Source organism: Streptomyces sp. NPDC092369, from assembly GCF_044755245.1.
GTDB lineage: Bacteria > Actinomycetota > Actinomycetes > Streptomycetales > Streptomycetaceae > Streptomyces.
This window is the reverse complement of the sequence record NZ_JBIVQP010000005.1, coordinates 57672-514643: the sequence shown is the minus strand read 5'-3', so window position 1 is coordinate 514643 and position 456972 is coordinate 57672. Positions and strand designations below refer to the sequence as shown.

411 protein-coding genes, 12 tRNA genes, 1 other RNA gene, 8 pseudogenes and 1 riboswitch (3 of these 433 only partly in view) are annotated in these 456972 nt (G+C 70.4%); of the genes and pseudogenes, 211 read left to right on the top strand and 221 right to left on the bottom strand.

Annotated features, from left to right (window positions below; all coding sequences use genetic code 11):
- Window positions 1–9: the 3' portion of a LuxR C-terminal-related transcriptional regulator gene (locus ACIQI8_RS30650; protein WP_402357225.1), read on the top strand. The gene continues 978 nt to the left of window position 1, outside the view; 9 of the gene's 987 nt are visible here — the last part of the coding sequence; its start codon lies off the left edge, out of view; the stop codon is at window positions 7–9.
- Here the strand turns inward: ACIQI8_RS30650 and ACIQI8_RS30645 are convergent.
- Window positions 1–1009, bottom strand: the 5' portion of a protein-coding gene (locus ACIQI8_RS30645) for a LuxR C-terminal-related transcriptional regulator (RefSeq protein ID WP_402357222.1). The gene continues 29 nt to the left of window position 1, outside the view; the window shows 1009 of its 1038 coding nt (coding positions 1–1009); it begins with the start codon at window positions 1007–1009; the stop codon falls past the left edge of the window. The genes ACIQI8_RS30650 and ACIQI8_RS30645 overlap by 38 nt on opposite strands.
- 300 nt (window positions 1010–1309) lie before the next feature.
- Here ACIQI8_RS30645 and ACIQI8_RS30640 point away from each other — a divergent pair, with 300 nt between their 5' ends.
- From ACIQI8_RS30640 to ACIQI8_RS30630, 3 genes are read left to right on the top strand one after another with little or no spacing between them, the layout of a single operon-like run.
- A complete protein-coding gene (locus ACIQI8_RS30640; RefSeq protein WP_402357219.1) occupies window positions 1310–2854 on the top strand; it encodes a circularly permuted type 2 ATP-grasp protein in 1545 nt (514 codons plus the stop codon).
- On the top strand, window positions 2851–3783 hold the full coding sequence (locus tag ACIQI8_RS30635) for an alpha-E domain-containing protein (RefSeq protein WP_402357216.1): 933 nt from the start codon (window positions 2851–2853) through the stop codon (window positions 3781–3783). The genes ACIQI8_RS30640 and ACIQI8_RS30635 overlap by 4 nt, the downstream gene beginning before the upstream one ends.
- Window position 3784: 1 nt before the next feature.
- A complete protein-coding gene (locus tag ACIQI8_RS30630; RefSeq protein ID WP_402357213.1) occupies window positions 3785–4627 on the top strand; it encodes a transglutaminase N-terminal domain-containing protein in 843 nt (280 codons plus the stop codon).
- Between the two features lie 35 nt (window positions 4628–4662).
- Here the strand turns inward: ACIQI8_RS30630 and ACIQI8_RS30625 are convergent, their stop codons facing one another.
- Window positions 4663–5778, bottom strand: coding sequence for a sugar ABC transporter substrate-binding protein (locus ACIQI8_RS30625; protein ID WP_402357210.1), 1116 nt, complete (start codon window positions 5776–5778; stop codon window positions 4663–4665).
- 295 nt (window positions 5779–6073) lie between these two features.
- On the opposite strand from ACIQI8_RS30625, the gene ACIQI8_RS30620 reads away from it, so the two are divergent.
- Both ACIQI8_RS30620 and ACIQI8_RS30615 read left to right on the top strand, forming a co-directional pair.
- Entirely contained in the window at window positions 6074–8107 is a 2034-nt protein-coding gene (locus tag ACIQI8_RS30620) for a PA14 domain-containing protein (RefSeq protein ID WP_402357207.1), read from the top strand.
- A 5-nt stretch (window positions 8108–8112) separates the two neighbouring features.
- Entirely contained in the window at window positions 8113–10080 is a 1968-nt protein-coding gene (locus tag ACIQI8_RS30615; protein ID WP_402357204.1) for a PA14 domain-containing protein, read from the top strand.
- 86 nt (window positions 10081–10166) lie between these two features.
- Here the strand turns inward: ACIQI8_RS30615 and ACIQI8_RS30610 are convergent, their stop codons facing one another.
- From ACIQI8_RS30610 to ACIQI8_RS30590, 5 genes are all read right to left on the bottom strand, one after another.
- Window positions 10167–10619: a heat shock protein transcriptional repressor HspR gene (locus tag ACIQI8_RS30610; protein WP_402357201.1), complete on the bottom strand. Its 453-nt coding sequence runs from the start codon at window positions 10617–10619 to the stop codon at window positions 10167–10169.
- Window positions 10620–10624: 5 nt separating this feature from the next.
- Window positions 10625–11815: a molecular chaperone DnaJ gene (gene dnaJ, locus ACIQI8_RS30605; RefSeq protein WP_402357198.1), complete on the bottom strand. Its 1191-nt coding sequence runs from the start codon at window positions 11813–11815 to the stop codon at window positions 10625–10627.
- A gap of 33 nt (window positions 11816–11848) precedes the next feature.
- Window positions 11849–12499 (bottom strand): nucleotide exchange factor GrpE, encoded by a 651-nt coding sequence (grpE, locus tag ACIQI8_RS30600; RefSeq protein WP_402357195.1) that lies wholly within the window; start codon window positions 12497–12499, stop codon window positions 11849–11851.
- Window positions 12496–14343 (bottom strand): molecular chaperone DnaK, encoded by a 1848-nt coding sequence (dnaK, locus tag ACIQI8_RS30595; RefSeq protein ID WP_123998773.1) that lies wholly within the window; start codon window positions 14341–14343, stop codon window positions 12496–12498. The genes grpE and dnaK overlap by 4 nt, the downstream gene beginning before the upstream one ends.
- Before the next feature lie 94 nt (window positions 14344–14437).
- Entirely contained in the window at window positions 14438–15457 is a 1020-nt protein-coding gene (locus ACIQI8_RS30590; protein ID WP_402357191.1) for an MraY family glycosyltransferase, read from the bottom strand.
- Between the two features lie 238 nt (window positions 15458–15695).
- Between ACIQI8_RS30590 and ACIQI8_RS30585 the strand changes: the two genes are divergently transcribed.
- A complete protein-coding gene (locus ACIQI8_RS30585; RefSeq protein ID WP_402357188.1) occupies window positions 15696–17978 on the top strand; it encodes a (Fe-S)-binding protein in 2283 nt (760 codons plus the stop codon).
- 131 nt (window positions 17979–18109) lie between these two features.
- Here ACIQI8_RS30585 and ACIQI8_RS30580 read toward each other — a convergent pair whose 3' ends face one another.
- Both ACIQI8_RS30580 and ACIQI8_RS30575 read right to left on the bottom strand, forming a co-directional pair.
- The gene (locus ACIQI8_RS30580; protein WP_402357185.1) at window positions 18110–18436 is read right to left on the bottom strand and encodes an antibiotic biosynthesis monooxygenase family protein; all 327 of its coding nucleotides are present in this window, start codon (window positions 18434–18436) and stop codon (window positions 18110–18112) included.
- 53 nt (window positions 18437–18489) lie between these two features.
- Window positions 18490–18927: a VOC family protein gene (locus ACIQI8_RS30575; RefSeq protein WP_402357182.1), complete on the bottom strand. Its 438-nt coding sequence runs from the start codon at window positions 18925–18927 to the stop codon at window positions 18490–18492.
- 116 nt (window positions 18928–19043) lie between these two features.
- Between ACIQI8_RS30575 and ACIQI8_RS30570 the strand changes: the two genes are divergently transcribed.
- The 4 genes from ACIQI8_RS30570 to ACIQI8_RS30555 all read left to right on the top strand — a co-directional run bounded on the left by ACIQI8_RS30570 (window position 19044) and on the right by ACIQI8_RS30555 (window position 24532).
- Window positions 19044–20345, top strand: a complete 1302-nt coding sequence (locus tag ACIQI8_RS30570) for an FG-GAP repeat domain-containing protein (protein WP_402357179.1) — start codon at window positions 19044–19046, stop codon at window positions 20343–20345.
- A gap of 182 nt (window positions 20346–20527) precedes the next feature.
- Window positions 20528–21961 (top strand): FG-GAP-like repeat-containing protein, encoded by a 1434-nt coding sequence (locus ACIQI8_RS30565; protein WP_402357176.1) that lies wholly within the window; start codon window positions 20528–20530, stop codon window positions 21959–21961.
- Between the two features lie 26 nt (window positions 21962–21987).
- On the top strand, window positions 21988–23421 hold the full coding sequence (locus tag ACIQI8_RS30560; RefSeq protein ID WP_402357173.1) for an FG-GAP repeat protein: 1434 nt from the start codon (window positions 21988–21990) through the stop codon (window positions 23419–23421).
- Between the two features lie 61 nt (window positions 23422–23482).
- Window positions 23483–24532, top strand: a complete 1050-nt coding sequence (locus ACIQI8_RS30555; RefSeq protein ID WP_402357170.1) for a Yip1 family protein — start codon at window positions 23483–23485, stop codon at window positions 24530–24532.
- Window positions 24533–24594: 62 nt separating this feature from the next.
- On the opposite strand, the gene ACIQI8_RS30550 is transcribed toward ACIQI8_RS30555, so the two are convergent.
- The 4 genes from ACIQI8_RS30550 to dcd all read right to left on the bottom strand — a co-directional run bounded on the left by ACIQI8_RS30550 (window position 24595) and on the right by dcd (window position 26645).
- Window positions 24595–24819: a hypothetical protein gene (locus ACIQI8_RS30550; RefSeq protein ID WP_123998781.1), complete on the bottom strand. Its 225-nt coding sequence runs from the start codon at window positions 24817–24819 to the stop codon at window positions 24595–24597.
- A gap of 117 nt (window positions 24820–24936) precedes the next feature.
- Window positions 24937–25398, bottom strand: a complete 462-nt coding sequence (locus ACIQI8_RS30545; RefSeq protein ID WP_402357167.1) for a PH domain-containing protein — start codon at window positions 25396–25398, stop codon at window positions 24937–24939.
- Between the two features lie 159 nt (window positions 25399–25557).
- Window positions 25558–26067, bottom strand: coding sequence for a phosphoribosyltransferase (locus tag ACIQI8_RS30540; protein WP_402357164.1), 510 nt, complete (start codon window positions 26065–26067; stop codon window positions 25558–25560).
- 2 nt (window positions 26068–26069) lie between these two features.
- On the bottom strand, window positions 26070–26645 hold the full coding sequence (dcd, locus tag ACIQI8_RS30535; RefSeq protein WP_123998783.1) for a dCTP deaminase: 576 nt from the start codon (window positions 26643–26645) through the stop codon (window positions 26070–26072).
- A gap of 537 nt (window positions 26646–27182) precedes the next feature.
- Between dcd and ACIQI8_RS30530 the strand changes: the two genes are divergently transcribed.
- Window positions 27183–27253, top strand: a tRNA-Gly gene (locus tag ACIQI8_RS30530).
- Between the two features lie 115 nt (window positions 27254–27368).
- Here the strand turns inward: ACIQI8_RS30530 and ACIQI8_RS30525 are convergent.
- A complete protein-coding gene (locus ACIQI8_RS30525; RefSeq protein WP_402357161.1) occupies window positions 27369–28364 on the bottom strand; it encodes a helix-turn-helix domain-containing protein in 996 nt (331 codons plus the stop codon).
- Window positions 28365–28522: 158 nt separating this feature from the next.
- On the opposite strand from ACIQI8_RS30525, the gene ACIQI8_RS30520 reads away from it, so the two are divergent.
- The 3 genes from ACIQI8_RS30520 (at window position 28523) to ACIQI8_RS30510 (ending at window position 30519) form a co-directional block, all read left to right on the top strand.
- On the top strand, window positions 28523–28831 hold the full coding sequence (locus tag ACIQI8_RS30520; protein ID WP_402357158.1) for a hypothetical protein: 309 nt from the start codon (window positions 28523–28525) through the stop codon (window positions 28829–28831).
- A 168-nt stretch (window positions 28832–28999) separates the two neighbouring features.
- Window positions 29000–29200, top strand: a complete 201-nt coding sequence (locus ACIQI8_RS30515; protein WP_402357155.1) for a hypothetical protein — start codon at window positions 29000–29002, stop codon at window positions 29198–29200.
- Between the two features lie 131 nt (window positions 29201–29331).
- Complete coding sequence (locus ACIQI8_RS30510; RefSeq protein ID WP_402357152.1) at window positions 29332–30519, top strand: tachylectin-related carbohydrate-binding protein; 1188 nt, start codon at window positions 29332–29334, stop codon at window positions 30517–30519.
- 412 nt (window positions 30520–30931) lie between these two features.
- Here ACIQI8_RS30510 and ACIQI8_RS30505 read toward each other — a convergent pair whose 3' ends face one another.
- Window positions 30932–32221, bottom strand: a complete 1290-nt coding sequence (locus ACIQI8_RS30505; protein WP_402357149.1) for a tachylectin-related carbohydrate-binding protein — start codon at window positions 32219–32221, stop codon at window positions 30932–30934.
- Window positions 32222–32640: 419 nt separating this feature from the next.
- Between ACIQI8_RS30505 and ACIQI8_RS30500 the strand changes: the two genes are divergently transcribed.
- On the top strand, window positions 32641–33435 hold the full coding sequence (locus tag ACIQI8_RS30500; RefSeq protein ID WP_402357146.1) for an FkbM family methyltransferase: 795 nt from the start codon (window positions 32641–32643) through the stop codon (window positions 33433–33435).
- A 38-nt stretch (window positions 33436–33473) separates the two neighbouring features.
- On the opposite strand, the gene ACIQI8_RS30495 is transcribed toward ACIQI8_RS30500, so the two are convergent.
- The 3 genes from ACIQI8_RS30495 to ACIQI8_RS30485 all read right to left on the bottom strand — a co-directional run bounded on the left by ACIQI8_RS30495 (window position 33474) and on the right by ACIQI8_RS30485 (window position 35616).
- The gene (locus ACIQI8_RS30495; protein ID WP_402357143.1) at window positions 33474–33914 is read right to left on the bottom strand and encodes a hypothetical protein; all 441 of its coding nucleotides are present in this window, start codon (window positions 33912–33914) and stop codon (window positions 33474–33476) included.
- Window positions 33915–34059: 145 nt separating this feature from the next.
- Complete coding sequence (locus ACIQI8_RS30490) at window positions 34060–34602, bottom strand: hypothetical protein (protein WP_402357140.1); 543 nt, start codon at window positions 34600–34602, stop codon at window positions 34060–34062.
- A gap of 105 nt (window positions 34603–34707) precedes the next feature.
- Complete coding sequence (locus ACIQI8_RS30485; protein ID WP_402357137.1) at window positions 34708–35616, bottom strand: serine/threonine-protein kinase; 909 nt, start codon at window positions 35614–35616, stop codon at window positions 34708–34710.
- A gap of 88 nt (window positions 35617–35704) precedes the next feature.
- Between ACIQI8_RS30485 and ACIQI8_RS30480 the strand changes: the two genes are divergently transcribed.
- The 10 genes from ACIQI8_RS30480 (at window position 35705) to ACIQI8_RS30435 (ending at window position 46774) form a co-directional block, all read left to right on the top strand.
- Complete coding sequence (locus ACIQI8_RS30480) at window positions 35705–36250, top strand: RNA polymerase sigma factor (RefSeq protein WP_402357134.1); 546 nt, start codon at window positions 35705–35707, stop codon at window positions 36248–36250.
- Window positions 36251–36310: 60 nt separating this feature from the next.
- On the top strand, window positions 36311–37057 hold the full coding sequence (locus ACIQI8_RS30475; RefSeq protein ID WP_402357131.1) for a hypothetical protein: 747 nt from the start codon (window positions 36311–36313) through the stop codon (window positions 37055–37057).
- Between the two features lie 30 nt (window positions 37058–37087).
- Complete coding sequence (locus ACIQI8_RS30470) at window positions 37088–37894, top strand: hypothetical protein (protein WP_402357128.1); 807 nt, start codon at window positions 37088–37090, stop codon at window positions 37892–37894.
- Window positions 37895–38122: 228 nt separating this feature from the next.
- Window positions 38123–41350 (top strand): alpha-L-rhamnosidase, encoded by a 3228-nt coding sequence (locus ACIQI8_RS30465; RefSeq protein WP_402357125.1) that lies wholly within the window; start codon window positions 38123–38125, stop codon window positions 41348–41350.
- A gap of 210 nt (window positions 41351–41560) precedes the next feature.
- Entirely contained in the window at window positions 41561–42334 is a 774-nt protein-coding gene (locus ACIQI8_RS30460) for a polysaccharide deacetylase family protein (protein WP_402357122.1), read from the top strand.
- A gap of 106 nt (window positions 42335–42440) precedes the next feature.
- The gene (locus tag ACIQI8_RS30455) at window positions 42441–43001 is read left to right on the top strand and encodes an RNA polymerase sigma factor (protein WP_402357119.1); all 561 of its coding nucleotides are present in this window, start codon (window positions 42441–42443) and stop codon (window positions 42999–43001) included.
- 17 nt (window positions 43002–43018) lie between these two features.
- Window positions 43019–43861 carry a zf-HC2 domain-containing protein gene (locus ACIQI8_RS30450; protein WP_402357116.1) on the top strand — a complete coding sequence of 281 codons (843 nt, stop codon included), beginning with the start codon at window positions 43019–43021 and terminating at the stop codon, window positions 43859–43861.
- Between the two features lie 44 nt (window positions 43862–43905).
- On the top strand, window positions 43906–44715 hold the full coding sequence (locus ACIQI8_RS30445; protein WP_402357113.1) for an ABC transporter ATP-binding protein: 810 nt from the start codon (window positions 43906–43908) through the stop codon (window positions 44713–44715).
- Complete coding sequence (locus tag ACIQI8_RS30440) at window positions 44712–46112, top strand: hypothetical protein (protein ID WP_402357110.1); 1401 nt, start codon at window positions 44712–44714, stop codon at window positions 46110–46112. The genes ACIQI8_RS30445 and ACIQI8_RS30440 overlap by 4 nt, the downstream gene beginning before the upstream one ends.
- An 86-nt stretch (window positions 46113–46198) precedes the next feature.
- Window positions 46199–46774, top strand: a complete 576-nt coding sequence (locus ACIQI8_RS30435) for a hypothetical protein (protein ID WP_402357955.1) — start codon at window positions 46199–46201, stop codon at window positions 46772–46774.
- 13 nt (window positions 46775–46787) lie between these two features.
- Here ACIQI8_RS30435 and ACIQI8_RS30430 read toward each other — a convergent pair whose 3' ends face one another.
- Window positions 46788–48011 (bottom strand): serine hydrolase domain-containing protein, encoded by a 1224-nt coding sequence (locus ACIQI8_RS30430; protein ID WP_402357107.1) that lies wholly within the window; start codon window positions 48009–48011, stop codon window positions 46788–46790.
- Between the two features lie 303 nt (window positions 48012–48314).
- On the opposite strand from ACIQI8_RS30430, the gene ACIQI8_RS30425 reads away from it, so the two are divergent.
- Window positions 48315–49472: a serine hydrolase domain-containing protein gene (locus ACIQI8_RS30425; protein WP_402357104.1), complete on the top strand. Its 1158-nt coding sequence runs from the start codon at window positions 48315–48317 to the stop codon at window positions 49470–49472.
- Between the two features lie 5 nt (window positions 49473–49477).
- On the opposite strand, the gene ACIQI8_RS30420 is transcribed toward ACIQI8_RS30425, so the two are convergent.
- The 7 genes from ACIQI8_RS30420 to ACIQI8_RS30390 form a co-directional block, all read right to left on the bottom strand.
- Window positions 49478–49972: a DUF4440 domain-containing protein gene (locus ACIQI8_RS30420; protein ID WP_402357101.1), complete on the bottom strand. Its 495-nt coding sequence runs from the start codon at window positions 49970–49972 to the stop codon at window positions 49478–49480.
- A gap of 56 nt (window positions 49973–50028) precedes the next feature.
- Window positions 50029–51156 (bottom strand): M24 family metallopeptidase, encoded by a 1128-nt coding sequence (locus ACIQI8_RS30415; RefSeq protein ID WP_402357099.1) that lies wholly within the window; start codon window positions 51154–51156, stop codon window positions 50029–50031.
- A 62-nt stretch (window positions 51157–51218) separates the two neighbouring features.
- The gene (locus tag ACIQI8_RS30410; protein WP_402357097.1) at window positions 51219–52196 is read right to left on the bottom strand and encodes an oligopeptide/dipeptide ABC transporter ATP-binding protein; all 978 of its coding nucleotides are present in this window, start codon (window positions 52194–52196) and stop codon (window positions 51219–51221) included.
- Window positions 52193–52978, bottom strand: coding sequence for an ABC transporter ATP-binding protein (locus tag ACIQI8_RS30405; protein ID WP_402357094.1), 786 nt, complete (start codon window positions 52976–52978; stop codon window positions 52193–52195). Before ACIQI8_RS30405 ends, ACIQI8_RS30410 begins: the two co-directional genes overlap by 4 nt.
- Window positions 52975–53841: an ABC transporter permease gene (locus ACIQI8_RS30400; RefSeq protein ID WP_402357092.1), complete on the bottom strand. Its 867-nt coding sequence runs from the start codon at window positions 53839–53841 to the stop codon at window positions 52975–52977. The genes ACIQI8_RS30405 and ACIQI8_RS30400 overlap by 4 nt, the downstream gene beginning before the upstream one ends.
- Window positions 53838–54950 (bottom strand): ABC transporter permease, encoded by a 1113-nt coding sequence (locus ACIQI8_RS30395; protein ID WP_402357089.1) that lies wholly within the window; start codon window positions 54948–54950, stop codon window positions 53838–53840. Before ACIQI8_RS30395 ends, ACIQI8_RS30400 begins: the two co-directional genes overlap by 4 nt.
- 19 nt (window positions 54951–54969) lie before the next feature.
- Complete coding sequence (locus ACIQI8_RS30390; RefSeq protein WP_402357086.1) at window positions 54970–56556, bottom strand: ABC transporter substrate-binding protein; 1587 nt, start codon at window positions 56554–56556, stop codon at window positions 54970–54972.
- A gap of 206 nt (window positions 56557–56762) precedes the next feature.
- Here ACIQI8_RS30390 and ACIQI8_RS30385 point away from each other — a divergent pair, with 206 nt between their 5' ends.
- Window positions 56763–57410, top strand: coding sequence for an Lrp/AsnC family transcriptional regulator (locus tag ACIQI8_RS30385; protein WP_402357083.1), 648 nt, complete (start codon window positions 56763–56765; stop codon window positions 57408–57410).
- 71 nt (window positions 57411–57481) lie between these two features.
- Here the strand turns inward: ACIQI8_RS30385 and ACIQI8_RS30380 are convergent, their stop codons facing one another.
- The 5 genes from ACIQI8_RS30380 to ACIQI8_RS30360 form a co-directional block, all read right to left on the bottom strand.
- On the bottom strand, window positions 57482–60541 hold the full coding sequence (locus tag ACIQI8_RS30380; protein ID WP_402357080.1) for an FG-GAP-like repeat-containing protein: 3060 nt from the start codon (window positions 60539–60541) through the stop codon (window positions 57482–57484).
- Window positions 60542–60700: 159 nt separating this feature from the next.
- Window positions 60701–61531 (bottom strand): alpha/beta fold hydrolase, encoded by an 831-nt coding sequence (locus tag ACIQI8_RS30375; protein WP_402357077.1) that lies wholly within the window; start codon window positions 61529–61531, stop codon window positions 60701–60703.
- 163 nt (window positions 61532–61694) lie between these two features.
- Window positions 61695–62354 (bottom strand): hypothetical protein, encoded by a 660-nt coding sequence (locus ACIQI8_RS30370; protein ID WP_402357074.1) that lies wholly within the window; start codon window positions 62352–62354, stop codon window positions 61695–61697.
- Entirely contained in the window at window positions 62351–62929 is a 579-nt protein-coding gene (locus tag ACIQI8_RS30365) for an RNA polymerase sigma factor (protein ID WP_402357071.1), read from the bottom strand. The genes ACIQI8_RS30370 and ACIQI8_RS30365 overlap by 4 nt, the downstream gene beginning before the upstream one ends.
- 43 nt (window positions 62930–62972) lie before the next feature.
- Window positions 62973–63656 (bottom strand): TetR/AcrR family transcriptional regulator, encoded by a 684-nt coding sequence (locus tag ACIQI8_RS30360; protein ID WP_402357068.1) that lies wholly within the window; start codon window positions 63654–63656, stop codon window positions 62973–62975.
- A 128-nt stretch (window positions 63657–63784) separates the two neighbouring features.
- Between ACIQI8_RS30360 and ACIQI8_RS30355 the strand changes: the two genes are divergently transcribed.
- Window positions 63785–66040: an MMPL family transporter gene (locus ACIQI8_RS30355; RefSeq protein ID WP_402357065.1), complete on the top strand. Its 2256-nt coding sequence runs from the start codon at window positions 63785–63787 to the stop codon at window positions 66038–66040.
- A 120-nt stretch (window positions 66041–66160) separates the two neighbouring features.
- Here the strand turns inward: ACIQI8_RS30355 and ACIQI8_RS30350 are convergent, their stop codons facing one another.
- Window positions 66161–66913: a DUF4232 domain-containing protein gene (locus ACIQI8_RS30350; RefSeq protein ID WP_402357062.1), complete on the bottom strand. Its 753-nt coding sequence runs from the start codon at window positions 66911–66913 to the stop codon at window positions 66161–66163.
- Between the two features lie 213 nt (window positions 66914–67126).
- Between ACIQI8_RS30350 and ACIQI8_RS30345 the strand changes: the two genes are divergently transcribed.
- Window positions 67127–68452, top strand: coding sequence for a helix-turn-helix domain-containing protein (locus tag ACIQI8_RS30345; RefSeq protein ID WP_402357060.1), 1326 nt, complete (start codon window positions 67127–67129; stop codon window positions 68450–68452).
- Between the two features lie 62 nt (window positions 68453–68514).
- Here the strand turns inward: ACIQI8_RS30345 and ACIQI8_RS30340 are convergent, their stop codons facing one another.
- Entirely contained in the window at window positions 68515–69309 is a 795-nt protein-coding gene (locus tag ACIQI8_RS30340) for an FHA domain-containing protein (RefSeq protein ID WP_402357057.1), read from the bottom strand.
- Window positions 69309–71240: a protein kinase gene (locus tag ACIQI8_RS30335; protein WP_402357054.1), complete on the bottom strand. Its 1932-nt coding sequence runs from the start codon at window positions 71238–71240 to the stop codon at window positions 69309–69311. The genes ACIQI8_RS30340 and ACIQI8_RS30335 overlap by 1 nt, the downstream gene beginning before the upstream one ends.
- A 302-nt stretch (window positions 71241–71542) precedes the next feature.
- On the opposite strand from ACIQI8_RS30335, the gene ACIQI8_RS30330 reads away from it, so the two are divergent.
- Window positions 71543–71764 carry a hypothetical protein gene (locus ACIQI8_RS30330; protein WP_402357051.1) on the top strand — a complete coding sequence of 74 codons (222 nt, stop codon included), beginning with the start codon at window positions 71543–71545 and terminating at the stop codon, window positions 71762–71764.
- Between the two features lie 134 nt (window positions 71765–71898).
- Window positions 71899–72081 carry a hypothetical protein gene (locus ACIQI8_RS30325; RefSeq protein WP_402357048.1) on the top strand — a complete coding sequence of 61 codons (183 nt, stop codon included), beginning with the start codon at window positions 71899–71901 and terminating at the stop codon, window positions 72079–72081.
- Between the two features lie 42 nt (window positions 72082–72123).
- On the opposite strand, the gene ACIQI8_RS30320 is transcribed toward ACIQI8_RS30325, so the two are convergent.
- The 5 genes from ACIQI8_RS30320 to ACIQI8_RS30300 form a co-directional block, all read right to left on the bottom strand.
- Window positions 72124–73332, bottom strand: a complete 1209-nt coding sequence (locus ACIQI8_RS30320; protein WP_402357045.1) for a CU044_5270 family protein — start codon at window positions 73330–73332, stop codon at window positions 72124–72126.
- A complete protein-coding gene (locus ACIQI8_RS30315; protein ID WP_402357042.1) occupies window positions 73329–73877 on the bottom strand; it encodes an RNA polymerase sigma factor in 549 nt (182 codons plus the stop codon). Before ACIQI8_RS30315 ends, ACIQI8_RS30320 begins: the two co-directional genes overlap by 4 nt.
- Window positions 73878–73966: 89 nt before the next feature.
- Window positions 73967–74275, bottom strand: a complete 309-nt coding sequence (locus ACIQI8_RS30310; protein ID WP_402357039.1) for an SCO4225 family membrane protein — start codon at window positions 74273–74275, stop codon at window positions 73967–73969.
- Between the two features lie 25 nt (window positions 74276–74300).
- Window positions 74301–74984, bottom strand: coding sequence for a response regulator (locus ACIQI8_RS30305; protein ID WP_402357036.1), 684 nt, complete (start codon window positions 74982–74984; stop codon window positions 74301–74303).
- On the bottom strand, window positions 74981–77311 hold the full coding sequence (locus ACIQI8_RS30300; protein ID WP_402357033.1) for a histidine kinase: 2331 nt from the start codon (window positions 77309–77311) through the stop codon (window positions 74981–74983). The genes ACIQI8_RS30305 and ACIQI8_RS30300 overlap by 4 nt, the downstream gene beginning before the upstream one ends.
- Before the next feature lie 269 nt (window positions 77312–77580).
- Between ACIQI8_RS30300 and ACIQI8_RS30295 the strand changes: the two genes are divergently transcribed.
- Both ACIQI8_RS30295 and ACIQI8_RS30290 read left to right on the top strand, forming a co-directional pair.
- Complete coding sequence (locus ACIQI8_RS30295; protein WP_402357030.1) at window positions 77581–78030, top strand: DUF5707 domain-containing protein; 450 nt, start codon at window positions 77581–77583, stop codon at window positions 78028–78030.
- Between the two features lie 89 nt (window positions 78031–78119).
- Window positions 78120–81377: an ATP-binding protein gene (locus ACIQI8_RS30290; protein WP_402357027.1), complete on the top strand. Its 3258-nt coding sequence runs from the start codon at window positions 78120–78122 to the stop codon at window positions 81375–81377.
- Here the strand turns inward: ACIQI8_RS30290 and ACIQI8_RS30285 are convergent.
- From ACIQI8_RS30285 to kdpF, 7 genes are all read right to left on the bottom strand, one after another.
- Window positions 81355–82149 (bottom strand): ABC transporter permease, encoded by a 795-nt coding sequence (locus tag ACIQI8_RS30285; RefSeq protein ID WP_402357024.1) that lies wholly within the window; start codon window positions 82147–82149, stop codon window positions 81355–81357. The genes ACIQI8_RS30290 and ACIQI8_RS30285 overlap by 23 nt on opposite strands.
- On the bottom strand, window positions 82146–83183 hold the full coding sequence (locus ACIQI8_RS30280) for an ATP-binding cassette domain-containing protein (protein WP_402357021.1): 1038 nt from the start codon (window positions 83181–83183) through the stop codon (window positions 82146–82148). The genes ACIQI8_RS30285 and ACIQI8_RS30280 overlap by 4 nt, the downstream gene beginning before the upstream one ends.
- Before the next feature lie 83 nt (window positions 83184–83266).
- On the bottom strand, window positions 83267–83950 hold the full coding sequence (locus ACIQI8_RS30275) for a response regulator (protein ID WP_402357019.1): 684 nt from the start codon (window positions 83948–83950) through the stop codon (window positions 83267–83269).
- Window positions 83950–84585 (bottom strand): potassium-transporting ATPase subunit C, encoded by a 636-nt coding sequence (locus ACIQI8_RS30270; protein WP_402357952.1) that lies wholly within the window; start codon window positions 84583–84585, stop codon window positions 83950–83952. The genes ACIQI8_RS30275 and ACIQI8_RS30270 overlap by 1 nt, the downstream gene beginning before the upstream one ends.
- Before the next feature lie 24 nt (window positions 84586–84609).
- Window positions 84610–86706 (bottom strand): potassium-transporting ATPase subunit KdpB, encoded by a 2097-nt coding sequence (gene kdpB / locus ACIQI8_RS30265; protein ID WP_402357016.1) that lies wholly within the window; start codon window positions 86704–86706, stop codon window positions 84610–84612.
- Window positions 86707–86759: 53 nt separating this feature from the next.
- Entirely contained in the window at window positions 86760–88424 is a 1665-nt protein-coding gene (kdpA, locus tag ACIQI8_RS30260; protein ID WP_402357013.1) for a potassium-transporting ATPase subunit KdpA, read from the bottom strand.
- Window positions 88425–88430: 6 nt separating this feature from the next.
- Window positions 88431–88520, bottom strand: coding sequence for a K(+)-transporting ATPase subunit F (gene kdpF / locus ACIQI8_RS30255; RefSeq protein ID WP_016434100.1), 90 nt, complete (start codon window positions 88518–88520; stop codon window positions 88431–88433).
- 337 nt (window positions 88521–88857) lie between these two features.
- Between kdpF and ACIQI8_RS30250 the strand changes: the two genes are divergently transcribed.
- The gene (locus ACIQI8_RS30250) at window positions 88858–89889 is read left to right on the top strand and encodes a glycoside hydrolase family 26 protein (protein ID WP_402357010.1); all 1032 of its coding nucleotides are present in this window, start codon (window positions 88858–88860) and stop codon (window positions 89887–89889) included.
- 24 nt (window positions 89890–89913) lie between these two features.
- Here ACIQI8_RS30250 and ACIQI8_RS30245 read toward each other — a convergent pair whose 3' ends face one another.
- Both ACIQI8_RS30245 and ACIQI8_RS30240 read right to left on the bottom strand, forming a co-directional pair.
- On the bottom strand, window positions 89914–90573 hold the full coding sequence (locus ACIQI8_RS30245) for a response regulator (RefSeq protein WP_402357007.1): 660 nt from the start codon (window positions 90571–90573) through the stop codon (window positions 89914–89916).
- A gap of 62 nt (window positions 90574–90635) precedes the next feature.
- Entirely contained in the window at window positions 90636–91898 is a 1263-nt protein-coding gene (locus ACIQI8_RS30240) for a sensor histidine kinase (protein ID WP_402357004.1), read from the bottom strand.
- Window positions 91899–92081: 183 nt separating this feature from the next.
- Here ACIQI8_RS30240 and ACIQI8_RS30235 point away from each other — a divergent pair, with 183 nt between their 5' ends.
- The 4 genes and pseudogenes from ACIQI8_RS30235 to ACIQI8_RS30220 all read left to right on the top strand — a co-directional run.
- On the top strand, window positions 92082–92327 hold the full coding sequence (locus ACIQI8_RS30235; RefSeq protein WP_402357001.1) for a hypothetical protein: 246 nt from the start codon (window positions 92082–92084) through the stop codon (window positions 92325–92327).
- Entirely contained in the window at window positions 92324–93082 is a 759-nt protein-coding gene (locus tag ACIQI8_RS30230; RefSeq protein WP_402356998.1) for an ABC transporter ATP-binding protein, read from the top strand. Before ACIQI8_RS30235 ends, ACIQI8_RS30230 begins: the two co-directional genes overlap by 4 nt.
- Window positions 93083–93101: 19 nt before the next feature.
- Window positions 93102–95645 carry an FtsX-like permease family protein gene (locus ACIQI8_RS30225; RefSeq protein WP_402356996.1) on the top strand — a complete coding sequence of 848 codons (2544 nt, stop codon included), beginning with the start codon at window positions 93102–93104 and terminating at the stop codon, window positions 95643–95645.
- Between the two features lie 144 nt (window positions 95646–95789).
- Window positions 95790–96881: pseudogene (locus ACIQI8_RS30220) on the top strand (chitinase); the annotation flags it as partial.
- Here the strand turns inward: ACIQI8_RS30220 and ACIQI8_RS30215 are convergent.
- The 3 genes from ACIQI8_RS30215 to ACIQI8_RS30205 all read right to left on the bottom strand — a co-directional run bounded on the left by ACIQI8_RS30215 (window position 96877) and on the right by ACIQI8_RS30205 (window position 100313).
- Window positions 96877–97494: a DUF4328 domain-containing protein gene (locus tag ACIQI8_RS30215; protein ID WP_402356993.1), complete on the bottom strand. Its 618-nt coding sequence runs from the start codon at window positions 97492–97494 to the stop codon at window positions 96877–96879. The pseudogene ACIQI8_RS30220 and the gene ACIQI8_RS30215 sit on opposite strands and share 5 nt — an antisense overlap.
- 203 nt (window positions 97495–97697) lie before the next feature.
- A complete protein-coding gene (locus ACIQI8_RS30210; RefSeq protein WP_402356990.1) occupies window positions 97698–99668 on the bottom strand; it encodes a YncE family protein in 1971 nt (656 codons plus the stop codon).
- A 249-nt stretch (window positions 99669–99917) separates the two neighbouring features.
- Complete coding sequence (locus ACIQI8_RS30205) at window positions 99918–100313, bottom strand: luciferase family protein (RefSeq protein WP_402356987.1); 396 nt, start codon at window positions 100311–100313, stop codon at window positions 99918–99920.
- Between the two features lie 142 nt (window positions 100314–100455).
- On the opposite strand from ACIQI8_RS30205, the gene ACIQI8_RS30200 reads away from it, so the two are divergent.
- Window positions 100456–100824, top strand: coding sequence for a DUF6479 family protein (locus tag ACIQI8_RS30200; RefSeq protein ID WP_402356984.1), 369 nt, complete (start codon window positions 100456–100458; stop codon window positions 100822–100824).
- Window positions 100825–100852: 28 nt separating this feature from the next.
- Here the strand turns inward: ACIQI8_RS30200 and ACIQI8_RS30195 are convergent, their stop codons facing one another.
- On the bottom strand, window positions 100853–101602 hold the full coding sequence (locus ACIQI8_RS30195) for a DUF6445 family protein (protein WP_402356981.1): 750 nt from the start codon (window positions 101600–101602) through the stop codon (window positions 100853–100855).
- A 265-nt stretch (window positions 101603–101867) separates the two neighbouring features.
- On the opposite strand from ACIQI8_RS30195, the gene ACIQI8_RS30190 reads away from it, so the two are divergent.
- A complete protein-coding gene (locus ACIQI8_RS30190) occupies window positions 101868–102605 on the top strand; it encodes a DUF4142 domain-containing protein (protein WP_402356978.1) in 738 nt (245 codons plus the stop codon).
- 16 nt (window positions 102606–102621) lie between these two features.
- Here ACIQI8_RS30190 and ACIQI8_RS30185 read toward each other — a convergent pair whose 3' ends face one another.
- The gene (locus ACIQI8_RS30185) at window positions 102622–104265 is read right to left on the bottom strand and encodes a glycoside hydrolase family 13 protein (RefSeq protein WP_402356975.1); all 1644 of its coding nucleotides are present in this window, start codon (window positions 104263–104265) and stop codon (window positions 102622–102624) included.
- Between the two features lie 240 nt (window positions 104266–104505).
- Between ACIQI8_RS30185 and ACIQI8_RS30180 the strand changes: the two genes are divergently transcribed.
- A complete protein-coding gene (locus ACIQI8_RS30180) occupies window positions 104506–105438 on the top strand; it encodes an LAETG motif-containing sortase-dependent surface protein (protein ID WP_402356972.1) in 933 nt (310 codons plus the stop codon).
- A gap of 84 nt (window positions 105439–105522) precedes the next feature.
- Here the strand turns inward: ACIQI8_RS30180 and ACIQI8_RS30175 are convergent, their stop codons facing one another.
- Window positions 105523–106512 carry a nucleoside hydrolase gene (locus tag ACIQI8_RS30175; RefSeq protein ID WP_402356969.1) on the bottom strand — a complete coding sequence of 330 codons (990 nt, stop codon included), beginning with the start codon at window positions 106510–106512 and terminating at the stop codon, window positions 105523–105525.
- Window positions 106513–106599: 87 nt separating this feature from the next.
- On the bottom strand, window positions 106600–107856 hold the full coding sequence (gene thrS / locus ACIQI8_RS30170; protein WP_402356966.1) for a threonine--tRNA ligase: 1257 nt from the start codon (window positions 107854–107856) through the stop codon (window positions 106600–106602).
- Window positions 107857–108209: 353 nt separating this feature from the next.
- Between thrS and ACIQI8_RS30165 the strand changes: the two genes are divergently transcribed.
- Window positions 108210–108986 (top strand): hypothetical protein, encoded by a 777-nt coding sequence (locus ACIQI8_RS30165; RefSeq protein WP_402356963.1) that lies wholly within the window; start codon window positions 108210–108212, stop codon window positions 108984–108986.
- 63 nt (window positions 108987–109049) lie between these two features.
- On the opposite strand, the gene ACIQI8_RS30160 is transcribed toward ACIQI8_RS30165, so the two are convergent.
- The 3 genes from ACIQI8_RS30160 to ACIQI8_RS30150 all read right to left on the bottom strand — a co-directional run bounded on the left by ACIQI8_RS30160 (window position 109050) and on the right by ACIQI8_RS30150 (window position 112249).
- Complete coding sequence (locus tag ACIQI8_RS30160; protein WP_402356960.1) at window positions 109050–109799, bottom strand: TIGR03943 family putative permease subunit; 750 nt, start codon at window positions 109797–109799, stop codon at window positions 109050–109052.
- Window positions 109787–110800, bottom strand: coding sequence for a permease (locus tag ACIQI8_RS30155; protein ID WP_402356957.1), 1014 nt, complete (start codon window positions 110798–110800; stop codon window positions 109787–109789). Before ACIQI8_RS30155 ends, ACIQI8_RS30160 begins: the two co-directional genes overlap by 13 nt.
- A gap of 105 nt (window positions 110801–110905) precedes the next feature.
- A complete protein-coding gene (locus ACIQI8_RS30150; RefSeq protein WP_123998862.1) occupies window positions 110906–112249 on the bottom strand; it encodes a tetratricopeptide repeat protein in 1344 nt (447 codons plus the stop codon).
- A 116-nt stretch (window positions 112250–112365) separates the two neighbouring features.
- Here ACIQI8_RS30150 and ACIQI8_RS30145 point away from each other — a divergent pair, with 116 nt between their 5' ends.
- The 3 genes from ACIQI8_RS30145 to ACIQI8_RS30135 all read left to right on the top strand — a co-directional run bounded on the left by ACIQI8_RS30145 (window position 112366) and on the right by ACIQI8_RS30135 (window position 114432).
- Window positions 112366–112524 carry a hypothetical protein gene (locus ACIQI8_RS30145; RefSeq protein ID WP_402356953.1) on the top strand — a complete coding sequence of 53 codons (159 nt, stop codon included), beginning with the start codon at window positions 112366–112368 and terminating at the stop codon, window positions 112522–112524.
- Between the two features lie 156 nt (window positions 112525–112680).
- Entirely contained in the window at window positions 112681–113919 is a 1239-nt protein-coding gene (locus ACIQI8_RS30140; RefSeq protein WP_402356950.1) for an amidohydrolase, read from the top strand.
- 111 nt (window positions 113920–114030) lie between these two features.
- The gene (locus tag ACIQI8_RS30135) at window positions 114031–114432 is read left to right on the top strand and encodes a hypothetical protein (protein ID WP_402356947.1); all 402 of its coding nucleotides are present in this window, start codon (window positions 114031–114033) and stop codon (window positions 114430–114432) included.
- 9 nt (window positions 114433–114441) lie between these two features.
- Here ACIQI8_RS30135 and ACIQI8_RS30130 read toward each other — a convergent pair whose 3' ends face one another.
- Both ACIQI8_RS30130 and ACIQI8_RS30125 read right to left on the bottom strand, forming a co-directional pair.
- The gene (locus ACIQI8_RS30130) at window positions 114442–115581 is read right to left on the bottom strand and encodes a hypothetical protein (RefSeq protein WP_402356944.1); all 1140 of its coding nucleotides are present in this window, start codon (window positions 115579–115581) and stop codon (window positions 114442–114444) included.
- Between the two features lie 127 nt (window positions 115582–115708).
- On the bottom strand, window positions 115709–116893 hold the full coding sequence (locus ACIQI8_RS30125; RefSeq protein ID WP_402356941.1) for a PP2C family protein-serine/threonine phosphatase: 1185 nt from the start codon (window positions 116891–116893) through the stop codon (window positions 115709–115711).
- 114 nt (window positions 116894–117007) lie between these two features.
- Between ACIQI8_RS30125 and ACIQI8_RS30120 the strand changes: the two genes are divergently transcribed.
- Window positions 117008–117484, top strand: a complete 477-nt coding sequence (locus ACIQI8_RS30120; protein WP_402356938.1) for a hypothetical protein — start codon at window positions 117008–117010, stop codon at window positions 117482–117484.
- A 109-nt stretch (window positions 117485–117593) separates the two neighbouring features.
- Here the strand turns inward: ACIQI8_RS30120 and ACIQI8_RS30115 are convergent, their stop codons facing one another.
- Window positions 117594–118145 carry an SH3 domain-containing protein gene (locus tag ACIQI8_RS30115; RefSeq protein ID WP_402356935.1) on the bottom strand — a complete coding sequence of 184 codons (552 nt, stop codon included), beginning with the start codon at window positions 118143–118145 and terminating at the stop codon, window positions 117594–117596.
- A 178-nt stretch (window positions 118146–118323) separates the two neighbouring features.
- On the opposite strand from ACIQI8_RS30115, the gene ACIQI8_RS30110 reads away from it, so the two are divergent.
- Window positions 118324–119256, top strand: coding sequence for a hypothetical protein (locus ACIQI8_RS30110; protein WP_402356932.1), 933 nt, complete (start codon window positions 118324–118326; stop codon window positions 119254–119256).
- Here ACIQI8_RS30110 and ACIQI8_RS30105 read toward each other — a convergent pair.
- A complete protein-coding gene (locus ACIQI8_RS30105; RefSeq protein ID WP_402356929.1) occupies window positions 119150–120610 on the bottom strand; it encodes a PLP-dependent aminotransferase family protein in 1461 nt (486 codons plus the stop codon). The two genes, ACIQI8_RS30110 and ACIQI8_RS30105, sit on opposite strands and share 107 nt — an antisense overlap.
- Window positions 120611–120694: 84 nt before the next feature.
- Between ACIQI8_RS30105 and ACIQI8_RS30100 the strand changes: the two genes are divergently transcribed.
- The 3 genes from ACIQI8_RS30100 (at window position 120695) to ACIQI8_RS30090 (ending at window position 124451) form a co-directional block, all read left to right on the top strand.
- Entirely contained in the window at window positions 120695–121438 is a 744-nt protein-coding gene (locus ACIQI8_RS30100) for an alpha/beta fold hydrolase (protein ID WP_402356926.1), read from the top strand.
- A gap of 109 nt (window positions 121439–121547) precedes the next feature.
- Window positions 121548–122489, top strand: coding sequence for an endonuclease/exonuclease/phosphatase family protein (locus tag ACIQI8_RS30095; RefSeq protein WP_402357949.1), 942 nt, complete (start codon window positions 121548–121550; stop codon window positions 122487–122489).
- A 27-nt stretch (window positions 122490–122516) separates the two neighbouring features.
- Window positions 122517–124451: an FUSC family protein gene (locus ACIQI8_RS30090; RefSeq protein ID WP_402356922.1), complete on the top strand. Its 1935-nt coding sequence runs from the start codon at window positions 122517–122519 to the stop codon at window positions 124449–124451.
- A gap of 114 nt (window positions 124452–124565) precedes the next feature.
- On the opposite strand, the gene snpA is transcribed toward ACIQI8_RS30090, so the two are convergent.
- Complete coding sequence (gene snpA, locus ACIQI8_RS30085) at window positions 124566–125276, bottom strand: snapalysin (RefSeq protein ID WP_402356919.1); 711 nt, start codon at window positions 125274–125276, stop codon at window positions 124566–124568.
- Window positions 125277–125450: 174 nt separating this feature from the next.
- On the opposite strand from snpA, the gene ACIQI8_RS30080 reads away from it, so the two are divergent.
- From ACIQI8_RS30080 to metG, 3 genes are all read left to right on the top strand, one after another.
- On the top strand, window positions 125451–126449 hold the full coding sequence (locus tag ACIQI8_RS30080) for a LysR substrate-binding domain-containing protein (RefSeq protein ID WP_402356916.1): 999 nt from the start codon (window positions 125451–125453) through the stop codon (window positions 126447–126449).
- Window positions 126450–126747: 298 nt separating this feature from the next.
- The gene (locus tag ACIQI8_RS30075; protein WP_402356913.1) at window positions 126748–128250 is read left to right on the top strand and encodes a VWA domain-containing protein; all 1503 of its coding nucleotides are present in this window, start codon (window positions 126748–126750) and stop codon (window positions 128248–128250) included.
- Window positions 128251–128390: 140 nt separating this feature from the next.
- The gene (gene metG / locus ACIQI8_RS30070) at window positions 128391–130115 is read left to right on the top strand and encodes a methionine--tRNA ligase (protein WP_402356911.1); all 1725 of its coding nucleotides are present in this window, start codon (window positions 128391–128393) and stop codon (window positions 130113–130115) included.
- 98 nt (window positions 130116–130213) lie between these two features.
- Here the strand turns inward: metG and ACIQI8_RS30065 are convergent, their stop codons facing one another.
- A complete protein-coding gene (locus tag ACIQI8_RS30065) occupies window positions 130214–131113 on the bottom strand; it encodes an intradiol ring-cleavage dioxygenase (protein ID WP_402356908.1) in 900 nt (299 codons plus the stop codon).
- A 153-nt stretch (window positions 131114–131266) separates the two neighbouring features.
- Window positions 131267–133030, bottom strand: a complete 1764-nt coding sequence (aspS, locus tag ACIQI8_RS30060) for an aspartate--tRNA ligase (RefSeq protein ID WP_402356905.1) — start codon at window positions 133028–133030, stop codon at window positions 131267–131269.
- A gap of 187 nt (window positions 133031–133217) precedes the next feature.
- On the opposite strand from aspS, the gene ACIQI8_RS30055 reads away from it, so the two are divergent.
- Window positions 133218–135443 (top strand): SpoIIE family protein phosphatase, encoded by a 2226-nt coding sequence (locus ACIQI8_RS30055; RefSeq protein WP_402356902.1) that lies wholly within the window; start codon window positions 133218–133220, stop codon window positions 135441–135443.
- Window positions 135444–135761: 318 nt separating this feature from the next.
- Here the strand turns inward: ACIQI8_RS30055 and ACIQI8_RS30050 are convergent, their stop codons facing one another.
- On the bottom strand, window positions 135762–136739 hold the full coding sequence (locus ACIQI8_RS30050) for a pirin family protein (RefSeq protein WP_402356899.1): 978 nt from the start codon (window positions 136737–136739) through the stop codon (window positions 135762–135764).
- 111 nt (window positions 136740–136850) lie between these two features.
- The gene (locus tag ACIQI8_RS30045) at window positions 136851–137318 is read right to left on the bottom strand and encodes an SseB family protein (RefSeq protein ID WP_123998889.1); all 468 of its coding nucleotides are present in this window, start codon (window positions 137316–137318) and stop codon (window positions 136851–136853) included.
- A 161-nt stretch (window positions 137319–137479) separates the two neighbouring features.
- Here ACIQI8_RS30045 and ACIQI8_RS30040 point away from each other — a divergent pair, with 161 nt between their 5' ends.
- The 3 genes from ACIQI8_RS30040 to ACIQI8_RS30030 all read left to right on the top strand — a co-directional run bounded on the left by ACIQI8_RS30040 (window position 137480) and on the right by ACIQI8_RS30030 (window position 141145).
- A complete protein-coding gene (locus ACIQI8_RS30040) occupies window positions 137480–139321 on the top strand; it encodes an acyl-CoA dehydrogenase (RefSeq protein WP_402356896.1) in 1842 nt (613 codons plus the stop codon).
- 171 nt (window positions 139322–139492) lie between these two features.
- The gene (locus ACIQI8_RS30035) at window positions 139493–140785 is read left to right on the top strand and encodes a M18 family aminopeptidase (protein WP_402356893.1); all 1293 of its coding nucleotides are present in this window, start codon (window positions 139493–139495) and stop codon (window positions 140783–140785) included.
- Window positions 140786–140896: 111 nt separating this feature from the next.
- Window positions 140897–141145: a DUF6458 family protein gene (locus ACIQI8_RS30030; RefSeq protein ID WP_402356890.1), complete on the top strand. Its 249-nt coding sequence runs from the start codon at window positions 140897–140899 to the stop codon at window positions 141143–141145.
- Between the two features lie 109 nt (window positions 141146–141254).
- Here ACIQI8_RS30030 and ACIQI8_RS30025 read toward each other — a convergent pair whose 3' ends face one another.
- Window positions 141255–143081, bottom strand: a complete 1827-nt coding sequence (locus tag ACIQI8_RS30025) for an NHL domain-containing thioredoxin family protein (protein ID WP_402356887.1) — start codon at window positions 143079–143081, stop codon at window positions 141255–141257.
- 101 nt (window positions 143082–143182) lie between these two features.
- Between ACIQI8_RS30025 and ACIQI8_RS30020 the strand changes: the two genes are divergently transcribed.
- Entirely contained in the window at window positions 143183–143674 is a 492-nt protein-coding gene (locus ACIQI8_RS30020; protein ID WP_402356884.1) for an LURP-one-related/scramblase family protein, read from the top strand.
- Between the two features lie 4 nt (window positions 143675–143678).
- Here the strand turns inward: ACIQI8_RS30020 and ACIQI8_RS30015 are convergent, their stop codons facing one another.
- Window positions 143679–145472, bottom strand: coding sequence for a sigma-70 family RNA polymerase sigma factor (locus tag ACIQI8_RS30015; RefSeq protein ID WP_402356881.1), 1794 nt, complete (start codon window positions 145470–145472; stop codon window positions 143679–143681).
- A gap of 232 nt (window positions 145473–145704) precedes the next feature.
- Here ACIQI8_RS30015 and ACIQI8_RS30010 point away from each other — a divergent pair, with 232 nt between their 5' ends.
- A complete protein-coding gene (locus ACIQI8_RS30010; protein WP_402356878.1) occupies window positions 145705–146115 on the top strand; it encodes an SsgA family sporulation/cell division regulator in 411 nt (136 codons plus the stop codon).
- Between the two features lie 46 nt (window positions 146116–146161).
- Here ACIQI8_RS30010 and ACIQI8_RS30005 read toward each other — a convergent pair whose 3' ends face one another.
- Window positions 146162–147052: a carbon-nitrogen family hydrolase gene (locus ACIQI8_RS30005; protein ID WP_402356876.1), complete on the bottom strand. Its 891-nt coding sequence runs from the start codon at window positions 147050–147052 to the stop codon at window positions 146162–146164.
- A gap of 181 nt (window positions 147053–147233) precedes the next feature.
- Between ACIQI8_RS30005 and ACIQI8_RS30000 the strand changes: the two genes are divergently transcribed.
- Complete coding sequence (locus tag ACIQI8_RS30000; RefSeq protein ID WP_402356873.1) at window positions 147234–148058, top strand: maleylpyruvate isomerase family mycothiol-dependent enzyme; 825 nt, start codon at window positions 147234–147236, stop codon at window positions 148056–148058.
- A gap of 69 nt (window positions 148059–148127) precedes the next feature.
- Here the strand turns inward: ACIQI8_RS30000 and ACIQI8_RS29995 are convergent, their stop codons facing one another.
- Together ACIQI8_RS29995 and ACIQI8_RS29990 are read right to left on the bottom strand one after the other, a co-directional pair.
- Window positions 148128–149441, bottom strand: a complete 1314-nt coding sequence (locus tag ACIQI8_RS29995) for a nitrate/nitrite transporter (protein ID WP_402356870.1) — start codon at window positions 149439–149441, stop codon at window positions 148128–148130.
- Complete coding sequence (locus ACIQI8_RS29990) at window positions 149438–150109, bottom strand: GntR family transcriptional regulator (RefSeq protein WP_402356867.1); 672 nt, start codon at window positions 150107–150109, stop codon at window positions 149438–149440. The genes ACIQI8_RS29995 and ACIQI8_RS29990 overlap by 4 nt, the downstream gene beginning before the upstream one ends.
- A 263-nt stretch (window positions 150110–150372) precedes the next feature.
- Between ACIQI8_RS29990 and ACIQI8_RS29985 the strand changes: the two genes are divergently transcribed.
- On the top strand, window positions 150373–151275 hold the full coding sequence (locus ACIQI8_RS29985; protein ID WP_402356864.1) for a D-alanyl-D-alanine carboxypeptidase family protein: 903 nt from the start codon (window positions 150373–150375) through the stop codon (window positions 151273–151275).
- Window positions 151276–151360: 85 nt separating this feature from the next.
- Here the strand turns inward: ACIQI8_RS29985 and ACIQI8_RS29980 are convergent, their stop codons facing one another.
- From ACIQI8_RS29980 to pdhA (ACIQI8_RS29970), 3 genes are read right to left on the bottom strand one after another with little or no spacing between them, the layout of a single operon-like run.
- A complete protein-coding gene (locus ACIQI8_RS29980; protein WP_402356861.1) occupies window positions 151361–152764 on the bottom strand; it encodes a dihydrolipoamide acetyltransferase family protein in 1404 nt (467 codons plus the stop codon).
- Between the two features lie 10 nt (window positions 152765–152774).
- Window positions 152775–153770, bottom strand: a complete 996-nt coding sequence (locus tag ACIQI8_RS29975) for an alpha-ketoacid dehydrogenase subunit beta (RefSeq protein ID WP_402356858.1) — start codon at window positions 153768–153770, stop codon at window positions 152775–152777.
- 1 nt (window position 153771) lies between these two features.
- Entirely contained in the window at window positions 153772–154953 is a 1182-nt protein-coding gene (gene pdhA, locus ACIQI8_RS29970) for a pyruvate dehydrogenase (acetyl-transferring) E1 component subunit alpha (protein WP_402356855.1), read from the bottom strand.
- A gap of 343 nt (window positions 154954–155296) precedes the next feature.
- Between pdhA (ACIQI8_RS29970) and ACIQI8_RS29965 the strand changes: the two genes are divergently transcribed.
- The 3 genes from ACIQI8_RS29965 (at window position 155297) to ACIQI8_RS29955 (ending at window position 157575) form a co-directional block, all read left to right on the top strand.
- Entirely contained in the window at window positions 155297–155956 is a 660-nt protein-coding gene (locus ACIQI8_RS29965) for a response regulator (protein WP_402356851.1), read from the top strand.
- Window positions 155957–156043: 87 nt separating this feature from the next.
- The gene (locus tag ACIQI8_RS29960) at window positions 156044–156478 is read left to right on the top strand and encodes a pyridoxamine 5'-phosphate oxidase family protein (RefSeq protein WP_402357946.1); all 435 of its coding nucleotides are present in this window, start codon (window positions 156044–156046) and stop codon (window positions 156476–156478) included.
- A gap of 92 nt (window positions 156479–156570) precedes the next feature.
- Window positions 156571–157575 (top strand): phosphotransferase, encoded by a 1005-nt coding sequence (locus tag ACIQI8_RS29955; RefSeq protein ID WP_402356848.1) that lies wholly within the window; start codon window positions 156571–156573, stop codon window positions 157573–157575.
- Between the two features lie 108 nt (window positions 157576–157683).
- Here the strand turns inward: ACIQI8_RS29955 and ACIQI8_RS29950 are convergent, their stop codons facing one another.
- Window positions 157684–159252 (bottom strand): protein kinase, encoded by a 1569-nt coding sequence (locus ACIQI8_RS29950; protein WP_402357943.1) that lies wholly within the window; start codon window positions 159250–159252, stop codon window positions 157684–157686.
- Window positions 159253–159584: 332 nt separating this feature from the next.
- On the opposite strand from ACIQI8_RS29950, the gene ACIQI8_RS29945 reads away from it, so the two are divergent.
- Entirely contained in the window at window positions 159585–161210 is a 1626-nt protein-coding gene (locus ACIQI8_RS29945) for a protein kinase (protein ID WP_402356845.1), read from the top strand.
- An 86-nt stretch (window positions 161211–161296) separates the two neighbouring features.
- On the opposite strand, the gene ACIQI8_RS29940 is transcribed toward ACIQI8_RS29945, so the two are convergent.
- Both ACIQI8_RS29940 and ACIQI8_RS29935 read right to left on the bottom strand, forming a co-directional pair.
- Complete coding sequence (locus tag ACIQI8_RS29940; protein WP_123998912.1) at window positions 161297–161839, bottom strand: bacterial proteasome activator family protein; 543 nt, start codon at window positions 161837–161839, stop codon at window positions 161297–161299.
- 159 nt (window positions 161840–161998) lie between these two features.
- Window positions 161999–162586 carry a PadR family transcriptional regulator gene (locus ACIQI8_RS29935; protein ID WP_402356842.1) on the bottom strand — a complete coding sequence of 196 codons (588 nt, stop codon included), beginning with the start codon at window positions 162584–162586 and terminating at the stop codon, window positions 161999–162001.
- An 88-nt stretch (window positions 162587–162674) separates the two neighbouring features.
- Here ACIQI8_RS29935 and ACIQI8_RS29930 point away from each other — a divergent pair, with 88 nt between their 5' ends.
- Entirely contained in the window at window positions 162675–163346 is a 672-nt protein-coding gene (locus ACIQI8_RS29930; protein WP_402356839.1) for a hypothetical protein, read from the top strand.
- Window positions 163347–163367: 21 nt separating this feature from the next.
- Here ACIQI8_RS29930 and ACIQI8_RS29925 read toward each other — a convergent pair whose 3' ends face one another.
- The gene (locus ACIQI8_RS29925; RefSeq protein ID WP_402356836.1) at window positions 163368–164348 is read right to left on the bottom strand and encodes an NAD(P)H-quinone oxidoreductase; all 981 of its coding nucleotides are present in this window, start codon (window positions 164346–164348) and stop codon (window positions 163368–163370) included.
- A gap of 140 nt (window positions 164349–164488) precedes the next feature.
- Here ACIQI8_RS29925 and ACIQI8_RS29920 point away from each other — a divergent pair, with 140 nt between their 5' ends.
- Window positions 164489–165502, top strand: a complete 1014-nt coding sequence (locus ACIQI8_RS29920; RefSeq protein ID WP_402356833.1) for an ATP-binding cassette domain-containing protein — start codon at window positions 164489–164491, stop codon at window positions 165500–165502.
- Window positions 165499–166347 (top strand): ABC transporter permease, encoded by an 849-nt coding sequence (locus ACIQI8_RS29915; RefSeq protein WP_402356830.1) that lies wholly within the window; start codon window positions 165499–165501, stop codon window positions 166345–166347. The genes ACIQI8_RS29920 and ACIQI8_RS29915 overlap by 4 nt, the downstream gene beginning before the upstream one ends.
- A 24-nt stretch (window positions 166348–166371) precedes the next feature.
- Here the strand turns inward: ACIQI8_RS29915 and ACIQI8_RS29910 are convergent, their stop codons facing one another.
- From ACIQI8_RS29910 to pdhA (ACIQI8_RS29880), 7 genes and pseudogenes are all read right to left on the bottom strand, one after another.
- A complete protein-coding gene (locus tag ACIQI8_RS29910; protein WP_402356827.1) occupies window positions 166372–167469 on the bottom strand; it encodes a potassium channel family protein in 1098 nt (365 codons plus the stop codon).
- The gene (locus ACIQI8_RS29905) at window positions 167466–168851 is read right to left on the bottom strand and encodes a molybdopterin molybdotransferase MoeA (protein ID WP_402356824.1); all 1386 of its coding nucleotides are present in this window, start codon (window positions 168849–168851) and stop codon (window positions 167466–167468) included. Before ACIQI8_RS29905 ends, ACIQI8_RS29910 begins: the two co-directional genes overlap by 4 nt.
- A complete protein-coding gene (locus tag ACIQI8_RS29900; protein WP_402357940.1) occupies window positions 168848–169699 on the bottom strand; it encodes a DUF6457 domain-containing protein in 852 nt (283 codons plus the stop codon). The genes ACIQI8_RS29905 and ACIQI8_RS29900 overlap by 4 nt, the downstream gene beginning before the upstream one ends.
- Window positions 169700–169804: 105 nt before the next feature.
- Window positions 169805–170215 (bottom strand): annotated as a pseudogene (locus ACIQI8_RS29895) (molybdenum cofactor guanylyltransferase); the annotation flags it as partial.
- Window positions 170216–170922: 707 nt separating this feature from the next.
- Window positions 170923–172416: a dihydrolipoamide acetyltransferase family protein gene (locus tag ACIQI8_RS29890; protein ID WP_402356821.1), complete on the bottom strand. Its 1494-nt coding sequence runs from the start codon at window positions 172414–172416 to the stop codon at window positions 170923–170925.
- On the bottom strand, window positions 172416–173420 hold the full coding sequence (locus ACIQI8_RS29885) for an alpha-ketoacid dehydrogenase subunit beta (RefSeq protein WP_402356818.1): 1005 nt from the start codon (window positions 173418–173420) through the stop codon (window positions 172416–172418). Before ACIQI8_RS29885 ends, ACIQI8_RS29890 begins: the two co-directional genes overlap by 1 nt.
- Window positions 173420–174553 (bottom strand): pyruvate dehydrogenase (acetyl-transferring) E1 component subunit alpha, encoded by a 1134-nt coding sequence (pdhA, locus tag ACIQI8_RS29880; RefSeq protein ID WP_402356815.1) that lies wholly within the window; start codon window positions 174551–174553, stop codon window positions 173420–173422. The genes ACIQI8_RS29885 and pdhA (ACIQI8_RS29880) overlap by 1 nt, the downstream gene beginning before the upstream one ends.
- Before the next feature lie 174 nt (window positions 174554–174727).
- On the opposite strand from pdhA (ACIQI8_RS29880), the gene ACIQI8_RS29875 reads away from it, so the two are divergent.
- Entirely contained in the window at window positions 174728–175246 is a 519-nt protein-coding gene (locus ACIQI8_RS29875; protein WP_402356812.1) for an Lrp/AsnC family transcriptional regulator, read from the top strand.
- A gap of 13 nt (window positions 175247–175259) precedes the next feature.
- Here ACIQI8_RS29875 and ACIQI8_RS29870 read toward each other — a convergent pair whose 3' ends face one another.
- Together ACIQI8_RS29870 and ACIQI8_RS29865 are read right to left on the bottom strand one after the other, a co-directional pair.
- Entirely contained in the window at window positions 175260–175850 is a 591-nt protein-coding gene (locus tag ACIQI8_RS29870; protein ID WP_402356809.1) for a TetR/AcrR family transcriptional regulator, read from the bottom strand.
- The gene (locus tag ACIQI8_RS29865; protein ID WP_402356806.1) at window positions 175847–177364 is read right to left on the bottom strand and encodes a 3-hydroxyacyl-CoA dehydrogenase; all 1518 of its coding nucleotides are present in this window, start codon (window positions 177362–177364) and stop codon (window positions 175847–175849) included. The genes ACIQI8_RS29870 and ACIQI8_RS29865 overlap by 4 nt, the downstream gene beginning before the upstream one ends.
- A gap of 223 nt (window positions 177365–177587) precedes the next feature.
- Between ACIQI8_RS29865 and paaN the strand changes: the two genes are divergently transcribed.
- A complete protein-coding gene (gene paaN, locus ACIQI8_RS29860) occupies window positions 177588–179279 on the top strand; it encodes a phenylacetic acid degradation protein PaaN (RefSeq protein ID WP_402356803.1) in 1692 nt (563 codons plus the stop codon).
- A 69-nt stretch (window positions 179280–179348) separates the two neighbouring features.
- Here the strand turns inward: paaN and ACIQI8_RS29855 are convergent, their stop codons facing one another.
- From ACIQI8_RS29855 to ACIQI8_RS29845, 3 genes are read right to left on the bottom strand one after another with little or no spacing between them, the layout of a single operon-like run.
- Entirely contained in the window at window positions 179349–180116 is a 768-nt protein-coding gene (locus tag ACIQI8_RS29855) for a TrmH family RNA methyltransferase (protein ID WP_402356800.1), read from the bottom strand.
- Window positions 180113–181357 carry an HTTM domain-containing protein gene (locus tag ACIQI8_RS29850; protein WP_402356797.1) on the bottom strand — a complete coding sequence of 415 codons (1245 nt, stop codon included), beginning with the start codon at window positions 181355–181357 and terminating at the stop codon, window positions 180113–180115. The genes ACIQI8_RS29855 and ACIQI8_RS29850 overlap by 4 nt, the downstream gene beginning before the upstream one ends.
- On the bottom strand, window positions 181354–182178 hold the full coding sequence (locus ACIQI8_RS29845; protein ID WP_402356794.1) for a DUF5819 family protein: 825 nt from the start codon (window positions 182176–182178) through the stop codon (window positions 181354–181356). The genes ACIQI8_RS29850 and ACIQI8_RS29845 overlap by 4 nt, the downstream gene beginning before the upstream one ends.
- 279 nt (window positions 182179–182457) lie before the next feature.
- On the opposite strand from ACIQI8_RS29845, the gene ACIQI8_RS29840 reads away from it, so the two are divergent.
- Window positions 182458–183591: an acyl-CoA dehydrogenase family protein gene (locus ACIQI8_RS29840; RefSeq protein WP_402356791.1), complete on the top strand. Its 1134-nt coding sequence runs from the start codon at window positions 182458–182460 to the stop codon at window positions 183589–183591.
- Window positions 183592–183615: 24 nt separating this feature from the next.
- Here the strand turns inward: ACIQI8_RS29840 and ACIQI8_RS29835 are convergent, their stop codons facing one another.
- From ACIQI8_RS29835 to ACIQI8_RS29815, 5 genes are all read right to left on the bottom strand, one after another.
- A complete protein-coding gene (locus tag ACIQI8_RS29835) occupies window positions 183616–183945 on the bottom strand; it encodes a rhodanese-like domain-containing protein (RefSeq protein WP_402357937.1) in 330 nt (109 codons plus the stop codon).
- A gap of 92 nt (window positions 183946–184037) precedes the next feature.
- Window positions 184038–184883 (bottom strand): hypothetical protein, encoded by an 846-nt coding sequence (locus ACIQI8_RS29830; protein ID WP_402356788.1) that lies wholly within the window; start codon window positions 184881–184883, stop codon window positions 184038–184040.
- 92 nt (window positions 184884–184975) lie between these two features.
- Window positions 184976–185476, bottom strand: coding sequence for a hypothetical protein (locus ACIQI8_RS29825; protein ID WP_402356785.1), 501 nt, complete (start codon window positions 185474–185476; stop codon window positions 184976–184978).
- Window positions 185477–185534: 58 nt separating this feature from the next.
- Window positions 185535–186977 carry a DUF2252 domain-containing protein gene (locus tag ACIQI8_RS29820; RefSeq protein ID WP_402357934.1) on the bottom strand — a complete coding sequence of 481 codons (1443 nt, stop codon included), beginning with the start codon at window positions 186975–186977 and terminating at the stop codon, window positions 185535–185537.
- 214 nt (window positions 186978–187191) lie between these two features.
- Complete coding sequence (locus tag ACIQI8_RS29815; protein ID WP_402356782.1) at window positions 187192–187554, bottom strand: winged helix-turn-helix transcriptional regulator; 363 nt, start codon at window positions 187552–187554, stop codon at window positions 187192–187194.
- 100 nt (window positions 187555–187654) lie between these two features.
- Here ACIQI8_RS29815 and ACIQI8_RS29810 point away from each other — a divergent pair, with 100 nt between their 5' ends.
- Window positions 187655–188308, top strand: a complete 654-nt coding sequence (locus tag ACIQI8_RS29810) for an FMN-dependent NADH-azoreductase (protein ID WP_402356779.1) — start codon at window positions 187655–187657, stop codon at window positions 188306–188308.
- A gap of 111 nt (window positions 188309–188419) precedes the next feature.
- Here ACIQI8_RS29810 and ACIQI8_RS29805 read toward each other — a convergent pair.
- Window positions 188420–188506: transfer RNA gene (locus ACIQI8_RS29805), tRNA-Leu, on the bottom strand.
- A gap of 525 nt (window positions 188507–189031) precedes the next feature.
- On the opposite strand from ACIQI8_RS29805, the gene ACIQI8_RS29800 reads away from it, so the two are divergent.
- From ACIQI8_RS29800 to pknB, 6 genes are all read left to right on the top strand, one after another.
- The gene (locus ACIQI8_RS29800; RefSeq protein WP_123998935.1) at window positions 189032–189907 is read left to right on the top strand and encodes a DUF3662 and FHA domain-containing protein; all 876 of its coding nucleotides are present in this window, start codon (window positions 189032–189034) and stop codon (window positions 189905–189907) included.
- Window positions 189908–189917: 10 nt separating this feature from the next.
- Window positions 189918–190430 carry an FHA domain-containing protein gene (locus ACIQI8_RS29795; protein WP_123998936.1) on the top strand — a complete coding sequence of 171 codons (513 nt, stop codon included), beginning with the start codon at window positions 189918–189920 and terminating at the stop codon, window positions 190428–190430.
- Between the two features lie 91 nt (window positions 190431–190521).
- A complete protein-coding gene (locus ACIQI8_RS29790) occupies window positions 190522–192084 on the top strand; it encodes a Stp1/IreP family PP2C-type Ser/Thr phosphatase (protein WP_402357931.1) in 1563 nt (520 codons plus the stop codon).
- 28 nt (window positions 192085–192112) lie between these two features.
- Window positions 192113–193555, top strand: a complete 1443-nt coding sequence (locus ACIQI8_RS29785; protein WP_402356775.1) for an FtsW/RodA/SpoVE family cell cycle protein — start codon at window positions 192113–192115, stop codon at window positions 193553–193555.
- Window positions 193552–195042 (top strand): peptidoglycan D,D-transpeptidase FtsI family protein, encoded by a 1491-nt coding sequence (locus tag ACIQI8_RS29780; RefSeq protein WP_402356773.1) that lies wholly within the window; start codon window positions 193552–193554, stop codon window positions 195040–195042. Before ACIQI8_RS29785 ends, ACIQI8_RS29780 begins: the two co-directional genes overlap by 4 nt.
- A gap of 169 nt (window positions 195043–195211) precedes the next feature.
- Window positions 195212–197221 (top strand): Stk1 family PASTA domain-containing Ser/Thr kinase, encoded by a 2010-nt coding sequence (gene pknB, locus ACIQI8_RS29775; RefSeq protein ID WP_402356770.1) that lies wholly within the window; start codon window positions 195212–195214, stop codon window positions 197219–197221.
- Between the two features lie 108 nt (window positions 197222–197329).
- On the opposite strand, the gene ACIQI8_RS29770 is transcribed toward pknB, so the two are convergent.
- The 6 genes from ACIQI8_RS29770 to ACIQI8_RS29745 are packed head-to-tail and all read right to left on the bottom strand — an operon-like array spanning window position 197330 to window position 201560.
- Entirely contained in the window at window positions 197330–198085 is a 756-nt protein-coding gene (locus ACIQI8_RS29770; RefSeq protein ID WP_402356767.1) for a class E sortase, read from the bottom strand.
- Between the two features lie 6 nt (window positions 198086–198091).
- Window positions 198092–199201, bottom strand: coding sequence for a class E sortase (locus tag ACIQI8_RS29765; protein WP_402356764.1), 1110 nt, complete (start codon window positions 199199–199201; stop codon window positions 198092–198094).
- Window positions 199198–199836 carry an aminodeoxychorismate/anthranilate synthase component II gene (locus ACIQI8_RS29760; protein ID WP_402356761.1) on the bottom strand — a complete coding sequence of 213 codons (639 nt, stop codon included), beginning with the start codon at window positions 199834–199836 and terminating at the stop codon, window positions 199198–199200. The genes ACIQI8_RS29765 and ACIQI8_RS29760 overlap by 4 nt, the downstream gene beginning before the upstream one ends.
- Window positions 199833–200030 (bottom strand): hypothetical protein, encoded by a 198-nt coding sequence (locus ACIQI8_RS29755; RefSeq protein ID WP_185146162.1) that lies wholly within the window; start codon window positions 200028–200030, stop codon window positions 199833–199835. The genes ACIQI8_RS29760 and ACIQI8_RS29755 overlap by 4 nt, the downstream gene beginning before the upstream one ends.
- 16 nt (window positions 200031–200046) lie before the next feature.
- On the bottom strand, window positions 200047–200745 hold the full coding sequence (locus ACIQI8_RS29750; RefSeq protein WP_402356758.1) for a class E sortase: 699 nt from the start codon (window positions 200743–200745) through the stop codon (window positions 200047–200049).
- A 23-nt stretch (window positions 200746–200768) separates the two neighbouring features.
- Entirely contained in the window at window positions 200769–201560 is a 792-nt protein-coding gene (locus ACIQI8_RS29745; protein WP_123998945.1) for a DUF881 domain-containing protein, read from the bottom strand.
- 142 nt (window positions 201561–201702) lie between these two features.
- On the opposite strand from ACIQI8_RS29745, the gene crgA reads away from it, so the two are divergent.
- On the top strand, window positions 201703–201957 hold the full coding sequence (gene crgA, locus ACIQI8_RS29740; protein WP_123998946.1) for a cell division protein CrgA: 255 nt from the start codon (window positions 201703–201705) through the stop codon (window positions 201955–201957).
- A 257-nt stretch (window positions 201958–202214) separates the two neighbouring features.
- On the opposite strand, the gene ACIQI8_RS29735 is transcribed toward crgA, so the two are convergent.
- A complete protein-coding gene (locus ACIQI8_RS29735; RefSeq protein WP_402356755.1) occupies window positions 202215–203105 on the bottom strand; it encodes a rhomboid family intramembrane serine protease in 891 nt (296 codons plus the stop codon).
- Window positions 203106–203254: 149 nt separating this feature from the next.
- Entirely contained in the window at window positions 203255–203788 is a 534-nt protein-coding gene (locus ACIQI8_RS29730; RefSeq protein WP_402356752.1) for a peptidylprolyl isomerase, read from the bottom strand.
- Between the two features lie 253 nt (window positions 203789–204041).
- Between ACIQI8_RS29730 and ACIQI8_RS29725 the strand changes: the two genes are divergently transcribed.
- Both ACIQI8_RS29725 and ACIQI8_RS29720 read left to right on the top strand, forming a co-directional pair.
- Window positions 204042–204746 (top strand): DUF5324 family protein, encoded by a 705-nt coding sequence (locus tag ACIQI8_RS29725; RefSeq protein ID WP_402356749.1) that lies wholly within the window; start codon window positions 204042–204044, stop codon window positions 204744–204746.
- A gap of 315 nt (window positions 204747–205061) precedes the next feature.
- Window positions 205062–205697: pseudogene (locus ACIQI8_RS29720) on the top strand (ScbR family autoregulator-binding transcription factor); the annotation flags it as partial.
- Window positions 205698–205819: 122 nt separating this feature from the next.
- Here ACIQI8_RS29720 and ACIQI8_RS29715 read toward each other — a convergent pair.
- Window positions 205820–205892: transfer RNA gene (locus tag ACIQI8_RS29715), tRNA-Ala, on the bottom strand.
- Window positions 205893–206073: 181 nt separating this feature from the next.
- Here ACIQI8_RS29715 and ACIQI8_RS29710 point away from each other — a divergent pair.
- Both ACIQI8_RS29710 and ACIQI8_RS29705 read left to right on the top strand, forming a co-directional pair.
- Complete coding sequence (locus ACIQI8_RS29710) at window positions 206074–206622, top strand: DNA-binding protein (protein ID WP_123998951.1); 549 nt, start codon at window positions 206074–206076, stop codon at window positions 206620–206622.
- 487 nt (window positions 206623–207109) lie between these two features.
- On the top strand, window positions 207110–208786 hold the full coding sequence (locus ACIQI8_RS29705; RefSeq protein ID WP_402356746.1) for a serine/threonine-protein kinase: 1677 nt from the start codon (window positions 207110–207112) through the stop codon (window positions 208784–208786).
- A 30-nt stretch (window positions 208787–208816) separates the two neighbouring features.
- Here ACIQI8_RS29705 and ACIQI8_RS29700 read toward each other — a convergent pair whose 3' ends face one another.
- Window positions 208817–210253 carry a hypothetical protein gene (locus ACIQI8_RS29700; protein ID WP_402356743.1) on the bottom strand — a complete coding sequence of 479 codons (1437 nt, stop codon included), beginning with the start codon at window positions 210251–210253 and terminating at the stop codon, window positions 208817–208819.
- 231 nt (window positions 210254–210484) lie between these two features.
- Entirely contained in the window at window positions 210485–210613 is a 129-nt protein-coding gene (locus ACIQI8_RS29695; RefSeq protein ID WP_003999697.1) for a DLW-39 family protein, read from the bottom strand.
- A 329-nt stretch (window positions 210614–210942) separates the two neighbouring features.
- On the opposite strand from ACIQI8_RS29695, the gene ACIQI8_RS29690 reads away from it, so the two are divergent.
- Window positions 210943–211308 (top strand): DUF6344 domain-containing protein, encoded by a 366-nt coding sequence (locus ACIQI8_RS29690; RefSeq protein WP_402356740.1) that lies wholly within the window; start codon window positions 210943–210945, stop codon window positions 211306–211308.
- Window positions 211309–211656: 348 nt separating this feature from the next.
- Here the strand turns inward: ACIQI8_RS29690 and ACIQI8_RS29685 are convergent.
- The 9 genes from ACIQI8_RS29685 to dnaA all read right to left on the bottom strand — a co-directional run bounded on the left by ACIQI8_RS29685 (window position 211657) and on the right by dnaA (window position 224427).
- Window positions 211657–211733 (bottom strand) — tRNA-Ile (locus tag ACIQI8_RS29685).
- Window positions 211734–211868: 135 nt separating this feature from the next.
- Window positions 211869–212693, bottom strand: coding sequence for a DUF3566 domain-containing protein (locus ACIQI8_RS29680; RefSeq protein ID WP_402356737.1), 825 nt, complete (start codon window positions 212691–212693; stop codon window positions 211869–211871).
- An 18-nt stretch (window positions 212694–212711) separates the two neighbouring features.
- Complete coding sequence (gyrA, locus tag ACIQI8_RS29675) at window positions 212712–215303, bottom strand: DNA gyrase subunit A (protein ID WP_402356734.1); 2592 nt, start codon at window positions 215301–215303, stop codon at window positions 212712–212714.
- Window positions 215304–215345: 42 nt separating this feature from the next.
- Entirely contained in the window at window positions 215346–217406 is a 2061-nt protein-coding gene (gene gyrB / locus ACIQI8_RS29670; RefSeq protein WP_402356731.1) for a DNA topoisomerase (ATP-hydrolyzing) subunit B, read from the bottom strand.
- A 375-nt stretch (window positions 217407–217781) separates the two neighbouring features.
- Entirely contained in the window at window positions 217782–218318 is a 537-nt protein-coding gene (locus ACIQI8_RS29665; RefSeq protein ID WP_402356728.1) for a DUF721 domain-containing protein, read from the bottom strand.
- Window positions 218315–219436, bottom strand: a complete 1122-nt coding sequence (gene recF / locus ACIQI8_RS29660) for a DNA replication/repair protein RecF (RefSeq protein ID WP_402356725.1) — start codon at window positions 219434–219436, stop codon at window positions 218315–218317. Before recF ends, ACIQI8_RS29665 begins: the two co-directional genes overlap by 4 nt.
- A gap of 51 nt (window positions 219437–219487) precedes the next feature.
- Window positions 219488–220363 (bottom strand): phosphogluconate dehydrogenase (NAD(+)-dependent, decarboxylating), encoded by an 876-nt coding sequence (gnd, locus tag ACIQI8_RS29655; RefSeq protein ID WP_402356722.1) that lies wholly within the window; start codon window positions 220361–220363, stop codon window positions 219488–219490.
- Window positions 220364–220504: 141 nt separating this feature from the next.
- Window positions 220505–221635 (bottom strand): DNA polymerase III subunit beta, encoded by a 1131-nt coding sequence (gene dnaN / locus ACIQI8_RS29650; RefSeq protein WP_123998963.1) that lies wholly within the window; start codon window positions 221633–221635, stop codon window positions 220505–220507.
- A gap of 857 nt (window positions 221636–222492) precedes the next feature.
- The gene (gene dnaA / locus ACIQI8_RS29645; RefSeq protein WP_402356718.1) at window positions 222493–224427 is read right to left on the bottom strand and encodes a chromosomal replication initiator protein DnaA; all 1935 of its coding nucleotides are present in this window, start codon (window positions 224425–224427) and stop codon (window positions 222493–222495) included.
- 375 nt (window positions 224428–224802) lie between these two features.
- Here dnaA and rpmH point away from each other — a divergent pair, with 375 nt between their 5' ends.
- The 9 genes from rpmH to ACIQI8_RS29600 all read left to right on the top strand — a co-directional run bounded on the left by rpmH (window position 224803) and on the right by ACIQI8_RS29600 (window position 231739).
- On the top strand, window positions 224803–224940 hold the full coding sequence (gene rpmH / locus ACIQI8_RS29640) for a 50S ribosomal protein L34 (RefSeq protein WP_006381191.1): 138 nt from the start codon (window positions 224803–224805) through the stop codon (window positions 224938–224940).
- Between the two features lie 21 nt (window positions 224941–224961).
- Window positions 224962–225333, top strand: coding sequence for a ribonuclease P protein component (gene rnpA / locus ACIQI8_RS29635; RefSeq protein WP_079078065.1), 372 nt, complete (start codon window positions 224962–224964; stop codon window positions 225331–225333).
- Window positions 225330–225683 carry a membrane protein insertion efficiency factor YidD gene (gene yidD, locus ACIQI8_RS29630; RefSeq protein ID WP_402356714.1) on the top strand — a complete coding sequence of 118 codons (354 nt, stop codon included), beginning with the start codon at window positions 225330–225332 and terminating at the stop codon, window positions 225681–225683. Before rnpA ends, yidD begins: the two co-directional genes overlap by 4 nt.
- Window positions 225684–225686: 3 nt before the next feature.
- Window positions 225687–226970 carry a membrane protein insertase YidC gene (gene yidC, locus ACIQI8_RS29625; protein ID WP_402356711.1) on the top strand — a complete coding sequence of 428 codons (1284 nt, stop codon included), beginning with the start codon at window positions 225687–225689 and terminating at the stop codon, window positions 226968–226970.
- A gap of 15 nt (window positions 226971–226985) precedes the next feature.
- Complete coding sequence (locus tag ACIQI8_RS29620; protein ID WP_402356708.1) at window positions 226986–227498, top strand: protein jag; 513 nt, start codon at window positions 226986–226988, stop codon at window positions 227496–227498.
- A 116-nt stretch (window positions 227499–227614) separates the two neighbouring features.
- Window positions 227615–228331 (top strand): 16S rRNA (guanine(527)-N(7))-methyltransferase RsmG, encoded by a 717-nt coding sequence (gene rsmG / locus ACIQI8_RS29615; RefSeq protein ID WP_123998969.1) that lies wholly within the window; start codon window positions 227615–227617, stop codon window positions 228329–228331.
- Window positions 228332–228627: 296 nt separating this feature from the next.
- Window positions 228628–229701 (top strand): ParA family protein, encoded by a 1074-nt coding sequence (locus ACIQI8_RS29610; RefSeq protein WP_402357928.1) that lies wholly within the window; start codon window positions 228628–228630, stop codon window positions 229699–229701.
- Window positions 229698–230795: a ParB/RepB/Spo0J family partition protein gene (locus tag ACIQI8_RS29605; protein WP_402356704.1), complete on the top strand. Its 1098-nt coding sequence runs from the start codon at window positions 229698–229700 to the stop codon at window positions 230793–230795. The genes ACIQI8_RS29610 and ACIQI8_RS29605 overlap by 4 nt, the downstream gene beginning before the upstream one ends.
- Before the next feature lie 326 nt (window positions 230796–231121).
- Entirely contained in the window at window positions 231122–231739 is a 618-nt protein-coding gene (locus ACIQI8_RS29600; protein ID WP_402356701.1) for a GNAT family N-acetyltransferase, read from the top strand.
- A 96-nt stretch (window positions 231740–231835) separates the two neighbouring features.
- On the opposite strand, the gene trxA is transcribed toward ACIQI8_RS29600, so the two are convergent.
- The 7 genes from trxA to ACIQI8_RS29565 form a co-directional block, all read right to left on the bottom strand.
- Window positions 231836–232168, bottom strand: coding sequence for a thioredoxin (trxA, locus tag ACIQI8_RS29595; protein WP_123998972.1), 333 nt, complete (start codon window positions 232166–232168; stop codon window positions 231836–231838).
- A 43-nt stretch (window positions 232169–232211) separates the two neighbouring features.
- The gene (trxB, locus tag ACIQI8_RS29590; RefSeq protein ID WP_402356697.1) at window positions 232212–233180 is read right to left on the bottom strand and encodes a thioredoxin-disulfide reductase; all 969 of its coding nucleotides are present in this window, start codon (window positions 233178–233180) and stop codon (window positions 232212–232214) included.
- A 183-nt stretch (window positions 233181–233363) separates the two neighbouring features.
- Window positions 233364–234299, bottom strand: coding sequence for an anti-sigma factor family protein (locus ACIQI8_RS29585; protein WP_402356694.1), 936 nt, complete (start codon window positions 234297–234299; stop codon window positions 233364–233366).
- Entirely contained in the window at window positions 234296–235021 is a 726-nt protein-coding gene (gene sigM, locus ACIQI8_RS29580; RefSeq protein WP_402356691.1) for an RNA polymerase sigma factor SigM, read from the bottom strand. The genes ACIQI8_RS29585 and sigM overlap by 4 nt, the downstream gene beginning before the upstream one ends.
- A gap of 27 nt (window positions 235022–235048) precedes the next feature.
- On the bottom strand, window positions 235049–236767 hold the full coding sequence (locus tag ACIQI8_RS29575) for a serine/threonine protein kinase (RefSeq protein ID WP_402356688.1): 1719 nt from the start codon (window positions 236765–236767) through the stop codon (window positions 235049–235051).
- 138 nt (window positions 236768–236905) lie between these two features.
- Window positions 236906–239167, bottom strand: coding sequence for a murein biosynthesis integral membrane protein MurJ (murJ, locus tag ACIQI8_RS29570; protein ID WP_402356685.1), 2262 nt, complete (start codon window positions 239165–239167; stop codon window positions 236906–236908).
- Window positions 239168–239212: 45 nt separating this feature from the next.
- Window positions 239213–241579, bottom strand: a complete 2367-nt coding sequence (locus ACIQI8_RS29565) for a DUF6049 family protein (RefSeq protein ID WP_402356682.1) — start codon at window positions 241577–241579, stop codon at window positions 239213–239215.
- Between the two features lie 232 nt (window positions 241580–241811).
- Between ACIQI8_RS29565 and ACIQI8_RS29560 the strand changes: the two genes are divergently transcribed.
- Window positions 241812–243254 (top strand): CCA tRNA nucleotidyltransferase, encoded by a 1443-nt coding sequence (locus ACIQI8_RS29560; RefSeq protein ID WP_402356679.1) that lies wholly within the window; start codon window positions 241812–241814, stop codon window positions 243252–243254.
- A gap of 161 nt (window positions 243255–243415) precedes the next feature.
- On the opposite strand, the gene ACIQI8_RS29555 is transcribed toward ACIQI8_RS29560, so the two are convergent.
- From ACIQI8_RS29555 to ACIQI8_RS29540, 4 genes are all read right to left on the bottom strand, one after another.
- A complete protein-coding gene (locus tag ACIQI8_RS29555; RefSeq protein WP_402356676.1) occupies window positions 243416–243928 on the bottom strand; it encodes a hypothetical protein in 513 nt (170 codons plus the stop codon).
- 123 nt (window positions 243929–244051) lie between these two features.
- On the bottom strand, window positions 244052–245314 hold the full coding sequence (locus tag ACIQI8_RS29550) for an MFS transporter (protein ID WP_402356673.1): 1263 nt from the start codon (window positions 245312–245314) through the stop codon (window positions 244052–244054).
- Window positions 245315–245413: 99 nt separating this feature from the next.
- The gene (locus ACIQI8_RS29545) at window positions 245414–246496 is read right to left on the bottom strand and encodes an inositol-3-phosphate synthase (RefSeq protein WP_402356670.1); all 1083 of its coding nucleotides are present in this window, start codon (window positions 246494–246496) and stop codon (window positions 245414–245416) included.
- A gap of 44 nt (window positions 246497–246540) precedes the next feature.
- Window positions 246541–247221 carry a PadR family transcriptional regulator gene (locus ACIQI8_RS29540; protein WP_402356667.1) on the bottom strand — a complete coding sequence of 227 codons (681 nt, stop codon included), beginning with the start codon at window positions 247219–247221 and terminating at the stop codon, window positions 246541–246543.
- Window positions 247222–247573: 352 nt separating this feature from the next.
- Here ACIQI8_RS29540 and ACIQI8_RS29535 point away from each other — a divergent pair, with 352 nt between their 5' ends.
- The gene (locus tag ACIQI8_RS29535) at window positions 247574–250237 is read left to right on the top strand and encodes a transglycosylase domain-containing protein (protein ID WP_402356664.1); all 2664 of its coding nucleotides are present in this window, start codon (window positions 247574–247576) and stop codon (window positions 250235–250237) included.
- A gap of 130 nt (window positions 250238–250367) precedes the next feature.
- Window positions 250368–251876, top strand: a complete 1509-nt coding sequence (locus ACIQI8_RS29530; RefSeq protein ID WP_402356661.1) for a glycosyltransferase family 87 protein — start codon at window positions 250368–250370, stop codon at window positions 251874–251876.
- Between the two features lie 109 nt (window positions 251877–251985).
- Here the strand turns inward: ACIQI8_RS29530 and ACIQI8_RS29525 are convergent, their stop codons facing one another.
- The 3 genes from ACIQI8_RS29525 to ACIQI8_RS29515 all read right to left on the bottom strand — a co-directional run bounded on the left by ACIQI8_RS29525 (window position 251986) and on the right by ACIQI8_RS29515 (window position 254701).
- A complete protein-coding gene (locus ACIQI8_RS29525; protein ID WP_402356658.1) occupies window positions 251986–253017 on the bottom strand; it encodes an alanine racemase in 1032 nt (343 codons plus the stop codon).
- 65 nt (window positions 253018–253082) lie between these two features.
- Window positions 253083–254204, bottom strand: a complete 1122-nt coding sequence (femX, locus tag ACIQI8_RS29520) for a peptidoglycan bridge formation glycyltransferase FemX (RefSeq protein ID WP_402356655.1) — start codon at window positions 254202–254204, stop codon at window positions 253083–253085.
- 179 nt (window positions 254205–254383) lie between these two features.
- Entirely contained in the window at window positions 254384–254701 is a 318-nt protein-coding gene (locus tag ACIQI8_RS29515) for a hypothetical protein (protein ID WP_402356652.1), read from the bottom strand.
- Between the two features lie 263 nt (window positions 254702–254964).
- Between ACIQI8_RS29515 and rpsF the strand changes: the two genes are divergently transcribed.
- The 4 genes from rpsF (at window position 254965) to rplI (ending at window position 256704) form a co-directional block, all read left to right on the top strand.
- Entirely contained in the window at window positions 254965–255255 is a 291-nt protein-coding gene (rpsF, locus tag ACIQI8_RS29510) for a 30S ribosomal protein S6 (RefSeq protein WP_005482942.1), read from the top strand.
- 77 nt (window positions 255256–255332) lie between these two features.
- Window positions 255333–255944, top strand: coding sequence for a single-stranded DNA-binding protein (locus ACIQI8_RS29505; protein WP_402356649.1), 612 nt, complete (start codon window positions 255333–255335; stop codon window positions 255942–255944).
- A gap of 58 nt (window positions 255945–256002) precedes the next feature.
- On the top strand, window positions 256003–256239 hold the full coding sequence (rpsR, locus tag ACIQI8_RS29500; RefSeq protein WP_003949403.1) for a 30S ribosomal protein S18: 237 nt from the start codon (window positions 256003–256005) through the stop codon (window positions 256237–256239).
- A gap of 18 nt (window positions 256240–256257) precedes the next feature.
- On the top strand, window positions 256258–256704 hold the full coding sequence (gene rplI, locus ACIQI8_RS29495; RefSeq protein ID WP_402356646.1) for a 50S ribosomal protein L9: 447 nt from the start codon (window positions 256258–256260) through the stop codon (window positions 256702–256704).
- Between the two features lie 200 nt (window positions 256705–256904).
- On the opposite strand, the gene ACIQI8_RS29490 is transcribed toward rplI, so the two are convergent.
- Complete coding sequence (locus tag ACIQI8_RS29490) at window positions 256905–258242, bottom strand: MATE family efflux transporter (RefSeq protein ID WP_402356643.1); 1338 nt, start codon at window positions 258240–258242, stop codon at window positions 256905–256907.
- A 461-nt stretch (window positions 258243–258703) separates the two neighbouring features.
- On the opposite strand from ACIQI8_RS29490, the gene dnaB reads away from it, so the two are divergent.
- A complete protein-coding gene (gene dnaB, locus ACIQI8_RS29485) occupies window positions 258704–260179 on the top strand; it encodes a replicative DNA helicase (RefSeq protein ID WP_402356640.1) in 1476 nt (491 codons plus the stop codon).
- 149 nt (window positions 260180–260328) lie between these two features.
- Entirely contained in the window at window positions 260329–261195 is an 867-nt protein-coding gene (locus ACIQI8_RS29480) for an NAD-dependent epimerase/dehydratase family protein (RefSeq protein WP_402356637.1), read from the top strand.
- 84 nt (window positions 261196–261279) lie between these two features.
- Here ACIQI8_RS29480 and ACIQI8_RS29475 read toward each other — a convergent pair whose 3' ends face one another.
- Window positions 261280–262041, bottom strand: coding sequence for a DeoR/GlpR family DNA-binding transcription regulator (locus ACIQI8_RS29475; protein ID WP_402356634.1), 762 nt, complete (start codon window positions 262039–262041; stop codon window positions 261280–261282).
- Between the two features lie 89 nt (window positions 262042–262130).
- On the opposite strand from ACIQI8_RS29475, the gene ACIQI8_RS29470 reads away from it, so the two are divergent.
- The 3 genes from ACIQI8_RS29470 (at window position 262131) to ACIQI8_RS29460 (ending at window position 265479) form a co-directional block, all read left to right on the top strand.
- A complete protein-coding gene (locus ACIQI8_RS29470) occupies window positions 262131–263333 on the top strand; it encodes an MFS transporter (RefSeq protein ID WP_402356631.1) in 1203 nt (400 codons plus the stop codon).
- 83 nt (window positions 263334–263416) lie between these two features.
- Window positions 263417–264097, top strand: a complete 681-nt coding sequence (locus tag ACIQI8_RS29465) for an HAD family hydrolase (RefSeq protein WP_402356628.1) — start codon at window positions 263417–263419, stop codon at window positions 264095–264097.
- Window positions 264094–265479, top strand: coding sequence for a serine hydrolase domain-containing protein (locus ACIQI8_RS29460; protein WP_402356625.1), 1386 nt, complete (start codon window positions 264094–264096; stop codon window positions 265477–265479). The genes ACIQI8_RS29465 and ACIQI8_RS29460 overlap by 4 nt, the downstream gene beginning before the upstream one ends.
- 57 nt (window positions 265480–265536) lie before the next feature.
- Here the strand turns inward: ACIQI8_RS29460 and ACIQI8_RS29455 are convergent, their stop codons facing one another.
- Window positions 265537–265989, bottom strand: a complete 453-nt coding sequence (locus ACIQI8_RS29455) for a GNAT family N-acetyltransferase (protein WP_402356622.1) — start codon at window positions 265987–265989, stop codon at window positions 265537–265539.
- A gap of 35 nt (window positions 265990–266024) precedes the next feature.
- Window positions 266025–266891 carry a GNAT family N-acetyltransferase gene (locus ACIQI8_RS29450; protein ID WP_402356619.1) on the bottom strand — a complete coding sequence of 289 codons (867 nt, stop codon included), beginning with the start codon at window positions 266889–266891 and terminating at the stop codon, window positions 266025–266027.
- A gap of 180 nt (window positions 266892–267071) precedes the next feature.
- Between ACIQI8_RS29450 and ACIQI8_RS29445 the strand changes: the two genes are divergently transcribed.
- Together ACIQI8_RS29445 and ACIQI8_RS29440 are read left to right on the top strand one after the other, a co-directional pair.
- A complete protein-coding gene (locus ACIQI8_RS29445; RefSeq protein WP_402356616.1) occupies window positions 267072–267704 on the top strand; it encodes an HAD family hydrolase in 633 nt (210 codons plus the stop codon).
- A 295-nt stretch (window positions 267705–267999) separates the two neighbouring features.
- Complete coding sequence (locus ACIQI8_RS29440; protein WP_402356613.1) at window positions 268000–269433, top strand: globin domain-containing protein; 1434 nt, start codon at window positions 268000–268002, stop codon at window positions 269431–269433.
- Between the two features lie 31 nt (window positions 269434–269464).
- Here ACIQI8_RS29440 and ACIQI8_RS29435 read toward each other — a convergent pair whose 3' ends face one another.
- The 5 genes from ACIQI8_RS29435 to ACIQI8_RS29415 form a co-directional block, all read right to left on the bottom strand.
- A complete protein-coding gene (locus ACIQI8_RS29435; RefSeq protein WP_123999004.1) occupies window positions 269465–269947 on the bottom strand; it encodes an NUDIX hydrolase in 483 nt (160 codons plus the stop codon).
- Window positions 269948–270035: 88 nt separating this feature from the next.
- On the bottom strand, window positions 270036–270938 hold the full coding sequence (locus ACIQI8_RS29430) for a LysR family transcriptional regulator (RefSeq protein WP_402356610.1): 903 nt from the start codon (window positions 270936–270938) through the stop codon (window positions 270036–270038).
- 228 nt (window positions 270939–271166) lie between these two features.
- Window positions 271167–272321: a cystathionine gamma-lyase gene (locus ACIQI8_RS29425; protein ID WP_402356607.1), complete on the bottom strand. Its 1155-nt coding sequence runs from the start codon at window positions 272319–272321 to the stop codon at window positions 271167–271169.
- Window positions 272318–272809: a low molecular weight protein-tyrosine-phosphatase gene (locus ACIQI8_RS29420; protein ID WP_402356604.1), complete on the bottom strand. Its 492-nt coding sequence runs from the start codon at window positions 272807–272809 to the stop codon at window positions 272318–272320. The genes ACIQI8_RS29425 and ACIQI8_RS29420 overlap by 4 nt, the downstream gene beginning before the upstream one ends.
- A 7-nt stretch (window positions 272810–272816) precedes the next feature.
- The gene (locus ACIQI8_RS29415) at window positions 272817–273194 is read right to left on the bottom strand and encodes a phage holin family protein (protein WP_402356601.1); all 378 of its coding nucleotides are present in this window, start codon (window positions 273192–273194) and stop codon (window positions 272817–272819) included.
- A 59-nt stretch (window positions 273195–273253) separates the two neighbouring features.
- On the opposite strand from ACIQI8_RS29415, the gene ACIQI8_RS29410 reads away from it, so the two are divergent.
- The 4 genes from ACIQI8_RS29410 to ACIQI8_RS29395 all read left to right on the top strand — a co-directional run bounded on the left by ACIQI8_RS29410 (window position 273254) and on the right by ACIQI8_RS29395 (window position 276256).
- On the top strand, window positions 273254–273571 hold the full coding sequence (locus ACIQI8_RS29410; protein ID WP_123999009.1) for a cupin domain-containing protein: 318 nt from the start codon (window positions 273254–273256) through the stop codon (window positions 273569–273571).
- Window positions 273572–273763: 192 nt separating this feature from the next.
- Window positions 273764–273976 (top strand): DUF5326 family protein, encoded by a 213-nt coding sequence (locus ACIQI8_RS29405; RefSeq protein WP_123999010.1) that lies wholly within the window; start codon window positions 273764–273766, stop codon window positions 273974–273976.
- A gap of 1018 nt (window positions 273977–274994) precedes the next feature.
- Window positions 274995–275708 carry an IclR family transcriptional regulator gene (locus tag ACIQI8_RS29400; protein WP_402356597.1) on the top strand — a complete coding sequence of 238 codons (714 nt, stop codon included), beginning with the start codon at window positions 274995–274997 and terminating at the stop codon, window positions 275706–275708.
- 110 nt (window positions 275709–275818) lie between these two features.
- On the top strand, window positions 275819–276256 hold the full coding sequence (locus tag ACIQI8_RS29395) for an SsgA family sporulation/cell division regulator (protein ID WP_123999012.1): 438 nt from the start codon (window positions 275819–275821) through the stop codon (window positions 276254–276256).
- A gap of 225 nt (window positions 276257–276481) precedes the next feature.
- Here ACIQI8_RS29395 and ACIQI8_RS29390 read toward each other — a convergent pair whose 3' ends face one another.
- A complete protein-coding gene (locus ACIQI8_RS29390; RefSeq protein WP_402356593.1) occupies window positions 276482–278338 on the bottom strand; it encodes a YibE/F family protein in 1857 nt (618 codons plus the stop codon).
- Window positions 278339–278409: 71 nt separating this feature from the next.
- A riboswitch (TPP riboswitch) is annotated at window positions 278410–278609 on the top strand.
- On the opposite strand from ACIQI8_RS29390, the gene thiC reads away from it, so the two are divergent.
- From thiC to ACIQI8_RS29370, 4 genes are all read left to right on the top strand, one after another.
- The gene (gene thiC, locus ACIQI8_RS29385) at window positions 278602–280422 is read left to right on the top strand and encodes a phosphomethylpyrimidine synthase ThiC (RefSeq protein ID WP_402356590.1); all 1821 of its coding nucleotides are present in this window, start codon (window positions 278602–278604) and stop codon (window positions 280420–280422) included. (Overlaps the previous riboswitch by 8 nt.)
- Before the next feature lie 85 nt (window positions 280423–280507).
- Window positions 280508–280978 (top strand): hypothetical protein, encoded by a 471-nt coding sequence (locus ACIQI8_RS29380; protein ID WP_402356587.1) that lies wholly within the window; start codon window positions 280508–280510, stop codon window positions 280976–280978.
- Window positions 280979–281026: 48 nt separating this feature from the next.
- On the top strand, window positions 281027–281518 hold the full coding sequence (locus ACIQI8_RS29375; protein ID WP_402356584.1) for a hypothetical protein: 492 nt from the start codon (window positions 281027–281029) through the stop codon (window positions 281516–281518).
- 125 nt (window positions 281519–281643) lie between these two features.
- Complete coding sequence (locus tag ACIQI8_RS29370) at window positions 281644–282864, top strand: sensor histidine kinase (RefSeq protein ID WP_402356580.1); 1221 nt, start codon at window positions 281644–281646, stop codon at window positions 282862–282864.
- An 11-nt stretch (window positions 282865–282875) separates the two neighbouring features.
- Here ACIQI8_RS29370 and ACIQI8_RS29365 read toward each other — a convergent pair whose 3' ends face one another.
- The 4 genes from ACIQI8_RS29365 to ACIQI8_RS29350 form a co-directional block, all read right to left on the bottom strand.
- Complete coding sequence (locus tag ACIQI8_RS29365; protein WP_402356577.1) at window positions 282876–283550, bottom strand: response regulator; 675 nt, start codon at window positions 283548–283550, stop codon at window positions 282876–282878.
- A gap of 149 nt (window positions 283551–283699) precedes the next feature.
- A complete protein-coding gene (locus tag ACIQI8_RS29360) occupies window positions 283700–284563 on the bottom strand; it encodes a hypothetical protein (protein WP_402356574.1) in 864 nt (287 codons plus the stop codon).
- A gap of 193 nt (window positions 284564–284756) precedes the next feature.
- Entirely contained in the window at window positions 284757–285842 is a 1086-nt protein-coding gene (locus tag ACIQI8_RS29355) for a metallophosphoesterase (protein ID WP_402356571.1), read from the bottom strand.
- A 200-nt stretch (window positions 285843–286042) separates the two neighbouring features.
- Window positions 286043–287155: a LacI family DNA-binding transcriptional regulator gene (locus ACIQI8_RS29350; protein WP_402356568.1), complete on the bottom strand. Its 1113-nt coding sequence runs from the start codon at window positions 287153–287155 to the stop codon at window positions 286043–286045.
- A 428-nt stretch (window positions 287156–287583) separates the two neighbouring features.
- Here ACIQI8_RS29350 and hisC point away from each other — a divergent pair, with 428 nt between their 5' ends.
- The 6 genes from hisC to ACIQI8_RS29320 all read left to right on the top strand — a co-directional run bounded on the left by hisC (window position 287584) and on the right by ACIQI8_RS29320 (window position 298014).
- Window positions 287584–288663 (top strand): histidinol-phosphate transaminase, encoded by a 1080-nt coding sequence (gene hisC / locus ACIQI8_RS29345; RefSeq protein WP_402356565.1) that lies wholly within the window; start codon window positions 287584–287586, stop codon window positions 288661–288663.
- 252 nt (window positions 288664–288915) lie between these two features.
- Window positions 288916–290424 carry a cytochrome ubiquinol oxidase subunit I gene (locus ACIQI8_RS29340; RefSeq protein WP_402356562.1) on the top strand — a complete coding sequence of 503 codons (1509 nt, stop codon included), beginning with the start codon at window positions 288916–288918 and terminating at the stop codon, window positions 290422–290424.
- Between the two features lie 18 nt (window positions 290425–290442).
- A complete protein-coding gene (gene cydB, locus ACIQI8_RS29335; RefSeq protein WP_402356559.1) occupies window positions 290443–291447 on the top strand; it encodes a cytochrome d ubiquinol oxidase subunit II in 1005 nt (334 codons plus the stop codon).
- Window positions 291448–291506: 59 nt separating this feature from the next.
- Window positions 291507–295043, top strand: coding sequence for a thiol reductant ABC exporter subunit CydD (gene cydD, locus ACIQI8_RS29330; protein WP_402356556.1), 3537 nt, complete (start codon window positions 291507–291509; stop codon window positions 295041–295043).
- Window positions 295044–295104: 61 nt separating this feature from the next.
- Window positions 295105–296775 carry a GAF domain-containing sensor histidine kinase gene (locus ACIQI8_RS29325; protein ID WP_402356554.1) on the top strand — a complete coding sequence of 557 codons (1671 nt, stop codon included), beginning with the start codon at window positions 295105–295107 and terminating at the stop codon, window positions 296773–296775.
- Window positions 296776–296937: 162 nt separating this feature from the next.
- Window positions 296938–298014, top strand: coding sequence for a peptidoglycan DD-metalloendopeptidase family protein (locus ACIQI8_RS29320; protein WP_402356551.1), 1077 nt, complete (start codon window positions 296938–296940; stop codon window positions 298012–298014).
- Between the two features lie 88 nt (window positions 298015–298102).
- On the opposite strand, the gene ACIQI8_RS29315 is transcribed toward ACIQI8_RS29320, so the two are convergent.
- From ACIQI8_RS29315 to ACIQI8_RS29280, 8 genes are all read right to left on the bottom strand, one after another.
- Window positions 298103–298990, bottom strand: coding sequence for a Cof-type HAD-IIB family hydrolase (locus ACIQI8_RS29315; protein WP_402356548.1), 888 nt, complete (start codon window positions 298988–298990; stop codon window positions 298103–298105).
- A gap of 84 nt (window positions 298991–299074) precedes the next feature.
- Window positions 299075–299977 carry an LLM class flavin-dependent oxidoreductase gene (locus tag ACIQI8_RS29310; protein WP_402356545.1) on the bottom strand — a complete coding sequence of 301 codons (903 nt, stop codon included), beginning with the start codon at window positions 299975–299977 and terminating at the stop codon, window positions 299075–299077.
- A gap of 42 nt (window positions 299978–300019) precedes the next feature.
- Complete coding sequence (locus ACIQI8_RS29305; protein WP_402356542.1) at window positions 300020–300478, bottom strand: hypothetical protein; 459 nt, start codon at window positions 300476–300478, stop codon at window positions 300020–300022.
- A 213-nt stretch (window positions 300479–300691) separates the two neighbouring features.
- The gene (locus tag ACIQI8_RS29300) at window positions 300692–301267 is read right to left on the bottom strand and encodes an RNA 2'-phosphotransferase (protein ID WP_402356539.1); all 576 of its coding nucleotides are present in this window, start codon (window positions 301265–301267) and stop codon (window positions 300692–300694) included.
- 122 nt (window positions 301268–301389) lie between these two features.
- A complete protein-coding gene (locus ACIQI8_RS29295; protein WP_402356536.1) occupies window positions 301390–302340 on the bottom strand; it encodes a MerR family transcriptional regulator in 951 nt (316 codons plus the stop codon).
- A complete protein-coding gene (locus ACIQI8_RS29290; protein WP_402356533.1) occupies window positions 302337–303221 on the bottom strand; it encodes a metal-dependent hydrolase in 885 nt (294 codons plus the stop codon). Before ACIQI8_RS29290 ends, ACIQI8_RS29295 begins: the two co-directional genes overlap by 4 nt.
- Window positions 303218–304978 carry an SDR family oxidoreductase gene (locus ACIQI8_RS29285; protein WP_402357925.1) on the bottom strand — a complete coding sequence of 587 codons (1761 nt, stop codon included), beginning with the start codon at window positions 304976–304978 and terminating at the stop codon, window positions 303218–303220. The genes ACIQI8_RS29290 and ACIQI8_RS29285 overlap by 4 nt, the downstream gene beginning before the upstream one ends.
- A gap of 92 nt (window positions 304979–305070) precedes the next feature.
- Window positions 305071–305913 (bottom strand): M24 family metallopeptidase, encoded by an 843-nt coding sequence (locus ACIQI8_RS29280; RefSeq protein WP_402356530.1) that lies wholly within the window; start codon window positions 305911–305913, stop codon window positions 305071–305073.
- 253 nt (window positions 305914–306166) lie between these two features.
- Between ACIQI8_RS29280 and ACIQI8_RS29275 the strand changes: the two genes are divergently transcribed.
- From ACIQI8_RS29275 to ACIQI8_RS29255, 5 genes are all read left to right on the top strand, one after another.
- Complete coding sequence (locus ACIQI8_RS29275) at window positions 306167–307141, top strand: ABC transporter ATP-binding protein (protein ID WP_402357922.1); 975 nt, start codon at window positions 306167–306169, stop codon at window positions 307139–307141.
- Window positions 307131–308048 (top strand): ABC transporter permease, encoded by a 918-nt coding sequence (locus ACIQI8_RS29270; RefSeq protein WP_402356527.1) that lies wholly within the window; start codon window positions 307131–307133, stop codon window positions 308046–308048. The genes ACIQI8_RS29275 and ACIQI8_RS29270 overlap by 11 nt, the downstream gene beginning before the upstream one ends.
- The gene (locus ACIQI8_RS29265; protein WP_402356524.1) at window positions 308045–308956 is read left to right on the top strand and encodes an ABC transporter ATP-binding protein; all 912 of its coding nucleotides are present in this window, start codon (window positions 308045–308047) and stop codon (window positions 308954–308956) included. The genes ACIQI8_RS29270 and ACIQI8_RS29265 overlap by 4 nt, the downstream gene beginning before the upstream one ends.
- 11 nt (window positions 308957–308967) lie before the next feature.
- The gene (locus ACIQI8_RS29260; RefSeq protein WP_402356521.1) at window positions 308968–309687 is read left to right on the top strand and encodes an ABC transporter permease subunit; all 720 of its coding nucleotides are present in this window, start codon (window positions 308968–308970) and stop codon (window positions 309685–309687) included.
- Window positions 309688–309793: 106 nt separating this feature from the next.
- Window positions 309794–310018: a hypothetical protein gene (locus ACIQI8_RS29255; protein ID WP_402356519.1), complete on the top strand. Its 225-nt coding sequence runs from the start codon at window positions 309794–309796 to the stop codon at window positions 310016–310018.
- A 405-nt stretch (window positions 310019–310423) separates the two neighbouring features.
- Here ACIQI8_RS29255 and ACIQI8_RS29250 read toward each other — a convergent pair whose 3' ends face one another.
- From ACIQI8_RS29250 to ACIQI8_RS29210, 9 genes are all read right to left on the bottom strand, one after another.
- Window positions 310424–311227, bottom strand: coding sequence for an HAD family hydrolase (locus tag ACIQI8_RS29250; RefSeq protein WP_402356516.1), 804 nt, complete (start codon window positions 311225–311227; stop codon window positions 310424–310426).
- The gene (gene serS / locus ACIQI8_RS29245) at window positions 311224–312513 is read right to left on the bottom strand and encodes a serine--tRNA ligase (protein WP_402356513.1); all 1290 of its coding nucleotides are present in this window, start codon (window positions 312511–312513) and stop codon (window positions 311224–311226) included. The genes ACIQI8_RS29250 and serS overlap by 4 nt, the downstream gene beginning before the upstream one ends.
- Before the next feature lie 589 nt (window positions 312514–313102).
- Entirely contained in the window at window positions 313103–314035 is a 933-nt protein-coding gene (gene pheA / locus ACIQI8_RS29240) for a prephenate dehydratase (protein ID WP_402356510.1), read from the bottom strand.
- 69 nt (window positions 314036–314104) lie between these two features.
- A complete protein-coding gene (gene efeB / locus ACIQI8_RS29235; RefSeq protein ID WP_402356507.1) occupies window positions 314105–315433 on the bottom strand; it encodes an iron uptake transporter deferrochelatase/peroxidase subunit in 1329 nt (442 codons plus the stop codon).
- An 8-nt stretch (window positions 315434–315441) separates the two neighbouring features.
- On the bottom strand, window positions 315442–317430 hold the full coding sequence (locus ACIQI8_RS29230; RefSeq protein ID WP_402356504.1) for a copper resistance CopC/CopD family protein: 1989 nt from the start codon (window positions 317428–317430) through the stop codon (window positions 315442–315444).
- Between the two features lie 13 nt (window positions 317431–317443).
- Window positions 317444–317914 (bottom strand): copper chaperone PCu(A)C, encoded by a 471-nt coding sequence (locus ACIQI8_RS29225; RefSeq protein WP_402356501.1) that lies wholly within the window; start codon window positions 317912–317914, stop codon window positions 317444–317446.
- Window positions 317911–318564 carry an SCO family protein gene (locus tag ACIQI8_RS29220; protein ID WP_402356498.1) on the bottom strand — a complete coding sequence of 218 codons (654 nt, stop codon included), beginning with the start codon at window positions 318562–318564 and terminating at the stop codon, window positions 317911–317913. The genes ACIQI8_RS29225 and ACIQI8_RS29220 overlap by 4 nt, the downstream gene beginning before the upstream one ends.
- Before the next feature lie 78 nt (window positions 318565–318642).
- The gene (locus ACIQI8_RS29215; RefSeq protein WP_402356496.1) at window positions 318643–319380 is read right to left on the bottom strand and encodes a YcnI family protein; all 738 of its coding nucleotides are present in this window, start codon (window positions 319378–319380) and stop codon (window positions 318643–318645) included.
- 184 nt (window positions 319381–319564) lie between these two features.
- Window positions 319565–320434 carry a hypothetical protein gene (locus ACIQI8_RS29210; protein WP_402356493.1) on the bottom strand — a complete coding sequence of 290 codons (870 nt, stop codon included), beginning with the start codon at window positions 320432–320434 and terminating at the stop codon, window positions 319565–319567.
- A 224-nt stretch (window positions 320435–320658) separates the two neighbouring features.
- On the opposite strand from ACIQI8_RS29210, the gene ACIQI8_RS29205 reads away from it, so the two are divergent.
- The 5 genes from ACIQI8_RS29205 to ACIQI8_RS29185 all read left to right on the top strand — a co-directional run bounded on the left by ACIQI8_RS29205 (window position 320659) and on the right by ACIQI8_RS29185 (window position 324272).
- Complete coding sequence (locus ACIQI8_RS29205; RefSeq protein WP_402356490.1) at window positions 320659–321108, top strand: ATP-binding protein; 450 nt, start codon at window positions 320659–320661, stop codon at window positions 321106–321108.
- A 52-nt stretch (window positions 321109–321160) separates the two neighbouring features.
- Window positions 321161–321586, top strand: coding sequence for a hypothetical protein (locus tag ACIQI8_RS29200; RefSeq protein ID WP_402356487.1), 426 nt, complete (start codon window positions 321161–321163; stop codon window positions 321584–321586).
- Entirely contained in the window at window positions 321583–322377 is a 795-nt protein-coding gene (locus ACIQI8_RS29195; protein ID WP_402356484.1) for an SDR family oxidoreductase, read from the top strand. The genes ACIQI8_RS29200 and ACIQI8_RS29195 overlap by 4 nt, the downstream gene beginning before the upstream one ends.
- A 7-nt stretch (window positions 322378–322384) precedes the next feature.
- Entirely contained in the window at window positions 322385–323308 is a 924-nt protein-coding gene (gene sigJ, locus ACIQI8_RS29190) for an RNA polymerase sigma factor SigJ (protein ID WP_402356481.1), read from the top strand.
- A 130-nt stretch (window positions 323309–323438) separates the two neighbouring features.
- Window positions 323439–324272 carry a triphosphoribosyl-dephospho-CoA synthase gene (locus ACIQI8_RS29185; protein WP_402356478.1) on the top strand — a complete coding sequence of 278 codons (834 nt, stop codon included), beginning with the start codon at window positions 323439–323441 and terminating at the stop codon, window positions 324270–324272.
- Here ACIQI8_RS29185 and ACIQI8_RS29180 read toward each other — a convergent pair.
- The 4 genes from ACIQI8_RS29180 to ACIQI8_RS29165 all read right to left on the bottom strand — a co-directional run bounded on the left by ACIQI8_RS29180 (window position 324247) and on the right by ACIQI8_RS29165 (window position 330560).
- Window positions 324247–325485, bottom strand: a complete 1239-nt coding sequence (locus tag ACIQI8_RS29180; RefSeq protein ID WP_402356475.1) for an MFS transporter — start codon at window positions 325483–325485, stop codon at window positions 324247–324249. The genes ACIQI8_RS29185 and ACIQI8_RS29180 overlap by 26 nt on opposite strands.
- 68 nt (window positions 325486–325553) lie before the next feature.
- Window positions 325554–326921 (bottom strand): PLP-dependent aminotransferase family protein, encoded by a 1368-nt coding sequence (locus ACIQI8_RS29175; RefSeq protein WP_402356472.1) that lies wholly within the window; start codon window positions 326919–326921, stop codon window positions 325554–325556.
- A 122-nt stretch (window positions 326922–327043) separates the two neighbouring features.
- On the bottom strand, window positions 327044–328501 hold the full coding sequence (locus ACIQI8_RS29170) for an aminopeptidase P family protein (protein WP_402356469.1): 1458 nt from the start codon (window positions 328499–328501) through the stop codon (window positions 327044–327046).
- Window positions 328502–329060: 559 nt separating this feature from the next.
- Complete coding sequence (locus tag ACIQI8_RS29165) at window positions 329061–330560, bottom strand: PP2C family protein-serine/threonine phosphatase (RefSeq protein WP_402356466.1); 1500 nt, start codon at window positions 330558–330560, stop codon at window positions 329061–329063.
- Between the two features lie 501 nt (window positions 330561–331061).
- Between ACIQI8_RS29165 and ACIQI8_RS29160 the strand changes: the two genes are divergently transcribed.
- Together ACIQI8_RS29160 and ACIQI8_RS29155 are read left to right on the top strand one after the other, a co-directional pair.
- The gene (locus ACIQI8_RS29160) at window positions 331062–331721 is read left to right on the top strand and encodes a bifunctional DNA primase/polymerase (RefSeq protein ID WP_402356463.1); all 660 of its coding nucleotides are present in this window, start codon (window positions 331062–331064) and stop codon (window positions 331719–331721) included.
- Window positions 331722–331776: 55 nt separating this feature from the next.
- Entirely contained in the window at window positions 331777–332463 is a 687-nt protein-coding gene (locus tag ACIQI8_RS29155) for a hypothetical protein (protein ID WP_402356460.1), read from the top strand.
- A 255-nt stretch (window positions 332464–332718) separates the two neighbouring features.
- On the opposite strand, the gene ACIQI8_RS29150 is transcribed toward ACIQI8_RS29155, so the two are convergent.
- The 3 genes from ACIQI8_RS29150 to ACIQI8_RS29140 form a co-directional block, all read right to left on the bottom strand.
- A complete protein-coding gene (locus ACIQI8_RS29150) occupies window positions 332719–333684 on the bottom strand; it encodes a DUF5926 family protein (RefSeq protein ID WP_402356457.1) in 966 nt (321 codons plus the stop codon).
- 269 nt (window positions 333685–333953) lie between these two features.
- Window positions 333954–334463 carry an ATP-binding protein gene (locus ACIQI8_RS29145; RefSeq protein WP_402357919.1) on the bottom strand — a complete coding sequence of 170 codons (510 nt, stop codon included), beginning with the start codon at window positions 334461–334463 and terminating at the stop codon, window positions 333954–333956.
- A 366-nt stretch (window positions 334464–334829) separates the two neighbouring features.
- Window positions 334830–335657: a glycerophosphodiester phosphodiesterase gene (locus ACIQI8_RS29140; RefSeq protein ID WP_402356454.1), complete on the bottom strand. Its 828-nt coding sequence runs from the start codon at window positions 335655–335657 to the stop codon at window positions 334830–334832.
- 257 nt (window positions 335658–335914) lie between these two features.
- On the opposite strand from ACIQI8_RS29140, the gene ACIQI8_RS29135 reads away from it, so the two are divergent.
- Window positions 335915–337441 (top strand): S1C family serine protease, encoded by a 1527-nt coding sequence (locus ACIQI8_RS29135; RefSeq protein ID WP_402356451.1) that lies wholly within the window; start codon window positions 335915–335917, stop codon window positions 337439–337441.
- Window positions 337442–337593: 152 nt separating this feature from the next.
- On the opposite strand, the gene ACIQI8_RS29130 is transcribed toward ACIQI8_RS29135, so the two are convergent.
- Window positions 337594–338442: an isocitrate lyase/phosphoenolpyruvate mutase family protein gene (locus tag ACIQI8_RS29130; RefSeq protein ID WP_402356448.1), complete on the bottom strand. Its 849-nt coding sequence runs from the start codon at window positions 338440–338442 to the stop codon at window positions 337594–337596.
- Between the two features lie 127 nt (window positions 338443–338569).
- On the opposite strand from ACIQI8_RS29130, the gene ACIQI8_RS29125 reads away from it, so the two are divergent.
- Both ACIQI8_RS29125 and ACIQI8_RS29120 read left to right on the top strand, forming a co-directional pair.
- Window positions 338570–338656: transfer RNA gene (locus ACIQI8_RS29125), tRNA-Ser, on the top strand.
- A 281-nt stretch (window positions 338657–338937) separates the two neighbouring features.
- Entirely contained in the window at window positions 338938–339426 is a 489-nt protein-coding gene (locus tag ACIQI8_RS29120; protein WP_402356445.1) for a hypothetical protein, read from the top strand.
- A gap of 42 nt (window positions 339427–339468) precedes the next feature.
- Here ACIQI8_RS29120 and ACIQI8_RS29115 read toward each other — a convergent pair whose 3' ends face one another.
- Together ACIQI8_RS29115 and ACIQI8_RS29110 are read right to left on the bottom strand one after the other, a co-directional pair.
- Window positions 339469–339945: a hypothetical protein gene (locus ACIQI8_RS29115; protein WP_402356442.1), complete on the bottom strand. Its 477-nt coding sequence runs from the start codon at window positions 339943–339945 to the stop codon at window positions 339469–339471.
- Window positions 339946–340034: 89 nt separating this feature from the next.
- A complete protein-coding gene (locus tag ACIQI8_RS29110) occupies window positions 340035–340901 on the bottom strand; it encodes a bifunctional DNA primase/polymerase (protein ID WP_402356439.1) in 867 nt (288 codons plus the stop codon).
- A gap of 351 nt (window positions 340902–341252) precedes the next feature.
- Between ACIQI8_RS29110 and ACIQI8_RS29105 the strand changes: the two genes are divergently transcribed.
- The 6 genes and pseudogenes from ACIQI8_RS29105 (at window position 341253) to ACIQI8_RS29080 (ending at window position 347173) form a co-directional block, all read left to right on the top strand.
- A complete protein-coding gene (locus tag ACIQI8_RS29105; protein ID WP_123999061.1) occupies window positions 341253–341564 on the top strand; it encodes a hypothetical protein in 312 nt (103 codons plus the stop codon).
- Between the two features lie 262 nt (window positions 341565–341826).
- Window positions 341827–342735 carry a bifunctional MaoC family dehydratase N-terminal/OB-fold nucleic acid binding domain-containing protein gene (locus ACIQI8_RS29100; RefSeq protein ID WP_402356436.1) on the top strand — a complete coding sequence of 303 codons (909 nt, stop codon included), beginning with the start codon at window positions 341827–341829 and terminating at the stop codon, window positions 342733–342735.
- An 11-nt stretch (window positions 342736–342746) separates the two neighbouring features.
- Window positions 342747–343133, top strand: a pseudogene (locus tag ACIQI8_RS29095) (MaoC family dehydratase); the annotation flags it as partial.
- Window positions 343134–343456: 323 nt separating this feature from the next.
- Window positions 343457–344623 carry a lipid-transfer protein gene (locus tag ACIQI8_RS29090; protein WP_402356433.1) on the top strand — a complete coding sequence of 389 codons (1167 nt, stop codon included), beginning with the start codon at window positions 343457–343459 and terminating at the stop codon, window positions 344621–344623.
- 216 nt (window positions 344624–344839) lie between these two features.
- A complete protein-coding gene (locus ACIQI8_RS29085) occupies window positions 344840–345397 on the top strand; it encodes a SigE family RNA polymerase sigma factor (protein ID WP_402356430.1) in 558 nt (185 codons plus the stop codon).
- Window positions 345398–345517: 120 nt separating this feature from the next.
- Window positions 345518–347173, top strand: coding sequence for a long-chain fatty acid--CoA ligase (locus ACIQI8_RS29080; RefSeq protein WP_402356427.1), 1656 nt, complete (start codon window positions 345518–345520; stop codon window positions 347171–347173).
- Between the two features lie 84 nt (window positions 347174–347257).
- Here the strand turns inward: ACIQI8_RS29080 and ACIQI8_RS29075 are convergent, their stop codons facing one another.
- The 3 genes from ACIQI8_RS29075 to ACIQI8_RS29065 form a co-directional block, all read right to left on the bottom strand.
- Window positions 347258–348214, bottom strand: a complete 957-nt coding sequence (locus ACIQI8_RS29075; protein WP_402356424.1) for a zinc-binding dehydrogenase — start codon at window positions 348212–348214, stop codon at window positions 347258–347260.
- 26 nt (window positions 348215–348240) lie between these two features.
- A complete protein-coding gene (locus tag ACIQI8_RS29070) occupies window positions 348241–352641 on the bottom strand; it encodes a PAS domain-containing protein (RefSeq protein WP_402356421.1) in 4401 nt (1466 codons plus the stop codon).
- A 401-nt stretch (window positions 352642–353042) separates the two neighbouring features.
- Entirely contained in the window at window positions 353043–353624 is a 582-nt protein-coding gene (locus tag ACIQI8_RS29065; RefSeq protein ID WP_402356418.1) for an SSI family serine proteinase inhibitor, read from the bottom strand.
- A gap of 210 nt (window positions 353625–353834) precedes the next feature.
- On the opposite strand from ACIQI8_RS29065, the gene ACIQI8_RS29060 reads away from it, so the two are divergent.
- Together ACIQI8_RS29060 and ACIQI8_RS29055 are read left to right on the top strand one after the other, a co-directional pair.
- Window positions 353835–353925: transfer RNA gene (locus ACIQI8_RS29060), tRNA-Ser, on the top strand.
- Window positions 353926–354085: 160 nt separating this feature from the next.
- A tRNA-Arg gene (locus ACIQI8_RS29055) sits at window positions 354086–354158 on the top strand.
- Window positions 354159–354362: 204 nt separating this feature from the next.
- On the opposite strand, the gene ACIQI8_RS29050 is transcribed toward ACIQI8_RS29055, so the two are convergent.
- Window positions 354363–357563 carry an FG-GAP repeat domain-containing protein gene (locus tag ACIQI8_RS29050; protein WP_402356415.1) on the bottom strand — a complete coding sequence of 1067 codons (3201 nt, stop codon included), beginning with the start codon at window positions 357561–357563 and terminating at the stop codon, window positions 354363–354365.
- A 333-nt stretch (window positions 357564–357896) separates the two neighbouring features.
- Complete coding sequence (locus ACIQI8_RS29045) at window positions 357897–358229, bottom strand: DUF6959 family protein (protein ID WP_402357916.1); 333 nt, start codon at window positions 358227–358229, stop codon at window positions 357897–357899.
- 665 nt (window positions 358230–358894) lie between these two features.
- On the opposite strand from ACIQI8_RS29045, the gene ACIQI8_RS29040 reads away from it, so the two are divergent.
- Together ACIQI8_RS29040 and ACIQI8_RS29035 are read left to right on the top strand one after the other, a co-directional pair.
- On the top strand, window positions 358895–359476 hold the full coding sequence (locus ACIQI8_RS29040) for a hypothetical protein (RefSeq protein ID WP_402356412.1): 582 nt from the start codon (window positions 358895–358897) through the stop codon (window positions 359474–359476).
- A gap of 55 nt (window positions 359477–359531) precedes the next feature.
- Entirely contained in the window at window positions 359532–359894 is a 363-nt protein-coding gene (locus tag ACIQI8_RS29035; protein WP_402356409.1) for a hypothetical protein, read from the top strand.
- A gap of 32 nt (window positions 359895–359926) precedes the next feature.
- Here ACIQI8_RS29035 and ACIQI8_RS29030 read toward each other — a convergent pair whose 3' ends face one another.
- Both ACIQI8_RS29030 and ACIQI8_RS29025 read right to left on the bottom strand, forming a co-directional pair.
- Window positions 359927–360451: a GtrA family protein gene (locus ACIQI8_RS29030; RefSeq protein ID WP_402356406.1), complete on the bottom strand. Its 525-nt coding sequence runs from the start codon at window positions 360449–360451 to the stop codon at window positions 359927–359929.
- A gap of 236 nt (window positions 360452–360687) precedes the next feature.
- Window positions 360688–361164: a MarR family winged helix-turn-helix transcriptional regulator gene (locus ACIQI8_RS29025; RefSeq protein ID WP_402356403.1), complete on the bottom strand. Its 477-nt coding sequence runs from the start codon at window positions 361162–361164 to the stop codon at window positions 360688–360690.
- Window positions 361165–361277: 113 nt separating this feature from the next.
- On the opposite strand from ACIQI8_RS29025, the gene ACIQI8_RS29020 reads away from it, so the two are divergent.
- The 4 genes from ACIQI8_RS29020 to ACIQI8_RS29005 all read left to right on the top strand — a co-directional run bounded on the left by ACIQI8_RS29020 (window position 361278) and on the right by ACIQI8_RS29005 (window position 364817).
- A complete protein-coding gene (locus ACIQI8_RS29020; protein ID WP_402356400.1) occupies window positions 361278–361682 on the top strand; it encodes an HGxxPAAW family protein in 405 nt (134 codons plus the stop codon).
- 66 nt (window positions 361683–361748) lie between these two features.
- Window positions 361749–362849: a Bro-N domain-containing protein gene (locus ACIQI8_RS29015; protein WP_402356397.1), complete on the top strand. Its 1101-nt coding sequence runs from the start codon at window positions 361749–361751 to the stop codon at window positions 362847–362849.
- 137 nt (window positions 362850–362986) lie between these two features.
- Window positions 362987–363895 (top strand): DUF2797 domain-containing protein, encoded by a 909-nt coding sequence (locus ACIQI8_RS29010; protein WP_402356394.1) that lies wholly within the window; start codon window positions 362987–362989, stop codon window positions 363893–363895.
- A gap of 22 nt (window positions 363896–363917) precedes the next feature.
- Window positions 363918–364817, top strand: a complete 900-nt coding sequence (locus ACIQI8_RS29005) for an amidohydrolase family protein (RefSeq protein WP_402356391.1) — start codon at window positions 363918–363920, stop codon at window positions 364815–364817.
- 72 nt (window positions 364818–364889) lie between these two features.
- Here ACIQI8_RS29005 and ACIQI8_RS29000 read toward each other — a convergent pair whose 3' ends face one another.
- Window positions 364890–366239, bottom strand: a complete 1350-nt coding sequence (locus ACIQI8_RS29000) for a PQQ-binding-like beta-propeller repeat protein (protein WP_402356388.1) — start codon at window positions 366237–366239, stop codon at window positions 364890–364892.
- A 425-nt stretch (window positions 366240–366664) separates the two neighbouring features.
- Between ACIQI8_RS29000 and ACIQI8_RS28995 the strand changes: the two genes are divergently transcribed.
- From ACIQI8_RS28995 to ACIQI8_RS28970, 6 genes are all read left to right on the top strand, one after another.
- A complete protein-coding gene (locus ACIQI8_RS28995; RefSeq protein WP_185146104.1) occupies window positions 366665–367405 on the top strand; it encodes a response regulator transcription factor in 741 nt (246 codons plus the stop codon).
- Window positions 367402–369084 carry a sensor histidine kinase gene (locus ACIQI8_RS28990; protein WP_402356385.1) on the top strand — a complete coding sequence of 561 codons (1683 nt, stop codon included), beginning with the start codon at window positions 367402–367404 and terminating at the stop codon, window positions 369082–369084. Before ACIQI8_RS28995 ends, ACIQI8_RS28990 begins: the two co-directional genes overlap by 4 nt.
- 14 nt (window positions 369085–369098) lie before the next feature.
- Window positions 369099–370544, top strand: coding sequence for a glycosyltransferase (locus tag ACIQI8_RS28985; protein WP_402356382.1), 1446 nt, complete (start codon window positions 369099–369101; stop codon window positions 370542–370544).
- Complete coding sequence (locus ACIQI8_RS28980; protein ID WP_402356379.1) at window positions 370541–372718, top strand: ArnT family glycosyltransferase; 2178 nt, start codon at window positions 370541–370543, stop codon at window positions 372716–372718. Before ACIQI8_RS28985 ends, ACIQI8_RS28980 begins: the two co-directional genes overlap by 4 nt.
- A gap of 93 nt (window positions 372719–372811) precedes the next feature.
- The gene (locus ACIQI8_RS28975) at window positions 372812–374197 is read left to right on the top strand and encodes an MFS transporter (RefSeq protein WP_402356376.1); all 1386 of its coding nucleotides are present in this window, start codon (window positions 372812–372814) and stop codon (window positions 374195–374197) included.
- Between the two features lie 147 nt (window positions 374198–374344).
- Window positions 374345–375103, top strand: coding sequence for a TetR/AcrR family transcriptional regulator (locus tag ACIQI8_RS28970; RefSeq protein WP_402356373.1), 759 nt, complete (start codon window positions 374345–374347; stop codon window positions 375101–375103).
- Window positions 375104–375211: 108 nt separating this feature from the next.
- Here the strand turns inward: ACIQI8_RS28970 and ACIQI8_RS28965 are convergent, their stop codons facing one another.
- From ACIQI8_RS28965 to ACIQI8_RS28950, 4 genes are all read right to left on the bottom strand, one after another.
- Window positions 375212–375685 (bottom strand): PPOX class F420-dependent oxidoreductase, encoded by a 474-nt coding sequence (locus tag ACIQI8_RS28965; RefSeq protein ID WP_402356370.1) that lies wholly within the window; start codon window positions 375683–375685, stop codon window positions 375212–375214.
- 15 nt (window positions 375686–375700) lie between these two features.
- Window positions 375701–376525, bottom strand: coding sequence for a YceI family protein (locus ACIQI8_RS28960; protein ID WP_402356367.1), 825 nt, complete (start codon window positions 376523–376525; stop codon window positions 375701–375703).
- Window positions 376526–376620: 95 nt separating this feature from the next.
- Window positions 376621–379164: an MFS transporter gene (locus tag ACIQI8_RS28955; RefSeq protein ID WP_402356364.1), complete on the bottom strand. Its 2544-nt coding sequence runs from the start codon at window positions 379162–379164 to the stop codon at window positions 376621–376623.
- 13 nt (window positions 379165–379177) lie between these two features.
- Window positions 379178–379675 carry a MarR family winged helix-turn-helix transcriptional regulator gene (locus tag ACIQI8_RS28950; protein ID WP_402356361.1) on the bottom strand — a complete coding sequence of 166 codons (498 nt, stop codon included), beginning with the start codon at window positions 379673–379675 and terminating at the stop codon, window positions 379178–379180.
- A 205-nt stretch (window positions 379676–379880) separates the two neighbouring features.
- On the opposite strand from ACIQI8_RS28950, the gene ACIQI8_RS28945 reads away from it, so the two are divergent.
- On the top strand, window positions 379881–380078 hold the full coding sequence (locus tag ACIQI8_RS28945; RefSeq protein ID WP_401719837.1) for a hypothetical protein: 198 nt from the start codon (window positions 379881–379883) through the stop codon (window positions 380076–380078).
- Between the two features lie 25 nt (window positions 380079–380103).
- On the opposite strand, the gene ACIQI8_RS28940 is transcribed toward ACIQI8_RS28945, so the two are convergent.
- The 9 genes from ACIQI8_RS28940 to ACIQI8_RS28900 all read right to left on the bottom strand — a co-directional run bounded on the left by ACIQI8_RS28940 (window position 380104) and on the right by ACIQI8_RS28900 (window position 385529).
- On the bottom strand, window positions 380104–380835 hold the full coding sequence (locus ACIQI8_RS28940) for a hypothetical protein (protein ID WP_402356358.1): 732 nt from the start codon (window positions 380833–380835) through the stop codon (window positions 380104–380106).
- Between the two features lie 81 nt (window positions 380836–380916).
- Window positions 380917–381810, bottom strand: coding sequence for an RNA polymerase sigma factor SigF (locus tag ACIQI8_RS28935; protein WP_123999089.1), 894 nt, complete (start codon window positions 381808–381810; stop codon window positions 380917–380919).
- Between the two features lie 304 nt (window positions 381811–382114).
- Entirely contained in the window at window positions 382115–382951 is an 837-nt protein-coding gene (locus ACIQI8_RS28930; RefSeq protein WP_402356355.1) for an RNA polymerase sigma factor SigF, read from the bottom strand.
- A 194-nt stretch (window positions 382952–383145) separates the two neighbouring features.
- The gene (locus tag ACIQI8_RS28925) at window positions 383146–383439 is read right to left on the bottom strand and encodes a Dabb family protein (RefSeq protein ID WP_402356352.1); all 294 of its coding nucleotides are present in this window, start codon (window positions 383437–383439) and stop codon (window positions 383146–383148) included.
- Window positions 383440–383463: 24 nt separating this feature from the next.
- The gene (locus ACIQI8_RS28920) at window positions 383464–383640 is read right to left on the bottom strand and encodes a hypothetical protein (RefSeq protein ID WP_185146105.1); all 177 of its coding nucleotides are present in this window, start codon (window positions 383638–383640) and stop codon (window positions 383464–383466) included.
- A 203-nt stretch (window positions 383641–383843) separates the two neighbouring features.
- Window positions 383844–383928, bottom strand: a tRNA-Ser gene (locus ACIQI8_RS28915).
- A 64-nt stretch (window positions 383929–383992) separates the two neighbouring features.
- Window positions 383993–384418, bottom strand: a complete 426-nt coding sequence (gene tadA / locus ACIQI8_RS28910) for a nucleoside deaminase (RefSeq protein ID WP_402356349.1) — start codon at window positions 384416–384418, stop codon at window positions 383993–383995.
- 56 nt (window positions 384419–384474) lie between these two features.
- Window positions 384475–385008 (bottom strand): hypothetical protein, encoded by a 534-nt coding sequence (locus tag ACIQI8_RS28905; protein WP_402357913.1) that lies wholly within the window; start codon window positions 385006–385008, stop codon window positions 384475–384477.
- Window positions 385009–385310: 302 nt separating this feature from the next.
- Window positions 385311–385529 (bottom strand): hypothetical protein, encoded by a 219-nt coding sequence (locus ACIQI8_RS28900; RefSeq protein ID WP_402356346.1) that lies wholly within the window; start codon window positions 385527–385529, stop codon window positions 385311–385313.
- Window positions 385530–385625: 96 nt separating this feature from the next.
- Between ACIQI8_RS28900 and upp the strand changes: the two genes are divergently transcribed.
- On the top strand, window positions 385626–386261 hold the full coding sequence (gene upp, locus ACIQI8_RS28895) for a uracil phosphoribosyltransferase (protein ID WP_401719809.1): 636 nt from the start codon (window positions 385626–385628) through the stop codon (window positions 386259–386261).
- A 176-nt stretch (window positions 386262–386437) separates the two neighbouring features.
- On the opposite strand, the gene ACIQI8_RS28890 is transcribed toward upp, so the two are convergent.
- Window positions 386438–387085 carry a LytR C-terminal domain-containing protein gene (locus tag ACIQI8_RS28890; protein WP_402356342.1) on the bottom strand — a complete coding sequence of 216 codons (648 nt, stop codon included), beginning with the start codon at window positions 387083–387085 and terminating at the stop codon, window positions 386438–386440.
- Between the two features lie 124 nt (window positions 387086–387209).
- The gene (locus tag ACIQI8_RS28885; protein ID WP_003999914.1) at window positions 387210–387506 is read right to left on the bottom strand and encodes a type II toxin-antitoxin system VapB family antitoxin; all 297 of its coding nucleotides are present in this window, start codon (window positions 387504–387506) and stop codon (window positions 387210–387212) included.
- A gap of 105 nt (window positions 387507–387611) precedes the next feature.
- Here ACIQI8_RS28885 and ACIQI8_RS28880 point away from each other — a divergent pair, with 105 nt between their 5' ends.
- Window positions 387612–389234 (top strand): helicase HerA-like domain-containing protein, encoded by a 1623-nt coding sequence (locus ACIQI8_RS28880; RefSeq protein ID WP_402356338.1) that lies wholly within the window; start codon window positions 387612–387614, stop codon window positions 389232–389234.
- Window positions 389235–389255: 21 nt separating this feature from the next.
- Here ACIQI8_RS28880 and ACIQI8_RS28875 read toward each other — a convergent pair whose 3' ends face one another.
- The 5 genes from ACIQI8_RS28875 to ACIQI8_RS28855 form a co-directional block, all read right to left on the bottom strand.
- Window positions 389256–389399 (bottom strand): hypothetical protein, encoded by a 144-nt coding sequence (locus ACIQI8_RS28875; RefSeq protein ID WP_402356335.1) that lies wholly within the window; start codon window positions 389397–389399, stop codon window positions 389256–389258.
- Window positions 389400–389458: 59 nt separating this feature from the next.
- Window positions 389459–389764: a hypothetical protein gene (locus ACIQI8_RS28870; protein WP_402356332.1), complete on the bottom strand. Its 306-nt coding sequence runs from the start codon at window positions 389762–389764 to the stop codon at window positions 389459–389461.
- A gap of 74 nt (window positions 389765–389838) precedes the next feature.
- Entirely contained in the window at window positions 389839–390504 is a 666-nt protein-coding gene (locus ACIQI8_RS28865; protein ID WP_402356329.1) for an HdeD family acid-resistance protein, read from the bottom strand.
- A 274-nt stretch (window positions 390505–390778) separates the two neighbouring features.
- Entirely contained in the window at window positions 390779–391372 is a 594-nt protein-coding gene (locus ACIQI8_RS28860; protein WP_402356326.1) for an HhH-GPD-type base excision DNA repair protein, read from the bottom strand.
- Window positions 391373–391396: 24 nt separating this feature from the next.
- On the bottom strand, window positions 391397–392107 hold the full coding sequence (locus ACIQI8_RS28855; RefSeq protein WP_402356323.1) for a siderophore-interacting protein: 711 nt from the start codon (window positions 392105–392107) through the stop codon (window positions 391397–391399).
- Between the two features lie 78 nt (window positions 392108–392185).
- Here ACIQI8_RS28855 and ACIQI8_RS28850 point away from each other — a divergent pair, with 78 nt between their 5' ends.
- The 8 genes from ACIQI8_RS28850 (at window position 392186) to ACIQI8_RS28815 (ending at window position 402687) form a co-directional block, all read left to right on the top strand.
- Window positions 392186–395356, top strand: coding sequence for a penicillin acylase family protein (locus tag ACIQI8_RS28850; protein ID WP_402356320.1), 3171 nt, complete (start codon window positions 392186–392188; stop codon window positions 395354–395356).
- Window positions 395349–395957 (top strand): GNAT family N-acetyltransferase, encoded by a 609-nt coding sequence (locus ACIQI8_RS28845; protein ID WP_402356317.1) that lies wholly within the window; start codon window positions 395349–395351, stop codon window positions 395955–395957. Before ACIQI8_RS28850 ends, ACIQI8_RS28845 begins: the two co-directional genes overlap by 8 nt.
- Window positions 395954–396427: a cupin domain-containing protein gene (locus ACIQI8_RS28840; protein ID WP_402356314.1), complete on the top strand. Its 474-nt coding sequence runs from the start codon at window positions 395954–395956 to the stop codon at window positions 396425–396427. Before ACIQI8_RS28845 ends, ACIQI8_RS28840 begins: the two co-directional genes overlap by 4 nt.
- On the top strand, window positions 396424–397188 hold the full coding sequence (locus ACIQI8_RS28835) for an SDR family NAD(P)-dependent oxidoreductase (protein ID WP_402356311.1): 765 nt from the start codon (window positions 396424–396426) through the stop codon (window positions 397186–397188). Before ACIQI8_RS28840 ends, ACIQI8_RS28835 begins: the two co-directional genes overlap by 4 nt.
- Window positions 397189–397486: 298 nt before the next feature.
- Window positions 397487–399268 carry a copper resistance CopC/CopD family protein gene (locus ACIQI8_RS28830; RefSeq protein WP_402356308.1) on the top strand — a complete coding sequence of 594 codons (1782 nt, stop codon included), beginning with the start codon at window positions 397487–397489 and terminating at the stop codon, window positions 399266–399268.
- A 229-nt stretch (window positions 399269–399497) separates the two neighbouring features.
- Window positions 399498–400814 carry an ABC transporter substrate-binding protein gene (locus ACIQI8_RS28825; RefSeq protein WP_402356305.1) on the top strand — a complete coding sequence of 439 codons (1317 nt, stop codon included), beginning with the start codon at window positions 399498–399500 and terminating at the stop codon, window positions 400812–400814.
- An 8-nt stretch (window positions 400815–400822) separates the two neighbouring features.
- A complete protein-coding gene (locus ACIQI8_RS28820) occupies window positions 400823–401803 on the top strand; it encodes a carbohydrate ABC transporter permease (protein WP_402356302.1) in 981 nt (326 codons plus the stop codon).
- Window positions 401800–402687: a carbohydrate ABC transporter permease gene (locus tag ACIQI8_RS28815; RefSeq protein ID WP_402356299.1), complete on the top strand. Its 888-nt coding sequence runs from the start codon at window positions 401800–401802 to the stop codon at window positions 402685–402687. The genes ACIQI8_RS28820 and ACIQI8_RS28815 overlap by 4 nt, the downstream gene beginning before the upstream one ends.
- Before the next feature lie 92 nt (window positions 402688–402779).
- Here ACIQI8_RS28815 and ACIQI8_RS28810 read toward each other — a convergent pair whose 3' ends face one another.
- On the bottom strand, window positions 402780–403124 hold the full coding sequence (locus tag ACIQI8_RS28810) for a hypothetical protein (RefSeq protein WP_402356296.1): 345 nt from the start codon (window positions 403122–403124) through the stop codon (window positions 402780–402782).
- Between the two features lie 283 nt (window positions 403125–403407).
- Here ACIQI8_RS28810 and ACIQI8_RS28805 point away from each other — a divergent pair, with 283 nt between their 5' ends.
- Together ACIQI8_RS28805 and ACIQI8_RS28800 are read left to right on the top strand one after the other, a co-directional pair.
- The gene (locus tag ACIQI8_RS28805; RefSeq protein WP_402356294.1) at window positions 403408–404409 is read left to right on the top strand and encodes an acyl-CoA desaturase; all 1002 of its coding nucleotides are present in this window, start codon (window positions 403408–403410) and stop codon (window positions 404407–404409) included.
- A 114-nt stretch (window positions 404410–404523) separates the two neighbouring features.
- Window positions 404524–404922, top strand: coding sequence for a DUF5994 family protein (locus ACIQI8_RS28800; RefSeq protein ID WP_402356291.1), 399 nt, complete (start codon window positions 404524–404526; stop codon window positions 404920–404922).
- Between the two features lie 217 nt (window positions 404923–405139).
- On the opposite strand, the gene ACIQI8_RS28795 is transcribed toward ACIQI8_RS28800, so the two are convergent.
- Entirely contained in the window at window positions 405140–405772 is a 633-nt protein-coding gene (locus tag ACIQI8_RS28795) for a DUF5994 family protein (protein ID WP_402356288.1), read from the bottom strand.
- A gap of 369 nt (window positions 405773–406141) precedes the next feature.
- On the opposite strand from ACIQI8_RS28795, the pseudogene ACIQI8_RS28790 reads away from it, so the two are divergent.
- Window positions 406142–406600: pseudogene (locus ACIQI8_RS28790) on the top strand (DUF5994 family protein); the annotation flags it as partial.
- 91 nt (window positions 406601–406691) lie between these two features.
- Here ACIQI8_RS28790 and ACIQI8_RS28785 read toward each other — a convergent pair.
- The gene (locus ACIQI8_RS28785; protein ID WP_402356284.1) at window positions 406692–409064 is read right to left on the bottom strand and encodes a hypothetical protein; all 2373 of its coding nucleotides are present in this window, start codon (window positions 409062–409064) and stop codon (window positions 406692–406694) included.
- 159 nt (window positions 409065–409223) lie between these two features.
- Here ACIQI8_RS28785 and ACIQI8_RS28780 point away from each other — a divergent pair, with 159 nt between their 5' ends.
- The gene (locus tag ACIQI8_RS28780) at window positions 409224–409709 is read left to right on the top strand and encodes a hypothetical protein (RefSeq protein WP_402356281.1); all 486 of its coding nucleotides are present in this window, start codon (window positions 409224–409226) and stop codon (window positions 409707–409709) included.
- Between the two features lie 29 nt (window positions 409710–409738).
- Here ACIQI8_RS28780 and ACIQI8_RS28775 read toward each other — a convergent pair whose 3' ends face one another.
- From ACIQI8_RS28775 to ACIQI8_RS28750, 6 genes are all read right to left on the bottom strand, one after another.
- Window positions 409739–410266 carry a DUF402 domain-containing protein gene (locus tag ACIQI8_RS28775; protein WP_402356278.1) on the bottom strand — a complete coding sequence of 176 codons (528 nt, stop codon included), beginning with the start codon at window positions 410264–410266 and terminating at the stop codon, window positions 409739–409741.
- Between the two features lie 691 nt (window positions 410267–410957).
- A complete protein-coding gene (locus tag ACIQI8_RS28770; protein WP_402356275.1) occupies window positions 410958–411512 on the bottom strand; it encodes a hypothetical protein in 555 nt (184 codons plus the stop codon).
- 1005 nt (window positions 411513–412517) lie between these two features.
- A complete protein-coding gene (locus ACIQI8_RS28765) occupies window positions 412518–413954 on the bottom strand; it encodes an RNA-binding domain-containing protein (protein WP_402356272.1) in 1437 nt (478 codons plus the stop codon).
- A gap of 138 nt (window positions 413955–414092) precedes the next feature.
- Window positions 414093–414470, bottom strand: coding sequence for a hypothetical protein (locus tag ACIQI8_RS28760; protein WP_402357910.1), 378 nt, complete (start codon window positions 414468–414470; stop codon window positions 414093–414095).
- The gene (locus ACIQI8_RS28755) at window positions 414470–414904 is read right to left on the bottom strand and encodes an ATP-binding protein (protein ID WP_402356269.1); all 435 of its coding nucleotides are present in this window, start codon (window positions 414902–414904) and stop codon (window positions 414470–414472) included. Before ACIQI8_RS28755 ends, ACIQI8_RS28760 begins: the two co-directional genes overlap by 1 nt.
- 46 nt (window positions 414905–414950) lie before the next feature.
- On the bottom strand, window positions 414951–415367 hold the full coding sequence (locus ACIQI8_RS28750) for an NUDIX hydrolase (protein ID WP_402357907.1): 417 nt from the start codon (window positions 415365–415367) through the stop codon (window positions 414951–414953).
- 107 nt (window positions 415368–415474) lie between these two features.
- Between ACIQI8_RS28750 and ACIQI8_RS28745 the strand changes: the two genes are divergently transcribed.
- From ACIQI8_RS28745 to ACIQI8_RS28685, 13 genes and pseudogenes are all read left to right on the top strand, one after another.
- Window positions 415475–416263 (top strand): GntR family transcriptional regulator, encoded by a 789-nt coding sequence (locus ACIQI8_RS28745; protein WP_402356266.1) that lies wholly within the window; start codon window positions 415475–415477, stop codon window positions 416261–416263.
- On the top strand, window positions 416260–416559 hold the full coding sequence (locus ACIQI8_RS28740) for a DUF3027 domain-containing protein (RefSeq protein ID WP_402356263.1): 300 nt from the start codon (window positions 416260–416262) through the stop codon (window positions 416557–416559). Before ACIQI8_RS28745 ends, ACIQI8_RS28740 begins: the two co-directional genes overlap by 4 nt.
- A 137-nt stretch (window positions 416560–416696) precedes the next feature.
- A complete protein-coding gene (locus ACIQI8_RS28735) occupies window positions 416697–418088 on the top strand; it encodes an FtsK/SpoIIIE domain-containing protein (RefSeq protein WP_402356260.1) in 1392 nt (463 codons plus the stop codon).
- An 85-nt stretch (window positions 418089–418173) separates the two neighbouring features.
- Window positions 418174–418843: pseudogene (locus ACIQI8_RS28730) on the top strand (DUF2637 domain-containing protein).
- 12 nt (window positions 418844–418855) lie between these two features.
- On the top strand, window positions 418856–419041 hold the full coding sequence (locus ACIQI8_RS28725) for a hypothetical protein (RefSeq protein WP_402356257.1): 186 nt from the start codon (window positions 418856–418858) through the stop codon (window positions 419039–419041).
- A gap of 2 nt (window positions 419042–419043) precedes the next feature.
- The gene (locus ACIQI8_RS28720; protein WP_402356254.1) at window positions 419044–419235 is read left to right on the top strand and encodes a mobile element transfer protein; all 192 of its coding nucleotides are present in this window, start codon (window positions 419044–419046) and stop codon (window positions 419233–419235) included.
- A 15-nt stretch (window positions 419236–419250) separates the two neighbouring features.
- Window positions 419251–419445, top strand: a complete 195-nt coding sequence (locus tag ACIQI8_RS28715; protein ID WP_402356251.1) for a hypothetical protein — start codon at window positions 419251–419253, stop codon at window positions 419443–419445.
- A gap of 25 nt (window positions 419446–419470) precedes the next feature.
- Entirely contained in the window at window positions 419471–419716 is a 246-nt protein-coding gene (locus tag ACIQI8_RS28710; RefSeq protein ID WP_402356248.1) for a SpdD protein, read from the top strand.
- A gap of 145 nt (window positions 419717–419861) precedes the next feature.
- Window positions 419862–421166, top strand: a complete 1305-nt coding sequence (locus ACIQI8_RS28705) for a replication initiator (protein WP_402357904.1) — start codon at window positions 419862–419864, stop codon at window positions 421164–421166.
- Window positions 421159–421395: pseudogene (locus ACIQI8_RS28700) on the top strand (excisionase family DNA-binding protein). Before ACIQI8_RS28705 ends, ACIQI8_RS28700 begins: the two are co-directional and overlap by 8 nt.
- Before the next feature lie 13 nt (window positions 421396–421408).
- Window positions 421409–422660: pseudogene (locus ACIQI8_RS28695) on the top strand (tyrosine-type recombinase/integrase).
- A 317-nt stretch (window positions 422661–422977) separates the two neighbouring features.
- The gene (locus ACIQI8_RS28690) at window positions 422978–423463 is read left to right on the top strand and encodes a GntR family transcriptional regulator (protein WP_402356245.1); all 486 of its coding nucleotides are present in this window, start codon (window positions 422978–422980) and stop codon (window positions 423461–423463) included.
- 1 nt (window position 423464) lies between these two features.
- Complete coding sequence (locus ACIQI8_RS28685) at window positions 423465–424031, top strand: HD domain-containing protein (protein WP_402356242.1); 567 nt, start codon at window positions 423465–423467, stop codon at window positions 424029–424031.
- On the opposite strand, the gene ACIQI8_RS28680 is transcribed toward ACIQI8_RS28685, so the two are convergent.
- Both ACIQI8_RS28680 and ACIQI8_RS28675 read right to left on the bottom strand, forming a co-directional pair.
- Window positions 424019–424492: an NUDIX domain-containing protein gene (locus ACIQI8_RS28680; protein WP_402356239.1), complete on the bottom strand. Its 474-nt coding sequence runs from the start codon at window positions 424490–424492 to the stop codon at window positions 424019–424021. The genes ACIQI8_RS28685 and ACIQI8_RS28680 overlap by 13 nt on opposite strands.
- A 2-nt stretch (window positions 424493–424494) precedes the next feature.
- Window positions 424495–425253, bottom strand: a complete 759-nt coding sequence (locus ACIQI8_RS28675) for an XRE family transcriptional regulator (protein ID WP_402356236.1) — start codon at window positions 425251–425253, stop codon at window positions 424495–424497.
- Between the two features lie 494 nt (window positions 425254–425747).
- Between ACIQI8_RS28675 and ACIQI8_RS28670 the strand changes: the two genes are divergently transcribed.
- The 16 genes from ACIQI8_RS28670 to ACIQI8_RS28595 all read left to right on the top strand — a co-directional run bounded on the left by ACIQI8_RS28670 (window position 425748) and on the right by ACIQI8_RS28595 (window position 436737).
- Complete coding sequence (locus tag ACIQI8_RS28670) at window positions 425748–426044, top strand: hypothetical protein (RefSeq protein WP_402357901.1); 297 nt, start codon at window positions 425748–425750, stop codon at window positions 426042–426044.
- A gap of 113 nt (window positions 426045–426157) precedes the next feature.
- A complete protein-coding gene (locus ACIQI8_RS28665; protein ID WP_402356233.1) occupies window positions 426158–426331 on the top strand; it encodes a hypothetical protein in 174 nt (57 codons plus the stop codon).
- A 56-nt stretch (window positions 426332–426387) separates the two neighbouring features.
- The gene (locus ACIQI8_RS28660; RefSeq protein ID WP_402357898.1) at window positions 426388–427452 is read left to right on the top strand and encodes a conjugal transfer protein; all 1065 of its coding nucleotides are present in this window, start codon (window positions 426388–426390) and stop codon (window positions 427450–427452) included.
- 52 nt (window positions 427453–427504) lie between these two features.
- A complete protein-coding gene (locus tag ACIQI8_RS28655) occupies window positions 427505–427846 on the top strand; it encodes an RRQRL motif-containing zinc-binding protein (RefSeq protein ID WP_402356230.1) in 342 nt (113 codons plus the stop codon).
- 83 nt (window positions 427847–427929) lie between these two features.
- On the top strand, window positions 427930–430155 hold the full coding sequence (locus ACIQI8_RS28650) for a cell division protein FtsK (protein WP_402356227.1): 2226 nt from the start codon (window positions 427930–427932) through the stop codon (window positions 430153–430155).
- A 141-nt stretch (window positions 430156–430296) separates the two neighbouring features.
- Window positions 430297–430548 carry a hypothetical protein gene (locus ACIQI8_RS28645; RefSeq protein ID WP_402356224.1) on the top strand — a complete coding sequence of 84 codons (252 nt, stop codon included), beginning with the start codon at window positions 430297–430299 and terminating at the stop codon, window positions 430546–430548.
- A gap of 23 nt (window positions 430549–430571) precedes the next feature.
- Window positions 430572–430826: a hypothetical protein gene (locus tag ACIQI8_RS28640; RefSeq protein WP_402356221.1), complete on the top strand. Its 255-nt coding sequence runs from the start codon at window positions 430572–430574 to the stop codon at window positions 430824–430826.
- A 14-nt stretch (window positions 430827–430840) separates the two neighbouring features.
- Window positions 430841–431029: a hypothetical protein gene (locus ACIQI8_RS28635; RefSeq protein WP_402356218.1), complete on the top strand. Its 189-nt coding sequence runs from the start codon at window positions 430841–430843 to the stop codon at window positions 431027–431029.
- Window positions 431030–431048: 19 nt separating this feature from the next.
- Window positions 431049–431519, top strand: coding sequence for a hypothetical protein (locus tag ACIQI8_RS28630; RefSeq protein ID WP_402356215.1), 471 nt, complete (start codon window positions 431049–431051; stop codon window positions 431517–431519).
- 40 nt (window positions 431520–431559) lie between these two features.
- Window positions 431560–431790: a hypothetical protein gene (locus tag ACIQI8_RS28625; protein ID WP_402356213.1), complete on the top strand. Its 231-nt coding sequence runs from the start codon at window positions 431560–431562 to the stop codon at window positions 431788–431790.
- An 88-nt stretch (window positions 431791–431878) separates the two neighbouring features.
- Entirely contained in the window at window positions 431879–432049 is a 171-nt protein-coding gene (locus ACIQI8_RS28620) for a hypothetical protein (RefSeq protein WP_402356210.1), read from the top strand.
- Window positions 432046–432921 carry a DNA primase gene (locus tag ACIQI8_RS28615; RefSeq protein ID WP_402356207.1) on the top strand — a complete coding sequence of 292 codons (876 nt, stop codon included), beginning with the start codon at window positions 432046–432048 and terminating at the stop codon, window positions 432919–432921. Before ACIQI8_RS28620 ends, ACIQI8_RS28615 begins: the two co-directional genes overlap by 4 nt.
- Window positions 432922–433025: 104 nt before the next feature.
- On the top strand, window positions 433026–433241 hold the full coding sequence (locus tag ACIQI8_RS28610) for a hypothetical protein (protein WP_402356204.1): 216 nt from the start codon (window positions 433026–433028) through the stop codon (window positions 433239–433241).
- Between the two features lie 11 nt (window positions 433242–433252).
- On the top strand, window positions 433253–434800 hold the full coding sequence (locus ACIQI8_RS28605; RefSeq protein WP_402357895.1) for a YfjI family protein: 1548 nt from the start codon (window positions 433253–433255) through the stop codon (window positions 434798–434800).
- A 339-nt stretch (window positions 434801–435139) separates the two neighbouring features.
- Complete coding sequence (locus tag ACIQI8_RS28600; protein WP_402356199.1) at window positions 435140–435370, top strand: helix-turn-helix domain-containing protein; 231 nt, start codon at window positions 435140–435142, stop codon at window positions 435368–435370.
- 83 nt (window positions 435371–435453) lie between these two features.
- A complete protein-coding gene (locus tag ACIQI8_RS28595; protein WP_402356196.1) occupies window positions 435454–436737 on the top strand; it encodes a tyrosine-type recombinase/integrase in 1284 nt (427 codons plus the stop codon).
- 62 nt (window positions 436738–436799) lie between these two features.
- On the opposite strand, the gene ACIQI8_RS28590 is transcribed toward ACIQI8_RS28595, so the two are convergent.
- Window positions 436800–436887 (bottom strand) — tRNA-Ser (locus ACIQI8_RS28590).
- Window positions 436888–436959: 72 nt separating this feature from the next.
- Here ACIQI8_RS28590 and ffs point away from each other — a divergent pair.
- The 6 genes from ffs to ACIQI8_RS28560 all read left to right on the top strand — a co-directional run bounded on the left by ffs (window position 436960) and on the right by ACIQI8_RS28560 (window position 446753).
- Window positions 436960–437058, top strand: an RNA gene (gene ffs / locus ACIQI8_RS28585) — signal recognition particle sRNA small type.
- A gap of 86 nt (window positions 437059–437144) precedes the next feature.
- Complete coding sequence (locus ACIQI8_RS28580; RefSeq protein ID WP_402356193.1) at window positions 437145–439568, top strand: DNA polymerase III subunit gamma and tau; 2424 nt, start codon at window positions 437145–437147, stop codon at window positions 439566–439568.
- A gap of 224 nt (window positions 439569–439792) precedes the next feature.
- Window positions 439793–441049, top strand: coding sequence for a phosphoribosylamine--glycine ligase (purD, locus tag ACIQI8_RS28575; RefSeq protein ID WP_402356190.1), 1257 nt, complete (start codon window positions 439793–439795; stop codon window positions 441047–441049).
- 439 nt (window positions 441050–441488) lie between these two features.
- A complete protein-coding gene (locus ACIQI8_RS28570) occupies window positions 441489–443801 on the top strand; it encodes a hypothetical protein (protein WP_402357892.1) in 2313 nt (770 codons plus the stop codon).
- Between the two features lie 341 nt (window positions 443802–444142).
- Window positions 444143–445717 (top strand): N,N-dimethylformamidase beta subunit family domain-containing protein, encoded by a 1575-nt coding sequence (locus ACIQI8_RS28565; protein WP_402356187.1) that lies wholly within the window; start codon window positions 444143–444145, stop codon window positions 445715–445717.
- 136 nt (window positions 445718–445853) lie between these two features.
- Window positions 445854–446753, top strand: a complete 900-nt coding sequence (locus ACIQI8_RS28560) for a phosphoribosylaminoimidazolesuccinocarboxamide synthase (protein ID WP_402356184.1) — start codon at window positions 445854–445856, stop codon at window positions 446751–446753.
- Window positions 446754–446794: 41 nt separating this feature from the next.
- On the opposite strand, the gene ACIQI8_RS28555 is transcribed toward ACIQI8_RS28560, so the two are convergent.
- From ACIQI8_RS28555 to ACIQI8_RS28520, 8 genes are all read right to left on the bottom strand, one after another.
- Window positions 446795–446870 (bottom strand) — tRNA-Gly (locus tag ACIQI8_RS28555).
- Window positions 446871–446907: 37 nt separating this feature from the next.
- Entirely contained in the window at window positions 446908–447519 is a 612-nt protein-coding gene (locus ACIQI8_RS28550; RefSeq protein WP_402357889.1) for a response regulator, read from the bottom strand.
- An 11-nt stretch (window positions 447520–447530) separates the two neighbouring features.
- The gene (locus ACIQI8_RS28545) at window positions 447531–449033 is read right to left on the bottom strand and encodes a sensor histidine kinase (protein WP_402357886.1); all 1503 of its coding nucleotides are present in this window, start codon (window positions 449031–449033) and stop codon (window positions 447531–447533) included.
- A 19-nt stretch (window positions 449034–449052) separates the two neighbouring features.
- Window positions 449053–449835 carry an ABC transporter permease gene (locus tag ACIQI8_RS28540; RefSeq protein ID WP_402356181.1) on the bottom strand — a complete coding sequence of 261 codons (783 nt, stop codon included), beginning with the start codon at window positions 449833–449835 and terminating at the stop codon, window positions 449053–449055.
- Window positions 449832–450779 (bottom strand): ABC transporter ATP-binding protein, encoded by a 948-nt coding sequence (locus ACIQI8_RS28535; RefSeq protein WP_402356178.1) that lies wholly within the window; start codon window positions 450777–450779, stop codon window positions 449832–449834. Before ACIQI8_RS28535 ends, ACIQI8_RS28540 begins: the two co-directional genes overlap by 4 nt.
- A 144-nt stretch (window positions 450780–450923) precedes the next feature.
- Window positions 450924–450996, bottom strand: a tRNA-Gly gene (locus ACIQI8_RS28530).
- A gap of 80 nt (window positions 450997–451076) precedes the next feature.
- Window positions 451077–451148 (bottom strand) — tRNA-Gly (locus tag ACIQI8_RS28525).
- Window positions 451149–451289: 141 nt separating this feature from the next.
- A complete protein-coding gene (locus tag ACIQI8_RS28520) occupies window positions 451290–451607 on the bottom strand; it encodes an Lsr2 family protein (protein WP_402356175.1) in 318 nt (105 codons plus the stop codon).
- A 291-nt stretch (window positions 451608–451898) separates the two neighbouring features.
- Here ACIQI8_RS28520 and purS point away from each other — a divergent pair, with 291 nt between their 5' ends.
- From purS to purL, 3 genes are read left to right on the top strand one after another with little or no spacing between them, the layout of a single operon-like run.
- A complete protein-coding gene (gene purS, locus ACIQI8_RS28515) occupies window positions 451899–452162 on the top strand; it encodes a phosphoribosylformylglycinamidine synthase subunit PurS (protein WP_123999135.1) in 264 nt (87 codons plus the stop codon).
- Window positions 452159–452839 carry a phosphoribosylformylglycinamidine synthase subunit PurQ gene (purQ, locus tag ACIQI8_RS28510; protein WP_280876191.1) on the top strand — a complete coding sequence of 227 codons (681 nt, stop codon included), beginning with the start codon at window positions 452159–452161 and terminating at the stop codon, window positions 452837–452839. Before purS ends, purQ begins: the two co-directional genes overlap by 4 nt.
- Window positions 452836–455094 carry a phosphoribosylformylglycinamidine synthase subunit PurL gene (gene purL, locus ACIQI8_RS28505; RefSeq protein ID WP_402356171.1) on the top strand — a complete coding sequence of 753 codons (2259 nt, stop codon included), beginning with the start codon at window positions 452836–452838 and terminating at the stop codon, window positions 455092–455094. The genes purQ and purL overlap by 4 nt, the downstream gene beginning before the upstream one ends.
- A gap of 61 nt (window positions 455095–455155) precedes the next feature.
- Here the strand turns inward: purL and ACIQI8_RS28500 are convergent, their stop codons facing one another.
- A complete protein-coding gene (locus tag ACIQI8_RS28500; protein WP_402356168.1) occupies window positions 455156–456289 on the bottom strand; it encodes an FAD-dependent oxidoreductase in 1134 nt (377 codons plus the stop codon).
- A gap of 201 nt (window positions 456290–456490) precedes the next feature.
- On the opposite strand from ACIQI8_RS28500, the gene ACIQI8_RS28495 reads away from it, so the two are divergent.
- On the top strand, window positions 456491–456972 hold the 5' portion of the coding sequence (locus ACIQI8_RS28495) for an O-methyltransferase (protein ID WP_402356165.1). Its footprint extends 115 nt past the window's final position; 482 of the gene's 597 nt are visible here — the first part of the coding sequence; its start codon is at window positions 456491–456493; its stop codon lies off the right edge, out of view.

Sequence of the window (456972 nt, the reverse complement as noted above, 5' to 3'; positions counted from 1 at the left end):
GAAGGGTGAGCGGGCCGACGTCGGCCGGCTGACGCGGGTTGTCGAGCCCCACCTGTGCTATCCGGACGCCGAGTTGGGCCCGGCTGGCCGCGCCCAGGGTCTCCGAGAGGCGCGCGATGTGGGCCCGGCAGGTGCGGACGCTTATGCCCAGCCGCTCGGCGATCACCGCGTCCTGGTGGCCCTCCGCCAGCAGCGCCGCGATGGACTGCTCACGGTGGGAGATGCCCTCGATGCCGGTGTCGGGGAGGGCCGCGGTGAGCGGGATCGCGAGGCGCCAGAGGCGGTCGAAGACCGTGCCCAGGTAGCCGACGAGAGCCGGGTGCCGCAGCTCAAGAGCGAGGGTGCGGTCGGCGTTGGCCGGGATGAAGGCGACCGTGCGGTCGAAGAGGATGAGGCGGTCGATCACCTCGTCCAGGGTCCGCGCCTCCACCGTGTCGCCCATCAGCTCCAGGTAGTTGAGCAGGCCCTGGCCGTGCCGGGCGACGTGCGTGTACAGGTCGCGCATGCGCACGCCCCGGCCGCGCAGGGCGAGTGCGCGGTGCAGTCCCTCGGTGAGTTCGTGCTCGGGCCTGATGCCGCCGGGCTGGACCGTCAGGACCTCGGTGGTGCACGCCTCGGTCGCCTCGTCCATCGCGGCCTGGATGCGGGAGAGACCGTCCAGGACCCGGATCGCGGCCCCCTCGCCGGCGCCCGTCGGCACCGGCGGCCCGAGACCGGCGTACCACTCGAAGGCGGCCACCGCCGAGCCCACCCGGCGCTGGCTGCCGCTGACCTCGTCGTAGACCCCGCGCAGCAGCCGGGTCATGACCTCCTGCGGGGAGGTCGGCACCAGCCAGTCCATGTCGTCGGGGTCGGGGTGCAGCAGGGCGAGTTCCAGCAGGCACGGCACCGACTCCGCGTCCGGGCGCGGCACACGACCCCGTCGTACGGCCCGGGAGTACACACGGTCCCCGGCCTCGCACAAGCGGTCGGCACCGTGCGGATGCTCCGCCGTCCCGTGCCCGGCCATCGCCCAACCCCCGAGTTCCGCCGTCCATCGCAGCGCAACTATGCGCGGCCCGCACGGGCTCCGCAACACGGCTCAATCGGTCGCGGCACAGGAAAAACACCGGTATGCCCGGGTATTTACGGGCCTCCTTCCGTCGAGTTGCAACAAGCTGATGGTCCCGTGCAGGAACCTGGGGGTGTGCGGAACGTCCGCTTCCGCCGGGGGACGGGCGCCGCGCGCGCCCCCGAGACCGCGCCGGGCGTGCGCTCCCGGAAATGCCGGAGTGATCGTTGTGTTACGTACCGCCCTTAACGTCCCCTCATGGCGGACATATTTGACGCGTACGCGTTGGCCGACGCGTGGGACGAGATGTTCGAGCGGCCTGGCGAGGTCAGGACCGCCTACGAGCCGGTGCTGGCGGCACTTCAACCGATCGAGCCGAGCGAACTGCGCTTCCGGGCCGACCAGATGGCCCGGGCGTTCACCGACCGGGGCGTGACCTACGCCTTCGCGGGCGAGGAGCGGCCCTGGCCGCTGGATCTGGTGCCGCGGATCCTCGACGCCCTCGAATGGGATCTCATACAACGCGGGGTGAGCCAACGGGTCAGAGCCCTGGAGGCCTACCTCGCCGACGCCTACGGGCCCTGCCGGGCCTTCGAGGACGGCGTGGTGCCCTGGCGCCTGCTGCTGCACTCCCCGCACTTCCACCGCGCCGCGCACGGCGTCGAGCCACCCGGCGGGGTGCGCATCCATGTCGCCGGCATCGACCTCGTCCGGGACGAGGAGGGCGACTTCCGGGTCCTGGAGGACAACGTCCGGGTGCCGAGCGGCGTTTCGTACGTCATCGAGAACCGCCGGGCGATGACCCGGGTCTTCCCGTCCCTGTTCGCCGAACAGCACGTCGTGCCCGTCGACGGGTACGCCCAGCGGCTGCTGGCCGCCCTGCGCGCCGCCGCACCCGAAGGAGTGGTGGACCCGCGGGTCGTGGTGCTGACACCGGGGCCCAGCAACGCCGCCTACTTCGAACACGCCCTGCTCGCCCGGCTGATGGGCGTGCAGCTGGTCGAAGGGCACGACCTGGTCTGCCGCGGCAACCGCGTGTGGATGCGCACCACCCGCGGCGAGGTGCCCGTGCACGTCGTATACCGGCGCCTCGACGACGACTTCCTCGACCCGCTGCACTTCCGCCCCGACTCGGTGATCGGCTGCCCCGGCATCATGGGCGCGGCCATGGCGGGCAACGTCACACTCGCGAACGCGGTGGGCAACGGGATCGCCGACGACAAGCTGCTCTACACCTACGTCCCCGACCTGATCCGCTACTACCTCTCCGAGGAACCGATTCTGCCCAACGTCGAGTCCTACCGGCCCGACGAACCGGGCCAGTTGGACGCGGTGCTCGACCAGATCGACCGGCTCGTGATCAAGCCGGTCGACGGCGCCGGCGGACAGGGCATCGTCATCGGGCCGAAGGCCGACGCGGACACCCTCGAACGCACCCGCAAAGCAGTGGCCGCCGACCCGCGCGGCTTCATCGCCCAGCGGCCCGTCGCCCTGTCCACCTCCCCCACCCTCGCCGGTGAGCGGATGGCGCCGCGCCACATCGACCTGCGGCCGTTCGCCGTGAACGACGGCAGCGACGTGTGGGTGCTGCCCGGCGGCCTGACCCGGGTCGCGCTCCAGGAGGGCAACCTGATCGTCAACTCCAGCCAGGGCGGCGGCTCCAAGGACACCTGGGTGCTCGCGGAGGGCCCGGCCGAGCCGCCGACGCCCGCCGCCGAGGGCACGCTCCCGGCCATAGCGCCACGTCAGCACGGACCCGACGGCAACCCCACCGTCGTACCGGAAGGGGCGCAGCAGCAGTGAACGACGTGATCCTGTCCCGGATAGCCGAGGCCCTGACCTGGACCGGCCGGTACGTGGAGCGGGCGGACGCCACCGGCCGCATCCTCGACGCGTATCTGCACCGCATGCTGGAGGACCCCTGGCGCGACGAGGACGTGGCCTGCCGGTCGCTGTACGCGATCCTCGGCGTGGACGCGGGCGGTCAACGCGTCGACATGCAGCAGGTGTTGGACCAGCTCGCCTTCGACGCCCGGTCGACCTGCTCCATCGAGGGCGCCCTCGGCGCCGCCCGGCTCAACGCGCGCAGCGCCCGGGAAGCCGTCTCCTCGGAGATGTGGGAGTGCCTCAACTCCACCTGGCACGCCCTGGCCGACCAGCGCCTCGCGGCCCGCCGTACGGGCCCCTACGCCTATCTGGAACTGGTGCGCAGACGCGCGGCGTTGTTCTTCGGCCTCGCCGACTCCACCATGAGCCGGGACGACAGCTGGCGGTTCGTGGTGCTCGGCCGGAGCCTGGAACGGGTCGACATGACCGTACGGCTGCTGGCGGTACGGGTGCTGGACGCGGCGCACGCGCCGGACTGGCCGACGCTGCTGAGCGCCTCGGGCGCGGACGAGGCGTACGCGCGCGTGTACGGCGGTTTCGGCGACACCCCGCGCGTGGCCGAATTCCTGCTCCTGGACCGGGACTTCCCGCGCTCGGCGCTGCACGCGCTGACCACGGCGGAGGAGTGCCTCAGCGCGCTCGGCCGCCCCCGCCAGGACCCCGCGCGCCGCCCGATCGGACGCCTGCGCACCCGCCTCGAATACCTCGACACGAACGCGCTGGAGGACCAACTCCCGCTCCTGTTGCGTGACTTGCAGCAGTCCTGCATGGCGTCCGCCGACGCGGTGGCGGAGCGCTTCTTCCCGTACCAGGGGCCCGTCGAGTGGGCCCAGGAAGGAGCCTGACATGGCTCGCCGCCTCCGCATCCGGCACGTCACGCGCGTGGCCTACACCCAGCCGGCCGCGTCCTCGCACAACGAGGTCCGCATGACCCCGCTGACGCTGCCGGGGCAGACCACCCTGGACGCCCGGGTCACCGTCAGCCCTGCCACGGCCACCTGGTCGTACTGGGACTACTGGGGCACCCAGGTCACCGGCTTCGACCTGATGGACCCGCACGCGGACCTCACGATCACCGCGTCCAGCCTGGTGGAGACCTCACCGCAGGGCCCGCTCCCCGACGCACCCACCTGGCCGGAACTGACCGAACACACCTTCGGCTCCCGCCTGTTGGAGTACGCGGGCCCCACCGGCCGTACGACGATCCCGGCGCCGCTCCTCGACAGGGCGAAGGAGGCGGCAGCGGGCCTCGACCCGCACGCGACGGCCCTCGCGGTCTCGTCCCTGGTCGCCGACCAGGTCTCCTACCTCCCCGGCGCGACGAGCGTGAACACCTCCCCCGCCGAGGCCTGGGAGCAGGGCGCCGGCGTCTGCCAGGACATCACCCACCTCACCCTCGCCATGCTCCGGGGCGTCGGCCTCCCGGCCCGCTACGTCTCGGGCTACCTCCACCCGGAACCGGAAGCCGAACTGCACCGCCCCGTCGCGGGCCAGAGCCACGCCTGGATCGAGTACTGGGCCGGCGACTGGTGCGGCTACGACCCCACCAACCGCACCCGCCCCGACGAGTCCCACGTGGTCGTGGCCCGAGGCCGCGACTACGACGACGTCACCCCGCACAAGGGCATCTACCGAGGCGTGGCGGGCGGACCGCCGGACGTACTGGTGGAGTTCACGCGGGTGGCGTGAGAGGGGGCGGCACACCGCGTGCCGCCCCACCACGCCTACTTGAGGCCGATCGCCTCGCAGTCCGCGCTGTACTTCGACGTGCAGATGTCGGAGGTCTTGTAGATGCCGTCCGCGATGACCGTCGACTTGATGTTCTTCTTCGTCAGGGCGGTCACCGTGACGAGCTGGGCCGGGATGTCCTTGTTCGTGGGGCTGTCGACGCTGTCCTGGGTGAGGGCGTCGAACTGGATGTCGTGGCCCTGCACCTTGGCCACGGCCATCTGGGCGGCGGCCTCGGCCTCCTGCGGGTAGGACTTGTAGACGCTCATGTACTGCTCCCCGGCCACGATCCGCTGCACGGCGGCGAGTTCGGCGTCCTGGCCGGTGATCGGGGGCGGGTTGGTCACGCCTGCCGCGTCGAGGGCCTTGACGATGCCGCCCGCCATGCCGTCGTTGGCGGAGTAGATCGCGGCGATGTTGCCCTTGCCGATCTCCTGGATCGCGGCGGCCATGTTGGCCTGCGCGTTCTCCGGCTTCCAGTCCTTGGTGTCGTAGGACTTGGCGATCGTCACCTTGCCGTTGAGCTCGGACAGCGCGCCCGCCTTGAACTGCTTGGCGTTCGGGTCGGTGGGCGAGCCGTTCATCATGACGATCTTGTCGGCGGTGCCGGCGTCCGGCCCCAACGCGTCCAGCAGGGAACGGCCCTGCACCTCGCCGACCAGTTCGTTGTCGAAGGAGATGTACGCGTCGATGGGGCCCTCGGCGAGCCGGTCGTAGGCGATGACCGGGATGCCGGCGTCCTTGGCCTTCGTCACCTCGCCGGCGATCGCGTGCGAGTCGACCGCGTCCAGCAGGATGATGTCGACCTTGTTGTCGATCATCTGCTGCATCTGCGTGGCCTGCTTGTTCGCGTCCTGGTCGGCGTTGGCGTAGTCGACCTTGCCCTGCTTGTTCGTGAGGCTGGCGACCTTCTCCTTGATGATCGGGTAGTCGAAGTCCTCGTAACGGGTGTTGGCCGTCTCCGGCAGGAGCAGGCCGATCGTCACGTCGTTGCCCTTGGTCGGGCTGGCCGAGCTGCCGTCCGACGACGCGTTCAGCACACCGCAGGCGGCCAGCGAGAAGGTCATGGTGGACGCTGCGACGGCGATGGCTATTCGACGCGTGGGACGCATTGGGGAGCTCACTTCTGGTGCCTTCCGAACACGGCCGCAGCTGTGCGACCCAGGTGACTGAAAAGCCAACGCGTGCGCGACCCCGGACGTCAAGCGGAACCACTTAACGAGTGCGCAACACCACTCTCTGTCGTGCATGTGAAGCACTCGTGCAACCACCTCCCGACGTACTCCGCAAGCCCTCCATGCGGAACTCCACAAACAGGTGGCAAAGATCCGTACAACCAAGCCGATTCCTCGCGTGTCGTGATCACCAAGGCCCAAACCTCCGTTCCGCTTTCGCTCTGAGGACCGAATGAACCCAGCCAGACGCACGACCGCCGCGACCGCGGCCGCCGTCGCGCTGACCACGGCGACCACGCTGCTCACCGTGTCCGCCGCACCCGCCTCCGCCGCCACGACCTGCACCTCGCCGCTCTACAAGCGGCAGTTGTTCGCCAACACGACGTTCAAGGGCACCCCGAAGAAGACCGCCTGCGACAGCGCGATCGACGAGACCTGGACCGGCGCCCCCTCCACCGGCCTCCCGAAGGACAACTTCGGCGTGCGCTGGAGCGTGACCCGCGACTTCGGCTCCGGCGGGCCTTTCGCGCTCACCGCCACCGCGACCGACGGCATCCGCGTCTACCTGGACGACAGCCGCAAGATCAACCTCTGGTCCGACACGACCGGTTCGCGCACCAAGACCGTCAACGTGACGATCCCCAAGGGCACGCACACCCTGCGGATCGACTACGTGAACTGGAAGGGCGCCGCGAAGGTCAAGGTCGGCTACACGCCCAGGACTTCGGCGACGGTCGACAAGGTCAAGCCGCTCGTCCCGACGAGCGCCGAGGTCGAGTACCTCGACGAGGAGTTCGTCTCGTCCGGCAAGGTCACGTGGTCGGCGAACAAGGAGATGGACCTCGCCGGCTACCGCCTCTATCGGCGGGTGAAGGGGTCCGGCACCTGGACCAAGGTGGCCACGACCACCGCCCGCAGCCACACCGATGCCCCGCCGGCCACGGGTGAGTCCTACTACTACGAGGTCCGCGCCTACGACAAGGCCGGCAACGAATCGGCCGGCACCGCGGACCTGGGGCCGATCTCCACGTGGGACACGACCTCGCCCGCCAAGCCCGTCCTCGCAGCGGAAGGCGTCGAGGCCTCCAACAACCTCTCCTGGACCGGCCCTTCGGACGCGGCCAAGTACCGGATCCTGCGCAAGCCGAGCACCGAGACCTCCTACACCCAGATCGACGAGACCACCGCCGCCACCCTCACGTACGCCGACACCGAGGCGTCGTACGGCAAGGCCTACGACTACGTGGTCACCGCCGTCGACAGGGCCGGGAACACCGCGCGCTCCGCCGCCGTCCGCTCCACCCGCTCCATCCTCCCGCCGCAGAACGTGACGGCGACCGTGCCCAGTTACGGCGTTGTCTTCACCTGGACCGAGGCGCCGGGCGGCGACAGCACCGACTACGACGTGTACCGCTCGACGACCTCCCCGGTCGAGACGACATACGACAACCTCGTCAACTGCCGTGACCGTGAGATCCGTACCGACGCGGCCGGCGCCAGGATCCGCAGTTGCGTGGACGAAGAGGGCGACCAGGGCACCACGTACCACTACGTGATGACCCGGCAGAACACCGCAGGGCGCTGGTCCACCGGCTCCGCCGAGATGACCGTGACGCGCCCCGGCGACGAGATCCCGCCGCCGCCCGTAACCCACCTGACGGCCGAACCCCTGGAGTACGGCGTCAAGTTGGACTGGGACGACAGTCCTGCGGCGGACCTGGACAGGTACCAGATCTACGAGTACGCCCCCCACTCCGGGCTCGAGTACCTCGACACGGTCTCCGGGAGCACGTCCGAGTACGTCGCCGGACCGTCGGTCGCCGACGGTGAGACCAGGAAGTACGCCGTCGTTCCCGTCGACGTCTACGGCAACAGCGCCGACCAGAGGGGCAACGACTGGGACAGCCCCGTCTCCACGGTCACCGTCACCGAGCAGGACCTGCGGCCGACGACCGTCCCCGAGGACACCGCGCCCTGCTTCGTGGCCGCGTACACGACTCTCGGCGACGCGGGCGGCATGTACGTCGAGTGCGCCGACTCGGTCGCGACGGAGGCGGCCGGCATCAACGTCTACCGCTGGGACCGTACGAGCGGCACCTACGTCCGCCTGACCGACGTGCCGCTGGCGCCCACCGCCACCAGCTACGTCGACAGGACCCTGCCCCCCGGCACAACCGTCTACTACCTGCTCTCGGTCGTCGCCCGCGACGGCTCGGAGACCTTCAGCAACGTGGACTCCGCCGTGTCCCTGCCGAGCGGAGAGTGACCCCGATGAAGACGGCCCTTCAGGCCACGGCCGTGGTGCTGGCCGGCACGTGCGGTGTCCTCACCGCCGTGGCCACTCCCTCGGCCTCGGCGGCCACCGGCTGCAACTCCCCTGTGCTCAAGCGGCAGTTCTTCGCCAACACCACCTTCAAGGGCACCCCGAAGAAGACGGACTGCGACAGCGCGATCGACGAGAGCTGGAGCGGCGCCCCCTCCACCGGCCTCCCGAAGGACAACTTCGGCGTGCGCTGGAGCGTGACCCGCGACTTCGGCTCCGGCGGGCCCTTCGCGCTCACCGCCTCCGGGCTGGACGGGATACGGGTGTACGTCGACGGCGTCCGCAAGGTCGACCTGTGGAAGAACACCTCCAAGGCCGTGGGCAAGACCGTCAACGTGACCGTGCCGAAGGGCAGGCACACCCTCCGCGTCGACTACGTCAACTGGACCGGCGCAGCCAAGGTCAAGTTCGCGTACACGCCCCGCACTTCGGCGAGCGTCGACAAGGTCAAGCCCCTCCCGCCGAGGGACCCGCTGGTGTCGTACGACACGGCGGGCAACAAGGCGAAGCTGAGCTGGGGCAGGAACGTCGAGATGGATCTCGCGGGGTACCGGGTCTACCGGCGGCTGCGGGACAGCACGAGTTGGACGCGGCTGGCCGGCACGACCGCGACCTCGTACACGGACACCCCGCCCGCGACCGGCGCGGTCTACTACTACGAGGTGCGCGCCTACGACAAGGCGGGCAACGAATCGGCCGGTACCGCCGACCAGTTGGTCACCAGCATCACGCTGACCGCGCCGGGCGGCCTCGCCTCCTCGGTCACGGACACCGCCGCCGAACTGTCCTGGCGGGCGGTACCCGGGGCCGTCAAGTACCGCGTGGTGCGCACGAATCCGGGCGGCGCCGACAAGGTCACCGACGTCGGCTCCAACCACCTCAGCGACGACACGCTCGACCGGGTCTCCACGTACGCCTACAAGGTCGCCGCGGTGGACGGCTCCGGCCATCTCTCCCCGTACAGCGACGCCGTGAGCGCGCACCGGTCACCCGCCGCGCCGCGCGACCTCACGGCGACGGCGGACATCGGGGCCGCGCTGCTGTCCTGGACGGTGAGGCCGGAGGACGCGCACGTCCTCACCTTCCACGTGTACCGCTCGACGACCCTGCCGGTGAACACGTCCACCACGCCGGTGTCGTGCACCACGACGTACAAGGAACTCGCCGACGGGGCACGGCGCTACAGCTGCGGCGACCACTCGGCGGCGGAGGACACCACGTACCACTACGCGGTGACGACGGAGGACCAGGCGCGCGCCGTCTCCCTCCCCTCCGCGACGGTCACCGTGACCACGCTCGCCTCGGACAAGGCGCCGGCCCCGGTGACCGGGCTGACCGCGACGGCCACGGAGTACGGCATCGAGCTGGACTGGGACGACAACACCGAGCCCGACCTGGCCCGGTACGCGGTCTACCGGGGCACCGTCCTCGGCGAGGAGGGCGAGGAACAGGTCTGCTCCATGTCGGAGTGGGCGTGGCTGTCCCCGTCCACCTCGCGCCACACGGACGTGACCCTGCCCGACGGCGACCACCGCTGCTACTTCGTGGCCGCGGTCGACACCGCGGGCAACTCCACCAGGTGGTCGTCGGGTCCCGTGTACGCCGTCACGGTCGACGAGCTGGACCTGACCCCGTCGGTGGCGACCCCGGAGGACTCGCCGATCGCCCTGACGGCGACCGCGACCGCCTCGGGCGTCGGCCTGGCGTGGAACACGGCCGACTCGGCGACGGGCTACCGGGTCTACCGCTGGAACCCGGCCACGGAGGCGTACGAGAAGCTGGCGACCACCACGGAGCTCTCCTACGACGACACGACCGCCGCCCGCGGCACCACCCACCACTACTGGGTGAGCGCGCTGTACGCCGACGGCACGGAGTCGGCGCCCGGGGCGGACTGGGCGATCCTGGAGCCGTAGACGCGATCTGAGCACGTGTCCGAGCACGCCGGCACGCGAGAGGGGCCCGGAGAGAACTCCGGGCCCCTCTCACGCAGGTGCGGGCGTCAGTCCGAGGACTGCTGGCGCTTGGGCCGCCACACCACCAACGCGCTGGTCTGCTGCACCTCCTGGTACGGCACCAGGTCGCGCCGGTAGGACGCGTGCACCGCGGCCTCGCGCTGCTGCATCGCCGCCGCCGCGCCGTCGACCGCCGACTGGAGTTCGGCGACGCGCTGCTGGAGCGCCATGACCTGGTTCTCCAGCTCGATGATGCGCTTGATGCCGGCCAGGTTGATGCCCTCGTTCTGCGACAACTGCTGGACGGTGCGCAGCAGTTCGATGTCGCGGGCCGAGTAGCGGCGACCGCGCCCGGCCGTGCGGTCCGGGGAGACCAGGCCGAGGCGGTCGTACTGGCGCAGCGTCTGCGGGTGCAGGCCGGAGAGCTGGGCCGCCACCGAAATGACGTAGACCGGAGTCTCCTCGGTCAACTCGTATGGGTTACGTCGACGGCCGTCCATCTCTCTCATGCTCCCTTCGCGGCCTGGAACAGCTCCGCCCGCGGGTCCTCGCCCGCGGTCGCTTCTCGGTACGCCTCCAGTGCGTCACGAGCCTTCCCCGTCACGTCCTTCGGGACACTCACCTCGACGGTGACCAGCAGGTCCCCGCGGGTGCCGTCCTTGCGGACCGCGCCCTTGCCGCGGGCGCGCATGGTGCGGCCGTTGGGCGTGCCCGGCGGCAGCTTCAGGGTGACCGGCGGTCCGCCCAGGGTCGGGACCCTGACCTCGCCGCCGAGCGCCGCCTCGGAGAACGTCACCGGCACGGTCACCGTGAGGTTGTCGTCCCTGCGGCCGAAGACCGGGTGGGCGTCGACGTGCACGGTGACGTACAGGTCGCCGGCCGGACCGCCGCGCTCGCCCGGTGCGCCCTTGCCGCGCAGCCGGATCCGCTGGCTGTCCGCCACGCCGGCGGGGATGCGGACCTGCATGGTCCTGGAGGACTTGGCCCGGCCGCTGCCCTTGCAGACCTCGCAGGGCGTCTCGGCGATCAGGCCGCGGCCCTTGCAGTCGGGGCAGGGGTCGGTGAGCGAGAAGCCGCCGCCCGAACCCCGGGCCACCTGGCCGGTGCCGACGCAGGTCGGGCACACCCGAGGGTTGCCGTTCGCGTCGCCGGTGCCCGAACAGGCCTTGCAGGGGGCCTGCGAGGACATGCGCAGCGGGACCGTCGCCCCCTCGATCGCCTCGGTGAAGCTGAGGCTGACCTCGGTGTCGATGTCCTGGCCGCGCCGCGGCTGGGTACGGGTCGTGCCCGCGCCACCGCGGTTGAACAGGCCCCCGAAGACGTCTCCGAGGCCGCCGCCGAAGCCGCCGGCACCCTGGCCTCCGGCGCCGCCCTGGGCGCCGCCTCCGAAGAGGTCGCCCAGGTCGAAGTTGAAGTTGCCGCCGCCCGCGCCGCCCGGCCCCGGGCGGTAGCCGCCGTTGCCGAAGAGGGCGCGGGCCTCGTCGTACTCCTTGCGCTTCTTGGGGTCGCCGAGGACGTCGTTCGCCTCGGAGATCTCCTTGAAGCGCTCCTCCGCCTTGGCGTTGCCCTTGTTGGCGTCCGGGTGGAACTCGCGGGCGAGCTTCCGGTAGGCCTTCTTGATCTCGGCCTCAGTGGCGTCCTTGGGAACGCCGAGGACCTTGTAGTAGTCCTTCTCGATGAAGTCCTTGGTGCTCATCCTCGACGTCCCTCCTTCCGTACGGTGTCTACGTCAGCCCTCCTCAGGGCCGTTGTCCTTCTCGTCATCGGCCTCGTCCTCGGCCTTGACGGGCTGCGCCCCGGGCTGGGGTTCGGCGACGGCCACCCGCGCGGGGCGGATGGTGCGCTCGCCGAAGCGGTACCCGGGCTGCAGGATCGCCACGCAGGTCGTCTCGGTGACGTCCGGCGCGTACGAGTGCATCAGGGCCTCGTGGATGGTCGGGTCGAAGGGCTCGCCCTCCTTGCCGAACTGCTGCAGTCCCATCTTCGCCGCGACGGTCTCCAGCGACTCCCCGACGGACTTGAAGCCGCCGACGAACTCGCCGTGTTCCCGCGCGCGGCCGATGTCGTCGAGCACGGGCAGGAGTTCGGTCAGGAGGTTCGCGACGGCGATCTCCTTGACCGTGACCCGGTCCCGCTCCACACGGCGGCGGTAGTTCTGGAATTCGGCCTGCAGCCGCTGGAGGTCTCCGGTGCGCTCCTCAAGGGCCTTGCGCACCTGGTCCAGCTGGGCCGTCAGACCGGCGATCTGCAGACTCGCGTCCCCGGCCGGGGCCGCCCCCTCCTCCGTGGAGGGGGAGGCGGCCTTCGGCTCGGCGTCTTCGGGGGTGGCGCCGGAGGGGACGTCGGGCTTCTCGTCGAAGCCCGGGGTCTCCTCCGTCACGCGGCACCGTCCTTGCGCTCGTCGTCCACGATCTCCGCGTCCACGACGTCGTCGTCGGCCTTGGGGGCGTCACCGGCGTCGGCGGACGCGCCACCGGCGGCCTGGGCACCCTGGGCGTCGGCGTACATGGCCTGGCCCAGCTTCTGCGAGACGGCCGCGACCTTCTCGGTGGCGGTGCGGATCTCGGCGGTGTCCTCGCCCTTGAGCGCGGCCTTCAGCTCCTCGACGGAGGCCTCGACCTCGGTCTTGATGTCGCCCGGGACCTTGTCCTCGTTGTCCTTGAGGAACTTCTCGGTCTGGTAGACGAGCTGCTCGCCCTGGTTGCGGGTCTCGGCGGACTCGCGGCGGGCGTGGTCCTCCTCCGCGTACTTCTCGGCCTCCTGGCGCATCCGGTCGACCTCGTCCTTCGGCAGCGAGGAGCCGCCGGTGACGGTCATCTTCTGCTCCTTGCCCGTGCCGAGGTCCTTCGCGGTCACGTGCATGATGCCGTTGGCGTCGATGTCGAAGGCGACCTCGATCTGCGGGACGCCACGCGGGGCCGGCGGCAGACCGGTCAGCTCGAACATCCCGAGCTTCTTGTTGTACGCCGCGATCTCGCGCTCGCCCTGGTAGACCTGGATCTGCACCGACGGCTGGTTGTCCTCGGCCGTCGTGAAGATCTCGGAACGCTTGGTCGGGATCGTGGTGTTGCGCTCGATGAGCTTGGTCATGATCCCTCCCTTGGTCTCGATGCCGAGGGACAGCGGGGTCACGTCGAGGAGCAGGACGTCCTTGACCTCACCCTTGAGGACACCGGCCTGCAGGGCGGCGCCGATGGCGACGACCTCGTCCGGGTTGACGCCCTTGTTGGCGTCCTTGCCGCCGGTGAGCTCGCGGACGATCTCGGCGACGGCGGGCATACGGGTGGAGCCACCGACGAGGACGACGTGGTCGATCTCGTTGATGGAGATGCCGGCGTCCTTGATGACGTTGTGGAACGGCGTCTTGCAGCGCTCCAGCAGGTCGGCCGTCAGCTGCTGGAACTGGGCGCGGGTGAGCTTCTCGTCCAGGTGCAGCGGGCCCTCGGCGGACGCCGTGATGTAGGGCAGGTTGATCGAGGTCTCGGTGGAGCTGGACAGCTCGATCTTGGCCTTCTCGGCGGCCTCGCGCAGACGCTGCAGGGCCATCTTGTCCTTGCCCAGGTCCACACCGTGGCCGGACGCGAACTGCTTCACCAGGTAGTCGACGACGCGCTGGTCCCAGTCGTCACCACCGAGGTGGTTGTCGCCGTTGGTGGCCTTCACCTCGACGACGCCGTCGCCGATCTCCAGCAGGGACACGTCGAAGGTGCCGCCACCGAGGTCGAAGACGAGGATCGTCTGGTCGTCCTTGTCGAGGCCGTACGCCAGCGCCGCCGCGGTGGGCTCGTTGACGATGCGCAGGACGTTCAGGCCCGCGATCTCGCCGGCCTCCTTGGTCGCCTGGCGCTCGGAGTCGTTGAAGTACGCCGGGACGGTGATGACCGCGTCGGTCACCTTCTCGCCCAGGTAGGACTCGGCGTCACGCTTGAGCTTCTGCAGGATGAAGGCGCTCATCTGCTGCGGGTTGAACTGCTTCCCGTCGAGCTCGATCTTCCAGTCCGTGCCCATGTGGCGCTTCACGGAGCGGATGGTCCTGTCGACGTTCGTGACCGCCTGACGCTTGGCGACCTCGCCGACCAGCACCTCGCCGTTCTTCGCGAAGGCGACGACGGACGGCGTGGTCCTGGCACCCTCGGCGTTGGTGATGACGGTGGGCTCGCCGCCCTCCAGAACGCTGACGACGGAGTTAGTCGTGCCCAGGTCGATGCCGACCGCACGTGCCATGGTGGTTTCCTCCAGCTGACTTGAGTGGAACAGGCTCAAGTGTGCATGAAGGCGGCCGCCCGGTCAACAGACCTGAGTCACCGGGGCTCAACTCTTATCCGTTCCTTACACGCAACCGGGCCCCGACCTGCGCGGACGCGGGCCGCCTGGCACCGTACACAGAGACCCGCAGCAGTGCGAACACGACCACGAGGGCCACCGCCACCACCCAGAACACCCCGGACCCCGCGACCCATCCCAGGTGCACGAGGACCCCGACGAGCACCGAGGAGAACGCCCCGAGCCCGAGCAGCACGGTGGCCCCCTGCGCGGTCAGCCCGAGCCGCCGCAGCCGGTGCCCGAGATGGTCGGGCCCGCCGCGCAGCAACGGCCGTCCGGCAAATCTGCGCGACATCAGTACGAGGACGACGTCGGCGCTCGCCACGGCCGTGAGCGCGAACAGCACCCCCGCGCTGGAGGCGAGCCCGTGCCCGGTCCGGGCGATCACGGCCGCGGTGGCGAGGACGAACCCGGTGAACAGCGACCCGCTCGCACCGAGCGCCACGCGCGCGGGATGCCAGTTGTGCATCAGGAACCCCGTCAGCGCGGCGGCCAGCACGCTCAGCAGCACCGCGAGCCCGTCCATCACCTCGGCGGCGGCGCAGGCTCCGACCCCGAAGGCCGTGACGACCCCGACCGTGCCCGCGAGCGCGTCGGCGTGGTCCAGCGCCCGGAACCCGAGGGCGACGAACACGATCCAGCCCACCGCCAGCACCCCGCCGGCCACCCCGGTCTCCGCGTACGGCACCACGCAGGCCGCCGCCACCGCCGTACCGGCGACCAGCACGCGCGCCTTGACCCGCCGTACGTCGGCGACGAGCCCGAGCGCGGCGACGGCGGCGCCCGCGACGAGCAGTTCGCCGACGCCGGCGCCGAGGGGCGCGGCGCCCGTCCAGTCCCCGGCGGCGGCCACCAGGCAGGTGGTGATCGCGAGGGCCGCCCCGCCGGACAACGGCACCGGGCGCTGTCGTCGCCGGTCGAGGATCCCCAGACGCAGGGCGGGCACCCGCAGCAGCGCGGCGAGGACGGCGGCGAGGAGCAGGGCGGCGGTGGCGGCGAGGATCCCGTAGAGCACGGATCCAAAGTAGGCGCGAATGTACCAATTTGGTACGAATAACACGGTCAGATTGTTTCGGATTGTCACCGGCCCTTGAGGTGCCCTTTAGGCAACCCTCAGCGACACAGATCACCGCACGCCCGGCTACAGTGCGACCGATGATGGGGGTAGTCTCAGACGGACTCCATAAGTTACCGCTTAGTAATGTGCTCCGATCCCGCTCGGAGACCCCCTCGCAGGCCCGAGGAGCCCTGAAATGCAACTCGCCGCGATCATCGTGTCGCTGGTTCTGATCGTGGTCGGTGTGGCGCTGTTCGCCCGCGCCGTCCTGCAGATCTACACCTTCATGCGGCTCGGCCAGAACGTGCCCGCGGGCACCCGCACCGACGAGCCGGTGCAACGCACCGTCACCGTGGCCAAGGAGTTCCTCGGCCACACCCGGATGAACCGCTGGGGCGTCGTCGGTGTCGCGCACTGGTTCGTGGCGATCGGCTTCTTCTCGCTGCTGCTGACGATCGTCAACGCCATCGGCCAGCTCTTCCAGGCCGACTGGCTGCTGCCGGTCATCGGCGAGTGGGCGCCGTACAACGTCTTCGTCGAGTTCATCGGCACGATGACCGTGCTCGGCATCCTCGCGCTGATCGTGATCCGCCAGCTCAGCAAGCCGAACCGGCCGGGCCGCAAGTCCCGCTTCGCCGGCTCGAACTTCGGCCAGGCGTACTTCGTCGAAGCCGTCATCCTCATCGTCGGCGTCTGCATCTTCATGCTGCACGCCCTTGAGGGCGCCCAGCACCACGTCGACGCCTACGAGGCGTCCTTCTTCATCTCGTACCCGGTGGTCTCGGCGCTCGAGCACCTGGACATCTCCACGCTGCAGAACCTCACGTACCTCTTCGCCGGCGTGAAGATCGCGACCTCCTTCATCTGGATGATCACGGTCGCCCTGAAGACCGACATGGGCGTGGCCTGGCACCGCTTCCTGGCGTTCCCGAACATCTGGTTCAAGCGCAACGCCACCGGTGAGACCTCGCTCGGCGCCCTGCTCCCGATGACGTCCGGCGGCAAGCCGATCGACTTCACCGACCCGGGCGACGACGACGTGTTCGGCGTATCGCAGGTCGAGCAGTTCTCCTGGAAGGGCCTGCTGGACTTCTCCACGTGCACCGAGTGCGGTCGCTGCCAGTCGCAGTGCCCGGCCTGGAACACGGGCAAGCCGCTCTCCCCGAAGCTCCTGATCATGTCCCTGCGCGACCACGCGCACGCCAAGGCGCCCTACCTGCTCGCGGGTGGCGGCAAGTCCATGGAGGGCGAGGAGAAGGCGTCCGAGGAGCAGCTGGCCGGCGTCCCGGCGGCGGCTCTGGCGGAAGCCGAGCGCCCCTTGATCGGCACTCTCGAGGACAACGGCGTCATCGACCCGGACGTCCTGTGGTCCTGCACCACCTGCGGCGCCTGCGTCGAGCAGTGCCCGGTGGACATCGAGCACGTCGACCACATCGTCGACATGCGGCGCTACCAGGTGATGATCGAGAGCGCGTTCCCCTCCGAGGCCGGGACGATGCTCAAGAACCTGGAGAAGAAGGGCAACCCCTGGGGGCTCGCCAAGAAGCAGCGCCTGGAGTGGACCAAGGAGGTCGACTTCGAGGTGCCGGTCGTCGGCCAGGACATCGAGGACCTCACCGAGATCGAGTACCTGTACTGGGTCGGCTGCGCGGGCGCGCTGGAGGACCGCGCCAAGAAGACGACGAAGGCCTTCGCGGAGCTCCTGCACATCGCGGGCGTGAAGTTCGCGATCATGGGCGGCGACGAGAAGTGCACCGGTGACTCCGCCCGCCGCCTCGGCAACGAGCCCCTGTTCCAGGAGCTCGGCATGGAGAACGTCATGGCGCTGAACATGGCGTTCGGCGAGGAGCTGGACGACGACGGCAAGGTGGTCGCCGAGTCGGCGAAGCCCAGGTCCGCCAAGAAGATCGTCGCCACCTGCCCGCACTGCCTCAACACGATCGGCAACGAGTACCCGCAGCTCGGCGGCGACTACGAGGTCATCCACCACACCCAGCTGCTGCAACACCTGGTCGACGAGGGCAAGTTGATCCCGGTGACCCCGGTCGAGGGCATCATCACCTACCACGACCCGTGCTACCTGGGCCGCCACAACAAGATCTACACGCCTCCGCGCGAGATCATCGCCAGCGTCCCGGGCCTGCGCAACGAGGAGATGCACCGCCACAAGGAGCGCGGCTTCTGCTGCGGCGCCGGTGGCGCGCGGATGTGGATGGAGGAGCGGATCGGCAAGCGCATCAACAACGAGCGCGTCGACGAAGCCCTCTCCCTCAACCCGGACATCGTCTCGACGGCCTGCCCGTTCTGCCTGGTCATGCTGACCGACTCGGTCAACGGCAAGAAGAACGACGGCTCGGCGAAGGAGTCCGTCCAGGTCGTCGACGTGGCCCAGCTCCTCCTGGACTCGGTCCGCACACCGCTCGACCCGGCGGGCGACGAGGAGACGGCGGACGCCCCGGAACCGGAGCCGGTGAAGTAACGCCCGAAGCAGCACTCTTACCGCGCGCTTCTACGGTCATCACGGCGCCCCATGCCTTCGCCGGGCATGGGGCGTCGCCGTGTCCGTCACGTCGTATCCGTCACGGCGCGTCCGTCACACGTCGGTCCGCGTCACGCGTCCTTCGGCGCCGCCTGCTGCGCCACCTCGAAGGACCACAGCTCCGAGCCGGTGGCCGCGGGCTTGGGCCGCTCGCCGCCCTCGCCGCCGCCCTGGTGGGCGGTCCTCGCGGAGCCGTCCCGCCACGCCTGGAACGACTCCTCGTCCCGCCACCGCGAGTAGACGAGGTAGGTGTCCGTGCCCTCGACCGGTCGCAGCAGCTCGAACCACTCGAAGCCATCGGACTCCGCCACGGAACCGCCCCGCGCGGCGAACCGCTGCTCCAGCAGCTCGCGCTGCTCGGCGGGCACGGTCAGTACGTTGATCTTGACTACGCTCATGGACCCATCCTGACGCACGGACCTCCGCGCCCCGCCGAGGACCCCGCCCCGCGTCAGAACACCAGCTCCCCGACGCCCAGCAGGTTCCCCTCACTGTCCCGGAACCAGGCACCGCGTTCGCCCCGCGCCCCCTTGCTCGGATAGTTGCCCTCGACCTCCGCGATCCCGCCCTCGGTCCGGAACCCGGGCAGGTCGACCTCCTCGAACACCACTCCCCGGCCCCGGAGTTCGGCCACCACCGCCTCGATGTCGTCGACCTCGAACGCCATCTGCGTGAAGGCGCCCGAGGAGGCACCCACCGACCGGAACAGCACGAAGTCCACGCCCTGGCACCGGTACAGCAGCCCACCGGGCCGCTCGTCGACGGGATCGAGGCCGAGCACCTCGGAGTAGAAGCGCCGGGCCCGCTCCAGGTCCTGGGCCGGCAGCCTGGTCGCCACCCGGGCACCCGCCAGAGTGTTCTCGCGGTGTGCGTTCATACGTCCGCTCATGCCTCCACTGTGGCGCGAGCCGGGCCCGAAAGTGCCGCCGCGCCCCGGGGTGTCCCCGCGTGTCGAACGCATGCATCATTACTCGGGCGTTGTCGACGGGGCTGACGAGGTGAACGGTGCGCGGGCGAAGAGGCTGGGCGAGCACGGCGTCGGCGGTCGGCGGCCTCCTGCTGGTACTCACCGCGTGCGGCCCGGGCACGGACACGGGCACCGGATCCGCCTCCCGCACCCCCGTGTCCCTCGCCAACGCCCCCGCCAAGCTCCCGATCCCGCGCGGCAAGGGCAGCAAAACCCCCGACGACTTCAACGGCGACGGCCACCGCGACCTCGTACTCAACGACCTGGTGAAGGACCAGGCGCACGCCGACGACCCCGGTATCGGCGTCGTCTACGGGAGTGCGCGTGGACTGACGCCCGGCGCACGCCAGTTGATTACTCCGAAGAAGCAGGCGGCGCCGACCAAGGGCCGACTCCCCGCCGTCTTCGACGCGGAGGAGAGCTGCGACCTGGACGGCGACGGCTTCACCGACCTCGTCGTCTCCACCGACCCGCCCTACGACGGCCAGGGGCAGCCGCCGGTACCGCTCCAACTCCTCTTCGGCTCCCCCGGCGGCCTGACCACCCGTGCCGTCCACCTCGTCGTCCCGCCCGCCGCCCGCTTCGGCAACGACTGGGCCGACCAGCCGGTGTGCGGCGACTTCGACGGGGACGGCGGCAAGGACCTGGTCCTGCACGCGTCCGGCGGCCGACTCACCTATCTGCGGGGGCCGTTCACGCACAAGGGCACGGCGAAGGAGGCCGGCGCGCCCCTCCCCTCGCCGGGCGAGGTACCCACCGGTCCCGCCGCCGACGTGAACCGCGACGGATACGACGACCTGGTGGTCCGTACTGCTCAGGGCACCGGCACGTCCGCGATCGTCCTCGGCGGACCGGACGGCCCGGCCGAGACCGGCGTCGTCCTGCCGGAGGGCATCGACGTGGCACTCGGCCGCTTCGGCAAGGGGAAGGCGCTGGACGCGGCGGTGGGCGGGATGGGGGAGACGGCCCTGCGCTACGACCTGCCGAACCCCACCCGCGCCACCCTCGCCTCCGCCGGTTCCGTGCTCGACGCCGCCGACTTCGACGGGGACGGCCTCAGCGAACTCGTCTCCAGCGGCTCGCGGTTGCGGGTCTTCAAGGGCCGTACGACGGGCCTGTCCACGGCCGGCACGGTCATCGTCCAGCCGCCCGCCCACGGCACCACGCGCCTCGTCACGGCGGCCGACTTCGACGGCGACGGACGGGCCGACCTGGTGGTGCGGACGTATCGGAGCGAGACGAAGGACACCGTGGCGGTCTATGCCGGGGTGAAGGGGGCCGGGTCGGTCACGGAGCGGCCGACGGTCACCTTCTCCACGTCGGAGTTCCTCGTCCCCTGACGCGGCGGGCGGCCCGGGAGGCACCCAGACCACGCGCCGCGCTCGCGTGGCCAAAATTAACCGAACTCACGTACAACCCTTACTCTCCCGCGCAGGTCTCCTGATCGTCGGCCTCCCGCGCGCACGCGCGCAGGCCCGGCACCTCCCCGGAGTCCCTTACCTTTCCTCCCTGGAGCGCCTCCTTGCGCAAGCGCACCCTCCTGCTGGCCGTCGGGCTCACCACCGGCCTGCTCACCGCCCTGCCCGGCACCGCGACCGCGGCGCCCTCCAGGTTGGCCGGTGACTTCAACGGCGACGGCTACCGCGATGTCGCCATCGGCGCGGACAGCGCCGACGTCGGCTCCGTCCCGTTCGCGGGCGCGGTCGTCGTCCTGTACGGCTCCGCCTCCGGCGTGTCGAAGGCGAAGAAGACGGTCATCACCCAGAACTCCGCCGGCGTCCCCGGCGCCGCCGAGCAGGGCGACCGCTTCGGCAACAGCCTCGCCGCCGGCGACCTGAACGCCGACGGGTACGCGGACCTCGTCGTCGGCGCCCAGTACGAGAGCATCGGCTCCCGCGACGGCGTCGGCACCGCCACCGTCATCTGGGGCGGCAAGTCCGGCCTGAGCGGTGGCTCGGTGCTGCCCTCGCCGGGCGGTCTGACCGAGTGGGGCGGCTACTCCTCCGGCATCGCGACCGGCGACTTCAACCGCGACGGCAGGACGGACGTCACCATCACCGGCCAGAGCCGCACCGGCCTCTACCTGGGCCCCTTCACCCGCGCCGGAAAGCCCGCCGGCCTGACCTCCGTGGGCGAGGTCGGCTCGACGTACGACGTGATCGCGGGCGACCTGGACGCCGACGGCGCGGCCGAGCGCGTGTACCCGTACGCCACCGACGACGACCTCGGCGGGGTCATCAGCTATTTCGGTTACGACCCCGAGGGCTACGACTCCCACCCGGACTCGAACTACGCCGAGACCGACCTGCCGCTGGCCGACGGCGACCAGGGCGCCGTCGGCGACATCAACGGCGACGGCTACGGCGACCTCGTCCTCGGCGACCACGAGGACCCGCGCAGCGACAAGAGGTCCGGCCACAAGGGCGGCCAGATCAGCGTCTGGTACGGCGGTCCGGACGGCCCCGACCCGGCGCAGAAGCCGACGCTGATCCACCAGGACTCGGCGGGCGTGCCCGGCACCGGCGAGACCGCGGACCTCTTCGGCTCGGCGCTGAGCGTGGGTGACGTCAACGGCGACAAGTACGCCGACGTCGCGGTGGGCGCCTTCGGCGAGGACAACGGCAAGGCGCAGGAGTCGGGTTCGGTGACGATCCTGTTCGGCTCGGCCACCGGTCTCAAGGGCTCGGGCGCCAAGGTGTACACGCAGAACACCGCGGGCGTGCCCGGTGCCGACGAGGACTACGACGCCTTCGGGCAGTCCGTCCGCCTGGTCGACCTCGACAAGAACGGCAAGGCCGACCTGGTCGTCGGCGCCGGTGACGAGAACGGCTACGGCGCGATCACCGTCCTGCGCGGCACCGCCTCCGGCCTGACCACCAGCGGCGCCAAGTTCCTCGGCGCCCGTGACGTCTCCCTCAAGGGCGACGCGTCCTTCGGCTGGGTGATCGACCAGTGACGAACCGCCGACAGACACATCGCCGGGTGACCGGCCGCCGCCTGGCCGTCCTGCTCGCGGCCTCCCTCACCCCGCTCGCCCTCACCGCCCCCGCCGCCCAGGCCGCGACACCCGCGAAGCCGTACGACTTCAACGGCGACGGCAAGGCCGACCTCGCGATCGGCGCGCCGGCCGCGACCGTCGGCGGCAAGAAGGGCGCGGGCGCGGTCTCCGTCGTCTACGGCAGTGCGAGCGGGCTCAAGCCGGCCTCGTACAAGCTGCTCACCCAGAACACGGCCGGTGTCCCCGGCGCCGCCGAGACCGGCGACGCCTTCGGGTCCTCCCTCGCCTCCGCCGACCTGAACCGCGACGGTTACGCGGACCTGCTGGTCGGCGCGCCCGGCGAGGACGTCGACGGCGACACCGGCGACGGCTCGGTGGTGATCGTCTGGGGCGCCAAGTCCGGCCTGAGCGGCGCCCGTACGCTCGTCAACCACAACCAGCGCGAGAACGACGGCTACGGCAAGGCGCTGGTCGCCGGCGACTTCACCGGCGACGGCATGCCCGAGATCGCAATCGGCTCGACCGGCCTGTTCGGCCTGAACTTCGTCTCCGGCCCGTTCACCAAGACGGGCGCGTTCGGCGGCGGCAACGGCGGCTCCTTCTCGTATCTCACCCGCCCGTACTCGGAGTCGTACGGCATCGAGTACCTCTCCACCGGTGACGTCACAGGGCGCGGCTTCGACGGCCTGGTCGTGCACGGGCGCGAGGAGGGCACCGACGACGCGGTCACCACCCTGGTGGACGGCCAGATCGGCAACTTCACCGACTGGCTGGTCACCCTGCCCAGCGGATACGTCTCCGCGGTGGGCGACATCGACAACGACGGCTACGACGACATCGCGGTCGGCAACCAGCGCGAGATCTCGGCCGACCCGGCGGGCGCGAAGGGCGGCAAGGTCACCGTCCGCTACGGCGGCCCCGACGGCGTGAACACGAGCCGCGCCCCCCTCACCCTCACCCAGGACACCGCGGGCGTCCCCGACACCTCCGAGACCGGCGACGCCTTCGGCTCCGGCGTCTGTCTCGGCGACATCAACGGCGACGGGTACGCCGACCTCGCGATCGGCGCGTCCGGCGAGAACTCCGGGGGCGGCTCGGTGACGGTCCTGTACGGCTCGGCGACGGGCCTGAGGACCTCGGGCGCCAAGCGGTACACCCAGAACACGGCGGGCGTCCCGAACACCGACGAGAAGTCCGACCGCTTCGGCGCCCGCACGTCCCTCCGCGACCACAGCGGCGACAAGCGCGCCGAGCTGACCGTCTCGGCGCCGGGCGAGAACGCGGGCGACGGCTCGGTGTGGTCCCTGCGCGGCACCACCACCGGCCCGACGACCTCGGGCGCGGTGAACTTCGGCCCGTCGGCGACGGGGGTGGGGACGACGGGCAGCCCGGGGTACGGGAGGACGCTGGGCGGCTGACCGGGGACCTGCTCGTTCTTCTCGACGTCCCTTAGGGCGCCCCTCGCGGGCCCCCTAAGGGATGTCACAGCTCCGCAGCAAAGGCGGTTCCGGGGCGCCGGGCCCGACACGCGTTCCGGCGGAACCAGGTACGTTCGACAACGTGGCTGGATTCAGGATCGGACGCGGCGGCAGAAACAACGGCGCTCCGCACACGCGACCGCAAAACCCCCCGTACGGACAGCAGGCGCCGCAGAGACCGGCGTACGGCTACCCGCCCGCGCCGCAGCCCCACCCCGGGCAGCAGCAGTACGGCAACGGGGCGGGTGGCCAGTGGCCGCAGCCGAACCCCGGACAGGGCGGTCCCGGCGGGCACGGCGGTTACGGCAACCAGGGCGAGCCGGAGTACTTCGGCGACGGCGGGGCGTACGCACCGCAGGGCGACCCGGACCCGTACGCGGCCAACAACCCCGGCCACACCCAGGCGTTCTCGGTCGGCGAGGCCCCGTACAACCAGGGCGGTCCGGGCGACGCGTACAACCAGGGCGGGACGTACCACGCGGGCTCGACGGCCCCGTCGGGCCCGACCGGCCCGCGCCTGCACTGGAAGGACCTGCTGAGGGGCATCTTCCTGGCCCCCCAGCAGACGTTCCTGCGCATGCGGGACTACGCGATGTGGGGCCCGGCCCTGATCGTGACGTTCCTGTACGGCCTGCTGGCGGTCTTCGGCTTCGACGGCGCGCGGAAGGACGCGATAAACGCCACCCTGTCGAACGCCATCCCGATCGTCCTGACCACGGCCGTGGCGATGGTGCTGTCGTCCTTCGTCCTGGGCGTGGTCACCCACACCCTGGCCCGCCAGCTCGGCGGCGACGGCGCCTGGCAGCCCACGGTCGGCCTCTCCATGCTGATCATGTCCCTCACGGACGCGCCCCGCCTGGTCGTCGCCATGTTCCTCGGCGGCGACGCCACCTTCGTCCAACTCCTGGGCTGGGCCACGTGGGTGGCCGCGGGCGCCCTCCTCACCATGATGGTCAGCCGCTCCCACGACCTCCCCTGGCCGAAGGCCCTGGGCGCGTCGGCGATCCAGCTGATCGCCCTGCTGTCGATCGTGAAGCTCGGCACGTTCTGATTTTCGGCGGTACGTGGACGGGGCCCCGGCGATCTGATCGCCGGGGCCCTTCTCCGACCCCCTCAGGCGTCGGCCTCGGGCCCCCACTGCTCGGGCCCCACCCCACGCCAGTCGATCCACGACACGTGCGCCACCTCCGCCGGATCGATCTCCAACCCGGCCCGCCGAAGGAACTCGGCGAGATCCACGGCGCTGTGCGCCAGCCCGAGAATCTCCCCGTCCACACGCACCCGCCGACCTCCCGTCGGCGACGGAGGAAGCACGATCACCCGAATCGGTCCGGACATGTCCTCAGGATCATCCGGGATGTACGGCCCCGCACTCCGGTGCGTCATGCGACCCTCACAGTTCGATCAAATGTTCGATTCCCCCGAACACTACGCCTATACCCCGCCGACGCGCCTTCAGAGCCCCTGTCCACGGTGGAGTCGTGCCTCGACGACCCCCCGCACCTCTGCGAACCGCTCGTCCTGCCGGGTCCCGGCCGCCAGATCACTCAGGGCGTACGCCGTGTACGTGAACCCGTCGGTCGTGTGGAACCGCGCACCCCAATTGCCCAGACTCACCGCGCTGACACGCGACCACGGCAGACGCTGGGTGCCCCAGGGATTCACCATGACGATCACGTCCGCGGTGAGTTCCAGGCGTACGCGCAAGAGCACCCACCAGGCGAAGAAGCCGAACCCCGACGCGAAGGCAGTAGCGATCCCCGCGGAGTCGGCGGACTGCGCGTCCAGGTGAGAGAACGCACCCGCCCAGGCGACCAGCGCCCCACAGGCCGGCCCGCCGGCCAGCACATAGCCCACGAGCCGACCGGGCCGCCCGACCCGCCACACACCGATGACGCCGTCTCGCACATCGTCCACGGCGGGAATGATCCTCGTACGGGCTCCCCAGCGGAACCGTAGGACACCGCGAGCACGACGAACCGCAGGCACCACCGGGCCCCGCCCCCGCCTCCCGCACAGCACGAGAGCCCCCGCCGATAGGGCGAGGGCTCTCTCCGACTGTCGAAAATCCGCAGATCAGACCGCCTCCGTGTTCTCCTTCGGGGCCTCTCCCGACTTGCTCACCGGCGGCAGCACGCTCCACGGAAAGTTGATCCACTCATCCGTCCGCTTCCACACGTACTCGCACTTCACCAGCGACTGCGACTTCTCGTAGATGACCGCGCTGCGCACCTCGGCGACCGCGTCGAGGCAGAAGTCGCGGACCAGTTTGAGGGTCTTGCCGGTGTCGGCGACGTCGTCGGTGATCAGTACCTTCTTGTCGGAGAAGTCGATGACGTTGGGGACCGGCGCGAGCATGACGGGCATTTCGAGGGTGGTGCCCACGCCCGTGTAGAACTCGACGTTCACGAGGCTGATGTTCTTGCAGTCCAGGGCGTAGGCGAGCCCGCCGGCAACGAAGACGCCGCCGCGGGCGATGCTGAGGACGACGTCGGGCTCGTACCCGTCGTCGGCGATGGTCTGCGCGAGCTCGCGCACGGCGACGCCGAACGCCTCGTAGGTCAGGTTCTCCCGTATGTCGCTCATGCTCACACCTGCGTCCGGTGGAAGTTGAGGAAGGAACGGGAGGCGGTGGGCCCGCGCTGCCCCTGGTAGCGGGAGCCGTACCGCTCACTCCCGTACGGGAACTCGGCCGCCGAGCTGAGCTGGAACATGCACAGCTGGCCGATCTTCATACCGGGCCAGAGCTTGATCGGGAGGGTCGCGAGGTTGGAGAGCTCCAGCGTCACGTGCCCGGAGAAACCGGGGTCGATGAACCCGGCGGTGGAGTGGGTGACAAGTCCGAGCCGGCCGAGGGAGGACTTCCCCTCCAGGCGCGAGGCGAGATCGTCGGGGAGGCTGATGACCTCGTACGTCGAGGCGAGCACGAACTCACCGGGGTGGAGGATGAACGGCTCGTCACCCTCGGGCTCCACCAGCCGCGTCAGATCCGCCTGTTCGATGGACGGGTCGATGTGGGGGTAGCGGTGATTCTCGAACACCCGGAAGTAGCGGTCGAGGCGCACGTCGACACTGGACGGCTGCACCATGGATTCGTCGTAGGGATCGATCCGTACTCGCCCGGAGTCGATCTCGGCCCGGATGTCCTTGTCTGAGAGAAGCACGCCCCGAGGATACGCAAGACGCGCGGACCGACCACAACCGGACGGACCCGCGCGCCTGCTTCTCTACTACTGCCGCTTGCTGCTTCTTACTGCTGATTACTGCTTATTACTGCTTCTCAAGGCTGACCGGCACCACACTGCGGAGCCGGGCACACCGTGGACACCGCACGAGCCGGCCGGGGCCGAGCCGCTCGGCCTGCTGCATCGGGAACGAAGCGGTACTGAACACGTGCCCATCCGCACAACGGACGACGGTGCGCTCCATCAAGTCCATGAGTCCCTTCCCCAAGAGCCGCGTCTGGCTGCTGCTGACCTGACGACGAAAAGCCACATTACGGGATCAAAGAGACGACTCACCAGGCGGCACTCCGGTCCCGCCCGGACCCTCTTCCACCTCTCCACCGTACGCCCCAACTCCGGCCGCCCGCACGCGCGTCCACCCTCCGAAACGTGACCTGGCCCCACGGCTTCAGCGCCGGGGGCCAGGCATGAGGTAGAGTGAGCGGGTATTCGACACCGGCTCAACCGGCGTCTTTCGCGGGTGTAGTTTAGTGGTAGAACATCAGCTTCCCAAGCTGAGAGTGCGAGTTCGATTCTCGTCACCCGCTCTTCTTGAAGCCCCAGGGCAGTGGCCTGGGGCTTTTGTATTGCCGGAGGCTTCGACCGGTTTCCGGCGCTCCTGGCGCGCGGCTTCATGGCGCTCACCGGAGCCGCTCAGGGGTGTCATGGGTGGGCCGGGAGCCAGCGCTGCTGGACCGCGCGTACGCCGGCCTCGAAGCGGCTGCGGGCGCCTAGGCGGTCCATGAGTTCGGAGGCGATGCGGCGGGCGGTGCGATGGGACACTCCGAGGCGCTTGGCGATGGCCTCGTCGGTGTGGCCCTCGGCGAGCAGGCGCAGGGCGGTGGACTGCTGGCCGGTGAGGCCGTGCGCGTCGGTGGGGACGAGCTGGCCGAGCGGCTGGGCGGATTCCCAGATCGTCTCGAAGAGCGCGCACAGTGCGGTGAGCGTGCCCTGTCCGGTCAGGAGCACCGCGCCGGCGGCGGTGTCGTCGCTGCTGACGGAGATCATGGCGATCTGCCGGTCCATGAGGATCATCCGGGTGGGAAGCGACGGCACCGTGCGGACCTGACCGCCCAGCCCGGCCAGCCAGTTGGCGTGCTCGACCGTGGGTCGGTTGGCGCGCACGCTGTCCAGGTAGATCGTGCGCATCCGCACCCCACGGCCGAGCAGATCCTCGTTGAGCGGCCGGGACGCGGCCATGTTCTCCGCGGTCTGCGGCCCGCCCGGCGCGAACGTCAGGAACTCCTCGCGCACCTCACGGGTGAGCACGGCCAGCCGGTCCCGGATCTGGTCGAGCCCCACCAGTTGCTCCACTCCGGGGTGACTGGCGGCCGGCCGCAGCTCGGCGTACTCCGAGATGAGCTGGGCCGCGGCCGCCCGCGAGGCCTCCAGGCGCTGCTGCTGCGCCGCCAGCTGGGCCTGCTGCCGGGCCATCAGGATCTCCATGCCGATATCCGGCGAGACCGCCCGCAGCCGCCCCGCGTCCCCGGCGGCGGGACGCACCAGCGCCAGCTCGCTCAGGGTGTCGAGGGCGTCGCGCACCTCCTCCTCGGAGAGCCCCACGGCGCTGCCGAGGTCCGCGACACCGGCGGCCGGATGTCTGAGCATGGCGCGGTACACCGTCTCCGCGACAGCGTCGAGCCCGAGTGCGGTCAGCACGTGCGTTCCCCCGTTTCTGCACACAACGACCCCTCTTCAACGCTGATCTTCGCAGAACAGAGACGTTTTTTCACAGGGGCGGGCCGGAACGGGCCAGGGACACAACCGGCCATCCGTCACGCGGACTTGGCGCCTCATCCGTTGAGACGCTGGAGCGCATGTACCTCGTCCACGCGCATCTGGAACTATCCCCCGGCACCCATCTGCCGCCGGATGTCCGTGAGTTGGTGCGCGCGTCCATCGTCCCCGGTGACCGCGTCGAGCACGTCGCCGTGCATCCCCGCTCCTCCTCCCGACTCACCCTGGGCTTCTATCTGCTGGCCGACGGGCTGGGAGAGGCCGAGGAACGGTCCGTTCGTGTCTGCGGCCGACTGCTGTGCGACGTCCCGCAGTTGGCGGGGGCGCGACTGACGGGGGCCGGGGTGCCGTTGATACCCCTGGCGTTCGAGGCGCAGCCGGTGGACTGAAGCGGCCCGTGTGGACGTATCGGTCCAAGGCCCTTTCCGTCCACCGAGGAACCCTTCTCATGGGCCCGGGCGGCGACGAACCTGGTGATCACAGGCCGGCAAGCGCGTCACCGCGGGACGCGACAGCGGGCCGGACCTGACACCTCGTCCCGGAAGGAACGGACAGCCATGCCTCGCACCCGTATCGCCAAGGCCGTCGCGGTCGTCTCCCTCGTGGTCGCCGCGGCCCTCGCCACCCCGGCCGTCACCTCGGCATACGGGACGGACGCCGCCGAATCCTCCTCCGTCATCACGGCGGACGCCGGTTGGCAGGCCGTCACCGCGGACGCCGGCTGGCAGGCCGTCACCGCGGACGCCGGCTGGCAGTAGGCCGCCCGCGCCGCCACTGACGGCGACTCCCACTCGGCCCGGAGCCGGCCGCCCGCATCCCAGGGCTGGCCTGTCCGCCCGACCTGTCCGCCTGACCTGTGCGACCTCAACCACCCTCGGGGGAACCAGAAGTGAAGAAAATCCGCACCAACGGCCGCAGAGCCGCCGGTCTGCTGACCACCGCCGCCCTGAGCACTGCCCTTCTCACGGTGACCGCTCCCACCGCCGACGCGGCCACCACCTGCTCGGGCGGCGTCAACATCTACGGCGTACTCAGCGACGGCAGGCTCACGTTCAGCCAGATCAACCCGGCCACCGGCGACCTCGCCAAGGTGCTCGTCGGACCGGACCTCGGCTTCGAGCCGCAGGCCATGGCGACCCTCAACTTCAACACCGTCCTGATGACCTCGACCAGCGGCGCCCTCTACCGCATCGACATCAGGACCAACAACACCAGCCTCTCCCTGCTGAACCCGCCGGTGAAGATCGCCGACAGCGGCTGGACGCACGACAAGCTGACCTACGACGGTCACGGCCACCTCTACGGCACCACCACCTCCGGCCTGCTGCTGCGCTACAACGTCACCCAGGACAAGCCGGCCGGCTCCCAGCACATCGGCGTACGTACCGAGATCGACACCGGGTTCGTCCTGAAGACCCTCACCGCCACCGGCGACGACCGGCTCAGCGCCACCACCGAGGACGGGCGGCTGCTCGACTACACCATCGCGGGTGCCGGTTCCTGGAAGAGCAACTCCCTGAAGTCCTCCGGCTGGTCGGGCTTCAACCAGCTCGTCTCCCCGGGCAGCGGGCTGTACTACGGGCGGCTCTCCACCGGGGCCATGTACTGGTACAAGGACGCCAACCCGACCGACGGCTCCGGCGCGGACATCTCGTACCACCTCGACGACCCAGTCAACACCAGCGGTTGGACGCAGAAGCTGTTGTCGGCGCAGCCCGGCACGTACACCTGCACGACCTCCGCGGACACCGTCGACCGCGGCAACATCGCCGAGGTCAAGGCTGCCGGGCGGCAGCTGATGAACCAGAAGGACGCGGCCTGGGCCAACGCCACCCAGTGGGCCTGCCTGGAGAACCTCTGGGATCACGAGAGCGGCTGGCGCTGGAACGCCACGAACCCGTCCTCCGGTGCGTACGGCGTCCCGCAGTCGCTGCCCGCCTCCAAGATGGACTCCGCGGGCGACGACTGGCACGAGAACCCGCTGACCCAGATCCGATGGGGTCTGAGCTACATCGACGGCCGCTACGGCTCTCCGTGCAACGCGTGGAACTTCTGGCAGGCGAACAACTGGTACTAGAGCGGTAGTTACGAACTTACGGACACGATTGGGCGGCGCCCCCTCGGAGGAGGGGGCGCCGCCCAATTGGCGTGTCGGCGGACGGACGTGCGGGCGTGCGGGCGATCCCCATGACCCGCAGCTCCACGGAAGGGTGTACGACGGGCAGGAGGGGGAGGACAGGGCACAGCCGGAGTACAGGGCACCGGAGACGGTCCCGGCCAAGGTGGAGCGGTTCACCACCCCGAGCACGATCAGGGCGTCGTCGTGGACGTTGCGCACCAGCCACGCAGGTAAGCCCGCGGCGGCCAGGGTGGTGAGGATTCTGCCGGTCCCCAGCACCGTCACTGCCTTGGTTCCGGCCGCTTCGGGGCAGGCATACCGAAAGGGCCCCGCCGGTGTCGGCGGGGCCCGCAGGGGTGATGCTGGGGTGTCAGGCGATCTTGTTGTAGCGCAGGGCCACATACGTCGAGGCCGGGTGGCTGTCGATGGTGCCGCTGTAGGCGTTCGCGGACCGGTAGTTCATGTCCGAGTCCGGGCTGCCCTCGGAGTAGTAGTAGAAGGTGCCGGCGTCCTGGTCCTTCCAGCCCGCGAAGAGGACCGCGTGCCCCTCGCTGCTGGAGTTCAGCGCGTCGCCGGGCCTCAGGTCGGCCTTGGAGATCTGCGCGGCGGCGTTGTCGAGGGTCTGCGTCGTCAGCGAGGAGGTGAGGTGCCAGGCCATGGAGACGAAGCCGGAGCAGTCGGTGCGGTAGGTGTCGTCGCCCTCGATGTCGGTGGCGTAAGCGCTCTGGCTGTACTGGATGTTGCGGTTGTACCAGTCCTTGGCCCGGGTGATGACCTCGCTGCGGTAGATCGTGCCGCCCTGCACCGAGTGCGGCGGGGCCGGGGGTACGTAGGCGCAGTTGTCCGCGTACGCCGACAGCAGGCTCTGCGTCCAGCCGGAGGCGTCCACCGGGTCACTCGGGTGGTACGCGATGTCGGAGCCGTCCGCGTCGGTGGGGTCGGAGTCGTGGTACCAGTACAGGCCGCCGTTGGTACGGCCGTAGTAGAGACCCCCGCCGGGGGAGGACAGGGAGTCGACCCCCGACCAGCCGCTCGACTTCAGCACCGCGCGGTCCCAGTCGTTCACGCCGTTGATCTTGTAGCTGAGCAGGCGGCCGTCCGAGGTGGAGGCGATGATGCGGTCATCGCCCGCGGCGGCCAGTGTCTTGAGGACGAAGCCCGTGTCGATCACGACGTGCTGGCCTATGTGGGCCGAACCGGTGGGCTTGTCCTGCGACACCAGGTACTGGTGAAGCTGCCCGTCGACCGTGCCGTAGAGGTGGCCGGCGCCGTCGTAGACCATCTTGTCGAAGGTCCAGCCGCCGTCCCAGATCTTGGTGACTCCGGCGAGCGCGAGGGCGGTGTTGTTGGTCTGGATGTCGACGCGGTAGAGATCACCGGCCGTCGAAGTGACCAGCACCGTGTTGAAGTTGAGCGTCGCCATCGCCTTCGGTGTGAAACCGAGGTTCGGGCCGATGAGCGTCTTCACGCGGTCGCCGGTGTTCGGCTCGATCTGCGAGTACGTCAACCGGCCGTCCGACAGCGTGCCGTAGATCGACACGTTCCCGCTGCACGAGGCAACGGCCTGCGCGGCCCCGCCGGCGACGGTGACCAGCCCCAGGGACATGGCCCCGACGGCGAGGGTGGCGGACGTACGGCGAATGACGTTGCTCAGCTTCATGGTCTCTCCTGCGGCACGGAAGTCGAGTGGGCGAACGCACGTCCCTGGCCCGGACAGCTGCCCTGCAGGTGCAGCTGTGAGGGTTGTTGGCGGGCGTGGCGCCTGGTGTCAGGAACTACTTTCGCCGCAGCTCATGGGGGCCGGAAGAGGGAGCCGATGGACGCAAACGTCCCTGGCCGGTTGCGTCCTGACGGGGCGTTCGCCCATGACAGAGGACGCCCTTGGTCGGCTCTGCCGTCGCCGGTGATGTCGCCCACGCCGACGATGACGTCGCCAGCAGGTCGCCGTGGCCGTCGCCGTTGAGGTCGGTCGGCGAAGATCCCTCTGTGGGCCCGTGAGGACGGGAAACCACGGTCGGTCCCGGGAGGAGGCGGTCTGGATTGTTGGCCCCAACCCTGATAGATCACCTTGTCATGGCCATGAGTGCGATCGATCTGCACAGCATCAACCGTTGGGAGGCGTCCTTCCTTCGCGAGGAGGTGGACGGCTACTTCACCCACGGCATCGAGTGCACGCCGGGCGGGACGGTGCTGGACGTGGGCGCCAACATCGGTGTGTTCTCGGCCGCCGTCTACGAACGGCTGGACGGGGACGTGCGGATCTACGCCTTCGAGCCGATGCCGCCGCTCCACGCGACCCTCGACCGCAACGCTCGCGAGTTCTTCAACGGCCGTCTGACCGCGCTCCCTTACGGCCTGGCGGCCCGTGACGAGGAACTCGATTTCAGCTACGTTCCGGCCGCCACGATCTTCTCGTCCTCCTCGCGGGATCAGGGCAACATCGAGGACGAGCGGCGCCGGGTCACCGCCAGCGTCGTCGAAATGATCCGCCAGGGCGGCCTGGGACCGGTCCCGCGCCGCGTGCCCGCCCGCATCCTCACTTTTCTCATCGGCCGCAAGCTGCGGGTGCTGCGGCGGCTCGAGACGCACCGGGTGAAGGTCAGGCCCCTGTCATCAGTGCTCGACGAGCAGGGCATCGACCGCGTCGACCTGCTCAAGGTCGACGTCGAAGGCGCCGAACTCGAGGTGCTCAGAGGCATCGAGGAACGGCACTGGCCGCTGGTCCGCCAGGCCGTCGTCGAGGTGGAGGGCTGGCAGCACAACCGTGAAGCCGTGTGCGAGGTCCTCCTCACACACGGCTTCACGGTCCACGCCGAGCAGGACGCGGTGCAGCGGGCCGGCGACATCGGGATGGTGTTCGCGGTCAGGTCCTGACCGGAATGATGAACACCGCTGACCGGGTCGGTGTGTCCTCAGCAGATGTCGAGGCGATTGAAGTCGTACGTCGCATAGTCCGGGAAGTTGTAGATCTTGCCGTCCGCGGGCGCGGAGTAGCTGTAGGTGGGACCCCAGAAGCGGACCTGGGCCCCGCCGGTCTGGTTGTTGCGGACAGCGAGCGCGTCGACGAAGTTCGAGAGCGATCGCGTATCGCACTTGAACAGGTGGAAGATGCTGTGCATGCCGTCGCCCTGACCGACCGACACGCAGGCGATGCCGGATGCCCAGGAGCACGCGACCAGCTGCGCGTTGCGATCGGCACTCGACACGTTCCGTGCCCATACGAACTCGCCTGAGAACAGTGGGTAGATCTCCGGTGTCCATCCCGCCGCCGCGGCCGCGCCGTTCGATGCCGCCTGTGCCGGTGCCTGTACCGCCATCGGAACAAGGGCTGCGGCGATCATCGTCACGGCCATCGCGGCGGCCCGTTGTCTGATGCGTCCCGACCTCATCTGATCTCCTCCGTAGTCGCATGCTCCAGATGCTGTGGCAGCCAGGGGCTCGCCGAGTCAGCGCCTCGAACCGTAGACCGCGTCACGGATGTCGCGGCCCTGACAGATGTCAGGGTGCGGCCGTCAAGGAGGCGGTGGGGACTGCCGCCATGGCCGGCCTCGGACGGTCGGCCCTCCGGCCGCGTACGTAGATCGTGGCCACCCGGGTGACGACCTCGGTGAGTGCCATCAGGACGAACGCCGCGACCCAGGCCTGTTCGCCGGTGATGTGGTGGGCGACGCTGAACCGGGCGACCTCGTCGGCACCGCCGCCGTGCTCGGTCCACAGCTGGAAGCCCATCCGGGCGCCCATGCCCAGTACCCACAGGATCGCCGAGACCGCGCCCGCCTTGATCAGGAGGTGACCGCCGGCGGAGCGGATCCGGGTGTGGACGCCGCCGGCGATGCCCAGGACGGCGCCGACCCCCATCAGGACACCGACCAGCACCAGGTCGTTGCCCGCGGTGGGGATCGAGTCGAGGTAGCTGTGCGCCACGAAGGCCACGATGCCCAGCGGGATCAGGAAGGTCTTGAGGTCGAGCCGGTCTTCCCGCAGCTGCCGGAAGACGACCAGGACGAGGGCGATGTCGATGATCCAGTCGGTTGTCGTCATGCCCTCAAGCCTGCTGACACAAGGCTTCTCGCACCTGGACCCATGGGTGGAGTCCCGGGTGGAGGTCGCGCGGAGCCCCTCGACCGTCCGCCGGGCCGCGTGGGTTCAGCGCAGCAGCCAGGTCAGCGCCGTTGTCGCCAGGAACACGGCGACCGCCGCCAGCCAGACCACACGGGGTGCCGGGCCTGAGGGCCCGGGAGACGTCCTCTCCTCGTCCGCTCGGTGCAGCAGCGCGTCCGCGAAGGACCGCGCGGTCGGCGGGCGGTTCTCAGGGTCCGTGGACAGTGCGGCGCGCAGGAGCGTCTCGATGGTGTCCGCGATCCCCAGTTCGCGGGGGATCGCCGGTGCGGGCAGTGGTGCCGTCCCCGTCATCGCGACCGTCGCGTGGCCCCCCGGACCGAACGGCTTGCGTCCGGTCAGGAGCTCGTAGGCGACCACTCCGAGGGCGTACACGTCGGCTCGGCCGTCGAACCCGCCGAGCTGGAAGGCCTGTTCGGGTGCCATGTACGCGGGAGTGCCCGTGGTCACGGTCAGTCCCGAGGCGTCGGCCAGTTGCTTCGCGCTGCCGAGGTCCGCGACGAGTACGGCGGTGGGCGTGCGGCCGACGTCGAGCAGGAGGTTCGACGGCTTGACGTCACGGTGGACGACGCCCGCGTCATGGAGCACCTGGACGGCGTATCCGGCCTCGGCCGCAAGGCGGAGGGCCTCCTCGGGCCGGCACCGCCCGACCTGCTCGGCCAGCGTGCCGCCGCGGACGTAGTCCATGACGAAGTAGGGCCGGTCGTCCTGGACACCCACGTCGTGCACGCGGACCACACGGGGGTCGGAAATCCTTCGGAGCAGTCTCGCCTCGGCCAGGAACCGCTGTCGCACATCAGCGTTGGACGCCCAGTTGTCGGCCAGCACCTTGACCGCGACATCCGTGTCGAGTTCGGGATCGTATGCTCTCCAGACGGTCGCGAACGAGCCCGCTCCCAGCCTGTCCTCAAGGAGATAACGACCTAGCTTCTGCATGCGGCAACATTTTGCCCGAGGCGATGAGGGTGGCAACCGCGGTGCGGCAGGGTGGAATCCGAGGTCATACGTGAACGGGGGACGGCATATGAACGAAGAGGATGAGCTCCGACAGCTCGTGACGTCCGCCCAGGCGGGTGACCGGGCGTCCCTGGAGCGTCTGCTCGTCAGGCTTCGCCCCACGGTCATGCGCCGCTGCTCCAGGTTTCTCCCGCACCACGCCGATGCCGAAGAGGCCGCGCAGGACGCTCTGTTGTCCATCAGCACCCATCTGCACGAGTACGGCGGCCGCGGCTCGTTCCTCGGCTGGGTGACGGTGATCGCGTCGAACGCGGCCAGGTCCACGTATCGCTCGATGCGCCGGCGTGCGGAGGACAGCCACGCGTTCCTCCCGGAGGGTGCCGACCCTCGGACGACGAGCGTCATCGCCGGGACCCGCCTGGACCTGATGGACTCGCTGGCCGCGCTGGAGGAGCGGCATCCGGCCCTGGTGGAGTCCTTCGTGCTCCGCGACCTGGGCGACCTGACCTATGTCCAGGTCGCCGAGATCACCGACGCTCCCCTGGGCACGGTCAAGGACCGCATCCATCAGGCCCGTCGTTTCATGCGGGACCGTCTCGACGGTGGCTGCTGAGGCGTCCCGGCCCTCCACCGCCGGCCCGCAGCGGCCCAGCGAGAGGCGGGAGGTGCCGACATGCGAACTCGGACGATCGCCGTCATCCTGACGGCCGCCGTCGGACTCGGGCTGCTGACGGGCCGGTTCGTCCTGCCCCCTCGCTCCGCGCCGGGCGGCTCGTCGCCGACGACAGGCGCCGCGGCGACCGCTCCGGGTACGCGCGCCGCGGCACCGAAGCCGGCCGGCGGACCCGTGACGAACGGGAACCTGCTGACGGCGGACGCGTTCGCCAAGGCGGGGGTCTCCCGGCGCATCCACGTGCGGGACCGGGTCGGGGACGGCAGGTACGCCAACGCGGCGTGTGCCGGGGAGAAGACCCTCGGCGAGACCTTGGGAGGGCCCGGCGCGCACTTCCGCGGGTTCGTGACGACCGAGGACACGGACGCCGACGACCCCACGCTGGCGCTGGACATCAGGGATCAGGTCGCGCGTGAGGTCGCCGCCGACGCCGGGAGTCCGGCCCTGGCCCGGAACTACGCCCAGCGGCTGCTGCTGGAGGAGGTGCCGTGCCAGACGGAACCGGCCACGCACTGGGTCTACGGGCCGACGCGCACGATCGACGTCGCTGCGGGCATCACCGCGAGCTGGCTGGGGTCCTACGCCGGTGAACTGAACACCACGGGGGCCGCGCCTCGGGGCAAGGAGCCGTGCGGGGGTTTCGCCGTACTCCGGAGCGGCTCCCATTACGGGGTCCTGGAGGTCGACGCCTGCCTGGACACGGCCGCGATGACGCGGATCGTCCGGGCGGCCGTGACACGGCTGTGAGGTCCTCCGGGCCCGGGATACAGAAGTGACGTGACTCACATCAATTGCCGTGGATTTCCGTCCAACATCCCGCGGGCCCGCGGCATCTCCCTGGTGTACGGCGACGTGGACCGCGTCGCCACGAGACAGGGGGACAAGATGTTCGACCACCAAGCAGCCGGCAAGAGGTTCTCGCGCCGCGGTCGGGTGACAGGCGCGGCCGTCGCGGCCGGTGCCGCCCTGATCGCGATCGTCGTCGGCACGCATCCCGCTGCCGCCGGTGCGGGGACCGGCGTTCCGCATCGGCCGACGACCGCGATCGGCGCCACGTCCGCCGTGCCCGGTCTCGGCTCCGGCGACCTGCTGCAGAGCGAGGACTTCCTCCAGCAGGGCCTGACCCCGGTCGGCGCGACGGTGGGCCTGGCCGGGAAGCAGGCGCTCTCGGCGTGCTCCGGCGAGGAGACGATGCGGACCCTGACCAAGGGGAAGGGTGTCGCCTACGCCGACGTCGCCTGGTCCTTCGACACCAAGGACACCTTGCTGACCGAGTCCGTCGTCGACGGTTCCACGGGCGCGGCGGCGGCCTCGTACGAGCAGCGGCTCAACCAACTGGTGCGGGGCTGCCAGGACGAGCCGGCGGGCCACTGGTACTACGGCGAGGCGCACGCGCTCACCCTCAGGACCGGCAAGGGCAGTTGGTACCCGGCCTACAGCGGCGACGGCACGGTCGCCGGCGGTGTCGCGGTGATCCGCAGCGGCCACCGGGTCGGCATCGTCGGACTCTCCGGTCAGCCCAGCGACGACTCGGGCCACATGGCCGGCATCGCCGCCGCAGCCATCAACCAGCTCGCCGACTGACCTCCCCGCCCCGCGGCGCACGTCCCGCGTCGCGGGGCGGTCGGCTCACTCCAACTCCCCTGCGGATTGAAACCGTTCAATACATTCGATCCCATCAGAAAAACACGTGCACAGCGATTGACCCCGACCTCACACGGCTCTACGTTACCCACGCCTCTCACAAATGAATCGATTCAAATGCAGGTCCGATTCATCCATCCCAGCAGTGCGTGCGAGTGAGGAGTCGTAGTGATCAGCAGGAGGAGCATTCTCGCGGGAGCCGTCGCCACCGTCGCGGCGGTGACCGCCGACGGCGTACCGGCGGCGGCCGCGTCGGGATCCGGGCGCGTTCAGGCCCAGACCCGGGCGGGCGGGCCGCGCGTCGTCGCGCCGACCGTGGAGTACGTCCGGCACCCGCTGGGCATCGACGCTCAACGGCCCAGGCTGAGCTGGCCGTTGGTGTCCGACGGGGTGGACGTGCGGCAGAGCGCCTATCAGGTCCGCGTCGCCACGACCGAGTCGCGCCTGTCCCGGCCGGACGTCTGGGACAGCGGGAAGGTCATGTCCGGCGAGTCCGTCCTCGTGTCCTACGGAGGTCCCGCGCTCGCGCCACGCACGCGCTACCACTGGTCGGTTCGCGTCTGGGACGGCGACGGCCGGGTCTCCGGCTGGAGCGCGCCCTCGTGGTGGGAGACCGGCCTCATGGCGGGCGAGGAGTGGACCGCGGAGTGGATCTCCGCGCCGGCCGGCCTCGTCGACGCGCCATCCTTCGAGGGCGGTTCGTGGATCTGGTTCCCCGAGGGCGACCCGACCAGCAGCGTGCCGGCGGCCACCCGCTGGTTCCGGCGGACCGTCCGACTCCCGGACGGGATCACGTCGGCCACGCTCGCCATCACCGCCGACAACGTGTACGCCGTCTCCCTCAACGGGGTCGAGGTGGCCCACACCGACCTCGACACGGACAACGAGGACTGGAAACGCCCGGCCGTGATCGACGTACTGGACCGGGTGCGGGCGGGCGACAACGTTATCGCCGTGGCCGCGACCAACGCGACGGAAGGCCCGGCGGGACTCGTCGCCGTCCTGGTGGTCCGCACCGCGAGCGGTGAGCAGAAGGTGTTCACCGACGGTTCCTGGAAGTCCGTGGATCAGGAACCCCCGGTGGAATGGCGGGAGTTGGGGTTCGACGACGCGAGCTGGTCGGCGGCGAGAGTCGCCGCCGCGTGGGGTGGTGGGCCGTGGGGAAGGGTCGTCCCGGTGTCGTACGCCGTGACCCGGCTGCGGCACGAATTCCGGCTGCCGCGCCGGAAGGTGGCACGCGCGCGCCTGTACGCCACGGCGCTCGGCCTGTACGAGGCCCACCTCAACGGCAGCCGGGTGGGCCGCGACGAACTCGCCCCCGGCTGGACGGACTACCGCACGCGCGTGCAGTACCAGACGTACGACGTCACCGAGTTGCTGCGGCCCGGGGCCAACGCGATCGGGGCGTACCTGGCACCCGGCTGGTACGCGGGCAACGTGGGCATGTTCGGGCCCGGTCAGTACGGTCAGGTCCCGGCGCTGCTCGCGCAGTTGGAGGTGGAGTACGCGGACGGGACGCGCGAGCGCATCACGTCCGGTGCCGACTGGCGGGCCGCCGCCGGGCCGATCGTCGCCGCCGACCTGCTCAACGGCGAGACGTACGACGCCCGCAAGGAGACTCCCGGCTGGACCGCGCCCGGTTTCGACGACACGGACTGGCTCGCTGTCCGGGGCAGGGGCGGCGTCGGCGACTTCGGGCCCGGCCTGATCGTCGCGCAGGTGGACGGCCCGGTGCGCGTCGAGCGGGAGCTGACGCCGAAGGCGATCACCCAACCCAGGCCCGGCGTCCACGTGTTCGACCTCGGCCAGAACATGGTCGGCTCGGTGCGGCTGCGGGTGTCCGGGCCCGCGGGCTCGACCGTCCGGCTCAGACACGCCGAGGTGCTCAACCCCGACGGCACGATCTACACCGCGAACCTGCGGACCGCGGCGGCCACCGACACGTACACCCTCAAGGGCGGCGGGAAGGAGGAGGTCTACCAGCCGCGCTTCACCTTCCACGGGTTCCGCTACGTCGAGGTGACCGGTTTCCCGGGCACGCCGACCGCGAAGGCCGTCACCGGGCGGGTCATGCATACGTCCGCCCCCTTCACACTCGACTTCGAGACCGACGTCCCGATGCTCAACCAGCTGCACCACAACATCACTTGGGGGCAGCGCGGCAACTTCCTCTCCGTGCCCACCGACACGCCCGCGCGTGACGAGCGGCTCGGCTGGACGGGGGACATCAACGTCTTCGCGCCCACGGCCGCGTACACGATGGAGTCGGCCCGTTTCCTGTCCAAGTGGCTTGTCGATCTCCGGGATTCACGGACCGCGGAGGGCGCGTTCACGGACGTGGCACCGGCGGTCGGCTCGCTCGGCAACGGCACCGCGGGCTGGGGCGACGCGGGGGTCACGGTCCCCTGGGCCCTCTACTGGGCGTACGGCGACCGGCAGGTGCTGCGGGACGCCTGGCCGTCGGTCAAGACCTGGCTGACGTACCTGGAGCGCAACAGCGATCACCTGCTGCGCCCGGCGCAGGGATACGGCGACTGGCTGAACATCGAGGACGAGACGCCCAAGGACGTCGTCGCCACCGCGTACTTCGCGCACAGCGCCGACCTCGCCGCCCGGATGGCCGGGGAACTCGGCGAGGACGCGGACGCCGACCTGTACCGCGATCTCTTCGGGCGGATCCGGACGGCCTTCCAGAAGGCCTACGTCGCCTCCGACGGACGTATCAAGGGCGATACGCAGACCGCGTACGTCCTGGCGCTGTCGATGGATTTGCTGCCGGACGCGCTGCGCACGTCCGCGGCGGACCGGCTGGTGGCGCTGATCGAGGCCAAGGACTGGCATCTGTCGACCGGTTTCCTCGGCACGCCCCGGCTGCTGCCCGTCCTGACCGACACGGGTCACACCGACGTCGCCTACCGCCTCCTGCTGCAACGCACCTTCCCCAGCTGGGGCTACCCGATCGACCGGGGCTCCACGACGATGTGGGAACGCTGGGACTCCATCCGGCCCGACGGCAGTTTCCAGGACGCGGGCATGAACTCCTTCAACCACTACGCCTACGGCTCGGTGGGGGAATGGATGTACACGAACATCGCCGGCATCTCGGCGGGCGGCCCCGGCTACCGCGAGATCGTCGTCCGCCCCCGCCCGGGCAAGGACGTCACCTCCGCCCGCGCCGAGTTCACCTCGGTCCACGGACCGGTCTCCACGCAGTGGCGTCTGAAGGCGGGCCGCTTCACCCTGACCTGCGTGGTGCCGCCCAACACGACCGCGGAGGTGTGGGTGCCCGCGTCAGGACCGGCGGCGGTCGGACACACGCACGGGACGTTCCTGCGGCAGGAGGAGGGCTGCGCGGTCTACCGGGTGGGCTCCGGCACCCACCGCTTCACCGCCTGACGGCCGTCCGGATCCGCGGGCGGGCACCGCACATGTGTGTGTCCGCCCCCGGCCGGTCCATGTGCTCCGAACGGCCCGGTTGTACACGGACCGCCCCGGAACTGTCCTTGATCGGTAACGGACGCATCCCGTCGCCGCCGCTTCTCGTCCTGCCAGTTGGTCGTTGGGTGACCAGGGAATCGGCGAGGAACTGCGGGAAGCGGGGCGGACATGGCGCGGCACGGCAGCGGGCACGGGTGGTATGGCAAGGTGTTCGGCGCGGCGCTCGGGGTGGCGCTGCTCGCCGCCGGCGCCTCGACCTGGACCGCGCAGGCCGGCGCCTCGTCGCCGAAGGCCCCCGCGTCGGCCGCGCCCGCCGCGGCGGGCGGCAGGGCCGAGCGCGTCGCCCTGACCATCGCGCACGCCTCGGACAAGGGGGCGCGCGGCGTCAACATCACCGTCGACGACGGCCCCGACCCCGAGTGGACCCCCCAAGTGCTGGACGTGCTCAAGGAGTTCGGGGTGAAGGCCACGTTCTGCATGGTGGGGACCCAGGCGCAGGCCCACCCGGACCTCGTGAAGCAGGTCGTCGCCGCCGGGCACCGGCTGTGCGACCACTCGGTGTCGCACGACACCACCATGGACAAGAAGTCACAGGCCTACCAGTCGCAGCAGATCCTCGACGCCGCACGCATGATCACCGAGGCGTCCGGGGGCGTACGGCCGATGTACTACCGGGCGCCCGGCGGGGCCTTCACCCCCTACAGCCGCCAACTCGCCGCCTCCCACGGCATGCGCCCGCTGGGCTGGAACGTGGACACCAAGGACTTCGAGCAGCCGGGCACCGACGCCATCGTCGCCACCGTGCAGCGGGAGCTGCCCAATGGGCCGACCCTTCTCTTCCACGACGCCGGCGGTGACCGCTCCCAGACCGTCGAGGCCCTGCGCCGGATCCTTCCCCAACTCAAGGAGCAGGGATACGAGTTCGGCTTCCCGGTGCGCTGAGACCCGGCCCCGCCCCGGCCCCGCCCCGAGCCCCGTCCACGCCAACTGTGTGACGGGGCTCACTTCGTAGCGAAAACCCTCGGTCCGCGCTCCGCGTCTAGCCGGTGTGAGAACAGTCAGGAAGGCACCCGGCGAGCTGGACGAGGAACACCTCGTCCGGCTCGTGGCCAGGGGTGACCGTGCCGCGTTCGAGGAGCTGTACCGGCGTACCGCGCCGTGGATGGCGGTGCGCCTGCGCCGGCGCTGCGGCGACGAGCAGATCGTCGCCGAGGTGATGCAGGAGACGTATCTGGCGGTGTGGCGCGCGGCCGGCGCGTTCGCGGGGGCGTCGGTGGGCGGGACGGCCGTCGGCTGGCTGTGGACGATCGCGGCCCGCCGCCTCGTCGACGCCTTCCGGCGCCGGGCCCACCACGCCGAGCCGCCACCGGCCGCCGCTCCCGCCGACGCGGCACCCCCCGCCGAGGAGGAAGCGCTCGCGGCGACCGTCGGCGGGGACGTCGGTGACGCGCTGCGCCGCCTCGCGCCGGAACTGAGGCAGGTACTGCAGGCCATGGTCCTCGACGGGCTCACCGTCCGGGAGACCTCCGTCCTGCTCGGGCTGCCCGAAGGCACGGTCAAGACCCGTGCGCGCCGGGCCCGGATCGCGATGCGGAGGGCGCTGACATGAGGGCGGAGGGCACTGGCATGGACGTGGAACACGCGTCGGCGCGGATCATCGACGGTTACGCGCGCGGCGGCACCGACCTCGCCGCCGACGAAGTATGGGCCGTGGAAGCCCACTTGGAAGGGTGCCGGGTCTGCCGGGACCGGCTCTCGGCGGCCGTCACCGCACACGCGCCCGCCGTGGCCGCGCTCGTCGGCACCGTCTGGTCCGGCCTCGAACCCCGGCTCGCCACCACCCCCGTGCCGCGCCGCCGGCACCGGTCGGTACGGCTGTCGAGTTGGCTGACGCCCACGATGGTGCCGTGGCTGGTCATGGTCGTGGGCGTCACCCTGCTCGCGCTCCTGCTCGACCTGGCCGGCGGCGGTTTCGGACTCGGTTCCGGACCCCGCGATGTATCGCTGGTGCTGCTGCTCGCCCCCGTCCTGCCGGTGCTCGGGGTCGCGGCCTCGTGGTCCCAAGGACTCGATCCCGCCTATGAGTTGACGGCGTCCGTGCCCAGGGCCGGGCTCCATCTGGTGCTGCGGCGCACGGCGTCCGTGCTCGCCGTGGTCGTGCCCGCGCTGCTGGTGGCCGGCTGGGCGACGGGGGTGCCGGGCGTGACGGCCGCGCAGTGGCTGCTGCCCTGTCTGGCCTTCACCTCGACGACCCTGGCGCTCGGCGGTGTCGTCGGGGTGACCCGTGCCGCCGTGGCGGTGGTGGTCGTATGGGCCGCCGTCGTCGTGACACCGACCGTGTCCGCGAGCCGCGCGACCTTCGCCCTGCAGACGGGCGGACTGCCGGTGTGGGGGCTGGTCCTCACGCTCGGCGTGGGTGTCGTGATCGCCCGCAGGGGCGCGTACTCCGTGCTGGGGGCGCATCGGTGACCGGCGGAAAAGCCATCAGAGAACCCCTCCGAAAGGACCACCCCATGATGCCCGCGATGAGCGGGGCCGACCTCGCGCCGACGCCCTACGCCTGGCAGATCCAGGCCGCCGGGCTGAAGGTCAGGGTCGGCCGCAAACGGATGGCCGTCGACGGGCTCGACCTGTCGCTCGGCACCGGCGTGCACGGTGTCCTCGGGCCCAACGGGGCCGGCAAGACCACCCTCATCAGGGCGTTGGCCACCGTGCTGCGCCCGGCCGAGGGCACCCTGGAACTGCTCGGCGAGTCCGTCGCCGGCCTGGGTGAGCACCGGGCGGTGCGCCGGCGGATCGGTTATCTGCCACAGGAGTTCGGCTACTACAAGCGGTTCACCGTGCGCGAGTTCGTGGAGTACATGGCCTGGCTGAAGGAGGTGCCCAAGGCGGACATCCCCGGGGCGGTGCAGCGTGCCGTCGAGCGGGTGGGTCTTGCCGACCGCGCCGACGAGCGGATGAAGGCGCTGTCCGGCGGCATGGTGCGCAGGGTCGGCATCGCCCAGGCCATCGTCAACGACCCGGCGATCCTGCTCCTCGACGAGCCGACGGCCGGCCTGGACCCGGCGCAACGGCTGCGCTTCCGCGAGCTGTTGCAGGAGCTGGGCGCCGACACCTGTGTGGTCGTCTCGACCCACCTCGTCGAGGACGTCGCCGCCGCCTGCACCGACGTGGTGCTCTTCGCCGAGGGCCGGCTGGTCTTCCAGGGCACCCCCGACGAACTGGCCGCCGCGGGCGGTCCCGAGCACGTGGGCGACAGCCCGCTGGAGCGCGGCTACTCGGCGCTGCTGCAGAACCCCGAGCAGGAGAGGGGCTCTTGGTGAACGCCCGTGTTCTGCGCACCGAGTTGAGACGCTCCGTCGCCCCGTGGGCCGGGGCCGTGGTCCTGACGAGCGCGCTCGCGTTCCTGTACCTGCTGAGCAACGCCTCGTGGTGGAACGGCACCACCGCATGGACGGCCCAGTGGACGTCCCTGGCCCTGTGGACCCGCAGCCTGCTGTTCTACCTGTGGCCCCTCGCCGTGGGAATCGGCGCCCTCCAGGGTCTGCGTGACCACCGCTCGAAGATGATCGAGCTGCTGACCAGCACACCGCGCCCCGCCCGGCACCGCGCGGCCGTGCCGGCGGGCGCCACGGCGATCACCCTGACCTCGGCCTTCGCCCTCCTCGTCCTCGTGGGAGGCGTCCAAGTACCGGCCCACACCGACTACGTGCATCTCGGCTGGCTGCCGATCTCCCTGATCGGCGCGCTCTTCCTCGTCGCGGGAGCCCTGCTGGGCATGGGCGCCGGACGCGCCCTGCCCTCGGCGCTCACCCCGCCCCTGCTGGCCATCGGCGCCTTCGTGTTCACCGCCCTCATGCACATGTCCCTGGGCCGGACCACGACGACCGACCCGGCGACGGGGTTCGACACCACGCGGCCCGAGCGCGTCTCCCTCCTCTCACCGGAGGTGGAAGAGGTCCACAACGTCCTCGTCACGGTCTCCACCCCCGTGCACGTCGGGCAGACGATCTGGCTCCTCGGCATGGCCCTGACCGGCTTCGCGCTGCTGGTCGCCGCGACCCCGCGCACCCGGCTGCTGGCGCTGACGCCCGTCGTCGCGGGCGCGGTGCTCGCCCTGCTCGTCCTGCCCTCCGACCCGCGCCGGATGTACGTCGTCGACAGGACCGCCGCCCAGTCGGTGTGCGACGGCCCGGTGTGCGTGGCCAGGGCGCACCAGGACCGGCTCGCCGCCCTCGCTGCTCCCGGCAAGGAGGCGCTGCGCCTGCTGCACGGCGCGCTGGGCGACCGGGCGCCGGTCGCGGTCCGCGAGAACACCGCCGTACAACCGTTCGGCTCGACGCCACGGTGGTCCCGTACGACCGTGCTCTTCGGCTTCGACGACGCCCTCGTCGCCGGTGCGAGGGGCGAGGAGCTGACCTCGGCGCTGCTCGCCGAAGGGCTTGCCCCGGGGTGCACCCCGGTCGGCTGGTCCGGCTTCGGGAGCGACGACTACGCGCAGACCGTCGCGGTGGGCTGGGTGCTCGGGGAGCTGAAGCCGCTGCCCGGCACGTCGGCGACCCTGCGCCGCGAGGTCGAGACCGAGACGCGCCCGGTGTGGAAGAAGCTCAAGGCACTGCCGTGGTCCGAGCAGCTCGCGCGGATCAACGCGATGCGCGACACCGCGCTCTCCTGCGAGGGCGACCCGTTCGAGGTGCTGTCCGGCGGCGCGGCCCGGTGAGGCGGGTCCGGGTGAGCTGGATGGCCGTGAGCTGGATGCCGGTGAGCCGGATGCCGGTGAGCTGGATGCCGGCGCCACGGCTGCCGTTGAGATGGCTGACGCTGTACGCCCGCTCGCGTCAGGTGCCCGCGTCCCTCGCCGCCGTGGTGATCGGCACGGCGGTGATATGGGCGCTCGCCCCGGACGGCGGCCGGGCGCCCGCTGATCCGCGGCTGCCCGTGCTCGTCCTCGCCATGGGCGCGATGGCCGCCTCGATCGGGCTCGGCGGACAGGATCTCGCGCTGGACCGGACCGCCGCGATCCGCTGGGTGCCGCGCAGAGCGGCGCACGTGCTGCTCGCCGGGGCGGTCGCCGCCGCGGTGCTGCTGACCGTGCAGACGATGGGCGCGCCCCCGGTCACCGCCGAGTTCGTGGTCCGGGACAGCGCGGGCCTGACCGGTCTGGCCGCCGCGGGCGCGGCGGTCGCGGGCGGCCGGTACGCGTGGACGCCACCCTTCGCCTGGCTCGCGCTGTCGTTCGTCGCCCCGCCCGCCACGAGTACGCCGACGCGGGTGGCGTCCTGGCTGCTGCTGCCGCCCGGCACCCCGGCGGCCGGCTGGACGGCCCTGTTCCTCCTGGCGGGCGGCACGACCGCCTACGCCCTCGCGGGACCGAGGCGGTAGGCGGCGGGAGCCGTCAACTCGTCGGCGCCGGGCGGTCGTAGACGTGGTCGGGGGTGACGATCCCGGTGATCGCGCGGGCGACCAGGGAGGACGGCTCCTGGCCGCCGGAGGTGATGTCGGTGTTGAGCAGGACGACCAACGTCGCCTGCTGCGACGGGAGATAGACGGTCACGGACTCGTAGCCCGGGATGGAGCCGTTGTGCCCGATCCAGCCGTCGCTGTCGAAGATGCCCAGGCCGTAGGTGAGGCCGGGGAATCCGGTCGGCAGCGTCCTCAGGCGCTGCTTCTGGGTCTCCGGGCTGAGCAGGGTGCCGGTGGCGACGATCCTCGCCCAGCGGTGCAGGTCGTCCATGGCCGAGATCATCGCGCCGGCCGACCAGCCCCAACTCGGGTTCCAGTCCGTCGAGTCCGTGACCTCACCGCTCAGCGTCTGGTTGGTGTAGCCGCGCGCGTGCGGCTCGGGGAACTCGCGGACGTCCGGGCCGTCGGGGAACAGCGTGTGGTCGAGGTGGGCCGGGCGCAGCACCCGCCGGTCGATGACGTCGGCGATGTGGTGGCCGGTGACCTTCTCGATCACCAGGCCGAGCAGGACCAGGTTGCTGTTGTTGTAGACGAACACCTTGCCCGGCGCGGAGGTGTTGCGGTGCTTGAAGCCGTACGCGAGCAGCTCGTTCGGGGTGAACGTGCGGGTCGGGTCGCTCAGCAGGTCGTGCACGAAGTCGGGGTCCGAGCTGTAGGGGAACAGGCCGCTGCGCATCTCGGCCAGGTGGCGCAGGGTGATGCGGCGGCCGTTGGGCACCCCGTGGACGTAACGTCCGATCGGGTCGTCGAGGCGGATCCGCCCCTCGTCGACGAGCTGGAGCAGCGCGGTGACCGTGAAGGTCTTGGTCTCGCTGCCGATCCGCGAGAAGAAGCCGGTGCTCATCGGCTCGCCGGTGGCCTTGTCGGCGACGCCGGTCGCGCGGACGTAGCAGCCCTTGCCCGGCATCCACAGTCCGACGGCGACACCGGGGATGCCGGCCTCCCGGCGGACGTCCGCGACGGCCTTGTCCAGGCGGGCGGTCAGGTCATGGCCGAGGCCGTGCGCCGGGCAGTCGTCATGGCCGTGCCGGTCCGCACCCACGGGAGGGACGGTAGTCGTGGGGGTGGCAGCGGCGGAAGCCGCCGTCATCGGGGTCAGTGCGGACGCCACCAGCAGCACGGCTGCGAAGAGGCGTCGGGACGGAGTACGTCGCATGGGGAGTGCTTCTTCCGGTTCGGGGCCGAGGGGCTGCGGAAGCCACGCCACCATCCGGAGTCCGCCGGGAGGCCCTCCCGTCGTGCGCGCCCCTTGGAGTCCACTCGATCGGACCGGCGTTCGGACGTACTACGTGGGTTCAGGGTTTGATCCGGCCGGCGGCAGGGAGTGCGGCGGTACAGCAGGCTGTACGACGAACCGGACCGCATGCTGGATCGATCACCGCGCGGCTTCTTCCTAGGTTGGTGAGCACACCGAAGGCCCGGTGCACCGAACCGCCAACTCCCCGGGAGACAGCCCATCATGACGATCCGTCACCTCACCGCCGTGGCCGCACTGGCCGCCCTCGGCCTCGGCCTCGCGACGCCCGCCGTAAGCGCCACGGAGTCCCGCCGCTCCACGCTCCAGAAGAGCGTGGACGCGATCCAGAAGACGGGGACCGTGGCCGTCGTGGCCCGGTCGACGGGTCCGGAGGGGCGGCGGTACGCCACCGCCGGGGTGTCCGACACCACCACGGGGCGGGCGGCACGCGTCACCGACCGGTTCCGCATCGCCAGCTCCACCAAGGCCTTCGTCTCCACCGTGATGCTGCAACTGGTCGGCGAGGGGCGGGTGTCGCTGGACGACACCGTCGAACACTGGCTGCCCGGGCTGGTGGCCGGCAACGGCAACGACGGAAACGCCCTCACCGCACGGCAGTTGCTGAACCACACCAGCGGACTGTTCAACTACACCGCCGACTTCCCCGAGATCGCGAGCGTCGACGGTTTCCGGGCCGGCCGGTACACCACCTGGACCCCGCGGCAGCTCGTCGGGATCGCGATGCGGCACGCGCCGGACTTCGCGCCCGGCACCCGGTGGGAGTACTCCAACACGAACTACATCGTCGCCGGGATGATCATCCAGAAGGCCACGGGCCACACCTGGCAGCAGGAGGTGACCCGGCGCATCATCCACCCGCTGGGCCTGCGCGACACCTCCGCCCCCGACACCTCGGCCCGCATCCCCGGCCGACACCTGCACGGCTACTCCGACCTCGGCGACACCGGGCCCACCATCGACGTCACCGACCTCGACCCGACGGCCGCCGGCGCGGCCGGCGCCATGATCAGCACGACCGGTGACCTGACCCGCTTCTTCTCGGCGCTCCTGGGCGGCCGGTTGCTGCACCCGGCCCAACTGGCCGAGATGAGGACGACGGTACGGGCCGCGTCCCTGGACCCCGTCTGGCCCGGCGCCCGCTACGGCCTGGGTCTGATGGAGATCCCGCTGACCTGCGGCGGCGTCTACTACAGCCACGCCGGCGACCTCATGGGCTACACCACCCGCGACGGGGTCACCGCCGACGGCCGCCACACCGTGGTCCTGGAGGCGACCGGCGACGGCGCCCCCGACCTGTCCACGGAGCTGGCGCAGAACGCGCTGATCGACACGGAACTGTGCGGCGCCACGAGGAAGTAGCCGGTCTACGGCACGCTCTGGACGTCCTGGTGCGACTGGATGTCCGGCTGCGGCTGGATGTCCTCGTGCAGGTGGACCACGAGCCACCGCCCGCCGGGGTCGGCCCGGCGCAGTATCGCGGTGTTGCGGGCCAGGTCCGGTGGGGCCGCGCGGTAGTGGACCCGCAGCCAGTAGCGGGCCACGGCCAAGTCGCCGAAGACGTCGACGACTTGGCCGTACGCCGTGAGGCCGGTCTCGGCGGGCTCTCCGTCGGCCGTGGGGCGGCCGTCCCGGACGCGGTCCAACTCGCCCTTTCCGCAGAGGAGTTCGGGAGTCGCCGAGTCCCAGACCGTGGCTTCGGGGTCGAGAAAGGCGTCGATGCGCTCGCGGTCGCCCGCGGTGTAGCCCTCGTACATGCCCGTGATCACCGCCCACACCTCGGCCAGGTCGGCGGGCGCGCCACCCGGGCGGGCGCCGCCGCCGGGTGCGGGGGTGGCGGGACGGGACGCGGAAGCGGGCATGGCGGGTCCTTGCGTGGGTGCGTGCGGTGAGCGAGGGGACTCGGGGGCGGCTCGGATCAGGCCAGGACGACCAGGTCCCGGGGTGTGCGGTTGAGGCGCTCGCCGCCGTCCCGCGTGCAGATCACGATGTCCTCGATCCGCGCGCCGTACCGGCCGGGCAGATAGATGCCGGGTTCGACGGAGAAGGCCATGCCGGGTGCCAGCGGGAGCGGGTTGCCGGTCACGATGTAGGGCTCCTCGTGGGTGTCGAGACCGATGCCGTGTCCGGTGCGGTGGATGAAGTGCGGGCCGTGTCCGGCGTCGGTGATGATGTCCCGCCCCACGGCGTCGAGTTGACCGGCGGTGATGCCGGGGCGTACGGCGTCGGTCTGGGCGCGTTGGGCGCGCAGCAGTACCTCGTGGAGCCGGCGGAACTCGGCGGGCGGCTCGCCCACCGCGTACACCCGGGTGGAGTCGGAGCAGTAGCCGTCCCGGGTCGTGCCGCCGATGTCGACCACCACGGGGTCGCCGGGCCCGATCACGCGGTCGGAGAGTTCGTGGTGCGGGCTGGCGCTGTTGGGCCCGGAGCCGACGATGACGAAGTCGACCCGGACGTGCCCCTCGTCGAGCATCGCGTCCGCGATGTCCCGGCCGACCTCGCGTTCGGTCCGTCCGGCGCGCAGCCACTCGCCCATGCGGGCGTGCACCCGGTCGATGGCGGCTCCGGCCCGGCCCAGGGCGGCCGCCTCCTGCGGGGTCTTGCGCATCCGCAGCCCGTTGAGCACTCCGCCGGCCAACTCCTGTCCGGCGCCCGGCAGTACGGCACGGAAGGCGAGGGTCTTCTCCGCCCACATGTGGTTGTCGACGCCGATACGGGCCGTGCGGGCGGGCAGCCGGGCCGCGACGAGGGCATAGGGGTCCTCGGTCTCCTGCCAGCCGGTGATCTCGATGCCCAGGTCCCCGGCCGGGGACGCCTGCGCGGCGGGTTCCTCCAGGGCCGGGACGAGGAGGAAGGGATCGCCGTCGGCGGGCAGGACCAGGCAGGTCAGCCGCTCCAGCGGCAGCGCGTCGTAGCCGGTCAGATAGCGCAGGTCGGCGCCGGGCGAGATCAGCAGGGCGTCCAGACCGGCCCGGGCCGTGGCCTCCCGGGCGCTGTGGAGACGGTCGGCCGGGTACAGGTTCGCGAGCTGTCCGTCGTCGGGCATCGGTTCTCCGTGAGGGATCGTGAGGGGCGTCGGTGAGGCCGGGCCCTTCGGCCCCGACCGGATCAGGCCGCGTACAGCCGGCACGCCACGCCCCCGGCGATCAGCTGCGGTTCCTCCCGGTCGCAGCCGTCGAAGGCCTGGGGGCAGCGGGGATGGAAGCGGCAGCCGGTGGGCGGATCGGCCGGGTCGGGTACGTCGCCGGGGAGTTCGGCGGGCAGCACGCCCGCCCCGTCCGGCTTCGGTACGGCGGCCAACAGGGCCTGGGTGTAGGGGTGGCGTGGTTCGGCCCAGACCTCGGCGGTGGGGCCGGTCTCCACGATCCGCCCGAGGTACATCACCGCGATCCGGTCGGCGATCAGCCGTACGACGGACAGGTCGTGGCTGATGAACAGCAGCCCGGCGCCCGACTCGACGGCCAACGACCGCATCAGCGTGGCCACTTGGAGCTGCGCGGAGGCGTCAAGCGCGGAGATCGGTTCGTCCCCGACGAGCAGCCGGGGGCGGGCGGCGAGCGCGCGGGCGATGGCGATGCGCTGGCGCTGACCGCCGGAGAACTCCTGCGGGTAGCGCCCGGCCGCGTCCGCCGACAGCCCCACCCGCTCCAACAGGTCCTCCGGAGTGGCCCCTTCGGCCGCCTCACCCCGGCCGGCCACGGTCCGGATGCCGTCGGAGATCTGCGCGCCCACCCGGCGCCGGGGGTTGAGGGAGCCGTACGGGTCCTGGAAGACCATCTGGATGCCGGTCAGGGCCGGTTCGCGCCGGCGCACCCGCAACGGACGTACCGGCGTGCCGTCGTAGACGATCCGTCCCTCCGCCGGCGGGACGAGCCCGCACACCGCGCGGGCCAGCGTCGACTTCCCGCAGCCCGACTCGCCGACCAGGCCCACGACTTCACCGGCCCGCACCTGGAGGCTGACCCCGGCGACGGCTCGGGTGGGCGGTGCGCCCGGCCGGTGGTACTGCACGACGAGGTCGTCCACCGAGAGCAGGGGAGCCGTCGGGTGGAGGATCGTCGGGCGGGGGGCCGCAGGGGTCGTCATACGGTGCTCCTTCCGGGGAGCGCGTCCAAAAGCTGGCGGGTGTACTCGTGCCGCGGCTCGGTGAGGACCTGGCCGCGCGCACCCGTCTCCACGACCAGGCCGTGGCGCATCACGCTCACCTCGTCGGCGATCGCGGACATCACGCCCAGGTCGTGGGTGACCAGCAGGACGGCGAGGCCCAGGTCGTCGCAGAGGCCGCGCAGCAGCCGCAGCACACCGGCCTGCACGGTCACGTCGAGGGCGGTGGTCGGTTCGTCGGCGATCAGCACCTTCGGCTCGCAGGCCAGCGCGATGGCGATCGCGATGCGCTGGCGCATGCCGCCGGAGAACTGGTGCGGGTAACGCCCCAGCGCCGCACGGGGGTTCGGGATGCGGACCTGTGTCAGCAGCTCGGCGCCCCGCTCCTTCGCGGCCTTGCGGTCCAGCTTCAGGTGGTGGCGCAGGTGGTCGGTGAGCTGGTGTCCGACGCTGAGCATGGGGTGCAGGCTGGTGGACGGGTCCTGGAACACCATGCTCACCGATCGTCCGCGCAGCGCGGCGAGTCGGCGGGGCGGGAGGGTGAGCAGGTCGGTGCCCTCCAGCTCGATCCGGCCGCCGGTGCGCGCGCCGGGCGGCAGCAGGCCGAGCGCGGCGAGCCCGGTCATGGTCTTGCCCGAGCCGCTCTCCCCCGCGAGCCCGTGCACCCGCCCGGGCCGCAGCGCGAGGTCGACGCCGCCGAGGATGCGCCGGCCGCCCAGGTCGAGGGTGAGTCCGCTGATCTCCAGCACGTTGCCGCCGGTCATGCGGCCCGCTCCTTCTCCGCGCCGATCGTGCGGGCGGTGCCGGGGTCGAGGGCGTCCCGCAGCGTGTCGCCGAGGAAGTTGAAGGCGAGGACGACGGTGAGGATGGCCAGGCCCGGGAAGACCCCGATCCACCACTTGTCGAACTGCTGGGTGCCGTCCGCCACCATCGCGCCCCACTCGGCGGTCGGCGGCTTGGCACCGAGCCCGAGGAAGGACAGCCCGGACAGCAGGAGCGTCGCCGTGCCGATGTCGAGGGTGGCCAGGACGAGCAGCGGGCCGAGCACGTTGGGGAGGATGTCGACGCGCAGGGACCTCCAGGCGGAAAAGCCCAACAGCCGTCCGCTGAGCACGAATTCACGGTTCCTGAGGCCCATGACCAGGCCGCGGGTGACGCGTGCGTACGACGGCCAGGACACGACCAGGACGGCCAGCACCGCGTTCTGCAGGCTGGCGCCGAGCGCGGCGGCGACCACCATCGCGAGGATGACGGTGGGGAAGGCGAACACCAGGTCCGCGATCCGCATCACGGTCTCGTCCACCCAGCGTCCGAAGAACCCGGCGCAGGCCCCGAGCACTCCGCCGACCAGCAGCGACATGGCCACCAGGAGCAGGGCGAGCGGGATGGAGACCCGGGCGCCGTACAGCACGCGGCTCAGCACGTCCCGGCCCAACTCGTCCGTGCCGAACCAGTGTCCGGCGCCGGGGGACGTTAGCCGGGGCAGGTTCTGCGCGAGGGGGTCGTGCGGGGCGAGCAGCGGGGCGGCGACCACGATGACCAGCCAGAACACGGCGACCAGGCCACCGGTGACGGCGAGCGGCCGGCGCCAGGCGGACGGCAGCCGTTTCAGCAGGTTGAGCCTCACTGCACCCTCACCCTCGGGTCGATCACGCCGTACAGCACGTCCACGGCGAGGTTGACGGTCAGGTACACCAGGCCGACCACCAGGCCCACGCCCATGACGGCGGGCAGGTCGAGGGTGGTCGCGCTGCGGTAGGCGTACGCGCCGAGGCCCGGCCAGGCGAAGATCGACTCGACCAGGACCGTGCCCGACAGCAGCGCCCCGAAGGCCAGTCCGGCGACCGTGATGACCGGCACGAGCGCTGCCCGGAACACGTACTGGAAGAGGACCGTGCGGCCGGGCAGGCCCTTGGCGCGGGCCGCGCGCACGTAGTCCTGGTGGAGCACCTCCAGGACGGCGGAGCGGGTGAAGCGGGTGAGCAGGCCGACGGTGTACGCGGTCAACACCAGTGCGGGCAGGGCGAGATGGCCCACCGCGCTCCAGAACACCGGCCACTGTCCGGCGAGTACGGCGTCGATCGTGTACAGGCCGGTGACGTGCGGGGGCGCGGTCATGCCGGGGTCGAGGCGGCCGCTGCCCGGGGCCCAGCCGAGCCGGTAGAAGAAGACGTAGAAGGCGAGCAGCGCCAGCCAGAAGGTCGGCACCGAGACTCCCAACAGGCTGATCACGCGCAGGAGTTGGTCGGTGAAGCGGTCCCGGCGCAGCGCCGCGACGACCCCGAACGCCACGCCCACGATCAGCGAGACCACGATCGCGGCCCCGGCGAGTTCGAGGGTGGCGGGGACGGCCGTCGACAGGTCGGTGCTGACCGGCTGGTGACTCTGCTGGGACTCACCGAGGTCACCCTGGAGCAGGTTACCGAGGTAGGTGACGTACTGGACGGGCAGCGGCTTGTCGAGGCCGTTCGCGTGCCGCCACTGGGCGACGATCGCCGGGTCGCCGATCGCCCGCTGGCCGAGGTTCGCCGCCGCCGGATCACCCGGGACGAGGTTGGTGAGGACGAACGTCACCAGGGTCACGCCGAGGGCGAGCAGGACGGCGGTGGCGGTACGGCGGAGCAGGAAACGGGCGAGGGGGTGGCGGGCGAGGAGTCGACGGCGGCCGGGGAGGGGGTGGTCGCCGCCCGCACCCTCGCCGCCCGCGCCCTCGCCGCCCGCGCCCTCGCCGTCCACTCCTTTCCCGCCCGTTCCCTTACTTGGCACCGAGCGCGGCGACATCGATCGTCCATACGGGGTTGTAGGCGACGCCGGTCACGGACGCGGCGGAGACGGTGTTGCGGCTCGGCTGCATCAGCGGGATGAAGGGGCCGGAGGCGTTCAGCCGGGTCTGGATCTGCTCGTACAGCGCCTTGCGGGCGTCGTCGCCGATCGTGGTGGCGGCCTTGTCGCCGAGGGCGGTGAGGGCGGGGTCGGCGCCGGCCTGCCAGCCCGCGCGCAGGCCGACCAGGTTGCCGGGCAGGAAGGCGAGGTAGTCGCTGGGGTCCGGGTAGTCCGGGCCCCAGTACCACAGGCCCACCTGCTCCTTGGCGTTGCGGTAGTTGTCGAGTTCCGTGGTGGTCGGCGCGGGAGCGAGCGTGACGGTGATGCCGACCTCCTTGAGCTGGGCCTGGACCCGTTCGGCGAGGGTCTGCAGGGACAGGCCGTCGACGGTCAGGTCACTGGCGTAGCCGAGGGTCACGGACGGCTTGGCGATCCCGCTCGCCTTGAGGGCCGCCTTCGCGCCGGCGAGGTCACGGGTGGTGGCCTGCGAGGCGGGCAGTGCGCCGAGGAAGGTCGACGGGATGATGCCGGCGGACTGGACGGAACCCTTGCCGGCGAGCGAGAGCAGGCTCTTGTAGTCGATGCCCTTGCGCACCGCCTCGGCGAACTTCGCGTCGGCCGTCGTCGTGCTGACCTTGGTGTTCCGGTTGAGCAGCAGGAAGATCACGTCCGAGGACGCGCCGCTGTCCACCTTGAGCCCGCCGGTGAGCCCGCCGACCTGGTCGGAGGTGAGGTCGAGGGCGATCTGGCTGTCGCCGCGCTGCACGTTCAGCTTCTGCGTGGGCGCCTGGACGTTGCGGAGGACGATCTTGTCGTAGGTCGGCTTGTCCGAGCCGGTGTACTTGGGGTTCTTCTCCAGGACGACCTGGGTGTTCGTGTTGAACGAGGTGAGCGTGTACGGGCCCGAGCCGGCCGACTTGGTGTTGAGGTACTTCTCCGCCGCGTCCGCCGAGGTCGCGCTCCCGCCGTGGGCCTGGACCGTCTTCGCGCTGAGGATGCCGAGCGCGGGGTTGGGGAGGATGAAGGGCAGCGCCGGGTTCGCCTTCTTCGACACCAGGGTGACCGTGGAGGCGTCGGTCTTGCTGACCGTGACGCCGTCCAGCAGGAACGACGGGTTGCCCTTGAGCGCGATCACCCGGTTCAGCGAGAACACGACGTCGTCGGCGGTGACCGCACCGCCGTCCGCGAACTTCGCGCCCGTGCGCAGGTGCAGGGTGAGCGTCCTGCCGTCCTTGGACAGTTCGTACGAGGACGCCAGGCCCGGCACCGGCTTGGTGACGTCGCCGCCCTTGAAGGTCAGCAGCGTCTCGTAGAGCGCCTTGTCCACGATCTGCCCGGTCGGCTCGAACTCACGGCCCGGGTCGGCGGTCTTCAGGTTGAACGACGTGTCGACGACCAGGGTCTTGCCGGCCGCGGAACCGGAGGCACTCGTACCGCCGGAGCAGGCGCTCAGGGCGAGCGCCGCGACCGCGACGAGGGGGAGTGCCGCCGGGTAGGACCCGGCACTGAATCTGGGCATGCGTGCCTCCGTGAGCAGGGCGGAGCGAGGGGTGCGCGAGCGCGGGGATCGGGGACCAGCGGGGGCGGAGCGGGACAGGGCCGGGCGGGTACGGGCGGGCGCCGGGAGGGGACCTGGACGATTCGCCGTTAGGGTGGGCCGAAAATAACCAGGACTCTCGGCCGACGGGACCAGCGCGAGACGAAATGCGACGGAGAGGCGCCAACATGGAAGATCTGTCGAGCCCGGAGACCCCGGGCGAACGCCGATCTGGACGGATCGGCATCGGTCTTGCCCTGGATTCGGTGCATTTCAAGATCCTCGACGTTCTGCGTACCCAGGGACGTATTTCCGTCGCCGCCCTCGCGGACCGTGTCGGCGTCTCCCGCGCGAACGCCTACACCCGCCTCGAAGCCCTCCGCGCCGACGGCGTGATCAACGGCTTCAGCGCCCGCGTCGACCACACCCGGGTCGGGCTGGAGATCTGTGCGCTGATCTTCGTCACGGTCCGCCAGGAGCTGTGGAAGCAGTTCCGCACCGCGCTCGCCCAGATGCCGGAGGTGGAGTACTGCGCCGTCACCACCGGCCAGCACGACGCCATGATCCAGATCCGGGTGGCCGACGTCTCCGCCGTCCACCGCCTGGTCACCGACCGCCTCTCCACCATTCCCGCGGTCCGCGCGACGGAGACGGTGATCATCCTCGACGAGGTGCTGCGCCGGCCCTACGTCCTGCCGACCGAGGCCCGCTCCCCCGAGTCCGCCGGCAGCGCCCCGCAGGACGCCCCCGGTGCGAGCCAGTTCGGCATGACCCGCTTCATCCGGGCGGCCGAGGGGCGGGCGGACCTGCAACGGGCGTCCCAACCGGAGGAGTGACGAAGCCGACCGGGGGGCGAGGCCCCACCGCACGGACCCGCAGGGGCCCGTGAGTTGAGGGTGTCAGGGTGTCAGAAGACCTTCTTGTACACCTGCCACCCGGTCGCGATCCTCGTCCGCCCGCCGAACGACCCCTTGCCGTCACCGCTGTTGCGCCACACGTTGCCGCTCGTGTCGCGGGAGACGAGGTCCGCCTTGCCGTCACCGGTGATGTCACCGACGCCGACGACCGCGTTGTACGCCCCGCCCCACGCGCCGAACAGCTTCACGCGCGTCTTGAAGGTGCCCTTGCCCGTGCCGAAGTACCGGTACAGGGTGTTGGACTTGTCCTGCGCGACCAGGTCGCCGATGCCGTCACCGTTGAGGTCGCCGACGCCCACGACCTTCTTGTACGTCTTCCAGTTGTCGTAGAGCTTCACGCGCGCCGACAGCTTGCCTGTGCTGGTCCCCTTGTAGAGGTAGACGGCGCCGGTGGCGGAGTTGCGCGCGATGAGGTCCGGCCGGCCGTCGCCGCTGACGTCGCCGGGCGAGGTCAGGACGTCGTACTGGTTCCAGCCCTTGCCGAGCGAGGTGTGCGGGGTGTTCGTGAGGAAGGCCTGTCCGAGCATGGTCCGGTACACGCGCAGCTCGCCGCTGCTGAACCGCACGAGGACGTCATTGCGGCGGTCGCCGTTGAGGTCGCCGAACGGGACCAGCGTCACGGAGGAGGGCCAGCCCGAGGCCGTCATGGTCTTGGCGAAGCCGCCCGTGCCGTCGCCCGGCCGGTAGCCGACGACTCCGGAGGAGGTGAGGGTCAGGGCGTCGCCGATGCCGTCGGGTGCCCAGCTCGCGCTGTTGGTGAAGTCGCGGCGCACGGCGGCCCCGTCGGACACCCGCACCGTCTGGGACACCGTCAGCGCCGGCCCCGAACCGTCCGCGGGCGGGGCCGTCAGCCTGAAGGTGTACGTGCCGTTGGGAACGAGCGCGCCCGTGGTGTCACGGGTGTTCCACCGCGCGGTCAGGTTGCCGCTCACCTCGCCGCCGGAGAGCGTACGGACCACGGCTCCGGTGGCCTTGCTGGTGACCGTGGCCTGCCAGGAGGCGGCGGGCTTGGCGAGCAGTCCGCGCCACTGCCACCACGGGTCGGTGGCCGCGTCGCTCTCCCACGAGTTGTTTGTCACCTCGGACTCGATGACGGAGAGCCGCTGGGTGGCGACCCCGCTGGGCACCAGATGGATCCGCCGGTCCGCGTCGACGTAGGCCGCCGGCCCGCCGAACTTGTCCACAGTCCACGTCACCCCGCGCAGGCTGGAGGCGCCCGCCGCGAGATCGCCGATCTTCCGGGTGGTCGCGGTGCCGTCGGCGAAGGCGGTGAGCTGAAGCGCCCCGGCCGCGGTGTCGTGCCGGACGAGGTAGCCGTCACCGAGGAGGGCCTCCCCGGACGGGACGGGGATGCTCTTCTTCGCCGTACGGTCCCAGACGCCGGCCTTCGCGGTCGGGCCGCAGGACCAGTAGACCCAACGGCCCACCGCCTGAAGCTCCTTGGGGACGCACGGGGCGCCGGTGGAGACGGTCTCGGTGGTCCTGCCGGTCTTCAGGTCCTTGGCCGTGACGACACCGGAGCCGGAACCCGGCGTCCACAGGCTGGTCCCCCAGACGGAGGCGGCCGTGACGGAGCGGGTGACGATCGGCCGGAGGTCGGAGTAGACGCCGAGGTCGCCGACGTACTGCTTGGTGGGCGAGGTGCCGTTGACGATCGCGTAGCGGCCGGTGATGTCGAGGACGGATCCGGCGCGCGAGGGGAGGAAGAAGCCCGCCTGGTCGTCGAGGGACTGGACGTACGAGTCGACGGCAGGGTCGGGCTCGGCGGTGAACGTCACGACCTGACCGTCGCCGGTGGCGTAAGGGCCCGCCCCACGGCCGTCCCAGGTCTGCCAGGTCGGTGCGCTCGGAGTGCCGTCGGCGGCTGTCCGCCGGGTGTAGTAGGAGCCCAGGAAGCTGCTGTCGGCCTCGTCGGTGGCCAAGGTGCCGTTCTGCAGCGACAGCCGGTCGATCCTGGCGGCGGCGGACGGCACGGCGGTCAGCTCCGTCAGCGTCGGTGTGTCCGCCCCCGTGTCGGTGACCCGGCGTACGGCCCAGTGCCCGGCGTCGGTGCCGCCGACGGCCAGTAGGCCACCGTCCGGTGCCGCGACGAGGGACGTGTTCGCGTGCCGGAGCAGGGTGATCGGGTCACCGCCGGTGAGGGGCACGGCCATCAGGCGCTCACCGGACTTGTCGACCCAGTCGTGCGGATCCGACGGCACGGAACGGGCGACCACCAGCCAGCGCCCGGCGATGCCCACGTACGGCGTGCCCTCGGCGCCGGGCAGCGGCACCGCCGTCCCGGCGGCGGAGAGGTCGGCGCGGTCCAGGACGTGGGCCGTCCTGAGATCGGACCACCAGACCAGCCGGTCCGCGCTCAGTGCCACCCCCGTCGGAGCACTGGGCACGGTCACATCGCCGGTGACCTTCGCGCCGGCCAGGTCGACCAGGACCAGGTGCCGCTCGCCGTTCGGCAGCGCGTACCCGATGACGACGGTGCCGCTGTCGCCCCCCAGCACGGTGAAGTTGTCGGTGATCCCGGTCGGCCAACCCTCGACCTGGGTGCCCTCGGCGGGCGCGCCCTCGCCGAACAGCCAGAGCACACGGGTGCCGGCGGTGCCCTTGGCCTGGGTCAGCACATGGCTGCCGAAGGTGGCCATGTACAAGCCGTGGGTGAGGGCGACGTCCGTGCTGGTACCGGCGGACAGGTCCCGCAGGACGACCTTCTGGGTGGCCGAGACGACATCGGCCACGACGTCGGACGACGACCCCAGGTACGCGGTGAGTCCGGCCAGCGGCAGGTTGCCCAGCTCGGTCGTCGCACCGGTGTCGTACGACGTCCACAGGTAGCCGGAACGCCCCTCCTGGACATGCAGATAGCCGCTGGGCCCCGCGCTGTGGATCCGGTCCTTGCGCGGTATGTAGCGGTCCGCCTGGAAGACCTTCTCCGCAGCCGGAACGGTGTCTGCGGCGGGGCCGGTCAGGGCGGTGCCGGCGGGAGCGGTGCCCGCGGTCACGGCGAGAACGGCCAGCGCGGCGACGACGCCACGGGCGGTGGTACGACGGGACATCGCCGACTCCTGAGCCTCTCAACGGGAAAAGGCGTGACGGGACGGCGGTGGCCGATCAGGTGCGTGTCACCGGCGCCGCGAAAGCGCGCCGGCCCCCAAGTGCCCCCCGTGCACAGCTGCATGACAGTAACAGCAGGCACAGGGGGCACGGGAGAGTGGTCAGGACTTCAGGAACGCGAGGATGTCGGGGTTGAGAACCTCCGGGTGGGTGGAGAGCATCCCGTGCGGGTAGCCCTCGTAGCTCTTGAGCGTGCCGTTCTTCAGGAGCGCGACCGTCAGCGGCGCCGAGTCGTCGTACGGGACGACCTGGTCGTCGGTTCCGTGGGCGACCAGGACCGGGACGTCGATCTGCTGGAGGTCCTCGGTGAAGTCGGTCTCGGAGAACGCCTTCACGCATTCGTAGTGGGCGTTGGCGGCGCCCATCATGCCCTGCCGCCACCAGTTGTCGATCAGCCCCTGCGAGACGTTCGCGCCGGGCCGGTTGAAGCCGTAGAACGGCCCCGACGGTACGTCGATGAAGAACTGCGAGCGGTTGCCCGCGACGCCCTCGCGGAAGCCGTCGAAGACCTCCAGGGGCAGGCCGCCCGGGTTGGACTCCGACTTGATCATGATCGGCGGTACGGCGCCCACGAGCACCGCCTTCGCGACCCGGCCGGGCTCGGCGCGGGCGACGTAGCGGGCGACCTCGCCGCCGCCGGTGGAGTGGCCGATGTGACACGCGTCCCGCAGGTCGAGCGCGGCCGCGAGGGCGATCACGTCGGCGGCGTAGGTGTCCATGTCGTGGCCGGTGGCGGTCTGGCTCGACCGCCCGTGCCCACGGCGGTCGTGGGCGATGACCCGATAGCCGTGCGCCAGGAAGAACAACATCTGGTTGTCCCAGTCGTCGGCGCTCAGTGGCCATCCGTGATGGAAGACGACCGGCTGAGCGTCCCGTGGACCCCAGTCCTTGTAGAAGATGGTGGTGCCGTCGTCGGTGGTGACTGTACCCATACCTGATCCTCCGCTCGCCCGTCCGTGCCCCGTGCTACTCGGGGGTGCGCGGCGCACGCGGGACCGACGAATTCACGCCTTGAGGCGCGGTCCGGATATACCTCGAACACCCTACGCCGGGGGGCTCGGCGGCACATCCGCACAGCGGCAGGTCTACGCGCGGTTACTTCCCGAACGCCTGGCGGAACTGGGCGACGGTCTCGGGCGAGGCCCAGTTCGCGCCGCACATCGGGACCACGCCGTCCTTCGCCGCGACGATGTAGGACTCGCCGACCGAGAAGGTCAGGTGCTCGATGTCGTCGGGGCCGTTGTCGAGGACGACCGTGTCCGCGTCACCGCCCTTCAGCCACTGGTCGACGCGGAAGGTGACCGTGGTGCCCTTGACGGAGGTGACCGTTCCGCCGAAGAGGGTCGGGTACGCGCGCAGACGGTCGGGGGTGGGTTCCGCGCACTTGCCGGCGATGCCGCCCGGCGCGACGCCGAGCCTCAGGGCGGGTGCGGCCTTGGCCGACTGACCGGGGACGCCGCCGTTGCCGCCGCCATTGCCGTCGTTCGCCATGACTCCTCCTGCGATGCCCCCGCCGAGCAGCAGCAGACCGGCGGCCGCGAGCCCGAAGAGCTGACGGCGGCCCAGTCCCGCGCGGGACTTCCCGGGGCGAGTGGTGGGGCCGGCGCCGTCGCCGGAGACGGCCGTCGCGGACCTGAGCGCGCTGTCGGTGTTCAAGGTGGCCTCCACAAGACGGTTGACGTCGGGCGACGGAGCCTGTGTCGTCAGCGCCGGGTCCGCGGACTTCATCCGGGCCAGCAGTTCGTCGTCGTTCACTGACTGCTCCTTCCTTCGACTCTCTTGTGTCCGGACCGTTCTGCGTCCTTTCGCCCCAACTGCGCGGCGAGTTTCTTCTTCGCCCGGTGCAGCCGGATGCTGACCGCGTTGGAGGTCATCCCGGTGGCGTCCGCGATCTGCCGCGGCGCCAGTCCCTCCCACGCCCACAGCTGCAGCACCTCGCGGTCCAGCGCCGCGAGGGTGTCCAGCGCGGCATGCAGCTCGCTGTGATCGGCGTCCCCCGTCGCGGGCCGCGCCTCCAGCGTCCGGATCAGCCGCTCCACCAGCCGGAGCCGGCGTCCGTCCGCGCGGCGGGCGTTCGCCAGACACCCCCGGGCCACGCCGTAGCACCACGGCAGCACGTCATCGGGCTCGGGCGGGGAGTCCCCGAGGCCGGGCACGGCGTCGATACGGCGCCACAGCACCAGCATCGTGTCCGCGAGGATGTCCTCGACCAGGTCGGCGCTCGTCCGTCGCAGCAGAAACCGGTGCAGCGGTTCCGCCACCACGTGCGCCAGTCTTTCGAAGCGCGCCCGCCGCCGCTCGCGCGCTTCCTGTTCCGTCTTGGATTCCACAACCCGTCCTGTCCGGCCGGGGCCGGTTCCTTTCGGCGCCGCGTCAGACCGGCCCGGACCGCCCCGACAGGTCGGCCAGTTCGGCCTCGTAGAACAGCGCGGGGTCGAAGCCCATGCCGGTGAAGTGGCCGGCCAGCTCCAGGGACAGGATGCCGTGCAGGCGGGTCCAGAAGGACAGGGCCCGGTGGAGCACGGCGGGCGGGGCGGGGTGGTCGCCGGCCCAGTCGCGGTGGTCGGCGAGGTGGTCGTCGAGCCGGGCGGCCGGTGGGGGTACCGGCGCCGTCGATGCCTCCGATGCCTCCGGCGAGTTGAGTGCGTCGAGCAGGTGTCCCATGATCTCCGCGGCGATCGCGGTGATGTCGTCCGGTGCGTGATAGCCCGGCACCGGAGTCCCGTAGACGAGGAAGTACCGCTGCGGATCGGCCAGCGCCCACTCCCGCAGCGCGTGCGCGAGCCCCGCCGCGTCCGCGCCCGCCGCCCGCGCCTCGCCCACCCCGTCGGCGAGGCTCCGGTACGCGTCCCTGACCAGCTCGGTGATCAGTTCGTCGCGGCCCGCGAAGTACCGGTACAGGGCGGGTCCGGTCATGCCCATGTGCTTGGCGATCGCGTTGAGGGAGAGCGCGGAGGCGCCCGCCGTGGCGATCTGCTCCCACGCCCGCTCCTTGACCTCGGCGCGTACCTGGGCGCGGTAGCGCTCGCGCGGTGTCGTCGTCCCTGCTCCGGCCATGCGACCTGCCCTCCCTCGCCCCCGCACAGTTTCGTTAGAGGCTATCACGAAGGTTATTGACACTCTCTCGGTCGATGCGTTACAACTTCTAACGAACCCGAGAGCAAATAACTACCGAGGAGAACGCCGTGTTTGAACGCTTGGCCGAACTGGCGATACGCCGGTCCCGACTGGTCCTCGTCGTCGCCGTCGTGGCCGTGGCTCTGATGGGCGTGCTGGGCGCCGGCGCGTTCGGCAAGCTGCTCGGAGGCGGCTTCGACGATCCCACCTCGCAGTCCACGAAGGCCGCGAAGGTCATCGACGACAAGTTCGGCGGGGAGACCAACCTGGTCCTGCTGGTCCGGGCCGACGAGGGCCGCGTCGACGCCCCCGCCGCCACCCGCGGCGGGCAGGGCCTGGTGGCCGACCTGAAGAAGGAGAAGACGCTCACCAACGTCGTCTCCTACTGGGACACCGACAGCCCCGCGCTCCTCTCCCGGGACGGTCGCGAGGCCATGGTGCTGGCCCATGTGACCGGCACGGAGACGGAGCAGAAGGAGAACGCGACCGAGATCCTCGACGCCTACACCGGCGACGCCGCCCACGGCACCCTCACGGTCGAGGCCGGAGGCGGCGCCGCCGTGGGCAGTGAGCTGTCCAAGCAGGTGGTCGACGATCTCGTCCTGGCCGAGTCCATCGCCATCCCGCTGACCCTCGTACTGCTCCTCTTCGTCTTCGGCAGTGTGGTCGCCGCGCTGCTGCCGCTGGCCATCGCGATCATCGCCGTCGTCGGCTCCTTCGCCCAGCTCTTCCTGCTCGGCAGCGTCACCAGCGTCGCCGACACCGCGACCAACCTCACCACCGCGCTGGGGCTCGGCCTCGGCATCGACTACGCCCTGCTGATGGTCAGCCGCTTCCGCGAGCAGCTCTCGACGGGGGCAAGCGTGGAGGACGCGGTACGGCGCACGGTGGCCACCGCCGGCCGTACCGTCGCGTTCTCCGCGGCGACCGTCGCGGCCGCGCTCGCCGCGCTCCTGGTCTTCCCCCAGTACTTCCTGCGCTCGTTCGGCTTCGCCGGGGTCGGGGTCGTCGCCGTCGCCGCCCTCAGCACCCTGTTGGTGATGCCCTCCCTGCTCTTCGTCCTGGGCCACCGGGTCAACAGCGGCCGGCTGCCGTGGGCGAAGCCCGGCCGGTCCGGTTCCCGGGCGCCGCTGTGGGGCCGGCTCGCCCGCACCGTCATGCGGCGGCCCGCGCTCACCGCGCTCCCCGTCCTGGCCGTCCTGCTGGTGGCCGCGAGCCCGCTGCTCGGCATCACCTTCGGCACCCCGGACGAGCGCGTCCTGCCCGAGGACACCACGAGCCGCCAGGTCTCTTCGGCACTGCGGGACAACTTCGACGGCAGCGAGGCCTCGGCCCTCAACATCGTCATCGACCAGCCCGTGAGCAAGGCCCCGCTGCGGTCGTACGCCACCGAACTCTCCGGCCTCAAGGGCGTCGTCCGCGTCGAGACCAGCACCGGGACCTACGCCGACGGACAGTCCGCGGCGGCCGGTCCCGCCAACCCCGCCCTCGGCCGGCCGGACGCCCAGCGCGTCAGCGTGGTCAGCTCCCTGACGCCCAAGTCGGACGCGGCCCAGGACCTGGTCGAGCAGGTGCGGGCCCTGACCCCGCCCACCGGCACCCACCCCCTGGTGGGCGGCACCGACGCCGTACTGGTCGACTCCAAGGACTCCATCGGCGGCCGGCTCCCGATCGCCATCGCGCTGATCGCCCTGACCACCTTCGTCCTGCTCTTCCTCTTCACCGGCAGCATCGTGCAGCCGCTGCGCGCCCTGCTCCTCAACGGCGTCAGCCTGGCCGCCACCCTCGGCGTGATGACCTGGATCTTCCAGGACGGCAACCTCTCCTCCCTGCTCGGCTTCACGGCCCAGCCGATGGAGATGTCGATGACGGTCCTGATGTTCTGCATCGCCTTCGGACTGTCCATGGACTACGAGGTGTTCGTCACCAGCCGGATCAAGGAACTCCACGACCAGGGCGCCGACAACGAGACCGCCGTCGCCGACGGCCTCGGCCACACCGGACGCATCGTCAGCGCGGCGGCCTTCCTGCTCGCGGTCAGCTTCTTCGCCTTCGGCACCGCCAAGATCAGCTTCATGCAGATGTTCGGCCTGGGCAGCGGCCTGGCCGTCCTCATCGACGCCCTCGCCGTCCGCGGCGTCCTCGTCCCCGCCGCGATGCGCCTGCTGGGCCGCTCGGCCTGGTACGCCCCCGGCTTCCTGCGCCGCTTCCACAACCGCTTCGGCCTCAGCGAGGGCGGCCCGGAGCACCCGGCGACCGCCGGGCCCGCCCCCACCGCTACCTCGTACGTGAAGGACACGACGAAGAACACGACGGAGGTCTGACGCCACCGCCCGCGCCACCGACACCGCTTCGGGCCCGCCTCCGGATTTATCGGAGGCGGGCCCGGTCCCGTGCGGGGAGCGAGGGCGCGGGCGGCCGGGTGTCCGGTCGCGCCGCCGCGGTCACCAGTTCAGCGCGTCCGCCATGTCCGCCTGCCAGTACGTGACCTTGATCGAGTCGTCGATGTGGACGCCCTTCGAGGGCAGCGCCGGGTGGGCGGCGGCGGTCGCGTCCGTGTTGAAGTACACCGCCAGGGACTTGGCCGTGTACCCGTTGGAGCCGCTGCCGTCCGCCGCCGACAGCAGGACGCCCGCGTAGCCCGACTCACCGGGGGCCAGCGTGACCACGGCCTGCGGCTGAGAGTCCTCGATGACCGGCGGGACGGACTGGGCGTCCTGGAACCGGACGGCCGGGTAGTACACGAGGTCGCAGTTCTTCGAACCGGTGTTGGTGACCGTGAGCAGCAGGTGGTTGAGCGGGCGGCTGACCGCCGTGGCCGTCGTCCGCGAGGCGGAGGGCGAGCAGGGCTTGAGCCGGGAGCCCGAGTCGTCCGAGCCGCCGGAGGCCGAGGTCCCGGAGCCGTTTGAACCCGAGGGCCCCGACGAGCCCGAGGTGCCCGACTTCCCGTTCGAACCCGCCGTACCGCCCGTCGAGTCCTTCGCGGCCGTGTCGGCCTTGCCCGCTCCCGAGGACGTGCCGCCGCTCGCCTTGGACGGGGACGCGTCGGACGCCTTGGGCGTGGAGGTGGACGTGGTCACATCAGCCGCGCCCTCGTCCTTGGTGCCCGTGCCGTCGTTGCAGGCCGTCAGTGTCAGTGTGGCGACCGCGATGGCGGCGGCGGCGATCATGCGGGCACGGTTGTTGCGAGTGGACATGCGATCCCCTGTGTGCGGTACGGGCCTGGATGCGGGCCGCTCGACCGGGTGCCGGGAGCGGCGTGCTTGGATGACCAGAGCTTGTGGCGTGATCCGTCCCGGCCGCCACCACCGCCGGGACATCCGGGACGCTGGAACGTCTGGAACGCTCTGACCTGCGGGAACAAGCTCCGCCTGGAATGACGGGCGGGAACGTGGAGAGAGGGAGGAACGGTGACGGGGGACGACTTCCCGACGCTGCTCGGCCGGCTGAAGGAGCGTTCCGGGCTCAGTTACGGAGTGCTCGGGAAGCGGCTGCACATGAGTGCGTCCACGCTGCATCGGTACGTCAACGGGGACGCCGTACCCACCGACTACGCGCCCGTGGAGCGACTCGCCCGGCTGTGCAGAGCCACGCCGGAGGAGCTGGTGGAGCTGCACCGGCAGTGGATCCTCGCGGACGCCCGGCGGGGGCGGAAGCCGGGCGAGACGGCACCCGCCGCGCAGGACGCTCCCGTTCCGGTGCCCGCCGACGACCCGGCCCATGAGCCCGCCGCCGTCGACGGGGAAGGGCCGGCGGACGCTGTCGGGGAGGGGCCCGGAGACGTTCCCGACGTCCGGCGCGCAACCCCGGAGGATGCCCGTCCGCCGGCCCGCCGGCGCCGTACCGTCGTCCTCGCCGGGACCGCCGTGGTCGCCGCCGTCGCCGCGGCCGCGCTCGTGGTGAACCTCGTGCCCGACGGCGGCCGTGACGACCGCAGCGGGAAGCAGTCCGTGGGGGCCGCCGCCGCCGAGTCCCCGGGCACCGGTCCCGGCCCCACGAAACCGACCGGCACGAAGAGCAAGTCGCCCTCGCCGTCCGCCTCGCACGGCGGCGGTCCCACCGCTTCCGCCCCCGCCTCCCGGAGTGCGGGTGCGGTGGGCGGCGACAACGCCGAGGACGGGGCCACCGCGCCGACCGTCAAGGTCAACCCGTACAAGTGGGAGGACCAGTGCAGCCAGCACTACCTGATCGACCAGAAGGCCGACCAGGTGCCTCCGCCGCCGTCCGAGCCGGACGCGCGCGGGTGGGTCAAGGCGCTCGGCGGGGTCGCCGGCGGGGAGCAGATGCTGGCGCTGACCGTGCAGGGCACCGGGAAGGCCACGGTCGTCCTGGAGGCGCTGCACGTGCGGGTGGTGGACAGGAGCGCCCCGCTCGCCTGGAACGACTACGCGATGGGCGACGGGTGCGGCGGCGGGGTGCGGACGGCGGCGTTCGGGGTGAACCTCGACGCCGGGCGGCCCGCGCTCGCGCCCAAGGCCGGGCAGCGCGACTTCCCGTACAAGGTGAGCGAGTCGGACCCCGAGGTCTTCTACGTCTTCGCCGACGCGCGGACGTACAACGTGAGTTGGTACCTGGAGCTGGAGTGGTCCAGCGGCGACCGGAGCGGGGTGGTCCGCGTCGACGACACGGGCAACCCCTTCCGGACGAGCGGGCATGTGGGACGGCCGGCGTACATCTATCCGCTCGGTGGCTCGGAGTGGACCCGGCACCCCTACGATCCCGACATTCCCGGCTGACCCGCCCGGCGATCCCCTTCTTGATGGTGACCTCGACGCCCGGGTCGGGAGCGGGGTCGGGTTCAGGCAGCGTCGATCAGTGCCAGGTCCAGCGGGACCAGCGTGGTCGATGTCAACAGGGCCCGGATCAGATGGTCGTTGAGCGCGTTGCCGACCGGTTCGCCGAGCTCCTCGCGGGTCAGCCAGGGCACCCCGTCCCGGGACAGGCGGGTGCGGACGCCGTTGACCAGGTGCTCGACGCGCTTGTCCGTCCAGCCGGCGGCCGGCTGCAACTCGGCCAGTTCGGCGGCCGTCTGACGCCATGTCAGGGGCTGGGGCCGCGGTTCGTGCAGCAGGTAGCGCCGGCCCAGGACGATCAGGGCGAGCTTCTCCTGCTCGGTGAGGACCCAGATCCGGGGCGGGCGGGTGACGTCCCCGTGCCGCGGCAGGGGCCGCTCGCCCTCGGGGCCGGTGACGTAGACCTCCAGCAGATGCTCCCGCCCGCGGGAACCGCCGACGAACAGCGGCGTGTAGCCGACGTCGAGCGGCAGCGGCTCCTCGTCCCGGAACAGCAGCCGGGCGCCCGCGCACCGGATCGGCAGCCGCCCCGAGTTGCTCACCCACCAGCGGCCGCCGCGATGGGTCAGCGTGCCCTGGTGCCGGCTCACCTGGGGGTCGTCCTCCCCGAGACAGACGTGCACCTCGGGCCGGTTGCGTCCGAACAGGACCTCACGCCCTTCCCCCGGGCCCAGCGTCATGCCGCCGGTCAGCGCGAGCGCGAAGACGGTGCCCGGCAGCGGCGCGGACGCGCCCCGGGCGAGGCTGCCGTGGCTCGCGGGGAGCGGACGGCCGCCCGGAGCCGACGGGGCCGCGGTCATCACTCCGCCGGCCGCTTCGCGAGGTTCCGCACCACCACACCCGCCAACTCCGCGGCGCTGTCGCACAGTCGCCCGCTCGGCTCCGGCGCGTACACCGTCAGCTGGAACAGCTCGATCGTCTCCTCGCCGACGGAGTCCCTGAACGTGCGGTGCGGGGTCCGTACGGTGCAGCTGTCGTCCTCGGCCTCGTCCGCCACGTACCAGCTCTTCGTGCCGGCGACGGCCACCGGCTTCCCGTCGTCCGTCAGGGAGTTGTCGCGGCTGTACTGGATCTGCACCTCGCGCGCGCCGTCGTCGCTCGACCAGTCGCAGTCCCAGCCGCCGAAGCCGCGGTCCTCGTTGTCCGCCTCGACACCGGGCAGGCGCTGGAGGGCGCCGGCGTCGAGCAGGGAGCAGGCGTCCACCCGGGCCAGCGAGTCGGCCGCCGGCGGTGACGTGCGGCGCGGGACCGGACCGTCGGCCAGGATGCCGACGACGTGGTCGGTGGCGGCGTCCGCGAGGGCGCACGGGTCGGGGGAAGAGGCGGCGAGCCGCTTGCCGATGATCCGGATCTGCTGGTCGTCGGCGGTCTGCACGGCCCGTTCGCACACGTCCCCGTCCCGCTTGACCGTGACGACCGTGAGGCCGTCGACGACCCGGGTGTCCTGGACGCCGTCGTACTCGTCCCGGTCGACGTCGAGGTTGATCTGGAGGTCGGCGATGTCGTCACCGCTGCCGTTCTCCACCAGGACGTCGCAGCGGTCGATCTCGCCGTAGTCCGGGTCGAGTTCGGTGGTCCCGAACCGGCTCAGCGAGGCCGCGTCCAGCAGCGCGCAGGGGTCCGCCGTGCGGTCGTCGCCGATGGTGCCCGCGCGTCCCGCGGCCGAAGTCGCCGAGGAGACCGAGGGTTTCGCGTCGGCGCCCGCGGCCCGATCGCCCCCGCCGTGGGAGCCCCACGGGCCGAACAGGACGAGCCCGGCCGTGATCGCCCCGGCGGTGACCAGGGCGCCCGCGCCGATCGCCAGGGGGCGCCGGCGACGGCGTACCGACCGCGGCAGCCGCAGGGTGAACGCGGTGAGGTCCAGGGTGCGGGTGGAGTGGTCGTGCAGGCGCGCCCTGAGGTGCGGGGGCGGTGGGGTCGCCTGCGTCAGGAGCTTGCGGGCGCCGGCCGCGTCGGGACGGCGGCGGGGGTCCACCTCCAGCAGCGCGGCGAGCGGCTCGGTCAACGGGCCCGCCCGGCGCGCGGGTTCGATGTGGCCCTCCACCGCCCGGGCCAGATACGTCATGAGGTGCTCGGCCTCCCCGTACGGGGACCGGCCCTCGACCGCCGCGAACAGGGAGGCGCCCAGGGAGAACACGTCGGCCTTCTCCCCCGCGGGCAGCCCCTTGGCCAACTCGGGGGCCAGATAACGGGGTTTGCCGCGCACACCGCCCGTCACGCCGTGCGTGCCGCTGTGCGTGACGTCGCTCCACCGGGCCCGGGAGATCCCGAAGTCCGTGAGCCGCGCGACGCCTTCGTCGGTGACCAGGATGTTCTCCGGCGTGACATCGCCGTGCACCACGCCCTCGTTGTGCGACTTCACCAGCGCGTCCGCGATCTGGCAGCCGATCGCACCGGCCTCCTCGGGCGCCAGCGGACCGCGCTCGGCCATGATCTGGGCCAGGCTGCGGGAGGGGACGTACTCCATCACGATCCAGCAGGTGACGCCCTCGTCTATGTAGTCGAAGACACCCACGATGTTCGGGTGGTGCAGCCGGCCGGCGTTGCGTGCCTCGCCCATCAGCCGCCGGGTGGCCCGGTCGTCGTCCAGGCGCGCGCACTTGACCGCGACCCGGCGCTGCAGCCGCTCGTCCCAGGCCCGCCACACGACACCCATGCCGCCGCTGCCGATGGACTCCTGCAACAGATACCGGCCGGCGACCCGGTCGCCCGCCTCTGGCGTCACCAGCACTGCCCCACTCCTCGCCCACCCCACCCGCCCGCGCGGCCCCGCCGACGGTGACGGAGTGTACTCAGCGTGCACACAGCAGTGACCCTGTTCACAGAACTTCACTGGGAAGAGCGCAGAACCCGCACAGCCGACCCTGGACGTTCTCGTCACTCTGTGTAGATGCGGCGGGTGAAAGGCGGTACGGACACGACCGTGAGTACCGCGCACGCGTTCCCGCGAACACGGTCCGTCATACATTCCAGCGCCGCAACGAAGTCCGCCGACCGCACCGAAGAGGTGTCCGCGGGCGCATACTGGTGACAATGACAAAGCCAGCTGCACAGAAGCGCTATTTGCCTACCAGCCCCTTCAAGGCCCCGGTCACGGCAGCTCCCAAGCATTTCGCCGTGGGCGACCGGGTCACACACGACGTGTACGGCCTTGGCCGGGTGATCGGCGTCGAAGAAGGAATCGCGGCGCTGGTGGACTTCGGGTCGGTTCAGCACCGGATCCTCAGTCCGTACTCCAAGATGAGCAAGCTGTAGGACCGCCGTGCCCGGTCGGGCACGGCGGGCCTGCTCATCCCCCTGTAACGATTGGAAGCACTCTCATCGAAACCTCGCTGTTCTCCGCCCCCGAGGGGGCGCACGACCGTGCCGTCGCGGGCTCGCCCACTCCGGTGACCAACCCCTTCCAGGCCCCGGACTTCGCGCCGGGCTTCGAAGAGAACGAGACCGCCCTGCTCGACGACGACGTCGACGTACCTGTCGTACCCGTCTCGATCGTCACGAGCAGGGGCACGGGTTCGGGCCGGGGCCACAACAACCGGGGCAACGGCTCCGCCCGACGCAGGACCGGCTGACCCCGAAGCCCTTCAGTACTCCGCGCCTCGGTACCTCGCGGCTCAGTGCTTCGCGTTCTCCGGCACCGTGATCTGCCGCTCCGACCACCCCATCCGCGTGGTCGCCTCGTAATTCACCGTCGTACCGGCGGTCAGTCCCGCCTCGCGGGCGATGGCCGAGGGAGCGGTCAGGACGGTCTCCTCGGACAGCAGAGCGCCGGTGGACGGATTCACCACCAGGCGCTGTTCGACCCCGCCCAGCACGGTCGCCGAGTCGACGGGCAGTGTGACCGCCATCCCCTTGCGGCCCAGCGGGTCGGTGGCGGAGGGCTGGACGCCGATACCCGGCAGCTCCGCCAGCACGCGGTACGCGGCGGCCCGGGTCGCCGGCGCGACCGGCATGGTGATGAGGTCGGCGGTGTGGCGCAGCATCCAGGCGGTGCGCCCCGCGCTGGTCTCCGCGCCCCCCTCCTGTTCGTACAACCGCTCCAGTTCACCCCTCAACTTGTCGGCGTTGGTCGGGAGTTGCCGCAGGTCCTGGTAGGAGATGTTCTCCGGACCGAGCGCGTAGATCTTGTCGTCGGCGTTGGTGTGCAGGACGGTCGGCGTACCCGTCCCGATGGCGTAACCCAGCCGCATCCGCCCGTCGGCGCTCGCCGGACCCTCCACCCGACGGGGTGAACCCGCCGCCTTCCAGGCCTTCCTGTCCGCCGGCGTGCGCGGCTCGGTCGTGGCGTCGAGACCGGACACCATCAGACTCTCGGTCCCCGGCCGGACCCCGACCGACCACTCCCCGCCCGCGGTGCTGAGCAGGGCATAGCGCCGCCCCTTCTCCCCGACGACGTCGACGTTCAGCGTCTGGGTGGTGACCTGCCAGTACGTGCCCTCGGCGGCCGGACTCGCCGCCGCCTTCGCGACAGCGAGCAGCTCCATACGGCCGTTCACCACCGCCGAGGCACTGGCGGCCGGCGACCGCGTGCCCGCCCGGTCGCCGGCGGTCCCGTCCGACTGCGTCTGTACGAGGCCGGCGATCACGATCGCCGACGCGGCGACGGTCGCGACCGCGCCGAGCGGCACCAGCCGGGGGCGCAGCCAGGCCAGGGGGTGCGCCCCCGCCCTCTCCTCGCGCGCCTCGGCCGTGATGCGGGCGAGGTCCTCGCGCTGGCGCCGGGAGCCGGCCAGCAGCACCGGGTCCAGTTCGTCGGGGCGGGCGTCCGCGAGCGTCTTCATGACGTCGCGCCGCCGCGCGGAGCGTTCCTTCGTGTTCCTCATGCGAGTACTCCTTCGGGGTCGGTGCGGCGCGCCGCCGGGGCGGCCGAGGCGGGCAGGGCGTCCATGGCCCGCTCAAGGCGACGGCGGGCCCGGTGCAGCCGGACGGTCAGGGTGGCGGTGGCGCAGCCCAGGACACGCGCGGCGTCCTTGGGGCTCAGCCCGTGCCAGGCGATCAGCGTCAGCAGTTCGCGGTCGGCCTCGGACAGACTCGCCAGGGCCTGCAGCGCGGCCTGCCGGTCGATCACGCCGGTCGCCACGTCCGCCGTCTCGGCCCCGCCGCCGCTCCCGATGCGCTGTGCCTCCCGCGCGGCCAGGGCGTACTGGTGGCTGTCCCGGCGCCGCAGCTCCCGCACCAGGTTGCGGGCCACGCCGAGCAGCCAGGGCAGTTCCGGCCGCGGCAGATCCCGCATCCGCCGCCATGCGACGGTGAAGGTCTCGCTGGTGATGTCCTCCCCTGCCTGCCGTCCCACCTGGCTCGTGGCATAGGCGAGCACGCGCGGATAACACTCCTCGTAGACGTCCCGGAAGCGTTGGGCTTCAGTCACGCGCCGTCCCTTCGTATCGGCTCTGTCACCGGGGAATGGGTGGGGCGGCCGGGTTATTACAGGGCGCAGGAAATGCGGGGGGAAAGAATTCAGCCGCGCCGGAGCGCACGCGAACACCAGCCGATGATCACGGCGTTGACCAGGGCCCCGAGGGCGACGGCGACGACGATCATCGCGGCGCCGTCGGGCAGTACGAGCAGCACGAAGCTGACCGGTGCGGTGGCGAGCAGTGGGATGACACCCGCCATCGACTCGTCCGAGCTGTCGTTGACGCTCACGACGAACGCCCAGACGAGCAGGCCCGCGCAGACGACGAGGTAGCCGAGGGCGACGACGTCGGTGAGGTAGTGGCGCAGCCGTCGGGCCAGGCCGGATCGGCCGGTACCGGTGCCGGTCACAGGGGTCTCCTTGAGCTGAGGGCCGTCAGAGATGAGGGCCGGGCGGGTTCGGGCGGGCGAGGCCGAGGTCGTAGGCGAGGATCGTCGCCTGGACGCGGTCGCGCAGGCCGAGCTTGCGCAGCAGCGCGTTCACATGCGACTTCACCGTGCCCACGGTGATGCCCAGGTGCTCGGCGATCTCCGCGTTGTTGAGGCCGGTCGCGAGCAGGGCGAGGACGGTGCGCTGGCTGCCGGTGAGGGTCTCCAGCTCGCGGGGCCCGCTGCCGGGCCGTGCGCCGGTCACAGGGCCCGACGCGTAGTGGCCGATGAGCCGGCGGGTCGCGGACGGCGCGAGCACGCTCTCGCCGGTGGCCACCACCCGGATGCCGTTGAGGAGTTCGGAGGCGTGCACGTCCTTGAGGAGGAACCCGGAGGCACCGGCGCGCAGCGCGTCGAAGACGTACGCGTCGAGGTCGAAGGTGGTCAACACCAGGACCCTGGGCGCGTTCTCGCGCCCGGTGATGATCCGGGTGGCGGCGATGCCGTCCAGTTCGGGCATGCGTACGTCCATGACGACGACGTCGGGCGCCAGTTGCTCGGCGAGCCGGACCGCGGCGACACCGTCGGCGGCCTCACCGACGACCGTCATGTCGTCCTCGGCGTCGATCACCGCGGCGAACCCCGCCCGGACGATGCCCTGGTCGTCGACGACCAGCACCTTGAGGCTCATCGTTCCCTCTCCTCCTCGCCCGGCGCGAGCGGCAGCCGCAGGCCGACCGTGCCCGGCGGGCCGGCGGTCAGCGTGCCGCCCAGCGGCGCGATCCGGGCCGTCAGCCGTTCCCGTACGGCGGTGTCGGCGGCGCCCGGCACCCCGGTGGCCGTGAGCGTCAACGTACCGTCGGCCGCATCGAGTTCGAGGACGGCGGGCTCGTCGTCGCCGGTCGCCAGCAGGGTCTCGGCGGCGTGGTAGGCGGCGAGGTCGACCTCGGTGGGCAGGCGCCTCGGCACCCGGTCGGTGAGCCGGATCTCGACGTCGCGGCCGGTGGCCCGGCACTGCCGGGCGAGCAGGTCGAGGGCCTGGAGGGTGGGTTGCGGGCGCAGCTCGGTTCCGCCGGTCTCGCCGTCCCGGACCGTGTCCAGCAGGGCGCGCATCGCGGCGAGGGCCTCGCGGGCGCGGGTCGCTGTCGCGTCGAGGCGGCCCGCGTGTGCCTCGGCGATCATGTCGGCGGTGCGGGCCAGGACGGTGGTTTCGAGGCCGGCGGCGATGCGCTGCCGCTCGGCCCAGGCATCTCTTACGGCGGCCTCCGTCCAGGTGGCCAGGTTCTGGGTCTGCGTTGCTTGAGCTGTTCTGTCGCGCTGCCTACGCACGGCTCCGCCGTAGTGGGCCGCGCCGACCAGCAAGGCGGTTCCTGCAGTTGCTGCCATGGCTACCGCCCAGGTGGGGAGAGTTGTTCCTCGGTGGAGGACGGCGGTGGTGACAGCGCTGGCATGTACCGCCACGGCTGCGATGGGAAAGAGAGATACGGGGACTTGAGGTAGTACGTATGTGCGCGCCGGTGGGGGCTGGTCGCGCAGTTCCCCGCGCCCCTTCAGGTCGACCAGCGCCACGCATGTTGCCAATGTGCTCAGCGTTGGGGGCAGCAGGACCGGGCCGGTGTAGTTGCCCACCGTCATCGCCATCGGCCAGAGCAGCGCCAAGCCCAGTAGTGCGCCCCGCGCCCACCCCGGAGCCCTGCGTAGCCACAGCAACGCCACCGCCTGGGCCGCTGCCAACAGTGCGAACAGCACGCCCGCCGATACGTGCGAGCCGGTGGACGCCGTGTCGTCGCGGATGACCAGTACCGGGAGAAGGGGCTGCAGGAACAGGCCTGTCGCGGCGATCACCTGTGCCGCGCGGTAGGTACGCGGGACAGCGTCCTCCAGCGGGGCTGCGGTGCGGCCGGGCAGGGTTGCCCGTACCTCCCAGCCGCCCTCCGCCGTCGGGCCGGTGGTCAGGGCGCCGCCCGCCTCCCGGGCACGGGAGCGCAGGAAGCCGGTGCCGCGGCCGCCGCCGAGGCCCGCGCCGTGGGCGATCGCGCCGGTCGGCGGTGGGGCGCTGGTGACGACGACGTCGGTGCGGGTGTCGCCGTAGCGGCACAGCACCGTGGTGCGGGCGCCCGGCGCGTGCCGGGCCACGTTGGTGAGGGCCTCGCGGACGATGCCGTACGCGGCGTCGGCGAGGGCGCCGTCCGGGAGGGGGTCGATCTCGCAGTCGACCGGCTGGTCGAGGCGGCGGAAGCCGGCCACCAGGGCTTTCAACCGTTCTTCCGGGGACGGGAGTTCCTCGCGAGAAGGGGCCGGAGCCCGTACCGAGCCGAGTGCCCGGGAGACCTCGCGGCCGGTCTCGACCGCGAACTCCAGCGCCTCGTCGGCCAGTTCGGGGCGTCGTTCGCGCAGTCCGGAGGCCGCGCCGACCGTGACCACCACGGCGGTCAGATGGTGGGCGCTGACGTCGTGCAACTCCCGTTCCATCCGGCGCCGTTCGACCGCCGGGAGCCGGTGCCGCTCGGCCTCGGCCCGCTTGAGCAGGTGCTCGGCCGCCTGGCGCGCGTGCCGGCGGCGTCGTACGAACAGGCCCGTGCCGCACGCGAGGGCGTACAGCACCGCCGTCAGGACGAGGTCGAGTCCGTTCCGGTCGCTGAGGCCGTGCAGGGTGATGCCCTGCACGAGCTGCCAGAGAGCGAGGGTCACGACGCACAGCACGGCGGTGAAGGTGTCCCGCTCGGTCGCCACCATGAAAAGGGCCAGCGCGATACCGGCGGTGCCCAGGACCGCCGTACCGCCGGTGGGCAGCGGCCCGGCGCCGAGCGCGCAGGCGACGACGATCACCATGAGGGCGACCACCGGGTAGGTGCGGCGCAGGGCGAGCGCGGCCGTCACCGGGCCGGCGACCAGGGCGGCCACCAACAGGGCCGATCCGTCCGGGACGGTCCCCCGCGCGAGCGCGGCTCCGGGCCAGACGGCGGCCTGGGCGCAGATCAGCAGGACCGGGAGCGACCGGTCGTCGGTTCGGTTCATGACGGATCAAGGCTATGGGGGCGGGTGCGGGGCCCGGCTCGGGCTGCAGGGGGATTCGCATCTCTTACCTGGGTTGCAGACGCGGGCCGCGACCGGTCCCGGCCGCCCCTGGGTGGACGACCGGGCGGCTCTCTCCACCTCCGGTTACAGGCGCCGATCGTCCCAGCGCCCGAGGACCGGGGCGGGTGCCCGGACCTAGGCTCGATCCCATCGAGGAAGCGCCGGACCAGCGCTTCCCTCTCACTCACCCGACCACAGGGGGATCTCCCATGTCCAAGCGCGTTCTCGTCTCCTCGCTCCTCGCCGTCGTCGCCGTCGGCGGCATCACCGCGGGCGGTATCGCCATGGCCTCCGCCGCCACGGACCCGACCCTGAAGAACGGCTCCATCCGCTACCTTCCCCCGGCCGGCACCCGCGCCGGCACCTTCACCTACACCGCCGACGCCGGCGACGACTCCGGTGTCCGCGGCCTCAAGGTCATCGCCTGGCCCGCGAGTTCGAAGCTCGCCCCGACCGAGGCGGAGATGCGGGAGGTGGACTCCGCGCGCTGCGTCCGCACCTCGGACGAGACGTCCCGCTGCACCTACACCTTCAAGGTCACCGAGAAGGAGGCGGCGAAGGCGGCCAAGGGCACGTGGAACGTCTCGGCGCTGCTGACGGCCAAGGACGGGAACACGCTCTTCGTCGCCGATGCCGGCACCTTCGTGATGAAGGACTGACCTGGCACCACAACCCCGGCCCCGCGGTCCGGCCCCGGTATCGGCAGCACGCCGGTGCCGGGGCCTCACCCTGTGGATAACCTGCACGCATGACCACCGACCTGGCCCTGCTGTCCCGTGTCGCCTTCCGCGGCCGGGAGATCACCGCGCCCCGGCTGCGCGGGCTGTTGGCGTTGCTGGCGGAGGACCTGCGGGGCGGGTGCAGTACGGGGCGGCTGGCCGAGGGGCTGTGGGGGGACGACGGGGTGCCGGAGCGGCCGGGGAAGGCCGTGCAGGTGCTGGTGTCCCGGGTGCGGGGGCAGTTGGGGGCCGATGTCGTGGTGAGCACGCCCACCGGGTACCGGCTCGGGCTGGAGGCCGCGCGGGTCGACAGCTCCGCGCTGTTGCTGTTCGAGGCGGGCAGTGCCGAGCGGGCGCGGGGCGGGGATCACGCGGGGGCGTTGGCACAGGCCGAGGCGGGGCTGGCGCTGTGGGACGGGAGCGTGGGCGCCGGAGCAGGTGAGGATCTGCGTGATCCGGTCGTCGCGCTGCGCATGGCCCGGGTGCGGACCTTCCGTGCGCTGGTGCGGGCCCGGGCGCTCGCGCTCGCGCGGCTGGAGCGGCGGGAGGAAGCGGCCGGCCCGCTCGGGGAGTTGGCAAGCGAGACGCCCCGGGACGAGGAGGTGCTCGCCGAGTTGCTGCGGTGCGAGGCGGTGACCGTCGGGCGGGCCGCCGCGCTCGGGCGGTACGACGCCTACCGGCGCGGGTTGCGGGAGGAGCTGGGGACCGATCCCGGGCCCGGACTGCGGTCCGTGTACCAGGAGTTGCTCAAGGCGGACGCGCCGCCGGTCCGGCACGACGTCCCGCACGAGCCGAACCCCCTGCTCGGCCGGGACGCCGACATCGCCGCCGTCGGCGCGCTGCTGCGGGACGCCCGGGTGGTCACCGTCGTCGGCCCCGGCGGGCTGGGCAAGACCCGGCTCTCGCACGCGGTGAGCCGGGCCGCCGCCCAACCCGTGGTGCACTTCGTGCCGTTGGCCGGAGTCACCTCCGACGCCGACGTGGCCGACGAGGTCGCCTCGGCCGTCGGCGCCGGTGAGGGCGGGCGGTTCGCCGGGGGCGGGGACATGGTGAGCGGCATCGTCGCCGCGCTGGGCACCGGACCCGCCCTGCTCGTGCTGGACAACTGCGAGCACGTCGTCGACGGCGCCGCCGACCTCGTACGGGAACTCGTGTCACGGTCCCGGGAGTTGCGGATCCTGGCCACCAGCAGGGCACCGCTGGGGCTGAGTTCGGAGTCCGTGTACGCGCTGCCCGAGCTGTCGCTCGCCACCTCGGTCGAGCTCTTCGAGCAGCGGGCGCGGGCCGCTCGGCCCGGTGTCGAGCTGGATGCCGAGCGGGTCGCCGAGATCTGCCGGCACCTTGACGGTCTGCCGCTCGCCGTCGAACTCGCCGCGGCCCGCGTCCGGGTGCTGTCCGTGGCCGACATCTCGCGCCGGCTGCGGGACCGCTTCGCGCTGCTGCGCGGCGGCGCCCGGGACGCGCCCGAACGCCATCGCACCCTGCGGGCCGTGGTCGACTGGAGCTGGAACCTGCTGGAGAGCGACGGCCGGGCCGCGCTGCGCGCGCTGTCGGTGTTCCCCGGCGGCTTCTCCGAGGAGGCCGCAGAGTACGTGCTCGGCGAGAGCGGCGACGCGCTGTTCCTGCTGGAGCAGCTGGCCGGCCAGTCCCTGCTCAAGGTGGGCGACAGCCCCGCCGGCGTCCGCTTCCATCTCCTGGAGACGCTACGGGAGTTCAGTGCCGCCCGGCGCACCGAGGCCGGCGAGGACGACATCGTCACCGACCGGTTCCTGCTCTGGGCGCGGGACTTCGGGCGGGCCCACCACGACGCCCTGTTCAACACCGCCCCGTTGGCCGCCTGGCACCGCATCCGCGCCGAGCGGGACAACCTCGTCCTGGCCCTGCGCCACGCGCTGGCCCGCGCCGACGGACCCACCACGGCCGCGCTCACCGCCGTACTGGCCTCCCTGTGGGTCACCGACTCCAGCTTCGCCCGGGTCATCGCCCTGTGCGCCGAGACCGGCGGCCCGCTGTCCCACTTCCAGCCAGGACCCGACAGCCCCGAGGACGTGGAGACCGCCCGCACCGCCGCCACCATGTGCGCGGGCGCCCTCTTCATGGGCCTGGGCCCGCACGCCGTACGGCAGCTCGTCACCGTGCGCCGGCTGCCGGCCGCCCCGCCGGACACGGTCGTACGCGCGATGGCCACGGTGCTGAGGGCCACCCCGGACATGCGGCCGCCCGGGTACGCACGCCTCCAGGAACTGTGCGCGTCCGACGCGCCCCTGCTGTCGGGCATGGCCTGGGGCGTCCTCAGTTACGCCTATGAGGCCGAGCACGAGACCCTGCGCGCGCTGGAGTGCGCCCGCCATATGCCGGGCACCCTGGGGGAGTTGGCCAATCCGGCCATGCGGCTGCTCAGTCACGGGCGCATCAGCGAACTGTGCATGCAGGCCGAGCGGGGCGCCGAGGCGTACGACCATCTGCGGGCCGCGCTGCGCACGTTGGAGGAGTTCGACGGCTGGCCCGACTCGATCGGCGTCCGCTGGGGACTGGTCCTCGCCTGTCTGCAGCGCGGGGAGATCGACGAGGCGGAGTACTGGCTCGGGCTCGCGGCCCTGGACCAGCAGCCGGAGTCCGTCCGGCTCTACGCCCCCGATCTGGCCGCCCGCGCGGAGATCGCGCTGGCCCGCGGGCTGACCGAGGTCGGGCTCGGGCTGTGGCGGCGGGCGGTGGAGCGGATCCGGGAGGACAGCGCGGTGCTCGCCCTGCGCGACGGGGACCCGTTCGTGGACCCGTGGGTGCTGGTGGTGCAGTCGGCGGCGGTGGCCGCGCACGCGCAGCAGGGGCGGCCGGACCCGGTGGCGGCGCTGACGGCGCAGGTGCGGGCGCGGCTGCTCGCGATGCTGTCCGGCTCTTCCGGCTCTTCCGGCTCTTCCGGTTCTCCCGGTTCTCCCGGTTCTCCCGGCTCATCTGGTCCTACCGGCTCATCTGGCTCCACCGGCTCCGCCGACCTTGCGGAGAGCGGCTCCCCCCTCGAACTCCAGGTCCACGGCTCGATGGTGACCGCGCTCGGCTTCGCCGCGCTGTCCGAGGGCGACCCGGCGGGCGTACGGCTGCTGGCGCTGGCCGAACGGATGCCGGCGGTACGGGAGTTCCCCACCCTGTCCTCGGCCCGGACCCGGCAGGTGGCCCGGAACGCCGACAGGGCGGCCTACGACGACGCGAGGTCGACGTACGCCACCCTGAACCGGGAGGAGTTGCGGGCCGCGGTGCTGCACGAGCTCAGTGCCGGGGCTCGCGGTTGAACTTCGCCTTGGACCACAGGTAGCCGAGGACGGTCATGGCCAGGCACCAACCGACGGCCAGGAGTGCGTTCTTGGTGCCGATCTCCGTGCCCAGGAGCAGTCCGCGCAGGGTCTCGATGGCCGGCGAGAAGGGCTGGTACTCGGCGAACCAGCGGAACCAGCCCGGCATGGCGTCCACGGGTACGAACGCGCTGGACAGGAAGGGCAGCATCACCAGCGGGGTGCCGATGTTGCTGGCGCCCTCGGGGTTGGGGCTGATCAGGCCGATGCCGACGGCGAGCCAGGTCAGCGCGAGGCTGACCAGGGCCATCAGCCCGGCGGCGGCGATCCATTCCACGGGGGAGGCGTCGGGGCGGAACCCGATGGCCAGTCCGATGCCGAGGACGAGGACCAGCGCCGTCATGGTCTGGATCACGCTGCCGATGACGTGTCCGATCAGCACGGAGGCACGGGAGATCGCCATGGTGCGGAAGCGGGCCATGATGCCCTCGGTCATGTCGGTGCACACGGCCACCGCGGTGCCGAGCGAGGTCATGCTCACGGTCAGGCAGAGAATGCCGGGCACGAGGTAGGCGACGTACTCGGACCGGTCGGCGTGACCGCCGGTGAGACCGGCGCTCATCACGTTGCCGAAGACGTACACGAACAGCAGCAGCAGGATGACCGGGGTGAGCAGGAGGTTGAGGGTGAGGGAGGGGTAGCGGCGGGCGTGCAGGAGGTTGCGCCGCAGCATGGTCATGTTGTCGCGGAAGGCGTAGGTCGCGGTGCTCATCGGACGGTCTCCTTGGCGGCGGCGGAGTCGGTGGAGGCGGAGTCGGTGGAGGCGGAGTCGGTGGAGGCGGCGGCGTCACCGGACGCGCCGACGGGATTGCCGGTCAGGGCGAAGAACACGTCGTCCAGGTCCGGGGTGTGCACGGAGAGTTCGTCGGCCTCGATGCCGGCCGCGTCCAACCAGTCCAGGACGGCGCGCAGTTCGCGCTGGCTGCCGTCGCTGGGGATCTGCAGGGTGAGTGCCTCGTCGTCACGGGTGGTCTCGCGCAGGGCGGTCGCGGCCCGCTCGTACGCCACCGGGTCGGCGAACCGCAGCCGCACGTGACCGCCGGGGACCAGCCGCTTGAGCTCGGCGGCACTGCCCTCGGCGACCAGCTTGCCGCCGTTCAACACCGCGATCCGGTCGGCGAGTTGGTCGGCCTCCTCCAGGTACTGGGTGGTGAGGAAGACGGTCGTGCCGCCGGAGACCAGTTCGCGGATGATCTGCCACATGGTGTGCCGGGAGCGCGGGTCGAGACCGGTGGTCGGCTCGTCGAGGAAGATGATCCGCGGGCTGCCGACCAGGGTCATGGCGATGTCGAGCCGCCGCTTCATCCCGCCGGAGTAGGTGGACGCGGGCTTCTTCGCCGCCTCCACCAGGTCGAAGCGCTCCAGGAGTTCGGCGGTGACGCGCCGGCCCTCGCTCCTGGACAGGTGGTGCAGGTCGGCCATCAGGAGCATGTTCTCCTCGCCGGTGATCAGCCCGTCCACGGCGGAGAACTGACCGGTGACCCCGATCGCGCCCCGCACGGCCTGGGCCTCGCCGCCGATGTCGTACCCGTCGATCCGCGCCTGTCCGCCGTCGGCGGAGATCAGCGTGGACAGGATGTTGACCACGGTCGTCTTGCCCGCGCCGTTCGGTCCGAGGAGGGAGAAGATCGTGCCGGCCGGCACGGTCAGGTCGATGCCGTCGAGGACGGTCTTGTCCCCGTAGGCCTTGCGCAGCCCGGTGGCCGCGATCGCCGGCCGCTCGCCGGTGTGAGTGGTTGTCGTCATGCCGCAGAGCTTGCGGCCGGAGCGGTTCAGAACGGCTTCAGTGCGGTTTCAGCGGGCCCGGCGGTGGTTTCAGGATTCAGGACTCAGCCCTCGAACCGGTACCCCGTCCCCGGCTCGGTGATCAGATACCGCGGATGCGAGGGATCCGTCTCCAGCTTCCGCCGGAGTTGGGCCATGTACACGCGCAGGTAGTTGGTCCTGTTGCTGCGGGTCGCGCCCCAGACCTCCTGGAGGAGGTGTTTCTGGGTGACCAGGCGGCCCGGGTTGGTGATCAGGATCTCCAGGAGGTGCCATTCGGTGGGGGTGAGGCGGATGTCCCGGCCGTCGCGGACCGCCCGCTTGGCGAGCAGGTCGACGGTGAAGTCGGCCGTCTCCACGTAGGTCGGCCCGGTGTCGGCCGGGGGCTCCTCGGTGCGGCGGACCGCCGCCCGCAGCCGGGCGAGGAGTTCGTCCATGCTGAACGGCTTGGTGACGTAGTCGTCGGCGCCCGCGTCGAGGGCCGCGACCTTCTCGTCGGAGGCCTGCCGGGCCGACAGCACCAGGATCGGTACGCGGCTCCAGCTCCGCAGGCCCCTGATGACCTCGACCCCGTCCATGTCGGGCAGGCCGAGGTCGAGGACCACCACGTCCGGCCGGCCGGTGGCCGCCAGCCGGAGGCCAGTGGCGCCGTCGGGCGCCGCGTCCACTCCGTACCGGCGGGCCCGCATGTTGATCGCGAGCGCCCGCACCAGCTGCGGGTCGTCTTCCACTACCAGCACCCGGGTCATCAATCGCCCTTGGTCACAAGGTCCTTGAGGGCGATGTTGAGTTCGAGGACGTTGACCCGGGGCTCGCCCATGAAGCCGAGGGTGCGGCCCTCGGTGTGGTTCTTCACCAGCTTCTCCACCTGCGCGACCGAGAGGTGGTTCTTCTCGGCGACCCGGTGCGCCTGGAGCTCGGCGTAGGCCGGGGAGATGTCCGGGTCGAGGCCGGAGCCGGAGGAGGTGACGGCGTCGGCGGGGACCTGGGAGGGCCTGACGGTGTAGCCGGGCACCGAGTTGTCCTTGACGACCTTGGCCCTGGCGTCCTCCACCTGTTTGATCAGCACCTTGCTGTCGGCGGACAGGTTGGTGGCGCCGGACAGGATCAGCTTGTACTGGGTGTTGACCGAGTTCTCACCGAGGCCGTTCGCCGGGCGGGGCTGGAAGTAGTCGAGGCTGTAGCCCTGTTGGCCGATCAGGGACGAACCGACCACCTTGCCGGCCGACGTGATCTCGGAGCCGTTCGCCTTGTCGTTGAACAGTCCCTGGGCGATGCCGGTGACGACCAACGGATAGATGACACCGGTCACCAGGGTCAGCACGAGCAGGGCACGCAGGCCCGCCCCGAGCAACCGGGCCGTGTGGGATACGGAGTTGTTCATCGCGATCAGCACGCCTTTGAAGAGTTACAGCCCGGGGATGAGTGAGATGAGCAGGTCGATGACCTTGATGCCGATGAACGGGACGATCAGCCCGCCGATGCCGTAGATCGCGAGGTTGCGCCGCAGCATCCGGTCCGCGCTGACCGGCCGGTACCGCACGCCCCGCAGGGACAGCGGCACCAGCGCGATGATGACCAGCGCGTTGAAGACGACGGCCGACAGGATCGCGGAGTCGGGCGAGGACAGGTCCATGATGTTGAGCCTGTCCAGGCCCGGGTAGACCGCCGCGAACAGTGCCGGGATGATCGCGAAGTACTTCGCGACGTCGTTGGCGATGGAGAACGTCGTCAACGCGCCCCGGGTGATGAGGAGTTGCTTGCCGATCTCGACGATCTCGATGAGCTTGGTCGGGTTGGAGTCGAGGTCGACCATGTTGCCGGCCTCCTTGGCGGCCGACGTGCCCGTGTTCATCGCCACGCCCACGTCCGCCTGCGCGAGGGCCGGGGCGTCGTTCGTGCCGTCGCCGGTCATCGCGACCAGCTTGCCGCCTGCCTGCTCCCGCTTGATGAGCGCCATCTTGTCCTCGGGAGTGGCCTCCGCGAGGAAGTCGTCGACGCCCGCCTCCTCGGCGATCGCCTTGGCCGTCAACGGGTTGTCACCCGTGATCATGACGGTCCTGATGCCCATGCGGCGCAGCTCGTCGAACCGCTCGCGCATGCCGTCCTTGACGACGTCCTTGAGGTGGATGACGCCCAACACCCGGGCGCCCGCGGTGTCTTCGACGGCCACGAGCAGCGGCGTGCCGCCGGCTCCGGCGATCCGCTCGGTCAACTCCTGCGCCTCGGCGGTGACGTCGCCGCCCCGCTCCCGCACCCAGGTGATCACGGAACCGGCCGCGCCCTTGCGGATCCTGCGCCCGTCCACGTTGACGCCCGACATCCGGGTCTGCGCGGTGAACGCGATCCACTCGGCGTGCGCCAACTCGCCCTGGTGGCGCTCGCGCAGCCCGTACTTCTCCTTCGCCAGTACGACGACGGAGCGGCCCTCGGGCGTCTCGTCGGCCAGCGACGACAGCTGGGCCGCGTCGGCGAGTTCGGCCTCCGTGGTCCCGCGCACCGGCACGAACTCCGAAGCCTGCCGGTTGCCCAGCGTGATGGTGCCGGTCTTGTCGAGCAGCAGCGTGGAGACGTCACCGGCGGCCTCGACCGCACGGCCCGACATGGCAAGGACGTTGCGCTGCACCAGCCGGTCCATGCCCGCGATGCCGATCGCGGAGAGCAGGGCGCCGATGGTGGTCGGGATCAGGCAGACCAGCAGGGCGACCAGCACGATCATCGTCAGGTGGGTGCCCGCGTAGTCCGCGAACGGCGGCAGGGTCGCCACTGCGAGCAGGAAGACGATGGTCAGCGAGGCCAGCAGGATGTTCAGCGCGATCTCGTTCGGCGTCTTCTGCCGGGCCGCGCCCTCGACGAGGGCGATCATGCGGTCGATGAAGGTCTCGCCGGGCTTTGTCGTGATCTTGATGACGATCCGGTCGGAGAGGACCTTCGTGCCGCCGGTGACGGCCGAGCGGTCGCCGCCGGACTCGCGGATGACCGGCGCGGACTCGCCGGTGATGGCCGACTCGTCGACCGAGGCGACCCCTTCGACGACATCTCCGTCGCCGGGGATGACGTCACCGGCCTCACAGACGACCAGGTCGCCGATCCTGAGCCCGGTGCCGGGAACCTGCTCCTCATGGCCGTCGACCAGCCGCCGCGCGACGGTGTCGGTCTTGGCCTTGCGCAGGGTGTCGGCCTGCGCCTTGCCGCGGCCCTCGGCGACCGCCTCCGCCAGGTTGGCGAAGATCACGGTCAGCCAGAGCCAGGCGCTGATCGTCCAGCCGAACCAGTCGCCCGGGTCCTTGAAGGAGAAGACCGTGGTCAGCAGCGACCCGACCCACACCACGAACATGACGGGCGACTTGATCATCACCCGCGGGTCGAGCTTGCGGACCGCGTCCGGCAGCGACCGCAGCAGCTGCTTGGGGTCGAACAGACCCGCGCCGACACGGCTCTCGGCGGACTTGTGCCCGGTGGGTACGTCGTTGTGCGGCGCCCGGGTCGGGGTGGCAGTGGACATCGCGTCCTCTTGGTTCTCTGACGGGTTCTGCGACGGGTTCGCGGTACGGGTGCTCATGACGCCAGCCCCTCGGCCAGCGGTCCCAGCGCCAGGGCCGGGAAGTACGTCAGACCGACGATGATCAGAATCGCGCCCACCAACAGGCCGGTGAACAGCGGCTTCTCGGTGCGCAGCGTGCCCGCGGTGACCGGCACCGGCTTCTGCTCGCCGAGCGAACCGGCCAGCGCGAGGACGAACACCATCGGCAGGAACCGGCCGAGCAGCATCGCGAGCCCGAGCATCGTGTTGTACCAGTCGGTGTTCGCGTTCAGACCGGCGAAGGCCGAGCCGTTGTTGTTGGCCGCCGAGGTGAAGGCGTACAGCACTTCCGAGAAGCCGTGCGCGCCCGAGTTGAGCATCGAATTCGGCGGGGTGGGCAGGGCCATCGAGATCGCGGTGAGGACCAGCACCAGGGCCGGGGTGATCAGGATGTAGACGGCGGCCAGCTTGATCTCGCGGGAGCCGATCTTCTTGCCCAAATACTCCGGGGTGCGGCCGACCATCAGACCGGCGATGAACACCGCGATGATCGCCATGATGAGGATGCCGTAGAGGCCGGAGCCGGTACCGCCGGGCGCGATCTCGCCCAGCTGCATGCCCAGGATGGTGATACCGCCGCCGAAGCCGGTGAAGGACGAGTGGAAGGAGTCCACCGCGCCGGTCGAGGTGAGCGTCGTGGAGACCGCGAAGATCGACGAGGCGCCGACCCCGAAGCGGGTCTCCTTGCCCTCCAGCGCACCGCCGGCGATCCGCAGCGCGCCCTCGTGGTGGGCGAACTCGGTCCACATCATCAGGGCGACGAAGCCGACCCAGATGGTCGCCATCGTGGCGAGGATCGCGTAGCCCTGCTTCACGGAGCCGACCATGACGCCGAACGTGTGGGTCAGCGCGAACGGGATGACCAGCAGCAGAAAGATCTCGAACAGGTTGGTGAAGGGTGTCGGGTTCTCGAAGGGGTGGGCGGAGTTGGCGTTGAAGTAGCCGCCGCCGTTGGTGCCCAGCTCCTTGATGGCCTCCTGCGAGGCGACCGCGCCGCCGTTCCACTGCTGGTTGCCCCCCAAGAACTGACCGACCTCGTGAATGCCGGAGAAGTTCTGGATGGCACCGCACGCGACCAGCACGACCGCCGCGACGGCCGCCATCGGCACCAGGATGCGGATCGTGCCGCGCACCAGGTCCGACCAGAAGTTGCCGAGCTCACCGGTGCGCGAGCGCGCGAAGCCGCGCACCAGCGCCACCGCGACGGCGATGCCGACGGCCGCGGAGACGAAGTTCTGGACGGCGAGGCCGGCGGTCTGCACGACATGGCCCATGGCCTGCTCGCCGTAGTACGACTGCCAGTTGGTGTTGGACACGAAGGACGCGGCGGTGTTGAACGCCTGCGCCGGCTCGATCGAGGAGAAGCCGAGCGATCCGGGCAGCACGCCCTGAATCCGCTGGAGCAGGTACAGGAACAGCACACCGACCAGCGAGAACCCGATGACCCCGCGCAGATAGGCGGGCCAGCGCATCTCCGTGTCGGGGTCGGCGCCGATACCCTTGTAGATCCATCTCTCCACGCGCCAGTGCTTGTCGGAGGTGTAGACCCGGGCCATGTAGTTGCCGAGCGGGATGTAGGCGAGCGCCAGTGCGCCTATGAGGGCGAGCAGTTGGAGCACGCCGGCGAGTACGGGACCCATGGCGTCTCAGAACCTCTCCGGGAAGATCAGGGCGAGGACGAGATAGCCGAGCAGGGCGACGGCCACGACGAGTCCGACGATGTTCTCGGCGGTCACAGCTTGGTCACCCCCTTGGCGACGAGGGCCACCAGCGCGAAGACCGCGAGCGTGATGACTACGAAGGCCGTATCGGCCATCGCTGACTCCTGGGATGAGGTTCGGAAGGTGAGGACGCTTAGAGCAAAACGCCTGTCAGAGCGGTTTCGGCCACCGTTGACGCCTCCCTTACGGCGGCAGACGCTCCCTTGACGGGACTCTTACGACGCAGCGCGCCGGCACCCCGGCCGGGCGGGCGGTAACCGCTGGTGGGCCGGTGCCGCGTTACCCCGATCGGCGGTACGTCGTTTCCGTCAGGGCGGCGCGGCGGCCGCCGCCCAGGACAGGAGACGGATCAGTGACCCCGGACGGCACCTGCGGCATACGGCGTCTGGCACTGACCCTGGGCGCCGCGCTCCTGGCCCTGGCCACGCTGGCGGGCCCGGCGAGCGTGCCCCTCGGTGAGGGCGGAGCGGGTGAGGACGGGATGTACGCGTCCGGCGCGCCGGCAACCCGCCCCGCCGCCACCCCCTTCGGCGCGTATCTCGGGTACGGCCCCGCGGGCGTCCGGCGGATGGCCGGCCTGGCGGGCTGGCTCGGCCGGGGGGCGCCGGCCCCGCGGGTCGGCCGGGAGTACCTGTCCGGCGACCGCTGGCGGGGCATCGAGGGGTCCGACGCCCAGTTGTCACCCTGGGGGACCTGGCGCCGAGCCCGCGAGGACCGCCTCTTCGTCCTCAACGTCCCGATGCTGCCCCGCAACGAGTCCCACCTCCCCGACCGAACGGTCCGCGCGGAACTCCGCCGCGGCGCCCAAGGCCACCACGACCCCCACTTCCGCGCGCTGGCCGAACGCCTGGTCCGCCTGGGTCTGCCGGACACCGTCCTCGTCGTCGGCTGGGAGATGAACGGCATCACGTACACCCACCGCTGCGGTCCGGACCCGGCGGCCTGGCGGACGTACTGGCGCCGGATCGTCGGCGCGATGCGCTCGGTCCCCGGCCAGCGCTTCCGCTTCGACTTCGCCCCCAACCGGGGCCGCGACGCCATCCCTTGGCCCCGCTGCTACCCCGGTGACCCCTACGTCGACATCATCGGCATGGACGCCTACGACTCCCCGCACGGCATGCCCTTCCGCACCCAGCTCCGCGAACCGTACGGCCTGGCGGCACAGCTCCGCTTCGCCCGAACCCACGGCAAGCCGGTGTCGTACCCGGAATGGGGCCTGTACAAGAACGGCGACAACCCGGCCTACATCCGCGGCATGCTCGCGTGGATCGCCCGCGTGCGCCCGGTGTACCAGTCGATCACCGACTACTGCCCGCACGGGGTGTGGGGGTGCGGGGGGAATCCGCGGGCTTCGGGGGTGTATCGGCGCGGGATGGGGCGCTGACCTGCTCGTGGCCCACGGCCCCGGTCACCGTGCCCGGCGCGACTCCTCCAAGTACTGCAGTACCGCCGCCACCCGGCGGTCCACCCGGTCCGTCGGGGAGAGGTCCAGTTTGGCGAAGATGCTGCGGATGTGTTTGTGGACCGCGCCGTCGGTGACGACGAGGCGTTCGGCGATGGCGGTGTTGCCGAGGCCTTCGGCCATCAGGGTCAGGACGTCTCGTTCGCGGGGGCTGAGGCGGTCCAGGCGGGTGTCCTGGTGGGAGCGGGTGAAGAGTTGGGCGACGACCTCGGGGTCGATGGCCGTGCCGCCCGCGGCGACACGGTGCAGGGCGTCGAGGAACTCCTCGACACGGCCCACCCGTTCCTTGAGGAGATAGCCGAGGCCGTTCACCCCGCCGCTCAACAGCTCGGTGGCGAAGCTCTGTTCGACATAGGCCGACAGGACGAGTACGGCCAGGCCGGGGTGCCGGCGCCGGGCCTCCACCGCCGCTCGGATCCCCTCGTCGGTGTGGGTGGGCGGCATCCGTACGTCGAGGATCGCCACGTCCGGCTTGTGGGTGTCGATGGCGACCAGGGCCTCCTCGGCATTGCCGGCCTTCGCCACCACGTCGAGCCCCTCCGCGCCCAGCAACAGGGCCACGCCCTCCCGCAGCAGCGGGTCGTCCTCGGCCATCACCACGCGCATGTCAGTGTCCGGTCCTCAGTTCATGTCGCACGTCGATCGCCCGTGTCCACAGTCGATGTCCCTCATCCACAGGGGAGTTCGGCCTCCAGTCGCGTCGGGCCGCCCCTCGGGCTCGTGACGCGGAGCGTACCGTCGAGGGCCGCTGTCCGGCGGCGGATGCCGGTCAGACCCGAGCCGCCGTCCTCGTCGGCGCCCCCGCGACCGTCGTCCTCGACGAGGAGCAGCAGGCGCCCGCCGCGCGCGCGGACCGTGACCGTCGCCCGGGTCGCGCCGCTGTGCTTGGCGATGTTCGTCAGCGCCTCCGCGACCACGAAGTACGCCGTCGCCTCGACGGAGGCCGCACACCGCTGCGGTACGTCCACGTCCGTCCGGCACGGCACCGCGCACTCCGCCGCGAGCCCCGAGAGCGCGCCCGCCAGACCCCGGTCGTCCAGGACCGGCGGGAGGATGCTGCGGGAGACGCTGCGCAGTTCGGCGAGGGCGTGTTCGGCGGCGGACTGGGCGCGTTCGAGGAGTTCGTCGGCGGCGTCCGGGTCGCGAGCCACCTGGCGGCGGGCCGCTCCGAGCAACACCGTGACGGTGACGAGCCGGTTCTGGGTGCCGTCGTGCAACGAGCGCTCGATGCGCCGGAGTTCGATCGCGTGCGCGTCCAGCGCGGCGGCCCGCGTGGCCGTCAGCTCCGCGACCCGCAGCGAGAGATCGACGTCCGGGCCGGCCGCGAGCAGGCGACGGCCCGGATCGGCCTGCAGCCGTGCCATCACCGGGCTCAGGCCCAGCATGATCGCGATCCAGCCCACGCCCAGCGGCAGCACGGCGAGCGCGTCCAGCCAGGAGTGCGCGCTGCCGATCCCGATCGACGTACTCGTCCCGCCCTCCGGCAGCAGCTTCCACCACAGCGGAAACGTGCTGTCGCGTACGGCGGACAGCGGGAGGACGACTCCCAGGAAGCCCAGGAGCAGGCCCAGACTCGCGTGCCGGGCCGTCCAGCGCAGTTCGCGGCGGGTGGTGGCGTCGGTGAGGGCGAGCCGTAGGCGGGTGGGCGGTGGTTCGGGGGCGATCACCTCGGCGCCGGCCCGGTCCAGGCGGGCGCGTTCCCGGCCGGCCAGCGCGTGCAGCGCGCGCAGCGACAGGGGGGCCAGGAGCAGGCCCACACCGACGACCGCGGTCACCGCCGTCACCGCCAGCAGAAACAGCACGCCCAGCGCCTGCACCGCCGTGACGAACCCGCCGGCGAGCTGCGCGATCGCGGCGCCGGCCGCCTTCACGGTGCGTACGACGGTTTCCTGAACGGACGTCGGTGTGGATGTCGCGGGCGCGTCTGCCATCGGTTCGGCTCTCCTCTCGTCGCGGACGACCCTATGAGGGAAAGGAGTGCGCCGTCGCCCTCCCGGGCGGGAAGTACAGCCTGCTGTACCTGGAACCCGGCGGCCCACGGGATCGGCCGCGAGGGGTCGCGATCCATAGCGTTTGGGCACGTCAGCAACCCCGGCCGCCCACAGGAGCTTCCGATGCCGCACACGGACCCGTACCGCTTCACCTCCACACCCCCCGCCCCCGCCGACACCTCCGACGGCATCACCCGCGCCGACATCGCCCGCACCCTCCTCTGGGCCGTCGTCGTGATCAGCGCGGTCACCAACATGGCGCTGTCCTACGGCGGTTCGGGCACCGTGCCGCACCTCGCGGCCGGCATCGTCACCGTCCTGTCCGCCGGCACGCTGGTCGTGCGCAGCCTGCGGGGTCGACGCAAGTGAGCACTCGATTCGCGGCCGACCCGACCGCCTCCCCCACCACCCCCGCCATCGCCCTCGACCAGGTCGCCAAGACCTACGCCGGCGGCGTCCACGCCCTCGCCGACGTCTCGCTCACCGTCCCGCGCGGCACCTTCCTCGCCGTGATGGGGCCCTCCGGCTCCGGCAAGAGCACGCTCATGCACTGTGCCGCCGGGCTGGACTCGCCGACCTCGGGCAGCATCCGCATCGACGGCCACGAGATCGCGGGCCTGAACGAGACCCGCCGTACCGAACTGCGCCGCGAGCGCGTCGGTTTCGTCTTCCAGGCCTACAACCTGATCCCCTCCCTCAGCATCGCCGACAACATCACGCTCCCGCTGCGCCTCGCGGGCCGCCGCCCCGACGACCAGTGGCTGCACACCCTGGTCGGCCGGGTCGGCCTCGCCGACCGCCTCACCCACCGCCCCGCCGAGCTCTCCGGCGGCCAGCAGCAACGCGCCGCCGTGGTCAGGGCGTTGGCGGCCAGGCCCGCCGTCGTGTTCGCCGACGAGCCGACCGGCGCGCTCGATCTGCGCAGCGCCCACCAAGTCCTGGACCTGCTGCGCGACCTCGTCGACGAGCTGGGCCAGACGGTGGTCATGGTCACCCACGACCCGGCCGCCGCGGCCCGCGCGCACCGCGCCCTGGTGATGGCGGACGGCCAGGTCGTCGAGTCCCTGGACCACCCGACCGCCCCCGAACTGGCCGACCGTCTCGTCGCCCTGGGCGAGAAGTAGAGAAGGGGGAGTCACCGACATGCTGCACTTCGCCTGGCGCATGGCCGCCCACCGCATCACCTCCCTGCTCGCCGTGGCGTGCGCGGTGCTGGGCGGTGCCGCCCTCATCACCACCACCGGCGTACTGGCCGAGTCCGGACTCGGCTCCCAGCTCCCGCCGGGCCGGCTCGGCGGCGCGAACGTCGTCGTCGCCGCCGACCAGGAGTTCCACGCCGACGGCGAGATGCCGATCGCGCTGCCCGAACGCGCCACCGTACCCGCCGAGTTGGTGGGCAAGCTGGCCGGACTGCCGGGCGTCACCGCGGCCGTCGGCGACATCGGATTCCCCACCGGACTCCTCGACGCCCACGGCACGGTCGTACCCGTGGACGACGACCCCGCCTCCGCCGGCCACGGCTGGTCCTCCACAAAGCTGCTCTCCCACCCCCGCGTCGAGGGTCGCGCCCCCGCCGGCCCCGGTGAGATCGCGGTCGCCGCCGGAACGGGCGTCCGGATCGGCGACCGTATCGAGGTCGTCGCGGGCGGTCGCGCCGCCACCCCCTACCGGGTCTCCGCGCTGGTCCGATCCCCGGGCGCCGGTGTCTACTTCGCGGACGAGACCGCTCTACGGCTGTCCGGACGCGGGAGTGAGAACACCACGGGCAGGGCCGACTCCCGTGCCGGCACCGTCGATCTCATCGGCCTGCGCACCGCACCCGGCACCGAGAAGTGGGTTCTCTCCGCCGTCCGGAACCGGCTCGAAGGGACCGGCCTCAAGGTCCTGACCGGTGCCGACCGCGGCGACGCGGTGGCCCCCGGCATCGGTTCGGCCCGTTCCCTCCTCGTCCTCCTGTCGACGTCCCTGGGCGGCATCGTGCTGCTGATCACCGGCTTCGTCACGGCGGGCGCGCTGGGTGTGACGATCGCCGGGCAGCGCCGTGATCTGGCCCTGATGCGGGCGGTCGGAGCAACACCCAGGCAGATCAGGCGACTTGCCGCGACCCAGTCGTCGGTCGTGGCGGCGGTGGCGCTGGTGCCGGGAATCGGCCTCGGTTACGTGCTCGCCGGGCAGTTCCGCACCCTCCTGACCGACCACGGGGTGCTGCCGCCCGAACTCCCGCTCACCGTGAGCCCGTTGCCCGCCCTCGCGACCCTCCTCCTCATGGGCGCAGCCGTGCAGGTCTCGGCCCGCTGCGCCGCCTGGCGCACCTCGCGGATGCCGGCCACCGAGGCCGTCGCCGAGTCGCGCGTCGAACCCCGTAAGCCGTCGAAGGCCCGCACGAGCGGTGGACTGGTGCTGATCCTGGGGGCGTTGACCCTGTCGGTGGCTCCGCTTTTCGCCCGGACCGCGCTCGGCGCCTCGACGACCTCCATGGCCGGGATCCTGGCCGCGATCGGGCTGGCCCTGGCCGGTCCCGCCCTGGTCAAGGGCATGGGCAACGCGATGGCGCGACGGCTGCGGCCGGGGGTCGCGGCGCCGACCTGGCTGGCGGTGGCGAACGTACGCGGGTACGCGCAGCGGTTGTCCGGCGTGGTCAGCCCGCTGGCGATGGCGGTCGTGTTCGTGCTGACGTTCACCCTCGCGCAGACCACCGTCATGGCCGCCACCTCGGACGACACCCGGACGGGGACGCTGGCCCAGTTCCGGGTCAGCGCGCCGGGTCTGGGCGGGCTGCCGGCCGGGACCGCGGAGGCGGTGCGGAAGGTGCCCGGAGTGCGGGCGGCGGCGGCCGTCGCGTCGACCACCGTGGTGGTGCGGTACAAGGAGTTCGGGGGCGCGCCGACGACCGAGGAGGCCGCCGCGCAGATCCTCTCCTCGGGTGCGGCGGGTGTGATCGACCTCGGGGTGAAGAAGGGTGACCCGGACCGGCTCACCGGCGCCACGGTCGCCGTCAGCGACGAGGCCGCGCGCTCGTTCGGGGCCGGGGTGGGCGAGCGGGTGCGGCTGGTGCTCGGGGACGGAACTCCGGTGCGGGCGACGGTGGTCGCGGTGTACGACCGTGGACTCGGGTTCGGCCCGGTGGTGCTGTCCCGGGACCTGGCCGCCGGCCACACCTCCACGGACCTGGACCCGAGCGTCCTCGTGCGCACCGACGGCAGCGCGAAGACCGAGCACCGGCTCGCCCGACTCATCGCCTCCCGGCCCGGGTTGATGCTCGCGCCCACGGACGGGGTCGACACCGGCCAGGACACTCCGCCCGAGGTCTGGGTCAACCTCGCGGTGGTCGTGGTCCTGCTCGGCTATCTCCTCCTCAGCATCGCCAACAAGCTGGTCGCGGCGACGTCCCAGCGTCGCGGGGAGATCGGGGCGCTGCGGCTGGTCGGTACGACCCCGCGGCAGGTCCGCGCGATGATGCGGCGTGAGGCCGCGGTGATCGCGGCGACCGCGCTCGCCACCGGGCTCGCGCTGTCCGCGGTGCCGCTCGCGCTGCTGGGGCAGGGGTTCCTCGGGCACCCGTGGCCGGCCGGTCCGGTCTGGCTGCTGCCGGCGATCGCGGCGACGGTCGTGGTGACCGCGTTCGCGACGGTGGAGTTCCCGACCAGGCGGGCGTTGCGGACGCCGCCGGCCGCTGCCGTCAGGTGACTCGGGCGGCCGAGTCCGGCGCAGACGAACAGGCCCGGTCGGATCCGGTTGGGTCCGGTGATGGTAAAGAACCTTGACAGACAATTGGTCTAGTCCAACGATAGGCGCTGCCCGTTCAGGCCCACCTCCTCCTCAGGAGCGCCCATGAGAAGACAGCGTCCGCTACTTCGAGCACTTCGAGTCCGTGCACTTCTGTCCTGCACCGCCGTCACCGCCCTGTCCGCCGGGCTCCTCGCGCTCGGCGGCGGCGGGGCGAGCGCCGCCCAGCAGTCGTCCGCGCACTCCGGGCACTCCCCGCACCACGTGCGGCCGATGCCGGCACACGTGGCGGCGCCGTACTTCGAGGCGTGGACCGGCGAGAGCCCCGCCGCGCTGGCCGCCGCGTCAGGCAACAAGTACCTGACGATGGCCTTCCTCCAGACGGATGCGACGGGCTCGTGCACCGCCTACTGGAACGGCGACACCAAACTCCCGCTCACCAAGGACTCGTTCGGCGCGGACTTCGCGAAGATCCAGGCGCGCGGCGGCAACGTCATCCCGTCCTTCGGCGGCTACGCGGCCGACACGACGAACACCGAACTGGCCGACAGCTGCACCGATGTCGACGCCATCGCGAAGGTCTACGAGGGCCTGGTCACGACGTACGGGGTCTCCCGCATCGACCTCGACATCGAAGCGGACTCCATCAACAACACGGCCGGCATCGACCGCCGCAACAAGGCGATCGCGAAGGTGCAGCGCTGGTCCGAACGCACGGGCCACCGCGTCCAGTTCTCGTACACCCTGCCGTCCTTCACCAACGGACTCGCGCCGAGCGGGGTGGCCCTGCTGCAGAACGCCGTCGACAACGGCGCCCGCGTGGACGTCGTCAACATCATGACCTTCGACTACTGGGACGGCCTCGTGCACGACATGGCGGCCGACACGAAGACGGCGGCGGCCGGGCTGCACGCCCAACTCGCCGCCCTCTACCCGAAGAAGAGCTCCTCGAAGCTGTGGCACATGATCGGTGTCACCGAGATGCCCGGCATCGACGACTTCGGTCCCGAGGAGACCTTCACCACGCAGGACGCCGTCAAGGTCGAGCGCTGGGCCGAGGCCAGGGGCATCAACACCCTCTCCTTCTGGGCCCTTCAGCGTGACAACGGCGGCTGTGTGGGCACGAAGGGCGCCAACTCCTGCTCCGGGATCGCCCAGGACCTCTACTCCTTCAGCCACACGTTCGCCCGCTTCACGGACTGACGTCCACCCGCCCCCGCGTCTCCTGTACGGCGGTGACCGCGCGCACGACGAAGATCGCGGCCACCGCCGCACCGACGACGGCGAGGTCGGAGGCGAGGAGCGGCCACACCTCGGTGTAGGCGCGAGCGATGACCTCGTCGGTGGAGTCGGCGTACATGAGCCCCACCCCGCTGAACAGCCCGACGAGCCACAGCCCCCACCACAGGTTCACGATCCAGGGCAGCCGCGCACCGGGCGCGCTCTTCTGATGGACGTCGACGACCAGCCCACGAGGTATCCACAGGTTGCCGATGGGAATGATCCAGCCGGCATAGACCCAGATCCCCGCATAGCGAGGCGGAGCACCGGCCAGCAGACGGGCATTCTCCCGCACCCGGTTCAACCAGCTGAGGAAGGCGAGCACACAGACGAAGACCACGAACCCGCCGACGGAGGACACCAGGTGATACGAGTCCTCCAACGAGGTCAACGGCCGATGCACACCCTCCCCTTGATCCGGCGGCCCGGCCGCCGGCTCCCCCACCACCGCAAGCCGTATGTGCCACACGGCCCGAGCGACCCAGGCGACACCCGCGAGGGCAAGGGCGACGGTGGCGCACAAGGCCACGCCACGGACGGGACGCAGGTGAGAGTCGGGATGAGCGTGGAGGGATTCCTGGTGATCGTTCACCGGGTCATCCTCGCGGACGGGGTGGGGAGGCGGGCAGGTGGGGGCGCCCCTACGGCCCGACCTGCTGCACGCGCCGCAGGGGCGCCCCCTGTGCGGGACGCCCCTGCGGAACAGCAAGCTCTACGGCCTTCCGGCGCACGTCAGTTGGAGAAGTACAGGTACTTCCAGCCCGTGTACGTCGTCGAGTTGACGCTGTCGCCCGACGAGCCGTTGATGTACGCCGAGCGCATCCGGACCTTGATGCCGGCCTCGCCCGGCGCCGGGAGGGTGACCGCGGCCTTGCCGTTGGTGCCGAGGTAGAAGTACTCGGAGTCGGCGTCGTACCAGGTGCCCTGGTAGTAGACCTCCAGGTCGAGGCGCTCCTGACGACCGGGGTAGTACGACATGGTCGTGGTGAACAGCGGGCTCTTGTTCTTGTGGAACCAGTAGTACGTGCGGGAGCCGATCTTGCCCGTCTTGTAGTGCTTGGAGACGGCGACCGAGACCTTGACCTTGGCGAAGGCCGTGACCTTGACCGTCTTGGGCGCGTAGCGGGAATCGCCCTTGAAGACCGCGGTGACGTCGGTGTCACGGGTCATGTCGACCCACGCGGCGATGTCACCGTGGGAGTTGACCTTGCCGGACTTGAGCAGCTTGTTGGGCTTGTCGGCGCCGAAGGGGTTGGCCCAGATCTCGACCGAGCGGTTCTTGTACGTCGTACCGAGGTGCGCCGTGAACTTGACGTCCTTGCCGTACGAGTAGATCTTGCCCTTGTTGTTCACGCTCAGCTTGGTCGAGGCGCGGGAGACCGTGACCGCGTCCGAGCCGGCGGCGGCCGCGTGGGCCTTGTCGCCCGCGAAGCTCACCTTGTAGGTCACCTTGCCGCCGGCCGGCGGGGTGTCCGTGAAGGAGAAGGTGCCGTTCGCCTTCGTCTTGACGACGGGCAGCGCCTTGCCGTTCGGCGAGTCCAGGTCGGTGCGGGTGACCTTGAGGCCCGTGCCCGCCGGGAGCAGCGTCTTGGACGCCAGCTTGCCGGTGACCGTGAGCTTCTTGGCGCGGTCCGACTTCGCGGGCGCCGCCACCGTGAGGGTGGGCAGCTCCTTGGTCGGGTCGGTCAGCGCGCGCAGCGTGAAGACGCCGGAGTCGTTGACGGAGACGGCGAAGATCCGGCTGCTGTCCGGGGCCCAGGCCAGCGCGCCGTCGACGAGGGTGTCGGCGCCGCTGCTGTTGCCGGTGTTGGGGAAGTCGTACTCCCGCGTCGGCTTGAGGTCCCCGGGCTTGAAGATGTGGACGTCGGGGTCGTACCAGGAGTCGCTGCCGCCCGCGACGGTGCCGTCCGGCGCGACCCGTACGGCGTTCGGGTACGGGTTGGTCGGGTAGTTCGGCTGCACCGAGAGGTCGGTGGCCGACAGGACCCCGACGCCGTAACCGCCGGACCCGCCCCAGGAGGTGAGGATCTGCTTGCCGTCGGGCGTGAGGTCGATCTGCTTCACCGCTGAGCCCGTGCTGCCCTTGGTGCGCAGCGTGGCGCCGTCGGCCGTGACGTCGTACACGCCGACCGCGTTGCCGTCGCTCGCCACCAGGACGCCCGGCACGGACGGGTCGGCGGCCAGGATCGCGCCGGAGCCGAAGAAGCCGGCGTCGCCGCGCTGGTCGAGGTGGACGACGGGCTCGGCGCCCGAGGTGTCCAGCGAACCGAAGGTGCCGTCGTAGGAGAACCAGACCCGGCCGTCCACGACCTCCAGGTCGGTCGGGTCGACATCGTTGCCGAGCGGGTAGCTCACGGTGGGCGTGGCCGTCCGGGTGTCCACGGTGACGATCCGGTCGTCGCCCTTGACCGCCCCGTAGAGCAGGCCGGAGTCGGCCGACAGGGCCAGGCCGGTCACGCCGGGCATCCCGGTGAGGGTCGCCTTGACGGTGCCGGCGTAGTCGGTGATGAGGATCTTGCCGCTGGTCGGGTCGGAGACGTAGACCCGCTGGTGCAGGCCGTCCACGACGAGGTCGCCGACCGACTTCACCGGCAGGACCTTGGCGGAGTCGGCCGCCGCCGGTCCGGCCGTGCCCACGGCGAGCGCCGCCGAGCCGAAGAGGACCGCGAGCGCCGTCGCGGTCGAGATGCTGCGCGTGCGCACAGTACTGATACCCCCACGAAGAATCCCGGTGTGTCACCGGGAGTTGAGAGCGCCGCGCAACGCCCGTACGTGCCCCCTGTACTGCCAGTGGTGTCTGTACTGCCTGTGCTGTCGTCCTGCGGTGACGCACGGGGCGCGGCTGCCTGAGCGCAGCTTATGTCATGGCTGTGACAGTTGTGAAAGGGATTTGAAGGAGGTGATGATCACGCCTCGTCGACCACAACCATCACGCGCCGTCGGCCCGCGCCGTCACGCCTCCTCGGCGCCGTCCCGCTGCAGCACGGTCACCCGGTGGTAGTTGCACCCGATCATCAAGGCGGTCTCCGGGCCCGATTCGCCCTGGTGGGCCTTGAGGGCCACGCTCACCAGGCTGAGCAGCAGGTCGACGTCGCCGTCGCAGTCGAGGTGGATCGTGACCCAGCGGGAGCCGGGGACCATGCGGATCGCGCTGGACTCGGCGAAGTCGTAGTGCAGCCGCTGGATCGCCCGGGACGTGAGATGGAGGTCCACATCGCGGTCCGAGTGGAAGTGGACGATCTCGTCGCGGGGGGAGCGCAGTGCCCGGCCCGTGCCGCACGCGGCCGGACACGGGCTGAGGTCGGGCCACTTCACCAGCTGGTCCATGGCTTTCTGGGCCGGGGTCATGGGACCCATGGTGCGGTGCTCACCGCCCGTCCACCAGGGATTGCGGGCTACGTAACCCGGAGGAGACCTTTTCCACGTTCCGCGCGGGCGGCGATTTGGTCCTCCATTCCCCTTTTATCCGATCGTCGGCGATAATCGACCCATGAGTACTGCCACGTATGTCCTGGCGGCCACGTCGAGTGGAGTACTCGACGTCGTCGCCGCGTTCGTCGGTGGCCTGATCATCGCCGGTGCGCTGGTCGGGGCCGTGCAGTTCGGCATGAGGGTCCGGGACCGCGAACTGCCGCGGCCCGCCCCGGGCGACCATCCCCACCTTCCCGACACCGGGCCGGTCCGGGAGCAGCGCGAGATCCGCGAACCGGACGAGATGCCGCACGGGGAGGGCCGGGAGCGGCTCATGCCCTACGACCTCCATCACTCCGGAAGCAGAACGGGCAAGGACCAGCGGCGCCGACGCTGGCTGCCGGGGTCCAGCGGGTCCTTCGGCGGGGGCGGCCTCGGCCACGTCTGAACCGAGGCCGTGCGCACGGTCACAGGGACTAGGCCATCCAGAAGAAGACCGCCGTCATCCGCTTCTCCTCCAGCGTCCGGCCGGAGTAACCGGTCGCGCTGTGCACGAGGTTGGCGTTGTACAGGAGCAGGCGGTTGTACTTGTGCGGGACGCGGACGTCCTCCTCGAAGGCGTCCGGGGCCACGAACCGGGTGCCGAGGGCCTCGACGAGGTTGTTGTGCGGGGCCTGGACGACGTTGCCGCCGAGCCGGCCGCCCGGCATGGACTGGCGGTAGAAGCTCGTCCCGCAGTCCTTGGGCACGGCGGGGTTGAGGTACAGCACCGCCGCGTACCGGCACAGCGCGCGCGAGTCGGTGTGCGGACGCGGCTCGCTCTCACCCTCGCCGACGACCTGGACGCAGTTGTGGTTGAGGGTGCCGCCGCCGGGCGCCCGCTGCACCCACAGCTCCTTGGCGCCGGTCGCCTGCTTCACCAGCCGCTCCACGCGGGCGAGTTCGGCGGGTTCCAGGCCCGGCATGGTGCGCAGCCCGGGCCAGGTCTCCGAGGTGTACGGATACCCCTTGACCCAGTCGTCCCTGGTCAGCACGCGCTCCCGTACGGCGTCCACCTCGGGCAGGACGTCGTCCAGGACCCAGTAGTCGCGGCCCTTGGTGGGCTTGCGGTAGGGCAGTACAGGGAGGGTGGGGGGAGAAGGGGAGCGGGTGGGGGGAGAAGGGGAGCGCGTGGGGGGAGCAGCGGGGCGGCCGACGGGGATCCTGGGGGGCTGCTGTGGGGGCATGCCGCGAATCTAGGGCGGGGGTCCGTATGGACTCTCCCGCGAACTCGTCCGGAATCTCCCGTGAGTTGGTCAACGAACCGTCAACCCGCCGACGTGGGAGTGACCGGGAACACGTCTCACTTTTCCTCGGCTTTACCAAATCTAGAGAGTCGGACGGCCTCCGCAGCCGTACTCCTCCTCGTCCGACCCCGCCGTGCTCGGCGGGACCCCCGACCGGGCAGGAGGCACGGTGCGCTTTTCGCGGAATGCGACGGGAACTCTCTTTGTGGGCGGTGCTCTGACGTTGACACTGGCCGCTCTCGCCTACCCGTCGATGCTCGGAGTGAGCACCGTCTCGACCTCACCGGACAGAATCATCGCGAACACCCAGTGGGGGCCGCTGACGGAGTCGGACCGGGACTTCGTGGTCAAGGTGCGCGCGGCCGGCCTGTGGGAGTACCCCGTGGGTCAGATCGGCCTGAAGAAGGGCACCAACAAGGGGGTGTTGACCGCCTCGCAGCACCTGATCGACGGCCACTCGGCACTCGACACCACGTGCCGCAAGATCGCCCCGATGCTGGGCATCACCCTGCCCAACCTGGCCAGTCCCCAGCAGCAGGGCTTCGTCAACACCCTGAACGCGGACAGCGGCGCGCAGTTCGACCAGGACTTCGCCAACATCCTGCGGATCACGCACGGTTCGATCTTCAACACGGTGGCGAAGATCCGCTCCACGACCAAGAACAGCCTGGTGCGCGCCCTGGCCGACCAGGCCAACAACACGGTCCTGGACCACATCACGGTCATGGAGAAGACCGGCCTGGTGAACTTCGACACGGCCCTGTTCACGCAGACCACCCCGCCGAAGCTGCCCAAGACCGACCTGACCCCGCCGGCGCCGCCCGCGGGCCAGCAGCCGATCGTGCTCACCCCGCCGCCGAACGCCACCTCCACCCCGGTGGACATCGACGGGCTCTCGGGCGGTGCCGCGCCGGCCCCCAGCCCCACCCCGACGGTGGGCTGACCCGCCGGCGTACCCCTCAGCCCAGCCAGACGGTCGTGTCCGGGTCGATCGACCCCGCTGCCGACGGCCCGCTGCTCAGCAGCACCTCGCCGGCCGGCAGCGGCAGGGCCGCCCCGGACAGGTTGGTCACACACCGCCAGCCGTCCCCGCGCACGAAGTCCAGCACGCCGGCCGGGGTGCCCGCGGTCCAGGTCAGCGTCTCGCCGGTGAGCAGCTTGCGGCGCAGTTTCAGGGCGGCGCGGTACAGCTCAAGCGTGGAGCCCTCGGTGCCGTCCTGCGCCTCGACGGCGTAGGCGCCGAAGCTCTCCGGCTGCGGCAGCCAGGCCGCGCCCGCCCCGAAGCTGTACGAGGGTCCGGTCCGCGTCCACGGCAGTGGCACCCGGCAGCCGTCGCGGCCCTTGTTGAGGTGGCCCGTCTGTTCCCAGACCGGGTCCTGGAGCACCTCGAAGGGCAGGTCGGCGACCTCGGGCAGACCGAGTTCCTCGCCCTGGTAGACGTACGAGGATCCCGGCAGCGCCAGCATGAGCAGGGTCGCCGCGCGGGCTCGGCGCAGGCCCGCGACCGGGTCGATGTCGGGTGCGTGGCCGCCGGACAGCAGCCAGGTGTTGGCGTCGGTTCCCGGCGGGAGCATCAGCCGGGAGGCGTGCCGTACGACGTCGTGGTTGGAGAGCACCCAGGTCGCGGAGGCGCCGGCGGCGTGCGCGGTCTCCAGGGAGCCGGTGATGACCCCGCGCAGTTCGTCGGCGTCCCAACCAGCCTGCAGATACTCGAAGTTGAAGGCCTGTCCCAGTTCGTCGGGTCGTGCGTACAGGGCGCGGCGGGCGCTCGGTACCCAGGCCTCGGCGACGGCCATGCGGGGTGGGGTGTAGGAGTCGAGGATGCGGCGCCAGTCGCGGTAGATGGCGTGCACCTCGTCGCGGTCGTAGAAGGGGTGGGTGCCGGGCGGGAGTTGATCGAGGGTGGCGTCGGCGCTCAGTTCGGGGGTGCCGAGGTCGCGCAGCGGTTCGCTCAGGTCCTTGGCGAGGGCGTGCGCGACGTCCACGCGGAAGCCGTCGACGCCTCGGTCGGACCAGAAGCGCAGGGTGGTGCGGAAGTCCTCGCGGACCTCCTCGTGGTCCCAGTTGAGGTCGGGCTGCTCGGGGATGAACAGGTGGAGGTACCACTGTCCGTCGGGCACCCGGCGCCAGGCGCTGCCGCCGAAGACGGACTGCCAGTCGGTGGGCGGGAGTTCGCCGTGGGCGCCGCGGCCGTCGTGGAAGACGTAGCGGGCGCGGGCGGGGGAGCCGGGGCCGGCGGCCAGGGCCTCCTGGAACCAAGGGTGCAGACGCGAGGTGTGGTTGGGCACCAGGTCGACGATCAGCTTGAGGCCGAGCCGGTGGGCCTCGGCGACCATCGCGTCGAAGTCGGCGAGGGTGCCCAGGCGTGGGTCCACGTCACGGTAGTCGGCGACGTCGTAGCCGCCGTCGGCGAGTTCGGAGGGGTAGAACGGGCTGAGCCACAGGGCGTCGACACCCAACCCGGCCAGATGGGTCAGGCGTTCGGTGACGCCCCGGATGTCTCCGAACCCGTCGCCGTCGGCGTCGGCGAAGCTGCGCGGATAGACCTGGTAGACGACGGCCTGCCGCCACCAGTCGGGGTTCCTGGAGGAAAGGTCGGTCACGGTGTCCCTTCGGCAGTGCTCGGCATAACGCTTTGAACTCGGCGGAGTGGGATCGGAGGAGATGATTCCCTGTGTGATGGATTTGTGATGACTCTTGAAGTTTCCGTACGTCACAGCAAGTTGACACGCCTCAACGGCTCGAACCACCATGAGGGCACGCTGTGCCGCAAGTGACCAATGGGGCCAGTGTCTCTCACTGCCTTTCCTCTGCTCTCTCTGAGCTCCTGAGATGGGACATCCATGTCTATAGCCAGACCTGTCACCGCGCGCCGCCTGCTGGGGACGGGCGCCGCCTCGCTCGTCCTGTGTGCCGCTTCCGTGGCCGGTGCCTCAGGCGCCTTCGCCCACGGCGGTACGCCCGGCGGTGACGGCTGGAAGTCCGGCGGCTCGTACAAGCCCGGCACCGGCGCGGGCACCGAGACCGGCACGGACCGCTGCGAGTTCTCGCTCGACGGCACGAGCTTCTTCCCCTCGGTGAAGGTCGACGACCAGAACCTCAAGCCCACCGACGACGGCAAGGTCCACATCAAGGTCCGCGCCGCCGGTGACGCCGCCACCTGCACCGCCTCGCTGGCTTCCTACATCGCCCACGGTCCCACCTTCGCGACCTCCGGCGAGCAGGTCTTCGTCGACTTCGACACCGTGACGGTCAAGCAGGGCCAGACCGACTCGCTCGACATCGCGGTGCCGGACGCGGGCTGCTTCGCGCAGATCGACCTGTACCGCGGTGCGGTCAAGTTCGACGGCGAGAAGGACGCGAACGACGGCTTCGAGCACGGCGACCTGCCGGCCGGTCCCGACCACCCGGTCATCAAGGACAAGCTGATCGCGGCCTGGAACGGCGGCACGAAGGACTGCTCGAAGACCCCGGAGTCCACCCCGCCGCCCACCCCCCCGGCCGAGGAGACGACCCCGCCGGCGTCGGAGTCCACCCCGCCCGCCGAGGAGACCACTCCGCCCGCCTCGGAGTCGACCCCGCCCGCCGACGAATCCACCCCGCCCGCCTCGGAGTCCACCTCCCCCGCGGCCCCCACGCCGAACGGCGGCGGCGACCTCGCCGAGACCGGTGGCGGCAGCAGCAGCGGCATCATCGCGGGCGGCGCGGCAGCGCTCCTCGCGGCGGGTGCGGCGATCGTCGTGGCGACCAAGCGCCGCCGCGCGACGCGCACCTGACCCGTGCCCCTGCCTTCCTGACCCCGTCCCCATGACGAACGCCCCGGAGTCCTTCTCTCTCCGGGGCGTTCGGCTTGCCGGGCCTCAGCCGGAGACCGACCCTGCGCGGCCGGACTCCACCGTGTCCAGGTACAGCTTCACGAAGCGCGGTACGTCCACGTCCAGGGCCACGTCCACGAGGTGGCGGGGGCGGGTGCCCTCGTGGATCTCGGACTCGCCCAGGCGGAGGCGGCGGTCGACGATCGTCTGGCCTCGGGTGGGGCCGGGGGCCAAGGAGACCTCGACCGGGAGGAGTTGGGTGGTGATCCCGGACGGGTCGACGACCGTGCAGACCGCGCCCGCGTCGCCGATGCCGCCGCCCGGGTCGTCGCCGTCGGCGTCCGGGGTGGCCGGGCGGTGGGCGAGGAGGTCGCCGGCGAGGCGGGCGGCCGGGTCGGTGCTCGCGCGCAGGCGTCGTACGTCCGGGCCGGGAACGACGACCCGCTGGAACACGTCGAGGCCGTACATCGTGATCGGCACCCCGGCGGTGAGCAGCACGGCCGCCGCCTCGGGGTCGTGCCAGACGTTGAACTCGGCGACCGCCGTGGCGTTCCCGGTCGCCACCGCGCCGCCCATGAAGACGATCCGCTCGATGTTGCGGACGACATCGGGGTGCGTGCGCAGGAGCAGGGCGATGTTGGTCAGGGGCGCCGTCGGAATCAGCGTGACCGGGCGCGGGGAGGCGAGGATCTCGCGGCGCAGCAGGGTCACCGCGTCCACGTCGGCGGGGGCCCGGGTCGGGGTGGGCAGGCCGGGGAGGTCGCCCATGCCGTCGGCGCCGTGCACGTGCCGGGCCGAGCGGGCCGGTTCGATCAGCGGGCGTTCGGCGCCGCGGGCCACCGGGACGTCACCGGCGCCCGCCACCTCCAGCACGGTCAGGGTGTTGCGGACCACCCCGTCGACGTCCGTGTTCCCGGCGACACAGGTCACCGCCCGCAGGTCGAGGCCCGGGTGCCGGACGGCGAACAGCAGGGCGAGCGCGTCGTCGACCCCCGTGTCGCAGTCGATGATCACCGGGATGGGCTGGTCGGTCACCTCGGGGGTCCTTCCGTAGAGCCGAAGCCGCTGCCTGGACGGACACGGCCGCCGTCCCGACCTTAGGCGTCCATGGTCACCTGTCGGTCACTCCCACAGCCCGGTTCCGCGGACCGCGGCCCGCTCCCCGATCCGGCGCAGCAGCTCCTCGCCCGGCAGTACGCCCGGCTTACGCCCGTCCCGCAGCCGTACGGCGGCCAGTCCCTCCTCGGCCTCCCGCGCCCCGATCACCGCCTGGTACGGCACCAGGCGCGCCGCGCGGATCCGGGCACCGAGGCTGCCGTCGGCGGCGACCTCCGCCCGCAGTCCCCGCGCGACCGCGGCCCGCGCCAGCCGCTCCGCCGCCGCCCCCTGCTCCTCCGACACCGGCAGCACCACCAGCTGGACCGGGGCCAGCCAGACCGGGAACGCCCCGCCGTGCACCTCGACCAGCTGCGCCACCGCCCGCTCCACGCTGCCGATGACGCTGCGGTGCACCATCACCGGACGGTGCTTCGCGCCGTCGGCGCCGATGTAGTGCAGGTCGAAGCGTTCGGGCTGGTGGAAGTCGATCTGGACGGTGGACAGGGTGGACTCGCGGCCCGCCGCGTCGGCGATCTGCACGTCGATCTTCGGCCCGTAGAAGGCGGCCTCGCCCTCGGCCTCCTCGTAGTCGACACCGGCGTCGGCCAGCACCTCCCGCAGCAGCGCGGTGGCCCGCGACCACAACTCCGGGTCGGCCACGTACTTGCCGCCCTCGCCCGGGAGCGAGAGACGGTACCGGTGGGCGCTCAGCCCGAGATCGTCGTAGGCGCGCGCGATCAGCCGCAGGGCCGACGCCGCCTCCTCGACCGCCTGGTCCAGGGTGCAGAAGATGTGGGCGTCGTTGAGCTGGATGGCCCGTACGCGGGTCAGACCGCCGAGCACGCCGGACAGCTCGGAGCGGTACATGCCGCCCAACTCCGCGATGCGGAGCGGGAGTTCGCGGTAACTGTGGGAACGGGAGCGGTAGATCAGGGCGTGGTGCGGGCAGAGGCTGGGGCGCAGGACGACCTCCTCCGCGCCGAGTTTCATGGGCGGGAACATGTCCTCGCTGTAGTGCGACCAGTGGCCCGAGATCTCGTACAACTCGCGCTTGCCGAGGACGGGCGAGTACACGTGCCGGTAGCCGGCGGCGCGCTCCGCCTCCCGGACGTACTCCTCCAGGGTGTGGCGGACCAGGGCGCCGTCGGGCAGCCAGTAGGGCAGGCCCGCGCCGACCAGGGGGTCGGTGTCGAAGAGATCGAGTTCGCGGCCGAGGCGGCGGTGGTCGTGGGGCGGCGGCTCGTGAGGCATGGACTCGTGAGGCATGGGCTCGTGCGACATGCGGGCTCCTCGTTCAGGTACGGGGGCGGGGAGCCGGGGACGACGGAAATCCCCGGGGCACTCGCCCCGGGGCTTCGTTCATCCAGTCGTGGATCAGCGCGCCGGGACTCTCTCCGGCGTCGTCGTGCAAGACGGCTGGGCGCGCTTCATATCGGCCACGGTAGCCAGGGGCGGGAAGCGGGCGCCACGCAATTTCGAGGCTGAGCGGGAGCCGGCAGGCGGCCGGGTAACCCGGACGGCCCGGCTCGCTGGTGGAGCGCCGGACGCGGTGATCCCTTGGAGACGTGATCGGCCCCGCGTACATCTCCGTACGGCTGCCCGCGCGTCCCCCGCCCGTCTCCCAGGAGGCTCCGATGCCCCGTCCCCCGGCCCGCGTCCTCGTCGCCTCCGCGCTCTCGGCGGGCACCCTGCTCACGGCGTCGGCCTGCCTCAGCACCCCGCCGCAGGCGCACACTCCCCTGCCCACGATCCCCTCCTCGGCGCCCCCGTCCGCCCCGGCCGCGGCGACCACACCCGACGGCCTCACCACCGCGCAGGCCCAGGCCGCCCTGGTCACCGAGGCGGACCTCGGCGATCCATGGGCGCCGACGCAGGGCGCGGCGACCTGGCGGGACGCCCTGCTCAAGGCGACCACGGACGCGCCCGACTGCCGTCGGCTGCTCGACGCGCTGTACGCCGACGACCTGTTCGGCAAGGACGCCCGGCCCCGGGCCGCGACCGGCCTCGACGACACCATGGACGAAGCCCAACTGCGGTACCAGGTGCTCGCCCTGCCGCCCGCCGAGGTCGACCGGACGCTGGCCTGGCTGAAGTCGCTGCCGCGCAAGTGCGCCCGGTTCACGGCGGTGACCGAACGCGGCACCGTCCAGACCGTCGAGGTCACCGGGGCCGCCCTGCCGGAGGTCGGCGACACCCGGCAGGGCCTGCGCGTCACGCTGACCTCCGAGACCCCCGACGGCGACCCGACGGTCCTCACCCTCGACGTCGCCGCGGCCCGCACCGGCGACGACACCATCGCCGTCACCAACGGCGGCCTGGGCGAGGTCTCCCCGGACATCACGAACGCGACGCTGGAGGTGGGGGCGCAGCGGCTGGCGGACGTACGCAAGCAGGGGCGGGCGCAGGTCTGACGAAGCCGCAGGGGCCGGAACGCCGCGAGCGCACCGGCACCGACCGGCGCAGCCTCCTCGGCGCTACCGCTTCTCGTACGGATCCGCCGGCTGCTTCACCTGCCGGACCGACGTCGCGTCCAGCACCGGCGGCCATGCCGCGTCCGAGCCGAGCGCGCCCCTGGGGTGCCAGGTGCCGGTGACGGTGACCCAGGTGTCGGTGGGCGGGGCGTCGTCGCCGCGGATCTCGACCTTGCCGGTGGTGGCGTCGGCGGCGCAGCAGGAGACCAGGAGCCGGGTGACGTACCAGGTGCCGTCGGCCCCGTGGGTGACGAACCCGGTCAGCCGGACCGTCCGGCCCTTCAGGGACCGCCCGCTGTCGTAGATCGCCCGCGAGCTGAACTGGGCGACGCTCAGCTCGACCGGGTTCCCGGCCGGCAGCGCGGGAAAGCTCCCGACCCCCTGCGCGGCCCGCTGCGCGGCTTCCCGCCCGGCGCTGTAGGAACCGAGGGCGGGGGGAGGGAAGAGCAGGAGGGCCAGGGCGGGGAGAGTGAGCAGCCAGGCGACACGGGGCCCCGCGGCGCTGTGACCGTGCCCGCCGTGCCCCTCGTCCTCGTCCTCACCCTCGTAGCCCTCGTACGCCTCCCGCCTCAGTACCGCCGTCGTCACACCGAGCAGCACCAACGCCACCCCGGAGACGATCAGATACGGCCGCAGCCCCGCCTGTACGTACCTCAGGTACAGGTCGCTGAAAAGCGTCACGCGCAGCACCGCGCCGCCGGTCAGCAGGAGCAGTACGGCGGGTCCGTACCGTCGGCCTCTCACAGCAGCCACCACCCCACCAGGACGCTGCTCGTCACGGCCACCAGCCAGGTCGCCGAGGAGAAGCGGACGGCGAAGGAACGGCCGAACGTGCCCGCCTGGAGCGCGATCAGTTTCAGGTCGACCATCGGGCCGACGACCATGAACGCCAGCCGCGCGGTGAGCGGGAAGGCGCTGAGGGAGGCGGCGACGAAGGCGTCCGCCTCGCTGCACACGCACAGCACGACGGCGAGCACCGCGAGCAGCGGTACGGCGGCCCCGGCGGAACCGGTGAACAGATCCAGGACGGACCGGGGTACGGCGATGTTGAAGGTCGCGGCGGCCGCGGCGCCGAGCACCAGGAAGCCGCCGGCGTGCAGGAAGTCGTGCTGGAGACCGGTGAGGAAGGCGCGCGGACCGGAGGCGTCGCCCCGACCGCCGCCGCCCCTCGACGCGGGCATCCGCAGCCACTCGTCCTTCCCGAACCGCGCCCACAGCCAGCCCATCACCACGGCCGTCGCGAGCGAGGCGACGAGGCGGGCGAGGACCATCCTCGGCTCGCCGGGGAAGGCGATCGAGGTCGCGACCAGGACCACCGGGTTGATGGCGGGCGCGGAGAGGAGGAAGGCGAGGGCGGCGGCGGGCGCGACCCCGCGCCGCATCAGGCTCCCGGCGACCGGTACGGACGCGCACTCGCATCCGGGCAGGACGACTCCGGCGGCGCCCGCGACGGGCACGGCGAGGGCGGGGTTGCGGGGGAGGAGCCTGGTGAAGACGCGCTCCGGTACGAAGGCGCCGATCGCGGCGGAGACGACGGTGCCGAGCAGCAGAAAGGGCACGCCCTGGACGGCGATGGCGGTGAACACGGTCCACCAGGCGGCGACCGGCGGGGTGTAGAGGTCGAGTGCGAGCGAGGGCCCGAGCACCGAGACGACGGTCGCGATGGCGATCAGCGCGGCGCCGCCGAGCACGGCGTACACCAGCGCGCGTACGACGAGGCGCACCCCGTCGACCACCGTCCGCTGATTCTGCACGCGCCTGTCCCAGTAGTGCCGGAAACGTCCCGCGCAGGCTAACGGCTGCCGCTGTGCGACACCTCGGGTTCGGCGGGAGAGGGGGCTGTGGGGCAGGACGGAGGCTTACAGCGGCGGCTGCGCGGGGGCCGGGCCCAGGGTCGTGGTGCCCGGGGACGTGCGGTGGCCCAGGCCGGTGCGGTAGGCGTCGAGGGCCGCCTCCACCCGGCCGGTGCGACGGAGCAGGTCGCCCAGCAGGCGGCACAGGTCGGCGAGGTCGCCTGCCGCGCCGGCCCGTTCCAGCAGGCTCAGGGCGCGGACGTAGTGCTCCTCGGCGGCGTCGGTGTCGCGGGCGTCCTCGGCGATGATGCCGAGCAGGCGGTGCGCGGCGGCGGAGTGGAGGGCGCCGCGTTCGGAGCTGAGGCCGCCCAGCACGTCCTCCAGGATCGCGGCGGCCTCGTCGGACTTGCCGCGCCGGTGCAGGACGTCGGCCAGCTCGACGGCGACCTGGCTGCTGTAGAGCGCGGCGCGCTTCGCGGTGAGCATGGCGAGGGCCTCGCGCAACTCGCCCTCGGCGCGCTCCAGTTCGCCGTTCTGCGCGGAGACGTACCCGCGCATCCAGTGGCAGTTGGCGAGCTCGGTGCGCAGTTGCAGGGTGCGGTAGAGCTCGGCGGCCTTGACGAGGGAGGCGTCGGCCTCGGCGATACGGCCCTCGGCGAGCAGGGTGCGGGCCACCGAGCGGTGCATACGGGCGACCAGGGCCGGGTCCTGGGACTGCGGGGCGAGGGCGAGCGCGAACTCGGCGGCCTGGGCGGCGCGGGCCTGGGCGCCCATGTCCATGTAGGGGCCGATGATGCTGGCGTAGAGGAGGAGCAGCGCGTCCGGGTCGTGCAGTCCGCCGCGGTTGAGTTCGTCGAGGGTGGACTCCAACAGGTAGACGGCGTACCGGAGTTCGCCGGCCAGGTAGTGGGAGACGGCACGGCCGCGCAGGGCGGGCACGCGGGCGGGCAGGGGCGCGTCGGCGAGGGCCTGCTCGGAGCGCTCGAAGTACAGCCGGGCGGCGGCCAGTTCGCCGGTGTCGATGGCGCACTCGCCGAGCCCGAGCAGGGCGACGGCCTCGACGTCGGCCAGTTCGTGCGCCTCGGCCTCGGCGAGCAGCGCGGCGTACTGTCCGGCCGCCTCCTCGGCCGCGCCGGTGGCGAGCGTGCGCTGCGCCTCGGTCAGCCGCAGCCGCAGATCGGTCGCGAGGTGGGCCGGCCGCCCCGTCGCCAGCTCCTCGTACGCCACCCCGAGCCGCTCGGCGATGTGCCGCAGCGCCTCGTCGGAGGCGCGCACCCGGCCCGCCTCCAGGGTGGAGATGTAGGCGGGGGTGTACGCGGGCTCGGCCAACTGTTTCTGGGTCAGCCCCCGTTCGGCCCGCAGATGCTGCACTCTTCGCCCGATCGTGCCCGGATCATCGCGGTCCGTCATCGCCAACTCCCCCTGTGCCCCTTGCCGTTCGCCGCTGTCAGCCCCTAGGTTAAACCGCACAGTAAACGTGTTTAACCGTTGGCTTTCGTTCAACATTTGGCTGTTGCGAGGTGGCCGTGCTCGAACGCACCAGCACCGTCCAGCGTTATGCCAGGGGCCTGACCGCCGCCGTGGTCACCGTGGTGACCCTGATCCTCGCGGCGAACGCGGGGCCGGCCCGGGCGACGGGACCCGACCCTGCCCATGAGCAGGTACGACACACGACTCAGCGGTGAGGGAAAGCACGCGATCACACGTAATCGGCCGTCCCTGACCGATGCCGTCTGCCGACTGCCGCGCCGCCGTGGCTGGTCGCGCCCACGCGGCGGAGCCGCACATCAACACAGCCCCGCGCCCCATCAGGGCGTTGCCGGGCCCCATACGCTGCCCGTATGACCTCTGCCGCCGCCCGCGCCGCCCTCGATCTCACCGCCGACCTCGCGGTTTCGGCCCTGGAGGATTTCTACCGGGATCTGCACCGCCACCCGGAACCGGCGTTCAAGGAGCACCGCACGGCGGGTCTGTTCGCGCAGCGCCTCACCGCCGCCGGCTACGAGACCACCGAGGGCCTCGGCGGCACCGGCGTGGTCGGCCTGCTGCGCAACGGCGACGGACCGACCGTCCTGCTGCGCGCCGACATGGACGCGCTGCCGGTCGAGGAGCGGACCGGGCTGCCCTACGCCTCCACCACCCCCGGCCTGATGCACGCCTGCGGCCACGACCTGCACGTCACCTGGCTCGCGGGCGCCGCCACCGCACTGGCCGCCGGCCGCGACACCTGGTCCGGCACGCTCCTGGTGCTCGGCCAGCCCGCCGAGGAGACCGGGGGCGGCGCCGCCGCGATGATCGAGGACGGGCTCTACGACCGTTTCCCGCGCCCCGACGTGCTGCTCGGCCAGCATGTGGCGCCGGGCCCGGCGGGCCTGTACGCGCACGTGCCCGGACTGATCATGTCGGCGTCGACGGACGTCGAGATCGTGGTGCACGGCGAGGGCGGCCACGGCTCACGCCCGGAGACGACGGTCGACCCGATCGTCACAGCCGCACACATCGTGACCCGCCTGCAGACAGTGGTCAGCCGGGAGATCGCGCCCCGCGAGTCCGCCGTCCTGACCGTCGGCCGCATCGAGGCGGGCACGGCCCCGAACGTCATCCCCGCCACCGCCCGCATCTGGCTCAACCTCCGCACCCAGTCCCCGGCGGTACGGGACCGGATGGTCGCCGCAATCCGCCGGATCGCCGAGGGCGAGTGCCGTGCGGCGGGCTGCCCGCGCGAGCCCGAACTGATCCTGGGCGATGAGTTCCCGGTCACCGTCAATGACCCCGGCACCGACCACCGCGTGGCCGCCGTCCACCGCGAGGTCTTCGGCACGGCCACCGTCTTCGACCCCGGCCCCGCGATGGGCAGCGAGGACTTCTCCCGCCTCGCGCTCGGCGAACTCCCCTACTCCTACTGGTTCGTGACCTCCACGCCCGCCGAGACCTGGGCCGCGGCCCCCGGCACGGACCTGATGGAGAAGTTCGACGCCGTCCCCAGCAACCACAGCCCCCACTTCGCACCGGACCTGTCGACGGTGGCACCGGGGGTGCAGACGCTGGTGTCGGGGGCACTGGCGTGTCTGACGGTCTGAAACGGCTCGTCGGGGCCCCCAACGGCGGTCCGAACGGGAGCAGTTGAACACTGTTGGCGGTCCGGGAGAGGCCTGTGCTTTGCTCGTTGCCCCGAGGAGAAAGGCACTGCCATGAAAGCTCCCTTTCGCGCCTTGACCATGCTCGGCATCACCTGCGCCCTGTTGCCCATGACCGCCGCCACCTCGAACGCCGCCGGGTCGACGAGCACGACGGACTGCGTCACCGCCGGCGAGACCCGTGACTTCGGCCGCGGGGAGATATCCGTCTGTCCGCAGGGCGACGGCACCTACCGGGCGACCGGCTGGGTCGAGGACCTGCTGCCCGGTGACGGTGCGTTCAGCGGTCCTGACGGCGGCTGTGTCAGCTGGGGTCTCAGCTCGGCCACTGGTCTGGAGCGGTTCACCACCATGGCCTGCCCGCACTTCTCGGGCCCCGCGACAGTGCGGATCGACGAGGTGTTCACGCCCGCGCATCCGATCACGAAGGCGCGGCTGACAACCCTCTGGTACTGACGGGACCGACTAGCCCTGCGTCTGCAACTGCCGCAGCTGGCGCTGCACATGATCCAGGGCGCCCTCGCGTCTGCCCGGTACCCGGGATCTCAAGTCGGCCAGTTCCGCGCCGAGTTCACGTGCGGCGACCGGATCGGCGACCTGTCCCCACTGATGGTGTGCCCGGTCCACGGCGGCCTCCACGTCCGGTGCGTCCGCCGGACGGCCGGCCGTCAGCCGCGCCCCGGCCACCGCCAGCCAGGTCCGGCAACTGCGCACCGGATCCCCGGCGAACATCGCCAGGTCCGCCCGCACTTCGGCCCAGTGCAACGCCGCCTCGGAACCGGGTCCGTGCGCGCGCACGGCAAGTTGCTCGTGCGTGGCGGCGAGGGCGTCGGCGTCGAGGTGGCGGCCGGATTGGACGGCGGCGGAGATCTCAAGATGGGGGTCACCCCGTAGCCCGTCCGGCGTCTGCGGACGAGGCCGTTCAGGCCGATACGGGGGTCTGGGGGCAGAGCCCCCAGGGACGGCTCCCAGGACCCAGGGCTCCCTACAGAACTGCACGTCGGCGAAGCCATCCGGCCCCACTCTGGCCAGCGCCTGCTGATGCAACTGCTCCACCGGCGGCCGAAACCCACTGCGCAGAATCGTCGCCACGGCCTTCATGTACGCAGGAGCGGCCACGGTCCGCCGACCGGGCGGCGGTGCGACCCGACCGTAGACCGCGTTGTTGCGACCGCAGTCGAGCGGGCTCGAACGCAGCCACTCCCATGTCTCCACGTCGGCGTGCAGATCGAAGAGAATCGTCGTCGCGCCCGGCGGCCGCAGCCGCAGTTCCTCCCGGATCCAGTGCCAGGGCAGCCCGGTGTAGCGGACCGTGGACGGCGTCGTGCGGGCCAGCGCGAGGTGCGGCAGCCGTTGCCGGCGGTCGAGTTGGAGCTGGCCGGTGACGAAGAGGGTCAGCGGACCCGGCGCGGTCGCCGCGGCACGCAGCCGGGTCAGGACGGCCTGCGGCTCCAGCGGGTCGGCGAGTTCGACGACGTTGGCGGTCTCGGTGCCGGCCAGCACCGCGGGCGCGACGGCGGCGAGGACCGGGAGCACCGAGGCCGCGTCCACCAGGCACCCCTTGCCGACCGGTGAAGCGGCCAGCAGCAGCACGGTTCCGGGCACCGTTCCCTCCCCATCCCCCGACGATCACGTACGCCAGCACCGTAACCGCTGCGGCTGCAAAGGTGGGTCTCAGGACTGCGAACGTCCACTTCCGACCGCCCGTTCCCCCTCCGACCGCGTTCCTCCCTCACCCTCGTTCCCGGTCGCGCCGCACCGCGAACACCGTGGTGTCGTCGACGAGCCGTCCGCCGCAGTGCCGCAGGGTGCGGTCCCGTACGAAGGCCACCAGGCGCCGGGGTTCCGCGGTGCGCGGGTCGGCCGCGACGGCACGGGCCACGTCGGCGGCCAGCGGGTAGAACTCCCCGTCCGCGTCCCGCGCTTCGGTCACCCCGTCGGTGGTGAGCAGCAGCGTCTCACCGGGCGCGAGCGGCACCCGGCGCACGGACGGCGTCCCGTCGACGGCGAGTTCACCGAGGCCGAGCGGAAGTCCGTCGCCGGGCGGCACGGGACGTACACCGTCCGGACCGACGACCAGCGGGGGTTCGTGGCCGAAAAGGAGCACGTCCACGGCGCACGGGTCGTCCTCGGGAAAGCCGACCAGCGCGGCGGTCGCGAACCGGTCGCTGTCGACGGAAACCCCTGCGCCCGGCGCGGGCGCCCCTCCGTCCGGGCCGAGCGCGGCGTTACGGCGGCGGTGCCGGAGCATCCGGATCTCCAGCCGCTCGGCGACCGTGCCGAGGTCCGCCTCGTGGTACCCGGCCTCCCGGAACGTGCCCAGCAGCGCGGACGCCGCCTCCACCGCGCCCAGACCCTTGCCCTGGACGTCACCGACGAGGACGCGCGTGCCGTGCGGGCCGGGCTGGACGTCGTAGAAGTCGCCGCCGACGCGCGCCTCGACGTCGGAGGCGAGGTAGACGGCGGCGTGTTCCAGGCCGCCCCAGTGCGGGGGCAGCGGGCGCAGCACGGTACGGCGGGTGGTGTCGGCGACGTCCCGGATGTGCAGCATGCGGAGCTCGCCGCGGACGCGGACCACGCAGGCGAGGGTGGCGAGGATGCCGCCGATGAGGACGAGCACGAAGTCGGGCCAGCCGGCCTGGTACTCGCCGGGCCACGCGCTGTCGACCACGACGTAGGTCAGGACCGCGAGGACGGACATGACGGCGGTGCCCCACACCCCGCAGATCGCGGCGGCGATCCCGGGCACGAGCACGATCCAGGAGATGATCCGGAACTCGCCGGTGGTGTTCCAGTCCACGACGGCGATCGCGAGCAGCAGCACCAGCGGCGGCACCCAGGCCACACTGCGCCCCCGCACCCGCAGCATCTGATGCCGGGCGGCCCGGTCGCCGCGCCCGGTCCCGGCCCGTCGCATGCGGCCCAGCGAAACACGCGCCCACACCGCCCGCATCCGGGCACGACGACTTGCCAGCTCCCTTGTGCAGGTGTGCTCTGGAAGTCGGGGGCGAGGAGAGAGAGGAGCACTCTCATGGCTCAAGCGGCACCCACGCCCGGCGGAATGCCTGGCAGGACGCGCAGCCGGTTCGCGGGCCGGACGATCCGGCCCGTCCACACACCCGACATCTTCGACGACCGCGTGCACCGGGCGGCGCGCTACGGGATCCCGGTGATCCTCGGACTCGTCTACGGCTACTGGGCCGCGGCGAACCGGCGCGGCGGCGGCGAGATCACCGGCTGGAACATCCTGTTCGGCTTCGTCACCGCGGCCGCGTTCATCGTGCTGTGCCTGGCGGTCGCGACCTTCGCCCCGCTGCTCAAGCGCGAACTGCACTCGCTGGTGAAGTCCGGCTTCGCGGGCGCCGCGGTCGGCTTCCTCTACAGCCAGACCGGGGAGTCGATCTACCGCTCGGTGGCGCTGGGCATCGTCGTCACGGCGGCCGTCTTCGGTGTCTTCTTCTACCGCTACTACACGCGCGAGGACGGCGAGGGAAACCGTCTGCGCTGACGTACGACACGGCACGCGCGTGGGCCCCGGCGGACAGGTCCGCCGGGGCCCACGCGTTCCTGACCTCCTCGGTCTCTCCCTCGGTTTCCCTCACCTCACCGAGGCAGCGTCACCAAGGCAGCCAGTCCCAGGCCGACGACGCGGATCCGGAGGCGCTGAAGCTCCACGAACCCGAGGCGCTCCAGGAGCCGGAACTCGAGGTGGCCCAGGAGCCGTCGTTCCAGTTCGGGTCGTTCCAGTTCGCGTTGGACCAGTTGCCGTCCCGCCACTGCGGACAGGGGTCCGCGCAGGTCGGCACCCATTGCCCGTCGGTGTCCACGAAGGCGGCGCTCGCCCAGCCCTGGGCGCCGACGAGCCAGTACCAGTACGGGTTTCCGTTGACGCTCTGGCCCTGGACCATGCACTCGACACGGTCCTGACTGCCTGGCGAGAGCCGGTCGACGACGGAGGAGTTGACGGTGGGACCCGACCGCACGTTCAGTGCGGAGCGGGAGACGATGGTGCCCCAGATCGGACCGCCGGATCCGCCACCGCCGCCATGACCGTCGGCGTACGTCGGCGGGGCAGCGGCTGCAGCCGTGGTGCCCGCCGCCGCGGCGACGAGGGTGCCACCGGTGAGCAGTACCGCGGCCAGGGTCCGCAGGGCCGGAGTGGTGCGCATGATCGGCCTCCTTCTCCCCAGCACCAGGAAACACCCGTTCGGGTGAACCCTCCACCGGAGGGCAAAAGGCCCAGCTCCGCCACGGTTTCCGACACACAGCGCCCGTTCGGCTTGCAGCGTGCACCCATTTGCAGTCACCGCGCTCGCGCGCCCGCCCCCGACCCCTTTGCCTGAAAGGGTGCCCTCCCGTCTCAGGAGCGCCCTGGCGGCCGCTCTGCTCACCCTCGCGTGCCTCCTCGCGCCGTTCGGCGCGCTGGCGGCCTGGGCGGCGTACGGGCTCGCCGACACCGGCCGGTACGTCACCACGATGGCGCCGCTGGCCACGGACCCGGCGGTGCGCGACGCGGTCGCCGACTCCGTCGGGGCCGGAATCATGCGCGAGGCCGACGGCCGGACCGACGCGGGCCCGATGCCCGCCGCCGCGCGTCCCTTCGTACGGTCCGCGGTCCGGTCCTTCACCGCGACCGAGGCGTTCCGCACGGCGTGGGACACCGGCAACCGGGCCGTCCACGACGCGGTGCTGACCGCCCTGCGCGACAGGGCCGACCGCGGTGACGTGACCGTCGACCTGGCCCCGATCACCGCACGACTCAAACACCGACTGGCCACCGACCATGTGCCGTTGGCGGCCGACATCCCCGTCGAGCACACCCGAGTCGCCGTCCTCCCGGCCCAGCAAGTGGACCGGTTCCGAAAGGGTTTCCACGTGCTGGAAGTCGCCGGTTTCTGGCTGCCGTTGGCGGCCGTCGTCTTCGCCGTGGCCGGCATCGCCCTCGCCGCCTGCCGCCGCCGCGCCCTCACCGCGACCGCCCTCGGCACGGCCCTGGGCGGCGCCGCCCTCGGCCTCGCCGTCGCCCTGGGCCGCCACCTCACCCTGACCGACCTCCCCGACGAGACCCACCGCCCCGCGGCGGCGGCGATCTACGACGCCCTCACCACGACCCTGCGCCAAACTGCCTGGCTGCTCCTGGCGTTGGGCCTCACGGTCGCGGTGACCACCTGGCTCACGGCCCGCTGGGGCCACCTCGTCCTGCACCTCGTACGACGTCGCCGAGCACCCGCAACGCCCGCTCCAGATCCGGGAACTCAGCCGACCCGAGTCCAAGCCTGACCGCGTCCGGTGTGCGACGCGGGTCGACGGCGAAGGCGGAACCCGGGGTGACGGCGATGCCGTGGGCCGCGGCGGCCGCCGTGAACGTGTCCGCGCGCCAGGGAGCAGGCAGCTCCCACCAGGCGAAATAGGCCCGCGGATCCGATCGCACCCGGAACCCGTCGAGCACCTCGGCGAGCAACGCCTGCCGCCGCACCGCGTCCGCCCGCTTCGCCCCGACCAGCCGCGCCACCGTCCCGTCCGCGATCCACCGCACCCCCGCCTCCAGCGCGAACCGCCCGGCACCCCATCCCCCGGACCGCACGGCCGCCGCCACCGTCTCCACCCGCTGGGGCGGTACGACGAGGAAGCCGACGGTGAGCCCGGGCGCGACCCGCTTGGACAACCCGTCGACCACGCAGGTGAGTTCGGGGGCGAGAGCGGCGAAGGGGGTGACCTCGGCCGTCGCGTCCAGAAAGGACCAGATCCGGTCCTCGATCACGGGGATCGCCAAGTTCCTTACGGATTCCGCCAGGTCGTTCCGACGCCGGGCACTCATGGTCCGGGAGGTCGGATTGTGGAGCGTCGGCTGCAGGTACAGCGCGGACAGGGGAGCGCGGCGATGGGCGGCGGCCACGGCATCAGGCAGCGGCCCGTCCTCGTCCCCCGGCAACGGCACCAGCTCGCAGCCCAGCCGCCCCGCGATCTCCTTGACCAGCGGATACGTCAACTCCTCCACGCCGACGCGACCGCCCGGGCGGACCAGTGAGGCAAGGGACGCGGCAATGGCCTGGCGGGCGTTGCCGGTGAAGAGGAGACCGGCGGGGTCGGGGCGCCAACCGGGTCCGGCGAGCAGCTCGGACACCGCCTCGCGGGCGGACGCGGTACCGGTGACCGGGGCCGGGCGGAGGGCCTCGGTCAGGACGTCCGGGCGCAGGAGCGGGGCGAGGGCGGGTGCGAGCAGCTCCGACTGGCCGGGCACGGAAGGGTAGTTGAGCTCCAGGTTGACCGGCGCGGACGGGTTGCCGGGCTTTGGGTCGACCGGCGCGGACGGGTTGCCGGGCCTCGGTCCGGCCGGCGCGGACAGGTCGCCGGGCCTCGGTCCGGCCGGCTCTTCGGCCGCCGGCTCGGTGAGCGCGCGCCCGGCCGGCAGCGGGGCGGCGGCCCGTACGAAGGTGCCGCGGCCGACCTCGCCCACCACCAGCCCGCGCCGCACGAGTTCGCCGTACGCCCGCTCCGCCGTCGAGGCCGCGATCCCGTGCCGGCGCGCGAACGCCCGCTGCGGGGGCAGCCGTTCGCCGGGGCGGAGCCGTCCGGCGGCGATGTCGGCGCCGATGCGGTCGGCGATCCGGCGGTAGTCGTGCCCTCGTCCCATCGAAGCCCCACCCCTTGCGACCCATTGCACCGAGGGCAAAGATTTTATTGCACCGAGGAGTTGCCCCTGCCTACGGTCGATCGCATGCCGATCCCTCTCGTCCTGATTCACGGCCACCCCTTCGACCACACGATGTGGCACCCCCAGCTCACCGCCTTCGCCGCCACCCGCCCCGTCCTCGCCGCCGACCTGCGCGGCTACGGCGCCTCCCCGCCGTCCCCCGGCATCACGGACTTCGGGCAGTTCGCGCAGGACGTCGAGGCGCTGCTGGACGAGTCGGGCGTGGAGACGTGTGTGCTGGGCGGTCTCTCCATGGGCGGCCAGATCGTCATGGACTGCTACCGGCGGTTCCCGGACCGCGTCCGGGGCCTGGTCCTCGCCGACACCTTCCCGGCCGCCGAGACCCCCGAGGGCGTCGGGGCGCGGCACGCCATGGCGGACCGGCTGCTGCGGGAGGGCATGCGCGGCTACGCCGACGAGGTGCTGGAGAAGATGGTGGCGCCGTACGCCGACGCCGAGGTCAAAGCGCATGTGCACCGCATGATGACCGCCACCGATCCACGGGGCGCCGCTGCCGCCCTGCGCGCCCGGGCCGCCCGCCCCGACTACCGCGACCTGCTCACCCGCGTCACCGTCCCGACCCTGGTCGTCGTGGGCGCCGACGACGAGTACACGCCGGTCTCCGACGCCGAGGCGATGCACGCGGCACTGCCCGATGCGACGTTGCGGGTGATCGAGGGGGCGGCGCATCTGCCGAACCTGGAACGGCCGGCGGAGTTCAACGAGGTGTTGGGGAAGTTCCTGGCGCGGACAGACGCGTGCCCGTAATGTCGGGCCGGTGACCATTCAGCCCGTCCGGCGATCGAGGACGAGGCCGTTCAGGCCGAAGCGGGGGGACGGGAGCGGCAGCCCCCGTGACGGCGAGCGTCGGCGCCGGGTGCTGCGTGCCGGACGGTGGCCCGCCGCCGTACTGCTCGCGGCCCTGAGCCCGGTCGTCGGCTGTCGTCTCGCCGACAGCGACGGCTTCACCCCCGTCCCCCAGTTCCTCGCCTTCCTGCCCTGGCTGCTCGCCCCCACGGGCTTCGCCCTGCTGCTCGCGCTGCTGGCGCGCTGGCGCGTCGGAACGGTCTGGGGAATCGTCCTGCTCGGACTGCTGACGTGGTTCATCAAGCCGTACGGGAGCGGCGCCGAGCCCGACGGTCCCCCGCTCGCCGAGCTCAAGGTGCTCACCTCGAACGTGGAGTTCGGCCGCGGCGCCCCCTCCCTCGTACCCCTCCTGCACCGCGAGCGGCCGGACATCGTGTTCGTGGAGGAGTGCGAGTACACCTGCCAGGACACGCTGGAGGGCACCTTCGCCGTCGAGTACCCCTACCGCCGGGCCGTCCGGGCCGGCGGTTCGCAGGGGTCGATCATCCTCAGCCGTTTCCCCCTGCGCCCGACCGACGGAGTCACCGGCACGATGGGCATGCCCGGCGCCGTCGCCGAGGTGCGCGGCGAGTCCGTACGGCTTCAGCTCGCGCACCCGATGCCCCCGCTGCCAGGTCAACTCGACGTGTGGAGGCGCGAGTTGGGACGGCTGCGGGATGTGGCCGCCGCCGACCGGGGCGCCCCCACCATCCTGGCCGGTGACTTCAACGCCTCCCAGGACCACGCGGCCTTCCGCGGGATCCTCGACGCCGGGCTGCGAGACGCGGCCCGGCTCGCCGGACACGACCGCACGCCGAGCTGGCCGTCCCGTACGGCCGGGGTGATCGGCGCGCAGATCGACCACGTGCTGGTGTCACGGGACTTCTCCGCGAGCCGCGCCCGGTTCCTCACGCCGGCCGACACCGACCACCGGGCCCTGGTCGTCGACATCACCCTCCACCAGCGCGGCTGACCCGGGCGGGGTGCCCATAATGGGCGCATGCCCCGCGCGTTCCCCATCGGCCTCACCCCTCCCGACTGGCTGGTGCGGAACCTCCGAGCCCAGCAGACCCCCGTCAACCGTCCCGCCGTGGCCCGCGCCGCGATCGCGATGGCCCTGCCCCTGCTGATCGGCCTCGCCGCCGACCGGCCCGCGTACGGCGCGCTCGCCTCGATGGGCGCCCTGTCCGGCGTCATCAGCGACACCGCCGACGCGTACCGCATGCGGCTGCTGAAGATCGCGATCCCGCAGCTCTTCGGCGCGATCGGCGTCACCCTGGGCGCGCTCGTCGAGGGCCACGGCTGGCTCGCGGTCACCACCGTCACCGCCGTCGCGCTCGTCTCCGGGATGATCTCGACGATCGGCGCGGTGGCCTCCGTATCCGGACTGCTGCTCCTCCTCAACTGCGTGATCGGCGCGGGCCTGCCGCTGCCCGGCGCGTGGTGGCTCGCGCCGCTGCTGATGTCCGGCGGCGGGCTGCTGGTGCTGCTCCTCGCGCTGCTCGCGTGGCCGCTGCGGTCGGGGGTGCCGGAGCGGGCGGCGGTCGGCGGGACCTACCGGCAGGTCGCCGAACTGATGGCGGCCTGCGGGCGGAAGGAGTACGACGAGGCCCGGCACGCCGTCACCCAGTCCCTGAACCAGTCCTACGACCTCATCCTGGCCCGGCGCGCCCGCCACCACGGCCGCAGCACCGAACTGACCCGGCTGTTGGCCCAGTTGAACGCCATCACCCCGGTCGTGGAGGCCGCCCCCGCCGCCCATCTCGCCGGCGTCCCCCTGCCGGCGGAGATCCCGGAGGCGGTACGCCACCTCGCGCACGCCGTGGAGACCGGCTACACCGGACCGATAGGGCTCGGACTCCCCGCGCCCGCCTCGGAGACCGCCCGTGCCGTCGACCACGCCCTGCGCCACGCGGCCGAGGTCGTCGCCCGGCCCGACGTCGACCCGCGCGGCATCGACGACCGCCTGGGCCGGCCCGCCGCCCTCGGCATCCGCACCGCCCGCGCCCTGCGCAGCGTCACCCTCTCCGCCGCCTCCTGGCGCTACGGACTGCGCCTGGCCCTGTGCATCGGCATCGCCCAGGCGCTGGTCTCGATCGTGCCCGTCCCCCGCTCGTACTGGGTCGCCCTCACCATCACCTTCGTGATGAAGCCGGACTTCGGCTCCGTCTTCTCCCGCGCCCTGCTGCGCGCCCTCGGCACGGTGGCGGGGCTGCTGGTCGCGGCGGCGGTGCTCTCGCAGGTGTCGCGGGGTTGGTGGGACGTGGCGGTACTGCTGTGCCTTGCCCCCCTGATCCCCCTGTTGACCCCGCGCGGCTACGGCTATCAGACCGCCGCCATCACCCCGGTGATCCTGCTCCTGTCCGACGTCCTCAACCACCAGGGCACCGCCCTGCTCCTGCCTCGCCTGCTGGACTCCCTCATGGGCTGCGGCATCGCCCTGGTCGCCGGCTATCTCCTGTGGCCGGAGAGCTGGCACACCCGCGTCGGCGACCGCCTCGCGGACGCGGTCACCGACACCGCGCGCTACGTCGAGTCCGCGTTCGGCGACGACACCGAACCGGCCGCGCGGGCCCGGATGCGGCGCCGCCTCTACCGCGATCTGTCCGTCATCCGCACCGAGTTCCAGCGCGCCCTGACCGAACCCCCGCCGACCGGACGCCGGGCCGCCGCCTGGTGGCCGCTGGTGGTCGCGGTGGAACGGATCGTGGACGCGACGACGGCGGCCCGGGTGCGGGTGCGGCACGGGGCGGCTCCGCCGTCGGCCGGAGAGATCCACCAAGTGGCACTTCAGCTGCGGGAGTTGGCGGAGGGGGTACGGGAGTCCGAGGTGCTGGTGGAGGTCCGCACCGATCTCACCGGGCCGGCCGGGAGCGTGCTGGAGCCGCTGCGCCAGGAGGTGGCGGCGGCCCGGGCGATCGCCTCACCGCACTGACACCCGCCCCCGGACACAGGCGGGTGCGGGCCGCCTCGTGCAGAAGGCGACCCGCACCGGGTGGGGGGTGGCGTGGGGGGACCGAGCGTCGGCCGTGGGCTGGGGCTGTGGTTCTTAACGCCCGGACTTCTGGAGGGACTTGTCGCTCTTGGCCTGGTCGAGGGCGGCGGCGAGGCCGTTCGCCCACAGCTGGTTCACCCGGGCCCGCTCGGCGGCGTTGGGGTTGGAGTTGGTGCAGGACGTGCCGGGTCCGCCGCCGGACATCAGCTCGCTGCACGGGCCCGAGTAGTGGTCCGGCAGACCCAGCACGTGCCCGGTCTCGTGCGCGGTGACGCGGGTCGAGTCGTACTGCTGGTTCTGCCGGTAGTCGAGGAAGACGTACCCGCGCCCGTGGCCGTCGGTGGAGGCGAAGGAGCCACGCGAGTCGTTGCCCTCGCGGTAGCTGAAGTTGGCGTTGGACGCGGACCCTGACTGGAGTCTCACGTTCGTCACCGCGCCGTTCCAGATCGCGGTGGAGCGGGCTATCTGGGTGGCGAAGGTGGGCGCGCGGGAGGCGTCGTAGACGACCGTGACGGCCGCCGCGCTGGTCGGGTTCGCGGCGCGCTTCTCGGCGACCGACTTCAGCACGGCCTGGAAGAAGGCCTGGCTGGCGTCGGACTCGGCGGACGAGCCGGCGTAGGCCGAGTGACCGGAGCCGCTGACCTGCGGGGCGGGCGCCGAGGCCGTGGCGGCGGCGGCCGGAACCGCCGTGCCGAGACCGAGGACCGCCAGACCGATGCCGGTCGCGACCGCCGAACGGGCATGCAGGGAAAGGGACTTGTTCATCGAGGACTCCTAGGTGGGGGTGAGTCTCGTCACCGAGGAGTTTCTGTGCCTGTGGCCCGGCTGTGATGATGGCAGTCGGCGATAGCACCGCCCTATCGGGAGCCCAATTCGTGTGTGCCGGGCGGGATTTGTGCGTCTGGTGAAACGTCTGCTTCCGCTTTACGCTCCGTTTGCATGGACCTAGAGGTGAGGCACCTCCGTGCGCTGTGCGCCATAGCCGACACCGGCAGCCTGCACCGGGCTGCCCGCCACCTGGGCGTGGCCCAGCCGTCGTTGAGCACCCAGCTGCGCCGGATCGAACAGGAGCTGGGCGGCCCGCTCTTCGTCCGGGCCCGCACCGGCTGCCGGCCCACCCCGCTGGGCCGTCTGGTGCTCAGCCGCGCCCGCCCGCTGGTGGCCGAAATGCGCTCCCTGGTCAGCGAGGCCCGGGCCGCCGCGACGGGCGGCCAGGAACTGCGCGTCGGCTCCACGGCGAGCCGCGCCCTGGCGGGCTGGCTGCGCCGCCTGCGCGCTCACGGCCAGGACCCCACACTGCACATGAACGTCTCCCCGAACGCCCTGCTGCGCATGGTCGCCGACGGCCAGCTGGACGTCGCCTTCGTGCACGAGGTCGAGGGCTCCCCGCTGCGCATCCCCGAGGGTCTGCCGTTGCGCGTGCTGATCGAGCGCGAACCGCAGTTCGTCTCCCTGCCCGCCGGCCACCCCGCCACCGCGCACGCCTCGGTGCACGTCTCCGAGCTGGCCCAGGACCGCTGGATGATCGACCCCACGGTGGACGGCGAGTGGGACGCGGTGCAGCACATGTTCCGCACGGCCGGCATCAACCCCCATGTCCTGCACGGCGACTACCACACGGCCGCCGCCCTGGTGGACACCGGCGAGGTCGTCACCGTCTGCCAGCCGTCCTGCCTCCCCCGCCCCGACATGGCCGTACGCCGCCTGCACGGCGACCCGTTGGGCGTACGGCTCCTGCTCGCGGCCCGCACGGAGACGGACCTGGACGGCGCCCTGCCCGCGCTGCGCGAGGCGTACTGGGAGGCGGCGCGGGAGGCACCGGCGTACCGGGAGTGGCTGGAACGCGAGGGTATGGGACCCGCGCCCGACGGCGACGGCATGAGACCCATGCCCCACGCCGGGGACCAGAGACCCGAGCCCGCTCCAGCCCTTCCCTAGAAACCCGACCTCAGCTCCGGCCCGTCTCAGACGCCGATGTCGCAGCCGTCCTACTGCTTGCGCACTTTACTCTCCCCTTACCTGCCCTTGGTGTGAGCGTGACGGTAGGGGCGCGCATGTGCGGGAGTGCTGACGCGGGTTGAACTGATGGTGAACCCCGGCTGGTCGCGCGGGTGTTGACACGGGGCCGGGCACTGTCTCCCGCCCCTGCCCAAGATCGCCGCCCAGGGCCGCTAACCTTACGTGTCCGTCCTGGCCAGGGATTGACGGGCTTCAACTCACGCGAAGGGTTGCGCACATGGGCATTCTCACTCTCCTGCGGAACGCGTTCGGCAGGTCACGCAAGGGGCGTGCCGCCGAAGCAGAGGGTGCGGACCGAACCCCTTCGCAGCGGACGGAGGAGACGCCGGTCACATCGACCGACACGTCCCCCGCTCCGCAGCCGACGGTCCCCGCACAGTCGTCTTCCGACGAGCACGACCTGGTGGCAGCGGCCTTCGACAAGGTCGCGGTCCCGAAGCCGGCGTCGCCGGTGGAGGGGGAGCGGGTCGTCGAGGAACGGGTCGCTGAGGAACGGGTTTCCGGACCCGAGTCGACGCCGGAGCCGGAGGTGGAAGCGGAACCGATCGTGGTCGTCGTGCCCGCCGAGACGCTGACCGTCGAAGAGGGGGAAGAGGTCGCCGCGGAGGAGCCTCCGGCGCAGCCGGCGGTGGCGGAGCCCGAGCCGGTGGCCGAGGTGGCGCAACCGGTGGTCGTACTCGCCGAGACCCCGGTCTCGGAAGAGGAAGAGGTCATCGCCGAGGCGGTCATCGTGCTCGTCCCGCCGACAGAGGAGGAGCCCGCGGCGGAGACCCCCGAACCGCAGCCCGAGCCGACGACGGAACCGGAACCGGAACCCTCCCCGGAACCGGTGGCGACCACGGTGGACGAGCCGGCAACTGCGGCTCCCACTCCCACGGACGAGCCGGCGGCCGCGAGCCCCACGGACAAGGCGGACGCCACGCTCGTGTCGGAACCGGTCGCAGACCCCATTCCCGAACCCACCGCTGCCACCCCCGAACCCGCGGCCGCCGACGACGAGGCAGCCCCACAGGGGCCACCCGCACTCGACACCGAAAGCAGCACGCGTGGTGCGGGTGGGAGCACGATCGAGGCCGACGGCGCAGCCGAGGCCGAGGTCCCCGCCACCGACCCCGTAGGGACCGCCCTCGCCAAGGCCAACCTCACCGGCACCCAGGCAAAGCTCTACCTCGTCCTGGACCGCTCCGCGAGCATGCGCCCGTACTACAAGGACGGCTCCGCCCAGGCCCTCGCCGACCAGACCCTCGCCCTGGCGACCCACCTGGACCCGGCCCCCACCCCCACCGTCCACGTCGTCTTCTTCTCCACGGAGGTGGACGGCACCACCGACCTCACCGCCGCCTCCCCCGCGAACGCGATCGACGAGGCCCACGCCGGCCTCGGCCGCATGGGCCGCACCAGCTACCACGCCGCCGTCGAAGCCGTCCTCGCGCACTACGACAAGAACGTCACCCCCGGCACCCCCGCCCTGGTCGTCTTCCAGACGGACGGCGCCCCGGACGCGAAGACCCCGGCGACCCAGTCCCTCACGGACGCCGCGAAGTCGCACGCCTCCGTGTTCTTCTCGTTCGTCGCGTTCGGCGACCACGACAACAAGGCCTTCGACTACCTGCGCAAGCTGAAGACCACCAACACGGCCTTCTTCCACGCGGGCCCGACGCCCCTGGAACTCACGGACGCCGAGCTCTACGACGGCGTACTGATCGACTGGCGCCCGTAAGCCACACCCGAACAGCCCCCATGCCGTCCGCTTCCCGCCAAATAAAACGGGAGGCGGACGGCATACACATGTCGGCTACGATTTCAAGGTTCACACCTGCAGAACCGCTTGCAGAAACCGCGACCTGGGAGCAGCCCCCGATGGCTCGACACCTCATCACCAGCGCCCTTCCGTACATCAACGGGATCAAGCACCTGGGCAACATGGTGGGGTCCATGCTCCCGGCGGACGTCTACTCCCGTTATCTGCGCCAGCGCGGCCACGACGTCCTGTACATCTGCGCGACGGACGAGCACGGCACCCCGGCCGAACTGGCCGCGAAGGAGCAGGGCATCCCCGTAGCGGAGTTCTGCGCGCAGGCGCACGACGCGCAGAAGGCGGTCTACGACGGCTTCGCGCTGGACTTCGACTACTTCGGCCGCAGTTCCTCCCCGCAGAACAGGGAGATCACGCAGCACTTCGCCCGCCGCCTGAACGAGAACGGCTTCATCGAAGAGCGCGCGATCCGCCAGGTGTACTCGCCCACCGACGGCCGTTTCCTCCCGGACCGTTACGTCGAGGGCACCTGTCCGCACTGCGGCTACGACAAGGCCCGCGGCGACCAGTGCGAGAACTGCACCCGCGTGCTGGACCCGACCGACCTGATCAACCCCCGGTCCGCGATCTCCGGCTCCACCGATCTGGAGGTCCGCGAGACCAAGCACCTCTTCCTCCTCCAGTCGAAGCTCCAGCACGAAGTCGAGGAGTGGGTCGCGGCGCACGAGGAGGAGTGGCCGCAGCTGGCCTCCTCCATCGCCCGCAAGTGGCTGACCGAGGGCCTGCACGACCGCGCGATCACCCGTGACCTGGACTGGGGCGTCCCCGTCCCGGCGGACACCTGGCCGGAGCTGGCGGCGGAGGGCAAGGTCTTCTACGTCTGGTTCGACGCCCCGATCGAGTACATCGGCGCGACGAAGGAGTGGTCGGACGAGGACCCGGAGAACCGCGACTGGAAGTCGTGGTGGTACGAGTCCGACGCGGGCGAGAACCCGGTCCGGTACACGGAGTTCATGGCCAAGGACAACGTCCCGTTCCACACGGTGATGTTCCCGGCCACGGAGCTCGGCATCCGCGAGCCCTGGAAGATGGTCGACTACGTCAAGGCCTTCAACTGGCTGACGTACTACGGCGGAAAGTTCTCCACGAGCCAGAAGCGCGGTGTCTTCACCGACCAGGCCCTGGACATCCTCCCGGCCGACTACTGGCGCTATTTCCTCATCGCCAACGCCCCCGAGTCGGACGACTCGTCCTTCACCTGGGAGCACTTCACGGCGACGGTGAACAAGGACCTCGCCGACACCCTCGGCAACTTCGTCAACCGCGTCCTGTCGTTCTCGAAGAAGCGCTTCGGCGACGAGGTCCCGGCGGGCGCGGCGGCGGGCGAGCCGGAGACGAAGCTCGGCGAGCAGATCGCGGAGCTTCTCGCGGAGTACGAGACCCAGATGGAGGCCCTCCAGTTCCGCAAGGCCGCGGCCGCGCTCCGCGCCCTGTGGTCGGCCGGCAACTCCTACCTGGAGGAGAAGGCCCCCTGGCTGGAGATCAAGACCGACAAGGACGCGGCGGCCCTGACCCTGCGTACGGCGATGAACCTGATCCACCTCTACGCGGTGGTCTCGGAGCCCCTCATCCCGACGTCGTCGAAGGCCATGCGCCAGGCGTTCGCCCTCACCGAGGACACGGCGACCTGGGTCACTCCCGAGCAGGCCCGCGCCCTCGACTCGGTCCCCGCCGGCACCCCCTTCACCGTCCCGCCAGTCCTCTTCGCCAAGCTCACGGACGAGGACCTGGAGAACTACAAGGAGCGCTTCGGCGGCGAGCCCGCGTAAGGGCGTACGGCTGTAGCAGCGCAGTGCGGCGTGAGGCCCCGGGCCCGTGAACAACCCGGGGTCTCACGCCTGGCCCGGGCGCCCTCGGCCCTCGTGTCTCAGCCGTCGTGCGTCTCGTCCGTCGCCACTTCCAGGGTCAGCCGGCCGTGGACGCCTCTGGCGAAGTGCCTGCGGTCGTACTCGAGGTAGAGCAGGCCGCCCGCGTGCCCGTTGTCCGGGTAGATGGAGTCCTCGTCCAGCGTGACGCGCGTAGTGCTGTTGCTCGCGTACGGCTCCACCTCGGCCGACAGCAGCACCGACGCCTCGTCGAAGAACAGCTGCCCGGTGTGGCAGGCGTGCCCGCCTTCGTAGCCCGCGTCGGTCCAGGTGCCGTCCACGTGGACCTTGACGTGGATGTGGACGCAACGGCCCTGGTACCAGCCGGGGAAGACGGTCCGGAAGGTGACCTCGCCGTGCCGGTCGGTGCGCCAGGTGCCGCGCAGATAGCGCTCGTCGTCGGTCGGCTCCTGGTGGCCGCCGCCACCGCCCGGGGGAGGACCGCCGGTGGGAGTGCCGGTGGGGGCATCGGTGGGCGGAGGGCCCGTCGGGCCGCCGCCTCCGCCGCCACTGCCCATGTCCTCGTAGCCGGAGTACACGCCCGTCGCGTTGCAGTGCCAGATGTCCACGGCCGCGTTCCGGACCGGCTCGCACGTGTCCGCGTCGATCACCTTGAGCCGGAGGGCGAGCGGGACCCCCTCCTGGTCCTCCGTGACATCCCGGCGGATCTTGTCGGCGTCGATGTAGTACGGCCCCTCGACCAGCTCGGAGGTCAGCGTGTAGCAGGTGTCCTCCGGGGCGCCCGGCTTCGGGGCGCCCTGTTTCGGGCCCCCCTCCTGGGCGGATGCGCCGGTGGCGAGCGCGGTGCCCGCACCGGCCGCGGTCAGCGCGATGCCACCGGCGGCTAACACCGTGCGGCGGGCCAACGTCCCTCTGTCTTCGGGTGTTTGAGTGTCCGTCATGGTCAGCGAACGTAGGCGTGGGCCGCTTGGCAGGAACATCTGAAAGAGCTGTGAATCACGGTGCGCAGGCGAAAGGGCTCGAAACCGACGCCGGTTTCGAGCCCTTCGGTACCGCTCAGCCTGCTTGTGTCACACCCGCTCGGACCGCCTGCCTCACTTCGCCTGCGGCTTGCGCACCTGGAGGTGCAGCTCCCTCAGACGGGCCTCCTCCAACTCCGTCGGCGCGCCCATCATCAGGTCCTGGGCGTTGCCGTTGAGCGGGAAGGAGATGGTCTCGCGGATGTTCGGCTCGTCGGCCAGCAGCATCACGATGCGGTCGACGCCGGGGGCGATGCCGCCGTGCGGCGGGGCGCCGAAGCGGAACGCGCGCAGCATGCCGGCGAACTTGTCCTCGACGGTGTCACGGTCGTAGCCCGCGATCTCGAACGCCTTGAGCATGATGTCCGGCTCGTGGTTGCGGATCGCGCCGGAGGACAGCTCGACGCCGTTGCAGACGATGTCGTACTGCCAGCCCAGGATGTCCAGCGGGTCCTGGGTCTCCAGGGCTTCCAGGCCGCCCTGGGGCATCGAGAACGGGTTGTGCGAGAAGTCGATCTTCCCGGTCTCCTCGTCCTTCTCGTACATCGGGAAGTCGACGATCCAGCAGAACCGGAAGACGCCCTCCTCGAAGTGCCCGGCACGCTTGGCCGCCTCGACGCGGACCGCGCCCATGATCTTGGAGACCTCGTCGAACTCGCCCGCGCCGAAGAAGATGGCGTGCCCTGCGGCCAGCGACAGGCGCTTGGTCAGCTCGGCGACGTTGTCCTCGGTCAGGAACTTCGCGATCGGGCCGGTCAGCGAGCCGTCCTCGGTCACGCGGACCCAGGCCAGGCCCTTCGCGCCGAGCGTGACCGCGTAGTCGCCGAGCTGGTCGAAGAACTTGCGGGGCTGCGCCGAGACGTCCGGCACCGCAAGCGCGCGCACGTGCTTGCCGGCGAAGGCCTTGAACTCCGAGCCCTCGAAGATGTCGGTGATGTCGGTGAGTTCGAGCTTGGCGCGCAGGTCCGGCTTGTCGGAGCCGTACTTCAGCATCGACTCGCGGAACGGGATGCGCGGGAAGGGGGAGGTGACCTCCCGGCCGCCGCCGAACTCCGTGAACAGCTCGGTCATGAGCTGCTCGATCGGACGGAACACGTCCTCCTGCTCGACGAAGCTCATCTCCACGTCGAGCTGGTAGAACTCGCCCGGCGAACGGTCCGCGCGCGCGTCCTCGTCGCGGAAGCAGGGCGCGATCTGGAAGTAACGGTCGAAGCCCGAGATCATCAGCAGCTGCTTGAACTGCTGCGGCGCCTGCGGGAGGGCGTAGAACTTGCCCGGGTTCAGCCGGGACGGGACGACGAAGTCACGCGCACCCTCGGGGGAGGTCGCGGACAGGATCGGCGTCGCCATCTCGTTGAAGCCGAGCGCGACCATCTTCGAGCGGATCGCGGCGATCACCGAGGACCGCAGCATGATGTTGCGGTGCATGCGCTCGCGGCGCAGGTCCAGGAAGCGGTACTCCAGACGCCGCTCCTCGTTGACCCCGTCCTCGGTGTTGATCGTGAAGGGCAGCGGAGCGGCCGCGCCGAGCAGTTCGACCTCGCCGACCTCGACCTCGACCTCGCCGGTCGGCAGGTCCGGGTTGACGTTGTCCGTGCCGCGGGAGACCACCTTGCCGTCGACGCGGACCGTCGACTCCTTGGTGACCTTGTCCAGCGCCTCGTAGGCGGGTGTGCCGGGACGGGCGACGAGCTGCGTGATGCCGTAGTGATCGCGCAGATCGATGAAGAGGATGCCGCCCAGGTCGCGCCGATTGTGCAGCCAGCCGCTCAGCCGGACGTCGGTGCCGACGTCAGAGGCGCGGAGCTCGCCGCAGGTGTGGGACCTGTACCGATGCATCGTCGTTCATCCAGTCTTCGCGTATCGGAGTCTGTGTCACTCAGGATCACTCGGGGTGTTTCACGTGAAACACTCGCCAAGCCTACCGGGGACCCCAAGATCGGCTCCCCACCATTTGAGCCCCCGGAACCCTTCTCCCACCCTGACCGGTGGCACTCATCGATCACCTTTTCTATAAAGTGGGGCAATGCGCACTGGTGAGCCGCTGCCCGCCGTGGGGGAGGTTCTCGCCGCCCTCGCGACCGGCCTGTGGTCCTGGGACACCGCCACGGAGCTGGTCACGGTGGACGCCGAGGCCGCACGACTGCTCGGTCTGCCCGCGAAAGCGGCCACCCTCACGGAGGCCCAGATCCGGTCCCGGCTGCACCCGGTCGACTGGAACGAGATCGCCGGCATCGTCGGCCTCGCCGTCGCCGAGGGGACCCTCGCCGAGGTGCGGGTACGGGTCATGGACGAGCACGGCCGGGTGATCCGGGTCGTACGCTCCCGCTCCAAGCCGTCGTACGACCCCGAACGGAAAGCCTTCCAGCTGATCGGCACCCTCCAGGAGGTCACCGAGCCGACCCCGGGCAGCCCGGCTGGACGCAGCGCCGTCACGGGTGACTGGCGGCGCTCCCGGGAGGCGTTCCTGCTGGACGCGGGCCGCGCGCTGGCCGAGGCGCGGTCGACGGCGGAGGTGCTGCGGGTCGCGGCGGGCCTGTCGATGCCGGGCTTCTCCCCGGACGGACTCGCGGTCTTCGAGGTCGCGGGCGACCGTCTGTCGATCATCGGCCTGCACGGGTACCAGCCAGGCGACGAGGACCCGTTCTCCCCCATGTCCCTGGACGCGGACTATCCGGCCGCCGAGGTGATCCGCACCGGCCGCGCCGTCTACCTGTCGTCCCCCGGCGACTACAAGGCCCGCTATCCGGTCATGTGGCAGCTGATAGAGAACCTCGGCCGCGAGTCCTGGGCGTATCTGCCACTCACGGTCGCGGGCCGCACGATGGGCGCCTGGATGGCGTCCTTCGCGTATCCCGTCGCCTTCACCCCCGACGAGCGCTCGGTCCTCACGACCATCGCCCGCATGCTCGCCCAGGCCCTGTCCCGGGCCGGTGTCGCCGAGAGCGAGCGCGCCCTGACCGACGGCCTGCAGCGCTCCATGCTGCCGACCCTGGGCCCTCGAATACCGGGCATGAACGTCGCCGCCCGCTATGTGCCCACCGGCGGCGGCCTCCAGGTCGGCGGTGACTGGTACGACATGATCCCGCTGCCCGGGAACACCGCGGGGGGCGGCCGGATCGCCCTGGTCATCGGTGACGTCCAGGGCCACGACGTGCGGGCGGCCGGTCTGATGGGCCAGCTGCGGATCGCCCTGCGCGCCTACGCCTCCGAGGGCCACCGCCCCGACGCGGTGCTCTCCCGCGCCTCCCGTTTCCTGCACGGCATGACCTACGGCTCCCCCGAGGACGCCTCCGACCTGCGCTTCGCGACCTGCCTGTACATCGAGGCCGACCCGGCCACCGGCACCCTGGACATCGCGCGGGCCGGTCACCCGGACCCGGCGATCCGCATGGCGGACGGCACGGTGCTGGCCCGGCCGACGGCGGGCGGGCTGCCGCTCGGCATCGACCCGGACGCCGACTACCCGACCACGCGGATCACCCTGGAGCCCGGCGAGACGCTGCTGATGTGCACGGACGGGCTGATCGAGACCGGCGGCCACGACCTGGACTCGGGCTGGCAGCGGATCCGTACGATCCTCGAAGAGCACGACGGCGGTCTGGAGGAACTGGCCGACGCCCTGGTGCAGGGCGTGCACGGACCCTCCTCCCACCACACCACCGGCCCGCTCGCCGACCGCCGCGAGGACGACATAGCGGTGCTGCTGCTGTCCCGGCCGGGGGCAGGCGACGCCGAGAGCGCGCCGGCCGGGCCGACGCCGGCGCGGACCGTCCGGCGCAGCATGATGTCGGTCGCCCAGGCGGAACCGGAACGGGTGGCGGTGGCCCGGCAGCAGCTGCGGGAGCTGCTGCACGACTGGGCCTCGCAGGACCAGATCGACTCGGCGGTCCTGCTGCTGTCCGAGATGCTCACCAACGTCCTCGTGCACACCGACGCCGACGCGCTGCTGCTGGCCGAGGTGCGCGACGGGGTCGACGGGCGCCGGATCCGCATCGAGGTCACCGACACCAGCGACGACCTCCCGCACAAGCGCCGCCCCGGCGAACTGGCCTCCTCCGGCCGCGGCCTGGTCCTCATCGAACTCCTCGCCGACACCTGGGGCGTGGACCCGCGGGGCGAGGGCAAGAGCATCTGGTTCGAACTCCACGAGCCCGAGCCGAAGGACGCCGGGACGTACGGGATCGAGGGCTACGAACCCAAGGGCGCCGACGACTCCACCGGCCCCGGCGACTCCGGCGGCGCCTCGTAACGTGCATCTGCACCGTCCGGCTCTGGATCATCGGCTGCAGTACATGGCCCTCCAGGACCTGCACGCCGAGCACGACACCCAGGGCCCACAGGGCGATGACGAAGCAGGGCGAGGACGGCCATGGCGATGACCTCGCCGACCGCGCTGACGCCGCTGATCACGTTGGAGGCCGCGGTGCCTTGAGCTCCGCGCACAGCCGGATCCCGACATAGCCGACCCCGGCGACCCGTCAGCCACGTTGTGCCTCGACTGCCCAGTGCAGCGAGAAGGGCCCTGTCCGGCTGTCGTGGCCGGACAGGGCCCTTCTCGCAGGGGAGGTCAGCCCTGGGGGCCGCTCTCGTTCATGCCGTGCACCGCCGGGATCGTGCCCAGGCGGCCCTTCTGGAAGTCCTCGAAGGCCTGCTGGAGCTCTGCCTGGTTGTTCATGACGAACGGGCCGTAGTGGGCCATCGGCTCACGGATCGGCTGCCCGCCGAGGAGGACGACCTCCAGGTCCGGGGTGTTCGAGTCCTGCTGCTCGTCCGCACGGACGGTCAGCGAGGAGCCCGCCCCGAACACGGCGGTCTGACCCAGGTGGATCGGCCGGCGCTCGGCGCCCACGGAACCCTTGCCGGCCAGCACGTACGCGAGACCGTTGAAGTCCTCGCGCCACGGCAGGGTCAGCTCGGCGCCCGGCGCCAGCGTCGCGTGGATCATCGTGATCGGCGTGTGCGTGATGCCGGGGCCCGCGTGACCGTCCAGCTCACCGGCGATGACCCGCAGGAGCGCGCCGCCGTCGGGGGTGGTGAGCAGCTGCACGTTGCCGCCGCGGATGTCCTGGTAGCGCGGGGCCATCATCTTGTCCTTGGCCGGGAGGTTCACCCACAGCTGCAGGCCGTGGAAGAGACCGCCGGACACGACCAGGGACTCCGGCGGCGCCTCGATGTGCAGCAGGCCCGCGCCCGCCGTCATCCACTGGGTGTCGCCGTTGGTGATGGTGCCGCCGCCACCGTTGGAGTCCTGGTGGTCGAAGACGCCGTCGATGATGTAGGTGACGGTCTCGAAACCGCGGTGCGGGTGCCAGGGCGTGCCCTTGGGCTCGCCCGGCGCGTACTCCACCTCACCCATCTGGTCCATCATGATGAACGGGTCGAGGTGGCGGTAATGGATCCCGGCGAACGCGCGGCGCACCGGGAAGCCCTCGCCCTCGAATCCGCTCGGGGCGGTCGTGACGCCGAGCACGGGGCGTGCCACGGCATCGACCGGCGTGGTCACGCGCGGGAGCGTCAACGGGTTCTCGACGGTCACTGCAGGCATGTCGGTACCTCCTTGTGCGGCCAGTTTAGTTGAGCATTGAACTTTCTGCCACCCCTAACGGAGAAAGCCCGGAGGACATTCCCTCCGGGCTTCCAGGTCTGGGGATGCGGATCAGCCGTACATGCGACGCATGGCGAAGTCGACCATCTGTTCGACCGCCTTCGCGTCGAAGACCATCCTGTGCTCGCCCTCCATGTCGAGGACGAAGCCGTAGCCGGTGGGCAGGAGGTCGATCACCTCGGCGCCGGTGATCACGAAGTACTTGGACTCCTTGCCCGCGTACCGCCGCAGCTCCTTGAGCGAGGTGAACATCGGGATCACCGGCTGCTGCGTGTTGTGCAGCGCGAGGAACCCGGGGTTGTCGCCCCGCGGGCAGTAGACCTTCGACGTGGCGAAGACCTGCTGGAAGTCCTCCGCCGCCAACTGGCCCGTGGTGAACGCCCGCACCGCGTCCGCGAGGGACGGTGGGGACGGCTCGGGGTACAGCGGCGGCTGCTGGCCGTACCCGCCCGGCATCTGCTGCTGTCCTTGGGCGTACTGCTGCTGCTGAGCGCCCACACCCTGGTCGTAGCCGTACATGCCCCAAAGAGTACTGAGTCACAGATGACCCAATCGGGGTTGCTTCTTATTACCGACGGGTAGCATCATCGTAGCTACTTATTGGTACACGTTTATCCATCTGAACCAGCGCGAGGATCCAGTGCCTCGCCGATCTCTCTACGGAGCCGGGAGCCGTCACCATGGGGCACTACAAGTCGAATCTCCGCGACATCGAGTTCAACCTCTTCGAAGTACTCGGCCGCGACAAGCTGTACGGCACGGGCCCCTTCGAGGAGATGGACGCCGAGACCGCGAAGAGCATCCTCGACGAGCTCACCCGCCTCGCCGAGAACGAGCTGGCGGAGTCCTTCGCGGACGCCGACCGCAACCCCCCGGTCTTCGACCCGGAGACGAACACCGCGCCGGTCCCGGCCTCCTTCAAGAAGAGCTACAAAGCCTTCATGGACGCCGAGTACTGGCGCCTGGGCCTGCCCGAGGAGATCGGCGGCACGACCGCGCCGCCGTCCCTGATCTGGGCGTACGCGGAGCTGGTGCTCGGCGCGAACCCGGCCGTGTGGATGTACTCCTCCGGCCCCGCGTTCGCCCGCATCCTCTTCGAGGAGGGCACCGAGGAGCAGAAGAAGCTCGCGAAGATCGCCGTGGAGAAGACCTGGGGCTCCACCATGGTGCTCACCGAGCCCGACGCGGGCTCGGACGTCGGCGCCGGCCGCACCAAGGCGGTCCAGCAGGAGGACGGCTCCTGGCACATCGAGGGCGTCAAGCGCTTCATCACCTCCGGTGAGCACGACATGGAGGAGAACATCCTTCACTACGTGCTGGCGCGCCCCGAGGGTGCCGGACCCGGCACCAAGGGCCTGTCCCTCTTCCTCGTACCGAAGTACCTCTTCGACTTCGAGACCGGCGAGCTGGGCGAGCGCAACGGCGTCTACGCGACGAACGTCGAGCACAAGATGGGCCTGAAGGCCTCCAACACCTGCGAGATGACCTTCGGCGACCAGCGCCCCGCCAAGGGCTGGCTGATCGGCGACCGGCACGACGGCATCCGCCAGATGTTCCGGATCATCGAGTTCGCGCGGATGATGGTCGGCACGAAGGCGATCTCCACGCTGTCGACGGGCTACCTGAACGCGCTGGAGTACGCCAAGGAGCGCGTCCAGGGCACCGACCTCGCCGCCTTCGGCGACAAGACCGCGCCCAAGGTCACCATCACGCACCACCCGGACGTCCGCCGCTCGCTGATCACGCAGAAGGCGTACGCCGAGGGCATGCGCGCCCTCGTCCTGTACACCGCCTCGATCCAGGACGCGATCCAGGTCAAGGAGACGAACGGCGAGGACGCGAAGACCGAGCACGCGCTCAACGACCTGCTCCTGCCGATCGTGAAGGGCTACGGCTCCGAGAAGGGCTACGAGCTGCTCGCGCAGTCGCTGCAGACCTTCGGCGGCTCCGGGTTCCTCCAGGAGTACCCGATCGAGCAGTACATCCGCGACGCCAAGATCGACACCCTGTACGAGGGCACCACGGCGATCCAGGGCCAGGACTTCTTCTTCCGGAAGATCGTCCGCAACCAGGGCGCGGCCCTCAACTCCCTGGCCGAGGACATCAAGAAGTTCCTCGCGCTCGGCACCGGCGGCGAGGAGCTGGCCGGCGCCCGCGAGCACCTCGCCAAGGCGGCCGTCGAGCTGGAGGCGATCGTCGGCCTGATGCTGACCGACCTCGCGGCCACCGAGCAGGACGTCAAGAACATCTACAAGGTCGGCCTGAACACCACCCGCCTGCTGCTCGCCTCCGGCGACGTGATCGTGGGCTACCTGCTCCTCAAGGGCGCCGCGGTCGCCGCCGAGAAGCTGGAGACGGCGTCCAGCAAGGCGGTGTCCGCCAAGGACGCGGCGTTCTACCAGGGCAAGATCGCGGCGGCGAAGTTCTTCGCGGCCAACGTCCTGCCGGGCGTCACCGGCGCCCGCAAGCTCGCCGAGAACGTCGACCTGGACGTGATGGAACTCGACGAAGCGGCGTTCTGATTCCAGGAGCGCGGCCGGACCGCGCTCCCGTTCCGATGAGAGACCGGTCACCCGGTCCCGGTCGTGGTTCCAGCGGCCCGGGATCTGGGTAGCCAGAACTCCACATCGCCTCCCGAGGGCCCGCTCCCCAGCACGCGGAGTGGGCCTTCGTACGTCGTTAAGGTGAACCCCATGAGCGAACCCCCCCGCTTCGACCGCGGCCACACCGACGACCTCATGTCCTTCCTGACGGCCAGCCCGTCGCCGTACCACGCGGTGGCCGGGTCCGCCGAGCGGCTGGAGAAGGCAGGGTTCAGGCAGGTCGTGGAGACGGATGCCTGGGACGGGACGACCGGCGGGAAGTACGTGCTGCGCGGCGGCGCGATCGTGGCCTGGTACGTCCCCGAGGGCGCGGCGCCCCACACGCCGTTCCGCATCGTCGGCGCGCACACCGATTCCCCGAACCTGCGGGTCAAGCCGCTGCCCGACACCGGAGCGCACGGCTGGCGCCAGGTCGCCGTGGAGATCTACGGCGGGCCGCTGCTGAACTCCTGGCTCGACCGTGACCTGGGCCTGGCCGGCCGGGTGACCCTGCGGGACGGCTCGACCCGCCTGGTCAACGTGGACCGGCCGCTGCTGCGGGTGCCCCAACTCGCCATCCACCTGGACCGTTCGGTGTCGGCGGAGGGTCTCAAGCTCGACAAGCAGCGGCATCTGCAGCCGGTGTGGGGCCTGGGCAACGACGTGCGCGACGGCGACCTGATCGCCTTCGTGGAGGAGACGGCCGGGCTCGCGGCGGGCGAGGTCACCGGCTGGGACCTGATGGTGCACTCCGTGGAACCGCCCGCCTACCTGGGCCGCGACAAGGACCTGGTCGCGGGCCCGCGCATGGACAACCTGCTCTCCGTCCACGCGGGCGTGGCAGCGCTCTCCGCGGTCTCCGTCGGGAACCTGCCCTCCATCCCCGTACTCGCCGCCTTCGACCACGAGGAGAACGGCTCGCAGTCGGACACGGGCGCGGACGGGCCGCTGCTCGGCAGTGTGCTGGAGCGTTCGGTGTTCGCCCGCGGGGGCTCCTACGAGGACCGGGCCAGAGCCTTCGCCAGCACCGTCTGTCTCTCCTCCGACACCGGTCACGCGGTGCACCCCAACTACGCCGAACGGCACGACCCGACGCACCACCCGCGGGTCAACGGCGGACCGATCCTCAAGGTCAACGTCAACAACCGCTACGCGACGGACGGTTCGGGCCGCGCGGTGTTCGCCGCTGCCTGCGAGAAGGCGGGCGTCCCCTTCCAGTCCTTCGTCTCCAACAACTCCATGCCCTGCGGCACGACGATCGGCCCGATCACCGCGGCCCGGCACGGCATCAAGACCGTGGACATCGGTGCGGCGATCCTCTCGATGCACAGCGCCCGCGAACTGTGCGGCGCGGACGACCCGCATCTGCTGGCGAACGCGCTGGTGGCGTTCCTGGAGGGGTAGCCGTAGGGCCGCCCGACGGGTTGTCAACGGCGCGACGGTGCATGGGCGTTGCACGCCGGGGTACCCGGAGGTCCGGACCGGAAGGACCGGGCCGGACAGGAGGCGACACTCATGGGCCTCGGTGGATGCATCATCCTGATCGCTTCGGGAGCCATCCTCACCTTCGCGACCGACTGGCACATGAAGGGGGTCAACCTCGACCTGGTCGGCGTCATCCTCATGGCCGTCGGACTCATCGGCGTGAGCACGTTCAGCAGCATCGCCCGGCGCAGGCGCGTGGTGGTACCGCCGTCCTCGTCGGTGATCGACGAGGACCCGAACCGCCGCCGCGACGGTTACGGCGGCGGATACGGCGTGTAGCGGATACGGCGCGTAACGGACAATCGCGAACAACTGCTCGCGAAGTCGGCCCGTTCAGTTGTGTGAATAGCGTGAAGGATTTCGAGCCCTGAGGGGCCCTTCGGAGCGCTTACACGTCCCGTTCGTCCATGCCCGCCAGGACCAGCGGGAGCCGGTCCGCCCCGCCCTCGGTGAGGCGGACCGGAACACCCCAGTCCTGTTGGTGCACATGGCAGGCCGGGTACTCGACCGATGGGTCGTCGTCGCACGAAGCGGCCATCGCCGAGACGTGCAGCACCCCCTCCTCGATCGCCGGGTTGAGCTCCAGGTCGCGTATCAGGTCGGTGTCCGCGCCCTCGCCCGCGAGCAGCAGCTCGGGCGGGGTGGCGGAGACCAGGAGGCGCGTCGAGGGTCCGTAGCGGGTGTCGAGCTTCTGGCCGGCCGGTGCCTGGAAGATCACGTCCAACCGCAGCTTCCCCGCCGCCACTTCGGTGGCGGCGCGCTGCGTGCGATGGGCGACCGCGGCCACCCGGACCGCCTCCTCCGGCAGCCGCAGCCTGGTCAGCCGGTGGCGGGCCGACTCGACGACCACGATGTCGTCGCCGACGAGCACGGCGTCGCTCGGCTCGCGCAGGTCCGTGGCCAGGGTGGTGACCTCACCCGTCGCCGGATCGAAGCGGCGCAGCGCGTGGTTGTACGTGTCGCTGATCGCGACCGAGCCGTCGGGCAGCGCGGTGACGCCCAACGGGTGCTGGAGCAGCGCCTGTCCGGCTGCCCCGTCACGGTGCCCGAAGTCGAAGAGCCCGGTCCCCACCGCCGTGTGCACCGAACCGTCCGGGTCGACCCAGCGCAGCGCGGAGGTCTCGGAGTCGGCGACCCACAGCCGCTCGGGGGTGGCGGCGAGCCCTGACGGCTGCGCGAACCAGGCCTCGGCGGCGGCCCCGTCGACGAGCCCTTCGTTGGTGGTCCCGGCGGCGACGGCGACGGTCCGCCCGTCCGGGTCGTACACCCACAGCTGATGCACCCCGGCCATGGCGGTCCACACCTTGCCGTCCCACAGGGCGACGTCCCACGGCGAGGACAGGTCGACCTCGCGGGCCGGCCCGGAGGTGGGCGCCCCCTGCCACCACTGCCGGCCGGTGCCGGCCAGGGTGGTGACCTCGCCGGTCGCGAGGTCGAGGCGGCGCAGCGCGTGGTTCACGGTGTCGGCGACGACCACGGACCCGTCGTCGAGCAGCGCGAGCCCCTGCGGCTCGCTGAACGCGGCGGTGTCCGGGCCGCCGTCCACGAACCCGCGCGCGCCCGTGCCGATCCGTCGCAGGACGCTCTCCCCGTCCGCGGCGAGCTCGACGACCTGGTGCCGGGTGGTGTCACTGACCAGGAAGGTCCCACCCGGCAGGCCGATCGCCTTCCCCGGGAAGCGCAGCACCGTCGGCTCCGGCTCCGGGGCCACGTACGGGCCGTCGCCGCGCCGCAGCGTGCCCTTCGCCTCGTGCTCGGCCTCCAGCTCCGTCACCAGCCGCTCGATGGCGTGCACATGGCCCTCACCGGCGTGCTGCGCGACGACGTACCCCTCGGGGTCGATCACGACCAGCGTCGGCCACGCGCGCACGGCGTACTGCTTCCAGGTCGCCAGCTCCGGGTCGTCGAGCACCGGATGGGCCACCCCGTACCGCTCGACGGCGTCCATCACCGCCGCATGCTCCGCCTCGTGGACGAACTTCGGCGAGTGCACCCCGATGACCACGACGGTGTCGGCGTGCTTCTCCTCCAGCTCCCGCAGCTCGTCCAGGACGTGCAGGCAGTTCACGCAACAGAACGTCCAGAAGTCGAGGACGACGATACGTCCGCGCAGGTCGGCGAGGGTGTACCGCTGGTCGCCCGTGTTCAGCCAGCCGCCCTTGCCGACCAGCTCGGGAGCGCGGACGCGGACGCGTCGGGGAGTGGAGTCGCTCATGCGTCAAGAGTGCCACCCGCCACCGACAGCCACCCCGGCGGAGTCAGTCCGTCGGCCTACCGGCGGCGTTGCGGACGCGGGACCGGGGAAGCCGTGACGGTATGAGATTCCTCGTGCGCGACCGGCTCCTCGGCCTCGGTGACGACTACTGGATCGAGGACGAACACGGCAACAAGGTGTTCCTCGTCGACGGCAAGGCCATGCGGCTGCGGGACACCTTCGAGCTGAAGGACACGCGGGGGCGCGTCCTCATCGACATCCACAAGAAGATGCTCGCCCTGCGCGACACCATGGTGATCGAACGGGACGGCGAGCCCCTCGCCCGCATCAAGCGAAAACGCCTCTCCCTCCTGCGCAACCACTACCGCGTGGCCCTCGTCGACGGCACCGAACTCGACGTCAGCGGCAAGATCCTCGACCGCGAGTTCGCCGTCGAGTACGACAACGAGCTCCTGGCCGTGATCTCCCGCCGCTGGATGCACATCCGCGAGACGTACGGCGTCGACGTGGTCCGCGACGACGCGGATCCGGCGCTGCTGATCGCGGTGGCGGTGTGCGTGATCCACCTGGCGGAGAAGGAGCGGGAGGACTAGAGGACTAGAGGGGGTAGCGGGGAGGGGACGGCACCGGAGGGGAACAGTCGTCCGTCGGGGTCGGGGACGGTGTGGGGTCGGTGGTTTTCGTCGGTTCGTCGACGGGGGTCGTGGGCTTGGGCGACGCGGGCTCGGGATAGGTGGGCTCGGGTGACGTGGGTTCAGGAGTCGAGGGCTCGGGAGTCGAGGGCTCCGGTGACGAGGGCTCGGGCGCCGGCGTGCCCGGACCCGAAGGCGCCGACGTGGGCGTCGGTATCGGCGCCGGAGTCGGCGGCAAGGGCGGCAGCGGGGGCGGTATCGGCGTGGCGGTCCCCGGCCCCGAGTCGCCGACGTCGTACGAGGCCGGGACCGGCACGTCGGTCGGCGTCGAACCGGCTCTCGGCGCCTGTGTTCCCTCCGCCGTGCCGGGCGTGGCCGTCCCGTCGCCCGACTCGGGCTGCCCGACCGGCGCCTGAGCCACGGGCGTCTCCCGCACCGACCCCTTGTCCACGGTGACCGGACCGGAGTCGACCGACCCGAGCGCGATGCAGACTGCCACGGCCCCGGCCACCGCGGCACCGGCCGCCACCGCCACGGGTGTCTTCGCGCCCCCGGCCACGGCGGACTTCACCCCGCGCAAGAGCCCACCACCGTGCCCGCCGACAAGCCCTCCCGCGCTGCCATGACCTCCCGCAACCCCGGCCGCAGCACCGTGCCCACCCGCAAGCCCAGCCGCGGCACCGTGCCCGCCGACCGAACCAGCCGCTCCCGCGGACGCCCCGCCAGAACCGCCTGCCGCAGCCCCGGCCCCAGCGCCATGACCACCCGCAACCCCAGCCGTACCCCCATGCCCGCCTGCCGCCCCCGCGGACGCCCCGCCGGACCCGCCCGCCGGAGCGCCGGCACCGACCCCAGAGCTGTGGCCCGCACCCGCGCCGGCACCGGAACCCGCGCTTCCGCCCGCACTCGCACCGGAAGCCGCGCTTCCGCCCGCCCCGGCACCTCCTCCTGCACCTGCACCTCCACCCGCGCCCGAAGCACCGCCCACCGCAGCACCCGCCGAACCTGCGGAGCCCACTGCCCCGGAGAGCAGCCACTTTCCGGCGCCGCCCACCGCGAACACCAGCAGTGCCGGTCCGATCAGGGCGGGCAGTTTGCTGTTGGTCTGCATCAGGAGGGCGAGGCGTTCGCGGCAGTCGTCGCACGCGTCCACGTGTGCGAGCAGCCGTTCGGACTGGCGTGCCGTCGCGTTGCCGCGGACGTACGCGGGCATGCGCGCCCAGTGCACCTGGCACGCGGGATCGTCGGGGGCGCCGGTCTGGGTGCGCAGGAACGCCTGTCGCATGCCCTCACGCGCGCGGTGGAGCAGGACCGCCGTCGCCCCCTCGCGCGTGCCGAGCTGCGGCCCGATCGCGGCGAGCGGCTGGCCCTCCGCCTCGGCCAACCACAGTGCTTTGACCCAGCGTTCGGGGAGTTCGCCCAGCACGCGCGTGAGGAGGTCGACGGAGGACACCCGCTCCGCGGGGTCGTGCCCGTGCGCGCCGGCCTCGGCCCGCTCGTCGGTCTGCGGATCCTGCGGTGTCTCGCGTACGGCGCTGCCCGTCGCGGTGGCCAGCCGCCGCACCGTCGTCATCAGGTACGCCGGCACGTTGTCGATCTCGTGCCCGGCGGACAGCCGCCGCCAGACCCGGAAATGGGCCTCGGCGACGATGTCGTCGGCGGTCCAGGAGTTCCTGGTGAGCGAGCGCGCGTAGGCGACGAGACGCGGTTGCTGCTCCGCGTACACGCGTGCGTACTCGGCGGTGGAACCGTCGTTCATGGCAGGAACTCCAGTTGCCTGCTGGGGGATGGCCCCGATGGGTTTGTCACCCTAGATGACAAGGGTTTCAGTCAAAGTTGCGGCCCGAATGAAAGGTGACGCAGGTCACAGCCGTCACGTGCGAAACCGCGTAATCAGAAGTCCCTCCCGACGGTCGAGAAGACATCGGCACCAGCCATCGGCGTCACACCGCCCCAACTCGCCGGCCTCTCGCCCGCCTTGGAGGCCATCCGTGTACGTCACCCTCGACCAGCCCACCGGGGCCCGACTGATCACCCGCGATCAGGAGTTGGCCGTACCCGTCACCCTGCGGTACACCTCCGACGACCCGCTCGCCGTGCATTTCGCGTTTCCGGCCTGGATAGCGCTGGACGGCGAGCCGGTGACGTGGACCTTCGCCCGCGCGCTGCTGGAGGAGGGGCTGGGCACCACCACCGGCCTTGGCAGCGTGCACATTTGGCCGTGCGGACCGACGGACACGATCGTGGAGCTGCACTCGGCGGACGGGGTGGCCATGCTGCGGTTCAGGACGGCGGATCTGCGCCGGTTCCTGTTGAGGTCGTACACGGTGACCGAGCCGGGGGCGGAGGCGGTGGGCCCTGCCTTGGAGCACGGGCTCTCCGCGCTCCTTGACGGGGTGTGAGATGCCGGTGCCGATCGCGTCGAGGCCGGTCGACTCCGATGCGCGGTCAGCGGCGGGGCGGATCCAGTCCCAGCAACCGGTCCTTCAGCGCCGGGAACTGTTCCCGCGTCACGCCCACCTTCGCGGGGTCGAACTCGACGGTGAGGACCTCCTCGCCCGCGCCCGCCTCCGCCAGGACCTCGCCCCAGGGATCGACCACGATCGAGTGACCCGCCTGCGGAACTCCGGCGTGGGTCCCGGCCGTTCCGCAGGCAAGGACGAACGACTGGTTCTCCACCGCCCGTGCCTGAGCCAGCAGCGTCCAGTGGGAGCGGCGGCGCTCGGGCCAGCCCGCCGGGATCACCAGGGTCTCGGCGCCCGCGTCGACGAGCCCGCGGAAGAGTTCGGGGAAACGGAGGTCGTAGCAGGTCGCGAGGCCGAGGACCGTGTCCGGCAGACGGACCGTCACCAGGTCGCGCCCCGCGCCCATCAGCACGGCCTCGCCCTTGTCGAAGCCGAAGCGGTGGATCTTGCGGTAGGCGGCGGCCAGTTCACCGGAGGGGGAGAAGACGAGCGAGGTGTTGTAGAGCGGACCTTCACCGGAACCCGAGTCACCGTCAGGCGTCGGTGCACCACCGGACGCCAAGTCACCGTCAGTCGTCGATGCGTAGCCGGACGCCAAGTCACCGTCGGACCCGGCACGTTCCGGGATCGAGCCCGCGTGCAGCCACACGCCCGCGTCGCTCGCCGCCTTGGCCATCGCCTCGTAGGTGGGGCCCTTCAGCGGTTCGGCCTCGGTGCCGAACTCCTCGTAGGCGAACGCCCCGGTGGTCCACAGCTCCGGCAGGACGACCAGATCGGCCCCGGCCTGGTCACGTACCAGAGAAGCCGCTCTCTGCCGACGTGATTCGACCGATTCGCCCTGTTCTACGGCGAGTTGGAGCAGAGAGGCGCGCACACTACCACCGTCCTGGCATTCGAGCCGTCCACACAGGCCTACGATCGTCACACGAAAGCACTGCCGGGGTGCCTCACAGCAGCGTAACTTAGCGGTTCAAGACACCCACCCAGCGCAGCCACCTCCCACTGGCAACGACGCCAACCAGCCCGTGTACCGACCGCCGAGGGGTCCCGTTTCCGTGAGTCTGCATCCCACTCTCCAGCCCTACGCCGACGCCTGGACCCACTCCATCGAAGCGATATCCGAGCTGGTCCAGCCGCTTGTGGAGGGCGAGTGGAACCGCCGGACTCCGTGCCCGGCCTGGTCGGTGCGGGACGTGGTCTCCCATGTCATCGGGCTGGACTGCGAGATGCTCGGCGACCCGCGCCCGATTCACACCCTCCCGCGCGACCTCTACCACGTCGGCAACGACCACCAGCGCTACATGGAGATGCAGGTCGACGTCCGCCGCCACCACACGGCACCGGAGATGACCTCCGAGCTGGAGTACGTGATCATCCGCCGCAACCGGCAGCTGCGCAACGAGTCGCGCGACCCGGGCGCCAAGGTGCGCGCCCCCCTCGGCACCGAGCTGACCCTCGAAGAGTCCATGCGCTCCCACGCGTTCAACGTCTGGGTGCACGAGCAGGATCTGCGCGCAGCCCTCGGCCGGCCCGGCAACCTCGACTCCCCCGGCGCGCAGGTCGCCCGGGACGTGCTGCTCGACGCACTGCCCGCGATCGTGGCCGAGAAGGCGGACGCGCCGCGCAGTTCGGCGATCGTCTTCGACGTGCACGGTCCGATCGAGTTCCTGCGCACCATCCGCGTCGACATCCAGGGCCGCGGCACCCTGGAGACGGCCCCCGCGCTCGGCCCCGCCGCGACCTTCACCCTCGACTGGGAGACGTACGTCCGCCTGGCCTGCGGCCGGGTGTCGCTCGACGCGGCGGCGGACCGGGTGAAGGCGGAGGGCGATCCGGAGCTGACGGGGGCGATCCTGCGGAACTTCACGGTGACGCAGTAGCCGTCGGCCACAGCCGTATGACCCTGCCCTGAGCCGGGGGGACGGGTGCGCGCACCGCCTCCGCCCGGCTCACGCCGGTACGTGCACCGTCTCCACCCGGCTGGCCACCAGCCGCTCCCGCTCCCGGCGGGCCGCCCGCCTGCGCAGGCGCAGGATCTGGCTGATGCCGAGGGCCTGCAGGACGAAGACCACCGAGAAGGCGATGCTGTAGTCGTCGTCCGTCGCGTCCAGCAGCACGCCGATCGCGAACAGGGTCGTCATCGAGGCGACGAAACCGCCCATGTTGGTGATCCCGGAGGCCGTGCCCTGACGTTCGGGCGGGTTGGCGGGGCGGGCGAAGTCGAAGCCGAGCATCGAGGCGGGTCCGCACGCGCCCAGCACCGTGCACAGCACGATCAGCAGCCACATCGGGGCGTGCTCGGACGGGTACGCCAGCGTCACCGCCCACACCGTCGCGGTCGCCGCCACCGTGCCGAGCGCCAGCGGCAGCCGCGCCGCGTGGTGCCGGGCCACGACCTGGCCGTAGACGAGGCCGAAGGCCATGTTCGACAGGACGACCAGGGTGAGGAGTTCACCGGCCGTGGCGCGGGACAGGCCCTGGGCCTGGACGAGGAACGGCATGCCCCACAGCAGCAGGAACACCATCGCCGGGAACTGCGTGGTGAAGTGCACCCACAGGCCGAGCCGGGTCCCGGGCTCGCGCCAGGAGGCGGCGATCTGGCGGCGGACGTAGGCGGCGCCCTGGTGCGGGAAGGGCTCCGGTTCGTGGCCCTCGGGGTGGTCCTTGAGGAACAGCAGGAGCAGGACGAACACGACCACACCGGCGAGCGCGCTGCCCGCGAACGCGGCCGTCCAGCCGACGCCGTGCAGCAGCCGGGCCAGCACCAGCGTGGAGACCAGGTTGCCGGCCATGCCGGCGAGGCCCGCGAGCTGGGCGACCAGCGGGCCGCGCCGGGCCGGGAACCAGCGGGTGCCCAGGCGCAGCACGCTGATGAAGGTCATCGCGTCGCCGCAGCCGAGCAGGGCGCGGGAGGCGAGGGCGGTGCCGTACGAGGGGGAGAAGGCGAAGCCGAGCTGTCCGGCCGTGAACAGGACGGTGCCGATGGCCAGGACCTTCTTGGTGCCGAGGCGGTCGACCAGGAGGCCGACGGGTATCTGCATGCCGGCGTAGACCAGCAGCTGGAGGATCGAGAAGGTCGACAGGGCGGAGGCGCCCACGTGGAAGCGGTCGGCCGCGTCGAGGCCGGCGACCCCCAGGGACGTACGGAAGATGACGGCGACGAAGTAGACGGAGACGCCGATGCCCCAGACGGCGATGGCGCGCCGGCCACCGGGGGGATCGCCGGGCAGGGACAGTGCGGAGCGCGAACTGCCGACGCTCATCGGACCTCGCCCCGGGCCAGGTGGGAGAACCAGTCGACGTGCTGGTGCACGATCCCGGCGGCGGCCTTGGCGTCGCCGGTGCGCAGCGCGTCGAGGATCGCCTCGTGCTCGGTGAGCGTTTTGGCGATGCGGTCGGGGTGCGAGTGCATGATGGCGACGCCCATCCGCAGCTGCCGGTCGCGGAGTTGGTCGTAGAGCCGGGACAGGATCTCGTTGCCGCCGCTGCGGACGATCTCGGCGTGGAAGCAGCGGTCGGTGACGGCGGCGCCGGCCAGGTCTCCCGCGGCGGCCTGCTCCTTCTGCCTGGCGAGGAGCTCCTCGAGCCGGGCGATGAGGGTCGGTGAGGCCGGTACGACCTTGCGGACCGCGTGCTGCTCCACCAGCATCCGGGTCTCCACCACGTCCGCGATCTCCTGCGAGGAGACGGGCAGGACCAGCGCGCCCTTCTTCGGGTAGAGCCGGATCAGCCCCTCGACCTCAAGGCGCAGCAACGCCTCGCGCACGGGTGTCCGCGAGACCCCGACGGCTTCGGCGAGCTCGCCCTCGGTGAGCAGGGTGCCGCCCTCGTACCGGCGCTCCAGGACGCCCTGTTTGACATGGGAGTAGACGCGGTCGGCGGCGGGCGGCTGCTTGACGGTGGGGGACGGGGCGGGTGGTGCGGAAGCCATGGGGACATCTTAGATACAACACGTACGCATGAGGAGAGCGGGTCCGCCATCCGGACGAGCCGCCCGGCCGGTAACCGCCTTTTCCGGGTGCCCCGGTGTCCGGTAGCGGCCCCTTCTGTAATGACCGCGTCACGGAAGCAGACCCGCCCCAGCTGTCGCACAACCATCCGTGCTACATACGTGTCAGACACGTGCGGCCCGATCTTCTCTCCCCTCAACTTGGCCGCACCGCAGGGGCATTCGACGTAATCGGGGTATCTCAGTTGATAACCGGCATCAAGGGCGTTCGTATCCGCCGAGCCGCAGCCGTCGCCATCACGTCCGGCGCGATGCTCGCGACCGGAGCCCTCACCGCGGCACCCGCGCAGGCCGTGACCACGCCCACGATCGTCGCCAAGGGCGGCTACGTGATGAACAACGCCAACGGCAAGGGGCTGTACAGCAAGGCGGCCAACACCAAGCGTTCCACCGGCTCCACCACCAAGATCATGACCGCGAAGGTCGTGCTCTCGCAGTCGAACCTGAACCTCGACGCCAAGGTCACGATCCAGAAGGCCTACAGCGACTACATCGTCTCCAAGGGCGCCTCCTCGGCGCACCTGATCGTCGGCGACAAGGTCACCGTCCGTCAGCTGCTGTACGGGCTGATGCTGCCGTCCGGCTGTGACGCGGCCTACGCGCTCGCGGACAAGTTCGGCACCGGCTCGACGCGCGCCAAGCGCGTGTCGAACTTCATCGGCAAGATGAACACCACGGCCAGGAACCTCGGCCTGACGAACACGCACTTCGACTCGTTCGACGGCATCGGCAACGGCGGCAACTACTCGACGCCGCGCGACCTGACCGTCCTCGCCAGCAACGCGATGAAGAGCTCCACGCTGCGCACGGTCGTCAAGACCAAGAAGTACACGGCGAAGACCATCACCAAGACGGGCTCCACCCGCACGATGGCCGCCTGGACCAACACGAACACCCTGCTCAGCAGCTACAGCGGCACGATCGGCGTGAAGACCGGCTCCGGCGCCGAGGCCAAGTACTGCCTCGTCTTCGCCGCCACCCGCAACGGCAAGACCGTCTACGGCACGGTCCTCGCCTCCACCAACGCCACCCAGCGCGCCACCGACGCCACGAAGCTCCTGAACTACGGCTTCGCGAAGATCGGCTGACACCCGCCACGTGAGAAAGGGGCCCGCCGCAACCGCGGCGGGCCCCTTCCATGTTCGTCGGCGTCGACTCACGCCGGCGTGGACGTCATCCCCAGGTGATCAACCTCTTCGGCTGTTCCAGGATCGCCGCGACGTCCGCGAGGACCTTGGAGCCCAGTTCCCCGTCCACCAGGCGGTGGTCGAAGCTCAGGGCGAGGGTGGTGACCTGGCGGGGCTTCACCTTGCCCTTGTGGACCCACGGTTGGAGCTTGATCGCGCCGACCGCGAGGATCGCGGACTCGCCGGGGTTGAGGATCGGGGTGCCGGTGTCGACGCCGAAGACGCCGACGTTGGTGATGGTGACCGTGCCGCCCTGCATGGCGGCGGGGGACGTCTTGCCCTCCCGCGCCGTCGACACCAACTCGCCCAGGGCCTGGGCCAGTTGCGGGAGCGTCTTGGCCTGGGCGTCCTTGATGTTCGGGACGATCAGGCCGCGCGGGGTCGCCGCCGCGATGCCCAGGTTGACGTAGTGCTTGAGCACGATCTCCTGGTTCGCCTCGTCCCAGGACGCGTTGATGTCCGGGTTGCGCTTGATGGCGACCAGCAGGGCCTTGGCGATCAGGAGGAGCGGGTTGACCCGCAGCCCCTCCAGCGCGAACTCATCGGACCGCTTCAGCTCCTCCACCAGCTTCATCGTGCGCGTCACGTCGATCGTCACGAACTCCGTGACGTGCGGCGCGGTGAAGGCGGAGCCCACCATCGCCGCCGCCGTCGCCTTGCGCACACCCTTGACCGGGATACGGGTCTCACGGGCCGTGTCGTAGGTCGGCACCGGCGCGGGGGCCGACTCAGCAGGAGCGGGCGCGGTGACCGGCGCCGGGGCCACCGCCGCGTGCACGTCCTCGCGCGTGATGACGCCGTCCGGGCCCGACGGCCTCACCGTGTTCAGGTCGACGCCGAGGTCCTTGGCCAGCTTGCGCACGGGCGGCTTGGCCAGCGGGCGGGCCACCTCGACGGTGGGCGTCCCCCCGTGACCGTTCAGCTCGGACTGGATCGCCTGGGCGCCCTCAGGAGCCGCGGCCTCCGAGCCCTTGCGCGGGCGCCGCTTCGTGGCGGACGTGGAGACGCCGTAGCCCACAAGAACCGGCGTGCGGGCCGCCGGCTTCGCCTCCTCCGTCGCAGCGGAGGGAGCCTCGGCCGGCGCCTCGGCCGACGCCTCGGCGGGAGCCTCCGTAGGAGCAGCCCCGCCTCCCGAGACGTCCACCGAGATGATCGACGTGCCCACGTCGACCGTCGTGCCCTCGGGGAAGCGCAGCTCGCGCACCACCCCGTCGTACGGGATGGGCAGTTCGACGGCCGCCTTCGCCGTCTCGACCTCGCAGACCACCTGGCCGTCGGTGACCGTGTCGCCGGGCTGGACGTACCACTTGAGGATCTCCGCCTCGGTGAGCCCCTCGCCCACGTCCGGCATCTTGAACTCGCGTACGGACGTGTCCGTCATCGTCGTCACGACCCTCTCCTCAGTACGCCAGGGCGCGGTCGGCGGCGTCGAGCACCCGGTCCAGGCCCGGTAGGTACTCCTCCTCCAGGCGGGCCGGCGGGTACGGGGCGTGGTAGCCGCCGACCCTGAGGACCGGTGCCTCCAGGTGGTAGAAGCACCGCTCGGTGATACGCGCGGCGATCTCCGCGCCGGAGCCGAAGAACACCGGCGCCTCGTGGACCACGACCAGCCGGCGGGTCTTCTCCACCGACGTCTGGATGGAGTCGAAGTCCAGCGGGGAGATGGAGCGCAGGTCGAGGATCTCCAGGGACCTGCCCTCCTCGGCCGCCGCGTCGGCGACCTCCTGGCAGAGCTTCACCATCGGACCGTAGGCGGCCAGCGTGAGGTCCGTGCCCGGCCGCACGACCCGCGCCTTGTGCAGCGGGCCGGGGATGGCCTCGGGGTTGACCTCGCCCTTGTCCCAGTAGCGCCGCTTGGGCTCGAAGAAGATCACCGGGTCGTCGCTCTGGATGGCCTGCTGCATCATCCAGTACGCGTCCGACGCGTTCGACGGCGAGACCACCTTGAGGCCCGACACGTGCGCGAACAGCGACTCCGGGGACTCGGAGTGGTGCTCCACCGCGCCGATGCCGCCGCCGTAGGGGATGCGCACGACGACCGGCATCTTGACCTTGCCCAGCGAGCGCGCGTGCATCTTGGCGAGCTGGGTGACGATCTGGTCGTAGGCCGGGAAGACGAAGCCGTCGAACTGGATCTCCACCACCGGGCGGTAGCCGCGCAGCGCGAGGCCGATCGCCGTGCCGACGATGCCGGACTCGGCGAGCGGGGTGTCGATGACGCGGCTCTCGCCGAAGTCCTTCTGCAGCCCGTCGGTCACCCGGAAGACACCGCCGAGTTTGCCGACGTCCTCGCCCATGATCAGGACCTTGGGGTCGGTCTCCAGGGCGTGCCGCAGCGATTCGTTGATCGCCTTGGCGACAGCCATGGTCTTCGCCGTCACGGTTTCGGTCGCCATGTCACTTGCCCCCTTCCGCGTCCGCGAACGACGCCTGGTAGGCGGCGAACTGGGCCCGCTCCTCGTCGACGAGCGCGTGCCCGTCCGCGTACACGTTCTCGAAGATGGCGAAGTGGTCCGGGTCCGGCATGGCACGGACCGCCTCGCGCACTCGCTTTCCCAACGTCTCGCTCTCGGTCTCGAGTTCCGCGAAGAATCCCTCGTCCGCGTGGTTTGAGACCTCCAGGTACCGGCGAAGGCGCAGGATCGGGTCCTTCGCCTCCCAGGCCTCGCGCTCCTCGTCGGCCCGGTACTTCGTCGGGTCGTCGGAGGTGGTGTGCGCGCCCATGCGGTAGGTGTACGCCTCCACGAGCGTCGGTCCCTCGCCGCTGCGGGCCCGCTCCAGCGCCCACCGGGTGACCGCGAGACAGGCCAGCACGTCGTTGCCGTCGACCCGCACGCCCGGGAAGCCGAAGCCCTGGGCGCGCTGGTAGAGCGGCACCCGCGTCTGCTTCTCGGTCGGCTCGGAGATCGCCCACTGGTTGTTCTGGCAGAAGAACACCACCGGCGCGTTGTAGACCGCGGAGAAGGTGAACGACTCGGCGACATCGCCCTGGCTGGAGGCGCCGTCGCCGAAGTAGGCGATGACCGCGCTGTCGGCGCCGTCCTTGGTGACGCCCATCGCGTAGCCGGTGGCGTGCAGCGTCTGGGAGCCGATGACGATCGTGTAGAGGTGGAAGTTGTTGCTGTTGGGGTCCCAGCCGCCGTTGTTCACGCCGCGGAACATGCCGAGCAGGTTGGTCGGATCGACCCCGCGGCACCAGGCGACGCCGTGCTCGCGGTAGGTCGGGAAGACGTAGTCGTCGTCGCGCAGGGCGCGCCCCGAGCCGATCTGGGCGGCCTCCTGGCCCAGCAGCGAGGCCCACAGACCCAGCTCGCCCTGGCGCTGCAGGGCGGTGGCCTCGGCGTCGAAGCGGCGCGTGAGCACCATGTCGCGGTACAGGCCGCGCAGGTCCTCGGGGGTGACGCCGGTGACGTACTTGTCGTACTCGGTGTTCCTCACGCGTTCGCCCTCGGGCGTCAGCAGCTGGACGAGTTCCGGTTCGGCGTTCGGCGCGTTCTTTGCGGTCGTTCGCTTGCCGGCCGTGCTTTTGGCTCCGGCGCTGCGTCGCGGTTTGCGCGCGGCAGTGCTCTCCACGGTCACGTGTGCTCCTCCGTCGGTCCGGCTACCCGGGTTCGCCGGGCGCCAGTGCGGCTCACCTGGTCCCACGGACGCACGGGGTGGGTGCGGCCTACTGGGACACAGGCGTGACAGGTGCCCCGGCGAGCGCCCTGCAGAAGGCACGTTACCCAGTGCTCCACATTTCTGTGAAACCCCTCCTGACCTGCGATTTTGCTTGGATATCCAAGTAAATCGCGAAAGTCGGGAACTCTTCCTGGTCACAGCCTTGCAGGGGGCCGGAACAACGGCACGTTATCTCGGTGACCCAGGTCACGGGAAGAGTTCCCCTCGGGCGATGCTTCAGGCCCTGTGTGAGACTGCGTATGTGCGCGAAGAGGGAAAAATCAGGGTATTCCTGCTCGACGACCACGAGGTGGTCCGGCGCGGTGTCCACGAGCTCCTCTCGGTCGAGGACGACATCGAGGTGGTCGGCGAGGCGGGCACGGCGGCCGACGCGCTGGTACGGATTCCGGCCACCCGGCCCGACGTGGCGGTGCTGGACGTACGGCTGCCGGACGGCAGCGGCGTCGAGGTGTGCCGGGAGATCCGCTCCCAGGACGAGTCGGTGCGGTGCCTGATGCTGACGTCGTTCGCGGACGACGAGGCCCTCTTCGACGCGATCATGGCGGGCGCCTCCGGATACGTCCTCAAGGCCATCCGCGGCACCGAACTGCTGAGCGCCGTCCGGGACGTCGCGGCCGGCCGGTCCCTGCTCGACCCGGTCGCCACCGCGCGCGTGCTGGAGCGGCTGCGCGACGGCGGCACCGCGCGGGGCGACGAACGGCTCGCGAACCTCACCGTCCAGGAGCGCCGCATCCTCGACCTCATCGGCGAGGGCCTCACCAACCGCCAGATCGGCGAGCAGCTGCACCTCGCCGAGAAGACGATCAAGAACTACGTGTCGAGCCTGCTGGCCAAACTCGGTATGCAGCGGCGCTCCCAGGCGGCCGCGTACGTGGCACGGCTGCAGGCGGAGAAGCACTGAGCGCGGAAACATTGGGGACTTATGTCCCTGTTATCTCGCTTGTCCCGCCCGCACAGTGAACGCATGCCCTCCGAAGCACCCTCCGAGATGCCTTCCGACGCGCTCTCCGCGGACAAGCTCGCCGTCGAGCTGCTCGCCCGCAGCGACCACGGCCGGATCGCCACCAGCGTGCGCGCCCTGCCCTTCCTCGCCTTCGCCCGGCATATCGTCGAGGACGGCCGGGTACTGCTGCGGCTGCCCAGAAGTTGCGGCTACGACCGGGCTTGCGTCGGCACGGTGGTGGCGTACGGCTCGGACAACCTCGGTTTCGCGCGGCCGGGCGAGAGCCTGTGGACCGTGCAGGTCGTGGGCGCGTGCACGGCGTACGAACCGACCGCCGCCGAGACCGAGCGGTTCGGCCCGGCGCCCCGCCTGGTGGACGGTGAGCCGTACGAGCCCGTCTATCTGCGCGTCGAGCCGCAGTTCGGGACCGTCCACTCGATGGACGGCGGCCTGGAACGCCACTTCGAGCACACACTGTGACCGAAAGGGACTGAGTGTGACAAAGCCCAGGTCAAGGCACCGGCTCGTGCCCTAGCATCTGGCGCGTGCCGCGCTCCCCTTTACCACCCCGATTGCCTCACGCGCCCCCGCTGGAGCCCTTGCTGCGCCAGTACGGCGCCGGTTCCGCCGTCACCTGCGAGCCCGTCGAACAGGGCCTGCTCAACCGGGGCTACCGACTGCGCACGACCCGCGGTCGCTACTTCCTCAAACACCACTTCGACCCCGAGACCGCCGACCCGGTCGCCATCGCCCGCCAGCACCGGGCCACCCAGCGCCTGGCCGCCCTGGGCGTCCCGGTCGCCCCGCCGCTGACCGGCCGCGACGGACGTACGGTCGCCGTCGTCGGCGGACACGCCTACGCCCTGCACCCGTGGGTCGAGGGCCGCCACCGCAACGGCGGCCAGCTCACCACCACCCAGTGCGAGCGCCTCGGGGCGCTCCTGGGAGTGGTCCACGCGAGCCTGGAGCGCGTGATGCCGCGCCCCCCGCGCGCGTGCGACGAGTCGGCCGACAGCGCGGACCCCGAGGACACGTTCACCCTGATCGACGACCTGCTCACGCGGGTACGGCGCCATCACCCGCCGGACTCCTTCGACGAACTGGCCCGCCACCGCCTCCTGGAACGCCGGGCGCTCCTGGAGCAGCACGCCGACCGGCGCCCCCCGCACGGCGCCTGCGTCGGCTGGGTGCACGGCGACTTCCACCCGTTCAACCTGCTCTACAAGGGCGACGCGCCCGCCGCCATCGTCGACTGGGACCGGCTCGGCCTGCGCCCGCGCGCGGAGGAGGCCGTACGCGCCGCCGCGATCTTCTTCGTACGCCCCGCGGGCGCGCTGGACCTGCCGAAGGTACGGGCGTACGCGCACGCGTACCGGCGCACGGCCGGCGCCACGCCCTCCCAGCTCGCGGCGGCCGTGCACCGCGTGTGGTGGGAACGCCTCAACGACTTCTGGATGCTGCGCTGGCACTACGAACGCGGCGACACCCGCGCGGATCCCCAGTTCCCGGCCGCCTCGGCGCTCGCCGTGTGGTGGACCCGCGAGTACGACGCGGTGTGCGAGGCGTTCGCGTCGTAGCCGGATCGTCCCCGCCGCAGCCGCAGTCGGCGTCCGCAAAAACAGCACGCGCGCGTAGAGGCCGTTTCCGGCTCTACGCGCGCGTGTCGGGTCTGTCGCGATCCTCGGTCAGCCGAGTACGCCCGAGCTCACACCGCCGGCGTCCGCGCCACCGTCCGCGCCCGGTTCCGTCGGGTCGGTCGACGGCTGGGTCGCGGTCGCCGTCGGCTCGTCCGTGGGCTCCTCGGTGGTGGGCTCGTCCGTGGGCTCGTCGGTCGGCTCGTTCGTGGCGCTCTGGGACGGCGTGTACGAGGGCGTGTACGACGGCGTGTAGTTGGAGCCGGAGCTCGTGCCGCTGCCGTCGTCGGTCTGCTCGTCGGTCGGCTCGTCGGTGGTGTCGTCGCTCGGCGTCTCGCTGGCCGAGTCGTCCTCGGTGGAGGCCGACTGCGACGGCGACTTCGTGGGGCTCGTACCGCCGCCGCCGGAACCGGTGTTGTTCAGCGCCAGCGCCACGCCCGCCGCGATGGCGATCACCGCGAGCACGGCGAGGATCCACAGCTTGCCGCGGCCGCCGCCCCGGTTGCCCTGTCCCTCGAAACCGCCGTCGTCCCCGTTGCCGTAGCCGCCGGGCAGGATCGGCTGCGGGATCTGGGTCGTGCCGGAGGAGTCGCCGGAGGGCAGGACCGACGTGGCGCCGTAGCCGGCGACCGGGGTCCGGCCGTCGTGCATGCCGACCGGGCCGGTGTTCCAGGTGCCGGTGTGGCCGCCCTGGTCGTACAGCATCTGCAGCCCGTACTGGACCAGGCCGCGCATCTCCTCGGCGGTCTGGAAGCGGTCGTCGGGCTCCTTGGCGAGCGAGCGCATGACCAGGCCGTCGAGCTCCGGCGGCGAGGCGTCGGAGACCTCGGACGGCGGGGTCGGGATGTCCTGGACGTGCTGGTAGACCACCGAAAGGGGCGTCTCGCCGGTGAACGGGGGCCGCAGCGCGAGGAGTTCGTAGAGGAGGCAGCCCGTCGCGTACAGGTCGGAGCGGTGGTCGACGGCCTTGCCGAGCGCCTGCTCGGGCGAGAGGTACTGCGGGGTGCCCATGACCATGCCGGTCTGCGTCATCGTCGTGGACGCGCCGTGCAGCGCCCGGGCGATGCCGAAGTCCATCACCTTGACGGCGCCGTTGTGCGTGATGATCACGTTCGCCGGCTTGATGTCCCGGTGCACGATGCCGTGCTGGTGCGAGTAGGCGAGCGCCTCCAGGACCCCGGAGACGATGATCAGGGCCTGCTCGGGGCCGGGCGCCTCGGCGTTGAGGAGGAGGTCGCGGATGGTGCGTCCCTCGACGATCTCCATCACGATGTACGGCACCGACTGGCCACCCACGTAGTCCTCGCCGGAGTCGTACACGGCGACGATCGCGTGGTGGTTGAGGCCGGCCACGGACTGGGCCTCGCGGGTGAAGCGGGCCTTGGAGGTCGGGTCCTCGGCGAGATCGGCGCGCAGCAGCTTGACCGCGACGGTGCGCCCGAGCCGTACGTCCTCGGCCGCGAAAACCTCGGCCATACCGCCCCGACCCAGTCGGTGGGTCAGCCGGTACCGGCCGTCGCCGACCAGTCCGCCGTTGCCCCACAGCTCCGGTGCGTCCGACATACCGCCGCCAGCCGTCTCGGGGTCGGACGGGCCCTGAGCGTGCTGCTGTGCCATCAGTCCTCGCCGTCGTTTCTGCCCGCGGTAGGCGCGGTGTTGTTACGGTCTCCGTCGGCCACGCTACAGCCTCGGCGCAAGCCTCCGGTCCGGGACGGGTGCCGCGAACCGCACAGGACGGACCGGCCATCAAACCCTCGAACCGTTCAGTGGTGCAACTTGCGTGTACCGCCCGTACAGCCTCTGTAACGCTCTCGCGCAGCTTCTTTCGCGTACGGTCACGGATCGGGCACCGAACTTGACGTGTCAGTGCCCTCCGGCAGACTTGGCCGGTAATGAGTCAGTAGATCAATGACGGTGGGCCGGCTTCTCAAGGCCGATGGGGGACACGGAACATGAGCCAGGACGGCGCACAGGGCCGGTACGCGGGGCGGGCGCTGGCCGGCGGCCGCTATCAGCTGCGCGACTTGCTCGGCGAGGGCGGCATGGCCTCGGTGCACCTGGCGTACGACGCCGTGCTCGACCGGCAGGTCGCGATCAAGACACTCCACACCGAGCTCGGCCGCGAGCAGGCCTTCCGCGAGCGCTTCCGCCGCGAGGCCCAGGCCGTGGCCAAGCTCACGCACACCAACATCGTCTCGGTCTTCGACACCGGCGAGGACGAGCTGGACGGCTCGACGATGCCGTACATCGTCATGGAGTACGTCGAGGGCCGCCCGCTCGGCTCGGTGCTCGACGAGGACGTGCGGCGGTTCGGCGCGATGTCCGCCGACCGGGCGCTCAAGGTCACCGCGGACGTCCTGGCGGCCCTGGAGATCAGCCACGAGATGGGTCTGGTCCACCGGGACATCAAGCCGGGCAACGTGATGGTGACCAAGCGCGGTGTCGTCAAGGTGATGGACTTCGGCATCGCGCGCGCCATGCAGTCCGGTGTCACCTCGATGACGCAGACCGGCATGGTGGTCGGCACCCCGCAGTACCTCTCGCCCGAACAGGCGCTGGGCCGCGGGGTGGACGCGCGCTCCGACCTCTACTCGGTCGGCATCATGCTGTTCCAACTGGTCACCGGGCGGCTGCCGTTCGACGCCGACTCCCCGCTGGCCATCGCGTACGCGCACGTGCAGGAGGAGCCGGTCGCCGCCTCCTCGGTCAACCGGGCGCTGCCGCCGGCGGTGGACGCGCTCATCGCCCGCGCGCTGAAGAAGAACCCGAACGAGCGCTTCCCGAGCGCCGTCGCCATGCGCGACGAGTGCCTGCGCGTGGCCGCCTCCTTCCACGCCACCCCGCCGAGCATCGTCCCCGGTGCCCCCACCCCGAGCGGCGCGGGCGTCGGCTCCGCGGTGTTCCCGCCGGTCGACCAGGCGAGCCAGGCGCCGCCGGGCCCGGTCCACACGCCGTACCAGCCGAACCCGACCCAGAGCCCGTACGGCACACCCACGCCTGCTCCGGCCTACGGATACCCCCAGCAGGGCGGCTACCACACGCCCGTCGGGTACGGACAGCAGCCGACGACCCCGCCGCCCTACAACCTCTCGCCCCAGCCGGGCCCCTCCGGAGGCGGCGGCAAGGGCAACCGGCCGGTGGTCGTCGGCGCGATCGTCGTCTCCGTGCTCGCCGTCGGCGGTCTGGTCACGGCGCTGCTGCTCAACAACGGCGGCGACAGCGGCGACGAGGGCAAGGGCGGTGACAGCAGCGCGAGCGCGACGGCGACCGGCGGCGCCTCGCAGTACCGCGGCCCGGATCCTTCGAAGACGATCGACCCCTCCGAGTGCTCGGAGCCGCAGGAGTCGTACAACGACCCCGGAAAGATCCGGCTGCCCGACTTCCGCTACAAGTACGTCAAGTCGGTCAAGGAGTGCCTCCAGGCCGCCGGCTGGGAGGTGAAGACCAACGACGTCCAGGAGAACACGTACGGACAGGGCGCGGTCATCAACCAGTTCCCGTCCGCCGACACCGACGTCGACCCCAAGAAGATGCCCGAGATCGAACTGGGCGTCTCGACGGGCTACCCGCCGTCCTGACACCGACGGGCCGATGGGCCCGTGATGTCGTACGCACGTGAAGGGGCCCGGCAGCTGACCTGCCGGGCCCCTTCACGTGCGGATGTCTACAGGTACGGTCCGCCCACCCGGCCGCCCGGGTGACCGTCCTCGCCCGCCTCCTGACCGCCGACGCCCGGCGGAAGGGCGCGGCGCATCTGCTCCAACTGGGCCCGCGCCGCCATCTGCTGGGCGAACAGCGTGGTCTGGATCCCGTGGAAGAGTCCCTCCAGCCAGCCGACCAACTGGGCCTGCGCGATGCGCAGTTCCGCGTCGCTGGGGGTGCCCTCGTCCCGGAAGGGCAGGGAGAGCCGCTCCAGTTCCTCGACCAGCTCGGGCGCGAGACCGTCCTCCAGCTCCTTCACCGAGCTGCGGTGGATCTCCTTGAGCCGCACCCGGCTCGCCTCGTCCAGGGGAGCCGCCCGCACCTCCTCCAGAAGCTGCTTGATCATGCTGCCGATCCGCATCACCTTGGCCGGCTGCTCGACCTGTTCCGTCACCGGAATCTCGCGGGAGTCCTCGTCTCCGCCGCCGCCAATCGCCATGCCGTCCTGGCCCACGACCAGGATCTGCGGATTGTCCGGCGACCGTTCGTTCCTCGGCATCTCCATGCCGCCATTCTCTCGCACCCGTGCATTTCATCACCTGGGCGCCCCCCGGTGTCGGGTGATCCACTGTTTCCGGACCCACCGTTTCCGGTCCCGGCGACCGGGCGAGGGAGGGTCAGGCGACCGGGCGGGTGGCGGCCAGGCGGGCCGCTGTCCGGCCGATCAGGTGGGCGACGGTTCCGGCCGATCGGGCGGCGGCGTCGGCGGCCACCCGCCGCGGACCATCCGCAGCAGCCGGGCCTCGCAGTGGTCCAGCCAGCGGATCTCCGCCTCCGCGTGACAGATCAGCTGCTCCAGGACCAGCAGCCGGGCCAGTTCGTCCGGATGCTCGGCGGGCGCCCCGGTCAGCGCCCGCGCCCGCTGTCGTACGTACTCGTGCAGCGCGTCCGCGATGTGCCGGCGCTGCGCCTCGACGACCCGGCGCACGTCCACGCCGGGCGCGCCGACCGCGAGGACCAGCTTGATCGCCAGTTCGTCGCGGGGCACTCCGGACCGCTCCACCGGCCCCGCGAACCAGGCCCGCAGCTCGACCCGGCCCGCCTCGGTCAGCGCGTACAGCGCCCGGCCGGCCTCGTCGGCGCCCTCCTGGACGACCATCCCGTCCCGCTCCAGGCGGTCGAGGGTCGTGTAGACCTGCCCGATGTTGAGCGGCCAGGTGCCGCCGGTACGCGCCTCGAACTCGGTGCGCAGCCGGGAGCCGTAGCGGGGGCCGCGGTCCAGCAGTGCGAGCAGTCCGTGGCGTATCGACATACCTGGATTGTGCAACCGTCCCGCGTTCCTTCGGCCCCCTGGCGCAATCCGGAATGCCGGACCGCGGAGCCGGTGTGAGCCTGGAGACGTGAATCCATGGCTGCGCACGCTGCGCGCGACGGGACGGGCGGTACGAGTGGTGGGGACGGGGACGGGCGTGCTCGTCCTGTGGTGGGTGGCGGCCGTGCCGTCTTACGGCGCGGTGCCGTTCTGCGCGGCGGTGCCGGCTTGCAGGACGGTGCCGTCGCCCCTAGTGACCCCGTCGCACGCCCCTGCCCCGAGGGCGACCACGTCGCCCGTCGCTGCCTCCGAGGCGCCCTCTTCGCATCCGCCTGTTCCCGGCGCGCCCGCGGCCGTGGCCGCCCCGAAGGCGTCCGGTTCCCCGTCCCCCGAGTCTCCCGACGGCCCCGCCGCGCCGTCCCGCGCCGGAAGCCTGGCGGGCGAGGGACGGCAGCGGCCGGGGCGGGCGGAGACGTCGGCGCCGGCCGACGAGGACCAGGACGGGCAGGACGAGGAGAACTCGGGGTACGCCGAGGAGGAAGACGACGGGAGTTCCCCCGACGCCACCGAGTCGCCGCGGGCCTCCGGGACGCCGGGGCTCGCCGTCACCCCTCTCGGCCGACCGGCGCACCGGCCCGTCACCCACGCCGAGGCCCCCACCGAACCCGTCCTGCGGATCCTGCCGCTGGGCAGCGGCCTGGTCCTCATCGGAGTCGGCCTGGGCCTGGCCTTCGCGGGCCTGCGCATGCGGCGCGGCTGAGGCCTGCGCAGAGGGCAACCCCTAGGGCACCACGAGCAGCACCTTGCCCACGTGACCGCTCTCCTCCACGACCCGGTGGGCGGCTGCCGCGTCGGACATCGGGATCTCGCGGTCGACGACCGGACGGACGTGACCGCCCGCGAGCAGCGGCCAGACGTGTTCGCGTACGGCCGCGACGATCGCCGCCTTCTCCGCCAGCGGACGCGCGCGCAGCGAGGTCGCGCTGATGGCGCCCCGCTTGCCGAGCAGCGCGGCGATGTTCAGCTCCCCCTTGAGCCCGCCCTGCATGCCGATGATCGCGAGACGTCCGTTGACGGCGAGAGCCTGGACGTTGCGGTCGAGGTACTTGGCACCCATGTTGTCGAGGATGACGTCGGCGCCGGCCCCGCCGGTGGCCTTCTTGAGCTCCTCGACGAAGTCCTGCTCGCGGTAGTTGATCAGGATGTCGGCGCCGAGTTCGGCACACCGGTCGAGCTTCTCCTTCGTACCGGCCGTGACCGCGACCTTCGCCCCGACCGCCTTGGCCAGCTGGATCGCCATCGTGCCGATGCCGCTGGAGCCGCCGTGCACGAGCAGCGTCTCGCCGGGCCGCAGGTGGGCGATCATGAAGACGTTCGACCAGACCGTGCAGACCACCTCGGGCAGGGCGGCCGCGCTCTTGAGGTCGACGCCCGCGGGCACGGGCAGCAGCTGGCCGGCCGGGACGACGACCTTCTCGGCGTATCCGCCGCCCGACAGCAGCGCGCACACCTCGTCGCCCACCGCCCAGCCGGTGACACCGGGTCCGGTCGCGGCGACGCGGCCGGAGCACTCCAGGCCGGGGTAGGGGGAGGCGCCGGGCGGTGGGTCGTAGAAGCCCTGCCGCTGCAGGATGTCGGCGCGGTTGACGGCGCCGGCCACCACGTCGACCAGCACTTCGCCCTCGCCGGGCACCGGATCGGGGACCTCGTCCCACACCAGCGCCTCGGGCCCACCAGGTTCGGGAATCGTGATCGCATGCATGTGAAGGACGCTACCCCTCGCCACCGCGCCGCTCCCGTCCGCCAGGTCCGTACCGAAAAAAGTGTGCGCCCACCGATGAGTTCCGGAGAAGGTAAAGGTCTCACCATGCAGAACCCAAGTGCGTGGAAGGAAACCCCACCATGAGCCAGCACACGACCGGCCTGGCCATCGAGACCGCGGGACTGGTGAAGACGTTCGGCGACACCAGGGCGGTGGACGGCGTCGACCTCGCCGTCCCGACCGGCACGGTCTACGGCCTCCTCGGCCCGAACGGCGCGGGCAAGACCACCACCGTCAAAATGCTGGCCACGCTGCTGCGTCCGGACGGCGGCCAGGCACACGTCTTCGGCCACGACGTCGTGCGCGAGGCCGACGAGGTCCGCGCCCGCGTCAGCCTCACCGGCCAGTACGCGTCGGTGGACGAGGACCTCACCGGCGCCGAGAACCTGATCCTGCTGGGCCGCCTCCTGGGCCAGGCCAAGAAGGCCGCGCGGGAGCGTTCGGCGCAGCTCCTGGAGGCCTTCGGGCTCACGGACGCGGCGAGCAAGCAGGTCAAGCACTACTCCGGCGGCATGCGGCGCCGCATCGACATCGCCGCGTCCATCCTCAACACCCCCGACCTGCTCTTCCTGGACGAGCCGACCACCGGACTCGACCCGCGCAGCCGCAACCAGGTCTGGGACATCGTCCGCGCGGTCGTCGCGCAGGGCACGACGGTGCTGCTGACCACGCAGTACCTGGACGAGGCCGACCAGTTGGCGTCCCGGATCGCCGTCATCGACCGCGGCAAGGTGATCGCCGAGGGCACGAAGGGCGAGCTCAAGGCGTCCGTCGGCGCCGGTTCCGTACACCTGCGTCTTCGGGACGCGGGGCAGCGGCCCGAGGCGGCCGAGGTGCTGCGGCGGGCGCTGGACGCGCAGGTGCAGCTGGAACCCGACCCGGTCGCGCTGACCGCCCGCGTGGGCGCGGCGGCGAGCGACAAGGCCGCCGAACAGGCCGCCCGCGCACTTGGCGAACTCGCCCGCGCGGGCATCACCGTGGACAACTTCTCGCTGGGCCAGCCCAGCCTGGACGAGGTCTTCCTCGCCCTCACCGGACATGACACGCAGGACGTCCGCAACCAGACCGCTGAGAAGAGCGAGGCCGTCGCATGAGCACCGCCACCAGCACCGAGACCAAGGACCTCGCCCCCGTCAGCGCCGAGTCGCTGGCCGCCCTGCTGATCGGCGGGGAACGGCCGCCGCGGCCCAGCGCCCTGTCCGCCTCGCTGACCTTCGGCTGGCGGGCCATGCTCAAGATCAAGCACGTGCCGGAGCAGCTCTTCGACGTGACCGCGTTCCCGATCATGCTGGTGCTGATGTACACGTACCTCTTCGGGGGCGCCCTGGCCGGGTCACCGACGGAGTACATCCAGTTCCTGCTGCCGGGCATCCTGGTGATGTCGGTCGTGATGATCACCATGTACACGGGCGTCTCGGTCAACACCGACATCGAGAAGGGCGTCTTCGACCGCTTCCGCACGCTGCCGATCTGGCGGCCGGCGGTGATGGTCGGCTATCTGCTCGGCGACGCCCTGCGCTACACGATCGCGTCCGTCGTGATGCTCACCGTCGGCATGATCATCGGCTACCGCGCGGACGGCGGAGTGGCCGGCGTGCTCGCCGGGATCGCGCTGCTCGTCGTGTTCTCGTTCGCGTTCTCGTGGATCTGGACGATGTTCGGGCTGCTGCTGCGCACCGAGAAGTCGGTGATGGGCGTCAGCATGATGGTGATCTTCCCGCTGACCTTCCTGTCCAACGTCTTCGTCGACCCGCACACCATGCCCGGCTGGCTGCAGGCCTTCGTCAACAACAGCCCGATCACCCACCTCGCGTCGGCGGTGCGCGGCCTGATGGCGGGCGACTGGCCGGCCGACGAGGTCGCCTGGTCGCTGGGCTGGGCGGGCCTGTTCGTGCTGGTCTTCGGACCGGTCACCATGCGGCTGTACAACCGCAAGTAGTCCGAGCGGTCCGCCCGGCCCCGGTCAGTGCCGGGGCATCGGGCGGACGTCGGGTGCGATCTGCGTGCCCGGCGACGCCCGCACGATCGTGATCAGCCGGTCCGTCAACTGCAGTGTCCCGACGGCCGGATCGTCGTATCCGAGCACCCGGTGCCCGCGTACGACACTCACCACCAGGTCGTCGGTCTCGCGCGGTTTCTTGCCCACCTCGGCTTTTATGACGGGCCGCTCCACCATGTCGAGCCCGCTGCCCTGCTGGATGAGGTCCTCCATCACCATGCCGGCTGCGGGGCTGAGCACGGACAGGCCGAGCAGCCGTCCGGCCGCGCTCGCGCTGGTGATGACGGCGTCGGCGCCGGACTGCTTGAGCAGCGGCGCGTTCTCCTCCTCGCGCACGGCGGCCACGATCTTCGCGCCGCGGTTGAGCTGCCGGGCCGTCAGGGTCACCAGCACGGCCGTGTCGTCCCGCTGGGTCGCGATGATGATCTGCCGCGCCCGCTGCACCTCGGCCCGCGTCAGCACCTCGCTGCGGGTCGCGTCCCCGACCACCCCCGCGAACCCGTCGGCGGTCGCGGCCTCGATCACCTTGGCACTGGGGTCGACCACGACGACCTGCTCCTGCTTCAGCCCGGTCGCGCACACGGTCTGGATCGCCGAACGCCCCTTCGTCCCGAAGCCGATGACGACGGTGTGATCGCGCAAGGTGGACCTCCAGCGGTTCTGACGCCATTCCTCCCGGGTCCGTTCGGTGAGGACTTCGAGCGTGGTGCCGACCAGGATGATCAGGAAGATCACCCGCAGCGGCGTGATGACGAGGATGTTGGTGAGCCGGGCGCCGTCGCTGACGGGGGCGATGTCGCCGTATCCGGTGGTGGAGAGCGTGACGGTCGCGTAGTAGGCCGCGTCCAGGAAGTCGACCGATCCGTCGGAGTTGTCGTTGTAGCCGTCCCGGTCGATCCAGACGATCAGGGCGGTGGCGGCCAGCACCAGCAGCGCCATGAGCAGCCGCTTGACGACCTGCTGGATGGGACGCTCGACGACCTTCTTAGGGAGTTTCAACCGATGGAGCACAAGATGCTCGTCGGCCTGCCGGGCGATGGCGTCGTGGCCCGGAAGTTTCACGTGAAACACACCCCGATCCCGGCGAACGCCCAGGGCAGATCGAGCAGTTCGAGCTCCTCACCCGCACGCGACCCACCCGGTGGTACGACGACCAGGGCATCGGCCGCCGCGATACCGCGCAGCATCGCCGGACCGTTGTAGTGCAGCGCCACGGCGTGGTCACCGCGCAGCACGCCGGGGATCAGCCGGGTGTCGTACGGGTGCCCGTGCACCGCGTCCTGGATCGGCATCGTGTACGGCTCGGGCGCCGGGCGTGCCGCGAGGGTCCGCAACAGGGGCTCGGCGAGCGTGAGCAGACCGGAGACGGCGGCGAGGGGATTGCCGGGCAGTCCGACGAGGTGCTGATTCTCCTTGATGCGGGCCAGCAGCATGGGGTGACCGGGGCGCACCTTGACGCCGTCCACGAGGAGTTCGGCACCGATGCGGCTCAGGGTGGGGTGGACATGGTCGACAGGCCCGGAGGCGGTACCGCCGGTGGTCAGGATGAGATCGGCGTCGGAGCCGGTGATCGCCTTGTGCAGCGCCTTGGCATCGTCGCCGACCCGGCGAACGGCAGCCACGCTCGCGCCGAGCGCCCGCAGCCACGGCGGCAGCATCGGTCCGAGCGCGTCCCGGATCAGCCCCTCGTGCGGCAGCCCCTCGGTGAGCAATTCGTCGCCCAGGACGAGGACTTCGACGCGGGGAGCGGGTACGACGGTGAGGGTGTCGTAGCCCGCTGCCGCGGCGAGACCGAGCACCGCCGGGGTCACGAGCGTGCCCAGAGGGACGAGTTGGTCTCCGGAGCGGCACTCCTGCCCCCGCGGCCGGATGTCCTGACCGTGCTGAAGGTCCCGCCCGGCGTGCAGGCGTCCCTTGTCGTCGGTGCGCCCGTGTTCGCTGCGCAGCACGGCGGTGGTGTCCGGCGGGATCCGCGCGCCAGTGGCGATCCGTACGGCCTCCCCGTCGGTGAGCCGCGCGGGCTCCCCGTGCCCGGCCAGCACCCCCTCGTCCCGTACGTCCCAGGGCCCTGGCCCGGCGACCGCCCAGCCGTCCATCGCCGAGGTGTCGAAGGAGGGCAGGTCGGTGAGGGCGGTGAGGGGAGCGGCGAGGGTGAGTCCGAGGGCGTCCTCGATGCGCACGGAGACGGGGGCGCGCCGCCCGCCGGAGCGTGCGGCCCGGGCGGCGATCGCCCTGGCCTCGGCCCAGCCGGTGGCCTTGTGCGCAGCCGCGTGCTGGTCGTGCCGGGCGCCCGGTCCGGCGGGGGCGGGCACGGCGTCACCGGAAGCGGGGCGGGGACCAGCACCAGAACTGGATGTACGGCCGTCGGGATCCCTCACCAGCGCGAGCACCTCATCGACGTCGAAGTCGGTGTCCTCGGCGTTCCCGCCGGTCCGGGCGGTCATCCTGCGTCCGGGGCGGGCTGGGCCTCGGAGTCGTCCTCCTCGGCCCAGCGCAGGGCGAGTGCGGCGGCCTTGCGGGCGGCCTCGGCGACGGCTTCCGGACCACCCCCGGCCTGCGCGGCCGCGTACCCGACGAGAAACGTCGTCAGCGGCGCCGCGGGCCTGGCAACTCCATGGGCGGCATCACGGGCGAGGTCGAGCAGCACGCCGGTGTCGACGTCCAGATCGAGCCCCAGCTCGTCCTTGACAGCGGAAATCCATTCATCCAACACGTGCCCATGCTCCCTGATACGTGCCCTGGCGGCGGCGATGTCGTCCCAGGTGTCGCAGTCGAACGACGCGACAGGATCGGGGACGCGGGTGAGGTGAAGAGCGCTGACCAGACGACGGAGGGGAAGACCGGTCAGGGAAGTGGAATCGACGGGGGCGAGCGGACTCGATGGCCCGGCCGAGTGGGCGGGCTTGAGCGGGCTGGCGGGGGGTGTGGGGGTGGCGGGTGTGGCGGCGGCGGGGGGTATGGCGGGGGCGTCCGGCACGGCGGGAGCGGGCGGCCCGGCGGGTGCCGTGGGTGCGGGCGGGCCCGAGGGTGCCGTGGGTGCGGGCGGGCCCGCGATCGTCTCCGGGCGCGCAGGCGCGGTGGAGGCGTCCAGGCCGGCGGGTGTGGCACTTGGTGCGGCGGGAGCGCCACGCACAGCGGGTGCGGCAGGCACGGCGGGTGCGCCCGGTGTAGCGGGAGCGTCCGGCCCGGCGGGCGCGGACGGTTCCCCGGTTGCCTCCGGGCGCGCTGGTGCGGCAGGCGCGGCGGGAGCGGCAGGTGGGGCGGGTGTGGCAGGTGGGGGCGGGCCCGCGATCGTCTTCGGGCGCGCAGGCGCGGTGGAGGCGTCCGGCCCGGCGCCGCCTGCGGCTGGGGACCGGGCGCTCGGGGCTCCGGAGCCGTTCACCCCCGCCCCGGCCAGCGCAGCGAGCTCGCTGCGCAGGGCGTCCGCGCGGTACGCGGCGACGAGGGGCTGGTCGCGGCCATCGGTGTCGGTGAGGAGGGCGCCCTCCGTGCCGGCCGCCCGCAGGGCCGCCAACAGCCGCTGCACGGTCGTCGGTTCGAGGAAGGGCAGGTCGGCGGAGAGGACGACGACGTGTTCCGCCGTGGTGTGCGCGAGACCGGCGGCGAGCGCGGCGACCGGGCCCCCGCCGGGCGGCTCCTCGCGTGCCCACACCACAGGCCGGGCGGTGGGCCGGACATCGGCGACGACCACGGTCGTACGCGCGTCGGCACAGGCGGTGAGCACCCGGTCCAGCAGCGCCCGCCCACCGACCCGCACCCCGGGCTTGTCGGCACCACCGAGCCGCCGAGCGGCGCCCCCGGCGAGCACGACGGCGTCGTAGGCCGGTTCGACACCGGGACCGCCCGGGGGCTCGTACGAGGTCACCCCCCGAGTATGCGTGCCGTCACGATCACAGGGAACGTGCGGGCGGTGACGCAATCACGGGGTGCGGGACGGAGAGGTGGGCCGGGCGAGAGGGAAAGGGCGGCGCCACGAGTCGCGCACTGCGGGCCGGACGGAGGCGCACCTGTGCGCACGTCACGCGTCCGCACTCGCCCGACGCATGCGCCACGCTCACCGCTTGCGGGACGCGAGGAACGGCCGGGCACAGGCACACATCCGCACCCGCACCCGCACCGTGAACTCGCTGCGCTGGCCGGGGCGGGGGTAATCGGGTCCGACGCTTCGAGCGCCCCGTCCGCAGCCGCAGGCACCGCCGCGTCGGACGCCTCCACCGCGCCTGGGCGTCCGAAGACGATCGCGGGGCCGTCCGCACCCGCCGCGCCCGCCGGGCCGGACGCCTCCACCATGCCTGCGCGCCCGAAGACGATCACGAACCCGCCGCACCCGCCGCCCCCACCGCACCCACCGTGCCTTGCCTGCCGTACCCGCACGACGCGCCCCGGCTCACCGCGCGCAGGACGCGAGGCGACGGCCCGGCACAAGCCACGCCATGCACCCGCACCCGCACCCGCACCCGCCCACGCCGCACGCACGTGCCCCGCACGCACGCGCCCCCCCACGCCCGTGCCCCCTCACAACGTCCGCAGCAGCACCGCCGGTTGTTCCACGCAGTCCGCCACGTACCGCAGGAAGCCGCCCGCCGTGCCGCCGTCGCAGACGCGGTGGTCGAAGGTGAGGGAGAGCTGGACGACCTGGCGCACCGCCAGTTCGCCCTCGTGCACCCACGGCCTGGGGACGATGCGGCCGACGCCGAGCATCGCGGCCTCGGGGTGGTTGATGATCGGCGTGGAACCGTCGACGCCGAACACCCCGTAGTTGTTCAACGTGAAGGTCCCGCCCGTGAGTTGGGCGGGCATCAGCGTGCCGGCCCGGGCCGCCTCGGTCAGCCGGGCGAACTCCGCGCTCAGCGACTCGGCGTCCCGTCCGTGCGCGTCCCGCACGACCGGCACGACCAGACCCCGTTCGGTCTGCGCGGCGAACCCGAGGTGCACGTGCTCCAGCCGGACGATCTCCCTGGCCTCCATGTCGACCGAGGAGTTGAGCTCGGGGAAGCGGGCGAGGGCGGCGGTGCAGACACGGGCCAGCAGGGCGAGAACCGAGATCTTCGGCCCACCCCCCGCGTTCATCGCGGCCCGCGCGCGCATGAACTCCGTCGCGTCGGCGTCCACCCAGCACGTCGCGTCCGGGATCTCACGCCGGCTGCGGGAGAGCTTGTCGGCGACGGCCCCGCGAACTCCCTTGAGGGGCACGCGAACGCCCGCGCGCGGGGCGGTCGACGGCGTGGATGCGGCGGTCGGCGCGGCGGGGGCGGCACCGGCGGCCGGGGCCATACTCGGCGCGGCAACGGCACGCAGCGCCTGCTCCACGTCCGCCCGCAGGATCAGCCCGTCGCGGCCTGACCCCGTCATCGCCCGCAGATCCAGACCGTTCTCGCGGGCGAGCCGCCGCACGAGGGGCGAGATGACCGGCACGGGCCCGTCAGCGGTCCGGCCGGTCGTTCCGTCAGCGGTCCGGCCGGTCATGCCCTCGGCGGTATCGACGGCACCGTCGATCCGCCCCGGCCCGACCGCACCCTTACGGACCGGCGTTGCCATCGAAGCGAAGGAGGCCGTCGACGCGGTGGACGCGGTCGAAGGGGTCGACGCGGTCGGCACCGCAGGACCCGGCGAAGCCGTCGGTTCCGCCCGCCGAACCCGCCGTCGTCGCGCCGGCGCCTCCGAAGTCCCGTACCCCACAAGCACGTTGCCGGAGCCCTCCGCGGATCCGCCCGAGCCTGCCGTCGAACCGCCCGAGCCCGCCGTCGAACCGCCGGACGGCAACCCGTCGACCGCCACCGTCAACAGCGGCGCCCCCACGGGCAGTTCCGCGCCCTCCTCGCCGAAGCGGGCCGTGACCACGCCGCCGTAGGGGCAGGGCACCTCGACCATCGCCTTGGCCGTCTCGACCTCGACGACCGGCTGGTCGATGGCGACGACGTCACCGACCTGGACCAGCCAGCGCACGATCTCCGCCTCGGTGAGGCCCTCGCCGAGGTCGGGCAGTTTGAACTCCAGCACCTGTGCCATCAGCCCTCGGCCTCCCACTGCAGACGGGCCACCGCGTCCAGGATCCGGTCCACACCGGGCAGGTGGTGCCGCTCCAGCATCGGCGGCGGGTAGGGGATGTCGAACCCGGCGACACGCAGCACCGGCGCCTCCAAGTGGTGGAAGCAGCGCTCGGTCACGCGGGCCGCGATCTCCCCGCCGGGGCCGCCGTAGCCGCCCGACTCGTGCACGACGACCGCGCGCCCGGTCCGCCGGACCGACGCGCACACGGTCTCGTCGTCGAACGGCACCAGGGAGCGCAGGTCGACGACTTCGAGGTCCCAGCCCTCGGCCCGGGCCGCCTCAGCGGCGTCGAGGCAGACGGGCAGCGAGGGCCCGTACGTGATGAGCGTGGCGCTGGTGCCCGGGCGGCGCACCACCGCACGGCCGATCGGCTCGACGGGTGACGGATCGTCGGGGTTCCAGGAGTCCTTCGACCAGTACAGCCGCTTGGGCTCCATGAAGACGACCGGGTCGTCGGAGGCGATCGCGGCGCGCAGCAGTCCGTAGGCGTCGGCGACGGTCGCGGGTGTGACGACGTGCAGGCCCGGGGTGGCCATGTAGTACGCCTCGGAGGAGTCGCTGTGGTGCTCGACGCCTCCGATGCCGCCGCCGTAGGGGATGCGGACGGTGATCGGCAGGGGCATCGCCCCGCGCGTGCGGTTGCGCATGCGCGAGACATGGCTGATCAGCTGCTCGAACGCCGGGTAGGCGAACGCGTCGAACTGCATCTCCACGACCGGCCGCAGCCCGTACATCGCCATGCCGACGGCCGCGCCGAGGATGCCCGCCTCGGCCAGCGGGGTGTCCGTGCACCGGTCCTCGCCGAACTCCTTGGCGAGCCCGTCGGTGACCCGGAAGACACCACCGAGGGTGCCGACGTCCTCACCGAGGACGTGCACGGCCGGGTCGGCGGCCATGGAGTCGCGCAGCGCGCGCGTGAGGGCCTGCGCCATGGTGGCCGGCTTGAGGGCGACGGTGGTCATCAGTGCGCCCCTTCCCGCTCCGCCGCCAACTCCGCCGCCAACTGCTCGCGCTGCTCGCGCAGTTGCGGGGTGGGTTCGGCGTAGACGTGCGCGAAGAGGTCCATCGGGTCGAGCGCCGGGTCCTGGTTCATGCGCTCGCGCAGGTCGGCGGCCATGGTCTCGGCGGCGTCCCGCGCGGCCTGGACGTCGGCCTCGTCGAGCAGGCCGCGCTCGGTCAGCTCGTGCTCCAGGAGCGCGATCGGGTCGTGCGCGCGCCAGGCCTCGACCTCGGTGTCACCGCGGTAGCGGGTCGCGTCGTCGGCGTTGGTGTGGGCCTCGATGCGGTACGTGATCGCCTCGACGAGCGTCGGACCGCCACCCGCGCGGGCGTGCCGTACGGCGTCGGCGAGGACCGCGTGCACGGCCGCCGCGTCGTTGCCGTCGACCAGGCGGCCGGGCATGCCGTAGCCGACCGCCTTGTGCGCGAGGGAGGGGGCCGCGGTCTGCTTGGCGAGCGGGACGGAGATGGCGAAGCCGTTGTTCTGGACCAGGAAGACGACCGGGGCCTGCCAGACGGCGGCGAAGTTCAGCGCCTCGTGGAAGTCGCCCTCGCTGGTGCCGCCGTCGCCGACCATGGCGAGCGCGACCACGTCGTCGCCCTTGAGGCGGGCGGCGTGCGCGAGGCCGACGGCGTGCGGGAGCTGGGTGGCGAGCGGGGTGCTCAGGGGGGCGATGCGGTGCTCGCGCGGGTCGTAGCCGGTGTGCCAGTCGCCGCGCAGCAGGGTGAGGGCCTGCACGGGGTCCAGGCCCCGGGCGACGGCGGCGAGGGTGTCGCGGTAGCTGGGGAAGAGCCAGTCGCGCTCCTCCAGGACGAGCGCGGCGGCGACCTCGCAGGCCTCCTGGCCGGTGCTGGAGGGGTAGACGGCGAGCCGGCCCTGCTTGGTGAGGGCGGTGGCCTGCGTGTTGTATCTGCGCCCGCGGACCAGCTCGGCGTGCAGCCGGCGCAGCAGGGCCGGGTCGGCCTGCGCGGCGGCGTCGGTGCCCAGAACGCGGAACGGGTGCGCGTCGGGCAGCAGCGGCGCGGGGTCCGTGCGGGGCTGCCAGGCGGGCGGCGGCGCGGGCCGGTAGGCGCCCCGCTGCTCCAGGACCGTCATGACGGCACCTCCTCGTGCGAGCGACTGTGGACGCGTCACGAGAGTGATGCGCCTCACCTACCGATTGTTCGGTCGTCGGCACATTTTGGCTACAGGCACCGCCAGGCTGTGGACAAACGGTTCTGCACAACCTGAAATGAACGCAGTACGTCCATGGTAGGGAGGCGGGGGGACATGGCACCTGAACAAATGGCCGAAGGATCAGAGGGCAGCGGGAGCGGCGGGGCCGGCGGCCCTCAGCCGCCCGCGCGCCCCCTCGACGCGATCGACCTGGACATCCTGCAGATGCTCCAGGCGGACGGCCGCGCGTCGATAAGGTCCGTCGCCGAACGGGTGCATGTCTCGCGCGCCAACGCCTACGCGCGGATCAACCGCCTCATCGAGGACGGCGTCATCCGCGGCTTCGGCGCCCGCGTCGACCACGAACGCGCCGGTCAGGGCACCTCGGCGTACATCACCCTGAAGATCGTCCAGAACTCCTGGCGCACGGTGCGCGAACAGCTCAGACAGCTGCCCGGGGCCTCCCACATCGCGCTGGTGGGCGGGGACTTCGACGTGCTGCTGCTGGTGCACACGCCCGACAACAAGGCGCTGCGCGAGCTGGTGCTCACCCGGCTCCAGAACATGCCGGAGGTGCTCAGCACGCGCACACTGCTGGTGTTCGAGGAGGAGGACCTGGAGCCGCAGGGCTGACCCACAGTGCCTGTCAGTCCTGCTTGCGCAGTCCCGAGAAGACCAGCCGCACGACCGCGTCCGCGACCTCGCGTTCGTTCATGCCGCGCCCGTCGGGGCGGTACCACTCGACGATCGAGTTGATCATCCCGAAGACGAGCCGTGTCGCGAGCCGCACCTCCACGTCACCGCGCACTTCCCCGGCGTCGGCCGCCGCCCGCAGCAGATCGGCGACCCGGTGGTCGAAGTCCCGGCGCCGGTCCAGGGCCCACCGCTCGGTGCCCGTGTTGCCGCGCACCCGCAGCAGCAGCGTCACGTAGGGCAGCTCGGTGATCAGCACCTCGACCATCCGCCGCACGACGTACTCCAGCCGCCCCTCGGCGCTGCCCACGCGCGCGGGGTCCTCGTCGAGGATCTCGAAGAGGCCGTCCAGGGCCCGGCTCACGGCCCGGCGCAGCAGCTCCTCCTTGCCGGTCACGTGGTGGTAGATCGATGACTTGGAGATGCCGGCCGCCTTGGAGAGGTGCTCCATGGAGGTGCCGTCGTAGCCGCGCTCGTTGAAGACCTGGACGGCGACGGACAGCAGCGTCTCCGGGGTGTACGTGTCGCGCTTGGCGGTGGTCATGACGTGCTGCCCTCCCGCTTGTCGGTGGCGTACGCGTGTCGGTAGAGCGCGAGGGACGGCGCGTAGCGTCCGGAGGGGTCGCGCATGTGCAGGTCGTCCAGGAGGGCGTAGGCCCAGTTGCGGCCGAGCCTGCGGCTCCATTCGAAGGGTCCCAGGGGGTAGTTGACCCCGAGGCGCATCGCGGTGTCGATGTCCTCCTCGGTGGCCACGCCCTTGGCGACGGCGTCGTGCGCCAGGTCGACGATCCGGGCGACCGTGCGGGCGACGATCATGCCGGGGACGTCCCCGATGAGGCTGACGTCCTTGCCGAGCGCCTGGAAGAGGCCGGTGGCCTCGGTGAGGGTCCCCGGGGAGGTGTCCTGGGAGGCGGACAGGGCGATGCGGGTGGCCTTGCGGTAGTCGAGGGCGAGGTCGAAGTAGACGACGTCGCGGAACTCCACGGAGGTCTGGCCGTCGGCGAGCGCCAGCTGGCCGCCGCCGGGCAGCACCAGGCGGGTGCCGTGGTCCTCCTCGTCCTCGCGGACCTGGATGCCCGCCTCGCGCAGCAGCGGGAGCAGTTCGGCGGCCGGGCCCAGGTCGCCCTCCACGACGACGTAGGCGGGCGCCCGCTGCGGCTCCGCGGTGTGCGGCTCGGCGGCCTCGGCGTCCTCCCCGTGGTCGTACCAGCCCTGTCCGCTCTTGCGGCCGAGCCGGCCGGACTCCACCAGGCGCCGCTGGGCGAGCGAGGGCGTGAAGCGCACGTCCTGGAAGAAGGCCTCCCACACCGAGCGCGTCACCGCCTCGTTGACGTCCTGCCCGATGACGTCGGTCAGTTCGAACGCGCCCATCCTGAAGCCGCCCGACTCGCGCAGCACGGCGTCGATGGTGGCGGGGTCGGCGCCCTGGGCCTCGTAGACCGCGAACGCCTCGGCGTAGAAGGGCCGGGCGAGGCGGTTGACGATGAAGCCGGGGGTGTCGGCGCAGGCGACCGGCGTCTTGCCCCAGGCGCGGGCCATCTCGTACGCGCGCGTGGCCGACGTGACGTCGGTGGCGAAGCCGGAGACGACCTCGACCAGCGGCAGCAGCGGGGCGGGGTTGAAGAAGTGCAGGCCGACCAGGCGGCCGGGGTTGCGCAGGGCGCCGCCGATGGCGGTGACGGACAGGGACGAGGTGTTGGTGGCGAGCAGGCAGTCCTCGTCGACCAGGTCCTCCAGCGCCCGCAGCAGCTCCTGCTTGACGTCCAGCCGCTCCAGCACCGCCTCGACGACCAGCGTGCAGTCCGCGAGGTCGGCGAGGTCGGCGGCGGGCAGCAGCCGCGCGCGGGCCGCGTCGCGCTCGTCGGCGGAGAGCCGGTCCTTGGCGACGAGCCGGTCGAGTCGGGCGACGATCGCCTCGGCCGCCTCCTGGGCGCGCCCGGGGGCGGTGTCGTACAACCGCACGTGGTGGCCGGCGACCAGCGCGACCTGGGCGATGCCCTGGCCCATGGTGCCGGTACCGACGACGGCCACGGGGCTGCTGAGGTCCAGTGCTGTCATGTGCGCGATCCTCCCGCACGGGGTTTTCCACAGATGCGGCGGACCCCCTTGTCCCGACCGATCGTTCGGTTACTCTAACTCTGGGCGGGTGTTCCCGCGCCTTGTTACTGCCCAGGTCATGAGCCCGGCAAAGAGTCCACGACCGTCCTGATGGTCCACGACGGTGCCCGACAGTGTCCGACAAAGAGTCACAGTGTTCGCAAGACGAGGAGTTGGTCCCCCCATGGCTGCCGAACCGACCGCGCACGAACTGATCGCCAAGCACCGGCCCACACTCGACCAGGCCCTGGAAGCGATCCGTACGCGCGCGTACTGGTCGCCACACCCCGAACACCCCAAGGCCTACGGGGAGAACGGCAGCCTGGACATGGCCGCGGGCAAGGCCGCCTTCGACGCCCTCCGGGGCACCCGCCTCGACCTGGACCAGCCCGGCACGGACGGCTGGACGGGCGGCGAGGTCTCGCCGTACGGCATCGACCTGGGCGTCGAGTACCCGCACGCGGACCTCGACGTGCTGCTGCCCGCCATGAAGGCAGGACAGCGCGCCTGGCGGGACGCGGGCCCGGAGGTCCGCGCGGTGATGAGCCTGGAGATCCTCAAGCGGATCTCCGACCGGACGCACGAGTTCGCGCACGCGGTCATGCACACCAGCGGCCAGGCCTTCATGATGGCGTTCCAGGCGGGCGGCCCGCACGCGCAGGACCGCGGCCTGGAGGCGGTGGCCTACGCGTACGCGGAGCAGGTCCGCACGCCCGACACGGCCCAGTGGACCAAGCCGCAGGGCAAGCGCGACCCGCTGGTCATGACCAAGGAGTTCACGCCGGTCCCGCGCGGGATCGCCCTGGTGATCGGCTGCAACACCTTCCCGACGTGGAACGGCTACCCGGGCCTGTTCGCCTCGCTGGCCACCGGCAACGCGGTTCTCGTGAAACCCCACCCGCGCGCGGTGCTGCCGCTCGCGCTCACCGTGCAGATCGCCCGTGAGGTGCTCGCCGAGACCGGCTTCGACCCGAACCTGGTGGCGCTGGCCGCCGAGCGCCCCGGCGAGGGCATCGCCAAGACGCTGGCCACCCGCCCAGAGATCCGGATCATCGACTACACGGGGTCCACGGCCTTCGGCGACTGGCTGGAGACCAACGCCCGCCAGGCCCAGGTCTACACGGAGAAGGCCGGCGTCAACACGGTCCTCGTCGAGTCGACCGCCAACTACAAGGGCATGCTCGCCAACCTGGCGTTCTCGCTCTCGCTCTACAGCGGCCAGATGTGCACCACCCCGCAGAACCTGCTGATCCCCCGCGACGGCATCGGCACCGACCAGGGCCACAAGACCTTCGACGAGGTCGTCGCGGATCTCGCCCGCGCGGTCGACGGTCTGCTGGGTGATGACGCGCGTGCCAACGGGCTGCTCGGCGCGATCGTCAACCCGGACGTGAAGGCCCGGGTCGAGGCTGCCGCCGGACTCGGCGAAGTCGCGCTCGCCTCACGGGAGATCACGAACCCCGAGTTCCCGGACGCGGTGGTGCGTACGCCGGTGATCGTGAAGCTCGACGGGGCGAAGCCGGATGACGAGGCCGCGTACATGAGCGAGTGCTTCGGTCCCGTCTCCTTCGCCGTCGCCGTCGACTCGGCCGCGGATGCGGTGGCCCTGTTGGGGCGGACGATTCGGGAGAAGGGCGCGATGACGGTCGGGGCGTACACGACTGATGCCGGGGTCGAGGACGCGGTCGAGGAGGTCTGCCTGGAGGAGGCCGCGCAGCTCTCGCTGAACCTGACGGGTGGGGTGTACGTCAATCAGACGGCCGCGTTCTCCGACTTCCACGGGTCCGGTGGGAACCCGGCGGCGAATGCTGCGCTGGCCGACGGGGCGTTTGTGGCCAACCGGTTCCGGGTTATCGAGGTTCGTCGGGACGCCTGAGGGGGCGGGGGTTCCGGTTTCCGCGCGGCCGACGGCCCGTTGTGGCTGGTCGCGCAGTTCCCCGCGCCCCTAAAGGGGCGCTTCCGTGGACGTGCTCCAGTGGTACAAGGTCATCGCCACGCTCGTCGCCAAGTTGTAGCTGGAAACCTGCGGACGCATCGGCAGGGACAGCAAATGGTCGGCACGTGCGCGTAGTTCGGGCGAGAGCCCGGCGCGCTCGGAGCCGAAGGCCAGGACGGCGTCGTCCGGGAGCTTGCTGCCCCGGATGTCGTCGCCCTCGGGGTCCAGGGCGAACAGGGGGCCCGGCGGCAGTTCGTCGACCGGCAGGTGCTCCACCGTGGTCGCGAAGTGCAGGCCCGCGCCCGCACGCACCACCGTCGGGTGCCACGGGTCGAGTGTGCCGGTGGTGACCACGCCGGTCGCGCCGAAGCCGGCGGCCAGACGGATGACGGCGCCCGCGTTGCCGAGGTTGCGCGGGTTGTCGAGAACCACGACGGGCGTGGTCCGGGGCAGATGCGCCAGCTTCTCCAGCGCGGCCTCGCGAGACGGTCGTACGGCCAACGCGGCGACCTCTGTCGGATGCGGGCGCGGCACGAGGTTCGCGTAGGTGCCCGGTGCCACCTCCGTCAGGAGGCCGGCCAGTGCGTCCCGTACGTCCGGGGCCAGGTCGTCGGCGAGGGCCAGTGCGGCCGCCGGATCCACCGCCACCGCCACCGGGATGTCCGCCCCGAAGCGCACCGCGTGCTTGAGGGCGTGGAAGCCGTCGAGCAGGACGGAGCTGTCGGCCAGCCGGTGCCAGGTGCTGAGCGGGTCGGGGCCGGGGGCGGGGACGGTCATGGCGTGAAGCCTACGGGCGCGTGCTCGGGGTTCTCCGGGTCCGAGGTTTCCGGGGTCTGCGAGGCGCGGGGCGCCGGCAGCCGCGTACGAGCGCGGTCGGCTCGGGCGAGGACGGCGTCACGCGCGCGTGCCGCCCAGCCGCCCGTGCGGCGCAGGAACGTCGTCGGCAGGAAGACCGCGTCCGCCGCGATCATCGCCAGCGAGAAGAACGGCAGCCCCAGGACCACGGCGATCACGGCGTGCTCGAACATCATCGCGGCCAGCAGGACGTTCTTGACCCGCCGGTTGAACAGCGTGAAGGGGAACGCGACCTGCACGATGACGGTCCCGTACGTCACGAGCATCACCATCGTGCCGCTGGAGGAGAGCAGGTCGGCGAGCGCGGGCCAGGGCGAGAAGTAGTCCAGGTGGAGCGGGTAGTAGACGGCGGTGCCGTCCTGCCAGCGCGAGCCCTGGATCTTGTACCAGCCGGCCGTCGCGTAGATCAGACACGCCTCGGCCATGATCACGAACAGCCCCGCATTGTGCACGATGTTGCCGATCACGTCGAGCAGGATCCGCGGCTCGCTGCCCTTCGCCAGCCGCCCGACGGCCCACCACACGCCGAGTGCCGACCACATGCCCCACAGGATCACCGGCACGGTCGGGTCGACGCCGTCCAGGCGCCCTCCGGCGGTCACCGCGACCAGCGCGAAGCCGAGCACCGACCACAGGACGGGACCGGTCCGGTCCGTGACGTGCTCGCCACGTGCGCGTGCCTCGTCCGCGCGCCGCGCCCGCCGGGCGTCCAGCGACCACACCTGGCCGCAGCGCGTGAAGACGAGGTAGATCGACATCAGGTGCAGGACGTTGTCACCGCCGTCGCCCATGAAGACGCTGCGGTTCTGCAGCGAGAGCACACCGAGCATGAACAGCACGGACATCGTGCGGGTGCGCCAGCCAAGCAGCAGCAGCGCACCGGTCAGCACGGCGAGCGCGTAGACGATCTCGAACCAGGTCTGCCCGTCCGACCACATCAGCGCCGTGAACGCGTGGTTGTTGGCGATCAGCTGCTGGGCGAGGTCCCAGCTCCATGGGCTGTCGGGACCGTACAGCTCCTGCCGGTGCGGCAACTCGCGCAGCAGGAACAGCAGCCAGGTCGCGCTGAACCCGATACGGACCACCGCGGCCTGGTACGGGCCGAGCGCCGACTCGGTGATCCGGGCGATGGCCGCGGAGACCGACAGGGCGAAACGGTTCACGCGGCGCCTCCAGCGCTGTCGGCGGCGGTGACCGTCCACCAGGGCAGCACGCGGTACATCGGCGTGTCCGAGATCTTCTCGTCACTCCACTTCGGCGCGGACACGTTGGTGGTACGGGCCCTGACCTGCACGTTCTTTATGACCCCGTCCCGCCCGGCCGCGTCCTCACGGTCCAGGCGCAGCACCACGATGCGCCGCAGATACGTCTCGGACAGGGCGCCGCGCAGGCCCGTGGAGCGGTTCTCGCCGTCGTGGGTGGAGGCGAAGAAGTCCCAGGCCCGGCGCAGTTCGTTCTGGTCGGTGTGGCTGGGCAGCAGATTGCCGTCTATGGCCCGGCCGTCCTCGGCCGACAGGTCGTACCAGCCCGTGGTGTTCACCTCGCCGTCGTCGGTGTGCACCTCGGCACGGACCTGGACGGCGATGTTCTGCTGCAGCGGATTGGGCGCGAAGAGCTTCCAGTTCTGCTCGAACTCGGGATACACCCAGTCGTCTATCGCGTTGCCGTGCTGCTTGGTGACCGTGTTCGACGGCGCGACGTGCAGAAAGACCAGGACCAGATGCACGCAGACGGTCACGGCGACGACGGCGAGCGCGAGCGCCGCGGCGACCTGATAGCGCGGGGAGAGCGCGGCCACGCCGGTCCGGGGGTCGGGGGCGGGGGGCAGGAAGGCGGGGGGTGCGGCTGAAGTCGGCACCGGCGCGGTCGGCTCTGCCGGCGCGACGGCAGGAGGCGCGTCGGCAGCAGGAGTCCCCGCCTCGTCCGGACCGCCCGGCCCGTCCGGCTCCGGCCGGGCGTCCGAGTCCGTGTCGTACGCGTCCATTCCACCCCGTTTCCCGATCCCGGTCCATCCGCTCCAGCGCGTGCGCACGGGAACGGTACTCAGCCCCGCCCGCCCGGCACAGCCCTTCTCGAACGCATGGTCGTGCCGGTGGTCCACAGCGACTGACACCTTACGGGTCACAGGCGCCCATGAATTCAGGACAAACCGGACGATCGGTCGGGGCGCATTCCGGGGCCGTCCTCGACCATTCCCTTCTTCTAGAACCTGTTCTATCTTGACGCACCGTCAGATCGACTCAGCCGCCGAGAGGACCGGACCGTGGACTTCACCTTCACCGAGGAGCAGCAGGCGGCGGCAGAGGCGGCGCGAGGCGTGTTCGCCGGGGTCGCCCCCGACGCGGTGCCGAGTCCGGCGCTCGTGGCGGGCGCCGTCGCCGACGACTTCGACCGCGCGCTGTGGGCCACGCTCGCCGAGGCGGACCTGCTGAGCCTGCTGCTGGACGCGCGGTACGGCGGGGCCGGCCTGGACGCGATCGCGCTGTGCCAGGTGCTGCGCGAGTCGGCGAAGGTGCTGGCCAGGGTGCCGTTGCTGGAGAGCAGCGCGGCCGCGGCTGCCGTACAGGCGTACGGCGACGAGGAGTTGAGGTCGGCCCTGCTCGCGCCTGCGGGCCGCGGCGACCGGGTGCTGACCGTCGCCTCCAGCGGACGTACCGGCCACGACGGGGCCGAACTCGCCGTGACCGCCCGGCGGGACGGCGACGCCTGGATCCTGGACGGGGTGCAGACGGCGGTGCCGTGGGCCCAGGTCGCCGACCACATCCTCGTCCCCGCGCACACGGCCACGGACCGGTCGGTGCTCGCGGTGGTCCCCCGCGTCCACGAGGGCGTCGGACTGGGCGAGCAGTTCTCCACCAACGGTGAGCGGCTCGGTGAACTGCGCCTCGAATCCGCCCGGATCGCCGCCCGTGACGTCATCGACGCCGACGGCGCGTGGGAGTGGCTGCGGGAGCTGCTGACCACCGGGACGTGCGCGCTGGCGCTCGGTCTTGGCGAGCGGGTGCTGCGCATGACCAGCGAATACACCGGCAAGCGGGAGCAGTTCGGGTTCCCGGTCGCCACCTTCCAGGCGGTGGCCGTGCAGGCCGCGGACCGGTACATCGACCTGCGCGCGATGGAGGCCACGCTGTGGCAGGCCGCGTGGCGGGTCACCTCGGGGGCGCCGGGCGCGCTGCCGGTCGCCGGTGACGTGGCCGTCGCCAAGATCTGGGCCTCGGAGGGCGTACGACGGATCGTGCAGACGGCACAGCATCTGCACGGCGGGTTCGGGGCCGACGTCGAGTACCCGCTGCACCGGTACCACGCCTGGGCCAAGCACCTGGAACTCTCGCTCGGCCCCGCGGCGGCGCACGAGGAGGCCCTGGGCGACCTGCTGGCGGCCCACCCGCTCAGCTGACCCCGCCCCGACTGCCTGAGCCGTCTAGAGGACGAACCCGGTCCCACCCTCGTCCGTCACGACGGGTCGGCCCGCCGCGGCCCACACCTGCATGCCGCCGTCGACGTTCACGGCGTCGATGCCCTGCTGGACCAGATACGTCGTGACCTGCGCCGAACGCCCGCCGGAACGGCAGATCACATTGACCCTGCCGTCCTGCGGCGCGGCCTCGGTCAGCTCGCCGTACCGGGCCACGAACTCACTGATGGGGATGTGCAGGGCACCTTCCGCGTGCCCCGCCTGCCACTCGTCGTCCTCACGGACGTCCAGCAGGAAGTCGCCGTCCTTGAGATCCCCGACCTCGACCGTGGGCACACCAGCTCCAAAATGCATGCCCCGACGCTACCCGACGCACCCGACACCATGCCGGGCCGGTGGCTTCGCCGGCTATCGGACCAGGCCGGTGGCTAGCCGACCAGCTCCGCCAGTTCCCGCTCGCGCTCCGCGACCTGCGCCAGCAGTTGCTCGGCGATCTCGTCCAGCAGGTGGTCCGGGTCGTCGGGCGCCATCCGCAGCATCGAGCCGATCGGCCCGTCCTCCAGCTCCTTGGCCACCAGTGCGAGGAGTTCCTTGCGGCGGGCGAGCCATTCCAGGCGGGCGTAGAGCTCCTCGCTGGGGCTCGGGCCGCGCTGCTCGGGCTCGGGTCCCTTGGCCCACTCCTCGGCCAGCTCGCGCAGCAGCAGCTCGTCACCGCGGGCGTAGGCGGCGTTGACGCGGGTGATGAACTCCTCGCGCCGGGCCCGCTCGGACTCCTCCGTCGACAGGTCGGGATGGGCCTTGCGGGCCAGTTCGCGGTAGAGCTTGCGGGCCTCGTCGCTGGGGCGCACCCGCTGCGGGGGCCGCACCGGCTGGTCCGTGAGCATCGCGGCCGCCTCCGGGAACAGTCCGTCCCCGTCCATCCAGCCGTTGAACAGCTCCTCGACGCCGGGCATCGGCATCACCCGGGCCCGCGCCTCGTCCGCCTTGCGCCGGTCCTCGGGGTCGCCGCTGCGCGCGGCCCTGGCCTCGGCGATCTCCGCGTCCAGCTCGTCGAGGCGGGTGTACATCGGCCCGAGCTTCTGGTGGTGCAGCCGGGAGAAGTTCTCGACCTCGATACGGAAGGTCTCGACCGCGATCTCGTACTCGATCAATGCCTGTTCGGCGGCCCGCACGGCCCGCTCCAGCCGCTCCTCGGGCCGCGGCGTACCGTCCTCGGGCACCGCCTGCGCCCCACCGGCGGCACCGGCACCCTGCTCAGCGTCTGGGCTCGTCACCCGCTCAGCCTAGGCCACGCACGGGCCGCCCACGGCGCCCCATCACCACGGGCCCTCACCACGACCGTCCGGCGGCCCTGCGGTCCCCGCTCTCAGCGCACGCCACCACTCCCCGAGCCCGAACCCGAGTCGTCTCCCGAGCAGCCCGCCTCCACCCACTCCGCCGCCAGGTCCCGGCAGGCGACCACCAGCGTGCCCGGGCGGCAGGCGATCTCGTGGGTGCAGCCCTCGGGATGCGGCAGGAGTTCGTCGAGGATCACGTCACCCAGGGCCGAGACGTCGCAGAAGCCCAGGACGTCCACCTGGAAGCGCGAGACGCCCGCGTACCGCACAAGGAGGTCCTCCTCGTGCTGCCCGCAGTCGTGGCCGAAGCGGATCTCGATCTCGTCGTCGCCGGTCCGGCGCACCGCCCGCGGCTTGAGATCCTTCACGCACCGCCGGCTGGCGAGGTCGTAGTGCCCGGGGTCGGTGGCGAACGCGCGTGCCCCCGGCGGCAGTTGGTCGGCGAGTGCCGGCAGGCGCGCCAGATAGGGCCGCGGGTCGACGACTCCGCTCGCCTCACCCTCCCGCCCGTCGAGGTCGACGTACTTCACCCAACGCTCCTCACATACGTCACTGCCCTCAGACCCCCGTCCCTGAGACGTCCATGCCTCAGACCCCCATCTCCGCCGGTACCTTCCCCGCCCGCACGGCGGCGACCAGGTCGGCGTGGTCGGCCTCCGTGCGGTCGGCATAGGCGACGGCGAAGTCGGCCAGCGCGTCGTCCAGCTCCTCGCTCTTGCCGCAGTACCCGGAGATCAGGCGCGGGTCGGCGCTGTGGGAGTGGGCGCGGGCCAGCAGGGCGCCGGTCATGCGGCCGTAGTCGTCGATCTGGTCGGCGGCGAGGGCCGCGGGGTCGACGCTGCCCTTGCGATTGCGGAACTGCCGTACCTGGAAGGGCAGTCCGTCGACCGTCGTCCAACCCAGCAGGATGTCGCTGACGACCTGCATGCGCTTCTGGCCCAGGACCACGCGCCGGCCCTCGTGGTCAACGTCGGGTGTCTCGAACCCGGCCGCCACCAGGTGCGGCACCAGCACGGACGGGCGGGCCTCCTTGACCTGGAGCACCAGCGGTTCGCCCCGGTGGTCCAGGAGCAGCACCACGTACGAGCGCGTGCCCACGCTGCCCGTGCCGACGACCCGGAACGCCACGTCGTGCACCGCGTGCCGGGACAGCAGCGGGAGGCGGTCCTCGGAGAGCGTGTTGAGGTAGTGCTCCAGCGACGAGGCGACCGCGGCGGCCTCCTCGTCCGGCACGCGCCGCAGCACGGGCGGGGACTCCACGAAACGGCGGCCGCCGTCCTCGGTGCGCTCCGTCGACTTCGCCGCGAACCGCCCGCTGGTGTTGCCCCGCGCCTTCTCGGAGACTCGCTCCAGGGTGCCGACCAGGTCGTGGGCGTCGGTGTGGGAGACGAGCTCCTCGTCCGCGATGGCGTTCCACGCGTCCAGCACCGGGAGTCTGGCCAGCAGGCGCATGGTGCGGCGGTAGGCGCCGACCGCGCCGTGGGCCGCCTTGCGGCAGGTGTCCTCGTCGGCGCCGGCCTCCCGGCCCGCGAGCACCAGTGAGGCGGCGAGCCGCTTGAGGTCCCACTCCCAGGGGCCCTCGACCGTCTCGTCGAAGTCGTTCAGGTCGATGACGAGGTCGCCGCGCGCGTCCCCGTACAGGCCGAAGTTGGCCGCGTGCGCGTCGCCGCAGATCTGGGCGCGGATCCTCGTCATGGGCGTCCGGGCGAGGTCGTAGGCCATGAGCCCCGCCGAGCCGCGCAGGAAGGCGAAGGGTGTCGCCGCCATCCGGCCGGCCCGTATCGGTGTGAGCCCGGGGATGCGGCCGCGGTTGGACTCCTCGACGGCGGCGACCGCGGTGGGCCGGGAGCCGTCCAGGTCGAAGGCCGCGTGCGAGCCGCGCGGGACCACCTTGCGCAGCGCCTTGCCCTCGTCCTTGGGCGAGCCCTCGGCGCGCCCGTGGGCGAACCCCGGCACCCGCGGCAGCCTGCGCGCCGCGGCGCGCGGCACCACGACGACGACCGTCGGCTCCACAGCCGCGGCCGGTTCCACAGCCGCGGCCGGTTCCACAGCAGCCGCCGGCGCCTCGGCTCCCGCCGTGTCCGCCGTCACCGCTCCGTTTTCGGTCACACCGACCGCCTCCCCCGCACGCACACGAACATCAACTCGTGCAGACCGTACAGCCGGTGGCCGAAACGCGTCAGACCCTGTGGACAACTCCACGCCTGTGGAAAACCGGACAACGGTCGGCGCCTGCGGACACCGGTCAGCAGTCCGGCGGCGATGCCGCTTCGGGCAGGTGCACCTTCGCCCACTCCCCGAGCTCCTTGAGCGCGGGCTCCAGCGCGTACCCGGCCGGCGTCAGCCGGTAGGAGACACGCAGCGGCGGGCCCTCGTCCACCTCGCGCACCAGCAGGCCCGCGGCGCCGAGTTCGGTGAGCCGGTCGGAGAGCATGCGCTCGCTGATGCCGGGGATGGCGCGGCGCAGGTCGGTGAAGTACGCCGGTCCGCCGGTCAGGACGGCCACGATCGGGCCGGTCCAGCGCTTTCCGAGCAGCTGGAAGACGCGCGTGATGCCGCCGTCGACCCGCTTGCACGCACCCAGATCGTGATCCTGCTCGACCGCCATGCCCCCAGGGTACTGCCCCGTCATGAGGTGATGAAAAAAAGTAAGCACCTGTGTTATCTATAGTCCTGTACGAATTTCCATCAGCTTACGGGAGCACCCCATGCCCACACTCCTGCACATCGACTCCTCCGTGTTTCCGGCCGACGCCTCCGCGTCCCGCGCCGTCACCGACGCCTTCCGCAAGGCCTGGGAGGAGCAGCACCCGGAGGGCACGGTGATCCACCACGACCTCTCCGTGGACCCGGTGCCGCACATCACCGCCGATTCGCACACCGCCGGCTTCGCGGACCCGGCCACGCACACTCCCGAGCAGGCCGCTGCGTTCGCCGCGCGGCTGCGGCTGATCGAGGAGTTGGAGGAGGCGGACGCGGTGCTGATCGGCGCCCCGATGTACAACTACTCGATCCCCTCGACCCTCAAGGCCTGGCTGGACAACGTGATCCTGATGGGCCGCACCGCGCAGGCCGAGGACTCGAAGATCGCCGGCACCCCGGTCACCGTGGTCGCCAGCCGCGGCGGCTCCTACGCCCCCGGCACCCCGCGCGAGGGCAACGAGTACGTACAGAACTACCTGTCGGCGGTCCTCACCGGAACGCTCGCTCTGGACGTCGAATTCATCGTCCCGGAGCTGACCATGGCCCCCCACGTCCCGGCGATGGCCGAACTGGTCCCCCTCTACGAGGCCTCGCGCGAGCGCGCTCTGGAGGAGGCCGCCACCAGGGCCAAGGCGGTCGCCGAACGCCTCGCCGCGTAACGCCCGCCGGGCGGTGGCGAAGCCGTGTGATTGTCCTCACCAGGTAATACGGCTCACACCGCCCCGGACAACGCGAAGGCCCCCAAGTCGTGAGACTTGGGGGCCTTCGTCTGGTGCGCGAGGGGGGAGTTGAACCCCCACGCCCTTTCGGGCACTGGAACCTGAATCCAGCGCGTCTGCCTATTCCGCCACCCGCGCATTGGGTGTGTCATCGGGCTTGTCCCCCTTGGGGGCCGGCGCCTTCCGACATGCAGAAGATTAGCACGGGGGTCGGGGTGGGTTCACATCCCTTATCCGGGGGCAGCCGACGACCAGGGCAGTCGTCGAAGCACCGCCGGATGGCCACCGGACGGAGCCGTCGACGAGTGATCCAAAAGTTCCCTGGCTCCGTATCAATGTGCAGCGGTTCACGTATCAACCTCGTACCGGTCCGGCCCGTCTGTCCAGGAGCCGGGACGGGCGCACAGTCAGGTGCGGGACACTGGTCTGCGGCCGCCTCTACGATCCTTGCCAGAGGACGCGAAGAGGAGTGCGCGGGAGGAGTTCGCCAGGGGAGTGCACCGCAGGAGTTCGAAACCGGGCTCCGCAGGGAACTTCGCAGGCGTCGACACCCGTCGACAGGGCCGACAGGGGGAACCAGCCGATTCAGCGGCGCGTGGATACGATCAGTAAGCAGTACCAAGTACGCAGTGCCCAGGACGGCAGATACGGAGGAGGTGCCCCATGGGAGTCCTGAAGAAGTTCGAGCAACGCCTCGAAGGTCTGGTCAACGGCACCTTCGCCAAGGTGTTCAAGTCCGAGGTGCAGCCGGTGGAGATCGCGGGCGCGCTGCAGCGCGAGTGCGACAACAACGCGACCATCTGGAACCGCGACCGGACCGTGGTACCCAACGACTTCATCGTGGAGCTGAGCACGCCGGACTTCGAGCGGCTCAGCCCCTACTCCGGCCAGCTCGGCGACGAACTGGCCGGCATGGTGCGCGACTACGCCAAGCAGCAGCGCTACACCTTCATGGGACCGATCAAGGTCAACCTGGAGAAGGCCGACGACCTCGACACGGGTCTGTACCGGGTGCGCAGCCGCACCCTCGCCTCCTCCAGCAACCAGCAGGCCCCCGGGGGTGCCCCTCCGGCGGCTCCGCCGGCCGGCGGCAGGCCCGGCGGCGGCTACGGCTACCCGCCGGCCGCCGCACCCGCGGCCGCCCCGCCCATGCCCGCCGCACCGCCGCCCGGCGGCGCGCGCCCCGGTGGGTACGGCTCCCCGCAGCAGGCCCCGCGCGCGGGCGGCGGCCCGGTCGGCGCTCCGGCGCCCGGCTCCCGTACCCGCCACTGGATCGAGATCAACGGCACCCGCCATCAGATCTCCCGCGCGACGCTGGTGCTGGGCCGCAGCACCGAGGCCGACGTGCGGATCGACGACCCCGGCGTGTCCCGCCGGCACTGCGAGATCCGGACCGGATCGCCCTCGACCGTCCAGGATCTCGGGTCCACCAACGGCATCGTGGTGGACGGGCAGCACACCACCCGCGCTACGCTCCGCGACGGCTCGCGGATCGTCGTGGGCCAGACCACCATCGTTTACCGGCAAGCCGAAGGGTGAAGCGGGGGCAATGTCAGAGCTGACCCTGACGGTCATGCGGCTAGGTTTTCTGGCCGTTCTATGGCTGTTCGTGATCGTGGCCGTGCAGGTCATCCGCAGCGACCTGTTCGGAACGCGGGTCACCCAGCGCGGGTCCCGCCGGGAGGCGGGACGCCAGCAGCAGCCCGCCCGCCAGCAGGCCGCGCCCCCACCGCAGCGCCAGCAGGCAGGCGGCCGCCAGCGGCGCAACGCACCGACCAAGCTCGTGGTGAGCGAGGGCATCCTCACCGGCACCACCGTCGCGCTGCAGGGCCAGACCATCACCCTGGGCCGGGCGCACGACAGCACGATCGTGCTGGACGACGACTACGCCTCCAGCCGCCATGCCAGGATCTATCCGGACCGCGACGGCCAGTGGATCGTCGAGGACCTGGGCTCCACCAACGGCACGTATCTCGACCGGAGCCGGCTGACGACCCCCACGCCGATTCCGCTGGGCGCGCCGATCCGCATCGGCAAGACCGTCATCGAGCTGCGGAAGTAGATACGACAATGAGCGAGCGGAGCGAGCACGCAGCGGCGGCCCCCACCACGGGCCCCGGCGCGCTCCCGACCGGAGGGTGGGCACCGTGCGGATGTACCCGGAGCCGACGGGCGAGGTGCGCATGAGTCTGTCACTGCGCTTCGCCGCCGGATCGCACAAAGGCATGATCCGGGAGGGCAACGAGGACTCCGGATACGCCGGTCCGCGCCTGCTCGCCATCGCCGACGGCATGGGCGGCGCCGCCGCCGGTGAGGTCGCCTCCTCCGAGGCGATCTCCGTCATCGTGGCGCTCGACGACGACGTACCGGGCTCCGACATCCTCACCTCCCTCGGCACCGCCGTGCAGCGGGCCAACGACCAGCTGCGCATGATGGTCGAGGAGGACCCCCAGCTGGAGGGCATGGGCACCACGCTCACCGCCCTGCTGTGGACCGGCCAGCGGCTTGGCCTCGTCCACGTCGGCGACTCGCGCGCGTACCTGCTGCGCGACGGTGTGCTGACCCAGATCACGCAGGACCACACCTGGGTGCAGCGCCTCGTCGACGAGGGCCGGATCACCGAGGAGGAGGCCACCACCCACCCGCAGCGCTCCCTGCTGATGCGCGCGCTGGGCAGTGGCGACCATGTCGAGCCCGACCTCTCCATCCGTGAAGTCCGGGCCGGCGACCGCTACTTGATCTGCTCCGACGGTCTGTCAGGGGTGGTGTCCCACCAGACCCTGGAGGACACCCTCGCCAGCTACCAGGGCCCCCAGGAGACCGTGCAGGAGCTGATCCAGCTCGCGCTGCGCGGCGGCGGCCCCGACAACATCACGGTGATCATCGCCGACGTCCTCGACCTCGACACCGGGGACACCCTCGCCGGGCAGCTCTCCGACACCCCGGTCGTGGTCGGCGCGGTCGCCGAGAACCAGCAGCAGCACCAGCAGCACGACAACGGCATCATGCAGACCCCGGCCGGCCGCGCCTCCGGGCTCGGCCGCCAGGGTCACGGCCAGGGCGGGGGCGGCGAGTTCGGCCCGCCCGGCTCCGGCGACACCACCGGTTACGTGCCCGCGGGCAACTTCGGCGACTACTCCGACGAGGACTTCGTCAAGCCCGGCAAGGGCCGCAAGTGGCTCAAGAGATCCTTCTACAGCGTGCTCGCGCTCGCCGTCATCGGCGGTGGCCTGTACGGCGGTTACCGCTGGACGCAGAACCAGTACTACGTCGGCACCAAGGGCGAGCACGTCGCGCTGTACCGGGGCATCAGCCAGGACCTGGCCTGGGTGTCGCTCTCGAAGGTCCAGAAGGACCACCCCGAGATCGAACTCAAGTACCTGCCGCCCTACCAGCAGAAGCAGGTCAAGGCCACGATCGCCGAGGGCGGGCTGAAGGACGCCCAGTCGAAGGTCGCCGAGCTCTCCGTGCAGGCCTCCGCCTGCAAGAAGGAGTCCGAGCGCGAGGCCGCCGAGAGCGAGAACAGCTCGAAGACCGGTACGGGCGAGGCGGGTGGGACCACGGGAACCACGAAGACCTCACTCACGTCCAAGGCCACGCCGAGCCCCTCGACCTCACCGAACCCGTCCACATCAGCGACCGCCCCGACCCCCAGCCCCGGCCCCAGCCTCTCGGAGGAGGAGCAGAAGGTCGTCTCGCTGTGCGGTAAGCAGTAGGGCAAGCCGTGAGAGGCCCCGTCACACGATGAGCAGTACTACCAACACACCGACGCACCACACGTCCACGATCGGCGCGATCGGCGCACCGAGCAGACGCAACACCGAGCTCGCCATGCTCGTGTTCGCCGTCGTCATCCCGGTCTTCGCCTACGCCAACGTGGGCCTGGCCATCGACGACCAGGTGCCGGCGGGCCTGCTGAGCTATGGGCTGGGTCTGGGTCTGCTGGCCACCGTCGGTCATCTGGCCGTACGCAAGTTCGCCCCGTACGCGGATCCCCTGCTGCTGCCGCTGGCCACGCTCCTCAACGGGCTCGGACTCGTCGTCATCTGGCGCCTGGACCAGTCGAAGCTGCTGCAGTCGCTGCCCAACTACGTCCAGGCCGCGCCCCGCCAGCTGCTGTACACCGCGATGGGCATCGCCCTGTTCGTCGTCGTACTGATCTTCCTGAAGGACCACCGCGTCCTGCAGCGCTACACCTACATCTCCATGTTCGCCGCCCTGGTCCTGCTCCTGCTGCCGTTGGTGCCCGGACTGGGGGCCAACATCTACGGCGCGAAGATCTGGATCCGGGTACCGGGCCTCGGCTCCCTCCAGCCCGGCGAGTTCGCGAAGATCCTCCTCGCCGTCTTCTTCGCCGGCTACCTCATGGTGAAGCGTGACGCCCTGGCCCTCGCCAGTCGCCGCTTCATGGGCCTGTACCTGCCCCGCGGCCGCGACCTCGGTCCCATCCTGGTCGTCTGGGGAATCTCGATCCTCATCCTGGTCTTCGAGACCGACCTCGGTACCTCGCTGCTGTTCTTCGGAATGTTCGTCATCATGCTGTACGTCGCCACCGAGCGGACCAGCTGGATCGTCTTCGGTCTGCTGATGTCGGCGGCCGGCGCGGTCGGCGTGGCCAGCTTCGAGCCGCATGTGCAGCAGCGTGTCCAGGCGTGGCTCGACCCGATGAAGGAGTACAAGCTCAGCCAGGCGGGCGTGGTCGGCCACTCCGAGCAGTCGATGCAGGCGCTGTGGGCCTTCGGCTCCGGCGGCACCCTTGGCAGCGGCCTCGGTCAGGGCCACTCCGATCTGATCCGGTTCGCCGCCAACTCCGACTTCGTCCTCGCCACCTTTGGTGAGGAACTCGGCCTGGCCGGCATCATGGCGATCCTGCTGATCTACGGCCTGATCGTGGAACGGGGTGTACGGACCGCGCTCGCCGCCCGAGACCCGTTCGGCAAGTTGCTCGCTGTCGGTCTCTCCGGCGCCTTCGCCCTCCAGGTCTTCGTGGTGGCCGGCGGTGTCATGGGTCTCATCCCGCTCACCGGTATGACCATGCCGTTCCTGGCCTACGGCGGATCCTCCGTTCTTGCCAACTGGGCGCTGATCGGCATCCTCATCCGCATCAGCGACACCGCCCGCCGCCCGGCGCCCGCACCCGCCGGCAACCCCGACGCCGAGATGACCCAGGTGGTCCGCCCGTCATGAACAAGCCCCTGCGCCGGATCGCGATCTTCTGCGGCCTGCTCGTCCTCGCGCTGCTCGTCCGCGACAACTGGCTCCAGTACGTCAAGGCCGACAGCCTCAAGGACGACCCGAAGAACCGCCGTGTCACCATCGCGCGCTACTCCACCCCGCGAGGCGACATCATCGTCGACGGCAACCCGATCACCGGCTCCACCAAGACCAGCAAGTCGGGGCTCAACGACCTTGAGTACAAGCGCACTTACAAGGACGGCCCCATGTGGGCGCCGGTCACCGGGTACGCCTCCCAGGCCTTCGGCGCCAACCAGTTGGAGTCCATCGAGGACGGCATCCTCACCGGCGACGACGACCGGCTCTTCTTCCGCAACACCCTGGACATGATCACGGGCAAGGAGAAGGCGGGCGGCAACGTCGTCACCACGCTGAACGGCGCCGCCCAGAAGGCCGCCTACGACGGTCTGAAGAAGCAGGGCGGCAAGGGCGCGGTCGCCGCGCTCGACCCGGCCACCGGCAAGATCCTGGCGCTGGCCTCGTACCCCTCGTACGACCCGTCGTCGTTCGCCGGGAACTCCACGGACGTGGACTCCAAGAACTGGACCAAGCTCCAGAAGAAGAACAACCCCGACGACCCGATGCTCAACCGCGCGCTGCGCGAGACCTACCCGCCGGGCTCCACCTTCAAGGTGGTCACCGCCGCCGCCGCGCTGGAGAACGGCCTGTACAAGACGGCCGACGAGAAGACCGACTCGCCGCTGCCCTACATCATGAAGGGCACCACGACCGAGCTGAAGAACGAGGGGAACATCCCTTGTAAGAACGCGACGATGCGGGAGGCCCTCCGGGTGTCCTGCAACACCGTGTTCGGCAAGATCGGCTCCGACCTCGGCAACGACAAGATGCTGGCGGAGGCGAAGAAGTTCGGCTTCGACCAGGAGCAGTTCACGCCGGTCCGCTCCAGCGCCCCGGTCTTCTCCGACGACATGAACTCCTCGCAGACCGCGCTGTCCTCGATCGGCCAGTTCAACACCGCCGCGACCCCGCTGCAGATGGCCATGGTCGCCTCCGCGGTCGCCAACAACGGCAAGCTGATGAAGCCGTACATGGTCGACAAGCTCCAGTCCTCCAACGTCGACACGATCGAGCAGACCGACCCGGAGGAGCTGAGCCAGCCCCTGTCGTCGGAGAACGCGCAGATCCTGCAGTCGATGATGGAGACGGTCGTCAAGACCGGCACCGGCACGAACGCGCAGATCGGCGACGGCGTGACGGTCGGCGGCAAGACCGGTACCGCCCAGCACGGCGTGGAGAACAGCGAGAACCCCTACGCGTGGTTCATCTCCTACGCCAAGCTCGGCGACGGCAGCACGCCGGTCGCCGTCGCGGTCGTGATCGAGGACGACAAGGCCGTCCGTGACGACATCTCCGGCGGCGGCCTCGCGGCGCCGATCGCGAAGAGCGTGATGGAGGCGGTCATCAACTCCAAGAAGTGACGCCGCTCACCTCCCCTTCACATCGGTGCACGTTGCGATACCGGTCCTGTATCGGGTGACGGGCTTGGCCAGATCACACAAAGCCAGCCGGGTACGGTAGGCCCGGACGGCAGCCTCCGACCGCACAGCCGTGCCGGTCGGGACCGACGGAGAGGGCTGGTAGGGAACTATGGAAGAGCCGCGTCGCCTAGGCGGCCGGTACGAGCTGGGCCAGGTGCTCGGTCGTGGTGGCATGGCGGAGGTCTACCTCGCCCATGACACCCGCCTCGGCCGCACCGTGGCGGTGAAGACGCTACGCGCCGACCTCGCGCGCGACCCGTCCTTCCAGGCCCGCTTCCGCCGGGAGGCCCAGTCGGCCGCCTCGCTCAACCATCCCGCGATCGTCGCGGTCTACGACACGGGCGAGGACTACATCGACGGGGTCTCGATCCCGTACATCGTGATGGAGTACGTCGACGGGTCCACGCTGCGCGAGCTGCTGCACTCGGGCCGCAGGCTGCTGCCCGAGCGCACCCTGGAGATGACCATCGGGATCCTCCAGGCCCTGGAGTACTCCCACCGCGCCGGCATCGTCCACCGCGACATCAAGCCCGCCAACGTCATGCTCACCCGCAATGGCCAGGTCAAGGTCATGGACTTCGGCATCGCCCGCGCGATGGGCGACTCCGGCATGACGATGACGCAGACGTCCGCGGTGATAGGTACGGCTCAGTACCTCTCGCCGGAGCAGGCCAAGGGCGAGCAGGTCGACGCCCGCTCGGACCTCTACTCCACGGGCTGTCTGCTCTACGAACTCCTCACGGTCCGCCCGCCGTTCGTGGGCGACTCCCCGGTCGCGGTCGCGTACCAGCATGTGCGCGAGGAGCCGCAGCCGCCGTCGGTCTTCGACCCCGAGATCACGCCCGAGATGGACGCGATCGTCCTCAAGGCACTGGTCAAGGACCCGAACTACCGCTACCAGTCGGCCGACGAGATGCGCATGGACATCGAGGCCTGCCTCGACGGCCAGCCGGTCGCGGCCACGGCGGCGATGGGTTCGGTGGGCTACGGCGGTTACGGCGACGACCAGGCGACCACGGCGCTGCGTGCCCAGGACGCCGGCGCGACGTCGATGCTGCCGCCGATGAACCCGGACGACGGCGGCTACGGCTACGACGACCGTCCGGACCGGCGCCGCCAGAAGAAGTCGAACACCTCGACGATCCTGCTGGTCGTGGCGGGCGTTCTGGTGCTGGTGGGCGCGATCCTGATCGGCAAGTGGGCGTTCGGCGGGAACTCCGTCGGCAACGACGAGGTGGCCGTGCCGAACCTCGTGAGCCTGTCCCAACCGGACGCCGAGAAACAGCTGACCAACAGCGAGCTGAAACTAGGGGACGTCACCAAGAAGCCCTGCGCCGACCAGGCCAAGGGCACTGTCTGCTCCTCGAGCCCGGCGAGCGGAACCAACATCAAGAAGGGCACCGCGGTCGACCTCGTGGTCTCGACGGGCGCCCCGAAGGTCGCGGTACCGAGCGTCCTCGGCAAGAGCCTCGACGAGGCGACGGAGATCCTTGAGGGCGACGACTACAAGTTCGTCGTCAAGACCAAGACACGGATCTCCACGGAGGACCCGAACACGGTCCTGGAACAGAACCCGGGGCTCGGCAAGGAAGTCGAGAAGGGCTCCCCGATCACGCTGACGATCGCGAAGGCCGAGGCGACGGTCCCGGTACCGGACGTCGCCAACAGGTCCTGTGAGGATGCCAAGGCGCAGCTGCAGGCCAGCAACCTGGCCGGAAACTGCACCGACGTGGAGACCGACGACAACTCCAAGGTCGGCAAGGTCATCGCCACCGACCCGCAGGCGGGCACCCAGGTCAAGAAGAACAGCCAGGTGTCCATCCAGATCGGCAAGGCCAAGCAGCCGGAACAGGTCCAGATCCCGCAGATCCAGGGCCAGACCCTCGCGACCGCCCGCCAGGCACTGCAGAACGCCGGCCTCCAGGTCGGTGACATCAATGGCTCGAACGACGACAACGCGATCGTCGTCGGGTCGGACCCGGGCCAGGGCAACACGGTCGACAAGGGCAGCAGGGTCAACCTGACCACGCTCGGCGGAAACGGCAACAACGGCGGAAACGACGGCGGAACCAACTTCTTCGGCGGGGTGACGGGAACCGCGTACCGCACCGAGGAGTAGGTGACCTCATCAGAAGAGCCCCCGACGTCCGCACCGGACGCCGGGGGCTCTTTCGTGTCCGGCACGATCAGGCCGGGACCACACTCACCAGTTGCGTCGGCGGAGCAGTCAGCGCAGTTCCTTCGGCGGAGTGCGCTTGTTGTCCACCTTCTCCACCCGCACCAACTCGCCCCACACCACGTACCGGTACCGCGAGGTGTACACCGGCGTGCACGTCGTCAGGGTGATGTAGTGCCCGGCTTTCTTCTTGCCGGATTCCTTGGGGATCTGGGACAGGACCTGGACGTTGTACTTCGAGGTCTCCGGGAGGGTGGCGTAGACCTTGTAGACGTACCACTTGTCCTTCGTCTCGAAGACGATCGGGTCGCCCTTGCCCAGCTTGTCGATGTTGTGGAACTTCGCGCCGTGGCCGTCGCGGTGGGCGGCGAGGGTGAAGTTGCCCTTCTTGTTCGACGTGGGGAGCGTGGCCTTGGCGGGGTCCGTGTAGTAGCCGGCCACGCCGTTGTTGAGGATCTGCGTCGAGGTGCCCTTCTCCACCAGGACCTCGCCGTTCTTCATCGCGGGGACGTGCAGGAAGCCGATGCCGTTCTTGGTGTTGAGGGCGCCGGGGCCGGTCGCCTCCTGGGACCAGGTGTCGCGTACCTTGTCGGCCTCCTTGTCGGCCTTGCGGTCGGCGACGACGTTGGTCCACCACAGCGAGTAGACGACGAACAGGCCGAGCACCAGGCCGCCCGTGATGAGGAGTTCACCGAAGACGCTGACCGCTTGCGCGAGCGGGCCGGGCCCGCGGCGGGCCTCCGCCGGCGCGGGCGCATCCGTGTGCTCTTCGTGCTGTGTGCCGTCGGTGGTCGCTGCCACGTTCATCCGCCCCTACTCGACGAGCGCATCCGGCTTCCCCTTGCTGCGCGGCCGTTCCTCGACCATCTTGCCCCAGACGATCAACCGGTACTTGCTGGTGAACTCCGGCGTGCAGGTGGTGAGTGTGATGTAACGGCCGGGCGCCGTGAAACCCGATCCCTTCGGGACGGGGTCGATGACGCTCGTGTTGCTCGGCGCGGTCGACGGCAGCATCGAGGCGACCTTGTAGACGTAGTAGTCGTCCTGCGTCTCGACGACGACCTCGTCGCCCGACTTCAGGCGGTTGATGTACCGGAACGGCTCGCCGTGCGTGTTGCGGTGACCCGCGAGCGAGAAGTTGCCGGTCTTCGCCGACGGCATCGCCGTCTTCAAAGGACCCTCGCTGTAGTGACCGACCATGCCCTTGTCGAGCACCTTCTTGTTGCTGACGCCCTCGGCGATCGGCACCACGACGTCCAACTTGGGGATGTGGAGGATCGCGAAGCCCTGCCCCGGCTCGAAACTGCCCGGCGCCCGCTTGCCGCTGGCCCAGTCGTCCTGGAGGCTGCTCGTCTCCTTGTCCGCCTGCGCGTGCGCCCGGACGTTCGTCCACCACAGCTGGTAGCTGACGAACAACAGCATCAGCACGCCGGTGGTGATGAACACCTCGCCGATCGCCCGGCTGGCCATCACCGCCGCACCGGGCTTACGGGCCTTGGCCTGCCGGCGGGCCTCCATCCGGGACAGCGGGGCGCCCGAACTCCCCTCCGCGTACCCGGCGATGCCCGGGGACTCCGACGCCGAGGGCGAACCCCCGTGACGACCGTGTCCTCCGTGGCCCGCGTGGCCGCCGTGACCCCCATGGCCCCCGTGACGGCCCTTCGCGGCCTTTCTGCGGGCCGCCCGGCCACCCGGTGTGGTTCCTGTGGCAGATGTGGTCGCTGAGGCGGCAGACGGCGATATGAACCCGCCCGGCGGCGGTTCCGGTATCCGCAGCGCCACCGTCTCCTCGTCGATCGGCGGCTCGTACGCCTGCTCGGGCGCCTGCCGACCGACGGTCCAGTCCCCCAACGCCGAGGACGCCTCGTACGACTCCTGCCCGTACGAGGCGCCTGACTCGCGCTCGGGGCGCAGCGCGGTCACGCCGAGGCCCTGCCCACCACCGGGGCGAGCCCGGCCGACCTGGCCACCGCACCCTGGTCGCCGCACTCCACCAGCCAGTTGGCCAGCATCAGGTGGCCGTGCTCGGTGAGCACCGACTCGGGGTGGAACTGCACGCCCTCGACCGGGAGTTCGCGGTGCCGCAGCCCCATGACGATGCCGTCGTGGGTGCGTGCCGTGACCTCCAGCTCGGCCGGAACCGTCGACGGCTCGGCCGCGAGGGAGTGGTACCGGGTCGCCGTGAACGGCGTCGGCAGGCCCGCGAAGACCCCCTTGCCGCCGTGCTCGACCAGGGAGGTCTTGCCGTGCAGCAGCTCCGGCGCGCGGTCCACGACCCCGCCGTACGCCACCTGCATCGACTGCATGCCCAGGCAGACACCGAAGACCGGCACCCCGGTCGACGCGCAGTGCCGGACCATCTCGACGCAGACGCCGGCCTCCTCGGGCGTGCCGGGGCCCGGCGACAGGAGCACGCCGTGGAAGCCGTCCTGAGCGTGTGCGGTCGACACCTCGTCGTTGCGCAGCACCTCGCACTCGGCGCCCAGCTGGTACAGGTACTGGACCAGGTTGAAGACGAAGCTGTCGTAGTTGTCGACGACGAGAATCCGCGCTGTCACTGGTTGTCCACCGTCACATCGTTGAAGGGAAGCAGCGGTTCGGCCCACGGAAAGACGTACTGGAACAGGACGTAGACCACGACCATCGCCAGCACGAGCGAGATGAGCGCCTTCACCCATGCGTTGCCCGGCAGATGCCGCCAGATCCAGCCGTACATGCCGTCCCTTCCGTTCCACCACGGCACCAGACTCACGCCGTACCGCACCAGACTAACGGCGTAGAGCCCGTGGTCTCCCGGCCTCCACCGGCTGCGTGGAGTCCAGGTGCGCCCACACGATCAGCCGGTGACTGTGTCCCCACTCGGGATCGCACGTGGTCAACGTGAGATACCGGCCTTCACGCGTATACCCCGACTTACGCGGGAGAGGGTCGATCACCTCAACGTCCGTGGGGACGGTTTTGTAAGGCCCTTTGTCTATCCGATAGGTGAACCATGTCGTCCCGTCCGTCAGGACCACCGCGTCGCCCTCGCGCAGCCTGGGGAAGTCCTTGAAGGGATCCCCGTATGTCCGCCGATGCCCGGCGACGGCGAAATTGCCCTTCTGCCCGAGCTGGGCGGTGCCCCGGTAGTGACCGAGTCCCTTCTTGAGGGTGCTCACCGCTGTGTCTTCGAGCACGGGCTTGTTCCACGTGAAACCAAGCCGCGGGATGTACATGATCGCGAAAGGCCTGCCGGGGCTGTAGGCAGCGGGCGCCTTCGGACGCGCGGGCGCGGAGGCCGTGGGAGCCGCCGTGGTCCTGGGCTGTGCCGTCTGCTTCGCCCACTGTCCTTGCAGGACGTCGATCTGGTGGTTCATCGCGCCGTCCGCCCGGACCCCGGTCCAGAACAGTACGTAGACGACGAAGAGGACGATCAGCGCGCCGACCGTGATGCACAGTTCGCTGACGGTCCTGACGACAACGCGCACCGGCAGCTCCTGAACGGCTCAGTTCACCCCACGGGCTCGGCGTAGTGCAGATCCACTGTGCCCGAGTAGCCGGGCAGAGTCACCGTCCCGTCCTCGGTGACTTTCCAGCCGAGGCCGTAGACATTCACGTAGACCATGTAGTTCTGGATCGCCTTCGACGCGGACAGCGCCTGGTTCAGCTTGTCGGGGTCCCCGACCGCCGTGATCTTGTACGGCGGTGAGTAGACCCGGCCCTGGAGGATCAGGGTGTTGCCCACGCAGCGCACGGCGCTGGTGGAGATCAGCCGCTGGTCCATGACCTTGATGCCCTGGGCGCCGCCCTGCCACAGCGCGTTCACCACCGCCTGGAGGTCTTGCTGGTGGATGACCAGGTAGTCGGGCTGCGGCTCGGGATAGCCGGGGAGCTTGGCGGTGGCGTCCGGCGGGGCGTCGTTCAGCGTGACGGTCATCGCCTTGCCCGTCACCTTCTGGGTGCCCGCGCTCTTCTCCAGGCCGGCCAGTTTGTCGTCCTCGGCCTTGGTGCTGCCGTCGTCGCCCTCGGCGAGCGACTCGACGTCGTCGCGCAGCGAACCGTTGGACTCGTCCAGACCCTTGTTCTTGTGGCTGCGCTCCTGGATGAGGTCGGAGAGCTTCAGCAAGGACGCGTCCGTGCGGATGTTGGTGCCCTTGGCGGTGTCGAAGCTGGTGAAGAAGATGAGCCCCGCGAGGGCGAAGACGGCCACCGTGAGCACCCGCATCGGCCGCAGCCGACGACGCGCGGGTCCGGGGCCGGAACCCGTTGTACCCGTACCGGGGGAGTCGGCAGAATTGGTCAACGTACCCTTATCTCCTTCGGCGCCGCGGAAGCACTACGCTAACGGACGCCCGGGGGAGCACTAAGTGTCCCCTTGTACGCTGCCCCGGAGCCCGATCCAGTTACCTGCGCGGCCACGCAGCGCATCGACAGGAGAGACCCTCGTGCCGAAGTCACGTATCCGCAAGAAGGCCGACTACACGCCGCCACCGGCGAAGCAGGCGACCGCCATCAAACTGAACAGCCGTGCATGGGTGGCACCCGTGATGCTGGCCATGTTCCTCATCGGGCTGGCCTGGATCGTCGTCTTCTACGTGTCCGACGGGTCGATGCCCATCGACAGTCTGGACAACTGGAACATCGTGGTGGGCTTCGGCTTTATCGCCGCCGGATTCGGTGTCTCCACGCAGTGGAAGTAGCGGCCACCGCACGGTGAACGCAGCTCTGCCCACGGCTATCCGCTGAGTTATCCACAGCCGTTGTCCACATGGGGAAAAGAAAGACGATCTGTGGATAACCCATCGGGTGTTGACGCTGGTGTGACAGACCTACCGGCAACCGAAAACTCGTTCGCCCCCTGCCTGACCTGCATGAATGCCGGTCAGTAACAGGGGGCGACGCCGTTCCCCCACCGTGTGCACTAGATCCGCCACACGCTGTGGACAACGGTTCGGTATCAGGTGAGCTGTGCGGTCCTGATCAGGGTCATGGCGACCACGACGACGAGGACCACCGCGCACGTGCCGTACTGCACCAGGTTCCGCCGCTCGCGCGGGGCGTGGACCATCGCGTACCCGGTGATCACGCCGGCCACGAGGCCGCCGATGTGGGCCTGCCAGGCGATGTTGCTCCAGCCGAAGGTGAAGATGAGGTTGATCACCAGCAGGGCGATGACCGGGCGCATGTCGTAGTTGAGCCGGCGCATCAGGACCGCGGTGGCGCCGAAGAGCCCGAAGATCGCGCCCGAGGCGCCCAGCGACGGCTGGTTGGCGGCGGCGATCAGATACGTGAGCGCGCTGCCCGCCAGTCCGGAGACGAAGTAGAGGGCGAGATAGCGGACACGGCCGAGAGCCGCTTCCAGGGGACCGCCGATCCACCACAGGCTCAGCATGTTGAAGAGGATGTGGATGTAGCTGCCGTGCAGGAACATCGCCGTCAGCATCCGGTACCACTGGCCCTCGGCGATCCCCTCGACCGAGCCGAGGACGGGGACGTAGGCCTGGCCGAGCAGCTCGAAGCGGGTGTCGAAGCGGTCGCCGACGGAGAGCTGGACGAGGAAGACCGCGAGGTTCACGCCGACCAGGATCTTGGTGACCAGCCTCGGGTCGGCGGCGACCGCGCCGCCGGCGAGGGTACGGGGGCGGCTCGCGGCGGGGGCGTGGCCGGTGCCGGAGTCGCCGCGGGCGTCGTCGGGGCACTGGAAGCCGACGGACGCGTCGACCATGCACTCGGGGCAGATCGGACGGTCGCAGCGGGTGCAGCGGACACCGGTCTCGCGGTCCGGGTGGCGGTAGCAGCCGGGCAGGCGCGGGGCGTCCTGCGAGCTGTCTGCCGCTCGGTCGTCCATGGCATCCCCCAGGTCGTCGCGCACGGGGGCGGGCACAACGCACCGCCTCGCCCATCTTTACGGATGAGCGAAGCGTTTGGTTCCTGCCGTACGGGGTTCCCGTCCTGACAGAGGTCCTGACAGGCCCCCTGTCAGGGGGCTGCCGAGAGTCAGCTCTCGCGGGTCTCCACGACGACCGTCTCGATGACGACGTCGTCGAGCGGGCGGTCGGTGCGCGGGTTGGTCTGCAGGGCGGCGACGGTGTCGACGACCTTCTGACTGGCCGGGTCGGTGACCTCGCCGAAGATGCTGTGCTTGCGGTTCAACCAGGTCGTGGGGGCGAGGGTGATGAAGAACTGGGAGCCGTTGGTCGCCGGGCCCGCGTTGGCCATGGCCAGCACGTACGGCTTGTTGAAGGAGAGGTCCGGGTGGAACTCGTCCTCGAACTGGTAGCCGGGCCCACCGGTGCCGTTACCCAGCGGGTCGCCGCCCTGGATCATGAATCCGCTGATCACCCGGTGGAAGATCGTGCCGTCGTAGAGCTTGTCCGAGGACTTCTCGCCGGTCTCAGGGTTGGTCCACTCACGCCGGCCCTGGGCGAGCTCGACGAAGTTCCGGACCGTCTTCGGGGCGTGGTTCGGCAGGAGCCGGACTTCGATGTCGCCGTGGTTGGTCTTCAGGGTGGCGTAGAGCTGCTCGGCCACGATCTGCCTTCCGTTGTCTTCCTTGTGCCGCCCCGATCCTCCCACGCCCCGTGCCCTGTTCGCGGAAATCGGCCGAGTGCCTCCAGGGCGGGGGCACTCGCCGTCGATCCGTGGCATTGTCGACGACAAGCTCCCGTTGCACCGCATTCATCCTCTATTGGACTTGGCCAACATGCCCCGGGGTGTGCTGGCAGGCATGATCCGTAAAAGGGTGGAAAGTCGAATTACATACGCCACCGAGGAGGAGGAACCAGTGACCCGCATCGACAGCGTGCGTGCCGCGACCGGTTCGGCGAAGGACAGCGTGCTGCACGCCGCGGAAGTGGTGGCGCCCTACGCCGACACGGCCAAGGACAAGGCCGCCCACTACGCCCAGGAGGCCCGCGTCCGGCTCGCGCCCAAGGTCTCGCTCGCCGCCGACCAGGCCCGCGTCCAATACGACGCCCACCTCGCGCCGCGCCTCGAACAGGCGCGCACGCATGTGCCGCCCAAGGTCGACCAGGCCGCCCACGAAGCCGCCGTCCGTACCCGGCAGGCCGCTCGCCAGGCCGCCGACTACTCGCGCCCGCGGATCGAGCAGGCGGTCGCCGCCGCCGGGCCCGTCCGCGAGGAGGCCACCGCGCGAGGGGCGGCCGCACTGGCCGCGCTGCGCGGACAGGTCTCGCCGAAGGAGATCCGCAAGCTGGCCCGCAAGCACCAGCGTCGGGCGCGGGCCGGTCGGGCCGCGAAGACCCTGCTGGTGGTCGGCGTGCTTGCGGGTGGCGCCTTCGCCGCCTGGAAGTGGTGGGACAAGCAGGCCAACCCGGACTGGCTGGTCGAGCCGCCCGCGGCGACCGAGGTCCCCGAGAAGGGGCGGCTGACGTCGGTGGACGGCAGCGTCGGCGAGGCGGACCTCGACCCCGAGGTACGGGTCAAGGAGGCCGCGGAAGAGGCCGCCCAGCGTGACGAGGGCCGGTAGACGTTCGATCGACCCTGACCTGGGGCCCCCGGCGCGGTTGCCGGGGGCCCTTCGTCGCCCTCGGAACAGGCCGGATAAAAAACGGGCTGAGCGGTTTCTTTATGCGCCGAACCCGGGCGTCCTCCCCGTCCATGGATGACGTATACACGGGAAAAGGGCCCCACGGAACGCCCCATCCCGGGCACGGTCACCGCTCGCGACCTGACGAAACAGACCGCGGGGTTGGGTAGAGTGCTCGCCACACCCTGTGAGTCGGCGATTCGACGAGGCGCCGCCGGCACGGAACGACGGAACGCACGCCTCGAAGGGGACGACATGGCCAAGCAGGCCCGCGCTGTGCAGACCCGGCGCTCGATCGTGGAGGCCGCGGCGAGCGTGTTCGCCGAGTTCGGCTACGAGCGGGCGGCCACGTCGGAGATCCTGCGCCGGGCCCACGTCACCAAGGGCGCGATGTACTTCCACTTCCCGTCCAAGGAGTCGCTCGCCCAGGCGGTCATGGACGAGCAGACCTCGCTGGTGAACGTGGAGCCGCAGCTCTCGCCCCTGCAGTCGGTCATCGACAACACCCACCGCTTCGCCCACGTGCTGTGCCACGACGCCCTCGCCCGGGCCGGTACGCGACTGTCCGTCGAGGGCGTGTACGTCGGCGGCACACACCCGTGGGGCGAATGGTTCGACCTCACCACCCGGCTGCTGGCCGAGGGGCAGGAGCAGGGCGAGGTGCTGGCGCAGATCGACCCCCGGGAGACCGCCGAGTTCGTCGTGGCCGCCTTCACCGGCGTCCAGTTGGTCTCCGAGGCCGTCAGCAGGCGGGCCGACCTGCGGGTCCGGGTCGCCGGGATGTGGCGCCACATCCTGCCGTCCATCGCCCACCCGGCCACCATCGCCCGGCTCCGCCCGGAGGGCGCGACGGAGGTCGCCGAGGCCAAGGAGTCCAACGAGGACGAGGACGCCGGGGTCCACGCAGGTACCGCCTGAGTTTCACGGCGCTCGAGAACATACGAGAACGCACGAGAGCGTACGAGAAAACCCCGCCCGACCGCGTTTCCGCAGGTAGGACGGGGTTCTCGCTGTGGAGCCTAGGGGAGTCGAACCCCTGACATCTGCCATGCAAAGACAGCGCTCTACCAACTGAGCTAAGGCCCCGGAAAGGTAGCGCCCGCCGGAGGAAACCCACACCGGTCGGCGCCGCAGACCAGAGTACCGGGTCACCCCCCGTATCTCGCAAAAAGATTGGGGGTCCCCGCTGGCGACCACTCTCCGTAAGATGCTCGGCGTGGTTCGCGACAGCGAACCACCGTACTTGGGGAAGCGATGGGGAGACGCAATGGACGCCGCACAGCAGGAAGCGACCGCAAGAGCGCGGGAACTGCAGCGGAACTGGTACGGGGAGCCGCTGGGGGCGCTCTTCCGTAAGCTCATAGAAGATCTCGGCCTCAACCAGGCCAGGCTCGCGGGGGTGCTGGGCCTGTCCGCGCCGATGCTGTCACAGCTGATGAGCGGTCAGCGGGCGAAGATCGGCAACCCGGCCGTCGTGCAGCGGGTTCAGCTGCTGCAGGACCTGGCGGGGCAGGTCGCGGACGGCAGCGTCAGCGCCGCCGAGGCCACCGAACGCATGGAGGAGATCAAGAAGTCCCAGGGGGGCTCGGTGCTCAGCAACACCACGGCCACGACGAGCAGTTCGGGCGCACCGACGGTCAAGCGGGTGGTCCGCGAGATCCAGTCGCTGCTCCGCTCGGTGGCCGCCGCCGGCGACATCATCGATGCCGCCGACACCCTCGCCCCGACCCACCCGGAACTGGCAGAGTTCCTCCGGGTCTACGGCGCCGGCCGCACCTCGGACGCGGTCGCGCACTACCAGTCCCACCAGAGCTGACCCGGGAGCCCGGTCGCCGAAGGGGGTTCGGCAGCCGGGCCGACGGCCACCGGCCGAGGAGGACACGAGACGGGGGCTCGGGTCACGGGGGTCCGGGTCACGGGGGTTCGACTCACAGGGTTCGGGTCACGGGGGTTCGGGTCACGGGGGCTCGGGTCACGGGGGCTCGGGTCACGGGGGTTTCGGAATACGGGAGCTCGGGCCTCGGGGGAGGCTCGAAACACCGAGGCTCGGTGCATGGAGACAAGGACCACGCGGGGCGCGGTGCACGGGGGCGCAGGAGCGCGGGGGCACGAGAGGGTCGTATCACTCATCACCGGCCATCACAGGCCATCACCGGCCGACATCGACCATCGCTGACCTTCGCCGACCACTGTTGACCATCGCACGACCGAGAAACCGCGCGAGAGGGAGTCGTATCGCTCATTGAAGGGGAGGTGAGGGGGAAACAAGGGGGAAGCCGTAGGGGGAGGAGCGACGCACAGCCATGGGTGAGGTCTTCGCCGGACGGTACGAACTGGTCGACCCGATCGGACGCGGTGGGGTCGGCGCCGTCTGGCGTGCCTGGGACCACCGCCGCCGCCGCTATGTGGCCGCCAAGGTCCTCCAACAGCGCGACGCACACGCCCTGTTGCGCTTCGTCCGCGAGCAGGCCCTGCGTATCGATCACCCCCATGTGCTCGCGCCGGCCAGCTGGGCCGCCGACGACGACCAGGTCCTGTTCACCATGGACCTGGTGGCTGGCGGCTCGCTGGTCCACCTGGTGGGGGACTACGGCCCCCTGCCACCCGCCTTCGTGTGCACGCTGATCGACCAGCTGCTGTCAGGTCTGGCCGCCGTGCACGCCGAAGGCGTCGTGCACCGTGACATCAAGCCCGCCAACGTGCTCCTCGAAGCCACCGGCACCGCCCGACCGCGCCTGCGGCTGTCCGACTTCGGCATCGCCATGCGGCTGGGCGAACCGCGTCTGACGGAGACCAACCTCGTGGTGGGAACGCCCGGTTATCTCGCGCCCGAGCAGATGATGGGTTCCGAACCGGACTTCCCCGCCGACCTGTTCGCCGTCGGTCTGGTCGCGCTGTATCTGCTGGAGGGCGCGAAGCCGGACGCCAAGGCCCTCGTCCAGTACTTCGCGGAGTACGGCACACCGAGCGCCCCCAAGAGCGTCCCCGAACCGCTCTGGCAGGTCGTGGCCACCCTGCTGCAGCCCGACCCGGTCGCGCGCTTCCGCACGGCCACGGGGGCGCGCAAGGCACTCGCCGCCGCCCGCGAACTCCTCCCGGAGCCCGGCCCCGACGACGAGCTGATCGAGATCTTCGATCAACTCGGCCCTCTCCCACCGGGGTTCGTCCCGGAGGGACCGCTCAAGGCCGCGGCGGGGGTGGACACGGGTTCGTTGACGGGGACCGGTATGGGGACCGGTATGGGGACAAGCTCGGGGACAGGTCCGGGGGTGGCCTCGGAGCGGGGGGCCCTCACGAACCGCGCCCACTCCGACCGAGACGCCCGCACGGGCACCGGCGGCGCCGCCGGCTCCGTAGGCGGAGGAAACCGTCAGGCGCCGTATCGGCCCGGCGATTCCACGACTGACCGGAGCGGGATGGCATCCCGACCGCTGGACCCTCGCCAGGGCGCCGGCACCCAATCGCCGTCCAACAGCTCCTCGCCGTCCGGTACTTCGTCCCCCTCCACGTCCACCCCATCCACCCCGTCCTCCTCCCAACCGTCCAGCATGTCGGACACGGGCAGCTTCCACTTGCCGCCCCCACAGGCCACCGGCTCCTCCCCTGGCACCCCGGCCTCGGCCTCCGCCCCCACTCCACCGACTCCACCGAGTCCACAGGCGCACCCCCGCCAAAGCGCCCATCACCAGCCACACCAGCCGAACCAGCCCGCCCACATCTCCCCCCACGACCCCACGCACGTGCTCTCCTCCCCCCAGCCACTCGTCCAGCCACCCGTCCCGCGTGCTGAACCCTCTACTGCTTCGTACACCGCCCAAGTCCCGCAGGTTCCACCTCCCGCGGAGAAAACTTCGCGCCGGAGCCACCGAGCCACCCGCGCCGCACGCCGTGCCGGCCCACCCGCCAAGGTCGCGATCCCGCTCCTGCTGCTGGCGCTGACCTGCTACGCGGTCGGCTTCTGGGCCCTGACCCAGATCTGAACCGCCGCTCCACTCACCATCGCTGGGGCGTCACAAGGCCCCGGCCCTGCGCCGAGCCACGACGGTCCACGCGCCCAGCCCCACCAGTACCGCCGTGCCGCCGCCGATACCGGCCACGGCGAGAGCCGTCATCGCGGTGTCGCCGCCTCCCCCTGCCCCGCCACCTCCCCCGGCCCAGCTGCCCGCAGGCTCGTCCCGGCCCTGCCCCGCGATCTCGAACATGTTCCGCGGCACGGACTGGCCCGCGTACCCGGGCCCGCCCCGCGCCTCCCCCTTCACCCCGACCCGCAGGCTCAGCCCGAACCGCCCGTCGCCGAAGTCGTCGGCGACGCGCTCGGCGAGATGCACCACCAGGTAGTACGTGCCGGCGAAGCGCATCCCGTTGACCCGGTCGGAGAACGCATAGCGATTGACGTAGTCGACCGGCGGCACCGCGTCGAGGGAGGCGGTCTTCTGGCGGCCGTCGTAGCTGACGCTCGCGTCCTCGACGTCCGCGCGCACGGGGTTGTAGAGAGCGAGGTCCAGCGCGCCGGGCGCGAGCCCTGTGGGGCCGCCGGAGCTGCCCAGTTCGGCGGCGGCGGAGAGCTGTTGGCCCCAGCCGACCGGCACTTCGTAGAAGAGCGTCTGCCCGGGCGCGATGTCGGTGCGCCACACGCCCTGTCCCACGGCGGCGGCCCGGGCGAATCCGGCGCCTCCTGGGCGCTCCTCGGCCTGGCCCGTGGGGACGCTGGGCGAGGCGGAGTCCCACACCTTGGGCGCGCTCGTAGCGCCGACGGCCTTCAGGCGCGGTTCGGTCGTGGGGGCGAGCTCCAGGTCCCAGGCGCCGGGGGAGGTGGCCGTCGTACCGGAACGTTCGACGACGACGTAGTACGCGCCGGCGTCCTCGCACACCGCGTCGCGGGGGGCGGTCGTCCGGGCGCCCCAGGTGGTGATGGGGTGCGGGCTGCGGGACGCGCCGAAGCTCGCGGTCTCGAAGGAGCAGGAGCGGCCGTCCGCGTTCTGCATCCACACCTTGATGCCGGAGGTGACGGAGAGTTCGCCGCCGGTGCGCGGGACGGCCGTGACGGAGACGTACGCGTTCGAGGAGTCGTCGAGGTCGAGGCGGTAGTAGACCTTCGCGCTCTCGGGGAGGGAGCTGCGGTACGTCTTGCCCGGCGCGACGAGGGGCGCGTCCGCGGTGCCCGACGCGCCGTCGACGGGCAGGGCACCCGGCGCGAAGGCGTAGTCCAAAGGGGAGGCGCTGCCCGAGGCGGAGGTGGTGGCCGAGGGGGACGTAACGGTCGACGTCGTGGTCGAGGGAGAGGAGGCGTCCGGGCCCGGTGCGCCGGCCGCCGTCGCGGTCCCCGTCGGCCAGGACGTGAGCCCAGCGGCCGTGCACAGCACCGCCGCGGCGACCGCCACGCGCGCGCGTGCCGACGGACGACCGCGCCGCACTCCGGCACGCCAGCTCGCCGTACGCCGCCCCATCCCGCGTCACCCCTAGTCGTCACGTCGTCACCCGGACCCGCAAGGCCGTGGCCCATCTTGCCCCGCACGGCCGCGTGTCATCCGCGCATTCCGTACGAGCGTCCGAAACGCCCTGCTCCGGCCCCGATGTGACGCCCTCTCCAGCCCCCGTCCCGATGCCTCCGACGCCCTCGGGCAACGCAAAACCCCGACCGCGGGGCGGCCGGGGTTTTCAGTATCGGTTGTCGGTGCTCAGGAACCCGTGGGCACGGAGTCGGTTGCCTCCGTCCACAGGTCCTGCTCGGCGCGATCCGCCTGGATCTGGCGGTACACGAGGAGCCCGCCGATGGCGGCCAGTGCGACCAGGAGAAGCTTCTTCACCGCGCGACCTCGTCTTTCTTTGACGTAGGGGACCTCTGGCGCCCGACTATACACACCGCCCGATATCGATCGGTGACCTGCGTGGGCCCCCTCAACTCCCCTCCCACGCACCCCAATAGAACCGGAGTACACCGCTCCGATCGGAGGGTGATCACACCTCCACAGCCGGTCACTTTGGGTCCTCCCGACGCCTTTTCAGGCTGCTTGCACCCATCCGGGTGGTGTTCATCAGAAGATCGACGCGCCGCGGGCGTCGGTCCACCACTTCGCCGCCTCCATACACATCATGAGGAAAGTACGCAAATCGCCCAACCCGAAAGTGAGGGGCCATGACCCAGAACCAGGTCACGAAGCTGTGGACCGCCATCGTCACCGCCTTCCTGGCGCTGTGCACGACGCTCGGACTCATCACGACGACCGCCGCCGCGGCCGTACCCCAGACCGGGACGACCAGCAACAGCAACAGCAGCGCCTGCACGATGACGTCGGCCACGGCCCACGAGCCCTGGGCCTTCGCCAGGTCACTGCCCCCCACGATGAAGCAGCGCATCCGCGCCGAGGCCCACGGCAAGTCCCCCAGCTGCCGCCACCGCGCACCTGCGGACGCCGACGCGGAGACGGGGACGGACACGGACGCGACGCCTGCAGAGGCGACCTCCGACTCCCTCCAGGACACCGCTCCCCTCCAGCTCTGACGCGCCCGGCCCTCCCCTGACACAACGGCGAACTGGCGAACTTGCGTACCCAATCGCCCACTTGATGACCCTCTGCAGACCCCTGACCGTGAATCGGTCGGGGGTCTCACTGATGGACCAGGCATATACGCAATTACCTTCACGTGACGAACGGAGGACTACGCCCCATTCTTCGCGACCTCCGTCGTGGCGCTCCACGCCTCCCACTCGCCGTTCCTGTCCATGCCCGGACGAGTGGCGGCCCTCATCACGAAACTGGCCTGACCGCGCGCGGGATACCGTCACGGCCCGGCCGATCGGACAGACACGCAAAGACCCCCAACCATGATTGGTTGGGGGTCTTTTGACTGGTGGGGCTAACAGGATTTGAACCTGTGGCCTCATCCTTATCAGGGATGCGCTCTAACCAACTGAGCTATAGCCCCGCCGCGCTCTGCGGTGTGTGTCCCGCGCGCTGACCCCTGAAGATTAGCGCACGACGTGGGCAGTCCCAAAATCGATAGTCGCGGGACCGTCCGCGGAGGTTTGAACCCGTGCCGGGCTCCCCGCGGACGGCCAAGTCACTCGTCCTCGGCGAGCGTCAGCTCGATGCCGCCGACGAAGCCCGCGGAGAGGTTGTAGATGAACGCACCGAGGGTCGCCAGAGCCGTCGCGAGGACGACGTCGATGACCGCGATGACCGACGCGAACGTCAGGACGTGCGGGAGGGACAGGAACGACTGCAGGTCGAAGCCGTTCGACTCGTTCGAGCCGGTCGCCTCGGAGATCGTGCCGCCGACCGTCGAGAAGACACCCATCGCGTCCATCACCATCCACAGCACGGCGGACGCGACGATCGTGCAGATGCCCAGGGCGATGGAGAGCAGGAAGCTCACCTTCATCACCGACCACGGATCGGCCTTCGCCACGCGCAGGCGTGCCTTGCGGATCCGCGGAGTGGTGCGAGCCCCGGTGCGCGGCCGGCGTACCGCGCCGGCAGGCGCGGGGGCCTGGGGCGCGGCCGGAGCCGCCGGGTTCTGGTAGGCCTGCGGCGGGTGGTACGGCCCGGTGGGCTGCTGGGGCTGCTGCCGCTCACCGGGGAGCGGGGAGGCCGGCTGCTGCGGCGGTGCGGGCGGTGCCGCGGCCTGCGAGTGCGGCTGGGCGCCCGGGGCTGCCGGACCCGTCCCAGCCGCGTGCTGCTGGGTCTGCGGCCCTCGGGTGTCCGTCACAGTTCCCCCCTGGGATCCATGAGTGTCGGGCGTACGCGGCTCGTTGGCGGGTGGCTTGATCGCTTTGAGCTGGGTCGTATGCGAGTCCGTCACCTGCGCGGCGGAGCCACGGCCGCCGCCGTCAGTTTCAGTACCCCTGGGGGTACCGGCCGACCCGGCGCCCGTGGCTCCGCTCACGATGTCTCTCTCCTCGTGCTACTCGGAGGAGGGCGACTCGCCCTCTTCCGTGCCGGTGGTCGTGGCGTCCTCGGCGGTATCGTCCACGGCGTCCTCGCCGTCGACTTCCTCCGCCTCGCGCCCCGCCTCGGCGTTACGAGCGATACCGACGACGGCATCGCGCTTGCCCAGGTTGATCAGTTGGACGCCCATGGTGTCACGGCCCGTCTCCCTGACCTCGTTGACTCGCGTACGAATCACACCGCCCGACAGCGTGATGGCGAGGATCTCGTCGAGTTCCTCGACCACCAGCGCACCGACGAGAGAGCCACGGTCCTCGACGATCTTGGCGGCCTTGATGCCGAGGCCGCCGCGACCCTGGACGCGGTACTCGTCGACAGCGGTCCGCTTCGCGTACCCACCGTCTGTGGCAGTGAACACGAACGTACCGGGTCGAACAACATTCATCGACAGAAGTTCATCGCCGGAGCGGAAACTCATGCCCTTGACACCCGAGGTAGCGCGCCCCATGGGGCGCAGAGTCTCGTCCGAAGCAGTGAACCTGATCGACTGTGCCTTCTTGCTGATCAGAAGCAGATCACTGTCGGACGAAACGAGCTCGGCTCCGATCAGTTCGTCGTCGGAACCGTCCTCGCGCTCCCGCAGGTTGATCGCGATCACACCGCCGGAACGGGGCGAATCGTAATCCTTCAGAGGCGTCTTCTTGACCAGACCGCCCTTCGTGGCCAGCACCAGGTACGGCGCTGCCTCGTAGTCGCGGATCGCGAGGATCTCGGCGATCGACTCGTCCGGCTGGAAGGCCAGCAGGTTCGCGACATGCTGCCCGCGCGCGTCACGGCCGGCGTCCGGCAGCTCGTACGCCTTCGCGCGGTACACCCGGCCCTTGTTGGTGAAGAACAGCAGCCAGTGGTGGGTCGTCGACACGAAGAAGTGGTCGACGATGTCGTCTTCCTTCAGCTTCGCGCCGCGCACGCCCTTGCCACCGCGCTTCTGGGAGCGGTAGTCGTCCGTCTTGGTGCGCTTGACGTAGCCGCCGCGCGAGATGGTGACGACGATGTCCTCTTCGGCGATCAGGTCCTCGATGGACATGTCACCGTCGAAGGGCACCAGCATCGTCTTGCGGTCGTCGCCGAACTTCTCGACGATCGCGGCGAGTTCCTCGCTGACGATCCCGCGCTGGCGGACCGGCGAGGCCAGGATCTCGTTGTACTCGGCGATCTTCGCCTGGAGTTCGTCGTGCTCCTGGATGATCTTCTGGCGCTCCAGGGCGGCCAGCCGGCGCAGCTGCATCTCCAGGATGGCGTTCGCCTGGATCTCGTCGATCTCCAGGAGGCCCATCAGGCCCGTACGCGCGATCTCCACGGTGTCGCTGCGCCGGATGAGCGCGATGACCTCGTCGATGGCGTCCAGGGCCTTCAGGAGGCCACGCAGGATGTGCGCCCGCTCCTCGGCCTTGCGCAGCCGGAACTTCGTCCGGCGGACGATGACCTCGATCTGGTGCGCCACCCAGTGCCGGATGAACGCGTCCAGGGAGAGGGTCCGCGGTACGCCGTCGACCAGGGCCAGCATGTTGGCGCTGAAGTTGGACTGCAGATCCGTGTGCTTGTAGAGGTTGTTCAGTACGACCTTGGCGACCGCGTCCCTCTTGAGGACGATGACCAGGCGCTGGCCGGTACGGGACGACGTCTCGTCGCGGACGTCGGCGATGCCGCCGACCTTGCCGTCCTTCACCAGGTCGGCGATCTTCTGCGCGAGGTTGTCGGGGTTGGTCTGGTAGGGGAGTTCGGTGACCACCAGGCACTGGCGGTTCTGGATCTCCTCGACCTCGACGACCGCGCGCATGGTGATCGAGCCGCGACCGGTGCGGTACGCCTCTTCGATGCCCTTGCGGCCGACGACCAGCGCGCCGGTCGGGAAGTCGGGGCCCTTGATGCGCTCGATCAGCGCGTCCAGGAGCTCCTCCTGCGAGGCCTCCGGGTTCTCCAGGCACCACTGGGCGCCCGCCGCGACCTCACGGAGGTTGTGCGGCGGGATGTTGGTGGCCATGCCGACCGCGATGCCCGCCGAGCCGTTGATCAGCAGGTTCGGGAAGCGGGCCGGCAGGACGGTCGGCTCCTGGGAGCGGCCGTCGTAGTTGTCCGTGAAGTCGACGGTCTCCTCGTCGATGTCACGGACCATCTCCATCGACAGCGGCGCCATCTTGCACTCGGTGTAGCGCATGGCGGCCGCCGGGTCGTTGCCCGGGGAGCCGAAGTTGCCGTTGGAGTCCACCAGCGGCATCCGCATCGACCACGGCTGCGCGAGGCGGACCAGCGCGTCGTAGATCGAGGAGTCGCCGTGCGGGTGGTAGTTGCCCATGACGTCGCCGACGACGCGGGCGCACTTGTAGAAGCCCTTCTCGGGCCGGTAACCGCCGTCGTACATGGCGTACAGGACACGGCGGTGCACGGGCTTGAGGCCGTCACGGACGTCGGGCAGTGCTCGCGACACGATGACGGACATCGCGTAGTCGAGGTACGAGCGCTGCATCTCCGTCTCGAGCCCGACGGGCTCGACGCGCTGGGCGATGACGCCCTCTTCAGGCGTACCGGAAGTGTTCTCGTCGGTCATTGCTGGTGGGGATCCTTCCTGGTGCGGTCAGCTGAGACCGACTCAGATGTCGAGGAAGCGGACGTCCTTGGCGTTGCGCTGGATGAACTGGCGGCGCGCCTCGACGTCCTCGCCCATGAGGACCGAGAACAGGTCGTCGGCCTGCGCGGCGTCGTCCAGGGTGACCTGGCCGAGGACGCGGTGCTCCTGGTCCATCGTGGTGATGCGCAGCTCCTCGGCGTTCATCTCGCCGAGGCCCTTGAAGCGCTGGATCGAGTCTTCCTTGATCCGCTTGCCGCTCTGCCGGCCCAGCTCGATCAGCGCGTCGCGCTCACGGTCCGAGTACGCGTACTCGAAGTCGTCACGGCCCCACTTGATCTTGTACAGCGGGGGACGCGAAAGGAACACGTGCCCGGCCTCGACCAGCGGCCGCATGAAGCGGAACAGGAAGGTCAGCAGCAGCGTGCTGATGTGCTGACCGTCGACGTCGGCGTCCGCCATCAGGATGATCTTGTGATAGCGCAGCCGCTCGATGTCGAAGTCCTCGTGGACTCCGGTGCCGAAGGCGGAGATCAGCGCCTGGATCTCCTGGTTCTGCAGGATCTTGTCGATCCTGGCCTTCTCGACGTTGAGGATCTTGCCTCGGATCGGGAGGATCGCCTGGTACTGCGGATTGCGGCCGGACTTGGCCGAACCGCCGGCGGAGTCACCCTCGACGATGAAGATCTCGCACTTGGTGGGGTCGTTCGACTGGCAGTCGGACAGCTTGCCCGGCAGGGACGCGGTCTCCAGCAGACCCTTGCGACGGGTGAGGTCGCGGGCCTTGCGGGCGGCCACGCGCGCGGTGGCGGCCTGGATGCCCTTGCGGATGATGTCCGCGGCCTCGTTCGGGTTGCGGTCCAGCCAGTCGTTGAGGTGCTCGTAGACCGCCTTCTGTACGAAGGTCTTCGCCTCGGTGTTGCCGAGCTTGGTCTTGGTCTGGCCCTCGAACTGCGGCTCGGCCAGCTTCACCGAGATGATCGCGGTCAGACCCTCGCGGATGTCGTCGCCCGTGAGGTTGTCGTCCTTCTCCCGCAGCAGCTTCTTGTCGCGCGCGTACTTGTTGATCAGCGACGTCAGCGCGGCCCGGAAGCCCTCTTCGTGCGTACCGCCCTCGTGCGTGTGGATGATGTTGGCGAAGGAGTACACACCCTCGCTGTAACCACTGTTCCACTGCATCGCGACCTCGAGGGACAGGCTCTTGTCCCTGTCCTCGGCCTCCAGGTCGATGATCGTCGGATGCACCACCTCTCCCTTGCGGGAGTTGAGGTACTTCACGTAGTCGACGATGCCGCCCTCGTAGTGGTACGTGACGGACTTGACCTCGTCCTTCTCGTCCGCACCCGCCTCGTCGGCACCGACCGTGGCCTTCGCCACCTCGCGCTCGTCAGTGAGTTTGATCGTCAAACCCTTGTTGAGGAACGCCATCTCCTGGAAGCGCCGCGAGAGCGTCTCGAAGGAGTACTCGGTGGTCTCGAAGACGTCCGGGTCGGCCCAGAAGGTGACCGACGTACCGGTCTCGTCCGTGGCCTCGTGCTGCACGAGCGGGGCCGTCGGCACGCCCAGCTTGTAGTCCTGCGTCCAGCGGTATCCGTCGGTCCTGATCTCGACGGCGACCTTGCTGGACAGCGCGTTCACCACGGAGACGCCCACGCCGTGCAGACCACCGGAGACCGCGTAGCCGCCGCCACCGAACTTGCCGCCCGCGTGCAGCACCGTCAGCACGACCTCGACGGCGGGCTTGCCCTCGGACGGGACGATGCCCACCGGGATGCCTCGGCCGTTGTCGATGACGCGCACGCCGCCGTCGTGAAGGATCGTGACGTCGATCGTGTCCGCGTGACCGGCCAGCGCCTCGTCGACGGAGTTGTCGACGACTTCCTGCACGAGGTGGTGCAGACCTCGCTCACCGGTCGAACCGATGTACATACCGGGTCGCTTGCGGACCGCGTCCAGACCCTCGAGGACGGTGATGGCGCTGGCGTCGTACGAGGCGGTGACCTCACCGTTCGACGAGGTCACCGCGCCGTTCACGCCGGCGTCGATGGACGGGATGTTCTCGTTGGGGTTGCCGGAATCGGCCACGAAGCGCCCTTTCTGGCACAGCACCAGCCAGGCTCGTCGGCGGGTTGCCGGAGCGGCTGCGGCATGTTGCGTTGGTAAGCCTTGATCAGCGTTGCTCAGCTTTTCCCGGGCGGTCCCCATCAGTGGGGCGGGATTAGCTCCCAGTCTACCGGTAGCACCGACAGTGATGGGGGTTTGCCGGTACCTGAGTCCTCATGTGCCGCCCTCAACCGGCGTCTTCCGGGTCCCCATATACGGAGCGGGGCTCCAAGAGGCTCACAGCGGCACTCAGCGCTTCCGGCTGTCAACCCTTGGCTACTTGGGAGTCAGATCGCGATTCGCAACCGCGTGCCGTTGCGCGGCTCGGCCGTCACGCACCCACATATGTGATGTCAGTCACCCATAGGTGTCGCCGGGTCCCTTGCTGCCCGGAGCGCGCAGCGGACCGTAGTTGCGGGCGGGTCCGCTCGGGCCGAGCACCTTGATCACCTTCACCGTGCCGTGCCCGAGATCCTCGTTCAGCCGGGCCACCAGCGTGGGCGCCAGCAGGCGCAGATTCGTCGCCCAGGCCGTCGAGTCGCAGCGCACGACGAGCACCTGCTCGTCCTCGTCGTACCGATCCGGCTCGCAGTGCTTGGCCACGTCCTCGCCGACGATCTGCGGCCAGCGGCCCATCACCCCGCCCACTGCGGCCGGTGCCTCCCAGCCGCGCTCGGTGATCAGCCGGTTGATCGCCGCACCGAACGCCATGGGGTCGCGTCCGTCGGCGCGCGCGCCGGAGCGCAGGCCCCCGCGCCGCGCCTGCTTCTGCTGCCGCGCCGCGTCCCCACGCGCGCGTGCCTGTTCCTTGGCTGCCCTGAGCGCCACGCGCGCGAGGTCGACGCCGGAGGGCTCTGCGGCCTTCTCGGGGACGACCGGCTCTTCGTCCGTCATACGCGCTCCACCGCCCCATCCGCCACGGAGAACCGCGTCCCCGCCAGTACGTGCGGTACGTCGTCGTCGACCGCGGCCGTCACCAGCACCTGCTCCCCGGGCGCGACCAGCTCCGCCAGCCGCTCGCGCCGCCGGGTGTCCAGCTCGGCGAACACGTCGTCGAGCACCAGCACCGGCTCATTGCCCTCGGCCCGCAACAGGTCGTACGACGCGAGCCGCAGCGCCAGCGCATAGGACCAGGACTCCCCGTGCGAGGCGTACCCCTTGGCCGGCAACTGCCCGAGCTTGAGCACCAGATCGTCCCGATGGGGTCCTACGAGAGTGATGCCCCGCTCGATCTCCTGCTTGCGCGCCTGAGCGAGCGCCCCCATGAGCTGCTCGTAGAGAGCCTCACGCGTGTGTGCCTCACCGGGCGCGGACGGCTTGTACTCCAGCGCGATCGGGCCTCCTCCGGGCGCCAGTTGCTCGTACGCCTTGTCGGTCAGCGGCTGGACGGCCGCGATCAGGTCAAGCCGCTGAGCGAGCAACTCGGCGCCCACGCGCGCGAGATGCTGATCCCAGACATCCAGCGTCGACAGGTCCATGGAGCGGCCGCCGTGCCGCCGTGCCAGGGCCGCGCTCTTGAGGAGCGTGTTGCGCTGCTTGAGCACCCGCTCGTAGTCGGAGCGGACGCCGGCCATGCGCGGGGAGCGGGCGGTGATCAGCTCGTCGAGGAAGCGGCGGCGCTCGCCGGGGTCGCCCTTGACCAGGGCGAGGTCCTCCGGCGCGAACAGCACGGTGCGCACGATGCCGAGCACGTCACGCGGCCTGACCTGCGAAGACCTGTTGATACGGGCGCGGTTGGCGCGTCCGGGGTTCAGCTCCAGCTCGATCAGCTGCTGCCGCTCGCCCTGCTTGACCTGCGCCCGGATGACGGCGCGTTCGGCGCCCATGCGCACCAGGGGGGCGTCGGAGGAGACGCGGTGACTGCCGAGGGTGGCGAGGTAGCCGACGGCCTCGACGAGGTTGGTCTTGCCCTGCCCGTTGGGGCCCACGAAGGCGGTGACGCCGGGGTCGAGCGGGACCTCGACCCCGGCGTACGAGCGGAAGTCGGCCAGCGACAGATGCGTGACGTGCATGGTCGTTCGCCGACCTCCCCCGGGTTGTGGACTGCCGGGCAGCCCTGTGGATTACTTCGTCTCGACCGCGTGGCCGCCGAACTGGTTGCGCAGCGCGGCGATCATCTTCATCTGGGGCGAGTCGTCCTGGCGGGAGGCGAACCGCGCGAACAGCGACGCGGTGATCGTCGGCAACGGCACCGCGTTGTCGATGGCGGCCTCCACGGTCCAGCGGCCCTCGCCGGAGTCCTGTGCGTAGCCCTTGAGCTTGTCGAGGTGCTCGTCGCCGTCGAGCGCGTTCACCGCGAGGTCCAGCAGCCAGGACCGGATCACCGTGCCCTCCTGCCAGGAGCGGAAGACCTCGCGCACGTCCGTGACGGAGTCGACCTTCTCCAGCAGCTCCCAGCCCTCGGCGTAGGCCTGCATCATGGCGTACTCGATGCCGTTGTGGACCATCTTGGCGAAGTGCCCGGCGCCGACCTTGCCGGCGTGCACGGAGCCGAACTCGCCTTCCGGCTTGAGGGCGTCGAAGACCGGCTGCACCTTGGCGACGTTCTCCGCGTCGCCGCCGTACATCAGCGCGTAGCCGTTCTCCAGGCCCCAGACGCCCCCTGAGACGCCGCAGTCGACGAAACCGATGCCCTTGGCGGCCAGTTCCTCCGCGTGCTTCTCGTCGTCCGTCCAGCGGGAGTTGCCGCCGTCCACGACGACATCGCCCGGCGACAGGAGCTCGGCCAGTTCGTCGACGGTCGACTGGGTGGGGGCACCGGCCGGGACCATCACCCAGACCACGCGCGGACCTTGGAGTTTGCCCACAAGCTCTTCCAGGCTGTGGACATCCGCGAGGTCCGGGTTGCGGTCGAATCCGACGACGGTGTGGCCTGCGCGGCGGATCCGCTCGCGCATGTTGCCGCCCATCTTGCCGAGGCCGACGAGACCGAGCTCCATCAGTTGTTCCTTAGGTTGCCGAGTGTCGTGTGAGGCGCTTGTTCGCACCCGCGTCCGAGCCTAAACCCGGACGCTCACGCACACCTGTGGGCATACGCGCTCAAACGTACGCCCCGACCTGCGGGTTCCCGAAGGGCGCGCTCAGCCGCTCAGCCGCACCGGCATGATCAGGTACTTGTAGGCCTCGTCCGCCTCCGCGTCCAGCGCCGGCTTGCCGCTGAGCAACGCGGGCTTCGTGGACGTCGTGAACGACAGCTGGGCGACCGGGGAGTCGATGGCGCTCAGGCCGTCCAGCAGGAACGTCGGGTTGAAGGCGATCGACACGTCGTCGCCCTCCAGCTGGGCGTCGACCCTTTCCACAGCCTGTGCGTCGTCGCTGGAGCCGGCCTCCAGGATCAGCACGCCCTGCTCGAAGCTGAGCCGCACCGGGGTGTTGCGCTCGGCGACCAGGGCCACGCGCTTGACGGCCTCCACGAAGGGGGCGGTCTCGATCACGGCGATGGAGTTGAACTCCGTCGGGAACAGCGAGCGGTACTTCGGGAGGTCGCCCTCCAGGAGGCGGGTCGTCGTGCGCCGGCCCGCGCCCTCGAAGCCGATGAGGCCCTCGCCCGCGCCGGAGCCGGACAGCGCCAGGATCACGCTGTCGCCGCTCGTGAGGGCCTTGGCGGTGTCCAGGAGCGTCTTGGCGGGCACCAGGGCGACCGCGGACGCCTCCGGGTTCTCCGGCTTCCACAGGAACTCGCGGACCGCGAAGCGGTAGCGGTCGGTGGAGGCCAGCGTGACCGTGTCGCCCTCGATCTCGATGCGCACACCGGTGAGCACGGGCAGCGTGTCGTCGCGCCCGGCGGCGATGGCCACCTGGGCGGCGGCGGCCGCGAAGACCTCGCCGGGGACCGTGCCCGTCGCGTTCGGCATCTGCGGCAGCGCCGGGTACTCCTCCACAGGCAGGGTGTGGAGTGTGAATCGGGAGGAGCCGCAGACCACCGTCGCCCGTACACCGTCTGTGGAAATCTCCACCGGGCGGTTGGGCAGCGCGCGGCAGATGTCCGCGAGCAGGCGGCCGGAGACCAGGACCGTGCCCTCTTCCTCGACCTCGGTCTCCACCGACACGCGTGCGGAGACCTCGTAGTCGAAGCTGGACAGGCTCAGCTGGCCGTCCTCGGCCTTCAGCAGAAGGCCGGCGAGGACAGGCGCCGGCGGACGGGCCGGGAGGCTGCGTGCCGCCCAGGCAACTGCCTCCGCGAGTACGTCGCGTTCCACCCGGATCTTCACTGTTGCCGCCTCCTGCTGTTGCCGGCGCTTCTCGGCCTGCCTGGCTTCGTCGTCTGTCTCGGTGTTGTCAGCCCCTGTGGAGGGAAGGACACCGGGGAACAGTCTGACGCACCCCACTGACAGTAGGTGCCTCTCGGGGTCAAGTCGTGACGAGGGGCAGTCGGGAGCGAGACAGCGAGTTGTGCACAGGACCCACTTCGAAACGGTTTCCCAGCTCTCTCTAGTTGCTAGTAGTAGTAGGGGCTGTGGAAACGGTGGATAACCTCGTTTTCCCAGCTCAGAGCGGGAATTTTGTCCACTGGTCCTGTGGGCGGAGGCGGTGGACAACCGGGCGCTTCTGTGGAGAACGGAAAGTTCTGCACACTCCATGCACAGCCGAGGGGCACTTCTCCCCAGCGCCGTCCCCAGCTTTACCCACGTTTCCCACAGGGCAACCCGGCACCTTCGTGTGACGCCTTTCACTCGACCCGGTGATCAGGCGCGTCGCGTTGCCGAACAGTGGACAGGGATGTGGAGAAGCTGGTGATCTCTGGGGACAACCGGCCCTGGCCTGTGAGTTGTCGGTGGACAACTTCGTGCACAGCTTGTGGATCATTCGGCTGTCCACAGTCTGTGGAGATCGTTCGTCCACTAATCCACAGGCACCTGACCTGGCCTGACGGTCTTTCGGCGGCGACGCCTGTGGACACGATCTGGACAACTCCTGGGTCCCCAGGGTGTGGACGGCAGAAAGTCGCCGAATCTGTGGAGAGAGGCCGTAACTCGGCCCGTATTCGAACAGCGGGTTGCCGCGACACGAAGAAGGGCGCCCTCGGGAACTCGTCCCGGGGCGCCCTCGGCGGCCGTCCGCGCGGCTGTCAGCCGTTCTTGATGCGGTTCGTCAGCTCGGTCACCTGGTTGTAGATGGAGCGCCGCTCGGCCATCAGATTGCGGATCTTGCGGTCCGCGTGCATGACGGTCGTGTGGTCGCGGCCGCCGAACAGCGCGCCGATCTTCGGCAGCGACAGGTCGGTCAGCTCCCGGCACAGGTACATGGCGATCTGCCGTGCCGTCACCAGCGCGCGCCCGCGCGAGGTGCCGCACAGGTCCTCGACGGTGAGCCCGAAGTAGTCGGCGGTCGCGCTCATGATGGCCGTCGAGGTGATCTCGGGGGCCGAGTCCTCACCGCCGGGGATCAGGTCCTTGAGGACGATCTCCGTCAGGCCCAGGTCCACCGGCTGCCGGTTGAGCGACGCGAACGCCGTCACCCGGATCAGCGCGCCCTCCAGCTCGCGGATGTTGCGCGAGATGCGGGACGCGATGAACTCCAGGACCTCCGGCGGGGCGTTGAGCTGCTCCTGCACCGCCTTCTTACGGAGGATCGCGATACGCGTCTCCAGTTCGGGCGGCTGGACGTCGGTGATCAGACCCCACTCGAAACGGTTCCGCAGCCGGTCCTCCAGCGTCACCAGCTGCTTGGGCGGCCGGTCGCTGGAGAGCACGATCTGCTTGTTCGCGTTGTGGAGCGTGTTGAAGGTGTGGAAGAACTCCTCCTGCGTCGACTCCTTGTCCGCGAGGAACTGGATGTCGTCGACGAGCAGGATGTCCATCTCGCGGTACCGCTTGCGGAAGCTGTCGCCCTTGCCGTCGCGGATGGAGTTGATGAACTCGTTGGTGAACTCCTCCGAGCTCACGTACCGCACGCGCGTGCCCGGGTAGAGGCTCCGCGCGTAGTGTCCGATCGCGTGCAGCAGGTGCGTCTTGCCCAGCCCCGACTCCCCATAGATGAAGAGGGGGTTGTACGCCTTCGCCGGCGCCTCGGCGACGGCCACCGCGGCCGCGTGCGCGAAGCGGTTGGAGGCGCCGATGACGAACGTGTCGAAGAGGTACTTCGGGTTCAGGCGAGCGGTCGGCTCGCCGGGGCGGGTCGCCGGCGCGGGCTGCGCGGCCAGCGGGCCGGGAGCGCCGGGGCTCATGGAGCCGCCGCGGTGGCCGTGCCCGGAGTTCGACGGCGGCTCGGACCGGTCCCGGCGCCCGTCGCGCTGGTCGTAGTCGGACCGGGGCGCGTCGTAGTCGGGGCGCGGCTGGTCGTACTCGGAGCGCTGATTGTCGTAGGGCGGACGCTCCATCGACTGCGGGCGGTAGTCCTGGGCGGGCGGGGCGTAGGAGTCCTGGGGGTTGTACGGCTCCTGCTGCTGGCCGTAGTTGTCCTGCGACGGCGAGGCATAGGGGTCGCGCTCCGGGAAGCCGAGCCGCGGCTGCTGCCAGCTGTACTCGTCCTGGGAGGGGCGCGGCCAGGCGCCGGGCTCGGGGCGCTGGTACTCGGAGGGGTAGGCGGGCCGGGCCGTGGGCAGCTGGTCCTGGCGGGAGGGGGGCAGTTGGTCGCTCGGGGCGCCGGGCAGCTGATCGGGTCGGTTCGACCGGCGGTCGTCGGCGCGGTGGCGGCCGTAGCCCTCGTACGGGTCGGAGGAGAGCTCGGGCTCCTCGTAGCGCTGCTGGGGGCGGGGCGGTGGCGCCGGCGGGCCGGGAGGCTCGCCCGCGGAGTCGTCGACGGTGATCGCGATCCGGATGGGGCGGCCGCATTCGCGGGTCAGTGATTCGGCGACGATGGGCGCGAGGCGGCCTTCGAGGACCCCCTTCGCAAACTCGTTCGGTACGGCGAGCAGGGCGGTGTCGGCCACCAGCGCGAGGGGCTGGCAGCGACGGATCCAGTGCTCGTCCTTTGCCTCGACCCCCTGCGCACGGCCCTCACCGAGGAGCTGCTCCAGTACTCGTGGCCACACTGCGGCAAGATCGGCAGGCACGTCAGCCACAGGGCACGCTCTCTCGTGGGTCCCACGAACGTGTGGTTGCGGGACGGATCGGGTGGTAAATGGGGTGGCGGTGGGGACAAGGGAACGAATCGGAGTCCAGCCACGGTAGTCAGGGCGACGGGTGCGGTTCAAGTTGTTGTCCCCAGGCTGTGGATAGTGTCTCCCGGTGACCGCTGGTTTGACCGGATGGCTCAGCCGCGCGTACCGTAACCAGGTCGAGTTGTCGATGGCTGCTGCCGCCTGCCTCCGATGGGCACAGATCGCTGAAGGTGATCGGGAAGCGGTGCAATCGGGCGTGACGCGAGCTTCTCGTGGGCGCACGGTGACAGCCAGGACGGCACCGGCCAAACCCCGATTGATTTCTGGAGCCCCCGAGTGAGCAAGCGCACCTTCCAGCCGAACAACCGTCGCCGCGCCAAGACCCACGGCTTCCGCCTGCGGATGCGTACCCGTGCCGGCCGCGCGATTCTCGCGAACCGTCGTGGCAAGGGTCGCGCCAGCCTGTCCGCCTGATCCCGGTCAGGTCATGCCGTCGTGCTGCCCACCGAGAACCGGCTGAGGCGGCGCGAGGACTTCGCGACCGCGGTACGACGAGGGCGCCGGGCCGGACGCCCGTCCCTAGTCGTCCATCTTCGTAGCGGTGCCACGGACCCGCACGCGCCAGGGGAGAGCGCTCCCCCGACGCGTGCGGGTTTCGTCGTGAGCAAAGCCGTGGGTGGTGCGGTGGTCCGCAACAAGGTGAAGCGCAGGCTGCGTCACCTGATGCGCGATCGAGTCGCCCTGCTGCCCCCCGGTAGCCTGGTAGTCGTACGAGCGCTGCCCGGTGCGGGTGACGCCGACCATGCACAGCTGGCCCGAGACCTGGATGCCGCCCTGGAGCGGCTGCTGGGAGGGGGCGCGCGATGAAGTACCCACTGCTTGCACTGATCAAGCTGTACCAGTGGACGATCAGTCCACTGCTCGGCCCGGTGTGCAAGTACTACCCGTCGTGCTCCCACTACGGCTACACGGCCATCGACCGGCACGGTGCGATCAAGGGCACGGCACTCACCGCCTGGCGCATCCTGCGGTGCAATCCGTGGTCGCTGGGCGGAGTGGACCATGTGCCGCCCCGCAAGCGCCCGCGGTGGCACGAAATGCTGCGCGGCGCCCGGCGTGCACGCAAGGGCGGGACCTCCGCCGCCGAACAGGCCATCGAGGGACAGACTCCTTCGAGCCCGGCCGCCGAGACCCCGTCCCATGTCCAAGGAGCATGATTAGTGGACACGATTGCCAGTCTTTTCAGCTTCATCACGACACCCGTTTCCTGGGTCATCGTCCAGTTCCACTCGGTGTACGGGAAGGTCTTCGGTGCCGACACGGGCTGGGCCTGGGGCCTGTCCATCGTGTCCCTGGTGATCCTGATCCGCATCTGCCTGATCCCGCTGTTCGTGAAGCAGATCAAGGCGACCCGGGCCATGCAGACGCTGCAGCCCGAGATGAAGAAGATCCAGGAGCGCTACAAGAACGACAAGCAGCGCCAGTCCGAAGAGATGATGAAGCTGTACAAGGAGACGGGCACCAACCCGCTCTCCTCGTGCCTTCCCATCCTGGCGCAGTCCCCGTTCTTCTTCGCGCTGTACCACGTGCTCAACGGCATCGCGACGGGCAAGACGATCGGCGTCATCAACGACCCGCTGCTCGCCAGCGCGCGTAAGGCGCACATCTTCGGTGCCCCGCTGGCGGCGAAGTTCACCGACAGCGCCGACAAGGTCGGCCAGCTCGGCGCCACGCTGACCGACGTCCGCGTCGTCACCGCGATCATGATCGTGATGATGTCGGCGTCGCAGTTCTACACGCAGCGCCAGCTGATGACGAAGAACGTCGACACCACGGTGAAGACGCCGTTCATGCAGCAGCAGAAGATGCTGATGTACGTCTTCCCCGTCATGTTCGCCATCTTCGGCATCAACTTCCCCGTCGGTGTCCTCGTCTACTGGCTGACCACCAACGTGTGGACCATGGGCCAGCAGATGTACGTCATCCGCAACAACCCGACGCCGGGTTCCAAGGCCCAGGCCGCCTACCTGGAGCGCCTGACCAAGCACGTCACGCACCACGGCAAGACCCGCAGGCGGAGCGAGAAGACCATCATCAAGGCGATCGTCGCCAAGGGCCGGGACCGCAACGAGTTCGAGCGCAAGTTCATCAACGCCCTGAACAAGGCGGGCCTCGCGGCCCACGCGGACGGCACCGTGGCGAAGGGTGAGGCCGAGGCCGTCACGCTGGCCGAGGACGGTACGCCCACCACCGGCGGTGCGCCCAAGCGCCAGCAGCCCAAGCGCCAGTCGAAGGCCCAGCGCCAAGGCGGCCCCAGGGTGGCCGGCGAGTCCACCGCCTCCGCCTCGTCGACGCCGACGTCGCTGGAGAAGTCCGACGAGCCACAGGACGCCAAGCCTGCCGACAAGCCCGCTCCGAAGTCCGGCGCGAGCGGTCGCAGCAAGGCCCAGTCCGGGCAGCGCAAGGGCGGTCCGCAGCGCCCCAAGTCCCCCTCCAAGAAGTAAGAAGGAGCCCATCCCGTGACGGAAGGCACCACCTCCGCTGCCGCCGAGGGTGTAGACACCCTGTCCCGCCTGGAGCAGGAGGGTGAGATCGCGGCGGACTACCTCGAGGGTCTGCTGGACATCGCCGACCTCGACGGCGACATCGACATGGACGTCGAGGCCGACCGCGCCGCTGTCTCGATCATCAGCGACTCGGGTGGCCGAGACCTGAACAAGCTGGTCGGCCGCGACGGTGAGGTGCTAGAGGCGCTCCAGGAGCTCACGCGCCTCGCCGTGCACCGGGAGACCGGGGACCGCAGCCGGCTGATGCTGGACGTCGCCGGCTACCGCGCCAAGAAGCGCGCCGAGCTCTCCGAGCTGGGTGCCAAGGCAGCCTCCGACGTGAAGAACACCGGCGAACCGGTGAAGCTCGACCCGATGACACCGTTCGAGCGCAAGGTCGTGCACGACGCGGTCAAGGCCGCGGGCCTGCGCAGCGAGTCGGAGGGCGAGGAGCCACAGCGCTTCGTCGTCGTGCTTCCCGCCTGATCGGTTCTACGTTCCTCCGGCCCCGTCTGTAGCGCAGACGGGGCCGAAGTTTGTCAGCCTGATAGCTCTGGTGGTCGGCGCTCGGTGCGCTGATGCGGTACGGAAGGACGGTCCCCGTGACGGAGGCAGCGGAACTCCCCCCTGCGCCCGAGCAGGCGCGTGAGGTGTTCGGCGATCGGTTCTCGGATGCGGTCCGGTACGCGGAGCTGCTCGCCGAGGCGGGCGTGCAGCGCGGTCTGATCGGTCCGCGTGAGGTGCCCCGGCTCTGGGAGCGGCACCTGTTGAACTGTGCGGTGCTCTCGGAGGTGGTGCCCGAGAGCGTGACGGTGTGCGATGTCGGCTCCGGGGCCGGCCTGCCGGGCATCCCCCTGGCACTGGTCCGGCCGGATCTGAAGATCACGCTGCTGGAGCCGTTGCTGCGCCGGACGAACTTCCTCACCGAGGTCGTCGAGCTGCTGGGCCTGGACCATGTGACGGTCATGCGGGGCCGGGCCGAGGAGGTCATGGGCAAGCTGCCGCCCGTGCACGTGGTGACGGCCCGAGCCGTGGCACCACTGGACCGCCTGGCCGCCTGGGGGATCCCGCTGCTGCGTCCCTACGGCGAGATGCTCGCCCTCAAGGGCGACACCGCCGAGGAGGAGCTGAAGGCGGCCGCCACAGCACTGAGCAAGCTCGGTGCTGTGGAGACGTCGATCCTCCATGTGGGCGACGGTGTCGTGGATCCGCTGTCGACTGTGGTGCGGGTCGAGGTCGGTGAGAGTCCCGGTGGTGTGCGCTTCGCGGCGAAGAAGGCGAAGGCGGCCCGGACCGGACGGGTACGTCGCCGCCGCTGATCCGTCCTGACGACGAGACGTACTCCACACAAGCTGTCAAACCTACGCATGCCGGAGTGTCGCGACAGTTTGGGTCACCACTGCTGTGCATCGTGTTTCACGTGAAACGTCGCTCCTTGTTGCACGGCATCATCAGCCGGGGCCGCGCCGCGGAACCGCGCGACCGAAAACCCCTAGGTTCGCTGAGAGAAGACGCTTCGGATGACGCTCCGTCCCCCTTGAGGGGCACGGAGTTGTCCACAGAGGTGGATTTCTCCACAGAACACCAGGCCTCACTGGTTCACGACCCCGAAGACATGGGAGGCTCTGTTCATTGCGAGCCTGAAGTCGAGGAGAGTGAATCCTTGCGGTCCGACGCCAACATCGCGGGACCGATGACCGATCCGGTCCCCGGTCCCCGTACCGAGTCGATGGGGGAGGATGTTTCACGTGAAACACCGCCTCCGATGGACGACACTCCGATCGGTCGTGCTGCCCAATTGGCTGTAGAGGCTCTTGGCCGTGCCGGCGAAGGGCTGCCCCGCCCCGAGCAGACGCGCGTCATGGTGGTGGCCAACCAGAAGGGTGGCGTGGGCAAGACGACGACGACCGTCAACCTTGCCGCTTCCCTTGCCCTGCACGGCGGGCGTGTCCTGGTGATCGACCTCGACCCTCAGGGCAACGCATCCACTGCGCTGGGGATCGACCATCACGCCGAAGTCCCGTCCATTTATGACGTCCTGGTCGAGAGCAGGCCGCTGGCGGAAGTCGTTCAGCCTGTACCTGACGTCGAGGGTCTGTTCTGTGCCCCCGCCACGATCGATCTCGCCGGTGCGGAGATCGAGCTGGTGTCGCTGGTGGCCCGCGAGAGCAGGCTGCAGCGGGCCATTCAGGCCTACGAGCAGCCCCTCGACTACATCCTCATCGACTGCCCGCCCTCGCTCGGCCTGCTGACGGTCAACGCCTTGGTGGCCGGCGCGGAGGTCCTCATCCCGATCCAGTGCGAGTACTACGCGCTGGAGGGGCTGGGCCAACTGCTGCGCAACGTCGACCTGGTGCGGGGGCACCTCAACCCCACTCTGCATGTATCGACGATCCTGCTCACCATGTACGACGGCCGGACGCGCCTCGCGTCCCAGGTCGCCGACGAGGTGCGCAGCCACTTCGGTGACGAGGTGTTGAGGACGAGCATTCCCCGCTCGGTCCGGATCTCCGAGGCGCCGAGCTACGGGCAGACGGTGCTGACGTACGATCCGGGTTCCAGCGGTGCCCTCTCTTATCTTGAGGCGGCACGAGAACTCGCGCTGAAGGGTGTCGGCGTCAGCTATGACCCGACGCAGGCCCACATCGGCGCCCAGAGCAACCCGAGCATGGTGGAGGGCATTCAGTGAGTGAGCGACGGAGGGGTTTGGGCCGTGGTCTCGGCGCACTGATCCCCGCTGCCCCGACGGAGAAGACGCCGGCCCCCGCCGCGGTGGGAGGTGGCGGTTCCGCGTCGCCGACGTCGGTGCCGCTACTGACGACCGACCGTGGTGTGGCCGCGGCGAAGGTGGCATCGTTGCCACCTGTTTCACATGAAACCGAGGAGCCGTTCCTCAACGGTGTGGAGACGCCGGCACCGCCCATCGGTGCCCACTTCGCGGAACTCCCCATCGACTCCATCACGCCGAACCCGCGTCAGCCGCGTGAGGTCTTCGACGAGGACGCGCTGCAGGAACTCGTCACCTCCATCAAGGAGGTCGGTCTCCTCCAGCCCGTCGTCGTTCGGCAGACGGGTCCGACCCACTACGAGCTCATCATGGGTGAGCGGCGTTGGCGGGCGTGCCGTGAGGCGGGGCTCGACGCGATCCCGGCGATCGTGCGGGCCACGGACGACGAGAAGCTTCTCCTGGACGCCCTCCTGGAGAACCTGCACCGCGCACAGCTGAACCCGCTGGAAGAGGCCGCCGCCTACGACCAGTTGCTGAAGGACTTCAACTGCACACACGACCAGCTGGCCGACCGCATCGGTCGCTCCCGTCCGCAGGTCTCCAACACTCTGCGTCTGCTGAAGCTGTCGCCGGCCGTTCAGCGCCGGGTCGCGGCAGGAGTCCTCTCGGCGGGCCATGCACGGGCACTGCTCTCCGTGGACGACTCGGAGGAGCAGGACCGGCTCGCCCACCGCATCGTGGCCGAGGGGCTCTCGGTGCGGGCGGTCGAGGAGATCGTGACCCTCATGGGATCGCGTCCGCAGACAGCTCAGCGCTCCAAGGGCCCGCGGGCCGGCGCCCTGGTCTCGCCGGCACTCACCGAGCTCGCGGGGCGTCTCTCGGACCGCTTCGAGACGCGAGTGAAGGTCGACCTCGGCCAGAAGAAGGGCAAGATCACTGTCGAGTTCGCTTCGATGGAGGACCTTGAGCGGATCCTCAGCTCCCTCGCCCCGGGTGAGGGGCCGGTCCTGCAGAAGAGCCTTCTGGACGGCGATTCGGAGGAGTCCGAGGACTGAGTTCCTCCTGGCCGACCAGACGATTTCGCTCGATCGGCCGCCGGAGCGGGCCGTGACCGGTGTGTACCGGGACACGGCCCGCTCTTTGCTTTCAGGCAGTATCGATGGCATCGCATCGTGGATACGATGCGATCGGGTATGGCACATCCACCTGGCAGCACCTCTTGGGGAGGCAGAGCCATGCGAACGATGAGCCGCACCGGACTGGTGGGCACAGCCCTGGGACTGGGCGCGGTCGGCGGCTTCGTCGGCAGCCTGCTCAGGGAACACAGCGCTCTGACGGCCGCCCGCTGCGCCGCGGGCGAAGGAAGCGAGGAACAGCCTTCATGGGGCGCCGGCTCGTACCGCTCACGCTGGACAACCTCCCGGACCTTCCCAAGCGGTGCAGGTCGTGTGTCTTCTGGGAGTTGGACCCAGTCAGCGGCGAAGCCGCGGTAAGAGGGGACACCTCCGCGCTGGAGAAGGAAGGGTGGATCTCCGCCGTCCTTCTCGACTGGGGATCCTGCGGCCGGGTGGTCTACGTCGACGACGTGCCGGCGGGCTTCGTGCTCTACGCCCCTCCCGCGTACGTGCCACGGGCGACGGCATTCCCCACGAGCCCGGTGTCGCCGGACGCCGTCCAGCTGATCACCGGCTTCATCATGCCGGGCTATCAGGGACAGGGGCTCGGCCGTGTGATGGTCCAGACGGTCGCCAAGGATGTGCTGCGCCGAGGCTTCAAGGCGATCGAGGCCTTTGGTGACGCGCGCTGGAAAGAGCCCGGCTGTGTGCTGCCCGCCGACCATCTGTTGGCCGTCGGCTTCAAGACCGTTCGCCAGCACCCCACTTATCCGCGATTGCGGCTGGAGCTACGGACGACGCTCTCCTGGAAGGAAGACGTGGAGATGGCGTTGGACCGGCTGCTGGGGGCCGTACAGAAGGAGCCGGTGCTGCGCCCGCTCTAGCAGCGAGCGGACCGCCACAAGGGGGCTCAAGAGGGCTCCACAAACACGAAGGGGCCGACCCTTCCGGGTCGGCCCCTTCGTGTTTCACGTGAAACATCACTCAGCGATGAAGTCCTCAAGGTCGCGGACGATCGCGGCCTTCGGCTTCGCACCGACGATGGTCTTGGCGACCTCGCCGTTCTGGTAGACGTTCAGCGTCGGGATGGACATCACGCCGTACTTGGCGGCCGTGCCCGGGTTCTCGTCGATGTTCAGCTTGACGATCTCGATCTTGTCGCCGTACTCGGCAGCGATCGCCTCGAGGGACGGAGCGATCTGGCGGCACGGACCGCACCATGCGGCCCAGAAGTCCACGAGGACGGGCTTGTCGCTCTTGAGGACGTCCTGCTCGAAGGAATCGTCGGTCACGTGCTTCAGGGTGCCGGCCACGGCGGGCTCCTTAACTGGTTGGTGCGGTGGGGCGGGATGGGGGTCAGACAGCGGTCTTCTCGGGCTCGGCGTTCTCCTCGTCCGCCAGGGCGGCGAGGTAGCGCTCGGCGTCGAGGGCGGACGAGCACCCGGTGCCGGCCGCGGTGATCGCCTGCCGGTAGGTGTGGTCGACGACGTCGCCGGCGCCGAAGACACCGGTCAGGTTGGTGTGGGTCGAGGGGGCGTCGACCTTGAGGTAGCCCTCCTCGTCCAGGTCCAACTGACCCTTGAAGAGCTCGGTGCGCGGGTCGTGGCCGATCGCGATGAAGAGGCCCGTGACCGCCAGGTCGGAGAGCTCACCGGTCTTGAGGTTGCGCAGCTTCAGACCCGCGAGCTTCTGGTCGCCCTGGATCTCCGCGACCTCGCTGTCCCAGACGAACTTGATCTTCGGATCGGCGAAGGCACGCTCCTGCATCGCCTTGGAGGCGCGCAGGGTGTCGCGGCGGTGGACGATCGTCACGGACTTGGCGAAGCGGGAGAGGAAGGTGGCCTCCTCCATCGCGGTGTCACCGCCGCCGATCACGGCGATGTCCTGGTCCTTGAAGAAGAACCCGTCACAGGTGGCACACCAGGAGACTCCGCGTCCGGAGAGCACGTCCTCCTTGGGCAGACCGAGCTTGCGGTGCTGGGAGCCCGTGGTGACGATGACGGCTTTCGCCTTGTGGACGGTGCCCGCAGTGTCGGTCACAGTCTTGATGTCGCCGGTCAGGTCGACGGAGACGATGTCGTCCGGAACGAGCTCGGCGCCGAACCGCTCGGCCTGGGCGCGCATGTTGTCCATGAGGTCCGGGCCCATGATGCCGTCCCGGAACCCGGGGAAGTTCTCCACGTCGGTGGTGTTCATCAGCGCACCGCCGGCGGTGACGGCGCCCTCGAAGACCAGCGGCTTCAACGACGCGCGCGCGGTGTAGAGCGCCGCCGTGTAGCCGGCGGGCCCGGAGCCGATGATGATCACGTTACGGACGTCGCTCACGACTAGATTCCTCGTCTCTGGACTGCATCGTCAGACCGGTGGGAGCTCCTTTCAGAACTCTCACCCCACCCAACGGATCCTAAGGGGCGTGCATTCCCGCTGTGTCCGGGCACACGGGGGCGAACACAGTGTGCGCGGACACAGCGGAGAACACCACGGAGCACGCAGGCAAGACGCGGCCGGTCAGGGCTGGGCGTAGGACTTCGTCAGCAGGACCTTCGCCTGGGTGGACGGAGCCTTGGTCGCGCAGGTCGCGTCCATGATGTAAGCGGTCACCTTGGCGCTGTCGGAGGCGTCGGTCAGGACCACCAGCAGGACGGGAGTCCCCTTGTAGGTGCCTTCCTTCGTAGCGAGGGCCGGGTCGATCCGGCCGATGCCTTTCTGGATGCAGTCGGGGACGGAGGGCTCGCGGAAGACCTTCGGTGACGCGGTGTCGGTACCCGGATCTCCCAGGATCCCGATGCTGCGGGGAGGGCGGGTGGCGCTTTGAGAGCGCTCGTCCTTGCCGAGAAGATCGGCCACCTGCTTCTGCAGCCCGCTCTCGGAGAACGTGTCCGCCGCGGATGCCCGCCCGTTGGCCCCGGTCTCGGAAGGCTTGCCGTCGTTCATTGTGGCGACCATGACGGCACCGAATCCCAGAGCGGCGACCGCGAAGACGCTGCCGAGGACGGCGACCCGGCGACGCCCGGCCGGCTTCCGGTCCTTGCGGCCCGGCCCGGTGGTCCTGACCCGCGCGTGTCCTGCGGGTCGGTCTGCTGTTGCCGATGTTTCACGTGAAACATGCGCGCTGTCGCTGTCGCCCCGGGCGGACAGAGACTGGGACGCACCTACGAGCACGGGGGTGTCCATGTGATCCGGAGCTGACGAGTCCAACAGCGCCTCGGCCGCGAGGGCCGCATCGATCCGGTTCGCGACATCGTCGGACATGCGCTGCACGCTTGGCACGGCGCCGAGCAGTGCCCGGATCTCCTCCAGCGACGCGTACACGTCCGTGCAGAGTTCGCACTCGTCCAGATGCCGTCGTACGGCAGCGGTCCGGGACGGCGAGAGCAGTCCCTCGGTGAGGTCGGAGATCTCGGCGACGTCCGGGTGCCCGGCCATGTCCGCTGTTGATGTCACGCTCGCCCACCTCCGCCCTTCACTGCAGCTGGATCGCTTGGTCCTGTATCGCGTGGACCGGCGCCTGGCGGTCCCGCTGCCGGTGGGACGGATGTCCCCTGCGTCCGGTTCCGCCCCTGGCCCCCTTCCTTTCCGTCACCCGTGTTTTCCGGCCGCAGGTGGGTGAGGAGGGGGAGCAGTCTGGCTCTGCCCCGCGCGCAACGGCTCTTCACCGTCCCGGTGGGGACGTCGAGCACGCGGGCGGCTTCGGCGACGGGGTATCCCTGCATGTCCACGAGGACGAGGGCCGCGCGCTGATCGGGCGGCAGTGTGCCGAGGGCTTGCAGGAGCTGGCGGTGGAGGTCGTTGCGCTCCGCCGGCGCCTCCGCCGACTCGTGCGGTTCCAGGAGCTGTTCGAGCCGCTCGTTGTCGTCGACCGGAGAGGTCTTTCGTGAGGCGGCCTTGCGGGCCCGGTCGAGACAGGCGTTCACCGTGATCCGGTGCAGCCATGTCGTGACGGCCGACTGGCCCCGGAAGGTGTGGGCGGCCCGGTACGCGGAGACGAGGGCGTCCTGCACGGCGTCAGCGGCCTCCTCGCGGTCGCCCAGCGTCCGCAGGGCGACAGCCCATAGCCGGTCGCGATGCCGCCGTACGAGCTCACCGAAGGCGTCGGGGTCGCCCTCCACGTGGCGGGCGAGCAACTCCTGGTCACTCGCTCCCGCGTATCCGGCGCCTTCCGCCATCTGACCCCCTCCGCCTTCGGTGAGACGTCAGCTTGTGAACTTCACGTCGGTGATGGCCTGCTTGTAGCCGGCGCCGCTGTACTGGTCCTTGCCCGAGTACGGCAGCGCGGTCAGCCAGACCAGAACGTATCGGGTCTTCACCGCCTTCTTGGCGGAGATCTTCAAATCCTTGCCCGACGTGGTCGTCTCGCCGATCTTCGTCATGGAACTGAGCGGGGCGGACGAGGACAGGGAGTCGGTGGCGTACAGGGCACCGGTGGTGTGGTTGCCGCCGTAGTTGAGGCCTATCGAAGCGGCCGACACCCCCTTCTCGGAACCGAGGTCATAGACGATGCCGACCCCTTGCTTGAAAGGAGCGAGCTTCGGCCCACCGTTGAACGAGTACGTCCGCCAGTACGTCGAGGCGTCCCCGTCGTAGCTGAGTCCGACATCGCCCGGGTGCTGCGCCTTGCCGTCGGGGTAGTACTCGGCGGCACCGTGGATGGTGAGCGGCGCCGCCGGCTTGGCCTGGTCGCCGGTCTTGTCGTTGCCGTCCGTCGTCTGGGTCTGGTTCGTGTCGTCGGACTTGTTGCCCTTGTCCATGAGTGCGTCCGCCAATTGCCAGCTGCCGAGGCCGAGGGCAGCGATCAGGAGGGCCGAGACGGCCCACTTGAGGGCCTTGCCGGTGCGGCTCTCCAAGGGAGCCGGAGGCGAGGGCATCTGCTGGGTGGCGCCGGGGTGTGGCGCGGGGCGGCCGTACGAGCCCTGCTGGTACGTCGTGCGCTGGTACTCCGGCGGAGCTGTGAACGCGGGCTCCGGCGGCCGGATGCGGGGCATCTCGCCGACGGCCTTGACCAGTTCCTCCGGCGTCGTGCACGGCGCTTCGTGACGGGACGCGGTCGCCCCGTCGTTGGCGAGCGCCCGCATGGAGAGCTCGGACAGGCCTCGGTGGACATGGGCGCGCACCTGGTCGGGCGCGATCAGACCGACGTCCTTGGGCAGGCCGGCCAGACCGTAGGCGTCGTCCTCGTACGGCCAGCGCTGTGTGAGCGCCGCGTACAGGAGGGCGCCTACGGACTCCGTGTCGGTGCGCTGCGGGGTCTCGGACGTGATGCCGCGCAGTGCGGCGTTCACGGCGAGGCCGCGGATACGCCACTGACCGCTGGAGGTACGCAGCACGGCGTTCGGGTTCAGCCGCAGATGCGCCAGGCCCTCACGGTGCGCGGCGGCCATCGCCGAGGCGACCTGACTGACCATCTGATACGCGTCGTGCGGCTCCAACGGGCCGGGGGCGAGCAGCGATGTCAGTTCGACCGCGTCGGGCAGCCACTCGTGGACGACGTAGACGAGATCGTCCTCCTCGACGGCGTCGAGGACCTGGACGAAGCGCGGGTCGCCCAGCAGCGCCGACGAGCGGGCCGCGGCCAGGACCGAACGTGCCCGCGCATGATCCGCGGGCAGGAGGTGGACACCGACGGCGCGACGCAGCTTCTCGTCCACGGCGCGCCAACTGCTGAATCCGTCCAGACGGGTGACGCACTCTTCGAGGCGATACCGCTTGGCGAGCTTGTGACCGCTGTGCAGCTCGGGCGGTGAGGCCTTCTCGGGACTCTCGGTCCCGCCACTCCCCTGTGCCTCGTCGTTCTCCGTGTCCCGCTCCCGGTTCTGGGCCTCGCCGTCGGCCGTGGACTGGTCCGCCTCGGCGGTCAGCGGCTCATTGCCGCTGTTGTCTGCCACGTCGACGGCAGCCGTGCTCCGTTCCGCCACCGTCGTCCCTGCCTCCCCACTCATCGCGCGCCGACCGACTTCCGTGCGCGCCGTCCGACGCCGAACCCAATTGTGCCCACAGTCCGCCGCTATGCACGACACACGGTGGCGGGCGATGGTTGTGCGCCTACCCCCACCTCAGCGACCCAGACGTCCGCGGACCATGCCTACCAGCGAGTTCAGTTCCTCGATCCGCATGCGCCGGGCCGCGACGAAGAAGATCCCGAGCAGGACCGCCCCGCCGGCCAGCAGTGCGGCGAAGGACCCGACGACGCCCTGGCCGAGCGTGTGACCGATCTCGTAGCAGACCACGCCGCTGAGCAGCGCCGCAGGTACGGAGGCGATGCACAGCCGCGCGTACGTGCGCAGGACTCGGTTGCCGTCCAGGTCGCCGTCGAGCCGCTTGCGCAGCCGGTTCCAGGCGACCCCGACGCCGATGGCGTAGGCGAGACCGTACGAGGCGGCCATGCCGACCACGGCCCAGCGGGCCGGCAGGAGGTAGTAACAGAGCACCGAGGCCCCGGCGTTGACCGCGGCGACGATGACCGTGTTGTAGAAGGGCGTCCGGGTGTCCTCGTAGGCGTAGAAGGCGCGCAGGACGACGTACTGCACCGAGTACGGGATCAGGCCGAGGGCGAAGGCCATCAGCATGAAGCCCATGTTGGTGGCCTCGCTGGTGCCCGAGGAGCCGAAGATCAGCGTGCACATCGGGATGCCGAGGGCGAGGAGACCGAAGGCGATGGGCACGATCGCCACGGCCGTGGTGCGCAGCCCCTGAGAGATGTCGTCGCGTACGGCCCCGCTGTCGCCCTCCGCGGCCGAGCGCGAGATGCGCGGCAGCAGGGCGGCCATCAGGGAGACGGTGATGATGGCTTGCGGCAGGCCCCAGATCAGCTGGGCGTTGGCGTAGGCGGCGAAGCCGGTGCCGTCGACGGGCGAGGACTTGCCGGCCGAGGTGGACAACTGGGTGACGACGAGCGCGCCGGCCTGGTTGGCGAGTACGAAGAGGACGGTCCACTTGGCGAGCGTCGCCGCCTTGCCGAGCCCATGGCCCTTCCAGTCGAACCGCAACCGCATCCGGAACCCGGTCTCCCGCAGATACGGGATCATCGCGAGCGCCTGGACGACGAGGCCGAGCAACACACCGACGCCGAGGAGCCGCTGGGCCTCCGGCGGGATGTTCGTGACCTTCATGCCGGAGTTCGCGGAGGTGCCGTACACCCAGATGAACATGCCGAGCGTCACGATGATGACGATGTTGTTCAGGACCGGGGTCCACATCATCGCGCCGAACTTGCCGCGTGCGTTGAGGATCTGACCCATCACGACGTGGATGCCCATGAAGAAGATCGAGGGCAGGAAGTAGCGGACGAAGGTGACGCCGACCTCGTTGGCCGCCGGGTCGCTGGCGACGGAGTCCGACAACAGACGGATCAGGTACGGCGCGGCAAGGATCGCGAGCGCGGTGAGCGCGCCCAGCGCCACCATGACAAGGGTCAGCAGCCGGTTGGCGAACGCCTCGCCGCCGTCCTCGTCCTCCTTCATGGCCCGTACGAGTTGGGGCACGAAGACGGAGTTGAGGCCGCCGCCGACCGTCAGGATGTAGATCATCGTCGGCAGCTGGTAGGCGACCTGGAAGGTGTCGCCGAGCAGACCGACGCCCAGCGCCGAGACGATCAGCGCGGAGCGGACGAAGCCGGTGAGGCGGGAGACCATCGTGCCCGCGGCCATGACGGCGCTGGACTTCAGCAGACCCGTGGCCTTGCCACCGGCCTTCTTCGCGGCCGGAGCAGCGGGCGCGGCAGGCGCGGCGGCGAGGTTCATGGTCTGGTCGTCCACGAGCGGTGGAGTCTGGTACGCGGGCGCCGGTCCGGGCCCGCCGGGAGCTGCCATCGGACCCGGAACCGACGGGGGACCCGGCGCGGGGAAGCTGCTGCCCTGTTCCTGGTCCCGGAAGAGGTGCGCGAACGCGTCCGGCTCGTGGCGTTCCTCGCCGGCCTGGGTGACCAGGTCGTCGACACCGACGTACTGGGTGGTCCGGGGATCGTCGCCGTAGGGCAGGTACTGGGTCGCTCCGTCCGGCTCGGGCGCCGGGGTCTGGGCCCACACACGAGGGTCGGGGGCGTACGGCGACTGGGGCGGCCGGCCGTAGAGAGGCTGCTGAGGCTGGTTCATGCCCGGGGGCGGCGGGGGATGCGCGGCGCGGTCGTAGAGCGCCTCGGCGACCGGGTCCTGGGCGGCGAGGTCCTGCGCCCGGTAGGGGTCCTGGTCGTAGGCGTCCTGGAGGTACATGTCGGCGGGGGGCTGCGGCGGTACCTGGCCGTGCTCGGGCGGCGGGTCCTCGGGGTGACCCGCGCTGCCCGCGCCCTGGCCGCGGTCACCGTCGTACGGCGCGTTCATGGCTTACCCCACCTCATCGTCCCGGGCCCACCGGCCACGACATCCTCAACGGTCCACTCTCTCACCCGTGCCGGACGGGTCGGCGCTTTCCGCTGCGGTGTCCGGTGTCGGGTCACTCGGCTGCTCCGGGTCGTCTGCCCGGGTGTCGGTGCCGGGCTCCTTCTTGAGACGGTCCGAAGGGTCCTCGGGGTTCTCCGGACCGTCGGTGGGATCCCCCGCCTCGTCCGGGCCGTCCTCCTGGGCCTCGCGGGCGGCCGCCCGCTTGCGCTGGGTGTACATCCGGAAACCGGCGAGGACGAGCAGGAGGAAGCCGCCGCCGATGACCAGCATCACGGTGGCCGTGAACTCGGTGACCTTGACGTCGAACGTGACCGCGGTGCCGTACGGCTGACCATCCTGCGTGTACAGCTGGGCGATCACCGTCGCCTGGCCGTTGGCCTTGGCCGAGGTGGTGAACTTCACCGTCTGACTGTGGCCGCCGGACACCGCGATGGGCTGCTCGTAGTAGTCGTGGCCGCCGATCTGCAGACGTGTCGGGCTCGTCGAGGTCAGCCGCAGCACCAGATGGTCCACGCCCTGCACCAGGTTGTTCTGCACGGTCACGGGGATCGTGGCGCTGCGTCCGGACAGCTTGGTGTCGGACTTGTCGATCAGTCTCACCTGGCCGGTGATGTCGTCGAGGTATGACTCCACACCGGCGCGGAAGCTCGCGGCGGCACTCGCCCGGCCCCGCCACGACGTCGACATCTCGCGGTTCATGGCCCGCCCGAAGGGGGTCACCACACGGGACTGGTCGGTGAGGACCACCTTGAAGCTGTCGAGACCGGTCTGCGTCCGCGCGATCTGCTCGAAGGCCCACCGCGGCAGCTCCTGCTTGCGCAGGGCGGAGGGGTACGCGGACGCCGACGGCACCCTCGTCGTGGCGCCGGGGTCGGGCTTTGCCTTCGCGGCCGCCGTGAGGCCCTGGGACTCGGACCAGTTGCCGCCCTGCAGAGCCGCCAGCGCAGTTGCCATTGCCTGGGCCTGACGGGCCGACGGCATGCGCTGCGGGGCGACGACGATGCTGCGCTGGTCGTCCGTCTGGAGGTTGAGCGACAGGCTCTGCGCGAGGAACGCCTGCACGGCGAGCGTGGCGCCGGAGGCCTTCGTCAGGTCGCCCTGGAACGCCGTGGACAGCCGGGCGTCCGCGACCACCGCCGTCGTGCCGCCGCCGATCGGGCGGGCCGCGGAGGGCGTGTAGGACAGGCCGCCGGTCTCCTCCAGGCTGTCGCTGCGCGCGATCACCTTGTCTGCCCCCGCGGAGGTGGCGACCTTGACGATCGACGGGTCGACGGCGCCGTCCACGGGCCACGCGAAGTCGGTGCTCGGCGTCACGTGCAGGATCGTCTCCACCGTGGTCGCGGCGACGTCGGTCGCCTCGTTGAGGTGGTTCAGCGAACCGGTGACGCTCGTGCCGTTGTGGGCGAGTGAGGCCAGGTCGGGGTCGGCGAAGGGAAGCGCCACGACGTCCTTCTCCGCCACCGCGCTCTGCAGCTCGTCGAGGAACTGCTTGGCCACCGCCTGATGGGTGCCGGCCGTGGTGGTGGTGCCGTCGGCGGATCGGATCCGGTAGCTGCCCGTCATGGCGTCGATCGAGGCCAGCAGGTCCGGATCGATCACCCAGGTGACATCGAGGTCCTTGCCCAGGGACAGCATCTGCTCCAGGCGACCGCCGGCGGAGATCTCCTTGGCGAGGTCGTCGTTGAGGAAGACCGGCGTCTGCTGCTCGTTCGATCCCGTCTCCACCGTCATGTGCACGGTCGAGATCAGCGGCCACAGAAACGTGGTCTTCGTCTTCGTGTCGGCCTCTTCGGGCTGCCACGGCAGGAAGGTCCGCCGGATGCCGAGGACGTGGTCCCAGGGTTGCGCGGAGGTCTCGCCGGACAGGGAGACGGCGAACGGGTAGACGCCGTCGTCGCCGAGGTCCAGCTTGTCGACGGGTACGGAGATGCTGAAGTGCTCGGCGACGCCGGGAGTGAGCTTGGAGAACTTCGCGACGTACTTGCCGCCGACCTCGGAGCCTGGCGCCGCCAGCGTGTCGGTGCTGTTCTTGGCGGCGTCCTGGATGGCCGACCGCGTGGTCAGCGGCGATCCGAGTTGAAGCCCCACATGCGCGCCGGAGACCGCCTGCTTGCCGGTGTTGGTCACCGTGCCGGTCACGGTGACGGTGTCGCCGTCCGTGGGGGCGCTGGGGGTGAGTGAATCCAGGGCCACGGACACCGAGCCCGCATCGGCCGCCTCAGCGGGCGCGGCGGCGGGCATCTGGAACAGGCCGGCCAGCAGAGGCGCACCGGCGAGCAGTGCTCCGGTGCGCCGCAGCCACCGGCGGGCAGGTGAGGGACTCGTCCCCGGGAAGTCTGCCGCCTCGGCCACGCGTTCGCCCGTCCCTCGTCGTCGTCAGTGGTCGTCGGAATGTGCGTCCACGCATGGTAACGATGCGCGCGGAGGGGAAGTGCCGCGGACTGGTCCACAAGATCGGCAGACTGGGCCAGGTGTCCTGTATATGCGGGTATGCAGTACCGGCCGCCGCGCATGTCCCGCGGAGCTCTTTGTGGACATTTAATGGAGACGCCCGCGGTCGCCGGGCCACGTACCCTCTTCTGTTGTGCCGAACGCCAACGAAGACACCCCCAGCGCCCTCAGCCAGGTGCCGCACCGCGCGGCGAGTGAATCGCTCCGGGTCGCCCCTGTCGCCGAGGACCTCGCCCGCCGCTTCCAGGAGGCCGGGTTCTCACTCGCCCTCGTCGGCGGCCCGGTCCGGGACGCGTTGCTCGGCCGGCTCAGCAACGACCTCGACTTCACGACCGACGCCCGCCCCGAGGATGTCCTCAAGATCGTCCGCCCGTGGGCGGACGCCGTCTGGGAGGTCGGCATCGCCTTCGGCACGGTCGGGGTTCAGAAGGACGGCCACCAGCTGGAGGTGACCACCTATCGGGCGGAGGCGTACGACCGGACCTCCCGCAAGCCCGAGGTGTCCTACGGCGACTCCATCGAGGAGGATCTCGTCCGGCGGGACTTCACCGTCAACGCGATGGCCCTCGCTCTCCCCGAGCGGAAGTTCATCGACCCGCACGGTGGGCTCGACGACCTCGCGGCACGGATCCTGCGGACCCCGGGCACTCCCGAGGCGTCCTTCTCCGACGACCCGCTGCGCATGATGCGTGCGGCCCGCTTCGCCGCCCAGCTCGACTTCGAGGTGGCTCCCGAAGTCGTCGCTGCCATGAAGGACATGGCCGGGCGGATCGAGATCGTCTCGGCGGAGCGGGTACGGGACGAGCTGAACAAGCTCATCCTGTCCGCGCACCCCCGCAAGGGACTGACCCTGCTCGTCGACTCCGGCATCGCCGACCACGTCCTGCCCGAGCTGCCCGCACTGCGCCTGGAGCGCGACGAGCACCACCGGCACAAGGACGTCTACGACCACACCCTGATCGTCCTGGAGCAGGCGATCGCCCTGGAGGACAACGGTCCCGACCTGACCCTCCGGCTCGCCGCGCTGTTGCACGACATCGGCAAGCCGCGCACGCGCCGCTTCGAGGACGACGGTCGGGTCTCGTTCCACCACCACGAGGTGGTCGGGGCGAAGATGACGAAGAAGCGTATGACGGCGCTCAAGTACTCCAACGAGCTGGTGAAGGACGTCTCACGTCTGGTCGAACTCCACCTGCGCTTCCACGGATACGGCACCGGCGAGTGGACGGACTCGGCGGTCCGCCGCTATGTCCGTGACGCGGGCCCGCTCCTCGACCGCCTCCACAAGCTGACCCGCTCGGACTGCACGACGCGGAACAAGCGGAGGGCGGCGGCGCTCTCGCGGGCGTACGACGGTCTGGAGGAGCGGATCGCTCAGCTGCAGGAGCAGGAGGAGCTGGACTCGATCCGTCCGGACCTCGACGGCAACCAGATCATGGAGATCCTCGGGGTCGGCCCCGGCCCGGCCGTCGGTCGCGCCTACAAGCAAATGCTGGAACTCCGTCTGGAGAACGGGCCGATGGGGCAGGACGCCGCGGTGGCCGCGCTCAAGGAGTGGTGGGCCAAGCAGGACTGAGGACGCGGCAGGGGGTCATGTTTCACGTGAAACATGACCCCCCGACGACGGCGACAGACGTCGGTGCGTCGGACGCGCCAAGTGGACGGGGCACGAGAAGGGGCGATGTTTCACGTGAAACATCGCCCCTTCTGGGTCTGGCGCGCCCTTACTTGTCCTTCTTACTTGTCCTTGAGGCAGAGCAGGAAGTCACTGCCGTCGCCGGACTCCGTGTACGAGTACTGGAAGTCCTTCGCCTGCTCCTCGCACTTGCTCTCCGCGGTCGCGGCCGAGTAGTTGCCCTTGATCTTGGCCAGCACGACGTACTGGGCCTTCGCGTCACTGCATCCGACGACCTCGAGGTCCGGGTCGCTGTCGTTCGTGCTGCCGCGGTGCATGCAGTCGCCGACCTTCGCCGTGTCGGCGTCGTCCCGACTGGTTATGTAGCCGCCGATGGCGACGCCCGCGACGATCAGAACGATGACGATGTTCTTGATCGTCTTGAAGCTGAGCTTGCGGCCCTGCTGCGGCGGGACCGGGGCGAACGGAGCGGCTCCCTGAGGGGGGAACCCGGGCTGGCCAGGCTGCTGCGGGTAGCCGGGCTGCGGCGGGTAAGGAGCCTGGCCCTGGGGCTGGCCGGCAGGCTGCTGAGCCTGCGCGAACGGGTTCTGGCCCTGGGGCGGCGGAGTTGTCACTTGGGGGTCCCCCTCAAACATGGATGCGTGTCTCGCGTAAGACGCGAGTAAGACGGACGTAAATTACCGGCCGCCACTGACATCTCTGTAGCCCCATCTGACTCTGTTTCTTTGATGTGACACTTACTGGCGTTCAAAGCGGGCCATAGCCACAGCAATTGCCCCGTAGACAACGGCGATCGTGAGCACGAGCGTCACTGAGCGGCCGTCAGGCGGCAGCACCAGGGCGGCCACCGCCGCCGCTCCGACGAAGGCGATGTTGAAGAGGACGTCGTACACGGAGAAGACCCGCCCCCGGAATCCGTCCTCCACCGAGGACTGCACGATCGTGTCCGTCGCGATCTTCGCGCCCTGCGTGGTGAGGCCCAGGACGAACGCCGCCACAAGCATCGGGGCGGTGGCGAACGGGAGGCCCAGGGTGGGTTCCAGGACCGCGGCGGCTCCGGCGCAGACGGCGATCCAGAGACCGGGTCCGAGACGTCCCGCCGCCCAGGGCGTCAGGACGGCCGCCACGAAGAAGCCCGCGCCGGAAATGCCCAACGCGAGCCCCAGCAGGGCGAGTCCGTCGTCCGTGGTCGAGGAGAAGGCGTAGCGGCAGAGCATCAGCACCATGACCAGCAGCGCGCCGTAGCAGAACCGCATCAGCGTCATCGCCAGGAGCGCCCAGGCGGCCTCCCGGCGCGGTGGTGCGGCGAGATGCCGTACGGCCGCCGCGAGGTCGCGAGCGGTGCCCGAGAGGGCCGTCGTCAGGCGCTTCCGCACCAACTCGCGGTCAGGGCCCAGCAGTTCGGGCGCGAGACGCAGCGACGCGAGCGCCGCGCACAGGTACAGAGCGGCGCCCAGGAGCACCACCGCCGCGTCGGAGTCCGAGACCACCAGCCGTACGACGAAGGCGAGACCGCCGCCCGCGGTCGCGGCGAGCGTTCCTGCGGTCGGGGAAAGGGAGTTGGCCATCACGAGACGCTCGGTGTCCACCACACGTGGCAGCGCCGCGGAGAGCCCCGCGAGCACGAAGCGGTTGACGGCGGTGACACACAGGGCGGAGACGTAGAAGAGCCAGTCCGGGACATGACCGAGGATCAGGACGGCTGTGGCCGTCGCCATGAGGGCGCGCAGCAGGTTGCCGTAGAGGAAGACCTGGCGGCGGCGCCAGCGGTCCAGGAGGACGCCGGCGAAGGGGCCCACGAGGGAGTACGGGAGCAGCAGGACCGCCATGGCGGAGGCGATCGCAGTGGCGGAGGTCTGTTTCTCCGGGGAGAAGACGACGTACGAGGCGAGTGCGACCTGGAAGACGCCGTCGGCGCCCTGGGAGAGCAGGCGTACGGCGAGCAGGCGCCGGAAGTTCCCGAGGCGCAGGAGAGCGCGCAGGTCCCGGACGACAGCCATGGGCACAGCCTCACATACGGGGAGGGTCCCCGGGTCGGTGACCCGGGGGACCCTCTCAGCCCTGGCAGGAGCGTTCTCAGTGCTGCGCGCCGGTGGTGCTCAGCGCTCGACCTCGCCCTTGATGAACTTCTCGACGTTGGCGTAGGCCTCGTCGTCGAAGTACTGCACGGGCGGGGACTTCATGAAGTAGCTCGACGCCGACAGGATCGGGCCGCCGATGCCGCGGTCCTTGGCGATCTTCGCGGCGCGCAGGGCGTCGATGATGACACCCGCGGAGTTCGGGGAGTCCCAGACCTCGAGCTTGTACTCCAGGTTCAGCGGGACGTCGCCGAACGCGCGGCCCTCGAGGCGGACGTAGGCCCACTTGCGGTCGTCGAGCCAGGCCACGTAGTCCGAGGGACCGATGTGGACGTTCTTCGCACCCATGTCGCGGTCGGGGATCTGCGAGGTGACGGCCTGCGTCTTCGAGATCTTCTTGGACTCCAGGCGGTCGCGCTCCAGCATGTTCTTGAAGTCCATGTTGCCGCCGACGTTGAGCTGCATGGTGCGCTCAAGACGGACACCGCGGTCCTCGAACAGCTTCGCCATCACACGGTGCGTGATGGTGGCGCCGACCTGCGACTTGATGTCATCGCCGACGATCGGGACACCGGCCTCGGTGAACTTGTCGGCCCACTCCTTGGTGCCGGCGATGAAGACCGGAAGGGCGTTGACGAAGGCGACCTTGGCGTCGATGGCGCACTGGGCGTAGAACTTCGCCGCGTCCTCGGAGCCGACGGGCAGGTAGCAGATGAGGACGTCGACCTGCTTGTCCCTGAGGATCTGGACGACATCGACCGGCGCCTCGGCGGACTCCTCGATGGTCTCTCGGTAGTACTTGCCGAGACCGTCGAGGGTGTGACCGCGCTGGACCGTGACGCCCTTGTTCGGGACGTCGCAGATCTTGATGGTGTTGTTCTCGCTGGCACCGATGGCGTCCGAGAGGTCGAGGCCGACCTTCTTCGCGTCGACATCGAAGGCGGCGACGAACTCGACGTCACCCACGTGGTAGTCGCCGAACTGGACATGCATCAGACCGGGCACCTTGGACGCCGGGTCGGCGTCCTTGTAGTACTCGACTCCCTGGACCAGCGACGCGGCGCAGTTGCCCACGCCGACGATGGCTACGCGCACCGAACCCATTCCGGTTGCTCCCTGTGTGTACGAGTGAGGCCCTGGCAGGGGTCTCACGTGGTGGTGTCGCCGGGCGTATCCGGACCGGGGGTGTCCCCGGTCCGGGGCAGGACGCCCGGCGCTCCCTCTGTGGTGTCGTGAGCGGGGTCTCCGTGGGCGGGACCCTTCAGGGTCCGGCCCGCCCGCTCACTTTCGATGAGCTCGTTCAGCCAGCGCACTTCGCGCTCCACGGACTCCATCCCGTGGCGCTGGAGCTCAAGCGTGTAGTCGTCGAGGCGCTCTCGCGTGCGGGACAGGGAGGCGCCCATCTTCTCCAGGCGCTCCTCCAGCCGGCTGCGACGGCCCTCCAGTACGCGCATCCGTACGTCCCGGGACGTCTGCCCGAAGAAAGCGAAACGGGCGGCGAAGGTCTCGTCCTCGTACGCGTCAGGGCCGGTCTGCGAGAGCAGTTCCTCGAAGTGTTCCTTACCTTCCGCCGTCAACCGATAGACGATCTTGGCGCGACGCCCTGCGAGTGGAGCTGCCAGGGCGTCCTCGGGGGCGTTCCCCGGTTCCTCGATCAACCAGCCGTTCGCGACCAGCGTCTTGAGGCAGGGGTAGAGCGTCCCGTAGCTGAAGGCCCGGAACACGCCCAGCGACGTATTGAGTCGTTTGCGCAGCTCATAGCCGTGCATCGGGGACTCGCGCAACAGGCCGAGGACGGCGAACTCGAGGATCCCGGCACGCCGGCTCATCCGCTCGCCTCCTCGTCTTATGTCGCTCCGATGTATCGACTCGATACATCATGACGATAGAACGGCCTTCCGGATGCGACAAGTGGGGGGAGGGTGAACGGGATCACATCACTTATTCACCCGAGGCAAGTTGCCTGATTTGGGGTGAACTTCGGGGCTAGGCAGGTTTTGACGGTGCGTAGTCTGTGCGCCATGGACACCACCGGGAACCGAGTGACGCGAGGGGGCGTCATCGTGCTCGGTGCAGTACGGATGAATGCGGGGTCGACCACATCCGTACTTCGGGGGGACCGGAAACCAGCCGCCGTTTCCAGGCGCGCACGGGTGCGCCTGCCCGAGGAGTAGTCGTTCGATGAGCGAGCACCGTCGCAAACCGCCGCAGCCGCAGGGAGGCGGACGTGCCGAATCCCGACGCGGCCAGTCCGGCTCGTCCTCCGGCCGCCGTGCGGCACCGCGAGGCGCCACCGGATCTCCTGCCGACGCGTACGGGTCTGATTCATACGGTTCGGGAGGCGAGGAGCCGTCCTACGGCGGCCGCGCCGAGGCCCGCCGCGCGGCACAGAGAAGTGGGGGCGGTCGCCGCAGGGCGCCCGAACCAGGCCGAAGCCCCGGTGGCCCGAACGGACCCGGGCGCGGCAGGGGCCGCGCCGTACCCGCCAAGAAGAGGCTGATCGACTATCCGCGCGCGGGCAAGTACGGCGCCGCACGCTGGGTGCCGTCGTGGAAGCTCGTGGCCGGCATGTTCATCGGCTTCTTCGGCAGCCTGGTCGCGGTCGCGGGCGTCGCCTACGCCCTCGTCGGCGTCCCCGACGTGGCCAAGACCGCCGAGGCGCAGAACAACGTCTACTACTGGGCCGACGGCAGCGAGATGGTCGCGACGGGAGGTGAGACCAACCGTCAGATCGTCAACCTCTCGCAGATCCCCGAAGCGATGCGGTACGCCGTCATCTCGCAGGAGAACAAGACCTTCTACACCGACAGCGGCATCGACCCCAAGGGCATCGCCCGCGCCGTGCTCAACATGGCCAGGGGCGGTGAGACGCAGGGTGGCTCCACCATCACTCAGCAGTACGTGAAGAACGCGATGCTGAACGACCAGTCGCAGACGATCTCCCGGAAGTTCAAGGAGATCTTCGTCTCGATCAAGGTGGGCACCACGGTCAAGAAGGACGAGATCATGGCCGGCTACCTGAATTCCGCGTACTACGGGCGCAGCGCCTACGGGATCCAGGCGGCCGCCCGCGCGTACTTCAACAAGGACGCCGTCGATCTCAACCCGGGCGAGTGCGCCTTCCTTTCGGCGATGCTGAAGGGTGCCACGTACTACGACCCGGCCGGTGCGACGTCCATCGACTTGGCCGCCACTTCCGAGGCCAACAGCAAGCGGGCCCTGGTCCAGATGCAGGACACCCTGAACAAGATGGTCGAGTACGGCCACCTGGATGCCACGGAGCGGCAGAAGTACACCACGTTGCCCAAGGTGCAGAACCCGCGGTCGAACGCCGCGCTCAGCGGGCAGGTCGGTTACCTCGTCGACCTTTCCAAGGCGTACCTGATCAACAACACGAACATCACCGCCGACGATCTGCAGACGGGCGGTTACTCGATCTACACGACCTTCGACAAGAAGAAGGTCAAGGAGCTCGAGGACTCCGTCAAGAAGGTCCAGAAGGCCAACATCAAGCCCAAGGAACGCCCGGAGACGGACACGCACGTCCAGTTCGGCGGCGCCTCCGTGGACCCGGATACCGGCGCCATCAAGGCCATCTACGGTGGCGAGGACGCGACCAAGCACTTCACCAACAACGCGGATGTGACGGGTGCCCAGGTCGGTTCGACCTTCAAGCCGTTCGTTCTCGCGGCGGCGATGAAGTGGGGCGTGCGCGACAAGAGCCTCGGCGCGGAGCAGGCGCAGGACGAACGCACCCAGGTGTCCCCGAAGAGCCTGTTCAGCGGTAAGAACAAGCTCAAGATCAAGGACTACGACGGGACCGTCTGGAAGAACGAGAAGGGCCAGGAGTGGCTGCAGACCAATGACGGCAACGAGTCGTACGGCAGTCCGCCCAACTACGACATCGACCTCCGCGAGGCGATGCGTGAGTCGGTGAACTCCGCCTTCGTGCAGCTCGGCATGGATGTCGGCCTGGACAAGGTCAAGGAGGCGGCCATCGACGCCGGTCTGAAGTCGGACAGCCTCGCCGGCACCAGCTTCCCGTCCTTCTCCATCGGTATCTCCGACCCGAGCGCGATCCGCATGGCGGGTGCGTACGGCACCTTCGCCGCCAGCGGTGAGCAGCGTGACCCGTTCTCCGTCCAGAAGGTCACCAGCAAGGACGGCACGGTCTACACCCACAAGGACAAGCCCAAGCAGGTGTTCACCCGGGCGGTCGCCGACAACGTCACCGACGTGCTGAAGACGGTGGTCGACAAGGGCACGGGCACCAACGCCAAGCTGGACGACCGGGAGGTGGCCGGCAAGACCGGTACCACCGACGGCAACAAGTCCGCCTGGTTCGTGGGCTACACGCCGCAGCTGTCCACGTCGATCACGATGTTCCGGTACGACGACGACGAGACCAAGAAGAACCGCACCTTCCTGGAGATGTACGGAACGGGTGGCCAGAAGAAGATCCACGGCGCCTCGTTCCCGTCCGAGATCTGGCACGACTACATGGAGCAGGCGATGAAGGGCGAGAAGGTGATCGACTTCCCGACACCCGAGCCCATCGGTGAGATCGTCAACGAGGAGCCGAGCCCGACGCCCACTCCGACGCCCAGCGAGACCGAGGAAGCCACTCCGACCCCGACGCCGACACCGACGGAGACGGTCGAGAGTCCAACACCCACGGTCAGTGAGTCCTGCCAGTTCGACTTCCAGTGCGGGGACAACGGCGGGACCGACGACGGCGGCACGGACGGTGGCTCGTCCTCCACACCGTCGGCCACCGAGTCGACAGGCACAGGCACCAGCAGAGGCGAGGACAACGGAGGCATCTTCGGAGGTCCGAACGGCTAGGTGCCAAAACGCCCAGCGCGGGTGTTTCACGTGAAACATGCATATGTTTCACGTGAAACAGGGGCCGTCACATCCACCGGATGTGGCGGCCCTCGGCGTATTGCCAGACTCGTACGGCAGGATGTGCGGCATGCCCAGCGCAGAATCGACGCAAGCGAGCGAGCACGAGTCAGACACGGTGCGGCCCACCAAGGAGGACGAGGTCGCCCGGTCCGGCAGTGAGCTGATCGGCGGTCCCCTCGGGCGGCGTGCCCTGCTCGGGACGTCCTGGTGGACTCCCGTCCGGGTCGTCGCACTCGTGGCGATCGGCATGTTCGCCCTCGGCCTGATCCAGAAGGCCCCCTGCTACAACGGCGCCTGGTTCTTCGGCGCCAGTTCCCAGTACACGAAGGCGTGCTACTCGGACATCCCGCACCTGTACCAGGGACGTGGTTTCGCCGACGGTCTCGTGCCGTACTTCGACAAGCTCTCCGGCGACATGCCGTACCTCGAATACCCGGTGCTGACCGGCGTGTTCATGGAGGTGGCCTCCTGGCTGACGCCGGGCAGCGGCACCATCCAGGATCAGGAACAGTGGTACTGGATGGTCAACGCCGGGATGCTGATGGTGTGCGCCGCCGTCATCGCCGTCTGCGTGGCCCGTACGCACAGGCGGCGGCCCTGGGACGGTCTGTTGGTCGCCCTGGCGCCCGCGTTCGCGCTGACTGCCACCATCAACTGGGACCTCCTGGCGGTCGCTCTGACGGCTGCGGCGATGCTGATGTGGTCCCGAGGCCGTTCACTCGCCTTCGGCGTCCTCCTGGGGCTCGCCACGGCCGCCAAGCTGTATCCCGTCTTTCTCCTGGGCCCGCTGTTCCTGCTGTGCTGGCGCGCCGGCAAGTGGCGGGACTTCGGCAAGGCGTTCGGCGGGGCGGCCGTGGCCTGGCTCGTCGTGAACCTGCCGGTGATGTACTTCGCGTGGGACGGCTGGGCGCAGTTCTACCGGTTCAGCCAGGAACGGGGCGTGGACTTCGGGTCCTTCTGGCTGATCATCGCCCAGAACTCGTCCGACCCGCTCAGCACCGACACCGTCAACACCCTTGCCACGCTGCTGGTGTTGCTGTCCTGCGTGGGCATCGCGGCCCTCACCCTGACCGCCCCGCGCCGGCCGCGCTTCGCCCAGCTGGCGTTCCTGATCGTCGCGGCGTTCATTCTCACCAACAAGGTCTACTCGCCGCAGTACGTGCTGTGGCTGGTGCCGTTGGCGGTCCTGGCGCGCCCCAAGTGGCGGGACTTCCTGATCTGGCAGGCCTGTGAGGTCGCGTACTTCCTGGGCATCTGGATGTACCTCGCGTACACGACCAGCGGGGATGCCCACAAGGGTTTGCCTCAGGACGGCTACCACTGGGCCATCGCCGTGCACCTGCTGGGGACGCTGTACTTCTGCGGCATGGTGGTGCGCGACATCCTGATGCCCGAGCGGGACCCCGTACGCAGGTCCGGGGACGACGACCCCTCAGGGGGCGTCCTCGACGGCGCGGAGGACGTCTTCGTCCTCGGCCCGGCGGCCCATCCACCGCGGCACGCCGGCTACTTCGAGGGTCCGCAGGTGGAGTGGGGAAGCGACGGAACGGCGTCTTCCACAGGCCGTTCGCTCTGAGCGAACAACCAGTCCGAGCGAGCAAGCAGAAGGCCGGGTACGGAGTTTCCGTACCCGGCCTTTCGCGTGCCGGAGGTCCAGCCCGTGCGAGTGGCAGAGACAGCCGGCCTCAGCGGTCGACGATCCGGTCGAACTGCGTTGTGGTGTGCCGCAGATGGGCCACCAGCTCGTCGCCGACCGTGGGCTCCGCCGCCTCAGACGGCACGAACAGGATCGAGACCTGCATGTGCGGCGGCTCGGCGAACCAGCGCTGCTTGGCGTCCCAGACGAACGGAGAAAGGTTCCGGTTGACCGTGGCCAGGCCGGCCCGGGCGACGCCCTTGGCGCGCGGCATGACGCCGTGCAGGGCCTTGGGGGCCTCCAGGCCCACCCCGTGCGACGTACCCCCCGCCACGACCACCAGGAAGCCGTCCGAGGCCGCCTTCTGCTGCCGGTAGCCGAACCGGTCGCCCTTGGTGACGCGGGTGACGTCCAGGACGGCTCCGCGGTACTCGGTGGCCTCGTGGTCGCCCAGCCACAGCCGCGTGCCGATACGGGCGCGGAAGCGGGTCTGCGGGAACTGCTGCTGCAGTCGGGCGAGGTCCTCGGCCTTGAGGTGGCTGACGAACATCGTGTGCAGCGGCAGCCGGGCCGCACGCAGCCGGTCCATCCAGCCGATGACCTCCTCGACGGCGTCCGAGCCGTCGGTGCGGTCCAGCGGCAGATGGATGGCGAAGCCTTCCAGGCGGACGTTCTCTATGGCCTGGTGCAGCAGCGGCAGGTCCTGCTCGCTGATGCCGTGCCGCTTCATCGAGGACATCACCTCGATGACCACCCGGGCTCCCACGAGGCCGTACACGCCGTCCACCGACGACACCGAGCGGATCACCCGGTCGGGCAGCGGGACGGGCTCCTCGCCGCGCCGGTAGGGCGTCAGCACCAGCAGGTCACCGCCGAACCAGTCCTTGATCCGCGCGGCCTCGTACGTCGTACCGACGGCGAGGACGTCCGAGTCCAGACGCGTGGCCTCCTCGGCCAGCCGTTCGTGTCCGAAGCCGTAGCCGTTGCCCTTGCAGACCGGGACGAGCCCCGGGAACTGCTCCTGCACGTGCTTGTGATGCGCCCGCCAGCGCGCGGTGTCGACGTAGAGGGTGAGCGCCATGGCCGGACCTGGAACCTTTCTGGTGTCTGCGGTGTATCAGAGGTATGGAATCACTGAACGTGACGTCAGCGGCGCGACATGTAGATGTCGAGGGCCTTGTGGAGCAGTTTGTTCAGCGGGAAGTCCCACTCGCCCAGGTATTCGGCGGCCTGTCCGCCCGTGCCCACCTTGAACTGGATCAGACCGAAGAGGTGGTCGGTCTCGTCCAGCGAGTCCGAGATGCCCCGCAGGTCGTAGACGGTGGCACCGAGCGCGTACGCGTCGCGCAGCATCCGCCACTGCATCGCGTTCGAGGGCCGGACCTCACGCCCGATGTTGTCGGAGGCGCCGTAGGAGTACCAGACGTGCCCGCCGACGATCAGCATCGTCGCCGCCGACAGGTTCACGCCCTCGTGCCGCGCGAAGTACAGCCGCATGCGGTTGGGGTCCTCGGAGTTGAGGGCCGTCCACATGCGCTGGAAGTAGGAGAGCGGGCGGGGCCTGAAGTGGTCGCGCACGGCCGTGATCTCGTACAGCCGCTGCCATTCCTCGAGGTCGTGGTAGCCGCCCTGGACGACCTCGACACCGGCCTTCTCGGCCTTCTTGATGTTGCGGCGCCACAGCTGGTTGAAGTTCTTGTGGACCTCTTCCAACGACCGGTTGGCGAGCGGCACTTGGTACACGTAGCGAGGCTGTACGTCGCCGAAGCCGGCGCCCCCGTCCTCGCCCTGCTGCCAGCCCATCCGACGGAGTTTGTCGGCGACCTCGAAGGCGCGCGGCTCGATGAAGTCGGCCTCGATGTCGCGCAGTCGCTTCACGTCCGGGTTCTGGATGCCCGCCTTGATGGAGGTGGCCTCCCAGCGCCGGATGATGACCGGCGGGCCCATCTTCACCGAGAAGGCGCCCTGGTGCTTGAGGTGCGCGAGCATCGGCTCGAGCCACTCGGTGAGGTTCGGCGCGTACCAGTTGATGACCGGCCCCTCGGGGAGATAGGCCAGGTAGCGCTTGATCTTGGGCAGCTGCCGGTAGAGGACGAGGCCCGCACCGACCAGCTCGCCGGTGCGGTCGTCGAACCAGCCGAGGCTCTCGGAGCGCCACTCCGCCTTGACGTCAGCCCATGCAGGGACCTGCATGTGGCTCGCCGAGGGCAGGGTCTGGATGTACGCCAGATGCTGCTCGCGGCTGATCGTCCTCAGGGTCAGGCTCATTCGGGGCGCTCCTCGGGCTGGTGTGTCCCCATGGGTACAGGGGCTCCGGCTCTCGCGCCGAAGCCTACTGCGCCTTGCGAGCGCCCCGACTGGGCGTACGGAACCTGCGCCCCGGCCTGTGGCCCGCCGAGCCGTTCCGTGGTGCTTTGTACGGTGTCAGGGAGCGGGCTCCCTCGGCATCAGCCGCCGATGACCCCGCCGAAGAGGCCGCCGTGCGCCATGCCGAGGAAGAAGCCGACCCCCGCGGCGCCGAGACCCAGGATGAGTCCGAAGCGTTCGCGTGTCGTCTCCGAGATCCACTGGCCGTACGCGCCGGTGGCGAGGCCGATCAGGCCGGCCCAGGAGCTGAGCAGATGCAGGTTGTGGAACATCGACGAGACGAAAGCCGTGATGCCGAGCACCAGGGTCACCGCGAGCAAGGTGTCCTGGAGCGGGTGGGACTTGCCGTCCGTGGCGAAAAGGCCGCCGACGGTATTGGGTCGCAATGCCTGTGCCATAGGGCACCTCCTGCGGAAGACGGCGCACGGTAGCGCCATACACACCCGATGTGTACAGACTGACGGTCCCCCGGGCCGGATTTCAACCGGAAGCCGGTGTGCGGGTAGTCTGTACCGTCTGCACGGTGTCTGCCCTTGTCGCGGCGGTGTCTCCGACAAGGAGCCCCCGATTGTCAGTGGTGGCCGATACCGTTGCGTACGCATCACAACCCTCCTGCCACGGAACGACCGTGGCCGCTGAGTCCGAAGGAGGTGGGTTCCACATGCGTCACTACGAGGTGATGGTCATCCTCGACCCCGATCTGGAGGAGCGCGCTGTCGCCCCCCTGATCGAGAACTTCCTCTCCGTCGTCCGTGAGGGCAACGGCAAGGTCGAGAAGGTCGACACCTGGGGCCGTCGTCGTCTCTCGTACGAGATCAAGAAGAAGCCCGAGGGCATCTACTCGGTCATCGACCTGCAGGCCGAGCCTGCGGTCGTCAAGGAGCTCGACCGCCAGATGAACCTGAACGAGTCGGTCCTCCGGACCAAGGTCCTCCGCCCCGAGACCCACTGAGCATCTAGCTCAGCCGATCTCGGGATCCGAGTAGCAGCACCAAGCAGCCAGCAGCAAACCCGCCGAGAGGTTCCCCCATGGCAGGCGAGACCGTCATCACGGTCGTCGGCAATCTTGTCGATGACCCCGAGCTGCGCTTCACCCCGTCCGGTGCGGCGGTCGCGAAGTTCCGTGTCGCGTCCACTCCCCGCACCTTCGACCGTCAGACAAACGAGTGGAAGGACGGCGAAAGCCTGTTCCTGACCTGCTCGGTCTGGCGTCAGGCGGCGGAGAACGTCGCGGAGTCGCTCCAGCGAGGCATGCGCGTCATCGTGCAGGGCCGGCTGAAGCAGCGGTCCTACGAGGACCGTGAGGGCGTCAAGCGCACGGTCTACGAGCTGGACGTCGAGGAAGTCGGCGCCAGCCTGCGCAGTGCCACGGCCAAGGTCACCAAGACCGCCGGTGGCGCTCGCGGTGGCCAGGGCGGCGGTTTCGGCGGCGGCGGCGGTGGCCAGGGTGGCGGCGGCTGGGGTGGAAACTCCGGCGGCGGTCAGCCGGCCGGCGGCGCTCCCGCCGACGACCCGTGGGCGACCGGCACTCCCGCCGGTGGCAACCAGGGCGGCGGCGCGAGCGGTGGCGGTGGCGGCGGCTGGGGTGGAAACTCCGGCGGCGGCGGCGGTGGCGGCTACTCGGACGAGCCCCCCTTCTAGGCCCTTGGGCCGAGGGGCGGGTCGTACCCAAACTTCTTGATCACACAGGAGAAACACCATGGCGAAGCCGCCTGTGCGCAAGCCTAAGAAGAAGGTCTGCGCTTTCTGCAAGGACAAGGTCACGTACGTGGACTACAAGGACACGAACATGCTGCGGAAGTTCATTTCCGACCGCGGCAAGATTCGCGCCCGCCGCGTGACCGGCAACTGCACGCAGCACCAGCGTGACGTCGCCACGGCTGTCAAGAACAGCCGTGAGATGGCGCTGCTGCCCTACACCTCCACCGCGCGCTAAGGGAAGGGTGACCGAAAAATGAAGATCATCCTCACCCACGAGGTCTCCGGCCTCGGTGCCGCGGGCGACGTCGTCGACGTCAAGGACGGTTACGCTCGCAACTACCTGATCCCGCGGAAGTTCGCTATCCGCTGGACCAAGGGTGGTGAGAAGGACGTCGAGCAGATCCGTCGCGCTCGCAAGATCCACGAGATCCAGACCATCGAGCAGGCCAACAGCATCAAGGCCCAGCTCGAAGGTGTGAAGGTCCGTCTGGCCGTTCGCTCCGGCGACGCCGGCCGTCTCTTCGGTTCCGTCACCCCGGCCGACGTCGCTTCGGCGATCGCGGCTGCCGGTGGCCCGAAGGTCGACAAGCGCCGTGTCGAGCTGGGTTCGCCCATCAAGACGCTGGGCGCCCACGAGACGACCGTTCGTCTGCACCCCGAGGTTGCCGCCAAGGTCAACATCGAGGTCATCGCGGCCTGATCGCTGCGCTCGGCTTGAGCAGTTGAGAGAAGGGGCCGCACCTGCCTGGTGCGGCCCCTTCTGCATGCCCGGCTCTTTGTGCTCGGCGACAGTGAGCCGGGGCGGGTGTTTCACGTGAAACAACGTGTTTCGAGAGACCACGTGTTTCCGTGTTTCACGTGAAACCGTCGGGCCCAACCCCGCCGTTTCACGTGAAACAGTCAGCGTGTCGCGCCGGTGACGAGCCAGCGGCCGGAGCGGGTGCGCAGCCACAGGGTCAGCATCCGTACGGTCATCATCAGCGTCATGGCCGCCCAGAGGGCGGTGAGTCCTCCGCCGAGCACCGGAACGAGCAGGGCGACCGGAGTGAAGACCGCCAGGGTGACCAGCATCGCCCACGCCAAGTAGGGCCCGTCGCCGGCGCCCATCAGGACCCCGTCCAGAACGAAGACGATGCCGCTGATCGGCTGTGCGGCGGCCACGATCAGCAAAGCGGGCAGTGCGGTGTCCTTGACCGAGGGATCGCCGGTGAACAGGGACAGGAACACCGGGCGGGTGATCAGCACGAGCAAGCCGAGGACGACGCCGGTGGCGATGCCCCACTGCACCATGCGGCGGCAGGCGGCGCGGGCGCCCTGGGTGTCTCCGGCGCCGAGGTAGCGCCCGATGATGGCCTGACCGGCGATGGCGATGGCGTCGAGAGCGAAGGCGAGCAGGCTCCACAACGACAGGATGATCTGGTGGGCCGCGATGTCCGCGTCACCGAGCCGGGCGGCGATCGCGGTGGCGATCATCAGAATCGCCCGCAGAGACAGGGTGCGCACGAGCAGAGGCGCGCCGGCCTGGGCCGAGGCTCTGATCCCGGCGGCGTCGGGACGCAGTGAGGCACCGTGTCGACGGGCCCCACGGACGACCACGACGAGGTAGGCGGTGGCCATGCCCCACTGGGCGATGACGGTGCCCCAGGCGGAGCCTGCGATGCCGAGGTCGGCACCGTAGACGAGGCCGGCATTGAGGGCGCCGTTGGCGACGAAGCCCGCGACGGCGACATAGAGCGGTGTCCTGGTGTCCTGGAGGCCGCGCAGGACGCCGGTCGCGGCGAGGACGACGAGCATGGCGGGGATGCCCAGGGCGGAGATGCGGAGGTAGGTGGTCGCGTAGGGGGCGGCGGTGTCCGAGGCGCCGAAGAGTTCGACGAGGGCCGGTGCCGAGGGAAGGGTGACGGCGATGACGGCGGCGCCGAGCAGGAGCGCCAGCCAGATGCCGTCCATGCCCTGCCGGATGGCGGCCTGGAGGTCGCCGGCGCCGACGCGTCGGGCGACGGCCGCCGTGGTGGCGTAGGCGAGGAAGACGAAGACGCTGACCGCTGTCATGAGGAGGGCCGAGGCGACGCCGAGTCCGGCGAGTTGGGCCGTGCCGAGATGGCCCACGATCGCGCTGTCGGCCATGACGAAGAGGGGCTCGGCGACGAGTGCGCCGAAGGCCGGGACGGCCAGTGCGACGATCTCTCGATCGTGCTGTCGCCGGTCGGCCTTGGGGGTCGCGGGAGCCTGTGTCATGAGCACTAATGTAATCGTCCACAGGTAAGAGATGCAATGTAGCTGCGACCCTTACTGGGTTTCGCGGCCCGTGCTCTTTCGTGCACCGTTCGAAGCGATCTTGGTCCAACTGGAAAAGTTTTTCTTCTGCACAGCCAGTGGACGGGAAAGATGCAGCTCAGAGTGAGTGCCGCGAAGGAGGCCGGAGCTTGTTCACAGGGCTGTCCACCGGGTCGTGCACAGGTTTTGCGGAGTTCTCCACAGCATCCGGGCCGTCGTCCACATGGCCTGTGGATAACCAGATTGGCTGACGGTGCCCACAGGCCTACGGTGGTGCGGCGCCCGCTCCGTTCGTCGGCTGGGAAACCATCACAAAACCGACGCGCCAGAACCGGAGTTGGGCGTCTCGTTTGTCAGTGCCGTGCCGTAGAAAAGAGAGGCACGGCTAGGTCCGCTCTCGGCGGACGGGAGGAGGTGTCTCGGTGAGCATTTCCGAGCCCTTGGACGATCCGTGGGCCGACAGCGGTCCGAGTGATCGTCCGCCTGCCCGCCGACGCGGCGAAGGCGGCCGCGGGCGCGACGAGCAGCACGACCGCGGCCGGGAGAACGGCCAGTGGGAGAGCGGCGGGACGTCCTTCGAGCGGGTGCCGCCGCAGGATCTCGACGCCGAGCAGTCGGTTCTCGGCGGCATGCTCCTGTCCAAGGACGCCATCGCCGACGTCGTCGAAGTGCTCAAGGGCCACGACTTCTACAAGCCGGCGCACGAGACGGTCTTCCAGGCGATCCTCGACGTCTACGCGAAGGGCGAACCGGCCGACCCGATCACGATCGCCGCCGAGCTCACCAAGCGCGGCGAGATCAACAAGGTCGGCGGCGCATCGTATCTGCACACCCTCGTCCAGACCGTGCCGACGGCGGCCAACGCGGAGTACTACGCGGAGATCGTCCACGAGCGGGCGGTGCTGCGCAGGCTGGTCGAGGCCGGCACCCGTATCACCCAGATGGGGTACGCGGCCGACGACGACGTCGACGAGATCGTCAACCGCGCGCAGGCCGAGATCTACGCGGTCACCGAGCAGCGCACCAGCGAGGACTACCTCCCGCTCGGCGACATCATGGAGGGCGCGCTCGACGAGATCGAGGCGATCGGCTCGCGCAGCGGCGAGATGACCGGCGTACCGACCGGGTTCACGGACCTCGACTCCCTCACCAACGGCCTGCATCCGGGCCAGATGATCGTCATCGCGGCCCGACCCGCCATGGGCAAGTCCACGCTCGCGCTGGACTTCGCGCGCGCGGCGTCCATCAAGCACAACCTGCCGAGCGTGATCTTCTCCCTCGAAATGGGGCGCAACGAGATCGCGATGCGCCTGCTCTCCGCCGAGGCGCGCGTGGCCCTGCACCACATGCGGTCCGGCACCATGACCGACGAGGACTGGACCCGGCTGGCGCGCCGGATGCCCGAGGTCTCCTCCGCGCCGCTCTTCATCGACGACTCGCCGAACCTGTCGATGATGGAGATCCGCGCGAAGTGCCGTCGGCTCAAGCAGCGCAACGACATCAAGCTGGTGATCATCGACTATCTGCAGCTGATGCAGGCCGGTGGCTCCAAGCGCTCCGAGAGCCGTCAGCAGGAGGTCTCGGACATGTCCCGAAACCTCAAGCTCCTGGCCAAGGAGCTGGAGGTCCCGGTGATCGCGCTCTCGCAGCTGAACCGTGGTCCCGAGCAGCGCACGGACAAGAAGCCGATGGTGTCCGACCTGCGTGAGTCCGGCTCCATCGAGCAGGACGCCGACATGGTGATCCTGCTGCACCGCGAGGACGCCTACGAGAAGGAGTCCCCGCGCGCGGGCGAGGCGGACATCATCGTCGGCAAGCACCGTAACGGCCCCACGGCGACGATCACCGTCGCCTTCCAGGGCCACTACTCGCGGTTCGTGGACATGGCGCAGACCTGATCCTCCTCAGGCCCGCTCTTGACCTGCGCTGATGCCCTGAGGGCATCGCCGCTGACGGAAGAGGTCTTGGACGTCGGCCGCGGCACGGGACCAGGGTGGAGGAGCGGCGCATCCCGGCCGCTCCTCCACCGACAAGGACCCTGAGAGCGATGCAGATCTTCATCACGGGCGGCTCCGGCTACATCGGCCGTTCCGCCATCCGGGCGCTGACCCGGCACGGCATCGGCGTCACCGCGCTGGCGCGCAGCGAGCACGCGGCCCGCACCGTGTCGGACCTCGGTGCCACCCCGGTCGCGGGGGCGCTCACCGACACCGATGTGCTCCGTGCGGCGGCCGGCCGGGCCGACGGCGTCATCCACCTCGGGGTGGACTACGCGGAGGGCACCGCGGACGTCGACCGCGCGGCGGCGGAGGCACTGCAGGACGGAGTGGGCAGCGGTGTCTACGTGCACACGGGCGGGGTCTGGGTGTACGGCGACACCGACGGGGTCGTCGACGAGGACGCCCCGTTGAGTCCGCCGCGCATCACCGCGTGGCGGCTGGAGAACGAGAAGCGGGTGCTCGCCCGTGCCACCACCGGAGGACACCCCGTCGTGGTGATGCCGGGGCTGGTCTACGGCCGCTCCGGCGGACTGGCGCAGTCGTTCTTCGTCGAGCCGGCACGCGCCGCGGGCGCCGTGTCCTGCATCGGGGACGGCGCCAACCACTGGGCGCTGGTGCACGTCGACGACATCGCCGAGCTGTACGTCCTGGCCCTGAACGCCCAGGCCGGTGCCGTCTACGCCGGGACCAGCGGCCAGAACCTCCCGCTGGCGGACATCGCCCGCGCCCTCAGCCACGCCGCCGGGTGCCCGGACCGGATCGAGTCGCTGACAGTCGAGGAAGCCGAGCGGCGGATGGGCCCGATCGCCGAGGCGTTCGCCCTCGACCAGCGGTTCAGCGGCGCCCGGGCACGCGACGAGCTCGGCTGGACCCCCACCCGTCTCGACGCCCTGACCGAACTCGCCCAGGGCTGAACGACCACGGCCCGAACCACCAGGTAACGGGGCGCCCATCGCCCGTACCACCCCTGGCCGGCGGCACAACCGACGGAGACCGTGTCATACGGCCTTGACGACGACGCCGGTGTCCTCGAGCGCGGCGATCTCGTCGGTGGGGGCCTCGGTGTCGGTGACGAGGGTGTGCAGGAGGGTGGCGGGACCGACGTGGGCGTACGCGGTGTGGCCGAGCTTGCTGCCGTCGGCGGCCACGATGATGCGACGTGCGGCGGCGATGCCGGCCTTCTTCACGGCCGCGTCGTCGAGGTCGTAGGCGGTCAGGCCCTCGGCCGCGCTCAGACCGCAGCAGCCCATGACCGCGGTGTCGAAGCGCAGTGCCGCCAGGGACGCGAGGGTGAGCGGGCCGGTGAGGGCGCCCTCGGCGGCCCGCGGCTGTCCGCCGGGCACCACCAGCGTGGCCGGGCCCGGACCCTCGCCGAGCACCTGGACGGCCTGCAACGACAGGGGCATCACCGTGACCGGCCGTCGGCGCAGCAGATGGGCGACCTCCAGGCACGTGGTGCCGCTGTCGAGGAGGACGGTCTCGCCGTCGGCGACGAGCGAGGACACCTCGGCGGCGATACGGCGCTTGGCGTCGACGGCGTCGTGGGTGCGCAGAGCGAACGGCGGCTCCTCGCCTCTCAGCAGCAGGGTGCGCGCCCCGCCACGAACCCGCTCCAGGACGCCGTGCGCGGCCAGCGCGTCGAGGTCACGCCGGATGGTCATCTCGGAGGCGCCGGTCAGTTCGACGAGCTCCTGGACCGTGACCCTTCCCGACTCCCTGACGGCCTGCGCGATCATCCCGTGGCGGTCCGCGTTGCTCATACCGCGATTGAACACCCCGCGAAACGAACATGCAATGTGTGCGAAGTGCCAGTATTCAATCACAATAGATGTTCGTTACGGTCGTCCGTATGAGTCACCCGCTGCGTGCCGCCCGAGTCGCGACCTTCGTCTACTTCAGCCTCTGCGGCACCCTGATGGGCACCTGGGTGGTGAACATCCCCGCCATCGAGGAGCGCGTCGGCATCAGTCACGCGACGCTCGGAGCCCTGCTGGTGCTGCTGGGGCTGGGTGCCTTCATCGGGATGCAGGTGGCCGGGGGCCTGACGGACCGGCTCGGGGCGCGCACGGTCGTCCCTGCCACCGCCGTGGTGTGCAGCGCGGCTCTGGTGCTGCCCGGCCTGCCCCGCGAGCCCTGGACGCTGGGAGCCGCCCTCCTGGTCTTCGGTTTCTGCAACGGCTGCCTGGACGTGAGCATGAACGCCCACGCCGTGCACGTGGAGAAGGCGTACGGCCGACCCGTCATGTCGGCCTTCCACGCCACGTTCTCGGTCGGCGGAGTGCTCGCCGCACTCGTCGGAGCGGCCACGGCGAGCGCCGGTCTGAGCCCGGCCGCGGGCATGGCCGCCATGGGAGCCCTGGGCATCGCGGTCGCCGTGGTGTCGGCACGCGCCCTGCTGCCGGCCGCGCCCACCGCCGCCGACACCGGCTCCGCGGGGGAGACCGAGCAGGCGCCGGCCGCCCGGCGCCGCGGTGCCGGCGGGCGCATCTGGATCCTCGCGGCCCTGGCTCTGCTGGTCATGCTGTGCGAGGGCGCCGCCAACGACTGGAGCGCGCTGCACCTGAAGGACGTCCTCGACGCCCCCGCGAGCACCGCCGCCTTCGCCTACGGCACCTTCGCGGCGACCATGACCATCGGCCGACTGACCGCCGACCGCCTCGTCGCCCGGTTCGGGTCCATGGCGATCCTGAGGTACGGCGCGGCGACGGCTGGTGTCGGCATCACCATCGTGACCGTCTCCCCGTGGATCTGGGCCGCGTTCGCGGGGTGGGCGCTGTTCGGTCTGGGACTGTCCGGCTGCGTCCCGCAGCTGTTCAGCGCGGCCGGGCACGCCGACCCCGCCGCCGCGGGGGCCAATGTCTCCCGGGTCGCCGGGCTCGGCTACGTCGGCATGCTCGCGGGCCCGGCCGTCATCGGCTGGCTGACCCACTTCGTCGCCCTGAACCACGCCTTCGTCTTGCTGATCCTGCTGTGCGCGATCACCGCCGTGGCCGCCGGCGTCCTGCGCACCGGATCCGACCACACGAGCGAGATGGCCCACAGCAGCCACTGACCGCCTGTGCGGTACGGCTCACTCCGCGCCGCACAGGCTCCTCCTCCCGCCCCGGCCGCCACAACCCGGAGGAACCCTCACCCATGCCCACCGACCGACGCATCGTGCTGTTCGACCTCTTCGGGGTCATCACCCGCCCCCAACGCCCGGGCGCCCTCGGCAGGATGGCCGCCCGCTGTCACGCGCCCACCGACGCCTTCACCACGGCCTACTGGGCCTGCCGCCCGCCCTACGACGCCGGTCGGCAGTCCGCCCGCGAGTACTGGACCGCCGTACTGCGATGGCTGTCCCGGTCCGTCGACGCCGACACCGTCGAGGAACTGCGCCTCACCGACATCGACAGCTGGTCCCGCGTCGACGACCGGATGGTCGCCTACGCCCGGTCCCTCCGGGGCGTCGCCGAGGTCGCCCTGCTGTCCAACATCCCCTCGGACCACGCGGACGCCTTCCTCGCCGCGCAACCGTGGCTACACGAACTGGACCACGTCGCCTTCTCCGGGAAGATCGGGGCGGCGAAGCCGGACCCGGCGGCCTTCCGGCACTGCGTCGTCGCCATGGAGGCCGCTCCGGACGACTTCCTCTTCGTCGACGACCGCGAGGAGAACGTGCGCGCCGCCCAGGCCATGGGGATGAGCGGACACGTCTTCACCGGTCGCGACGGACTGGCGGCCGTCGTCGACACCTGGCTGCCGACCCGACACCCGCGCCCCCAGGGCAAATACGCTCGACGCCCGAGCGGCGCGCGGGGTGGACTGGGGGAATGACGACACCTCAGGAAGAGCTGCTCCCCGCCACGCGACGGGCGCTGCTGCACCGGATCGCCGTGGCCCAGGCCGAAGGGCATGCGCCCTCGCTGGTCGCGGCGGTGGTACGGGACGGGCGCACGGTGTGGCACGGGGCGCGGACCTCGGTGGACGGGCACGGTCCGGACGAGAACGTGCAGTACAGGATCGGCTCGATCACCAAGACCTTCACGGCCGTTCTGGTGCTGCGGCTGCGGGACGAGGGCTTGCTCGACCTCGGTGACCCGGTGGAGAAGCATCTGCCGGGCACGGGCGTGGGGGAGGCCACCGTCGCCGATCTCCTCGCGCACACTGGCGGGCTGGCCGCCGAGTCGCCCGCCCCCTGGTGGGAACGGACGCCGGGCTCGCTGCGCCCCGAACTCGCCGACGTCCTGGGCGAACAGCCCCTGCGGCACCCGGTGGGCCGGCGCTTCCACTACTCCAACCCGGGCTACACCGTGCTGGGGACGCTCGTGGAGAAGCTGCGCGGAGCCCCATGGGAGGAGGTGCTACGGCGGGAAGTGCTCGAACCCCTCGGCCTGGACCGCACGAGCGGCCGTCCGAAGGCACCCCACGCGGGCGGCTGGGCCGTCCACCCCTGGGCCGACGTCATGCTGCCGGAACCCGCCGAGGACCTCGGACGCATGGCCCCCGCCGGTCAACTCTGGTCCACCACGAGCGACTTGGCGAGGTTCGCGATCTTCCTGGCGCAGGGGGACGACCGGGTCCTCAGCGCCGAGACGGTCCGGGAGATGCGCGCGCCGGCGGCGCCGGGCGAGGCCGCGGACGTCGCGGACGGTGTCTCGTACGGACTCGGACTGCAGATTCAGCAGCGTCACGGGCGGCTGCTGGTGGGCCACTCCGGTTCCCTGCCGGGCTTTCTGGCGAACCTCAGCATCAGCGTCGAGGACGACGTGGCCGCGGTGGTGCTGACCAACTGCACCTCCGGCCCCCTGCTGGCTACGGTCGGTGCCGACCTCGTGCGGATCGTCGCGGAGGCCGAGCCCCGCATCCCCGCCCCGTGGCGGCCACTGCCCGAAGTGGACGCGTCGGTACTGGAGTTGGCGGGCCCGTGGTACTGGGGAACGCACGCGTTCGCCCTCCGGCTGACGGCCGCCGAAGGGCTTTCCCTGGAGCCCCTGTCCGGCATCGGCCGCCGGTCCCGCTTCCGGACCAACGGCGACGGCACCTGGACCGGACTGGAGGGCTACTACGCCGGAGAGCTCCTGGAGGCCGTACGACGGCCCGACGGGACCGTGAGCCATCTGGACCTCGGGTCCTTCGTGTTCACGCGTCAGCCGTACGACGAGGGGGCTTCCGTGCCGGGTGGAGTCGACCCGGACGGGTGGCGCGGCATCGGATAACCGCGGAGGCGACGGGTGGGTGTCGTGTTTCACGTGAAACACGACACCCACCCGGCCTCACAGCTGCAGCTTGAAGCCCACGTGCGAGGCGGAGAAGCCGAGCCGTTCGTAGAAGCGGTGGGCGTCGGTGCGGGTGACGTCGGAGGTCAGCTGGACCAACTGGCAGTTCTGGCGCCGGGACTCGTCGACCGCCCACTCGATGAGCTGCGTGCCCAGGCCGCTGCCGCGCTCATCGGCATGGACGCGGACGCCCTCGATGATCGACCTCGTGGCACCTCGACGTGACAGACCGGGGATGACGGTGAGCTGAAGCGTGCCCACGACCCGGTCCTCACGAACGGCGACGACCAGATGCTGGTTCGGGTCGGCCGCGAGGCGCTCCCAGGCGGCCAGGTACGGGGCCGGATCGTCCGGAGACTCACGCTGGGCGCCGAGCGGGTCGTCGGCGAGCATCGCGACGATCACGGGCACGTCGTCCGCCGTGGCGGGCCGTATCTCAAGATCTGCCATACCCGCAGCCTATGCACAGCGGCCCTCGGTCCGTCTCAGCCGGCGGCCACCGTCAGCGGAGCGAAGCGCCTGGTCCAGTCCCCGGGGAGCTCAGCGATGCCGTAGGTCATGACCGCGTTGTCGGCGGTGGCGGCCAGACCGCGTTCCTTCGCCCACGCCAGCAGCTCCTCGTGGCGCACGTCGATGTCGGTGCGCAGGGGGCGGTCGGTGTGGGCGGCGAGGGAGGTGAGCAGCGCCTGCGCGGTCTCGGTGTCGTGGGCGATCAGCGGGCCGACGACGTGGGTCTCCATGTTGGGCCAGGCTGCCGCGTATCCGATGAGCCGGCCGTCCCGCTCGGCGACGCGCAACTGGTCCGCGAAGGCGGGTAGGCGGGTGAGGATGTGTGTGCGGCCCAGGCCGAACACCTCCTCGTCGAGCCGGAGGATCGAGGTGAGGTCCTCCGCGGTAGCCGGGCGCGTGACGACCTTGGATGCCGGCTCGCCGGGCGTGAAATGCCCGAGCAGCATCTCCGCCCGGCCGATGACCTTGAAGCCGAGCTCCTCGTAGAGCGGGCGGCCGTACGGGGTCGCGTGCAGGGTCAGTGGAGTGGTGCCCATCGCCGAGATGAGGTGTCGCATCAGCCTGCGTCCCACGCCCTGCCGGGCGTGCCGTTCGGCGACCAGCACCATGCCGACGGCTCCCAGACCGGGGCGGTCCTGGGGTCCGTACTCGGTGACGACACAGGCGCTGACGAGACCACCGTCGGGGTCGTCGATCCCGTAACCCTTCCCGGAAGCGAGGAGGAAACCCCACTTGTGTTCCTCGCGCGGCCACCCCCGGTCCTCGGACAAGTCGGCGCAGGCGGTGAGATCGCGAAGCGTCAGACGGCGGATCGGAAGAGCAGCGAGAGAAGGAGTCGGCACGCAGGTCAGGCTGTCTGACGGGTGGCCTCGTCGTCCACCGCTTTCCGGTTCTTCTCAGGCAGGGACACGAGCTTTTGGCCATGTCGTGGGCAACCGTACACAGAGCCGACAACGACCGGTGTTTCACGTGAAACACCGACGCCGAAGAGCTGTCGAGTCGCCGGACTAGTCTCGGTGACCATGGCGCGACTTCATCTCTTCGACCTCGACGGCACACTGCTGTACGGCACCTCGGCACCCGTGGAGATCTCACGGCAGTTGGGACTGGAAGCCGAGACGGTGGCCCTGGACAAGGCGATCTCGGCGGGACTCATCGGCCCGCCGGAGTACGCGGCGCACGTGCGTGAACTCTGGACGGATCTCACCGACGCCCATGTGGCGGCGGCCTTCGAGCAAGCGCCGTGGCTGGGCCGGATTCGTGAGGTCTGGGCGGCGATCCGGCAGGAGGGCGACTACTGCGCCGTCGTCTCCCTGTCCCCGTCCTTCTTCGTGGAACGGCTCACCGGCTGGGGTGCGCACGCGGCGCATGGATCCCTCTTCCCCGCCGTGCCGTTCACCCAGCCCGTGGATCCCGCCGGGTTGCTCAGTGCCGCGGCCAAAGTGGAGATCGCCAGGCGACTGTGTGAGGAGTTCGGAGTGACGTCCGCCGACTGCGTCGCCTATGGCGACTCCTTCTCGGACAAGGACCTGTTCGGTGCGGTGTCGACTTCCGTGGCGGTCAATGCGGATCTCCACCTGTCCGGTCTCGCGACACACTCGTACATGGGCATGGATCTGTGGGAAGCCTATGAATTGGTGCGCCACGCCCGGTAATTGAAGGAATTGATAGTTCGCCCGCCTTCAATCGTGGTGTCGGAGGCCGGACTTGTGATCGACGCGGCGCCCGGTATGGTCGACTCCGGTTCGCCGGGAGCAGGGACGCGGAGCGCACTGCGGCCAATGTCACACTCTCGGCTTACTTGTCAGTACGGAACGTGATCACGGTTTGAATGTGGCCGTATCGGCCGCCGGGCGAAACGGGGAAGGCAAGCCGTCTGCGGGGGAAGCAGGCATCTTCCGATAGAGGAGGTGCGCAGACCGACCGAAAGATGTCGAGGCGAGGCACATCATGGACGCTCCGACCACCACGTCGGCCGACAACGGCACGTCCGGCGGCGGAGCCGGCTGGTTCAAGCCGTACACGCAGCCGGAGACACCCCCGGGCAGTGAGCGCGAGGCCCCCGAGGGCAACCGTCTCGCCGCGATGCGCCCGGTGGGCGGGCCCACCGCGAACAGCGACCCGGGCGGGCAGCGGGAGCCCGCCGGCCAACCGGTCGCGCCGGCCTCCGCGACCGACCCGTACGTCCCCGCCCAGCGCTCCACCTCCTCCGCCCCGCAGTACGCCCCCGCCGCCCCGCAGACGGCCGTCCCGACCCGGGCCGAGCAGGCTTCGCCGGACGCCGTCCTCATCCGCCGGACGATGGCGGAGGTCGCGCCGGTCGCCGACAAGGTCACCTCGTACTTCTACGCGCTGCTCTTCGTCCGCCACCCCGACCTTCGCCCCATGTTCCCGGCGGCGATGGACACCCAGCGGGACCGGCTGCTCAAGGCGCTGCTCACCGCGGCCGAGCAGGTCGACAACACGCCCGTCCTCATCGACTACCTGCAGAATCTCGGCCGCGGGCACCGCAAGTACGGCACCCGCCCCGAGCACTACCCGGCCGTCGGCGAGTGCCTCATCGGCGCGCTGAGCAAGTACGCGTCGGCCGTCTGGCACCCGGAGATGGAGGCGGCCTGGGTCCGGACGTACACGACGATCTCGCAGGTCATGATCGACGCGGCCGCCGCGGACGAACTGCGCGCCCCGGCCTGGTGGTACGCCGAGATCGTCACGCACGACCTCAGGACCCGGGACGTCGCCGTCCTCACGGTCCGCCCGAACCAGCCCTATCCCTTCCTCGCCGGCCAGTACGCGAGCGTGGAGACACCGTGGTGGCCGCGGATCTGGCGGCACCTCTCCTTCGCCTCGGCACCTCGCCACGACGGTCTGCTGACGTTCCACGTGAAGGCCGTCCCGGCGGGCTGGGTCTCGAACGCGCTCGTGCACCGCTCGCGTCCTGGGGACATCCTTCGCCTCGGTCCGCCGGCCGGCTCGATGACCGTCGACCACACGACCGACAGCGGCCTGCTCTGCCTGGGCGGCGGCACCGGCATCGCGCCCATCAGGGCGATGGTCGAGGACGTCGCCGAACACGGCGAACGGCGTCCGGTCGAGGTGTTCTACGGCGCCCGCACCGACCACGACCTGTACGACATCGACACGATGCTCAGGCTCCAGCAGACCCACCCGTGGCTCACGGTCCGCGCGATCATCGACGAGCAGGCGCATCTCCAACTGCCCGACGCCATCCGCCAGTACGGGCCGTGGAGCGGCTACGACGCCTTTCTCTCCGGCCCGCCCGGCATGATCCGCAGCGGCGTGGACGCCCTCAGGAGCGTCGGGATCCCGCCGGAGCGTATCCGGCACGACTCGGTGGAGGAACTCGCCGGAGCGGGCGACTGAGGCGGCGTCGGAGACTGACGCGGCGCCGGGCTCAGCCGAGGTCCGGCGCGTGCATCGCCCGTACGCCCTCGATGTTCCCGTCCAGGTAGTGCCGCAGGGACAGCGGCACGAGATGGACGGAGGCGATCCCCACGCGGGTGAACGGCACCCGGACGATCTCGTACTCCCCGGCGGGCTCGTCCACTTCGGGGCCATGGCGCAGGGACGTGTCCATGGACTCCAGGCGGCAGACGAAGAAGTGCTGCACCTTCACGCCGGTCGTGGCGGCGTCCTTGCCGATGTGTTCGACGGTGTCCACGAAGCAGGGCACCACATCGGTGATCTTGGCGCCGAGTTCCTCGTCCACTTCGCGATGGAGTGCTTCGACGACGGTGGTGTCCTCGGGCTCGACGCCGCCACCGGGGGTGACCCAGTAGGGATCGACGCCGGGCTTGGTGCGTTTGATCAGGATCAGGTAGTCACCGTCGAGCAGAACGGCACGGGCGGTGCGCTTGACCACGGGTCGGACGGTCATGGGAGAAATGTGGCCCGGCTGGTTCCACGTGAAACATCGCAGGGCGTCACCGGCCGAGCTCCCCGGGTAGTCGCGACAAAAGGCCTGGTCAGCACCAGTCGGCCGCCGACCGCAGCAGCCAGTCGTGCGCCCGCGCGATATGTGGCATCGCCAACGTGCCGGTGCGGACCACCAAGAAGTACGTCCGCAGGGGCGGCACCGCGGGATCGTGCAGCGCCAGGACGTCACCGTGCTCCAGGGCGGCGGCGCACAGATAGCGGGGCAGTACGGCGAGTCCCGCGCCCGCGACGGCACACGCGAGGACCGCCCGCAGATCGGGCACGATGACCGTGCCCGGGGTGGGCGGACGGGAGTCGAAGACGGCGGCCCAGTACCGGGAGACGAAGGGCAGCGACTCGTGCACCTCGATCACGGGGACGTTCTCCAGCGCGAGTGCCCCCTTCCGGCGCGGCTTGCCGGGGATCCGCTCGGCCAGTCCGGGGGCGGCGACCAGGACGTGCTCCTCGTCGCAGAGCGGAGTCGCCGTGAGCAGCGCGCCCCGGGGACGGGCCGTACTGATGGCCAGATCATGATGCCCGGCGGCAAGCCCTTCCAGAGTCTCCTCAGCGTTCCCGAACGAGGCGCGCAGCGCGAAGCTCTGGCTGTCCTCGCCGGTCAGCTCGGTGAGGGCGGGCAGCGCGCGCTCGGCGGTGAACTCCCGGGGACCGGCGAGGTGCAGGGTGCGCAGAGAGGAGTCCTCGTCGAGGCCGGTCTCGGTGATCTCCACGAGGGCGTCGAGGTGCGGGGCGGCCTTGTGCGCGAGTTCGTCGCCGATGCTCGTCGGCGTCACCCCGCGGGCCTGCCGCAGGAACAGCGGGCGGCCCAGCTGCCGCTCCAGCGTGCGGATCTGGGAGGTCACGGCCGGCTGCGACAGACCGAGCAGCGCGGCGGCCCGAGTGAAGGAGCCGGCCCGGTGCACGGTCACAAAAGTGCGCAGCAAGGCCAGATCCATGGCACGCCCTCCCCTTTCCCTGCCCCACTCCCGGCCCCGGGCAGGGCCCAACTATAAATAAGTCGATAGGTCTCTGTCGCTACTGTGATTGGACACTGACACAGAGTCAACTAGCCTTGGTCGCGCGGTTCTTCGCGCGCGGAACCGGGGACGGTCCGAGCCACGAGGGGGGAGGCTCGGACCGTCCGTTGTGTGGAGGCGGCCGTCGACGGGAGGACCGTAAACCGGTCATCGCGCCGACTCGTCCAGCGCGCGGAGCACGTCCGCCACCAGGTCCTCGGGATCCTCGGCGCCCACCGACAGCCGGATGAAGCCCTCCGGCACCGCGTCCCCGCCCCAGCGACCGCGCCGCTCGGCCGTGGACCGCACTCCGCCGAAGCTCGTCGCGTCGTCCACGAGCCGCAGCGCGTCGAGGAAACCGTCGGCACGCGCGCGCGTGGGCAGCGTGAAGGAGACCACGCACCCGTAGCGGTGCATCTGCCGCGCGGCCACCTTGTGCGCCGGATCCTCGGGCAACCCCGGATAGCGCAGCCCGGTCACCTCGGGCCGCTCCCGCAGCGCCTCGGCGACGGTGAGGGCTGTCGCGCACTGCCGTTCGACGCGCAGATGGAGCGTGGCGATCGAACGGTGTGCGAGCCAGGCCTCCATGGGACCCGGAATCGCGCCGACGACCTTCCGCCAGCGGCGTACGGCGGCCATCGCCTCGGCGTCGCGGCCGACGACGTACCCGAGGAGCACGTCACCGTGCCCGGTGAGCTGCTTGGTGCCGCTGGCCACGGCGAAGTCGGCGCCGAGTTCCAGCGGGCGCTGCCCCAGCGGCGTGGCGAGGGTGTTGTCGACGGCGACCAGTGCGCCACGCGCGTGTGCCGCCTCGGCGAGCCTCCGGATGTCGCACACGTCGAGGCCGGGGTTCGACGGCGACTCGATCCACAGCAGCTTGGCGCCGTCCAGCACGTCCAGTTGGGCGTCGCCGCCGGTCGGTGCCGTGCGTACCTCGATGCCGTACGCCTCCAACTGGGCGCGCACCAGGGGCAGCACCTGGTAGCCGTCGTTCGGCAGGACGACCGTGTCGCCGGCGCGCAGCTGGGAGAAGAGCACCGACGAGATGGCGGCCATCCCGGAGGCGAAGACGAGCGTCTCGACGCCGTCCTGCCCGGGCGCCTCCAGCTCGCCGATGGCGTGCTCCAGATGCGTCCAGGTCGGGTTCTCGTCCCGGCCATATGTGTACGGCCCTGTCGGCTCGCCCGGCAGATGGAAGTGGGCGGCGAACACCGGACCGGGCAGGGTCGGTTCGTACTTCACCGGCTCGGGCAGTCCCGCCCGCACCGCGCGTGTGCCGTCACCGTCGCCCTGCACCGGTGCTCCCGTAGCGGAATCACTCATGCCGCTCGTCCCTCCACTTGCTCGCGTACCGCGGCGAGCAGGCCCTCGCTCGCCGCCTCCACCATCTCAAGGCACTCCTCGAAGCCGTCGAGGCCCCCGTAGTACGGGTCCGGCACGTCGAGGTCGTCGCCCGCGGCGGGGTCGTAAAAGCGGAGCAGCCGCACCTTCGCCGCGTCCTCAGGGGTGGGCGCGAGGCGGCGCAGAGCCCTGAGGTGGCCGGTGTCGAGGGCGACGACCAGGTCGAGGCGGTCGAACCAGGACACCTGGAACTGCCGGGCGGTGTGCTCGCCCTCGTAGCCGTGCTCCTCCAGCACGGCGACGGTGCGCGGGTCGGCGCCGTCGCCCTCGTGCCAGCCGCCGGTGCCGGCGCTGTCGACCTCGACCCGGTCCTCGAGGCCGGCTTCCGCTATGCGGGCGCGGAAGACGGACTCGGCCATCGGCGACCGGCAGATGTTGCCGGTACAGACGAAGCAGACGCGATACGTCATCGCGTGCTCAGTCCCCGTCCGGCAGGACGACGTTGAGCGCCCAGGAGACGATGGAGATGATCAGACCGCCCAGGACGGCCGTCCAGAAGCCTTCCACGTGGAAGCTCAGGTCCAGCTTGTCGGCCAGCCACGAGGTGAGCAGCAGCATCAGCGCGTTGACGATCAGAGTGAACAGGCCCAGCGTCAGGATGAACAGCGGGAAGGTCAGCACCTGAAGGACCGGCTTGACCAGGAAGTTCACCACCCCGAAGACCAGGGCCACGAGGAGCAGCGTCCAGACCTTCTTGCCCGTGCTGTCACCGGTCAGGGTGATCTTGTCGAGCAGCCAGACGGCGACCGCCAGGGCGCCCGCGTTGGCGATCGTCTTGACTACGAAATTCTTCATGTGTCTGATCGTTGCAGACGAGATCGGATACGAGCAGTGGGACGAGGGCGACAAGCGCGATGAAGGCATTCCGGTTGGACGAACTGGAGGCGGAACGCGCCGCCAACGACGGCGCCTACCTCCAGTTTCTGCGCGAACGGAACATGTCGGTCGGCCTCTACGCGCTCGACGCGGGCGACCAGGACCCGCAGCGGCCGCACCAGCAGGACGAGGTGTACTTCGTGGTCAGCGGCCGGGCCGCGATCACCGTCGGCATGGAGACGACCCAGGTGGCGCGCGGCAGCGTCGTGTACGTGCCCGCGGGCGTGGCCCACAAGTTCCACCACATCAGCGAGGATCTGCGGGTCCTCGTGGTGTTCTCTCCGCCCGAGAGCTGAGGCCCTGACTCAGGGTTCCCTAGGGGATCGATCAGGGGAGGACAAGGGATGCCGGGCCCCCGCCGGGGCCCCTGCCGGCCCTAGCATCGAACGCAGGACAACTGGCAGGACAACAGAAGGATCCGGCGTCACAAGCCCGGGTCATCGACGGACCCGGCACCAGCGACGGGCGGAGAGGTAAGGACGACAGCTATGGGAGAGATCTTCTCGACACTGCCCTGGTGGGTGAAGTGGATCGCGGTGCCGGTCATCGCCCTGGTCGTGTTCGGCGGACTGATAGCGACCGTGGTCGGCTTCGTCATCGGACTGCTCTTCAAGGCGCTGGTGTTCGTGGCACTGGTCGGCGGGCTGATCTACGTCGTACGGAAGTTCACGTCGAGCTCCTCGTCGCGCAGCGACTGGTGAGGCCCGTGGGACACCGGTGATCGGTAACAGGAATCACCGGTTCCCTCGCGCGAGGGAAGTTTTCCGGCGGGCCGTCCGCGCGCGGTGACGGACGGTTAGAGTCCGGAATTCGACGCGGGGACGACCCCGCGAGCGGCGTACACCCCCACCCGTGTTCCCCCGCACGGACTGCCCCCTCGCGCTCCGGGAGTGACCTTTGGCCACGGCAGACACCGGCACCGCAACCACAACCCCCGCCTCAGCCCCCCACGCACCCCTAGCCACCTCCCCGCCGGCGGCCCCGCCCCCGGTACGCCCGATCCCGATCCGCCCACCCGCGCAGCCGGGCCCGTCGACACAGGAACGTGCGGCGAGGCCTCCGGCGGTTGAACAGGAGACAGTGCATCCCGTGTCGGGGCCCGCCGGTCCTTCGGAACCTGGGCGCGTGGGCTCTCGGGGATCCGGGCTCGCTGGTCCTCCGGGACCTGGCCCTGCGGGGTCCTCGGAATCCGAGCTCGCCGGTCCTTCGGGGCCGGGGCCCGCCAGGCCTCTAGGACCTGGGCGCGCGGGCTCTCGGGGATCCGGGCTTGCTGGTCCTCCGGGACCTGGGCCTGCGGGGTCCTCGGAATCCGAGCTCGCCGGTCCTTCGGGGCCGGGGCCCGCCAGGCCTCTAGGACCTGGGCACGTGGGGTCTCGGGAATCCGGGCACGTCAGTCCTTCGGAATCCGTGCTCACCGGTCCTTCGGAACCTGGGCGCGTGGGGTCTCCGGAATCCAGGCTCGCTGGTCCTTCGGGACCCGGGCCCGCCAGGCTTCCAGGACCTGGACCCGCGAGGTCTCCGGGATCCGTGCTCGCTGGTCCTTCGGGGCCCGGGCCCGCCAGGCTTCCAGGACCTGGGCCCGCGAGGTCTCCGGGATCCGTGCTCGCCGGTTCGTCGGGAACCGGGCACACAGGGTCCGCGGAATCCGGGCACGCGTCCCCAGCCCCGCACGCACACCCCCAGGCCGCCGCCACCCTCATCGGATCCGTCCAGCGGGCGATGCGGCTCCTGGAATGCGTCGCCGACCACCCGCACGGAGCCCCCGCCAAGCAACTCGCCCGCGAGACCTTCCTGGCCCTCCCGACGGCGTATCACCTGCTGCGCACCCTCGTGCACGAGGGCTATCTGCGCCGGGACAAGGGCCTGTTCTTCCTCGGTGACGCGGCCGAGCGGCTGAGCAGCAGCGCGGCCCAGCAGAAACGTCGCAGCACGATCGTCGACGCGCTGGCCCACTGGCGGGACGAGATCGGCGTGCCCGTGTACTACGCGGTGTACCGGGACGGCGAGATCGAGGTCATGTGCGTATCCGACACCCCGGGCAATCCCGCAGTCGAGGAATGGGCCGACTTCCGCGAGACCGCGCACGCGCACGCGATCGGGCAGTGCCTGTTGTCCCAACTGGACGAGGACGCCCGCCGCGACCACCTCAGGCGCTACCCCGTGCAGTCGATCACCCCGTACACCGTCCGTGACGACCACACCCTGCTGAGGCGGCTGGAACGGACGCGGCGGATGGAGCCGGTCGTCGAGCGGCAGGAGTACGCGCTGGGCACGGTCTGCGCCGCGATCCCCATCACGGTGGGTGCGACGGCGGCCACGATGGCCATTTCCCTGCCCTCGCACCAGGCCGATCGGCTGGCGGCCGCGACCCGGCAACTGCAGAGCGAAGTAGGGCGGTTGCTGGGGTCCCTGGCGATCTCTATCAGTATCTGAAAACTCACTCCTTGTGATCTGTCGCCTACTTTAAGCAAGATGCCAGCAGTGTCAGAGCGATCATTCCTGGCCAATCGGTGGCATATGACGGGGTAGTGACGGGGTAGGCGATGCGCGAGTCCGTACAGGCAGAGGTCATGATGAGCTTCCTCGTCTCCGAGGAGCTCTCCTTCCGTATCCCGGTGGAGCTGAGTTACGAATCCTGCGATCCCTATGCCGTGCGGCTGACCTTCCATCTGCCGGGTGACGCCCCGGTGACGTGGGCCTTCGGCCGCGAGCTGCTGATCGACGGGGTGGGCCGGCCGACCGGAGAAGGGGACGTACGGGTCTCGCCCGCCGACCCCGACTCCCTGGGCGAGCTGCTGATCCGGCTTCAGGTCGGCGGCGACCACGCGTTGTTCCGGTCGTCGACGGCGCCGGTCATCGCCTTCCTCGACCGCACGGACAAGCTGGTGCCGCTGGGCCAGGAGGGTTCGCTCGCCGACTTCGACGCTCATCTCGACGAGGCGCTGGACCGGATCCTGGCGGAGGAGCAGAGCGCGGGCTGATCGGGTGTCTCGGGGTCGGGGCGTGCGGTGGGTGGCAAGCGTTCGGACAGTGCGGCGCTCCGGGGTTGTGCAGTAACGCTTCTTCTCCGTCCCCTGCCCCCTTGCTGCCTGCCGGCGGAGGGCCCGCGACCGTCGTGGCAGCGCCACCAGCCCCCCAGCCCTACCAGCCCCACCAGCCCCGCCCGTCCGCTCGGCCTGCCTACGAAGGCCGTGTTTCTCGGCCGCTCAGCGCTTGCGGCGGCGGCCGTGTCCGGTGCGGGTCTGGATGGGGGCGGTGTCGGTGGTCACGTGGTTCGGGGCGGGCGCCGGGCCGCTCGGGCCCGTGGGCGCCACCGTGGCCGTCGCTCCGGCCTTCTCCGCCGTCGGGCGGTCCGCCGAGACCACCAGGGCCGCCAGGAGCGTGGTGACCGGCACCGAGGCGACCAGGCCGATCGAGCCGACCAGGGTGCGCACGATCTCCTCCGCCACCAACTCGCTGTTGGCGACCGCCCCGACGCTGCTCTGGGCGATGGAGAAGAGCAGCAGCAGCGGCAGCGCGGCGCCCGCGTAGGCGAGGACGAGCGTGTTGACCACGGACGCGATGTGGTCGCGGCCGATCCGGATGCCCGCTCGGTACAGTCCGCGCCAGCCCATCGAGGGGTTGGCCTCGTGCAGCTCCCACACCGCCGAGGTCTGGGTCACCGTCACGTCGTCGAGGACACCGAGCGAGCCGATGATGACGCCCGCGAGCAGCAGACCGCTCATGTCGATCGACGGATACAGGCCATGGATCAGCCCGGTGTTGTCGTCGGTGTTGCCGGTGAGCGCGGCCCAGCCGATGAACTGCGAGCCCAGGACGCCGATCAGCACCAGGGAGATCAGCGTGCCCAGCACCGCCACGGATGTCCGGGCGGACAGGCCGTGGCACATGTAGAGGGCGATCAGCATGATGGCGCTGGACCCGATCACCGCCACGAGCAGCGGGTTCGAGCCCTGGAGGATCGCGGGCAGGATGAAGAAGTTCAGGATCATGAAGCTGATCGCCAGCGCGACCAGGGCCATGACGCCGCGCAGCCGCCCCACCACCACGACGGCGAGCGCGAAGATGCCGGCGAGCACGCCCATCGGGATCCGGCGGTTCACGTCGGTGACCGAGTACTGCAGGTCCTTGGGCGCCGAGGGCTCGTAGGCGACGACGACCTTCTCGTCCTTGTGCAACTGCCGGGACTGGTCCGGCTGCACGATCTCGGTGAACGCGCGGCCCTTGTCCTTGCCGGTGTCGACGCGGATGGTCGCCTTCTTGCAGGTGCCGTCCTCCTCCTGTTGGGCGGAGCTGCCCTCGGCGGTGGAGGTGTCCCCGGTCGACGACCCGGACGAGGCGTTCACCGACTTGCAGCTCACGCTCTGGATCTTGGTGACCGTCGCCTGCTGGGTCTGCCGGTCGAAGCCGACGCCGGTGCGCTCGTGCGCGGGGGCGCCACCGGGCCACAGCACGACGAGCCCGACCACCACGGCCGCGGTGAACGGGATCAGGATCGCGGCGATGACCTTGCGCAGGTGCTTGGAGACGGGGGCCGCGGGGCCGTGGCTGTGACTGTGCCCGTGACCCCCGCCGGAGCCGGAGCCGTGCCCGTGTCCATCGCCGGGATTGGGCTCATGCCCGTGCCCGTGCCCGTCACCTGGACCCTGGCCGGGACTGTGGTCGTGCCCGGCGCCGTGACCATGGTCGTCCCCGGCGCCATGACCGTGGCCGTGCCCGGCGTCCGAGTGGGGTCTCCGGTCGGGCCCGCCACCCGAGGGGGGCCGCTGACCGCGCCCGTCGCCCGAGTTGGGCCGGGGGCCTTGCCCTCCGCCGAAGAGGCTTCCAGAACCTTCGCTGAAGTCGTCACCCGAATTGGGGTCGAAACCACCGCCGTATCCACGGCTGTTGCCGTCGCCGTACCCCCGGCTGTCGGCGCCCCCGTCACCCCTGGCGGCGCCGTCGTGCCCTGCACCCCCGCCGTATCCACGGCCCCCGCCGGGGCCGCGACCGGGGCCACGACCGGGGCCCGGGCCGCGGCGCGGGTCCGGTGGCGGGTAGGGAGGCTGATTCGTGGTGGTCACCGCCCGATCATCGCAAGAACGAAAGAGGCCCTCTGTTCACCGCGCCCGAATTGACGCTAGCGTGGAGGCACCTTTGCACACGCGGGAGCTCGGAGCACCGGGCTGAGAGGGCGCTGACCTCCGTCCCAGCGATGTTTCACGTGGAACGTCAGTCGACGAAGTTCGAGTCGAGTGATGTTTCACACGAAGCGTCGACAGACGGAAGCCGCTGCGTCGACCGCTGAACCTGTTACCGGGTAATGCCGGCGTAGGGAGTAGGTCTCATGACCATCAAGGACGCACGCACGCCTGTCTCCAGCCAGGACGAACAGCCCATAGAGGGCCAAAAGTCCACGGAGACCGGGAAGTCCATCGGCTGGCACAAGGGGTATGTCGAGGGCTCGCGCCCCGATCTGCGCGTGCCGGTCCGTCAGGTGCACCTCACCAACGGGCAGTCGGTCACCCTGTACGACACCTCCGGCCCGTACACCGATCCGTTCGTCGACACCGACGTCCGCCGAGGACTGGCGCCACTGCGCGAGAACTGGGTCATCGCCCGCGGCGACACCGAGGAGTACGCGGGTCGTCCCGTCCGCCCCGAGGACGACGGGATCAAGCACACCTCGCCGCGGGGCGGTCTGCGCAACCTCGACGCGGTCTTCCCCGGCCGACCGCGCCAGCCGCGCCGCAGCCGCGACGGCAGCGCGGTCACACAGCTCGCCTACGCGCGACGGGGCGAGATCACACCCGAGATGGAGTACGTGGCCATCCGGGAGAACGTCGAGCCCGAGGTGGTCCGCGAGGAGATCGCGGCGGGCCGCGCCGTGCTGCCGGCCAACGTCAACCACCCGGAGATCGAGCCGATGATCATCGGCAAGCGGTTCCTGGTGAAGGTCAACGCCAACATCGGCAACTCCGCGGTCACCTCCTCCATCGAGGAGGAGGTCGAGAAGATGACCTGGGCGACCCGCTGGGGCGCCGACACGGTCATGGACCTGTCCACCGGCCGCAACATCCACACCACCCGCGAGTGGGTGCTGCGCAACTCCCCCGTCCCCATCGGCACGGTGCCGCTCTACCAGGCGCTGGAGAAGGTCGACGGCCGGGCCGAGGAGCTGACCTGGGAGATCTACAAGGACACGGTCGTCGAGCAGGCCGAGCAGGGCGTGGACTACATGACGGTCCACGCGGGCGTGCGCCTCCCGTACGTCCCGCTGACCGCCAACCGCAAGACCGGCATCGTCTCGCGCGGCGGCTCGATCATGGCCGCATGGTGCCTCGCGCACCACAAGGAGTCGTTCCTGTACGAGAACTTCGAGGAGCTGTGCGAGATCCTCGCCGCCTACGACGTCACGTACTCGCTGGGCGACGGACTGCGGCCCGGCTCGATCGCGGACGCCAACGACGAAGCGCAGTTCGCGGAGTTGAGGACTCTCGGGGAACTCAACACGATCGCGAAGCGTTTCAACGTACAGACCATGATCGAGGGCCCGGGACATGTCCCGATGCACAAGATCAAGGAGAACATCGACCTTCAGCAGGAGATCTGCGATGAAGCTCCGTTCTATACGCTCGGCCCGCTGACCACGGACGTCGCGCCCGCGTACGACCACATCACCTCCGGCATCGGCGCGGCGATGATCGCCTGGTGGGGGACGGCGATGCTCTGCTACGTCACGCCCAAGGAGCATCTCGGTCTGCCCAACCGTGACGACGTCAAGACCGGCGTCATCACCTACAAGATCGCCGCCCATGCCGCCGACGTCGCCAAGGGACACCCCGGCGCGCAGGACTGGGACGACGCGCTGTCCGACGCCCGCTTCGAGTTCCGGTGGGAGGACCAGTTCAACCTCGCCCTGGACCCGGTCACGGCACGGGAGTTCCACGACGAGACGCTCCCGGCGGAGCCGGCCAAGACGGCCCACTTCTGCTCGATGTGCGGGCCGAAGTTCTGCTCGATGAAGATCAGTCAGAGCATCACAGCCCAGTTCGGTGGTACTGCGGCGGCCGGGGCGACCGCCGAGGAGGTCGCTGAGGGGATGCTGCAGAAGTCGAAGGAGTTCGCGGCGAGCGGGAACCGCGTGTACCTGCCGCTGGCGGACTGACGTCCGTGGATTGGCGCTGTCCCGGAGGGCGAGTGCCTTCGGGACAGCGCCATCGTGCGTTCGGGGACGAGGGGGAGGCGGAGTCTTGATCGTTGTGAAGGTGACGGCCGAGGCACAGTCGCTGGCGTGGGACGGCGATGATCTGGTCGACGTGGTGGGTGGTGGTCGCCGCTGGGGTCCGGACGGCGTGGAGCACAGTGGCCCGGTCGTCCGTAGCTTTCCCTTCGACCGGAGCGTCGTCTCCCCGTCCGGCCGCTACTCCGTCGTCTACGCCGAGCGCGGTACCAAGGCCCTGCTGCTCGAGGGTGACCGGCTCGTCCGTGAGCTGAACCGCAGTTACTACCAGGCCGATGTCTTCGACTATCCGGTGGCGCTGGGGGTGTTGCGGGACGGCCGCGAGGTTCTGGTGCACTGCCCGGAGGAGTACAACGTCCTGGAGATCGAGGACGCGGAGTCGGGAGAGCGGCTCACCGAGGGCGAACGCGATCCGAAGGACGTCTTCCACTCGCGACTGGAAGTGAGCCCGGACGGGAGACACCTGCTGTCGGCCGGATGATTCTGGCATCCGTACGGGATTGTCGAAGTCTTCGACCTGGCAGGTGCGTTGACGGACCCTGCCGTGCTCGACGGCAATTGTGTGCTGCCCTCGGACGCGGGCATCGACGATGAGGTCGTCTCGGCCTGCTGGCTCGATGGCGACCGCATGGCTGTGGCGACCGGGGAGCCGGCTCACGACGACGAGGGGTTCCTTGTCACAAGCCCAGGGCAGTTGGGCGTCTGGTCGCTCTCCGCGAGCCGGTGGATCCATCGCAGCCGGGTCGATTTCTGCGTCGGCACTCTGATCGCGCGCGGCGACACGGTCGTCTCGCTGTACGGGCATCCCCGGCTGATCGATGTCACGACGGGTGCCGTGGTGGCGGAATGGCCCACGGTGGAGGTGCCCCGGAGAGACGGCAGCTACGGGGTCACGCACATTCCGACGCCCGTCGCCGCCCTGCACCCGGACGGCACCCGCCTGGCCGTGGCCCAGCCGGAGAGCATCGCGATCATCGCACTGCCGGAAAGGGAGGAGTCGCAACTGCCGACCCAGGACTGAAGCTGCCTTCGATGAAGGCCTCCTGCCGATCGCCGACCGGGGCCGACCGTCCGGGCCCGACCCCCACCCGCCTGTCGGTCATTCGGCCGACACCGGATCGGATCCGCGCTCCTACGCTGAACCGCGTGGACTGGAAACTCCTGCTCAACCCGGCCGCCGGTCGGCTGCTCAAGGTCAGCAGTCTGATCGCGTTCGTGCTCACCTGGGCCGCGGACCTCGCCCTGCTCGACAGATGTGCCGATCCCTACGGGTCGCCCACCACCTGGCTGCCCGTGTACGTCACCGGTCCGCTGGTCGGGCTGCTCGCCCTCGGTCTGCCGCGCTCGGCAGGACTGGTCAAGCGGGTCGTCGCCGCGGTGGCGATCTCGCTCGCGACGACCGTCTGGACCATGGTCGAGCCCTCCGGCCTGGAGTGGTGGGGGGCGCTGGAGACCGCCGGGCTGCTCGTCCTCGTCGTGCACACCACGGGGCACGCCTGGCGGCCGGGGCTCGCGACCGCGTACACCCTCACCGTGACCGTGGCGATTCTCGCGGTGCCGCTGCGCAGCGGATCACGCGGGGCGTTCGCCGCCGGCGGTTACGTCCTGACCATCGCCCTGGCGATCTGCGTCGTCATCGGCTGTGCCATCCGCTCCCTGGAGGTCCGCAGGGAACGCGCCGTGCACGACGTACGCCAGGCCGAACGCCTGGCACTGGCCCGCGATCTGCACGACCTGATCGCCCATCACATGACCGGCATCATCGTCCAGGCCAACGCCGCGCTGACCATCAAGGCCACCGCCCCCGACAAGGTGGAGCCCATCCTGCGCGAGATCACCCGGTCGGGGACGGAGACCCTGGAGTCGATGCGCCGCCTGGTGCGCGTCCTGCGTGAGGACAACCACGCGGCCCTGCGCCCCGGCGACCTGCTCACCGAACTCGCCGACCTGGTCTCCGCCCACTCCACCGCCGCGGGCGGGGGCACACCGGCCCAGTTGGAGGTCACGGCGGCGGCCCGTACCGCCCGGCTCAGTCCCGAGGTCGAAGTCTCCGTGCAGCGGCTGGTCCAGGAGGCCCTCACCAACGTCCGCCGCCACGCCCCGGGCGCCCGCACCACCGTCCACCTGGACGTCGACCGTGCCTGGCTGGAGGTGACGGTCACCAACACCGTGCCCGGTCACCGGGCCGCCGTACCCGCCGGTGGTCGCGGCGGTTTCGGTCTGCTGGGTCTGCGCGAACGCGTCGAGGCCCTGGACGGCACGCTCAGCACCGGTGCCCTCCCCCACGGCGGTTGGCAGGTCCAGGCCGCCTTCCCTCTGGCCGTGCCTGCCGACAGCACCCTCCAGGCCGACCGGCCCGGGCGCTGACCCGCCGGCCGTCACCGGGGCCGGTGCACCGCCCCGTGCTCCCACGCCCACGCGGCGACCTCCACCCGGTTACGGGCGTCGAGCTTGGCCTGAATGCGCGCCAGATACGTCTTCACCGTCGACAGCGACAGAAACAGCTCGTCACAGATCTCCTGATTCGTCCGCCCCACCGCGACCAGCCGCACGATGTCCAGTTCCCGCCCGCTGAGCCCGCCGACCCCCGCGTCCTCCGGCGCCGACCCCCGCTCGTTCTCCTCCAGCCGCCGCAGCAGCCGCACCGTCACCGCGGGCGACACCAGCGCGTCCCCCCGGGCCGCGGCCTGCACCGCCTCCACCAACAGCCCGGGCGAGGCGTCCTTGAGCAGAAACCCGCACGCCCCGTCCCGCAGCCCGATCCGTACGTAGTCGTCCTGGTCGAAGGTGGTGATCAGTACCACGTTCAGCGGATCGGCCACTCCCGGTCCCGCCAGCTGCCGCACCACGTCCAGCCCGTCGAGGCGGGGCATGCGGATGTCGGTCAGCACGACGTCCGGGCGCAGCCGGCGGGCGAGTTCGACGCACTGGACACCGTCGGCGGCTTCCCCGACGACGTCGATGTCCGGCTGCGCCCCGAGGATCAGAGCGAACCCGGTGCGTACCAGTTCCTGGTCGTCGGCGATCACCACAGTGATCCGTGTATCGGCCACTGCCTGTTCCTACCACGGCGTGAGCGACGCTCGCGTCGACCGTGCCCACGCTTCTCGTGCGCGGCTGTCGGTCATTCGGCCGACAGAACGGGTGTTCGGCTTGCGCTCCCCCGAAGGGGTATGTCGAGGCGGAGGGCGCAAGCCGAGGGTTACTCCGGCTGGTGGTCCGGGCCTCCGAAGTCCGGACTGGTGTAGTCCGGGCTCGTGAAGCTCGGGCGTGGACCGGCGGCCGGGCCGTCGTCCGGACTGCTGAAACCCGGGCGGTCGTAGCCGAGGTGCGGGATACGGCCGGTCGGCGCCGACGGTGCCGTGGGGTGCAGGGCCACGGCGGTGCCGGGGTCGGCCAGCGCGTCTCGCAGGAAGGGCAGGATGCCGCGCTCCAGGAGGGCCTCGCGCCAGGCTTCCCTGGCTCGGGTCACCTCCTCGCCGAGTTCGCCGTAGAGGCCGGTCTCGAGCGAGGGCCTGTTGCGCAGTGCGGTGAGCAGCAGCCCGACGGCGGCGACGAGGATCGCGGCCGCGGTCATGGCGCCGAACACCCATCCGGCGGTGAGCATGGTCTGGGCGAAGGCCGGCTCGGGGGTGATCATCTTGAGGATGTAGCCCACGAGCAGGAAGATCGCCGCGGCCGTGCCGGCGAGGACGGGAGTGAGGACCGCGGCGACGGCGACGGCGCCCGCCCCTTCGGCTGCCTCTCCCAGGGTGGTGGCGAGCCCCATCGCGCCCACGCCCGACTCGGCCGAGCCGGTCTCGTGGGTGGACGACGGGGTGGACGACGCCGGCTGGCGCAGTTCCTCGCGGACCTTCACGTAGTGCTGGTACTCGGTCGCGGCGGCCACCGTGATGAGGGCGGTGGCGTTCAGCGCCATGGTGCGCAGCTGTTCGGGGTTCAGCCGCTGTCCGACAGCGGCCAGTTCCGGGCGGGTAGGGGCGGAGCGCAGCGCCTCGTCGAGGATCCGCTCGTACTCCTGGCGGTCCTCGCTGTGCAGGTGCTGCGGAACGCTGTTCATGTGCATCCCCCGATGCTCCGTAGGGCTTGGGGCTCGCATGCCAACGAGCCGTCGGGCAGAAACGGAGGGGAGCCTGCTACGGATAAGCCGATGGTAGAGCGGCGACGGCACAGGGTGACAGGGGGTTTCCAGAAATTGCGCCCTGGCCTGCGCTGTTCGTGGTGGTCGCCGCGCGGGGGGCTGCGTGCCCCGTGAACGTCTAGTTTTCCAGCGGCAGTTGCTGGACCAGCAGTTTTCCGGCCATGGTCACGCCGCCGTCCATCGCGATGGCCAGTCCGTCGGCGTAGATGTGCGGTCCCTCGACCAACGGCCGGGGCTCCTCCTCGTTCTCCTCGGAGCCGACTTCTCCCAGCAGATACGGAATCGGGCTGTGCCCGTGCACGATGCGGGTGCCGCCGTAGGTGTCCAGCAGCGAGCGCACGGCGTCCGCGCCGCCCTCGTCGCGGAAGGAGAACCGCTTGGTGAACTTGCGGAACAGGTCCCAGCACTCGTCCGCGTCGTTGCGGGTGAGGGTCTCGCGGACGGTGTCGTTGACCGCCTCGATCGAGTCGCCGTAGTCGAGGTAGGCGGTGGTGTCCGAGTGGACGAGGAGATAGCCGTCCACCTCCTCGACTGCGTCGAGGCGTGCCATCCACTGCAGATGGTGGTCCTGGAGGCGGTCCATGTCGGTCTTCTGGCCGCCGTTGAGCAGCCAGGCCGCCTGGAAGGTGGCGGTGCCCGCGCCGGAGTTGACGGGGGTGTCGGAGAACCGCTTGGCGCCGAGCAGCAGCAACTCGTGGTTGCCCATGAGGGCCTTGCAGTAGCCGCCGGCCGCGGCCGCCTCGGCGGACAGCCGCATCACGAGGTCGATGACGCCGATGCCGTCGGGACCGCGGTCGGTGAAGTCGCCGAGGAACCACAGCCGGGCGGTGCCCGCACTCCAGTTGCCCGCGGAGTCGATCAGGCCCCGCTCCTGGAGGGCGGCCAACAGTTCGTCGAGGTAGCCGTGCACGTCACCGACGACGAACAGCGGTCCCGCGGCGCCTTCCTCGCGGTCCTGGGCGGCCAGCGAGGCGGGGTCCACGGGCACCTGAAGCGTGTCACCGCGGTTGATGACGGGCAGGTCGCGCCGGGTCGGTGTGTACCCGTCGGGGTGTTCGGCCGCCTCCTCGACGGGTACGGCGACATCACCCGGGTGCGTGGTGTCGCCGTACGGACCGGTCTCGTGGACGTACGCCGGCACCCGGAAGTCGCGCAGCGTCGCCGCCCGCTCCGCCTCGGGTCCCTGACCGGCCCCCTGAGTCATCAGACCCCTCCACCATCACGCCGCATCTGAACCGCTTCGGACTGCCTGGTCGCAGCGGCCCGCGGTGTCGTGGGCCCATCATAGGAATGCCGATCGCGCCATGTGATGACCCAGGGGTGGTGAATCGGAGCAAGAGTCCAGTTCACCGCGGCTTTCGTCCCGATTGGGCAGGGCTTGGACCACCTCTGGTGAGGGTCGGCCTACCCCTTCTCGGGTGACCTCGGCGGGCTGACCGTCGTGCGCGGGGGACGCCGCTGGGACGAGGTGCGCACGATCAGCTCCGTCGGTATCACCTGCTCGACCGGTTGGTCCGATTCCACCCCCTCGATCGCGTCGATGAGGAGCTGCACCACGGCGGTGCCGATGCGGCGCGGCTTCAGCGAGAGCGTGGTGACGGGCGGTTCGGTGTTGGCGTACACGGTGGACTCGCTGCAGCAGACCAGCAGCAGGTCGTCCGGTACGCGCAGGCCGTAGCGTCGGGCCGCGGCGAGCAGGTCGGTGCCGTTGGGGTCGAACAGACCGTAGACGGCGTCCGGACGGTCCGGGCGGGCGAGCAGCCGGTCGGCGGCGACGGCGCCCGCGCACGGGTCGTGCGCCGGGTACTCCTCGTAGACCGGGTCCTGGCCGACGCGTTCGCACCAGCGCAGGTACGCCGTGGTCGACAGCCGGGTGTAGGTGTCCGTGGTGGTACCGGTCAGCAGGCCGATACGACGGGCGCCGGCGTCGGCGAGGTGGTCGAGGATGCCGAGTACGGCGGCCTCGTGGTCGTTGTCGACCCACGCGGTGACCGGGAGCGAGCCGGCCGGGCGGCCGTCGGAGACGACGGGTAAACCCTGCCGGACGAGTTCGCTGACCACCGGGTCCTGGTCGGAGGGGTCGATGACGACCGTGCCGTCCAGGGCGACGTTCGACCACACGTCGTGGCGCGAGGTCGCGGGGAGGATCACGAGCGCATAGCCCCGGGCGAGCGCGGCCGAGGTGGCGGCCCTCGCCATCTCCGCGAAGTACGCGAACTCGGTGAAGGTGAAAGGTTCATCCCCGTACGTCGTCACGGTCAGGCCGATGAGACCCGACTTGCCGGTACGGAGCGTGCGGGCGGCGGCCGACGGGCGGTAGCCCAGCCGGTCGGCGACCTCGCGGACGTGGCGGCGGGTGGCGTCCGGGAGCCTGCCCTTGCCGTTCAGGGCGTCGGAGACGGTCGTGATGGAGACTCCGGCGGCGGCGGCCACGTCTCTGATGCCCGCCCGGCCCGGCCTGCTCCCTCGACGTGAGGTATCCGCGCGGCTCACCTGGTGCTTCCCTGCTGCTGTCATGGCGAGCCGATAGTAGGGCTCATGCGGTCGGGTAGGGCGGACGCATATGCACGCGTTGACAGGCACGTTTCTGCAAGGTCATTTGCCGTCAACTGCCTTTGAAACAAAGCCAGTTGAACGATCCAATGGCACTACGTGACTTGTCGGCACGCATGAGCCTGCCAACTTCCCGATGTCTCGAAGAGGTCTCAACTCACCTGCACGGGTGATGCGCGCCACGGCGTGAGCCACCAGCGCATAGATATATGTGATCGCGCCCCCCGATTCGTCAGACTTCGTACGCTGATGCCCGTGATGCGGATGTGACGGATGAGGTCCGATCGGGAAGAACCTCGGCTGTACGCACCGGCGGCGAATCCTCATAAGGTGAGAAGTATTGGAAGCCGGTGGTGGCGACGGGTCCGCCGGTGGTCGCGAGGAGGACTGCGGTGAGCGAGACGAGCCCCAAGCTGCGCGCCGAGCTGGCGGGTATCCCCACCTACAAGCCGGGCAAGCCGGCCGCCGTCGGCGGTCCGGTGGCTTACAAGCTGTCCTCCAACGAGAACCCGTATCCGCCGCTGCCGGGGGTGCTGGAGAGCGTGACGGCCGCGGCCTCCTCCTTCAACCGCTACCCGGACATGGCCTGCACGGGCCTGATGAACGAGCTGTCGGACCGCTTCGGCGTCCCGCTCAGCGATCTGGCCACCGGCACCGGCTCGGTCGGCGTCGCCCAGCAGCTGCTGCAGGCGACCGCGGGACCCGGGGACGAGGTCATCTACGCCTGGCGGTCCTTCGAGGCTTACCCGATCATCACCCAGGTCAGCGGCGCCACGGCGGTGCCGGTGCCGCTGACCCCGGGCGATGTGCACGACCTGGACGCGATGGCGGACGCGATCACCGAGCGGACCCGGCTGATCTTCGTCTGCAACCCCAACAACCCGACGGGCACGGTCGTGCGGCGGGCCGAGCTGGAGCGGTTCCTGGACCGGGTGCCCGCCGATGTGCTCGTCGTCCTGGACGAGGCCTACCGCGAGTTCATCCGGGACATCGAGGTGCCGGACGGGGTGGAGCTGTACCGGCAGCGGCCCAACGTCTGTGTGCTGCGGACCTTCTCCAAGGCGTACGGGCTCGCGGGCCTGCGCGTCGGCTTCGCGATCGCCCATGAGCCGGTGGCGGCGGCCCTGCGCAAGACGGCGGTGCCCTTCGGTGTGAGCCAGCTCGCCCAGGACGCGGCGGTCGCCTCGCTGCGCGCCGAGGACGAGCTGCTGGGCAGGGTCGGCTCGTTGGTCGGCGAGCGCCACCGCGTGGTCGAGACGCTGCGCGGCCAGGGCTGGACGGTGCCCGAGACGCAGGCCAACTTCGTGTGGCTGCGGCTGGGGGAGCGCACGCTCGACTTCGCGGCGGCCGCCGAACAGCACGGGGTCGTGGTCCGGCCCTTCGCCGGTGAGGGCGCGCGGATCACGGTGGGGGAGACCGAGGCGAACGACATCTTCCTGAAGGTCGCGGAGGCGTTCCGCAAGGAGCTCTAGCCTCCGGCGGTGTCCAGGGAGTTCTGGCCTCGGGCGGTGTCCGCGGACCAGGGCTCCCTGTGTCGTCCGGCGATGTGATGTGGGTCCCCTTTGCCCGTGAGAGGCCCCCACCCGCCCGGAGCCGAACTGTCATGCGGCATACTTGCTTGTGAATGTGAACGCGTTCACAAGCGTGTCCCATTGCTCCACTTTGTCTATGACAAAGGGGGCAAACTGCCGCTGTGACCACGGCGACATAAGGAGACTGACGACGTGGAATTGGCTCTGGCGCCGGAGACACTGGCGCGCTGGCAGTTCGGCATCACCACCGTCTACCACTTCCTCTTCGTCCCCCTGACGATCTCGCTCGCCGCGCTGACCGCCGGCCTGCAGACCGCCTGGGTGCGCACGGAGAAGGAGAAGTACCTCAGGGCGACCAAGTTCTGGGGCAAGCTCTTCCTGATCAACATCGCGATGGGTGTCGTCACCGGCATCGTGCAGGAGTTCCAGTTCGGCATGAACTGGTCCGACTACTCGCGCTTCGTCGGTGACATCTTCGGCGCCCCGCTCGCCTTCGAGGCACTGATCGCCTTCTTCTTCGAGTCGACCTTCATCGGTCTGTGGATCTTCGGCTGGGACAAGCTGCCCAAGAAGATCCACCTGGCCTGCATCTGGATGGTCTCGATCGGCACGATCCTGTCGGCGTACTTCATCCTCGCCGCCAACTCGTGGATGCAGCACCCGGTCGGCTACAAGATCAACGAAGCCAAGGGGCGTGCCGAACTCACCGACTTCTGGCTCGTCCTGACCCAGAACACCGCGCTGGCCCAGGCCTTCCACACGCTCAGCGCGTCCTTCCTGACCGGTGGCGCGTTCATGGTCGGCATCGCCGCCTTCCACCTGTTCCGCAAGAAGCACGTCTCCGTCATGAAGAGCTCGCTGCGGCTTGGTCTCATCACCGTCGTCATCGCGGGAATGCTCACCGCGATCAGCGGCGACACCCTCGGCAAGGTCATGTTCAAGCAGCAGCCGATGAAGATGGCCGCCGCCGAGGCGCTGTGGGACGGCCAGGACTCCGCGCCGTTCTCGATCTTCGCGTACGGCGATGTGAGCAAGGGCCACAACAGCGTCGAGCTGTCCGTGCCCGGGATACTGTCCTTCCTCGCCGACGACGACTTCAACTCCTACGTCCCCGGCATCAACGACACCAACAAGGCCGAGCAGGAGAAGTACGGCCCCGGCGACTACCGGCCCAACATCCCGGTCGCCTTCTGGGCGTTCCGCTGGATGATCGGCTTCGGCATGGCGTCCTTCGCCATCGGCATCGTCGGACTCTGGCTGACCCGCAAAAAGTTCCTGCTGCCACAGCACCTGCGGGTCGGCGACGACGAGGTGCCGAACCTGGTCCTCTTCCGCAACAAGGCACTCAGCCCCAAGCTCGGCCGCCTCTACTGGCTCGTGGCCATCTGGACCCTCGGCTTCCCGCTGATCGCCAACTCCTGGGGCTGGATCTTCACCGAGATGGGCCGACAGCCCTGGGTCGTCTACGGCGTCCTGCAGACCCGGCACGCGGTCTCCCCCGGGGTCTCTCAGTGGGAGGTCCTCACCTCGATGATCGTCTTCACCTCGCTCTACGCGATCCTCGCCGTCATCGAGGTCAAGCTGCTCGTGAAGTACGTCAAGGCCGGACCGCCCGAACTCACCGAGGCCGACCTCAACCCGCCCACGAAGATCGGCGGCGACACCCGTGACGCCGACAAGCCGATGGCCTTCTCGTACTAGGCCCAGGGAGATCGAGTCATGGAACTTCACGACGTCTGGTTCGTCCTCATCGCCGTCCTGTGGACCGGCTACTTCTTTCTGGAGGGCTTCGACTTCGGGGTCGGCATCCTCACCAAGCTGCTCGCCCGGAACCGCGCCGAGAAGCGGGTGCTGATCAACACCATCGGACCGGTCTGGGACGGCAACGAGGTGTGGCTGCTCACGGCGGGCGGCGCGACCTTCGCCGCCTTCCCCGAGTGGTACGCCACCCTCTTCTCCGGCTTCTACCTGCCCCTGCTGCTCATCCTGGTCTGCCTGATCGTGCGCGGAGTCGCCTTCGAGTACCGGGCCAAGCGGCCCGAGGAGAACTGGCAGCGCAACTGGGAGACCGCGATCTTCTGGACCTCGCTGCTCCCCGCGTTCCTGTGGGGCGTGGCCTTCGGCAACATCGTCCGGGGCGTGAAGATCGACAAGGACTTCGAGTACGTCGGCAACCTCGGCGACCTGCTCAACCCCTACGCCCTGCTCGGCGGGCTGGTGACACTGACGCTGTTCACCTTCCACGGAACGGTGTTCACGGGACTCAAGACCGTGGGGGACATCCGGGAGCGGGCGCGGCGACTGGCCCTGAAGGTCGGCGCCCTGACGGCCGTCCTCGCACTGGTCTTCCTGCTCTGGACGCAGGTCGACAACGGTGACGGCAAGAGCCTGGTCGCTTTCGCCGTCGCCGTGGCGGCACTGCTCGCCGCGCTGGGGGCGACCGCGGCCGGACGTGAGGGCTGGGCGTTCGCGCTGTCCGGCGTCACGATCGTGGCCGCCGTCGCGATGCTCTTCCTGTCGCTCTTCCCGAACGTCATGCCGTCTTCGCTCAACGCGGACTGGAGCCTCACGGTCACCAACGCCTCGTCGAGCCCGTACACCCTGAAGATCATGACCTGGTGCGCCGGGATCGCCACCCCGATCGTGCTGCTCTACCAGAGCTGGACCTACTGGGTGTTCCGCAAGCGGATCGGTACGCAGCACATCGCGGACGCCGCGCACTGAGTCCGAGGTGGGGCATGTTTCACGTGAAACATGCCCCGTGAGAAGAGGGTGTGTTTCACGTGAAACCGATCGACCCACGACTGCTGCGATACGCCCGTGCCACCCGCGCGTTCATGATGGCGGTCGTCGGACTGGGCGCCGTCGGGGCTGCGTTGGTGATCGCCCAGGCGATGCTCATCGCCGAGATCGTGGTCGGCGCCTTCCAGCACGGCATGCCGATCGCCGAACTCCGCACTCCCCTGCTGCTGTTGGCAGCGGTCGCCGTCGGCCGTGCCCTGGTCTCCTGGCTCACGGAACTCGCCGCTCACCGCGCCAGCGCGGCGGTGAAGTCGGAGCTGCGGGGACGGCTGCTGGAGCGGTCCGTGGCCCTCGGCCCCGGATGGCTGAGCGGACAGCGCACCGGATCACTGGTCGCCCTCGCCACCCGCGGAGTCGACGCCCTCGACGACTACTTCTCGCGCTATCTCCCGCAGTTGGGCCTCGCCGTGGTCGTCCCGGTGGCGGTACTGGCCCGGATCGTCACCGAGGACTGGGTCTCGGCGGCGATCATCGTCGGCACCCTCCCGCTGATCCCCGTCTTCATGATCCTGATCGGCTGGGCCACGCAGTCCCGGATGGACCGCCAATGGCGGCTGCTGACGCGGCTGTCCGGGCACTTCCTGGACGTGGTCGCCGGGCTGCCGACCCTCAAGGTCTTCGGACGGGCCAAGGCGCAGGCCGACTCGATCCGTCGCATCACCGGCGAGTACCGCCAGGCGACCATGCGGACCCTCCGTATCGCCTTCATCTCCTCCTTCGCGCTGGAACTGCTCGCGACCCTGTCCGTGGCGCTGGTCGCCGTGACGATCGGCATGCGCCTGGTCCACGGCGACATGGACTTCTACGTCGGCCTGGTCGTCCTCGTCCTCGCGCCCGAGGCGTATCTGCCGTTGCGCCAGGTCGGCGCGCAGTACCACGCGGCGGCGGAGGGGCTGGCCGCGGCCGAGGAGATCTTCTCGGTGCTGGAGACACCGGTGCCGGCCTCGGGGACGGAGGCTGTGCCGACCGGGGCCATCGCCTTCCAGGGCGTGACGGTCCGGTACCCCGGACGGGCCGAGGACGCCGTCTCGGACGCGTCCTTCACCGTCGAGCCGGGCGAGACGGTCGCCCTGGTCGGACCGAGCGGCGCGGGCAAGACCACCTTGCTGAACGTGCTGTTGGGCTTCGTGCCGGCCACCGAGGGGCGGGTCGAGGTCGGCGGCACCGATCTCGCCGACCTCGACCCGGAGCAGTGGCGGTCGCGGATCGCCTGGGTTCCGCAGCGCCCGCAGTTGTTCGCCGGCACGATCGCCGAGAACGTACGCCTTGCCCGTCCGGAAGCCGACGAGGCCGCCGTGCGAAGGGCGTTGGCGGACGCCGGGGCGCTCAAGTTCGTGGACGCGCTGCCCGCGGGTGTCGACACCGTCCTCGGTGAGGACGGGGCTGGGCTGTCCGCCGGGCAGCGGCAACGGCTCGCGCTGGCAAGGGCGTTCGTCGCGGACCGGCCCGTGCTGCTGCTCGACGAGCCGACGGCGGCGCTGGACGGGGCCACCGAGGCCGAGGTCGTGGCGGCGGTACGGCGGCTCGCGGTGGGGCGGACGGTGCTGCTGGTCGTGCACCGGCCGGCGCTCCTCGGCGTGGCCGACCGGGTGGTGCGGCTGGCGGCACCTGTGGCCGCCGCTCCTCTGGGGACCGCTCCTTTGGATGCTGGGCCCAGCAGCGCCGAGGCCCGGCCGATCGAGACCGCCGCCGTCACCGACGGAGCGGAGCCGGAGGCGCCCGGGCGGACGGCGCCCGGGTCGACGCAGACCGGGCCGACGACGACCACTCGCCGTGTTCTCGCCCGCGTCCGTGCCATGTCCGGTCCCCGCCGTGGCCGTCTCCTGCTCGCCCTGCTGCTCGGAAGCCTCGCGACCGGCAGCGCCGTCGGGCTCATGGCGACTTCGGGTTGGCTGATCTCGCGGGCCTCGCAGCAGCCACCGGTGCTGTATCTGATGGTGGCCGTGACGGCGACCAGGGTGTTCGGGATCGGGCGGGCCGTCTTCCGGTACGCGGAGCGGCTCGTGTCGCACGACGCCGTGCTGCGGATGCTCGCCGACACCCGGGTCGCCGTCTACCGGCGCCTGGAGCGGCTGGCGCCCGCGGGGCTGCGCCGCACCCGCCGGGGCGACCTGCTGTCGCGCCTTGTCGCCGACGTGGACGCCCTCCAGGACTACTGGCTGCGCTGGCTGTTGCCCGCGGGTGCCGCTGTAGCGGTGTCCGCCGCGTCCGTCGGCTTCACGGCCTGGCTGCTGCCCGAGGCCGGTGCCGTGCTCGCCGTCGGACTGCTCGCGGCCGGCGCCGGAGTCCCTCTGCTCACCGGCGCGGTGGCCCGGCGAGCCGAGCACCGGCTGGCCCCCGCCCGCGGAGTCCTGGCGACCCGGGTGACCGATCTCCTCACCGGCACCGCCGAGTTGACCGTCGCCGGCGCCCTGCCCGCCCGCACCACCGAGACCCGACGGGCCGACGCCACCCTCACCCGCATCGCCTCACGTGCGGCCGCTGCAACCGCCCTCGGCGACGGACTCACCGCCCTGATCTCCGGCCTGACCGTCACCGCCACCGCTTTGGTCGGTGCCCAGGCCGTCGCCGTCGGACGGCTCGACGGCGTGGCCATGGCCGTGGTGGTCCTCACCCCGCTGGCCGCCTTCGAGGCCGTCCTCGGACTCCCGCTCGCTGTGCGCTACCGCCAGCGCGTGCACCGCAGCGCGGAGCGCGTGTACGAAGTCCTCGACGCGCCGGAACCGGTACGGGAGCCGGAGCGCCCCCGGCAGGCGCCCGCCTCACCCTTCCCGGTCGCCCTCAAGGGCTTGGCCGCACGGCACGACGGACAGGACCGGGACGCCCTCACTGGCCTCGACCTGACCCTCGACGAGGGGCGCCGGATCGCCGTGGTCGGACCGTCCGGCTCCGGCAAGACGACACTGGCCCAGGTGCTGCTGCGGTTCCTGGACCCGGAGGCGGGCTCGTACACGCTGGCCGGTGTCGACGCGTACGCCCTCGACGGCGACGACGTACGACGGCTGGTGGGGCTGTGTGCCCAGGACGCGCACCTCTTCGACAGTTCGGTGCGCGAGAACCTGCTCCTGGCCAGGAAGGACGCCACCAAGGACGAATTGCGGGACGTCCTGCGGCGGGCCCGGCTCCTGGAGTGGGCCGACGGCCTGCCCGACGGGCTCGACACGCTGGTCGGCGAGCACGGGGCCCGGCTGTCGGGCGGGCAGCGGCAGCGGCTGGCGCTGGCCCGCGCGCTGCTCGCCGACTTCCCCGTCCTAGTGCTCGACGAGCCCGCCGAACACCTCGACCTGCCCACCGCCGACGCCCTCACCGCCGACCTGCTGGCCGCCACCGAAGGCCGCACGACCCTCCTCATCACCCACCGTCTCGCCGGACTGGAAGCCGTGGACGAGGTGGTCGTCCTGGGCGAGGGGCGTGTCGTGCAGCGCGGGACGTACGAGGAACTGGCCGCGGTGGACGGGCCGTTGCGGGCGATGGCGGAACGGGAGGCGGAGACGGAGCTGTTGGTGGGCGCCGTATAGCGGGGTGCCGTGCCCCTCGGCTCGACTTTCCGTAACAAACGCGGCTAATTACGCTCAGGTCATGTCCCGAGACCCCTCTCCCGACCCGTCCGTCGACCTGGCGGCACGCGTGCCGCAGCTCCTGGAGGCGATGCGGTCCGTCGGCAGCGGGCTCGAACTGCACTCCACGCTGGACCGGATCTGTGCGACCGCGGCGGCCCTGACCGGTGCCCGGTACGCGGCCATCGGTGTCGTGGACGGGGATCGCGCGGGGCTCACCGACTTCGTCCGGTACGGCGTCGACGAGGCGACCGCCCGGCTGATCGGGCGGTCGCCCGACGGGCAGAAGGGGCTGCTGGGGGCGCTCATCCGGGAACCCGAACCGGATCCGTTGCGGCTAGCGGAGCTGACAACCGATCCGCGCTGCTGCGGCTGTCCCGAGCACCATCCGTCGATGCACGCCTTCCTGGGTCTGCCGATCCGCGTCCAGGGCGAGATCTTCGGCAACCTCTATCTCGCCGAGAAGGAGGACGGGGAGCCGTTCGACGACGGCGATCTCGACCTGGTGCGGGTGCTGGCCACGGAGGCGGGTATCGCCATCGGCAACGCCCGGCTGTACGAGGCCGCCCAGCAGCGGGAGCGCTGGATCGACGGTTCGGTCGCCGTCACCACGGCCCTGCTCTCCGGCGGTGAGGCCGAGGACGCCCTCCAGGTCGTCGCGGAGCAGGCCCGTCGGCTGTCCGGTGCCGCGGCCGGGATCGTGCTGCTGCCCGCCGACGAGGGCGGCCTGGAGATCGTCGCCGTGGCCTCCGAGACGCCCTCGGGCCAACTCGGCCGGGTCATCCCGCCCGAGAGCGAGGTCGTCGCCGAACTCCTCGCCGGGCGGCCCGTGTTCGTGGCCGACGCCGGCACCGACCCGCGCATGCTGTCGTCGCTCGCGCGCGCCTACGGCCCGATCATGATGCTGCCGCTGCAGAGCGACGGCCGGGTGCTGGGCAGTCTCGTCATGCCACGGGCACGCGGCGCGCACCCGTTCACCCAGACCGAGCGCGTCCTCGGCACCCAGTTCGCCTCGCAGGCCGCGCTCGCGCTGAAAATGGCCGACGCGCAGCGCGACCGGGAGCGGCTGGCGGTCTACGAGGACCGCGACCGTATCGCCCGTGACCTGCACGATCTCGTCATCCAACGGCTGTTCGCGACGGGCATGATGCTGGAGAGCGCCCAGCGCGGGGCGGTCGTGCCCGAGGTGCGGGACGGCGTCGGCAAGGCCGTCGGCGAACTCGACGTCACCATCCAGGAGATCCGCACCGCGATCTTCGCGCTCCAACAGGGGCCCGCCGAGGCGCCGTCGGGGCTGCGTACGCGGGTGCTGCGCGAGATCAACATGGCCGCCGTGCCGCTCGGCTTCAGGCCCGCGCACCGTTTCGTCGGCCCGATCGACACCGTCGTCGGCGATCTGACCGGCAAGAACATCGTCGCCGCCCTGCGCGAGGCACTCTCCAACGCCTTCCGGCACGCCGGGGCCTCCCGGATCGACGTCGTGCTCGACGCGACGGCGACCCTGCCGGACGGGCGCCCCGGCGTGCGGCTGACGGTCGCGGACGACGGCGTCGGCATCCCCGACGGCGGTCGCCGCAGCGGCCTGAAGAACCTCGGACGCCGGGCCGAGTCGCTCGGTGGCGACAGCCGGCTCGGGCCGGGCATCGGCGAGAACGGCGGCGGCACGACGGTGGTGTGGCAGGCTCCGTACTGACTTCGGCGCGAGGTGGTCGTACCGACTCCGGCGCGAGGTGGTCGTACCGACTCCTGCCATCCCTTCCAGGACGCCTGCCAGTGACCCGTCCGCAGCAACCTGTCCCCCAGGCGTACGACTTGAACAGGCCAGGTGGCGGGCGGTCGGGTCACGATCGCTGACATGGGCTCACTTCGCCGTCCCTCCTTGTTCGTTCCGGCTCTGATGTGCGCGTTGGCGGTGTTCGCGGCGCGGGCCACGGAGGCCGACGGCACGTCGGGCGACGACCCCGGTGCGGGAACGGGCGCCGGTGACATGAGCGTCAGCGCGCAGGTGGCCCGGCTCTACGAGGACGCGGCGCTGGCGACGCGGCAGTACGAGGCGGGCCGGCAGCAGGCGCAGGTGCAGCGGGCGCGGGCGCAGCGGGCCGAGGAACTGCTGGACCGGGAACGGCGGGAGATCGCCGTACTGCACGAGGACCTGGGCCGGATCGCGCGCGCCCAGTACCGCGACGGCGGGGGTCTGCCGATGGCCGCGCAGATCGTCCTGGCGAGCAGCACGGACGAGCTGATGCGAGGTCAGCACGTCTTCTCGCAGGTGAATCTGGCCGTCGGCAACGCGCTCGACAAGAGCCGTCGGGCCGAGGCCCGGCTCGCCGCCGACCGGACGAAGGCGGCGACGGCCTGGCGGACGCTGGAGCGGCGCAGCACCGAACTCGCCGCCGTGAAGAACACCATCCAGAGCAGACTCGACGAGGTGCGGGGGCAGTTGCAGGGCCAGGCGGACGTCTCGGTCGCGGCGGGCGCCTGCCGGGGCGCGGTCCGGCTCGACCAGCCCCGGACGCAGGTGACGGGCGCGTGGGTGACGCCCGTGGAGACGTACGAACTGTCCGCGGGCTTCGGCAGTGGGGGCGCCCGCTGGGCCAACCGGCACACCGGGCAGGACTTCGCGGTGCCGATCGGGACGCCCGTGCGGGCGGCCGGCGCCGGGCGGGTGGTGAAGGTGTCGTGCGGGGGAGCCTTCGGCATCGAGATCGTGCTCGAACACCCGGGCGGCTACTACACGCAGTACGCCCACCTCGCCTCCGTCGCCGTCGACCAGGGCGAGCGCGTGACCGCCGGCCAGTGGATCGGCCAGTCGGGCACCTCCGGCAACTCCACCGGCCCGCACCTGCACTTCGAGGTACGGGTCACCCCGGAACTGGGCTCGTCGCTGGATCCGGTGCCGTGGCTGGCGGCACGGGGCGTGCCGGTCGGCTGAGCCGTGGGGCGGGGACTCAGCCGTGGGGCGGGGAGCGCCGGTGGACTCAGCCGCCGCAGCCTAGCTCTCGTGTCCGCCGAGCCACCGCCTACGGCAGGCGCGCCAGCATCTCCTCGATCACGACGGCCACCCCGTCGTCGTTGTTGGCGACCGTGCGGCCCGACGCGGCGGCGATCACGTCCGGGTGGGCGTTGCCCATCGCGTACGACCGGCCGGCCCAGGTGAGCATCTCCACGTCGTTGGGCATGTCACCGAAGGCGACGACCTCCTCGTGGGAGATCCCACGTTCGGCGCAGCACAGGGCGAGCGTGCTGGCCTTGGAGACGTCGGGGCCGCTGATCTCCAGCAGGGCGCTCGGGCTGGAGCGGGTGACATTGGCGCGGTCGCCGATCGCGATCCTGGCCAGGGTGAGGAAGGCGTCCGGGTCGATGGTCGGGTGGTAGGCGAGGATCTTCAGCACCGGCTCGTCGGCCCCCGGCGCGTCCGGCGCCAGCAGGCGCTCGGCGGGCGCGAGGGTGTCCGGGGTCTCCATGTGCAGCTTGGGATAGTGCGGCTCCTGGTAGAAGCCGTACGTCTGCTCGACCGCGTACACCGTGCCCGGCGCCGCGTCCCGCAGCAGCCCTACGGCGTCCAGCGCGTTGTCCCGAGCCAGCTCCCGCACCTTCACGAACCGGTGGGCGCCGGGGCCGCCGTGGAGGTCGACCACGGCGGCGCCGTTGCCGCAGATCGCCAGGCCGTGACCGTGCACGTGCTCGCTGACGACGTCCATCCAGCGGGCCGGGCGGCCGGTGACGAAGAAGACCTCGATGCCTGCCTCCTCGGCGGCGGCGAGGGCGGCGACTGTGCGCGGGGAGACCGATTTGTCGTCACGCAGGAGGGTGCCGTCGAGATCGGTGGCTATGAGCCGCGGTGGGGCGGCGGATGCCGGGGTCTCGGGCTGTCGAGTCGCTGAGGTCACCGGCCCATTCTCCCGCATATGCGCGCACGCCCGTGCGGCGGAGTGCACAGATGAGACATAGATGACCCTCAGGTGAGGTCCTGGGCGAGGCCGTGGGCGGGGTCAGCCCAGCTGGGCAGCCGCTTCCATGGCGATCTGCTCGAAGACCTTCTCGTCGGTGGCGAAGTCGGAGTCGGGGATCGGCCAGTGGATCACGAGCTCGGTGAAGCCGAGGTCCCGGTGGCGGCCCGCGAAGTCGACGAACGCGTCGAGGGAGGCGAGCGGGCGGGCCCGGTCCGGGGTGAAGCCGGTGAGCAGGATCTTGTCCAGCTCGTCCGTGTCCCGGCCGAGCTCCGCACAGGCGTCGGAGAGCTTGTCGAGCTGGCCGCGCAGGGCCCGCACCGACTGCTCCGGCGTGCCGTCCTCGTACAGCTTGGGGTCGCCGGTGGTCACCCATGCCTGGCCGTACCGGGCGGTGAGCCGCAGCCCGCGCGGGCCCGTCGCGGCCACCGCGAAGGGCAGCCGGGGGCGCTGCACGCACCCGGGAATGTTGCGCGCCTCGTGCGCCGAGTAGAAGTCGCCCTCGTAGGAGACCGAGTCCTCCGTGAGCAGCCGGTCCAGGAGCGGCACGAACTCGGCGAGCCGGTTGGCGCGCTCGCGCGGGGTCCAGGGGTCCTGGCCGAGCGCGGTGGCGTCGAAGCCGGTGCCGCCGGCGCCGATGCCCAGGGTGATCCGGCCGTCGGAGATGTCGTCGAGGGAGATCAGCTCCTTGGCGAGGGTCACCGGATGCCGGAAGTTCGGTGAGGTGACCAGCGTGCCCAGCCGCATCCGCTCGGTCACGGCCGCCGCGGCGGTGAGCGTCGGCACGGCCCCGAACCACGGTCCGTCGCGGAAGGTGCGCCAGGACAGGTGGTCGTAGGTGTAGGCGGTGTGGAAGCCGAGCTGCTCGGCCCGCTGCCAGGTCGCACGCCCGCCCTCGTGCCAGCGGAGGTACGGGAGGATCACGGTGCTCAGACGCAGACTCATGTGATCGAGCCTACGGGCCCGCACCGACAGTGGACGAAACGGTCACTGGACGCGGCTGCTCAGCCAGGGGCTGAGGTTGATCATGGGCACGTACTCCTTGTGCGTGCGGTCGCCGGGCAGCGGCACGATCAGGAAGCGGCCGGGTGGGAAGCGCCGTGCCTTCACGTAGGCGCGGTCGCGGAAGACGGAGTGCAGGAAGGCGGGGACGTCGTCGCGTGCGATGTCCGGGCACTCGACGCCCTCCACGGTGATCAGCGCGTCGTCGTCGGGGTAGAGCCGCACGCTCACCCGCGGCAGACCGCCGAACTCGGCGAACGCCTCGTGCGGCAGGGATCCGTCCGGGTCGGTGGTCACGCCGACGCCGGCGGCGCTGCGACGGGAGGTCCGGTCGGCGCCGATGTCGTGGGTCACCTCGATCTCGCGCGCGTACTCGACGGCGATGGCGCGGAGCGCGGTGACGGCGGCCTCGGTGGTGGGGAGGTGGTCGGGGTGGTGGTCCATGGCTCTGATCATGCCCGGCAGGTGGTTGGGGGCGTGCCGGGGAGGGCGGTGGCGGGTGTCCCCCGTCCAGGGAGGGTGGCGGCGGGTGTCCCCCGTCCGGGGAGGGTGGCGGCGGGTGTCCCCCGTCCGGGGAGGGTGGCGGCGGGTGTCCCCCGTCCGGGGAGGGTGGCGGCGGGTGTCCTCGTCCGGGGCGGGCGGGCCTGCCCGCAGGGCTCAGTGCGCCTGGGGGAACCGCAGGTACTCCGGCGGTACCGCCTTCGTCAGCCACACCCCGTTCGCGCTGACCTGGAAGACGTGTCCGTCGCGGTGCATCGCGGCGGTGTCCACGGAGAGCACGACCGGGCGGCCGCGGCGGGCCCCGACACGGGTGGCCGTCTCGCGGTCGGGTGAGAGGTGCACGTCGTGCCGGTTCATGGGCCGCAGGCCCTCGGCGCGGATCGCGTCCAGGGCGGCGGCCACGGTCCCGTGGTAGAGGTACGGCGGCGGGGTGGCCGGGGGCAGTCCGAGGTCGATCTCGACGCTGTGGCCCTGGCTGGCGCGGATCCGGGTGCCGTCGATCGCGAAGCGCTGTTTGTCGTTGGCGGCGACCACGTGGTCCAGCTCGTCCCGGGTGAACCGGAATCCGTGTGCGGCGGCCGCGGCGATCAGTACGTCGATCTCGACCCAGCCGGCCTCGTCGAGGGTCAGCCCGATCCGCTCCGGCTGATGCCTCAGGTGCTTCGAGAGGTACTTCGACACCTTCACGGTGCGTCGCTCGTCTTTGTCTCGTTCTTTGGGTCTTTCTTCCATCCGGCCAGCATGGCGGGAGAGACGTGCGTCACGCATTTTGTTTTGAGGCCGAGGTTTGGTCCACAACCAACTGTAGTTATCCACAGGCTAATTGGCGTTCCTGTGGACAACTCCCGTTCCTGTCACAGCCGTTCGTCAAGATCAGCTGGGGGACCGCCCCTTGGCATGAGCGCATCCAACCCCCTTGCCCGCACCTCCCGTTCAGCCGCCAACGCGATGAACTCACCCATCCGCTCCGCCCCAACCAGCCCCTCCACCGCCCGAATCGTCTCTTCAGGCAACACCACGGAGCGTGACCCGACACGCGACTCGGCACCCGCCTCCTCCGCACCCCCGTCCCCCAGCTGCCGACGCAGCTGTCGCACCGCCAACAGTCGCATCGCCCGCGCCAGTTCCGCGTCCACCGTCTGCTGAGCCAGGGGCCGCAGCCGGCGTACCAGCGAGGCCGCCTCGGCCGCGTCCGCGTCGCTCGGCAGGTGCGATCCGTGCAGGTAGCGCGCGAAGAGGTGCTCGGTGGTGAACTCCAGGAACCTGGCCGCGATGTGCTCGACCTGACCCCTCAACTCCCGCAGATGCCCGGCGATCGCGGACAGCGGCACGCCCGCCTCGTACAACTCCACGGCCACCGCGAGCTCTTGGGGGCTCGGCACGAGGAAAGTGTCCGCGTCCCCCGGCACCGGCTCCAGCACCCCCAGCTCGATCGCGTCCGCGACCGCCGCGTCGTCCGGCGACCCGCCGAACCGCTCGTCGAGTTCGGCTCGCGAGATCCGTACCGCCTCCTCGTCGGTCCACGGCCCGTCGACCTCGGCGACCAGCCCCAGCACGCCACCGAGCCCCCGGCCCGCGTCCCAGGCGGCGAGCAACTCCTTGATGGAGGCCAGTGTGTAGCCGCGGTCGAGGAGGTCGGCGATCTGGCGGAGCCGGACGAGGTGGGCGTCGGAGTAGAGGTTGGCCCGGCCGCGGCGCTCGGGGCGGGGGAGCAGGCCTCGGTCCTGGTAGGCGCGGATGGTGCGGACGGTGGCGCCGCTGACGTGCGCGAGGTCCTCTATCCGATAGCCGGCCGGGGTGTTCACGCCACCGACCTCGCCGCCGGTGACCTGCGCAGATACTCCACCGCCCGGCTCATCGAACCCTCCTGGGAGGGGTGGTAGGAGCGCCGCAGATAGCGGGGGATCGCCGCGCCGAGGTCCCGCCAGGCGGGCAACAGGCCTTTGCGTACGGCTCTTTCGTGGCTGACGAGGGAGTAGCGCAGTCGGCCCGCGAGCTTCGGGTCGTGGCGGATCAGGTAGGCCGATCCCCACAGCCACATGTAGAGCATCACGGGCGCGGTGACGGCCATGCCCGCGACGCGCAGCGCGTAGCGGGGCGCGCCGGTGCCGGCGCAGTGCTGGAACATGTCGAAGGCGACCGCACGGTGTTCGACCTCCTCGGCGCCGTGCCAGCGCAGCAGGTCGAGCATGACCTCGTCGGCGCCGGCCGTGTCCAGGGCGTCGGCGGCCAGGATCCAGTCGCCGAGGACCGCCGTGAACTGTTCGATCGCCGCGACCACCGAGAGCCGGAAGCGCAGCCACTCGCGCCGGGGGATCGGGACGCCCAGCGGCGGGCGTTCGCCGAGCAGCCGCTCGAAGAGGAAGTCGACGTGCTTGGTGAAGTCCTCGGTGTCGAGGTGCTGCGCGGCCAGGTGGTCCAGGACGTGCGAGTGCTGCACGCTGTGCGTGGCCTCCTGGCCCATGAACCCCTTGACGTCCACGAGCAGTTCGGGGTCCTTGACGCGCGGCAGCCCCTCCTTGAAGACCTGCACGAACCACCGCTCCCCCGCCGGCAGCAGCAGATGCAGCACGTTGATGACGTGGGTCGCGGTCGGCTCGCGCGGGATCCAGTGCAGGGGTGTGCGCGACCAGTCGAAGGACACCCGGCGCGGCGCGATCCGCCCGCTCACAGCGCGCCCGCTCACAGCGGTGGCTCCATGCGTGCGATCGCCCGCAGCGCACCCGGCGCGAACCGGCCGAGCAGCCGGGCGCCCCGCGCCTCGGGCGTGACCGGCACGACCGCCTCGTTGCGCACGACCGCCCGCAGGATCGCGTCGGCGACCTTCTCCGGCGGGTAGTTGCGCAGTCCGTACAGGCGCGCCGACCGCTTCTGCCGCCGCTTCTCCTCGTCGGCGTCGACCCCGGCGAAGCGCGCGGTCGAGGTGATGTTGGTGTTGACGAAGCCGGGGCAGATGGCGCTCACCCCGATGCCCTGGCCCGCGAGTTCGGCGCGCAGGCACTCGCTGAGCATCAGCACGGCCGCCTTGGAGGTGCTGTAGGCGGGCAGTGCCTTGGAGGGCTGGTAGGCCGCCGCCGAGGCGGTGTTGACGATGTGGCCGCCCTGGCCGCGCTCGGCCATCTGCTTCCCGAAGAGCCGGCAGCCGTGGATGACGCCCCACAGGTTGACGTCGAGGACCTTCTTCCAGTCCTCGGGGCTGGTGTCGAAGAAGGAGCCGGACAGACCGATCCCGGCGTTGTTCACCAGCACGTCCACCACCCCGTACTCGGCGGCGACCTTCGCGGCGAGCTTCTCCATGGCCTGCTCGTCGGAGACGTCGGTGGTCTCGGCCCAGGCTTGGGGTGCGCCGAGCAGCCGGGACAGCTCGGCGGTGCGCTCCGCGGCCTCCTGGTCGCGGTCTACGGCGATCACGCGCGCGCCGGACTCGGCGAACGCGAACGCCGTGGCCCGTCCGATGCCGCTGCCGGCGCCGGTGACCAGGACGAGCTGCCCGCCGAAGCGCTCGGCGTACTTGCCGTCGGCCTTCGTCCGGGTCCTGCCGTCCGCCGTGCTCTCCGTGGTCGTCACGAACTCTCCGATCCAGGCGGCCAGTTGGTCGGGCCGGGTGCGCGGGATCCAGTGCTTGGCCGGGATCGTGCGCCGGGTCAACCGGGGTGCCCACTCCTCCAGCTCGTCGTAGAGCCGCTCGGACAGGAACGCGTCCCCGAGGGGGGTGATGAGCTGCACGGGCGCGTGCGCGTAGGCGTCGGGGCGGGGCCTGCGCAGCCGGGCGCGGACGTTGTCCCGGTACAGCCACGCGCCGTGGGCCGCGTCCTGGGGCAGCGAGGAGGTCGGGTAGGCGCCGCGGGGCACCTTCTCGACGCGCTCCAGGATGCGCGGCCAGCGCTTGCCGAGGGGGCCGCGCCAGGCCAGTTCGGGCAGCACGGGCGTGTGCAGCAGATACACGTACCAGGACTTGGCGCCCTGGCCCAGGAGCTGGCCGACCCGGCGCGGGGTGGGCTTGCGCAGGCGCTTGTTGATCCAGTGCCCGAAGTGGTCGAGGGAGGGCCCGGACATCGAGGTGAAGGAGGCGATGCGGCCCTCGGTGCGCCCGACGGTGACGAACTCCCAGGACTGCACCGAGCCCCAGTCGTGCCCCACCAGGTGCACCGGCTTGTCCGGGCTGACCGCGTCGATCACCGCGAGGAAGTCGTCCGTGAGCTTCTCCAGGGTGAAGCCCCCGCGCAGCGGCTGCGGCGCGCTGGACCGGCCGTGGCCGCGGACGTCGTAGAGGACGACGTGGAAGCGGTCCGCGAGCCGGGCGGCGACCTCGGACCACACCTCCTTGCTGTCCGGGTAGCCGTGCACCAGGACCACCGTCGGCCGCGCGGGGTCCCCCAGCTCGGCGACGCACAACTCGACGTCACCGGTCAGTACCCGGCGCTCACGCGCCCCCTGGAGCACCTCCGCCTGTCCGAGGTCCGCCGCTGTGTCCCCTTTTCCGGCTTTCCCGGCCTTCCCAGCTTTCCCGGCTTTTCCGGGTTCCCTCGCCACCGTCATTTCTCCTCCGCCCAGCGCCGCACGTGCGGCAGATCGTCGTCCAGCCAGAAGGCGCTCTCCTCGGGGTCCGTCGAGTCGGTGACGACGAGGATCTCCTCGAACTTGGCGCCCGTGCCCCGGAATCCGAGGTGGGGTTCGACCGCCCACAGGCCCGGCTGCGGCGGGTGGTCGGAGAAGCGGTACGGCGACCACAGCGGGGACCAGCCGTCCCGGTGGCCGTGCAGCGCGTCGCTCGCCAGGCCCTTGAGGGACTGGGTGCCGAACCCGAACAGGTGGGGCGAGAAGCGGCGCTGCTTGACCTGGTCGACCTTGTGGGCGATCACGCCGAAGGGGTAGGCGCGGTGCCGGTTGGCGTAGCCCTGGCGGACCATGAGGCGGTCCACGTCCTCGTAGATCGTGCGCAGTGGCCGCTTCTCGCGGACCTCGCGCAGGATCAGCTCACGGTGCGCCTCCAGGTCGGCCATCAGCCGGTCCTGCACCGGGTTCACGCCGAGGGAGCCCGAGTAGCCGATGTCGGCCGTGAATCCCTCGTACACCGGGGCCATGTCGAGGATGAACGGCATGCCGGGGGCCAGTCGGCGGTCGGTGGGGAAGAACTGGAGCGGGACGCGGAAGTTCGTGAACGCCGTGCGGTCACCGAACCAGGCGAAGGGGAGGTGGAACCAGTCCCTCACTCCCCGCGCGCGCAGCCACTCGCGCTGCATCCGCGCGGCCTGCCGCTCCGACACGCCCGGCTCCAGGCGGGCCGCGACCGCCTCCGCGCACTCGTACGCGAGCCGCTGGACCTGCCTGAACCCCCGCAATCGCGCGGAGAGTTCGCCCGTCACCGCCGTCGTCATGCCGACCCCGCCCCACCGTCTCCATCGACTGCGCTACGTGTCCGTAACTTGACATCAGCGAATGTGACAGTAGTTAGAGGCTGCGTCAATAGGCGGGCTCCGGGCTGTGGACAACCCCGCGTTGTGGATAACTCTGCGTAGCTCTCAGGTAGGGGTATCCCCTAAGGATCCGTACATCTGGAGTGTGAGACGAAGACAGCTCTTCGGTCTGACGACCGACGTGGTCCGCGTCACTACCTTCTTAAACGTGACTGTGATCGCGACCGAAAGCCTGAGCAAGCGGTTCCCCAGGGTGACCGCGCTTGACCGGCTGTCCGTCGACGTCGGGCCCGGTGTGACCGGGCTCGTCGGCGCGAACGGAGCCGGCAAGTCCACGTTGATCAAGATCCTTCTGGGTCTGTCCCCCGCCACCGAGGGCCGTGCCGAAGTGCTCGGTCTCGACGTCGCGACCAAGGGCGCCGCCATCCGCGAGCGGGTCGGCTACATGCCGGAGCACGACTGCCTGCCGCCGGACGTGTCGGCGACCGAGTTCGTCGTGCACATGGCCCGCATGTCCGGCCTGCCGCCGGCCGCGGCGCGTGAGCGCACCGCGGACACGCTGCGCCACGTCGGGCTGTACGAGGAGCGCTACCGCCCCATCGGCGGCTACTCCACCGGCATGAAGCAGCGCGTGAAGCTGGCCCAGGCCCTGGTCCACGACCCGCAGCTGGTCTTCCTGGACGAGCCGACCAACGGCCTCGACCCGGTCGGCCGCGACGAGATGCTCGGCCTCATCCGCCGTATCCACACCGACTTCGGCATCTCGGTCCTGGTCACCTCCCACCTCCTGGGCGAGCTGGAGCGCACCTGCGACCACGTGATCGTGGTCGACGGCGGCAAGCTCCTGCGCTCCAGCTCCACCACGGACTTCACCCAGATCACCACCACCCTCGCCGTCGAGGTCACCGACTCCGACACGCACCCGGACGGCACGCGCGCGGTGCGCGACGCGCTCCACGCGCGCGGGGTGGAGGTCCTGGACGGAACCAACGGCCTGCCCGGCGCCGGCCACATCCTGCTGCTGACCGCGCAGGGCGAGGAGACGTACGACGTGGTCCGCGACATCGTCGCCGACCTCGGACTCGGCCTGGTGCGCATGGAGCAGCGCCGGCACCACATCTCCGAGGTCTTCACGAACGAGGCCGACGAGCAGGAGCAGCGGAAGGAGGCGGTCGGCCATGGCAGTTGAGCAGCCCCTCCAGACATCCGTACCCGCCCCGGGTGACCAGACCCGGATCCACAACATCGGCTACCGCAACTACGACGGCCCGCGCCTGGGCCGTTCCTACGCCACCCGCTCGCTGTACTCGCAGTCCCTGCGCGGCTCCTACGGCCTGGGCCGGTCGGTGAAGTCCAAGGTGCTGCCGATGCTGCTCTTCGTGGTGATGTGCGTGCCCGCGGCCATCATGGTCGCCGTCGCGGTCGCCACCAAGGCCAAGGACCTCCCGGTCGACTACACGCGCTACGCGATCATCATGCAGGCCGTCATCAGCCTCTACGTCGCCTCGCAGGCGCCCCAGTCCGTCTCGCGTGACCTGCGCTTCAAGACCGTACCGCTGTACTTCTCGCGGCCGATCGAGACCGCCGACTACGTGCGTGCCAAGTACGCGGCACTGGCCTCCGCGATGTTCATCCTGACCGCGGCCCCGCTGCTCGTCCTCTATGTGGGCGCCCTGCTGGCCAAACTCGACTTCGCCGACCAGACCAAGGGATTCGCCCAGGGACTCGTCTCCGTGGCGCTGCTCTCGGTGCTCTTCGCCGGCATCGGCCTGGTCATCGCCTCGATCACCCCGCGGCGCGGCTTCGGCATCGCGGCCGTCATCGCCGTGATGACGATCTCCTACGGCGCGGTCTCCACCCTCCAGGCGATCGCCGAGACGCAGGACAGCACCGGCGCCATCCCCTGGATGGGCCTCTTCTCGCCCGTCACGCTCATCGACGGGGTGCAATCGGCCTTCCTGGGCGCGGAGTCGGCCTTCCCCGGCGCCGTCGGACCCGGCAACGGAGAGGGCGTGGTCTACGTCCTCGTCCTTTTGGGCCTGATCGCCGCCTGCTACGGCCTCCTGCTGCGCCGCTACCGAAAGGTCGGACTGTGACCACGCTCTCCATCGACCACGTCTCCCGCTGGTTCGGCAACGTGGTCGCCGTCAACGACGTCACCATGACCATCGGTCCCGGCGTCACCGGCCTGCTCGGCCCCAACGGCGCCGGCAAGTCCACCCTGATCAACATGATGGGCGGCTTCCTGGCCCCCTCCACCGGCACCGTCACCCTCGACGGCGAGCAGGTCTGGCGCAACGAACAGATCTACAAGCACATCGGCATCGTCCCCGAGCGCGAGGCGATGTACGACTTCCTCACCGGACGCGAATTCGTCGTCGCCAACGCCGAGTTGCACGGCCTGGGCGCCAAGGCCGCCCAGAAGGCCCTGGCGACGGTCGAGATGGAGTACGCGCAGGACCGCAAGATCTCGACGTACTCCAAGGGCATGCGCCAGCGCGTGAAGATGGCGAGCGCCCTGGTGCACGACCCCTCGCTCCTCCTGCTCGACGAGCCCTTCAACGGCATGGACCCGCGCCAGCGGATGCAACTGATGGACCTGCTGCGGAAGATGGGCGACGAGGGCCGCACGGTGCTCTTCTCGTCCCACATCCTCGAAGAGGTCGAGCAGCTCGCCTGGCACATCGAGGTCGTGGTCGCCGGACGGCACGCGGCCAGCGGCGACTTCCGCAAGATCCGCCGCCTGATGACCGACCGCCCGCACCGCTACCTGGTGCGCTCCAGCGACGACCGCGCCCTCGCGGCCGCGCTGATCGCCGACCCGTCGACCTCCGGCATCGAAGTCGACCTGGCCGAGGGCGCGTTGCGCATCCAGGCCGTCGACTTCGGCCGGTTCACGGCCCTGCTGCCCAAGGTGGCCAGGGACCACGGCATCCGGCTGCTCACGGTCTCGCCGTCGGACGAGTCCCTCGAGTCCGTCTTCTCGTATCTCGTCGCGGCGTAGGAGGCCAAGAGATGTACGACCCCACAGTCGCCCGACTCACCTACCGGGCCCTGCTCGGCCGCCGCCGGGCCCTCATCCTGGGCGCCCTGCCGCTGCTGCTGATCGTGATCTCGGTCGTCGTCCGCGCTCTCGCGGGCGCCGACGACCAGACCGCCTCCGACCTGCTCGGCGGGCTCGCCCTGGCCACGATGGTGCCGATCATCGGCGTCATCGCGGGCACCGGCGCGATCGGCCCGGAGATCGACGACGGCTCCGTCGTCTACCTCCTGTCCAAGCCGCTGAAGCGCCCCACGATCATCTTCACGAAGCTCATCGTGGCGATCGGCGTGACGATGGTGTTCTCGGCCCTGCCGACGCTCATCGCAGGCTTCATCCTCAACGGCAACGGGCAGCAGATCGCCGTCGCCTACACGGTGGCCGCCCTGGTCGCCTCGATCGCCTACGCGTCGATGTTCCTGCTGCTCGGCACGGTGTCCCGGCACGCGGTGGTCTTCGGCCTGGTCTACGCCCTGGTCTGGGAGGCCCTGTTCGGCTCCCTGGTCTCCGGCGCCCGCACCCTCAGCGTCCAGCAGTGGTCGCTCGCCGTCGCCCACAAGGTGGCCGGCGGCGACCTCGTCACCTCGGACGTCGGACTGACCACCGCGGTCGTCCTGCTGGTCGTGGTGACGGTCCTCGCGACCTGGTACGCCGGCCAGAAACTGCGCACGCTGACGCTCGCCGGCGAGGAGTGACGCGACAGACAGACCCCGTGCCCGGACAGCTCCGGATCTTGACGGAGGCTTCACCTCTGTCCGGGCACACTGGGGTAAAGGGGACGGACGGCTAGGAGGAACGGGGATGGCGGACGAGGCCTCGCAGTACGGGGACGGCGCCTGGGACGACCTTGTCCTTGACGATGACTTCATACGCTCCGCTCAGACGTCCGAGCCGTCCGCCCGAGCCCGTATGCTCGCCGCGCGCTGGCGCCGGGAGGAGCCCGAGCCGCAGCCCTGGCGTTCCGACGAGCCGCCGGCGGGCTGGTTCTTCAGCAAGGGCCGTCGCCGCAGGTGGCGCCGCCGGTAGCGCGCCGATCCGGCCGGCGGTTCGCTGATTTATTCGGTGGCGCCCAACTCGTTCTCCCGGCACAGTGGTTGTCGTCCACCACAAGCGGGGAGAGGAGCGGGACGATGTCCATGCACGGCAGTACGTCCAGCTCCCGACAGGGCAGTTCACGGCGGACTCCGGTGTAGTTACCCCACCGTCGAGTCCACCCCACCCGAACTGTCCGGGGCGGCCGCTTCGAGCACGCGACGTCGCTCTCGCGTGGGCCGCCTTCCCAGTCGTCGCCCCTTTGGCCTGGCCGGACTCACTCGTAGGCCCTGTCGAAGAGGCACCGCACGCTGGGGTGGCCGGGTCGGTCGCGCAACTCGGCGCCACGAGGTGCCGCTGCGCCCACCCGTGCCGCCCCAGCGGCACGACTGCCCGCAGCTACGCCAGCAGTCGTTCCAACACCACCGCGATGCCGTCCTCCTCATTGGAAGCCGTCACCTCGTCCGCAACCGCCTTCAGCTCCTCATGGGCGTTGGCCATCGCCACTCCCCGAGCCGCCCAGGCGAACATCGCGATGTCGTTCGGCATATCGCCGAAGGCGATCGTCTCCGCGGCCTTGATGCCCAGACGCCGGGCCGCCAATGACAACCCCGTCGCCTTCGACAACCCCAGCGGCAGCAGCTCGACGATGCCCTCACCGGCCATGGCGACCGTGACGAACCCGCCGGCCGCCTCCCGGGCCGCCACGGCCAACTCGTCGTCCGACAGCCGAGGATGCTGGATGTAGATCTTGTTGAGCGGCTCGGCCCACAGATCGGACGCCTCGGTGAACGGCGTCGCCGGCAGCGACCCGGTGACCGCGTACCCCGGCCCCACCAGCACGGCGCCGTCCAGTCCGCCCCGGCTCGCCGCCAGATACAGCGGACCGACCTCCGCCTCGATCTTGGCCAGGGCCACCGCCGCCAGCTGCCGGTCCAGCGTCACCGAGGTCAGCAGGCGGTGCGCGCCGGCGTCGTAGACCTGTGCGCCCTGGCCGCAGACCGCGAGGCCCTCGTAGCCGAGGTCGTCGAGGATGTGCCGGGTCCAGGGGACCGCGCGGCCGGTCACCACGATGTGCGCGGCGCCGGCCTCCGTGGCCGCCGCGAGGGCGGCACGGGTGCGCGGTGAGACCGACTCGTCGGAACGCAGCAGCGTCCCGTCGAGGTCGGTGGCGATCAGCTTGTACGGGAAGCCGGTGCTCACTTGGCGACCGGCTCCAGCAGTTCCCGGCCACCGAGGTAGGGACGCAGCACCTCCGGCACGCGCACGGAGCCGTCGGCCAGCTGGTGGTTCTCCAGGATCGCCACGATCGTGCGCGGTACGGCGCACAGCGTGCCGTTGAGCGTCGCCAGCGGCTGCACCTTGTTCTTGCCGTCGCTGGTGTCCCGCATCCGGACGGACAGCCGACGGGCCTGGAAGCCGTCGCAGTTGGAGGCCGAGGTCAGCTCGCGGTACTTGCCCTGGGTGGGGATCCACGCCTCGCAGTCGTACTTGCGGGACGCCGACGCGCCGAGGTCGCCCGAGGCCACGTCGATGACCTGGAAGGGCAGTTCAAGGCCGTCCAGCCACTGCTTCTCCCAGTCCAGGAGCCGCTTGTGCTCGTTCTCCGCGTCCGCCGGGTCGACGTAGGAGAACATCTCGACCTTGTCGAACTGGTGCACGCGGAAGATGCCGCGGGTGTCCTTGCCGTAGGTGCCGGCCTCGCGGCGGAAGCAGGGCGAGAAGCCCGCGTAGCGCAGCGGCAGCTTGTCGGCGTCGAGGATCTCGTCCATGTGGTACGCGGCGAGCGGGACCTCGGAGGTGCCGACCAGGTAGTAGTCGTCCTTCTCCAGGTGGTACACGTTCTCCGCGGCCTGGCCGAGGAAGCCCGTGCCCTCCATGGCGCGCGGGCGGACCAGCGCGGGGGTCAGCATCGGGGTGAAGCCGGCCTCGGTGGCCTGGGCGATCGCCGCGTTGACGAGGGCCAGCTCCAGCAGGGCGCCGACACCCGTCAGGTAGTAGAAGCGCGAGCCGGAGACCTTGGCGCCGCGCTCGACGTCGATGGCGCCCAGCGCCTCGCCGAGCTCCAGGTGGTCCTTGGGCTCGAAGCCCTCGGCCGCGAAGTCGCGGATCGTGCCGTGCGTCTCCAGGACGACGAAGTCCTCCTCGCCGCCCACGGGGACGTCGGGGTGCACCAGGTTGCCGAGCTGGAGCAGGAGCCGCTTGGTCTCCTCGTCGGCCTCGTGCTGCTCCGCGTCGGCCGCCTTGACGTCGGCGGCGAGCCGGCCCGCCTTCTTGAGCAGCTCGGCCTTCTCGTCGCCGGAGGCCTTGGGGATGAGCTTGCCGAGCGCCCTCTGCTCGGAACGCAGCTCGTCGAAGCGGACGCCGGACGACCTGCGCCGCTCGTCGGCGGACAGGAGGGAGTCGACGAGCGCGACGTCCTCTCCACGGGCGCGCTGGGACGCGCGCACACGGTCTGGGTCCTCACGAAGCAGGCGAAGGTCAATCACGCGGTCAAGGCTACCGGTGCGGGGATACGCCTCACGACTCACTATTCCCCATCGCACCGAAGCCGCACCGAATAGCGGCTTACGTTCCGTTATGCGTCAATTGCGAAGCGTGTCAATAAAATGCGTCCCACTCCCCGGTGCGGGGCAGGCCCGAGGCGCCGCGTTGACTCGATTTCCTTGTGGGGAACGGGATTTGAGGCGGTCGTTGTCCACAGGGAGGCACCCTCTCCGCAGAGTTATCCACAGGGTGTGTGGTGGATCTGTGGATTTCGGAATCGATCACTCCGAAACTCGTCCGTCACACTCGAGTTTCATCGGTCAAACCAACCCTTACCACTACTTTCGAGTGGAAAGGGGTCGCCCCAAAGAGTTGCCTAAGGGAAAAGAGTGGACGAACGGTGATGTGCGCGCCGGTGGACGCCGTAACGGCCTGGAGGCCGATTTGTCGACAAGGTAGTACTCCGCTGTCGACTTGTCCCCAGGTCGAGAAGCGGACCTGTGGATAACTCCTGTGGATAACTAAAATCTGCAGGTAGGACCGGCCGGAACCGCATGTGGAAACCCGCGCCCCAGAAGGGACCCGTCCGGCTCAGAAGCGTCCGTCCTGGCACCGCGCCACCCAGTCGGACGCCGAGACGAACTCCTCGTCCGAGGTCCCCGGCCGCACCGGGCGCACGTCCTCGACGCCGATGTCCGCACGCGGGTACGAGCCCAGGAAGCGCACCTCCAGGCAGATGCGCTTCAGCCCCATCAGGGTCTCGGCGACCCGGCGGTCGGAGATGTGGCCCTCGGCGTCGATGCAGAAGCAGTAGTTGCCGATGCCGGCGCCGGTGGGGCGGGACTGGAGCAGCATCAGGTTGATGCCACGGGTGGCGAACTCGCCCAGCAGGTCGCGCAGACCGCCGGGGTGGTCGTCACGCTGCCACAGCACGACGGACGTCTTGTCGGCGCCCGTCGGCGCGGCGGGCCGGGCGGGCCTGCCCACGAGCACGAACCGCGTCTGAGCGTTCTCGGCGTCGTGGATGTTGGTCTCAAGGGCCTCAAGTCCGTACCGGGCGGCGGCGAACTCACCGGCGAAGGCGGCGTCGTACTGGCCCTCCTGGACCAGCCGGGCCGCGTCCGCGTTCGAGGCGGCCGACTCCCACAGGGCGTCCGGGAGGTTCGCCTTCAGCCAGTTGCGCACCTGCGGCTGGGCGGCCGGGTGCGCGGAGACCGTCTTGATGTCCGAGATCTTCGTGCCCGGCCTGACCAGCAGCGCGAAGGTGATCGACAGCAGCACCTCGCGGTAGATCATCAGCGGGGTCCCGGCGACCAGCTCGTCGAGGGTCGTCGTGATGCCGCCCTCGACGGAGTTCTCGATCGGCACGAAGGCGGCCTCGGCCTCGCCGGCGCGGACCGCGTCCAGCGCGGACTGCACGGACACGTACGGGATCAGCTCCCGGGTGGCCGTCTCCGGAAGCGTGCGCAGGGCGACTTCGGTGAAGGTGCCCTCGGGGCCGAGATAGGCATAGCTCGCTGGCATGACCTCACCCTAATGGCCCTTGCGGGGGCGCCGTGCGCGTGTCTCACGACCGGGTGAATCAGCGTGACCTCAGCTCTCCAGCAGCCGTTGCCCCACGTACTCTCCCGCCGCCGCCCCGCCCGGCACCGCGAAGAGCCCGCTGGCCTCGTGGCGGATGTACTTCGAGAGGGCGTCACCGCGGTCGAGCTTGCGCTGGAGCGGCACGAAGCCGCGCAGCGGATCCGCCTGCCAGCACACGAAGAGCAGCCCGGCGTCCGGGACACCGTCCGCCTCGAAGCCGTCGTGGTAGGAGAACGGGCGCCGCAGGATCGCCGCCCCGCCGTTCTGGTCGGGCCGTGTGATCCGGGCGTGCGCGTTGACGGGGACGACCAACTCGCCCTTCGCGTCGGTCTTCTCCAGGTCCATCGCGGTCGTCTCGGTGCCCCCGGTCAGCGCCGCCCCGTCGGACTTGCGGCGCCCGACGACGTTCTCCTGGGCGGTGAGCGAGAGCTTCTCCCAGTCGTCGAGGAGCATGCGGATGCGGCGTACGACGGCGTAGGAGCCGTTGGCCATCCAGGACGGATCCTTCGAACCGGACGCGGGCACGAAGATCCGCTGGTCGAAGTCGGACTCGGCCGGCTTGGGATTGCGGGTGCCGTCGAGCTGGCCCATGAGATTGCGGGCGGTCATGCGGTGGGCCGTGGCGCCCGGGGTCCGGTTGAAGCCGTTCATCTGCCAGCGGATCCGGGCCGCGCTGCCCGCGTCCTTCTGGATGGCACGCAGGGCGTGGAAGGCGACCAGGGCGTCGTCGGCGCCGATCTGCACCCACAGGTCGCCGTCGCTGCGCGCCTTGTCGAGCTGGTCGGAGGAGAAGTCGGGCAGGGGATCGAGGGAGACCGGGCGCTGCTTCTCCAGGCCGGTGCGGGCGAAGAAGCTGTGGCCGAAGCCGAAGGTCACTGTCAGCGAGGACGGTCCGGCGTCCCGGGCCACGTCCGTGTCGTCGTGCGTCGCCGCCTCGCCCGCCATGAGCCGCTCGGCGGTCGCCGACCAGCGGCGCAGCAGCGCGGCGGCCTCCTTGCGGCCCGCGCCCGCCGCCAGGTCGAAGGCGACGAGGTGGCCGCGCGCCTGGAGGCCCTCGGTGATGCCGGGCTGATGTTTCCCGTGAAACATCGCCCGGTCACTGCCGAGCGAGGTGAGCGGAGTCGCCCCGGCGGGCGCGGCGGCATAGCCCACGCCCGCGCCGGCCGCGCCGAGCACGAGCCCGGTCGCGCCGGCGGTGCCGAGCAGGGCGCGCCGCGAAACGCCCTTCCGGGGGGCATCGTTCTCCGAAACGGCCTCCTCTGGGACGACGTTCTCGGAAACGGCCTCCTCAAGGGCGGCCTCGGAGGTGCGGGCCTCGGGGACGGACTGGTCGGTCATGGTGCGGTTCAGCCGATCTGAGCGTTCTTGGAGACGGTCGCCTGGTCGATGTCGGAGGTGCGCACGGTCACGGCGACCTTCCAGTCACCGGCCATCGGGATCTGCACCCCGCTCGCCGACCAGTGTCCGGTGGAGACGCGGTCGGGGGCGACGGGCAGCGGCCCGATCTTCTTCGCCTCCAGGGTGAAGGCGACCTTCACCTCGGGAATGTCGAAGGCGCGGCCGTTGGGCCGCGTGACGTAGACGTGCATCTCGTTGCCGCCCACGCGCGCGGGGTCGAAGTCGACCGACACGACACCCTTGCCGTCCGTGCCGCCGGTGTCGAACGACATGGTCAGGGTCAGGGCCCCGGACGAGGAGTCCGCCGCGGAGGAAGAGGACGAGGACGCGGAGGTCGCCGCCTTGGCGTCCTCCTCGGTGCGTCCCGGCTCGGTCTGCGTCAGCACCGTGGTGACGGCGAGCAGGACGACGGCCACACCGGCCTCGGCGAGCACGGACCTGCGCAGCCCGAAGCGGCGCGGGTCCGCGTCCCGCTGCCGCTTCTGCAGCGCGGTGGCGACGGCGGCCTTCTGCCGGGCGAGTTGAGCGGCACGCTTGGAACCGGAGGCGGCCTTGGAGTCACCGGAGCCGGAACTGGAGCCGGAGCCCGCGCCCTTGGCACCCTTGCCGCCTGTCGCGGTCGCCTTGCCGGCGGAGGCACCGGCCCGCGCGGCGGCGGGCTCCTTCTCACCGAGGACGCTCTTCTCGGCCGTCTCCGTGTCTGCCAGGGCCGTCCCCGCCAACTGCCCCGTCCACCGCCGTGAGATGAACGCGATGCCCACCAGCACCGCCACCAGCCCGATCTTGACCAGCAGCAGCTGCCCGTACCCCGTGTCGGTGAAGGCCGCCCAGGAGCCGAGCTGGCGCCAGGACTGGTAGATGCCGGTCGCGACGACCGCGACGACGCTGCCGAAGGCGACCTGGGAGAACCGGCGTACGGCCGCCGCCTCGATCGGGACCTCGGACCGGTACAGGGCGACGAGCAGCGCGCAGAGCCCGCCCAGCCAGGTGGCGACGGCCAGCAGGTGGATGACGTCGACCGGCATCGCGATGCCCGGCTGGAGCCCGGTCGAGGCGTGCTCGGCCAGCGCCCAGCTCGCCGCGAGCCCGGCGGCCACCACGGACCCGCCGATCGCGAGCCCGAAGGTCAGGTCCTGCTTCTCCTCGGCCTCCCGCTTCTCGTACGCCCCGAAGAGCACCGCGATGAAGAGGGCCGCCGCGGCGAGCAGCAGCAGCCGGGAGATCAGGGCCGCGCCCGTCTTGGTCTGGAGCACCTGCCCGAGCAGGTTCAGGTCGAAGATCGCACCGACCTTGCCGGAACTGGTGTACGAGCCGCGCAGGAGCAGCAGCAGAAGGGTGGACGCGGTGATCGTCAGCCACCCGGAGACCACGAGGCGCTGCACGGGCCGCACCCCGGCCCCGCGCTGCCAGCAGGCCAGCACGAAGGCGCCACCGCCGACCATGAGGAGGAAACCGGCGTACGACATGTACCGGCCGAAGCCGTACAGCCAGCCGACGATTCCGCCGCCGACGGTCTCGTCGGAGACCGAGACGGTGGTCGTGGAGGGAGCGCCGATGGAGAAGGTGAAGGCGCCGGCGACGGGGTGGCTGTCGGCCGAGACGACCTGCCAGGCCACCGTGTAGGTGCCGTCGGGCAGGCCGCTGTGCAGGGGCACGGCGTACGTCGTGCCGCTGGTCTCGGTCGGTTTGCCGGTGTCGACGCGCTTGCCCTTGGGGTCCAGGACGCGCAGGGAGTCGCTGGAGGTGGCCACCTTCTCGGAGAAGGTGAGCGCCACCTCGGTGGGCGCCTTGTCGACCACCACCCCCTGAGCGGGGTCGCTGCCGTTCAGCGCGGCGTGCGCGGAGGCCGGTCCGGCGCCGGCGAGCAGTGCGCCGAAGACGGCCAGGATCAGCAGCACCAGCGTGCGCGTGCGGCGGGGGGTGATGGTCGGTGTCACGGTCGTGCCTCCCTCAGTGGCCGGTCGCAGGGTTGTACGTGGCCGACTTCACCGGCATCTCGACCGTGATCGGGCCGGATTTGGCGAAGTGCAGTTCGACCGTCACGTTCTCCCCCTGCTTCGGCTTCCGCTTCAGCTTCTCGAACATCAGGTGATTACCGCCGCTCTTGAACACGAGTTGACCGTGTGCGGGCACGTCGAGGGACGTGACCTCCTCCATGGTCTGCCCGACCGTCTCGTGCACGGAGACGCTGCCGGCGGCGGCGCTGGTGACCGAGGTCAGTTCGTCCTTCGCGCCGCCCTTGTTGGCGATGGTCAGGAAACCGGCCGCCATGTCGGAGACCGGCTGGGGCATGTACGAGGAGCTGACGGAGAGTTCGGCCCTGCCGTCGCCGGAGCCTCCGCATCCCGTCAGGACGACCGCCCCCGCCAGCACCGCGACCGGCAGCGCCAGATGCCGGAAGGGCAGTGCGCGATGCCTCACGGGTTCTCACCCTTGATCAGCTTGGGGAGGTCCTTGGTGTAGTCGTCGACGGTCGCGTCCTCGCCGTACAGGACGTAACCCCCGTCGGTCTTCGGGGAGAAGGCGATGACCTGGGTGCCGTGCACCGAGACGACCTTGCCGGTCTTCTTGTCCTTGTGGGTCGGCTCGATGGAGATGCCCATGGTGCGGGCGCCGGCCTGGATGGTGGCGAAGTCGCCGGTCAGACCGACGATCTGGGAGTCGATTCCCTTGAGCCACTTGCCGAGTTCGGCCGGGGTGTCACGGCCCGGGTCGGTGGTCACGAACACGATCCGCAGCTTGTCCTGCTCCGCCTTCGGCAGCTGCTTCTTGGCGACGGCGAGGTTGTTCATCGTCAGCGGGCAGATGTCGGGGCAGTGGGTGTAGCCGAAGTAGATCAGGGTCGGCCGGCCCGCGGTCTCCTTGCGGAGGTCGTACTTCTCGCCCTTGGTGTCGGTGAGGACGAGGTCCGGCTTCTCGAACGGCTTGTCGAGCACGGTCGCGGCCTTCTGCGAGGTGTCCTCGGAGACCACGGCGACCGGTGAGTTGTCGCTGTCGCCGCTGCCGCAGGCGGAGAGAGTGAAGGAGGCGGCGGCGAGCAGCGCGGCCGCGGCGAACGTCTTCTTGCGCATAGAAAAATGTCCCAGATGTGAGAGCTCCGCCGTGCACCGGGGTCGCGCGGACCCCGGTGCACGCGGACCGGAGTGGCCTCAGGCGTTGGTACGCCGACGGCCGGCCAGCACGCCGTACGCCACGCCCAGCGCGCCCACCACGATCCCCACGACGCCGAGCACGCGCGCGGTGGTGTCGCTGCTGTCAGCGGCGGAGGCGGTGGTCTCGGCGGCCGTCTTCTCGGTCGTCTCGGAGTCGTCGGAGGCGTCCTCGGCGGTCGTCGAGCCGTGGTGGTCCTCGGTGGCGGCCGAGAGGGCGAGCACCGGGGCCGGGTTCTCGGGCTCCTCCTGGCCGTCCTCCTGGACCTCGATCCAGCGCACGACCTCCTTGTTGGAGTACGTCTGGATCGCCTTGAAGACCAGCTCGTCGGTGTCCTCGGGCAGCGCGCCCACGGAGACCGGGAACTTCTGGAAGTAGCCGGGCTCGACGCCCTTGCCGGTGGCGGTCCAGGTGATCTTGGAGACCGCCTCGCTGATCTTCTCGCCGTGCATCTCCAGCGGCTTGGCCAGCTTGGCCTTGGTGACCTGGATCTTCCAGCCGGCCATCGGCTCCGGCATCGCCGAGGCCAGCGGGTGGTCGGTCGGGAAGGAGACTTCCAGCTTGGTCGTCGAGGCGTTGTCGCGCTCGTTGGGGACCTTGAAGTCCACGACGGCGTAACCGCCCTTGGCGGCGGAGCCCTCGGCGGCGACGCTGACGTGGGCGAACGCGGGCGAGGACAGGACGACGACGGCAGCGGCGGCGACGGCGCCGGTGGCGGCGAGACGGGAAGACTTCATGGCAGGGAGCACTCCACTTCGAGCGTGGTTCCGGTGATCCGGATGGTCTGAGGGGCGCGGGTGCCGAACGGGCACGCACGCGTGTGCCGCACGACGGCGGCCCCTCTCCGGTCCCGGTGGATGTCCCCAGGGACGCATCCGGCCGGAGGTGTCCCGCTGGATACGGAGTGGCGGTCGCGTCGCGTCAGGCGGCGAGGGCGAGAGCGCGTGCGTCGGCGGCCGGCGGGCCGCGCCTGATCACCGAGTGCTGGAGCGCGGTGGTACGAGGCCTGGGCGCCGCGAGCAGGGCGGTGCGCGGCGGCCCCTGGACCGTTTCCGGCGTGGCCGGGAGCCCGGCACGCAGGGCGCGCACCAGGGCGAGCGCCGCGCGCAGGGACCGTACGAGCGCCCCCTCGGTCAGGGAGACGGCGGACAGTTCCACGAGCCGCCGCACGGCCAGGTCGCCTCGGCGCAGCAGCCAGCCGGCGGCGATCCCCGCGAGGACGTGCGCGAGCAGCATCGGCAGGGACGGCAGCAGCGAAGCGGCCGAACCGGCACCGGCCAGGGCGTCCGCGGGGTGGTGCATGGAGCCCATGTCCATGCCCGACATGCCCGCGGTCGGGTCGGTCGTGAGCCGGGCGTCGGAGAGGATCTGCCGGGCCTGGGTGGGGCTGATGGCCGCCGCCGTGGTGCCGCAGACGATCCGCGCCGCCCGCTCCACGAGGGACATGTCCGTCGTCGACATCGAGGCCATCGAGGACGCGGAACCGGACGTCGTGCCCGCCATGTTCGTCATGCCGTGCTGTCCGAGTCCGAACAGCGTGTGCAGGACGGTCTGGCCGAGGGCGAGGAGGGCCGCGATCCCGGGCAGCGAGCGCTCGCGTCCGGCGAGCGGCGCCGCGACCAGGACGACGCCCAGGAAGCCCGCCAGGAGCGTCCACAGCGGGACGGTGGCGCAGGAGGCGAACGCGTGACCTGCCCCGGCCAGCACGACGCAGACCGCGGCGAACACCGCGGCCCGCAGGATCCGGAGGTCTCTTCCGGAACGCGCCGTACGCTCGTGGGGGGCAGTCATGGCGGGCTCATCATCGCACTGGGCTTACGGGTCCCATACGGCAGGTCCGCAAGATGACATAACAACCGGAAGATCACTCTCTGGGCCGGGCCGCCCGCACATACACCGATTCCACCCGACACGCATCGACCGTATGGGCGGTATCACGTCAACTCCACGCTTATACCGGGGCACTGGCGGCAATAGGTAACGGTATGTCGAGCCGCGGCCAGAGAGGCTGGAGCATGAGCATCTGGTGGTCACTCCATCTGCGCCGCGAGGCCGCGAGCGTGCCCCTCGCCCGCCGCCTGCTGCTCGGCACCATGGAGACCGCGGGCGTCGACCCGGATGTCTCCTACGACCTCTCGATCGCCCTCACCGAGGCCTGCGCGAACGCCGTCGAGCACGGCGGCGGTACCGCGTCCGGCGCCTCCTCGGAGGCGTACCGGGTCACCGCGTACCTCGACGGCGTCAAGTGCCGTATCGAGGTGACCGATTCGGGCCCGGGCTTCACCGCGCCGGCCGTCCCGGCCCGCCCCGCCCGCACGGACGCCGAGCACGGCCGGGGCCTGACCCTGATCCAGGAACTCGCCGACCACGTCCACATCGGCAACAAGCCGGGGCGCGCGGGCACGGTGGTCAGCTTCGACAAGATCCTCAAGTGGCAGGAGAACGCACCGCTGATGGCGGTGTAGGTCCAGGCGCAGGTCCGCCTCACTTCTCCGGGCGCTGTCTCGTCACTGGGGCATGAACACGAAAATCCGGTACACGGCTCTCGGCCTGCTGGCCGTGGTGGCCCTGTACACAGGCTTCTGGGCGTACTTCTCCCCGACGGGTTGGTACGCGAACTTCCCCGGCCTCGGACTGAGCTGGCTGCCTCAGCTGGGCCCCTACAACGAACACCTCGCGAAGGACGCCGGCGCCATGTTCCTGGCGCTGGGCGCCCTGACGCTCATCGCCCTGCGCTCCGCGCGCAACACCCGGCTGGTGCAGACGACGGGCGCGGTGTGGCTGGTCTTCAACGTGCTGCACTTCAGCTATCACGTGCAGCACCTCGACATGTACGGGACACGTGACCAGGTGCTCAACGTGGTGTTCCTGGCCGCGCTGGTGCTGCTGGCGATCGTCCTGCTGCTGCCGGTCAGGTCCGTCCGAGAAGGCGGCACCCGGTGACGTACGGGACGATGAGCGCGAAGGAGAGGCGGCCCGGTATGCGGATCGCGGTGGCGGGCGGGACCGGACTGGTCGGACGGCTCGTGGTCGAGGAGTTGACCGCGGCGGGGCAGGAGCTGGTGGTGCTGTCCCGGTCGCGCGGGGTGGACCTCGTCGCCGGTACGGGACTCGACGCGGCGCTGGCGGCCGTGGACGCGGTCGTCGACGTGAGCAACGTGACGACCACGAGCGCCAGGAAGGCCGTCGCGTTCTTCGAGAGCGCGAGCCGCAACCTCCTGGACGCCGAAGCGCGGGCCGGCGTACGGCATCACGTGGCGCTGTCGATCGTCGGCATCGACCGGGTCGGCCTCGGTTACTACCAGGGCAAACTCCGCCAGGAGGAGATCGTGCGGAGCGGTCCGACGCCGTGGACGGTGCTGCGCGCCACGCAGTTCCACGAGTTCGCGGAGCAGACCCTCGACCGGATCCCGAAACCCCTCGCCGTGGTGCCCCGGATGCGGACCCAGCCGGTCGCGGCCCGCGAGGTCGCCCAGGACCTCGTGCGGCTCGTCCTGGCCCCGGCCCAGGGCATGGCCCCCGACCTCGCCGGACCGCGGGTCGAACAGCTCGTCGACATGGTCCGCCGGCTGCTGAGGGCCCGTCACCAGCGCCGCCTGCTCGTGCCGGTCAGGCTGCCCGGAGCCACGGGCGCGGCCATGACCGGCGGCGGCCAGCTGCCGACAGGACCTGGCACGCGAGGGACCCAGACCTTCGACGCCTGGCTCGCCGAGAACGTCGTACAGGGAGGCTGACCGCACCGTGCCCCCGACGACCGGACCCGGCCAGGACCCCACCCTCGGCTCGCTCAGGACCGAGCGGCGCCGGCTGCTCAACCTCGGCTACCGGATGCTCGGTTCGGTGCAGGACGCCGAGGACGTCGTCCAGGAGACGTACGCCCGCTGGTACGCCCTGCCCGAGGAGAAGCAGCGGGAGATCGACGTACCGCCGGCCTGGCTGACCCGGGTCGCCTCGCGCATCTGCCTCGACCAGCTCGCCTCGGCCCGGGTGCGCCGGGAGCGCTACACCGGCGAGTGGCTGCCCGAGCCCGTCCCGCACGGCGCCACCTGGACCAGCACCGGCGAGGACGCGGGCCGGGACGACCCCGCCGACCGGATCACCCTCGACGAGTCGGTCAGCATGGGGATGCTCGTGGTCCTGGACTCGGTCACGCCCGCCGAACGCGTCGCCTTCGTCCTGCACGACGTCTTCGGCATGCCGTTCACGGAGATCGCCGAGACGATGGGCCGCAGCTCCGCGGCCTGCCGCCAGCTCGCCGCGTCCGCGCGCCGGCGCCTCACCGACCGACAGGCCGGCGGCAGTACGCCGCAGGAGCACCGGCAGGTCGTCTCCGCGTTCCGCGAGGCGTGCGAGACGGGCGACCTCGACGCGCTCGTCGCCCTGCTCGACCCGGCAGTCGAGTCGCGCAGTGACGGCGGCGGCAAGGTGCGCGCCGCCCTGCGTCCGATCGTCGGCCGCGACAAGGTGGCCCGCCTCTTCCTCGGTCTCATGCGCCGCGAACCCGACGTGGAACTCACCGAGGAGGACGTCAACGGCACGCCCGGCGTGGTGGTCCGCATCGACGGCACCACCTTCGCGGTCCTGGCCGCGGACGTCCACGACGGCCTGATCACCGACCTCTGGCTGATGGTCAACCCGGACAAGCTGCACGCGTGGAACACCTGACGGCGTGAGCCGTCGGCCCGCCCGGTCTCGGCTTCCCCGGCGCACACAGGTGGTTCTTATACCGGCCCAACATCCTTGACGGCAGGGGTACTTACCTTCCCGCTGACAGCGGGAAGCAGAGGAGGCAGGTATGAGCAGCCATGAGGACGAGACGTTGGCGCGGGCCGCCGTGGTCGCGCTGACCGGGCAGTTGGCCCTGGCCCCCAAGCCGGGCCTGCCCGACCCGCGCGACCTCGGCGCACGCACCCTGTGCCCGGACCACGGTTCCCTGCGCTGGTCGGCCAAGGCGCTCGCGCCCGGTCTCGCGGCGATGGCCGCCACCGCCCGCCGCATCGGTGAGCCCACCCCCGCGTTACGGGCCGAACTGGGCGCGATCGGCAGATCCACCGAACACTCCGTGGGCCTCGCGGGCGGCGGCCACAAGGGCGCCCTCTGGGCGCTCGGGTTCCTCGTCGCGGCCGCCGCGCTCACCCCCGGCACCGGCGGTCGCGAGACGGCCGCCGTGGCCAAGAGGATCGCCGCCTTCAACGACAAGGGCGCCCCGCGTCGGCCCTCGCGCGGCTCGTCGATCTCCGTGAAGTACGGCGCCGCGGGCGCCCGGGGCGAGGCCCGCGCCGGATTCCCGCACGTACGCCGGGCATTGGACGCCCTCGCGAAGGCCCGCTCGGCCGGCGCCACGGAGGCCGAGGCCCGCCTGGACGCCCTGCTCACCGTGATGTCCACCCTCCAGGACACGGAACTGCTCTACACCGCGGGCCCGTTGGGCCTGCGGCACGTGCAGGCGGGCGCGCGCGGAGTACTCGAAGCAGGCGGTACGTCGACGGCGGCGGGCGCCGAAGCCCTCGCGAGCCTCGACGCCGATCTGCACGCACGCGCGTGGAGCCCGCGGGGGAGTGCCGGTCTGCTGGCGGGGGCGCTCTTCCTCGACGCCCTGCCGGTCAGCTCGCGAGCACCGGCCGCCTGACGGGCTCCGGGCCCGCGTCCGCCGGCCTGTTCGCCGCCCGCCTGGTCGCCGGGCCCATCGCGTACGACGCCACCACGGTCGCCCCGCCCAGCAGCAGCCACCCGGGCGTCCCCCACCCCACCAGCAGCGAGGTCAGCACCAGCGGCCCCATCGTGCGGGCCACCGTCACGCCGGTCCCGAAGAACCCCTGGTACTCGCCGATCCGGTCGGTCGGCGCCAGGTCGAAGGACAGCTGCCAGGAGCCGGCCGACTGCCCCATCTCGGCGACCACTTGAAGCACCGCCCCGACCACCAGCACGCCCACCGCTACCCACGGGGACACCCCGGCCGACAGCGCGAACACCGCGCACGCCGCGAGCATGATCCACCCCGACCGCCGCACCGCGCGCGTGGCCGACGCCAGCCCGCTGACCCCGCGCGCGGTCCGCACCTGGAACAGCATCACGACCCCGGTGTTGAGCACGAACAGCGCGGAGACCACCCAGGTCGGCGCCTCGGTCCGCTCGGCGATCCACAGCGGCAGCCCGAGGCTCAGCAGCGGCATCCGCAGCAGCAGAACGGTGTTGAGGAGCGTGAGCAGGGCGTACGGACGGTCGCGCAGCACGCCGAGCGACTCCCGCCTGCGGACGGCGACCGGCGCCACCGAGGGCAGCCGCAGCAGCACCCCGGCGCACAGCAGGAAGCTCACCGCGTCCAGCGCGAACACCCCGAGATACGCGCCCCGCGTCCCCGCCTGCAACGCCAGTCCGCCCAGACCCGCGCCGACCGCGAGCCCGGCGTTGAGCGTCGACTGCAGATGCGCGAGCAGCCCGGTCCGCTCCCCTGCGGACACCAGCCCCGCCAGCAGCGCCTGCCGGGCGGCGGCAAGGCCCGACTGCGCCGTCGCGTACGCGCACGCGGCCGCCACGAACGGCACGAAATCCCGTACGACCAGGAAGGACGCCACCGCCAGGCCGGTCGCGAGGGCCAGCAGGACCGCCGTGCCGCGCGGTCCGCGCCGGTCGGCGAGCCGCCCCAGCGGCACCCCGGCGAGCGAGCCGACGGCCCAGGCGACGGTCAGCCCGAGCCCCACGCGCGCGGGGGCGAGCCCGACGACGTGGGTGAAGTAGAGCGCCGAGGTCACGTAGTAGGCGCCGTCACCGACGGAGTTGGTCAACTGGGCGAGTGCCAGGACGCGTTGCGGACCCGCGGGCGGGACGAGTGAGTTCGTCATGGCTACGACGTTAGAAGAGCAGTGGATCCTCAGAAAGCACCAATAACCGATCCTGTCATTGGTCCAATTCAGGAACCTTCCAGCACCTTCCCCAACACCTCCAGCGCCTCCGGATACACCCGCTCCCGAGGCGTCCCGTATCCCACGACCAGCCCCTGCGGGCGTCCGTCCCGGGGTGCGTGCCAGTGGTCGCCGAGGCGGCCCACCGCGAGCCCCTCCGCCTCGGCCCGCGCCAGCACTTCCTCCTCGTCGCCGACCTCCACGAGCGCGTGCAGCCCGGCCGCGATGCCGCGCACCCCGCGCCGGTTGCCGAGCCGGTCCAGGAGCTGGTCGCGGCGGCGCCGGTATCTCAGCCGGCACGCGCGCACGTGACGGTCGTAGGCGTGGCTCTCGATCAGTTCGGCGAGCGCCAACTGGCCGATGGTCTCGGTGTGGTGGTCGCTGTGCAGCTTGGCGTCGGCGACCGCGTCGACCAGGTGCGGGGGCAGGACCATCCAGCCGAGCCGCAGGGCGGGGCCGAGGGTCTTGGAGGCGGTGCCCAGATAGACGGCCTGGCCGGGGGCCATGCCCTGGAGCGCGCCGACGGGCTGGCGGTCGTAGCGGAACTCCCCGTCGTAGTCGTCCTCGATGATCAGTGCGCCACGCGCGCGTGCCCAGTCGGTGAGCGCCCGTCGCCGCGTGGGGTGCAGGGTCACGCCGGTCGGGTACTGGTGGGCCGGTGTGACGACGGCTGCGGCGACCTCGCCCAACTGCTCGGGGCACACGCCCCGTTCGTCCACCGCGACCGGTACGACGGTCCCGCCGTTGCGCCGGACCACCTCGCGGTGGAAGGGCAGCCCGGGGTCCTCCATGGCGATGTCGGCGCCGTCCAGCACGCGCGTGAGGAGGGCGAGCCCCTGCACATAGCCGGAGGTGATCACGATCCGCTCGGGCGGCGCGATCACTCCCCGCGTGCGCCCCAGGTACCCCGACAGCGCCGTCCGCAGCTCGATCCGCCCGCGCGGATCCCCGTAGTCGTACGCCAGCAGGGGAGCCGTCGCGATGGCCCGGCGCAGCGCCCGCAGCCAGGCCGCCGCCGGGAACGCCCCGACGTCCGGGCTCCCGGGCCGCAGGTCGAAGCGGGGCGCACGCGCGTGTGCCGCCGCGTCCGGGGCCTCGGTGTCCGTCGAGGGCAGCTGCGCGACCTGCGTCCCCGAGCCCTGCCGCGCGGTCAGATAGCCCTCGGCGACGAGCTGGTCGTAGGCGGCCTTGGCGGTGCCCCGTGAGATCCCGAGCTCACCCGCGAGCCGTCTGGTCGCCGGCAGCCGGGTCCCGGGCGCCAGCCTGCCGTCCCGCACCGCGTCCCGCAGCGCCCGCTCCAGACCGACCCGGCGCCCGTCACCGGCCTCCGGCTCCAGATGCAGATCGACACCGACACCGGACCAGAAGTCCCCCACGAAAACCTTCCCCCTCAGGTACGTGAATCACGGCGCATGCGTCGAGGCATGCGCACCGGGCATACGCATCACGGCACGTAAATGGCCGGGCACCGCACTGGTACCCGGCCATCCTTCGTGTATCAGCCCTTGAGCGAGGCCATCCACGCCTCGACCTCGTCGGACCGCCTGGGCAGCCCGTCCGACAGGTTCCTGTTGCCGTCCTCCGTCACCAGGATGTCGTCCTCGATCCGGACGCCGATCCCCCGGTACTCCTCGGGCACGGTCAGGTCGTCGGCCTGGAAGTACAGCCCCGGCTCGACGGTCAGCACCACGCCCGGCTCCAGCGTCCCGTCGACGTACGACTCCACGCGCGCGGCGGCGCAGTCGTGGACGTCCATGCCGAGCATGTGACCGGTGCCGTGCAGCGTCCAGCGCCGCTGAAGGCCCAGCTCCAGGACCCGCTCCACGGGCCCTTCGACCAGGCCCCACTCGACGAGCTTCTCGGCCAGCACGCGCTGCGCCGCGTCGTGGAAGTCCCGGTGCTTGGCGCCCGGCTGCACCGCCGCGATGCCGGCCTCCTGGGCCTCGTACACGGCGTCGTAGACCCGCTTCTGGACCTCGCTGAAGCGGCCGTTGATCGGCAGCGTGCGGGTGACGTCGGCCGTGTAGTACGTGTGCGTCTCGACGCCCGCGTCCAGGAGCAGCAGGTCGCCTGAGCGCACCGGGCCGTCGTTGCGCACCCAGTGCAGCGTGCACGCGTGCGGACCGGCGGCGGCGATGGTGCCGTAGCCGACGTCGTTGCCCTCCACGCGCGCGCGGAGGAAGAACGTGCCCTCGATGTAGCGCTCGCTGGTCGCCTCGGCCTTGTCGAGAACCTTCACGACGTCCTCGAAGCCGCGGACCGTCGAGTCGACGGCCTTCTGCAGCTCGCCGATCTCGAACTCGTCCTTGACCAGGCGTGCCTCGGAGAGGAAGACCCGCAGTTCCTCGTCGCGCTCGGCGGTGACCTTGTCGGTCAGGGCCGCCTCGATGCCGGCGTCGTAGCCGCGCACGACCCGCACCGGGCCGGTCGCCTCGCGCAGCTTGCCCGCGAGCTCGCGCACGTCGGAGGCGGGGATGCCGTAGAGCGTCCCGGCCTCGGTCAGCGAGTGGCGGCGGCCGACCCACAGCTCGCCCTGGCCGGAGAGCCAGAACTCGCCGTTGTCCCGGTCGGAGCGCGGCAGCAGGTAGATCGTCGCGTCGTGGCCCTCGGCCGTGGGCTCCAGGACCAGGACGCCGTCCTCGGTCTGGTTGCCGGTGAGGTACGCGTACTCGACCGACGCCCGGAACGGGTAGTCCGTGTCGTTCGAACGGGTCTTGAGATTGCCGGACGGGATCACCAGACGGTCGCCCGGGAAGCGCGCGGAGAGCGCGGCCCGGCGGGCGGCGGTCTCGGCGACCTGGGCGATGGGCTCCAGGTCACGCAACTCGGTGTCGGCCCAGCCGGACTTCATGATCTCGGCCAGCTCGTCGGACACGCCCGGGTACAGGCCGTTCTTGCGCTGCTTGATCGGCTCTTCGCTCTCTTCCGGGGTCGCCGGTGTGAGCTCCTCCGCCACGGTCATCCTCCTAGATACGGCACTGGACCCCCTCCATCGTACGGTCGTACGGAAGGGGTCCCAGGGCCGGAAGGCCTGTTACCGACGGCAGCGGCGCACTCCGCGGAAACGCACGTCCTGAACTCACCCCGCGCGCACCCGTGCCGGCTCGCACCCCGCCCGACTTCCCGACCGACGCCGACCGCCTTCGCGGGCTCGCGGCGGCGCCAGGCCCCCGGTCCGCGCGGACTCGTCCCATACGGCTCGCTCCGTCCCCGCGCAGCGGCGCACTCCGTGAGAGCGCACGCCCTGAACTCACGCCGCGCGCGCCCTCGCTGGGTTCGCACCCTGCCCGCCTTCCGGGCCGACGCCGTCCGCCTTCGGGTTCGCGGCGACGCCACGCCTCCGGTCTACGCGGACCTTGTGCCTCAGGGCTTGCTCCGACCCCGGGCAGCGGCTCGCGCCGACCGCCTTTTGCCGGCTCGCGTCGCTTTCACGCTCAAGCCCCGCGCAGCGGCTCGCGCCGGCCGCCTCCCCGGCTCGCGTCGCTTTCACGCTCAAGCCCCGCGCAGCGGCTCGCTCACTCGAAGCGGGCCGCCAGTAGCACCACGTCCTCCGCGCTGTCCTGCGCGTCGAGGCCGTCCGGCAGCATCGTGCGCAGTACGTGCTCGGCGATCGCGTCCGGGTCGTGGCGGACCGCCTTCGGGACGCCGGCCGCCGCCGCGTGCAGACGGGCGAAGGCGCGGTCGGTGGCGTCGCCGGTGCGGTGCAGCAGGCCGTCGGTGTAGAGGAGCACGGTCTCGCCGGGCTCGGCCTGCAACTCCACGCTCGGCGCCTCCCAGCAGGCCAGCATGCCCAGCGGCGCGGACACCGAGGTCTCCACGAACTCCGTGCGCCGCTCGCCGACCAGCAGCGGCGGGCAGTGCCCGGCACCGGCGAGGGTGATCTTGCGCAGCGCGGGTTCGCAGAAGGCGAACAGGGCGGTGGCGGAGCGGGCCGGTTCGGTCAGCCGCAGCAGCAGCTCCAGGTCGGACAGGACGGCGACCGGGTCCTCGCCCTCCATCACGGCGTACGCCCGCAGGCTCGCCCGCAGTCGGCCCATCGCGGCGACCGCGCTCGGCCCGGAGCCGGTGACCGAGCCGACGGCGAGGCCCAGCGCGGCGTCCGGCAGCGGCAGCGCGTCGTACCAGTCGCCGCCCCCGCGCGGGCCGGTACGGTGCCGGGCCGCGAGCTGGACGCCTGCCACCCGGGGGAGCCGGGACGGCAGCAGCTCCTCGGAGATCGTCGCCACGCACGCGCGCGTGCGCTCCACCTCGACCAGCAGGCCCAGGTGTTCGGCGGCGTAGCGGGCGTAGAGGCCGATCAGGTGCCGCTGGCGCTCGACCGGCTCGGCGGGCTCGTCGTAGAGCCACACGGCGGCGCCGATCCGGCCCGCGGTCTCGGCGGTCAGCGGCAGGGCGTAGCAGGCCGCGTAGCCCAGGCGCGCGGCGACCTCGCGGTGGCGCGGGTCGAGGCCGTCCTCGGCGAGCAGGTCCGGCTCGGCGATCTCGCCGTCCGCGCCCGGCAGTCCGTCGAGGATGCGGCCGTAGGACATCGCGCTGCGCGGCACCGTCTCGATGTGACCGAGATCGGCCCGGGCCAGGCCCAGGCCGATCGTCGTGTCGGGGCCGAGGCCGTCACCCGGTTCCAGGACGACGAGTCCGCGCCGGGCGCCCACGAGAGCGGCTCCGGCGTGCAGGAGTTCCTGGAGCGCGCCGTCGAGTGTGTCGGTGCGGGCCAGCCGTTCGGTCAGTTCATGGAGGGTCGTGAGGTCCGAGACCCAACCGGCGAGACGGTCCTGGAGCAGGGCGCTCGGGGCGCCCGGAGGGGTGCTCGGGGCGGCAGACGCGGGCGCGACAGTGTGTGCGGGCGAGGGAACCGTTGAATCGATTCCGGCCACTTTCGGAGGGTGAGGGGCGTTCATGGCGTCCGGCTTTCCGACCGGTGCGTATTGCTCAAAAGCATCGCAAACCCCCATGTCATTCTGCGCCGCTAGCAGTGTCTCCACATGTACACGCACTCGTGAGGGGATGTCCAGCATTGTCCTGCCGGGATTCCTGGTGTCCGTGGGCAACCAGTGCACCCCTTGCGGAAAAGCGAAGTTGGCTTAAAACTGACTCGGGTAACGGGGTATTGCGGTCGACTGGCCTTGCTCCACGGAGCGTCACACCGGTCGTGATGGGTACGTACTCGGAGAAGGCCAGGGGTGGTTGACAGTCACCCGGAACCTGGTGACCGACCCGAGCGTCTTAGTCACCGACGACCGTGCCCCATCCTCCCGTGGCGGAGGCGAAGAGAAAAATGCGGGACGGCAAAACGCCAGACTTCGCCACCCCCACGCCACGCTCATGCTTTTGATGGATGCAGCGATACGGCATGGACGAGGCTGCCGAGGAAGCAGCCGACGCTCGGCCCATAGGGGTTCCCCCTGGCTTTCACAGGGGTGTGATGCGCCAACAGGTACGCACAGTGAAGTGATCGACACATGATGTGATGTGGCCCACGGTGTTGCCAGCGGTGCAACGGAAAGGAACGAGCGCTCATGCGCGAGATCCTCGGAAAGCGACGCAGGCTCCTGTCCCAGCGCAGCGACGGGGGGCCTGAACTGATCAGCGCGGCCCTGACCTTCGCGACCCAATGGCAGTGGCCCGTACTCCCGGGCGTGGCGGCCGACCAGCAGGGTCGCTGCGGCTGCCCGGACCCGGAGTGCACGGTGCCCGGTGCCCACCCCTTCGACCCCGGCCTCCTGGCCGGCACCACCGACGCCCGCATGGTGCGCTGGTGGTGGACCAACCGACCCACCGCGCCGATCATCCTGGCCACCGGTGGCAAGGCGCCCTGCGCGGTCAGCCTGCCGGCTCTCGCGGCCTCGCACGCCCTGGCCGCACTCGACCTCAGGGGCATGCGGCTCGGCCCGGTCGTCGCGACGGCGAGCCGGTGGGCGATCCTCGTGAAGCCCTATTCCATGGAGCAGTTGGGCGAACTGCTCTACGCCAAGGACTTCGTCCCCGGCTCCCTGCGCTTCCACGGCGAGGGCGGCTACCTCGCCCTGCCCCCGTCCGAGTCGGGCGAGGGCGAGATCCGCTGGGAGCGCGCTCCGCTGCCCGGCACCGCCTCTCCCTGGGTGCCCGACGTCGAGGCCGTGGTGGACGCGGTCGTCGAGGCCCTCACTCGTACGGGTGTGAGCGCCCCCGAGTTGTAGGGGTGTCCGGCGCGCGCGGGACTGCCCACCCGCGCGCGGAAGTTATCTTCCGTCCATGCTGCGCGAATCCGGGGGACACAGCGCCCCACAGCCGCCTCGCGGCGGGCCTGACCCCCGAAGAGTTCGTCTCCTCGCCCTCGCGGGCGTCGTGGTCGTCGCGGTCGTGCTGCCGCTGGCCGTGGCGTCCGCGGGCCCGGTGGGCGACGCGGGCCACGCGGTCGTCCGCGCCCCCGCCGCCGTACGGTCCTCCCCGGCCGACGACGCCAAGGCGGCGCCCTCCGTCGAGCCCTCCCGCTCCCCGCTCCTGCTCGGCCTGGGCCTGGCCACCGCCGCCCGCTGCGGCCCCCAACTCACCTCGCCCGACGGCATCGAGGCGCAGACCTGTGTCCTCACCCAGGGTGAGGACACCTGGGCGCGCACCTACTACCGCAACGCCACCGGTGACCCCCTGGACGCCGTCCTGACCCTCATGGCCCCCGCGGACCGCACCGTGCGGATGAACTGCTCGGTGGGCGCCGGGGACGATCCGGGGACGTGCGAGACACCCCGGGAGCGCAGCCGGGGCGGACCGGACGCCTACACGGCGGTCGCGGAGTTCGCGGCGCGGGCCGGACGCGGGCCGTTGCTGTTGCGTTCGGGGAGCGAAGCGGGTGCCGGCTCCGCAAAGGATCCGGCGGCCGGCCGGGACGCAGACCCGGAAGCCGGCGCGGAGGGCAACTCCGGGGCTTCTACGGGGAGTTGACACAGGCCCGCGCTCCGTAAACGAAGGGCGGGCATGAAAAGACCCGGTTGCTGGCGACGGGGGATGCACCAGCAACCGGGCTACTGGAACGGTAACAAGAGATCGGCGGTTCGCAAATTCGATCCGGGCTTTCCAGTCACGGATTTGCTTGTGGAGAGCGGGACTTGTGACCGGAGTCACCGGTTCCGAGTGATCGTGAGGTGCCCGGGGCGAGCTGACCGACCGATCGGCTCGACCCGCACACGTCACGTCCTGTCAACTGAGCGTGACCTGCCGGTTGGTGAGCCCACCGCGCGCGCGGCGCTCGTCGGCGGTCAGCGGCACACCGGCCGCGAGAGCCCCGGCGAGCCGCTCGGCGAACTCGGCGGCCGGCTTCTCCACGTCCTCCGCGCCGACCCCGCTCGGCAGGTCCCACACCGGGACGGTGAGGCCGTGAGCGCGGAAGGAACCCACGAGGCGCGTGCCGTCACCGAGGTTGGACCGGCCCGCCGCGTGCAGCCGCGCGAGCGCGTCCAGAAGCAGCTCCTCCTCGTGCGGCATGACCCAGCGCAGGTGGTTCTTGTCCGGCGTCTCGCACCAGTACGCCGCGTCCACGCCCGTGAGCTTCGCGGTCGGGATCGCCGCGGCGTTCGCCCGCTCCAGGGAGGCGGTCACTTCCGGAGTCGCGTTCTCCGCGTCCGGGACCCAGAATTCGAAGCCGCTGTGCACAACTGGCTCGAACGCGCCTTCGGGGTCGAGCAGATCCTGCAGCCGCGGACCCTCCGCGGGCGCCCGGCGACTCTGGACCGGGTTGCCCGGCTCCGCGGCGAGGGCGCGCTGGAGGGTGTCGGCGAGGTCGCGGCTGATGTCGCCCGACGCCGTGTCGTTCTGCAGGCCGATCAGCACCGAGCCGTCCTCGCGGCGCAGCGCCGGCCAGGCCATCGGCAGCACCGTCGCCAGCGTGACCGACGGGACACCCTCGGGCAGGCCGCCCTTCAGCGGCAGTTCGGCGGTGGCCGCGGGGACCAGCTCGCGCAGGGCCACCCAGTCGCCCTCGCCGGGCAGCCCCTCGAAGGGGCGGTGCACCAACTCGGTCACCGCGTGCGCGGCGGCCCGGCCGTGGCAGGCCTTGTAACGCCGGCCGCTGCCGCAGGGGCAGGGCTCGCGCGCGCCGACGACCGGGACCTCTCCGTCGGTGATCCGAGGCTGGTGGGCCTTGGTAAGGGGGCGCTTCTTGGCCATCGTGGGTGTCTCCCGGTTACGGCTCGTCTGGTACGGGCGGGAGCCTAGCCGTTCATGCCGTGACCGGCCGGAGCCTGTGGACAACGTGGCTGTCCGTGCCGACCTGTGGACAACGCACCGGCTCGTCCCGGAACCGGAGGTTCGGTCCGGCCCGGAGGCGCGGTCCCGCCGGCCCGGAGGTCCGGAGGTCCGGTGGGACCAGATTCGGTCCGGTCGGAGAGAGATGCGGTCCGGTCGGACGAGAGATGCGGTCCGGTCGGACCAGAGGTTCAGTCCAGCTCGTCGAACGCGTCCGTGAATCCCAGTGCGGGCAGCGCCCGGACCGAGGGCGCCGTGACGCGCGTAGCGAAGTCGTCACGTCGGCGTCCGACATCCGGATCATGAACATCGCCGCGTACGACGACCCACACCGTGACCTCGCCGCGGGTGTCGTCGCGCACACCCCAGTCGTCGGCCAGCGCCGTGATGATGTTCAGCCCCCGGCCGCCGTGCGCGGTGACCGACGGAGTGGCCGGAGCCGGGCGGGTGGGTCCGCCACCGTCCGTCACCTCCACCGTCAGCCGGCCGCCCGTGTCGACGCGCCACGCGGCGCGGACGTCACCGTCCCCGGCGAGGGCGTCGCCCAGAGGCCGACCGTGCTTGCACGCGTTGCTCAACAGCTCGGAAAGAATCAGCACGGCATCGTCGATGACCGCGTCCGACACCCCTCGTCCGCGCAGCTGCTCGCGCATGCGGTGTCTCGCCTTGCCCACGCCCGCAGGGCCATGGGGTACGGCCATGCTCGACGACGTGGGCACCTCCTGTGCCACCACCAACGCCACCCCCGAGACCTCCTTCGCCCCACGCCACGGTGTGGATGCCCCATTGGCCTGAACCGGAAACCGGCCAACTCACGTTCGGTGACGCATTCGCAGAGCTCGAACACGGACCGAACGCGCCGGTGCACTCCCCGTAGTCACGTGGCTGGAATTCGCCGGTGTGACTGAGATTGGGAGAATGGCGTCATTGGGGCGGGTGGGTCAAGGGTTTCTTCACAGGTCTTTACCAGTCTCCTGTGCAAGGCCGGTCTTCCTTGTAAGTCTGGTCCTCTTTGTAAAGCCGGTCCTCTGTGTAAAGAGGGCGCGGCTTCCTGTGCGAGCGGGGGCTCAGCGTCCGAGCTGGCGCAGCACCGCGCGCGGGCGGTTGGTGATGATGGCGTCGATGCCCGTCCCGACGCAGAGGTCCACGTCCTCCGGCTCGTTCACGGTCCACACGTGCACCTGGTGCCCGGCCTGCTTCAGGCGCTCGATGTACGTCGGGTGGTTGCGCACGATGCGGATCGAGGGGCCCGCGATCCCGACGCCCGCTGGCAGCCGCCCGTCGCGCAGCCGCGGCGAGAGGAACTGCAGCAGATAGACCGTCGGCAGCGTCGGCGACGCGGCACGCACGCGTTGGAGCGAGCGCGCCGAGAAACTCATCACGCGCACCGGCGACTCCTCGGGCGCGGCCGGCGCGTCCAGGCCGAACCGCTTCAGGAGCAGCAGCAGCCGCTCCTCCACCTGCCCCGCCCAGCGCGTGGGGTGCTTGGTCTCGATCGCCAGCTCCACCCGCCGCCCCGCGTCCGCGACGAGCTCCAGCAGCCGCTCCAGAGTCAGTACGGAGGTGTCGGCGCGGTCCTCGGGCCGGTGCTCCCAGTCGGGCTCCTCGTCGCGCGTGCGCCACCCCTCCGGGGTCTTCCAGGCCCCGAAGTCCAGCGCGGCGAGATCGGCGAGCTCCAGCGCCGACACCGCTCCGCGCCCGTTGGACGTACGGTTGACGCGACGGTCGTGGACGCAGACGAGATGTCCGTCGGCGGTCAGGCGTACATCGCACTCGAGGGCGTCCGCACCGTCCTCGATCGCCTTCTTGTACGCGGCCAGGGTGTGCTCGGGGGCCTCTTCGGAGGCTCCGCGGTGGGCGACGACTTGGATCCGGGGCTGCCGTGCGTGGGTCACCGCGTCATGGTGCCACCGCTCGGGGGTAGTCGTGCGAGCGGAGGGTCGGAGATTGCGTCCCTTTTGCACCTGATGACCTATATAAGGAATAGCCCCGGACACACAGGCGCCGCTTATGGTGCCCTGACGGCTCATGGGAAAAGCTGACGGCATACAAAAGGACATGCACAGCTGCAGCGCACCGGACCGTCGAACAACGTGAACGGGCATGCCCGAGTGCGACCGAGAAGACCAGCCGTGGACCGAGGAGACAAGCTGTGAGCACCGAGAACGAGGGCAACCCGGTACCCCCGGCCCCGTCCGCACCCCCCGTGCCGGTGGATGCTCCCGCCCCCTCGGCACACGTCGCCCCTGAAGGGGGCGCCCCCACGACTCCGCTCCCGCCGACGCCTTCGAGCGCCCCCGGCGCACCGGAGCAGGACCTGCTGCACTCCGGCCACGCGCCCACGTACGCGTCCGCAAGCGCCCCCCAGGGGCCCGGCTACGCCTCGACGGGCGCCGACCACCCCCAGGGCCCCGCGTCTCAGGGCTCGGCCCCCGAGGCGGCCTGGCCGCCCCCGCCCCCGGCGACCCCCTCCTACGCCGACGGCGGCGCGGGCGGCTCCGGTGCCGGCTGGGGCGACTCCTACCAGCAGCAGCAGCCCGCCCACAGCCACAAGTCCGGCAGCGGGCGCGGCGGGCTGATCGCCGCGATCCTGGTGGCCGCACTGGTCGCCGGCGGCCTGGGCGGCGGCCTCGGCTACACCCTGGCCAAGGACAACGACGACAACAGCGGCTCCACCACCGTCTCCGCCTCCACCAGCGGCGGTGACGTCAAGCGTGACGCCGGCACGGTCGCGGGCGTGGCCGCCAAGGCCGTACCCAGCACCGTCACCATCGAGGCCGAGTCCACCAGCGGCGAGGGCGGCACCGGCACCGGGTTCGTCTTCGACACCCAGGGCCACATCGTCACCAACAACCACGTCGTCGCGGACGCGATCGACGGCGGCAAGCTGACGGCCACCTTCCCGAACGGCAAGAAGTACGACGCCGAGGTGGTCGGCCACGCGCAGGGCTACGACGTCGCGGTCATCAAGCTCAAGAACCCGCCGTCCGACCTCAAGCCCCTCACCCTCGGCGACTCCGACAAGGTCGCCGTCGGTGACTCCACGATCGCCATCGGCGCACCCTTCGGCCTGTCCAACACGGTCACCACCGGCATCATCAGCGCGAAGAACCGCCCCGTGGCCTCCAGCGACGGCACCGGCTCCAACGCCTCCTACATGAGCGCCCTGCAGACCGACGCCTCCATCAACCCGGGTAACTCCGGCGGCCCCCTCCTGGACGCCCAGGGCAACGTCATCGGCATCAACTCCGCGATCCAGTCCACCGGCAGCGGCGGCCTGGGCGGCACCAGCCAGTCCGGCTCGATCGGCCTCGGCTTCGCCATCCCGATCAACCAGGCCAAGTACGTCGCCCAGCAGCTGATCAAGACCGGCAAGCCGGTCTACGCGAAGATCGGCGCGTCCGTCTCCCTGGAGGACTCCACCGGCGGCGCGAAGATCAGCGAGAAGGGCGCCGGCAGCTCCGACGCCGTCGAGGCGGGCGGCCCCGCCGCCGACGCCGGCCTCAAGCCCGGCGACGTCATCACCAAGCTCGACGACCACGTGATCGACTCCGGCCCGACCCTGATCGGCGAGATCTGGACCCACAAGCCGGGCGACAAGGTCACGATCACCTACGAGCGCGGCGGCAAGACCCACACCGTGGACCTGACGCTGGGCTCCCGCGAGGGCGACAGCTGACGCGGTGTCCGACTGACGGTCCGACCCGCTGACGGCCCGACCGAGGCGCACGCGCGCGTGACGCTCGATGAGCCGGGTGCCGGAGCTCCCCCTCCGACACCCGGCTCACGTGCGGGCTTTGCCGGCTTCGGCTTCATTGCCGGCTCGTCGGCTCACTTCTCGAAGAGGCTGTTGAGCTCGCCCTGGGACATCTGGTCCTCGGCATACGAGAAGGTCCCCGACTCGGCCAACTCCCGCGCGGCGAGCACGAGCCGGCGATACATGGCCCGCGCGATACTGCCCCCCACGGTGACCCGCCGCACCCCCAACTCACGCAACTCCGCCATCCCCAGCGCGTTCCCGGTCAGTCCCATAACCACGTTGAGCGGTCCGTCGAGTTCACGCACGAGCGTCCCGATGGTCACCGCGTCAGCGGCCCCCGGCACGAACGCGCAGTCCGCACCGGCCGCCAGATACGCGTTCGCCCGCCGCACACACTCGTCGAGCGAACCGCCCACCAGGAGCACATCGGTCCGCCCCACGAGCACGAACGGCTCCCCACCGCGGTCGACGGCCTCCCGCGCGGCCCGAATCCGCTCCACGGCGAGGTCCTGCCCGTAGAGCGGCCGTTCCCGCTCCCCGGTGAAGTCCTCGACATTGCCGCCGGCCGCACCGGTGGCGAGCGCGGCCGTGATGGTCTCGGCGACCACCTCGGGCGCCTCCCCGTACCCGTCCTCCAGATCGGCACTGACCGGCACGGACACCCCACCGGCGATCTCGCGCACCCGCCCGAGCATGGTGTCCCGGTCAACGCGCCCGGCGCCCCCCGCGTCAGCGAAGAAGTCATGATCAGGCCGCCCAAGGGAGAACGCGACCCCCGCACTGGTGGTGGCCAACGCCGAAAACCCGGCGGCCTCCAGCACTTTGGCGCTCCCCACGTCCCAGGCATTGGGCAGGAGAAAGCACCCCTCCTTGTGCAACTCGACGAAGCGTTCCGCCAGTTGGCGACGATTGCTGTCCACGTCCCGCAACCCTTCCTCGACCGTCCCTGCGTCCGACCTTCCCACACACCCCCTCCCGCCCCACGCTCCCCGAGAATCGACCGAGCCGGGTACGCTGTACCCGCTCCGTCCCAGGTGGGCGGCGCGGGGTGGGTTGCCCGAGCGGCCTAAGGGAACGGTCTTGAAAACCGTCGTGGCAGCGATGTCACCGTGGGTTCAAATCCCACACCCACCGCTTGCAGGTCAGTGGAATCGCAGGTCAGAAGGGATGCCGCTCACTGGAGCGGCATCCCTTCCGTGCGCGGACAACGGTGGGGCGGGCGACCGGAGCAGAAGCGGGGATGTAGGAGATCACGCTTCTTGCCTGGCGCGGAAAGCGCTACGTGACAAGGTGGACAGCTCGTCGTGGGACGTCAGGGCCGTCCACGAGAGAGTGATCAACGAACTCCGTCGCCACTACCCGGAGGCAACGGACCTCTGAGCGGGTTCTCTCACCCGTGGTGGAGAATCCGGTTCATGACCACCACGCGCGCGGTGCGTGCCGCCCTGTTCGGATGCGCCCTGGCACCCGTGTTCCTCCTGGTGGCGTGCACGTCGGGGGACGACGACAAGGCCGACGCCCCGCCCTCCCCGTCCCCGAGTCGCCTCAACACCCAGGCGCAGCAAGAGAAGAAGCTCACCGCGCAGGTCCAGTCGGCTCTCGACAGCACGGTGAGCGAGAACGACTCCATGGTGGAGTCCGGCATCGAACGCGTGGCGGAGGGCATCCATTCCGAACCCGATCTCACCCCGGGAGCTACGTACCGCATCACCTTGATCTGCGACGGCACCGGAGTCGCGGACGTCAACTTCACACCGAAGAGCACGCCCGCACCGAAGCCGGTCGTCTGTGACGGGGCGATGAGCGCCCAGCGCTTCACGGCGGCCACGGCCTCGCTGCGCATCGACGTGCAGGGGCGGTCGGGCGCCACCGGGATGATCGGCTGGCGCGTCGAGAGGGTCTGAGCCGTCGGCTCTCCGGCATCCCTGCCATCCCCGCGCGCGTGACTACACCTCACAGTCCCGAGCCAACCCCTCCCAGTCCACCTCCCGCACCCCCCTCTCCGCGTCGCACTCGCACGGCACATGAGGTGTGTCCTGGAACCAGATGATCGTGAGGGTGGAGCGGTGCAGGACGGGGTCGTGGGTCGGGTCCAGGGCGGTCGAGCGGAAGATGCCGACGCAGGCGACCGGCGGGAGGATCTCGACCGGGCCGAGCGCGCCGGCGTACTGGTCGGGGTACTCGCGCGGGGGCGGGACGAGGTGGATCGGCGTGGTGGGGAAGGTGCGCTCGGCTTCGTGGAGCAGGCCCTTGATCGCCATGTCGTTGACCGGCTTGCAGGGGTAGCCCTCGGGCATCACGCCGTACGTCGAAGAGAGCCGCAGTTCACAGAGGTCGGCGGCGCGGCCGGAGGTGAGGACAACCCGGGTCAGTGACATGGTCCGCGCTCTGGGGCCGTGGTGCGTGTTGGGGCGGTGGTGCATGTGGTTCCTCTGCTGCTGATCGGCGTTGCCGTTCCTTCGACCGGCGCCCCCCTTGACCCGTCGTCCCACTGACCCGTGAGCTGTTGTCCTCACTCCCGATGCCGAGTCATCCGCGACGCCGACGCGATCGTCGCCCGGGCCTCGCGTTCCGTCAGGCCCGTGGTGACCGCCGCCTCGACCAGGGGCTCGACCAGAGGAGGGCCGATCCCGTCCTCGTAGGCACGGCAGGCGGCCCAGAAGAGGCGGGTGTTGCGCTGTCCCTCGTGCGCGGCGAGGACGAACTGGACCAGGCCCTGCCCGTGGCCGCTGATGGCGGGCGTGCCGGGGTGGTGGGTGCGGGGCGGCGGGAGCAGCAGGCGGAGGAGGGCGGGCGGGCAGGCCGCGGGGGCGAGATGCGCTGTGCCCGGCGCGGTGCCGTAGACGCCGTGGTCGGTGCGGGAGCCGGGGCCGACGAGGTAGCCGCCGGCGCCGCGGATGTCGATGCCGGGCGCGAGGCGGCCGGCCGAGTTGGGGACGACGGTGTCCGGGGGGCCGCTCAGCCAGAGGTGGCGGCCGCCGCTGGGGGTGAGGACGACCACGGTGTCGGGGATCGTGAACAGGTGGCGCAGGGCCAGTTCGCGCAGGGCCGCCGAGGAGTCCGTACCCGACTTCGTGTCGAGGTCGACGCCGATGAGGTGGTAGGGAGCCAGCCCGCACGCGATGCCGTAGCCGGTCGCCCAGGGCGCGGCGGCGAACAGCTCGCGGATGCGCGCCGGGTCGGTCGAGGCGTCGTACACCCCGTGTCCGAGGCGTCCGCACTCGCCGTGGCATGGCTCTGGTTCGGGGTCGGCGCGGTGGGGGGAGCGCAGGGCCGGGAGTTTCGTCCGGGACAGCGGAATGACGGCCAGACCGCGCTCCGCGGCTGACAGGGCGTGTGCGAGGGCCAGCGTCGTGGCCTGCCGGTCGGTGGTGGCCATGCCTCTATGTTCGTACGTACGTTCGAAAAAGGGAAGAGGGGAGCGACTCTCGACGCGCCGAGAAAGGGCGATTGGCGGGAAATGTGCCGGAACGCTTCGCCTCTTGCGGTGCTTGGGTTTGAGTCGCCCGTTCTGCCCTGACCTGGGCGTTGGAAGTGGAGAAAGGGGTTTATCGACTTGTCGTAGCACTTGAGGGGGAATAAGGGCTTCCGGGGTGGTTCGCCGGGGATTCCGTGGGCAACTCTGGTCTCGCGACGTCGTGCACAACACCGAGGCGGTCGGCCAACTGCCCCGGAAACAGCCTGACTTGACGTACTTCCGGCAACAAAGCCGGGTTCTGGAGGAAGAAACATGGCAAGCATCCGTACCGCCCGCGTCATCGCCGCCGTCTCCGCTCTCCCGCTGGCCGCCGCTCTGTTCACCGGCGTCGCCGCGGCGGACAACGGCGCGATCGCGGACGACGGATCGAACGCCGGTGTCGCGAGCATCGTCGGCAGCGGCGTCGGCCACGACAACAACGGCAACTCGTCCACCACGCAGCAGAACGCGGTCGGCTCCGGCGCCTCGAACCAGAGCAACACCGCCCAGGTCAACGGCTCCGCCTTCACGGCCATCAACCAGGGAAACGAGAACGTCCTCGTCAACTTCACCAACCTGTGGTGAACCGGCGGTCCTGACGCCCAGGAGGTCGCAAGGGCCTACGGGGGGCCGGCGGAGTCCAGGGGTGTGCTCCGTGGGGTGGTAACGCGTCTGCGCGGCGGTACTTCGGTACCGCCGCGCAGGCGTTTTCGCGAAGGGTCGGAACCTTGACAGTGCACGGGATTTGACGGACAGTCAGAAACTCTCGCCGAGATCGTGGGAACCTGCTCGGCGGCGGCGGTGTACCAGAAGTGAGTACGAGACACGAGCCGACGAGGGGGCGACGATGACCGACGAGCTGGGCGCACGACTGAAGGTGTACGAGGGGCAATCCGCCGCCGTCGCCGCCGAGGGCAAGGACCCCGTCAACGCGCCCATGATCCGGCACTGGTGCGAGGCGATGGGCGACACCAACCCCGCGTACGAGGGCCCGGACGCCAAGGCCCCGCCCACCATGCTCCAGGTGTGGACGATGGGCGGCCTCTCCGGTTACACGGGCGGTCGCACACAGGCCTACGACGAGCTGCTCGCCCTGCTCGACGAGGCGGGCTACACCTCGGTCGTCGCCACCGACTGCGAGCAGGAGTACGTCCGCCCCCTGCGCCCCGGCGACGAGATCACCTTCGACTCGGTCATCGAGTCCGTGTCCGACCTCAAGTCGACCAAACTGGGCACTGGTTACTTCGTCACCACCCGCATGGACATCCGCGTCGGCCCCCACCTCGCCGGCACCCACCGCTTCCGCATCCTCAAGTACGCGCCCGCCCGCAGAAGGCAGCAGGAGAAGCCCGCCCTGCGCCCCCGCCCCGTCGTCAACCGCGACAACGCCGGCTTCTGGGAGGGCGTCGAGCACCACCGCCTGCTCATCCAGCGCTGCACGACCTGTGACACCCTCCGCTTCCCCTGGCTGCCGGGCTGCGACACCTGCGGCGGCCCCGACTGGACCCCGATCGAGGCGAGCGGTGACGGCACGGTCTATTCGTACGTCGTCATGCACCACCCGCCCTTCCCGGCCTTCGACCCCCCGTACGCGGTCGCGCTGATCGAACTCGCCGAGGGCGTGCGGATGATCAGCAACGTCGTGGGGCTGCCGTCCGACAAGGTCCGCATAGGGCTGCCGGGGCGGCTCGAATTCCAGTCGTACGACCACGAGTTGGTGCTGCCCGTCTTCCGCGCGCTGGAGGAGGTCCGATGAGGGACGGACAGGTGAGGGCCGGCGAGAAGCTCCCGCCCCTGGAGATCCAGATCACCCGGACCCTGATAGTCGCCGGTGCCATCGCATCCCGCGACTACCAAGACGTGCACCACGACGCCGAGTTGGCCCGGCAGAAGGGTTCCCCGGACATCTTCATGAACATCCTGACGACGAACGGTCTGGTCGGCCGCTACATCACCGACCACTTCGGCCCGGCCGCCGAACTCCGCAAGGTGGCCATACGGCTCGGCGCCCCCAACTACCCCGGCGACACCATGGTGTTGACCGGCACGATCGAGGAGGTCGCCGGCGACACCGCGACGGTCCGGGTCATCGGCGACAACGGGATAGGCCGCCATGTCACCGGCACGGTGACGGTCACCCTGCCTGTCTCTGCGCCCGGTCCCGTTTCCGCGCCAGTTCCCGTCTCTGCGTCCGGTCCTGTCTCCGCGTCCGATCCCGTCTCTACGCCCGGTTCCGTTCCTGCATCCGATGCCGTGCCCGCGCCCGGTTCCGTTCCTGCGTCCGATGCCGTCTCCGCGCCCGGCCCCGCCCCCGCGTCCGGTCCCGTCTCCGCGCCGGGTCCCGCCCCCGCGCCGCGTCCCGCCCCCGGGCCGGGCCCCGCCCCCGCCTCCGATCCCATCCCCGCGCCCGGTCCCGGCAACGCCCCCGCCCCGCTTCCTCCTCCCGACCCCTTCTCCGGCCCACCCGGAGGCCCGGCATGAGTGTTCGCACGCGAGACGCGCTCGGCGGGCGCGCGGCGATCGTCGGGATAGGGGCCACGGAGTTCTCCAAGGACTCGGGGCGCAGTGAGCTGCGGCTGGCTGCCGAGGCGGTGCGGGCGGCGCTGGACGACGCGGGGCTGACACCGGGTGACGTGGACGGGATGGTGACGTTCACGATGGACACCAGCCCGGAGATCACCGTGGCGCAGGCCTGCGGGGTGGGCGAGCTGTCCTTCTTCTCCCGGGTCCACTACGGCGGCGGGGCAGCCTGCGCCACCGTCCAGCAGGCGGCGCTCGCGGTGGCGGCGGGCGTCGCGGAGGTCGTCGTCTGCTACCGCGCGTTCAACGAGCGCTCCGGGCGGAGATTCGGCTCGGGCGTGCAGCACCGGGAGCCGTCGGCGGAGGGCGCCGCGCTCGGCTGGTCCCTGCCGTTCGGGCTGCTCACCCCGGCCTCGTGGGTGGCGATGGCGGCGCAGCGCTATCTGCACACGTACGGGCTGACCCCGGAGGCGTTCGGGCACGTGGCCGTCGTGGACCGGAAGTACGCGGCGACGAACCCGGCGGCGTACTTCCACGGCCGTCCCATCACCCTGGCCGACCACGCGGCCTCGCGCTGGATCGTCGAGCCGCTCCGGCTGCTGGACTGCTGCCAGGAGACCGACGGCGGCCAGGCGCTGGTGGTCACCTCGGTGGAGCGGGCCCGCGATCTGCCGAACCGGCCGGCGGTCATAGCGGCGGCCGCCCAGGGCGCGGGCCGGGGGCAGGAGCAGATGACCAGCTTCTACCGGGACGACCTGGCGGGCCTGCCGGAGATGGACGTGGTCGCCCGCCAGCTGTGGCGCACCTCCGGGCTGACGCCGGCCGAGATCGACGTGGCGATTCTGTACGACCACTTCACGCCGTTCGTGCTGATGCAGTTGGAGGAGTTCGGGTTCTGCGGGAAGGGGGAGGCGGCGGATTTCGTGGCGGGGGAGTCGTTGCCGATCAATACGCACGGGGGGCAGCTCGGGGAGGCGTACCTCCATGGGATGAACGGGATCGCGGAGGGGGTGCGTCAGGTGCGGGGGACGGCGGTGAACCGAATACCGGGGGCGCGGGGGGTGCTGGTCACGGCGGGCACGGGGGTGCCGACGTCGGGGCTGGTCCTGACGTCGGACGGCTGACCGGCACCCCTGGAGCATTCCTCCGGGCCACTCCTCTGTGCCACTCCTCCAGGGCACTCCCCCGGGAGAACCCCCAGGGGTCATCCCGCAGTACCCCTCATCCGCTAGTCCACCTTCAGGAGGTGCAGGCAGCACCACCCCTACAACCTGAGGCGGACTCGGCTTCGGGACCTGCGGCCGATCCGCCGGAGGTGCCCTCACTCCTAGCGTTGAGCCATGACCACACTCGTCTGCACCAGCGCCTCGACCGCTGCCGAACCAGTGACGCAGACCCTCGCGTACCCGTCGTTCTCCTCGTACGTGAAGGCCCGCCAGCCGGTGCTGCTGCGTACTGCCCGGTCGCTGACCGCGAACCCGTGCGACGCGGAGGATCTGCTGCAGACCGCTCTCACCAAGACGTATGTCGCGTGGGAGCGGATCGAGGACCATCGTGCGCTCGACGGCTATGTGCGCCGGGCGCTGCTGAACACCCGTACGTCGCAGTGGCGCAAGCGCAAGGTCGACGAGTTCGTGTGCGAGGAGCTGCCCGAGCCGGAGCCCGCGCCCGGCGGGGACGACCCGGCCGAGAAGCAGGCGCTGCACGACGCGATGTGGCGGGCGATCGCGAAGCTGCCGGCCAGGCAGCGGGCGATGGTCGTCCTCAGGTACTACGAGGACCTCAGCGAGGCCCAGACGGCCGAGGTGCTCGGAGTGTCGGTGGGCACGGTGAAGTCCGCGGTGTCGCGTGCGCTCGGCAAGCTGCGGGAGGACCCCGAGTTGGGACTCGTGCGCTGACACACCGGCCCGGCGTGATGTGATCGATCAACGGCACCTAGTGACATACCGAGTGGTATGTGAGCAGAATCGGCGCAACCGTTACCGCCGCGTAGGCAATGTCGCCCCGGGAGGATCGCCGTGCTGAGCACCATGCAGGACGTACCGCTGCTGATCTCTAGGATCCTGACGCATGGATCCACGATCCACGGCACATCGCAGGTGACCACCTGGACCGGTGAGGCGGAACCCCACCGCCGTTCCTTCGCCGAGATCGGTGACCGCGCGGCCCAGCTGGCGCACGCCCTGCGCGAGGACCTCGGTGTCGCGGGCGACGACCGGGTCGCGACCCTGATGTGGAACAACGCGGAGCACGTCGAGGCCTATTTCGCGATTCCGTCGATGGGCGCGGTCCTGCACACCCTCAACCTCCGCCTCCCGCCCGAGCAGTTGGCGTGGATCGTGAACCACGCGGCGGACCGGATCGTGATCGTCAACGGTTCGCTGCTGCCGCTGCTCGCGCCTCTGCTCCCGCATCTCAAGACGGTCGAGCACGTGGTGGTGTCGGGTCCGGGTGACCGTTCACTGCTGGCCGGGGTCGCCCCGCGGGTGCACGAGTACGAGGAGCTGCTGGCCGGCAAGCCGACCTCGTACGACTGGCCGGAGCTGGACGAACGCCAGGCGGCCGCGATGTGTTACACCTCCGGGACGACGGGCGACCCCAAGGGGGTCGTGTACTCGCACCGTTCCGTCTACCTGCACTCCATGCAGGTCAACATGGCCCAGTCGATGGGCCTGACCGACCAGGACACGTCGTTGATCGTGGTCCCGCAGTTCCATGTCAACGCCTGGGGACTGCCGCACGCCACCTTCATGACCGGCATCAACATGCTGATGCCGGACCGCTTCCTGCAGCCCGCCCCGCTCGCCGAGATGATCGCGACCGAGCACCCGACGCACGCCGCCGCAGTGCCCACCATCTGGCAGGGCCTGCTCATCGAGCTCACGGCCCGCCCGCGTGACGTCTCCTCGCTCACCCAGGTCACCATCGGCGGTTCGGCCTGTCCGCCCTCCCTCATGGAGGCCTTCGACAAGCTCGGCATGCGCGTCTGTCACGCCTGGGGCATGACGGAGACCTCCCCGCTCGGCACGATCGCCCGCCCGCCGGCCCAGGCGGTGGGCACACCGGAGGAGTTCGCGTACCGGCTCACGCAGGGCCGTTTCCCGGCCGGTGTCGAGGCACGCCTTTCCGGCCCCGGCGGCGAGCGCCTGCCCTGGGACGGCGAGTCCGCCGGCGAGCTGGAGGTCCGCGGCAACTGGATCGCGGGCGCGTACTACAACGGCCCCGAGGCCGAACCCCTGCGCCCCGTCGACAAGTTCAGCGAGGACGGCTGGCTCAAGACGGGCGATGTCGGCACGATCTCGCCCGACGGCTTCCTCACCCTCACCGACCGCGCCAAGGACGTCATCAAGTCCGGCGGCGAGTGGATCTCCTCGGTCGACCTGGAGAACGCGCTGATGTCCCACCCGGCCGTCGCCGAGGCCGCCGTGGTCGCCGTCCCCGACGAGAAATGGGGCGAGCGCCCGCTGGCCACGGTCGTCCTCAAGGAGGGCGCCACCGCCGACTTTGCGTCCCTGCGCGCCTTCCTCGCCGAGGAGGGCAAGATCGCCAAGTGGCAGCTCCCGGAGCGCTGGACGATCATCGAGTCGGTCCCGAAGACGAGCGTGGGCAAGTTCGACAAGAAGGTGCTGCGCAGGCAGTACGCCGAGGGCGGCCTGGACGTCACCAAGCTCTGACGACCGGCACCGGCACCGGCACCGATACCGGGAATGGAGCGGCACGGGCCCACGTCACCGTCGTAGGACGTGGGCCCGTGCCCGTCACCCGCCGGCGGGCAGTTCGCCGGACGCCACCTCCAGGACCGCTTTTCCGGAGATCCGGCGGCCGCGGAGCGCCTCGGCCGCCTCCTCGAAACGGTCCCAGGATCCTTGCCAGCCGATCTCGACGCTGAGGAGCCCCTCGGCGGCCAGCTCGGTGAGAGCGGCCAGGTCCTCCGTGACAGCGCCCTCGATGACGAAGGACGTCAGCGACTTGGCCGGGCCGACCGTCGCATACGGCGGGAGGACCGCCGGCTCCCCGGACGTCCAGCCGACGCTCTGCACGCTGCCGCCGGGCGCGAGCAGGTTCCAGGCGGCGACCAGTTGAGGGCCGCCGACGTTGTCGATGACCACGTCCACCGGCCGCTGAAGCCGCTCCAGTCCGATCAGCACCTCGTCGGCGCCGGCCTCGCGCAGCCCTTCCCCACGGGCGGCCGAGCCCACGGACGCGATCACGTGGGCACCGGCCCGCGCCGCCAGCTGGACGGCGTACCGGCCGACCCCGCCGGAGGCCCCGGTGACCAGCACCCTCTTGCCCGGTCCGAGCCCGGCGGCCCGCAGCGAGCGCAGAGCCGCCACTCCGGCGACCGGCAGCGCCGCCGCCCGCGCCAGGTCCAAGTCCTTCGGGACCTCGGCAAGCGCGCCCACGCCGATCGCGACGCGCTCGGCGAACGCGCCCGAGGTCAGGGCCACCACCCGGGTGCCCACCGCCGGACCGGTTCCGTCCGCCGCGGCCCGAACGACCACGCCGGCGGCGTCCGAACCGAGCACCGCACCCACGGGGACCCGCCCGGAGCGGGCGTCGTTGAGGTCGCCGTAGTTCAACGAGGCGTGCGAGACCGCCACCAGGGCCTGGTCGGAGCCGGGCACGGGATCGGGCACCTCGGCGAGGCGGACCGCGGCGGACGCGGACGGATCGACGACGAGAGCGCGGACGGAGGCGCGCGGCGCGGCGGACATGTCTTCCCCCTTGGCCCGGACGGACCCTAGTTGGTGCCGATCCGCGCCAGCAGGTCCACGATCCGGCTCTGCACCTCGGTGCTGGTGGAGCGTTCCGCGAGGAAGAGGACCGTCTCGCCGGAGGCGAGGCGCGGGAGGTCGGCCTGGTCGACGGCGGCGGTGTAGACGACGAGCGGGGTGCGGTTGAGCTGGCCGTTCGCGCGCAGCCAGTCGACGATGCCGGCCTGCCGCCGGTGCACCTGCATCAGGTCCATCACGACCAGGTTCGGCCGCAACTGCCCCGCCAGCGTCACCGCGTCCGCGTCGCTCGCCGCCCGCGCGACCTGCATCCCGCGCCGCTCCAGCGTCGCGGTCAGCGCCAGCGCGATCTCCGCGTGCTCCTCGATGAGCAGCACGCGCGGCGGGTGCTGCTCGCTGTCCCGCGGGGCGAGCGCCTTCAGGAGTACGGCGGGATCGGCGCCGTAGGCCGCCTCGCGCGTCGCCTGTCCGAGCCCGGCCGTCACCATCACCGGCACCTCGGCGGCCACCGCCGCCTGCCGCAGCGACTGCAGCGCGGTCCGGGTGATCGGCCCGGTCAGCGGGTCCACGAACAGCGCGGCCGGGAACGCGGCGATCTGCGCGTCGACCTCTTCGCGCGAGTGCACGATGACGGGCCGGTAGCCGCGGTCGCTGAGCGCCTGCTGGGTGGTGACGTCCGGCGCCGGCCACACCAGCAGCCGCCGCGGGTTGTCCAGCGGCTCCGGCGGCAACTCGTCGTCCAGCGGCTGCGGACGCGGCGGATCCGCGACCTCGACCGCCCCGCCGGGACCGTCCAGCGGCTCGGGGCCTTCGGCGGCGTTCTCGTCCGGTGCCCCTATGGCGTACGACCGTCCGGAGCCCTCGGTCACCTGCGCCAGCCGGGACTGCCCGGCGAGCGAGGGCTGCGGCTGCTCGGCCGACGGATGCGGACGGGCCGCCTGTTCCTGGGGCGCGGTGCCCGAGTCGGGCCGCGTGCCGAGCTTGCGGCGCCGGCCCCCGTTGCTGGGGTTGTTCACCGCGGGCGTCGCCGGCTGCTGCACCTGCGCTGCCTGCCGCGTGAACGGCACGCCCTGCCCCAGCGTCCGCACACTGAAGGCGCGCCCCTGAGTGGAGTTCGGGTCGACCGGCATCCCACCGGCCTCGGCGGGCAACGGCTGCGAGGCCTGAGCCTGTGCTTGCGCCTGCGCCGCGGCCACCTCAGGCGGGAGCGGCGTGCCGGGCGAAGGGGTGGCACCGGGCTGCGCGGCCGGTACGGGACCGGCGGCGGCCTCCGCGGGAAGGGGCTGGCCGGGGGTCGCCTGGGCCGGGATGGGCGCGCCCTGCGCGGGGACCGGCTGCTGTCCGGGCGGGACCTGCTGCCCCGCCGTACTGCCGACCGCCTGACCGGGAACGGCGGGCGCGAGCCCCGCCTGGGCCATCCCGGCGGCCTCCGCGACCGGAACTCCCTGCGCGGCAGTCCCCGCCGCCCCGCCCTGCGCCACGGCACGGCGCCGACGACCGGTCGGCGCGCTCGTGGGGTGCGGCTGCGGCGGGGTGTGGTCCTCGGACTGGTCGTGCGGGGTGGCGTCGTGCCGGCCGTCGTCGATCAGGGCGTCACCGGCGAGGTGCTGCCCGCTCTGACCGGGGACTTGAGGGTGCGGCTGCGCCTGCGCCGGGGCCTGCTGTTGAGCGGGCACGGGAGCGGGAACGGCCGCCTGAAGCTGGCCCGGGACCTGCCCCGGCACCTGACCGGGGACCTGGCCTTGCTGGGGGACGGGTGGCTGGAGCTGCCCCGGCATCTGCTGGCCGGGGACCTGCCCCGGCACCTGACCGGGGACCTGGCCTTGCTGGGGGACGGGCGGCTGGAGCTGCCCCGGCATCTGCTGGCCGGGCATCTGACCGGGGACCTGCCCCTGCCCCTGCCCCTGCCCCGGCGCCGGCGCCGATCCGGGCACCTGCCCTGCCATCTGCCCCGGCGCCGCCATCGGCGTCGGCATCTGTCCGCCCACCGGCGCCTGCTGCGGGGACATGCCCGCGCCGCCCGCCACCGCCGCGGCCCCCGACTCCGGGGTCCGGTCCGCCTCGGCCGGCGGCAGGGCGAAGACCGTACGGGGTCCCGCCTCCTGCGCGGCGGCGGCGCGTTCGTTCGCGGCGGCCAGGGCACGGCGACGGCGTCCGGTCGGCTCGGCGTTCTCGGCGGGGCCGGGCTGGCCGGCGGGAACGGGTTGGTTGGCGAGGACCGGCTGGTTGCCCTGGCCGGTGGAGGCAGGGAGGGCCGGCGGCAGGGCGTGCTGTTCGCCGCCGTCGCGCCGGGCGCGCCGTCCGGTGGTTCCGCCGGCGGGCGCGGGTACGCCCTGCGGCGGCACGGTGCCGCCCAGGCCGCTGCCGACGGCCGCGGTACCCACGCCGTACTCGCCGGCCATGACGACGGCACCCTCGGAGACCGCGTCCCCGGAACCGTCACCTTCGACCTGGCCCTCCGCACTGCCGTCGGCGGCCCGCCCGCGCCGCCGGCCCGTGCCGCCGGAGCCGTCCGCGGCGACGGGTTCCTGCGCGGGCTCCTCGGCGGCCCGGCGCCGACGCCGGCCGGTGGGTACGGCGACCTCGGCACCCGGGATGTCGGCACCCGGCGTGCCGGGCTCGCCGCCCGCTCCCGGAACGTCGCTCTCCAGGAAGGCGTCGACGGAGGACCGACGGGCCCGGCGCCGCCCGCCGCCGGAGCTGGGCCCGGCCACTTCGAGGGCTGACGACTGCACCTCGACGGCCCCGGCCCCACCGCCGATGGGCACTTCGAGGACGTACGCGCTGCCGCTCATACCCGGCACCTCGTGCGTCTGCAGCACCCCGCCGTGGGCCCGCACGATTCCGCGCACGATCGGCTCGTGCACCGGGTCTCCCCCGGCGTACGGCCCGCGCACCTCGATCCGTACGACCTCACCGCGCTGCGCCGCCGCGACGACGACGGTGTTGTCCATGTAACCGCCCGCCGACACGGGCGCGTTGCCGGTTGCGTCGACGCCGGCCACGTCCGCGACGAGATGCGCGAGCGCGGTGGCGAGCCGCTGCGGGTCGACCTCGGCCTCTATGGGCGGCGCGTGCACGGCGAACTGCACCCGCCCGGGCCCGATCAGTTCGACGGCGCCGTCGACGCCCGCGGCGACGACCGCGTCGAGCATGACCTTCGTACGGACGACCTGCTCGCTGCCGGCGTCGAGGGCCTGGTAGCCGAGGACGTTGTCGATGAGGGTCGTGATCCGCGAGTAGCCGGCGGACAGGTGGTGGAGCACCTGGTTGGCCTCGGGCCACAGCTGCCCCGCGTCGTCGGCGGCGAGCGCGGCGAGATCGCGGCGCAGTTCGTCCAGCGGTCCGCGCAGCGACCGGGCCAGCAGCGTCAGCAGCTGCTCGTGCCGCCCGGCGAGGGCCTCGTACCGATCCTTCGCCCGCTCACCGAGGGCCGCGTACCGGTCCTCGCCGGCGGCCAGCTCCTCGTCGTGCTGCTCCTGGAGCTCCTCGATCTCGCGGACGTGCTTCTGGCGCAGGGCGGTCAGTTCGGAGGCGTGCTCCTCCTCGATCCGCTCCAGCTCGTCCGTGTGCCGCTTCTCGACGGCTTCCTTCTCCTCGGCGAGCGCGTCGTAGGGCCGCCGGTCGGTGAAGGTCATCACCGCGCCCACGAGCTGATCGCCGTCGCGCACGGGCGCGGTCGTGAGATCGACGGAGACCTCGTCCCCGGACTTCGACCACAGCACCTGCCCCCGCACCCGGTGCTTGCGCCCGGACCGCAGGGTGTCGGCGAGCGGCGACTCGTCGTACGGGAAGGGGGTGCCGTCGGCGCGCGAGTGCAGGACGAGGTCGTGCAGGGCCTTGCCGCCGAGGTCGCTGGCGCGGTACCCGAGGATCTGCGCGGCGGCGGGATTGACGAGCACGATCCGCCCGTCGGTGTCGGTGCCCACCACGCCCTCGGCCGCGGCCCGGAGAATCATCTCGGTCTGCCGCTGCGAACGCGCCAGCTCGGCCTCGGTGTCGACGGTCCCGGTCAGGTCGCGTACGACGAGCATCAGCAGCTCGTCGGAGCCGTAGCCGTAACTGTCGTAGGCCTGCTGCCCGTTCTCGAGGTTGGCGCTGGTGACCTCGACGGGGAACTCGCTGCCGTCGGTCCGCCGCGCGATCATCCGCGTCGGCTTGGTCTGCCCGCGGGGATCCATGTGATCGGGCCGCCGCATGGAGCCCGGAATCAGCTTGGAGTCGAACTGGGGCAACAGATCGAGCAGCCCCCGCCCCACCAGAGCCGTCCCCGGCGCTTCGAAGGCCTCCAGCGCGATGGTGTTCGCGTTGACGACAGTCCCGTTGGCGTTGACCAGCACCAACGCGTCGGGAAGCGCGTCGAGTATGGCTGCGAGGCGAGCAGCGCCTCGGGATGGCCTGCTGCTCACGAGACGCCTTCCTCCCTGTTACCGCATCTTGCCGACCGCTCGGGCCATCTTGCCAACCTGCCCGCGACGTGTCACGCGAGGGAGTCTAAGGGCTGCGGTCCCGCTCGCGGCGCCGGATGAGAGGGAGGTCGCACGACGAACTGACGCAGAACGTGTGACGACACGACCCCGCCCGCCGCCTGGCCTGCACACCCCTGACAGAGCCGCGCGGAGCTGTACGCGACTGACGGGTCGGCACTTATGTGGAGCCGGTGGGGCGATGGTGGAACGTCTGTGCGGGTCGGTCCCTGCGGACACCGGAGGGTTACGGCACTGGGGGCGCCGCTGACGAGTGCCGCTGACGGGGGCCTCTGGAGGTCGTGTCTTCGGCGATGGGGTTTTCGGCGGTGTGGTTTTCGCGGTTACGCCTGCCCCCGGGCCCGCAGATCCGGCAGCAACGGCACCATCCGGTCCCAGCGCCCGATCTCGCATCCGTTCCGACGGTCGTACGAGGCATCGACGGGACGCCCGGCCCACACCCCGGTGACATGCGCGGTGGCGGGCCCGCCGTACTGCATGGTGCACACGCTCCCGTCGGGCACGGGGGCGAAGGTGTCCCGCCCCCAACGGGCCTCGCGATCGAGCGCGCCGCACGCGCCGGCGGCGTCGGGATGGGTCCCGCCTCCGGGATGGCAGTACAGGTCGTACGTCCCGTCCTTGCCGCCGCCCGCGTCCCGCACGGTGACGGTGAGGTGATCGCCGGCCCGGTCCTCGTCGCGGACGGGGGGCGGGGCGAGGGCGAGGGGACCGGCGTCGGCGGCTTGTGCGGCGGGGGCGGTGAGGGTCGGGGCGAGGGAGGCGGAGGCGGCGACGGCGAGGAACAGGGTGGCGAGGCGGCGGGTGCGGCGGGGGGCTTGGGGTGGGTGGGGTGCGGGGGAGACGTGAGAGACCGGGGAGACCGGGGAGACACGGCGGACTTGGGAACGGTGCGAGACCTGGAACATGACCTGACTAACGCCGCCGGCGCCGGGATGTTGCGCGCGGCGCCCTCCCGGCGGGCTACCCGGCGAGCCTCCCGACGGGGCCTCGCCGGGTGAAGAAGCGCTTTGCCCTGCGGCCAGCACGCCTAGTACCGTGGGAGGCGATTGGTGACACCGCGCTCGACTGTGTCATCATCTGCACGCACCACTCGCGCTCGCGCGGGCGGTTGTGCGGGAGGCGTCGCCTAGTCCGGTCTATGGCGCCGCACTGCTAATGCGGTTTGGGCCTTAAAGCCCATCGAGGGTTCAAATCCCTCCGCCTCCGCGCAAGATCACCGAAGCCCCGGTCCCAGGACCGGGGTTTCGCCGTTTCCGCAGGTCACAATGGCTGCGGCAAACGGATTTCACATGGCGGCGGCAGTCATGTAATGTTCTTCCTGTCGCCGCGAGCGGCCCGAAAGGACCAGGAACGGCACACAGGACAAGCACTCGTAGCTTAACGGATAGAGCATCTGACTACGGATCAGAAGGTTGCAGGTTCGAATCCTGCCGAGTGCACATAGATCGAAGGCCCCGGAGTAATCCGGGGCCTTTGGCGTTTCGGGTGCGTACAGCAACGGCCGATGTCAGGCGCCGTGTTGGGATCTCGTGTCCTCCGTCAGTGCCTCGCCGGGCACGATGTCGATGGGCCCCCTGTTTCCAGGGGGCCCATCGATCTTGTCCTCAGGCCATTGCAGGACTGGAGGTTGCTGTTCCGGGTCGTCAGTACAGCGCCTTGTAGACGCCCCAACCGGTGCCGATCTTCACGCGTGCGCCGAAGCCGCCCTTGCCGTTGCCCGCCCAGCGGTACAGGTTGCCGGCGGTATCGCGGGTGACGAGGTCGTTGCGTCCGTCCTGAGTCAGGTCGCCGGCGCCGACCAGGGCGTTGTAGGCCTTGAAGCCCGAGGCGATCTTGACGCGCCCCCCGAGGCCGCCCTTTCCGTTGCCGTACCAGCGATAGAGATTCCCGGCCTTGTCCCGGCCGAGAAGGTCTCCGGTTTTGTCGCCGTTGAGGTCGCCCGCTCCTACCAGCGCCGTGTAACCGGAGAGCCCTGTGCCGATGCGCACCCGGGACTTGAACGTGCCCTTTCCGGTGCCGGCGTAGAACCACAGGGCTCCGGACCGGTCCCGGGCCAGCAGGTCGGACCGGCCGTCACGGTTGAGGTCTCCGGACGACGTCAGCACGTTGTACTTGTCCCAGCCCTTGCCGATGACGGTGGACCTGTTGGTTCCCCGGGCGAAGTACACCTGGCCGAAGCCCCAGTACGCACGCAGCTCGCCCGCGGAGTTGCGGACCAGCATGTCCGCATACCCGTCGCCGTTGAGGTCGCCGGCCGGCACCAGGGTGGAGGAGGTCGGCCAGTCCGCGGTGTAACTGCGGTTGTAGAAGTGCCCCTTGGGATGTCCCTCCCATGAGTCGGTCCTGCCGTCCTTCCGGACCGCCACCATGTCCGGAAACCCGTCGCAGTCGTAGACGTGGGTCGGCAGGGCGCCGCACATCACGTCCAGGCCGCCGCTTCCCACCCGTACCGGCGTGGTTCCGCCGTTGGACCTCGCGGTCAGCTGCCAGGTGTAGAGACCGCTCGGGGCGGGAGCACCGTTCGACTCCCGGCCCTTCCACGAGGCCGAGATGCCGTCGAGACCGCGTTCGGCACCACCGGTCACCACAGCCACCCGCCGCCCGGTCGTCTTCTGGACGATGTCCAGTTGCCAGGAGTCCACGGGGCGGCTCAGCAGCAACGAGGCCGTCCAGGTCGAGTAGAGGGACGAACTGGTCCTCGGCGCGACGCTCCCGGAGGTGTACGCCTCCCCTATCACCGGAGCGGAGTCCGGTACCCCGTCCGCGGTCACATGCACGCGGCGATCGGCGTCCACGTAGGCGATGTGGCCGCTGTACTTGTCCACGGTCCACGTGATCCTGCGGTCGTCCGTGAGGGTCCCGGACGGGAGGGCGGCTATGGAGCGCTCCGCGAGCGGGCTGCCGGTGTGGAAGTCCGTCAGCTTGAGTTCGCCCGCGTCGCGGTCGTGCCGGACCACGTAGCCGTCACCGAGCATGGCGGGGCCCGACGGCACGGCGAAGCCGCGGTTGTTCGTCAGGTCGTACACGCCGGCCTGCTTGTCGGCACCGCAGGACCAGTAGAGCCAACGCGCTGTCGCCTGCAGTTCGGTGGGCACGCAGGCGGCACCGGTCCGCACGGTGCGGACGGGTTTGCCAGGAGTGGCCGCGTCCTCGGTCAGCCGCTCCGCGGTCAGCGTGCCGGGGCTGCCGGGGGTCGCGCTCCACAGGGTGGAGTACCAGAGCGCCGCGGCCTGCACCGGGCGGCTGCGTACCACCTTGTTGTAGCCCGGGGCGATCAGATACTGGGTTCTCGGGGACCCGCCGTCCACCACCACGTACCCGTACGACGCGTCCCTGACCTCGCCGCCACTGCCGGGCAACGGCACCTGCATGTGCGAGGTGTAGGCGTCCACGCGGGTCTCCAGGTACGTCCGCCCCGCTGTCTGGGACAGGAAGGACAGGCCGTACCAGTTGCCCTCGACGGTCCGCACGCAGTCCTCACCCGTCGCACAGCGCACGGTGGACGTGGGCATGCCCGCGGGCAGGGGCTTGGCCGCTCCCGCGACGGGGACCGGCCCGGTACCGACGTCCTGCTGGTGGAGGGAGAGCTTGCCCTCCATGTTGTCCACCCGGTTCAGGGTGCCCCGGTACAGGTTCAGTCCCAGGACCTTGGCGATCACCGGGGGCAGCGGCTGGACCACCTCGTGCGCCGACGGTCCGTCGGAGCCGGCGGCGAAGCGGTGCACCGCCCAGTCGCCGGTGCCGGAGCCGCCGACGAGCAGGGCGCTCCCGTCCGCCGTCTGCGGTGGGGAGTCCGACACGACCGCGATGTGGTCGAGTGCGGTGCTCGGCTCCCCGCCGTCGAGCGGCCGGGACGTCAGCCGCCGGCCGAGCGTGGTGCCCGAGGTGGTGTCCGGGCTGGAGGTCAGGAGGGTGCCGCCGAGGAGGGCCACGGGAGCCGCGTCGTCGGGGAGCGGGAACTCCTGCGCCTCGGAGGAGACGTCACCGCGGGGCAGCCAGCGCAGCCCGGTGCCGTGCTTCCACCAGGCGACGCGGTCGGCGCTCAGCAGGATGCGCAGGCCCTCGCCGCTCATCGCCTCCGGGAGAGGGGTGATCACGGCGGTCCCGGGGTCCAGCAGGCCGTAACGGTACGCGCCGTCCTGCCGGAAGGAGATCACCGCGCCGTGGTCGTCCGTGGCGCCCTGCTGGAGGGAGAGGCTGTTCAGCTGCGCACCCGTGGGCAGGCCGGTGATGGGCAGCGGTGGCGCGGGATCGGTGCCGGTGTCGAGGAGCACACCGGCGGAGCTGGTGGTGCTGGTCGCGGACTCCAGCGCCAGCACCTTGCCCCCGACGGTCCCCCGGAACGTGTAGCCGGCCGGGAGCCGCACCTCCCGGCGCTCGCCGGAGTGCGGATCGAGCAGGGTGTACCAGGCGCTGCCCCGGGCCGGGCTCGGCGAGACGGCGAGCAGGTCTCCGCCGGCACCGACGGGGCGTACGAGCGCGTTCGCCGGCAGGGTCTGCAGGCCGGGCACCTGCGTCGAGGTGCCGCTCGCGAAGTCGGTCCAGGTGTAGCCGTCCTGGCCCTCCTGCTGGTGCAGGAAACCGGTGCTGCCCGCCGCCAGCGGGGTGTCCACGCGGGGGGTGGCCCGATCGGCGGGCGGGATCACGACCTCCTGATCCTGGGACGAGTCCGCCGCGGTCGTCGCCTGAGCGGCCGACGCGGGCGGCGCGTCCACGGCGAGCGGGACGGCCGTACCAGCGACCGCCAGAATCGTGGCGGTCGCAGCGACCCTGAAGCCCGCGCCGCCTCTGCGGCGGCGACCGCCGTGCAGTGGTTCAGTCGACGTCCGGGTCAATGCCCTCACGTCTCCCCCTCGTTCATGTGATGACCTGCCGCCGCGCGGCGCGCCGCCGTGGCCGGGCGCGCTGCCGCGTCCCCCCTGGTGGCCGCGGTGGATCTTGCCGACCACTTGTGCGATAGACGCTAGCCGATCAACGAACTCCCAGTGCTCCCAGCCAGGATTACGATCAGACAAAGCGACGACGCCTGGCGGGGCGGCCAGGGAACGACCTCACGGTCCGGGTCTGTGTCCGGTGCGCGGCCGCCCCGGACGACCGCGAACGTGGCACCTCTCGGTCACTGAATGACCGCCCGGACCCCAAATGACCGTCGTTTCCTAACCGATGGCCTGAATGCCTCAGTACGGCCGCGGAACCCCATGCTCGTCCAACGCAGCTTCGTACCGCGCCAGCAGGCCATCCAGCTCCGCCAGAAGTAGGCCGGCGCAGTCCCGGGCCTCATCCAGGTCGCCTCGCGCGCATGCTTCCGCGAACTCGGCCACGTCGACGGAGGATGCGCACTGAGTCCCAGCGTCATCAGTAGACAATGACTCTCCAGCGGTCGACCCACCGCAGCCAGCCACCGCCCGTGCCGCGTACCTGAACGCGGTCGGCTTCGACCTGCCAGACGGTTCCGTACAGCGTGGCGTCGGGGAGGTCCACTCTGACGATGTCGTAGACGTCCAGGTCATCTTCAACCGGCCGAGACCACGCATGCGCACAGTGATCGCAGAGGTAGCCGACGGCGTCGCAGCCCCCAACAGTCATCGGTCTGCCCGGGCGGACAGCCTCAACGAGGCACCGAGGGCACGGGTCGGCAGTGTGCGCGCCTACTGATCGGGACATCCTTCGATCCTGCCGCACCGCAACGAAGTGCAGTAGCAGATGTCCGCCCGGAGCCGGCTGTCGGCCGCCCCCACCGAATTGCTGTCCCACGGCCGCAGTAGGGTCCTGCCAGCTGAGGACGGGGGCTACAGATGACGGCGTACCAACTGGGTGAACGGCTAGGGGAGTGGACTGTCTGGATCGCCGTGGCCTTGGCTGCGGTCTGGATAGCCACGGGCCGATGGCGGGACTACCCACGGCCTGACGGCAGGGACACAGAACAGCTCACTACCGTGGTGCGGCACCGGACCCGGCTGGTCAAACGCTCCATCTTCAGTGCCGCGGCCCTGTGGGTCCTGACGATCGCTGTCATCGACGTCTGGTCCACACACGGCGGGTAGTTCCCGAAGCACCAAGTCCGAGACCCAGGCCAATGGTCAAGTCTGCGCCATGTGGTGTCAGTCGATGAGAGTGCCGGAGCTGTCCCACGTACTAGGGAGTAAGTGGACGGCGACTCCCGAAGGGCAACTCCGTGATTCCGCACCGTATCGTCCTCGCCTCGGTCGCAGGCCTTGTCTCCGCGTTGCTGCTGGCGGCGTGCGACTCGTCGACCGACAACGCCGCCGGTAGGAGTTCCGGCGGTGTCGCTTCGATCGCCCCGGTCGCCACCGCCGCTTCGGAATCCGCGGCTTCGGCACCGGCCGGTGACGGAAGCGGAGACACGGACACGACCACCGCGCTGGTCGCCGCGGCGGTCGGCGGTACGGGTGATGTCGTCACCGATGGCAATGGGATGACCCTCTACCGCTATGACAAGGACGAGTCGAATCCGTCCAAGTGGACGTGTTCCGGGACGTGTACGAACACCTGGATACCCGTCATCGTCCAGGATTCCCCACAGGACTCTCCTCAGGACTCCGTGCGGACCAGCGGCGTGCAGAAGAGCCTTCTCGGTACGGTCCACCGTGACGGCAAGCCGCAACTCACCCTCGCGGGCTGGCCGTTGTACAGGTACAGCGGCGATACCGCGGCCGGGCAGGTCAACGGCCAAGGTAAGGACGGGCAGTGGCATGCCGTCACTCCGGCCGGGGGGAAGTCCGGCGCGAGCGGGTGAGTGCGGCTGCGGGACTGTCCGCGGTGCGGTTTCGCAAGAGCCGTATGGTGCCTGCATGTTCGAGACGATCCGTTGGCGTTGCTATGCGCAGGTGCGTGACCGGCGCGGTGCGGAACGACTGGTCGGGCGTGTCGAGCGGCTGTTGCCGGGGCCCCTGGAGATCCAGGGGTACGAGCGGTACTGGAAGTTCCCGGACCTTGCGGAGGTGCGGCTCGTCTCCCCGCTCGGCTGTTCCGCTCCCGAGCGCGCGCTGTTGACCACTCTTCAGTGGGCGTGGAAGATCGCGACGCCCTGGAGTCTCCGCGAGCCGGAAACGGCCACCGCGATGGAGTTCGAAGGCATCGCGGCCGCCAACGTCGGTGCGAGTTTCACCGTTCCCGGCATCGAGTGGATGGAGTTCGCCATCGCTGATCGCTGATCGCTGATCGTCAGCGAGTCCCGTGCCCGTCCTCACGCCGCCTGTGACAGCGCCCCCGCCGGCGTCCTCGTACCGAACCAGGCCGGTTGCCGTCGGACAGCGGTGGTCGTGGGTCGCGGCTTGCGGGATTCCGTGGTGAAGACGAACAGGCGCAGGACCAGGAAGCGGCCGAGGCCGGCCAGGCCGGACGCGGTGAGGTAGACGGTCTGTTCGGTCAGGAGCGAGGGCGTGGACTGGACGGTGTGGAGTACGAGTACCGCCGTGCTGGTCACCGCGTAGGCGACCGCGGCCGAACCCGCCGACTGCCAGTGCTCGCGCCAGCCGGCGCGCTTGCCGGTGCCGAAGGTGAACAGGGCGTGGAGTTCGGTGCACAGGATCGTCGAGGCGATCGTGATCACCGCGTTCGACAGGGCCCACGGCATCAGCAGCGCCAGCAGCGGTACGGCCGCGCTGGACAGGACGCCGACACCGCCTCCGCACACCACGAACCGCACGAAGGAGGCGAACGGGCCGGGGCCGGCGGTCGGGGTCTGCCGTACTGCGGCGGCGGCGTCCATGTCGCGGTCCTTCCGGGGGCGGGCCGTGAGTCGCGGGAGGCCAGTGGGGACCTGTGCGGGCCCGAGCGGGCCTGCGTGTCTCGCGCGTCTCGTGGAGTCGAGGAGTCGTGGATCAACTGACGTCCACGATTCCGTGATTCGCCCGCCGGAACGATGGAGTGTCCTACCGAACCGATGGTGGAGCCAGCCCTACCCCCAAGGTCGGGGCGATCGGGGGGAGGGCCGGTGAGGGGTGGTCAGTTCGCGCGGCGGTGCTCCTCCAAGTAGCCCGCCGCGAGGGTGCTCGCGCGCGTGAACCAGTCGGTCAGTACGGCGATTTCGGCGGGCGAGTACTCGGCGAACAGGGCGTGCAGACGGGCGTAATAGGGCTCGTACAGCTCGCGGACCCGGGCCTCCGCGTCCGGCTGGGCGGCCACGCGCACCCGGCGGCGGTCGGTCGGGTCGGGGCGGCGGGTGACGTATCCCGCGCGTTCCAGGCGGTTGAGGATGCCGGTCACCGCACCCGTCGTGACGTGGGCGCGAGCCGCCAGGTCGCCGGCCGTGAGGAGGTTCTCGCCGGCCTCGATGACGTAGCCGAAGCAGGTGAGGTCGGTGACGTTCAGGCCCACCCGCTGAGCCATCTCCTGCTGGCCGATCATGCTCGTCGCGATGAGGTGGTCCATCGCGCTCAGTGCCTCGGCCGGGGTGGCGGGCTGGCGCGGTGTGGCATGCATCGGAGTGGTTCCCTGATTCCCTTAGCTTGTGAGAGTTTTCTGCGCTAAATTTCTTACGTAGTGAGAGATCTTTGGATCCCAGGTTCGCTGGCTGGAGAGAGGCGGGTACGTGAATGAGCGCACATCAGTATGACGAGGGCCATACGGCCGCCGGGTGGACCGGCTTCGGCATCGCCGCCGTCGGAACGGCGGTGCTCGGACTCGGCGTGTGCGCGACGTCGGTCGCGCTGCTGGCCGGGGGCTTGGGGATCGTCGTCGTGAGTGTCCTGGTCACCTGGGTTCTGCATCTCGCCGGCTGGGGCAAACCGCCGGGGCTGCGCCCGCGAGAGCAGTGGGGGTGGCGGGTACGGGATCTGACCGCGCGGGAGGGACATCCGGGGTGTGTGGGGTGTCGCTTGGCGGGGCGGAATCCCGGGCGGATTCCCGGGCGTGGGCGAGGATCGAGTCTGCGGGTGGATGCCCTGCCGGTGTACGAGCCCGTGGCGGGCGAATCGATACCTCTGTCCACTATCGAGTGAACGTGCCTTACACGAAGGGGAGTTGTGTACGGACGTCTCTAGCTTCCGAGGTGGAGGTGATGCTCGATGTACGAGCAGAACGACACGCCGTCGGAGCAGTCGGCGGCACGGAAGCAGGACGCGATCGACATCAACGACTTCGTGTTCGCGTCGACGGGGGCGCGGGTGCGGAGGGTGACCCTGTCGGAAGGTGAGTACTGGTTTCCGGCAGCCGACGTGGCCACGCGTCTTGGCTACGCAAACACGCGGCAAGCCTTGCAGTGGCATGTTGCCGCAGATTGCCAGAAGACGCTGGACGATCTTGCTCGAAGCGTCTATGGAGTAGACGCTTCGAGCAAGATTGCAGGTCACGGACTTAAGAAGTCGATGCGGATGGTGAACCTGCGTGGTCTTGTAGCCCTCGTCAACGGTTGCACCAAGCCGGAATGCGAACCCTTCAAGGCCTGGGTCTGCGATGTCGTCGTGACCATCCAGCGCGACGGTTCGTACTCCCTCGATCAGGCCCCCGTCCAACCCGCCCCCGACGGCAATACCGCGTACCTCATGCCCCAGCAGGTCGCCGACGCGATCGTCCGGTTGGAGGAGCGGAACATCAGGGCGGACGAGGCGTTGGCCGTCGCACAGGTGGAGCGGATCGAGCAGATGCGCCGGACCAACGAGCATCTGGCGCACACCAACACGCATCTGGCGCACACCAACGAGCATCTGGCGCAAACCAACACACATCTGGCGCGCACCAACACACATCTGGCGAACGCAGCCGGACAACTGACCAACGTCGCCGAGCTGCTGGCCGCATCCCACCGCGTCCAGACCTCCATGGCCGATGCCCTCCATCGCATCGCCGGCACTCTGGACCGCGTCGCCGAGCGACTCCAGCCGCCCTCCGGGCCGACGCCCGGGTCCTCGGCCATGACGCCCCAGGAACTGCTGGCCCACTGGCGGGCGAAGAACCTCGTCGTCACCGACGACGTGCACGCCGTGGCGGCCTGTCTCGCGCCCGCGCTGGTGCGGGGTGCCGCCAGGTGTCGGCTGGAGGAGGTCGCCGCGCGTACGGGCCTGACCGTCGACCGTGTCCAGGACTGTGTGCGCATGCTGATCAAGCGAGGGTGCATCCGGCAGACCGGGTGCGAAGAGGACGGTGTGCCGGTCTACGCGCTGCCCTAGGTGAAGTCGAATCAGGTGGGGTGACGGCAGGAGGGCCCGAAGTCGCAAAACGAAGTTGCGGCTTCGGGCCCGTCCGTACCGTAGCGGTTCCGGCGGGGCGATCGTGTTGTCAGTGCCGTCTTCTACTCTCATGAGTGATGGCACAGGCATGGAAGTGTTCGGGGTTGCGGTGGGTCGACGGTGGCCCCGTGCTGGTGTGGGACGGCGGGCGGCGCAGTGCGCTGGCCTGGGGGAAGCGGGTGGCCTTCGGGGTCGTGGACGGGGGTGTGCGGACGTGTGTGGGAGCGCGGGGGCATGCGTGTCCGGTGCGGGCGGGGGTGTCGGGGCGGAGTACGGGGGCGCGGTGCGAGGAGTGTGCGCGGCTGGACCGGGCGCACTCCGTGGCCGCCGACACGATCGCCGACGACCCGCGGCCGTACCGCGTATATCTGGCCTGGTTCGGACCCGGCATGGTCAAGGTCGGGATCACGGCGGTCGAGCGGGGGTCGGCCCGGCTGCTGGAGCAGGGCGCGGTGTGCTTCAGCTGGCTCGGCACCGGTCCGTTGATGGCCGCCCGACGCACGGAAGAGTTGTTGCGGGCCGCGCTCCGGGTGCCCGACCGGATTCCGTACGCCGATAAGCGGGCGGTGCGTTCGGGGTTGCCCGGGGCGGAGAGCGCGCGGGCGGCCGAAGTCGTGGAGCTGCATGCCCGGGCGCTCGCGCTCGCCGACTGGCCCGAGTCACTCACGCGGGAAGCCTGCCGGCCGGTCGACCATGTCGGCGCGTTCGGACTCGCTCGACTACCGGGCGCCGTCGGCGAGGTGAGTGAGCTGGTTGCCGGTGGGGCGGTGAGCGGGGAGCTGGTTGCGGCCGCGGGGCCCGATCTGCATCTCGCGGTCGGGGAGGGGGACGGGGAGCGGAAGATCCTCGTGCTCGACACTCGGCTGATGACAGGGTGGGACCTGGGACCTGCCGAGGGAGGGACCGGGGCTGCGGACGGAGGCCGACCTGCCTTTCCCCTGCGGGAGTTCAGAGGCGCGTCGGCGGTGCAGGACGAGTTGTTCTGAGGATTCGGGAGGTCGGGAACGGATGGGCGCCACGGAGGGTCAGGAAGCCAGGGAAAAAGACCAGGTTCGCCGTTTCTGGCAGCGCCTCGCGCTCCCCGGGCTCGTCGACGTCCACACCCACTTCATGCCCGAGCGCGTTCTCCGCAAGGTCTGGGGTTACTTCGACTCGCTCGGGCCGCTCACCGGTGGCGTCGAGTGGCCCATCACCTACCGCGCCGAGGAGGCCGAACGGGTAGCCCTGATCCGGGAGTTCGGCGTCCGTGCCTTCACCGCGATGCTCTATCCGCACAAGGCGGGCATGGCCGAGTGGCTCAACGGCTGGGCCGTCGACTTCGCGCGCCGCACCCCCGACTGTCTGCACACCTCGACGCTGTTCCCGGAGCCGGGAGTCGAGGGCTATGTCCGGGAGGCCGTCGAGGCGGGGGCGCGGGTCTTCAAGGCGCATGTGCAGGTGGGGGCGTACGACCCGGCCGATGAACTCCTCGACGGGGCTTGGGGATTGCTCGCCGAGGCCGGCGTGCCCGTGGTGATCCACTGCGGTTCCGGGCCCATGCCGGGCAAGTTCACCGGGCCGGAGCCGGTCGGGCGCGTGCTCGCCCGGCATCCCCGACTGCGGCTGATCGTCGCGCACATGGGGATGACGGAGTACGAGGACTTCCTCGACCTGGCCGAGCGGTACGCCGAGGTGCGGCTGGACACGACGATGTCGTTCACGGATTTCAGCGACCGGTTCGCGCCGTTCCCCCGGAGGGCACTGCCCCGGCTGGCCGACCTCGGCGACCGGATCCTGCTCGGCAGCGACTTCCCCAACATCCCCTATCCGTACGTCCATCAGCTGGAGGCACTGGAGCGGCTTGGGCTGGGAGACGACTGGCTGCGGGCCGTGTGTCACGACAACGGGGCGAGGCTGTTCGGGGTGTGACGCCCTACGGGCCACCGGCACCGGGGCACCGGCCACCGGGCCACCAGGTCACCGGGTCACCCCGTCACCGGATCACCCTGTCACCAACAGCATTTCCTTCCGCCCGCCCCGCCACCTGACCGTGACCGCGCCGTCCGCCCCGCCCACATCCAGCGAAGCATCCGCATTGACGTCCGTCGGCACCGTCAACCCCGTCAGCTTCAGCCCATGCAGCGAACGTCCCGTCCGCGCGTCGAGGACCACCAACTCGGCCGAGGTGCCGTGGCCGGCGTCGGCGTACCGGAAGTTCGGTTGGCGGACGACGTACACCCGGCCGTCCGCGACCACGGGATCGCCGTACTTCCGGCCGGTCGGTGCGCGGAGTTTCCAGCGCAGGCGGCCGGTTCCGGTGTCGTAGGCGCTGAGGAGGGTGGGGGAGGCGGTGTCGTAGATGTGCGGGTCGACCGTGGTGACCGCGATGCCGTCGGCCGTAGTGACGTCAGCCGTGGTGACGTCGGCCGAGAGGTGGATGGAGAAGGTGACCCGTACCGGTGCTCCCTGGCGGCTCACGTGCAGGAGGCGGACCGGGCGCGGGGTGCGGCGTTCGGGGCCGACGGCGGCGAGGGTGTGGGTGTCGGCCCGGAGGAGGTCGTCGTACGGCTCCCCTTGCTGCTGCCGCCAGAGGACCTCGCCCGTGCGGTCGTCGATGCCGAGGAGGAGGGCGGAGCTTTCGGTGACGGAGGGCGCGATGGCCGCACTCGCGTTGCCGTGCTTGGGGCCCAGTACGTCGCAGCTCGCCGAAGCCGTGACGAGGTGGTCCGGGAAGTCGTACACCGTCTCGATCGGTGTCTCGTCGCACTCGGCCGGTCTGCTCGCCGTCCACAGGGTGCGGCCGGTGCGTTCGGCGAGGGCGCGGATGCCGGCCGGGGTGTCGATGATGACGCGGCCGCCGGAGAGCCGGGGGTACGCGCGTCGCCGGCTCTCGCCCTCGGAGATGTTCCGGTGCCACAGGATCCGGCCCGAGCGCAGGTCGATCGCCGTGAGCCGGCCGTCCGCGAAGCCGGCGACCACCGTGCGCGTGGATACGTTGAGCGTCGGCGCGTAATAGCCCTCGTTCGCATCCCCGCCGCGGTCCTCGCCCCGGTCCTCACCCCCATCGCCGTCGCCCTCCCCGTAGCCGCCCCGCTCATAGCGCCAGTACTCCGCGCCGGTCCGTATGTTCACGGCTCGCACACCGACTGCCGTCGCCCGGACCGACAGCCCGTGCACCACGGTCTCGTCGGCGGTCGTCCGGCGCAGGACGTGGTTCGGGGTGAGTGGTGCCGTCGAGCCGAGCGTGGCCGGGAAAGTGCCCTGCGCCCCGGTGACCACGTCGGGTTTCGGTGCCGAAGCCTCGTGCCAGGGCTGCTCCAGGCCGACGAGAACGAGCAGGACCGCAGTCACGCAGCCGGTCGCGTACAGCGTCAGCCGGCGCCACGCCCTGGGATCCCGTTCCCCCGGCAGCCGTGCGGATATGCCTCCGCTGTCCCCATGATCCCCACTGCCGCCACCTGTCCCGACTGTCCCACCTGCCCCAGCTGTCACCACAGCCCCCGTGTCCCCGTCGCCTCGAACAGATGAGGGATCTTGTCCCGCCGACTCCCCGCGGGGCAAGCAGCCGCTCGCCCCGGGGCCAGCACCCGTTATCTCCGAGGCGAGCACCCGCCCCCGCGAAGCAAGCCGCCCGGCTCCTTTCCCTCTCCCCCACCGCAGAAACCGCTTCCAGCAAGCGGTTCCAAGGGGTTGCCTGAGAGGCCCCTGTGAGTTTCTTAGGGAAATCACAGGTTGTCGAAAGCGTGCTCTCAGAGGATCCCGACAGTCTCTCCACCATGACCACGACCTCGCCCCAGGGGCGCACCGAACTGCTGAGGCCGGACGGGAGCCCCGTCCGAGTGCTTGTGGTGGACGACGAAATGTCGATCACCGAACTGCTGTCCATGGCCCTTCGTTATGAGGGCTGGCAGATCCGGAGTGCGGGGGATGGCACGGGTGCCATCCAGACCGCGCGGGAGTTCCGGCCCGACGCCGTCGTCCTGGACATGATGCTGCCCGACATGGACGGCCTGACCGTCCTTGGCCGGATGCGCCGCGAACTGCCGGACGTGCCGGTGCTGTTCCTGACGGCGAAGGACGCCGTCGAGGACCGTATCGCCGGGCTCACCGCAGGCGGCGACGACTACGTCACCAAGCCGTTCAGCCTCGAAGAGGTCGTCGCCCGGCTGCGCGGGCTGATCCGGCGGTCCGGTGCCGCCGATCGCCGCTCCGACTCCGTACTCGTGGTCGGTGACCTCACCCTCGACGAGGACAGCCACGAGGTGTCGCGGGCCGGGGAGGGCATCCACCTCACCGCCACCGAGTTCGAACTGCTGCGCTTCCTCATGCGCAATCCACGGCGTGTGCTCAGCAAGGCGCAGATCCTCGACCGGGTGTGGTCCTACGACTTCGGCGGCCAGGCCAACGTGGTCGAGCTCTACATCTCCTACCTCCGCCGGAAGATCGACGCCGGACGGGAGCCGATGATCCACACCCGGCGAGGGGCCGGTTACCTGATCAAGCCCGCCGCCTCATGAGCGGGCGACGACGGCCGCGTACGCAGAAGCGACGAGCGGGTAAGCCGCGCACCCTGCGGACCCGGCTCGTCGTCGCGTCCGTGACGTTGATCGCGGTGGTGTGCGCGGTGATCGGTACGGTGACCACGCTTGCGCTCCGCTCGCATCTGTACGACCAGCTCGACGGCAAGGTGCAGGAGACCGCCATGCGCGCGGCGGGCCGTCCCCTGGGGAACAACCAGGGCAACGGCCTCGGCAATCTCCCCGGGGCGCAGAACGGCACGTCCACGTCGGGGGGCAAGTCCCTCGGCGGCGACACGCCCGTCTCGGCCGCCGGCAAGGTCACCAAAGTCCTCACCACCGGCCCAACACAGGTCAGCACCGTCGCCGCCTACGTGCAGAACGGCTCGATCGCCAGCGCGGCGTACAGCAAGCAGCAGAACGACACCAACGGCGCGTTCCAGAGAATGACCGGCGTCGATCTCTCCACGGCGCAGAGCCAGGCCCTCGCGTCCGTGTCGAGGGACGGGAAGACGCACAGCGTCACGATCCCCGGGCTCGGGGACTACCGGGTCAAGTACGCCACGAACCCCGACACCCCCACCGAGGGCTTCTACATCGCCCTGCCGACCGCCGACGTCGACAGCACCGTCAACACCCTCATCCTCGTCGAGCTGAGCGTCACCGCCGCCGGCCTCGTGGCCGCAGGCATCGCCGGCTACGTCCTCGTCGGTGTCGCCACCCGCCCGCTGCGCCGTGTCGCCAGCACCGCCACCCGTGTCTCCGAACTCCCGCTCCACACCGGCGAGGTGAACCTCAGCGAGCGTGTCCCGGAGTCCGAGACCGATCCGCACACCGAGGTCGGCCAGGTCGGTGCCGCGCTCAACCGGATGCTGAACCACGTCCACGGCGCCCTGCACGCCCGCCAGCAGAGCGAGATGCGGGTACGGCAGTTCGTCGCGGACGCCAGCCACGAGCTGCGCACCCCGCTCGCCTCCATCCGCGGGTACGCCGAGCTGACCCGGCGCGGCAGAGAGCAGGTCGGCCCGGACACCCGGCACGCGCTGGGCCGGATCGAGTCCGAGGCGAGCCGGATGACCCTGCTCGTGGAGGACCTGCTGCTGCTCGCCAGACTGGACGCCGGACGGCCGCTCCAGTTCGAGCAGACCGACCTCATCCCGCTGGTCGTCGACACCATCAGCGACGCCCGCGCGGCCGGCATGGACCACAACTGGCGCCTCGACCTGCCCGACGAACCCGCCGCCGTCTCCGGCGACGCGGCCCGCCTCCAGCAGGTGCTCATCAACCTGCTCGGCAACGCCCGCAAGCACACCCCACCGGGGACGACCGTCACCGCGCGCGTGCAGCGGCGCGGCCCGTGGATGTGCGTGGACGTCGAGGACAACGGCCAGGGCATCCCGCCCGATCTGCTCCCGCACGTCTTCGAGCGGTTCGCCCGCGGGGACTCGGCGCGCTCGCGGTCCACCGGCTCGACGGGCCTCGGCCTCGCGATCGTGCAGGCCGTCGCGAGCGCGCACGGCGGCGCGGTGACCGTGGACAGCGTTCCCGGCCGCACGGTCTTCACCGTGCACCTGCCCGCGCTGGCTCCGCAGCTTCCGCAGCCGGGCCCCGAAACGAATTGGCAATCGCACTCACAGGTCCAGCACAGTGCCACCACATGGGTGCAACAGGGCGCTTGACAAGAGTCGTTCCCATGCGAACCGACTCTTCTCCCGGCACCCTGCCGGCGCGGGAGCACCTCCCGGCCGGCGACGCCGGTACGCCTGTTCTGGACGTAGTGATCCCCGTTTACAACGAGGAGAAGGACCTCCAGCCGTGTGTGCTGAGACTGCACGACCATCTCAAGCGCACGTTCCCCTACGCGTTCCGCATCACGATCGCCGACAACGCCTCGACGGACACCACTCCCCAGGTGTCCGCGCGGCTGGCGGCACAGCTTCCGGAGGTCAGGGCCTTCCGGCTGGAGCAGAAGGGCCGCGGCCGGGCGCTGCGGACCGTCTGGTCCGCCTCGGACGCTCCGATCCTCGCCTATATGGACGTGGACCTGTCGACCGACCTGAACGCCCTGCTGCCCTTGGTGGCACCGCTCATCTCCGGCCACTCCGACCTGGCGATCGGTTCCCGGCTGGCCCGCTCGTCGCGCGTGGTGCGCGGCGCCAAGCGGGAGTTCATCAGCCGCTCGTACAACCTCATCCTGCGCGGCTCGCTGCAGGCCCGCTTCTCGGACGCGCAGTGCGGGTTCAAGGCGATCCGGCGTGATGTGGCCCAGGTGCTGCTGCCGATGGTCGAGGACACCGGCTGGTTCTTCGACACCGAGATGCTGGTCATCGCCGAGCGCGCGGGCCTTCGGATCCACGAGGTGCCGGTCGACTGGGTCGACGACCCGGACTCGACGGTGCACATCGTGAAGACGGCCACCGAGGACCTCAAGGGCGTGTGGCGCGTCGGCAAGGCACTGGCGAGCGGCTCGCTGCCGCTGGACCGGATCACCCGCCCCTTCGGCGACGACCCGCGCGACCGCGACATCAAGGACGTGCCGAAGGGCCTGGCCCGCCAACTCGTCGGGTTCTGCGTGGTCGGCGGCCTGTCGACCCTCTTCTACCTGGTCCTGTACAGCGCGTTCCGCTCCTTCACCGGCTCGCAGATCGCCAACGCGCTCGCGCTCCTGGTCTCCGCGATCGCCAACACCGCGGCCAACCGCCGACTGACCTTCGGGGTGCGCGGGCGCGGCGGCGCGGTCCGGCACCAGGCGCAGGGCCTGGTCGTCTTCGGCATCGGCCTGGCCCTGACCAGCGGCTCGCTCGCCGCCCTGAACGCGGCCAGCAGCGACCCCGCGCACTCCACCGAACTGGCGGTGCTGATCGCCGCCAATCTCGCCGCGACCGTCCTGCGGTTCCTGCTCTTCAGGGCGTGGGTCTTCCCGGACCGCCGGGACAGCGACGCGGCCTCGACGGTGCAGTACCAGCAACAGGGCTATGAGCAGCCGTACGCGCATGCATCACAGTCCTTGAACAACATCCAGACCACCCACACCACTCAGTTCCGCGCCGGTGAAGCCGCGGACGGCACCTGGCGGGACTCCACGACGCAGTTCCGGCCGATGCGCCCTTACGACACCGATCCGGGGGACACCCGATGACCACCCACTACGACCAGCCGACCCACCAGGGAGGTGCGGCTCCCACCCCCTCGGGCCCCGCACCCGACGTGGTGGACGCGCAGCGGCCGCCGCACGCGCCGGCCCCCGCCGGCGGCGAGCCCAAGCAGCCCTTCGTACGCCGACTGTGGCGCGGCCGTCCCGAGGACCCCCGCTGGGCCCGCCGGGCCTTCCTCGGCCTGCTGGCCGCCACCGCGGTGCTCTACTTCTGGAACCTGGGCGTCAACGGCTACTCCAACTCCTTCTACTCGGCGGCCGTCCAGGCCGGCACCCAGAGCTGGAAGGCGATGTTCTTCGGCTCGCTGGACGCGGGCAACGCGATCACCGTCGACAAGCCCTCGGCGTTCCTGTGGCCGATGGAGATCGCGGCCCGGATCTTCGGCGTCAACACCTGGACGATCCTGGGCCCCGAGGTCCTCATGGGCGTCGGCACGGTCGCCGTCGTCTACGCCTCGGTGCGCCGCCGCTTCAGCCCGGCGTCCGGCCTGATCGCGGGCGCGGTCCTCGCGCTCACCCCGGTGGCCGCGCTGATGTTCCGGTTCAACAACCCGGACGCGATGCTCGCCCTGCTGATGGCGCTGGCCTGCTACTTCGCGGTCCGCGCGCTGGAGGACGGCCGGACCAGGTGGCTGGTGTGGTGCGGGGTCGCGATCGGCTTCGCCTTCCTCGGCAAGACCCTGCAAGCCTTCCTGATCCTGCCGCCGCTGGCGATCGTCCACGCCGTCTGCGCGCCGGTCTCGCTGAAGAAGCGGTTCGGTCAACTGGCCGCGGGCACCCTCGCGTTGCTCGTCTCCGGCGGCTGGTGGGTCGCGATCGTCGAGCTGTGGCCGGCCTCCTCCCGCCCCTACATCGGCGGTTCCCAGAACAACAGCTTCCTTGAGCTGACCTTCGGCTACAACGGCCTGGGCCGCATCAACGGCGACGAGACCGGCAGTGTCGGCGGCGGCGGTGGCGCGGGCGGCACCGGGCGGTGGGGCGAGACCGGCTGGGACCGGATGTTCAACTCCGAGATCGGCAGCCAGATCTCCTGGCTGCTGCCGGCCGCGCTGATCCTCCTGGTCGCCGGTCTGGTGGCCACCCGCAAGCTCAAGCGGACCTCGGTGACCCGCGGTTCGTTCCTGGTGTGGGGCGGCGCGCTGCTGATCACCCTGCTGGTCTTCAGCTACATGGCGGGCATCTTCCACCAGTACTACACGATCGCCCTGGCTCCCTACATCGCCGCCGTGATCGGCATGGGCGCCGGGACCCTGTGGGAGAAGCGCTCCGAGACGTGGGCCTCGCTCACCCTCGCGGCGGCGATCGTGGCGGGCACGGTCTGGGGTTACGTACTCCTCAACCGCACGCCCGACTACCTGCCCTGGCTGCGCTGGCTGGTCCTGATCGGCGGCCTGGCCGCCGCGCTCGGTGTGATCTTCGTGGCCAAACTGGGCCGCCAACTCGCCCTGGCCGCAGTGGGCTTGGGCATCGTGGCCTCCCTGGCCGGTCCGACGGCGTACACCCTCAGCACGGTCGACTCGGCGCACACCGGCTCCATCCCGACGGCCGGTCCGGCGGGCGCGAGCACGATGGGCGGCCGGGGCGGTCCCGGCGGCGGTGGCGCTCGCGGCGGCTTCGGCGGCGGTGGCATGCCGGGCCAGCAGAACGGCAACGGCAACACCCAGAACCAGCAAGGTGGCGGCGGCTTCCCGGGTGGCGGCACCGGCGGTATGCCGGGGCAGAACGGCAACGGGAACACCCAGGGCCAGCAGGGCGCCCCCGGCGGCATGGGCGGCGGTGGCGCCGGCGGCCTGCTGAACGGCGCGACCGTCAGCGCCGAGGCCAAGCAGCTACTGCAGAGCAACGCCGGCGACTACACCTGGGCGGCGGCCGCGGTCGGCGCGCAGAACGCGGCGAGCTACCAACTCGCCACCGGTGAGGCGGTGATGGCGATCGGCGGCTTCAACGGCACCGACCCGTCCCCGACGCTGGCGCAGTTCGAGAAGTACGTGGCCGACGGCAGGATCCACTACTTCATCTCCAGCGGCACGGGCGGCGGCATGGGCGGCAGCAGCACCGGCACGTCCTCGCAGATCACCTCGTGGGTCGAGAGCAACTTCAAGAAGGTGACGGTCGGTTCGTCCACCTTCTACGACCTCACGCAGAAGACGAGCAGCTAGCCGCCGACTGATCGGAGGGGGTGGTGACCATGGTCACCACCCCCTCCCTATTTTCGTTGTACGGCGTACAGGAACTCTTATACGCTGTACGACATGAGTTCCCAGGGCCACCCCCAACGCTGGCTGATCCTCGGTGTCATCTGTCTCGCCCAGCTGACCGTGCTGCTCGACAACACCGTGCTGAACGTGGCGATCCCCTCCCTCACCCGGGAGCTGCACGCCAAGACCTCGGACATCCAGTGGATGATCAACGCGTACTCGCTCGTCCAGTCCGGCCTGCTGCTCACCGCCGGCAGCGCGGCCGACCGCTACGGCCGCAAGAAGATGCTGCTGGCCGGACTCGCCCTCTTCGGCATCGGTTCGTTGGCGGCGGGCCTGGCCGGCTCCACGGGCCAACTGATCGCGGCCCGCGCGGGCATGGGCGTCGGCGGCGCACTGCTGATGACCACCACCCTCGCGGTGGCGATGCAGATCTTCACGCCCGAGGAGCAGCCGAGGGCGATCGGCATCTGGGCGGCGGTCAACGCGCTCGGCTTCGCGATCGGACCGCTCCTCGGCGGCTTCATGCTGAACCACTTCTGGTGGGGCGCGATCTTCCTGATCAACCTGCCGGTAGCGGCGCTGGGCCTGGTGGCGGTGGTGGCCCTGGTCCCGGAATCCAAGAACCCCGCCGGTGACCGCCCCGACCTCCCCGGCGCCCTGCTCTCCACGGTCGGCATGGCCTCGCTGGTCTTCGCGATCATCTCGGGCCCGGCACACGGCTGGACGTCGGGCCGCGTCCTGCTCCCCGCGGCCGTCGCCGCCCTGTCCCTGGGCGCCTTCGCGTACTGGGAGAACCGGATCCCGTACCCGATGCTCGACCCGCACTTCTTCCGCGACCGCCGGTTCACGGGTGCGGTGGCGGGGGCGGTGCTCATCGCCTTCGGCATGGGCGGCTCGCTCTTCCTGCTCACCCAGCACCTGCAATTCGTCCTGGGCTACGGCCCGTTGGAGGCGGGCCTCAGGACCGCCCCGCTGGCTCTGACCATCGTGGCCCTCAACTTCAGCGGCCTGTCGGCGAAGTGGTCGGCGAGGTTGGGTACGCCGGTTTCCATCGCGCTGGGAATGGTGCTGATGTCGGCGGGGCTGGCGTCGATCGCGGTGCTGTCCACCGGGGGCTACACCGGCACCCTGCTGGGCCTGCTGCTCATCGGCGCGGGGGGCGCTCTCGCCAGCCCGGCCATGGCGCACGCGATCATGAGCGCGATTCCTCCGGCGAAGGCGGGGGTCGGGGCCGGGGTCAACGGAACGTTGGCGGAGTTCGGCAACGGGTTGGGGGTCGCGGTGCTCGGAGCCGTCCTGAGCTCGTCCGGGGGGCTTGCCGAAGGGCTGAGATCAGGGCAGTTGGTGGGAGCGGTCGCGGTACTGCTCGGCGGGTTCCTGGCGGCGGCGTTGTTGCGCAGGGCGGAGCGGGCAGACTCGGAATTGGTGGTCGCCTAGGAGCTCGGGAGGTGCGGTTGTTCTGCGGCTGCGAGCCTGTTGTGGCTGATCGCGCAGTTCCCCGCGTCCCCAGGTTGGTCGACATCTGGCATCTTGATCAGTTACCGCAAGATCAGTTACTGCATATCCAGGAAGGTGCGTGCGCTGATGGCCAGGTCAGCCGAGGGGGCGGCGCGGACCAGTGTGTGGCTGGAGGGCAAGGTCCGCCGGGGTCGGGGTGGGCAGCCGTCCGGGCTCGACCGGGACCGCATCACCGGGGCGACCGTGCGGCTGCTGGACGCCGAGGGCATGGCCAAGTTCTCCATGCGCCGCCTCGCCGCGGAACTGAACGTCACGGCGATGTCCGTCTACTGGTACGTCGACACCAAGGACGACCTCCTCGAACTCGCCCTCGACGCGGCCTTCGGCGAGCTCCCGCTGCCCGACCCGGAGGCCGACGAGGACTGGCGGGACCAACTCCGCGCCCTGGCAAGGGAGTACCGCGCCCTCCTGGTCCGCCACCCCTGGCTCTCCCCGCTGGCCGGCACGTTCCTGAACATCGGCCCGAACTCACTGGCCTTCTCCAGGGTCGTACAGCAGGTCATCCGCAAAACCGGCCTGCCCGCATCCGGCCTGACGGGCGCCATCTCGGCCGTCTTCCAGTTCGTCTACGGCTTCGGCACGATCGAGGGCCACTTCATCGCCCGCACCGCGGCCGCCGGCATGACCCAGGACGAGTACTTCCGCACCGCGATGACCGCGGTGAACCAGTCCCCGTCGGCCGCCGAGGTCATCCAGGAGTCGGCGGACCTCATGGCGGCGAGGGGAGGCGACACGGTGGAGGAAATGCGGGAGAGGGACTTCACCTTCGCCTTGGAACTCTTGGTGGCGGGCATCGAGGCGATGGTGAAAAGAGAGGGCGAGTAGGTTCCCCTCAGGGGCGCGGGGAACTGCGCGACCAGCCCCCACGGACCGGCACCCGCGACACAAGCGCGCCCCCGGAGCTCGCAGGCGCCCGGCGAGCCAACGGAGTGCTCACGCCTCCGGCGAGGCCAACCGCGCCGGGAACCCACCTGTGGCCACCGGACCCCACTTCTCCGGCGTGACCCGAATGATCGACTTCCCCTGCTTCACCATCGCCGCCCGGTACTCGTCCCAGTCCGGATGCTCCCCGGCGATGTTCCGGTAGTACTCCACCAGCGGCTCGACGGACTCCGGCGGATCGATCACCTCGGCGACGCCGTCGACCTGCACCCACGGCCCGTCCCAGTCGTCGCTCAGCACGACGACACTGACCCGCTCGTCCCGCTTCGCGTTCCGCGTCTTGGCGCGTTCGGGGTACGTGGAGACGACGATCCGCCCCGAGTCGTCGACCCCACAGGTCAACGGCGAGGCCTGCGGACTCCCGTCGGCCCGCCGCGTCAACAGCAGCGCGTGATGACGGGGCCGCACAAACTCCAGCAGCTCTTCCAGGGATACCCGGGTGTTACTAGCGATGTTCGGTGCCATACGACCAGCCTATGTCTACCCCTGCGGCAACGCCTCGCCCTGCACCGCCTGCACATCCAGCTCCACCCGCAACGTCGTCCCGATCGCCGCGATCCCCGCCTGCACCACCTGGTTGTAGTTCATGGCGAAGTCCTCCCGCCGAAGTTCCGCCGTCGCCCGGAACGCGGCCCGGGTCCCGCCCCACGGATCGGCCCCCGTACCCAGATACGCGAGGTCCAGATCGACCTCCCGCGCCACCCCGTGCAGCGTCAGCTCGCCGCGGACCGTCCACCGGTCCGTGCCCGCCGCCGCCACGACGCCGGTCGAGCGGTAGGTGATCTCCGGGTACTTCTCGACGTCCAGGAAGTCCGCCGAGCGCAGATGATCGTCCCTCACACCGTTGCCCGTATCGATGGACGCGGCCCGGATCACCGCCTCCACACGGGACTTGGCCACCTCGTCCGGGGCGATCTCGATGCGCGCGGCGAAGTCGGTGAAACGGCCGTGCACGCTGGAGATGCCGAGGTGCTGGGCGACCGCGGCGACGGAGGAGTGCGCGGGGTCGACGGTCCAGGGCCCGGGCGGCGGCAGTTCGGTGCCGCCCTGCCGCCCCAGGGTCACGACCCCGACCTCGGCCCGGCCGCTCGCGGTGACGATCGCGGTGGCGGCGGCGGGCGCGTACCCGACGGCGGTGACGATGACGGTGTACGGGCCGGGCGCCAGCTCGGTGGTGTCCCGTACCGCCCCCTCGGCGTCGGCCTCCGCGCGCAGCACCTGGGTGCCGGTCATGTCGGTCACCGTGACGACGGCGTGCGACACGGCCCATCCGTCGCGGGTACGGATCCTCGCGGTCAGTCCCATGGTCCTCAAACTCCTTGCCGTACGCGTGAATCCGGCCCGCGGCGGCCGCACCTCCGCTGAGAGGCGTGCGCCCGCCGCGGGCCGGTGTGTGCCACCTACTCGCCGGGGTGGGCGAGTTCGATGTCGTGGTCGTCGACACCGCGCCCGTTCACGGTCAACGCGCTCGCCACCGGCGGGTAACCCGTCGCGATGACCGTGTACTCGCCGCTGCCCAGGTCGGTGAAGGCGTACGCCCCGTCCGACCCGGTGGTGGCCGTGCCGACCACGTTGCCCGCCGCGTCCACGAGGGTCACGCGGGCGTCGGCCAGCGGGCCGTGCGGAGCCCGTACGACACCCTGGAGTTGAGCGCCCGAGTCCAGGTCGACCTCGATCCGGGTGACCCCGGTACCGCCGACCTCGACGGGCAGCGCGCGCGGCCGGTATCCGTCGGCGTTCACCGCGACGGTCACCGATCCGGGCACCAGCTCGCCGAAGGCGAACTCGCCCTGCTCACCCGTCTTCTGGGTGGCCAGCAGATCCCCGCGCACATCGGTCACGACGACCATGGCGTCCTTGACGGCGAGCCCGGTCTCCGCGGCCCGCACCAGCCCGTTCAGCCCACTGGTCCCACTGAGCAGGACGTCGTACGCGAGCGGCTCGCCGTTCACGACGACCGTGGACGCCTGCGGCTGGAACCCGTCGGCGGAGGCGATCAGGACGTACGACCCGACGCTCGGCGCCTCGACGGCGTAGGAACCGTCCGCCTGGGTCACCGACCGGCCCAACTGGCGGCCGGCCAGCGAGATCAGCGTGACGGCGGCCTGCGGGACGGGCGCGCTCTCGTTGCCGCGCACGAAGCCCCGTACCGGGATCCCGCCGAAGCCGGAACCGGCCGACTCCTCGGGCCGTGCGATGGTCGCCACGGCGGAGAGCCGCTGGGTGCCGTCGGCGGCAGGCCCGGTCTCCGACACCGCCCAACTCGGCACGCTGTCAGCGGCCGGAGTCTCGGCGGCGACCGGCGCGGCCTCCACGGCGGCGGTCTCCGCGGCCGGGGTGTCCTGCTCGCCCGCGGCCTGCGCCAGCGCGCCCTTGGTCCGCAGCGGGACCTCCTTGATGAACAGGGTGATCAGGAACGCGACGGCCGCCAGGGCGCCGGCGATCATGAAGACGTCGGCGATGCCGTGGCCGTAGGAGCTCTCCATGAGCGTGCGCACCGGGGCCGGCAGCTTGGCCAGGTCCGGGATGCTGTCGGTGGAGGAGTTCGAACCGGCGAGCGCCGCCCGGTACCTGGGGTCGAGAGAGGCGATGCCGTCGGTGACGTAGTGCGAGATCCGGTGGGACATCACCGCGCCGAGGGCGGAGACGCCGACCGCGCCGCCGAGGGAGCGGAAGAAGGTGACCGTCGAGCTGGCCGAGCCGAGGTCGCTCGGGTCGACCTGGTTCTGCGTGCACAGCACCAGGTTCTGCATCATCATGCCGATGCCGAGACCCAGCAGGGCCATGAAGATGCCCATCTTCCAGTAGGCCGTGTCGTACCGGATGGTCCCGAGCAGACCGAGGCCGGCCGTCAGCAGCACGCCGCCGCTCACCAGCCACGCCTTCCAGCGCCCGGTGCGGGTGATGAACTGCCCCGAGACGGTGGAGGAGATGAACAGTCCGCCGATCATCGGGATGGTCATCACCCCGGACATCGTCGGTGACTTGTCGCGGGCCAGCTGGAAGTACTGGCTGAAGAAGACCGTGCCGGTGAACATCGCGACACCGACGAACAGCGACGCGAGCGAGGCCAGCGCGATGGTGCGGTTGCGGAACAGCCGCAGCGGGATGATCGGTTCGCGCGCCTTGGACTCGATCAGCACGAAGATCAGCCCGAGGGCGATCGAACCGCCGATCATCGCGTACGTCTGCCAGGAGATCCAGTCGTACTTGTCACCGGCGAAGGTGATCCAGACCAGCAGCAGCGAGACGGAGGCGGCGATGAAGAAGGCGCCGGACCAGTCGACCTTGACGTCCCGCTTCACGACGGGCAGGTGCAGGGTCTTCTGCAGCGCGATCAGCGCGATCACGGCGAAGGGGACACCGACGTAGAAGCACCAGCGCCAGCCGAGCCAGCTGGTGTCGGTGATGACCCCACCGAGCAGCGGGCCGCCGACGGTGGCGACGGCGAAGGTCGCGCCGAGGTAGCCGGAGTAACGCCCGCGCTCACGCGGCGAGATCATCGCGGCCATGACGATCTGGGCGAGCGCGGACAGACCGCCGACGCCGACGCCCTGGACGACACGGCAGGCGATCAGCATGCCGGCGTTCTGCGACAGACCGGCCGCCGCGGACCCCAGCACATAGATGATCAGAGCTATCTGGACGAGCGCCTTCTTGCTGTAGAGGTCCGCGAGCTTGCCCCACAGGGGCGTGGTCGCGGTCATCGCCAGCAGGGACGCGGTGACGACCCAGGTGTAGGCGGACTGGCCGCCGCCGAGGTCGCTGATGATGTGCGGCAGGGCGTTGGTGACGATCGTGGAGGACAGGATCGCCACGAACATGCCGAGCAGCAGACCGGAGATGGCCTCCATGATCTGCCGGTGTGTCATCGGGGCGTACTCGGTGGAGCCTCCCCCGTGCTTGGCATGAGCCCGCACACCGGCCGGTGTGGTCGTAGCCATGGGCTTCCTTATCTCAAGTGGTCGCGGGTGTACGGGTGGTGGGTTCGAGCGTGTGCGGGGGTGGCAGCCGGGGCGGCAGGGCGCGGTGGTCGTCGAAGCTGGTCCGCAGCCGGGCCATGAGCCGGGTGAGCTGGGCGACCTCTTCGTCGCTCCAGTCGCTCAGCCGGTCGGCCAGCAGCTCGGTGGTGCGCTCGAAGAGCGCCTCCAGCTGGGCCCGCCCCGGCGCGGTCAGGCGCAGGATCCTGGACCTCTTGTCCGCGGGGTCGGGGGACCGGTCGATCCAGCCCTGCTCCGCGAGGTGCGCGGCATGCCGGCTGGTGACCGACATGTCCACCGCCAACAGCTCCGAGAGCTTGCTCATGCGCATGTCGCCGTACCGGCCCAGGAGGGTGAGCACGGCGACGCTGCCGCCCGGGCACTCGGCGGGCAGCACCCGCCCGAGCTCCCGTTTCACCGCTCCGAAAGCGCTGAACTGCTGGAGCAGTTCCTCGTACTGCGCCCGTTCGGCCATCACACCTCCCACGTTTGTTGCTCTAGGCAACCATAGGAGTCGTTGGTTGCTACAGGCAAACAAGAAGTCTGTGAACGGGATAAAAACTTGGCAAAGGCAAGTATTGCGAAAGTAAACGGGCAGGTGAGGTCGGCTGCGGGCCGGTCGCGGTCACCGACCTCCCCGCACTTGGGTCTCCCCCGAGCATTCGCTAGGGTCTCGGGCTATGGCTAACCCCCAGAACCCCCAGGGCAACCACGACCCCGCCGGCAGCACCCAGATGTTCCGCGCGTTCGTCGACGAGGGCCCGCAGGGCCGGCAGCCGGAGCCGGTCGCGGCGGCCGGTCCCCGCATCGGCCTGATCGTGGGCGTTGTCGTCGCCGTGGCGATCGTGGCCGCGGTGGCCTGGCTCGCCCTCATGTAACTCGCTCATGGCGGGCCACGGCCCGCTACCTCCACTGGACGGTGACGTCCCGCGTCTCGATGTGCATGCCCAGCGGCACGCGCCAGGCGTCGACGCACACCGTCCAGGTCTTCTCCCTGCGCGCTCCCGCCGCGATCGGCACCGGCAGCTCCACGGTCGACTCGACCGTCGCCCAGTCGATGCCGAGCGCGCCGATGACATGCGTCCCGAAGGTCACCGAGCCCGAACGCACCGCGCTGCCGCCCGAGTTGGCGAAGGCGACGGTCACGTCCTCGCACCACCGCTGGTCGGTGGCCTCGCGCGTCGGCTCGCCCCAACTCAACGCGGCGGGACCGGCGGCCGACCCGCCGGGCGTGGGAACGGTCGTGGGCTTGCCTGTGGGGGTACGCGTAGGGACGGCCGAATTCCCGTTCGTACGACTGGGCTTGGCGCCGCCGCCGACGGAGGTTCCGGCGGAGTCGCCGGAGGCACGGTCGCCCGCGCCAGGTGCCGTCTGTGAGGCGCTGGGCGAAGTCCCGCTCCGGGCGCGGGTGTTGCCCTCCTCGCGCGGCCCGTCCAACGGCACCAGCGTCACCCCGCCGACGGGCGTCGTCGCCGTACCGGACGCCTGAGGCGTGCCGCCCGCCGAACCGGTGGCGACGTATCCCTCGCCCCCACCGCCCCCGCACGCGGTCAGCGCGGCGCCCAGACAGACGACGGCCGCCGACGTACCGAGTACGGCACCTCGACGGCCATGTGTCCGTGTCGTCCGAAGCATCGCGCCATGGTGGCTGACACTCCGTCAAATAGGAACCCTCAGGAGCCCCTTGAGCACCTTCCGGGATGCTCTCGGTCGCTCTCAGTCGGAGATCAGCAGGCCTTCCCGCAGCTGCGCCAGGGTCCGGGTCAGCAGCCGGGAGACGTGCATCTGGGAGATGCCGACCTCCTCGCCGATCTGCGACTGGGTCATGTTGGCGAAGAAGCGGAGCATGATGATCTGCCGCTCGCGGGGCGGGAGTTTGGCCAGCAGCGGCTTCAGGGACTCGCGGTACTCCACGCCTTCCAGCGCGGTGTCCTCGTAGCCCAGGCGGTCGGCCAGGGAGCCCTCGCCGCCGTCGTCCTCCGGGGCGGGGGAGTCCAGCGAGGAGGCCGTGTACGCGTTGCCGACCGCGAGGCCGTCGACCACGTCCTCCTCGGACACGCCCAGGACCGCGGCGAGTTCGGGGACGGTCGGGGAGCGGTCCAGCTTCTGCGAGAGCTCGTCACTGGCCTTGGTGAGGGCCAGTCGCAGCTCCTGGAGCCGGCGCGGCACGCGCACCGACCACGAGGTGTCGCGGAAGAACCGCTTGATCTCGCCGACCACCGTCGGCATCGCGAACGTCGGGAACTCCACCCCCCGTTCGCAGTCGAAGCGGTCGATCGCCTTGATCAGGCCGATGGTGCCGACCTGGACGATGTCCTCCATCGGCTCGTTGCGGGAGCGGAAACGCGCGGCGGCGTAACGCACCAGCGGGAGGTTGAGCTCGATCAGGGTGTCCCGGACGTAGCCGCGTTCGGGGCTGTTCTCGTCCAGTGCGGCGAGCCGCAGGAAAAGGGAGCGGGACAGGGTGCGGGTGTCGATGGCTCCCGACGTGGTCGGGAGGGCCGGGGCCGGTACGGCCTCAAGGGCCGTGACGTCGTTGAGAACGGCGTCGGGCGCTGACTCGCTCTTCGTGAGCGTGAGCACCTTGGAGCTGCCCTGGTCTGCGGACATGCCACCCCCTCTGGGTCGCGGGACGGTCGTGGCCGATGGTCCCCTGATGAGGAGTTCAGCCTTCACCTGAATACCGGCGCCGAAGCTCCGGCAAACGCTCTTCCGGCAGAATGTCACATGTCGGCAACACGCTGTAGTGACATGTCGACATGGGAGATGCGAAACGGCCCTGGAAAGAGGGGTTATGAGGCTCTATAGGCGCAGAACCATGGGGAAGCGCCCTGGTGAGCGATTCGCTCGTGACGGTGACAACTCGACCCCGCGTGCGAACTGCGGTGTTCCGGTGTGTGCGCCCGTGCGCCTCTTATGCCTCGATCCGATTGGCGGATCGCAGCCGCTGGAAGCTACGCGCGAGTAGCCGGGATACATGCATCTGTGACACACCGAGTTCCGCACTGATCTGCGACTGGGTGAGATTGCTGTAGTAGCGCAGCAAGAGGATTCGCTGTTCGCGTTCCGGGAGTTGGACCAGGAGATGGCGGACCAGATCGCGGTGTTCCACGCCGTCCAGAGCCGGGTCCTCGTAGCCGAGCCGGTCGAGCAGGCCCGGCAGTCCGTCGCCCTCCTGGGCGGCCTCCAGCGAGGTCGCGTGGTACGACCGGCCGGCCTCGATGCAGGACAGCACCTCGTCCTCGGAGATGCGCAGCCGCTCGGCGATCTCGGCGGTGGTGGGGATGCGCCCGAAGGCGGTCGTCAGGTCCTCGGTCGCGCCGTTGACCTGCACCCACAGCTCGTGCAGCCGGCGCGGGACATGGACGGTGCGGACGTTGTCGCGGAAGTAGCGCTTGATCTCGCCGATGACCGTCGGCATCGCGAAGGTCGGGAACTGCACGCCCCGGTCCGGGTCGAAGCGGTCGATGGCGTTGATCAGACCGATGGTGCCGACCTGGATCACGTCCTCCATCGGCTCGTTGCGGGAGCGGAAGCGGGCGGCGGCGTAGCGCACGAGCGGGAGGTTCGCCTCGATCAGCGCCCCGCGCACCCGGTTGTGCTCCGGCGTACCGGGCCTGAGCTCCTTGAGCTCGCCGAAGAGCACCTGGGTGAGGGCCCGGGTGTCCGCGCCGCGGCGCCGCTCGGGGGTCTGGATGGGCGGCGCCTCTTCCTGGGGCGGCGCAGTACTGGCCGACACGGTCAACGCCACCTCTTCATCGGTTCTGCTTCGGTCAACGCTCGGGTCAACCCATCGGTCAACTCATCCGTCAAAAGCGGTCATAGCATCACAAGACATGTGCACTGTGTGCAAGCACCGCATAACACCGTGTTGAGGGCGAGTTGGGGCGTAAGACGCGAAAAGGCCCCCAGCCGTTCCCGGCGGAGGGCCCAGAAAGGTGCCGATCAGTACGTGTAATCGGCGATCACCCAGGTGGAGAACTCCTTCCACAGCGCCACCCCCGCCTGGTGCTCCGGGTGCTCCACATAGCGGCGCAGGGCGTCCGCGTCGTCGAAGCCGGAGTTGATGGCGAAGTCGTACGCGATGGGCCGGTCGCTGAGGTTCCAGCCCAGTTCCCAGAAGCGGATCTCGGGGATCTTCGCATCCAGCGACCGGAAGGCCTCGTAGCCCGCCTCGACCCGCGGGTCGGCACGGTCGACGCCCTCGGCGAGCTTGAAGAGGACGAGGTGGCGGATCATGCGCGCTCCTTGTTCGAGCCGGTCTCAGTGCGCCCCGTCGGCGAGCCAGGTGAAGAAGTCGCCGATGGCCTTGGCGGCGTCCGATATGCCCTCGAACCCTATCTGGACGTAGTCCGCGGCCTTGGCGGGATCGGTGATGATCACGTACAGCGCGAAGACCACGAGCACATAGACGGCGATCTTCTTCGAATGCACCGCCACCGCGGCCTCCCCCTGAGACTGAAGTGCCCATCGGGGCCCCTGTTGTCGGCGGTGAGTGTAACCGTCCGAGCATCTTGTATGACCAACGGCTCGCAGGTCGACGGGCTTTCGCGACCTACGGCCGACGGGCGGCCCACAGCATGAAGAGGACGCACGAAGGGGACGCACGAAGGGCCCCGTCTCTCGACGGGGCCCTTCTCAAGCGGTAGCGGAGGGATTTGAACCCTCGGTGACTTGCGCCACACTCGCTTTCGAGGCGAGCTCCTTCGGCCGCTCGGACACGCTACCGAGAGAGACCTTACCGCACGGTGGGCCGTGCTTCGAAATCGGTATTCGACGGCCCCCGGGGAGGTCAGCGGTCCCGGAAGAAGTCGGTCAACAGCCGGGCGCACTCGTCCGCGAGCACGCCTTCGATCACCTCGGGACGGTGGTTGAGCCGGCGGTCGCGCACGACGTCGAAGAGCGAGCCGGCCGCGCCGGCCTTCTCGTCGCGGGCGCCGTAGACGACCCGGTCCACCCGGGACTGGACGAGCGCGCCCGCACACATCGTGCACGGCTCCAGGGTGACGACCAGCGTGCAGCCGGCCAGCCGCCACTCACCCAGCCGCGCCGCGGCCCGGCGCAGCGCCAGGACCTCCGCGTGCGCGGTCGGATCCCCGGTGGCCTCCCGCTCGTTGTGCCCGCCCGCGAGCACCGTCGTCCCGTCCGGGGCCAGTACGACCGCGCCCACGGGCACGTCCGTACCGGCCTTCCGGGCCTCGTCCAGGGCGAGCCGCATCGCGGCCCGCCAGCGGTCCCGTACCGGATCGGGACCGCCTGCCGCGGTCGGCGAGGTCAGCGGACGGTCTCCAGGACCTCGGAGGCGCCCAGCGCCTCGGCGATCGAGTTGAGCGCGTCCTCGTCCAGGGCGCGCAGTTCCTTCGGACTGACACCGAGGTCGTCGAGGATCTCGCTGTCGCCCACGGGGCCCTGCGGCACCGCGTCGGCGGACGGGGTCTCCTCGTCGTCGTCGTCATCCTCGTCCTCACCGTCCTCGGTGCCGTCGAGGTCGAGGGCGTCCAGGTCGGGGCCGTCGTCGCCGGGATCCCTCCCGAGCAGTTCGTCGGTGAGCAGCAGCTCCCCGTACGAACTGCGGCTGGCGGCGGCGGCGTCGGAGACGTAGACGCGGGGGTCCTCCTCACCGTCCACGCGGACGATGCCGAACCACGAATCCTCCTGCTCGATGAAGACGAGAACGGTCTCGTCCTCCTCACCGGAGGACTCCCGCGCCAGATCGGCAAGATCCGACAGCGTCTCCACATCGTCGAGCTCTGTGTCGCTCGCTTCCCACCCGTCTTCGGTGCGCGCGAGCAGTGCGGCGAAGTACACCGTGACTCTCCCACTGGTCATAGGCGTGCCGGTTGGGGGTCCCCCCGGCGGAGGTCTTCGGGTGGGGAGAGCTGTGCTCCGAGCCCCGCCCACTCGGAATCGTGGCAGAAACAAGGCGTTCAGGGGACGTCTTCGGCTCCCTGTGTCCGGTGGTTTTGATCGCACGCACGCGTGCGCGTCGCCCAGCACTCACCAGCACACTCGTTGCCGCCAACAGCGGATCGTACGCGGCTTTTCCATGTGTCCACGCACGCCCACCTGGTCAACACCCGTACCCCGCTTGATCTTCCGCGTCGGGCCGACTACCAACGGAACGTGCGCATCCGCATCTGGTGTCGCAGCCGGGCCGTCTTCGCGCGCCGGGGCTGAACACGGTCGCGCAGTTCGCGGGCCTCGGTGAGTTCGCGCAGAAACCGGGCGCGGCGCCGTCGGCGCTCGGCCTCGCTCTCCTGCGGCCCCTGCGGGGGCGGTCCCGGCGGGGACGGATTCTGATCGGTCTCCCGATTCGGCAGGTCAGTCATCGGTTCACCACCCCAGTCCGTCCCTCCCACTTTCCCCCGGACGGGCGGTTTGATGCCAGCGCGAGCAGGGACGGAGCGGCGGCTACTGTTGTGGACATGCGTCTCCACGTCGTCGACCACCCCCTGGTCGCCCACAAGCTCACCACCCTGCGCGACCAGCGCACCGACTCCGCGACCTTCCGCCGCCTCGCCGACGAGCTGGTCACCCTGCTCGCCTACGAGGCCACCCGCGACGTGCGCACCGAACAGGTCGACATCACGACGCCGGTCGCCTCCACCACGGGCGTCAAGCTCTCCTACCCCCGCCCCCTGGTGGTGCCGATCCTCCGCGCGGGCCTCGGCATGCTCGACGGCATGATGCGCCTGCTCCCCACCGCAGAGGTGGGCTTCATGGGCATGGTCCGCGACGAGGAGACCCTCCAGGCCTCCACGTACGCCACCCGCATGCCCGAGGACCTCTCGGGCCGCCAGGTCTACGTCCTGGACCCCATGCTGGCCACGGGCGGCACCCTGGTGGCGGCGATCCGCGAGCTGATCAAGCGCGGCGCGGACGACGTGACGGCCGTGGTCCTGCTGGCCGCCCCGGAGGGCGTGGAGGTCATGGAACGCGACCTGGCGGGCACCCCGGTCACGGTCGTGACGGCAGCCATCGACGACCACCTCAACGAGCACGGCTACATCGTGCCGGGCCTGGGGGACGCGGGGGATCGTCTCTACGGTGCGGCCGAGTAAGGCGCGGCGGGTTTTTCGCCGGAGGGGTCCCGTGCGTGGGCGTCCGACCGCCCGTCGTGGCTGATCGCGCAGTTCCCCGCGCCCCTGAGACCGCGGCTCCGCCGCGCGGGCGCGACCAGCCACAACGGATCCGCACCCGCCCCACAACAGGCACCCCTACGACGAACAGGCGCCCCTCAGCAACTCTTCTTCGTCGAGGCGGCCGCAGACGAGGGCTTGGTCAGCGCGGCCAACGCCCTGTCCGCGGCCGCCTTCGGAGTAAGCGCCTTGAACTTGTCCCCGACGATCAGATCGAGCTCGGCGCCCTTGCGGGACGCCACCGCGCGCTGCTCAGCCGTGGAGAGCTGCGTGCCCAGTACTGGCAGAGAGGTCTTCAACGCCGACGAAGGCCCGAGCAGTACCCCGCTCCCCTTCACCTTCTTGTCGAACTCCTTGCTCGCGTTGCCCACGTCCCCGATCTTGAACCCGCGCTTCTTCAGGGCGTCCGCCGTGTCCTTCGCCAGCCCGCTACGAGCCGTCGCGTTGTAGACGTTGACGGTGATCTGCCCAGGCTTCGGCACGGAGACCGACGTGGTCGCCCCGCGCACCCCCGGAGACGGACTCGCGCACTCCGCCTTGGAGCCCGCGGCAGACGCCTTGTCCCCACCCCCGGTGAAGACATCGATGAGCTGCAACGTGCCCCAGCCGAGCAGTCCGAGCGCCGCGGCGGACGCCACCACGGTGACCGCAAGCCTGCCGCGCCGCCGGCGCTGTCGCATGCGCGGGTATTTGTCCCCCGTGATCCGGTACTTGCCGCCCATGCCTGGGGGAGTCAGCATGCTCATGTGCGCAGCGTAGTGCGCCCGAGCGGCGATGCCTACTAGATGATCATTGGACGCCACGCAGGTGAACCCGAAAGGGCCAAGCCTTTACCGACAGGCTTCTGAAAAGCGCGAGTCAGTGCAGTTCTCAGTCCAGTTCGAGGACGCGCGCGTGCAACACCTGACGCTGCTGGAGTGCCGCCCGTACCGCGCGGTGCAGTCCGTCCTCCAGGTACAGGTCGCCCTGCCACTTCACGACATGCGCGAAGAGGTCGCCGTAGAACGTCGAGTCCTCGGCGAGGAGGGTCTCCAGGTCGAGCTGCCCCTTGGTGGTCACCAGCTGGTCGAGACGGACCGGGCGCGGCGCGACGTCCGCCCACTGCCGGGTGCTCTCCCGGCCGTGGTCGGGGTACGGACGGCCGTTTCCGATGCGCTTGAAGATCACACGGAAAGCCTACCGGTCGAGACGTTCCGGGCGCAGCCATGGCGACGGAGTGCGACGCTGGAAAAGACGTGTCGAAACAGGGCAAACCGGGAACAGGGGTCCGACATGAGCGACAGCGAGACCGTGCCCGCGGCCACGACCGGTGAGTCAGCAGAGAGCGCTCCCGCGCTTCCGCAGGGCGCTCTGGAGATCGCAGCCGGGTACGCCTTCACCGGACCGGCTCTCGACCTGGGCGCCCTCATGTGGGAGGGGCGGTGCCTGCCGGACGCGCAGATCCGCATCCCGCTGCCCATGCTCAACCGGCACGGCCTGGTCGCGGGCGCCACCGGCACCGGCAAGACGAAGACGCTCCAGCTGGTCGCCGAGCAGCTCTCGGCGCAGGGCGTCCCGGTGTTCCTGGCCGACGTGAAGGGCGACTTGTCCGGGATGTCGGCGCCGGGGGCGGGAGACGACAAGGTGCGGGGGCGGGCCGGCGAGGTCCACCAGGAGTGGACGGCGACCGGCTTCCCGGCCGAGTTCTACGCGCTCGGCGGCCTCGGTCACGGCATCCCGCTGCGGGCCACGATCACCAGCTTCGGCCCGGTCCTGCTCTCCAAGGTGCTGCAGCTCAACCAGACCCAGGAGCAGTCGCTCGGCCTGATCTTCCACTACGCCGACACCAAGGGCCTGGAACTGCTCGACCTCAAGGACCTGCGCGCGGTCGTCGCCTTCCTGACCTCGGACGAGGGCAAGGCGGAGCTGAAGAACATCGGCGGCCTCTCGACCGCCACGGCCGGCGTGATCCTGCGCTCCCTCACGGCCTTCGAGGCGCAGGGGATGGCCGACTTCTTCGGGGAGCCGGAGTTCGACACGAGCGAGTTCCTGCGGACGGCGGCCGACGGGCGCGGAATGGTCTCGGTCCTCGAACTGCCCGCCGTCCAGGACAAGCCGCAGCTCTTCTCCACCTTCCTGATGTGGCTGCTGGCCGACCTCTTCCACGACCTGCCCGAGGTCGGCGACGCCGACAAGCCGAAGCTGGTGTTCTTCTTCGACGAGGCGCATCTGCTCTTCAACGACGCCTCGAAGGCCTTCCTGGACTCGATCACGCAGACCGTCCGGCTGATTCGCTCGAAAGGGGTCGGCGTCTTCTTCGTCACGCAGACCCCCAAGGACGTACCGTCCGACGTCCTCGCCCAGCTCGGCAACCGCGTCCAGCACGCGCTCAGGGCCTTCACCCCCGACGACCAGAAGGCGCTGAAGGCCACCGTGAAGACCTTCCCGAACTCGGCTTACGACCTTGAGGAGTTGCTCACCGGACTCGGTACCGGTGAGGCCGTCGTCACCGTGCTGAGCGAGAAGGGCGCCCCCACCCCGGTCGCCGTGACCCGGCTGCGCGCGCCGGAGTCCCTGATGGGCCCGATCGAGGCGACGGCCCTGGACGCGGCGGTGAAGTCGTCGTCGCTGCACGGACGTTACGCACAGGCTGTGGACAGGGAGTCGGCGTACGAGAAGCTGACGGCGGCGCAGGAGAAGGCGGCGCAGGAGAAGGCGGCGACGGAGAAGAGCCCGACCCCCGCCAAGCCCCCGGCGTCCAGGCCCGCTGCCTCCAAGGCTCCCAAGGAACCGCCGTCCATGGTCGAACAGGTCGTCGGCAGCGGGATGTTCAAGTCGCTGGCCCGGTCCGTCGGTACGCAGATCGGCCGTGAGATCACGCGCTCGCTGTTCGGGACGGCCCGGCGGAGGCGCTAGCGGCTCCGCCGGGCCCGCGGGTCAGCGCTCCCGTTTCGCCGATGTCCGCTCGGGTTGGGGCTTCTTCACGGCCGGTACGGCCGGTACGGCGGCCGGTTTCGGCTCGCTGCGGACGGCCTCGGCGCGCAGCAGGGCGCGCAGGATCGCGTACGGGTCTGTGGGCATGGCTGAAGTTCCTTGCGTCGCGTACTGAGGGACCTTGCTCGCGTGGGGGAGCGGGTCTGTCAGCAGCGCAGGACCACGGTGCGCAGGACGTCCGGGACGTGCGGGGGGACGGCGGCGGAGAGGACCTTCGGTCGGTACGGCGCCGGGGCCGGCAGAGGTGTCGGGCGCAGCGGTGCGTCCGGTCGTCGGGCGACCGTGCGGACCAGGGGCGGCAGGGCCGCCTCCACGGCGTCGTACTCGACGCTCTCGACGGCCACCGGGGTCGGCGCGGCCGTGGCCGTCTCCCCTGGCACGAGGAGGACGAGGAGCAGCATGAGCACCCGCAGCCAGGCGCGGCTGTGCGGGTGACGGCGTGCGGTGCTCATGCTGGGGGTGTCCCCGGCAAAACGCCGGATACGTGACGTCACCCGCGATATACGCCCACTTGGCGTACGCCTTGTTACACCGTGTGCGGCACTTCCTGGGCGCGTCCCTTGATGCGGATCGCGGTCATGATCTCGACGACTCCGACCGCGACCAGCCAGATGCCGCCGACCAGGGTGAGGACGGCGACGGACTCGAAGGGGGAGTCGATCAGGACGATGCCGGCGACGAAGGTGAGGATCCCGAGGAAGACCTGCCAGCCGCGGGCGGGCATGTACTGGTCGGACGCGGCGGCCAGGGTCTGGGTGATGCCGCGGATGAGCCAGCCGATGCCGATCCACAGGGCGAGCAGCAGGATCGACTGCATCGGGCCGCGGAAGCAGAACAGGCCCAGCAGGATCGACAGGGCGCCGCTGATGAAGGCCAGTACGCGCAGCGAGGTCGACTTGTGGGTGCCGAAGGCGGCGGCGAGCTGGAAGATGCCGCTGATCACGAGGTAGAGGCCGAACAGGACGCCGGCCGCGAGCAGCGAGGCGCCCGGCCAGACCAGCACGAGGACGCCGAGGATCAGGGACGCGATGCCGGTGACCAGGACGGCCTGCCAGGCGGCGCGGGAGAGGGCGTGCAGGGGCCCTTCGAAGGGCGGTTCGGGTTCGGTTCGGCCCGGCGCGTGGGCGGCGGCCGCGTGGACCTCGCGGTCGTCGTACTCCGGGCCTCGGGGGGAAGCACTCGGCTCAGTCATATTCCATGTTTGGACCGTCCGACGCCCCGGCGCCACCCCTGGGACCCACACGGCTGACGCGAGCCGGACGCTTGCCGGAGGGCTGCTCGACCGACCGCTCGCCGGCAACTGGACGGGCCGCTCGCCGGTCGGCCGCCGGGCCACTGCGTGGGCCGCCTGTCGGCCGCTCGACGGTCCGCTCGCTGGTCGGCGGACGTTGCTCGACCGGCCGACTGCTGGGTGGGTCGTTCGACAGCGTTCGCCCGCCGGCCGATCGACGGGCGAGGAGCGGCGGCTATTTCCCGGAGGGCTTCGCCGCCTTCGCCGCCGCCTTCATCTCCTGCTTGTGCGCGCGCACCTTGGCCAGCGATTCCGGGCCGGTGATGTCGGCGACCGAGCGGAAGGACTTCGTCTCGCCGTACGCGCCGGCCGCCTCCCGCCACCCCGTGGGCTGGACGTCCAGCTGCTTGCCGAGCAGCGCCAGGAAGATCTGTGCCTTCTGCTTGCCGAAGCCGGGCAGCTCTTCCAGGCGCCGCAGCAGTTCACGCCCGTCCGTCACGCCCTTCCAGACGAGCTCGGCGTTCCCGTCGTAGTGCTCGACGAGGTACTGGCACAGCTGCTGGATCCGCTTGGCCATGGAGCCCGGGTAGCGATGCACGGCCGGCTTCTCGGAGAGCAGCGCGGCGAAGGCCTCCGGGTCCTGCGCGGCGATCTCGTGCGCGTCCAGATCGGTGGCGCCGAGCCGGTCCGCGATCGTGCGCGGCCCCTTGAACGCCCACTCCATCGGAACCTGCTGGTCCAGCAGCATCCCGGTCAGCGCGGCGAGCGGGGAACGACCGAGGAGTTCGTCGGCCTCGGGGTCCTGGGCGAGGTGCAGGGTGACGTCCATGCCCCGATTTTCGCCCGTACGCCGTCAGCTCGCGCGCCAGTACCCGAGCGCGTGCGTCCGCTCCTTCGGCACGCCCAGCTCTTTGCGCACGTAGGCGGAGAGCGCGCGGGTGGTCCGCGTGTCGCAGGCGATCCAGACGTACGGCGAGTCGCCGGCCGCCAGCGCCTTCGGCAGATCGGCACGCACCTGGTCGACCAACTCCCCCCGCCGCACCCGCCGCACCTCGTGCCGGTCGGGGTCGGCGCGGAAGGGCAGGTCGTCCGCGCCGCCCTCGAACCAGACCGTCGCCGGGACCGAACCGAACGCGTCGAGCAGGGAGTTGATCGCGGGCAGCGAGGCCGGGTCGCCGATCGCGAGGACGTGGGTGGGCGTCGGCGCGGGCTCCTCGAAGCCGGTGCCCTGGACGGTCGCGTCGATGGTGTCGCCGGGCTGCGCGGCCCGGGCCCAGTCACTGGCGGCGCCCTCGTGCAGGGCGAACTCCATGGCGAAGGTGCCGGTCGCCGGGTCCGGGTCGACCAGGGTGTACGCCCGCTGGTGCGGCTTGCCCGCGTTGGTGAACCACAGCCGGACCCACATGGTCGGGTGGACGCCGGTCGCGGCGAGCAGGCCGCCGTCGGTGAGGCGCAACCGGCGGTAGTCGGGTGTGACGTCCTCGGCCCCGGTCACCGTCAGCGTGAAGTCCTTCGCCCGCATCAGCCGAAGGACCGTGCCCTCCCAGCCCCGCCCCTGCGCCATGCCGTCTCCACCCCTCGCGTACGATTTCTCCTCGACTTACTTAGGTGAGGCTAACCTAAAGAACAGTGAGGACACAGGGTGGGGACCGAGATCTACCGAGACGCATGGGGCATCCCCCACCTGCGCGCCGATTCCGCCCTCGAACTGGCCCGTGCCCAGGGCCGAGTGACGGCCCGCGACCGGGCCTGGCAACTGGAAGTCGAACGCCACCGATCCCAAGGCACCTCGGCGTCCTTCCTTGGCCCGGAGGCGGTGGCCTGGGACGTCTTCGCCCGCCGAGCCCGCCTTACGGACACGGCGAAGCGCTGCTTCGAGTCCCTGGAGCAACGGGACCCGGAGACGGCGGAGTGGGTACGGGCGTATGTGGCCGGAGTGAACGAGGGCCTGGCGGCCGTCGCGGGGGCCGCCGATGTCTCCGCCGCTTCGGGGAGGAGGGGCCCGAGCGGCGCCCCAGAGCACGAGTGCCCATCGGCGACCCGCGCGAGTGGAGGGCCGACGGGCGCCCCGGGCGGCGACGCGCTGTCCGCCGCGCCGGTGGGCGAGGAGTTGTCCCCCGCTCGGGTGGGCGAGGAGTGGTCCGCCGCTCGGGTGGGCGGGGAGTGGTCCGCCGCTCGGGTGGGCGAGGAGGCATCCCACGACCCCGCCGGCGAGACGGCGTCTGCCGATCCGGGTAACGCAGGGGCGTCCGCCGGCCCGGGTAACGGAGCCGCATTCGCCGACCCGCGGAGCGAAGCCGCCCCGGAGCCGGGTATCGCAGGGGCGTTCGCCGGCCCGAGCAAGGGAGCCGCATTCGCCGACCCGCGGAGCGAACCCGCCCCGGAGTTCGCGCGTGCCGGTCTGGTTCCCGGCCGTTGGGAGCCCTGGACGCCGCTCGGGGTCTGGCTGGCCACGCACATCCTGTTCGCCGGGTTCCCGGCCAAGCTCTGGCGGGAGGAGGCGGTGCGGCTGCTGGGCGAGGAGGCGGTCGGGCTGTTCGCGACCGACGGACCCGGTACCTCCGGGAGCAACGGCTGGCTGGTGAGCGGGGCGCGCACGACGACCGGTCACGCGGTGATCGCCGGCGACCCCCACCGCTTCATCGAGGACCCCGGCGTCTACCAGCAGATCCACCTCTCCTGCCCGGAGTTCGACGTCGTCGGCCTCGCCGTCCCCGGCATCCCGGGCATCGCCCACTTCGGCCACACCGGCACGGTCGCCTGGGCCATCACCAACGCCATGGCCGACTACCAGGACCTCTACCGCGAACGCCTCCGCCGCACCGGCGCCGGCATCGAGGCCCTCGGCCCCGACGGCCACTGGCACCGGGCCTCCCGGCACACGGAGACGGTGGAAGTGGCCGGCGAGCCCCCGATCGAGATCGAGGTGATCGAGACGGAACGGGGCCCGGTGATCGCGGGCGGCCCGGAGGGACTGGACGAGGGGTTCGTGGGGGACGAGGGCCACGCCGGATCGCGGTCTCTGGGTGTGCCCGTCTTCGCGGAGGCCTCCGGAGGTTCCGGTGTCGGCGATTCCATGGGCGATGTGAGGCCTGCCGAGCCGCGGTCTCCGGGTGTGCCCGCCTCCGCGGGTGCCTCCGGGGGTTCCGGTGTCGGCGATTCCGTGGGCGATGTGAGGCCTGCCGAGCCGCGGTCTCCGGGCGCCCCCGTCCCCGCGGGCGTCCCCGTCCCCGCGGGCGTCCCCGCCCCCGCGGGCGTCCCCGTCCCCGCGGGCGTCCCCGCCCCCGCGCGTGCCTCCGATCGTTCGGGCGTCCTCGGCTCCGAGGGCGATACGGGGCCTGCAGGGCCCGAGGAATCGGGCATCCCCACCCCCGCGAGCACCGCCGAGGCCCTGGACAGCCCCCTGCCCGGCGTCGCCGTCCCGGCCGAGGCGCGATCAGCAGGCGGTGCCACCTCCGCAGGCCCGCAGCCGCCCGGCACCACCCCATCGGTCGCGGTGCATCCGCCCGGCGCCGCCCGAGCCGCCGCGCCGCAGGCTCCCGGATCCAACCCTCTCTCCACCTCCCTCACCTCCCACACCTCCCTCACCTCCCTCACCTCCCTCACCTCCCTCGCCATCCCCCTGGCCCTCGCCCTCCGCTACCCGCCCCGAGTCACCTCCGACCTCGGCTTCAGTGCTCTGCTCCCCCTCCTCCGGGCCCGCAGCGTCGACGACGTCGATCGGGCCGTCGACCTGTGGGCCGAGCCCGTGAACGTCGTGCAGGCCGCCGACACCGACGGCGGCACCCTGCACCGGGTCGCCGGGCGGGTGCCATTGCGGGCCGAGGCCAATCGGGTGCGGCTCGTCAACGCCTGGGAGACCGGGCACGAGTGGCAGGGGTGGCATCGGATGCCCCGGGCCGGGCTCCGTGACGGTGTCGCCGTCATGGCCAACCAGCGCGGACCGGCAACCCCGTTGGGTGTCGAGTTCGCGGCCACCCACCGAGCCGACCGGATCGCCGCCCTGCTGGGGGAGAAGGACCGGTGGGCGCCCGGCGACATGGCGAGGATCCACATGGACACCCATCTCGGCTCCGCCGGGCCCCTGTTGGACCACCTGGCCGCCCTCACCGACCTGTCCCCCGAAGCCGTCGCCCTGCGTGACCGTCTGCTGCGCTGGCACCGCCGTATGGACGCGGCCGACGCCGACGCGGGGGCCTACGCGGCGGTGCGCGGCGCGGTCGTACGCCGGCTCGCGGAGCACGAGGTGTTCGCCGGGCTCGCCGTGCCGCCCGCCTACCCCGACGTCTTCCAGCCCTGGCTCGCCCTGCTCCCCCGCATCGCCTTCGCGCTCGAACACCTGCTGCGCGCCGAGGAGTTGTACGGGATCGACCGGGCCGTGGTCGTGCGGGACGCCCTGGAGGAAGTCGCCGGTTCCCCCACCGACGTGCCCTGGGGCGCCACACACCGCCTCGCTCCCTGGCGGGCGCTCCCGCAAGTCCCGTACGACGAACCCGGGTTGTCCGGCGATCACGACTGCGTGCTGTGCACCTCGGCCGTGCCCGGGCTGACCGACCTGAGCGCGCGCGGGCCGGCCGCCCGGTACGTGTGGGATCTGGCGCGGCGCGAGGACAGCCGGTGGGTGGTGCCGTTCGGGGCCTCGGGCGTGCCCGGTTCGGACCATCACCGCGATCAACTCCCCTTGTGGCTCAGGGGAGATCTCGTCCCGGTCGTCACCGACTTCGACCGGCTGACCGAAGAGACCACCGAGGAAGACCTCAAGGAGACCGATGACAGTGATGAGACCGGTGAGACCGGTGAGACCGGTGTCTGATGCCTACCGTTCCCGTCCCGCCGTCCACGAGCAGGACGTCGACGGCTTCGGCACCGTCCGCGTGCTGCCCCTCGACCCGCCCGCCGACGCGGACGTGCTGCACGCCTGGGTGGCCGAGGAACGCGCCGCCTTCTGGGGCATGAACGGCCTCACGCGCGACCAAGTCGCCGACATCTACGCCCACATGGCCACGCTCGACACCCATCACGCCTTCCTGGTCCTCAAGGACGCCGAACCGGTCGCCCTGCTGCAGACCTACGAGCCCGAGGCGGACCGCGTGAGCGAGTGCTACGAGGTCCGGCCCGGTGACATCGGCATCCACGTGCTGCTCGCCCCGGCGGGGGACGCGGGCGCGCGCGCCGGGTGGTCGGCGGCGCTGCTGGGGGCCGTAGCGACGTATGTGCTGAAGACGCTCGACCGGCCGCGGGTCGTCGTCGATCCGGACGTGCGCAACGAGAAGGCGATCGCGCGGTTCCTGCGGCACGGGTTCGAGGCGGGGCCGGTGGTCGTGCTGCCGGAGATCGATCTGCCGGACGGGCGTCTGCCGGAGAAGAAGGCCCAGCTGGCGTTCCTTTCGCGGGAGGTAGCCTTCCCCGGGTGACCCCCGAGGACCTCGTCGCCCACTACGGACTGGAACCGATTCCGCGTGAGGGCGGGCTGTTCAGACAGACCTGGGCGGGCCCGGAGCGCGCGGACGGCCGGCCGGCGGGCACCGCGATCGTCGCCCTGCTGACGGCGGACGACTACTCCGCCCTGCACCGCCTGCCCACCGACGAGATCTGGCACTTCTACCTCGGCGACCCGCTGGAGCTGCTTCTCCTGGCCCGGGACGGGACCTCCCGCACGGCGGTCCTCGGACCGGATGTGCTGGGCGGCCAGCGGCCTCAACTGACCATCCCCGCCGGGACCTGGATGGGCGGGCGGGTCGTCGCGGGCGGCGCGTGGTCGTTCTTCGGCTGCACGATGGCGCCCGGGTTCACCTACGAGGGGTACGAGCACGGGGACGCGGCCGAGCTCACGGCGCGGTATCCCGACCGGGCCGACCGGATCGCGGGACTGTGCCGTCCATGAGCTTGCTGGAAGGACAGACCGCCCTGGTCACCGGCGCGGGCGGCGGCATCGGCCGGGGCATCGCGCTGCGCTTCGCCGAGGAGGGCGCGGCGGTCGCCGTGCACTGCCGTACGGCGGTGGAGGCGGCCCGTGAAGTGGCCGCGCGCATCGAGGCGACGGGCGGCCGGGCCGTGGTCCTGCGCGCCGATCTCACCGACGCGGACGCGTGCGCGCGGCTGGTCGGCGAGGCGGCCGAGTGGGGCGGCGGACGGCTGACGGCGCTGGTCAACAACGCGGGCGTACAGCCCGTGCGCGCGCTGCCGGGCATGACGGCGGACGAGTGGCGGGCGGTCGTCGACGCGAACCTGTCGAGCGTGTTCGCGTGCACGCAGGCCGCCGCGGAGGTCATGCGGGGGCAGGAGGGCGGGGGCTCCGTGACGCACATCGCGTCGGTCGAGGCCCGGCAGCCCGCGCCCCTGCACGCGCACTACAGCGCCTCGAAGGCGGCCGTCGTCATGCACGCGCGTGCCGCCGCCCTGGAGTACGGCCCGTACGGTGTCCGGGTCAACACGGTCTCGCCCGGTCTGATCGACCGGGAGGGGCTGGCGGAGTCCTGGCCGGAGGGAGTGCGGAGATGGCTGGACGCGGCACCGACCGGCCGCCTGGGCCGCCCCGAGGACGTGGCCGATGCCTGCGTGTTCCTGGCCTCACGGCTCGCCTCCTGGGTCACGGGCCACGACCTGGTGGTGGACGGCGGGGTGTCGGCGCGACCTACGTGGTGAGCGCCGGCGGGACACCGTCCGTGCACGTTGCGTGCGCGTGCGCGTGCCGGGCGTTCGCGGTCCGGCGTCCCCGGGTCCGCGTGGGCGCGCCGGGTGTGCCGGGTGTGCCGGGTGCGCCGGGTGTCAGGAGTGTGTCGTCGTGCCGTCGGAGGCCGTCGTGAGCGTTCGTGGGCTCCGCTGCGTACCTATCGGGACGGTGGCGAGTCCCAAGACGGAGTGTGGCGTGGGGTGTGACGGTGGACGCAGTGGACGGCAAGGGCGTCGAGGACTCTTCGGGCACCGGAGAGTTCAAGGGCTGGTGCTGCTGGGCTCCCTGCTGGTCCTGCTCGTCCTCGGCGCGGGACCCGCGTCGGCCCATGCCGCCCTCAAAGGGACCGATCCCGCCGACGGAAGCGTCCTCAAGTCCGCCCCCCGCAGCGTCACCCTGACCTTCACGGAGTCCGTCGGCCTGCTCGACGACTCCTTCCGGGTCCTGGACCCCGACAACCGCCGGGTGCGGATCGGCGAGGCCGGGCACGAACCCGGCGGCTCCGACACCGCCCGTGTGACGCTGCCCAAGGGGCTCGCCCAGGGCACGTACGTCGTGGCGTGGCGGGTCGTGTCGGCGGACAGCCACCCGGTGTCGGGCGCGCTGACCTTCTCGATCGGCAAGGCGTCCCCGACGGCCGCGGTGGCGGACGCGGGACCGGTCGAGGACCCGGCGACCGGCAGCCTCTACAACATCGGCCGCTACCTCGCCTACCTCGCCGCGGCCCTGCTCATCGGCACCGCCGCGTTCATCGCGCTGTGCCGCCCGTCGGACCGGACGCCGTTGCGCCGGCCGCTGGTGGTGGGGTGGTGGACTCTGGTGGGTTCCACGATCGCCCTGCTGGTCCTGCGCGCTCCGTACGAGGCGGGTACCGGCCCGGGGACCGCCTTCGACTCCGAGGCTCTCAGCCGCACCTTCACGGGCCGTCCCGGGCTGGCTCTGCTGGCCCGCCTGGCGCTGCTCGCGGTGGCCGCCGTCCTCGCCGTACGTCTGCGCGGGCGTGAGACCTTCTCGCGCCCGGCGCTCGCCGCCGGTACCGCACTCGCCGTAGGCCTCGCGCTCACCTGGGCCGCCGCCGAGCACGCGTCGGCCGGTATCCAGGTGCCGGTGGCGATGGCGTCCTCGGTGCTGCACCTGCTGGCGATGGCCCTGTGGCTGGGCGGACTCACCGCCCTGCTGCTGTCCCTGTACCGCGCCTCCTCGCTGCCCACGGCCACGGTCACGCGCTTCTCCCGGCTCGCCTTCGTCTCGGTGACCGTCCTGGTCGTCACCGGCGTCTACCAGTCCTGGCGCGGCCTCGGCTCCTGGAGCGCCCTCACGGGGACGACGTACGGCCGCCTCCTGGTCGCCAAGCTCTTCGCGGTCGTCCTGCTGCTGATGGCGGCCGGCATCTCGCGGCGCTGGACGGCGGCCATGGCGACGGCCGGCGCGGACATGGAGAGGGCCGCGGAGACGGTCGTACGAGAAGGCGTACGGGAGAGGGTTCCGCAGACCGTGGGCGGACCGGCGCTGCCGTCGTCGGGGGAGTCCGACGGGCCGGCGCAGGCGCCCGCGTCCGACGCGCACCGGCGTGGGCTGCGGCGGTCCGTGCTGGCCGAGGTCGCCATCGGTGTCGTGGTGCTGGTGATCACGACGATCCTGAGCGGCACGCTGCCGGGCCGGGCCGCGGCCGAGGCGGCCGCGCAGCCCGCGACGCAGGCGGGGCTGCCCGCCGCGTCCGTCACGACCATCCCCTTCGACGTCGGCACCCCGAACGGCAAGGGCAAGGCGCAGATCACCCTCGACCCGGGCCGGGTCGGCGACAACGGCGTGCAGGTCGTGGTGTTCGGCCCCGACGGCGGCATCTCCACCGTCCCCGAAGTGCGCCTGTCCCTGACCCTGCCCGCCCAGAAAATCGGTCCGCTCGACGCTCGTCTCACCGACCGCGGCGGATACTGGGCCAGTGACGATCTCACCGTCCCCATCGCCGGGACATGGGAGATGAAGATCACGGTCAGGGTCTCCGAACTCGATCAGGTAAGTGCGACGAAATCGGTACGCATCGTCGGTTAGCGCCATTTCAACGGCCATGCCACCCGCTCTTGTTCGAGGGTTCGGACGAAACGATCACCGTTGTGTCGGTCACGTTTCCACAAATGTGGACGTGACCCCTTGACCCATGACCCGGTACGGGGCTGTTATTACCGCCACGATGTTCGGTCGAGTTGGTTTCTGGTCGGTTTCGACTTTTTTTCGACGCGGCAGTATCTCCGAGACCGAACCCAGCCCTCAGGAGCCGTTGATGCGTGACCTCTCCCCCTCGGGTCTCTCCCTCACTGGTCCAAGTCGCCGTGGTGTGTTGCGCGGTGTCGGTGGCGCCGCGCTCCTCGCGGGCGCCGGCATACCCCTGCTGTCAGCCTGCGGCGACAGCGGATCCTCCTCCGACCCGAAGACGGTCAGCGTCGGCTCGAACCAGTCCGACGCGGTGCCGAAGAAGGCCTACGGAGCCCTCTACACGGCCTTCACCAAGCAGTCCGGGCTCACCGTCAAGGTGAACACCAAGGACCACAACACCTTCCAGGAGCAGATCAACTCGTATCTGCAGGGCACGCCGGACGACGTGTTCAACTGGTTCGCGGGCTACCGGATGCAGTTCTTCGCGCAGAAGGGCCTGGCCTCCCCGGTCGACGACGTGTGGGAGAAGATCGGGGCCAACTTCCCCGACGCGATGAAGAAGCTCAGCAAGGGCGCGGACGGCAAGTACTACTTCGTGCCGCTGAACACGTACCCCTGGGCGGTCTTCTACCGCAAGAGCCTCTTCCAGGAGAAGGGCTACACCGTCCCCGCCACGTGGGACGAACTGGTCGCCCTGTGCAAGCAGATGAAGAAGGACGGCCTCGTCCCGATCGCCTTCGGCGACAAGGACGCGTGGCCGGCCATGGGCACCTTCGACCAAATCAACTTCCGCCTCAACGGCTACGACTTCCACGTCGAGCTGATGGGCGGCAAGGCCTCCTGGACCGACGCCAAGGTCAAGGCCGTCTTCGACCACTGGGCCGAGCTGCTCCCCTACCACCAGGACGGTTTCATGGGCCGCACCTGGCAGGACGCGGCGCAGGGTCTGGTGGCGAAGAAGTCCGGCATGTACCTCCTCGGCTCCTTCGTGGCCCAGCAGTTCACCAACAAGGCGGACCTGGACGACCTCGACTTCTTCGCCTTCCCGGAGATCAACTCCGAGTTCGGCCAGGACACCGTCGAGGCGCCCACGGACGGCTTCATGGTCAGCAAGTCCCCGAAGAACCACGACGGTGTCGTGAAGCTGCTGGAGTATCTCGGCACCCCGGCCGCCGAGGAGCTGTACCTGAAGGGCGACCCGAGCGTCGTGGCGGCCTCCAACAAGGCCAGCACCTCGTCGTACACGCCGCTGCAGAAGAAGGCGTACGACATGATCAGCAGCGCCAAGAGCCTCACCCAGTTCATGGACCGCGACTCCCGGCCGGACTTCACCTCCACGGTGATGCAGCCCGGTCTGCAGAAGTTCCTGCAGAACCCCAAGGGAATCGACAGCCTGCTCTCGTCCATCGAGCGCCAGAAGAAGACGATCTTCGCGTCCGAGTGAGCTGCTGAATGACAATCGAGACCCCCACGAAGTCCCAGGAGGCGGCCGCCGTGCCGCCTCCTGGGCGCGCGTCCGAAAAGAAGCGGATCCAGCGGGGCCACAAGCGCCTGCTGACCCGCCGCGACCGGATCACGCTCGCCTTCATGGCGGGCGTGCCGACGATCCTGCACGTTCTCCTGGTCTGGGTGACCGCCTTCGCCTCGATCCTCCTCGCCTTCACCAGCTGGGACGGCATCGGCTTCGACTCGATCAAATGGGTCGGGCTGGACAACTTCCAGCAACTCTTCACCGACAACCCGCAGTTCTGGCCGGCTGTCGAGCACAACATCATCTGGTTCGTGGTGCTGATCCTGATCCCGACGCCGTTCGGCCTGTTCCTGGCCGTGCAGTTGGACAAGAAGATCCGGTTCAGCAGGGCCTACCAGACGGCGTTCTTCCTGCCGGTCGTCATCTCGTTGGCCTGCATCGGGTTCGTCTGGCAGCTCATCTACAACCCGGACACGGGCCTGATCAACAGCCTCATCGGCGCCAACAAGCCGGGCCACTACATCGACTGGATCGGCGACCCGGACCTCAACCTGTGGGCCGTGCTGGTCGCCGCGTCCTGGCGGCACACCGGCTACATGATGATCCTGTACCTGGCCGGTCTCAAGAGCGTCGACCCGTCGCTGCGGGAGGCCTCGGCCATCGACGGCGCCAACGAGTGGCAGACGTTCAAGAGCGTCATCTTCCCGACCCTGCGCCCGACCAACACGGTCGTCCTGGTCGTCACCATCATCGAGGCGTTGCGCGCCTTCGACCTGGTCTTCGTCTTCAACAAGGGCGCACAGGGGACCGAGTTGCTGTCGATCCTGGTGACCAACAACATCATCGGCGAGTCCAGTCGGATCGGTTACGGCTCGGCGATCGCGGTGGTGCTGCTGTTCATCTCCCTGATCGTGATCATTCCCTATCTGATCGCGACCTTCCGGAAGGAGCGGCGCGCATGAGCACCGTGAGCGCGGCGGTCAAGCAGCGCACCCCGATCCGTCCGGCCCGCGTCCTGCTGCACGTCTTCCTGGCCGGCACGGCTCTGGCGTGGCTCGCCCCCCTGCTGTGGGCGATCTTCTCGGCGCTGCGTCCCTACAGCGAGACCAGCGACCGCGGCTATGTGTCCTGGCCGCACACGCTGAACTTCGACAACTTCAAGAACGCGTTCGAGCAGTCGGACATGACCCACTACTTCGTGAACACGTTGTTCATCGCGGTCCCGGCCGTGCTGATCACGTTGCTTCTGTCGTCGATGGTCGCGTTCTACGTCAGCCGTTTCGACTTCCGGCTCAACCTGGCGCTGCTGCTGGTCTTCACGGCGGGCAACCTGCTGCCGCAGCAGGTCATCATCACCCCGCTGTACCGGATGTACCTGCTGACGAACCTGCCGGGCATCACCGCGAGCGGCAAGCTGTACGACTCGGCGCTCGGTCTGGTGCTCATCCATGTGGCGTTCCAGTCCGGATTCTGCGCCTTCGTGCTGTCGAACTACATGCGTTCGCTGCCGCACGAACTGACCGAGGCCGCGCTGGTGGACGGCGCCTCGGTGTGGCGGCTGTACTGGCAGATCACCCTGCCGCTGTGCAAGCCGGCCATGGCGGCCCTGGCCACCCTGCTGTCGATCTGGATCTACAACGACTTCTTCTGGGCGTTGGTGCTGATCTCGACCGGTGAGAACATGCCGATCACCTCGGCGCTGAACAACCTCTCCGGTCAGTTCTTCACCGACCCGAACCTGATCGCCGCCGGTTCGCTGCTCACCGCGATCCCGACGCTGGTCGTGTACTTCGTGCTCCAGAAGCAGTTCGTCAGCGGTCTGACCCTGGGCTCCGCGAAGGGCTGAGCCGGTACCTCCCTCGCCTCCGTCCTCGTGGACCCGGTCAACGCCCGTGTCCCCGAGGGCGGAGGCGATTCCGGAGCCCCGGCGGCGATCGCCTAGAGCCGCAGCAGGCGCTGGATGAGCTCCCGGTACTGCCGCAGGGCAAGGTGCAGTTCGGCGGTCTGACTCTCGGGATCCTGCGCCTGCCAGCTCTCGCGCAACGCCTGCCGCTGCTGGGACAGCACGGCCATCAACTGGGCGGCGGCTTCGTCGAAGGCGCCCTCGGCCTCCTCCAACGACTCGTGCGGGGCGTCGGGGAAGGTGTTGAGGGCCCGGCCCAGCCGCGTCACGATCTTCTCCCGCTCACCCGGCGGGAACAGCGGTTCGGGGCCGGAGGTACGGCGTCCCGACACACCGCGGGGCTGGTCGGAGGGCTGCTGGGCGCGTGTCTGGTCGTACATCGTCGAGTACCGCTTTCCTGTCGGTCGCTGTCGGTCGGACCCGCGCCGCCGTGCGGCCACCGCCGCACGGCCGCCGTCGGGCGGACGCGGTTCTTACACGGGCGGGAGTACGGTGGGTGCGACAAGGGTTTTTCGTATGCCGGAACTCGGACCGGCCCGGGACCGTCGTCCCGGAGCCCGAGCGAGTCCGCCGGAGCGTTTCCTCCGTACTACGCCACCCGTCCTCACAGGGGCTGCCCCTGACCCCGGCCGCGCCATACGCATCCAGGCCGAGGAGCCACGCATGCCGCTCAGTTCGCTCACCCCCACGACGGTCGCACCGGAGGATCCGGTCCCGCCGCCCAAGGTCTACGACGGTACGTCCCCGTTCCCGGCGGACGACCCGGCGCCTCCGCGCGACGGCGCCGCGCGGATCTACGTGACGATCACCGCGGTGATCGTCGTGCTGCCGTTCCTGGCGATCGGCCTCGCCGGCTGGTTGCTGTGGGGCAGGCTCATCCACCCCGTCGACATCGCCCTCGCGGCGGTCTTCTACACGATCACATGCCTCGGCGTCACGGTCGGCTTCCACCGCGGTCTGACCCACGGCGGCTACCGTGCCGTCCGCCCCCTGCGCATCGCGCTCGCGGTGGCCGGTTCGATGAGCTTCCAGGGCGATGTCATCGGCTGGGTCGCCACCCACCGCCGCCACCACGCCTTCACGGACCGCCCCGGCGACCCGCACTCCCCGTACCGTTACGGCACCCATCTGACCGGCCAGTTGCGCGGAATGCTGCACGCGCACGTGGGCTGGCTCTTCCTCAACGACCGGACACCGCCGGAGCGTTACGCCCCCGACCTGCTGGCCGACCGGGACATCCGGGCCGTCTCCCGCGCCTTCCCGCTGCTGTGCCTCGCCACGCTCGCGCTGCCGTTCGGGCTCGGCTGGGCGATCGGCGGCAGCTGGCTGTACGGCGTAACGGCCCTGCTGTGGGCGGGACTTGTCCGCATAGCGCTGCTCCACCACGTCACGTGGAGCGTCAACTCGCTGTGCCACATGATCGGCGAGCGCCCGTTCCGCACCCGGCGCCACGACCGCGCCACCAACCTGTGGCCGCTCGCCCTGCTCTCCTTCGGTGAGAGCTGGCACAACCTCCACCACGCCGACCCGACCAGCGCCCGGCACGGCGTCGACCGAGGTCAGATCGACCTCTCGGCCGAGGCCATCCGCCTCTTCGAGCGCCTGGGCTGGGTGCACGACGTGCGCTGGCCGAGCCAGGACCGCGTGGAAGCCCGCCGCGCCTGACGCCGAACACGCTTCTCCGCACGGCAGTTGATCTCCGCACAGCAGTTGATCTCCGCACGGCAATTGAACTGCGCACGGCAGTTGATCTCCACACGGCAGTTGACAGGAGCCTTCATGACCACCGCAGTGCAGCCCCCGCTTCCCTCCCATCCTGTCCTGCGCCTGCGGCTTGCCGCCCCCAGCGCCAATCCCCGCCCCATCGACGGAGCCTGGTGGCCCCGCTCCTACGACCTGCTCACCGAACTCCCCAAGCTGCTGGCCGGGTTGCCGCGCAAGTGGGGCCACATCACCAGCGTCACCGTCAACGGCTCGACGTGGTCCGAGGTCCCCGACCAGATGCTCGTCGCCAACCGTTCCGTCCAACTGCACCGGAGCCTGGCCACCTCCGCCGCTCACACCATCGTCCTGCTCGCCCCCGGCCGCGGCCGCTGGGACCTGCTGGTGGTACCTCCCGACACGACCGCGGAGGAGGCGGAGCCGCTGATGGCGGAGGCCGCGGCCGATCCCGTGTGAGCGGGTGGGGCGGTGTGCGGGGGGTGAGGTCGGGCGGTGGGGCTGCGTGGGGTGAGGCGGGGTCATGGCTGACCGGACCCGCCTCGGACCGCTGCCGCCGCCCGGCCGCGGCGCGCGACGCGTCCGCCATGACGCGCGTCGAACCGGCAGTACAGACGTGTCCCGGCAACGACCATGATCAGCAGGGCGCTTACGGCCAGGGCGGGGAGCACGGCGGTCACATCCCCATGGTGGGGTGCTGATTCCGCCCGTACGGGGAGCCGTGGACGTGTCCGGGGGCGTCTCCAGGGACGGGAAGGGCGACGGCGACGGCCACCTGGCTCGCGAGGCTCCAGTCGTCGTCCGGCCCTGTTTCCGGGCCGCCTGCCGCCGGGCTTTCGCCACTCGCCCCCTCCGAGGCCATGAGTGCGCTCGCGGACAGCTCCGCCCGACCGGTGTCCGTACTCGCGGCGGCCATCAGCCGGCCCGCCACGGACGGGTCGGTCTCCGGCGGAACCACCAGCAGATCCCAGCGGGCGCCGGTGGCGGACAACACGAGGATCTGGTCCGGGTCCAGCCGCTGCGGGGCGAACCAACCCACCTTGACCACATGGCCGTTGACGAAGATGCGCGGCGGCAGGATCGGCCAGTTGCGGGGGTTGACCGCGACCCGGGTGATCCGCCCCCGCAGCGGGTCCAACACATCGGCCAGCACGGAGAGTTCACCCGTCAGATCGCGCGAACGAGGCCACCACGCACCGTCCACCCCGGCGGACCCGCCGGAACGGCTCTCGGACTTCAGCGCGAGGCGGGCGAGCGGGGCCCTGAACGGGACGGCCCGCAGCGGGGATTGAGGGCTGGACGCGGACATCGCGCAAACCTGTCTCCGGACCCCTGCGGAGGCACAGTGGGCCGGTGTCGTGGCTCACCGGGAACGACACCGGCATCGGGGCCGGTGCGCGAAGTACTCCCGATGAGCTCACGCTACTCCCCGAAGGGCCCGGACGGACCGTTCCCGCAGGCGGTCTCACCTTGTCGGGGGGTGGGGAGCCGACGCGGATGCGGCCCGCCGACCCTGGTCACCCTCACGATCACCGGCCGCCGGGCCGCCCGTCCGGCCGGTCCGCGGAGTAGGCTGAGGGCACCGAGAATCTTCCGCGCACCGGCTTCCAGTCTTGTGTCGTTTTCGGCGATCGAATACGCCGGGCCGGCCACGTCGGCCCGGGGCAGGGTTCGCGTGATGACTGCGACCGTCTCTCCAGCGCCGAAGCTCGAAGCCCCGGAAATTCTCTCCCCGCCCCCTTCCCCCTCCGGGTCCCCACTCCGCCTGGCGCTGGCCCCGACCGGCTCCACACCGCCCTTGCTGGACGGAGCCTGGTGGCCCCGCTCCAGCGACCTGTCGGCCGAACTCCCGTTGCTGACAGCCGAATTGGACTCCCGCTGGGGCCGAATCACCCGCATCACGGTGAACCCCACCCACTGGCCGACCGTCCCCCGCAAGGTGCCCGTGGCCGGCCACGTGGTGAAGGTGGGCTGGTTCCGGCACGAACAGGACGAGCACGAACTGCTGCTGCTCTCCTACCACGTGGGCCGCTGGAACCTCCTGGTCATCCCGCCGACGACACCTCCCGACACGGCCGCGTGGCTGATGACCGCCGCGACGGATCCGTTGGGCATGTCGTCGGGGAGCCGGTTGGTGGGGAGGCGGCAGGTTTGGTGAGCGATCCCAGGTAGGGCGGGTCGAGCCGGAGCGCGGCTGTGGCCGCGCCCTCACCCGAGCCCGTAGCTGCTCAACCCTGTTCGCTGTCACCCGTGAAACCGGCGGTCATCCCTACGGCTCCGATCAGGGAGACAAGCGCGAGCAGCAGGGCGATCGAGTTCTGGGCGGCGGTGTGCCCGCTGAGCCTCACCAGGAAGACGTCGGCGTCGGGCTCCGGTCCGTCCTCCTCGTGCTCGTGCGACGTCACAGACGCGGACAGGCCGGATACCCGCTCCCCGAGGTGCGTGATCCGGGTGAAGGAGGAGTCGGAGAAGGTCGGCCAGGGCGGTTCCCCGGCCTGGCGCCGCAGGCGTTGTCTGCAGACATGCGTGTCGTTGTTCTCCAGCGTCCACAGGAAGGGCGGACAGAAGGTGAGCATGAAGCCCGCGAGAAGGGTGCCCACGGCCGCCCATCGCTCGGTCGCCGATGCCGGGATGTGCGTGAGGACGGTCTGCGGAAGCCAGCCGAGAGTGAGCCAGAGGACCGCCAGCAGGAAGGCGTCCTGCATCACGTTGTTGGCCGGGGGATAGTCCGTCCAGTAGGCCCGCCCGCCGGCCACGTACACCGCCGAGGTGGTGGACACGACCAGGACGAAGACCAGGACGGCACAGCACAGCCACGCGGACAGCGACTGCCCGAGATGGGCCCCGCGACCGCCCGGTCGGATCAGACCGGTCAGGGACCAGTAGGTGGTCACCCCCACGGCGAGGGCGGCGGCCGCCACGGCGGACCTGGACGCGGGCGTCGGCTTCCCGACGTGCAGCCAGAGCCCATTGCCCAGGATCCCCTCCGTCGCGAACAGCGCGATCATGACGGCCTGCACCGCCGCCAGGCCGTTGAACACGCCCTCCTGCGCGACGCCGGTGCCCACGACGACGGACATGACCGCGCCGCCGACGGCGCACACCCAGGCCGGTGTGTCCGTCCTCGCCGGCGCTTCTCTGCGCGCCCAGTCCTGATGCGGTCTGGCGGCGGTGGCGAGGGCCTTGGCGATCAGGGCCGCCACCAGGACTGCGGTTCCCACGGAACTGAACACCAAGGTCCACCGGAGCCCCACGCCACCCGGGCGCCATCCCAGCGACGGAGCCAGGGAGATGGAGAGCACGAGCATGCCGGAGAACGCGGCGAGGCTGTAACTGGCCAGCCTGATCCACACCCTCCGGGCGGCCTGTGACTGGGCCGGGCTCGCCTGCTGCCCCGCGGATCGGCCTGTCGGATCGCCCTCGAGCTGCATGAGCTTGGTGAAGTCGGACTTGAAGTACTGGAAGAAGACACCGCCCAGCACCGCCCCGACGACGGTGAGAATGAATCCGCCGGTGATGTATTCGTCCCCCGCCCGCTCGCTGATCCAGGCGGCGAACATGGACGACAGGAGCAGACACGTCGAGATGCCGGCAGCCATCCCGTACTCCCAGGTCACCGGTGACTGGCGGGGCATGTGGGTGACGTTCGCCCGCAGCCAGCGCAGGGCGACGGCGCCGGCCGTCGCGGGGAACGCGGCCGCGACCGCCATCCAGAGCCTGTCCGAGTGCGCGGTGGAGACGTACACCGTCGTCGTACCGAAGAGGCCGCACACCCCCAGAGCCTCCACGGCGGAGACATGACTCCCGGACTCGGTCGTCGCGGTCAGCCCCAGTCCCGAGAGGACGGCGCTCACCAGCGCGGCGTAGGTGAGGGCGCTCATATGCGGATGGGCGAGAGCGAAGACCACGGTGAAAACGGTGAGGATCAGCGCGACGACGAGTGTGTTGACGTACGCGGGACCCGCTCCACCCTGCAGGAGGAACACCGCGGCGATGACGACAACCCCCGCAATGCCCATGACCGCCAATGAGACCGTGCTCCCGGCAGTCGCCTCACCTCTGGTGCCGTCCAGAACCCCCAGATATCCGTACCCGGCCATACAGGCCAGCGCCACGCATGCCCACGACGAGGTCAGCGCTTTCCTGACGGCGGCCGTCCCCGCGCGGCGCAGGTGCACTACGAGATCGGCGCCCAGCCCGGCGAAGACGGCACAGGCAAGGACGAGGAAAGTCGCGTGGTACTTCCCCGCCGCATTGAAGTAATGAGGCCTGGGATTGGTCCAGTTGAGCCCCGGATGGTCGTCCAGGAACCAGCTCAGGACCACCGCACCCCCGAGAACGGCACCCGCCAGGGCCACGACGGCGACGGTCCCCCGCCGGCTCACTGCCGTCGACCCGGCCGCTCGAAGCCGCAGGGTCAGCACCCGCAGGCACAGCGCCAGCAGAGGCAGGAGCAGCCCGTCCCCCCATGTGGCACTCCGAAAGACAAAGAGCCCGGGAAGTCCTGCCGGCCGGTCCCCGAAACTCCAGAAGAGCAACAGCGCGACATACCCGAAGCAGAAGATCGCCAGCGGCCAGACCACAACCCGCCATTTGGTCATCGAGATCCCCCGAAGTCGGACGAAGTCAGACGATCACCCACGAAGGTGCGAAGCCAAGTTCTACCGCTCTTCCCGACAAGCCGTACGACTTACGGCGAACTGCGTTGCCCCTTCCCCTCGGGAACCTGACGGAGAGTGAGACGGAGCCCAGCGGAGGCGATGGACAGCGAGGGGCCCCCGATCGTGCTCGACGAATGCATCACTTCGCTCGTGAGCGCCGGGCGCTCCGAGAAGAGATCTGACACGCGCCCGGCACGTCCGTTGAACGCACAGTTCGGCAGAGCCCAACTCTTCTTCCACAGCGAGCAGAACACCGGCGGAGCATGGTTGATCGCCGAACGAGGACGGATCCTCAGGCGTTGGATCACTGACTGTCCGGAGCCGGCTCTCGGCGAACCGTTCGGGGTGGAACGACGGCCCCTCGACGCCTACGGCATCACGGACAAGCCCGAGAATCTCGACTCCGACTCCGACTCCGAGTCCGACGGCGACTTGGCCAGCAGTTGGGCGGCGACCTGGGGGAACTTCTGGGCGACGACAGTCGCAGAGGAATCCAGCATCGACCCCACCATCGTCACCGAAACCGTCATCGAAGCAGGCTCAACTCGCACCATGCAGTTAGCAGTTGCCCCGCCCATCAGGTAGGCACACTGCGAGAGGGCGCTCGCCCCGGCCTACTCGATGAGGTCGAGCCAGTAGCGGTACACCGAGGCGAAGGGCTCGACGCCGTCACCATCGCGACAGCCCGCCTCCATCAACCAGGCACAGGTCTGCCGAGCCTTGCCGATGACGCTGTCGGGATAGCCGTAGCGCAATCGGTGTTCGGCGAACTCGTCCTCGTCCTCGATACGGGCTTCGCCACCATGAGGCCGTACGACATCGAGATCAAGGTCCACTGTGCGCAGGACGGTCCCGTCCGCGTTCCACTCAGGCACCGTGCACACGTCGCAGTACATCTCGGGACCCGGAGCCACACAGAACGTAGCAGTCCACCACTCACCACGCGGGACCACCATCACGTACGCGAACCGGCTGGTCCAACTACCCCCGGCCGAACTGACGGGAACACCCCGCGCCGTGCCCAACCACACGCCGTGCTCGTCCTCACCCAGCCGAGCAGCAGTCCACAGCGCGCTCAGACTTCCGTCGTACTTCCGAATATCGACCAGTACGGAAGCGCTGCCTGCGATCACGTCGAGCACGCTACCCAGCGTGCGGTGGCTCTGTAGCCCTACCGCTCGGTCTCCGCCAAGATGAGGAGCTCAGCCTGGACTGGGGAAACGTCGACGCGGACGCGAGGTCCGCCACATACCCCCGCGCCTGTCTTCCTGATCCCTGGCGTCCCCGACGCCGTGATCAACCCGAGACGGACAACGACGAAGGGCCCCACCGCGAACGGTGGGGCCCTTCGACATCGTGCCCGGTGAGGCACTGGCGGAGGATACGAGATTCGAACTCGTGAGGGGTTGCCCCCAACACGCTTTCCAACTGTGGGGGTGGCGTGGTGGGTGTTGTTCGGGAGCGTTCACCTGAGTTCATGGGTGGTTGGCCCGCGTGGCGAGTCGGGCGTGTGGCCTTCGCTGAACGGCCGTGGACGGGGCTGAATGAGACGGAAACTGAGACGGTGGCCCGAGGGCGTTCGCTTCACCCTTCCCCAGGTGGGATGAGGCGATCGGTGCTCTCGGCGTTGGTGGTCTCAGACCGGAGGCGAGTGTCGAAGGTATAGCTCTCGTCGCAGACCGCTCAGGTCAGCGGAACACGGCTCGGTAGATCTGAGTCTCCGTCGAGCCGGACTGTCGGGTGCTGCGGCTGTCCGCTGTCTTTGCCGCGCTGCCGCCGGCGTCCTCGTTCTGCGACCGCGCTGTTCGAGCACCCGGCGTGGCTGACGGGCGATCAGTCGAGCGGAATCGTGTGCTCGCTTCGCCTGGCTGCCCACTCAGCAATATTGACGACTTTGACCACTGATGCGCCCGTAATAGGAACGCTAAGGCTGCGGGCGTGCACGATTGAATTTCGAATATCCTGCAACTGTCGGATTTCCTCGTACCGTTCCTCTGTAATCAGCCCCTCGGAAACAAGGGAGGCCCCCAATTGGCTTGCATTGGGCCTATAGTCAATGTCAACCTTTTTGGCCCAGTTTGCCAGCGCCCATTCCAAGGCAGAGAAAGCAAGCGTATAGGCTCCCTTTGCTATCTCCTCGCTCCCGGAAGCATCAGCCTGCTCAGCAAGAACACGAGCAGCTTCCAGAATCCGATGATTGTTCTCTGAGTCGACGAGTCGCGCGCGAGGTGCGGGGAGAAGGATTACCTGGAGGTCCCAATTTGCATATTCTACGAGTTTCTTCTGGAACCCTGCAAGGGCTGCGGCCTTTTCGCGGGACGCGGCGTCACGCTTAAAGAGGACTTCAAAGATAACACCACCATCAGGTCCAATTGCGGCGGCGTCCACTCGCCTACCTGATGCTCGGAAAGGTTCGGGTAGAAGTTCAGGACTAGGTTCATAGTGCATCACCCAGCCTTCAGGAAGATCTTGCTCGCGCGCCTGGAGAGCGGACCTAACTACCTCTTGCCGATCCATGGAAGCGCCTCCTGATCCATAGGCTCAAAGACGGCTATATAAACGAATGGGTCGCCCTGAGCGAGATGTGGGAGAATAATCGGTGGCGGGTTGCGAAGGGTTAGCCCATTTGACATATCTCGACGAGAGCTGGAGATGTCTTGAATTTGATTGTCATCCAATAGAACTTCGGGCCACATGCCGTCGACTATCCGCTTCAGCATGTTATCGACGTCCAGTGGCGTGTTCGTATGGAAGTACGTCACAGAGACACCTACGTCCTGCAAGACGGGGAACCCACTACCGGGAAGGTTCACCATGGCATATCTTCGTACCTTCTCGATCCAGTTCTTCTTCCCCGGATTTGGGGCGTTAAATGATAACGGGATTCCGGGAACGACAAATTCCCACTTCATTCAACCCCCAGGCGTGCCTAGCTATCCTCAGTCCACGCATTCTACTGCGCTCCGGCCGGCCGCGTGCGTGCGGATTGCCAGAACGAGATCGTCATCAGTCACCCGGAAATCCTCGGCAGCGTTGCGGGCCTATCGACGCTTCACCACACAGCGTCGCGCACGCTTTGAGCTTGGGGCTTGGGTTCTTCAAGGGTGGTTCGCCTAGCTGACCTGCGGCGGAGCGGCTGTGTGATCTGACAGGCCAGCTTCCAGTTCCCCGCACGACCTGGCACGGTTGCGGAACGAACCTCAGCCGACGAAAGTCAGCCACGGCGGCGGGTGCGCCGACCGATCAGGCGCGCGTGTGCCTCGCTGCACCCCCACCGGCGTCAGCCACGCTGCCAGTGACGTCGGCCAGAGCAAGCCGCAGCGGCAGGGACGGGAACGCGAGACCGCAAGGATGAGGCCTCTGAAAGGGAGGATGGATCTCGTTAACCAGCGGCTATTTCCCGCGCTTCCCCTTCTCCGTCAGCTGCCAAGCAGACTGCGATCGAACCCTGCCAGGGACAGGCTCAATCATGCCTGTTTTTTTCAATTTATAGAACACTTGCTTCACGCGATTTTCCGATGCGATACCGGTAAGTGATCGTGCAACCTTATTGGAAATCTCGACATTGTTACGCAGATATTCAAGAATTAGCTCTTCAGGTCGCGCGAGCGGTGTGTGGGCGAGAATGACGACGAAAGCGTTGTCGTCGACGACAAACTTAGGTTCCTTCAGTTTTGCCGCCTTCATTGCGCTCATCACGGTATCGAGCCCCTCGCCGATATCCTTGTTCGGTGGATCTGGATACTTGTTCAACAGTCGTACAATGCTAGGGTTGCGGGCGAATCGGTCGGTCAAGATGTTTTCGGTCGTCATATGGCCGGGAAGTCGACCAGGACTTCTCACCTCGACCCTGTTGTCAAAGATTGAAATCAAGATATCGTCGGAAATGTTGTAATCCCTATGGATTACGGCGTTAACGATAATTTCCTTTAGGGCTTCTGGTGGATACTTCACTGGTGACATTTGACCGTCCGTCCCCAGAACCGGGACCGCCTCGATGATCTCTGCTACCGCATCGAGAGTGCGTTCGATCAGGGCTCGCGCTGGTCCATCAATGGTTAGTGGAGTCCCCTTGAGAAACTTGCGATCTGGCCCTTCTTTGCTTTCGTATCGTGCGATCTTCACCGAGCACCGCTTAGGCACAACGGCTGCTGGCTCCTCGGAATACAGAATGGCGGCAGAAACTGTAGCTTTGCCGTCTTTTTTCGACACGAGCCTCTGGCGAAAGAGGAATTTATCCGCCGAGGTTGCGGGACTGTAATTTGAAAGGAAGTAGGTTAGCTCCTCCTCCTCCTTGATTTCGTCCAGCTCGTAGTCTTCGAGAAGCTGGTCTTCGTATGTCCTCGCTCCCTTTGAAAGGGAAAGATCTGCAATCCGATGGCCAGTCAGCTTGAGGGTCTGGGCTCCTCTCCTCTGGTATACATCGCCCTTAGAGGTCTTGTGGACATCTGCACTCTTCTGGACCGTGACGAGGCAGCACACTCCGCGCTCCGGCGTCCCTTTAACCCAAAGATACTCGATGTCATAGGGGATTGGGGGCTGCGCTTCATTCACCAAATTTTGATGGATGAAATTCGCGGCTTCGATATTTTCGAAGCCTTGCCAGCGATCAATTCCGGACGTCCGCTTTTCATCCTCGATGCCGACGATGAATTCTCCGCCTTCGGCATTTGCGAGCGCTGTCGCGATCTCTTGGATTTTCTTGCCGTCACATTCGGCGCTTTTGAAATCCCAGAAATGAGATTCCTGCCTTCCGATGATTTTCATGGCTTCTGATTGCGGGATGTTTCGCTCTTCCATCAGTCCCCCGTAGAGCTGGTCGTCGTGCACAAGGCGGGTTGTCATCGCATGGCGAGGCGAGAATTCTAGCCGCAGCGGGGCGGAGACAGGAGCGCAGGCCCGGCCGGGGGTCGGGCCGCGCGCGGGGAGCGGAGCGAGCCGCCTTGAATCAGTAGAGAAAGTTGTAACTCAGTCGGGCGTCTGGAGCTTGAAGTCGTGTGCGCAGGCTGGAAGTTCGATGCACTGTCGGTGCGCGAGGGGCAGGAAGACCACTGGGCGGATCGTCCACGTGATGCGCGTACTGGCCTGGGTGACGGACACCGTGCAAGGCTCGGCGCGTAAGAGAGCCTTCCTTGTCGCGATGCGGCCGTCATATAGCCAGGCCCATACCTCCTCGGACGCGTCCGGGTCGAGTGCCGGTGAGATCGTGTGGAGCGCTACCGCGACCCATCTGTCTGCCTGGGGTGCGGAGTACGCGTCGAAGGAGGCGTGAAGCGCCGGCATCGCCCCCGTGGTGAGGTCTTGGGTCCGGCACTCGCACCAGTAACCGCGTTGCGGCTTGTCCATCAGCACGCGTGGCCTCCGCCTTCGGCTCGCGGGGGTGCGAAGAGTTCCGCGGTGACCGTGCGGCCTCCGTCGTTGTCGTGGACTACGACCCGGTGCGCGATCGCGCTGACCATCTCCAACCCCCGGCCGTGCTCCGCCTCCTGGTCCAAGTGCTCGACCTTCGGGGCTGTACCGGTTCCTCCGCCGTCCGTGACCGACAGCGCGATCACCTGCGTCGACACCGCAAGCGCCAGATGGAAACTGCCCGCCTCCCGACCGCTGGCCGTATGCAAGATCGCGTTCGCGCTCAGTTCGCCCACGATCAGCTCCGCGTCCTCCGCCAGTGGCGAGCCGCGCAGGATGTCGCGTGTCCAGCGCCGGGCCCGGCTCACCTCTTCCGGGAATCCTGGGCAAGTGAGTCCCCAGACCCGGGTCGTACTCGTATACTCGTGCATACAAGTTCTTTCATGCTAGTAGGCCGCCATGTGCAGCGGGTTCGGGCTAGACGAGTTTCACGCCGTCGTGGGCGCGGATGGCCGGCGGGGATGTCCCGTCGGTGGAGTCGAGTGCGTCCAGGACGCGGATCGCGTATGCCTCGTCGGCGAGTTCGGAGACTTCTTCGCGGGTGGCCCAGCGCAGGGCGCGGGTCTCATCGCCCGTTGTCGGGACGCCGTCGGCGGCCTGGCAGCGGAAGACCAGCGAGACGATCAGGCCCGTCATGTTCTTGTAGACGCCGGTGAGGGTCGCCGGAAGTGCGATCTTGATGCCGGTTTCTTCGAGGACTTCGCGTTGGAGGGCCTCGGGGATGGTCTCCTCGCGTTCGAGGACGCCGCCTGGGGGCTCCCACTTGCCGTTGTCACGGCGTTTGATCAGGAGGGCACGGTTCTGATCGTCGACGATGACTCCGGCGACGCTCACGGAGTGCGGACGGTCAGTGCTCACGTTCCTCTGCCCTCTCGGATGGCTAGGCTCTCCACCGTAGCAACAACACTCGCCCACACGTCTAGATACCTAAAGGAGTACGCGTGAGTCCCCTTCCCTCCGGCCTTCTCGGCGATCTCGACCCCACGAGCGATCGTGCGGTCTTCCGGCAGATCGCCGACCAGTTGCGCGAGGCCATCGACCGTGGGCGATTCCACGAGGGCGACAAGCTGCCCTCGGAAGCCGACCTTGTCGACCACTACGGGGTATCCCGTATGACGGTCCGAAACTCCTTCTCCATCCTCCAGGGGGAAGGGCTCGTGCACGCCGAGCACGGCAAGGGCGTCTTCGTACGGCCCCGACCTCCTGTCCGGCGCCTCGCCTCCGACCGGTTCGCCCGCCGTCATCGCGAGCAGGGCAAGTCAGCCTTCATCGTCGAGGCCGACGCCGCCGGCAGTCACCCTCAGGTCGACAGCCTTGAGGTCAAGGAAGAGAAGGCTAGTCAGGACATCTCCGCGCGGCTCGGGTCCGTGCGGCGTGTGCTCGCCCGCCGGCGCCGTTATCTGCTGGACGGGAAGCCGGTGGAGTTCGCCGCCTCCTACCTCCCCCTCGACATCGCCCGCGGCACCCAGATCGCCGAACCCAACCCCGGTCCCGGCGGCATCTACTCCCGCCTCGAAGAACTCGGCCACCGCCTCGACCACTTCGAAGAGGAGATCCGGGCCCGGATGCCCTCACCCACCGAGGTCAAGACACTCCGGCTAGCCTCCGGCGTGCCCGTGATCCACCTCATCCGCACCGCCTTCGACACTGAGGGGCGGGCCGTCGAGGTGTGCGACACGGTCATGGCGGCGGACGCGTACGTCCTCTCCTATCAGCTCCCCGCGACATGAGCGCGAACCGTGTCGTGCCCGGCGAAGCATGGACGGGCGACGATCGCGCGCACAACGACGCCTGTCACGAGCGCTGGTTGCAGGTGCAGAACAGGCCCACTCGTCAGCCTGGGTATCGCGACGAGTGGTACGACGCGCAGTGCGGGGGCTGTCGGTTCTGGATCGCGTTGACCGGCGAGCTAGGACGGGACTGGGGAGTCTGCACACAGGACGGCTCCGCGTTCGATGGACAAGCCCGTTTCGAGCACGACGGGTGCGAGCTGTTCACCGCCCGGGAGGACGGTTCCTTCGGGTGAACTCGCGTGGTCTGACTGGTGCGCGGGGACGTCTCCCGAACTCGTACACCCCAACGTGCATACTCGTATAGACGAGTGGGCAAGTTGTGTGGCAGGCTGGTCCGCACGAACCGGAGATCGGGTTCGCGGATTGCTGCATGTATAGACGAGTAGATAGGAAAACTCCCTTACTTCTGGAGGTGGGTGGTCCCCTCGCCGCACTCGGTGGCGGGGCCGCCTACACCCGGGCCAAGCGCCCGGCCGCGTACTGGTCCACGATCGGCCTGCCGATATCCACGGCCCGGCTGCTCGGCTCGTATGGCTCGGTCATGGAGGCATGCGGCCTGACCGTGACGCCGTCCCGGCTGCGGGTCCTCGCGGTCAAAGCCACCACCCGCCGTGAGGTCCGGCCCGTACCGCCCCGCCGGGGCATCATCCGGCCCACCTCGACCGGACTGCGACTTCGACTGCGCCTCGCCCCGGGCCAGGAACCCGCCGACGTCGCCGCCTCCGCCGAACGGCTGCGGCACGCCTGGGGAGTTCACGCCGTCTACGTCTCGACGGTCAAGCCCGGAGTCGTCGAACTGCGGCTCGTCGGCTACGACGTCCTGAGACGCGTACGGATGCCACGCAAGGCCGACAGCGGGTACCTGCGCATCCCTGTCGCACTCCGCGAGGACGCCATGCCCTTCGTACGCGACTACCGCACCGTTCCGCACCAACTCACCCTCGGCGCAACGCTGTCCGGCAAGTCCATGTACCTCCGTCACCTCATTGCCGGACTCGCTCGGCAGTCCGTCGCCCTGGTCGGCATCGACTGCAAGCGGGGCGTCGAGCTGGCGCCGTTCGCTGCCCGACTCTCCGCGCTTGCCACCGACCCGGAAGAGGCAGCCGACCTGCTGCCCGCGCTCGTCAAGGAAATGGAGGACCGGTACGACCTGATCAAGGCTCGGCAGGGCATCGCCCCGAACACCCTCGACGAGGAGATCACCTCCGACATCTGGGGCCTGCCCGACCACGAACGCCCCGTGCCCATCGTCCTGTTCGTAGACGAGGTGGCCGAACTCTTCCTCGTCGCCACCCGCAAGGACGAGGAACGGCGCGATGAGATGGTCACCCAACTCATCCGCCTTGCCCAACTCGGCCGCGCCGCTGGCATCTACCTGGAGGTCTGCGGCCAGCGCTTCGGCGCCGAACTCGGCAAGGGCGCCACCATGCTCCGCGCCCAACTCACTGGCCGCGTCTGCCATCGCGTCAACGACGAAGCCTCCGCCAAGATGGCGCTCGGCGACATCGCCCCCGAAGCAGTCATGGCAGCCTGCGCCATCGCTCCCGAACGGCCCGGTCTCGCCGTCGCGGGTGATACCTCCGGCGGCTGGTCCCGCATCCGCACGCCGTACCTATCCCTCGGGGACGCCGCCGAGATCTGCCGTGGCTCCGCGCACCTGGTCCCCGAGTTGGCCGCGCTGAAGCCCTTCCGGCCCGATGTGCCCGTAGGACCGGCCGAGACCCCGGCACCGCAAGTCCGGCCGCGCCCGGTCACCGACTGATCTTCGCCTTCCCCAACCCCAGTCGGCGTGACCGCCTCACGCCAAGTCCCTACCCCTCCCATGCCCGAACCCGGAAGGAGCCGTCATGCGCGCCCAACTGGCCCGCGTAGACGCGGTGCTCATTCAGGCGCTCATCGCCGCCGCGCTCTCCTTCGCCCACCTCCACGACATCGCCTCGGCGGCTGGGCAAGGCGGTTGGAAAGCCTGGGCCTATCCCGTCAGCGTTGATCTGCTGCTCGTCGCCGCCTGGCGTCGACTGCGCTCCGGCGACGCCCTGGCGTCGACTGCGCTCCGGCGACGCGAAAGCGGCTGGGTGGTGCTGGTTCCTCATCGCACTCACCGCCTCCCTCGGCGCGAACGTCGCCACCGCCGGACTGCTCGACATGGACCACGTGCCGGCCTGGCTGCGCATCCTCGTCGCGGGTTGGCCCGCGGTGGCGTTCCTCGGCGGGACACTCCTCGCCCACTCCGCACCGGCCACACCGGGCAACGACATCGAGGTCGCTGACGGCCAGGAGGACGAGCCCGACCCTGCGCCCGAGACACCCGCCCCGGCGGCACCCGCCCAACCGGCCATCGAGGCACGGCCCGAGCGTCCCGCAATCCCGGTCCCGGCCGCGTTGGTCGAGCACGCCCGCAAGGTCGCTGCCGAGCACCACACCCGGACCGGCACACCGATCGACACACCAACTCTCCGCGGCCGCCTCGGCGTTGCAGCCCCCATGGCCGAAGCCATCGCCGCCCAACTCACTTGAACAAGGAAGACCATGCCGCTCTTCTGCTTCAACACGGTCGCCGACTACCTCGAAGCGGCCCGTCAGATGGCCGCCGCCGGGCGCCCGACGCTGGCCCGGCTCCTGGCCGAAGAGGCCGCAGACCGAACCTCGGACCCAGCCGAAGCCACCCGCATCCTGCTCGAATTCGCCGGCCCCAGCCTGCGACAGGAGAACTGATCGTGACCGCCAACCGCCGCTTCCGCAACGTCACCCGCATCGGCCCCGTCCAGGTCGGCACCTACTACGACAACCGTGGCCAGGAGAAACACACCGCTGCCTGCACCGCCCCGCGCTGCGGCTTCTCCACCGACTACGACAGCCGCGCCGCCGCCGAGTTGGCCGCCCGCACCCACCGCTGCCCCGTCCGCTGAGAGGATCCCGCACCCGTGACCGTCAGCCTGCCGCTCGTCGTCGTCCTCGGCTTCTTCGCCTGGGGAGCGATCAAGTTCCTCGGCGTCCGTACCTGGGTCGTCGTCCTGATCGCTCTCTTCGGCTTCTGGCTCTCGCACACCTTCCTGGCCCCCTCCATCGAGCCCGGTACGCGCTCCGGCGTGGACGTCATAAACGGCTCACACGACTAGACGAGTAGATGAGAAAGGGTTCGCCGTGTTCCTGCCCAAGTACCCAGACAACCCGACCCCGCCGCCCGCACACACCCACGCCCCGACCGACCCGGCACCGATACCGCGCACGCTCCCGTCGGTCTCGATCGACAAGAACACGGTCGCGGTCGTGCTCGTCGGCGGAGTCGTCCTCACCGCGCTCCTGGCGGCCGTCGCCGTCACGGCCATCTCCGTAGCCATCGCCGCCGTGGTCCTGCGCTCGATGCTCAGAGACCACAACCGCCGCTAAACGCAACGCTCCTGGACCTCCGGGGCGGCGGTACACGCCCAAGCATTTCGCCGCCCCGGGGCCCATCCCTACTGACCGAGCCAGCCAGAAGGAGCAAGCCATCTTCACCCGCCCCAACCCGGCCCCACTCCCCGAACTCGCGAACCTGGCCGCGCAAGGAACGCTGCCCGGTATCCTCCGCCAGCTCTCCACCCTCGGCGGCTGCACCACCCCGATCCGCCTCGACGGCCACCGCACCGAATACGACGTCAATACCACGACGGGCGAGATCGGCGGCATCCTCCACCACCTCAACTCGTCGTCCCTCCCCGCCGGCCAACTCCTCGTCCGCTGCAACAACCGCCGCACCACCCGTTGCCCGGCCTGCGCCGAGGTCTACCGCCGCGACACCTTCCACCTGATCACCTCGGGCCTGCGCGGCGGCAAGGGCATCCCGCTGCAAGTCGCCGCGCACCCGCGTGTGTTCGCCACCTTCACCGCACCGAGCTTCGGCCCCGTCCACAACCGCCTATCCAGCAGCCGTACTTGCCGCTGCGGCACCCACCACGACCAGGACGACGACGTACTCGGCACGCCTCTCAACCCGGACACCTACGACTACGAAGCGGCCGTCCTCTGGAACGCCCACGCCGGCCAACTCTGGCGCCGCTTCTCCACCTACCTGCGCCGCGAAGTCGCCAAGCGAGCAGGCGTCTCGCAGCGCCGGTTCCGCGAACACGCTCGTCTGTCCTTCGCGAAGGTCGCCGAGTACCAGAAGCGCGGAGCTGTCCACTTTCACGCGGTCATCCGCCTCGACGGCCCCGCCGGCGGCGACACCCCACCGCCGCCCTGGGCCACCGCCGACCTGCTCACCGACGCCATTCGCACCCCAACGGCCAAGGTCCGCATCGACGGCCCGACCATCGACGGCCGCACCCACACCTTCACCTTCGGCCGCCAACTCGACGTCCGCACCATCCGATCCGCCGACTTCAACGACGGCCAAGAACTCACCGAACGAGCAGTCGCCGCGTACATCGCCAAGTACGCCACCAAGGGCACCGAAACCGCGACCGGCGGCACCCTCGACCGCCCGCTCAAGTTCGCCGCCGAACTCGCCCAACTCGACATCAGTGACCACGCCCGCCGCCTAATCCGCACCGCATGGACCCTCGGCGCCCGCAAGGACCTCGAACACCTCCGCCTACGCGCCTGGGCCCACATGCTCGGCTTCCGCGGCCACTTCTCAACCAAATCCCGCCGCTACTCCACCACCCTCGGCGCCCTCCGAGACGCCCGCACCGAATGGCGCCGCGCCCAAGCCGCACCCGCCAACACCCCCACCACCAACACCACGTACGTCCTCGCCCATTGGGTCTTCGCCGGCACCGGCCTCTCCACCGCCGAAACCTGGCTCGCCGAGACCCTCGAACCCGCCCCCGGTACGGAAGGAGAGCCCACCCGTGGCTGAGCCGCGCGCCATCACCGCTGTCCTGGAGCCTGCCGAGCCGTCCTTGGTTCTGCTGACCGTCGAAGAGACGGCAAGGTGACTTCGCATCGGCCGTACGACGTGCTTCAAGCTCGTGCTCGCGGGCGATATCGAGTCGGTCATGGTCGGCAGACTCCGCAGAGTTCCTGCCGAAGCGTTGCGCGCATACGTGACTCAACTCCGTCGCCGTCGTCCGGCCGAAGCGGCTTGAGGAGGGGCGCGATATGGCAGAGACCAAACGCACTCGTCAGCCCAACGGCGCCTCGTCCATCTACTTCGGCAAGGACGGCAAATGGCACGGCCGAGTGACCGTCGGCGTCAAGGACGACGGCAAGCCCGACCGCCGTCACATCGAGCGCAAGACCAAAGCCGAAGTGACCAAGGCCGTACGCGAGATGGAACGGGCCCGGGACGACAAGAAGCTCCGGAAACCGGGCAAGGGATGGACCGTCCAGACCTGGCTTGAGCACTGGGTCGAGAACATCGCCAAGCCATACGTCTCCGAGAACACGTACGACGGGTACGAGGTCGACGTACGGGTCCACCTCGTCCCCGGCCTGGGTGCCCACAAGCTTGACCGCCTGGAGCCGGAGCATCTCGAACGCTTCTACCGAAAGATGCAGGAGTCCGGGAGCTCCGCCGGCACCGCCCACCACGCTCACCGGACCATCCGTGTCGCCCTCGGTGAGGCGGTCCGTCGTGGGCACGTGGTCACCAACGCGGCCGAGATCGCCAAAGCTCCCCGCCTCGAAGAGGAGGACATCGAGCCGTTCACGATCGAGGAGGTACAGAGCCTCCTCGTCGAGGCGGCCAAGCTCCGCAACAGCGCGCGGTGGGTCGTCGCCCTGGCGCTCGGTCTCCGCCAAGGTGAGGCGCTCGGCCTGCACTGGGAAGACGTCGACCTGGACGCGGGATACGTCCGCATCCGTAAGAACCGGCTACGCCCGAAGTACGCGCACGGCTGCGGTGCCGATCCGTGTGGCCGTAAGGCGGGCTACTGCCCCAAAAAGGAGCAGACCCGGCGCGAACACAAGTCCACCAAGTCCCGAGCCGGGCGGCGCACCATCGGCCTGCCCGATCCGCTGATCAAGATTCTCCGGCAGCACCAGGAGGCTTAGGAGCGGGAGCGCATCGCGGCCGGCGTCGACTGGGAGGGCAAGGGGTACGTTTTCGCCTCACCTGTCGGCGGGCCTCTCAGCCCCAACACTGACTTCCACACCTGGAAGCGGCTTCTCAGGGACTCGGGCGTACGGAACGGCCGTCTCCATGACGCTCGCCACACCGCCGCGACCGTCCTCCTGATCCTCGGCGTCCCGGATGTCGTGGTCGACTCGATCATGGGGGGGGGAGCCCGGGGGAGCGGCCCGGATGCGCGCTCGCTACATGCACGTGACGGGAACCATGCTCCGCAAGGTTGCCCAGCAAGTGGGCGACGCTCTTTGGGAACTCCCGAAAAGAGACTCAGGGACGAACTGAGACGGAAACTGAGACGGACAACGACGAAGGGCCCCACCGCGAACGGTGGGGCCCTTCGACATCGTGCCCGGTGAGGCACTGGCGGAGGATACGAGATTCGAACTCGTGAGGGGTTGCCCCCAACACGCTTTCCAACTATCCGCGCGGCCGTACAGGGGCGTTCGTAGGGGTTCGCGAGGCAGGTCAGAAGGGGTGCGCGTACGGCAGTGAACGGTGGCGTCCGTCAGCGCACTGGACAAAGACCAGGACAAGATGCGGCTCGGAGTAGGTCTCAGCATGGGAGCTGATCAGTGCAACACTTGTGGCATTGCGATGCCATGCCGTACGGGTTAGGAGGGGGAGTGCCGCAGGCAGCGAGCCCGCGTGGGACCTTCCAACAGATCGCGAAGGCGTTGAAGACCCAGATTGACGATGACCAGGGGATGACAGCGCTGCCCTCGGTCTCGGACCTCATGGAGACGTACGCCGTATCACGTGGCGTTGTTCTGCGGGCGTTCCAGATGCTTCGGAGGAGCGGCGACGCGGAGCCAGTACCCGGTGGACGCTGGCGCGTCGTCAGGCCCGGGGATGCCCGGGACCACCGGCCACTTGAAGAACAGATCGCGGCTGTCATCACGGATGATCGACTGGCAGTCGGGGCACCGTTCCCTAGTGCGTCCACCCTCGCCACCAGGTTCGGAGTATCGCGTCCGACCATCACAAAGGCGCTCGACAAACTGGAGACCGCTGGCGTGCTGGTGAGCGGAGGGCAGGGCAAGGTGCGGACCGTCCGTGCCGTGCCGGATCGAGAGGAGCGTTCGTAGCTTGACGGAGTTGACGGAGTGGGCGTACCCCTTGGCTGAGTCCCTGCTGGCTGAGCCGTTGCCGCGTCGCTGGAAGCATTGTCTTGGTGTAGCCGAGCGAGCGCGCACGATTGCGCTCATCCTCGGAGAAGATGCCGAGCTGCTGGAAGCGGCGGCCGTACTGCACGACATTGGCTACGCACCCGACCTCGCCAAGACTGGTTTTCACCCGCTCGACGGTGCTCGTTACCTACGAGATGTCGCCAACGCGGATGAGCGGATCGTGCACCTGGTGGCGCATCACTCTTGCGCCTGGCTGGAGGCCGAAGCGCGTGGCTTGCGTGAGGAGTTGGAGGGGGAGTTCCCTCGCGAGAGTGCGCACCTGAACGACGCTCTCTGCTACTGCGACATGAACACCACGCCGGATGGCACTTCCACGAATCCCGTGGACAGGGTGAACGAGATTGCCGGACGGTACGGGCCGGAAAGCCTGATCGGTACGTTCATCCGCCGCGCTGAACCGGAGATTCTGGCGAGCACGGGACGTGTACTCGAAAGGGTTGCCGTCGCCAAGCGTCAGCCGATGTAAGGGGTCGGGCGGGTCCGGTCCATCGCGTGCTCGATCCGGAGACGCATGGTGGGGTGGACGTCCAGCTTCGACAGGTCCGATGGGGTGACCCATCGGACCTGCGTCGTCTCGTTGCTCGTTCGCACCTCGCCCCCGACCGGCCGGGCGCGGAAACAGATGCTGAACTGTTGGCGGATCTCTCCGTCGTCGTACTGCATCACGTGTCCGGGGTCGGTGTAGATCCCGGACATGTCGACGACTTCCGCCTTGATCCCCGTCTCTTCCCACACCTCGCGCACCACGGTGTCGCTGATGGACTCCCCAACGTCGTGCCCGCCGCCTGGCAGTGCCCAACGTCCGTTATCGGACCGCTGGATCATCAGGACCTGGTCCGCATCGTTCTGTACGAACGCGACCACGGATGGCACGACCGAGTTGGCCGGCGGGGCGTCCGGGTCGTGCAGGTAGTCAATACGTCCCATGGTCAGGCTCCTGTGATGTCGCGGTCAGTGAGCGGGCGTGCGTTCTCCCAGGTGTGTTCGATGCTATTCGCGTATGTGTCGAACAGTCCGCCGCCTGGCAGGCGACGCAGATGCAGCACGGGCGCCATGTAGGCCCCAATGCCGTAGACGTGCGGGTTCACGAGCATCTCGTCATCGGACCGGTAGATCGAGTTGTAGAGAGTCGAGTCGTGCAACCGGAAGCCAACGTCCGGGTGGCTCTTCAGAAGCGGGCGGTAGAGCAACAGGGCGTTGCGGATCTTGCCGCCCATGATCCCGTGCCCCTCATCTACGCCGCGCTGTCGGACTGCGGAGCACTCCGGGTCTCCGAGCAAGATGCGCACCTGCGCGCCTGCCTCCACTTTCGCCCTGACGAGGTCGTGAAACAGGGGGTCTTCCGAAAGGAACAGGCCGGAGTAGACCAGCACGTCCAGGTTCTGCTGAGCCCGGCTGTACATCTCGCGCCACAGCCCGGACGGCACCGTGTGCCGATGCGGGTACACGGTGGCAATCTCCGCTTTGGCCAAGTCCGTTGCGGTGTCGACCGCCTTGCCGTCTTCCCACAGCGTCGTGACGTCGACCTTGAGTACGGCGGCCGTCGCGTACTGGTGGCGCCGGTACGGCACTTTGCCCTGTGTGATCCAGCGTTCGATGGTCTTCGGGTTGACGTCGATCGCGTCGGCCAGGCTCTGGACGGTCAGGTTCCGGGCTAACAGGGCGGATCGCAAACGCTCGTTGGACATCTGCACTCCCGGCGGGACGTCTAGGGACTTCTTGAAGGTACCCAGACGTCCCAGAGGTGTCCATGTACGGGGTGACCAAGTCCCCTGACCTGGGGCGATTCTGATGGTGCGCCAAGAAGTCCCGGCGCAAAACCAAGAGGTTCCGTCGCTGCACTTGACGGACCCCCATGCAGTACCTGTAAAACAGGTACTGCAACGAACGTCCGGAGGAAACCCCGAGAGGGCGAGTACGAAGGCAGCGTCTGTTCCTTGAGAACTCAACAGAGTGCTTTGAGATCGACGGGGCTTGACCCCGTCCCCGTGGCGGCCGGGTGAGGTCCGTCGGCCCCGGTATTCAGCCGTGAGGGCGCCCGATCGGATCGGGCCCGGGGCACTTGGCCCGCCGCTCCGTGCGGCGTTGGCCTGCATGCCGAGCACGGCGGCTCCCGGACAAGGACATCCCGCCGCGCCCGGTCTCCCATCCCGACGTTTGCAAGGAGAGATCCACCATGCGTATGCGCACTTTCGTCGCCGGCCAAGAGGCTTACGGCGACCTGGAGTTCGTGGAACTGGCGCTCGGCATCGACGTCGACCTGTTCCGGGGCCCGCTGCAGTTCGAGACGGACGGCGAGCGTGCCGCCCGCGAGGACGCGGCCCACGACGTCCTCGCCGACTTGGTCGCGGAGGCGGAGGCCGGCGACGAGATTGCCGGTTGGGACGTCCTGTATGCCGACGCCCTGACCCGCACGGTGCCGTTCCTTCGGTCCGTTCGCAGTCACCGGTCGGGCATCGCTGGAAACGAGGTGGCGTGATGGGGCGCCGGTTCAAGGACATACAGACGTCGGAACAGCAATGGGCCGCACAGCAGGCGCCACGTCTTCGACAGATAGCCTGCGCGGCTGATCAGGAAGCCCAGCGTCAGCAGATGACTGCCGACGTCTACGGGCGGCAGGGCCGCGACTACAGCGACCCTGCCAAAGCGACCCGGGCACAGCGGGAGGCCAACCGGCAGCGGGACCGCCGTGACAGCCTGCGCGCCATGGCAGACCGCGCGGAGCAGGCGGTCACCCCGCCGAAGAAGCGGGGGTGGTTCCGGTGAGCCGTACCAGGCTGACGAAGGTTCAGGCCTGCGTGCTGACGGCCGCGTTCGTACCGATGCTCGCCACGGGCGTGGTCGGCGGGATCGGCACGTACAGCAATATCGGGCACGCCTACGGCACGGGGACCGCGCTCGGTGCCCTCGGTGCCGGCGAGGGCGCCACGGCCGTGCTCGCCCTGGTCCTGCTGGGCTTGACCATGCTGGGTCAGGCCTCGCCGCGCATCGTACGGGCCGGGTTGTGGGCGTTGCCGGCCGCCGCCGCCGTCATGGGCGCGATGGCCGCGCCCGACCCGGGACGGACCGTGATCTACGCCTTGACCCCGATGGGCATGTCCGTGTCGGCGGAAGGCATGGCGTTCCTCGCCCGCCGGATCGTCGTGCACACCGACGGCCGCGACGCGGAGAACGAGCGGCGCACCGCCGACATTGTCCAAGCCCTCGCCTACCACCGCGCCCGCGCCGCACACCACCCGGTCGACCGGGTGCGGAAGCGGTCGGACCGGGCGTCGTGGAGGCTGGCCCGCAAGGTCGGGGTCGGTGACGTGGCGCTCGGATCAAGGCTGCTGGAAGTCCAGCGCGATCGGGTCACGGCCGGTGCCGATGCGGCGCTCGGGTCGATGTTCGGCGGTACCGTCCCCGCCCTCGCCCCGGTTCCCGACGTCGAAACAAATGCGGAGGAATCGACCGGAAGTAGTCGAGAACGGTCTACCTCTGACCTGCCCGTATCGAGCACTTCCACGGTCGTGCTGACCCGGCTTGTGGTGCCCGACCCGGCGCCGATCGATCTCGGCAAGTCGGGTGTCGGTACGAAGCCGATGCCCGCCGCCGTCCCGGCGGTGAAGCCGGTTCCGATCGCCCCGGCGCCCTCCCGCTCGGTTCCGGCCGCGTCGACCGGGCCGCGTCGGGCGACGGGCCGCGTCCCGGTCGCCGCCAAGTCGCCCCGCACCCGCCGCACCCCGGAACAGCTCATGGCGGAAGCACGTAAGGCGACGGCCGGATGGACGGACGCTCAGGTGACCGGCGAGGGCATCCGTCGGGCCCTGCACACCTCGCCCGCCAACGCCCGCATGCTGCGGGACGCCCTGCTCGCCGAACGCACCACCGGGGCAGTGACGCCGTGAACACGTTCACCGTGGCCGTCTCGGGTCGTCGCCCGGGACGGCTTAGCGCGGCATGAGCACGCTGCCGGTCTTCCGGTGGCACCTCGCCCCGGACGGCTACGCCACCCGCCGTCAACTGCGAGCCCGAGACCTGCGCCCTGGCGGACAGGACGTTGCCGCTCAGCTCGAACGCCCCCGGCGACGGGGCCGGCCGCCGCTGGTCGCCTACCTGTACCGGGTGGACCTCGCCAAGCCGGTCCGGCCAATGACTCCGGGCCGGTGGCGGGCCCATGCCGCGATGATGCGCGCCCGCCGCACCTGCCCCGAGTGCCGCCGCGATGCCGGATACGTCATCCCGCCCACGCTCGGAACCTGCGTGACCTGCGCCTATCCCGAAGAACAGTGCGCCGCTTGAACCACCTCGAACCCGGGTCCGGCCGCCCGACCTTCCACAGCAAGCCGGCCGGACCCCTCGACTCCCGAAGGAGTACGTACATCGTGACCGAGACCACCACCTTCACGCCCCCCGGGGACCCGGAGGGCACCGAACAGCCGACAGCCGACGTGCTGCCGTTCCCGCTCAAGAAGAAGACCGACCCCGCTGCATCGGCCGGCGAGGGCGTTGTGAGGCCGGGGGAGTGGGAGGCCGAACTCCCCGACACCGACGACCCGGAGGCCGACGGACTGAGCGAGGGCGTGCCGGTCGACCCGCCGCGCGAGGTCTACCCGCCCTCGGTCGCGGAATGGATGGAGGCCAAGGACAAGGCCCGTCTGCCGGTGCTGCCGGACTGGGTCAAGCTCCCCGACCAGCGCACGGCGGTCCGCAAGTGGGCGATCCGCCACTACTCTTCCGTGGCCGGCTACCACGCCGTTCGCCTGCCGCTGGTCTACACGCCCAAGATCTGCATGTACTCGCCGCGCGGCGCGTGGCGTTGGTCGACCGCGATCGGCCGCTGGGTGTCTGACGCGGAAGGCAAGTCGCTGCGCCTGGCATCCGTGGTCAACGAGGATGCGGCGGAGTACTTGAAGCTGTCGCGGCAGCGCAACGACCGTGTTCGGCTGCGGGGGATCGTGGCGACGGTCGCCGGTTTCGTCGGTCTGGCCGCCGCGTTGACCCTGTACGTCATGGCTCCGTCGTGGTTGCTCATGCTGGCCGTGGCGACACTGGCCACCACCCTGGGTGTGGTCGGGGCGCCGGCGGATCGGCCGCTCATCGACATGGCCAAGGTGACGTTCCGCAAGCGCAAGCTGTCCTCCGACATCGTCATCCGTGCACACGAGGTGGCGGGGCTGACGGAAAAAGATCAGTCCATCGCGTTCCCCAGGCCCATCGGCCGGGACGGGGACGGCTGGCGCGTGGTGGTGGATCTGCCCTACGGCAAGCACTTCCAAGACGCGCTCAAGGCCCACGGCCGGCTCGCATCCGGTCTGGACATCGCCCCCACTCAGCTGTTCCTGGACAAGGACGAGACGAGCAACCGGCGCATCTCGTACTGGATCGCCGACCGTGACCCGCTCGCCGTGCCGTCGGGCAAGTCGCCGCTGCTGGGGGCGACGCGGGTGGACTTCTGGAAGCCGTTCCCGTGGGGTGTCGATGAGCGCGGAAACGCGGTCATGGCCACCATGCTGTGGCTGTCGCTGCTGGTCGGTGCCGTGCCGCGTCAGGGCAAGACGTTCTCCGCCCGGACGATCGCGCTCGCCGCTGCGCTGGACCCGCACGTCCGGTTGTACGTGTTCGACGGGAAGGCGTCGCCGGACTGGCGCAAGTTCGCGCTGGTCGCCCACCGCATCGGGTTCGGCATCGTGCCCAAGAACGGCATCGACCCGGTGGGGCATCTGCTGACCTCGCTGCGGGAGTTGAAGGCGGATGTCGAGGACCGCTATCACCGGCTGTCGGAACTGCCGCTGCACATCTGCCCGGAGGGCAAGCTGACCCCGGAGATTAGCCGGGACCCGAAGCTGAACATGCCCCTGACCCTGTTCGTGGTGGACGAGGTGCAGGAGTACCTGACCCACCCCGAACACGGCAAAGAGATCCTTTCCCTGATGGTCTACCTCGCCCGGGTCGCCCCCGCGGTAGGCGTCTCGGTGATGACGTCGACGCAGAAGCCGGACGACAAGGCCTGCCCGTCGGAGCTGCGGGATCAGCATCAGGCCCGGTTCGCGCTGCGGGTGGGCGCCTATCAGGTCTCGGACGTCATCCTCGGTGCGGGCTCGTACTCGGAGGGCCTGGACGCGTCCAAGCTGCTCAAGTCCCACAAGGGCGTCGGCCTGCTCAAGGGCATGTCGGATGATGCCGGGATCGTGCGCACCTACCTCGCCGACGGCCGCGACGCCGAACGCATCCTGACCCGTGCCGCCGCGCTGCGCGAGGCGGAGGGCACGCTGTCGGGTGACGCGGTCGGCGAGGCGCCGGCCCCGGAGACGTCCGCGACGATCCTTGACGACGTCGCGGCCGTGCTGGGCAAGGGCGAGGCCAAGGTGTGGTCCGAGACGATCGTGGACCGGCTTGCCGACCTGCGCCCGGACGTCTACGGCCCGTGGGCGGAGTTGGAGCCCAAGCCCAAGGCGGAAGCACTCACCGCCGCGCTCAAGCCGTACGGCGTCGTGACCGACCAGATCAGCCGGCGCATCGACGGCAAGCAGGTCAACAAGCGCGGCATCAAGCGCGATGACATCGCCGCCGCGATTACACAGCGCAACCAAACCAGGGACGTCGGATAGGTCTCACGGCCTGCTACCGGTAGCGGCACACGTCGCTACCGGTAGCAACCCTGCTAGCGACCCAAACCGCCCCTGATCAGGCCGCTAGCGGATAGCGGCCGACCTGCGGAAACCCCTCAAACGCCCTCTGAGAGGCCCCCGATGAGCCTTGCAGTGCTCGCTACCGCCTCCCTTCTCACCGTCACTCTCGGTTACGTCGTCAAGTGCTGGGTCCGCCCGTTCGGCAACTGCCGCGCGTGCGACGGCATGGGCCACGGCTTCAAGACCGACCGCAAGGGCAAGACCCGGCGCGGCCGTGACTGCCGCCGCTGCCACGCCACCGGCAAGCGCATACGCGTCGGCCGCTGGATCTACAACCGCGCCGCGCGCACCTACCGCGCCGGCACCCGCTGACCACCCCCAGGGAGCACCCCGCCATGCGCAAGTTCCTCCCCGTGGCCGTCGCGACTGTGGCACTCGTCACGGCCCTGTCCGCGTGCGGCCCGCAGTACCCGCCGGGCCCGCACGGGACGGTCACCGATCGCAGCGCGACCTACTTCAAGTCCGGCGGCTGGCGCTACCGCCTCACCGTCACCACCCCGGACGGTCGGCGCGAGACCTTCCGCGTCGCCCGTCACGACTACGGCAACTGCTTTCACCGATCCGCCTACCCCACCTGCACCCACCGCTGACCCGGGAGAACCACATGGTCCTCACCATCCCGCTCGTACTGCTACTCGCCGTCGTCGTCGGGCTGTTGCTGCGTTTCAGGGCGGTCGGTGCCGGCGCGGCCGTCGTCGTCGCGCTGTTCGGCTTCTACCTCTCCGGTACCGACACGGGCGACACCGTCAACCAACTCGTCACCGCCGTTGCCGGCGCCCTCGCCGGACGCTGACCGAAGGGAGACCAGCACCGTGAACGAGCCCACCGCGTACGGCAGTTCGGCCGCGTACGAGACGGCCGCCGTCGAAGTCCACACCCCCACCCCGATCGTCCCCGTCCACACCGCCCCGCTCATGCCGGTCCAGCCGGGCGCCATCCCGGCCGTGGCGAGCATCGTCCTCCCCGACGGCCGCGTCGTCACCGGCTACGCCCTGACGCCCATGCAGCCCGACCCGGTCACCACCGTCAAGCCGGCCGTCTCCCGCGCGGCCGTGAACACCGCGCTCGGGGGTGTCGGGTTCCTCGCCGTGTGCGGCGGACTGCTCCTGCTCACCTCGTTCATCGCCGCACTGGCCGCGTTCATCCACCAACTGATCATCTTGGCGGCCGTCGTCTTCGGGGGATGGGTTGCCGTGCAGGTCTTCAGCGCGAGCGACCACCGGGGCGGAACCACGGTCAACATCCGCAAGGCCGTCATCAAGCGGAACAAGTTCTACGGCTGACAACAGCAACGAACCGCCGTTCTGACCCGACGGGAGTCCTATGCCTTACCGCGACAACGACCCCATCTCTGACGGACCGCTCAGCAACGCCCCGTTCGGCTACTCGCCGGACTCCTTGCAGCGCGAGGCCCTATACGCCGAACTCGCCAACGCGGGCGTCGAACTGGGCACCTACGACCGGCGAATCGTGGACTGGATCGCCGGATGGGACTACCCCACCGTGGCCACCATCGCGAGCCTGATCCGCCGCGCCGGCCGCGCACCGCAGTAGTTACGCCGAGGGCGGCGGCTCCCGGACAAGGACAACCCGCCGCCCCCGGTCTCCTTATCCCGACGTTGCAGAACAGGAGACCTCCAGCATGACCCAACTGCACGTATTCAGCGAGAGCTTCTCTTCCCCTGCCACTCGAATGGGGCGCCTGCACCGGCCGCGCCTGGAGGAACTGACGGCGGTCATCCCGCCCGTCTACGGCGAGTGGATCGGCCGTGCGTTCCTCGCGGACGTGGCGATGTCGGAGGCGGCGGCATGAGCGCGACTCCCGCCCCCCTGAGTGTCGCCCTCGTCCTCGCGGCGACTGGCGTCCCGGTCCTGCCACTGCGGGGCAAGGTTCCGTTCGGCAACTGCCGCACCTGCAAGGGGAACGCGTGCGGGGGACGGCCCAACATGAAAGCGGCCGGCCCCTGCCGGTGCCCCGCACCGTGCCACGCGTGGGCCGCCGCCACCACGGACCCAAACGTCCTCACCTCGCCCATGTGGGCGGCCGTGTGGCGTGAGGCGGTTACGGTCGCCTACCACCCCGGCGGGGCGGGGCTGACGGTGGTCGACCTGGATAACGCGGCGGCCGTCGCCTGGGCCCGCGAGACGCTGCCCGCCACCCGCACGGTACCGACGACGCGTGGCGAACACTGGCTCTACCTCGGCGCCATGACGTCAGCCAACGCAGTCCGGCCGGGTGTCGACGTCAAGTCCCTTATGCAGTACGCCCGTTGGCTCGGTCCCGGGACCGGCCGTATGGCCGTTCTCCCTGCGGCCGTGCGCGCCCTGGTGGTGAAGGAAGACACCACCCCCGCGCCGGGGGAGGTGGTCTCTTCTCTTCCCGGCCGCGCCCCCTGGTCGCGGGAGGTGGCCACCGGGTGCCGCCACACCGAGCGCTACGTCCGCACCGGCCTGGAACGCGGCCTCGCCCTCGTACGGGCCCGCACCGAATCCGGCGCCGGATCACAGGCGTTCGGCGTTGCCCGGTTCCTCGCCGCACAGCACACTGCCTGCCCCGGCCCGTGCGGGCTCGCGGCCATCGGCGAGGAGATCGTCACGGCTGCGGTCTCCGTGGGCGTCCCGGAGGCCTACGCGCGCCGCGCGGTCACCAACGGCCTTGAGACGGCCGTGGAGCGCGCAGCATGAACAAAGCATCACGAAACACCATGAAAGGCGGTCGGGGCGCCGTACAGAGCCCGCCACGGCCGTCCGTGGGCGAACCGAAGGGCGTCGCCCGCAAGGGCGTCCATATGGCTGTTGGTTCTGACCCGCAGACGGTCACCGTCTCCGGCATCACTCCGGGCCTGCACATTCAGTGCGAGGGCGTACCGGTCGCGGACTGGCTCTGTGTCTGTGGGCAGCACGAACGCGCCCGGGGCCGTGCCGCCGTCATCAGGTTCACCGCCCGCGTCCGCACCGGTATCTGCCCGCACACCGCCACCGCCGAAGGGAGGGCCGTCGCATGACTCCACAGCCTGTGGACAGCCCCGACCTGTGGGCCGGACTGCCCACCCTGCAAGACCCGCCCGGCGAGGACGACACGGCACCGGACGTGTGGGAGGACCCCATTCCCCTCACCGGCCGCCGCGACCGGCCTTCTTTTCCCGTCCACGTTCTCCCTTCCTGGCTGGGGGAGTTCGTGGCGGCCGTCGCGGAAGAGACGCAGACCCCGGCGGACCTCGCCGGGTCCATCGCCCTTGCCGTGCTCGCCACGGCGGCCGGCGGCCGGTCGGTGGTCCACGTGCGTGGCAACTGGCGCGAGCCCACCAACCTCTTCACCGTGGTCGCGCTCCCGCCCGCCAACCGCAAGTCTGCCGTCTTCGCGCTGCTGACCAACCCCCTGTATGAGGCGGAGAAGCAGCTCAAGGCGGCTATGAAGCCTGTGATCGTGGAAGCGGAGTTGACGGCGAGGTTGGCCAAGGAGGCGGCGGATAAGGCCGTCGCCAAGGCTGCGTCCGCCGACGGCGACAAGCGCGATGACATGGTGGCCACCGCCGTCGGCCTCGCGCAGACCGCCGACACCCTCACCGTTCCTGCGGAACCGGTGCTGTTGGCGGATGACTCGACACCCGAGACGGTCACCTCACTCATGGCCGAACAGGGCGGCCGGCTGTCGGTGATGAGCGCGGAGGGCGGCATCTTCGACATCATTGCCGGCCGCTACTCCGGGGCTCCCAACATGGAAGTCTTCCTCAAGGGGCATGCCGGGGACCGGCTGCGGGTGAACCGGCAGACCCGCCGTGAGTACATCGACGCCCCCGCGCTGACCATCGGCCTCGCCGTGCAGCCGGACGTGTTGCGGGACATCGGGAAGGTGAAGGGGTTCGAGGGGCGCGGACTGCTGGCCCGCTTCCTGTACTCCCTGCCGGTGTCCACGGTCGGCGAACGCGAGATCATCACCGACCCGGTCCCGGAAGAGACGGCCGCCGCCTACACCGCCCGGGTCATCGACCTCGCCCTGTCCCTGGCGGAGTGGACCGACCCGGCCGTCATCCAGCTCGCCCCGGAAGCGGACGCGGCCCTGATCGCCTATCAGAAGCGCATCGAACCACAGCTCAAGGCACGCGGCGGGAAGCTGGGCCACATCTCCAACTGGGCCGGGAAGCTGGCCGGGGCGACCGCCCGCATGGCCGCCTTGCTGCACCTCGCCGAACACGGCGGCAACGGCTACGCCCACCCGGTCACCGACGCCACCATGAACGCGGCCATCGAGCTGGGGGAGTACTACACCGCCCATGCCCTCGCCGTGTTCGACGTCATGGGAGCCGACCCGGTCCTGTCCCGCGCCCGCAGCGTGCTGGAAGCGCTGAGGGACAACGGATGGGAGGACGTCAGCCGACGGGACGTCTTCACCGTCCTGTCCCGCAGCGAGGTCCCCACCGTCGCCGACCTGGAACCCGCCCTCACGCTGCTGGAAGACCACGGATACCTGCGGTCCTACCAGCCCGAGCGCACCGGCAAGCGCGGACGGCCCCCGGCGCCCCGCCTGTTGGCCCACCCCGCCCTACGCCACGGCGGTCGGTGACCCCCGGCCGCGCCCTCAACCCCTCCCGCACAAACCGCAAAATCCGCAGAAAAGCCGGGACACCCCGCTGACCTGCAACGCGACCCCCGCCCCACCTTGGCCGGAGGCCCGTCGCACAATCCCGCGATATTCCGCAAAAAACCAAGCGCCACCCCACCACCGGGTCGTTCGCCGGCGGTCCCTGATTTTTGCGGAATATCGCGGGTTTCTGCGGAGCACCCCACGTCACCACCCGCACTCCGCATCACCGCAGGTCAGAGGCTACCCCCGGCTTTTCTGCGGATTTTGCGGTTTGTGCGGCGGCACCTGCCCATGAACTCAGCCTCCCAGGAGCCAGCCGTGGACGAACCCACCACCATCGCCCTCGCCCCCGCCGAAGACCCGAACCTGGTTCTTCTCAAGGTCGAAGAGGCCGCCTACCGACTCCGCATCGGCCGCACCACCTGTTACGCCCTCATCCGCACAGGCGCACTGGAGTCCGTCGTGGTCGCGGGTGGGCTCCGCAGGATTCCGGCCGACGCCGTGCCTGAGTACGTCACCCGTCTTCGCACCGCCCAACGCGCCGCTTGACGACGCCCGGGGCGGCGGCTCCCGGACAAGGACATCCCGCCGCCCCGGTCTCCATCCCGACATCCAGAAACAGGAGCCTGCCCGTGGCAGAGAAGAAGAAGGGCACCCGCCGCGCCAACGGCGAATCCGCGATCTACCTCGGTGCGGACGGCCGTTGGCACGCGCGCGTGCCGATGGGTTACAAGGACAACGGGGAGCCCTACCGGCGGCACCTCACGCGCAAGACGCGCGATGACTTGGTTGAGGAAGTCAGAAAGCTGGAGAAGCAGCGCGACGGGGGCTCGGCCCAACAGCCGGGCAAGGCGTGGACGGTTGAGAAGTGGCTTCAGCACTGGGTTGAGAACATCGCCAAGCCGACCGTCAGCGAGAACACGTACGACGGGTACGAGGTCGCCGTTCGCGTTCACCTCGTGCCGGGTGTCGGCAAGCATCGCCTTGACCGTTTGGAGCCCGAGCACCTGGAGAGCCTGTATCGCCGTATGCAGGCCAACGGACAGCGCAAGGCCGGTACCGCTCACCAGGCGCACCGCACCGCCCGAACCGCGCTGGGGGAGGCCGTACGGCGCGGCCATGCGGCGAAGAACGCTGCCGCGTTGGCGAAGCCGCCACGGATGGAAGAGGACGAATCCGAGGTTGAGCCCTACTCCGTGGAAGAGGTCCAGTGCCTACTCCTGGAAGCCAACAAGCGCCGGAACAGCGCCCGTTGGATGCTGGCGCTTGCGCTCGGAATGCGGCAGGGCGAAACGCTCGGACTGCGCTGGTCTGACGTCGACCTGGACAACGAGTACCTGAAGCTGCGTCGAAACCGTCTGCGCCCCCGGTACGCACACGGGTGCCCGGAAGTCTCACGGTGCGGCCGGAAGGCGGGGTATTGCCCCGACAAGGTGCAGGTCCGGCGCGAGACCAAGAACACCAAGTCCCGAGCGGGCCGGCGGGCGGTCCCCCTGCCGGGCCCGCTGGTCGCGATGCTCCGTGCTCACGCCGAGACGCAAGCGCGCGAGCGCAAGGCGGCCGGCGACCTCTGGACCGAGTCGGACTACGTGTTCACCAAGCCGTTGGGCGGCCCTCTGAGCCCGAACACGGACTACCACGACTGGAAGCGGCTACTCGAAGACGCAGGCGTCCGGGACGGCCGGCTGCACGACGCCCGACACACGGCCGCCACCGTGCTCATGCTGCTCGGTGTCCCAGCCCGCGTCATCGACCAGATCATGGGATGGGAACCGGGCACCTCCGCAAGCATGAGGGCGCGGTACCTGCACGTGCCGGACGCGATGCTCAAGGACGTCGCTCGGAAGATCGCCGAAGCCATCTGGGGACCCCCGACAACACCCGCTGTGGACAAAAACCAGGACAACGGGGTCTGAGGACAACGACGAAGGGCCCCACCGCGAGGTGGGGCCCTTCGACATCGTGCCCGGTGAGGCACTGGCGGAGGATACGAGATTCGAACTCGTGAGGGGTTGCCCCCAACACGCTTTCCAAGCGTGCGCCCTAGGCCTCTAGGCGAATCCTCCGCCGGGAACATTACATGACCGAGAGGAGTGCTCGCGAACTCGTTCCCGGCCCCTGACGTCGGGTACTGTGTGCGGAGCCCCTCACGCGGCGCTATCTGACTGAACTCCCCCAGGGCCGGAAGGCAGCAAGGGTAGGTTGGCTCTGGCGGGTGCGTGGGGGGCGCTTGCGTTCCCGGGGCCCGGCCACGGCTCGCGGCTCGGGTGGTGCTCGGGCCGGGCGGGGCTGGTTGTCAGTGCGCGCCTATAACCTCGTACGCGTGTCGTCTCTCGCGCTGTACCGCCGTTATCGCCCGGAGTCGTTCGCCGAGGTCATCGGGCAGGAGCATGTAACCGACCCGCTGCAGCAGGCGCTGCGGAACAACCGGGTCAATCACGCGTACCTGTTCAGCGGGCCGCGCGGCTGCGGCAAGACGACCAGCGCGCGGATTCTGGCGCGGTGTCTGAACTGCGAGAAGGGACCCACGCCGACCCCCTGCGGTGAATGCCAGTCCTGCCAGGACCTCGCGCGCAACGGACCCGGTTCCATCGACGTCATCGAGATCGACGCCGCCTCCCACGGTGGCGTGGACGACGCCCGTGACCTGCGCGAGAAGGCCTTCTTCGGGCCCGCAGGCAGTCGGTACAAGATCTACATCATCGACGAGGCCCACATGGTCACGTCGGCCGGTTTCAACGCGCTGCTGAAGGTCGTCGAGGAACCGCCGGAGCACCTCAAGTTCATCTTCGCCACCACCGAGCCCGAGAAGGTCATCGGGACCATCCGGTCGCGTACCCATCACTACCCCTTCCGGCTCGTCCCGCCGGGGACCCTGCGCGACTACCTCGGCGAGGTGTGCGGCAAGGAGGACATTCCCGTCGAGGACGGTGTTCTGCCGCTCGTCGTGCGCGCCGGGCAGGGGTCCGTGCGTGACTCCATGTCCGTCATGGACCAGTTGCTCGCCGGGGCCAAGGAGGAGGGCGTGACGTATGCCATGGCCACCTCCCTCCTCGGATACACCGACGGCTCGCTCCTCGACTCCGTCGTCGAGTCCTTCGCGACCGGCGACGGCGCCGCCGCCTTCGAGGTCGTCGACCACGTCATCGAAGGTGGCAACGACCCGCGCCGTTTCGTCGCCGATCTGCTGGAGCGCCTGCGCGATCTGGTGATCCTCTCCGCCGTGCCGGACGCCGCCGAGAAGGGGCTCATCGACGCCCCCGCCGACGTCATCGAGCGCATGCAGGCCCAGGCCGGCACCTTCGGCGCCGCCGAACTCAGCCGCGCCGCCGACCTCGTCAACGCGGGGCTGACCGAGATGCGCGGCGCCAACTCACCCCGCCTCCAGCTGGAACTGATCTGCGCGCGCGTGATGCTTCCCGCCGCGTACGGCGACGAGCGTTCCGTCATGGCCCGCCTCGACCGCCTGGAGAGGGGCGTGAACTTCTCCGCGGGCGGCGGCGCCGGCATGCCCGCGATGGGGTACGTGCCGGGTCCCGACGCCCACGCCGGCGCGCCCATGGCCGGTGGGCCGTCCGCGTCCGGGGGAGCACCTGTGCCCGGGGGCGCACCCATTCCGCCGGGTGGCGGCGCCGCGGCTGCCCGCGCGGCGGTACGAGGACCAGCTGCGCAGGGCGGCCAAGGGGTACCCGGGGGAGGCGGTCCGACGGCCACCGGCCCGGCATCCGCCACGCCCCCACCCGCCCCCGCACCGACCTCCCCCGCCCCCGCACCCGCGCCCACCCCCGAGCCCACCGCTCCGGCGCCCCCGTTCACCGACCAGCAGCCTCAGCCACAGCACCAGTCCCAGCCCCACTCCCAGCCCCACTCCCAGTCGCCGTCTCCCTTGTCGTCCCCGTCTCCCGCTCCCGGCGCCTGGCCCACCACCGCCACCGCAGGCGGAGGCCGACGTCCCGGCGGCTGGCCCACACCGACCCAGGCGGGCGCCGGACAACCCCCGACCGCGCCGAGCGCACCGGCGCAGACACCGGCACAGGCGCAGGCACAGCAGCCGACACCGACCTCCGCCCCCACCCCGCAGCACCAGCCCGCAGCCCCCGCCGCTTCCTCCTACGCCCCCCCGACCGGCGGCCTCGACCCCCGCATGCTCTGGCCGAACATCCTGGAAGCGGTCAAGAACCGTCGCCGCTTCACCTGGATCCTGCTCAGCCAGAACGCCCAGGTGGCCGGCTTCGACGGCACGACCCTCCAGCTGGGCTTCGTCAACGCCGGCGCGCGGGACAACTTCGTCAGCAGCGGCAGCGAGGACGTGCTGAAGCAGGCGCTGACGGAACAGTTCAGCGTGCAGTGGAAGATCGAGGCGATCGTCGACCCGTCCGGCGGCTCGGCCCCCTTGCCGCCCACCGCTCCTACCAGCCCCTCCGGCTACAACGGCGGGACCGGCGGGACCGGCGGGACCGGCGGCGGAGGCTACGGCGCCGGTACGACCCCCACCGCGCAGCACCCCGCACCTTCGGCGCCCTCGTTCACCCCGGCGCCCCCCGCGCCCTCCCCGTCGACAACCCAGTCGTCTCAGTCCTCACCCGCCCGGCAGCCCGCCCCGGAACCACCCCCACCCCCCGTCTCCCCTGAGGACGACACCCCGGAGGACGACGACCCCGACCTCGTCGACTCGGCCCTCTCCGGCCACGAACTGATCGTGCGGGAGCTGGGCGCGACGGTGATGGAGGAGTTCACGAACGAGTAGTGGGACCTCGCGTCGACGCCGGTCCGCGTCCGTGTTTCTCAGCCCGTCCGCGTCCGTGTTTCTCAGCCGTCCGCATCCGTGCTCCTCAGCATCCGTGCTCCTCAGCCCGTCCGGCGTTCGAGGACGAACGAGGTTCCCCAGGCCGAAGCGGGGATCTGCGGGCGGCAGTCCCCAGAACAGACGCCCGCGTCAACACCCCGCACAACCCGGTTAGGCTGACCCCCGTGAAGGTCCTCGTCATCGGCAGCGGTGCCCGCGAACACGCCCTGTGCCGTTCTCTGTCCCTCGATCCCGACGTCACCGCGCTGCACTGCGCCCCCGGCAACGCCGGTATCGCCGAGGTCGCCGAGCTGCACGAGGTCGACGCGCTCGACGGCACGGCCGTAGCGGCGCTGGCCACGGCGCTGGAGGCCGACCTGGTGGTGGTGGGGCCGGAGGCTCCGCTGGTCGCCGGGGTCGCCGACGCCGTGCGCGAGGTGGGCATCCCGGTCTTCGGCCCCTCCGGGGAGGCCGCGCGAATCGAGGGTTCCAAGGCCTTCGCGAAGGACGTCATGGCGGGGGCCGAGGTCCCCACCGCTCGCTCGTACGTCTGTACGACGCCCGCGGAGGTCGACGAGGCCCTCGACGCGTTCGGTGCCCCGTACGTCGTCAAGGACGACGGGCTCGCGGCCGGCAAGGGCGTCGTCGTCACCGATGACATCGAGGTGGCCAGGGCGCACGCGAACTCCTGCGAGCGGGTCGTCATCGAGGAGTTCCTGGACGGCCCCGAGGTCTCCCTCTTCGCCATCACCGACGGCGAGACGGTCCTCCCGCTCCAGCCGGCCCAGGACTTCAAGCGCGCCCTGGACGGCGACGAGGGCCCGAACACCGGCGGCATGGGTGCGTACTCCCCGCTCCCGTGGGCGGACCCGAAGCTGGTGGACGAGATCCTGCAGACGGTTCTCCAGCCGACGGTCGACGAGATGCGCCGCCGCGGCACGCCCTTCTCGGGCCTGCTCTACGCCGGTCTCGCGATCACTTCGCGCGGAGTACGGGTCATCGAGTTCAACGCCCGCTTCGGCGACCCCGAGACCCAGGTCGTGCTGGCCCGCCTGCAGACCCCGCTGGCCGGCGTCCTGCTCGCCGCCGCGAGCGGCAACCTCGCCGACCTGCCGCCCCTGCGCTGGAGCGACTCCGCCGCGGTCACCGTGGTCATCGCCTCGCACAATTACCCCGCCACCCCGCGCACCGGCGACCCGATCACCGGCCTCGACGAGGTGGCCGCCGAGGACGCCCCGCACGCGTACGTGCTGCACGCCGGCACCCGGCACGACGGGGACGCCGTCGTCAGCGCCGGTGGCCGCGTCCTGTCCGTCACGGCCGCGGGCAAGGACCTCACCGAGGCCCGCGACCGCGCCTACCGGGCCGTATCCCGCATCCGCCTGGACGGCTCCCAGTACCGCACGGACATCGCGGCGAAGGCGGCGGGCGCGGACGCCTGACCGGCGGCTCGGCCGACCTGTCACCGCCCCGCCCCCCATTCACCCATATCCACTCAGTTCAGCCACCCCTCGGATGAACCCCTCGGGCCCCGGATCCGTCTTCGGATGCGGGGCCCAGCGCTGTCTGCCCATGTCCCAGAACCCCGTAAAACGGCCGCCCGTTTCTTAGAACTTGGGTCAGTAATCGAGGCCTGATCATCGCTGTCCGTCATCCACCTCTCCCCAAAGCCATTCCATCGAGTGACCGCTTCCCTATCCGGCTGACGGGGGCCGGGGCCCCAACTAGGGTGCGGCGCAAGCGTTCGGGCACTTGGCCCACCGGCATTGCGATGTCAGTGGCGGGTGCCACAGTGGGGGAGTGAGCAACGCCAGGACAGCGACGCTGTCAGGACAGCCAGGGAGGGGGTGAGGACCGACCGTGACCGGTACCGGTACGGGTATGGGAGTCGAGGTGGGCGCGCAGGCCGCGCGCTCCCGGGCCCTCGCTGTGCTGCGCATCCGCAGCCGCGCACTTGCCGTGGCCCTGCTGCCCGCGGCTGTCGCCGTGGTGCTGCTGGCCGGCGGTTCCACGGGCCACTTGGTGGGCCCGTTCTGGCACGCCGCCCGCTGGGCGGTGACGCCTGTCGCGGTGGTCGTCCTGCTCGCCGCCGGCGCCATCGGCCTGGTCGTCGCCCGCGCCCGCCCGGCCGTGACCCCGACGGTCGCGATCGCCGAGGAGTCGGCCCCGGACCTGTACCGGATGGTGCGCGACCTGGCCGACCGCCTGGACGTCCCGGCCCCGTCCGCGATAGCGCTCACCCCTGACTGCGACAGCTGGCTGGAGGACCGTACGCACCCGGCCCACGGCCCGCCCCCGGCCGAGGACCGCGACGAGATAGCGGGCGCCGGCGCCCCGCACCGCCGCAGCACGGCCGCGCCCGTCCTCGTCATCGGCTCCCCTTTCCTGTGGTGGATGCGCGTGGGCGAACTGCGCGCCGTCCTCGCCCCCGTGGTCGCCGGTACGGGACCGTCGGCGCAGCCGGACATAGCCGCGGCCCGCCGTTTCGTGCGGGGCCTGGACGCGGCGGTGGCCGTCGCCTCGACGCCCGGCCGCTGTCCGCTGACCCGTGCGGTGTGCGCGGGCGTGGGCTGGGTGGCGCGGGTGTTGCTGCGCAGTTGCCGGGAGCACGCGGCTTTGATGGAGCGGGGCGTCGCGACGGCCGCCGCCGAGCGTGCACAGGCTGTGGATTACGGGCTGCGGATCGTCGCGCAGGAGCAGGTGGGTCTCGCGTACGCGGGTTGGGACCGTCTCCTGACCCGGGTCGCGCTGCCCGCCTGGCGGATGGGCCGCTGGCCGTCCCGGCTGGACGCGGGCGTGGTCGCCGCGCTCACCGAGCTGTCCCGCCGCGACCGCCTGGCCGAGGGCTTCGCGTCCCGCCTGGGCGAGCGCCCCGCGTGCGACCTGCTGGAAGAGCCCGGCGCGATCGACGAGGCGACCTCCCTGCTCGCCGCCCGCCTCTTTCACGGCGGTCCCGCCGAACCGAGCCCCGACTGGTCCCCGGTGGATTGGCAGGAGTACCCGGACGAGGTCGTCGACCGCAAATGGCGCACCGACGCGGCCCGCCTCCACCGAGTCCTGGACACGATGGCCGCGACCCGCGCCACCACCCCGACACCCCCGTCCCCCAACGCCCCGACCCTGGCCCGAATCCTGGACCACCTGTCGACTCCGTCGGTTCAGCAGTTCCCGCCGGACCCCGCATCACCCCTGGGGTACGACCCCTCAGCCCTCGACAACACGCCTGACACCAAGCCGGCCGCCGCGCCCGACCCGACCGCCCCGTCCGGAACCGACGCCCCGCCCGAGCTCCCGAGCCCCGCGTCGACGATCACCAACAGCGAGAGCCCGGCGCCTCCAATCACCAAGATCGAAGAGCCCGCCGACGGCCAAGGGCAGGCCGTCCCGTCTGCCGACGGCCAAGGGCAGGCCGTCCCGTCTGCCGACGGCCAAGGGCAGGCCGTCCCGTCTGCCGACGGCCAAGTGCCGGCCCTCCCGTCTGCCGACGGCCAAGCGCCGGCCGTCCCGTCTGCCGACGGCCAAGGGCAGGCCGTCCCGTCTGCCGACGGCCAAGTGCCGGCCCTCCCGTCCGCCGACGGCCAAGCGCCGACCGTCCCGTCTGCCGACGACCAAGGGCAGGCCCCCTCGCCTGCTGACGGGCAACGTCCGGTCACCCTGCCCGCCGACGCCCGAGAGCGCATCGCCCCGCCCGCCGACGGCGAGCACGCCCCACAAGGGCCTCCCGCACTCGACGACGAAACCGTCATGGCTGGTACGGGGGGGAGCGAACAAGTCGATGGCGAAGCCGAGGCCGACGAGCCGCCGATCAACGAACGCGCCGCCACCCTCGCCGCCGCCCTCACCACCGAGCTCGCCCGAGAGGGCACCCGCACCACCACCAACCCGACCCGCCTCGACACCCCGCTCTGGGACGACGCCACGTTCCCCCTCTTCCCGCTTCAACCTCCCCGTACGGCCCGGGAGTTGCTCACCGACCACGTCACCGCGATGGTCTGCTGCGCCGCCATGGACACCGCAGGCGCCACCCCGGGCCTGGACTGGCTGGACGGCCCCACCCTCCTGGTCAACGGCGAACGCGCCACCGACCTGACCCCCCGGGTCCTCAGCCTCGTAGAAGAAGGCGACCCGGGCCCCCTGTACGCCTGGCTGATCGGATCCGGCATACGCCCCGAAAAGCCGGTCAGACTCGTCTGATCCGACCCGTCCGACCCGTCTGATCCGACCCGTCTGATCCTGCCCTTCGGGTCCCACCCCGGAGCCGGCCACCGGCCGTCGGAAACCAGCCCCGATCGCAGCTCCCACCCCAGCCCCCGCACCATCACCCCGCCAAACCAGGCGGAGCCCCCCGTTCCACTTTCGGCCAATTCGCAACGAGGTGTGACCGCCTGGGTGCGTAATGTGATGTGCTGGGACCGATCGCGCACATGGCAACCGCATACGCCACCTCAGGCCACCCACGGCCACCCACAACGGCCGACATCGACCGACATCGGCCGGCCCACGGCGGAGCAGACGCGCGAGGGAGGGGACCGACCATGGCACCGGAGCAGATCCGTCGCTGGGAGTCCGGCGCCCTGGCGCACGCCGTCAGCGACCCCTTCGGCCAGGGCCCCGTCCCCTGGCTGCGCGGTGCGGAGACGTACTTCGACGACACGGGACAGGTGGTCCCCTGGTACGTGGACCCGCCGGTACCGCCGGACCACACCACCACCCACCACAGCACCCACCACGCCTCCCACGACTCCACCCGCGATGCCACCCCCAGGGTCCCCGGCCCCAGGGCCACCGGATCCCGGACCACCGGATCCCCGCGAACCGCCGGAGGCCCCCGCTCGGCCGACGACGTCCGCCGTCAGATCAAGGGCTTCATCTCCACCGGCGCCGTCGCCCCCGGCGGGGCCGTCGACTTCCACGTCACGGTCGACCCGCCCCAGGAGTTCGGCGTCGACATCTACCGCATCGGCCACTACGGCGGTGACGGCGCCGCGAAGATCACCACCAGCCCCCGCCTCTCGGGCATCGTCCAGCCCCCGCCGCTCACCGCGGACCGCACGGTCTCCTGCCACCACTGGTGGCTGTCCTGGCGGCTGCAGATCCCGAGCTACTGGAGCATCGGCGCGTACGTCGCCGTACTGACCACCGCCGACGGCTACCGCTCGCACATCCCCTTCACCGTCCGCGACGACCACCCCGCCGACCTGCTCCTCCTGCTGCCCGACGTGACCTGGCAGGCGTACAACCTCTACCCGGAGGACGGCCGCACGGGCGCGAGTCTCTACCACGCGTGGGACGACGACGGCCGGCTGCTCGGTGAGTCCGACGCCGCCACGACCGTCTCCTTCGACCGCCCGTACGCGGGCGCCGGCCTCCCCCTCCACGTCGGCCACGCCTACGACTTCATCCGCTGGGCCGAGCGCTACGGCTACGACCTCGCCTACGCCGACGCCCGCGACCTGCACGCCGGCAAGGTGGACCCCACCCGCTACCGCGGCCTGGTCTTCCCGGGCCACGACGAGTACTGGTCGGCCACCATGCGCCGCACGGTGGAGACGGCCCGCGACCACGGCACGTCCCTCGTCTTCCTCTCCGCCAACACCATGTACTGGCAAGTGGAGTTGGGGCCGTCCCCGTCCGGCGTACCCGACCGGCTCCTCACCTGCCGCAAGCGCAGGGGCCCGGGCCGGCCCGTCCTGTGGCGCGAAGTCGACCGCCCCGAGCAGCAGTTGGTCGGCATCCAGTACGCGGGCCGGGTCCCCGAGCCGCAGCCCCTGATCGTCCGCAACGCCGACCACTGGCTGTGGGACGCGACCGGCGCGCACGAGGGCGACGAGATCGACGGCCTGGTCGCGGGCGAGGCCGACCGCTACTTCCCGCGCACCCCGCTCCCCGAGCACGACGACCGCATCCTGCTCGCCCACTCCCCGTACGCCGACGCCGAGGGCGCCCTCCGTCACCAGGAGACGTCCCTCTACCGTGCCCCCTCCGGCGCCCTCGTCTTCGCGTCCGGCACGTTCGCGTGGACCCCGTCCCTGGACCGCCCCGGTCATGTGGACACCCGGATCCAGCGCGCCACCGCGAACCTCCTGGACCGCATCTGCAAGCGCGACTGACTGCTGCCGTCACCCCCCCCGGTCCTGAGATGGCGCCCGATACGGGACAATCAAGCCAGTCGGCCCGCCCGTCGCCCACCACCACCCTGCCTGAGCCCTGCGGGCGCCCCTCTTCTTCAATCCACTGGAGGAACCCGTGTCCGGATTCGTAGAAAAGCCCGAGCCACTGCAGGTTCCGGGCCTGACGCACCTCCACACCGGCAAGGTGCGGGAGCTGTACCAGAACGAGGCGGGCGAGCTCGTGATGGTCGCCAGCGACCGCATGTCCGCGTTCGACTGGGTGCTGCCGACCGAGATCCCCGACAAGGGCCGTGTCCTCACCCAGCTCTCGCTCTGGTGGTTCGACCAGCTCGCCGACCTGATCCCCAACCACGTCCTCGGCACCGACCTCCCGCCCGGCGCCCCCGCCGAGTGGGCGGGCCGCACCCTCATCTGCAAGTCCCTGCGGATGGTCCCGGTCGAGTGCGTGGCCCGCGGCTACCTCACCGGCTCCGGCCTGCTGGAGTACAACGAGTCCCGCACGGTCTGCGGCCTAGCCCTCCCCGAGGGCCTGGTGGACGGCAGCGAACTCCCCGCCCCGATCTTCACCCCGGCCACCAAGGCCGCCGTGGGCGAGCACGACGAGAACGTGTCGTACGAGGAGGTCGCCCGCCAGGTCGGCGCCGACACCGCCGCGCAGCTGCGCCAGGCGACCCTCGCCATCTACTCCCGCGCCCGTGACATCGCCCGCGAGCGGGGCATCATCCTCGCGGACACCAAGTTCGAGTTCGGCTTCGAGGGCGAGACCCTGGTCGTCGCGGACGAGGTCCTCACCCCGGACTCCTCCCGGTTCTGGCCGACCGAGGAGTGGCAGCCGGGCCGAGCGCAGCCGTCGTACGACAAGCAGTTCGTGCGCGACTGGCTGACCGGCCCGGAGTCGGGCTGGGACCGCAAGAGCGAGCAGCCCCCGCCGCCGCTCCCGCAGCAGGTCGTGGACGCGACCCGCTCGAAGTACATCGAGGCGTACGAGCGCCTCACCGGCCTGAGCTGGAGCTAGCGGTACGAGAAAACCCCGGTCCGATGGACCGGGGTTCTCGCTGGAGCGGACGACCAGGTTCGAACTGGCGACCTCAACCTTGGCAAGGTTGCGCTCTACCAACTGAGCTACGTCCGCACTGCGCCCTGACGACTGTGCCGTGGCGCGAGAGCAACTATACCCAACCTCGCTCCCGTGCGAGACGCACCGCTGTATGCCGGTTCTCCGCCCCGAGTTTCGAGGCGGCCGACGACAGATAGTTCCGTACCGTCCCCTGGGACAGCGCGGCCCGTTCGGCGATCTCCGCGACGGGCGCCCCGTCGGCTGCGAGTTCCAGTACCTCGGCCTCGCGCGCGGTCAGCGGTGAGTCGCCGGAGGCGATGGCGTCGGCCGCCAACTCGGGGTCGACGTAACGGTTTCCGCCGTGCACCGTACGGATGATCTCCGCGAGCCGCTGCGCGCTCACCGTCTTCGGGACGAACCCCCGCACACCCGCTGCGAGCGCCCGCTTCAGGTGCCCGGGCCGGCCGTGGCTGGTGACGATCAGGACCTGGCAGCCGGGCAGTTCGGTCCGCAGGGATGTGGCGACCTTCACACCGTCCGCGCCGGGCATCTGAAGATCCAGGACGGCGACATCCGGCCGGTGCGCCCGCGCCATCGCCAGCGCCTCGGGCCCGCTCGCCGCCTCGGCGACGATCACCAGGTCGTCCTCCAGCGAGAGCAGCGCGGCGAGCGCGCCTCGGATCAGATGCTCGTCGTCGGCGAGCAGCAGCCGTACCGGAGTCATGGCCATGGGCGTCACGCGGTGACCTCGCTCACGTGCAGGGGCACTTCGGCCACCACCCGGAACACGTTCCCGTCGGCGGGCCCGGCGACGAGCGACCCGCCGACCGCCGCGAGCCGCTCCCGCAGCCCGGCGAGCCCCGACCCGATGCCTCCGTCAGTGACCGTTCGCCCGGCCAACCTCCCGCCGCCAGCCGGTCCCAAACCGCTTCCTCCACCGGCCTCCGGTCCCGAGCCGTTTCCTCCACCGGCCTCCGGTCCCGAGCCGTTTCCTCCACCGACCCCCGGTCCCGAGCCTCTCCTTCCGCCGGCCCACGCCCCTGAAGCGCCCCTCCCGTCAACTGCCATACCTCCCCCTCTTTCCCCTCCTTCCCCGTTCCTTCTGACGAGGGCCCTGTTCGACCCCCCGCCCCCGCCGGAGGCCTTCGCGCCGTCGTTCTCCACCGTGAGCACCACACGCCCCTCCGTCACCCGCAGCAGCACCTCGCACCGCCGGGCGTCCCCGTGCCGCAGCACGTTGGTCGTCGCCTCGCGGACCACCCACGCGAGCGCCGACTGCACCTCACCCGGCAGCCCGCCCGCCTCCCCGGTCACCGTGCAGGTGATCCCGGCCGCGCTCAACACGCCCTGCGCACCGGCGAGTTCGACATCCAGGTCGGCCTCTCGATAGCCCCGCACGACCGCCCGTACCTCCCGTTGCGACTCCTGCGCGATCCGCTGCACCTCGGTCATCTCGTCCACGGCCTCGGGCCGTCCGCGCCGGGCGAGCTGCACGGCGAGTTCGCTCTTGAGCGCGATCACGGCGAGGTTGCGCCCCATCACGTCGTGGATGTCCCGCCCGAACCGCAGCCGTTCCTCGGCGACGGCGAGCCGGGCGCGGGTCTCGCGGGCCGCGTCGAGTTCGTAGACGGCGTTCATGAGCCAGACGGAGAAGACCGCGGAGAAGGCGAGGAACCCGGCGCCGACGAGCACGCCCAGCGCGGTGACCAGGGCGCCGGGCGCGGGGACCCCCAGCGGCAGCGAGAGGAGACCCGCACCGACCGTGAAACCGCACACGATCAGGCAGACGCGCCGCCGGTCCGCCACACCGAGCGCGATCACCCCGGCGCCGGCGATCAGCATGATGGCGAAGATCGCGTTGCCCGTGCCCTCGGCGCCGTCGCCTTCCGGGCCCAGGTCCGCGATCAGCATGGCCGCGACCGCGGTCACCGCACTGAGGGCGGCCAGCGCCCACAGCAGTCGCACGGGCTGCGGGTTCCGTCCCCGGGTCCAGTCCAGCGCCCGGGACACGGTCACCGTGGACAGCGCGGCATGCGCCGTGACCAGGCTCAGCACCACCGCGCCGAGCCCGGCCCCCAGCGTGCCGAAGGCCGGCAGCCCCACCGCCACGAACTCGCTCACCCCGATGGTGTGGAACGACCAACGCGTGTACGTCTCGACCTTCGCCGGCGTGCTCTTGCGCCGCCACCAGCCGCCCGTCCGCCGGACCACCGTCGGGCCCGTCACCGCGCCACCCATCTCCACGCGCCCCCGTAGGTCACCGCCGCGGCTCCCACCGGAACCACCGGCGTACAGCAAACACCGCGAGCACGGTCCAGGCCAGCGCGGTCGCCGTCGTGCCCAGCGCCTCGTACCCGCTCAGCTCACCGGTGAAGCCGCCGCGGACCAGCCGGATCACGGGGGAGAGCGGCAGATACGCGCACACGTCCGCCACCCGGCCCGGCAGGGCCTCCAGGGGGATCGCGATGCCCGAAGCGAGCATGGAGAGGAACAGCAGCGGCAACGCGGTGACCTGCGCGCTCTCCACGGTCCGCGTGTAGGTCGCGGTGAGCGCGGCCAGCGCCGCGCACAGCACCAGGCCGAGCAGCAGCCCCAGGACGGTGAGATACGGCGCCTTGGGCGCCCCCGTGTCGAAGAGCACCACGCAGGCGACGACGAGGAGGAGGGACTGGGCGAGACCGAGGCACACGGCCGGCAGCCCGGTGCCGACGAGGATCTCGGCGTCACCGACCTCGCCGGTGCGCAGCCGCTTGAGGACGAGCTCCTCGCGGCGGGCCACGTAGGCGCTGACCAGGGACGAGTAGACGGCGAACAGGAGGGAGAAGCCGACGGCGGCCGTGAGCAGCACCGTGCCGACGCTCAGTCCCTCGGCCTTGAGGTCCATCTGGTCGAGCGTGGGCCGCACGCTGAACGGCAGCGCGAGCGGCACCAGCAGCGCCGTGACCACCGCACTGCGATTGCGCCCGAGCAGCGTCAGCTCGGCCCGCGCCAGCGCCTGCATCCGCCGCCGCCGGGCGGGACTGAGAGCGAGGGTACTCATGCCGCCACCTCTTCCTTGTCCTTCTCACGCGCGATCCCCAGGAACGCCTCCTCCAGCGACGCCGACCGCACATCGAGGTTCCGCAGCTCGACCCCGGCCCGCTCGGCCCACACCAGCAGCCCGGTGGCCGCCCGCTGCAGTTCCCTCGTCCGCAGCCGTACGACCCTGCCGTCCACCTCGTGACCGGTCACCCCGAGTTCGCCGAGCGGTGGCAGGTCGCCCAGGAAGTAGCCGTCCGGCAGCCGGAAGGAGATCCGGGAGGGCTGGGCGGCGGTCACCTCGGCCGGGGTCCCGGTCGCCGCGATCCGCCCCTCGCGCATGATCGCGATCCGGTCGGCGAGGTCCTCGGCCTCCTCCAGGTAGTGCGTGGTGAGCAGCACGGTCGTGCCGCCGTCGCGCAGCGCGCGCACCAACTCCCAGGTGTCCCGGCGCCCTTCGGCGTCCAGGCCGGTCGTCGGCTCGTCCAGGAACAGCACCTCGGGCCGGCCGAGCACCGCGAGCGCCAGGTCGAGGCGGCGCCGTTCACCGCCGGACAGCTGCTTCACCCGTACGTCGGCCCGCCGGTGCAGACCGACCAGTTCCAGCGCCTCCTGCGGCGGCCGGGCCCGGCTCACGCACCCCGCCCACATCCGGGCGGTCTCTTCGACGGTCAGCTCGGACGGGAAGCCGCCCTCCTGGAGCATCACGCCGGTGAAGGGCCGCACGGCGGAGCGCTCCTCGTAAGGGTCGTGCCCCAGCACCCGCACCGATCCCGCGGCGGGCTCGGCGAGGCCCTCCAGCACCTCGACCGTCGACGTCTTGCCGGCGCCGTTGGTCCCGAGCAGTGCGAAGACCTCGCCCCGGTCCACATGGAAGGAGACTCCGCGTACGGCCTCGAACCCGCCCCCGTAGACACGTCGCAGGTCAGTGACCTCAATCACGTGTTCGTGTTCGTCGTTATCCATGCCTCAAGCGTCCCGGCGATCGGGAGGAGAGGGCAGTGCGTGCTGTCATCGCCGCGTATGACAAATGTCAGAAGAAACCGCGGCGATGGACAGGCCGGAGACACGACGAAGGCCCCGGTCGATGACCGGGGCCTTCGTGAAGTGAGCGGACGACCAGGTTCGAACTGGCGACCTCAACCTTGGCAAGGTTGCGCTCTACCAACTGAGCTACGTCCGCACTGCCTCCGACCGGCTCCCACCGATCGGCGCGGGCATCAGCCTACCTGATCCACCGGAGCGGACAGGACGGCGATGCAGAGCGGGTGACAGGAATTGCACACTGCGCCTTCCCCCTGGAAGGGGGATGTTCTGCTACTGAACTACACCCGCGTGTACCTCGTGGGTTCGGCCTGTCGGCCTCGCCCCTCGGCGTGCTCCGAACTCTAGCTGACCATCAGGGGTGCAGCGCAAGTCGGGTCTCCCGAGGGGCGGATGACCCGTCGTCGAACGCGGCGGTTCACTCGCGGCAGCTCACTGTGCCGCGCTGAACGCCTCGTAGACCTTCTTGGGGATCCGGCCGCGTGCGGGCACGTCCATCTTGTTCGCCTGCGCCCAGGCGCGGACGGCCGCCGGGTCGGGGGCCACCTCCGTCTGCCGGTACGCCTTGCCCGACTTCGAGCGCTTGCGGCCCGCGTCCACGTAGGGCTCGAGCGCCTTACGCAGTTTCTTGGCATTGGATTCATTCAGGTCGATCTCGTACGACTTGCCATCCAGTCCGAAGGCGATCGTTTCCGCCGCTTCCGAGCCGTCGATGTCGTCAAAGAGAGTGACCACGACCTTCTGCGCCACGAATATCGGTCCCTTCGTACGGCACGTTGCCAATTCATTTGTACAGTGCTCAGCAATGCAATGTGAAGCTTGACTAAATCCTCCCGCGCGTCCTGAGCGCAATAGGTATCGGGTGTCGATCTGGGATCTTTCCTGGATCTTTTCGTGAACGGGTGTCGGCGCGCCGGGCCGTGACGGCCATCACGTAGCTTCCTCCAACGCTACCCGCGTAGAAATTTTGTGCGGGTAGTCTGAAGCCACCTGTCGAAGACCCGCAGGAACCTGCTCAGCACCACAACACCGGGAGTGCCAGTGGCACGCGTCGTAGTCGACGTCATGCTCAAGCCGGAGATCCTCGACCCCCAGGGCCAGGCGGTCCAGCGTGCCCTGCCGCGCCTGGGTTTCGAAGACATCTCCGATGTACGTCAGGGAAAGCGATTCGAACTGGAAGTTGACGGACCGGTCGACGAGGCCGTGCTCGCCCGCATCCACGATCTTGCGGAATCCTTCCTCGCCAACACGGTGATCGAGGACTTCACGGTCAAGGTCGAAGAAGTGGCGGAGGCCGCGAAGTGACCGCTCGTATTGGCGTCGTCACTTTCCCGGGAAGTCTCGACGACCGTGACACCCAGCGCGCGATCCGCCTCGCGGGTGCCGAACCGGTCGCTCTGTGGCACAAGGACAAGGACCTTCACCAGGTCGACGCGGTTGTCCTTCCCGGCGGTTTCTCCTACGGCGACTATCTGCGCGCCGGAGCCATCTCCCGGTTCTCGCCGGTGATGGAGACGGTCATCGAGCAGGCGAAGTCGGGACTCCCGGTCCTGGGCATCTGCAACGGTTTCCAGATCCTCACCGAGGCCCATCTCCTCCCGGGCGCGATGCTCGGCAACAACCACCTCCACTTCATCTGCCGCGACCAGAAGCTGCGGGTGGAGAACGCGGGCACCGCCTGGACCAGCGACTACGCGTCCGGCCAGGAGATCCACATCCCGCTGAAGAACATGGACGGCCGGTACGTCGCCGACGAGCGCACGCTGGACGAGCTGGAGGCCGAGGGGCGGGTCGTCTTCCGCTACGTCGACTTCAACCCCAACGGTTCGCTCCGCGACATCGCCGGCATCACGAACGCCGCCGGGAACGTCGTAGGCCTCATGCCGCACCCGGAGCACGCCGTCGAGCCGCTCATCGGCTCCGGCCGCACCGACGGCCTGCCCTTCTTCACCTCGATCCTCAAGAAGCTGGTCAACGCATGAGCAGGACGCCTCTGGACACGGTCGAGCACGCGGCCGAGACCCCCGACGTCGAGCTGCCCTGGGCCGAACTGGGCCTGAAGAAGGACGAGTACGAGCGGGTCGTGGAGATCCTCGGCCGCCGGCCCACCGGCGCCGAGCTCGCCATGTACTCGGTCATGTGGTCCGAGCACTGCTCGTACAAGTCCTCCAAGGTCCACCTCCGCCAGTTCGGCGAGAAGGCCCCGCAGTCCGACGCGCTGCTCGTCGGCATCGGCGAGAACGCCGGTGTCGTCGACGTCGGCCAGGGTTACGCGGTCACCTTCAAGGTCGAGTCGCACAACCACCCCTCGTACGTGGAGCCCTACCAGGGCGCGGCCACGGGCGTCGGCGGCATCGTCCGCGACATCATCGCGATGGGCGCGCGGCCGGTGGCGGTCGTGGACCCGCTGCGGTTCGGTGCGGCGGACCACCCCGACACCAAGCGGGTGCTGCCCGGTGTCGTCGCCGGCATCGGCGGCTACGGCAACTGCCTCGGTCTGCCGAACATCGGCGGCGAGGTCGTCTTCGACGCCTGCTACCAGGGCAACCCGCTGGTCAACGCCGGTGCCATCGGCGTGATGCGGCACGAGGACATCCACCTCGCGAAGGCGTCCGGCGCGGGCAACAAGGTCATCCTGTACGGCGCCAGGACCGGCGGCGACGGTATCGGCGGCGCCTCGATCCTCGCGTCCGAGACCTTCGACGACGCCAAGCCCTCCAAGCGCCCCGCCGTCCAGGTCGGCGACCCCTTCCAGGAGAAGCTCCTCATCGAGTGCACCCTGGAGGCCTTCAAGGAGAAGCTGGTCGTCGGCATCCAGGACCTCGGCGCGGCCGGACTGTCCTGCGCCACGAGCGAGTTGGCGTCCAACGGCTCCGGCGGCATGACGGTCACCCTGGACGACGTACCGCTGCGCGACTCCACGCTCTCGCCCGAGGAGATCCTCATGAGCGAGTCGCAGGAGCGCATGTGCGCGGTCGTCGAGCCGGCGAAGGTCGAGCGCTTCCTGGAGATCTGCGAGAAGTGGGACGTCATCGCCACCGTCATCGGTGAGGTGACCGACGGCGACCGGCTGGAGATCTTCTGGCACGGCGGCAAGATCGTCGACGTCGACCCGCGGACCGTGGCCCACGACGGCCCGGTCTACGAGCGCCCGTACGCCCGCCCCGAGTGGCAGGACGCGCTCCAGGCGGACGATGCCAACAAGCTTGCCCGGCCCGGGACTTCGGAGGAACTGAAGTCGCAGGTCCTGCAGCTGGTCGCGTCTCCCAACCAGGCCTCCAAGAAGTGGATCACGTCCCAGTACGACCACTTCGTGCAGGGCAACACGGTGCTGGCCCAGCCCGAGGACTCGGGCATGATCCGCATCGACGAGGAGACCGGGCTCGGGGTCGCCATCGCGACGGACGGCAACGGCCGCTACGCGAAGCTGGACCCGTACGCGGGCGCCCAGTTGGCGCTGTCCGAGGCGTACCGGAACGTGGCGACGACCGGCGCGAAGCCCCTCGCGGTCTCCGACTGCCTGAACTTCGGTTCGCCCGAGGACCCGGCGGTGATGTGGCAGTTCGCGGAGGCGATCCGTGGACTGGCCGACGCCTGCCAGCAGTTGGGCACGCCGGTCACGGGCGGCAACGTCTCCCTCTACAACCAGACGGGCGAGGCGGCCATCCACCCGACCCCGGTGGTCGCGGTGCTGGGCGTCATCGACGATGTCGCGCGGCGCACGCCGGTCGCCTTCCAGGAGGAGGGCCAGCTGCTCTACCTCCTCGGCGACACGCGTGCGGAGTTCGGCGGTTCGGCCTGGTCGCAGGTCGTCCACGACCACCTCGGCGGGCTGCCCCCGAAGGTCGACCTGGAGCGGGAGCGGCTGCTGGCCGAGATCCTGATCTCCGCGTCCCGCGACGGCATGATCGACTCGGCGCACGACCTGTCCGACGGCGGTCTGATCCAGGCCGTGGTCGAGTCGGCGCTGCTCGGTGAGAAGGGCGCGCGGCTGATCGTCCCGGACGGACTCGACGCGTTCACGTTCCTCTTCTCGGAGTCGGCGGGGCGCGCGGTCGTCGCGATCCCGCGCTCGGAGGAACTGCGCTTCAACGACATGTGCGGCGCGCGGGGCCTCCCCGCCACCCGCATCGGTGTCGTCGACGGTGACGCGGTCGACGTCCAGGGCGAGTTCGCGCTCTCCCTTGCGGAGCTCCGCGAGGCGCACGAGGCGACGATCCCGGCGCTGCTGGCGTAGTACGTCAGGTGGACGAAGGCGTTCGTGGAACGGTCCCGGTGACCGTTCCACGAACGCTTTCTCATGCCCCCTGCGCGTCGCGGCCGAAGGCGTTGATCAGCTCCTGGCCGATGGCTTCGTTGGTGGCCACGGCCGCGGCCGCCGCCGCGGCGCTACGAGGGAACAGCGCGTCCTCGTACGAGGTGAGCGCGGCCTCGATGTCGCCGCGGTGCGCGGCGATGGCCAGGCCGAGTTCGGCACCGTCCTGCATGGCCAGGTTGGCGCCCTCGCCGTCCGGCGGCGCGAGGTGGGCGGCGTCACCGAGCAGGGTCACTCCCGGTATCCGCTCCCAACTGTGCCCGATAGGCAGCGAGTTGAGGGGCCGCAGGACCGGGGCGGTGTCGCTGTCGGTGATCAGGGCGGTGATCTCGGGGGCCCAGCCCTCGAACTCCGCGGCGATCCGGGCGGTGGCCGCGGCGGAGTCGGTGAAGTCGATGCCGGCGAACCACTCCTGCGGCTCGGCCAGCGTCACATAGGCGTGCAGCGTCCCGCCGCTCTCCCGGTGCGCCGCGATCCACTTCCCGCTCGTGCCCGTGTCCGGGGCGAGCACGAACAGCGATCCGCCGCCGACGGTCTTCGCGGCGGCGGGGTGCCGGGTCTCGGCGTCGTACAGGTAGGTCTCGACGAACGACCGGCCGACATACTCGGGAGTGGCGTCGGACAGCAGCGGCCGCACCCGCGACCAGGCGCCGTCCGCGCCGACGAGCAGGCTCGTGACGAGGACGTCGCCGTCGGCGAAGGTGACCTCGTGGCGGCCGTCGTCGAGGGTGCGGGTGCCGCTGACCTTGTGGCCCCAGCGGACGGTGCCGGCCGGGAGCGAGTCGAGCAGGATCTGCCGCAACTCGCCGCGCTGCACTTCGGGACGGCCCCCGTTGCCGTCGTCGGGCTCGTCCATCAGGACGGTTCCGTCCCGGTCGAGCACGCGGGTCGCCTGGCGGCCCTCCAGGATGATCGCCCGGAACTCGTCCATCAAGTCGGCCGCCTTCAGAGCGAGTTGGCCGTTGTAGTCGTGGATGTCGAGCATCCCGCCCTGCAGCCGGGCCTTCGGTGAGGCCTCCGCCTCGTAGACCGTGGCAGGGATGCCGTGCACGTGCAGGACGCGGGCGAGGGTCAGTCCGCCGAGTCCGGCGCCGATGATCGTGACGTGAGTGGTCATGACGACTCCTTGCGTGTCGTGCGTGTCGCGGGCCTGCCGGACGGTCGCCCGGCGGGTACTCCGGAACGGTTCCAGCGCGCACCGACAGTCCGCCGACGCGCGACCTGCACGGCCGACAACCCCCCGACGGCTGTCCGACACGGCCGACACCCGACCGACACCGCTGTTGCGCGGGAGGCGCGGCGCTCGCATCATCCCTGGATGGACGACACCCCGATCACCTCGCCAACTGCCCTCCTTTCCTTGCGCGTTGCCGCTCGGGAGGCGGGCTTCACCAGGTCGTGCGAGGAGCGGACCGGCAGTCTGCTGGCCGTGCTCGCGGCGGCCCGGCCGGCGGGCCGCGTGCTCGAACTCGGCACCGGAGTCGGCGAAGGCACCGCCTGGCTCCTGAGCGGGATGGACGCGGCCTCTCGGCTGGTCACCGTCGAACTCGACGACACCGTCCAGGCGATCGCCCGCGCGGAGCTCGGGGCGGACCCGAGAGTGACCTTCGTGACGGCGGACGCGGGCGCATGGCTGGAGGAGTACGACGGCGAGCCCTTCGACCTGGTGTTCGCGGACACCTGGCCCGGCAAGTTCACCCACCTCGAACGGGCCCTGGACCTGGTGGCGCCCGGCGGGACCTATCTGATCGACGACCTGCTCCCACAGCCTGACTGGCCGCAGGCCCACAAGGACGCCGT

Excerpts from the sequence above, each read along its gene's own strand:
- ACIQI8_RS29410 (WP_123999009.1), top strand. The coding sequence starts at position 273,254 with ATGAAGGCATTCCGGTTGGACGAACTGGAGGCGGAACGCGCCGCCAAC.
- ACIQI8_RS29610 (WP_402357928.1), top strand. The coding sequence starts at position 228,628 with ATGGGAGGCTCTGTTCATTGCGAGCCTGAAGTCGAGGAGAGTGAATCC.
- ACIQI8_RS29315 (WP_402356548.1), bottom strand. The coding sequence starts at position 298,990 with ATGCGGGAGAATGGGCCGGTGACCTCAGCGACTCGACAGCCCGAGACC.
- ACIQI8_RS29505 (WP_402356649.1), top strand. The coding sequence starts at position 255,333 with ATGGCAGGCGAGACCGTCATCACGGTCGTCGGCAATCTTGTCGATGAC.
- ACIQI8_RS29215 (WP_402356496.1), bottom strand. The coding sequence starts at position 319,380 with ATGAAGTCTTCCCGTCTCGCCGCCACCGGCGCCGTCGCCGCCGCTGCC.
- ACIQI8_RS29780 (WP_402356773.1), top strand. The coding sequence starts at position 193,552 with ATGAACAAGCCCCTGCGCCGGATCGCGATCTTCTGCGGCCTGCTCGTC.
- ACIQI8_RS30505 (WP_402357149.1), bottom strand. The coding sequence starts at position 32,221 with ATGAAGCTGAGCAACGTCATTCGCCGTACGTCCGCCACCCTCGCCGTC.
- ACIQI8_RS30120 (WP_402356938.1), top strand. The coding sequence starts at position 117,008 with ATGGCTCAAGCGGCACCCACGCCCGGCGGAATGCCTGGCAGGACGCGC.
- ACIQI8_RS30015 (WP_402356881.1), bottom strand. The coding sequence starts at position 145,472 with ATGAACGACGGTTCCACCGCCGAGTACGCACGCGTGTACGCGGAGCAG.
- dnaJ (WP_402357198.1), bottom strand. The coding sequence starts at position 11,815 with ATGAGCACCAAGGACTTCATCGAGAAGGACTACTACAAGGTCCTCGGC.
- ACIQI8_RS29325 (WP_402356554.1), top strand. The coding sequence starts at position 295,105 with ATGTCCCGAGACCCCTCTCCCGACCCGTCCGTCGACCTGGCGGCACGC.
- ACIQI8_RS28740 (WP_402356263.1), top strand. The coding sequence starts at position 416,260 with ATGAGCGCGAACCGTGTCGTGCCCGGCGAAGCATGGACGGGCGACGAT.
- pheA (WP_402356510.1), bottom strand. The coding sequence starts at position 314,035 with ATGCCAGCGAGCTATGCCTATCTCGGCCCCGAGGGCACCTTCACCGAA.
- ACIQI8_RS29200 (WP_402356487.1), top strand. The coding sequence starts at position 321,161 with ATGAACACGAAAATCCGGTACACGGCTCTCGGCCTGCTGGCCGTGGTG.
- ACIQI8_RS30195 (WP_402356981.1), bottom strand. The coding sequence starts at position 101,602 with ATGCCCCCACAGCAGCCCCCCAGGATCCCCGTCGGCCGCCCCGCTGCT.
- ACIQI8_RS30330 (WP_402357051.1), top strand. The coding sequence starts at position 71,543 with ATGACAAAGCCAGCTGCACAGAAGCGCTATTTGCCTACCAGCCCCTTC.
- ACIQI8_RS29020 (WP_402356400.1), top strand. The coding sequence starts at position 361,278 with ATGAGCGCACATCAGTATGACGAGGGCCATACGGCCGCCGGGTGGACC.
- ACIQI8_RS30125 (WP_402356941.1), bottom strand. The coding sequence starts at position 116,893 with ATGCGACGGGCCGGGACCGGGCGCGGCGACCGGGCCGCCCGGCATCAG.
- ACIQI8_RS29795 (WP_123998936.1), top strand. The coding sequence starts at position 189,918 with ATGTCAGAGCTGACCCTGACGGTCATGCGGCTAGGTTTTCTGGCCGTT.
- ACIQI8_RS29700 (WP_402356743.1), bottom strand. The coding sequence starts at position 210,253 with ATGGGGCGGCGTACGGCGAGCTGGCGTGCCGGAGTGCGGCGCGGTCGT.
- ACIQI8_RS29995 (WP_402356870.1), bottom strand. The coding sequence starts at position 149,441 with ATGAGCGTCGGCAGTTCGCGCTCCGCACTGTCCCTGCCCGGCGATCCC.
- ACIQI8_RS28635 (WP_402356218.1), top strand. The coding sequence starts at position 430,841 with ATGGTCCTCACCATCCCGCTCGTACTGCTACTCGCCGTCGTCGTCGGG.
- ACIQI8_RS29425 (WP_402356607.1), bottom strand. The coding sequence starts at position 272,321 with ATGAGTGATTCCGCTACGGGAGCACCGGTGCAGGGCGACGGTGACGGC.
- ACIQI8_RS28825 (WP_402356305.1), top strand. The coding sequence starts at position 399,498 with ATGCGTGACCTCTCCCCCTCGGGTCTCTCCCTCACTGGTCCAAGTCGC.
- purL (WP_402356171.1), top strand. The coding sequence starts at position 452,836 with ATGAGCAGGACGCCTCTGGACACGGTCGAGCACGCGGCCGAGACCCCC.
- ACIQI8_RS30065 (WP_402356908.1), bottom strand. The coding sequence starts at position 131,113 with ATGACGGACACTCAAACACCCGAAGACAGAGGGACGTTGGCCCGCCGC.
- ACIQI8_RS28640 (WP_402356221.1), top strand. The coding sequence starts at position 430,572 with ATGCGCAAGTTCCTCCCCGTGGCCGTCGCGACTGTGGCACTCGTCACG.
- ACIQI8_RS28855 (WP_402356323.1), bottom strand. The coding sequence starts at position 392,107 with ATGGCGCAGGGGCGGGGCTGGGAGGGCACGGTCCTTCGGCTGATGCGG.
- ACIQI8_RS30150 (WP_123998862.1), bottom strand. The coding sequence starts at position 112,249 with ATGACGGACCGCGATGATCCGGGCACGATCGGGCGAAGAGTGCAGCAT.
- ACIQI8_RS28795 (WP_402356288.1), bottom strand. The coding sequence starts at position 405,772 with ATGTCCGCGTCCAGCCCTCAATCCCCGCTGCGGGCCGTCCCGTTCAGG.
- ACIQI8_RS29270 (WP_402356527.1), top strand. The coding sequence starts at position 307,131 with ATGGCAGTTGAGCAGCCCCTCCAGACATCCGTACCCGCCCCGGGTGAC.
- ACIQI8_RS30550 (WP_123998781.1), bottom strand. The coding sequence starts at position 24,819 with ATGTCCGGACCGATTCGGGTGATCGTGCTTCCTCCGTCGCCGACGGGA.
- gnd (WP_402356722.1), bottom strand. The coding sequence starts at position 220,363 with ATGGAGCTCGGTCTCGTCGGCCTCGGCAAGATGGGCGGCAACATGCGC.
- ACIQI8_RS28660 (WP_402357898.1), top strand. The coding sequence starts at position 426,388 with ATGCTCGCCACGGGCGTGGTCGGCGGGATCGGCACGTACAGCAATATC.
- ACIQI8_RS30405 (WP_402357094.1), bottom strand. The coding sequence starts at position 52,978 with ATGACCGGCGGCAACGTGCTGGAGATCAGCGGACTCACCCTCGACCTG.
- ACIQI8_RS30360 (WP_402357068.1), bottom strand. The coding sequence starts at position 63,656 with ATGGCCGGAGCAGGGACGACGACACCGCGCGAGCGCTACCGCGCCCAG.
- ACIQI8_RS28760 (WP_402357910.1), bottom strand. The coding sequence starts at position 414,470 with ATGGACAAGCCGCAACGCGGTTACTGGTGCGAGTGCCGGACCCAAGAC.
- aspS (WP_402356905.1), bottom strand. The coding sequence starts at position 133,030 with ATGCATCGGTACAGGTCCCACACCTGCGGCGAGCTCCGCGCCTCTGAC.
- ACIQI8_RS30555 (WP_402357170.1), top strand. The coding sequence starts at position 23,483 with ATGTCACAGCTCCGCAGCAAAGGCGGTTCCGGGGCGCCGGGCCCGACA.
- ACIQI8_RS29515 (WP_402356652.1), bottom strand. The coding sequence starts at position 254,701 with ATGGCACAGGCATTGCGACCCAATACCGTCGGCGGCCTTTTCGCCACG.
- ACIQI8_RS29310 (WP_402356545.1), bottom strand. The coding sequence starts at position 299,977 with ATGAGTCTGCGTCTGAGCACCGTGATCCTCCCGTACCTCCGCTGGCAC.
- ACIQI8_RS30040 (WP_402356896.1), top strand. The coding sequence starts at position 137,480 with ATGGGGCACTACAAGTCGAATCTCCGCGACATCGAGTTCAACCTCTTC.
- ACIQI8_RS28835 (WP_402356311.1), top strand. The coding sequence starts at position 396,424 with ATGAGCTTGCTGGAAGGACAGACCGCCCTGGTCACCGGCGCGGGCGGC.
- ACIQI8_RS29890 (WP_402356821.1), bottom strand. The coding sequence starts at position 172,416 with ATGGCACAGGTGCTGGAGTTCAAACTGCCCGACCTCGGCGAGGGCCTC.
- ACIQI8_RS29415 (WP_402356601.1), bottom strand. The coding sequence starts at position 273,194 with ATGAAGAATTTCGTAGTCAAGACGATCGCCAACGCGGGCGCCCTGGCG.
- ACIQI8_RS30485 (WP_402357137.1), bottom strand. The coding sequence starts at position 35,616 with ATGCAGAAGCTAGGTCGTTATCTCCTTGAGGACAGGCTGGGAGCGGGC.
- ACIQI8_RS30425 (WP_402357104.1), top strand. The coding sequence starts at position 48,315 with ATGACGATCCGTCACCTCACCGCCGTGGCCGCACTGGCCGCCCTCGGC.
- ACIQI8_RS29790 (WP_402357931.1), top strand. The coding sequence starts at position 190,522 with ATGTACCCGGAGCCGACGGGCGAGGTGCGCATGAGTCTGTCACTGCGC.
- ACIQI8_RS29110 (WP_402356439.1), bottom strand. The coding sequence starts at position 340,901 with ATGGCCACCACCGACCGGCAGGCCACGACGCTGGCCCTCGCACACGCC.
- ACIQI8_RS29435 (WP_123999004.1), bottom strand. The coding sequence starts at position 269,947 with ATGACCGTCCGACCCGTGGTCAAGCGCACCGCCCGTGCCGTTCTGCTC.
- ACIQI8_RS29460 (WP_402356625.1), top strand. The coding sequence starts at position 264,094 with ATGACGACACCTCAGGAAGAGCTGCTCCCCGCCACGCGACGGGCGCTG.
- ACIQI8_RS30235 (WP_402357001.1), top strand. The coding sequence starts at position 92,082 with ATGCCGCACACGGACCCGTACCGCTTCACCTCCACACCCCCCGCCCCC.
- sigM (WP_402356691.1), bottom strand. The coding sequence starts at position 235,021 with ATGGCGGAAGGCGCCGGATACGCGGGAGCGAGTGACCAGGAGTTGCTC.
- ACIQI8_RS28500 (WP_402356168.1), bottom strand. The coding sequence starts at position 456,289 with ATGACCACTCACGTCACGATCATCGGCGCCGGACTCGGCGGACTGACC.
- rpsF (WP_005482942.1), top strand. The coding sequence starts at position 254,965 with ATGCGTCACTACGAGGTGATGGTCATCCTCGACCCCGATCTGGAGGAG.
- ACIQI8_RS29445 (WP_402356616.1), top strand. The coding sequence starts at position 267,072 with ATGGCGCGACTTCATCTCTTCGACCTCGACGGCACACTGCTGTACGGC.
- ACIQI8_RS29115 (WP_402356442.1), bottom strand. The coding sequence starts at position 339,945 with ATGCACCACCGCCCCAACACGCACCACGGCCCCAGAGCGCGGACCATG.
- paaN (WP_402356803.1), top strand. The coding sequence starts at position 177,588 with ATGGCTGCCGAACCGACCGCGCACGAACTGATCGCCAAGCACCGGCCC.
- ACIQI8_RS30105 (WP_402356929.1), bottom strand. The coding sequence starts at position 120,610 with ATGGGACGAGGGCACGACTACCGCCGGATCGCCGACCGCATCGGCGCC.
- ACIQI8_RS30240 (WP_402357004.1), bottom strand. The coding sequence starts at position 91,898 with ATGGCAGACGCGCCCGCGACATCCACACCGACGTCCGTTCAGGAAACC.
- ACIQI8_RS29085 (WP_402356430.1), top strand. The coding sequence starts at position 344,840 with ATGACCACACTCGTCTGCACCAGCGCCTCGACCGCTGCCGAACCAGTG.
- ACIQI8_RS29210 (WP_402356493.1), bottom strand. The coding sequence starts at position 320,434 with ATGACTGCCCCCCACGAGCGTACGGCGCGTTCCGGAAGAGACCTCCGG.
- ACIQI8_RS28985 (WP_402356382.1), top strand. The coding sequence starts at position 369,099 with ATGCGAACCGACTCTTCTCCCGGCACCCTGCCGGCGCGGGAGCACCTC.
- ACIQI8_RS29925 (WP_402356836.1), bottom strand. The coding sequence starts at position 164,348 with ATGCATGCGATCACGATTCCCGAACCTGGTGGGCCCGAGGCGCTGGTG.
- metG (WP_402356911.1), top strand. The coding sequence starts at position 128,391 with ATGGCTCGACACCTCATCACCAGCGCCCTTCCGTACATCAACGGGATC.
- pdhA (WP_402356815.1), bottom strand. The coding sequence starts at position 174,553 with ATGACGGTCCTGGAGCAGCGGGGCGCCTACCGGCCCGCGCCGCCGCCC.
- ACIQI8_RS30375 (WP_402357077.1), bottom strand. The coding sequence starts at position 61,531 with ATGGGTACAGTCACCACCGACGACGGCACCACCATCTTCTACAAGGAC.
- ACIQI8_RS29785 (WP_402356775.1), top strand. The coding sequence starts at position 192,113 with ATGAGCAGTACTACCAACACACCGACGCACCACACGTCCACGATCGGC.
- thiC (WP_402356590.1), top strand. The coding sequence starts at position 278,602 with ATGACCATCAAGGACGCACGCACGCCTGTCTCCAGCCAGGACGAACAG.
- ACIQI8_RS29350 (WP_402356568.1), bottom strand. The coding sequence starts at position 287,155 with ATGACAGCAGCAGGGAAGCACCAGGTGAGCCGCGCGGATACCTCACGT.
- ACIQI8_RS28870 (WP_402356332.1), bottom strand. The coding sequence starts at position 389,764 with ATGAGCACCGCACGCCGTCACCCGCACAGCCGCGCCTGGCTGCGGGTG.
- ACIQI8_RS29525 (WP_402356658.1), bottom strand. The coding sequence starts at position 253,017 with ATGGCGCTCACCCTCTACGTCGACACCGCGCGCTGGCGGGCGCATCAC.
- ACIQI8_RS30090 (WP_402356922.1), top strand. The coding sequence starts at position 122,517 with ATGCCCCGCGCGTTCCCCATCGGCCTCACCCCTCCCGACTGGCTGGTG.
- ACIQI8_RS28955 (WP_402356364.1), bottom strand. The coding sequence starts at position 379,164 with ATGGCTACGACCACACCGGCCGGTGTGCGGGCTCATGCCAAGCACGGG.
- ACIQI8_RS30420 (WP_402357101.1), bottom strand. The coding sequence starts at position 49,972 with ATGCCCGCTTCCGCGTCCCGTCCCGCCACCCCCGCACCCGGCGGCGGC.
- ACIQI8_RS28690 (WP_402356245.1), top strand. The coding sequence starts at position 422,978 with ATGCCGTACGGGTTAGGAGGGGGAGTGCCGCAGGCAGCGAGCCCGCGT.
- ACIQI8_RS29770 (WP_402356767.1), bottom strand. The coding sequence starts at position 198,085 with ATGAACGTGGCAGCGACCACCGACGGCACACAGCACGAAGAGCACACG.
- ACIQI8_RS30025 (WP_402356887.1), bottom strand. The coding sequence starts at position 143,081 with ATGAGCGACTCCACTCCCCGACGCGTCCGCGTCCGCGCTCCCGAGCTG.
- ACIQI8_RS29975 (WP_402356858.1), bottom strand. The coding sequence starts at position 153,770 with ATGGCGACCGAAACCGTGACGGCGAAGACCATGGCTGTCGCCAAGGCG.
- ACIQI8_RS29800 (WP_123998935.1), top strand. The coding sequence starts at position 189,032 with ATGGGAGTCCTGAAGAAGTTCGAGCAACGCCTCGAAGGTCTGGTCAAC.
- ACIQI8_RS29005 (WP_402356391.1), top strand. The coding sequence starts at position 363,918 with ATGGGCGCCACGGAGGGTCAGGAAGCCAGGGAAAAAGACCAGGTTCGC.
- ACIQI8_RS29180 (WP_402356475.1), bottom strand. The coding sequence starts at position 325,485 with ATGACGAACTCACTCGTCCCGCCCGCGGGTCCGCAACGCGTCCTGGCA.
- ACIQI8_RS29465 (WP_402356628.1), top strand. The coding sequence starts at position 263,417 with ATGCCCACCGACCGACGCATCGTGCTGTTCGACCTCTTCGGGGTCATC.
- ACIQI8_RS28995 (WP_185146104.1), top strand. The coding sequence starts at position 366,665 with ATGACCACGACCTCGCCCCAGGGGCGCACCGAACTGCTGAGGCCGGAC.
- ACIQI8_RS30380 (WP_402357080.1), bottom strand. The coding sequence starts at position 60,541 with ATGTCCCGTCGTACCACCGCCCGTGGCGTCGTCGCCGCGCTGGCCGTT.
- ACIQI8_RS28800 (WP_402356291.1), top strand. The coding sequence starts at position 404,524 with ATGACCACCGCAGTGCAGCCCCCGCTTCCCTCCCATCCTGTCCTGCGC.
- ACIQI8_RS29105 (WP_123999061.1), top strand. The coding sequence starts at position 341,253 with ATGGCAAGCATCCGTACCGCCCGCGTCATCGCCGCCGTCTCCGCTCTC.
- ACIQI8_RS30115 (WP_402356935.1), bottom strand. The coding sequence starts at position 118,145 with ATGCGCACCACTCCGGCCCTGCGGACCCTGGCCGCGGTACTGCTCACC.
- ACIQI8_RS28625 (WP_402356213.1), top strand. The coding sequence starts at position 431,560 with ATGCCTTACCGCGACAACGACCCCATCTCTGACGGACCGCTCAGCAAC.
- ACIQI8_RS30615 (WP_402357204.1), top strand. The coding sequence starts at position 8,113 with ATGAAGACGGCCCTTCAGGCCACGGCCGTGGTGCTGGCCGGCACGTGC.
- ACIQI8_RS29870 (WP_402356809.1), bottom strand. The coding sequence starts at position 175,850 with ATGACCACCGCCAAGCGCGACACGTACACCCCGGAGACGCTGCTGTCC.
- ACIQI8_RS29490 (WP_402356643.1), bottom strand. The coding sequence starts at position 258,242 with ATGACACAGGCTCCCGCGACCCCCAAGGCCGACCGGCGACAGCACGAT.
- thrS (WP_402356966.1), bottom strand. The coding sequence starts at position 107,856 with ATGTCGCACGAGCCCATGCCTCACGAGTCCATGCCTCACGAGCCGCCG.
- ACIQI8_RS30445 (WP_402357113.1), top strand. The coding sequence starts at position 43,906 with ATGATGCCCGCGATGAGCGGGGCCGACCTCGCGCCGACGCCCTACGCC.
- ACIQI8_RS28735 (WP_402356260.1), top strand. The coding sequence starts at position 416,697 with ATGTATAGACGAGTAGATAGGAAAACTCCCTTACTTCTGGAGGTGGGT.
- ACIQI8_RS28785 (WP_402356284.1), bottom strand. The coding sequence starts at position 409,064 with ATGACCAAATGGCGGGTTGTGGTCTGGCCGCTGGCGATCTTCTGCTTC.
- ACIQI8_RS29875 (WP_402356812.1), top strand. The coding sequence starts at position 174,728 with ATGGCACCTGAACAAATGGCCGAAGGATCAGAGGGCAGCGGGAGCGGC.
- ACIQI8_RS30460 (WP_402357122.1), top strand. The coding sequence starts at position 41,561 with ATGGCGCGGCACGGCAGCGGGCACGGGTGGTATGGCAAGGTGTTCGGC.
- ACIQI8_RS30620 (WP_402357207.1), top strand. The coding sequence starts at position 6,074 with ATGAACCCAGCCAGACGCACGACCGCCGCGACCGCGGCCGCCGTCGCG.
- ACIQI8_RS30480 (WP_402357134.1), top strand. The coding sequence starts at position 35,705 with ATGAACGAAGAGGATGAGCTCCGACAGCTCGTGACGTCCGCCCAGGCG.
- ACIQI8_RS29430 (WP_402356610.1), bottom strand. The coding sequence starts at position 270,938 with ATGGATCTGGCCTTGCTGCGCACTTTTGTGACCGTGCACCGGGCCGGC.
- ACIQI8_RS30585 (WP_402357188.1), top strand. The coding sequence starts at position 15,696 with ATGCAACTCGCCGCGATCATCGTGTCGCTGGTTCTGATCGTGGTCGGT.
- ACIQI8_RS28540 (WP_402356181.1), bottom strand. The coding sequence starts at position 449,835 with ATGAGTACCCTCGCTCTCAGTCCCGCCCGGCGGCGGCGGATGCAGGCG.
- yidD (WP_402356714.1), top strand. The coding sequence starts at position 225,330 with ATGAAGTACCCACTGCTTGCACTGATCAAGCTGTACCAGTGGACGATC.
- ACIQI8_RS30430 (WP_402357107.1), bottom strand. The coding sequence starts at position 48,011 with ATGCGACGTACTCCGTCCCGACGCCTCTTCGCAGCCGTGCTGCTGGTG.
- ACIQI8_RS29915 (WP_402356830.1), top strand. The coding sequence starts at position 165,499 with ATGAGCACCGCCACCAGCACCGAGACCAAGGACCTCGCCCCCGTCAGC.
- ACIQI8_RS28680 (WP_402356239.1), bottom strand. The coding sequence starts at position 424,492 with ATGGGACGTATTGACTACCTGCACGACCCGGACGCCCCGCCGGCCAAC.
- ACIQI8_RS29090 (WP_402356433.1), top strand. The coding sequence starts at position 343,457 with ATGAGTGTTCGCACGCGAGACGCGCTCGGCGGGCGCGCGGCGATCGTC.
- ACIQI8_RS28945 (WP_401719837.1), top strand. The coding sequence starts at position 379,881 with ATGGCTAACCCCCAGAACCCCCAGGGCAACCACGACCCCGCCGGCAGC.
- recF (WP_402356725.1), bottom strand. The coding sequence starts at position 219,436 with ATGCACGTCACGCATCTGTCGCTGGCCGACTTCCGCTCGTACGCCGGG.
- kdpB (WP_402357016.1), bottom strand. The coding sequence starts at position 86,706 with ATGTCCACTGCCACCCCGACCCGGGCGCCGCACAACGACGTACCCACC.
- ACIQI8_RS28875 (WP_402356335.1), bottom strand. The coding sequence starts at position 389,399 with ATGCCCACAGACCCGTACGCGATCCTGCGCGCCCTGCTGCGCGCCGAG.
- ACIQI8_RS30225 (WP_402356996.1), top strand. The coding sequence starts at position 93,102 with ATGCTGCACTTCGCCTGGCGCATGGCCGCCCACCGCATCACCTCCCTG.
- ACIQI8_RS29480 (WP_402356637.1), top strand. The coding sequence starts at position 260,329 with ATGCAGATCTTCATCACGGGCGGCTCCGGCTACATCGGCCGTTCCGCC.
- ACIQI8_RS30475 (WP_402357131.1), top strand. The coding sequence starts at position 36,311 with ATGCGAACTCGGACGATCGCCGTCATCCTGACGGCCGCCGTCGGACTC.
- ACIQI8_RS28810 (WP_402356296.1), bottom strand. The coding sequence starts at position 403,124 with ATGTACGACCAGACACGCGCCCAGCAGCCCTCCGACCAGCCCCGCGGT.
- murJ (WP_402356685.1), bottom strand. The coding sequence starts at position 239,167 with ATGAACGCGCCGTACGACGGTGACCGCGGCCAGGGCGCGGGCAGCGCG.
- ACIQI8_RS29255 (WP_402356519.1), top strand. The coding sequence starts at position 309,794 with ATGGCGGACGAGGCCTCGCAGTACGGGGACGGCGCCTGGGACGACCTT.
- ACIQI8_RS28940 (WP_402356358.1), bottom strand. The coding sequence starts at position 380,835 with ATGCTTCGGACGACACGGACACATGGCCGTCGAGGTGCCGTACTCGGT.
- ACIQI8_RS29815 (WP_402356782.1), bottom strand. The coding sequence starts at position 187,554 with ATGGCGGTCGAGCAGGATCACGATCTGGGTGCGTGCAAGCGGGTCGAC.
- ACIQI8_RS30350 (WP_402357062.1), bottom strand. The coding sequence starts at position 66,913 with ATGTCCACTCGCAACAACCGTGCCCGCATGATCGCCGCCGCCGCCATC.
- ACIQI8_RS29400 (WP_402356597.1), top strand. The coding sequence starts at position 274,995 with ATGCGGCTCCTGGAATGCGTCGCCGACCACCCGCACGGAGCCCCCGCC.
- ACIQI8_RS30575 (WP_402357182.1), bottom strand. The coding sequence starts at position 18,927 with ATGAGCGGACGTATGAACGCACACCGCGAGAACACTCTGGCGGGTGCC.
- ACIQI8_RS30020 (WP_402356884.1), top strand. The coding sequence starts at position 143,183 with ATGAGATTCCTCGTGCGCGACCGGCTCCTCGGCCTCGGTGACGACTAC.
- ACIQI8_RS29025 (WP_402356403.1), bottom strand. The coding sequence starts at position 361,164 with ATGCATGCCACACCGCGCCAGCCCGCCACCCCGGCCGAGGCACTGAGC.
- dnaK (WP_123998773.1), bottom strand. The coding sequence starts at position 14,343 with ATGGCACGTGCGGTCGGCATCGACCTGGGCACGACTAACTCCGTCGTC.
- ACIQI8_RS28545 (WP_402357886.1), bottom strand. The coding sequence starts at position 449,033 with ATGGGTGGCGCGGTGACGGGCCCGACGGTGGTCCGGCGGACGGGCGGC.
- ACIQI8_RS30610 (WP_402357201.1), bottom strand. The coding sequence starts at position 10,619 with ATGGACGGCCGTCGACGTAACCCATACGAGTTGACCGAGGAGACTCCG.
- ACIQI8_RS28820 (WP_402356302.1), top strand. The coding sequence starts at position 400,823 with ATGACAATCGAGACCCCCACGAAGTCCCAGGAGGCGGCCGCCGTGCCG.
- ACIQI8_RS29845 (WP_402356794.1), bottom strand. The coding sequence starts at position 182,178 with ATGGACGCGTACGACACGGACTCGGACGCCCGGCCGGAGCCGGACGGG.
- ACIQI8_RS30515 (WP_402357155.1), top strand. The coding sequence starts at position 29,000 with ATGCCTCGCACCCGTATCGCCAAGGCCGTCGCGGTCGTCTCCCTCGTG.
- ACIQI8_RS30275 (WP_402357019.1), bottom strand. The coding sequence starts at position 83,950 with ATGACCCGGGTGCTGGTAGTGGAAGACGACCCGCAGCTGGTGCGGGCG.
- ACIQI8_RS28665 (WP_402356233.1), top strand. The coding sequence starts at position 426,158 with ATGACTGCCGACGTCTACGGGCGGCAGGGCCGCGACTACAGCGACCCT.
- ACIQI8_RS28755 (WP_402356269.1), bottom strand. The coding sequence starts at position 414,904 with ATGCACGAGTATACGAGTACGACCCGGGTCTGGGGACTCACTTGCCCA.
- ACIQI8_RS29165 (WP_402356466.1), bottom strand. The coding sequence starts at position 330,560 with ATGCTGGACATCCCCTCACGAGTGCGTGTACATGTGGAGACACTGCTA.
- ACIQI8_RS29355 (WP_402356571.1), bottom strand. The coding sequence starts at position 285,842 with ATGACTCAGGGGGCCGGTCAGGGACCCGAGGCGGAGCGGGCGGCGACG.
- ACIQI8_RS28860 (WP_402356326.1), bottom strand. The coding sequence starts at position 391,372 with ATGGACGTCACCCTGCACCTCGCCCAGGACCCCGAGGCCGACGAACTC.
- ACIQI8_RS29045 (WP_402357916.1), bottom strand. The coding sequence starts at position 358,229 with ATGACCTGGACGTCTACGACATCGTCAGAGTGGACCTCCCCGACGCCA.
- ACIQI8_RS30410 (WP_402357097.1), bottom strand. The coding sequence starts at position 52,196 with ATGACGACCCCTGCGGCCCCCCGCCCGACGATCCTCCACCCGACGGCT.
- ACIQI8_RS30450 (WP_402357116.1), top strand. The coding sequence starts at position 43,019 with ATGGACGTGGAACACGCGTCGGCGCGGATCATCGACGGTTACGCGCGC.
- ACIQI8_RS30270 (WP_402357952.1), bottom strand. The coding sequence starts at position 84,585 with ATGAACAACTCCGTATCCCACACGGCCCGGTTGCTCGGGGCGGGCCTG.
- ACIQI8_RS30630 (WP_402357213.1), top strand. The coding sequence starts at position 3,785 with ATGGCTCGCCGCCTCCGCATCCGGCACGTCACGCGCGTGGCCTACACC.
- ACIQI8_RS28780 (WP_402356281.1), top strand. The coding sequence starts at position 409,224 with ATGGACAGCGAGGGGCCCCCGATCGTGCTCGACGAATGCATCACTTCG.
- ACIQI8_RS30340 (WP_402357057.1), bottom strand. The coding sequence starts at position 69,309 with ATGACCGCGGCCCCGTCGGCTCCGGGCGGCCGTCCGCTCCCCGCGAGC.
- ACIQI8_RS28565 (WP_402356187.1), top strand. The coding sequence starts at position 444,143 with ATGGCACCGGAGCAGATCCGTCGCTGGGAGTCCGGCGCCCTGGCGCAC.
- ACIQI8_RS29600 (WP_402356701.1), top strand. The coding sequence starts at position 231,122 with ATGGGGCGCCGGCTCGTACCGCTCACGCTGGACAACCTCCCGGACCTT.
- ACIQI8_RS30200 (WP_402356984.1), top strand. The coding sequence starts at position 100,456 with ATGAGTACTGCCACGTATGTCCTGGCGGCCACGTCGAGTGGAGTACTC.
- ACIQI8_RS29865 (WP_402356806.1), bottom strand. The coding sequence starts at position 177,364 with ATGACAGCACTGGACCTCAGCAGCCCCGTGGCCGTCGTCGGTACCGGC.
- ACIQI8_RS28570 (WP_402357892.1), top strand. The coding sequence starts at position 441,489 with ATGGGAGTCGAGGTGGGCGCGCAGGCCGCGCGCTCCCGGGCCCTCGCT.
- ACIQI8_RS28670 (WP_402357901.1), top strand. The coding sequence starts at position 425,748 with ATGCGCACTTTCGTCGCCGGCCAAGAGGCTTACGGCGACCTGGAGTTC.
- ACIQI8_RS28925 (WP_402356352.1), bottom strand. The coding sequence starts at position 383,439 with ATGATCCGCCACCTCGTCCTCTTCAAGCTCGCCGAGGGCGTCGACCGT.
- ACIQI8_RS28620 (WP_402356210.1), top strand. The coding sequence starts at position 431,879 with ATGACCCAACTGCACGTATTCAGCGAGAGCTTCTCTTCCCCTGCCACT.
- ACIQI8_RS29710 (WP_123998951.1), top strand. The coding sequence starts at position 206,074 with ATGGACGCCGCACAGCAGGAAGCGACCGCAAGAGCGCGGGAACTGCAG.
- ACIQI8_RS30075 (WP_402356913.1), top strand. The coding sequence starts at position 126,748 with ATGGGCATTCTCACTCTCCTGCGGAACGCGTTCGGCAGGTCACGCAAG.
- ACIQI8_RS30080 (WP_402356916.1), top strand. The coding sequence starts at position 125,451 with ATGGACCTAGAGGTGAGGCACCTCCGTGCGCTGTGCGCCATAGCCGAC.
- ACIQI8_RS30520 (WP_402357158.1), top strand. The coding sequence starts at position 28,523 with ATGTACCTCGTCCACGCGCATCTGGAACTATCCCCCGGCACCCATCTG.
- upp (WP_401719809.1), top strand. The coding sequence starts at position 385,626 with ATGCGTCTCCACGTCGTCGACCACCCCCTGGTCGCCCACAAGCTCACC.
- ACIQI8_RS30280 (WP_402357021.1), bottom strand. The coding sequence starts at position 83,183 with ATGACGACAACCACTCACACCGGCGAGCGGCCGGCGATCGCGGCCACC.
- ACIQI8_RS30290 (WP_402357027.1), top strand. The coding sequence starts at position 78,120 with ATGACCACCGACCTGGCCCTGCTGTCCCGTGTCGCCTTCCGCGGCCGG.
- ACIQI8_RS30245 (WP_402357007.1), bottom strand. The coding sequence starts at position 90,573 with ATGCGCGTGGTGATGGCCGAGGACGACCCGCTGCTGCGGGAGGGCGTG.
- ACIQI8_RS29035 (WP_402356409.1), top strand. The coding sequence starts at position 359,532 with ATGTTCGAGACGATCCGTTGGCGTTGCTATGCGCAGGTGCGTGACCGG.
- ACIQI8_RS29300 (WP_402356539.1), bottom strand. The coding sequence starts at position 301,267 with ATGGAAGAAAGACCCAAAGAACGAGACAAAGACGAGCGACGCACCGTG.
- ACIQI8_RS29065 (WP_402356418.1), bottom strand. The coding sequence starts at position 353,624 with ATGTTCCAGGTCTCGCACCGTTCCCAAGTCCGCCGTGTCTCCCCGGTC.
- ACIQI8_RS30320 (WP_402357045.1), bottom strand. The coding sequence starts at position 73,332 with ATGAGGAACACGAAGGAACGCTCCGCGCGGCGGCGCGACGTCATGAAG.
- ACIQI8_RS29455 (WP_402356622.1), bottom strand. The coding sequence starts at position 265,989 with ATGGCAGATCTTGAGATACGGCCCGCCACGGCGGACGACGTGCCCGTG.
- ACIQI8_RS29535 (WP_402356664.1), top strand. The coding sequence starts at position 247,574 with ATGAGCGAGCACCGTCGCAAACCGCCGCAGCCGCAGGGAGGCGGACGT.
- ACIQI8_RS30295 (WP_402357030.1), top strand. The coding sequence starts at position 77,581 with ATGTCCAAGCGCGTTCTCGTCTCCTCGCTCCTCGCCGTCGTCGCCGTC.
- ACIQI8_RS29160 (WP_402356463.1), top strand. The coding sequence starts at position 331,062 with ATGCGCGAGATCCTCGGAAAGCGACGCAGGCTCCTGTCCCAGCGCAGC.
- ACIQI8_RS28960 (WP_402356367.1), bottom strand. The coding sequence starts at position 376,525 with ATGGGACTGACCGCGAGGATCCGTACCCGCGACGGATGGGCCGTGTCG.
- ACIQI8_RS30140 (WP_402356950.1), top strand. The coding sequence starts at position 112,681 with ATGACCTCTGCCGCCGCCCGCGCCGCCCTCGATCTCACCGCCGACCTC.
- ACIQI8_RS30415 (WP_402357099.1), bottom strand. The coding sequence starts at position 51,156 with ATGCCCGACGACGGACAGCTCGCGAACCTGTACCCGGCCGACCGTCTC.
- ACIQI8_RS29360 (WP_402356574.1), bottom strand. The coding sequence starts at position 284,563 with ATGCACATGAACAGCGTTCCGCAGCACCTGCACAGCGAGGACCGCCAG.
- ACIQI8_RS29530 (WP_402356661.1), top strand. The coding sequence starts at position 250,368 with ATGCCCAGCGCAGAATCGACGCAAGCGAGCGAGCACGAGTCAGACACG.
- ACIQI8_RS29280 (WP_402356530.1), bottom strand. The coding sequence starts at position 305,913 with ATGACGACGGCGGTGACGGGCGAACTCTCCGCGCGATTGCGGGGGTTC.
- ACIQI8_RS29940 (WP_123998912.1), bottom strand. The coding sequence starts at position 161,839 with ATGGAGATGCCGAGGAACGAACGGTCGCCGGACAATCCGCAGATCCTG.
- ACIQI8_RS28675 (WP_402356236.1), bottom strand. The coding sequence starts at position 425,253 with ATGTCCAACGAGCGTTTGCGATCCGCCCTGTTAGCCCGGAACCTGACC.
- ACIQI8_RS29260 (WP_402356521.1), top strand. The coding sequence starts at position 308,968 with ATGTACGACCCCACAGTCGCCCGACTCACCTACCGGGCCCTGCTCGGC.
- ACIQI8_RS28880 (WP_402356338.1), top strand. The coding sequence starts at position 387,612 with ATGAGCGACAGCGAGACCGTGCCCGCGGCCACGACCGGTGAGTCAGCA.
- ACIQI8_RS29395 (WP_123999012.1), top strand. The coding sequence starts at position 275,819 with ATGCGCGAGTCCGTACAGGCAGAGGTCATGATGAGCTTCCTCGTCTCC.
- ACIQI8_RS29320 (WP_402356551.1), top strand. The coding sequence starts at position 296,938 with ATGGGCTCACTTCGCCGTCCCTCCTTGTTCGTTCCGGCTCTGATGTGC.
- ACIQI8_RS29960 (WP_402357946.1), top strand. The coding sequence starts at position 156,044 with ATGCCTTCCGACGCGCTCTCCGCGGACAAGCTCGCCGTCGAGCTGCTC.
- ACIQI8_RS30285 (WP_402357024.1), bottom strand. The coding sequence starts at position 82,149 with ATGAGCACCGCGACCTACGCCTTCCGCGACAACATGACCATGCTGCGG.
- ACIQI8_RS28980 (WP_402356379.1), top strand. The coding sequence starts at position 370,541 with ATGACCACCCACTACGACCAGCCGACCCACCAGGGAGGTGCGGCTCCC.
- ACIQI8_RS28610 (WP_402356204.1), top strand. The coding sequence starts at position 433,026 with ATGGCTGTTGGTTCTGACCCGCAGACGGTCACCGTCTCCGGCATCACT.
- pknB (WP_402356770.1), top strand. The coding sequence starts at position 195,212 with ATGGAAGAGCCGCGTCGCCTAGGCGGCCGGTACGAGCTGGGCCAGGTG.
- ACIQI8_RS30035 (WP_402356893.1), top strand. The coding sequence starts at position 139,493 with ATGAGCGAACCCCCCCGCTTCGACCGCGGCCACACCGACGACCTCATG.
- ACIQI8_RS29920 (WP_402356833.1), top strand. The coding sequence starts at position 164,489 with ATGAGCCAGCACACGACCGGCCTGGCCATCGAGACCGCGGGACTGGTG.
- ACIQI8_RS28815 (WP_402356299.1), top strand. The coding sequence starts at position 401,800 with ATGAGCACCGTGAGCGCGGCGGTCAAGCAGCGCACCCCGATCCGTCCG.
- ACIQI8_RS30540 (WP_402357164.1), bottom strand. The coding sequence starts at position 26,067 with ATGAGCGACATACGGGAGAACCTGACCTACGAGGCGTTCGGCGTCGCC.
- snpA (WP_402356919.1), bottom strand. The coding sequence starts at position 125,276 with ATGAACAAGTCCCTTTCCCTGCATGCCCGTTCGGCGGTCGCGACCGGC.
- rpsR (WP_003949403.1), top strand. The coding sequence starts at position 256,003 with ATGGCGAAGCCGCCTGTGCGCAAGCCTAAGAAGAAGGTCTGCGCTTTC.
- ACIQI8_RS28725 (WP_402356257.1), top strand. The coding sequence starts at position 418,856 with ATGCCGCTCTTCTGCTTCAACACGGTCGCCGACTACCTCGAAGCGGCC.
- ACIQI8_RS30305 (WP_402357036.1), bottom strand. The coding sequence starts at position 74,984 with ATGAGCCTCAAGGTGCTGGTCGTCGACGACCAGGGCATCGTCCGGGCG.
- ACIQI8_RS28655 (WP_402356230.1), top strand. The coding sequence starts at position 427,505 with ATGAGCACGCTGCCGGTCTTCCGGTGGCACCTCGCCCCGGACGGCTAC.
- ACIQI8_RS29010 (WP_402356394.1), top strand. The coding sequence starts at position 362,987 with ATGGCACAGGCATGGAAGTGTTCGGGGTTGCGGTGGGTCGACGGTGGC.
- rplI (WP_402356646.1), top strand. The coding sequence starts at position 256,258 with ATGAAGATCATCCTCACCCACGAGGTCTCCGGCCTCGGTGCCGCGGGC.
- ACIQI8_RS29305 (WP_402356542.1), bottom strand. The coding sequence starts at position 300,478 with ATGGACCACCACCCCGACCACCTCCCCACCACCGAGGCCGCCGTCACC.
- ACIQI8_RS30580 (WP_402357185.1), bottom strand. The coding sequence starts at position 18,436 with ATGAGCGTAGTCAAGATCAACGTACTGACCGTGCCCGCCGAGCAGCGC.
- ACIQI8_RS30055 (WP_402356902.1), top strand. The coding sequence starts at position 133,218 with ATGCGCACTGGTGAGCCGCTGCCCGCCGTGGGGGAGGTTCTCGCCGCC.
- ACIQI8_RS29690 (WP_402356740.1), top strand. The coding sequence starts at position 210,943 with ATGACCCAGAACCAGGTCACGAAGCTGTGGACCGCCATCGTCACCGCC.
- ACIQI8_RS28900 (WP_402356346.1), bottom strand. The coding sequence starts at position 385,529 with ATGACTGACCTGCCGAATCGGGAGACCGATCAGAATCCGTCCCCGCCG.
- ACIQI8_RS30205 (WP_402356987.1), bottom strand. The coding sequence starts at position 100,313 with ATGACCCCGGCCCAGAAAGCCATGGACCAGCTGGTGAAGTGGCCCGAC.
- ACIQI8_RS29030 (WP_402356406.1), bottom strand. The coding sequence starts at position 360,451 with ATGGACGCCGCCGCCGCAGTACGGCAGACCCCGACCGCCGGCCCCGGC.
- ACIQI8_RS29205 (WP_402356490.1), top strand. The coding sequence starts at position 320,659 with ATGAGCATCTGGTGGTCACTCCATCTGCGCCGCGAGGCCGCGAGCGTG.
- ACIQI8_RS30180 (WP_402356972.1), top strand. The coding sequence starts at position 104,506 with ATGTCTATAGCCAGACCTGTCACCGCGCGCCGCCTGCTGGGGACGGGC.
- ACIQI8_RS29100 (WP_402356436.1), top strand. The coding sequence starts at position 341,827 with ATGACCGACGAGCTGGGCGCACGACTGAAGGTGTACGAGGGGCAATCC.
- ACIQI8_RS28970 (WP_402356373.1), top strand. The coding sequence starts at position 374,345 with ATGGCCAGGTCAGCCGAGGGGGCGGCGCGGACCAGTGTGTGGCTGGAG.
- ACIQI8_RS29145 (WP_402357919.1), bottom strand. The coding sequence starts at position 334,463 with ATGGCCGTACCCCATGGCCCTGCGGGCGTGGGCAAGGCGAGACACCGC.
- ACIQI8_RS30385 (WP_402357083.1), top strand. The coding sequence starts at position 56,763 with ATGGAAGATCTGTCGAGCCCGGAGACCCCGGGCGAACGCCGATCTGGA.
- ACIQI8_RS29545 (WP_402356670.1), bottom strand. The coding sequence starts at position 246,496 with ATGGGTTCGGTGCGCGTAGCCATCGTCGGCGTGGGCAACTGCGCCGCG.
- ACIQI8_RS28990 (WP_402356385.1), top strand. The coding sequence starts at position 367,402 with ATGAGCGGGCGACGACGGCCGCGTACGCAGAAGCGACGAGCGGGTAAG.
- femX (WP_402356655.1), bottom strand. The coding sequence starts at position 254,204 with ATGAGCCTGACCCTGAGGACGATCAGCCGCGAGCAGCATCTGGCGTAC.
- ACIQI8_RS30625 (WP_402357210.1), bottom strand. The coding sequence starts at position 5,778 with ATGCGTCCCACGCGTCGAATAGCCATCGCCGTCGCAGCGTCCACCATG.
- ACIQI8_RS30490 (WP_402357140.1), bottom strand. The coding sequence starts at position 34,602 with ATGACGACAACCGACTGGATCATCGACATCGCCCTCGTCCTGGTCGTC.
- ACIQI8_RS29550 (WP_402356673.1), bottom strand. The coding sequence starts at position 245,314 with ATGGCTGTCGTCCGGGACCTGCGCGCTCTCCTGCGCCTCGGGAACTTC.
- ACIQI8_RS29665 (WP_402356728.1), bottom strand. The coding sequence starts at position 218,318 with ATGACGGACGAAGAGCCGGTCGTCCCCGAGAAGGCCGCAGAGCCCTCC.
- ACIQI8_RS30030 (WP_402356890.1), top strand. The coding sequence starts at position 140,897 with ATGGGCCTCGGTGGATGCATCATCCTGATCGCTTCGGGAGCCATCCTC.
- ACIQI8_RS30300 (WP_402357033.1), bottom strand. The coding sequence starts at position 77,311 with ATGAACCGAACCGACGACCGGTCGCTCCCGGTCCTGCTGATCTGCGCC.
- ACIQI8_RS29735 (WP_402356755.1), bottom strand. The coding sequence starts at position 203,105 with ATGGACGACCGAGCGGCAGACAGCTCGCAGGACGCCCCGCGCCTGCCC.
- ACIQI8_RS28535 (WP_402356178.1), bottom strand. The coding sequence starts at position 450,779 with ATGGATAACGACGAACACGAACACGTGATTGAGGTCACTGACCTGCGA.
- ACIQI8_RS28975 (WP_402356376.1), top strand. The coding sequence starts at position 372,812 with ATGAGTTCCCAGGGCCACCCCCAACGCTGGCTGATCCTCGGTGTCATC.
- ACIQI8_RS29540 (WP_402356667.1), bottom strand. The coding sequence starts at position 247,221 with ATGAGCCGGCGTGCCGGGATCCTCGAGTTCGCCGTCCTCGGCCTGTTG.
- efeB (WP_402356507.1), bottom strand. The coding sequence starts at position 315,433 with ATGACCGACCAGTCCGTCCCCGAGGCCCGCACCTCCGAGGCCGCCCTT.
- ACIQI8_RS29420 (WP_402356604.1), bottom strand. The coding sequence starts at position 272,809 with ATGACGTATCGCGTCTGCTTCGTCTGTACCGGCAACATCTGCCGGTCG.
- ACIQI8_RS30640 (WP_402357219.1), top strand. The coding sequence starts at position 1,310 with ATGGCGGACATATTTGACGCGTACGCGTTGGCCGACGCGTGGGACGAG.
- ACIQI8_RS28645 (WP_402356224.1), top strand. The coding sequence starts at position 430,297 with ATGAGCCTTGCAGTGCTCGCTACCGCCTCCCTTCTCACCGTCACTCTC.
- ACIQI8_RS29810 (WP_402356779.1), top strand. The coding sequence starts at position 187,655 with ATGCCCACACTCCTGCACATCGACTCCTCCGTGTTTCCGGCCGACGCC.
- ACIQI8_RS28965 (WP_402356370.1), bottom strand. The coding sequence starts at position 375,685 with ATGGCACCGAACATCGCTAGTAACACCCGGGTATCCCTGGAAGAGCTG.
- ACIQI8_RS29475 (WP_402356634.1), bottom strand. The coding sequence starts at position 262,041 with ATGAGCAACGCGGACCGCCACGGGATGATCGCGCAGGCCGTCAGGGAG.
- ACIQI8_RS30165 (WP_402356963.1), top strand. The coding sequence starts at position 108,210 with ATGCCCCGTCCCCCGGCCCGCGTCCTCGTCGCCTCCGCGCTCTCGGCG.
- tadA (WP_402356349.1), bottom strand. The coding sequence starts at position 384,418 with ATGCGGCTCGCCCTGGACGAGGCCCGGAAGGCCGGTACGGACGTGCCC.
- ACIQI8_RS30050 (WP_402356899.1), bottom strand. The coding sequence starts at position 136,739 with ATGCCTGCAGTGACCGTCGAGAACCCGTTGACGCTCCCGCGCGTGACC.
- ACIQI8_RS30495 (WP_402357143.1), bottom strand. The coding sequence starts at position 33,914 with ATGGCCGTGACGATGATCGCCGCAGCCCTTGTTCCGATGGCGGTACAG.
- ACIQI8_RS28865 (WP_402356329.1), bottom strand. The coding sequence starts at position 390,504 with ATGACTGAGCCGAGTGCTTCCCCCCGAGGCCCGGAGTACGACGACCGC.
- ACIQI8_RS28950 (WP_402356361.1), bottom strand. The coding sequence starts at position 379,675 with ATGGCCGAACGGGCGCAGTACGAGGAACTGCTCCAGCAGTTCAGCGCT.
- ACIQI8_RS29855 (WP_402356800.1), bottom strand. The coding sequence starts at position 180,116 with ATGACCGTCCCCGCCCCCGGCCCCGACCCGCTCAGCACCTGGCACCGG.
- ACIQI8_RS29470 (WP_402356631.1), top strand. The coding sequence starts at position 262,131 with ATGAGTCACCCGCTGCGTGCCGCCCGAGTCGCGACCTTCGTCTACTTC.
- ACIQI8_RS28615 (WP_402356207.1), top strand. The coding sequence starts at position 432,046 with ATGAGCGCGACTCCCGCCCCCCTGAGTGTCGCCCTCGTCCTCGCGGCG.
- ACIQI8_RS28935 (WP_123999089.1), bottom strand. The coding sequence starts at position 381,810 with ATGTCCGCAGACCAGGGCAGCTCCAAGGTGCTCACGCTCACGAAGAGC.
- gyrA (WP_402356734.1), bottom strand. The coding sequence starts at position 215,303 with ATGACCGACGAGAACACTTCCGGTACGCCTGAAGAGGGCGTCATCGCC.
- ACIQI8_RS29220 (WP_402356498.1), bottom strand. The coding sequence starts at position 318,564 with ATGCGCAAGAAGACGTTCGCCGCGGCCGCGCTGCTCGCCGCCGCCTCC.
- ACIQI8_RS29990 (WP_402356867.1), bottom strand. The coding sequence starts at position 150,109 with ATGGCTTCCGCACCACCCGCCCCGTCCCCCACCGTCAAGCAGCCGCCC.
- kdpA (WP_402357013.1), bottom strand. The coding sequence starts at position 88,424 with ATGGGTCCCGTACTCGCCGGCGTGCTCCAACTGCTCGCCCTCATAGGC.
- ACIQI8_RS29935 (WP_402356842.1), bottom strand. The coding sequence starts at position 162,586 with ATGTCGATACGCCACGGACTGCTCGCACTGCTGGACCGCGGCCCCCGC.
- ACIQI8_RS29075 (WP_402356424.1), bottom strand. The coding sequence starts at position 348,214 with ATGTCCGCCGCGCCGCGCGCCTCCGTCCGCGCTCTCGTCGTCGATCCG.
- ACIQI8_RS30045 (WP_123998889.1), bottom strand. The coding sequence starts at position 137,318 with ATGTACGGCTACGACCAGGGTGTGGGCGCTCAGCAGCAGCAGTACGCC.
- ACIQI8_RS29405 (WP_123999010.1), top strand. The coding sequence starts at position 273,764 with ATGGGAGAGATCTTCTCGACACTGCCCTGGTGGGTGAAGTGGATCGCG.
- ACIQI8_RS29120 (WP_402356445.1), top strand. The coding sequence starts at position 338,938 with ATGACCACCACGCGCGCGGTGCGTGCCGCCCTGTTCGGATGCGCCCTG.
- ACIQI8_RS30500 (WP_402357146.1), top strand. The coding sequence starts at position 32,641 with ATGAGTGCGATCGATCTGCACAGCATCAACCGTTGGGAGGCGTCCTTC.
- ACIQI8_RS30135 (WP_402356947.1), top strand. The coding sequence starts at position 114,031 with ATGAAAGCTCCCTTTCGCGCCTTGACCATGCTCGGCATCACCTGCGCC.
- ACIQI8_RS29155 (WP_402356460.1), top strand. The coding sequence starts at position 331,777 with ATGCTGCGCGAATCCGGGGGACACAGCGCCCCACAGCCGCCTCGCGGC.
- ACIQI8_RS29905 (WP_402356824.1), bottom strand. The coding sequence starts at position 168,851 with ATGACCGCCCGGACCGGCGGGAACGCCGAGGACACCGACTTCGACGTC.
- ACIQI8_RS28805 (WP_402356294.1), top strand. The coding sequence starts at position 403,408 with ATGCCGCTCAGTTCGCTCACCCCCACGACGGTCGCACCGGAGGATCCG.
- ACIQI8_RS29440 (WP_402356613.1), top strand. The coding sequence starts at position 268,000 with ATGGACGCTCCGACCACCACGTCGGCCGACAACGGCACGTCCGGCGGC.
- ACIQI8_RS29185 (WP_402356478.1), top strand. The coding sequence starts at position 323,439 with ATGAGCAGCCATGAGGACGAGACGTTGGCGCGGGCCGCCGTGGTCGCG.
- ACIQI8_RS28890 (WP_402356342.1), bottom strand. The coding sequence starts at position 387,085 with ATGAGCATGCTGACTCCCCCAGGCATGGGCGGCAAGTACCGGATCACG.
- ACIQI8_RS28550 (WP_402357889.1), bottom strand. The coding sequence starts at position 447,519 with ATGACTCCGGTACGGCTGCTGCTCGCCGACGACGAGCATCTGATCCGA.
- ACIQI8_RS30390 (WP_402357086.1), bottom strand. The coding sequence starts at position 56,556 with ATGCCCAGATTCAGTGCCGGGTCCTACCCGGCGGCACTCCCCCTCGTC.
- ACIQI8_RS29015 (WP_402356397.1), top strand. The coding sequence starts at position 361,749 with ATGTACGAGCAGAACGACACGCCGTCGGAGCAGTCGGCGGCACGGAAG.
- ACIQI8_RS29885 (WP_402356818.1), bottom strand. The coding sequence starts at position 173,420 with ATGACCACCGTCGCCCTCAAGCCGGCCACCATGGCGCAGGCCCTCACG.
- ACIQI8_RS29150 (WP_402356457.1), bottom strand. The coding sequence starts at position 333,684 with ATGGCCAAGAAGCGCCCCCTTACCAAGGCCCACCAGCCTCGGATCACC.
- ACIQI8_RS30100 (WP_402356926.1), top strand. The coding sequence starts at position 120,695 with ATGCCGATCCCTCTCGTCCTGATTCACGGCCACCCCTTCGACCACACG.
- ACIQI8_RS29945 (WP_402356845.1), top strand. The coding sequence starts at position 159,585 with ATGAGCCAGGACGGCGCACAGGGCCGGTACGCGGGGCGGGCGCTGGCC.
- ACIQI8_RS29705 (WP_402356746.1), top strand. The coding sequence starts at position 207,110 with ATGGGTGAGGTCTTCGCCGGACGGTACGAACTGGTCGACCCGATCGGA.
- cydB (WP_402356559.1), top strand. The coding sequence starts at position 290,443 with ATGGAACTTCACGACGTCTGGTTCGTCCTCATCGCCGTCCTGTGGACC.